Raw genomic sequence first — 461,373 nt, forward strand, 5'->3', positions numbered from 1 at the left:
CCCAGCCGCCCGTCCAGCCCGGGCCACAGCCATAGAGCGTCCCGTCGCGCTTCAGCGCACAGGCGTTCCCGTTCGGCTCCGCCAGCTCCGTGAAGGGTCCGTCATCCTGCCCCCGGAACAGGTGCGTCGTCGTGGAGACCCAGACCGTGCCCCCGTCCGGGGACGCCTCCACGCTGCCGATGCGCTCGTAGGTGTCCATCACCGGCGTCAGCGTGACGCCGCCGTCCGTGCTCTTGAGGAGCCAGTCGTGCCCCTGGGCGGAGACCTTCGCCCACAGCACGTCCGGTGAGGCGTCGCTCACGCGCAGCAGCACCAGGTCATACGGGAGCTTCAACGCGGAGAGCGGCTGGGCCAGCCGCGACCAGACGCGCCCGCCGTCGTCACTGCGCGCGAGGAACTGTCCTTCCGCGTCCTGGCCCGACGCGTAGACGCGCAGCGGATCCGACGCGGCGACGCGGATGGCGGAGAACTGGGAGCCCGGCGTCGGCGCCAGCGCCTGGACCCAGGACTCGCCGCCGTCCTCGGAGCGGTACAGCCCGTTGCTCTGGGACGGCCGCCCCGTGCTGACGTACAGGAAGCGCTCGTCCACCGGGTGCACCGCCAGGCTCGTGACCCACGTGTCCTTGAAGTAGCCGTGCGCCGTCCAGGTGCAGCCGCTGTCGTCGGAGCGGATCAGCGCGCTCCCCGTGGCGGCCAGGATGGCCCCGCCGGACAGCCAGAAGTAGCGCTCCGGACGCCAGATGGCGATGCCCATGCCCTCCGGGCAGATCCACCGCCACGTCGTCCCCTGGTCGCGGGAGATGAGCGCGCCCGAAGCGTCCCCCATGATCCAGTCGTCCTCGTGCCCCCGGCGCACGTTGATGCTGCTCGCCTCGTCGGGCATGCCCCAGTGCGCCCCGGCGGGAGCGGCCCACAGGGACAGGAGCAGCGGCAGCCTCCAGGACAGGAGGACGGATGTCTTCTTCACGGTGAGGCTCCAGCGCGGAGAGGAAACAACGAGCGGCCGGGCACCGGATCCGCTCCGGGGCACGGCCGCTCGCATGGGGAGAGGCGCTTAGTTGGGCGCGCTGCGGTACTCGAAGTCCTCGAGCGTCATCAGGTAGTCCTTCTTGTCCTCGCGATACCGGATGCAGTAGCGCGTCGGGTAGAGGCCGGAGACCTCCATCGCCGGAGGCGCCTTGATGGGGCGGCAGTCCTCGGCGGGCTTGCTCTTGGCGAAGCCGCCCTCGACGACGGTCTCGAAGTACGTGATGTGGCCGTCATAGGCGCCGTAGACGAACGCCTGCGTGAAGGGCTCGCCGTTGAAGGGCGACTCGGCGATGTCCGCCAGGTGGTTGCCCATGCGCGCGGACACGCCCTTCTGGTTCTCGAAGCCCGTCGGGTAGAAGGGCGCCGGCGGGTCCTTGATGGCCTTCGCGTAGTCGTTGCAGTCCGTGTAGACGCCGCACGGGCCGGTGCGGATGAAGTTACGCGTCACGAAGTCCTGCATGAAGAAGTGCAGGTCGAAGTGCCCCTTGTCGAACGCGCCGATGGGGCCGTGGCCCCGGCCCTGCCAGTTGAACATGATCCACTGGAAGGGGACGTCCTTCATCTTGGGGAACCAGAGCACGCGCTCGTGGCCGCCGTTGCACTCCTTCTCCGGGTCCGTCACCCCGTCGTTGTTCATGTCCCAGCACGTCTGCCCGTCGTTCGTCGGCAGGTGCGGCAGCATGGGCAGCGTGTCCATGGCGGCCTGATCCACGGTGACGCCAATGGCCTTCACGGAGCCGTCCGCGTTCTTGTGGACGATGGACTGCACGTAGCCGTCACCAAACGACACGCGGTTCTCCATCAGGTCGCACGTGCCGCGGTACGCGCCGTCCTTCAGCTTCTTGGACAGCTCCTTCTCGGAGATCTTCTGGACCTTGTTGTCGACACAGGCCTCGACGGTCTCCCCTTCATCGGAACAGCCGGCCATGCCCAGCAGGGCCGCACCCACAATCCACGGACTCAGACGATGAAACACGGTTGCACTCCTTGTGAACGAAACGCGATGAACGAAGCAGAAGCCCTGGCTCACGCGCGCAGGGCGGACGACAGCGAGCCCACGAGCGCGTCGAGCCCGTGGCTGAACAGCGTGTAGTGATTGCCTTCCAGCTCCACGAGCTGGCCGCCCGAGGTGAGCCCCAGCCACGCCTCCGCGTTCTGCCGAGAGGCGCCTCCGGGCTGCGCGCCCCGGCAGAACCAGACGCGGCCGGCGTAGGGCCGGGCCTGGTACGCGGTGAGGGCGCGCATGTTCGCCTTGAACACCTCCGCGTGCGCCCCCAGCGTCGCGCGGTCGAGCTCCGGAGCGATGGCCTCCTGCGCCCGCAGGTCCTCCACCACGCGCTCCAGCACCGCGTCCGCGGGCAGCTCCCGCAGCGCGCCCGCATCCACCGACACGCGGCGGGCCGACAGGGCGGCCAGGTCCTCCGCGAAGCGCGCCATCAGCGCCGCCTCGTCCATGGCGTCCCCGCCCTGCCCCGCTGGCGGGACGAGCACGTCGATGAGCGCGAGCGTGGAGACGGTGTCCCCCGCCGCCTGGAGCTGGCGCGCCATCTCGTAGGCGACGACGCCGCCCATGGACCACCCGCCCAGGTGATACGGGCCGCGCGGCTGCACGTCGCGCAGCGCCTCCAGGTACGCGGCGGCCATGGCCTCGATGGACCGGGCCGGCGCACCGGGCGGCACCTGGAGCCCGAAGACGGGCTGCTCCGTCCCCAGCTTCCGCGCCAGCTCCGCGTAGCAGAGGACGCTGCCGCCCACCGGGTGCACCAGGAAGAGCGGAGGCCGCGTGCCCGAAGGCTGGATGGGCACCAGCGCGCCATGCCCCTCGCGCCGAGGCGCCTCCGGCCCGGCCAGGGACGCGGCGAGCAGCGCGATGGTGGGCATCTCGAAGAGGGTCGCCAGCGGCAGCTCCCGTCCCACCTCCTGGCGCAGCCGCGCCATCAGCCGCACCGCGAGCAGCGAGTTGCCTCCCACCTCGAAGAAGTTGTCGTGGACGCCCACGGGGCCCGGCAGGAGCCCTTCCCAGAGGCCGGCCAGCGTCTTCTCCAATTCGGTGCGCGGCGGCACCTTGACGCCGGTCTGCTTCTGCGGCTGCGTGCCCTCCAGGGCCGGCAGCGCGCCGCGGTCCACCTTCCCGTTCGCGCTGAGCGGCAGCGAGTCCAGCGTCACGAAGGTCTGCGGCACCATGTACTCCGGCAGCTTCGCGCGCAGCGCCTCGCGCAGCGCGTCCAGCGCCGGGGGCGCCTCCGCGTCCAGCACCACGTACGCCACGAGCCGCTTGTTGCCCCGCTTCTCCCCCACGGCGGACGCGACGGCGGCGCGCACGCCCGGGTGCTGGAGCAGCGCGTTTTCAATCTCGCCCAGCTCGATGCGGAAGCCCTGGACCTTGACCTGGAAGTCCTCGCGGCCCAGGAACTCGATGTCGCCGGATGGCAGGAAGCGGCCCAGGTCGCCCGTGCGGTACAGCCGCTCGCCCGTCAGCGGGTGGCGGATGAAGCTGGCGCGGGTCTTCTCCTCGTCCCGCCAGTAGCCACGCGCCACGCCCACGCCGCCGATGAAGATCTGCCCCGGCACCCACGTGGGGCACGGCATCAGCGCGTCGTCGAGCACCAGCATCTGCTGGTTCAGCATCGCCTTGCCGTAGGGGATGCTGGGCCAGGCGGGGTCCACGTCGCCAATGGGGTAGACGATGGACCAGATGGCCGCCTCGGTGGCGCCGCCCATGCTGTAGACGGCGGCGTTCGGCGCCACGGCGTGGATGCGCTCCGGCAGCGACACCGGGATCCAGTCGCCGCTCATCATCACCGTCTTCAGCTGGGGCCACGTCTCCCCCAGGCCCCCCAGGTGGTCGGCCATCATCTCCATCAGCGCAGGGACGCTGTTCCACACCGTCACGCGGTGCTCGCGCACCAGGTGGAGCCAGCGGCCGGGCTCACGCAGCTCGCCGGGCTCCGGGATGACCAGCGCGCCGCCCGCGGCCAGCAGGCCGAAGACGTCCCACACCGACAGGTCGAAGTTCATCGCGGACAGCGCGAAGCCCCGGCTGTCCGGACCGACGCCGTAGCGTGTGTTGACGTCCAGCAGCGTGTTGAGCGCCGCGCGGTGCTCGATCATCACGCCCTTGGGGTGCCCCGTGGAGCCGGACGTGTAGATGACGTAGGCCAGGTCGTCCGGACGCTGCACGCTCGGCAGCGCGTCCGCGGACGGCCGCTGCGCCTGCGGCCCGTCAATGGCCAGCACCGCGCTGGGGTCCACGCCCGAAAGCTCCAGCTTGAGCCAGGACTGGGTGAGGACCTGCCGGGCGCCCGTGTTCTCCAGAAGGTAGGCAAGGCGCGCCGGAGGCAGGTGCGCGTCGATGGGCACGTACGCGGCGCCGGACTTGAGGACGCCCAGCGCGGCGACGACCTGCTCCCAGCCCTTCTCCATCACCAGGGCCACGAGCGCATTGGGCTTCGCCCCCTGTTCGCGCAGCCAGTGCGCGACGCGGTTGGAGGCGGCGTCCAGCTCTCCATAGGTGAGCGTACGGCGCGAGGTGATGATCGCGGCCCGGTCTGGCTGGAGCGCGGCGGCCCTCACGAACGGCTCGTGCATCAGGCCCTGCGCCACGGGCGCGGCCGTCGCGTTGGCCTCCCGGCGGACGTCCAGCTGCTCCACGGGCACCAGCAGCCGCGTGCGCTCCGTCCACGCGGCGGGCTCCGCCGCCAGCCGCGTCACCAGGCCGGAGTAGGCCTGGAACATGGCGTCGATCATCCCCGCCGGGAACAGCTCCTCCACCACGTCCCAGTTGAGGACCAACCCACCGCCGTCCTCCACGACCTGGTGGTCGAGGAACACCTGGGGCGTGCGGATGCTGCTGTGGATCTCCTCACCGCCCGTGCCCATGGTGAGCAGGTGCTGCGCGAGGCCGGCCGGAGCGGCGTCGCCTTCGCGCGAGTGGAAGTTGATGGTGCTCGCGTAGACAACGGGCATGCGGGCGCGCCGCATGTCGCCGTCGCGCCGGTTGAGCTCACGCAGCACGCGCACGCCGCTGAACGACGCGTGGTCCAGGTCGTTCCAGAGCTGCTGCTGGAGCCGCTGCGCCCGCGACGCGATCGACTCCGCGCGCTCCACCTGCACCTCCAGCAGCGTGGTGGCGCTGAAGTTGCCGAGCACCCGGTCCACGTGCGGGTGCAGCGGCACGCGGTTGAAGAACAGCACGTTGAGCGTGAAGGCGCGGCTGCGGCCCCAGGTGGCCAGGATCTCCGCGTAGGCCGCGCACATCACCATGGAGGGCGTGACGCCCGCCTCGCGCGCCAGCTCCTTGAAGCGCGCCCACTGCGCCTTGGGCAGCCGGAACGAGCGGTGCGTGAAGCGCGGCAGCTCCAGCGTGCCCGGGTGGCGGGCCATGGGGAGCTCCGGCGCGGGCGGCAGTTTGGGGACGCGCTCGAGCCAGTACTTCTCCGCGGCGGCGTACGCGGGGCCGGACTCCAGCGCCTGCACGCCCAGGACGTAGTCGCGGAAGGTGATGTCGATGGGACGCAGCGCCCCGGCGCCCTCGCGGTACACGGCGGACCATTCCTTGAAGAGCAGCGACGTGCTCCACGCGTCCACCACCAGGGCGTCGAAGCCGAGGTGCAGCCGCGTGCGCTCGTTGTCCAGGCGCGTGGCCCGGACGTCGAACAGCGGGAAGCGGTCCGTCTGGAAGACCTGGGTGGCCATCTCCGTGCGCAGGGCCGCGAGCGCGCGCTCCACCTGGGCCGCGTCCTGGCCCCGCAGGTCCACCGTGCGGATGACGAACGGGGGCACCGTGGGCAGCACCCGCTGCTGTCCGTCCGGCGTCACCACCGCGCGCAGCATGTCGTGGCGCTGGATGATGACGTCCAGGCTCGTGCCCAGCCGCTCCAGATCCACGCCCAGCAGGTCCACCTCCAGGAAGAAGTAGGTGGACACGCCGCCCAGCTCGAAGGAGCGCGTGCGGCCCAGCAGGTACGCCTGCTGGAGGTCCGTCATGCCGAAGGGCTGGTGGCGCCCCTCGCCGTCATGCACCAGCACCTCCACCGGGGCGGCTTCCGAACTCGCGGTCCCAGCAGGGTCCGCCGCGCTGTTCGCCGGAGAGGCCTCCAGCGAGAGCTGTCCGAGGATCTCCGAGCACAGAGCCTTGAGGCTCGCGCCCGCCAGGAGCCCGCCGAGCGACAGCGCCACGTTCAGCTCGTTGGCGACGGCGCTCTTGAGCTCCAGCGCCATCAGCGAGTCGAAGCCCGCGTGCGCCAGCGGCGCGTCCACGTCCACGTCCGAAGCGGAGGCGCGCAGGATGACGGCCACCTGGGCGCGCAGCCACTCCACCAGCCGGGGCGTGCGCTGCGCCACCGGCAGGCGCGCGAGCACGTCCCGCAGGCCCGACGAAGCGGGACGGGCGGCGCCCGCCGACGGGGTGACCTCCGCGCGCGTCACCTTCTGGAGCGCCTGGACCGTCGTGCGCTTGAGCAGCGCCCCTTCCGCTCGCAGGAAGACGCGGCCCTGCGCGTCCGCCACATCCACGTCCGCGACGATCGTCGTGTCCCCGTCCTTCCAGGGGCGCAGCCGCACGTGGGCCCGGGTCGCCGCCGCCGGGGTGGCGGGACCGACGACGAAGCGGGCGACCTCGACGATCATGTAGATGGCGTCCTCGGGCACGTCGCCCGGCAGGCACGCGAAGACCGCCTGGAAGAGCGCGTCCACCAGGCCCGGGTGGACGCGGTAGCCCTCCGACTCCTTCGCGTCCGGCGCGCGCATCGTCGCGAGCGCCTCGCCCTCGCGGAAGCGGACCTGCTCGATCCACCGCGCCGAGTGCCCGAGCACCAACTGGCGCTTCTCCATGCGTGCGTAGAAATCCGCGCCGTCCAGCGTCTGCCCGCAGCGCGCGAGGATCGCGTCCACGGACTCCAGGCCCTTCTCCTCCTGGGCCTCCGCCAGCCGTCCCTCCACGTGCACCGCCCAGGCGCTGGAGTCCTCCGAGGCCCCCGGCGGCAGGCTGTGGAGCGCGAAGCTCCGCTCGCCCTTCGCGTCCGGCGGCTCCACCACCAGGTGCGCGACGCGCGTCTCCTCGTCGTCCATGAGGAGCCCGCGACGGACCGACAGTCCGTCCACGCGGCAGGCTCCGGCGCCCGGCGTCAGCGCGTGCCAGGACTGGAGCGCGGCCTCCAGGAAGACGCCCACGTTCACCACCCGCATCCCGCCCATCCGGCAGTCCGCCAGACACGGGTGCTGGGCCGCGTCGTACCGCACGCGGAACTGCGCCGAGGGCAGCGGCGACGGCAGCCGGTGGCCCAGCAGCGTCGTGTCACCCGCCTCCTCCTGCACGGAGACCTGCGAGCGGACCGCGGCGCCGGGCGCGGGGGCGGCGTACCAGTACCGCTTCCGGTCGAAGGTGTACGTCGGCAGGGGGACGCGACGCGGCTCAAGCCCCGCGTGCAGGCTGTCCCACTCCAGGTCGGCGCCGCGCGTGTACAGGGCGCCCGCGCTCTCCAGCATGGAGCGCTGGGCGGACAGCCCCTTGCGCATGGAGGGCAGGAAGGCGCGATCGCCCGCGGGCGCGTAGCGCTTCACCATGCCGATGAGGTGGGGCGCGGGGCCCACCTCCACGAAGGTGTCGAAGCCGTTCTCGAACAGCCACTCCATGCTGGCCTGGAAGCGCACGGCCTCGCGGGCGTGGTCGCGCAGGTAGCGCGGCCCCAGCATGCCGGGCTCCACGGGCCGGCCGGTCAGGTTGGAGATGAGCGGGAGGGTCGGCTCCTGGAACGTGAGCCCGGACGCGGCCTGCTCCAGCGCATCCAGCATCGGATCCAGCAGCGGCGAGTGGAACGCCTGCGAGACGTTGATGCGCTTGTGCTTGTGGCCCTGCGCCGTCAGCGACTGGAGCACCTGCTCCACGGCGTCCGCCTGGCCGGAGATGACGATGTTGTCCGGTGCGTTCACCGCGGCCACGGACACGCGGTCGGCCTTGCCCTCCAGCGCCGCGCGCACCTGGGCCTCGCTGGCGAAGACGGACGCCATCGCGCCCGCCGCCGGGAGCGCCTGCATGAGTGCGCCGCGCACGGCGAGCAGCGCCACGGCCGCCTCGGGTTCGAAGACGCCCGCGACGCAGGCCGCGACGTACTCACCCACGCTGTGGCCCAGCACCGCCGAGGGGACGACGCCCCAGCTCTTCCAGAGCATGGCCAGCGCGTACTCCACGGAGAAGAGCGCGGCCTGGGTGTAGCGGGTCTGATCCAGCAGCCCCGCCGTGAAGCCCTCCCCGCGCAGGAGCGTGAGCAGCGGCACGTCCCAGTGGGACTTCAGCGCCTCCGCGCAGCGATCCAACGCCTGCCGGAACACCGGCTGCGAGGCGTGCAGCTCCACCGCCATGCCCGGGAACTGGCTGCCCTGGCCGGTGAAGAGGAAGGCCACCTTCGGCCCCTGCCCCACCTGCGCGCGGCCCAGGGAGGCGCCCGCCGGCAGCTCACCCGCCGCGATGGCGGACAGCGCGTGCTGGAGCGACTCCAGGTCGTCCACGGGCAGCGCCACGCGCTCCGCGAACCGGGCCCGGCCGGTGTTCACGCTGAAGCACACGTCCTCCAGCAGCAGGTCGCGCTTCGCCGCCAGGTGCGTCGCGTGCCGCCCCGCCAGCCGCGCCAGCACCGCCGGGCTTCGCGCGGACAGGGTGAAGAGCTGCGTGCCGGGCTCGAAGGTCCGCGCCGGGCGGACCACGGCCGGGGCCTCCTCCACCACGAGGTGCGCGTTGGTCCCGCTCGCGCCGAACGAGCTCACGCCCGCGATGCGCGAACGCTCCGCGCGCGGCCACGCCTGGGGCCGGGTGGAGATGGCCACCGGCAGCGCCTCCAGGTCGATTTCGGGGTTCAGCTCCTGGAACTGGACCTGGGGCGGCAGCTCCTCGTTCTGCAGCGCGAGGATGACCTTCATCAGGCCCGCGGCCCCCGCCGCTGGCTCCAGGTGCCCGATGTTGGCCTTGATGGACCCGATGTGGATGCGGTCGCCCTCCGCGCGCCCCTCGCCCAGCGCCGCGCCCAGCGCGCGCACCTCTATCGGGTCGCCGAGCGGCGTCCCCGTGCCGTGCGTTTCGACGTAGCTGACGCGGTCCGCGCCCACGCGCGCGGCCTTGAGCGCGCCGCGGATGACGTCCTGCTGCGCCGCGGGGTTGGGCACCGTGAGCCCGCCGCTGCGGCCGTCCTGGTTGACGCACGAGCCGCGGATCAGCGCGTGGATGTGGTCCTTCGCCGCCACCGCGTCCGAGAGGCGCTTGAGCACGAAGACGACGCAGCCCTCGCCCCGGGTGTAGCCGTTGGCATCGCGGTCGAACGTCTTGCAATAGCCGTCCGGCGACAGCATGCCCGCGCGCGACAGCACCACGAACCACTCCGGCGACAGCAGCACGTTGACGCCGCCCGCCAGTGCTAGCGAACACTCCCCCGCGCGCAGGCTTTGACATGCCTGGTGCAGGGCGACGGCGGAAGATGAACAGGCCGTGTCCACGGACAGGCTGGGACCGCGCAGGCCCAGCCAGTACGACAGGCGCCCGGCCGCGAACGTGGACGCGTTGCTGGTGAGGCAGTAGGCGTCCAGCTGATCAATCGGCGTCTCCTGCATCAGCTTCTGGCAGTAGTCGTAGTTGGTGATGCCCACGAACACGCCGGCCATGCTCCCCTCGAGCTTGTCGAAGGGCTGCGCCGCGTTCTCCAGTGCCTCCCAGCTCACCTCCAGGAACAGGCGCTGCTGGGGGTCCAACGTCGCGGCCTCGCGCGGGGAGATGCCGAACACGCCCGCGTCGAAGCGGTCGACCTGCTCCAGGAACCCGCCCTTGAAGCGCTGGCCGTCCGGGGTCGCGCCGCGCTCCTGGGGGAAGGTGCGGATGCCGTCGCCGCCAGAGCGCAGGAAGCGCCACAGCGAGGACGGGTCGTCGTTTCCGCCCGGCAGGCGGCAGGACATGCCCACCACGGCGATGGGCTCCGAGCGCTGGGCCTCGACGGCGTCGAGCTTCCCGCGAAAGTCACGGATGCGCTCCAGGGCACGCTGGAGCAGTTCGTCGCGGTTGGAGGCTTCGTTGGAAACCGGCGGGGTGCTCATGACAGGTGGTCCTTGCTGGAAATGGAGGAGGTCTCTTCGAGCTCCCGGGCCAGGAGGTCGGCGATGCTTTCGGCGCCGCCTCCCTTCGCCGGAGACAGGCCCTGGGACGCCAGGGGCTGCGGCTCACGTGGCGGTGTGGCGGGCGCCGGGGGTGGCGTGACGAACGTGCCCAGTTGCCGGGACAGCCGATCCACGGTGGGGTTCTCGAAGATGACGGTCACGGCGAACTTGCGTCCCAACTGCTGCTCCAGCCGGTTGCGCAGCTGCCCGGCCATCACGGAGTCCATGCCCATCTGGAAGAAGCCGCCCTTGGGATCGAGCCGGGCCGCGTCGAACTTCAGGATGCGCGCCACCTCCGCGTGCACCAGGCCGCGCAGCTTCGTGGCGCGCTCGCGCTCCGGCAGCTCCGCCCAACCGGCCAGCTGCGGCGAGGCCGGGACGCGGACCTCCGCGGGGCGGCGGGCGGGTTCGGGGGGCGTGTCACGCACCGCCGCGCGGGGCAGCTCCAGGCTGGTGGAGCGCACCGACGCGAGCATCGTGACGGGCCGCTCCTTGAACCAGAAGGACTCCCGTTCGAAGGGATAGGTCGGCAGCCGGAGGAAGTGCCCGTGGGGCGCCAGCAGCCGCTCCAGGCGCAGGCCCAGGCCCGCTGCGTGGAGCGCCGCCGCGGACGTCAGCAGGGCCCCCAGCGCGTCCTGGTTCCCGCTGAGGCAGGACACCGCCAGCACGTCCGTCAGTCCCTGGCGCGCGGCGGCCTCCGCCACCGGCGCGGTGAGCACCGGCTCCGCGCCCAGCTCCACGAAGAGCACATGGCCCGCGCGCAGTGCCTCCTCGATGCCCGGCACCGCCTGCGCGGGCCGGCGCAGGCACCGCGTCCAGGCGCCAGCGCCCAGGGACTCGCCTTCCAGCACCGTCCCGTCCGCCGCGTACAGGGGCACCGTCGTGGGCCGGGGCATCAGTCCCGCCAGCGCCGCGCTCAGCGCTCCGGCCGCCGCGTCTCCCTTCGCCAGCAGGGCGCCGCACTCACGGGCGACGCGCGCGGCGTCCTCCAGCGACAGCGCTCCCGCGACGTGGGCCGCGGCGATCTCCCCCACGCCCTGCCCGAGCACCGCGCCCGGCTCCACGCCCCACGAGCGCCACAGCTCGGCGAGCGCCACCTGCACGGCGAAGTGCTCACCCACCCCGTCCGCGCCCTGCCCCTGCTGGAGCGCGCCGCGACAGCGCTCCAGTGCCTGGGCGAACACCGGACAGTCGCGGCCCAGCGCCGCCAGCCGGGCCCCCGACAACCGGGGCTCCGAGGGGAAGAGGAACACCGGCCGACCCGGCCTTCCGGCGGTGCCCGTCCATGCGCCCGGGGGCCGGACGTCCTGCTGGAGCGCGCGCAGCTGCTGGAGTGCGTCCTCCCGAGTCCGGACGACGAGCCCCACCCGGTGGTCGTGGTGCGTCCTGCGCAGCGCGGCCGTGGCGCAGATGTCCTCCAGCGATTCATGCTGGCCGGCGCCGTGGGTCAGATGGTCCGCCAGACGCCGGGCCACGTTCGCCAGCGCCGTGCGGCTGCGGGCGGAGAGCACCAGCAGGTGGGCGCGCTCCGCGCCAGGCAGGGACGGCCGGACGCTGGCCTCGGGCCGCGCGGACTCCAGGGTGCCCAGCACGACGTGCGCGTTGGTGCCGCCCGCGCCGAACGAGCTGACCGCGCCGTACCGGCGCTCCGCCGGATCCGTCCACGGCGTCGACTCCGTGGGCACGTAGAGACGCGTGCCGTCCAACGAAATGTGCGGGTTGAGCGCCTGGAAGTGCAGGTTCGCCGGGATGACGCCGTGCTTGAGCGACAGCGCGACCTTGAGGATGCCGACGATGCCGGCGCCCGCCTCCAGGTGCCCGATGTTCGTCTTGATGGAGCCGAGCGCGCAGGGCCGCCGCTCGCCCTCCGCGGCGCCGTAGACCTCGGAGAGGGCCTCCACCTCGATGGGGTCGCCCAGCGACGTGCCCGTCCCGTGCGCCTCGATGAGCCCCACCTCCGAGCCGGTGAGACGCGCGCGCTCCAGCGCCTTGCGGATGACGGCGCGCTGGGCCCCGCCGTTGGGGGCCGTGAGGCCGTTGCTGAGTCCGTCCTGGTTGACGGCCGAGCCGTGGATGACGGCCCACACCGGGTCCCCCGCCGCGATCGCGTCCGACAGACGCTTGAGCACCACGACGCCGCAGCCCTCGCCGCGGACGTAGCCATCCGCGCGCGCGTCGAACGTCTTGCAGCGCCCGTCCGGCGCCAGCGGCAGGCCCTTGGAGTGCGCCACCGACACCACGGGCGACAGGAGCAGGTTGAGCCCGCCCGCGATGGCGGTGGAGCTCTCCCCGTGGCGCAGGCTCTGGCAGGCCTGGTGGACCGCGACGAGCGACGAGGAGCAGGCCGTGTCGAAGGCCATGCTCGGCCCGCGCAGGTCCAGCAGGTACGAGAGCCGGTTGGGGATGATGCAGTTGGTGCCGCCCACCAGCGAGTACGTGCCCAGCACCTGCGGCTCGGAGAGCTGGAGCTGGAGGTAGTCGTTGCCGTTGGCGCCCACGAAGACGCCCGTGTCCGTGCCCGCGAGCGCCTTCGCGCTCAGGCCCGCGTCCTCCAGCGCGTGCCACGCCACCTCCAGGAAGAGGCGCTGCTGCGGATCCATCTGCTCCGCTTCCCGGGGCGAGATGCCGAAGAAGTACGGGTCGAAGCGGTCGGGCGCGTCGAGGAACGCGCCGTAGCGCATGTGCATCCGCCCCGGCGTGGCCACGTCCGCGTCGTAGTAGCGAGACAGGTCCCACCGGTCCGCGGGCACCTCGCTGACGGCGTCGACCTTGCCACACAGCATCTTCCAGAGGGTCTCCGGGGTCTCTCCGCCCCCCGGGATGCGGCACCCCAGGCCGATGATGGCGATGGGCTCCCGTCCACGGGACTCCAGGGACTCGTACCGGGCCCGGAGGTCCTTCAGCGCGTCGAGGCTGCGCTTGAGCAGCGTGGGATCATTCGCGGTGGGCAGCGGGGCCGTCATGGTCAGGACTCCTTGATGAGGTGGTGGACCTGGGCGAGCTCGGCCTCCAGCAGCCGCTCCAGCTCCAGGTCGGAAGGCAAGGCCGCGTCCGCGGGAATGACGGGGGCGGCGGGCACGGGCGCGGGCGGCACGGCGCGCGCCGGAGCGGGCCGGGACGCGGACGCGGACGGGGCCTGGGTCAGGACGAAGTTCGTCAGCGCCTCCACCGTGGGGTGGTTCCAGAGCGCGGTGGCGGAGAGCCGGATGCCGGTGCGCGCCTCGATGCGGTTGCGCAGCTCCAGCGACATGACGGAGTCCATGCCCAGGGTGCGCAGCGGCTGGTCCACCGGGACACGCGCCGGGGCCAGCTTGAGCACCGTGGCCACCACCTGCCGCAGCTCGTCCTCGGCGCGGGCCCGCCGCCTCGTGGGCTCCAGCGCGCCCAGCTCGTCGAACAGCGTCCGGGACGCAGCGGTCGCCGGGCGGACCTCGTCGTTCCGGGCGACGGCGGGCCTCGCCACGTCGAGCACGCGGACCTTCAGCCCGTCGACGTGGAACAGGGGCTCGCCCGCGTCGGTGAACGCCACCAGGTCCACCTGGAACACCGGCGCCTCACCACCCGGACGGCGCTGCGCGTGGACGTGGAAGGTGCCTTCCGGGAGGCGGTGGAGCGCGAACCCGTCCACCCCCACGCTGATGAGCTGCCGTCCCCGGAACACGAGGCTGGGCGGCAGCGTGGCGATGGAGAGCTGGAGCGCGGAGTCGATGCAGGCCACCCGGGCCAGCTCCGGAGCCACCGTGGCGGAGGGCGGAAGGATGCGTCCCAGCGCCTGCGCCTCGCGGGACCAGACGCAGTCCACGCCCCGGAAGGCGGCGCGGTACTCCAGCCCGCAGCCCGCCAGCAGCTCGTAGTACCGCACGGAGTCCAGCAGCATCACCGCGGAGCCGCGCAGCGCGTCCCGGAGCGCCAGCGCCTCCTGCGCCCGCTCCCGGCCCACCGCCGCCGCCGGCCCCGCGTCCACCAGGGCCCGCGCGTGGGGCACCCACGTGCCGCCCTCGCCCTGGGAGAACACCTGGAGCTCGCGCTGCGCGTCGCGCACGGAGAGCACGGTCTGCACGCGCGGCGCGGGCTCGGAGCTCTCGCCCACGATCAACGGCTGCGGGAAGGCGATGTCCCTCAGCGCCACGGGCGCGTCCCCCAGCGCCTCCTTCGCGGCCCGCAGCGCCATGGACAGGAAGACGGCGCCGGGAACCACGGCGTCACCGCCCACGCGGTGGCCGGCGAGGAAGCCGGACACGTCCGCGCCCCACCCGGCCTGCCAGTGGTGCAGCCTCGGCTCCACGGCGGACGGGAAGTGGCTGCCCAGCAGCCCCTCGCCGCTCGGGCGGCTGACGGCGATGGGAGCACGGACCACGGGCGCCGGCTCCAGCCAGAAGCGCTCGCGCTGCCAGGGGTAGGAAGGCAGCGGCACCCCGGGGCGCCCCGCGCGGGTGACGGCGCTCCAGGCGGGCTCCAGGCCTCGCGTGTAGAGCGCCGCCAGGGAGCGCAGCAGCGTCTCGCGCTCGGACTCGTTGCGCCGCAGCGACGGCAGCACCTCGCCCGGCTGGTCCACGTCCGCCAGCTCCTGCTCCACCGCGGGCAGCAGGATGGGATGCGGGCTCATCTCGATGAAGACGTCGTGTCCCGCCTCACGCGCGCGCCGGACCGCCGAGGCGAAGAGGACGGGGTCGCGCAGGTTGCGCACCCAGTAGCCCGCGTCGAAGTCGCGGCCGTCCGTCACCGCGTCCAGGACCGTGGAGTGGATGGGCACCGCCGACGGCGAGGGCCGGACGTCCGCCAGCACCTCCAGCAGCTCGGCCTTGAGCGCGTCCATCTGCGGGCTGTGGGAGGCGACATCCACCTTGACCCAGCGCCAGAAGACGCCTCGGGCCTGGAGCGCCTGGGAGATGACCTCCAGCGCCTGCGGCTGGCCCGACAGCACGGTGGAGCGGGAGCTGTTGCTCACGGCCACGGCGACCTGCGCCTCGTGGCCGCGCAGGACCTCCCGGGCCTCGTCCAGCGTGAGCTCCGCGGCGAGCATGGCGCCCTGCCCGCTCACGCGGCGGAGCAGCTGGCTTCGGCGGCAGATGATCCGCGCCGCGTCCGCCAGGTTCAGCGCACCCGCGACATAAGCCGCCGCGACCTCGCCCATGCTGTGGCCGATGACCGCCTTGGGCCGCACGCCCCAGGAGCGCCAGAGCGCGGCCAGCGCCGCCTCCACGGCGAAGAGAACCGGCTGCACCACGTCCACCCGGGCCATCCGGGACGCGGACTCGGACGCCTCCAGCTCCTCCAGCACGGACCAGCCGGTGAACGCATGGATGGCGGCGTCGCACCGCAGGAGCTCCGCGCGGAAGACCGGCTCGTCACGCAAGAGCTGCCGCGCCATCCCGTGCCACTGCGAGCCCTGCCCCGGGAAGACGAACACCACCGAGGGCGCCTTCGCGAGCGCCGGGGTCACCAGCCGCTCATGGGGCTCGCCCCGGGCGAACGCATCCAGCGCCTGGGCCAGGTCCTCCGTTCCGCGCGCGACCACCGCCAGCCGCTCCGCGTGGTGCGTCCGGCGCAGCGCGGCCGTGGCGGCGACGTCCTCCACCTGCGTCCAGGGCGCCTGGCGCAGCGTCCCGGCCATGCGCGCCGCCAGCTCCCGGAGCGCCTGCGGGGTATGGGCGGACAGCGGCACCATCGCGTCGCGGGGCGCGGGGGGGGCCGCCCCCGCGCATCCCAGCCGGAACAGCGTGGCGCGCGCTTCGTACAGGGCCAGCCGCTCGTCCTCGTCCCGCGTGGTGGACGGCAGGACGACCGGAGGCGGCTGCCGGCCCTCGGCGGCCTGCTGCAGGGCGCCCACCAGCACGGGGTGCGGGCTGAGCTCCACCAGCGCGTCCACGCCGTCCGCCACCAGCGACGCGAGCACCGGAGCCAGCCACACCGGCGTGCGCAGGTTCTGGCCGAAGTAGCGCCCGTCCACCTCCGGCCCCTCCATCCGCCGCCGCAGCGCAGTGGAGATCATCGGCAGGCGCGCGGGCTTCGGACGCAGCCCGGCGAGCACCGCCTCCAGCTCCGGGAGGATCTCGTCGATCTGCGGGCTGTGCGCGGCGACGTTCACGCGGATCCGCGCGCACAGCTCCTTGCGGCGCTTCAGCTCCGCGAGGAGCGCGTCGAGCGCGGCCGGGTCTCCGGACAGCACGGTGGACCGGGGGCCGTTGTGGCCGGCCAGCACCACCGCCCCGTTCGTGGCCTCCAGCAGCCCGGTCAGCGCGTCGGGCGGCAGGTTGACCACGGCCATCCCGCCCCGGTCCGCCAGCAGCTTCTGCAGGCGGCTGTAGTGGTGGATGACGAGCGCCGCCTCCTCCAGGTCCAGGATGCCCGCGATGTGCGCGGCGGCGATCTCCCCCAGGCTGTGCCCCACCACGACATCCGGGGTGATGCCCCAGGCGCGCCACTGCTCCGCCAGGGCCACCTGGAACGCGAAGAGGAGCGGCTGCACCACGTCCACGTCGTCGTAGCGGGCGACGCCCTCCGCCTTGAACAGCTCGTCACGGAGCGACTGGCCGGAGTGGACCGCCAGGGCCGCGTCCACGCGCTCGAAGGCCGCGCGGAAGGCGTCCTCCGTCAGCAGCATGCGCCGGCCCATGCCCACCCACTGGCCGCCCTGCGGAGCGCAGACGAAGGCCACCTTCGGAGGCCGGCCAGGCGCCATCCCCAGCGTCACCGTCCCCGCCACGCCATCCAGGAACCCGCCCAGGCGCGCCTCCAGCTCGCCCCGGGTGCGCACGCACACGGTGAGCCGCTCCGGGCCACCAGAAGCCTCCGGCGCCAGCGCCGCGTGGAGCGCGTCGAGCGGCATCCCGGACCGCAGGGCCTCCAGCGCGCGGCGGGCCTCGCCCTTCAGTCCCGCGGCATCGGGCGCCGCCAGCCCCACCCAGGCGAGCCGCGACGGCGGGGCCTCCTGGAGAACGACGTGGGCGTTGGTGCCGCCCCAGCCGAACGCGCTGACGCCCGCCACGGCCGGCCCGTCCGGCACCGGCCACGCGCGGGTCTCCCGCGAGACCTCCAACCGGAGCTCCTCGAAGGGGATGAGCGGGTTGGGCCGCGTGAAGTGGAGGCTGGGCACCACCGTGCGCTGCTCGACGCACAGGCAGGCCTTGAGGAAGCCGGCGATGCCCGCGGCCCCCTCCAGGTGCCCGATGTTGGTCTTCACCGAGCCGATGACCAGCGGCGGACCCTCGCCGCGCGCCTTCGCGAACACAGCCCCGAGCGCGCCCGCCTCGATGGGGTCTCCCAGCGCCGTCCCCGTGCCGTGCGTCTCCACGTAGCCCACCGCGCCGGGCGCCACGCCCGAGCGCGCGAGGACCTGCCGCACGAGCTTCTCCTGGGCCTCCGGGTTCGGCGCCGTGAGGCCGTTGCTCGGCCCATCGTTGTTGCTGCCCGTGGCACGGATGACGCAGCGGATGGTGTCGCCCGCGGCGAGCGCGGCGGAGAGCGGCTTGAGGACCACCACGCCCCCGCCCTCTCCGCGCCCGAAGCCGTCCGCGCTCGCGTCGAAGGCCTTGCACATGCCGTCCGGTGACAGGCCGCCGAAGCGGGACAGCGCCACCATGGTGTGCGGCGAGGCCATCACGCTGACGCCACCGACGATGGCCGTGGTGCTCTCCCCCGCCCACAGGCTCTGGCAGGCCAGGTGGACCGCCACCAGCGACGACGAGCACGCCGTGTCGATGACGAGGCTGGGCCCCTGGAGGCCCAGCACGTACGACAGCCGGTTGGCGATCATGTTGAGCGCCTGCCCGGTGGCCGTATGCGGCGTGATGCGCCCCGGCTCCGCGCCGCCCAGCTCCGCGTAGTCCCGCCAGATGGCGCCGACGAACACGCCCGTCGCCGTCGCGTGCAGCTCGCGCGGGACGATGCCCGCGTCCTCGAGCGCCTCCCACGCCAGCTCCAGGAACAGGCGCTGCTGCGGATCCATCTCCGCCGCCTCGCGCGGGGAGATGCCGAAGAACAGCGGATCGAACCCCGCGATGTCCGGCAGGAACCCGGCGCGGCGCGGCACCGGCGCGCTGGCACCGCCCATATCCGCCTGCTGCAACCGTCCGTCCGTCCAGCGCCCGGTGGGGACCTCCGACACCGCGTCGCGTCCGGAGCGCAGCAGCTCCCAGAACGCGGTGAGGTCCGGCGCGCCCGGAAGGCGGCAGGCCATGCCCACCACCGCGATGGGCTCGTCGCGGGCCACGGAAGGCCCGGCGGCCTCCACGGGCGCCGGGACGTCCGCGTCCCCCGTGGCCAGGTGCCGCATCAGCGCATCCACGCTGGCGTGGCGCCAGAAGACCGTGGGAGACACATCGCGTCCCGCCAGCTCCGTCAACGCCCTCCCGAGCGCCACCGCGCCCAGCGAATCCAAGCCGTAGTGGCTGAAGGGCCGGCGGGAGTCGATCTGCTCTGGCGACAGGCCGTTGCGGCGCGCCAATGCCTCCAGCAGATGGGAGCGGATCACGGACAGCACGGAGGCATCCGTGACAGGAGCAGCGTTCGTCGGCGCACCCAAGGCAATTCCCCCTGACAGCCCTTCCCCAAGGGCTCGGTTTCCACGTCAGCGCAAGGCAGACCCCGCCCGCGCCTGAAGCAACTCAAGACACGACAAGACCGTCACCGCGAACGCGGACTCGCGCGCCAGCGCGAAGGGCCTGGGCGCGAAACATCGGATGTCTGGGAGGAAGCCCCGGGGCGTTGCCGGGGCCCCGGGCACTACGCCGTGCGCGCCGCCGCCCCAGCCGGGCGGGTCCACGCGAATTCCTTCAGCGCCGGCTCCAGCTCCACGCCGCCCAGGTGGTTCGCGTAGTTCACCAGCACCTGCTGGGAGAGGGCGAGGATGACGTCGAGCGCGTTGGCGCTCGTGAAGCCCTGGGCCGTGAACCGGCTCCAGAGCTCGTCTCCCACGGTCCCCTTCTCACGGACCACCGTCCGGGTGAACTCCGCGAGCACCTCCAGCCGCGGATCCGGCAGCGTCGTCCCCGACCGGAGCGCGGTCACGAGCGCGTCCGGGACCTGGAGCTTGCGACACAAGAAGCTGTGGAAGGCCATGCAGTACGAACAGTCGTTCTCCCAGCCGATGGTCATGATGACCACCTCGCGCTCCACGGGGCCCAGGGAGGACTGCGCCAGCAGCGGCCCCATCTGCGCGAAGGCCTGCGTCATGCCGGGCGACTCCGCGATGAGCCCCAGCAGGTTCGAACGGAAACCGGCGGACTTCTCCACCGCGGCAAGCACCGGACGGGACTGCTCCGGAGCGCTCTCAATCGTATGAATCCTCAGTCGCCCCAAGACTCATCCTCCCCACGAATTGGAATGTTGGATTCAGTTGACAATGCCACCGCGAGAAATGCGTTTCAACAAAGAATTACATTCATTTCAATTTTCCCTTGCGCCTTTCGCGACTGATTTATGGGGATTTTCTGTATGATTATCGCCCGAAAAATCACCAGCAATTTCGGCATGTTGAGAAAATTTCGGAAGAATCGACAGGTCCGGCGTAACGCCAGCCAGGGGTCGCGACCTTAATCACAGGCAAGCCGCAATCCTGCGGCATCAGGAGTTCTCAATGTCCCGTCTGAACCTTGTCGACCTTTCGCACGCCACGCTCAAACCCATCAAGGAGAAGCTGGGCGCCAACCTGCCTCCGCCGGTCCGGGTGCTGGCCAATTCGCCCGCGGCGATGAGCGCCTTCTTCGCGCTGCACGGGACGCTGGGCCAGGGGCAGCTGACGCCGCGCGTGCGAGAGCAGATCGCCCTCGCGGTGGGCAACGCGCAGGGCTGCCGCTACTGCGTCTCGCACCACACCCAGCTGGGCCGCAAGACGGGCCTCTCCGATCAGGAGCTGGATCTGGCGCGCTCCGGCAAGGCGCCGGACGCCAAGGTGGAAGCGGCGCTCCAGTTCTCCCGGCAGATCGCGGCGCGCCGCGGCGCGGTGACGGACGCGGAGCTGGCGGCGGTGCGTGCCGCGGGCTGGACGGACGGCGACGTGGTGGAGATCCTGGCGCAGGTCGTCGCCACCACCTTCGGCAACTACCTCAACCACCTGGCCCAGACGGAGATCGACATCCCGCCCGTGGACCTGGTCCCGGCGGCGGTTATCGACGGAATCCACGCGTGACAGCGACCTTCGAGCCCGGGGCCCGCTTTCCCGACCTGGAGTTGCGGGACGGGATGGGCAAGCCCACGCGGCTGGCCGAGGCCATGGGCGGCGAGGCGGCGGTGGTCTTCTTCCTCCGCAACGCCGCCTGTCCGGTGTGCCGCAACCATCTGAAGACGCTGGCGAAGCGCCAGGGTGACATCGCGGCGAACCAGGCGAAGGTGATCTCGGTCATCCCGGACGGGCCCGAGGAGGCGCGCGAGCTGTCCACCTGGCTGGGGGTGCCGGTGCCGGTGCTGACCAGCGGCACGGGCACGCACGCGGAAGCAGGTCTGGAGCCGATCCTCTGGGGCAAGCTGCAGCCGAGCGGCACCGTGCTGCTGGCCCCCTCCCGGGAGGTCGTCTACGGGAGGCAGTCCGCCCTGCCGCCGCTGGGCTTCAACGAGAAGGAACTGATGACCGCGCTCGCGCGCGGAGCGCATCGCCCGGTCTAGACGACGCAAGTCGTCATGCGTCATCCAGGTGTTCCGGCCTTCCCCCTTCGGCGGCTTTCGCCGAAGGGGTTAGGATGGCGGAGCCATGCCTGATGACAGCTCCCCGGACTCCGCCACGGAACGCGCCCAGTTCCTCTCCTGGATCACCCTGCTCGTGCACCAGCACCGCGCGCGCCTGGTGACGGCCGCGAGGCGCCGGGGGCTGCCTCCCGAGGACGCGCTCGACTGCGTCCAGGACGCCTTCGTCACCTTCCTGCGGATGCCGGAGGCCTCGACCCTTTCGGCCCGCTCCAACGAGGTCGAGCGCCTGCTGTCCACGCTGGTGGCCCACGCCGCGCTGAACCAGCGGCGCAAGCTGGCGCGCCGGGCGCTGCCGACCGACATCGAGCTGTCCGACGTGGCCTCCGACCTGCCCTCGGCGGACACGCTGGTGGCGGAGGCGGAGGCGCGGGTGAGCCTGGTGCGCTGCGTCCAGCAGCTGTCGCAGATGCAGCAGGCGGTCATCCGCCTCCGGCTCCTGGATGAGCGTCCAGGCGAGGAGGTCTCCTCGCTGCTGGAGATCTCACCGGAGAACGCGCGCATCCTGCTGTTCCGCGCGCGCCAGCGCCTGCGGGAGTGCCTGGTGCTGGCGATGAAGGACCCGGGGCCGCCCGACCTGGCCGCCGCGGAGACCGCGCCGTCGACCCTGCAGGACAGCGCCGCGGCCCAGCGCCTCCGGCACTCCTGAGGGGGCGCTACAGCACTTCGGCACCCAGGTCGGGGAACACCTTCCCCACCTTGCCGAGCAGGTAGTCCCCGTAGGTGCCCTGGAAGGCGTGCACGCTCCGCCGGTCCCACCGCTCCGCGTGGTCGTCCGCACCCGCGTCCTTCAGCGCGGGCGAGTCGATGGCGCGCACCTCCGCGGTCCAGTCCGGATCGAAGAAGAACGGCAGGGACAGCCGGTCGCGGCCGGCTCGGTTGAGCACCCGGTGCGGCGTGGAGCGGTACACGCCGCGCGTCATCCGGTCGAGCATGTCCCCGATGTTGCACACGAACGCGCCCTCCACCGGCGGCGCGTCCACCCAGCGCGTGTGCCCGTCCTGGCGGGTCTTCACCTGGAGCCCGCCCGCGTCGTCCTGCTTGAGGATGGTGAGCACGCCGTAGTCGGTGTGCTCGCCCACGCCCCACACCGGCAGGCCCTGCGCGTCCACCTCCGGGCCCGGCGGGTAGTTGAAGATGCGGAAGAGCACGGTCGGATCCGCCATGTACCGGGTGGCGAAGAAGTCCGGCTCCAGGTCCAGGCTGAGCGCGATGCCGGACATCAGCGCGTGTCCCAGCGACGTCAGCGCCGCCATGTACGCCAGCACCGCGCCGCCCAGCGCCTCCGGCTCCCGGGGGAACAGGTTCGCGCCGTGCAGCGGAGTGCCGGCGCGCACGCGTGGATCCTCCGGCGGCAGCTCCGTGCCGAAGTACAGCCCCTCCTTGCGGTCCGGCCGGCCTGACGTGAGCTCCCCGCCCACGGGGAAGAAGCCCCGCCACGCCCTGCCCCCGCGCGCCATGCGCACCCGCTGCTTCTCCTCCTCCGGCCGCGCGAAGAAGTCCCGGGCCAGCGCCTCCAACCGGGTCTGAAGCCCCACGTCCACGCCATGGCCCACGACATAGAAGAAGCCGGTGTTCCGGCAGGCCGCGCCCATGCGAGCGGCGGCCTCCCTCCGGGCCTGGAGGCTCGACGTGGGGTCGACGAGGGCTCGGACGTCGATGAGGGGCACGGTCTCCATGGGGTGGACTCTAGCCAGACCGGGGCCCCTTCCCGCTACCCTCGCGGTCCATGACCTCCGCTCGCGTCCCTGGCTCCCCGCTGCGCGTGGGCCTCCTTGGCTATGGCTTGTCCGGCTCGCGCTTCCACGGGCCACTCATCGCCGCGGAACCCGCCTTCACCCTGACCGCCGTGGCGTCGAGCCGCACGGAGGCCGTGGCCCGTGACTGGCCGGGTGTCCGCACGGGAACCGTGGAGACGCTGCTGGCGGATCCGGACCTGGACGTGCTCGTCGTGTGCACGCCCAACGCGTCGCATGCCTCGCTCGCGGAACAGGCGCTTCGCGCGGGCAAGCACGTGGTGGTGGAGAAGCCCTTCGCGCTGGACGTGGACGAAGCGCTGCGGCTGGACGCGCTCGCGAAGGAGCGAGGGCGCTGCCTCACCGTGTTCCATAACCGGCGCTGGGACGGCGACTTCCTCACCGTGCGCCAGTTGCTGGAGCAGGGACGGCTGGGGACGCTCTACAGCCTGGAGAGCCACTTCGACCGCTTCCGGCCGCAGGTGAAGGATCGCTGGAAGGAGCAGGACGTGCCCGGCGGCGGGACGCTCTGGGACCTGGGCTCGCACCTCGTCGACCAGGCCGTGCAGCTCTTCGGCCTGCCAGAGTCGGTGGTAGCGGACCTGGGCCGGCAACGTCCGGGCGCGCGGGGCACGGACTGGTTCCATCTGGTGCTGCGCTACGGCGCGCTGCGCGTGGTGCTGCACTCCGGCTCCGTGGTGCACGCGCCGTGGCCCCGCTTCGTGTTGCAAGGCGACCGCGATGCGTACGTGAAGCACGCGCTGGATCCGCAGGAGGGACAGCTCGAAGCGGGCCTGCGTCCCGGCCACCCGGACTTCGGCCGCGAACCTCCGGAGCGCCACGGCCGGTTGCTCGCCTCGGGGGAAGCGGTCGCCACCATCCCCGGAGACTACGGCCAGTTCTACCGGCAGCTCGGCGCCGCCATCCTCCACGGCGCGCCCGTCCCCGTGACGGCGGTGAGCGCGAGCGAGACGGTTCGGGTCATCCAGGCCGCCATCCAGAGCGACATGGAAGGCCGCCGCGTTCCGCTGGCTTCACTCGGCTGAAGCGTCAGAGCGTCTTCTCCAAGACCACGAACGTGGGCGACGCGTAGCCCGCGTGCGTCCCATGGGAATGGAAGACGTAGCCCTGACGCGCGTACCACGCATGGTGCGACGTGAGCGCGAGCCGCACCGACAGCCGCACGCGCGTCTGCCCCAGCTCGCGCGCTCGGGACTCCACCGCTTCCATGAGGCGCAGCGACGCGCGCTGACCCCGGTGCGCGGGCAGCACCGCGAGCCGGTCCAGGTACAGGTGATCCCCCTTCGGGTGGAAGAACACGCAGCCGAAGAGGATGCCGTCCGCCTCCGCGACGAAGGCGCCGCCGTCCGACAGCTCGCGCCGCACCACGGCCTCCGTCTTGTCGTGCGCGCTGGAGGGCGGATCCAGGCGGCCCCGGTACTCCTCGAAGGCCTCGCGCAGCACCTGGGTGATCCGCCCGGCGTCGGAGGGCACGGCTTCGCGGATCCGGAAGGGCTCGGGCATCCCCGAAGTCTAGTGGAAACGTCAGGCGCGGGCGTTTCACCACCACGGTGAAACACCGCTGAAACATGTCACCAGAGACCGGGCGTGGAGCGGATTTCCCGCTCTGTGCCCACCGCCCGCGGGGCCGCGCTCCCGAGCGGGCTGACAGCCAGGCCCTCTCGCCCAAATCGCTGCGGGTGTGTCGGAGGGCCTGTCTACTATCCCGCGCGCTCGCGAGCCCGGGGACCTGTCACATCTCCTCCACGAGCGTTCGCGAGCCCCCCTCCCAAGGAGTCCCTGGCCCATGGCTTCCACCCCTGAGCAGAAGCGCGCGCGTCTGGCGGAACTGCTGCGCGAGAAGCGCCGCCCTACGTCCCGGGTCCCGGCGTCGTTCGGCCAGGAGCGCATGTGGTTCCAGGAGCGGCTGGCGCCCGGGCAGGCGGGATTGAACCTGCTCTTTTCGGTGCGCCTGGAGGGCCTGCTCGATGTGCCGTCGCTGGCGGGGAGCCTGAACGAAGTGGTGCGCCGCCACGCGGTGCTGCGCACCACCTTCGTGGAACAGGACGGAAGGCCATGGCAGCGCATCGCGCCGGAGCTGGAGGTGCCCCTGCCCGTGGTGCCCGTGGCGGACGCCGCGGAGGCCTGGCGCAAATTGCACGAAGAGGCCCGCGCGCCGTTCGACCTGGAGCACGGGCCGCTGCTGCGCGCCGTGCTCTTCGCCGTCTCCCCCACCGAGCACCTGTTGCTGCTCGCGCTGCACCACACCGTGTCCGACGGCTGGTCCATGGGCCTGCTGGTGCACGAACTGGGCGTCCTCTACGAGGCCCTGGCATCTGGCGGAACGCCGGAGCTGCCCGCGCTGGCGTTGCAGTACGCGGACTTCTCCGTATGGCAGCGGGAGGCGTTGAAGGGCGAGGCGCTGGAGGCGTCGCTCGACATGTGGCGCTCGCGACTGGATGCGCGGGCGTTCCTGTCGCTGCCCACGGATCGGCCTCGCGCGGGAGGGGCGGACAGCCGGGGCGCGACGGTGTCCGCGATGCTCCCCGCCGCATTGCTCCAGCGGCTCGCGGCCCTGGCGGCGCGGGAGGGCACCACCCTCTTCACGGTGTTGCTCGCGGGCTTCAACGTGTTGCTCCTGCGCTACTCCGGGCAGGACGACCTCACGGTCGGAACGCCCGTCGCCGGACGCTCGCGCGCGGAGCTGGAGCCGCTGGTCGGGTTGTTCGTCAACACGCTCGCGCTGCGCACGTCGCTCGCGGGGGATCCATCGTTCCGCGCGCTCATGGGCCGCGTGCAGGCGACGTCGGTGGAGGCCTTCGCGCACCAGGACGTGCCCTTCGAGAAGCTGGTGGAGGTGCTCCAGCCTCCGCGCCACCTGGACGTGCCGCCGTTCTTCCAGGTGATGTTCGTCCTTCAGAACACGCCCCTCCCGGCCGTGCGCCTGCCCGGGCTGTCGCTGGACGCGCAATTGGTGGACAGCGGCTTCGCGCAGTTCGACCTCACCCTCTTCGCCTTCGAACAGGCGGACGGCGTGCGCCTCACCGCCGAGTACCGCATCGCCCTCTTCGATGAGGCCACGATGGTGCGGCTGATGGGGCACCTGCGCGTCCTGCTGGAGGACGCTGTCTCCCGGCCGGATGCACGCCTGTCGGAGCTGTCCCTCCTGGATGCGGCCGAGCGGCAGCGCGTGCTTCATGCGTGGCGCGGGCCCCGGGTGGCGTTTCCTCGCGGGGGGCTGCTGCATGAGTTGGTGGAAGCGCAGGTGGCTCGCACGCCGGACGCGGTGGCTGTCACTTTCGGAGAGACGGCGCTCACCTATGCGCAGCTGGATGCCCAGGCCAACCAGCTCGCGTGGCACCTGCGCTCCGTGGGCGTAGGGCCGGAGGTCCGCGTCGGGTTGATGCTGGAGCGGTCGCTGGAGCTGGTGGTGGCGCTGCTCGCGACGTTGAAGGCGGGAGGGGCCTATGTACCGCTGGATCCGTCCCTGCCCGCGCGGCGGCTCACGTGGATGTTCGAGGATGCCCGGCCCGCCGTGGTGCTCATCCAGGAGCGGCTGATGGCGCGGCTGCCGGAGGGGACCTCCGTGCCGGTGCTCCGCCTGGATTCGCAGTGGGCGGAGGTGGCCCGGCAGCCATCCGGCGCGCCACCTCCGGTGGCCTCCGAGGACGCGCTGGCGTACGTCATCTTCACCTCCGGCAGCACGGGGCGGCCGAAGGGCGCGATGAACGCGCACGCGGGCATCGTCAACCGGCTCCAGTGGATGCTGGGGACGCTGCCGCTGTCGCCGGGCGACGCGGTGTTGCAGAAGACGCCGTTCAGCTTCGACGTGTCCGTGTGGGAGTTCTTCTGGCCGCTGATGGTGGGCGCGCGGCTGGTGGTGGCCCGGCCCGGAGGACACCAGGAGCCGGACTATCTGGCGGACCTCATCGCGCGGGAGCGCGTCACCGTCACGCACTTCGTGCCGTCCATGCTCCAGGCGTTCCTGGAAACGCCCGGCCTGGAGCAGTGCACGTCGCTGCGCCAGGTGGTGTGCAGCGGTGAAGCGCTGCCGCTGGAGCTGGCCGAACGGTGCCTGACACGGCTGCCCCATGCCCGGCTGCACAACCTCTATGGCCCCACCGAGGCCGCGGTGGAGGTCACCGCGTACGAGTGCGTCCGAGGCGCGCTGGGGCGCTCCGTGCCCATCGGCCATCCGGTGGCGAATACGGCGATCCGGCTGCTGGACGCGTCGCTGCGGCCGGTGCCCCAGGGTGTTCCCGGTGAGCTGTTCATCGGGGGCGTGCAGGTGGGCCGAGGGTATCTGGGCCGCCCGGACCTGACCGCGGAGCGCTTCATCCCGGACGCGTACAGCGACACGCCCGGGGCCCGGCTGTACCGCACGGGGGACCTCGCGAGGTGGCTGCCCGATGGCGCCATCGAGTACCTGGGCCGAACCGACTTCCAGGTGAAGGTGCGCGGGCTTCGCATCGAACTGGGAGAGATTGAATCCGCGCTGGAGCAGCACCCGGCCGTGCGGCAGGCCGTCGTCGTGGCGCTCGCGGGCGTGACGGCGAGCGACACGCGGTTGGTGGCGTATCTCGTCGGCAGGCCGGATGTACCGGGGACGGAGGCCCTTCGGACGTTCCTCTCCGAAAAGCTCCCTGAGTACATGGTGCCCGGTGCCTTCGTCTCGATGGAGGCCCTGCCCCTGACGTCCAGTGGCAAGGTCGACCGCAGGGCGCTGCCCGTGCCCGAGGTCGCCTCGGCGGTGGCGCCGGAGTACGTCGCGCCGCGCACGCCCACGGAAGAGCGGCTGGCTTCGCTCTGGGCGGAGCTGCTGCGCGTCGAGCGCGTGGGCATGCACGATGACTTCTTCGCGCTGGGAGGGCATTCGCTGCTCGCCACGCAGCTCCTTTCGCGCATCCGCTCAACGTTGCGGGTGGAGCTGCCGCTGCGTGCGGTCTTCAAGGCGTCCACGCTCGCGGCGCTGGCCTCGGCGCTGGACGAGGCGCGGATCCGGAGTGATGGACCCGGTGCGCCGCCGTTGCGGCCCGTGAGCCGGGAGGGTGAGCTGGCCCTGTCCTTCGCGCAGCAGCGCCTGTGGTTCCTGGAGCAGCTTCAGCCCGGTGGCGTTGCGTACAACCTGCCCGGGACCGTCCTGCTCGAAGGCGCGCTCCATGTTCCCGCGCTGCGGCAGGCCATGGATGCGCTGGTCGAACGCCATGAAGTACTGCGCACCACGTTCGCCGCTGGAGCCCACGGGCCGGTTCAGCGCATCGCGCCCCCGGCGCCCTGCCCGTTCGAACTCGTGAACCTGGATGACTCCCGGCTGCGGGACTTCGTTGCCGAGGAGGCGCAGCGGCCCTTCGACCTGGCGCGGGGCCCGCTCTTCCGCGCGGTGCTCGTGCGGCTGGAGGAGACGCGGCACGTGCTGCTCGTCCTCACGCATCACATCACTTCGGACGGCTGGTCCACGGGGGTGCTCGTGCGCGAGCTGGTGGCCCTCTATCACGCCTTCGCTTCCGGCCAGCGGCCTTCGCTGCCGCCACTTCCCATCCAGTACGCCGACTTCGCCGCGTGGCAGCGCTCCTGGCTTCAGGGAGACGTGCTCACCTCGCAGCTTGCATGGTGGCGGGAGCAGCTCGCGGGTGCGCCTCCGCTGTTGATGCTGCCCACGGACCGGCCGCGCCCGGCGGTACAGACGTTCTCGGGGGACTCGCTCGCGGTGCGGCTGGCCCGGAAGCTGACGGACGGCGTGCATGCCGTGGCCAAGCAGACGGGTGCCACTCCCTTCATGGTGCTGCTGGCCGCGTACCAACTGCTGCTGTCCCGATACGCCGGGCAGGACGACGTCAGCGTGGGCGCTCCGGTCGCGGGCCGCACCCGTTCGGAGACGGAGGGGCTCATCGGCTTCTTCGTCAACACGCTGGTGCTGCGTGCGCGCATCGATCCGCGCGCTTCGTTCCGGACGCTGCTCGCCCAGGTGCGCGCCACGACGCTCGGCGCCTTCGAACACCAGGAGGTCCCCTTCGAGAAGCTGGTGGAGGAGCTCCAGCCCGAACGGGACCCGAGCCACACGCCGTTCTTCCAGGTCACCCTCACCCTCCAGAACGCACCCACCGCGGAGTGGCGGCTGCCGGACCTCACGCTGCGTGAGCTGCCGCCTCCCTTCACGCCGTCGAAGTACGACTTCAGCCTCATCCTGGAGGAATCACCGGACGGGTTCACCGGCAGCCTCCACTACAACACCGATCTCTTCGACCCGGCCTTCCTCCAGGCGTTGATGCAGGGCTACGCCTCGGTGCTGGAAGCGCTTCCCGGACAGCTGGAGGTCCCGGTGGCGCGGCTGCCGCTGATGCCCACCGAGGCACGGCGTCAGGTGCTGGAGGACTGGAGCGGCGTCTCCGCCGTCCGGGACTTCTCCTCGCGGTCCATCCCGGCTCGCTTCGCGGAGCAGGTCGCTCGTGCGCCGGACGCGGTGGCGCTCGTGTCCGAGTCCGGGAGCCTGACCTATGCACGGCTCGATGCGCGGGCGAACCAGCTCGCCCACCACCTTCGCGCCTCGGGCATCTCCGAGGGCAGCCGCGTGGCCGTCCTATTGCCGCGTTCGCCGGACCTCATCGTCTCGCTGCTGGCGGTGCTCAAGAGCGGCGCGGCCTATGTGCCCATCGACCTGAATGCTCCGCCCGAGCGCTGGTCGCTCCTGCTGGAGCAGTCCGGGGCGGGGATGGTCATCACGCTGGAGTCGCTCGCGGATGAGCTGCCGTCGTTGATGACGCCGCTGGTGCTGCTGGACGTGGAGGCGTCCCGGCTGGCTTCACGTCCGGAGACAGCGCCGCCGGAGGCGCTCACGACAGGCGACCGGCTCGCCTATGTCCTCTTCACCTCGGGCTCCACCGGGACGCCCAAGGGCGTCTGCGTTCCGCACCGTGCCGTGTCGCGGCTGGTGGTGGACACCGGCTTCATGCGCTTCGGCCCGGAGGAGGTGGTCCTCCAACTCGCGCCGGCCGCGTTCGATGCTTCGACGCTCGAGATCTGGGGCGCGTTGCTGCATGGAGCCCGGCTGGTGCTCGCGCCTCCGGGGGAGCTGTCCCTCGCGCGCATCGCGGAGGTGCTGACAGAGCAGCGTGTCACCACGCTGTGGCTCACGGCCGCCCTGTTCGAACAGATGGCCGTGCACCATCCAGAGGCCCTGGCTTCCGTGGCGCAGGTGCTGGCGGGAGGCGACGTGCTCCCGGCGTCCCGAGTGCGGGAGCACCTGGCGCGGATGCGCCCGGGCACGGTGTTGATCAACGGCTACGGGCCCACCGAGAACACCACCTTCTCCGCCACGCACCGGATGCACGCGGGCGACGCCGTGGAGGCCGCGGTCCCCATCGGGCGTCCGCTGCCTCACTCCACCGCCTACGTGCTGGATCCGGCGATGCGGCCCGTCCCCCCAGGCATGCCCGGGGAGCTGTACGTCGGCGGCGAGGGACTGGCGTGGGGCTATCTCCACCAGCCCGCCCTCACCGCCGAGCGCTTCGTGCCGCACCCGTTCAGCACGACACCGGGGGCACGGCTCTACCGCACCGGCGACAGGACGCGCTGGCGCGCGGACGGCACGTTGGATTTCCTGGGGCGCACCGACTTCCAGGTGAAGCTGCGCGGCTTCCGCATCGAACCGGGCGAGGTCGAAGCGGCCCTGCGCGGAATGCCGGGCGTGCACGAAGCCGTGGCCGTGGTGCGCGAGGACGTCGCCGGGGACAAGCGACTGGTAGCCTACGTCGTCGGGGAGGCGCTGGACGGCAGGGCCCTGCGCTCGGAGCTTCAGCAGCGGCTTCCCGACTACCTCATCCCCGGCGCCTTGGTGGTGCTGGGCGCACTGCCGCTCAACGCCAACGGAAAGCTGGACCGCTCCGCCCTTCCCGCTCCCGAGGCTCCCTCGGCATTGGCGGACACGTACGTCGCGCCTCGTGACGCGATGGAGGATCAGATCGCCGCGCTCTTCGCGGAGGTGCTGCACGTTCCTCGCGTGGGCATCCACGATGACTTCTTCGACCTGGGCGGCCACTCCCTGCTGGCCACGCAGGTGGTGTCGCGCCTGCGCTCGACGCTGGGCGTGGAGCTACCCCTGGGCGACCTCTTCGCCGCGCCCACGGTGGAGACGCTCGCGGTCCGTGTGGCGGCCCTTCGCTCTCGGGAGGACTCCCGGCCGGGGACTCCGCCGCTCGTGGCCATGCCGCGCTCCGGTCCCGTGCCGCTGTCCTACGCGCAGCAGCGGTTGTGGTTCCTGGATCAACTCCAGCCCGGCAGCGCCTTCTACAACGTGCCCGGCATCCTGGTGCTCGATGGCGCGCTGGATGCCTCCGCGTTGGAGCAGTCCCTCCAGGCCCTGGTGCACCGGCATGAAGTCCTGCGCACCACGTTCGTGTTCGATGGGGATTCGCCGGTCCAGCGGCTCCATGACGAAGCGGCACTCACGCTGTCCGTCGTTTCACTGGAGTCCCTCTCCAAGGACCACTGTGAAGCGGAGGCCCACCGTCACGCCGCTTCCGAGGCTTCGCGGCCCTTCAACCTGGGCACCGGGCCGCTCGTGCGCGCCGTGTTGCTGCGGCTGGATTCACGGCGTCACTGGTTGCTGCTCACGCTGCACCACATCGTCTCCGATGGTTGGTCCATTGGCGTCTTCGCTCGCGAGCTGGGCGCACTCTATCGGGCCTTCGCTTCCGGTCAGTCGCCAGCGCTGTCTCCCCTGCCCATCCAGTACGCGGACTTCGCCCTCTGGCAGCGCTCGTGGCTCCAGGGAGGCGTGCTCCAGGCGGAGCTGGAGTGGTGGCGGCGGGAGCTCGACGGCGCGCCCACCGCGCTGGAGTTGCCCACCGACCGGCCTCGTCCCGCTTCGCAGTCGTTCCGGGGGGCGTCGCTTCCCGTGGCGCTGTCTCCGGGCGTGTCCGAAGCGGTGAAGGCCCTGGCGGCCCGTGAAGGCGCCACGCCGTTCATGGTGCTGCTCGCGGGTTTCCAGCTGCTGTTGTCGCGCTACTCAGGCCAGGACGATGTGCTCGTGGGCTCCGCCATCGCCAACCGCAACCGCGCGGAGACCGAGGGGCTCATCGGCTTCTTCGTCAACACGCTGGTGCTGCGTGCGCGCATCGACCCGCGCGCGTCGTTCCGGGCGCTGCTCGCCCAGGTGCGCGCCACGACGCTCGCGGCGTACGCGCACCAGGACCTGCCCTTCGAGAAGCTGGTGGAGGGCATGCAGGGGGCTCGGGACCTGAGCCGGTCTCCGCTGTTCCAGGTGGCGTTCACCTTCCAGAACGCTCCTGTGGGCGCGCTGGACCTTCCCGGCCTTCGCCTGGAGCTGCGCGGCGGGGAGCTCACCACCGCGAAGTTCGACCTGGACTTCAGCCTCCAGGAGCGGGACGGCGCGTTCAGCGGCGACCTGAACTTCAGCACCGACCTCTTCGACCCCGCAACCATCGCCCGGATGATGGCGCACTTCCAGGTGCTGCTCGGCGCGCTCACGGCCCGGCCGGATGCGCCCGTGCGGGAGCACTCGCTGCTCGACGGCGAGGAGCGCCAGCGCGTGCTCGTGGATTGGAACGCCACGCAGCGTCCGCTCGCGCCCCACACCGTGCCGGAGCTGTTCGCGGCCCAGGTGCTCCGTGCTCCGGACGCTGTCGCGGTCCAGCACGAAGGACAGGTGCTCACCTACGCGGCGTTGGCGGAGCGGGCACGGCGGCTGGCCCGGCGCCTGCGCGCGTTCGGGCTCCCTCCAGAGGCTCGGGTCGCGCTGTGCGTGGAGCGAGGGCTGGAGCTGGTGGTGGGGATGGTCGGCATCCTGGAGGCGGGCGGCTGCTACGTGCCCATGGACCCTGCCTATCCGCGCTCCCGCCTCGCGTTCATGTTCAAGGACGCGGGCATCGCCGCGGTGGTGGGCCAGCGATCTCTGCTGAGCGCCCTTCCCGAGCACTCCCTGCCCACGGTGATCCTTGCGCCGGACGCGGAGGAACCGGCGCCTGCTTCCGTGGACGTCACCGTGCGGCCGGAGCAACTGGCCTACGTGCTCTACACGTCCGGATCCACGGGTACGCCCAAGGGCGTGGGCATCACGCACCAGTCCATCGTGCATCTGGTGCGGGACACGAACTACGTCCAGCTCGGGCCGGACGACTGCGTGGTGCAGGCGGGCACGCCTTCGTTCGACCTGGCCACCTTCGAGGTCTGGGGCGCGCTGCTCAATGGCGCGCGGCTCGTCATCCTGCCGCGTGAAGTGACGCTGGCTCCGGAGGAACTGGCTCGCACGCTGCGCGAGGTGGGCGCCACCACGGCCCTGTTCGCCACGGCCCTCTTCCACACCGTGGCGCGTGAAGTCCCGGATGCCTTCGCCACAATGCGTACGGTCCTCTACGCCGGTGAGGCCGCGAACGTGGATGCGGCGCGCGCGGTGCTGCGCGCGGGGCCTCCGGGACGGCTGGTGAACCTGTATGGCCCCACGGAGACGACCGTGGGCGTCACCACGCACGACATCGTGGACCTTCCGGAGCACGCGACGTCGGTGCCCATCGGCCGGCCGATGACGCGCGTCCAGACGTACGTGCTGGATGCGCACGGACAGCCCGTGCCTGTGGGCGTCGCAGGCGAGCTGTACCTGGGCGGTGACGGTCTGGCCCGGGGCTACCTGGGGCGCCCCGCGCTGACGGCGGAGCGCTTCGTGCCTTCACCGTTCGGAGACGTGCCCGGTGCGCGGCTGTACCGCACGGGAGACCGGGTGCGCTGGCTCGCGGACGGGACGTTGGACTTCCTGGGCCGCATGGACACGCAGGTGAAGCTGCGCGGCTTCCGCATCGAACTGAGCGAGGTGGAGTCCATCCTCCGGCAGCACCCGTCGGTGAAGGCCGCGGTGGCGGGAGTCATCGGGGATCGCCTCGTGGCGTGGTTCGTGCCGGGCGCGCCGGTGGAGGCAGCGGCGCTGCGTGCCTTCGTCTCCGAACGGTTGCCAGCGCCGCTGGTGCCCTCCGCGTTCGTGTCGCTGGACGCACTGCCGCTGACGCCCGTGGGCAAGGTGGACCGCAGGGCGCTGCCCGCTCCGGATGCGCGCTCGGTCGCGGCCGGCCCCGTGGCTCCGGAGCGGATGACGCTCTTCCAGCAGCGCATCGCCACGCTGTTCCAGGAGCTGCTCCGTCTGGATTCGGTGGGGCTGCACGACGACTTCTTCGTCATCGGAGGCCATTCGCTGCTGGCCACGCAGCTCGTCTCCCGGCTGCGTGCGACCTTCGGCGTGGAGCTGCCACTGCGCGCCCTGTTCGATGCGCCCACCGTCGCCCGGCTCACGGAGCGGGTGGAGGCGTCGCTCCTCTCGCGCGTGGAGGGACCGCGCATCCCGGCCCTCGTCGCCACGTCGCGGGATAGGGAACTGCCGGTGTCCTACGCGCAGCAGCGGCTGTGGGTGGTGGAGCAACTCCGCCCGGGCGGCAGCCACTACACCCTCGCCACCGCGCTGCGGATGGACGGCGCGCTGGACGTGGTGGCGCTGCGCCGCGCCCTGGAGCTCGTCGTCTCCCGGCATGAGGCCCTGCGCACCACGTTCGCGATGAAGGAGGGACAGCCCGTCCAGCACGTGCACCCGGCGGGTGCGTGGGAGCTGCCGGTCACCGACCTGACCACCCTGCCCCCGGAGTCCCGCGAGGCCGAGGCCCAGCGGCGCTCCCAGGAGGAAGCCGCGCTGCCCTTCGACCTGGGCCGGGGACCAGTGCTTCGCACACGGCTGCTCCGCCTGGACGCTCGGGAGCACCTGTTGCTCCTGTGCATGCACCACATCGTCTCCGATGGCTGGGCGCTGGGCGTGCTCGTCCGCGAGGTGGCCGCTGCCTATGAAGCCTTCGCTTCTGGCCGGACACCCGCGTTGCCGGCGCTGCCGGTGCAGCCCGCGGACTTCGCCGTGTGGCAGCGCTCCTGGCTCCAGGGTGACGTGCTGGCGCGGGAGGTGTCGTGGTGGAAGCAGCACCTCGCCGGGGCTCCCCAGGTGCTGGAGCTGCCCACGGACAAGGCGCGTCCGCCGCTCCAGTCCACGAAGGGGGCGCTGCTCCCCGTGCACCTCCCGTCCGAGGGAGTGAAGCGGCTGGTGGCGCTGGGCCGCTCGGAAGGCGCGACGCCGTACATGGCGCTGCTCGCGGTGTGGCAGGTGTTGCTATCGCGATACTCGCGGCAGGAGGAGCTGCTGGTGGGCTCGCCCATCGCGGGCCGCGACCGCGCGGAGCTGGAGGGGCTGGTTGGCTTCTTCGTGAACACGCTGGTGCTGCGTGGGCGCGTGCGTCCGGGGGACTCGTTCCGGGCGCTGCTCTCCCAGGTGCGGGCCACGGCGCTCGCCTCCTTCGAGCACCAGGACCTGCCGTTCGAGAAGCTGGTGGAGGAGCTGCACGTGGCTCGCGACCTGAGCCGCAACCCATTGGTGCAGGCGGTCTTCGCGCTCCAGAACGCGCCCACCGGGGAGCTGAAGGCACCGGGGCTCACGCTGCGGCCCGTGCCGGTGGACAACGCCACGGCCCGCTTCGACCTGGGGCTGCTCCTGCACGAGGCGCCGGACGGCCTGCGCGGCGTCATCGAATACAGCACGGACCTCTTCGAGCGCCCCACGGTGGAGCGGCTGGCCGGCCACCTGCGCACGTTGCTGGACGCCGTCGTCGCCGCTCCGGACGTTCCCCTGGCCCAGGTGGAATGGATCACGCCCGAGGAGCGCCATCAGGTGCTCACGGCGTGGAACGCCACCGGCGTGGACTACCCGCGTGAGTCGAACCTCGTGGGACGGTTCGCGCTCCAGGTCGCGCAGCGTCCGGAGGCCATCGCGCTGGAATCGGGGGATGCGCGGCTGACGTATTCGCGGCTGGATGCCCGGGCGAATGCGCTGGCCTGGGTGCTGCGCTCGCAGGGCGTGGGGCCGGATGCGCTGGTCGCGGTGTGCCTGGAGCGCTCCGTGGAGCTCGTCGTCACGCTCCTGGCCATCCTCAAGGCGGGCGGGGCGTACGTCCCCCTGGATGCCGCATACCCGGCGCGACGCCTGGCCCTCATGCTGGAGGACGCGCCGCCCCGGCTGCTCGTTACCACCCGCGCGCTGCGGGCCTCTCTGCCGGTCGCGGAGGACGTGCCGTGCGTCTTCGTGGAGGAGACGCGGCTGGAGGAGCAGCCCTCCACGGCTCCGGACGTGGCGCTCTCCTCGCGGAACCTCGCGTATGTGGACTTCACCTCCGGCAGCACCGGCCGCCCCAAGGGCGTCGCCGTGGAGCACCGGGGCGTGCTGCGGCTGTTGCACGGTGCCCCCTGGGCCCGCTTCACTCCAGACGAGACGTTCCTGCTGATGGCGCCGCTGTCCTTCGACGCGTCGACGTTGGAGCTGTGGGCGCCGCTGCTGTCCGGCGGCAGGCTCGTGGTCTTCCCGCCGCGGCCTCCCACGGACCTGGAGCTGCTGGGCCAGATCATCCGCCGCCATGGCGTCACGTCGCTCTACCTGTCCGCGGGGTTGTTCGCGCAGGTGGTGGACGTGAAGCGGGAGGTGCTGCGCGGACTGCGGCAGCTCTTCGTGGGCGGGGACGTCCTGTCCCCCTCGCACACGCGCCGCGTGGTGGAGACGCTGGGCCTCCCGGTGGTCAACGGCTACGGCCCCACCGAGGCCACCGTCTTCACCTGCTGCCTCCGCATGGAGCGGCCCGAGGACGTCCCGGCCGAGTCGATTCCCATCGGGCCTCCGCTGCCGAACACGAGGACGTTCGTGGTGGATGGCTCGCTGCGGCCGGTGCCCGTGGGCGTTCCGGGGGAGCTGCTCATCGGCGGGGACGGGCTCGCGCGGGGCTACCTCTCGCGCCCGGACCTCACCGCCGAGCGCTTCATCCCCCACCCCTTCGCCGCCACTCCCGGTGAGCGCGTGTACCGCACGGGGGACCGGGTGCGCTGGCGCGCGGACGGGAGCCTGGAGTTCCTGGGCCGCATCGACACCCAGGTGAAGGTGCGCGGCTACCGCATCGAGCTGTCCGAGGTCGAAGCCGCGCTCCGGGACTGGCCCGCGCTCACCGATGCTGCCGTGCTCGTGCGCGAGGACGTGCCCGGCGACAAGCGGCTCGTGGCCTACGTGGTAGCCGGAGCGCTGGACGTCCAGGCGCTGCGCGAACACCTGCGACAGCGGCTGCCCGAGTACATGGTCCCGGCCGCGTTCGTCCCACTGCCCGTGCTGCCGCTCACCGCCACGGGCAAGCTGGACCGACAGTCCCTGCCCGCGCCGGACGTCGCGGCGAGTGCTCGCAAGGGGCGGTTCGTGGAGCCCGCGGATCCGCTGGAGGAACAGCTCGCCGCCATCTGGGCGCGGGAGTTGGGCGCCCGGAGCGTCGGCGTCCACGACCACTTCTTCGAGGACCTGGGCGGCACATCGCTCACCGTGGTCCGCGTCGCCAGCCGGTTGCATGAGGCGCTCCAGCGCGACGTGCCCGTGGTCTGGCTGTTCGAACACCCGACGGTACACGGGCTGGCCCGGCGGCTGGAGCGAGAGGGGCACTCCGTGCGGCAGGGCCTTGCACCCTCGCCGGTCTCCGTCCCGGACGCGGACGCCGCATCACCGGTCGGGCCCGTCATGCCTGACCACTCCGCATCCATCGCCGTGCCCAGGAATCCCCTGCCCGCTTCGGTCCCCGCGTCCGTGCCTTCCAGCTCCGAGGCCACTGCCGTCAAGACGGCGGAGGCGTTGCCGTCGAACGCCATCGCCATCATCGGCATGTCCGGGCGCTTCCCTGGCGCGGCGTCGGTGGAGGAGTTCTGGCGCAACCTGCGTGAAGGCGTGGAGTCCATCTCCCGCTTCACTCCGGAGGAGCTGGAGCCGATGCCCGGCCTGCCTCCGGGCGTGTCGCTGACCCAGCATCCGGGGTTCGTGCCCGCGCAGGGTGTGCTCGCGGACATCGACCAGTTCGATCCCGCGTTCTTCGACATGTCCCTGCGCGAGGCGCAGTGGACCGACCCGCAGCAGCGGATGTTCCTCCAGTGCGCGTGGGCGGCGCTGGAGGACGCGGGCCTCGACCCCGCGCGCTTCTCGGGCGTCATCTCCCTCTTCGCGGGCGCGAATGAGTCCGGCTACGCGAATGAGGTGCAGCGGCACCTGCCGTTGGACTCGGCGGCGTTCTTCGAGCTGTACGGCACGGCGACCTACCAGAGCCTGCCGACGAAGGTGTCCTACAAGCTGGGGCTCACCGGTGAGAGCATGCTCGTGTACACGGCGTGCTCCACGGGGCTCGTGGCCGTGCACGTCGCGTGTCAGAACCTGTTGTCCGGCCTGTCGGACGTGGCGCTCGCGGGCGCGACGCGGCTGTCGGTGCCGCAGCGCACCGGCTATGTGCACCAGGAGGGGATGATCTACTCCCCGGACGGCCACTGCCGCGCCTTCGATGCGAAGGGCAAGGGCACCGTCTCCGGCAGCGGCGTGGCGGCCGTGGTGCTCAAGCGGCTGGAGGACGCGGTCCGCGACGGCGACCCCATCCACGCCGTCATCCGAGCCACCGCCGTCAACAACGACGGGCGCGACAAGTCCGGCTTCACGGCGCCGAGTGTGCAGGGACAGGCGACCGTCATCACCCAGGCGCTGCGCCGTTCTGGCGTGGCGGCGACGGACATCGGCTACGTGGAGGCACACGGGACGGCGACTCCGCTGGGAGACCCCATCGAGGTCGCGGCGCTCCAGCGCGCCTACGGCCTGGGGCCCGAGCACCGGGGCACCATCCCGCTGGCGTCGCTCAAGACGAACGTGGGCCACCTGGACACGGTGGCGGGGCTCGCGGGGCTCATCAAGGTCGCGCTGTCGCTGCGCGAGGAGGAGATTCCCCCCAGCCTCCACTTCGAGTCGCCGAACCCGCGGATCGACTTCGACGCGGGGCCGTTCTTCGTCAACACGCGCCTGCGGCCCTGGCCTCGGGGGAAGACGCCCCGGCGCGCGGCGGTGAGCTCGTTTGGCGTGGGCGGGACGAATGCGCACGCCGTGCTGGAGGAAGCACCCACGGTGCGGAGCGGGCCCACGACGCGCTCGCATCAACTGTTCGTGCTGTCGGCGCGCTCGCCGGAGTCGATGGAGGCGGGGGCACTGGCGCTGGCGTCGCACGTGCTGGCGGACCGGTCTCCGGAGGCACTGGAGGCCGCGTCGTTGAAGCTGGCGGATCAGGTCCTGTCCGCGCGTTCGCCGGAGGCCCTGGAGGCGGCGGCGAAGCAGTTGGCGCTGCGCGTGCTGTCGGCGCGCTCGCCGGAGTCGCTGGAGGCGTTGTCGGCGCGGTTCTCCGTGGAGGTCTCGGAGGATGGAGGAGCGTTCGCGGATGCCGCGTACACGCAGGCGGTGGGGCGCCGGGCCTTCGAGTACCGGCGCGTGGTGGTCGCCCGGGACGCGGCGGACCTGGCGAAGCAGCTTCGCAAGCCGGCTACGCCTTCGCGCCTGAAGGACGTGGAGGGGGCGCGGCGCAAGCGGGTGGCGTTCGTCTTCTCCGGTCAGGGTTCGCAGCAGGTGGGCATGGGCCGGGAGCTGGATGCGACCGTGCCGGCGTTCCGCGCGCAGGTGGATGCGTGCCTGGCGCTGCTGGATGCGCCGCTGCGTTCGCGGGTGGAAGCGCTGCTGCGTCCGGGAGCGGACCAGGAGGCGTCCGCGATGCTCTCCGACACCCGGGTGGCGCTCCCGGCACTGTTCACGGTGCAGGTGGCGTTGGCTCGGCTGTGGCAGGCGTGGGGCATCGCTCCGCACGCTGTGTTGGGGCACAGCTTCGGTGAGTACGCCGCCGCCTGCGTCGCGGGCGTGCTCTCGCTGCCGGATGCCCTGCGGCTCGCCGTGGTCCGAGGGGAGCTGATGCACCGGTTGCCTCCGGGCGCGATGCTCGGCGTGGCGCTGCCGGCAGCGGAGGTGCAGCCGCTGCTGTCTGGACGGCTGACGCTCGCGGCGATCAACGCGCCGGACCGGTGCGTGGTCTCCGGGCCTGTCGACGAGGTGGAGCGTCTCCAGGCGGTGTTGCAACAGCGCAAGGCGGGCGCGGTGCGCATGCCGTCAGGACATGCGTTCCACTCGGCGGACGTGGAGCCGGTGATGGCGGAGCTGGCGCGTGCGGTGGGGGCGCTCCAGCGGAACGAGCCTTCCGTGCGGTACGTCTCCAGCCTCACGGGCGCGCTGGCGCGTCCGGGCGAGCTGTCCGCACCGGAGTACTGGGCCACGCAGATGCGGCAGCCCGTGCGCTTCACGGACGCGGTGGGGGCCTTGTTGGAAGAAGGGTGCAGCGTGCTGCTGGAGGTGGGGCCCGGCCAGGACCTCACCCCGCTGATTCGCGCGTGCCTGGGCGAAGATCGGGAGCGAGTGAAGGCGCTCGCCTCGCTGCGGCGAGGTGGTGCGACGACGGAGCAGTCGGGGTTGCTCCAGTGCGTGGGTGAATTGTGGACGCAGGGCCTGGAGGTGGACTGGACCGCGTTCTACGCCCACGAGCAGCGCCGCCGCGTGCACCTGCCGACGTACAGGTTCCTGCGCAAGCGCTGCTGGGTGGAGCCTCGCGGGCAGGACGGTGCGACCACGGAGACGGGCGCCACGCCCGCGCCCGAAGTGATCGCGTCCCCTGAGACGCTCCCCCTCCCCACGAGCCCTCACGCCGACAAGTCCGGTCTGTCCTCCGCTTCGCCCGTGAGCACGAGCGCGGCGGTGGCGCATCCGCCCGTGGAGTCCTCTGCCCGCCCTGCCCTCCCGGTTCCAGGGGGCCGTGAGGACGCGCCGCGCGGTGACGTGGAGGTCCGCATCGCCACGCTCTGGCGTCAGCGCCTGGGCGTGGACTTCGTTGGACGCGACGACAACTTCCTCGAGCTGGGCGGCAACTCGCTGATGGCCGCGCAGCTCCTCAACCAGCTCCGCGACACCTTCCACGTCCAGGTGCCGCTGGCGGCCCTCTTCGAAGCGCCCACCGTCGCCGGGCTCGCCTCCCGCATCGAACCGCTGCTCCAGCAGGCCCCTGCCCGGGAGCCCACGCGCGAACTACCGCTCGTGCCCCGAGCCCGGACGGAGCCGCTGCCCCTGTCCTTCGTGCAGGAGCGCGTCTGGCGCCTGGAGCAGCACCTCCCCGGCCTGTCCGCGTACACGATTCCCTTCGTCCTGCGCCTGGAAGGCCCCGCCAACGCCGCCATCCTGGAGCGTGCCCTCCAGGAGGTCGTCCAGCGCCACGAAGCCCTGCGCACCACCTACGACGCCGTGGATGGCCGGCCCGTGCAGCGCTTCCATCTCCACGTGCGCATCCCGCTTCCCATCGTGGAGGTGCAAGGCACGCCCGCGGAACGCGAGGAGGCCGCGCTCCAGATCGCCCGTGAGGACGCCGCGCGCCCCTTCGATCTGGTGCGTGGCCCCGTGCTGCGCACCACGCTCGTGCGTCTGCGCGCGGACCTGCACCTGCTGGTCTGCGCCATCCATCACATCGTCTGCGACACGCTCTCCACGTCCCTCTTCCTCCAGGAGGTGGGCCAGCTCTACGCCGCCTTCCTCCAGGGCCGGCCGTCCCCGCTCGCGCCCCTGCCCGTGCAGTACGCGGACTTCGGCGCGTGGCAGCGGCAGTCGCTCGCAGAGGCGCGCTTCCCGGAACAGGAGCAGTGGTGGCGTCAGCGCCTGGCAGGCATGCCGAAGCAGCTCGGCATCCCCACGGACCGTCCCCGGCCCTCGAGCTGCCCGCTCACCTCCGAGCGCATGGTGCTGGACTTCCCGCCAGCGCTCGCGGAAGCGCTCGTCGCCTTCGGACGCAGCGAGGGCTTCACGTCGTACATGACGGTGCTCGCCGCGTGGAACGCGCTCCTGCACCGCTACACCGGGCAGGCGGACCTCATCGTCGGCACGCCCATCGGCAACCGCACACGGCCGGAGCTGCTGCCGCTCATCGGATACGTGGCGCACTCGGCCGCGTTCCGCACCCACGTGGGAGATGACCCGAGCTTCCGCGAGCTCCTGCACCGCGTGCGACGCGAGGTCACCGACGTGCAGTCCCGGCCGGACGTGCCCTTCGAGATGCTCGTCGAGCAGCTCGTCCCCGGACGCGACATCGGCCGGGAGCGAATGACGGACACGGTGTTCGTCTACCACTCGAACCTGGAGATGGGCGGCGACGCGCTGGCGGCCGTCGAGGCTCGGGGCACCTTCATCGAAGTGCCGGGCACGCCCGTGCAATGGGGCGCCACGCTGTCGGACCTGACGCTCATCCTCACCGAGGAACCCGGCCGCGTTCACGGCGCGCTGGAGTACGCAACGGAGCTGTTCGACGCCTCCACCGCGCGGCGGATGCTGGAGCACCTCCAGGTGCTGCTCGGCGCGGCGTTGGCCCGGCCCGAGGAGCCCCTCTCCCGCCTGCCGCTGGCCACCGACGCCGAACGCCTCGCATGGCCCGCGCCGCCGCCCGTCCCCCAGGCCCCCGTCCTGCCCGCACGGCTGCGCGAACACGCGCTGCGGCAGCCGGACGCCGTCGCCGTGGAGCAGGCCGGGCGGACGTGGACGTGGAGGGAGCTGGCCTCGCGCGCGAGAAGGCTCGCCCTGAAGCTGCGGGAGCAGGGACTGCGGCCGGGAGAACCCGTGGCGCTCTGCCTGCGTGCGTCGCCGGAGAAGCTGGCCGCGCTGTGGGGCATCCTGGAGGCTGGCGGCGCGCCGGTGGCGCTCGGGCCCACGGACCTGGACTCGCTGGCCGCCTACGCCGTGGAAGGCAGTGTCGTGCCCCGGCTCATCACCTGGCGCGGGCTCTTCACGTCGGCACGCCTGGAGTCCTCACGCGTCCTGCACGTCGAAGAGGTGCTGGGAGACGTGTCGCCAGTGACGGAGGCGCTGCCGCTTCCGCCGCCGGAGTCCCTGGCGTGGCTCCTGCCCATGGGCGCGGGCCAGCCCGCGTGGGCGCTGAGTCACACGTCGCTCACGGGGTTCTTCGCGGGGTTGGATGCGCGGCTGCGTCCGGCGCCGGGCACCACCTGGCTCGCGGCCTCCGAACCCGCTCCCGAGAAGCCCGAACTGGAAGCCCTCTGGGCCCTGTCCCGTGGCCTGCGCGTGCTGTTCCCCTCCGAGGCCACCGCATCGCGCAGGGGTCTCTCGGAGGAGGCGGCATCGCGTCCGCTCCAGGTCAGCCTGTCGTACTTCGCCAATGACGAGGACTCGCTCACCGGGCCCAAGTACGAGCTGCTGATGGAGGGCGCGAAGTTCGCGGACGCGAACGGCTTCTCCGCCATCTGGACGCCCGAGCGGCACTTCCACTCGTTCGGAGGCATCTACCCGCAGCCCGCGGTGGTCTCCGCCGCGCTCGCGTCGGTCACGAAGCACCTGCGCCTGCGCTCCGGCAGCGTGGTGCTGCCGCTGCATGATCCGCTGCTCGTCGCGGAGCAGTGGGCCGTAGTGGACAACCTGTCGCAGGGCCGCGTCGACGTATCGGTGGCGACGGGCTGGCACGTGCAGGACTTCATCTTCGCGCCCGGGAACTACGCGGACCGGCGCAACATCCTGCTGCGCCACCTGGAGACGCTGCGAGGCCTGTGGCGCGGAGACCGGCTGCGGCGCCCAGGCGGCAACGGCGTCACCGTGGAGGTGGGCCTGCGCCCGAAGCCGGTGCAGCGCGAGCTGCCCGTGTGGCTCACGGCCACCGCGAACCCGGAGACGTTCCGGCTCGCGGGCGAGCTGGGCGCGGGCGTGCTCACGGGGCTCTTCGCCCACTCGCTGGAGGAGCTGAAGCCGAAGGTGGCCCTCTACCGGGAGGCGTGGCGCCGCAACGGCCACCCGGGCCGGGGCCACATCACGTGCATGCTGCACACGTACCTGGGTGACGACGAGGCGGAGGTCCTTCGGAGGGTGCGCAAGCCGTTGCTGGCGTACTTCCGGAGCTCGGCGGACATCACCACGTCGCTGCTCGCCGCGCAGGGGTATCAGGGGGAGATCGCCAAGGTGTCCCGCGAGGACATCGACGCGCTGCTGGAGCACACCTTCGAGCACCACGCGAAGGGCACCGGCCTCATCGGCACGGTGGAGAGCGGCATCCAGCGGCTGCGCGACGTGCGGGCTTCGGATGTGGACGAGGTGACGTGCCTCATCGACTTCGGCCTGGAGACCCCCGTCGTCCTGGAAGGGCTCAAGCGCCTGGCCATGGCACGCGAGGCCGTGGCCGCCGATGCGTCGTCACACTCGCGGCGCGTGCGCGGTGAGCACGACACGGATGCGGCGGAGTTGCTGTCCCTGGCCGCGCGGCCGGGCGCGGTGCTGGTGAACACCACGGCACGGCTGGCCCGCGCGTTGACGGACCTGCCGGGAGCGCGCGAGGCCCTGGCGCCGGTGGGGGCATGGGTCCTGGAGAACGCGTCCGCGGAGCTGGCGTCGGCGCTCCAGCGGACGGCGGGCGGCGACGTGCTGCTCGCGGGAGAGGCCCGGGAGGGAGGCCTGCTGCCGCGTGCACCGGAGGAGAAGCTGCCCCCGGGCCTGGAGGTCTGGGTGCTGGACGCGGCCGGTGCGCCCGTGCCCTCGGGCGTCGTCGGAGAGCTGGCCCTGTCGGGCGCGGGTCTGCCTGCCGCCCTTTGGAAGGCAAAGGGTGAAGCACCGGACCGGTTGGTGCCGCATCCGAGGAGTGGCTCCGCGAGCCTCTACCGCACGGGCCGCGCCGTGCGCCTGCGCGCGGATGGCCGTGTCGAGGCAGTGAACCTCCCTGCCTTCAAGCTGCCCGCACCGCGAGCCGTGTCTCCAGGCGCGGTGAGCGCGCTGGCCGTCGAGGCGCCGAACATCCCGCCCGCTACCGACGGCCGGGCCACATCGACGGTGTCCGCCGTCGTGGCATCCGGTGCGCTCCAGACAATCCCGCGTGCGCCTCGCGACCGGCCGTTGCCGCTGTCGTTCGCGCAGCAGCGTCTCTGGTACCTCCAGGAGCTGGAGCCGGAGAGCACCGCCTACAACAACGCGATCATCTTCCGGCTCACGGGCACGCTGGAGGTCACCGCGATCCAGACGGCGCTCCACTCGCTCGTGGAACGCCATGAGGTCCTGCGCACCACGTACACGCTGGGCGACACCGGGGCCGTGCAGGTCATCCATCCGACCGGCACCCTGCCCCTGGAGACGGAGGACGTCCCCGGCGACACGGCCGAAGCGCGCGAGGCCGCCATGCTTCGCCGCTGCCAGGCGTACACCGCCACGCCCTTCCACCTGGACACGGGCCCCGTGGCCCGCGCGCTGCTGCTGCGGCTGGCTCCGGACACGCACGTCCTCCACCTGCTCCTGCACCACGTCGTCTCCGATGCCTGGTGCACCCTGGTCCTCAGCCGCGAGCTGCCGGTCCTCTACGCCTGCGCGAGCGCCGGTGTGCCCTCCGTCCTGCCGCCCCTGCCGGTGCAGTACGCCGACTACGCCGTGTGGCAGCGCGCGTGGCTGACCGGGCCGGTGCTGGAGGAACAGGCCCGCTGGTGGAAGGACCTGCTCCAGGGCACGCCGCCGCTGGAGCTGCCCACGGACAAGCCCCGTCCCGCCGCGCAGTCCTACGCGGGCGCCGCGCACGCCTTCCACCTGCCGCGTGAGCTGTCCGAGCCGCTCCTCGCGCTGGGCCGCCGTGAAGGCGCCACGTCCTTCATGGTCCTGATGGCGTTGTTCCAGGTGCTGCTCGCCCGCACCTCCGGGCAGGACGACTTCGCGGTGGGCACGCCCATCGCGGGCCGCTCGCGCCCCGAGGTGGAGGGCCTGCTGGGCTGCTTCGTCAACACGCTCGCCTTCCGCGCGAGGCTCGACGGGGCTCCGGGGTTCCGGGAGCTCATCGCACGCGTGAAGCAGCAGGCCCTGGGCGGCTACGCACGCCAGGACATGCCCTTCGAGCAGCTGGTGGACGTGCTCCAGGTGCCTCGCGACCTGAGCCGCACGCCGGTGTTCCAGACGGTCCTCAACGTCATCAACGTGCCCGAGGCACAGACGACCGGAGGGGCCGGGCTCCAGATTGGTGGCGTGGACGTGCCGGTGACGACGTCCAAGTTCGACCTGTCCCTGGAGGTCTGGGAACAGCGCGACGGCCTGCGCTGCCGCCTGGAGTACGCCACCGCCCTCTTCGACGCCGCGACCCTGGATCGCATGGCGGAGCACCTGACCGTGCTGGCGAAGGCGATCGTCGCGACGCCGGACGCACCAGTCTCCACCCTGTCACTGCTCACGCCGGCCGCGCGCGAACAGGTGCTGCGCGGGTGGAATGACACGCACGTGGTCTTCCCCACGGGTGCCACGCTCCATGGCCTCTTCGAGGCTCAGGTCGAACACACGCCGGAGGCCATCGCGCTCCAGTTCGAGGAGCAGCGCCTCACGTACGCGCAGCTCGAAGCCCGGGCCAACCAGCTCGCGCACCACCTGCGTGCGCATGGCGCGGGTCCGGAGACCCTGGTGGGCGTCTGCATGGAGCGCTCGCTGGAGATGGTCGTCGCGCTCCTCGGCGTCCTGAAGGCTGGCGCGGCCTACGTCCCGCTGGATCCGGCCACGCCCACGGAACGGCTCACCGGGATGCTGGAGGACACCACCGCGCCCGTGCTCCTCGTGCAGGAGCGCTTCCGCGCCACGCTGCCTTCGCGGGCCGCCCAAGTCATCGCGCTCGACACCGGGTGGGAGGCCATCGCGCGTGAGCCCACCGTGCGGCCTCCGCCGCTCGCGGGAGATGACTCCCTCGCCTATGTCATCTTCACGTCGGGCAGCACGGGCCGTCCCAAGGGCGCGATGAACGCGCACGCGGGCATCGTCAACCGCCTGCGCTGGATGCAGGGCCGCTACGGCCTGACGCCGTCGGACACGGTGCTTCAAAAGACGCCGTTCAGCTTCGACGTGTCCGTGTGGGAGTTCTTCTGGCCCCTGATGACGGGCGCGCGGCTGGTGCTCGCACGTCCTGGTGGCCATCAGGAGCCGGACTACCTGGTGGCGCTGATGGCGCGCGAAGGGGTGACGACCACGCACTTCGTGCCGTCCATGCTGCGCGCCTTCGTGGAGGAGCCCGGCCTGGAGTCGCTGACGCGCCTGCGCCAGGTGATGTGCAGTGGCGAAGCCCTGCCCGCGGACCTGGTGCTCCGTGCGCAGGCGCGCCTGCCCCACGCCACGCTGCACAACCTCTACGGCCCCACCGAGGCCGCCGTGGACGTGACGTCCTGGGAGTGCCCGCGCGACGAAGCCCTGCGTGCCGTTCCCATCGGGAAGCCCGTGGCGAACACGCGCATGCACGTCCTGGATCGCCACGGCCAACCGGTGCCCGCAGGCATCCCGGGCGAGCTGTTCATCGGCGGCGTGCAGGTGGGCCGGGGCTACTGGCGCCGCCCCACCCTCACCGCCGAGCGCTTCATCCCCGACGCCTTCAGCGAAACGCCTGGCGCACGCATGTACCGCACGGGCGACATCGCCCGGTGGCGCACCGACGGCACGCTGGAGTACCTGGGCCGCGCGGACTTCCAGGTGAAGCTGCGCGGCTTCCGCATCGAACCAGGCGACATCGAAGCCGCGATCCAGTCCTGGCCCGGCGTGCGCGACACCGTGGCCGTCGTGCGCCACGAAGGCTCGGGAGGACCGCGTCTCGTCGCCTATGTCCGCGTCGAGGGAGGGACACTCGACGTGGCCGGACTGCGCGCGTTCCTGCACGCGCGGCTGCCCGAGTACATGGTGCCCTCCGCCATCGTCCGCCTGGAGGCCCTGCCGCTCACCTCCAGCGGCAAGGTGGACCGCAAGGCCCTGCCCGCGCCGGACGCCCCCGCCACCGGACGCGCGGAGCCCATCGCCCCGCGCGACGACACCGAGCGGGCTCTGGCGGACATCTTCGCGCAGGTGCTCGGCATCGCGCGGGTCGGCGTGCGGGACAGCTTCTTCGAACTGGGCGGACACTCGCTGCTCGCGACCCAGGCGGCCGCGCGCGTGCGTGCGCGTCTGGGCCAGGAGGTGCCGCTGCGCACGCTATTCGAAGCCCCCACCGTGGAGGCGCTCGCCCGGCGCATCGCTCCGTCCGGAGCCGTGGCGCCCGCGCCCGCCGAGCCGGAGAAGGCCGAGCCCACCGGCCTCACGCCGTTGACCCGCGGCGTGCGCCCCGCCGTGCTGCCGCTGTCGTTCGCGCAGCAGCGGCTGTGGTTCATCCATCGACTGGGCACCGCGGACACGGCCTACAACATGCCGTTCTCGCTGCGGCTGGAGGGCACGCTGGACCTCGGCGCGCTCCAGCGGAGCTTCGACCGGCTGGTGCGCCGGCATGAAGCCCTGCGCACCACGTTCCGCGAGTACGAAGGAGCCCCGGAGCAGGTCATCCACGCTCCCGGTCCGCTGCCCCTGCGCCAGGTGGACCTCACCGGCGACCCGGAGCAGCGCCGCGCCGAAGCCACCCGGCTCGCCCGGGAGGAGGCGCGCACCCCGTTCGACCTGGAGCAGGGTCCCCTCCTCCGGGCCCTGTTGCTGAAGCTGTCGCCCAACGAGCACGTGCTGGTGCTGAACCTGCACCACATCATCTCCGACGGCTGGTCCACCGGCGTCCTGGTGCGCGAGATGGGCGCGCTCTACGCCGCGCTCTCCAGGAACCTCCCCTCCCCGTTGCCCGAGCTGCCGGTGCAGTACGCCGACCACGCGCTGTGGCAGCGCGGCTGGTTGCAGGGCGCGGTGCTGGACGCGCAGCTCGGCTACTGGCGGCGGCAGCTGGAAGGCGCGCCGTCACACCTGGAGCTGCCCACGGATCATCCGCGTCCGGCCCGGCAGACCTTCCAGGGCGCGTTGATGCCCTTCACCCTGCCACGGGCTTCCAGCGAAGCGCTGGAGGCCCTGGCGAAGCGCGAGGGCGCCACGCCGTACATGGTGCTGCTGGCCGCGTTCCAGGTGCTGCTCGGCCGCTACGCCGGCCAGGATGACGTGCTGGTGGGCTCGCCCATCGCGGGCCGCCGCCACGCCGAGTCCGAGGCGCTCATCGGCTACTTCGCCAACACCGTCGTCCTGCGCACGCGGTTGCGCGACGACGACACCTTCAGCGCCCTGCTGACACGCGTGCGGGACACCACCCTGGGCGCCTACGAGCACCAGGACCTCCCGTTCGAGAAGCTCGTCGAGGCGCTGCACCCCACCCGCGACGCGTCCCGCACGCCGTTCTTCCAGGTCATCTTCACGCTGCAGAACGCGCCGCTGCCGCCGCTGGCCCTGCCCGGCCTGACGCTCCAACCGATGAACGCCGACCCCGGCGCCATCCGCTTCGACCTGGAGCTGCTGCTGCACCGCGCGCCCGAGGGCTTCACGGGAGGCCTCAACTTCAACACCGCCCTGTTCACGCCCGGCACGGTGGCCAGAATGGCGAGGCATCTGGGGGTGCTGCTCGAAGCCGCGGTGGCTTCACCCGAAACGCCGCTCGCGCGCCTGTCCCTGCTGACGCCCGAGGAGCGGCACCCGGTGCTCGTCTCCTGGAACGACACCGCGACGGAGTATCCGCGTGATGCCTCCGTGCCCGCGCTGTTCGCGGAGCAGGCCGCGCGCACGCCGGACGCCGTCGCCGTGAGGATGCCCACGAGCCCGGGGGCCCTCCTGTCAGCGGACACGGCGCGGGAGCTCACGTACGGCGAACTGGACCGGCGCTCGAACCAACTCGCGCACCATCTGCGCCGGCTGGGCGTGCGGCCCGGAGACCGCGTGGGGCTTTGCGTGGAGCGTTCGCTGGAGCTCGTCATCGGGACGCTCGGCATCCTCAAGGCGGGCGCGGCCTACGTGCCCGTGGAGGCGAAGGCCCCGGCGGACCGCACGGCCTGGGTGATCCAGGAGGCGGGCGTCAGCGTGCTCGTCACGCGGGAAGCGCTGGCGGATGAGCTGCCGGCGGTGGCCGGGCTCCTCGTGTTGCTGGACGCGGAGGCGGACCTGATCGCGAAGCAGCCGGCCACGCCGCCCGACGTGCGAGTGCCCGCGGAGGCGCTGGCCTACGTGATGTTCACGTCGGGCAGCACGGGCCGTCCCAAGGGCGTCTGCGTGCCCCACCGGGGCATCGTGCGCCTCGTCCGGGGCAATGGCTTCATCGCCTTCGGTCCGGAGCAGGTGTTCCTCCAGGCCGCGCCGGTCGCGTTCGACGCCTCCACGCTGGAGGTCTGGGGCGCGCTGCTGCATGGCGCGAAGCTGGTGCTCGCGCCGCCGCATGCGCTCTCGCTTTCGGAGCTGGGCACGCTGCTCGCCGTGGAGGGCATCACCACGCTGTGGCTCACCGCCGCGCTCTTCGAGCAGATGGTCCTCCACGAAGGCGCCTCGCTCGCGGGAGTGCGTCAGGTGCTGGCGGGCGGAGACGTGCTGCCCGTGCCTCGCGTGCGCGAGCACCTGTCGCGGATGGCGCCGGACGCCGTGCTCGTCAACGGATACGGCCCCACGGAGAACACCACCTTCTCCACGACGTGGACGCTACGCGCGGGAGACACCGTGGAGCGCTCGGTGCCCATTGGCCGGCCGCTGGCGAACTCCACCGCGTGGGTGTTGGACACGCACCTCCAGCCCCTTCCGCCGGGGCTCCCCGGCGAGCTGTACGTCGGCGGTGACGGCCTGGCCTGGGGCTATCTCCAGCGGCCGGACCTCACCGCCGAGCGGTTCATCCCCCATCCCCACTCCGCCACGCCGGGGGCCCGCCTGTACCGCACGGGCGACCGGGCGCGTTGGCGCGACGACGGCGCGCTGGAGTTCCTGGGCCGCACCGACTTCCAGCTCAAGCTGCGCGGCTTCCGCATCGAGCCCGGAGAAGTGGAGGCCGTGCTGCGCCAGGCTCCGGACGTGCGCGAAGCCGTGGTGCTCGCGCGCGAGGACGTGCCCGGTGAGAAGCGGCTCGTGGCCTACGTGGTCCTTGCCGACGACAGCGCCAGCACCGACCGGGTGAAGGCGCATGCGCAGCGGCAGCTCCCGGACTACATGGTGCCCTCCGCCTGGGTGGCGCTGCCGTCCCTGCCGCTGTCACCGAACGGCAAGGTGGACCGCAAGGCCCTGCCCGCGCCCGAAGCGCCCGGGTCCACCGGGGCCACGCGCGAAGCCCCACGCGACGCCGTGGAGACACAGCTCGCGGCCATCTGGGCGGAGGTGCTGCACCTGGACGCCGTGGGCATCCACGACGACTTCTTCGAACTGGGAGGCCATTCGCTCCTGGCCACGCAGGTGGTGTCGCGAATCCGCGCGGTGCTCGGAGTGGAGCTGCCCCTGGGGGAGCTGTTCAACGCGCCCACCGTGGCCGCGCTGGCACGGCACCTGGGCGCCACCACGACCCGCCGCGAGCACGTGCCGCCACTCACCCGGGCCCCGAGGCCCCCGCTGCTGCCGCTGTCGTTCGCGCAGCAGCGGCTGTGGTTCATCGACCAGCTCGAACCGGGCAGCGCCCTCTACAACATGCCCGTCGCCCTGCGGCTCGTCGGCGCGCTGGACGAGGCCGCGCTGAAGGGAAGCCTGGACGCGTTGATGGCGCGGCACGAATCCCTGCGCACCACCTTCCGCACGGAGGCGGGCCAGCCCGTGCAGCACATCCACGCGCAGGCCACCGTGCCGCTGGAGCGCGTGGACCTGACCACGCTGGAGGACGCCGAAGCCCGGCTGCACGAAGCGGAGCGCCGAGTGACCGCGGAGTCCCAGCGGCCGTTCGACCTGGAGCGAGGCCCCGTCATCCGCGCCCTGCTGCTCCAGCTCACGGACAAGGAGCACGTGCTGGTGCTGCACCTCCACCACATCGTCTCCGACGGCTGGTCCCTGGGCGTGATGGTGCGAGAGCTCACCGCCCTCTACGCGGCCCTGCGTGAAGGCCGTCCGCCCGCGCTCCCGGAGCTGCCCGTGCAGTACGCGGACTTCGCGCTCTGGCAGCGAAATTGGCTCCAGGGAGAGGCACTGGAGGCGCAGCTCGACTGGTGGACCCGGCAGCTCGAAGGAGCGCCCCGGACGCTGGAGCTGCCCACGGACAAGCCCCGCCCCGCCGTCTCCACCCAGCGCGGCGACACTGTGCCGGTGCACCTGCCCCTCGCCTTGTCCGAACGCGCGGAGGCCCTGGCGAAGCAGGAGGGCGCCACGCCCTTCATGGTGCTGCTCGCGGCCTTCCAGACGGTGTTGCACCGCTACTCCGGTCAGGACGACGTCCTGGTGGGCACGCCCATCGCGAACCGCCGCCACGCGGAGACCGAAGGCCTCATCGGCTTCTTCGTCAACACGCTGGTGCTGCGTGGAAGCTTCGGCGCGCGGACGACGTTCCGGGAGCTGCTGGCCCAGGTGCGCGCCACGACGCTGGGCGCCTACGAGCACCAGGACGTCCCCTTCGAGCGGCTGGTGGAGTCCCTGCAAACGACGCGCGACCTGGGGCGCATGCCGCTCTTCCAGGTGATGTTCGCGCTCCAGAACGCGCCGGTGCCAGAGCTGTCGCTGCCCGGCCTCACCGTGGGCCCGGCGGCCCTCGCGGAGCGCACGACATCCCAGTTCGACCTGAGCCTGGACCTGGACCGCCGTGAGGACGGCTTCCGGGGCAAGCTCGAATACGCCACGGACCTCTTCGAGCGCCCCACCATGGCGCGGCTCCTCACGCATCTGCGCGTCCTGCTGGAGGCGGTGCTCACGAATCCGGACGGACCGCTGTCCGGCCTGTCCCTTGTGTCGGAGGAGGAACGGCGACAGCTCCTGGGCGACCTGGCCGGTGGCGTGTCGTCCTTCGAGGGTGACAGCACGCTGCACGGCCACTTCGAGGCCCAGGTGGCGCGGACGCCGGACGCGGACGCCGTGGTGTTCGGGGACACGACGCTGTCCTTCCAGCAGCTCAACGTGAGAGCCAACCGGCTCGCCTGGCACCTGAAATCGCTGGGCGTGGGCCCGGAGGTGACGGTAGGCCTGTGCCTGGAGCGTTCGGTGGAAATCGTCATCGCACTGCTCGCGGTGAACAAGGCCGGAGGCGCCTTCGTGCCCCTGGACCCGGCCGCGCCCGCCGCCCGCAAGTCGTTCGTCCTCAAGGACTGCGGCGCGTCCGTGCTGGTGACGACGGGGGCGCTGCAAGAAGCGTGGCACCCGGAGGTGGCCCACCGGGTGCGGCTGGACGAAAAACCTGTCGGACAGTCGGACAGGTTTTCGGAGAACCTGCCGCCGGCGGCGGGGGCGGAGAACCTCGCCTACGTCATCTACACGTCCGGCTCCACCGGGACGCCCAAGGGGGTGATGGTGCGGCACCGCTCGGTGCTGCACCTGCGCCATGCGCTGCTACGGACCGCCTACGCGGGGCTGCCTCCGGGACTCCGCGTCAGCATCAACGCTCCCCTGTTCTTCGACGCCGCCATCGAACAGGTGCTGCAACTGCTGAGTGGCCACTGCCTGTGCCCCGTTCCGGAGGACCTCCGGTTGGAGCCGGAGCGGATGCTCACGTGGCTGGAGCGGACACGGGTGGACGCGCTGGACTGCACGCCCGCGCAACTGAAACTCCTGCTGGACGCGGGGATGCTGGAGCGTCCCCGCCTGCCGTCGCTGATGCTGGTGGGCGGCGAGGCGCTGGACGAGGTGATGTGGCAACGGCTCGCCGAGACGCGGCGCACGCGGGCCTTCAATGCCTACGGCCCCACCGAGTGCACCGTGGACGCCACCGTCTGGGACATCCAGGGAACGTCCCACGCGCTGCCTGTCATCGGGCGGCCGTTGGACAACCTGCGCGCGTACGTGCTCGACGAACGGCAGGAGCTGGTGCCCTTCGGCCTGCCGGGTGAGCTGTGCTTCGCCGGTGAGGGCGTCGCGCGCGGCTACCTGGGCCGGCCGCACCTGACCGCCGAGCGCTTCATGCCAGACCCCTTCGGCGCGGAGCCCGGGGCGCGCCTGTACCGCACGGGCGACAAGGCCCGGTGGCGCGAGGACGGGACGCTCGAGTTCATGGGCCGCCTGGACTTCCAGGTGAAGCTGCGCGGCCATCGCATCGAGCTGGGCGAAATCGAGTCCACGCTGCGCGCCCACCCTGACGTCCGGGACGCGGTGGCCCTGGTGCGTGAGGACGTTCCGGGCGACGCGCGCCTCGTCGCCTACGTCACGCCGGACGTGGACACCGCCCCACTGCACGGGCACCTGCGAAGGCACCTGCCCGAGTACATGGTGCCGGCCGCCCTCCTCGCCCTGCCCGTCCTGCCGCTGACGCCGAATGGCAAGGTGGACCGCAAGGCCCTGCCCGCGCCGGACGCGTCGCGCCTCGCCGCACGCGTCTTCGAGCCGCCCGCGACTCCCACCGAGGAGCGCCTCGCCGCCATCTGGGAGGAACTGCTCCGCGTGTCTGGCGTGGGCCGTCACGACAACTTCTTCGAGCTGGGCGGACACTCGCTGCTGGCCACGCAGGTGGTGTCGCACGTGCGCGCGCACTTCGGTGTGGAGTTGCGAGTCCGGGCCCTCTTCGAAACGCCGACCGTGGCGGGCCTCGCCCGGCGGTTGACGGACGCCGCGACCGCGCCCGCGCTGCCACCGCTGACGAGGACGCACGGGGACGGACTCGCGCCCCTGTCCTTCGCGCAGCAGCGGCTGTGGTTCATCGACCAGTTGGAGCCGGGCAGCCCGCTCTACAACATGCCCTTCGCGCTGCGGCTGTCTGGAGCGCTGGACGTCCCCGCCCTCCAGCGGGCCTTCGACGCGCTGGTGCAGCGGCACGAAACCCTGCGCACGTCGTTCGAAGTCCAGGATGGAACGCCCCGTCAGCGCATCCACCCAGCCCCCTCGGGAACGCTGCGCACGGAGGACCTGGAGCCCCTACCCGAGGACGCGCGTGAAGCCGAGGTCTGGCGCCGGGTGGACGCGGAGGCGCTGCGTCCCTTCGACCTGGGCGCGGGTCCCCTCGCTCGCTTCACCCTGCTGCGGCTGGCTTCGAGGGAGCACGTGCTCCTGCTGTGCACGCACCACACCGTCTCCGACGGCTGGTCCTTCGGGGTGCTCGTGCGCGAGTTGGTGGCGCTCTACGAAGCCTTCCGCCAGGGCCAGCCGTCGCCGCTGCCGGAGCTGCCCGTGCAGTACGCGGACTTCTCCCGGTGGCAGGCCACGTGGCTGGAAGGCCAGGTGCTGGAGGGACAGCTCGACGGGTGGAAGCGGCGGCTCGACGGGGCGCCGCAGGTCCTGGCGCTGCCCACGGACCGGCCCCGTCCGGCCCGCCGCTCCGCGCAGGGAGCGCGGTGGCCCGTCCAGCTGACCCCGGCCTTGAGCGACGCGGTGGAGGCGCTGGCGAAGCGGGAAGGCGCCACTCCCTTCATGGTGCTCATGGCCGCGTTCCAGTTGCTGCTGTCGCGATACTCCGGACAGGACGACGTGCTGGTGGGCACGCCCATCGCGAACCGCCGTCACGCGGAGACCGAAGGGCTCATCGGCTTCTTCGTCAACACGCTGGTCCTCCGCGCCCGCTTCACCGCGGACACGTCGTTCCGGAAGGTCCTCGCGCAGGTGCGCGCGATGACGCTCGGCGCGTACGAACACCAGGACCTGCCCTTCGAGCGGCTGGTGGACGCGCTCCAGCCCGAGCGCGACCTGGGGCGCACGCCGCTCTTCCAGGCTCTCTTCGCGCTGCACAACACGCCGGAGCCGGAGGTCGCCCTCCCGGGCCTGACGCTGAAGGCGGTGGAGGTCCCCTCCACGGCGGCGAAGTTCGATCTGGACCTGGCCCTCACCCGGCGGCCCGACGGCTTCCAGGGGGCGCTCACGTACAGCACGGACCTCTTCGACGCCGCCACGATGCAGCGGCTGATGGAGCGCTGGAGCGCGCTGCTGGAGACGATCCTCGCCGCGCCCGACGCGCCCCTGGACCGACAGACGCTGCTGACGGACGAGGAGCTTCACCGGATGCACATCCCGGATGCCCCGGCCGCCCGTCCCTCCGAAATCACGGAGGTCGCCCCGCGCGATGACCTGGAGCGGGAGCTCGTGGCGCTCTGGGAGGAGCTGCTGGGAGTCCGGCCCATTGGCGTGACGCGTCCGTTCTTCGACCTGGGCGGCCACTCCCTGCTCGCCGTGAAGCTGATGGCGCGCATCCGGGAGCGCTTCCATCGCGAGCTGCCCCTGGCCGCCCTCTTCCAGGCGCCCACGGTGGAGACGCTGGCCCGGCTGCTGCGCCAGGCGCCCGAGGTCTTCTCCCCGCTCGTGCCCATCCAGCGCGAGGGCTCTCGGCGGCCCTTCTTCTGCGTCCACCCGGTGGGCGGCAACGTGCTCGCGTACGCGGCGTTGGCGAAGCAGCTGGGCCCGGAGCAGCCGTTCTATGGGCTCCAGTCCCAGGGGCTCGACGGGAGCCGTCCGCCGCTCGACACGGTGGAGGCGATGGCGGCGCTCTACGTGAGCGCCATGCGCACCGTGCAGCCCCAAGGTCCCTACCGGCTGGGCGGCTGGTCCATGGGAGGCGTGGTGGCCTTCGAGATGGCCCGTCAGCTCCAGGCGCGGGGCGAGGCCGTGGAGCTGGTGGCCCTCATCGATGCGAGCCCGGCGACGGAGGACCGCGTGCCTCTCGACGTGGACGACGCTGACCAGGTGGCCGCGCTGTTCGAGCTCGACCAGGGACAGCTCGCGGCGCCGGAAGCGGCCACGGCGGCCGGGCGCACGCTCCTGCAGGTCTTCACGCGCAACCTGCGCGCCCTGAAGCACCACCGCCCCGGAACGTTCACCGGCCGCGTCCTGCTGCTCCAGGCGGGCGACGGCCCGGCGCGCGGAGACGACGGCTGGAGCGGGCACGTCCGGGGCGAGCTGACGCGGGAGGTGCTCCCCGGCACCCACTACACGCTGCTGCACGCTCCCCACGTCCAGCGGCTCGCGAAGCGGTTGACCGAAGCGCTCCAGGGCGCGGTGCGGGAAGCGTCCCGGTAGGCCGGAGCCCCTCCGGCGCCATGCCGCCCGCATGGCGCCGGGGCGCACGTGAAGGGCCCCGAGGGGGCATGACAGGCCACCTCCTGGTGCCGCCCGCATGGCGGCGCCGGGGGCGCACGTGAAGGGCCCCGAGGGGGCATGACAGGCCGCCTCCTCGGAGGAACCCGCGCGCGTGCCAGGACTGGCACGTTCGCGGCGCGGCCATGTCACCCGTTGGACCGAACTCACACGTAACGCCCCGGAATCCCGACGGCGAGGCCCTGGCGGCTCGCGTGGCCCCGGCCTTGCCATGGGAAGGCCTCGCAACCGCTCACAGGAGTCCCGCCCCATGAACGCCTCGAAGCCTTCCGTCCTCCCCCACCTCCTCCGCCGCGCGCGGCCCTTGACCTGGAGCCTCCTGGCGCTCGCCGCCGCCGGCTGTGGCGCCAGCGACAGCGACAGCACCCTGGCGGAGCACCCCCAGGACCTCACCGCGCGGCCCTCCCGCTGCCTGGACATCCGCGCCGCCCAACCCGGAGCGCCGGACGGTGACTACGTGCTGTACGTGGCGGGTGACACCAGCGCGTCCTGGACCGCCTACTGCCACGACATGACCGGCACGCCCACCGAGTACCTCCCGCTCACGCGCACGGGCGCCGACGCCAACTTCTCGCAGTACACGGCCGGCGGCTCCTCCCCCGGCACCGACGTGCGCACCCACTTCACCCGGCTGCGCATCGACCCGGTGACCCTGCGCGTGGACACGGCGGACCAGACCTTCGCCTCCTCCACGGGCGAGCTGACGCACTCGCCGGAGACCGTCACCGCGATGACCTATGGCGTGGCCATGGCGTGCGGCGGCGGCCAGGGCCAGGGCAACGTCGACCTCCGGGGCACCCCGTTCACGGTGGAGGCGGAGTCGTTCGGCGTGGGCGGCGCGGGCACGACCGGCGCCGCCGTCACCAGCGAGGACGGCCAGGTCGTCACGCTGTCCGGTGGCGGCTTCTGCGGCTGGGTGGGCCCGCAGGGCAGCTACAACCCCTTCAACCAGCATGGGGGCCTGCTCCAGCTCCACTACCGCGGCGGGGATCGCCCCGCGACCTGTCAGGAGCTCCAGGCGGCCCGCCCGGGTGCGCCGGACGGCGAGTACGCGCTGTTCGTGAACAAGGACCCGCTGAAGCGCTGGACGGCCTGGTGCCAGGACATGGCCGGCACGCCCAGGGAGTACCTCCCCCTGGTGCACACGGAGGACGGCGCGAACTACTCGCAGTACACGGCGGGAGGGAACTCGCCGGGCACCGACGTGCGGACGCGGTACACGCGCGTCCGGCTGAACCCCGTCACCCTCGCCGTGGACACCGGGGACCAGACCTTCGCGACGTCCACCGGCTCCCTCAAGCACGTCGACAGGGAGCCCGTGACGGCCATGACCTACGCGGCGGCCATGGGGTGCAGCCGCACGGGCCTGGCCAACGTGGACCTGCGAGGCACGCCGTTCTCCGTGCCCACCGGCGGCATCGGCCGGGCCGGCCCCTCGAGCGAGTCCTCGTGGTGGGCCTTCCACGACAGCAACCAGGTGGTGGAGATGCACGGCTACGGCGGCTGCGGCTGGGTGGGCCCGCAGGGCAGCTACAACCCCTTCAACAAGAACGGCGCCCTGCTGCCCCTGGCGTACACCGTGCCGCAGCCGTAGCCCCTGACGTTCAGGGCGACGGCATCAGCCCCGCGCCGGGCTTCACCAGCACGGCGCGGGAGTAGGCCATCTGGAACCCCATCCGCATGGAGTTGCGCTCCGTGGGGATGCCGGGCGAGGACATGATGGCCGCCAGGTCACTGCCCTTCTCCAGCCCCCGCGCCAGGCGCGCGGCGATGAGCGCCTGCTGCACGCCGCGCCGCCGGTACGCCGGCAGCACGGACGTGCCGAACAGGGACGTGAGCCCGTCGCTCACCTCGCAGGCCCCTCCCCCCGCCGGCACGCCGTCAATCCACGCCAGATACGAGTCCGTGCTGGGATGGTGCGCGGCCTTCAGGCCCATCTCCCAGAAGATGTCCGGCATCGACTCGCCCTCCGGCACGAAGCCGCTGCCGGCGATCTCCACGTACCTGCGCACCGCCGCGTCGTCGGACGGATCCACCCGCTCCACGCGCAGCCCGGCGGGAGCCCCCTGCGTCAGCCGCGACAGGTCCTCTCCCGCCCGAAGCGGCCGGTACAGCACCGTCTCGAACTCGCGCAGCACGAAGCCCCGGTCCGCCAGCCCCTTCAACAGGGACTGGGGCGCGAAGGGGCTCAGCTCCGCCTTGGGCTCCACGCCGCGCGACGCGAAGAAGTCCACCAGCGCGTCCAGCTCCGCGTCCGTGACGTCCCGCGCGAAGCCGTAGCCGCACGACTTGTTGATGTAGGAGCCCTCGCCGCCGAACGCCATCCAGCCGTCCGCCAGCGGCGCGGAGGCCGTGGAGAGCGCCACCGCGGAGGTGGCCTGCTTGTGTTCGAACCGCCGGGCGATCTCCACCAGGTTCACGTCGTTCATCCGCCCCGTTTACACCGGAGCGGGCCGGCGCGTCAGTGCGCGCAGGCGCTCCCCAGCCCGTCGCCCGGGATGCGCGCCTCCCGGACGCCGGGCCCCAGCGGCCGCACCTGCCCGGGCACGTAGGTGGAGGCCATGTCGAACACGGTGCGCAGGGCCCGTGCGCCCAGCCCCTCCCGCGCCGCGTTGTGGAGCAGCCCGGTGTCCTGGTGCGCGGCCCCGCAGAAGACGCCGCCCAGGCCGTACGCGGCGGCGAACTCCGCCTTCGCCTTCACCGTGCGAGGCGTATCCAGGGTGATGAGCTGCCGGGACTCCTCGCTGTAGAGGTAGTCCGCGTCCGCCCAGCGGTCCGTGCACAGGTCGAAGCCGTTGCGCCCCACGGGCGGCCGGGCCGAGTAGTCCACCTGGTTGCGCAAGAGGTCGTACAGCTCCACCACGCCCGCCTCGAAGGTGCCCAGCGCGGCCCCCTCCGGGTTGTACTGGAGCGAGTCCCGGCTGGCGCCCGCCGCGGCCTGCCCCTCGGACGCGTAGCCCAGGTGCAGACACGCCGGGTCCACCTTGCGCGACAGGAGGAGCTCCACCGCCGCCTCGATGGAGTGCGGCGAGCCCGCGTAGCGCTTGAGGTTCGCGTGGTGGACGATGGAGCGCGACGTCCCCGGGCTGAAGAAGTCGAAGCCCTTGAGGTAGACCCGGTCCAGCCCCACGTCGCGGAGCGCCGGCACGTTCACGAGCCGCAGCTTCGCCAGGTCGCAGCTCGCCGCGACGGAGATCTCCTTGCGGCCCAGGCCGCGCTCCGCTGCGTCCAGCGCCGCCCGCAGCTCCGCCACCAGCCGGACGTAGTTCACGCTGTCGTCCTTGGAGGACTCATCGCTCGAAAGCCAGCCGCCGCCCAGGCAGTCCCAGTCCAGGTCCACGGAGGAGAACATGGGGAAGAGGGAGAACAGCTCCACGATGCTGGAGACGAACTCCGCGCGCTCGCGAGGGCTGGCCGCCATCCCGGAGAAGTGGCCGGACATGAGCCACCCGCCCACGGAGAACGCCAGCTCCAGCGCGTGGCCCTCGGCCGCGGCCTGTTGCTGCAGCGTCCTCAAGGCCCCCAGCATCCCCAGGGCCCGCTCCTGGGAGAAGTACAGCGCGTGGTAGTTGGTCAGGTTGGCGCCCACCTTCGCCATGGACACGCCATGGAAGGGAAACGACGCCACGTCCTGCAGGTAGTCCACGATGGTGACGCGCCCCCGGCGATCCAACTGCGCCCCCCGGGCATGCTTGCGGATCTGCGCGGCCCTGGGCCCCCCGTCCCCCACGATGCCCAGCGACCCGAAGATGAGCCGGTCATACGCCGTGGGCGGCAGGCGCGAGACATCGAAGCCCCGCCCGAAGAACCGCGGCTCCTCCAGGCCCAGCGGCCGGCCGTCCTCCAGGCCCAGGTCTGAAACATAGGCGGACAGCCGGGGCGCGCCGCGCGCCTGGGGATAGACATTGTAGACGGGCCGCCCCACCCGGACCGACGTATAGGAGAGATTGCTCCCCAGCCCGTCACCCCGGTATCCCACGGTCCGGTAGCCCCGCCGCGTCGAGACATCGTCCAGCGTCAGCGCATCCGGGACGAACACCTCCGGCACGTACTGCTTCGGTTCCGCCCGCCGCACCCCAGCCCATCCCCGCTTCGAATCCATCATGACCTGACTTCCCTTTCACTGGTTGGAGAGACACCGCACCATCAAACCCAGCCAAGAAATGCGATACCCCGGGCGCCCGCGCCACGCCGTCCCCGGGGCAATGCCTCACAAGGCAGCCACCTGCACCGGGAGGACGGGGACCGGAAGCTGAAGCCCGCACCCCGGGGCGGCAACTGCATCGCCGGTCCCATCCCGAGAAGACAAACACGACACATGTTGAAATCACATCCTTAAAGGCGACAAACGCGCTTTCACGAATCAACCGGAAGTACTGGACGCCATGCCCGGAGGCATCCGACACCAGGAATCACGCACGCGCGGGCATGGATCCGCGCGACATCAAATCCTGACGAATATCGTGGCGACGAAGACGGCCCGGGCCCGTTGACACGGGGATGGGCGCCGCGCCGGTGTGGGTGGGAGGCCGCCTCATGGGACCCAGGTCCACGGGCCCCACCGCATACCCCCAGGCACATCATCCGCCTCCGGGGCTGGGAGTGTGTGCGTGGAATCACCCTGACCGTTCCTCGTGGCCGGATAGCGGCGCACATGTCCTCCCATGCCGGGACTTGCCCCACCCGTCCCCGGGGCCAGGGGGCTCCCTCCCTCCGGCCGGGTGCCAATCACATCCATGAAATGGATCTTGGCTCTCGCGAGCCGCCGTCCGGCTCGCCAGGAATCACGCAGCCCGCGGGTCCTGAAGACAGCACCCATCCGGCACCGGGCCACCGCGGCAGTCCGCCGCGGCCGTGGCCTTGCTACATCCGCGAACCCGTTACACCGAAAGAGAAGACAGACACATGGCCGTCAATTTCATGCCTCGCGCCTACGCCCTCGCCGGCTCCTCCGGGGGGAAGCCCTCCCGCGCCACGTCCTCGCTGATCACCCTGACCGCCAGCTGGAAGGACGCCGCCCCGTCGGAGTACTGGCGCACGCTCACCCTGCGCATCACCAACTACTCGGACGCGCCGCTCGCCAATCCGCGCATTGGCATGAAGAACCCGCTGGCGGACCGGGGCGTGCAGATCGCGAAGAACGCCGGCACGGGCGATCTCACCGTGAAGGGTGACACCGTGGAGTTCAACCTGGAGTCGCACCTGCTGCCCATCCCGGCCCATGGCGGCTTCAAGGAGTTCTCGCTCGCGTACAACCATCCGCAGGGCGGGTTCGACCTGGAGACGCTGCCCACCCAGTTCACCCTGGACGGCAACCCGGTGGTGCCGCCCGACGACAAGGAGCCGCCCACGGTGCCCCAGAACCCGCGCCTGGTGTCGGCGGGCATCCGGAGCGTGTCCCTGGCCTGGGACGCGTCCACGGACGACACGGCCGTCGCCGGCTACGACGTGCACTACGGCAAGACGGGGCAGCCGCGCGACCAGGTGGCCCACGCCACCACGCCGGCCCTCACCGTCACGAAGCTGGAGTCGGACGTGGAGTACACCTTCACGGTCCAGGCCGTGGACATCGTGGGCAAGCGCTCGCAGGAGTCCGCGGAGCTGACCGCGCGCACGGGCCAGACGCTGCCGGACCACGGCGACTGGACGGTGCGCCGCTCGCCCTTCGTGGACTACACGGCCGGCGAGACGCCGAAGATGCTGGAGGCCCTGGAGCAGGCGGGCCTGGACGGCGTCACCCTGGCCTTCCTCGTCGCCGGCAGCGGCTCGGGGACGGACCCGAAGCAGGTGTACTGGGGCGGCTACGCGGAGCTGACCGATTCGTCGGACGGCGCCCAGTACCAGGCCGAGGGCACCACGTCCCACTACGGCAAGCAGGACCTGGAGGCGTTCCGCCAGAAGGGCGGCCAGGTGGTCATCTCCTTCGGCGGCGCGTCCAACCACCCGCTCGAGGAGAACGAGCACGACGTCGCGAAGATCGCGGCCATCTACTCCGGCGTGGTGAAGAACTACGGCGTGCGCCACATCGACTTCGACTTCGAGGGCGGCTTCATCAACAACGTGGCGGCGCTGGACCGGCACATCGCGGCCATCACCCAGGTCCTCCGCGAGGATCCGACGCTCCAGGTCTCCTACACGCTGGCGGTGGACGGCGCGCCCGGCTCGCTGGAGGGCTTCAACCCGGACGGCGAGCGCTTCGTGCATGCGCTGGCGGAGGCCGGCATCGAGCCGTCCCTCATCACCGGCATGCTGATGGAGTTCGGGCAGTCGGCGCCGCTGGACGACCCGTACCAGTGCTGCGTGTACGCGCTCAACGGCATGCACCGGCAGATCCAGGCGGCGTTCCCCCACTGGAGCGCGGAGAAGGTCTGGCGGCGCATCGGCGCGTGCCCCATGTACGGGACGAACAACAACACGCGCATCTTCTTCCACCTGTCGGACATGGAGAAGCTGGTGCGGTTCGCGCATGAGAAGAACCTGGGCAACATGTCCGGGTGGGACCTGACGCGTGACCGCAACCAGGGTCACAACCCCATCTGCAACCCCGGCAACTCGCAGGACATCTACCTGTGCACGCGCGAGGACCAGAAGCCGTACGACTTCGCGCGCAAGGTGATGACCTTCCAGCCGGAGGACGAGTCGGCGGACCGGTCGCCCGGCAAGACGTCGGTGACGCTGACGGTGAACGGCCGGTCGGTGACGCTGGAGTTCTGAGCGCCAGGACGGCGTGAGCGGTGAGCCTCGGAGGTCCGGCTGCCCGCGAGGGAAACCGGGCCTCCAGCGGCGCTCACCCGGGCCCGCCTCCGTGGGATAGCGGGGGCGGGGACAGCAGGCCGTCCAGCACGCCGTAGGCATAGAGCGCCGCGAAGGCGTAGGCCCCCACGAGATAGGAGACGTTGAAGGCCCGGGCCGTGGGCGCGTCCTGGGCCGAGTAGCGGCCGTCCGGGCCTCGCAGGGACAGGGCCACGCCCAGGGAGACGGCGGACACGGCGAACGTCGCGCCCTGCCCCACCGCGAGCACCTTGCCCTTGGTGTTCTGGCCGTGCACGAGGTGGCCCACGCCGAACGGCACCAGGTACCAGCCCCGCGAGGCCGGGCGGGATTCGACGAGGACGGGAGCGGCGGTGGAGGCCGCGGGCGCGGGCAGGAGCGCGGGGGCCCGGAGCCGGGCGGCGCGCCCGGCGATGCGGTCGTGCCGCCGCGCGCGCACCCGTTCGACGAAGGCGATGAAGTCCGGCGGATACACCAGGGGGTCCAGCTTCGCGGCGGAGTCGAGCGCGAGCCCTTCCACGGCCTCGTGCTCCGCGCGGAGCAGGTCCTCCTGGGCGTGGAGCGTCGCCGCGAGCAGCAGGTGGGCTTCGGCCTCCTCTCGAGGCTGGGAGAGCCGCGAAGGCTGAAGCAGGGCCTCCAGCTCGGTCCGGGCACGAGGCAGGTCGCCGGACTGGTAGGCCTCGCGGGCGGGGCCCAGCGGGGAGGACGCCGCGAGCAGCAGGGCGACGATGGCGGACTTCATGGAGCGGACCCCAGCACGACCGTGGTGCGGGACCCCGCCACCGCGTCGAGCGATTGCCTCAGCACGTTGCCTCCCGGGTCGCGGGCGGACAGGAGGTGTCCCCCGTGCGTGAGCTTCAAGGGGGCGCGCAGCGGCGCCACGCCGACCTCCACGCCGTCGACGAAGACGCGGGACGCCGCGGGCGCGACGATGGTGACCTCCGCGTCACGCACGCGGAGGGCGACTTCCCGCGAGACGGCTGCGCCGGCAGCCACTTCGAGCACCTCCTCGACGGGCTCGCACAGGGGGTTGGCGAAGTGGAGCCGGTGCGAGCCGGGAGACAGCCGCAGCTCGCGCAGCCTCGGCGTGTAGCCACGGCTCTGGCCGTCCACGAACACCTCGGCCCAGGGGCGTGTCGTCACCGTGAGCGTCGCGAAGTCCAGGGCGTCCGGCACGCGCACGGGCACGTCATCGCCGGTGTGCTCCAAGGGCGCGGGCCGCTGCGAGGCGTCCTGGGCGGAGCGGGCCCGCGGAGCCGACGCGGCCTTGGACGACCTGCCCGGGACCTCCGGACGCGCGGCCCGGACCTGCGTCCCCGCCGACGTTTGATTCATGGGACGTAAAGATCTCTCCGCGACATCCAGGCGGGTGACCGCCACGGGCGCGGCGGAGTCCTCGTCTGTCGCAGGCCGGCCAGCGCCGGACGGAAGTGAGGCCGAGTCGGCCATTGTCGCGGCAGGGTCGGCACCGGGCGCGGGCTCGGCGGAAGCCTTCGACGGAGTCGGTCCCGTGGCCACCGTCGAAGCCCTGGACCCCTCCGCGCGCCAGGCCCATGTCCCCAACCCGCCCAGCATCCCCGCGAGCACTACGCCCGCCAGGAGCCCACGCTTGTGCCCCGCCCACGCGCGCCTGACGCGGCCGTTTCTCGTGGGACGCGAGCGCAGGAGCGCCAGCACCTCGGGGGCCCCGGGCCGGAGTGTCATCGCGGCGTTGAGGCACCGGGCAGCTTGCGCGCCCTGCCCCGCGGCGAGCAGCGCGCGGCCTTCGTTCAGCAGCCGCTGGAACCCATCCTCACGCCAGCGGGCCACGGAGGACTCCGGAGCCTGGAAGAAGGCCCGTGACGCTTCGGCGGGAGCACCGACCCACGGCCGCAGCACGGCCTCCAGCTCCCGGGCCAGCGCCCCTCCCTCCACGGGCCGGTCTCGCGCATCCCGGGCAAGACACCGCGCGACCAGCGCGGACAGGGACGCGGGCGTGCCTGGCGCGGCCTCCGCCAATGCCGGCGCCTCGCGGGTCATCACCGAGACCGCCAACCGGGCACTGCCCTCCCCCGCGTGCGGCGTCGTGCCCACGCACAGCTCGAACAACACCACGCCCACCGCGTAGACGTCAGACGCCGGGGACCACGCGCCGGTGTCGATTCGCTCCGGCGCCATGTACGCCAGCGAGCCGATCACGGCCCCCGTGCTCGTCAGCCGGGCCCGGTCCGCCAGCGCCGCGATGCCGAAGTCCGCGAGCTTCAGCGGCCCGCCTCGCGCCACGAGCACGTTCTCCGGCTTGACGTCCCGGTGCACCACGCCGCGCGCATGCGCCGCGTCCAGCGCGCGAGCCAACTCCCAGCCCAGGAGCGCGACCGCCTCCGGCGGCATGGGCGCCAGGCGCCGCGCCAGCTCACGCAGGTTCTCCCCCTGCACCCATTCACAGACGAGGAACGGGCCGCGCACGGCGTCCTCGCCAAAGTCATGCACCGCCAGGACATTGGGGTGCTGGAGTGAAGCCACCACCTCCGCCTCCTGGCGGAAGCGCTCGGTGAGGCGTGCGTCCAGCCCCGGGTGCATCACCTTCACCGCCACGCGGCGGGACAGGCGCAGGTCGTGGGCGAGGAAGACCGTCGCCATCCCGCCCCGCCCCAACTCCTGCTCCAACTGGTAGCGGCCGGCCAGCAGTTCGCCCGTCATCGCGCGCGCAGTCTAGGAAGCGCGATCCCCGGGCGCAAACGCCGGGGCTGCCTCACTGCTGGCATACGCGAAGGGAGGAGCCGGGAATCAGCACGCACCCACCGGGCTTCGCGCCGGGGCACTCCGCATCCGACCGGCAGGGCTGGTGACAGCGCCTTCCCTGCCCGGAGTCAGTGCAGAAGCCGCAGCGGGCGCAGTCCATGGAGGTCTCGCAGGAGTCGCCCAGGTGCTCGGGGGACAGGCCCTCGCAGGTCTCGACGCACAGGGACTCCGGAGCCGGTGAACATTGGTAGCCCGTGGGGCAGCCCCGCTCGCAATCACGTGAACAGCGTCCCTTCACGCAGTACGTGTACGTCGGACAGTCCAGGGGCTCGAAGCAGGGCTCGGTGAGACGGGGACCCGGTTCGCATTCCTCGTAGAGGGCGGAGCAGCGCTGGTCCTCGGGACACTCCCGGTCCGCGGCGCAGGAGAGCACGCAGGCATCCCCCGAACAGCCAGCGTCCAACGCCTCACGCACCTGGATGTCGAGCGGACACCCCGTGGCCACGAGCAGAAGCAGCATCAAAAACGAGAGCGGGAAGCGCATGGGCTCAAGAGAACTTCGAGGCGTGGGACGAATGGTCGCTCCGGACGCTACTCCTCCTCCGCCTCCAGCCAGAACCACTCTTCATTGGAGCGAAGCGCTCCGCCCAGGAACTCCGAGAATGAGCCCGCGATCTGGCGGTTGTAGGCAGGGTCCGGAAACGCTTCACGGTAACCATCCCGGATGGAGTACCGCCCGCCCGACTGATGGCTGACGTCCACGAAGATGTAATTGGTATCCCGCACCTCGCAGACCGCGTACCAGGACGCCGGACCTGCCCTGTCCGTGTCATCCTTGAGAAGGACAACGCGAGCGCGGCGAATCTTCGCCAGCGGGTAGAAGAAGAACGCGGGGTCGACCCGGTCGAACAACTTCGCGCCATCGCAATGCAGATAGAAGGCACGAAGGTCCGGGTCCAGGCGCCATCCGACTCTCTGCTCGAAAGCCTCGATCTCCGCCGGAGTCGCGGGCGGGTTCGGAAAGTGGCGCCGTGAAACTTCCTCCAGCAGCGCCGACATGGCTTCGGAGCTACTCGCCATAGGGATGATCCACGCCTACACGCGTCCACGGAGGCTGGTTCGCGTAGCATTGGTTGTAGGGCCCCAGCAGGTCCTCATGAAGGTCCTGGGGGAACGGCAGGAGGTTGTCCCAGTCGGTGGGGTTGCCGCCATGCTGAAGGTCGCGGATGTGATGGCCCTGGTACGGCTTTCCATCGGCCTCCGTTGGCCAGTTACCGAAACGCCGCGACCACTCCTCCCGGAACCCCTTGCGCGCCTTGTTCCAGCGATTGCGAGCAGCTTCGTTCTGGCGAGGCGTCAGTGCTCCGTAGTTGCAGCAACAATGCGCCATCCCAAACCGGCTGCCGGCCTGAACCAGCGTGCCCTGAAAATCCATCTTCACATCCGCCAGCCACATGCATCCCTGGAGGACGTGACCGCTTCCCGCGCACTTCTCCTGGCAGTAGGTCATGAGCTGGGCGCTGCATTGCCATGGCCCGTAGTAGATGACGGTGCGGAACTGCCCGCCTCCTGGCACGTTCACGAGCGGCCCGCGCCACATCCGAACCGCACCAGCGCTGGGTGGGAGGGGTGCTTCGGCACAACCTACGGCCACAGCAGCAAGCGCCGTGAGCAATCGCCACGATGGGACATGCTTACGCAAGCGGGCCTCTCAATCCTCTTCCCCCAGGTATCGGAACACGGAGCGCACGCCGATGCCCAGGGCCCGGGCCGCCTCCTTCTTGCTGCCTCCGCTGCGGGCAATGGCCTCGCGCACATAGCGCAGCACGAAGGCATCACGCGCCTCATCCAGGGGCACCAGCGGCGCCGTGTCCGCGGCCAGGTCCAGGTCCTCTACGCCGATGAGCTCCCCTGAGGCCAGGATGGCCGCGCGCCGCACGCGGGACACGAGCTCGCGGACGTTTCCCGGAAAGGGATGACCGCGCAGGGCCTCCGCCGCCTTCTGCGTGAAGCCCCGGGCTCGGCCCGCCTCCTGCTTCAGGACATGGTGCGCGATGAGCAACACGTCGTCTCCGCGCTCCCGCAGCGCGGGCACCTCCAGGCGCACCTCGTCCAGGCGGAAGAGGAGGTCCTCGCGGAAGGCGCCCCGCGCGACGAGCGCCTTCAAGGGCTGATGCGTGGCGGCCACGACGCGCATGTCGACCCGGCGGGGACGGTGCTCGCCCAGCCGCGTCACCTCGTGCTCCTGGACGACTCGCAGCAGGCGCGACTGGAGCGGCAGCGGCATGTCTCCAATCTCATCCAGGAACAGCGTGCCCCCATCCGCCGCCTCCACCAGCCCCGCGCGGTCGGAGGCCGCGCCGGAGAACGCCCCGCGGACGTGGCCGAACAGCTCGCGCTCGATGAGCGACTCCGGCAGCGCCGCGCAATTGATTGCAACCAGCCGCCCGCGCCGGCCGCTCCGCCGGTGGAGCGCGCGGGCCACCTCCTCCTTGCCCGTGCCCGTCTCGCCCTGGATGAGCACGTGCAGGGACGTGGGCCCCAGGCGCTCCACCTGCCGGTAGAGGTTCCGCATGGCCGGGGACTCACCGATGAGCCCTTCGAACGTGGCCGCGGCGATGCGCTGCGTGAGGCTGTCCACCTGGGCGCGCAGCTCCGTCAACTCCCGCGACGTGGCCAGCAGCAACGCCGCGAGCGACGACAGCGCCATCGCCTCCTCCAGCTCACGAGTCGCGAACGGAGGACTGCCCAGGCGCCGTCCCAGGTACACGACGCACAGCGGCGCGGCGCCCGCGCGAAGCGGCAGCACGAGTGCGGAGGTCAACCGCAACGCCAGCACACTGGGGGCCCCCGCGAGCGCCGCCTCCGCCGCGACATCCGGCACCAGCACCGGTGCCCCCGAGCCCACGACCTGATCCACCAGGCTGTCCACCACCACCGAGGCCGGCACGGAGCCGGTGGCCCCCAGCACCCGCCGCCGCTCCCCCTCCACCGACACGAGGAACCCCACGTCCGCGGACGTGACCTCCGCGATGCCCCGCAGCGCCGCCTCCAGCAGCTCCGACGCGGGCCGCTGCACGAGCAGCCGTGAGGCGAAGTCCGTCAGCACGCCCACCAGGCGGGAAGGCGCCGGGGAAGGCGACGCCCGGACCGGCGCCTCCGAGACCGTCAGCGTGAGCGACGCCTTGCCCACGCTGAACGACTCCCCCGGCTCCAGCGGCGCCAGCTCCACCCGCCTGCCGCGAACCCGGACGTCACAGTCCGCGCTCGCGGCGGACACCGTCCACCCGCGCGCGTCACGGAACACCAGGGCATGGCTGCCCTTCACGCCGGGCGCGGAGAGGACGACATCGCATGCGGGCTCGGAGCCCACGGACACCACCGGCTTCTCCAGCGAGATGGAGCGGCCGTCCGGAAGGGAGAGGAAGAAGCGCATCCGCGCCCATCCTACTGTCCCCCCGCGGGCGGCGGTTCCTCCCATCCCCCACCCAGCGACAGGAACAGGGCAATCTGATTGGACACCAGGAGGGTCTGCGCGGAGGCCAGCGACGCCTCGGCGTCGGCCCGGGTGCGCTCCGCGTCGAGCACGGTCAGGAAGTCCTCCCGTCCTCCTCGGTAGAGCGCGTCGGCTTCGCGCGCGGCCTGGGCGCTGAAGTCCCGGGCGGCCGTGAGCGCGGCGACGCGCTCCAGCTCCTGCGTGTACTGCGTCAGGTTGCTCTCCGTCTCCAGCAGCGCGTTGAGCACCACGCTGTCGAACTGCGCGAGCGCGGCTTGCGCGGTCGCATCCGCCTGGGCGATGCGAGCCCTGGCGATGCGGGTGTTCGGGAACGTCCAGGACAGCAGCGGCCCCAGGCTCCAGCTCAGCGTGCTCTCCTGTCCGAAGGTGCTCATCAGGCCTCCGGAGCCCGCGGACAGCCCGAAGCTCACCGTGGGATAGAGGTCCGCCGTCTCCACGCCGATGCGCGCGGTCGCCGACGCCAGCGCCCGCTCCGCCTGCCGGACGTCCGGACGCCTGCGCAGCAGCGCGGCGCCATCCCCCACGGGGATAGGCGAGCTCAGCCGTGGCGGCGTCTCACACGCCTCCACGTCCGGAGGAAACGCCGCGGGCGGCCTGCCGCTGAGCACCGCCAGCCGCAGCAGCGCGATGCGCCGCTGCACCACCAGCGGCGGCACGTTCGCGCGAAGCACCTCCACCTGCGCTTGGGCCCGGCTCAAGTCCAGCGGCGTCCCCCGCCCCGCCTCCACCAGGCGCCGCGTCCGCGAAAGGCTCTCCTCCTGCAGGGCCAGCACGCGGCGCGCCACCACCACCTCGTTGCCCACCGAGCAGACGCTCGCGTACGCCCGGGTCGTCTCCGCGGCCACCGTGATGTGCGTCAGGTCCAGCGCGGCCTGGACCGCCTCCGTGTCCGCGCGCGCCGCCTCGATGCCCCGGCGGATCCGCCCGAACAGGTCCAGCTGATATGACACGTCGAAGCCCAGGCCATAGTTCGCCGACGGCCCGACTGGCGGCGTCCTGCCCACGTCCGCCGACGCGCCCACTGAAAAGGAAGGCAGCCGCGCGCCTCCGACCTCCGCCAGCACCGCCCGCGACCGCGCGAGGTTCGCCTCCGCCACCCGCAGGTCCACGTTCGACTTCAGCGCCTGCCGCACCAACCCCTCCAGCACCGGGTCCTCGTACAGGCGCCACCACTCCCCCGGGACGGGCGCCGACGAATAGTGCGGCTCCGTTGCGCCCAGGAATGCCCCGGTGGCCTCGGGCGAATGGACGGCCGCGGACGGCGGAGGCCCCCGGTAGTCAGGCCCCACGGTCGTGCACGCGGACACCAGCAGCGCCAGCCCCACCCACGGCCCCCGCGTGCTCATGGGCGGACGTCCCCGTTGCGGCCGGTGGAAGCCCCGTCCCCCTCTTCATGCACCGTCACCGTCGCGGTGCGTCCGGACACGAGCCGGACGCCCTCGGGCACCGAGTCCAGCGCGATGCGCACGGGCACCCGCTGGGCCAGGCGCACCCAGCTGAACGTGGGGTTCACATTGGGCAGGAGGTTGGGGCCCGCCGCGCGCTCGCGGTCCTCGATGCCCGCGGCGATTCCCTCCACGTGTCCGCGCAACAGGGCCGGCTCGCCCATGAGCCGGATGGTGACCGGGGCGCCAATGCGGATGCGCGGCAGCTTCGTCTCCTCGAAGTAGCCCTCCACGCGGAAGGAGTCGCTGTCCACCAGCGCCACCATCTGCTGGCCGGCGGTGGCGAAGTTGCCCGGATCCACCTCCAGGTTGGTGACGATGCCGTTCACCGGCGAGCGCACCGTGGAGCGGTCCAGGTTCAGCGCGGCGATGTCCCGGTTGGCCAGCGCCTGCTGGAGCGCCCCTTCCTCCTGCTCCGCGCGCGACGCGCCCTGCTCGCGGGCCTCCTCGGACACGAGCTTGCCCAGGCCCTGGTTGCGCTCGGCCTCACGCCGCGCCTGCGCCAGCACCGCCCGCTGGCTCATCACCGCCGCCTCCGCCTGCCGCAGCGCGAGCTCGAACCGGGCGCGGTCGATGACGAAGAGCACCTGCCCCCGGGTCACCCGCTGGTTGTCCTGCACCTCCACGGACGTGACGACGCCCGACACGTCCGGCGCCAGCAGCACCACGTCCGCCTGCACGCGGCCGTCGCGCGTCCACGGCTCGACCTGGTAGTGCCGCCACAGCCACCTGCCCGCGAGCAGGGCCAGCACCACGACGGCCGCCGTCACGCCGATCCGGATGAGCCGCGGGCGCGTGGGTTTCATGGCGTCTCAGGGGACCCGCGAGGCGATGAACGTCACGGCGAACCAGAGGAGGACGAACAGCGCCAGGTCGAAGAGCGCCGGGTGCCACACCCAGCGGTAGACATGGAGCGCGGCCAGCCCCCGCCGAAGGGGAACGCCGAGCGCCACCGCGACCAGCGCCCAGACGAGGAGCGCGGGGACGAAGACCCCCTGGACGTCCAGCTCGCCCCTCATCGCGCCGCCTCCAGGGGAACAGCCCGGTAGGGCGCCGCGTCCGGAAACAGCGCGCGCCGCAACCCCACGAGCGCGAGCACCCCGTCGCGCTTCTCCGAGGAAGGCGGCGCGTCCGCGACGCGGCCCAACGTCGCGTCCAGCGCCCCGAGCAGCTCCACCGGTGGCGCCGTCACCCGCCCCCGGGAGCGCGCCTGGAAGTGCCCGGAGATGCGCTGGAGGAGCAGCCCCGCGGACTGGTTCGCGGCGGTCCCCACGTGCGGACGGACTCGCTGGAGGTCCACGACGTTCAAGCCCAGCCGCAGGTCCGCCAGCGCATCCGCGGCCTCCAGCGCTTCATCGCGGGACGTGGCCAGCGCCAGCCTCGGGGTGAGCAGGCCCAGCCGGTCCAGCATGCGGCTCGTCCAGCCCAGGCGGTCCGGCACGCCCTCGGCGGAGGCCAGGCCCGCCAGCTCCCGCCACCCGGTGCGCAGGAGCCGGTGCGCGCTCCAGTCCGTGCCCACGGAGCGAAGGAAGCGGGTGGACAGCGCGGCGGCGATGAAGCCCGCGGCCTGCGCCAGCGAGCTGTTGATGAACTCCGCCAGGTCCGCGGTGTAGCGCTCCTGGAGCGACAGCGTCCCCAGGAGGCCCAGCACCGCGATGCTCGCGCGCCCCGCCCACCACGGGTCCGCCATCAACAGCCCCATGCCCAGGAGCGTGGGGGCCAGCACGGCGGCCAGCAGGGGAAACCCGTCGATGCCGGGCAGGATGCCGAACAGGTACACCCCGCCCACGACGAAGGACACCCCCGTGAAGGCCAGCGCGGACAGGATGGCCGGCACCGGATCATCCTGGGTCGCGAAGAGGCAGCTGTAGACGGCCGCCATCATCGCCGCCGCGCTCCCCTCCGGCCACGCGAGCGAAATCCACACGGCGCAGCAGAGCAGCACGGCCGCCGCCGCCGCGATGCCGGACAGCAGCGCCAGCCCCCGGTCGCGGTGCAGGGGACGCTGGACGCGCGCGAGCAACAGCGGCGTCAGGCGCTCCGGCGCGGGCCCGGTGGGGTCGCGGATGAAGGCGCGCAGATCGCGGCAGTCCTGGACGGTGTCCACCAGCTCGCCCAGGCGCACGGCGAGGCTGGTGGTGACGAGCGCGGTCCAGTCCGCCTCCGCGTCCAGCGGCGGCGCGAGCGCGGCGCAGGCCTGGGAGAGCCGCTCGCCTTCGGCGCGAGGGGCATCGGGCCCCGCCTGGATCCACGCGCCCAGCGCGTGAAGGAGCGTGTCCCGCCTGGCGTCAGGCCCCCCGCCCGAGGCCTGGAGGACCGCGAGCCGGTCCTCGATGCTGGAGAGGATGGGCAGCAGCATGGACATGCGCTCATGCAGCGCGCGCACGGCGCCGGCCCGGGGGCGCAGGCCCGCGGTGTCGAACGGCAGGTGCGTCGCCAGCAGGTGCAGCGTGGTGACGTCCTCCGCCAGCCGGTGCCACTCGCGGCGCGTGCGCGCGTCCTTGCGTCCCGCGAGCGCGTCCTGGGCCCACCGGCCCGCGTCCGCGAGGAAGCCATCGATGCGGTCCAGCAGCACCGGCCCCACCGGGCGCGGAAAGAGCACGGTGTGCACGACGGTGGCGCACACGATGCCCAGGCCAATCTCCTCCACCCGCACCAGCGCCGTGTCGAAGAGGACTCCCGGCGAGGCGACGCCGGGAAAGCCGATGATGGCCGCCGTGTAGCCGCCCAGCATGAAGACGTAGCTGCGCGGCGTGCGGTCCAGGAGCGCCAGGTACAGGCAGAAGCCCACCCACAGCGCCATCGCGAGCGACAGCAGCTCCGGCGCGTTCACCAGAGGGGGGACGAGCACGCAGGCCATCACCGCGCCCAGCACCGTGCCCAGCAGCCGGAAGACGGCCTTCGAGCGCAGCGCGCCGGACAGCGGCTGGCTGACGACGTAGACGGTGATCATCGCCCAGTACGGTCTGGGCAGGGAGAAGCGCAGCCCGAGGAACAGCGCGGCCATCGCGGCGACGAAGGTGTTGAGCGAGAACACCCATGCCCTGAGCCGCGGAGTCATCATCTCCGCGGGTCTAGGCCGCGCTCCCCGGCGCTGTCGTCAGCCCCGGGGTCTCACTCCTTCGTGAGGTCGTAGACCTCCTGGATGTTGTGGAGCGTCTGGACGAAGTCCAGCTTCAGGTCCTGGAGGATGCCGTTGCGCAGGTCGAACACCCACGAGTGCACGACGGGGAAGCCGCGCGCCAGGTAGGACTTCTGCACGGCGGCGGTCTTGATGATGTTGATGCTCTGCTCCAGGACGTTGAGCTCCACCAGCCGCTCGTAGCGCTTCGTCTCGTCCGCGATGCCGTCCAGCTCCTGCTTGTGGAACCGGTACACGTCCCGGATGTTGCGCAGCCAGGGGTTGAGGATGCCCAGGTCCTTGGGCTGCATCGCCGCGCGCACCCCGCCGCAGCCGTAGTGGCCGCAGACGATGATGTGCTTCACGTCCAGGTGCCGGACGGCGTAGTTGATGACCGACATCACGTTCAGGTCGACGTTGTTGACCAGGTTGGCGACGTTGCGGTGCACGAACACGTCACCCGGCGGCAGTCCCATGATCTGGTTCGCGGGCACGCGGCTGTCCGAACACCCGATGTAGAGGAAGTCCGGCTGCTGCGACACCGACAGCTTGGTGAAGTAGTCCGGATCCGCGCGGAGCTGCTCCTCCGCCCAGGCCTTGTTGTTCTCGAAGAGCTTGTCGTAGGGGGTCACGGGCGGGACGGTCGCACGGGCGGCCCCCACCGTCGAGCGTTCACTTCTTCCAGTGTTCACGCGCGGCCACGAAGCATCCAGTCCCAGTACAGGCGCGGCAGTCCGTACTTCTTGAGCAGCCACAGGTCGCGGCGCTCCACGAAGGTATTGATGAACGGCAGGCTCGGCGCGGGCTGGCCGTCGTAGTCGAACTCGGCGAGCAGCATCCGCCCATAGCCCGTCACCAGCGGACAGGACGCATAGCCGTCATACCGCGCCGTGGGCTCGCGCCCCTCCATCACGGCCACCAGGTTCTCCACGAGCACCGGCGCCTCCGCCCGGATGGCGGCCCCCGTGCGCGACGTGGGCAGGTCGCTCGCGTCTCCAATGGCGAAGACGTTCGGATGGTCCGGGTGCTGGAGCGTGTGCTTGTGCGCCTTCACCCAGCCCGCGTTCGGGCCGTCCTGATGGGCCAGCGCGCTGCGCTTGATGAAGTCCGGCGCGCTCTGCGGCGGCGTGACGTGCAAGAGGTCGTACCCCACGGTCACCCACTCCCGCTGCCCGTCGCGCGTCACCGCGAAGAGCGCCTCGCGGGAGTGCGCGCGCACCTCCACCAGGTCGTGGCCGAAGTGCGTTTCGATGCCGTAGCGGTTCACGACGCCCTCCAGCACCCGCGCGAAGGGCTGCACCCCGAAGAGCGCCTTGGCCGCCGAGCCGAAGACGACGCGCGACTTCCCGGCGAGCCCGCTGCGGCGCAGGTGATCCGCCACCAGGTACATGATCTTCTGCGGCGCCCCCGCGCACTTCACCGGCGTGGCCGGATGGGTGAACAGCGCCGTGCCGCCCTGGAACGCCCGCACCATCTCCCACGTCTTCGGCGCGAGCCGGAAGTCGTAGTTGCTGGACACGTACGGCGTCTTCAGCGCCTCGCGCAGGCCTCGCACCCGGTCCCAGTCCAGCTGGATGCCCGGAGCGACCACCAGGAAGTCATAGGTCAGGCGCGTGCCACCCCGCGTGAGCACGAGCTGCCGGACGGGGTCCACCTCCTCCGCCCGGTCCTGGATCCACCGCGTCCCCTTCGGGATGTAGTCCGCCTCCGCCCGCACGGTGCTCGCGATGTCCGCGGCGCCCGCCCCCACCAGCGTCCACAGCGGCTGGTAGAAGTGCTGCGCCGAGGGCTCGACCACCGCGACGCCCCGCACGCCCTTGCGCCGCAGCCGCGCCGCGACCGTGAGGCCCGCGGTGCCGCCGCCGATGATCAGCACCCGGTGGTGCTCCGCGGCGGACGACGGCTTGAGGGGGGCGAGAGCGTTCATGTGAGCAGGCCGCGAGCCTGCCCACGCCCCTCTCACCGCGCCAGCTGCCCCGCGATGCGAACAGACGTTGCCCGGTCCACATCCGGTATCGCCAGAGTTCCCCTTCCCGGAGCCGGCGTTCCAGCGGACAATTCACACGAAGGGCGCTGAAGCCTCCTCCGCGCCCGAGACTCCGACATGCTCTTCCGCCAGCTCTTCGACTCCGAGTCCTCGACCTACACGTACCTCGTCGGCGACGAGTCCACGGGCCAGGCCGTCCTCATCGATCCGGTGCTGGAGCAGGTGGACCGGGACCTGCGGCTCGTCGGGGAGCTGGGGCTCGTCCTCACCCACGTCTTCGACACCCACGTGCACGCGGATCACGTCACCGCGTCCGGAACGCTGCGGGAGCGCACGCGGTGCCAGGTGGTGGCTGGAGCCGGTGGCGCCCGGTGCGCCGACCTGCACGTGCGGCATGGAGACACGGTGCACGTGGGACAGTGCGCCTTCCAGGTGCTCGCCACGCCGGGCCACACGGACGACAGCGTGAGCTACCTCCTGGGCGACCGCGTGTTCACCGGGGATGCGCTGATGGTGCGCGGCAACGGCCGCACCGACTTCCAGAACGGGAGCGCGGGCCAGCTCTACGACTCCATCACCCGCGTCCTCTTCCAGCTCCCGGACGCGACGCTCGTCTTTCCCGCGCACGACTACCACGGCCACACGGTGACGAGCATCGGCGAGGAGAAGCGCCACAACCCGCGGGTCGCGGGACGCAGCCGCGAGGAGTTCATCGAGGTGATGAACAACCTCCAGCTGCCCCGCCCCAGGAAGATCGACCTGGCCGTCCCGGCCAACCGCGCCTGTGGACGGATGGAAGCGCCCGCGCCGGAGGCCTGAGCTCAGGCCGGCTTCGCCAGCTCCGCGTCAATGGCCTGGACCAGGCGCGGATCCTCCGCCGTCACGTCCGGCGCGAAGCGGCCCACGACGCGGCCATCCCGGCCGATGAGGAACTTCTCGAAGTTCCACTGCACCTCCGGCTTCGGGTTGGCTTCGATGCCGTAGCCCTTGAGGTTCGCGCGCATGGACCCCTCGCCCGTGGCCTCCGGGATGGCGCCGGTCAGCGCGTGGTAGAGCGGGTGCTTGTCCTGCCCCACCACGGAGATCTTCGCGTACAGCGGGAAGGTCACGTCGTACTTCAAGGTGCAGAACTGCTGGATCTCCGCCTCGCTGCCCGGCTCCTGGCCCAGGAAGTTGTTCGCGGGGAAGCCCAGCACCTCCAGGCCCTGGCCCTGCCGGCTCGCGTAGAGCTTCTGCAGGCCTTCGTACTGGGGCGTCAGGCCGCACTTGGAGGCGACGTTCACCACCAGCAGGACCTTGCCCTTGTGCTGCCCCAGCGTCCGGGGAGCGCCGTCGATGCCGGTGAGGGGGATGTCGTAGAGGTTCTGGCTCATGTGCTGGCTCGGTCTCCGTTTGAGGGGGCGGCCACTCTAGCCCAGGCCTGTCCAGGCAAAGTGCCATCCCCGGTGTGGTGATTTGCGGCGGTCGTGGCGCGGCGCAAGGCACCGGCCCCTGGAGGGAACGGCTGGCCCGGGCTTTGCGTTGTGTGGACTCCCCCGCACTCCCCATGCACCGGCTCCTCGTCCCCCTCGTCCTCCTGCTCGTCGCCCTGGCCAGCGTGGCGGGCGGAGCCGTGTGGTTCATCCAGCGCGACCGGCAGGCGCTCGTGGAACAGTTCGGACGCGACCGGCAGGCCCAGTTGGAGGAGGCCGCCAGCGGCGTCGCCCGGTCGCTGGAGGACCTGGGGGACAACCTGCGCTTCGCGAGCGAGCTGCTCGCCCAGCCCGGCTCCGCGGGAGACCATCACAACGAATTGCGCGCCCTGCTGGAGGCCGTGGGCCAGTACCGGGCCATCGCCGTGATGGGCCCGGACGGCGAGGAACGGCTCTTCCTGGTCGACCACAAGTCGCGCCACCTGCCGAGGGACGCCGTCCATCCCCCGGCGCTCGCGGACACCGCGCGGCAGGCGCTCACGGCCCCGGTGGGGCACGTCATCCCCTCGCACCCCATCGAAGGCGCCGCGTCCTCCGGCTGGATGCGCGTCTTCGCCATGCGCATCGACTCCGACACGCCCGGGAGCGGAGGCGCCATCGCCATCCTCGTGGACACCGAGCCCCTCTTCGCGCCGCTGCGCATGGTGACGGTGGAGGAGAGCACGCGCCTGCTGCTGCTGGGCGCCCACGGAACGCCCGCGCCCATGAGCGACCCGGCGCTCGCGTCCTGGCACCGGCGGCTGGAGGAACCCGAGGGCAAGCACGTGCCGGGCCTGCGCACCCTGGTGGCGCGGATGCGCGCGGGCGCGGCGGGGACGCTGCGGCTCAACGAGGCGGAGGCCACGCGCCTGGGCCTGGGGGCCGCGGACGCGGTGGCCACGTTCCGGCCCCTGCGCATGCGGGGCGAGGCCTCCTGGTCCGTGGCGACGCTCTCCTCCACCAGCGCCCTGCGCGCCCACGAGCGCACCCTGGTGCTGCGCCTGTCGCTGGCGGCGCTGCTCGTGGCGCTGTTCCTGGTCGCGTTCGGGACGCACGTGGTGCTCGCCAACCGCCGGGCGGTCGCGCTCCAGGAGAGCCTGCGCCACGCCGCGAGGTTCGCGCACCTGCACGAGAAGACGCAGAAGATCCTCGACCACATCCCCACCGGCATCCTGGCGCTCGACCGCGAGGGCCGCATCAGCGCCGTGAACCAGGCCCTGCGCGCGCGCCTGCCGGCCACCGTCGTGGGGAGCACCCTCCCGGAGGCCTTCCCCACCGCGCCCACGGCCGCGGTGCAGCGGCTGGCGGCGCTGGTGCTGGCCGCGAAGGACAAGGGAGTGGTGCGCAGCCTGCACGGCGAACCGCTCAGCCTCTTCAACGAGAAGGACCAGTTCAACGTCCACGCCGTCCCGCTGGAGCACGGCGACGGAGAGGCGAGCACGCTGCTGGTGCTGGAGGACCTGAGCAACGTGCGCATGCTGGAGGACCAGCTCCTGCGCGCGGAGAAGCTGGCCACGGTGGGCGTGCTCGCCGCGGGCGTGGCCCATGAAATCGGCACGCCGCTGGGCATCATCCGGGGCCACGCCGAATACATGCTCCAGAAGGTGGGCGGCGTGGAGCACCCGCAGGGCCGGGGCCTCAACGCCATCGTCACGCAGATCGACCGCGTGAGCCGCATCATCCGCCAGCTGCTGGACCTCTCCCGCCTCCAGCCCGCGCGGGCCGGCGTCGTGCCGCTCGCGCCCGTCGTGCGGGGCCTCCAGGAGCTGCTCGACGTGGAGGCCGAGCGCCGCCACGTCCACTTCGAGCTGGACGTGCCCGAGCGGCTGCCCAGCCTGGCGGCGGACGCGGATCAGCTCCAGCAGGTGCTCCTCAACCTCGCCCTCAACGCCTGTGACGCGTGCAGCGCCGGAGGCCACGTGCGGCTGAGCGCCACGGCGTGCATGGCGGGGGACACGCCCGCGGTGGAGATCCGCATCCAGGACGATGGCCGGGGCATCGCGCCGGAGCACCTGCACCAGGTGTTCGACCCCTTCTTCACCACCAAGAAGCGGGGCCAGGGCACGGGCCTGGGGCTGAGCGTGGTGGCGCAGATCGTCCGCAACCACGGTGGCCAGGTGGGGGTCGAAAGCGAGCCCGGCCGGGGCACCGTCTTCACGTTGCGGTGGCCGGTGGCCGCCGCTTCCGGCTGGGAGGAACGGCATGCCGTCTAGCGCGCGCATCCTCGTGGTGGATGACCACGAGGAGATGGGACAGATGTTGAAGGAGCCCCTCACGGACGCGGGCTACCGCGTGGACCTGTCCACGGGCGGCGCGGACGCCATCGCCCAGCTGAGGGCCCGCGTCTACGACGTCGTCCTGTGCGACCTGCGCATGGAGGAGGTGGACGGGCTGGACGTGCTCGCGGCGGCGCGCCGGCACGACCCGGAGCTGCCGGTGCTCCTGATGACCGCCTTCGGCGCGGTGGAGAGCGCCGTGGAGGCGATGAAGCGCGGCGCCTACCACTACCTCACCAAGCCCTTCCGCCTGGACGAGGTGCTGCTCCACGTGGGGCGCGCGCTGGAGTCCCGGCGCCTGCGGACCGAGCACCGCGACTTGAAGCGCCAGGTGGCCCAGCGCGGCGGCCTGGGCTCGCTGCTGGGCCACAGCGCGCCCATGCGCACGCTCTACGAGCTCATCGACCGCGTGGCGGCCTCGGAGGCGCCGGTGCTCATCCGGGGCGAGAGCGGCAGCGGCAAGGAGCTGGTCGCCCGGGCGCTGCACTCCGAAGGGCCCCGGAGCCAGGCGCCCTTCGTGGCGGTCAACTGCACCGCCCTGCCCCACGCCCTGCTGGAGAGCGAGCTGTTCGGCCACCTCAAGGGCGCCTTCAGCGGCGCCACCACCACGCGCCGGGGCCTCTTCGTGGAGGCGGACGGAGGCACGCTCTTCCTCGACGAAATCGGGGACATGCCCCCGGAGCTCCAGGCGAAGCTGCTGCGCGTCCTCCAGGACGGCGAGGTGCGCGCCGTGGGCGCGGATGGCTCGCGCCGCGTGGACGTGCGCATCCTGGCCGCCACGCATCAGGACCTGGACGCACGGGTGAAGGAGGGCCGCTTCCGCGCGGACCTCTTCTACCGGCTCAACGTCGTCTCACTCCGGGTGCCGCCGCTGCGCGAGCGCACGGAGGACATCCCGAAGCTCGCGGAGCACTTCGTGGCGCAGGCCCGCGCCCGCAACCCGCGCTCCGCCGTCACCGCGCTGGCCCCGGAGGTCGTGGCCACGCTCTCGCGCATGCCCTGGGCCGGCAACGTGCGCGAGCTGGAGAATCTGGTGGAGCGCTTGGTCGTCCTGGGCGCGCAGCCCACCGTGGACCTGGCCCAGCTGCGCCTGCACACCACGGACGCCGCGCCGGAGGTCCACCCGCTGGCTGCGGCCCACGGACAGGTGGTGCCGCTGAGACAGCTGGAGGGTGAATACATCGCGTGGGTGGTCGCCCGCTGTGGAGGCAACAAGACGCGCGCGGCGGAGCTGTTGGGGATTGATGTCTCCACCATCCACCGCAGGGAGAAGACGGACAGCGGCGTTTCGCAACGCTAGGACGACGCGCTTTGCGAGTCATCGCGCCACCCCGCGCGAGACTCCAGACGCAAGGGACCTCGGCACAGCCCTTGCTCATGTCTCAGGGCATGAACCGAACCCACCTGGTCCTCCTGCTGTCTGTGATTGGCCTCACCGGTTGCGCGAGGCGCGCGGCCAACACCCGCACCGACGATGCGGTGACCCACTCGCCGGCCCCCACCGCCAGCGACCGTGGCAACGCGGTCAAGCCCGCGCCGGACGACACGGAGCAGGCGCTCGCGGCGCTCAACGCCGCGCCCATCTACTTCCCGCTCGACTCCTCCCTGCTCCCGTCCGAGGCCACCGACGAGCTGTCGCGCATCGCCCAGGCCCTGCGTCAGCGCAGCCTCGCGAAGGTGACGGTGGCGGGCCACACCTGCGAGCTGGGCACGACGGAATACAACATCGCGCTGGGCCAGCGCCGCGCCGCCAGCGTGCGCGCCTATCTGGTGAACCTGGGCGTCGATCCCCATCGCATCTCCGTCATCTCCTACGGCGAGGAGCGCCCCGCGGACGCGAACGCCCCGGAGAAGAACCGCCGCGCGGAGTTCTCCTTCCGCCTGGCCGAACAGGCCCGCGCCGGCGAGCTGTAGACCCTCTCTCCCTCCCTCACCGAGTCCCCACGCACATGAGCCCCAGCGAAAACGCCCCCCTCCCGCCGTCTCCCCTCCGTTCCCTGCGCTGGCCCCTGGGCATCGCCGCCGCCGTGGCGCTCCTGGGTGGATCGAGCTACCTCCTGCTGCGCACGCCGGAGCCGCCTCCCGCCCCCACGCCGGCCATCGCGGAGCCCACGCCTCCGGCGCCGCCCGCGCCCCCGGCGGTGCAGCTCTCCGGCACCGACGCTCGCGTCAGGGAGCTGTTGAAGGGGCTCTCCGGTGACGCGGACTACGCGCGCTGGCTGGCCTCCGAGGACCTGGCCCGCCGCTTCGCCGCGTCCGTGAATCTGGTCGCCGAAGGCCAGAGCCCGCGCATGCCGCTGTCCTTCATGGCCCCCACCGGGACCTTCCGGGTGACAAAGCGGCACGGCCACACGGTGGCGTCGCCGGAAAGCCATACCCGCTACGACGCCGTGGCCCGCGTCATCACCTCCCTGGACGCGAAGAAGGCGGGACAGGTGTATCAGGAGCTCAAGCCGCTGCTGGACGCCGCCCACGCGGAGCTGGCCCCGCCGGGCCGGAGCCTGGACGCGACCCTGTCGCAAGCCATCGGGCGTCTCACCCGCGTCTCCATCCCCAAGACGCCTCCGGAGCTCACGCCGAAGGGCGCGCTCTACGTCTACGCGGATCCGAACCTGGAGGCGCTGGGCGCGGCGGAGAAGCACCTGCTGCGCATGGGCCCGGAGAACATGCGCAAGGTGCAGGCGAAGCTCACCGAACTGGCGGCCGGCCTGGGCCTGCCGTCGCAGGAGCAGGCCCGCAGGCCGTAGCACCCACGGTCGCCCGCCCAGGTCGGCACGGCAGGCGACAGGCCTTCGCGCAAGCCCGGTGGCTTCACCGACTGGCGGGAGGCACCTCCATGGCCCAGCTTTGGGATGGCCATGGATGTCCCCGCCTCGCTGCTCGACTTCTCGCTGGTCCAGGAAACCTCGCTCGACCGGCGGCACCGCTTCCCCCGTCTCGACCGGGTCTCGCGGCCCGTGCGCATCGTCTTCCTGATGCTGGTGAGCTGGCTGCCGCTCCTCGCCCTGTCGCTCCTGGAGGGTGGGCCGGTGGCACACGCCTTCCTGCGCAACGTGGCGACCCATGTCGAGTTCCTGGTGTCCCTACCGCTGCTCGTCGCGGCGGATGGATACATCGACATGCGCCTCGCGGCGGCCGTGCGCCATTTCGTCATCTCGGAGCTGATTGATGCGCGGCACCTGCCCCGCTACGAGGCCATTGCTCGCGACACGATGCGGGGGCGGCGAAGCGGCCTCATCGAGGCCGGGTTGCTGGTCATCTCCTTCGCCCCGTCCTTCGTGCACCTGCCCTACCTGCCGAACCGTCCGTCCTGGCTCCATGTGGAGCCCGGGGGCCCTCTCACCCTGGCCGGGTGGTGGTACCTCGCGGTGAGCATGCCGATCATCCGGTTCCTGCTCCTGCGCTGGCTGTGGCGGGCAATCCTGTGGGCGACGTTCCTGTTCAAGGTCTCCAGGCTGCCGCTCGCCCTCGTGCCCACCCACCCGGACGCGGCGGGCGGCCTGAGCTTCCTCGGGACCATCCAGGCCAGCTTCTCCCTCATCGTCCTCGCGGTGTCCTGCACGTTGACCGCACAGCGCCTGTCGCGCGCTCCCAGCACGAACTTCAGCGACTACGCCCTCCACCTGTTCGCCTTCGCGCTCCTCTGCCTCGCCGTCATCTTCGCCCCGCTGCTGCCCTTCTTTCGTCAGCTGCTGAGGGCGAAGCGAACGGGGGACCATGAGTTCTCGGCCGTGGCGGCCTGGCACTCGCAACACTTCGAGCAGCGGTGGTTCCAGCGCGAGCTGCCGAAGGGGCTGGACCCGCTGACCGCGGAGGACTTCTCCTCCCTCACGGACCTGGGCACGTCCTTCAAGGCCGCACGCGCCATGCGCTGGTTTCCGGTGGACATCCGCGCGGCGCTGGCCGTCGTCGCCGCCGCCATGGCGCCCATGGTGCCCCTGCTCCTCGCGGACCGGCGCTTCATCGAGGTGCTACTGGAGCTCGGCAAGAGCGTGCTCTGATCCGGCACCCCCACGATGCACGGTCCTCAGAGCAGGATGTCGGTGCCCACCGAAATGGTCGGCCCCGTCTGTCCAGCGGTGTAGAAGCCGAAGTTGGAACCGGTGGGGCTGCGCTGGACGTAGATGAAGTGCAGGTTCAACCGCCAGCTGCGCGCGGCCATGGGAAACACGCTGACGCCACCCGACAGCTCCCAGGGCTTGCGGTCGAAGTCGTCGAACACCAGCGAGCCTGTGGAGTACACGCCCACGTACTTCGGGACGACCATGTACATGGCCTGGGCGAAGAAGCCGTGGTCGAGGAGGGCGTCCTGCGGCAGCGGCCCGGTGGCCAGGAAGTCCGACAACCGGCGGAAGAAGTACTCCCCCTGGAACGTGAAGCCCCGGTACTTCGCCCCGGCGTCGAACGCCAGCACCTGGTAGTTGAGCTTCTGGACCGTCACCCCGTCCGCGAGCGCGCCCTCCTCGAAGGCCAGCAGCCCATCGGAGAGGCGGATCTGCGTCTCGTTGGGAGGCGAGCCCAACTGGTTCGCCCGGTCCTCCCGCGCATGCGCGGCGGAGATTCCGAAGCGCGTCGCCACCTTCGGGTGCTCCTCGAAGTCGGCCAACCCGCCGCGGAGGCCGAACTCGCCGGTGGTGGGCATCCACGAGACGGAAGCGCTGTAGGCCAGGTCGCGCGAGTCATTGGAAGCGGTGATGCCCAGCTGGCTCAGGTTCGTGTTCACGGAGACCGTGTAGAAGAACCGCGAGAGGGGCTCGCCCTTCAGCCACACCGCGGAGGAGAACCCGCCGCGAAAGAACTCCTCGCCCATCTGCCGGTCGCTGGACGCCCAGAACGGATGGGAGCCCTGCATCGAACGCGCGGTGAGCGTGGGTCCGATGCCGGCGCCCAGCGTGAGGGCCTTGTTGAACTTGAACTGCAGGTTGCCGAAGGCCAGCGTCTGCTGCGTGGTGGGCAGCGACCAGACCGTCACCGTGTAGTTCAGGCGCGGGTGCAGCGCGAAGCCCGAGAACCAGACCATCGTGCGGTGCCAGTTGATGTCGTTGCGGGTCTTGACCTCGCGCTCGCGTCCCAGATGGTCGACGAAGGTCTGCTCCCCCGGGAGTTGATTCACATAGCGCACCAGCCCATAGAGGCTGATGTTCAGGCTGCCCCAGTCGGTCTTCAGCAGTTGAAAGCCCCGGGCCGGAGTGAACTCGCCAGCGACGGTGTTCTCCGCGGGCTCCAGGTCCTGGTCATCCGCGGGGGTGGACTGCGGCGGTGGGTTGACGGGGGCTTCATCCTGGGCCCTGGCGCGCAGGGGGATGAGCGCCAGCCCGCAAGCGATCAGCGCCAACAGGGTCGCGAGGCAGCGTCGACGGAAGTGCGGAGACATGGGCGCTCAGGGGGCGGCGGAGGGGGTTCGTTGGGAGCGCTCCCACGCGCGGACCTTCAACCGGGCCGCGTCGAAGAGCCGCGCGAAGTTGCCCTGGAGCAGCTTCGTGCGGGCCTCCGGCGACAGCAGCTCCAGCATGGGCGCGTACTGCGCATAGATGCGCAGGTACTTGGACTGGCTCTGGGGAGAGACCTCGTCGGTGCCGAAGAGGAAGCGGTCCGGATGCCGGTTGATGGTCTCCGCCACCCGCCGGGCGGTCTCCGGAGTGGCCACCACGTACTTCGCGAGCTCGGTCCAGGAGATGTCCATGGACACGTGGCGGAGCGCCGGGTCCGCCAGGATCTCCTCTATCAACGCCAGGTGATGTTCCACCGGACGCACCACCCGGCCGACCCCGACGTGCGCCCAGACGAGGGTCGTCTTCGGATGCCGCTTGAACAGCGCCTTGAGCTGCTCCAGGTGGACCGGCGTCGCTCCCTCCTCCGCGAAGGGCGCATCCAGGTCGTTGTGCAGGAGCACCACCAGCCCCACCTCACCGGCGAAGTCCAGGATGCGATCCAGGGCCGGGTCGGTGAGGCTGGCCACCTCACCCGCGACCTTCGAGGAGACGAACTCCTTGTGGATGGTGAACTCGCCAATGCCGCTGAACACGCCGGGGTACACCGTGAGCACCCGCCGGATGTGATCCACCGCGTACATGTCCGTCGGGTTGAAGCCGGTGATCATCGGCTCGAAGCGCGCGCGCTGTTCCTTCGGCAGGGACAGGTACGCGTTCGCGATGAACGCATCCGTGAAGGAGTAGTAGTAGAGCGGCGCATCCGTCTGCAGGTAGTAGGTGGGCGCGGCGTCCCCCGACACGCGGTAGGACCACTGCTGTTGCAGGGGGATGCCGAACAGCGTGGCCCGGCCGACCTTGTCCCCCATCAGGCCCAGCAGGTGGCGGATGTCGCAGCCCTCCTGGATGTAGTTGGTCAGGTGCACATGGGAGTCATTGAAGAGGAAGGGCCGCTTGGGGGGCTGAGCCACGGCGTCCGCCGCCAGGAGCAGGCCGAGCGCGAACCACGGACACCACGGCGTCATCGGTCTGGGCGGTCGAGCCATCGCCGGCCTCCGGGCAGGGAGCCGCACGCTAGGCATGCCCATCCCTTCAGGGTGAGCCGCCCCCGGGTGCATGAGCGATGTCTGCCGGGCGGAGGGGCCGACTCCATCCCGGCCCTCCCTGCGGTAGGCGTCACTGCTCCTTCTTGAACGTGTGGTCGAACGAGTACTTCATCGAGAACTGCAGCCGGTAGTCATCGTAGGTATAGCCGCCGCGGAAGTTGCGGCGCTGTCCCCACGAGAACTCAGGGCCGAAGTAGAAGTCCTCGGTGGGATGGACCAGCACGTTCGCCAGGGCGTAATTGCCAGCGCTGAACGCGGTGTCGCCCTGGCCATTCGAGTTCACGACGTTGACCCACGAATGCCCGATCGTGCTGGTGAACAACTCGCTCCAGGTCAGGTCCAGGAAGGCGACCGTGCTCACCATCTCCAGGCCCACGCCCTCGGCCGGCTTCGCGGCGCCGGCCGGGTTCAGCCTGACGGCGACGTCCGCTCCGGCGTCGTTCATGTAGTTCTCGATGGCCTTGCCATAGACGACCTGGAGCCGGAGCAAGGCCTTCTTCCAGGGGAACTTCAGGTTCGAGCTCAACGCGACGCCCGCCCCCACGGTGTCCCCGGAAAGGTCGATGGCGTCGTCGTTCAGGTCATCCCAGCGGAGGTAGCGCACGATGCCCGCCAGCTGCACATGGCCGAAGCCGCCGGTGTACCGGTAGTGGGCCGTGACGTCCGGCGCGGGGAAGCGCGAGGTGACGTTCTCCAGCTCGATGCGCTGGGAGTAGTTGTCGACGTCCGCCGAGCCGGCCGGACTTTCGAGCGAGAGGTGGACTTCATGCCTGGGCCCCTGGAGCGGGCGCCAGCGGATCTGGGCATTGCGGAAGAACACCATGCCGCTGGGTCCCCAGTACTCGATGGAGTTGGGGAAGACGTCCGGGTCCATGAACCCGCTCCACGTCTGGCCCGCGCCGAACTGGCCGAGCTCGCCGAAAGCGTGTCTCAACCGAAACGTCGTCTGGCCCGCCTCTTCGCCGACGCCGAACAACTCCGCCTCCAGGTGGACCTTGAGGCCGCCCAGCCGGGTGGGCACGAAGCTCTTGATGCCGAGCCGGCTCTGCCGGACGCCGAAGAACACGCGGCCCTCGCCGCCGAACTCACCGTCGAACGCGGGCAGCTTCGTGGGCCGCAGGACGTCAAACCAATTCGGGTCGATGGTCCCGAAGTTGTAGCCCGAGTCGGTCATCGCGAAGCCGTAGACCTCCAGCTGCGGCCCGGTGGGCTTCTCCTCTTCCTGAGCCAGGGCCGGGAGCGCGCAAAGGCAAGACGCCCACACCCCGCCCACCACCCACCGCCTCATCCGCATGAGAGCCCCCGTCCCCGGAGGCTCGAACCTGGAAGCAGGCGCATGCCCCATCAACCGTGCGCCCGTGCAGCGGGAATGGAGCCGCGCTCACACCCGGGTCGTACGGAGGGGCGTCAGCGGGCCACCTTGCGCGAAGGGGACTCCTCCCGGACGATCAGCAGCCCATCCATGACCGTGGCCCAGGGAGCCTTCATCCACGAGGTATAGGTCAGGGGACGGGCCACCCTGGGCCCAAGCTCCCGAAGCGCGTGCCCATCCAGATAGCGGGTGTCCGCGGTGTGGTTCACGAACGCCTGGCCCTCCAGCGAATCGGGCGGCGCGGGCGCAAGGTCGAACGTGTTGGGACTGGTTCCGATGGAATAGCGCCCGGAGCTCGCGGAGAACCCCAGCACGAAGGACTGTTCCCCGAAGCGCTCACGGACGTCGCGGGACCCATCTGGCTGCGCCTGCGCCCGGGCTCGCGCGGAGGCCTCCCGGGTGAAGTGCCGCACCAGATTGCGAGCCATCTGCAGTTGCTCCGGGGTCGCGGGTGCTCCGGGTTTGGAGAACGCCGACTCCCACGATGTCGACCCGGGCGGAGAGCTCACGGGTCATCTCCTTCGTCGCCCAGGTGCCCCCGTTGATCTGATCATCGATTCCACCGACCACGAGGCTCCCCGCCCGGAGCCCCCCGGCCAGGAACGGAATCAGGGGTGCCATCTCCGGGCTGGACCACATGCCGCCAATGGCAGTCGCGAGCATGTCGTCGCTGACAGGCTGGCCCGCCTTCAGCAGCGCCTGGATGCGGAGGAAGTCGTAGCTGGCTGTCTCGATGAAGAAGGCGTCGTACCCGCACTCCTCCACCAGCCTGCGGGTCAACTCCGCCTTGAAGGCCACGGTCCTGGCACTGCCGTGGTGGGATTCCTCTCCCAGCAGCGCCATCTGCTTGCCGCAGAGTTCCTGGACGATCCGGTCCGCGTCGGAGAGCCGGGGGGCCTCGGTACGGGGTGACGAGGCACAGCCCGACAGCAAGGGGATCAGGAGCAGCAGGTATCGCATTCGCAGCCCTTCCATGCGCCGGCCATCATGACCCGGATGGCCGGCGGTTGGAGTGGCTTTACAGCAGGCACTTCAGGGTCGAGGGATCGCACTCGAGCCCGGAGTTGCAATACTTCAACTCGCAACACGGCTGCTTCCAGGCACCGCAGCCCGGCTTGTTCTGGGCGGAGACGTCATCCGAGACCGCATCCGTCGTGGGCGCCTGGACGTCGGCGGAGACGCCTTCCATCTGCTCGGCGTCCGCCGTGTCCGTTCCACCGCATGCCAGCGCCAGGGACAGGCCCATCACGACGAAAGCACTCTTCACGACACGCGTCAGCATCGGGAGCTCCTCTCGGTGAGTACCGCGCCTGTCTGAATATCGAAAACAAGCATGCGCGTGCAATCCAATGCCTTGCACGCGAACCATCCCGTTGCAAAGGGATTGAAGCCCAGGTGTAGAGCTTCACGGCGCGCTCGCTTCCGCGAGCGCGGCCTCGTCACCGTTCAGCGAAGGCCTTCTCGGTGACGTAGTGGCCGGCCTCTCCGGGGGTGCCCTCCCGGAAGCCGCGCTCCTCCAGCATGGTCGTGAGGTCCGAGAGCATGCCGGGGCTGCCGCAGAGCATCACCCGGTCGGTCTCCGGGTTCAGCACCGGCAGGCCCACATCCTTGAAGAGCTTCTCGCTGCGGATGAGGTCGGTGATGCGGCCCGTGTTGCGGAAGTCTTCGCGCGTGACGCTCGGGTAGTACGTGAGCTTCTGCTTCACCAGCTCCCCAAAGAACTCGTTGTGGGGCAGCTCGTGGAGGAAGAGGTCGTGGTAGGCCAGCTCCTCGGCGCGGCGGCAGGTGTGGGTGAGGATGACGCGGTCGAACTGCTCGTACATCTCCGGGTCCTTCACCAGGCTGAGGAAGGGGGCCAGGCCCGTGCCGGTGCTCAGCATGTAGAGGTTCTTGCCGGGCAGCAGGTGCTTGAGGACGAGCGTGCCGGTCGCCTTCTTGCTGACGAGGATGCTGTCGCCCTCTTTGAGGTGCTGCAGGCGGGAGGTCAGGGGCCCGCCGGGCACCTTGATGCTCAGGAACTCGAGGTGGTCTTCATAGTGCGCGCTCACCATGCTGTAGGCGCGCAGCAGCGGGCGGGCCTCGACCTCCAGGCCGATCATCGTGAACTGGCCGCTGGCGAAGCGGAAACCCGGGTCCCGCGTGGTGACGAAGCTGAAGAGGGTGTCAGTCCAGTGGTGCACGCGCAGCACGGACTCCTTCATGAGACTGCTCACGGTTGTTGCTCCAGAAGAGGGCCGGCGGCGTTCTAGACCACCCGAACGCGCCAGTTAACGGGCGATGTTGTGCGACAGATTCCCCCCTCCGTACCAGAGGAAGAAGCCCGGCGGGCAGCCTTGCGCTTATCGACGGCTTCAGCTCTCCAGGGGGACGCCGGCCGGTGCCCCCCTCCCCCCTCGTTCAGCGCTACGCGCCTGCCCTCCCCCCTATCAGGGCAGGCGCGTAGCAGTCATTGCGTGTCGTTATTGAGCAACCCGAAGCTATGCGACACGGCCACGCCCACCAGCGCATCCCGCAGGCTGGAGGCCTCCCCCGTCCAGTTGACGGAAGCGCCGAGCACCGTGTCCTTGTCCAAGGCGAAGCTGGCTTGGGGGCCAAACTTCACGCTTGACGGGTTCTCCGCGCAGCCCTGGAGGCATTGGAGCAGCTTCGCGCCCGCGGACACCTCCAACCGCTGCTTCAGGAAGGCGGCTCCGGGCCTCCAGGCCAGGCCCACACTGCCTCCCGCCTGCCAGGCTCGCTCCACGCGAAGGCCACCGTCCTCCTGCGGAAGTTCCCGCACCTGCGACTCCATGTCCGCGTTGATGATGAGCGACGTACCGCCCCAGAGCTTCTGATCGTAGGCCACGTTCGCGGCCAGCCGCTCCAGCCGCTGGGAGCGGAACCCGTAGCCCATGCTGGCCCCCATGCTCAGCCCGGGACGGATGCGGGCAACCTCCGCGTCCTCGGTGGCGGTGCGTTTCTCCAGGCACAGCGCATGCCTCTTCTCGTCTTTTCGATTCCGCTCCTCTTCCTTTTCCTGCGCCGTCTTCTTCTCGTCCTCCTCCTTCTCCTGCGCCGTCTTCTTCTTCTCTTCCTCCTCCGCCTTCTTCCGCTCGGCTGCGTCACACGCTTCCAGGGCCTTCACGGAGGCATCCGTGAGCCGCTGCATGTCCGCGGGGGAGAAGGTGCGGACGTCGCGAAAGGGCGCGGCCCACTTGAGGGAGAAGGATCCGATGCCGTCATTGATGCTGTAGGCGCCCGCCAGCTGCAGGCTCGTCAGCGCCGGCGTGCCCGGAGCCCACAGCGCGCCAGGAGAGAAGCCGACCGACAGCACCGACCCCTCGCTGTTTGCTTCACTGGAGAACTTGAACGACTCCCCCACCGTCGGTCGGCTGAAGAGAGCCGTCGAGGAGGAAGCCATCCACGGGTCCACCGTGGGCTGACTGTCGCGCTTGGTGGCGGAATCGGTGGCCTTGACCACGTCGACCTTTGGAGAACCGGCCTCCGCCGGGTTGTCTCGATTGACCGCGGAACCCGCGGCGTCGACAGCGGATGGCTGAGGGGGACTGTCGTCCGCGCTGGCACTCGCGGTCATCAGGACCACGAGCGTGATGCCCCCTCGGCAGAACCCCTGGGAGCGGATGCGAGTGCTCACGACTGCTTCCCTCCGAAGCGCACTCTGCAGCTGAAGCTGTCGTCGTTCGGCTTGCCGGGGTCATTGTCGCGGCCCTGCTCCAGCAACTTGCGCTGGCCGCTCACGTCCAACCAGAGCTGGTACTTCCAGCCTCCGCTGAAGAAGCGCATGAGCGCCACCAGCTCGTTCTCCGTCCCGGCGGGCTTCAGCATTGATGCGGGAATGGGAACGAAGAGCCGCCCACCGGTGAAGATGCCCTTCCCGGCGGGAACGGGCACATCATTGCAATACAAGTAAAGGCTCAGCTCGGCATTCTCCGGGAACCACGCGAAGGCAATCTCAGCATGTGGCGGCGTCGCCGCCACCACGTTCGACGGCACATGCTCCGCAAGATGCACATCCAGCGTTCGAAGGCTGTGCAACAACTCTCCGGCGGGCGCGTCCACGACCAGCGCGTGCTGGAGCTGACCGCGCAATGACTCGTACTGAGGCAGCAGTGAGACATTCTTTGATGGCATGTTTCCCCCTGGGCGGCGCCGGGACTGGCGCTGCGTCCGTCATCCAGAAGACAGCAACCGTCGTGCCGTCCGCTCCACGCGCCGCCCCCTGAGGAGGAACAGGGTGAAAGACACCTTCCACCCTGTGTCCCCTGGTCGGCATCAGCCAGGGCCCTGGTCGGAAAGGACCAGCGGAAAGCAAAGAACAACCGTTCTGCTCACGCGGCCTTTATCTGGCTCTCGGGCTTTTCCCCGGTGCCCACCGGGGACGCGCCACGGTCCTTGTTGTCCGGTCTGCTCGCCGAGCGGACCATGCTCAGGCGGTTGAGCAGGTCGAACCAGAACGGTGCACCGAGTGACACCGCCAGCGCGGTCACCATCAGCCCCAGCAGCTTCAGCATCCACGCAGTCAGCCACCCTGGCAGCGTCGCCTGCGTCGGCAGGGACAGGAGCTGTGGAGACGACAGCCCCGAGACCTCCGGCCCGGCTCCCCAGCCGAACGGCAATCCCAGATCCGTGGCCTTCTGGAGCGCTTCCCGCAGCGAGGGAGCCTTTCCAGCTCCCTGCCCCTCCGAAGAGGGAGGTGCTTGGCCTGTTTCACCTTGATTGGCGGCCGACCCCGCCACGGACGCCTTGACATGCTCCTCCGCGATGGAAACCACGGACGCACGCCATGCCCCATCCCTCGCCAGCAGATTGGCCAGGCGCAAGGTGTCCGCGTTGAACCCGGCGGCGATCACGAAGCCGAGACCGAAGATGATCCATTGGGTCCGGCGCTTGTACCAGCCGGACACCCGCTCCATGGAGGCATCGAACCAGTCTTCGATGTACTGCTTGAATCGCGCGGGTTCGCCTCCGGAGGCCTTCAAGAGCGGTCGCAGTGCCTTCTGCAAGCTGCCTTCGACCTTGTCGAGCCCCTTCGGGTCCAGCGAAGCCGTCGTGGACATGCCCAGCACATCGACCAGCACGAGCGCGAAGGTGTGGGCTGGAATGTAAGAAGGCTTTGCTTCGTCTTCACGCATCAACCCCTGGATGAGCGGATGCGCATACACACGGTTCAGGGTCGCCTCGTCCCTCACGAGGCGATGGATGCCCGCCTCCAGGTCGGTCGCGCGTTTGCGAAGGACGGACTCCAGCAGCTCGGTCGCGGCCGAGCAGACAAGGCTCAGCTCCAGGTAGATGAAAGCCAGACCCACCATCACGTCAATGATTGTCGAATGAAGCATCGGGCACCTCCGGGGCCAGGTGCCCCTTCAGCAACCCTGATGCCGTCCAGCTCACACGAGTCTCCGCATGGCTGGAGATGGCCGGTGGACATCCTCGACCAGGAGGCATGGACACAATGGACGGAAGCGTCCGGAGCGCGGGCTATTCGGCCTCGGGCGGCTCGTCCTTGCGCTCCAAGCGGCGCTCCACTGCCTTGCGGCCGATGCCGAGCAGCCGCGCCGCGCCGCTCTTGTTGCCGCCAGCGAGCGCCATGGCCTCGTTGAGCAGGGTGGACTCGATGGCCTCGAGCTTGTTCGCCACGGGCAACTGCAGGATGGCGCGTGCCATGGCCATGAGCCCGTCCTCCGCGGGAACCGGGCCCTGCGTGGGTTCCATGTAGGCAGCCACTGTTTCCGCGCCAATGAGCTCCTCGTCACAGAAGACGGCGAGGCGATCGATGAAATTGCGAAGCTGCCGGACGTTGCCTGGCCAGGAGCGCCGGGACAGAGACTCCAGTGCCTCCTGGGAGAAGCGCAACGGACGCGACTGCTGTCGGCAGAAATGGGCCACCAGCGCGGGGATGTCCTGGGTCCGCTCGTCCAGCGAGGGAACGCGCACGTTGAGGACATTGAGCCGGTGGAAGAGGTCCTCGCGGAAGCGGTTCTGACGCACACGTTCCTCCAGCTTCGCGTGTGTGGCGGCCACGACCCGTCCCTGGAATTGCTCCTCGGTGGTCGAGCCCACCCGCCGGAAACGCCCCGTCTCCAGCACGCGCAGCAGCTTCGCCTGAAGGGACAGCGGCAATTCGGCCAGCTCGTCCAGGAAGAGCGTGCCCCGGCGCACCGCGGTGAGGTAGCCGTCCTGTCTCCGGTCCGCGCCCGTGAATGCGCCCCGCTCGTGGCCAAAGAGCTGGGACTCCATCAGCAACTCCGGGATGGCACCACAGTTGAGGTCCAGGAGCGGATCCGCGGAATGAGGCCCCAGTGCGTGGATGGCGCGCACCACCACCTCCTTGCCCGCCCCCGTGGGCCCGGTGACGAGCACCGGCCGATCCGAGAGAACGACGCGCTGGATGGTGGTGCGCAGGCGGCCGATGACCTCGGAGGTGCCCACCAGCCCCTGGATGCCTGTCTCCGGGGTGAGGCGCGCCCGGAGGCGCAGCACCTCGTGCTCCAACCGGCGCCGACTTCCGAGCCCCTGGATGATGGGGAGGACCAACTCCTCGCATAGTTCGTCCTTGAGGATGTAGTCGTACGCCCCCGCGCGCATGGCCGCGCGAATCTCCTCCATTTCGCTGGAGGCCGTGACGACGACGGGAAGAGCGGTGGACTTCTCGCGGATCTCCGCCACCAGCACCAGCCCGTCCCGATTGCGTGCGTCCGCGTCCAGCCGCACGTCGATGAGCCCGATGTCGATGTCGGTGGTTGTCAGCACCCTCCGCGCCTCTTCGAGCGAGGACGCCTCATGCAGCACCAGTCCCTCCTGCGTGGACAGGATGCTGGCGAGGATGCGACGCGCACTGCGCTGGTCGTCAACGATGAGGATGTTCATGGGCCGGTCGGGTTCGTACTCCTGGGGTCCAAGACACCGCAAGCGATGTGCCACTGTCACATCACCCCCTCGCACGTGGCCACGGTTTCCTACACACGGAGCGGTGGACGGAAACGACCACCCGGCACGTGACGCTGGTCGGAAACGGACAGCCTCACGACGCCCTTCAGCGACGTCTCGCGCGTGACGCGGCGGGCCAACCCCTCTCACATCCTTAGAGGCCCACCATGCTCCCCGTGAGACAGGGCGTTGGTTCAATCCTTGCCATGGGAAGGCCCCGAGCACTGCCAAGGGAGGGGACTCGCCATGACGGATGAGAAAAACAGGCTGAAAGGCACCAAGAAGACACACAAGGGGTCGCCGCAAGGGCTCGCGGCGCACGAGGGAGCAAAGAATCTGCGCGCGCCTCAGGCCCCCGCCGACTGGGTGTCGAGAGCGAGGACCAAGCTCCTGGAGGCCGTGCAGAAGCGCGCGCTCGAAGCGCCACCTCCGAAGCCCAGCAGCAACCTTTCGGAGGAGATGGATCGCCGCGACACTGTGCGCCGGGTGCTGAAAGCGATCTTCTCCGACACGACCCCGGCCAACGCCGTGCGCTTCCGGCGGGCCCTGGAGACTTCTCCAGAAGAGACCGCAGCCGTCCTCACCTCGTTCAATGTCGAGAATGGCCAGAACCTGGGAGAACTCAAATTCAACTCGGACCAGAACCAGGGGCTGAATGAAATCCTGCTCTTCCGCAAGTTCGCGCCCATCGCCCCTGTCGAAAAGGACGGCGTCACCGTCAAGCGGCAGGTCCTCCACTTCTGGACGGAGTTGCTGTCAAAGCAGACCGCGCAGGTGGAGGATCTGCATCTGCGTGTGAGTGACTACGCTGCGGACCGGAACGACGCCAGCAAGTGCGAGCGGGTGCTCGAGACCCTGCGACAGTACGCGCCCGAGGGCGCCTGGAATCGGGAGCATGTGGACGCGCTCGCGGAGATCAACACGGAGAGCATCCAGTTCAAGAGCCTCGCCTGGCTGCACTTCCCCGGTGTCATCTGGTGAATCGACCATGAACGCCCAGGGAATGGATGCCACCTACCAGCGCCTGACCCAACACCTCCCAGCGCCCCTCCGCCAGTACGGAGGAACCCTCCCCTATCGGCTCGGACTCACGCGATGGAAGGACGGCTGCTGGGAGGACTTCTGGGTGCTCGACATCAACCGGGATCTGCCCGGCTACGTGGCGGAGGATCCGGACCGGCCGGGACACCTGCTCGTTCCGAGGGAGGCGCTCGCTCACTACCGCGCGGCGCACCACTGCGCCGCGATCCATGGACTCATCGCCGACCGGCTGGTGGATCGGCAGGTCGCACCGGACGTGGGCATGTTGGTGTACCGCGGGGTCTTCCTGCGCTCGTGGGAGCACGAGCTCACGGCGGCACTCGACAACCGGCGGCTTGCGCGTCAGGCGTTGGCGCAAGCCCTGGTCTCGCTGCGCAGGGGCACCGCGCTGGAGTTGAAGACGATGGCGCTGCGGCGGATGGACGTGGCCACCTACGCCGTGCAGACGCGCGAGAAATTGCGGTGGGGCGGCACCGCGGCGGTATGCCTTCTGCGGCACGCAGGACAGCCCGAACGCGCCGCCCTGCTCGAGCGCAGCTACGACCGGTTCTGCTTCGCGCTGCAGTGTCTGGACGATGCCCTGGACTGCGAGGAGGACGAGCGGACGCGGGGCACCAGCATCCCGGCGGTGCTGGGGTTGCCGGAGGGTGCGCTGGTTCGAGCGCTGCCCTTCCTCATGGAGTCAGCGATCACCCTGGCGGAGCAGGCCCGCCTGGTACGGCTGTCCACCTGGATGCGGGGATTCGCCCAGTTGGTGGGGGGAATCCAACCGGACGGCGTCCCCGCCCATAACGAGGAAGCGGGCCGTTGGCTCGCCTCCATCGCGGAGGAGGTCCTATGACGGCCCGACACATTGGATATGCACGCAAGCTCGTCATGGATGAGATGCGCATCCCGCCGGGACTCCTGGAGAAGTACGGGGACAAGGTCCTGGTCGTCTGGCGTGGCTCCCCGCTTGAAGGCAAAGAGCCGGCGGCCACTCTGGGTTCGCTGACGCTCTACGTCCTGGAGCGTCACGAGGTGCCGGATGCCGACAATGCCTCGCTGGTGTCCGCCGAGCCGGTGTTGTGCGCCCGGCGAGGCCGGCAGTCGCAACTCCTGGCCCGCGCTGGTGTAGACGTGCGCGTCGGCATTGATGACGAGGTCTGCACGTCCGACTTCCTTCTGCAGCAACAGGGTAAGTTGAAGGCGATGGGCGCTCCCCGGGACCTCCTCCTGGAGGAGACGAAGGTCCCTCCCAAGCCCCCCCCGGCCGTCTTGCAGCACGAGCCGGAGCTGTTCGTCTCCGCGCTGGAACTCATCGGGCTGTCCCAGGTGCGTGCGCTCCAGAAGGGCATGCCCGGGAAGGTACGCGTGGCCATCCTCGATGAATCCTTCGCGGGCATCCCGCCCGACCAGGGTTACCCGGCACCTGACTTCCACGGGCTGGAGCGGCCTCCCCCACCGCGAATCACGCTCTCCCCCGCCATGGAACACCACGGGACGCGGATGGCAGTGGCCCTCCAGGAGGCCCTGGGCGAAGGCGTGGAACTGGGCCTGTACCGCATGGTCCCGCATGAGGCGGACGTCCACAGCTCATGGATCGCCCCCGCGGACGTGGCTCTTACGCTGGCCCATGCCATCCAGGATTGGAAGGCTGACGTCGTGCTCATTCCCATGGGGGATGGGCTCTGGGGCACGCCGCGCTACCTCCATGCGGTGCTTCGCGAGGCCCGGCGCGTCGGCCGCGACGGCAAGGGTGTCCCCATCATCTGCGCCACAGGGGACACTTCCTGGAACCACGACCAAGGGGACGCCATGTCCCATGTAGGCCCCATGTCCTATGCCATGGGCGCGGACGAGTTGCATGCGCAGCCTTGGGTCATGGCCGTCACCGCCACGGATACCGCAGGGCGGTGGTACAGGCGCTTCGACGGAACATGGACCGGTCCCATCGGCAGGTTCGGGCCCTCGGTGACGCTCAGTGCCCCGGGAGAGTTGTACCGGCTCGGCATGCTGCAGGAACGGCTCGCGGATGATACGAGCATCGCTTCAGCGCTCGTCGCGGGGGTGGCTGCGGTGGTGCTGCGCCAGGCGCCATGGCTCGACGCGGACGAGGTCCGCGCACTTCTCCAGTGGACGGCGGACCTCCCACCTGTCGTGGACGGAGGGCCGGGCCCCGCGTCCGAGGGCTTCAACGAGTGGGATCGGCTGGGCCACAACCTGAAGCTGGGCGCCGGGCGCGTCAACGCGCTGGCCGCCGCGCTGGCTGCCACGGACCCGGTCTGCGCCGCCCTGCTGCTCACCCGCCCCCGCCCCGGCCCCATTCCGACCCGGGGCGTGGCCGAATCCGACCCTGCGATGCTGCGCGCGCTCGCGTGGCTCGGATGGACAGAGGAGAAGCACGCCGACTTCCCAACCCCATGGCAAGTGGTGCTGGACGCCTATCTCCAGGTGCGCGGCTCACTGGCTCGCCTCGTGCTCCACTCCTGGCGGTGGAGGGAGGCCATCATGTGGCTGGCCCGGCACCTGATGGCCTTGTGGACGACGGATGGAGATCTGCTGGACAGAGAAGGCTTGCGAGATCATGGAGCCCTCCTGTGGCGCACACACTACATGCTGGACGCGTTGCGCGCGGAGTTGGAGTCTCCGGCCTTCCAGCGAGAGGCCAAGGAACTCCTCCCGTGGGTGAGCATGATGGAGACGGCACTGCGCGAGGTATCTGGTGGCCAGCTCCAGCGGTTCCTGTTCGCCTTCAACAAGGGGGCGTTCGAACTTCGGTGGATGCCCTCCTTTCCCCGAGGCAACGACCTGGTGGCGCCGCAGACCCACGACACCCCCAAAGAGAGGCTGGGGTAGCCTGAAGCAATGCCCTTCTCCGGCAGCGTCCCCTGGCGCCAATCCAGGCCCGTGACGTGGCTCGTCGTGACCGCGGTGGCCCTGCTGCTGGCAGTGGCCGCCGCGGCCGCGGTGAATGCATGGCGCAGTTTGGGAGCGCCCTTCCCCGGGCTCTTCGTGGATCCGTACGCGGACTTTTCCAACGTCTCCATGCCGTCCTGGGCACAGGAGGAACTGCCGCTCAAGTATCCCGACCGGCTCGTCGCCATCGCAGGCCAGTCATTGCCGCGCGATCTGCCCTTCCCGTCCCAGGCCGCCGCCGCGCGCATGGCCGCTCTCGCGCGAGACGGGGCCACGGAAGCACGGCTCACCTTCGCCACATCAGAAGGACCGCGCGAAGTACAACGCCCCCTGCTGAAGCTGGGCACCAACGAGGTGGGCTTCTTCTTCGGCTTCTACGCCGTGGTGGCGCTCTTCCTCCTCTGGACAGGCGGCGTGGTGCTGATGATGGCGGGACACCGCCCGGGCGCACGCGCCTACGCCGCGTGGACGGTGGGCGCGTACCTGCTATTCCTGACGTTCTACGACTACCACACGACGGCGGAGCTCCCCGCGGCCTTCTCCCTGGGCGGCGTGGGCTTCGACCTGGGATTTCTGTGGCTGGCCTATGCCTTCCCAGAGCCCCCGAAGCGCGGGCGCGTGGTGCTGCGCACGGTGCTGCTGGTGGTGACGTTTTGGGGCGTGGGTGCCGCGGTGTGGATGGTGGTCGCGCCATGGCTGGGACATGACGCGTCCACCACGCGCCAGGTGGTGGGACAGGGCGTCCCGGCCAGCATGGCCGTGCTGCTGCTCTCCATCGTGCTGCGCCTGGGCCGGGGCAGCGGGCGCGAGCGGGCCGAGCTGCTGTCCGCCGCCTGGGGACTGGCCGCCGCGCCCGCGACGCTGGCCGTAGGCTTCTTCGTGGCGCTCGCGTCCGGCAGCGGCGTGGTGCACCTGTTCGTGCCCTTCGTCATTCCGCTGCTGCCGCTGTCCATCGGCTTCGCACTGGTACGCCACAACATCCTGGAGACGGACGTGGTGCTGTCGCGCCGGCTGCTAGCCGGGCCCATCGCATTGGCCTCGCTGGGTGGCGCACTCCTCGCATGGCTCGCGCTTCGGCTGCTGGTGCGCGAGGGCGTAGAGACATGGCTCCCCACGCTGCTCTCCGTCCCCGTGCTGGTGGGCGGGCTCATGGCCTGCAACCGCTTGACGCTGTGGCTGTTCTTCCCCGCCGCGTCTCAATTCCGCCCCAGCATCGAGCAACTCAGCGACCAACTCTCCAGCCTCCACGAATTGCCCGCCATCCGTCAGGCCGTGGAGGCGGTCGTGTCCCGCTGGTTGCCCACCAGCGGCCCCGTGCGCGTGCTGGAGGCGCGAGAGCTGACGTCGGTCCCCCACCTCCCCGAGGACGCGCTGGAGCGGCTCAACACGGGCCAGCACGTGTGGACGTTGGAGACGCCGTGGCAGCGACTGCTCGTGGTGCCCATGCGTTCCCTGGGGCGGCTGCGCGGCGTGCTGCTGCTGCCCCCCAAGCACCAGGCCGCCCTCTACACCAGCGAGGACCTCACGCTGCTGGCCACCATCGCGAGCCTGGGCGCGGTGTCGCTGCACCACGCCGAAGCGCTGAAGGAGCTGGAGGCCCTGCGGCGCAGTGACGTGGAGGCCACGCGCGACGAGAAACGGTTCACGCTCGGCCTGTTGGGCGCCGAGCTCTCACACGAGATCGCCTATCCGCTGAACTTCTTCCGCTACCTGCTCAAGCGCAGCGGCAAGGGCCACACGTTGGAGCCCCAGGACGTGGAGATTGGCAGCGAGGAGGTGGCGCGGCTGGAGCGGATGCTCGTCACGCTGCGCAAGCTGAAGTCTCCCGCGCCACAGCTCGCGTCGGTGGCGCTGGTGGGTCCGCTCAAGCGCGCGCTGGAGTTGATCCGCGAGCCCGTGGAGGAAAAGCGGCTCTCCGTGTCCGTGGAGGTGCCGGACGACCTGGTGGTGCTGGCGGATCCGGACATGGTGCTCCAGGTGTTCGCCAACCTGCTGCGCAACGGGGCGCAGGCGGCGGACCCCGGGGGGCGTCTCGGCGTGAGCGCCTCGCTGGCGGACGGGGGCATCCAGTTGAACTGCTGGGACTCAGGGCCTGGAGTGCCCGAGCCGCTGCGCGACAGCATCTGGAATCCGTGGGTGACGACCAAGGAGGGCGGCTCCGGGCTGGGGCTGGCCATCACCCAACGGCTGGTGAGCAGCCTGGGGTGGCGCATCAGCCTGGAGCGGACGGAGGAGCGCACCTGCTTCTGCATCCACGTGCCGGAGCGTGCGCGCCTCACGTCTCCGGCGTTGAACTCCACCGCCGCGAGCGCCTGAAAAACGAAAAAGGCCGGCTGCCACAGGGGCAACCGGCCTTTTTCTTCTTGGAGCCGACATCCGGATTTGAACCGGAGACCTACTGATTACGAATCAGTTGCTCTACCAACTGAGCTATGTCGGCGCACCGAAGGCGGCGCGTAAGTACCATCCGCATTCGGACCCGGCAAGGAGTTTCTCCGGGGTTTTTCAAGGCCCCGCCTCCACGCCCGCTTCTACCCCCCAGAAGCCCTGACATGGATGACACGGCGCATCCGTTGAGGTGACACACCGCGTCGGCTAAGCCCGCGACTTTTCTCCCTAATTTGGAGAAATGGCCCGGCGCCAGACTGGTTGAATCCCCGTGGCGCCTGTGCTCATAAGGGCGCCGCTTTCCCCAGTGGCCCCCATCCGGGTGGGCCCTCAAGGAGCACGTTCCATCATGGCCAGCGAAGAGACTTTCATGCGCGCCCCGGCCCCTACGCCCAAGCGCACCATCTACACGGAGGCGATGGAGATCTTCCACTTCGCGGCGGATCTCATCGGCCTGGACAAGCGGGTGCGTCTGGAGCTCGAAGAGCCCGACTACGAGCACATCTTCTACGTCACCGCGAAGCTCAAGGACCGGCTCGTGCCGCTGTCCGCCGAGGGGGCGAAGTCCTTCGCCGACCTGAATGTCACCCAGGTGCGCAACCCCGAAGGCCTGGAGCGCCTGGCCAACGGCAACATCATCCTGAACGGCCGCGCCCTGCTGGGCTCGGACGTGGCCATCCGCCACGGCCACCTGCGGCTGCCGGACGGGCTGGTGTACCAGCTGGTCCCCGGTGAGTCGCAGCGCTTCAAGGCCTACCGCGTCCAGCACAACCAGGCCCGTGGCCCCTACAAGGGCGGCCTGCGCTACCACCGCGAGGTGTCCCTGGACCTCTTCAAGGCCCTGGCCGCGGAGATGACCTGGAAGACGGCCATCGCGGAGGTGCCCTTCGGCGGCGGCAAGGGCGGCATCCAGCTGGATCCGCGCGAGTACGGCCGCGAGGAGATCGAGGCCATCACCCTGCGCTTCATGTACCGGCTCAAGAGCCTCATCGGGCCGAACATCGACATCCCGGCGCCGGACGTGGGCACCAACCCGGAGATCATGGCGCTGCTGTACCGCCAGTTCTCCGACGGTGAGCGCGAGCGCCACAACCTGCGCGGCATCGTCACCGGCAAGGACGTGCGCATCGGCGGTTCGGAAGGCCGCGGCAAGGCCACCGGCCAGGGCGTCGCGTTCTGCATCGAGGACTACTACGCCGACCGCGGCGAGAGCGTGAAGGGCAAGACCTTCGTCCTCCAGGGCTTCGGCAACGTGGGCAGCCACGCCGCCAACATCCTGTCGAACATGGGCGCGCGCCTGCTCGCGGTGAACGACGCCGACGGCTCCATCTTCAACGGCGACGGCATCGACGTGAACGCGCTGTCCGCGTACGTGTCGGATCCCAAGAACCTCAAGCGCTCCGTCGTGGGCTTCCCCGGCGCCCAGCGCATCGAGAAGAAGGACCTCTGGGACGTGCAGGCGGACATCCTCGTCCCTGCCGCGCTCGGGGGGGAGATCACCGCGGACATCGCGGAGCGCCTCAAGGTCAAGCTCATCGCGGAAGGCGCCAACGGCCCCACCACTCCGGAGGCCGACCGCGTGCTGCAGAAGCGCGGCATCGAGCTCATCCCGGACATCATCGCCAACGCCGGCGGCGTGACGGTGTCCTACTACGAGTGGATCCAGAACAAGCGCATGGAGCGCTGGAGCGAGGCGGAGGTCGATCAGCGCCTCGAGCGCGCCATGAAGCGCAACTACCGCATCATCCGGGACATCTCGCGCAACCAGCCGCGCAAGACGGAGATGCACGACAGCCGCCCGTACTGCATCGGGAAGCCGGTGGACAGCCGCTGCGCCGCCATGATCCTGGCGCTCAAGCGCATCGAGGCCCACTACCTGCTGGAAGGCTTCTCGCAGTAACCGGCGCCGCCGATTCCCGCGTCGCCCCCCGGGGCACGGTGTCTTCCCTCTCAACAGGGGAAGGGCCGTGCCCCGTGGTGTTTCAGTGCATCACCCGCTCGCGGTCCACCAGGAGCAGCGGCGCGTCATCCAGGGTCTCGTAGGCCACGATGCGCAGCCCCACGCCGCGGCTGTTGCCGGGACGCCCGTCCTTGCGGCCAAAGGCCAGCGCCACCTGGTAGCGGACCTCGCACAGGCACGTCATCTCCGTGCCGTCCTCGCCCGCGAACGTCACCTTCAGCTTCTCGCCCAGCCCCAGCGAGTCGCGCACCTCGATGAACATGCCCCGCGCGCTGATGTTGCGGCCGATGCCCCGCATCATCCCGTCCTGGGTGGACAGGTACACGGTGAAGATCTTGTCGAAGCGCAGGTGGGAGCGGCGTTCCTGGGGCTGCGTGTTCATGCGGGGAGGGCTCCGAGACAGGTGGGGACAGGGGCAAACTACACGGTAGCCAGATGTAGGCAAATAATCACCTACATCCACCCTGACGCACCGTGACTCACCCTGTTCCGGTTCACGGGAAAGCGCTGCCCCCGGCGCGGCGGGAGTGGCACCATCCCCAGGCTGTCCTTCCCCCCTTTTTTCCGGAGTTTCCCGCCGTGAATCGCATCCTGGCCGCCGCCTTCGCCCTCCTTGTGCCCACGCTCGCCCTGGCCGACGTCGACTCGCGCTTCGCGAAGCTGCGTGACGAGTCCGAGCCCCTGGGGGGGCTGGGGGCCTTCCTGGAGAAGTACGTGGGCGAGTGTGACGGGGCGCTCGTGGACCCGCAGTGCAAGCAGCAGGCGGAGGCCTTCCGCAAGAAGTACACGGGCAAGCGCCTGTACATGATCGTCACCGAGGACGACGCAGGCATGCTGTCCCCCGGCGACTTCAACCCCGGCAATAACGAGTACACCATCAACATCACGCCCTTCTTCTCGGGCGGGAAGTACGGCCTGTGCCACGGCGCTCCGAAGAAGACGGACGCGCAGGGCAACCCGGTGATGAACTACCTCACGGTGAGCGGCACGGCGCCGGACATGTGGAACGGCGGCACCTTCCAGCGCGTCTTCAGCACCCGGGGCGTGCGCGCGCAGGTCGTCTTCACGCCGCAGTCGGTGTGGACGCTGCCCAAGAAGGGCGGCGGGAAGAACTACGGCGTCAACGCCCGCATCGAGGCCATCCTCGTCACCGAGGGCCGCACCGGCAACCAGATGGGGCTGTGGATCAACGGCAAGGACGCCGCGAAGTAGCGCCGGCGCGTTCTCAGCGGGCGATGGCGATGTACTGGAGCGCGTCGCCCCGCTGGACGCGCAGGAGGATGCTGGCCCCGGCGCTACCCCGCTCCAGGGCGGCCTTCACCCCGGCGGCATCCTTCACGCGGCGGCGGTTCACCTCCATGACGACGTCGCCCGCGCGCAGTCCGGCCTGCTCCGCCGGGCTGCGCGGCACCACGCCGGACACGAGCGCGCCCAGGAAGGCCTCGTAGCCCAGGGGCGCGGCCACCTCTGGCGTCAGGTCCCGCAGCACCAGCCCCAGGTCATTCGCGCTGCTGCCGCCCCGGTTGGAGAGCCCCTCCGTGGCCTCCTGCGCGGGCCGGGCCACGAGCCGCACCGCCACCTCCTGGGTGCCGCCGTCGCGCAGCAGCGTCAGCTTCGCCTCCGTGCCCGGGGCCAGGAGCGCCACCTTGCGCAAGAGCTGGAGGTAGCTGCCAATGGGCCGCCCGTTCACCGCCACCAGCCGGTCCCCGGGGCGGATGCGCGCCTGGGCGGCGGGGCTGCCGCGGTAGACGTCCTTCACCACCGGCGCCGTGGCGGTGGCGTCCGCGCCGTCCTCGTTGATGACGACGCCCAGCCAGCCGCGCTCCAGCTTCCCGTTCTCCCGCAGGTTGGGCAGCAGGTCCTTCACCAGGTTGATGGGCACCGCGAAGCCGATGCCCTGCCCTTCGCTGATGATGGCGGTGTTCACGCCAATCACCTCGCCCTTCATGTTGAAGAGCGGGCCGCCGGAGTTGCCGGGGTTGATGAGCGCGTCCGTCTGGATGAAGTCGTCGAACTGGCCCACGCCCAGCACGCGCTCCTTCGCCGAAATCATCCCGTGCGCCACCGAGTGGTCCAGGCCGAACGGGTTGCCGATGGCCACCACCCAGTCCCCCACCTCCAGCGCGTCCGAGTCCCCCAGGAACACCGCGGGCAGCGTCCCCAGCCCGGCGCCGTTCAGCCGCAGGAGCGCCACGTCCGTGGACGCGTCGCGGCCCACCACCTCCGCGGGGAACTCGCGGCCGTCCGCCAGGCGCACGGACACCTGCTGCACGGGCACCTCGCGGGGGCCGTCCTTGCCCGGCGTGACGCCGGAGCCGGTGGGGTACACCGCCGGCCCTTGAGCGTTGGCCACCACGTGGTTGTTGGTGACGACGAGCCCGTCGGGCGTCAGCACGAAGCCGGAGCCGGTGGAGCGCTTCACCGCGCCCGCCACCGCGCCGGGCCCCACCGTGGTGATGTTCACCACGCCCGCCTCCACCGCGCGGATCAGCGGCGCCAGCGACGTGGGGGGCGTGAAGCGCGGCAGGCCCGCGTAGCCTGCGGGGCGCTCGCGCCACAGCGAGGACACGCCCGCGATGGCCGGGGCGTCCACCGTCGCGGGCGCCGGAGAGGCGAAGTAGGCCAGGTGCTCGCGCACCCGGGCCTGGAGCCAGGGCTTGAGCGGATCCTCGGCGGCTCCCGCCACCGAGGCGAGCGCCACCGCGCAAAGGACGCTGAACAGTCGGACGGACACGGGGTGGCAGCTTACACGGCGGGCCATGGCGTCAGGGCCCAACAGACCGGTGGCCGCCCCCCTTCCCGGCCCGCTCAGGCCTGGGCCGGGGCCACGTACCGGGCCACCTTCACCCGGGCGGGGCGGATGACGCGGTCCTTCAGGCGGTAGCCCGCTCGGAACTCGGCGACGACCTTCTGGTCATCCGCGGGGACGGGCGTCACCTCCATGTCCGCCGCCTCGGCGAGGTTCGGATCATACGGGCGCCCCACCACCTGGATGCGCTCGATGCCGGTGGCCTGGGCCTTGGACAGCAGGCTGTCGCGGATCATCCGCACGCCCTGGACCACCGGGGAGGAGTCCTGCTGGCTGGCGTTGAGCACCAGGTCCAGCTCGTCGATGGCCTCCAGCAGCGTGCGGGCCACGTTGCCGCGCTCCACGTCGAGCATGCGCTCGCGCTCGCGGGTGATGCGCTGCTTGAACTCCTCGCGGTCCTTGGTCAGGTCCTGGAGCCCCCGGGCCAGCTCGTTCACCCGGCGGCGCGCCGCCTCCAGCTCCGCCTGGAGCCGCGCCACCTCGCCATCCTGGGCGGCGTCGGCCTGCGTGTCATCGGCCGCCTCCACCTGGGTGTCAGCGGGGGGCTGCGTCTCCGGGGTCTCGTCGCTGCGGGGATTGCCGTCCATTGTCGAACCTGCGCCAGGGGTTGGAAGAAGCGAACCTCGATGAGCGGCGCGAACGTAACCGCGAGGACGGTCCTGTCAACGCGCCTAATGGTTGGACGGGGCCTGGGGCGGCGCTTCCGCCATGAAGCCGTGATCCACCTGCCCGGTCACCTCGTCGATGATCTCCACCTGCGCGGCGCGAAGGGAGTAGTAGAGGAGCCACCGCTCGGCGGCCGTCAGCGTCCCCGCGGGGAGCGCCTCCTCGATCTCCTGCACCGTGAGCCGGCCGTCCTTCAGGCCCTTGGCGAACAACGCTTTCCGCGCGACGTAGCTCTTTCCAATCCGGTTCTCCACGGCGACGCCTCCTTGTCGTTGGAAAGTAATTTCGCCCACCGGTCACCGCAGGCTGGCGGTGGATCCGGTGGGCGAAGGGCTGCCCGGAGGGCAGGCAGGCAAGAACTAGGAGTCGAGCTTGCCTTCAGCGTGCTGCGTGGGCGGCACGTTCGGCTCGGACTCCGTGCCCCCCACGGGGTGCGCGGAGATGACCGTGCGCGCTTCCGGGTGGAGCAGGCCGCGCTGCGCCAGCACCTTGGGCCCCAGGATGGTGATCATCGCCTCCTCCTCGATGACCTCCGTCGCCAACAGCCGCGCCGCCAGGGCCTCCACCTTCTCACGGTTCGTGTGGAGGACCTCCCGGGCGCGGTCCAGCGCCTCGGCGACCATCTTGCGGACCTCGTCGTCGATCATCCGCGCCGTCTGCTCGGAGTAGCTGCGAGTCTCCGGCATGCCCGCGGACCGCAGGAAGCCGGGCCCCTGCTCACCGCTCAGCGCCACCGGCCCCAGCGTGCTCATGCCGTAGTCGCGGACCATCATCTTGGCGATCTCCGTCGCCTGCTTGATGTCGTTGGACGCGCCGGTGGACACCTCGCCGATGAAGATCTCCTCCGCCGCGCGGCCGCCCATCATGCCGGCCATCTTGTCGCGCAGCTCGTCGAAGGACATGAGGTAGCGGTCCTCCAGCGGCAGCGACATGGTGTAGCCCAGCGCCGCCAGGCCGCGCGGGATGATGGACACCTTCGTCACTCGCTCCGCGTAGGGCAGCATCCAGCCCACCACCGCGTGGCCCGCCTCGTGGTGCGCGACGATCTCCTTCTCGCGCTCGTTCATGCGGCGGTTCTTCTTCTCCAGGCCCGCCACCACGCGCTCGATGGCCTCCTCGAAGTCCGCCCGCATCACCGCGTCGCGGTTCTTGCGCGCGGCGAGCAGCGCCGCCTCGTTCACCACGTTGGCCAGGTCCGCGCCGGCGAAGCCCGGCGTTCGGCTGGCAATCACCTTGAGGTCCACGTCCTGGGCCAGCTTCACGCCCTTGGCGTGGATCTCCAGCACCCGCTCGCGGCCGCGCTTGTCCGGGCGGTCCACCAGCACCTGCCGGTCGAAGCGGCCCGGGCGCATCAGCGCGCTGTCCAAAATCTCCGGGCGGTTCGTCGCCGCCAGGATGATGAGGCCCGCGCGGCTGTCGAAGCCGTCCATCTCCGCGAGCAGCTGGTTGAGCGTCTGCTCGCGCTCGTCATGGCCGCCGGCCACGCCCGAGTTGCGGCTCTTGCCGATGGCGTCCAGTTCGTCGATGAAGATGATGCACGGCGCCTTCGCGGTGGCCTGGGCGAAGAGGTCGCGGACGCGGGCCGCGCCCACGCCGACGAACATCTCCACGAACTCCGAACCGGAGAGGTTGAAGAAGGGCACGCCCGCTTCACCCGCGACGGCCCGCGCCAGCAGCGTCTTGCCCGTGCCCGGAGGGCCCACGAGCAGCACGCCCTTGGGGATGCGGCCGCCCAGGCGGCGGAACTTCTCCGGCGTCTTGAGGAACTCGACGATCTCGCGCAGCTCGTCCACGGCCTCGTCCACGCCGGCCACGTCCTTGAAGCCCACGCCGGTGTCGGCCTCCGCCTGCACCTTCGCGCGCGTCTTGCCAAAGGACATGACGCTCTGCGGGCCCTGACCCATGCCGCCGGACATCCGGCGCATCATGAAGCTCCAGAAGAGGATGAGCAGGCCCATCGGGATGAGCCAGATCCACAGCACCTCGCTGAAGCTGGACTGGGGCACGGCCTCGAACTGGATGCCCTTCTGCTCCAGGAGCGGCACCAGGCCCTCGTCACCGGGGACGCGGTAGGCCATCCACGGCAGGGCGGAAGGCTCGCTGCGCAGCGTGCCGCGCTCCCCCGGAGGAGGCTGGGCATTGTCCTTGAGGAAGCCCTTCACCCACTCGTTTGAAATCTGGACACGGCTGAACTGGTTGTTCTCCACCGCGTCGCGCAGTTGGCTGTACGACACCCGGCGCACGCCCGCGTCCTGAAACACGTTCCGGAACAGCAGGAACCCCAGGACGAGCAGGAGGATGTAGCCCAGTGGTGAGCCGAACTTGAACCCACCTTTCGTGGGTGTTGGCTTGTCGCTCTTCTTTCCGCGCGGGCCCATCCCCGGCGGCAGGTCCTGTGGCTTCATCGTCGGCACGCTCGCCCTCCCCCTCCCCCGTGCATTCGACACCATGTCGGATGACGGTTCCCTCAGCCGGCCAAAGATGGTCACCACCGCCAAGCCGTCAACCGCAGGGCGTGATCGGATGACGACGAACGGGGTCGGGACTGTCCGATCAGCGGCAGTCGACGCGGACCAGGGGCTCGCCCGCGAACTCACTGCCCAACAGGTAGCCGCGGCCGTCCTGGAGGAACGTCACGGCCTCGGATTGGGCCTGGCTGGCGCCGGGGACCTCCACCACCTGCGCCTTCACGAAGTCCTCCAGCCGCTTCGCGTCCGGGCGGCGCAGCTCCCACACGCGGGTGTACGTGCGCACCAGCAGGCGCTCGCCGGAGGGGTGCAGGGCGGCGGCGGTGGACAGGCGGTCCACGTCATCCGGCACGCGCAGGGTGCCCAGCTTGCGAGCCTTGCCCGTGGCGCCGGGCTTCAGCCCCTCCACCGCGTACAGGTCGCCCAGGGACACGCGCGTCTTGGTGAGGATCCCCACCTGCCCGGAGCGGGCATCCACGATGAGCGACTCGGCGTCATGGGCGCCGTCCTCGTAGGTGAAGGGCAGCGTCTCCACCGCGACCGAGGCGTTCTCGACGGAGGCGGGCTCGGGCAGCCGGAACAGGCGCACCTCCTTGCGCCGCTCGAAGTTGTCGCCGGTGTCCGCCAGGAAGATGCAGGACGCGTTGCCCCCGGGCGCGCACGGGCCCACGGCGATGTCCTCGATGTCGCGGGGGTCCGCGCCGGTGAGGCTCAGCGTGGCCTTCACCGCGCCCGTCTCGTCCAGGGCGAACAGCTCGAAGGCGTTGTTGGAGTCGTTGTGTCCCCAGAAGATGCCCGGGTGGCGCTGGCTGGCGGCCAGGCCGGACAGCTCCGGGACCTGTCGGGGCACGGTGCCCGTCTGGCGGCCGTCCGTGTAGAGCAGGCAGCCCTCCATCCCCGTCGCTGGCACCTGCTGCATGCCGGCGTCCGGAGCGCTGGCGCCCGTGGGGGCGGGGCGGGAGCTGGAGCAGGCGGCGGACAAGAGGAGGCCCGCGGCGGCGGCGAGGCGCGTGGAGGGGCGCATGGTCAGTGGTCCAGGTCCAGCAGCCGGGCCAGGGTCTTCGCGTCCGCGTCGGGGAAGCGGTATTGGCCCATCTCCTCCAGCGCCACCCAGCGGTGGTCATGCACGCGCAGGTGGTGGATCTCCGCGTCCGGGTCGCTCAGGCGGCAGCGGAACACGCGGAAGTCGATGTCGTAGGTCGGGTACTCGTGGTGGGTGTGCATGACCTGCTCGAGCACCACGATGCGGACCCCCATCTCCTCCTGCAGCTCGCGGGCGAGCGCCGCCGTGTCCTGCTCCCCCTCCTCCACCCGGCCGCCCGGGAACTCCCACAGCAGGGGCAGCGACGCGGTGGGAGGACGCTGGGTGATGAGGTAGCGACCCATCTCGTTCTGGAGCATCGCGCCGACGACTCGCACGTGACGACGGGTCATTCACTTCTCCTCGATTGGGGTCCCAAAGATGGACGACAGGGTGCGGCGGCGTAACACAGCCCCTGTCCCGCGCCAATGCGCAAGGCCCCACCTGGCCAGCAGCGTGCGCATGCCCGGGACGCGAGGCCACCCCACCCGGCCCCGCCGTCCGGGGGTGGGTCAACGGGATTCTCGGGCGGGCCCGGACGGGCCTCGGGTCACCTGGAACCGGGGGAGGGCGGGCTGTTGGGGACTTCACGTCCCGGGGAGGCGCTCCCTGGCCGGGCCACCGTCCATGAGGGGTGCGTGTGGGATTCAAGTGACGCGCGGGCCGGATGGCGCCATGCTCGGGGGATGACACAGAGTCGGAGAGAGCGGGCCGAAGCGCTTGGCGCCGCGCTGAAGGCAGCGCGGCAGCAGGCGGGGCTCTCCATGGAGGAAGTCGCGGAGCATCTGGAACTGGGCGTGGAAGTCCTGGCCCGCGTCGAGCGAGGGGTGATGGTCCCCACCATCCCCACGCTGAGCCGGTTGTGCGCCCTGATGAAGCTGGACCCGGACAGTCTGCCGGACCTCCCGGAGCTGAGTGATTGACGCGTCTGGCGGGCCCCTCCCCGGCCCGCCGGCGCGTCGCCCGTCTCCTCAGGCCAGCCGCCCCACCAGGTGCGGCTTCCCCTCCTCCGACAGCACCCGGAACGCCACGCCCGCGGACTCGCGAGCCGTCTGGAACGTCACCCGGGACGGAAGGAGGAGGGGCTTCTTGAAGTCGCAATCCAGCGAGAGCGCGTCCGCATGGGCCGCTTCGCCCAGCTCCGCCACGCAGCGCGCGAGCGTCCACATGCCGTGCGCGATGGCGCGAGGGAAGCCGAAGGGCTTCGCGGTGACGGCGGTGAGGTGGATGGGGTTGAAGTCGCCGGAGGCCCGCGCATAGCGGCGCCCGGTGTCCGCGGGGATGCTCCAGGGCGCGGGGCGGCTGGACGCGAAGCGCGTGTCCTCCGGCGGAGGGGCCTTGCGCGCGCCGTCCTTGTCCTTCCGCTCGGCATCGCGGCGCAGCATGGTGCTGACGGCCTGCCACAGCAGCTCGCCGGTCTCCTGGGCTTCGACGCGAGTCTCGATGTCGAACTCATCGCCGGCGGGCGCTTCGCGCCGGGCTTCGAAGCGGCAGGCCACGGTGAGCGCGGTGGTGTCCGGCACGCGGCGGTGCTGCTGGATGCGGTTGCGCACGTGCACCATGCCCACGGCGGAGTACGGGAAGTCGGGCAGCCCCAGCAGCTCCATGTGCAGCGGCGTGGCCAGCACCTGCGGGTACGGGAGCGGCAGAAAGCCGTCGGCGTCGAAGCCGCACGCGGTCCGGTAGCGCTCCAGCAGCACGGGCGTCGCGCGGCAGCCATGCGCCCGCAGCGTCAGGGCCGGCAGCGTGGCGCTGCCCCGGGACTTCCCGAAGGGATTCGCCGCGCGCAGGAGCGTGGCGGGCATCGACGGGAGCGAGTGCAGGTCGAGGATGGGAGCGGACATGCGGAGGATTCTCCGACACCCGCTCCCGCCGCGCGCGGGATTTGTGAGCCCTCGCCCGGCGTCAGCTCTTGAGGCCGTGCCGGCGCAGGAGCCGGTACAGGTAGACGCGGTCCATGTCCGCCGCGGCGGCGGCCTGGGATACCTTGCCTCCGTGCAGCTTGAGGAGCGCTTCGACGTAGTCGTGCTCGAAGGCCTCCAGCGCCCGGCGGCGCGACTCCGCGTACGTCAGCGAGGCATCCACCGCGCGAGGGGCCGTGGAGGCCAGGGCATTCACGGCATCCGGCGACGTGGGCGGCAGCGCGCTCTGGAAGACGAGGCAGCGCTCCAGGTGGTTGCGCAACTCGCGCACGTTGCCCGGCCAGGCGGCGCGCTGGAGGCGCGTGAGGAAGTCCGGCGTGGTGAGCCTCGCGAGCTGTTCGGGCGTGGCGCCCAGCCCCGCGAGGATGCGCTCGACGATGAGCGGGATGTCCTCCGTGCGCTCGCGCAGCGACGGCAACGGGATGCCCACCACCGCGAGGCGGAAGTACAGGTCCGCGCGGAAGCGGCCCTCCTGGACCTCCGTGCGCAGGTCGCGGTGCGTGGCCGCGATGACGCGCACGTTGACCGGTTGGTACGTGTTGGAGCCCAGGCGGCGGATCTCCCGGTTCTCCAGCACGCGCAGCAACTTCGGCTGGAGCTCGGCGGGGAGCTCGCCAATCTCGTCCAGGAAGATGGTGCCTCCGTCGGCCTCCTCGAAGGCGCCCACGCGCCGCTGGATGGCGCCGGTGAAGGCCCCCTTCTCGTGACCGAACAGCTCGCTCTCCAGGAGGTTGGCCGGGAGCGCGCCGCAGTCCACGACGAGGAACGGCGCGTTCGCGCGAGCCCCGGCGCGGTGGATGGCGAGCGCCGCGCGGCTCTTGCCCGTGCCCGTCTCCCCTTCCAGCAGCACCGTGGCGTCGCATGCCGCCGCGCGCGCCATGCGCTCGAAGCTGGCCCTCGCCGTGGCGGACGTGGCGACCAGCTCTCCGAAGGTCGCCTGCTGCTGCGTCCCCGGTGCGAGCGACTCCCCGCGCTCCGGAGCCACCTGCATCCGGAGCGCGCGCTTCGCCTCGTCGCGGTTCAACGGCGCGGGAGCGACCGTCTCGTCCCGCGCGGGCGGATATCCCCCCGTGGATCCGCTCCGCCCCCGGGCCCGCGACTGGCGCCACCGGACCCCGTCCACGTAGGTCCCTGGACGTTCATCCTGGGCCCGCGCGCGCCCCCCCTTCTGCTCCGACTTCATCTCGCAGTGGAAACGCGTCACGGCGGACTCCTCGCTCGGCAGGTTCATTGAGGAAACGGTTCCCCCCTGGGACCGATGACGGATGGTGGACCGCGCTCAGTAGGCGCGGAGGATCTTCAGGCGCCAGCCCTGCGGCCACAGCGAGTCGTAGGAGCCGCGGTAGCCGCTGTAGTCGGAGCCGTACAACTGGAGCTCGCCCGCGGTGCCAGGCCGCCACACCGCCGTGTAGTAGGTCTGCCCGTTCACCAGGTACGGCTCCAGCAGCTTCAGGCGCCAGCCCTGCGGCCACAGCGAGTCATACGTCGCGCGGTAGGACGCGTACGTGGCGCCGTACACCTGCACCTCGCCCTCGGTGCTGGGGCGCCACACCGCCGTGTAATAGGTCAGCCCGTTCACCACGTACGGCTGCAACAGCTTCAGGCGCCAGCCCTGCGGCCACAGCGAGTCGTACGTCGAGCGGTACGACGCATAACTCGCGCCGTAGATTTGAATCTCCCCTTCGGTGCTCGGGCGCCAGACGGCCGTGTAATACGTCTGCCCGTTCACCACGTACGGCTGGAGGATCTTCAGGCGCCAGCCCTGCGGCCACAGCTCGTCGTACTTCGCGCGGAAGGCGGTGTACGTGGCGCCGTAGAGCTGGATCTCGCCTTCGGTGCTCGGACGCCAGACGGCGTTGTAGAGCACCTGCGTGCCCACCACGTACGGCTGCAGCGTGTGCAGGCGCCAGCCCTGCGACCAGAGCTGATCATACTTCTCGCGGTAGTCCGCGTAGGTGCGGGCGTAGGCCTGGATCTCCGACTGCGTGCTCGGCTCCCACACCGCCGTGAAGGTGCCCGGCAGGTTGGGCACGCCCACGTCCGTGTACTGGGTGATGCGGCACGCGGCCGTGTTGGGCAGCGGCACCTCGTTGCGGCGCAGCGCGCAGGCGCGGAGCTCGGCGGCGGCCGCGGCGTTGTCCGGGTTGTAGTAGGTGGAGCCCGGCGTCATCCAGATGGGCGACGAGGGCGAGTGCGGGTTCTTCGCCACCTCCGACGTCGCGGTGGCGCGGATGCCCAGGTCCAGCGCCACGCCGTCGTCGTAGCCCAGCTGGTTGTTCGTGCCCATGCGGTGGCAGCCCAGGCACACGTTGCCAGCGACCTCCACCTTGTAGGCCTTCCACGTCGCGAAGTCGGCGCCGATGAAGCGGTACGGCTGGTCGCGGTTGAAGCCGTAGTCGCCCGCGCCCGGCAGCTTGTTCACGCCCGTCACCTGCGTCAGGTACGGCGAGCGGATGAGCGCCCCGTTGTCATGGCAGCGCACGCAGCGGATGGACGCCGTGTCCGCGGGCGTCTTCCAGCTCCACGCACCCGTGCCCTTGGAGGGCGCCTTCACGTCCGCGCCGTAGAGCGTGCCCAGCGCCTGGTAGAAGCAGGTGGCGCCGTTCTTCTTGTTCGTCTGGATGACGGCGATGTCGCCGTAGTAGTTCGCCGCGTTCCCCTGCTTGCGGCAGTGCGCGACGATGGACACGTCCGCCGTGTCCTTCAGCACCTGGAAGCGGCTGCCCGGGTCGCACTGCTCGTTGAGCCGGTTGGGCCGGTCACACTTGCCGTTGACGTGGTTCGTCGTGGGCACGAGCGTGCCCAGCTCGCAGTTGAAGTCCGGCACCGTGGCGCCGATGGCCGCGTCGCACTTGGCCGCGTACTGCTCCAGCGTGTCCGACAGCGCCGACGTCTGCTGTGCAAGGACGGGCTCGCCGGAGGACGACACGAGCCGGTGCTCGGCGTTCACTCCGGTGCCTTCACCACACGCACCCAGTCCGACCGTGGCGGCCAGGCCCAGCAGGGCCCACGCCGCACGCAACGAAGTCTTCATGACGAATGCCTCTCTTGCTTCCCTGGAGACACGGCGACGACGCGCGCGTGGAGGCATGCCGTCTCCGTCAGCCGACGGACGGACCTGTGACCCGGGACCCCTCCCAGGCGTGTTCCAGCACCCCTCGTGGGCCTTTACGCCGGGGCTTCTGGATATTCCCGGACATTTCCCGGGGCATTTCGCGGAGCGGTCAGCGGACGGTGAGGTCGACCACGAAGCCGGCGGCAGCGTCTCCCTCGCGGGAGGCCTCGATGACGTCGGGGCGCTCGTCGCCCACCCACAGGCCCAGCACGTCGTACACCAGCCACTGCGCCAGGGACCGGGAGGCCCCCTGCGCGGCCTCGCGCGGTACGCCGGACAGGGCGCCCTGGGTCTCCATCGAGGCCCGGGCCAGCCGGGCCGGCATCACCCACAGCTCCGGGCGCACGAAGGCGGGTACCAGGAAGAGGCAGAACGCGGCCTCCGTGCGGGAGAGCAGCGCGTCCAGGCGCTCGCGGCCCAGGCGGAACGTGGGCAGCCACTGCCCCTCTCCGCGCTGCTCCAGCTTCGCCACCGGCACGCGGACGACCCGGCGTGTGCGCACGAAGCCCTCGCGCTCCACGGACACGATGAAGGCGATCTCCGACGCGGCCTCCGGAGAAGGCTCCGGGTGGCGGTGCACCGTCATGGACAGCGACAGCGGCGACGCCACCAGTGACCCCAGCGCCGCCTGCACATGCGCCAGCTCCGAGCGCAGCCCTTCGAGCAGCCCCGCGACCAGCTCCGGCGTCTCGTCTCGGAAGCGCTGGAGATGGCGCTGGGCGGCCTCCGCCTCCACGCGTCCCACCGCGCCCACGAGCACGTCCTCCAGGTCGCGGTCCCGCAGCCAGGTGCGTCCCCCCAGGGGCACCGCGCGCGTCACGTGCAGGTGGCGCAGGGAGGCCGTCAGCGTCGAGGGCTCGGAAGCCTCGGAGGGAGGTGCGTGCTTGTCCTGCCCTGCTCCGGCCTGGAGGTAGGACTGGAGCGAGCGGGCACGGAAGCGGGCCCGCGGAGACGGATGCTCCAGCATCTTGCGCACCAGCCGCCGATCCGTGGCGTTGCGGACGAGCGACAGCGTGGCCAGCTCCGCCTCCGACGAGGCCTCATCGGGTGCGCACCACAGGAGGAACTCGATGGCCGCCTTGCGCAGCACGGGCTTGCGGCCCATGCGCCAGGTCACCTCCTTGCGCCAGGCGACCAGGCCATCCAGACCGGGCCGCGCGGGCGTGCGGAAGCGCGGCCACATCTCCGCGCACTCCTCCGCCAGCCACACCAGGTGCGTGAAGCCGGGCAGCGACTCCAGCTTCGCGCGGGCGCGGGTGCGCCGCTCGAACGCCTCCGGCACGCCACGCCGCACGGAGGCGCGGAACAGGCGCTCCTCCAGCCACAGGAGCGTGAGCGCCAGCGCGGGCTCGGCCTTGCGCATCGTGCCCTGGCAGTGGTCGAGCACGAAGCGCGCGTGGCCCAGGTCGGCGGCGGTCTCGAAGTCGCTCTGCACGAGCGCGCCCAGTGCGCCGCGCAGGCCGTCCACCGGGGGCGCGTCAAAGAGCGTGAGCAGGTCGCAGAGGTTCTCCACCACCGCGGGCGGTCCGCCCACCTCCACGGTGCGCGCCAGCAGGAGCCCCGCGCGCGAGCACCAGTCCGGCTCCTTGCGCCCATTGGGGTAGCACGCGAGGAAGCCACGCATGCCGCTGCGGCCGTCCGGCGACGTGGCCAGCGCGAAGAGGCGCTCACCCAGCACCTCACTCGCCTCACGCCACGGGATGCGCGCGGCGCGCGTGCGGATGAAGTCGGTGAGCTTGTCGCGGCCCCCGTCGCGGGTGTCGGGGAGCAGCGAGCGCAGCTGCTCCAGCAGGTCCACGGACTTCGCGCCCGTGCCCATGACGTACTTGAGGTCCACCTCCACCGAGTCCTGGAAGCGCAGCGCGCGGCCGTCGTAGGTGCAGGGCACGTCGCGCACCAGCGTCGACAGCGCCTCCGGGTGGCGCTTGAGGTGGCGCGTGAGCACCGTGGAGATGGTGAGGGTGCTCTCCCGCTGGATGCGCTCGGCGCTCTCCGTGTCGCCCGCCTCGCGAAGTGCCGCCACCGCCGCGTCACGCCTCGCGATCAACTGCTTCAAGAGCCCCGCGCGCGGCTCTTCGTAGGGCCAGAGCAGCTCGCTGAGCGACGCCAGGAGGAAGAGGAGCTCGGCAGGGGTGCGCTCGCCCGGAGACAGCCGCTCCCACGCGGCGGCCTGGGCACGCGTGCGCTCCTCCAGTGAAGCCCCGCGCACCCAGCGGGCGAAGTCCTCTCGCCACTCCGCGCTCGACGCCACGGCCTCTTGCGGCGGCGTCGCGGAGACGCGCGCATGGAGGGCCTGGAGCGGCTCCGGCCAGGAGGAGGCTTCAACCGACGGCATGAGGCTCACCCGGACCTCGGAGCGCCGGCGGGCGCCAGGGCCGTGGGCTCGGGGCTGGGGGCCACGGTGATGATCACGGACTTCGACGTGGGCGTGCGGCTCTTCTCCGCGAAGCTGCCCACCGGCACCAGCACGTTCGCTTCCGGGAAGTACGTCGCCGCGCACTGGCGCGGGATGTTGTACGGCACCACCAGGAACTCGCGCGCCACCCGCGTCTCTCCCTGGAAGTGGCTGGTGAGGTCCACCTTCTGCCCCGCCGTCAGCCCTCGCGCCTTCACGTCCTCCGGGTGCAGGAACACCACGCGCCGCCCCTGGTGGATGCCCCGGTAGCGGTCGTCCAGTCCGTACACGGTGGTGTTGTACTGATCATGCGAGCGCAGCGTCATCATCATGAGCTGCCCGGGCTCCAGCCGGTGGCGCGGCATCAGGTGCACCGTGAAGTGCGCCTTGCCGTCCTTCGTCGTGAAGCGGCCCTCGCGCGGACCGTTGGGCAGCGCGAACCCGCCGGGCTGGTGCACGCGGCGGTTGAAGTCCTCGAAGCCCGGGATGCAGCGCTGGATCAGCTCGCGGACCCGGTCGTAGTCCTCCACCAGCGACATCCACGACACCTTCGAGCGCGCCCCCAGCACCGCTTGCGCCAGCCGGGCCACGATGACGGGCTCGCTGAGCAGGTGCTCGGACGCGGGGGCCACGGCGCCGCGCGATGCGTGCACCATCCCCATCGAGTCCTCCACCGTCACGAACTGCCGCCCCGACGCCTGCACGTCGTGCTCGGTCCGCCCCAGGCACGGGAGGATGAGCGCGCGCCGGCCATGCACCAGATGCGCGCGGTTGAGCTTCGTGGACACGTGCACCGTGAGCCGCGCGCGCCGGAGTGCTTGCGCGGTGAACTCCGTGTCGGGCGTGGCGGACAGGAAGTTGCCGCCCATGGCGAAGAACACCTTCACGCGCCCGTCGTGCAGCGCCTGGAGCGTCCCCACCGTGTCCAGGCCGGTGTGGCGCGGCGGCGCGAAGCCGAACTCCTTCGACAGCGCGTCCATGAACTCGGGCTTCGCGTGCTCCCAGATGCCCATGGTGCGGTCGCCCTGCACGTTGCTGTGACCGCGCACCGGGCACACGCCCGCGCCCTGCTTGCCGATGCTGCCGCGCAGGAGCGTGAGGTTCACGATCTCCTGCACGTTGCCCACCGCGTTCTTGTGCTGCGTGAGCCCCATGGCCCAGCAGAAGATGGTGCGCTCCGAACGCGCCAGGATGTCCGCGGCCTCTTCAATCTGCTCGCGAGGCACCCCGCTCTCTTCCACCACGTCGTCCCAGGACACCGTGGCCAGGTGCGCCACGTACGCGTCGAAGCCCGCCGTCCTGCCCTCGACGAAGGCCCGGTCCACCACCGTGCCCGGGGCCTTCGCCTCGCGGTCCAGCAGCGCCTTGCCCAGGCCCTGGAGGAGCGCCACGTCGCCGTTGATGCGCACCTGGAGGAACAGCTTGTTCAGCGCCGTGCCCGGGCCGAACAGGTGCAGCACCTCCTGCGGGTGCTTGAAGCGGTTGAGCCCCGTCTCCGGCAGCGGGTTGACGCTGACGATTTCACAGCCCCGGCGCGCGGCGGCCTGGAGCGCCGTCAGCATGCGCGGGTGGTTGGTGCCCGGGTTCTGCCCGATGACGAAGATGGCCTGCGCGTGGTCGAAGTCCTCCAGCGTCACCGACCCCTTGCCAATGCCAATCGTCTCCGACAGCCCCGTGCCGCTCGACTCGTGGCACATGTTCGAGCAGTCCGGCAGGTTGTTGGTGCCGAACTGCCGCACGAACAACTGGTAGAGGAACGCGGCCTCGTTGCTCGTGCGGCCGGACGTGTAGAAGGCCGCCTCGTCCGGTGAGCCCAGCGCGTTCAACTCCTCCGCCACCAGCGCGAAGGCGTCATCCCAGGAGAGGGGCTCGTAGTGCGCCGAGCCCTCGCGCAGCACCATGGGGTGCGTCAGCCGGCCCGCCTTGCCCAGCCACAGGTCGGACTGCTCCGCGAGCCGCGCCACGCTCCACTCACGGAAGAACTCCGGCGTCGCGCGCTCCTGCGTGCCCTCCTCCGCCAGCGCCTTCGCGCCGTTCTCGCAGTACTCCTGCACGGACCGGTGGGAGGGGTCCGGCCACGCGCAGCCCGGACAGTCGAAGCCGTCCTGCTGGTTGACCTTCCAGATGAGCTTGCCGCCGCGCCACGGGCCCGCCTCTCCCAGCACGTGCTTGAACGCGCTCAGCACCGCCGGCACGCCGCCTGCCACCGTCTTCACCGGCCCCACGTCCGGAGCCCGGTTCTCCAACGGAGGCTGGGCCGCCGGCACCGCCAACGCGCTCCCCTTCCCGTCCTGTCCCTGATCCATGTCCCACCTCTGCGCGGGCGGGACTCTACCGCGCCCGCGTCCTCCCGGCAGGCCCGGGGTCTGGCGGAACTCTCCCGGGATCAGCCACAAACATGTTTTCCAAGTTTAACAGGGTTCATGCAGGATACCCCCGCTTCAACCCCCGCAGCAGGAGGCATCCCCCATGAAGGCCTTCCGTTCCGCCGTCATTGCCGCGCTGTTCGTGTCCCTCCCCGCCCTGGCCGCCCCCGTGGTCCACAGCATCTGGTCCAGCCGCGGCCTCTACGTCGCCGACAGCACCGGGCGCTACACGGTGACGAACTCCAACACGGTCGTCGCCTGGAACCAGTCCACCAACACCGCGTTCGTGAACTTCCACGGGTTCGCGGGCGGCAACGAGTACGACTTCGAGCTGGTGGGCTCGCCCGCCATCTCGACCACCGTCGACGACATCTCCGGCATCTGGAACATCCGCAAGAACGGCGCGTTCATCTGCACCGGCTGCTCGGGCACCGCGTACGCCCTGAGCCTGCCCGTGGGCAACTACTTCAAGTTCTACGACTCCACCAACGTGTTCCACTTCAGCGCCTACATCGACGCGCGCAAGGACTACTGACGCACGGCGTCCAGCGTGTCCGGGAGTGACGTTGGCCCTGCACGCAAGCCCCCCGCGGCCCCGGGGGTTCGGTTAGGGTGCGGCGCCCCCTTTCCAGGAGTCTTCCGCATGTCCCGCATCATCCGCGCCTCTCGCGGCACCACCCTCTCCTGCAAGGGCTGGGTGCAGGAGGCCGCGCTCCGGATGCTAATGAACAACCTCGACCCGGAAGTGGCCGAGCAGCCCGGAGACCTGGTCGTCTACGGCGGCACCGGCAAGGCCGCCCGGGACTGGCCCTCGTTCGACCGCATCGTCCAGAGCCTCCAGAGCCTCACCGACGAGGAGACGCTGCTCGTGCAGTCCGGCAAGCCCGTGGGCATCCTGCGCACGCACCCGGACGCACCGCGCGTGCTCATCGCCAACTCCAACCTCGTGGGCCACTGGGCCAACTGGGAGCACTTCCACGAGCTGGAGAAGAAGGGCCTGATGATGTACGGCCAGATGACGGCCGGCTCGTGGATCTACATCGGCACGCAGGGCATCCTGCAGGGCACCTACGAGACGTTCGCCGCCGCGGGCCGCTTCCACTTCGGCAGCGAGGACCTGGCCGGCCGGCTCATCCTCTCCGGTGGCCTGGGCGGCATGGGCGGCGCGCAGCCGCTGGCCGCGACCATGAACAACGCCGTGTTCCTGGGCGTCGAAATCGATCCGCACCGCGCGCAGCGCCGCGTGGAGACGCGCTACCTGGACGTGGTGGCCAAGGACCTGGACGAGGCGCTGGCCCTGGCGAAGGACGCGCAAGCCAAGCGCGTGGGCCGCTCCATCGCCATCATCGGCAATGCCGCGTCGGTGTTCCGGGAGCTGTACAAGCGCGGCATCAAGCCGGACCTCGTGACGGACCAGACGAGCGCGCATGATCCGCTCAACGGCTACATCCCCACGGACCTGTCGCTGGAGGCCGCCGCGGAGCTGCGCAAGCGCGACCCGGAGGGCTACGTCAAGCGCGCCCGCGAGTCGATGATCATGCACGTGCAGGCCATGAACGACTTCCAGGCCGCCGGCAGCCACGTCTTCGACTACGGCAACAACCTGCGCGGCCAGGCGAAGGTGGGCGGCATGGAGAACGCCTTCGAGTTCCCCGGCTTCGTGCCCGCGTACATCCGCCCGCTCTTCTGCGAGGGCCTGGGGCCCTTCCGCTGGGTGGCGCTGTCCGGAGACCCGGAGGACATCCGCCGCACGGACCGCGCGGTGCGCGAGCTGTTCCCCCAGAAGGCGTCGCTCAACCGCTGGCTGGACATGGCCCAGGAGCGCGTGGCGTTCCAGGGCCTGCCCGCGCGCATCTGCTGGCTGGGCTACGGCGAGCGCGCCAAGGCGGGCCTCGCGTTCAACGAGCTGGTCCGCAAGGGCGAGGTGAAGGCGCCCATCGTGATTGGCCGCGACCACCTGGACTGCGGCAGCGTCGCGTCCCCCAACCGCGAGACGGAGGCCATGAAGGACGGCTCGGACGCGGTGGCGGACTGGCCCATCCTCAACGCGCTGGTGAACGCGGTGAACGGCGCCTCGTGGGTGTCGTTCCACCACGGCGGCGGCGTGGGCATGGGCTACTCGCTGCACGCGGGCCAGGTCATCGTCGCGGACGGCACGCCGGAGGCCGCGCGCCGCATCGAGCGCGTCCTCACGTCCGACCCCGGCATGGGCGTGCTGCGCCACGCGGACGCGGGCTACCCGGAGGCCATCGACGTGGCGAAGGAGCGGGGCGTGCGCATCCCCGGCCTCACCGCCTAGAGTGCGGCGGATGCCACGACGCGTCCGACCCTTCGTGATGACCGCAGTGCTGGGTGTGCTCGCGGGCTGCACGCCCACCACCGCCGGGCCCATGGTGATGCGCCTGGGCCCGGGCGTGCCCGACCGGAACTTCTTCCAGCTGGGCCTGCGCGCCGGCCCCCGCCTCAACGCCCCGCAGCTGTCGGAGCGCGGGGAGAACGGCACCTTCCAGGGTGACGCGAAGCCCTTCCAAAATGATCAGTGGGGCATCGACATCGACGGCTCGGTGACGGTGCCCGTGAGTGACCGGCTGTCGTGGCACGTGGGCCTGCAGGGCGAGTTCGTCGGCCTGCCGGTGCCCGCCTACGGCGTGTACTCGGGCATGTCGTATTACATCGGCTCGGAGAGGGTGGGCCTGGCGCCGGCCCTCTCCTTCCGGGGCGCGTCCGACTTCGGGCTGGGGGACACGGACAGCACCAGCAGCCTGTTCGGCGTGGAGGCCACCTGCGCGTTCACCGTGCAGCCGGAGCCCGGCATGTCCCTGGGCCTGGTGCCGTTCTACAGCGTGCAGCAATCGCTGGTGAACCCCGGCTCGCAGGTGACGACGCACTTCTACGGCGCGGTGGTGGCGGCGCAGCTCAAGTTCGGCGAGACGCGCACGAAGCTGGAGCTGTCCGGCGGCTTCGGCCGGGCGCGCTCGGGTGACACCCGTTGGAACGCGCCCGTCGTGGGCGCACGCGGAGGACGCTGAACATGGAAGCCCTGGACCTGTGGGTGCGCAACACCTCCGAGGTGCTCACCGTGGAGGGCACCCACCGCGAGCCCGCGGAGAAGGCCCTCACCCCGCGCCCGGGAGCGGGCATCGGCGTGAAGGACGGCCGCGTGGCCTACGTGGGCCCGGAGTCCGGCCTGCCGAAGGGCGCGCTCACGGACGCGACGGAGGTCATCGACGCCGAGGGCGGCTTCGTGGGCCCGGGCTTCGTGGATCCTCACACGCACCTGGTGTTCGCGGGCGAGCGCTCCGCCGAGTTCGACCTGCGCAACCAGGGCGCCACGTACCTGGAGATCGCCAAGGCCGGCGGCGGCATCGCCAACACGGTGAGCGCCACGCGCGCCGCGAGCGAGGAGGAGCTGGCAGAGCTCGCCCTGCCCCGCCTGGAGCGGCTGCTCGCGCAGGGCGTGACGACCGCCGAGGTGAAGAGCGGCTACGGACTGAATCTGGCGGACGAACTCAAGATGCTGCGCGCGGTGCGCAGGCTGGGCTCGCTGTCACCGCTGGAGCTGGTGCCCACGCTCTTGTGCGCGCACTCGGTGCCCCCGGAGTACAAGGAGCGCCGCGCCGAGTACCTGGACCTCTGCATCAACGAGATATTGCCCGCCGTCGCGCGCGAGGGCCTGGCGCGCTTCTGCGACGTCTTCACCGAGGACAGCGCCTTCACCGTGGAGGAGTCCCGCCGGCTGCTCAACGCGGGCGCGGCGCTGGGCCTCACGCCGCGCCTGCACGCGGATCAGCTCACCGCCTGTGGCGCCTCGGCGCTCGCCGCGGAGGTGGGCGCCGCCAGCGCGGACCACCTGGAGCAGGTCACGGACGAGGGCATTCGCGCGCTCGCCGCCGCGAACGTCACCGCCGTACTCGTGCCCACCTCCACCCTCTTCCTGCGCATGCGCCCCTACGCGCCCGGCCGGAAGCTGCGCGACGCGGGCGTCAATGTTGCTTTGGGTTCCAACGTGAACCCCGGCTCCTCCATGACGGAGAACCTGGCGTTGGTGCTGGGGCTCGCCTGCCTGGAGAACGGCCTGTCGGCCGCAGAGGCCTACTGGGCCGCCACCCGAGGGGCCGCGCAATGCTTGGGGTTGCAACGGCAGGGGCGTCTGGCAGTGGGCGATGCGGGCGACCTGGTGCTCTTCGCCTGTCGCAGTTACCGGCATCTGCCTTATCATCTGGGTATCAGTCACGCGCGCGTGGTGGTGAAGGGCGGACATGTGGTGTTTCGCGCGCGTATGAATCACTGCCCCTGATTGGATGCCGCTGAACAACTGGCATCAGACGAGGGGGCAGGTGGAACTTCCCTCGTGGGCCGGCCGTTGTAGAGATCAGCTGCCACCATGTGCCGATTATTTGGATTCAGGAGTGCTGTTCCCGCTGCTGTCCATACCGCCCTTGTGACGGAGAGGAATTCCCTCCTCATCCAGTCGCGTGAGCACAAGGACGGTTGGGGTATCGCCACGTACGGGATGGAGTCCTCGCCGCTCGTCGCACATGGCGTGGGCCCCGCGCACAGCGACCCCGACTTCGAGCGCGTGTCGAGCCAGGTCTCCGCGCGCACGGTGGTGGCGCACATCCGCCTTGCGAGCGTGGGCGCGGTGGAGCTGCGCAACTCGCACCCGTTCCACTTCGGCCGCTGGTCCTTCGTGCACAACGGCACGCTGCGCGAGTTCGCGAAGCACAAGGCCTCCGTGGAGGCGCTCATCCACCCGGAGCTGCGCTGCAACATCAAGGGCACCACGGACAGCGAGCGCTGCTTCTACCTGTTCCTGTCGCGGCTGTCGGCGCGCGGGCCGCTCGACGGCACGGTGAGCGTGGAGGCGATGGCGCAGGCGCTCGCGGAGACGATGACGCTGGTGGCCACGCTGACGGACGTGCCGGGGAGCCGCGAGCCGAAGGAGCGCTCCGCGATGAACTTCCTCGTCACGGACGGCGAGGCGATGGTGGCCACGCGCCGCAACCGCACCCTGTTCATCTCCTCTGGCATCGGCGGGTGTCCGGAAGCGCTGCGCGGGCCGAACACGGGCGTGCCGCTGCAACAGTTCCTGGTCGCCAGCGAGTCGCTGTGCGGCGGGCCGCACTGGGTGCCGGTGGATGAAGAGGACGTGGTGGGCGTGGACTCGCGGCTCACGTTCCACCGCTGGAAGGTGCAGACGCTGGCGGACGGGGTGCTGAACCCTCGGCCGCCGGAGCAGCACGCCACGGTCTGATTCAGCCCAGCCACGCCTCGAGCAACGCGGCCGGACGCGCGCCAAAGGCCTCCACGTCGAGGCTCCGCGCGTCCTCTCCCGCATGGCGGAGCGTGACGCGCAGGAAGTCGCGCGGCGCCGCCTGGGGGATGCGGTCCAGCCACTCCACCAACATCGCGTGGTCGCCGCCCACCAGGTCCAGGAACCCGGTGGCGTACAGCTCGTCGTAGTCCGTCAGGCGGTACAGGTCCGCGTGGTACAGCGGGATGCGGCCCGCATACGGGTACACGATGGCGAAGGTGGGGCTGGCCACCTCGGACTCCGCCACGCCCGCCCCTGCCGCCACGCCGCGCACCAGGTGCGTCTTGCCCGCGCCCAGGTCGCCAATCAGCCCCACGAAGTCCCCGGGCTGGAGCAGCTGTCCCAGCTTCACGCCCAGCCGGTGCGTCTCCTCCGGCGACGGAGACACGAGTCGCCGCGAGCGAGTGGGCTGCTCCGCGCCGCTCATCGCGACCTCCGCGCCGCGACGAGGCCGTGGCCCACGAGCACGTCCACCCGGCGCGAAGAGAGCAGGCGAGACATCCGCTTGCGCATCGCGCGCTCCGCGCTGAGGCAGGGCCGAGCGCCGCAAGACACGGAGGCGCGAAGGGCCGCGCCCGCGCCGCTCATCGCTCCCACCGCGTCCAGACGTGTCCCAGCCCAATCAGCAGGTCCGTGGCGATGAGGCCCATCAACCCACGCTGCTGGGCCATCAGGTCGCCCGCGAGCCCGTGTGCGTAGACGGCCGTCCACGCGGCCTTGGGCAGCGGAATCCCCTGCGCGAGCAGCGCGCCGCACACGCCCGACAGCACGTCGCCCGTGCCGCCGGTGGCCATGCCCGCATTGCCCGTGGGGTTGATGAACACGCGCCCACCGGCCTCCGCGATGAGCGTGCGCGAGCCCTTGAGCACCACCGTGCAGTTGAGCGACGTGGCCAGGTTGAGCGCCACGCCCACGCGGTGCGCCTGCACGTCCTTCGTCGTCCTGCCCCACAGCCGCGCCATCTCTCCCGGGTGCGGCGTGAGCACCACGGGCCCCTTCGCCTCCCGCAGCACCTTGAGGTCCTCGGCCACCGCGTTGAGCGCGTCCGCGTCCAGCACCGCGGGCACCTCCACGGACGCCAGCAGGTCGCCAATCAGCGCGCCCGTCTCCGGGCCCCGGGGGATGCCCGGGCCCATCACCAGCGCGTCCTTGCCCTCCAGCGCGGCCTTGAGGGCCTCCAGGTCGCCCTTGCCCAGCGGGCCTTCACCCGGCAGCGGGATGCCCATGATCTCCGGCGAGTGCGCCATCACCCACGGCAGCGCCTCCGGACGCGTGGCCACCGTGACGAGCCCCGCCCCGCTGCGCAGCGCGGACAGGGCCACCATCGCGGCGGCGCCCGTCTTGCCCGGGCTGCCCGCCACCACCAGCACGTGGCCGTAGGTGCCCTTGTGCGAATCCGCGCGGCGCCTGGGCAGTGCCTCGCGCGCATCCTTCTCCTCCACGCGGAACAGCTCCGCCCCGGACACCGCGCGAGTGGACTCACCGCCCAGGCCGATGTCCACGCGCCGCACGTCGCCGCACAGCGAAGCGCCGGGCTCCAGCTCATGCGCGGGCTTCACGAAGCCGAAGGCCACCGTGACGTCCGCCTCCACGCACGGAGAGAAGGGCTCAGCCGTGTCGCTCTGCAGGCCGGACGGCACGTCCGCTGCCACCACCTTCGCCCCCGCGCGCCGCCACCGCGCGACCGTGCCGACAGCGTCCGCGAAGACGCCCTCCGGCGCGCGCTTCAGGCCGGTGCCGAAGAGGGCGTCCACCACCACGTCGCCCGGGCCCGCCTCCGGCAGCGCCTCGAAGGCGCGGGGCGACTCACCGAAGCCCTCCAGCGCCTGGAGGTTGCGCTTCGCCTCCGGGGTCATCTTGCCGGTGTCCCCCACCAGCGACACCACCACCCGGGCACCGCCTTCCAGGAGGAAGCGCGCGGCGACCAGGCCATCCCCGCCGTTGTTGCCGGGGCCGCAGAGCACCGTGAAGCGCCCGCCCTGTCCCGCGACGCTCCGGGCCGCCTCCGCGAGCGCCCGGCCCGCGTTCTCCATCAACAACCCGGACGGCATCCCATGCTGCTCTTCGGCGGCCTTCTCGGCCTCACGCATCTGGTTCGCGGTGAGCACGCGCTGCATGGCTTCCAACCTCCCTACCTCGTCTGGAGCACCACCGTGGCCGCGGCCACGCCGGCATCATGGGTGAGCGCGAGCATCGCCTCCCACCCCCGCGCTTCCATCACTTCACGGGCCACACCGGAGAGCACGAAGCGCGGCGGGCCGCCCTCGCGCACCACCTCCATGTCCCGCCACTTCACGCCCGGAGGCACGCCCATCGCCTTCACCAGCGCCTCCTTCGCCGCGAACCTCGCCGCGTACGCGCTGGCCGCGTCGTGCCGGGGCGCGCAGTACGCACGCTCGCCGTCCGTGTACACGCGCGCGAGGAACGCCTCCGCGCGCGGACCGTCGAGGATGCGCTGGATGCGCTCGATGGAGCAGAGGTCCAACCCCAGGCCGACGATGGGCATACCGGCTACCCCGGGTCGCGCATCAGTTCGAGCATCTCGCGCACCGCGCGCTCGAAGCCCACCAGCACCGCGCGCGCCACGATGGCGTGCCCGATGTTCAGCTCGTCGATCTCCTGGATGCGAGCGATGGCCTGCACGTTGTCGTAGTTGAGCCCGTGCCCGGCGGCCACGCCCATGCCCAGCTTGGCGCTCGCCTTGGCCGCGTCCACGATGCGCGCCAGCTCCCGCGCGCGCTCCTTCTCGTTGCGCGCCTCGCAGTAGCGGCCCGTGTGCAGCTCCACCCGGTCCGCGTTCACCTTGTGGGACGCGCGCACCTGGTCCAGGTCCGGATCGATGAACAGCGAGACGGCGATCTCCCCGTCCTTGAGGTTCTTGATGATCTTCGCGATGGACTCGCGCTGGCCCGCGACCTCCAGGCCGCCCTCCGTGGTGAGCTCCTCGCGCCGCTCGGGGACGAGCGTCACCACGTCCGGCTTGTACTCGTAGGCGATCTTCACCATCTCCGCGGTGGCGGCCATCTCCAGGTTCAGGAGCGTCTGCACCGTCTCGCGGAGGATGCGCAGGTCCCGGTCCTGGATGTGGCGCCGGTCCTCGCGCAGGTGGATGGTGATCTGCCGGGCGCCGGCCAGCTCCGCCATCGCCGCGGCCGTCACCGGATCCGGATACACGGTGCGCCGCGCCTGCCGCAGCGTCGCCACGTGATCCACGTTGACACCCAGTCGCTGTCCCATCGTCCCGCTCCTTGCCCTGGCGCGGTGCGGGATTGTCCAGGGACCCGGGCCCGCGCCGGCCCCTCTATTCGTGGCCGGCGTCCGGAAGTCAACCGCTGTCGCTAACCGTTCAGCGCCTTGGAGAGCGCCTCGACGATTTCGCGGGCGTACGCCTCGTTGCGCGCCGCGTCCTCGCCTTCAATCAGGACGCGGGCCTTGGGCTCCGTGCCGGAGAAGCGCACCAGCACGCGGCCGTTGCTGCCCAGCTTCTGCTCCACGTTCTTGATGGCCTTCATCACCGTGGGCAGCTCACCCAGCTCCTTCTTCTGCTTCACCACGACGTTGAGCAGCGTCTGCGGCACCGGCTGGAAGATGGAGGCCAGCTCCGACAGCGGCTTCTGCTGGCGGCACATCACGGCCAACAGCTGCAACGCCGCGAGCGTGCCGTCGCCCGTGGTCGTGTGGTTCAGGAAGATGAGGTGGCCGCTCTGCTCGCCGCCCAGGCTGTAGCCATTGCGGCGCATCTCGTCCACGACGTGCCGGTCGCCCACGCGCGTGCGGACCACCTTCACGCCCCACTGGGACACCGCGCGCTCCAGGCCGATGTTGCTCATCACCGTGGAGACGAGCGTCTTCTTCTTCAGCTCCTTGCGCGCGACGAGCTCACCCGTGCAGATGGCCATGATGGCATCGCCGTCCACGACGTTGCCCTTCTCGTCCACGACGATGAGGCGGTCCGCGTCGCCGTCCAGCGCGACGCCCAGGTGGGCGCCGTGCTTCACCACCGCCTTGGCCAGGCCCTCCGGGTGGAGCGCGCCGCACTTGTGGTTGATGTTCTTGCCGTCCGGGGACACGCCCAGCGCGATGACCTTCGCGCCCAGCTCCTCCAGCACCGCCGGAGCCGTGCGGTACGCCGCGCCGTTGGCGCAGTCCACCACGATGGTCATCCCCTCCAGCGTCAGCTCTCGGGGGAAGGTGGCCTTCAGGTAGACGATGTAGCGGCCGCGCGCGTCGTCCAGGCGGATGGCCCGGCCAATCTTGGTCGCCGTGGGGCGGATGTTGTCGATTTCGCCGCTGGAGACCAGCTCTTCAATCTTGGCCTCCGTCTCGTCCGGCAGCTTGAAGCCGTCGCGCCAGAAGAACTTGATGCCGTTGTCCTGGTACGGGTTGTGGGACGCGGAGATCACCGCGCCCGCGTCCGCGCGCATGGACGTGGTGAGGTTGGAGATGCCGGGCGTGGGCAGTGGGCCCACCTGCTCCACGTCGACGCCCATGGAGATGAGGCCGGCGGACAGGGCCTGCTCCAGCATGTAGCCGGAGAGGCGCGTGTCCTTGCCCACGATGACGCGGTGGCGGTGCGGACCGTTGCGGATGAGGTACGCCAGGGCGCGGCCGAGCCTCATCGCGACCTCGGCCGTCATCGGATAGACGTTGGCCACGCCACGAACGCCGTCCGTGCCGAACAGCCGCTCCGTCTTCTGCGCTTCCTTCGGGGGCATGTCCATCCTGTACGCCATGTGTGCCGCTCCACCTTTCCCATTGCCGGAAGGGCTCCGGCCACTCGCGTCCGGGGCTTATACCCCGTCCAGCACATGGGCCCGAAGCTAGGGATGCGGTGCCACCCAGGCAAGCGCCCAGGCGTGCGGACCTGCCTTGTTCAAGACGCCGGGGCTTGTCCCCGTCAGCCGCCGTACAGGTCGCCGCCGCCCCGGGCCCTCCGGATGGCGTCCGCCACGGCCAGCGCGTCCCGCGTCTCCCCCACGTCGTGCACCCGCACCACGTCCGCCCCCCCCAGGACGGCCATGGCCGCCACGGAGCCCAGGGTGGCCGCCAGGCGCTCCTGGGGGCCCTTGCCGCCCGTCAGTTTCCCGAGGAAGGACTTGCGGCTGGTGCCCACCAGCAGGGGCTGCCCCAGCCCCCGCAGCTCCTCCAGGCGCCGCAGGAGGAAGAGGTTGTGCTCCAGCGTCTTGCCGAACCCGATGCCCGGGTCCAGGAGGATGCGCTCGCGCGGGATGCCGGCCTCGGTGGCCTGGAACATCCCCTCCTCCAGGTAGTCCATCACCTCGCCCACGACGTCCTGGTAGCGAGGCGCCTCCTGCATCGTCCTCGGCATGCCCTGGGTGTGCATGAGGCAACACGCCGCGCCCGCGGCGGCCACCACGCCCGCCAGCGCCGGGTCCGAATGGAAGCCGGTGATGTCGTTGATGAGGTGGGCGCCCGCCTTGAGGGCCTCCTTCGCCACCGCCGCCTTCGTGGTGTCCACGGAGATGGGCACGGTGGAGCGGCGCTTGATGCCCTCCACCACCTGGAGGATGCGCGACAGCTCCTCGTCCGCGGACACCGGGAGCGAGCCCGGGCGGGTGGATTCACCGCCCACGTCAACGAGGTCCGCGCCCGCGTCCACCAGCTTCAGCGCGTGCTCCACGGCGCTGGCCGCGTCCGGGAGGCTGCCGCCGTCGGAGAAGCTGTCCGGCGTCACGTTCACCACGCCCATGAGGTACGTGCGCGTGCCCCACTCGAACCGGCGCCCGCTCAGGGTCAGCGCTGGCAGGGGCGCGGGGGACAGCGCCTCCTCCAGCGCCCGCGCCAGGCCGTCCGTGCGCGGTGACTTGCGGGCGAGCGCAATCAGCCGGTCGAACTGCTGGCGGCTGCCGGACAGGAGCACCTCGCCGGGGTGGTCCACGTGTCCGCCCGGCGTCCAGGTGGGCAGCTTCTCCCGCTCCTTGGAGCCGTACGGCGGCACCAGCTCCTCCTCGTAGGAGGGGCGGCCCCCGGTGACGAGCACGTGCGCGTAGCCCAGCTCGCGCGTCAGGTGCTCGCGGTTGCGGGGGGACAGGTTCAGGCGGCGGAGGACCAGCGACAGGTCGTCGGGACGGTCGCGGGAGATGAGGCGTGCGCGCAGCACGGTCAGGACCCCTTCGGAGCGTGAGGACGGCGAGCAATCAGTGTCGCCGCTTCGCGCGGTCCAGGGAAGGGAGGACGGCGGGAACGCGCACGGGGCCCGGCGCCTGTCGAGGAAGGCACCGGGCCCCGGGTGCGCCGCTCACCCCGTCACGGGTTGAACTGGATGAGCCCCATGTCCGTCAGCCCGGAGGAGTAGAACGTCGTGGCGCCCACCGGCGTGGAGCCCTCGAACGTGAAGGCCAGCCGGACGCCGCCGTCCGGCAACACCGCCATGAACGCGTTGGACACCTGAGGGCCCAGCATGCGCGACCAGCGGTGGGCGCCCGTGGGGCTGAAGCTGGCCAGGAACCGGGGCGGGTAGGCTCTGGGCAGGCCGACCGTGCCCAGCTCGCCGCCGCCCAGGTCCGGCGTCGGTGACGCCACGATGCCATTCACCACGAGGTTGCCCGCGCCATCCACCGCCACCTGTTCACCCGTGTCACCGGAGCCCGGGTTCGCCAGCACGCGCACCCAGCCCTCGCCGCCGGATGCGGTGAGCGTGCCGAACATGCCGTCATCCGCCCAGTACTCGTGGAGCGGATCGCCGCTCGTGTACGTCTGGCCCTGGAAGGTGAACTCTCCGTTGAAGTCCCCGGCGAACGCCGCGCCGCCGTCCGGCAGGGGCGCCACGCCGTTGATGCGGCCGACGTTGCCCTTGAACCCGTAGCGCCACACCGGCGCGCCGTTGGGCGTGAAGCGCGCCACGAAGGCCGCCCCGGCCATGGCACCCGGGCCCGCGAGCACGGCGTTGTTGCCGCGGCCGCCCATCACGATGTTGCCCGCCGCGTCCGTGGCGAGCGCGGACGCCGAGCTCCACTCATCCACGGTCTCGAAGGCCTGCGACCACTGGTGGCCGCCGTTGTAGTCGTACTTCACCAGGAACAGGGACTGGGTCTGATCATCGGTCGATTCGCTCATCCGTCCCGCGTAGAGCTCGCCGCCGCCCAGGTCCACGTAACCCTCGAAGTGCCCCGCGACGATGACGCTCCCGTTGGCGTCGGTGGCGACGGCGGTGGGCACGGCGATGGACGGGTAGATCCGCCCCTCTTCCCGGCCCGGCCGCTTCTCCGCCCGGAAGCCGTGCGCCCAGACGGGGGTGCCCGTGGGGGACAGCTTCAGCACGAACACCCCCTGCGCCCCCAGGTTGGTCTCCACGGACTCCAGCGGGCCCGTGCCCAGGTCCGGGCTGCCCTCGTAGGAGCCCACCACCAGCACGTTGCCCAGCGGCGTCACCGTCATCGCCTGCAGCACCACCTTCTCTCCCACGCCATACGCGCGCGACCACTGGTGCTGGGCCGCCGTGTCGAAGCGCGCCACCAGGAAGCCCGAGGGCCCCGGCAGCGCCGCGCCGCCCGCCTTCGCCGGGCCGCCGTCATAATCGCCGCCCAGCACGAAGCCCGTCCCATCCGGCAGGTTCACCAGCGCCCGTGCGCGCTCCCGCGCCGTGCCGCCCAGCGTCTTCGTCCAGGCCTGTCCGGGCGTGCCCGCGCCCCGGTAGGTGCACCAGTCGTAGCGGTAGATCGTGTCCAGTCGCGGCCGCCGCGAAGCGTTGGACGCCTCGCGCGAGGAGAACTCCGCTCCGTCGTCGCCCATGGGCAGGACGCCCACCTCCAGGAGCGAGCGCGACCGCGCGGCGTCCTTCACGTCCACCATCAGCCACGTGTCGCTGGCGACAGACGACGCGGTGGCGATGGCGGGGCCCTCCACCGGCCGGGTGTTCCAGACGAGGTCGTCCTCGCGCACGCCGCCCGTCACCGGATGGAAGGACAGCCCCGTGTCGGTGCCCTGCTTCGCGTACAGCCGCAGCCGCGCCTGGATGAGCGCTCCGCCCTCCCCCTCCAGGTTGAAGCGCAGATACGACTGGTAGCGCGTGGGCGCCGCGTCCACGTACAGCGTGGACAGGCTGCTCATGGGCAGCTCCGGGTAGTCACTCCGCACCGCGCCGTCCTGCACCGCCACCAGCGTCCGTGAGTCCAGATACGTCTGGGGCTGGCATGAGGCGGGCAGCGCCGTCTGCTCCACCGCCTTCAGCGCCCCCTCCTGGACCCCGCCCTCTTCCCCTGTCGCTCCGCCGCACCGTGGCAACACCGCCAGCATCGCCAGCGCCGCCGCCCCCTGCGCGCCCCGCTTCCATCCGTTCCGCATCGTCGTGTCGTCCCCCGACGGGGCCTTCTTGAGCCCCGCGGTCCCTTGAAACTGCATCCCAGGTGCCAGCACGCATCCGCTCGCGGACAGGGGCCCCGGCCTCAAGGGAGGGAAGACGGAGGGCGCGCGGTGGCGCCTGGAGTCCACAAGGACAAACGAAAAGGCCCTCCCCGGTACCAAGGGAAGGGCCTTCGTCACTTCAGGAGGGAACCTTGAGAGGCTTTACGCCTTCTTCGGCTCCATGTTGGGCAGGCCCTCGAGCGCGTCGAGGATCTTCCGCTTGTCCTTCTTCTCCGTCGGCTTCGGCGAGGAGCTCACGCGCGGCGCCGGGCGCTCACGGGTGAGCTGGCCACCCTGGAGGATGATGTTCACGTCCTCGGCGTCGAGCGTCTCGTACTCCACCAGGGCGTCGGACACGCGCTGGAGCACGTCCAGCTTGTCCGTCAGCAGCTGCTTGCCCAGGGTGTAGCAGCCCACCACGATGCTGCGGACCTCCGAGTCGATCTGCCGCGCGGTGTCCTCGGAGTAGTCCTTGGACGAGTTGAAGTCGCGGCCCAGAAAGACCTCACCGTCGCTCTTGCCGAACGCCAGCGGGCCCATCTTCTCGCTCATGCCCCAGCGGCACACCATGGCGCGCGCCGTCTCCGTCGCACGCTCGATGTCATTCGCCGCGCCGCTGCTCATCTCGTTGAACATGAGCTCTTCGGCGATGCGGCCACCCATGGCCATGGTGATCTGGTCGAGGATCTGCTTGCGGTAGCCGTTCACCTTGTCCTCGGTGGGCAGGCTCCAGGTGACGCCCAGGGCCTGACCGCGCGGGATGATGGTGACCTTGTGCAGCGGGTCGCAGCCGGGCAGCAGCTTGGCGAGGAGCGCGTGGCCGGCCTCGTGGACGGCCGTGTTCCGCTTCTCCTTGTCGGTCATGATCATGGACCGGCGCTCCGGGCCCATGAAGACCTTGTCCTTCGCCTGCTCGAAGTCCGCCAGGTCCACGCGCTCCTTGTTCTGGCGCGCGGCCATCAGGGCCGACTCGTTGACCAGGTTCTCCAGGTCCGCGCCCGTCATGCCGGGCGTCCCGCGGGCGATGACCTCCAGCTCCACCTCCGGGGCCAGCGGCACGCGGCGGGTGTGCACCTTCAGCACGCCCAGGCGGCCCTTGAGGTCCGGACGGGGAACGATGATGCGGCGGTCGAAGCGGCCCGGGCGCTGGAGCGCCGGATCCAACACGTCCGGACGGTTGGTGGCGGCGATGAGGATGACGCCGTCGTTGGACTCGAAGCCGTCCATCTCCACCAGCAGCTGGTTGAGCGTCTGCTCACGCTCGTCGTGACCGCCGCCCAGGCCCGCGCCACGGTGGCGGCCCACGGCGTCGATCTCGTCGATGAAGATGATGCAGGGGGCGTTCTTCTTGCCCTGCTCGAACAGGTCGCGCACGCGGCTGGCGCCGACGCCCACGAACATCTCCACGAAGTCCGAGCCGGAGATGGAGAAGAACGGGACGCCTGCTTCACCGGCCACCGCGCGGGCGAGCAGCGTCTTGCCCGTGCCCGGAGGCCCCATCATCAGGACGCCCTTGGGGATGCGGCCGCCCAGCTTGGTGAACTTCTTGGGGTCCTTGAGGAAGGCGACGATCTCCTCCAGCTCCTCCTTGCACTCGTCCACGCCGGCCACGTCCGCGAACGTGACCTTGTTGTGGCTCTCGCTGAGGAGCTTCGCCTTCGACTTCCCGAACGTCATCGCCTTGCCGCTGCCGCCCTGGAGCTGGCGCATGAAGAAGATGAAGAACAGGAACAGGAAGACGACGGGCATCCACTGCCCGAGGATGGTGAGCCAGAGGCTGTTCTGCTCCTCGCGCTCGTACTTCACGTCCACGCCCGAGGCGCGGAGCTGGTTGAGCACGGCCACGTCCGGCGCGGGCCCCGTCGTCCGGAACTTGTCGTTCGAGTCGCTGAACGTGCCGGAGTAGGTGTTGCCCTTGACGGAGACGGCACGGACCTTCTTCTCCTCCACCTTGGTCAGAAGCTGGGTGAAGGTCGGTTCCTGCACCTGCTCGTTGCCTTGCGAGAAGAAATTGTAGAAGGCGACGAAGAGGACGATCAGGATGACCCAGAGCCCGATGGTCTTGTAGGTCGAACGCACGTTTCAGCTGCCCTTTCGGTACTCGGCGGGATGAGGGCCGTGCCAGGAGGAACCCTGGCGAAGTTCGTCATGTGCCCGGCGCCCGCCCGTGTGCAGGCCAGCGACGGACCGTATCAGCAACAGCAAAAAGCCCTCAACTATTTAGGGGACCGCGACCATCCCCCGTTTCAGAGCTTCGACTCTATAACGGAGGGGTCTTCCGTTCGCTCGTGAGCGGAGGAAAGGCCCACAGGGAGTGTCGGGAAGCCACCTCGCGCGAACCTGCTCCGGGTTCGACGAAGCGCGGCAGGATGCCGGGAAGCCACAACGGTTCATCGCGCGCGTCCACCACGACAGGCCGGGCGTCGCGCTCTTCCGAGGGGATTCGGGCATCCACCATCACGTCCTGCACCTTGCGGTGGCCCGCGCGCGTGCGGACGCGATCGCCCTGCTTCCTGGAACGCACCGTGAGTGGCCACGCCGTCCCCTCCTTCAACACCAGGGCCAACACGCCCGGGGGCGGCAATCCTTCCGCGGCCACCTGGAAACGCCACGCGCCGAAGTCCCCTTGCGCCCCGGGCCCCGCGAGCAACAGCGGCGTGGGCGCGGATTCCCCTCCCGGCGCCACGCAGCGCACCCGCCCGCCGGTGGCCTTCAGGAGGAAGCCGTCGCTCAGCGGCATGACGCCCCCGCGCGCCACCACCTCCCGCGCGCGTTCCAGCGTGGCGTGGTCCACCCGGGCGCCCGCCGTGCCCAGCAGCCGTGCGAGCACGCGGCGCCACAGCGGCGGCTCCAGCGCGCGAAGCCCCACGGCATCCAGCCCGCCTCCGGGCAGCGCCAGCCGCGCCCACGCCCCGTCCGCAAGCCCCTCGAGCAGGGCCTCGTCCTCGGAGGCGAGCCGCGCGAAGGTGGCCAGGTGCTCCACGGTGCTGAAGCCCGCCGCGCGGTGGAGCGCGGGGAGCACGCCCTGGCGCACGCGCGTGCGGAAGTAGGCGGGGTCCGCGTTCATCGGATCCACCACGAACCCCACCTCCTCGGTGGCCAGGAAGGCGAGCACGTCCTCGCGCGAGCACGCGAGCAGCGGGCGCAGGAGCGTGTCCGCGCGGGCGTGGATGGCGCGCGCGCCCCGGAGCGCCGCTCCCCGGGACAGGCGCATGAGCAGCGTCTCCGCCTGGTCGTCGAGCGTGTGGCCGGTGGCCACGAAGTCCAGCCCGCGCTCCCGCCGCAGGACCTCCAGGGTCGCGTACCGGGCCTCGCGCGCCCGCGCCTCCATCCCCGCTCCGGGCGACAGCGCGAGCCGACGGACGTGGCAGGTCAGTCCCAGGTGCTCGGCCAAGCCTACGACGGAGGTCACCTCGCGCGCGGCCTCCGCCCTCAGGCCATGGTCCACCGTCGCCACCTCCACGCGCATCGCCAGCGCGTCGCTCACGCGGGCCGTCCCCACGAGCAGCGCGGTGGAGTCCGCGCCTCCGGAGACGGCGAGCAGCACCGAGCGCGAGCGGGCGCCGTGCTCGGCATACGAGCGGGCGAGCTTGCCCGGCAGCGAGGAGCTTTCAGGAGACGCGTGAGGCATGGCGCCAGCGTTCGGAATGGAGTGTCAGATGACCGGGTTACAGATTCGCGGTGGACGGAAGGCGTGGGGATGCATTCCATGATTCCCACAACGCAGGGACGCGGGGCGGAAATAGAACGGCGCCTCGCGGTTGTTGGTCGGACGTTCTGGACTTCATGACGTTGGACCTAGGGGTCCCCCCCCTCCCCCTCTGGGTCCACGGGGCCGCTCGGAGATTCGCTCCCTGCGGTCCCTCTTTCCGAAGCGCCCCGGTCTCCCTCGCGGAGGCCGGGGCGTTTCTCTTTTCCCGCCACCCAGTGTCGGAAGTGGGGCGTTCAGCCCGCGGGCGCACGCTTGAGTGCTCCGAAACCGTTGACCCTTCAGGGCGTCTGTCGGATAACCGCTCCGGTGTGTTCAGGTCGTCACCTCGAATCCGCCCCGGAGACCCAGGCATGGCAGGCACCGACAAGCGCAAGCAGTCGCTGTACTTCCCCGAGGAGATGCTGAAGGAGATCCAGGAGGAAGCGAACCGGCAGGACCGTTCCCTCTCATGGGTGGTGCAGCAGGCCTGGAAGATCGCCCGCGACCGCATCAAGTCATTCCCTGCCGTGAACGACGTCACGGGCGACGAGCGCACGGACCCGCGCGAAGAAAGGCCGTAAGGCAGGGCAATGGCCACCACGGATCACCGCAAACAATCCCTCTACTTTCCCGAGGACATGCTGGAAGAGATCCAGCGTGAGGCCACGCGGCAGGACCGTTCCCTGTCGTGGATCGTCCAGCAGGCATGGAAGGTCGCCCGCGCCGACATCCGCCGCATGCCCTCGGTCAACGACGTGCTGGGCCCCCTGCCTCCACGGCCGGTGGCCGCCGCGGCGCAGACGGCCACCTCCGCTCCGGCGGTGGTGACCTCCAGCGCTCCGGCATCCTCGGACGAGCCCTCCAAGCCTTAAGGGGCTCCGTCCATCCCGGCCCCCGCGAGGCCCGACACCGCGCGCGACGTCAGCGCGGGGCGGGCCGGGCGGGCCGGGCGCAGTTGGTGAAGACGATGCGCGGGGCTTCCTTCAGCGCCTGGACCGGGCTGGGGTACGTGCTCTTCATGTACGCCGCCGCGATGTTGGCGTCCGTGCCGCCCAGCTTGCGCGCCGTCACCGGGTTGCGGTCCGGGTCCTGTCCCGCGTCGCCCAGGATGCCGCCGTAGCCGTCCCCTCCCTCTAGCAGGAACGTGGACATCGCCACCCGGTAGCGGATGGACGCGTCGTCGCGCGCGGGGATGGACACGTCGCGCCCGCGCACCCGCAGCGCCGTCACGCGCTGGCCCACCGGACGCCCGCAGTCCACGCGCAGGGTGGTGCCCTCGGAGACGTGGAGGAACGCGCCGGAGGGCGACACGATGGCCTGCCCCTCCACGGCCAGCGCCTCCACGGAGTGCTCGAAGAGGTCCACGAGCTGCTTCTCCGTGAGGTCCACCGTCACGAGCAGGTTCTCGAAGAGGATGACCTCGTGCAGGACGCCGTCGGTGAGCGGCCCGGTGCGCAGGGACGTGCGGGTGACGCACAGGCCCTCGTCGCGCAGCGAGCCGCCGTTGATGATGCCCAGGTCCGTGGGCTTCGCGGCGCCATCCTCCGCGTGGAGGAACGCGTCCGCGGCCAGCTGTCCCAGCGCGTTGTTGTCGTGGCGGGTGAAGGCGGAGCCCAGCTGCACCTCCTCGCCCAGGTAGCCCACGACGGCGTCGGGGTCGTCCACCAGCGGGGTGCAGGAGTCGTTGTACGCGAGGCAGCCGGGCAGCAGCGTGAGCGCCGCGAGCGCGGCGGTGAGGTGGCGGCGGTCCATCAGTAGGAGGCCCTCAGGGTGAGGTAGCCGGACACGCCCTCGCGCGGCAGCAGGCCGGTGACGCGGTCCGGACGGGGCACGTCGTCGCGCAGGTCGTGGTCGAAGAGGTTCTGGGCGTAGAGCGTCACCTCGAAGTGCTCCCAGATGGGCTCGGTGCGCAGCTGCGCGGTGATGAGGCTGTAGGCGGGGATCTCGTAGCGGCGGATGAGCTCCAGCGTGGAGCGGTTGTTGTTGCGGCGCTCGGCGCCGGAGCGCACCACCACGTCCAGGTTCAGCCAGTCCCCCAGCGGCATGGACACGCCCGCGTTGAAGCGCGCCTGGGGCACGTCCGTGAGCAGCCGGGACTGCTCCGGCAGCTCCAGGTCCTGCGCGCGGGACAGGCTGGCGTTGACCCACGCGACGGCGCGCTTGGACGCTTCCAGCCGGGCCTCCGCCTCCACGCCGTACACGCGCACGCCCAGCTCGCGGTTGCGCAAAGGGACGATGTTGCCGCTGGTGTCCACGGGGGTGATGGGTGAGGCGAAGTTCTGCAGGAAGGCGTTGGCGCGCACGCGCACGCGGGTGTCGCCCGCGGCCTGGACCAGATCCATGCCCAGCTCGAAGGTGTCCACGGTGGTGGGCTTCAGGAGCGGGTTTCCCTCGAAGCGGCCCTGGTTGTAGTCGGTGTCGGGGATGCGCTCGACCAGCTCCTGGGGCGTGGGGGCGCGGAAGGCGCGGCCGTACAGCGCCTTGAGCACCAGCGCGTCCGACGCGGCGATGACCAGGCCCACGCGCGGGTTGACCCGCACCACCATCTTGCTGGCGTCGAGCGTGCCCGACGCCTCCGCGTCGGGGAGCTGGATGGCGTCCAGGCGCAGGCCGAAGGTGAGCGTGAGCGCGGAGAGCACGGTCCACTGGTCCTGCGCGGAGAGGCCCAGGTTGAGGCGGCTGGCGGCCGCGCCCTGCGTGAGGTCCACCAGCCCTTCAGGAACGGCGGGGCTGGGGCGCAGGCGGCCGTCGAGCGTGTAGTTCGTGGTGTAGTCGTACTGGGACAGCGACTGCTGCTCGGCGACGAAGCCCAGCGTGAGGTGGTTCTCCTTCGCCAGCGCGAGGTCCGCGTCCACGGAGGCCGTCACGGTGCGCACGGTGACCCGCGTCTGTTCCTGAAGGCCTTCTGGGAAGAGGCGGTCCAGGCCGTCGCCAGTGCGGAAGTCGAGCGGCGTGAGCTGGAACAGGCGGTCGGTGGACTGCTGATCGAAGCCCAGCCGGGCGCGCACCTGGCCGCTGTCGGAGAGGGGCCGCTCCCAGGTGAGGTCCGCGAGGAGCATGTCCCAGGACAGCTGGGAGTCGTTGCCCACCGTGTCGAACAGGCCGACGAGCGCGTCGCGCTTCTCGGAGAGGTAGCGCGCGGTGACGCCCACGCGGCCGGCGCTGTCCAGGCCGTAGGACACGCCTCCGCCCGCGTTGACGAGGAACCGGCCGTCACGGGTGCGGCCCGCGGGCTGGTCCACGTCGCGCAGGCCCTGGGCCACGGACTCGTCGTCGAGCGCGTCGTGGTCGATGACGAGCGAGTCACCCTCCTGGGTCCAGAGGTCCAGGTCCGCGAACAGGCGCAGGTCGCCGGTGGTGTGCGCCGCGGACAGGTGGCCGTCGGTGGCGAGCGCCAGGCGTCCGTCGTCACGGGGGACGCCGCCGGTGGTGATGGCGCCGCGCACGCCGTCGGCGTGGTTGGTGACCAGGTTGACGACGCCCTGGAAGGCGCCCGCGCCGTAGACGGCGGAGCCGGGACCGCGGATGACCTCGATGCGCTCCAGGTTCTCCACCGGCAGGTTCATGAGCGCCTTGCCGTCGAAGAAGTTGTTGAGGCGGTGGCCATCGAGGAGGAAGAGCACCTCCGCGTCGTTGCGCAGGCCCCGGATGGAGGTGCGGTGGAAGCCCTGCACGTCGCGGCTGACGGACACGCCGGGCACCACGTCCAGCACGTCCGCCACCGTGCGGGCGCCCAGCGCGACCATCTGCGCGCGGTTGAAGGACGCGCCGATGGCCGGCACGGTGCGGACGGACTCCTCCTGGAGCGTCGTCACCGCGAGCACGTCCTCCGCGCTGTAGAGCGCCAGGTCGTCGTCCATGGTGCCGCGGGACGAAGAGGAGGCGCGGGGTTCCGGAGGGAGGTCCGCGTTGAGCGCGGCCATGGCGTCGTCGGAGCCCGAAGCGCGAGTCGAGGCGCGCGGGTCGGACGTGTCCGTTCGGGTCGAAGCGCGCGAACCGTCTGTTCGGGCCGTGGGCGAAGCCGGGGCGCGCGAGTCCGCGCCGTCCGTGCGGCTCGAAGCCCGTGAATCGGACGCGGTTGTCCGGTTCGAAGCGCGCGGGTCCGTCCCGCTGGGGGTGCTCGCCGCGCGTGAGTCGGAGGCTCCCGGACGGGAAACCGCGCTGTCCACCCGGTTCGAAGTCCGCGAATCGGTGGTCCCCGCGCGTGCGTCCGGACGAACGGTGGAAGGAGGCGGCGTCGGTGCGCTGCTCGCGTCATCGTCCTCCCCTGCCCCCGACGGCGGCGCGAAGGCGTCGATGTCGGGCGAGGACCTCGGGGCTTCACGGGTCCCCTTGCGGCCCGGCGGCGCCCGTCCCGGCGGCGGCTCCGGGGTCTGCGCCCCCACCATCACCCGCGCGGGCCGGAGCGCGGACATGAAGAGCGGCGTGCGCGCCCCATCCATCATCGCGGCTTCGACGAAGTACTCCACGCCGGGTGACACCATGTGCTCGGCGGGAATCACCGCGCGGTACAGGTCTCCATACTGCCGCTCCATGGGGACCTGGACGTACGGCTCGCCCGGGCCGCGATAGCGGACGAAGAGTTCCAGTACCTTGCCGCCATCCACCAGCGTCGCGTCCAACTGGAGGGGCTGCCGGGCCTCGGCGCGCGGCGGAGATGCGTGCAGCAGCGCGGCCTCTTGCGCGTGAACGGGGGCCGCGGCGAACACCGCGGCACAGAGGATGAGCGTGCGAGGAAGAACGGTCTGCAAGATTGACGACGATGGTCCGTTGCAGGGCCATGCGAGTCAAGCGGGCCACCCGCCCGCGCCCCGCTGATTTTTTGCCGCCCCCGCGAGCGCATGCGACGGTGCCTGTCGCTCCATGCGCGCGTCGCTTGCCCTTCACCTCGCCCTCTTCCGCCGCCAACGCGCCCAGATCGCCCGGGTGGTCGAAGGCCGCACCGAAGCCTTCCGCGCCTACGAGGCCCGCTACCGCCGGCGCACGAGCACCTACCAGCGCGTGGTCCCCCTGGCCCACGTGCACCAGCGCATCGCGGCGTCGGACCTCGTCTACGTCGGCGACTACCACACGCTGCCGCTCGCCCAGCAGACCTACCTGGACCTCGCCGAGCGCGCCCTCGCCTCCGGCCGCCGCGTCGTGCTGGCGCTCGAGTGCGTGGAGGGCCGTCATCAGGCCGCCCTCGACGCGTACCTCGCGGGACGCCTGCCCGAGCGCACCCTGATGTCCCGGCTGGGCCATGGCCCCACCCCGGGCTTCGGTCCCGGCGCCGGCATCCGCGCGGTGCTGGCCTTCGCGAAGCGACTCAAGCTCCAGGTGGCCGCCATCGACCGGCGCGCCCAGGGTGAGCGTTCGCTCGCGCTGCGCGACGCCTTCGCCGCGGAGCGCATCGCCCGCGTGGCCCGCGCGGAGGACGTCCCGCTGGTGATGGTGCTGGTGGGACAGTTCCACGCGGCGCCCTGCCACCTGCCCGCGCAGGTGGAGCGCGCGCTGGGGGAGGCCCATCCGCGCCGCGGCCTCGTCGTGTACCAGAACGCCGAAGGCCTCTGGTGGCGCCTCGCGCGCGAGGGCCGGCTGGGGAGCGCGGAGGCCGTGGAGTTGTCGGACGGCGCGCTGTGCCTGATGAACGCCTCCCCCGTCCTCTGCCAGCAGAGCTTCCTGGACTACCTGGAGGCCGAGGGCGACGACGCGCCCCTCCTGGACCGCAGCGCCGCGGAGCGCTTCCGGGACATGGCGGAGCTCATCGGCCGGCTCGCGGGCGTGCCCGTGGGCCGCGAGCTGGACTCGGTGGAGGTGACCACGGCGGCGGACGGCGACGTGCTCGCCCGCATCCGCCGCAGGGGCCGCTTCACCCAGGCGGAGCTGTCCCAGCTGCGCAAGCACATCCTCTCGCGTGAGAGCTGCTACATCCCCCGCGCGCGCACGGCCTGGCTCGCGTCGCTGTCCCTCAACCACGCCGCGGAGGAGGCCGCCCACTTCGTGCGCCACTGCGCCGTGGGCGACGCCATGGACGCGCCGCGCGGTGCGTCCGAGGCCTTCTACGCGCGCTGCCTGGAAGAGGCCCTGGGCTTCTTCGGCTCCAAGCTGATCAACCCGCGCCGCACCTGCCCCAACGTCACGGAGTGGGCCCGGCGCTTCGGCGAGACCCGGGGCCTGGAGCGGCAGATCGCCGCCTTCGTCCTCGCCCACAAGGCCACGGAGTCCGAGGCCCCCGACGAGGCCGTGAAGCTCCTCCCCCTGCGCCGCGACCGCCTGTTCCACGGCGTCAGCCACGCGCTCGGGTACCTCCTGGGGGACAGCCTCTACCGGGCCTTCGACGCCGGCCAGGTGGACACCGCCGACATTCGCGCCCTCTTCCGCGACCCGCTCGCGGATCCGCGCGCCGCCTATCTCGCCTGGGCCGCGCGCCTGCGGGGCATCTAGGCCCGTGGTGGCGGCGACCCAGCTGAATCCCGCGCGCACTTGAAGCTACATTCCGGCGGATGACCTCATCCCCTCGTCCTCTCACGGGCGTTGTGTCCGCCGTGCTCCTGTCCCTCGCCGTGGGCCTCGTGCTGCCCGGGTGCTTCCCCACGCAGGGCGCCTGCGTCCACGGCTCGTCCATCTACTTTTGCAATGAGGACACCGAAGACGAGTGCCGCGACTTCTGGTGCGACGGCTGGGACTACTGCGGCTACTTCGACGGCGACTCGTGCGAGGACGTGGGATTCTCCGCGGTGTCGCTGGACAGCTTCTCCGAGCCGAGAACGCCGGAGTGGAGCTGGGGGACGCCTTCGGGCGGCTCGGGCGGTGGTGGTGGTGGCGGAGGCAGCAGCGGCGCGTGCGCCTACTACGACGGGAACCTGAACCGCGTGCTCTGTGAGCAGCGCACCAGCGCATCCAGCTGTTCGGGCAAGTGGATGGGCAGCGGCACCAACTGCTCCGGCATGAAGTGCACGAGCAACACCGACCCCAACACCTGCACCGTGTCGGGTGGAAGCTCGGGCGGCACCTGCACGGCCACCTACCAGGGTCCCACCGGCGACGCGCAGGTCTATACCCAGTGCGCGTCCGTGTGGAACTACCGCTGCCAGCAGAAGAACGACAGCGCGGCGGACCAGAACTGCCTCGTCTACGACTCGCTCGAGGCGACGGTGGAGTGCCCGTACTGCCCTTGAGACTCCACCGGCGCCGCGAGGCCTGAAGCTCAGGCCTTGTTGGCGATGGTCTTCGGCGGCAGCTTGAGGACCTGGCCCACCTTGATGTGGTCCGGGTCCTTGAGCTGATCCTTGTTGGCCTCGAAGATCTTCGGGTACAGCTTCATGTCCCCGTAGATGTCCTTGGCCAGCTTGCTGAGCGTGTCGCCGGACTTCACGGTGTGCAGGCCGTAGGGCTCGGCGTGGGTCACGTCGAGCATCACCATGATCTCGTCGTTCCACTTCGGGTGCTTCGCCTTGATCTGATCCCACATGCGATCGCGGTCGAAGGCGTGGTCGACGCTGCCCTTGATGATGAGCTTGCCGTTCTCCTCGCGCGTTTCGATCTTCGCGCCCACGTTCTTCGCCACGTCCAGCACGTCCTGGTAGTCGTTCTGCAGGGCCATCCGGCGTCCTCCTGTCGTGAGGGCGCGAACTCAAGCACCGCGCCCGCAGGCAATGACGGACCACCGGGCAGGCCGTGAACGAAGCTCAACACTGCGCAAGCGGGAGCTGTTCAGAGCACCACGTCCGCGCCGGGCTCCGGTTCGACGTTCAGCTCCCCGGGCGGCGCGAAGGAGCCGTCCGGCCGCAGCTCACGCAGGACCTCCTCGCGGCTCAGGCGCACCTCGCGGATGGTGCCATCCGGCGACAGCGCGTAGACGCGGTCCTGGTCCCCTCCTCCCACGAAGAGGCCGCCCAGCGCGGGATAGAGCATCACCAGCGCGAGCTCCGTCTCCAGCGGCCCCGGGAAGAGCACGTGCGCGTGCGCGGAGAACTGGGGCCGCTCGCCGTCCCCATCCGGCGCGACGGACACGGGGATGAGCCCCTGGTGCAGGGGCAACTCCAGGAGCTTCTGGCGGCCGTCCTTGCTGAACTTGAAGCGGAAGTCGCCGCCCAGCAGGTACAGGTCCGAGTCGTCGAAGCCCTGGAGCACGTAGACGGTGATGCCGTCGTCCTCCTCCACCACGACGGGTTTGAGCTGCTTGCGGCCGTGCACCTGGAAGACGCGCTCACAGGCGGCGCTCACGGCGCGCGCCAGGGCGTCCATGCCCTCGGGCAGGGACTCGACGGGGAAGTCCTCCATCTCACCGGAGAATTCGATGGGCGCGCGGTACGCGTACGCGGGAACGAACATGTCCTGCGGATTGAAGCGGCCGAAGACGGAGTACCAGGCGTTGCCGCGCGGCACGGTGAAGAACCAGTTCATCCGCGCGCGGTCCAGGTCCGGACGCGCGAGCAGCAGGTCCGTGGCGCTGATGGCGCCCTTCTCCGATTCGACGATGTACAACGCGCGCTTCTGCACGCGCTGGAGCTCCGCGTCCGTCACCAGCACCACCGAGGCCTGCGCCGCGTCCGGCGCGTCCACCGGGGCCTGCGCCGCCGCGGCCTGCGTCGCGCTGGAGTGCGCGCGGCAACCGGCGATCAATGCGACGAAGGCGACGAGGAGACTGCGAAGCATGGGGGACTCCCGCGGACGTAAGGGGCCCGGTCAGTCTGTGCCGGCCGGGGCCCCCGCGTCACGTCCCCCGCGCATCAGGCGCCCTGCTGCGTGGGCGCCAGCGCAGCCTTGATCTTCTCTCGCAGGGCCTTGCGGCGCTCCTTGAACTGCGCGCGGGTGGCCTCGTCCACCTGGCCGTTGGCGGAGGCGCGCGCGGCCTTCATCTCCTCGTGCAGCTGCTTCGCCTCGGCCTTGAAGCCGTCGGCCTGGGCCTGCGTCAGGCGCCCTTGGGCGACCTGCTTGTCCAGCCGGTGCTGCATGCGGCCGAACTTGTGGCCCCCGCCGCCGTGTTTGCCCCGGCGTCCCTCGCACTGGCCGGCCCTGGCGTTGGGGTCGGACGGCGCGGCGGTCTGGGCGAGCGCGGGAACGGCGAGGAGCAGCGTGGCGACGGCGGTACCGCGAAGCATGGACTTGAGCGACATGGTGTGTGGACTCCGGGTTCAGGTCAAAACGCTCCGGGAGCAGCCGTGCAGCCTGCTTCCCGTCGCGCTCTGACACTCAAAACCCCGGAGCCCGCCGAAGGTTAAATCGCCTCCGGAAGACCGCCGGCTACTGGCAGTCCGCCATGCCGTAGTTGAAGTCCTGGCGCGGCGTGTGGCCCGGGTCCTGGTTGATGGCGGCGATGCTCAGGTCCGTGTACGACACCGTCTGCGTGCCGCCGATGACCATCTGCGTGCGCTGCACGCGCGTGGTGGACAGCACCACCTTGCCCGTCGTGCCGTTGGGCTCGATGCGGAAGCAGTTCAGGATGCGAGGGTCCACCGTGGAGCGGTTGCAGCGCGTGTACTGGCCCAGCACCGTGCGCTGCTCGTACGTGCAGCGGCAGTCCCAGGGATCGTAGGCCTCCGTCACCGTGGCCGCCTCGTAGCCCGTGGCCGTCTGGACCACCTCCAGGTAGCTGCCGTCCTGCGGCTGCGTGCAGCGCAGCACCGTGTCACCCACCGCGCCCTGCTTCACCTCCGCCAGCGAGGGCTCCACCGCCACCTGGGCGCCAGCCTCGATGGCGTTCAGCGGATCCCGCGAGCCCGCACCCTCACAGCCCAGGCCCATCAGCGAAACACCCATCAGCAACAAGGCGGAAAGACGCAGCGACACCTTCATGGACGACTCCTACGAAAGGGGGGATGTCCGGGAGGACCCGGACATCCCCCCTGTAGGCTTTCGCGGTGGCCGGGCGCAACGCCCTTCTGTGTCACGAACGCGATACGGGCTTCAGTGCACGCGTGGCGATGAAGGTGGGCAGGAACGTGGAGAGCAGATCCTTCTGCTCGTACTTGTCCTCGAAGAGGTTCGTGAGCACGAAGCCCGCTGCCATCTGTCCGCCCAGCTGGTCTTCCAGCGAGTGGCCCACGCACATGGGCTCGTTCTTGTCGCTGTAGCGGCGGCGCTCCTCGTCCGTGAGGCTGGTGAAGTCCGAGTACGGCATCGGGTACTTGAGCCGCATCACGCCCCTCTCCTCCTCGACCGGGTCGAAGAGGTAGCGCACCGGGTTGCAGATGCCCGACAGGAGCACGCCACCGGGGCGCAGCACGCGGAAGGCCTCGCGCCACACCGGGAGGATCTCCTCCGCGAAGCAGTTGGAGCACGGGTGGAAGATGAGGTCGAAGCTCCCGTCGGCGAACGCGGACAGGTCACGCATGTCGCCCTCCACGTACTGGAGCGTGAGGCCCTCGCGCTCGGCCACCTTGCGGTCCTGCGCCAGCTGCGCGGGCGAGTTGTCGAACACGGTGACGTTCGCGCCCGCCGCCGCGAGCACCGGGCACTGCTGGCCGCCCGCGCTCGCCAGGCCCAGCACGTCCTTGCCCTTCAGGTCCCCGAACCACTCGCGCGGCACGGGCTTCGTCGGGGTGAGCACCACGCTCCATTCGCCCCGTCGCGCGGCGGCGATGACCTCCGGGGCCACCGGCAGCGTCCACTTGTTGCCGCGCCCCACCTCGCCGTTCCACGCCTCGCGGTTGTACGTCCGCACGTCCAGGTCAGTCTTCATGCAGCACCCGTCCTTCCATGCCTCCGGCCACGGTGACGACCTCGCCCGTCACGTGGCCGGAGATGCGATCCGACGCGAGCGTCACCACGACGCGCGCCACGTCCTCTGGCTGCCCCACCTTGCGCAGCGGCATCGTCCGCGTGACGAGGCCGACGAACTTCGGGTCCGTCAGCTTGTCGCGGTTGCGGCCCACCTCCGTCCAGCCCGGGCACACCACGTTGACGCGGCCCATGGGCGCGATGCGGTGCAGCTCGTTCTTCAGGCTCTTCACGAAGCCCGCCGCCAGCGCGCCCTTCGCCGCCGCGTAGTCCGTGTGGCCCGCCTCCCCGAAGAGGCCCGCCGTGGAGCTGATGATGACGATGGTGCCCGTGCCCGTGGTCTCCACGTGGCGCAGGAACGCGCGGCAGCTGAGGAACACGCTGTCCAGGTTCTGCGCCAGCGTGCGGCGCCAGCGCTCCAGCGACATCTTCCACAGCGGCTCATCAGGCGCGGGGTACACGCCGGTGTTGCACACCAGCACGTCCAGTTGGCCCAGGTCCTTCACCGCCTGGGGCACCAGCGCGTCCACGTCCGCCTCCACCGTGAGGTCCGCGCGCACGGCCGCCCCGCCCACCTCGCGCGCGAGCGCCTCCGCCTTCTCCTGGCTGCGGTGGTAGTGCACCGCCACCTTCGCGCCCTCGCCCGCGAACGCCCGCACCAGCGCGGAGCCGATGCCGCCCGCGCCGCCCGTCACCAGCACGCCCTTGCCCTGCAGTCCCGTGTCCATCGCTTCGCGACTCCTCGTGGGCTCCCGTCAGAGCGGGAGGAATGCGCGGCATGATGCCCGAGCCCTCCGGTGCGGACAGCCGGGACGAAGAGGCGGTGTCGCCGAATGCGCTGAGAGCCGGGCAGCGGGACGAAATGCGCGCGACGTTCCTGACAAAAACGAAGGCCCGGGACGTGTCCGCCCCGGGCCTCGCGTAACGAATCCAGGATTCTTCAGCCCAGGCGCAACAACTGCCGGGCCTGCTCGGGGGTCGCGAGCTCACGGCCAGCGGCACGGGCCCGCTTCGCGGCCTCCGCCACCAGCTCGAAGCTGCCCTTCGCGAGCACGCCCTTGGACAGGTAGATGTTGTCCTCCAGGCCCACGCGCGCGTTGCCGCCGCGCTTCGCGGCCTCCTCCACGAACGGGAGCTGCTGGCGCCCCACGCCCGCCACCGTCCAGGAGCTCCCCTCCGGCAGCGCGGCGATCATGAAGTCCAGCACCTCCGGCCGCGCCTGGAGCGTGCCCGGCACGCCCAGCACGAAGTCGAAGTGCGCCGGCAGCTCCACCAGCCCCTCCTTCGCCAGGTAGCGCGCCTCGTCGATCATCCCGACGTCGAAGCACTCCAGCTCCGGCTTGAGGCCAATGCTCTTGATGCGCTTCGCGATGTCGCGCACCAGCGGCCGGGGATTCCAGAACACCTCTTCCCCGAAGTTCACCGTGCCCGTGGTGAGCGTGGCCATGTCCGGCTTGTCCGCGCCGGTGAGCGTGAGCCCGCCGCACCGCTCGTCCACGTCCATGCCCACCGCGCCGCCCGTGGACACCTGGACGAGGATGTCCGTGCGCTTGCGGATGGCGCGGATGGCCGCGCGGAACAACTCCGCGTCCTGCGACGGCTTGCCCTCCGCCGTGCGCACGTGGATGTGCACCATCGCCGCGCCAGCCTCGCGGCACTTCGCCGCGTCTTCAGCAATCTCCTCCGCGGTGATGGGCAGGTACGGCGTCTGCTCGCGCGTCGTCTCCGCGCCCACCAGGGCGGCGGTGATGACCATGGGCTTGCTCATCGCTTCACCCGCTGCTTGTCCTTGGGCACCACGCACGTGCCCGAGGCGCGGCACACCACCACCGCCTCCGGAAGCACGTCCGCCGCCGAGTCATTCACATCCGGCCGGGGCTTGATCACCTTGCGGGCCTCGAAGCGCATCTTCCGCGACGTGTTGCCCTCGCTGACAATCTCCCCTTCCGCCTCGATGAAGTCCCCCGCGTACACCGGGGCCAGGAACTCCACGGAGTCGTAGGCGCGGAACAGGCCCTCGTCCCCGTCGGAGCGGATGCACAGCTCCGTGGCCACGTCCCCGAACAGCCCGAGCATCCGCGCCCCGTCCACCAGGTTGCCGCCGTAGTGCGCGTCGTGGCTGCCCATGCGCAGCCGCAGTACCGCCTTCGTGCCAGTGCTCACGAGGGTTCCCCCTGGTAGTGGGAGTCCGCGGACTCCGTGCCTTCCTTCTTCATCACCGCGTGCACGATGTAGTTCGCCACGTCGGACGGCTTGGTGCCCGGCCCGAAGCCCGCGTCGAAGCCCAGCTCCAGCGCCAGCTTGTGGTCCACGCGCGGCCCGCCCAACAGCAGCAGCGTCTTGCCGTGGATGCCCGCCGCCTTCGCCGCGTCGATGAACTGGCGCGAGTTGTCCTTGTGCACGTCACGCTGGGTGACGACCTGCGAGACGAGGATGGCGTCCGCGTGCTTCGCGGTGGCCTTTTTGATCAGGTCCTCGTTGGGCACCTGGCTGCCCAGGTTGAAGGCCTCGAAGCCGGGGTAGCGCTCCAGGCCGTAGTCGCCCGCGTAGCCCTTCATGTTGAGGATGGCGTCGATGCCCACCGTGTGCGTGTCCGTGCCCGTGCACGCGCCGAAGACGACGATGCGCCGGCGGACCTTCTCCTTGATGAGCGCGTTGAGGTCGTCGAACCCCATCTTGCGCACCACCACCTCCGGCACGTCGATCTCCGCGTAGTCCAGCGTCACGTTGGAGCGGGCGTAGACGACGAAGAACGTGTACTGGTCCGCCGCGCGCTCGGCGGCGGCCACCTTCACGTCCGTGAAGCCCATCTTCTTCGTGAACTGGGCGGCGGCCTCCTTGGCCTTCTCCGACAGCGGCACGGGCAGCGTGAACGACAGCTGCACCATGCCGTCGTCGCGACGGTCGCCGTAGGGGCGGATGATCTGCTTGCTCGGCTTCACCATCGAACTAGCCCTTCTTGCCCTTGGGCGGCGTGAACGACACGCTGGTGCCCACCTTCTCGGCCACCGCGGCGAAACGGTCCTTCTTGCCCTGCTCCATGTAGAAGACCACCGACCACGTCGTCTTCCCGTTGCAGCCCACGTACGTGACGGTGTCCACGTTGCCGCTGCCGTCCGGCGCCGCGTCCGTGTCCGTCTTGGTCGCCGCCGGCTGGCCGCCGACCTTCAGCATGGTCCAGCTGTCGCCGCCCATGTTCGCGAGGATCTTCGTGCGGCACAGCTCCGCCTTCATGCCCGCGGTCTGCACCGTGCCCACGTCCACCATGAAGTACGCGTCGCCGGAGGGCGCCAGGAACTTCTCGGAGCCGTCCACGTTGGAGCGCGTCCACGCCGCCGGCGCCTTCAGCGCGATGTTCTTCACCGTCACGCTGCTCAACGCATCCGCGCTGCCACCCGCGGCCATCATCACAGCCACGAAAGTACCCAGGATCATGACGCCTCCAGCATTTCCAGGAACGGGTTGAAGTAATCCGGCGCCTTCTCCAGCACGCCGTCCAGGCCCTTGCCACCGGTCTCCTCGCGCTTCACGTCGCCGAAGCGCCCCTTGCCGATGGCCGCCACCATGCCCTCGGTGTGGCACTCGCGCAGCAGCTCCTCCGCCTTGGCGAAGACCTCTCGCGCGCGGTTGGCGATCTTCCCGTCCTCGCGGACGGTGAACTCCTCGTCGATGCCGCGGGCCGCGCGGTGGATGTACGACGCGGACTTGAGCGCCACGTACCGGTCCGCGAGCAGCGGCGTGTGCATGGCCTCCGTCATCATGCCCAGCAGTTGGATGCCCTGCCGCGTCCAGATGGCCACCAGGTCCGCCATCACGTCGTACGCGTGGCTGAAGAAGATGTCCGTCTCCTTGTGCTTCGTGGGCGGCATGTACTTGAGCGGCGCGTCCGGGAAGCAGCGGCGCACCAGCATCGCCTGCGACAGCTCCAGCAGCAGTGTGTCGTCGCGGTACGGGTCGATCTCGTACGAGTGCCCGATGCCCAGCTGCCAGTCCTTGAGGCCCGCGCGCTTGGCGAAGCACTCGTTGATGAACTGGCTGGCGATGACGGTGTGGGCCGCGTCGTACGCGTCCGCGGTGGTGATGTAGTTGTCCTCGCCGGTGTTGATGATGATGCCGGCCAGGGCGCAGATGCGGCGGCTGAAGTACTGGTCGATGAACGTCCGCCGCATGTTGATGTCGCGGAAGAGGATGCCGTACATCGCGTCGTTGAGGAGCATGTCCAGCCGCTCGTACGCCGCGCAGAAGGCGATCTCCGACATGCACAGGCCGGACGAGTAGTTGGTCAGCTGGATGTAGCGCTTGAGCTTGCGGCTCTCGTCATCCAGGGCCTCGCGCATCACGCGGAAGTTCTCCTGGGTGGCGTAGGTGCCGCCGTAGCCCTCCGTCGTCGCGCCGTGGGGCACGTAGTCCAGCAGCGACTGTGCCGTGGAGCGGATGACCGCGATGACGTCCGCGCCCGCCTGCGCCGCCGCACGCGCCTGGTCCACGTCGTCGTAGATGTTGCCGGTGGCGACGATGACGTACTTGTGCGGCGCGGGGGACATGGGGAACTGCTCGCGCAGGGCGTCGCGCTGGGCGATGCGGGCCTTGAGCTCCGTCATCGCGGCGCGGGCCTCCTCGCGCACGGCGTCGCGCAGGTTGGCCTCCATCTCTGGCGACAGCGCGCCCAGCTTGTCCGTGGGCAGCGCGGTGATGCGCTCCACGGCGTCCAGCGGACTGCTGGCGCCCAGCTGCAGCGCGCGGCCGTACCAGTACGCGGCGCCCCGGTTGAGCACCCCGGCGGATTGCAGCTTGTCCACCATGAGGTTGGCCAGGGGCACGCCACGCGCCCCCGCGCCGGAAATGCCAAAGAAGCGCAACACGGTGCGCTCATTGGAGACGGTGGTGTTGCGTTGGATGAGGTCGAAGATCGGATTGACGATCTCGTCCGCCAGCTTGCGCGCCTGAGCAATCCGCGCGTCGTCGATGAACGGGCCTGACATGCGCGCACCCTACCCGAGCGCCGCGTCCTTCGGCTCAAGAACACGGGCCCTCGCACCGTCAGCGAACGATGCCGCACCGCGCCTCTTGAATGGCGAGACGCATCACAGCACCCTTCTCACCGGAATGTCGCTGCGCGCATGAACACCGATAGAGCGGTGACCAGCATCACCGATATTTCGGTTCGTCCACCGAATGGGCGGTGACCGTCCCCAGGCCATCAGGCGCAACCTGTTGGAATGACAGGCGGTCAGCGTTCGGCACGAGGCGTGCTCTTGGGGTGGCCCGGTTCCCCCGCAACCCCAGGAGTCCCCTTTGAACCGACGCTCGTTGATGCTCGCCGTCCTGCTGTCTGGCGCCCCCGTCCTCGCCGCCGGCAACCCGCCTCCCATCACCACCGACTCGGGCGCGCCGCTGGGCACGAACCAGAGCTCCAAGACGGCCGGCCCGCGGGGCGGCATCCTCCTGGAGGACTTCGCGCTCATCGAGAAGCTCGCGCGCTTCGACCGCGAGCGCATCCCGGAGCGCGTGGTGCACGCGCGCGGCGTGGGCGCGTACGGCACCTTCGAAAGCTACGGCGACTTCTCCAGCCTCACGCGCGCGTCCGTCTTCTCCCAGAAGGGCAAGAAGACGCCGATGTTCGTGCGCTTCTCCACGGTCATCCACCCGAGCGGCTCACCGGAGACGCTGCGCGACCCGCGCGGCTTCGCGCTGAAGTTCTTCACGGACGAGGGCAACTGGGACCTGGTCGGCAACAACCTGCCCGTCTTCTTCATCCGTGACGCCATCAAGTTCCCGGACATGGTGCACTCGCTGAAGCCGTCCCCGGTCACCAACCGGCAGGACCCGAACCGTTTCTTCGACTTCTTCAGCCACCAGCCGGAATCCACTCACATGATCACCCAGCTCTATTCGGACCTGGGCATCCCGGCGAGCTACCGGCAGATGGACGGCAACGGCGTGCACGCCTTCAAGTTCGTCAACGCCAAGGGCCAGGTGAAGTACGTCAAGTTCAACTGGAAGTCGCAGCAGGGCGTGAAGGGCCTCACCGCGCAGGAGGCCACGAAGCTGGGCGGAGAGGACTTCCAGCACGCCACGCACGACCTCTACACGAACATCCAGGCGGGCAAGTTCCCCTCGTGGGAGCTGAGCGTGCAGGTGCTGGATCCCAAGGACCTGGACAGCTTCGCGTTCGATCCGCTGGACGCCACCAAGGAGTGGCCCAAGGACAAGCTGCCCCCGGTGAAGCTGGGCCGGTTCACCCTCAACAAGATGCCGGACAACTTCTTCGAGGAGACGGAGCAGTCCGCCTTCTCTCCGGGCGTGATGCCGCCGGGCATCGAGCCGTCCGAGGACCGCCTGCTGCAGGGCCGCCTCTTCTCCTACGCGGACACGCAGCGCTACCGCCTGGGCGCCAACTACCTGTCCCTGCCGGTGAACCGCGCGCGCGCCGCGGTGAACAACAACAGCCAGGCCGGCGCGATGAACAGCGGCAACACGAAGTCGGACGTGAACTACGAGCCCAGCATCACGCGGGAGACGCAGGACACGCCCTCCGCCCTCTTCTCCAACGCGCCGCTCACCGGCACCACGCAGCAGCGCCCCATCGAGAAGACGGACAACTTCTCGCAGGCGGGCGCCTTCTGGTCCTCGCTGGACACGGGCGCCAGGGAGCGGCTCATCCAGAACCTGGCCGGCGACCTGGGCCAGGTGCGCGACGCGAAGGTCAAGGCGCGCATGGTGGGCCACTTCTACGCGGCCCACGCGGAGTACGGCACGCGCCTGGCCAAGGCCGTGAACGTGAAGCTGGACGACGCGAAGGCCACCCTCGCGCCGCTCGCCACCAGCGGCCAGCCGTGACCTGAGCTCACCGGGGCCGCCGGTGGCACGGCGGCGGCCCGCCCTCCCCCTTCACGATTCCTTCGCTGGAGACGCCCTCATGGTTCGCAAGCTGCTGCTCGGTTCGCTGGGTCTGGTGATGCTGGTATGCACGGTGCTGACCGCCGCGTGGATGTCCCTGCGCGCACCGGCGACGCCCGCCGGACGGCTGCTCGCCACCAGCGATGCGGAGCGCTACCTGCTCGCCGCCGCGCGCGAGGGCGAGACGGACATCGTCCAGGGGCTCGTCAAGGCGGGCACGCCCGTGGAGGCCCGCGACGCGCGAGGCTTCTCCCCCCTCATCCTCGCCGCCTACCACGGGCACACCCAGACGGTGCGGGCGCTGCTCGACGCCGGGGCGGACGCGTGCGCGGGTGACAGCCGGGGCAACACCGCGCTCATGGGCGCCGCCTTCAAGGGCTACGCGGACGTGGTGAAGCTGCTCTCCGCCCAGCCCTGCGCGGTGGACCAGACCAACCGGCTGGGCCAGACGGCCCTGATGTTCGCCGTCCTCTTCGGCCGCACGGAGGTGGCCGACCAACTGCGCCACCAGGGCGCCTCTCCCGCGCTGCGCGACGCCAGCGGCCGCTCCGCCAGTGATTGGGCCCGGACCCAGGTCCCCACCGCCCCCGTGGCGCCCGCGGCACCCGCCGGCAGCCCCCACACCAGCCGTCCTCGGACGGCCGATTTCCCATCTCCTGAGGCTTTGTGATTCCCTGGAGGGATGGGATTAGTCGGTTTAATACACGAATTCCAATTCATACAAAATTGCCACATTTTTCCAGCTACCCTTGACTCCGAGTGGGGGGTTGGCCGCATAACATCCCGCGTCCTTCCAGGAGTGCAGGGATGAAAAGCCATCGGGCAATGCCAGTGCGCGGGTGGGTGGGCCTGGCCCTCGCGGTGATGTTGAGCGGTTGCGATTTTGGCGGAGGTCCGGATGAACCCGCGCCGCCGCTGACTCCCCCTGAGGCGCCGAAGCAGGTGGTCGCGCAGGCCGGAGACGCATCCGCTTTGGTGACGTGGACGGTGCCGCCCGATGATGGCGGCAGCCCGCTGCTCTACTACGTGGTGCGCTGTGTCCCCGAGTGCGGCGGCGCGCTGGTGAAGGTGCCGGACACGCAGGCCACGGTGCTGGGGCTGAACAACGGCTTCACCTACGTCTTCAAGGTCGCCGCGGTGAACGCGATGGGCGAGGGCCAGGCCTCCGTGGAGACGGACCTGGTGACGCCGAAGGCGGGCATGAGCATCCCGAACCCCACGGTGCCGGGACAGCCGCGCTCGGTGGTGCCCACCGCGGGCAACGGCCAGGCGTACGTGAGCTGGCTCGCGCCCGCGAGCTACGGCGGCCGTCCGCTGTCGTACTTCAAGGTCATGGTGGAGCCGGGCGGCCGGGTGCAGCGGGTGGACGCGCCCGCGTCGGGCACGCTCATCGAGAACCTCGACAACGGGACGGCGTACTCCTTCACCGTGTGCGCCGCCAACGAGATGGGTGAAGGCCCGTGCACGCGCCAGACGGCCACGGTGACGCCGCGTCCGGGCGGCGCGCCCACCCAATGGGTGATGGGCTACTGGGTGGGCTACCAGCGCGACCTGTACCCGGTGGACTCGGTGGACATGTCCCTGCTCACGCACGTCGTGGTGGGCCGCATCCGTCCGCGCATCGACGGCACGCTCTACACGGACTTCGACGTGGACGCCGTGGAGGGGCCCAAGATGGCCCGGGCCCTGGCGCAGCGCGCGCACGCGGCGGGCAAGAAGGCGCTGCTGATGCTGGGCGGCATGGGCGAGTACGACGGCTTCAAGGGCGCGACGGAGACGCTGGAGAAGCGCCGCAACTTCGTGCGCAACATCATCACCACCATGCGCGAGCTGCAGTTCGACGGCGTGGACGTGGACTGGGAGCCCATCCTCCTGCCGCAGGACAGCGCGCCGCTGCTGGCGCTGCTGGACGAACTGCGCGCCGCGGACGAGAACATCATCATCACGGTGCCGGTGGGCTGGGTGAACTCCAACTTTCCGCTGGGCAAGGTGGACGCGGAGTTCCACCGGCAGCTGGCCGCCCGCGTCGACCAGATGAACATCATGGCCTACAAGATGAGCGGCCACTGGGGGCAGTGGCAGAGCTGGCACTCCAGCGCGCTCTTCGGTGAGAGCTCCGGACACCCCAGCTCCGTCGCCAGCTCCGTGCAGGCGTTCCTGGACGCGGGCGTGCCGCCGCAGCGCATGGGCGTGGGCGTGGGCTTCTTCGGCACCTGCTGGAAGGGCATCACCGAGCCGGGCACCCCGCTGGACGGGCGCGACGACATCGCGGAGGAGCAGAGCGACAACGCGATGAGCTACGCCAACATCCAGGCCCTCTATTACTCGCCGGAGGCGTACCGCTGGGACGACGTCGCCAAGGCGCCCTACCTCTCCTTCCCCACCGCGTACGGCCCGCAGTCCTGCAACTACATCTCCTACGAGGACGTCGCGTCCGTGTCGGAGAAGGGCCGCTGGGCGCGGGAGAAGGGCCTGGGCGGCAGCATCATCTGGACCATCAACCAGGGCCACATGCGCACCAAGGCCCTGGGCTCCAGTGATCCGCTGATGCAGGCCGTGCACACGGCCTTCCTCAAGCCCTAGACGTAGCGGGACTCGAAGAGCTGGCGCAGCGACGGTTCGGTGCGCAAGAGGTCCAGCGTGAGGGCGGCGTGGTGGGGCACGTACCCATTGCCCACGAGCATGGTGACGTCCTTGCCCACGCCCTCCGCGCCCAGGGCCGCCGTGGTGAAGCTGGTGGCCATGGAGAAGAAGATGACCGTGCCGCCGTCCTTCACGGACAGCAGTGACGCCATCTCCGTGTTGCCCACGCTGGCGCAGTTGACGACCAGGTCGCAGAGCTGACCGCCCGTCGCCTTGGACACGGCCTCCATCACGTCCACGCCCTGGGTGGCGTCCACCTTGAGGGCCTCGTCGCACAGGCCGATGGCGGACAGCGCGTCCAGCGCCTTCTGGGAGATGTCCAGCGCCAGCAGCTTGCCCCGGCTCTCCAGGCTGCGGCGGGCCTGCGCCAGGCACAGCGCGCCGCTCTTGCCCGCGCCCAGCACCGCCACCGTCATGCCCGGACGCACGTGGCGCGCCACCAGCGCGGGCGCGCCGCAGACATCCAGCGCCGCCAGCGACAGCGTGTCCGGCATGTCCTCCGGGAGCTTCGCGTAGATGCCGCTCGCGAAGAGCAGCGCGTGGCCGCGGATGTCCACGCGGTCGATGTCCGCGTGCACCGCCTTCACCTCTTCGATGACGAGCGGCGTGAGCGTCAGGCTCACCAGCGTGGCGATGCGGTCGCCGGGCTTGAGCACGCCGTTGGCGGGGTGCTTCGCGCCCAGCTCCTTCACGCGGCCAATGAGCATGCCGCCGGAGCCGGTGACGGGGTTCTGCATCTTGCCGCGCTCACGGACGATGTCCTGGATGCGGGACGCGATGCGCGCGGGGTCTCCGCCCACGTCGTCCTTGATCTGCTTGAAGGACGCGGCGTCGATGTTGAGGCTCTCCACGTCGATGAGCAGCTCCGACTCGCGGCACGGCAGCGAGGGGTCCAGCTTGCGGGCGCGCTGCGGCAGCACGCCCTTCTCTCCCATGACGCGCGACAGTCCGTAGGTATCCATGGGCTCCCCTTATCAGTCCCGAGCCAGCAGCGGCACCAGCACCGACAGCGATCGCTCGAAGCGATACGACACGCCGGAGTGGCCGTCCTCGAACTCCTCGTGGGCCACGTCCACGCCGCCGGCCTTCAGGTCGTCCGCCACCATGCGCGTGCCCCAGCGCAGGTTGAACTCGTCGCGCGTGCCGGCGTCCAGGTAGACCGTCTTGAGCTTGCGGAACGAGTCCATGAACTTGGGCACGAAGCGCACGGGGTCGTGCACGAGCCACCGGTTCCACACGTCCAGGCGCAGCTTCGCGTTGTGCTGCTCGAAGGGCAGCTCCAGGTTGAGCGGCTCGCCCTTCTTCGGCGAGTACGCCGCCGCCATGGCCAGGATGTTGATGACCGGGAAGTCGTCGCCGCGCACCTTGGTGGCCACGGCGCGCTGGCGCAGCTCCGTCACCCACGCGTCCACGCCGCCGGCCTTCATCAGCGCGGTGGCGGCCTTGGGCAGGTCCGGCATGTACGAATATTCGAAGTAGGAGTCCGGCGCGTGCGCGCCCAGGAGGGAGAAGACCTCCGGGTGGTAGCGGCCCATGACCAGCGCGCCGTAGCCGCCGGAGCTGTGGCCCACCACCGCGCGGGACGCGGCCTTGGGCAGCGTGCGGAAGGTCTTGTCCACGAAGCCGACGATGTCCTTGACCAGGTAGTCGCGGTAACGGCCGATGGCGTCGCTGTTCACCCACTGGCTGCCGCCCAGCTTCGTCCACGCGTCCGGGAAGACGCCGATGACGGGCGGGATGGCGCCCTGTTCGATGAGCGCGTCCAGGCGGTCCGGCACGGAGGGCGAGAAGCCGGACGCGTTGGTCCACGAGCCGCCGCCGTTGCCGAAGGCGTGCAGGAAGTAGACGACCGCGTAGCGCTGCGAGCCCTCCGCGTAGCCCGGCGGCAGGTACACGGTGAGCCGGCGGCGGGCCGGATCTCCCAGCGGGTTGTTCTCCAGCGCGGGGGAATGCACTTCACGCGTCTCGAGCACGCCCTTCATCGGTGCTTCTCCTGGTCGCGGTGCGCCGCGCGTTCTACGCGCTGGAGCCCGGGTGCTTGCCGAACAGCTTCATCACCTGTTGCAGGTCCTCCCACGCCTTGCGCTTCTCCGCGCTGTTGCGCAGGAGGTACGCGGGGTGGAAGGTGGGCATGAGCTGGATGCCCTCGTATGCGCGCCACTGGCCCCGCATCTTGGTGATGGGGGTGGTGTCCCGGAGCAGCGTCTGCGCCGCGAACTTGCCCAGCGCGACGATGACCTTCGGCTGGATGGCGAGCAGCTGCGAGCGCAGGAAGGGCTCGCACGCGGCGATCTCATCCGGCTCCGGGTTGCGGTTGCCGGGCGGGCGGCACTTCACGACGTTCGCGATGTAGACGTCGTTGCGCGTGAAGCCCATGGCGCCGATCATCTTGGTGAGCAGGTCGCCGGCGGCGCCCACGAAGGGCACGCCCTGGAGGTCCTCGTTCTCACCGGGGCCCTCGCCCACGAACACCAGGTCCGCGCGAGGGTTGCCGGAGCCGAACACGATGTTCTTGCGGCCCGTGCACAGCTTGCAGCGGCGGCAGTCGCCCAGCTCGCGGCGGATCTGATCCAGCGTGGGGCGTTCACCCTCCACGACGCCGGGCAGCGCGCCGTTGTAGCGGGGCGCGGACTGGGGCACGTCCAGGAGCACGCCGGGGACCCCGGGAACGGGAGGGGCCGCGACACGAGGGGCCGGGCCTTCGGAGGCCAGCGGACGCGACGCGGCCAGCGGACGGGAAGCGCCCAGGGGCTGCTTCATCGCGGCGTGCAGGGCGTCGCGCGACGGGGACTCCACCGGGGGCCGGGGAGGCGGGGGGGCGGCGGCCGGCTCGGGGGCCTTGGTCCGGGCGATCATCGTGCGCACGGACGAGGCGGCGGCGCGCTGCTGCTGGAGCTCGGCGGCGACCTTCGCGTCGACGAGGAGCGAGCGGCCCGCGCTCTCCTCCTGCCAGAGCAGGTGGCGGCGCACGTCCTGGAGCACGTCGGCCAGCTCCTGCGTGGAATCAGGCGTGTCGTCGTTCACGGGGGTGATCGGTATCGAAGGGGCCGTCCCGGCGCAAGGAAGCAGCCGGAGAAGTTGCCTGTACGCTTAGCCCAGGGTCGGGGCTTGCGCCACCTTCCGGGCGGAGGCCCCGGGCACTGGTCGAATCAGGACACACCCCCGGAGTAACGCCCTTGGCCATGGGGCGGACCTGGGGAAGATGCCGGCCTTCCTTTCCATAGGAGCAGCTCCCACATGATCAAGGTGGCCATCGTCGTTGGCAGCACGCGGCCCGGACGCAAGGCGGACAAGGTCGCGGCCTGGGTCCACGACATCGCGAAGAAGCGCAGCGACGCCACGTACGAGCTCGTCGACATCCAGGACTTCCACCTGCCCCTGCTGGACGAGCCGACCCCGCCGTCCGCGGGCAAGTACACCCAGGAGCACACCAAGAGGTGGAGCGCGGCGGTGGAGGGCTACGACGCGTACGTGTTCGTCACGCCCGAGTACAACCACGGCCCCTCCGGCGCCCTGAAGAACGCGCTCGATTACGTCTACAAGGAGTGGAACAACAAGGCCGCCGGCTTCGTGGGTTATGGCAGCGCGGGCGGCGTGCGCGCGGTGGAGCAGCTGCGCCTGGTCGCCGCGGAGCTGCAGCTGGCCACGGTGCGCGCGCAGGTTCAGCTCTTCCTGGCCACCGACTTCGAGCACTACACCGTCTTCAAGCCGGACCCGGCCAAGGAGAAGCAGGTGAACGCGATGCTGGATCAGCTCGTGTCCTGGGGCACGGCGCTGCGCACGGTGCGCGTGAAGCCGTAGCGGCCTCAGGTGTCCTGGCGGGCCCGCTCCGTGGCGGCCCGCCGCAGCGCCTCGGCCGTCTCCGGGTCCGCCGGGAAGAACGACTCGATGGCCAGCTCCGCGAGCGTGATGTCCACGGGCGTGCCGAACACGGTGATGGTGCCGAAGAACGACAGCAACCCCAGTGACGTGCGGATGCGCAGCGGCACCACCACGCCGCCAAAGTCGCGCGCCTTGGAGTCAGGGGCGGCCTCCGGCACCGGGTAGCCGCGTAGCTCCTCCAGCAGCGCCGCGAGCGTGGCGTCCCCGGAGACGTCCACCTGCCGGGTGAGACGGTGGAGGACGTGGTCGCGCCACTGGCGCAGGTTGTCGATGCGCGAGGCCAGCCCCTGGGGGTGCAGGCTCAGGCGCAGGACGTTGATGGGCGGCGTGAGGAGCTCTGGCGCCAGGCCCTCCATCAGGATGCCCAGGGCGCGGTTCGCGGTGACGAGCGTCCAGTGCCGGTCCACCGCCAGCGCGGGGTACGGCTCATGGCCCGCGAGCACCAGCTCCACGGCCTCGCGCGTGGCATTGAGCGCGGGGTCATCCAGGGGGCGCTCAGCGAAGACGGGCGCGAAGCCCGCGGCGACGAGCAGGCTGTTGCGGTCTCGCAGGGGCACGTCGAGTTCCTCCGCCAGGTGCAACAGCATGTCGCGGCTGGGCTGGGAGCGGCCGGTCTCCAGGAAGCTCACGTGACGGGTGGAGACCTCCGCGCGCAATGCGAGGTCCATCTGGCTCAGCCCGCGCCGCTGCCGCCAGCCGCGCAGCAGTTCTCCCACGGGGCGGCTCTGCTGAAGGCTCGTCATGGGTGGGGAAGATAGGAGGCGCACGTCATCGCTTCCATTCCCTCGGAGGTAATCGACGCCGCGCACCCGGCCGCGCATCTTGTCCATCAACGACGGACGGCCTTCCCAGGGCCCGCGCCGTCGCGTTCATCCATTCCACTGAAGGGGACGTCTGCCATGACCAAGACGAACGTGTCGGGAAGCCTGTTGCGCCGCGTGCTGCTGCTGGACGGAGTCGCCAGCGGGGCGACGGGGCTGTTGGGGGCGCTGGCCGCGGGTCCGCTCGGGGAGCTGACCGGGCTGGAGCCGGGCATCCTGCGCGCGGCGGGGCTGGGGCTGATCCCCTTCGCGTTGCTGCTGGTGTACCTGGCCTCGCGGGCCACCCTGCCCGCCTGGCCGGTGTGGTGCGTGGTCGCGGTGAACGCGATGTGGGTGGTGGACAGCGTGCTGCTGCTGACGCACGGGCCGACGACGCCCACGGGCCTGGGGGTGGCGTTCGTCATGGCGCAAGCGCTGGCGGTCGCGGTGTTCGCGGCGCTGGAGTACGCGGGCCTGCGTCGAGGTGCCGCGACGGCCATGGCCTGAGTGTCCGGTCCGCGCGGTTCGGGCGTCACGCCGTGCCGCGCGGAGGGACTCCCGTTGTTATCGTGGTGGGCCATGGCTTCCTCCATGCGCCAGTGGCTCCTCGTCGCCGTCTTGTCTTCCAGTGTCATGGGCTGCGCCACGATGGGCGGCCTGTTGAACCGGGACCTGGTGTCGCTGCGCTACGGCTGGCCTGAGCAATCCATCATGCGGGTGGTCCACACGGTGAACGTGCGCACGGACTGGAGCGACCGGAGGACAGCGCAGCGGCGCTTCACGCTGACGCTGGGCCCCGCGGACGCGAATGGCGCACGTCGACTGGGCATTCACGACGTGGAGGTGACGGAGGCCCCCTTCCCTGCCTTCGTGGAGCCCCTGGCCACGTCCATCATCGACGCACAGGGGGACTTCCAGGGGATTGATCCGCTGGAGGAAGGCCCCGGACTGGAGTTGCTGGACGCGCTGCCGGTCAGCCCTCGGAAGAAGGCGCAGATGACGAAGGCGCTCACGAATGGATTGGAGCGGGACGCCCGCGACCGGTGGAACCAGTGGGTGGGCAGCTGGCATGGCGGGCGTTTCAAACCGGGCAAGCTGGAGGTCATCGCAACGACCATCGCCGTGGGCACGGGCCTCAAGAAGTCCGAAGAGGTGCCCGCGGAGGACCGCCAGCAATTGGACGTGGGCGTGCCCTGCTCCGACGCCGTGCCTGAGCCCAGGTGCGCGAGGCTGCACGTCGTGCGCGAGCCCGTGGGCCAGAAGGATGACACGCAGGGCCGCTACGCACGGCTGGAGTTGGAGTTGGTGACGGATCCCGCGACACTGCTGCCGTACTCATCGCGGCTCGTCCGCATGGATCGCGTGAACTGGGCCGACGAGGGTGAAGAGCCCGACTACCACGAGTCCGTGCAAGTGGAGCAGTACACGTTCCTCCACGGCGTGGAAGCGGTGCCGGGACAGGTCGCGTCCGTGGGCTCGCGTTAGCCCGAGCTTGATTGTCGAACGCGGGCACGTCGCGCTATCACCGCCTGCCGTGACAGCCATTCGTCCCATCCGGCGTGCCGCGAGCGCGGCGTCCATCGTGGCTCTTGTTGGGTGCGGGTCGGCCACCCTCGGCACCACGGGCAAGCCCGCCATGGCGAAGTGGGTGGCGCCGGTCCTCAGAACGCCGGATGGCGGTCAACTCCAGACGACCATCTATTATGGGCCCTGGCAGTGCAGTGCTGAGTTCCTGTCCCGCTGCGAGTCGAAGTGCGCGTCGCAGGGCCATGCACTCATGGGCTGCATGTGGCTGGCCGACATCAAGGGGGACTGGAAGGGGCGCTACTTCTTCATGCCAGCGGAGGCCGGTGGTCGAATGGCCATCACCCACTGCTGCTGTGACTATCCGGCGGTATCGGACGGGAAGTGGCGGCGGGACACCTGGGACAATGCGCGCGCACGCTATCGGCGCGAGTGGAGTTCTGAATTCGGCGAGTGGCCCACCAACCCCAACGGGGTGCCATGGGCCGGGCACCATATCTTCGACCTTGGCCACGGCGGAGCACCTGTGGCGAAAGACAATGTGCTGCCGGTACCTGGGGACGTGCACGGAATCTTCAACAAGGAATACCCCGCTTGTTATGCCCCAGGGGGCAAGTGGTTGACGCCTGGGCCTGCGCGCCCCTACGTGGATTGAGGAGCCTTCATGGCCATGGACCGACTGCTGGCTGAAGTCTCCCGGCTCCACTTCCCGCGTCCGCCCGCGACGCCCGCGCAGATCACCGCCTTTGAGGCGCGCGTCGGCTGGAACCTGGACCCGGATCTGCGCGCCTTCTACCTGCACTGCGATGGATGCACGCTCTTCGAGACGTTGCCAGACGCGAAGTACCGCGTCCTCCCACTCGACGAGATTCAGCGCGCGCGACGTGCGATCAGGGCCTCGGAAGAAGATGAGGACGGAGCCGCATCGCAGTACACACTCGTGGATATGCAGGACACCAACTACGTCGTCATGGACGTGGCGCAGACTGTGAATGGCCGCTACCCGCTCTTCGACGCGTGGCACGAGACGTACCCCCAGGTGGAACGTATCGCCTCGTCCTTCGAAGACTTCCTTGAGAAGGCGCTTCGCAGCGGCAACCGCGCGTTCTGGCTAAGCAGCGAGCCGCCGGAGGAATAGGCTCGCCCGGCTCAGCCCATGCCCACTTCGGCGAAGTAGTCGAGGAACGCCCGGATGCGCGCCGGGAGGTGCTTCGTGGGCTCCAGGAACACCGCGTGGAAGACGACGGTGTCCCCCGGGTTGCGCTCTTCCAGCACGGTACTGAGCCGTCCGGCCTTGAGGTCCTCGCGCACCTGGAACGCAGCGATCCGCGCGAGTCCAGCCCCCGTGAGCGCCAGGTGCCGCAGGGCTTCTCCGTCACTGGCGAACAGCGAGCCGGAAACCGGCACGTTCACGGTGGCGCCGCGCTCCACGAGGGGCCACTGCTCCAACGCGGGCGTGTGACTGGCCCCCATGCGCGCATGCCGTTCCAGGTCCGCTGCGGACTTCGGAGTGCCCATGCGCTTCAGGTACGCAGGTGAACCCACGATGACCTTGCGCGTCTCTCCGAGCCTGCGCGCGACGAGGTTGGACGACTTGAGCGGGCCCGCGCGAATGGCCACGTCCGCGCGATCCTCCAGCAGGTCCACCACGTGGTCCGTGAGCCCGATGTCCAGGCGGATGCCCGGGTAGCGCTCCTGGAACGCGAGGACCTGCGGCAGGAGGAAGTGCGTGCCGTAGGGCACGTTGGTGTTCACGCGCACGCGGCCCGACGGCGCGTCGTGGGACGTGACACCACGCTCGGCGGCCTCCAACTCCGCGAGCACCTGCACGCTGCGCTCGTAGAAGACGCAGCCTTCGGACGTGAGCTGGAGGCCCCGGGTGTTGCGGTGCACGAGCCGTGCGCCCAGACGGGCTTCCAGCCGCGCGACGAGCTTGCTGACCGCCGACGGCGTCATCCGCAGCGTGCGCGCCGCGGCGGAGAAGCCCTCCTGCTCCACGACCCGGACGAAGACCTCCATCTCCCCGGAGCGATTGATTTCCAGACGCGCCATTGACTTGAACTCACAAGCCTTGTGCCTGGGGCGGCTCTACTGCGTGACAAGGCCCACGAATACTAAACCCGTGCGGCCCGGAAACGGATCCACGTGGGGCCGCATGGAGAACCCCATGTCATCCCCCAAGAATGTCGCCCTGGTCGTCGGAGCCAACGGAATCGCGGGACTCAACCTCATCGAACACCTGGAAGCACTCGGCGGCTGGGAGGTCATCGGCCTGTCGCGGCGCGGAGGAGAGAACCGCCCGGGTGTGCGCTTCATCTCCGTGGACCTGCTCGACGCGGCCAATAGCCGCGAAAAGCTGAGCGGCCTGACGCAGGTGACCCACATCTTCTACGCCGCCTACCAGGACCGGCCGACGCTCGCGGAGCTGGTGGCGCCCAACGTCGCCATGCTCGTTAACGTGGTGGACGCCGTGGAGCCTGTCGCCAGGAACCTCCAGCACATCAACCTGATGCAGGGCTACAAGGTCTACGGCGCGCAATTGGGCCCCTTCAAGACGCCCGCCCGGGAGACGGACGCGCCGCACATGCCGCCCTCGTTCAACGTGGATCAGCAGGTCTTCCTGGAGCAGCGGCAGCAGGGCAAGGGGTGGACGTGGTCCGCGCTCCGCCCGTCCGTCGTCGTGGGCTACGCGATGGGCACGCCGATGAACGTGGCGTTGGCCATCGCGGTGTACGCGTCCATGTCGAAGGAACTGGGCATCCCACTGCGCTTCCCCGGACCGCCATCCGCGTACGACGTCCTCATGGACATCACGGACGCGCGGCTTTTGGCGCACGCAATGCTGTGGGCGGCGACGAGCCCCGAGGCCGCGAACCAGGCCTTCAACATCAACAACGGCGACCAGTTCCGCTGGAGCGAGCTGTGGCCGAAGATCGCCCGCATGTTCGACCTGAAGGTGGCCCCGCCCCTGCCCATCTCCCTGGTGGAGACGATGGCGGACAAGGCACCGCTCTGGGACAGGATGGTGGCGAAGCACGGGCTCGCCCCCACTCCCTACACGGACATCAACCCCTGGCGTCATGCCCAGGGGATGTTCTCGATCAACTTCGACTTCCTCGCGGACCCGTCCAAGGCGCGCCGCCACGGGTTCCCGGGGCACATCGAGACAGAGGCGAGTTTCCGCGAGGTCTTCGAGGACTACCGCCGCCGCAAGGTCATTCCCTGAGCGCTTCGACGGCGAGCGCGATGAGGCACCTGGTCATGCGCGGCGGCCGAGATGGCATCTCTCCAGGCGGGGGATGCCATTTATCGACGCAACCCATGCGCTGGAGAAAGCGGTGGCTCAACAGTTGTCCCACTTCGCCTTCTCGAGCGTCCAGCCTCGCTGTCCGCAGTAGTAGGTCCCGTAGTTCGCGCAGTTGCCGTAGATGACGCTCCGGAACGGGCCATAGAAGTGGCCCGGACGGTTATCTCCGGTGCAGGCTGCGTAGCAGCAAGCCGCGGAAGCTCCGACGCTCCGCTCCTCTTCCTGCGCCCGAGAGGTGAATTCCGAACCGGCGGCCGGCTCCACTTCGGAGGGACTGCCGCTCTCAACCGTGACAGGCCCCTGTGAACCCTCCGGGACATCCAACTCACCGCCACCGCACCCGACCGCAAGAGTCGCACCGAGGAGAAGGACGCCAACACCGCCGAAACGGGTCTTCATCATTTCCGCCTTTCGAGAGATGCGCTGCGGGTGGGGTACCTCACGCAGGCGTCGACAATCTCGTGCGGACGGCGTCCATTGGCACCTGCTCCAAGATGTGGTGTCAGTGCGCTCTCAAAGGCATTCCCGAACAACAAGAAGTGAGAGCATGGGCCTTGCCTGTTCTCTGCGTTCCAAGTCACTCCCCGAGCGCTTCCACAACGAGCGAGCGGAAGTAGCACGCACCCGGGTCCGCATCCGTCCGGGTGTGCCAGATGAGGCTTTGGGTCATGCGCGGTGACGGAAAGGGCATCTCCACTGTGCGCAGGGGCACTCCCGCCACCAGGTCGGGGCGGGCCGCCGCCATTGCCGACGCGAAGAAGTGCGGGACGGCGAGCCCTATCTCCCGTGTGAGCCCGTGCTCCTTGTTGAAGCGCTCAGCCGCGCGGTGACACGAGCAGCAGCGCAAGAATCTCCGCCGCCACCGCGCGCTTGCTGCCCTGCAGCACCTGGTCAGGACCACCGCGCGAAATCACCGTCACCTGGTTCGTCTCCGTCCCGAACCCCGCGCCCTCCGCGGTGACGTCGTTGGCGACGATGGCGTCCAGGCCCTTGCGCTCCAGCTTCTCGCGCGCGTGCTCCACCACCCGCTCGGTTTCCGCCGCGAAGCCCACCAGCACCGGACGCTTCGCCTTCCCCGCCACCTTGCGTGACGCCTCCAGGAGCACGTCCGGCGTGCGCACCAGCTTGAGGTTCTCGGAGCCCTCGCCCTTCTTCACCTTCTGCGGCGCGCGCGTCTCCGGCCTCCAGTCGCTCACCGCCGCGGTGGCGATGAACGCGTCCGCGGACTCCACTCGCGACAACACCTCGCGCGCCATGTCTTCCGCGCTCACCACGTCCACGACCTCCAGGCCCGTGCGGTCCACCGCGCCCACCGGGCCCAGCACCACCGTCACCTTCGCGCCCAGCGCCCGTGCCTCGTGCGCCAGCGCCAGGCCCATCTTCCCCGTGGACGGATTGGAGATGAACCGCACCGGATCCAGGTATTCGCGCGTGGGACCCGCCGTCACCAGCACCGTCTTGCCCGTGAGCGGACCACCCCCCAGCCTCGCGGCCACCGAGGACACGATGGCGCCCACGTCCGCCAGCCTCCCCGCCCCCACGTCGCCGCACGCCAGCATCCCCGCGCCCGGCCCCACCGTGCTGAACCGCGACTCCGCCAGCAGCGACGCCACGTTCTCCTGCGTCCGGGCGTTCTCCCACATCGCCACGTTCATCGCGGGCGCCAGCACCACCGGCCCCTTGAAGGCGAGCAGCGACGTCGTCACCGCGTCCCCGCCGAAGCCCGCGCGGATCTTCGCGATGAGGTCCGCCGTCGCGGGCGCCACCACGTAGAGCTCGCCCCAGCGGGCCAGGTCCAGGTGGCCGAAGTTCCCCTCCTGCGCCGGGTCGAAGTAGTCCGTGAGCGGCGGGTGCCCCACGAGCGCCTGGAAGGTCAGCGGGGTGACGAACTGGCGCGCGGCCTCCGTCATGGCCACCCGCACGTCCGCGCCTGCTCGGCCCAGCTCACGCACCAGCTCGCAGGCCTTGTACGCCGCGATGCCGCCACCCACGCCGACGATGATGCGGCGACCCTTCAATGCGGATGCGTCCATGCGGCTTCATTACGCGCCGGCCCGCCCGGTCGCAACACGACTACCGCAGGGACACCTCGCCCTGGGTGGGAACGTCCACCGAGCGCACCACCGGGCCCGACCCGGGCATCTCCGCGTGGAAGTACCCCCATACCAGCGTGTACCGGCCCGGCCGCAGCCCCTGCACCACCACCCGCTCCGACATGGGCTGGTACACCAACTGCGCGAAGGGCGAGCGCAACAGCTCCGTGGGCGGATTGCCCACCGCGCCCACGTCCCCAGGCACCACCCACAGCGCCTTGCCCCGCTCCGGCTGGATGAGGACCGTCACGGAGCCCGTCCCCGGCACCGGGCCCAGGTCCAACGTCATCTCCGTGCCCGCCACCCGCACCACCACCGCCGGCTGGCCCGCGCCGCGCCCGCCCACCACGAAGCGGTAGTTGCCCGGGGACAGGTCCGCGCTGTAGCGGCCATCCGCGCCTGTGATCAGCGACACCGTCTCGCTGCGGTCCGCGTTGAGCCCCTCCACCTGCGCGCCCGCCGCGGGCTGCCCGTCCGCCAGGTACACCCGGCCCGTCAGGTGCGTCGCGGGCTTGAGGGTCAGCTCCACCGGCGCCGTGCTGCCTCGCGGCACCTCCTGCGTGCCGCTCACCTTGCCCTTGCGCGCGGACACCGTGAAGCGCGGCACGAAGGGCGGGCTCGCCAGCGTGAAGTTGCCGTCCGGCCCGGACAACACCGACCCGTCGCACACGTCGCACGTCACCACCGCGTCCGGCACCGCGCCACCCGACGCGTCCCGCACCCGCCCGGATACCGACGGCGCCTTCACCAGCACGATGTCGCCCATGTCCTGCGGCGTCGAGGGGCGGTCCACTACCTGCGGCTCGTACCCCGCCGCGTCCACCGCGACGATGAGCCGGTCGCCCGCCGTGGACAGCGGCAGCTCGAAGCGCCCGTCCGGGCTGTTCACGTCGTGCTCGTCCACCCGGAAGCGGCGCACCGCCTGGCCGGAGTCGTCCACCACGCGGCCCCGGAACGTCGTGCGCCGGCGCATCTTCACCTGCACCGGCGGCCCGCCCGGCTTGCCCTGCGGCCGCTCCAGCGGCTCGTAGCTCGCGTGGCGCGCCTCCACCGCGTAGGTGCGGTCCGGCCGCAGCGCGCGGAACTCGAAGTGGCCGCTCGAGTCCGACTGCGTCGGCTCCGCCACGCGCGGCGCCACGCTCATCGCCGCGCCCACCACCGGCTGGCCGTCTTCGTCCACCACGTCGCCCGTGAGCTGCGCGCCCGCCTCCAGCTCCACCGTCACCTGCTGCTTCGTCCCGTCCTGCACCGTCACCGGCCGGGGGCTCGATGGCAGGTACTCCGGATGCGACGCGACCAACTGGTACGTGCCCGGCGGCAGGCCGCGCATGGGCACCACGCCGTCCGGCCCGGAGGGGCGGTCGCTGCGGAAGATGTTCTCCGGATCCGCCCACATCGTCACGTCCGCGCCCTCGACCCGCCGGCCTCCGCTCGTCACCGTCACGTCCGCGCCCGCCTTCGCCTCCAGCGACAGTGTCACGTCCGTCGCGGGCGCCGACGCCTGCACGCTGCCGCCGCCCCACTCGGAGTGGTGCGCGTGCAGCGTGTAGAGCCCCGGCATGGGCACCTGCGCCGTGAAGTGGCCGTCCTCGCCCGCGTTCACCACGCCGCCCGTGGGCTGCACCAGCACGGACACGCCCGCCGCGGGCCGGCCGTACTCGTCGATGACCTGCCCGCTGATGACCGTCGCCTTCGCCAGCTCCAGCTCCAGCGGCGTCTCGCCCGGCGACACACGCGCGGGCAACTGCGCCGCGGTGAAGCCCTCCGCCTGCCCCTCCAGCACGTACTCGCCCGGCGCCAGCGGCCCCAGCTCCGCCAGGGCCCCGGTGGGCACCGCGTCGCGGCGGATGAGGTCGCCCGCCACCGTGCGCAGGAGCAGCTGCGGGTTGGGCACCGGCTGACCGTCCTCGTCGACAATCGTGACGAGCAGCCGGCCCGCGGCCTCCAGCACCAGCGTCACCTGCGTCACCCGCTGCGACAGCGTGAGCGTCTGGGGCGTGGAGCCGAAGCCCGGCGCCTCCGCCGTCACCACCACCTCGTCCGGGTACAGGCCGTTGAAGCGCACCGGCCCACCCTCCGCCTTCGCGTGCTCCTCGCGCGTCAGGTGGTCTCCACGCAGCCGCACCGTCGCCGCCGCGGGCGCCCCGTCGCGCAGCACGCGCACCTCCAGCGTGCGCGACGGCGTCAGCTTCAGGCGCAGGGGCTGCGAGTCCGCCTCCACCTGCTGCGCCACCGCGGGCTGGAAGCCCTCCGCGTCCGCGAGCACGTAGAAGGGGCCCTCGCCCAGGCCGGACAGCGTGAAGGCTCCGCCCGCGCCCGCCACGGCCTCGAAGGGAAGCGGCACCTTGCGCGACACCGCGCGCACGCGCGCCCCGGGCCTCGCCTGCCCGGAGTCATCCACCACCGTGCCGGTGATGCTCCGCAAGGGCGGCAGGTACAGCTCCACCGCCTCGCCCGGCGCGGCCCGGTCCTTGAGCGCCACGCCCAGCCCCGCCGAGCGCGCCCACACCGTGAAGGACACGCCCGCCAGGTGCTCGAAGCGGAACTTCCCTTCCGCGTCCGTGCGCACCGTGGCGCGCGCGGTGAGGAAGCCCTGCTGCTGTTCGAAGAAGGCCCGCGTGTGCAGCGCCGTCTCATGCGCGGTGCAGGCCAGCAGCGCCAGTCCGCACTCGTCGCACCGCACGTCCGCCAGCGTCCGCTCCGCCGAGGCCGCGAGCGACACCTCCGCGTCCGCCACCGGCCGGCCGTTGCCGTCCAGCACGCGCCCGGTGAGCGTCAGCCCCTCCTGCGCACCGGACGACACCGCCACCGCGTTGAAGGCGGGCATCCCCTGACGGATGGAGCTGGCGGAGACGGGCGAGACGGGGCGCGCGGCCGGAGCGCCCCACCGGGGCCCCAGCATGATGGCGGCGAGCGCCAGCACGGCGGCCACCGCGATGAAGACCCATTTGCGCATGTGTACGCGGCCGGGACCTTACTCCCAGGCCGGCCCCCCAACGACGGTTTCCCCCGGAAAATTCCAGAGCGTCCTCTTGAGGACGCCCCGGGGGGCGTGGGAGTTCCCGCTTCAGTCCTCGGCGAACGGTTGGATGGCCTGCGCCACCGCCAGCTCCTGCCGCGCCTCGCTCAACTCCGAGTTCGTGGCGCGCAGCCGGTCGCTCAGCACCTGCACGAAGCTCCAGAGCATCTTCACCGCGAGGATCGCCTCGCGCTTCATCAGCCCCATCAAGTCGGAGCGGGCGATGACCATGGTCCGCGTGGGCTCCGTGGCGCGCACGGTGGCGGAGCGGGGCGCGTTGTCGATGAGGCCCATCTCACCGAAGTGGCCTCCGGAGCGCAGCTCCGCGATCTCCACGCCGTTCTTCTCGATGGCCACCCGGCCCCGGATGACGACGAAGAGCTCCTCGCCCGGCTGCCCCTCCACGACGATCTCCCGACCCGCGGGGTAGGTGCGCGTGGTGGCGATGGACAGCACCGCCGTCTGCTCCTTGTACGTGAGGTGGCGGAAGAGCGGGATCTTCCGCAGCGCCTCCATGCGCGACTGCGCCTCGCTCGTCTCCTCGCTGGCGAGCGCCGCGCTGTCGCCGGCCACCTTCACCACCACGGCGGTGATGTTGTCCTTGCCGCCGCGCTCGTTGGCCATCTCCACGAGCTTGCGCGGCAGGTCCCCGGGCTGCAGCCCCGCGACCAGGGGCAATATCTCCTCGTCCTCGATGTAGCCGTGCAGGCCGTCCGAACAGAGGAGGAACACGTCACCGGGCATCAGGTCCACGATGAGCGTGTCGACCTGGACGGACTCCTGGATGCCCACCGCGCGCGTAATCACGTTGCGGTACTGCGAGGTGGCCGCCTGCTCCTTGGTGATGGTGCCGGCCTTGAGCTGGGCGGCGACGAGCGTGTGGTCCTCGGTGAGCCGGTGGCACTGCCCGTGCCGCACCAGGTACACGCGGCTGTCGCCCACGTGGCCGATGACGCCCTTGTTGCCGCCCACGGCCAGGCACACGAAGGTGGTGCCCATGCCGCGCTTGGAGGCGTCCGTCATCGCCGTGCGGTAGATGTCCGCGCACGCGCGCTGCACCGCCACCTCCACCAGCGCGGCGGCGGCGGAGCGGCTGTCCGCCGTGGGGTTCTGCGCCAGGTCCTTGAGCAGGTGCCGGTTGGCCGCGATGTGCTGCTTGACGACCTCCGTGGCCCGCGCGCTGGCGACTTCACCCGCGGCGTGTCCGCCCATGCCATCGGCGACCATGAACAGGCCGAGCGACGCGTCCACCATCATCGCGTCTTCGTTGTGTTGCCGTTTCCGGCCGACATCGGTCAGCCCGAAGGCTTCTGTGGTCAAGGCCACCGCGAACGCTCCATCCGTGCCTAGAGGGTGACTCCGCACGTTACGCAGGCCGCCGAAGACGTGGCAAGGCTTCAGGGTTGCAGGCGCACCGACAGCAGGCGCGCGAAGCCTCCCGCCGTGTAGAAGCTGACCTCCACCTGACCGAAGCGCAGCCGGACCCCGTCCTCCACCGCCATGGGTTTGCGGGCCAACAGCCGGCCCCCGGCCACGTACGAGCCGTTCTTCGAACCCGCATCTGTCAGTAGAAAACCGGTATCCCCCGCGTCCCGTGAAAACCACGCGTGAAAACGGGACACGCTGCCGTCATCCAGGACGACGTCGTTGTTGCCGGTGCGCCCCACGGTGATGCCCCGGCCGAAGGCGTTGCCCTGGGACTTGAGCACCGGGAAGACGATGGGTTCGTCCTGCCCGAGCGTCGGCGGCCCCGCGTTGGTCACCGTCCGGATGGGGTACTCCTCCTGGTCGGAGGGAGTCACCCCGCCCAGTGGGGGCGTGAAGAGGAGGAGCCCCGCCGGGAGTCCCCGTTCGAACTCCTCGCGGTTGCGCAGGTAGCGCGCGACGTGGGCACTGAGCAGCTCGACCATGGACGTGGAAGTGGCGCCCTACCCGCACCAGCAGGCGGGGCCGCTCTCGCGCAGGGAGTGTACCGCGCCCTTACCGCCAATCCGCGAAAAATCCGATGTTCACGCCACCCACGAAGTCACGCGCGAAGCTGCGGTTCTTCAGGCCGAAGGGCTCCGAGTAGCCCAGCGCCACGCCCACGCCCACGTCCCGGGGCAGTTGGTAGCCAATCTGGACGCGCCCCTGGACGGAGCCCGCGACGCGGCGGTCCGGAGGCTGGGTGGTGAAATGGGCGCCGTAGAAGGTGGGGCCGCCGGTGACCTGGAAGCCCCAGTGGACCTTGCCCGGCAGGTGGTTGCGGTAGCCGAAGCCCAGCTGCGCGTTGTGCTCGTAGTAGGAGGTCACCGGGAGGTAGAGGTTGCGGCCGGCCAGCGCGCTCTCGGGCAATGTCGCCGCCCACCCCACCCCACCCTCCAGGACGGCGATCCACGCGTCCTTGCGGTCCTGGAAGATGGTGAACTCCCACTGGATGCGCAGGTTGGGGATGATGGCGCCGTTGTTGATCTGCGTGCCCAGGAACACGCCCCGGGGCAGCCAGAAGGGCGTGGGCGACACGTGGCCCCGCAGGTCCAGGGCTTCACGCGACTGCGCGGCGGCGGACGTGGAGACCAGGGCAAGCGAAGCAACCAGCAATGCGCGAGCGAGGTGGAGCATGACCTCTATCCATCGTGGCAGCGCGCACTTGTCAACGAAGTGTTCCGTTGGCTATGACACGCAACGCCCTTCCTGCCGTCGCGGGAGGTCACCAGGAGCGGAACACCGAATGCCAGTCGTCACGGTCCGGGCCAGCAGCAAGCAGGGTCCGGCACAGCTCGACACGCTGGTCCGCAAGGTCACGCAGAAGACGTCCGGGCTCCTGGAGGAGAACGACCGGGTGCTGGTCGTCTACGGCGAGGGGCGCGCCAACCTCTATTACGAGGGTGCGCCCCGGCCGCGCGGCGTGTCCCGCCCGGCCTGACGGTCCGGGTTGCCCTCAGTCGTCGGGCCCCAACCTGCGCGCGCGCTGGAAGAGCGCCGGCGGGTTCCTGTCCACGGCCGCGATGAGGCGCTGTCCCAAGAGTTCGTAAGTCTCCGTCTCGATGGGGCCCCTGCCCGGGGCCTCCAGCCCGTCGAAGTTGCCCACGCGGTAGCGCGCGGCGAAGACGAACTGGAAGTCCGGCGGCGCGAAGAGGTGTTCCGGGTCCCCCGCCGGGTGGACGTCCATGGCCCAGCGCGGTTCGAACGACGGCGGGTGGATGCCGCGCTCCACGCGCTCCATGTGCTCACGCGTGTAGAGCCCGGTCATCTCCTCCAGCGTCGCGCCGGACTCGAAGCGGACGTGCGGGTAGAAGCGGTAGCAGGGGTGCTGCGGATCCAACGCGTAGAGCCAGCCGCCGGGCGGGGTGAGTTCGCGGAACACGGCGAGCATCCGCTCCGACAGGTCGCGGTAGAGCTCCAGCCGGGCGTCGTGTTCCAGACGGAAGAAGTCCTCGCCCACGACGAAGCGCACGCTGCCCTGCTCAGGGGAAGGCCACGGGTGGTCCAGCGCGTGGCGCTCCGCATCGCCCGACAAGGGCATCCAGGCTTCGGCTTCGGTTCTGAGTTTGAGCACGACGCCTGCCCCCCTCTCTGCGCGAAAGTCAGGGTATGCGCGCAACGCGGGAATCACGCAAGCACCTGCCGGGAGGGGTCAATGCACGGCACCCGACGTCCACCGCGACGAAGGCAGGATGTGGAAAGCCGCTGGGGCCACTCACACCCGGTGTCGCGCGATGGACGCTGGGATTGCGCCGGGTGAATCAGGGCACTGCCACTTCGTTGCCCTGGAACGTGTAGTCGAAGGTCCCCACGCGGATGCCCTGGCCGTTCGAGACCTCATCGAGCGTGCCGCGCACCACGGTGCCGTCGTAGTCGATGATGAGCTGCTGTTTCTCGACGCGACCCAGGCCCAGGCGGAAGTGCAGCCAGAGGTTCTCCCCCAGCTCCGCGGGCACGGGGCACACGAGGATCTGATCCGGGCGCACGTCGCTCAGCAGCTCGACCTCCACCTCTTTGCCGTCCTCGCCGGGCAGCGCGACCTTCGCCTTGTAGCTGGCGGAGAGGGTGCACAGCAGCTTGTTCATCGAGATGATGGCGTCATCGTCGTTGTAGACGTTGAAGCCCACGTCCAGGTCTCCCTCGGCCACCTTCGCGCCGGTGTCGAGCTGGAGATCCAGCGCGTACGTCCCCTGGTACTTGCGGTCGATGTCGTCCTGTCCGCAGCCGGTGAGAGCCGTCGCGGCGAGCAGCAGGCCCGTGATGAAGGACTTCGAGCCGGGGTTCTTGCGTGCGTAGGTCATGGGATTCCTCTCCAAGGTGGGGGTGTCTGTCCATGAAGGGCCTTCCCGCCCTTCTCTTTCCCTTGGTCGCCGCGGGCCTTTGAATTGATCAAACAATCCAGACGGCCAGACTTCAAAATGGCGCGGGCGAAGCGAACACCAGACGCTCGCCGGTGCGTGGATGCACGAAGGCCAGCGCGTCGGCATGGAGCATCAGCCGCACGTCCTCTCGACCCAAGCGCGCGTCCCCGGTGATGGGCAGTCCCAGCCCCAGGCGATGCGCGGCATGGATACGCAACGTGTGGGGCACTTGGGTCGTTGGAACGAATTCCACCCGGGTCCGGGCCGCTTCGCGACGGAGGACCTTCCACGCGCTCCGGGTCCGCTTGCCGTGGCGGGCGTCCACGCAGTCCTCCAAGGTCGCGTGGGCCACCGGGCGCAGCGGCAGGTCGATGAGGCCGGCGTCGCCCTCCACGAGGCCGTCCACCCAGGCGACGTGACGCTGCTCCGCCTCGCGCTGGGAGAACTGGCGCTGGAGCGAGGCGCGGGTCACCGCGTCCCGGGCGATGACGAGGAGGCCGGAGGATTCCGGGTCCAGTTCGTGGAGGAAGCTGGCGGGGACCAGGTCCGGGAACCGGGGCTGGAGCCGGACGAGCACCGAGTCGCGCGTGGGCGCATGGCGTCCGGGGAGCGTGGGCAGTCCCTCGGGCTTGTCGATGACGAGGAGCCACGGGTCTTCATGGAGGACGCGCGGTCCGGGGACGGCTGGCGCGGCGGGAGCCAGCTCCACCACCAATCCCCGCAGCATGTACGGCAGCACCGTGCCGCACTTGTTGTCACACGCCGGGTAGTACGCACCGGACTCCCGGCGGCCATCGAGCGGCGGGGCTCCCCACCAGAACTCCGCGAGCTCCAGGGGCGTCAATCCGTTGCGAAAGGCATACGCCAGCAGCTTGGGAGCGGCGCAGTCACCGGCGCCACCGGGAGGCGGCTTGGGCGCGAACAGCGAGGCCAGTGTCTGGGTTTCACCGCGTGCATTGGGAATGACATATCCCTGGGTCACCTGACGCCACAAAGCACGCGAACGTTCGGCGCGCACGTGCTCCACGTCCGCCAGGCGCGCTTCCACGTCGCGCAGCGAATCAGCGCGTCCCTGTGCGCGCAGCGCCTCCGCTTCCTGGCACAGCGCCGCGTGCTGGTGTTCCAGCTTGGCCAGCTCTGCCTCTCCCGCGGGCCAGAACGCGTTGCGGGCCACCGGGTCGAACAGCGGCGACACGAAGCCCTCCACGTTCCACGCGCCGTTCAGCATCCCGGAGAAGGCGCTCAGGTACCCCACCCGCCCGTCAGGTGCCACGACCACCAGCACGCCGAACATCTTGCCGCCACCGGGCCGCCACAGGGCTTCGGAGGACGCGGGTTCTCGCCGCAGCCGCTGCTGGAGCGCCTGCGCCGCGCGGAGGCCCCAGGGGCCTGGAGGCGCTGGGTGGAAGGGATTCGCCAGCCGCGTGGGCAGCGGACCTTCGACGAGCGCCAGGGGCTGGATGAGGTCCGCCTCGTCTGTTGGGGTCTTCATCCGGGCCCCATCTTCGCCTGGAGGACGGCTTCTCGGACTATGTTTTGCCGTGCACTTCCTCAAGCAAGCCCCCGTCGCGCCGCTGTCCACCCTGGTGCAGGGGTACTGGTTCATCCAGGACCTGAAGGGTGCCCACGAGGGACGGCCCATCCAGACGGCGCCGTCGCCCACGGCGGTGCTGACCCTCAACTTCGGCCGGCCGTGCACGAGCGACTTCGCGGCGGGAGGCCCGCGCGCCTCGCTCCTCGGCATCCAATCCCACCGCCGCGATTGGCGCTCGGGAGAGGGCTGCGCCTTCGTGATGGTCATGCTGACGCCGGTGGGGCTCGCGCGCCTGTTTCCCGCGAGCGGCCCGTCCACCGGGGACGACCTGCTGGAGCTGGGTGCGGTGCTGGGCGATGGCGCGTCCCGGCGGCTCGTGGAGGACCTGTCGGCCGCGTGGGAGCCCCACCGGGTCGCCGCGCGGCTGGACGCCTGGCTGCTCGAACGGCTGGCCACGACGAAGCCTCTTCCCGAGACCGAGCGGCTCACGCGGGCCTGGGACGTGCTGCGCCGCACGTCGCGAGTAGAAGCCGCGGCGCGGGCCGTGGACGTGTCGACGCGGCAGTTGGAGCGCTGGTTCCAGGAGCACCTCGGACACTCGCCCCGGCAGTTGGCCGCATTGGAGCGGATCCACCACAGCCTGCTCGCGGCGCAGACGGGGCAAGGGGATCCGCACGAGGGGTTCAGCGACCAGGCCCACCGCATCCGCATGTGGCGCCGCTACCTGGGCCTGACACCCGGGCGCTTCGACCGGACACCGCGCTCGATGATGGCGGACTACTTCAACCCCCGCCGGGAGGCCCCGGCGCTCGCGCACTTCCTCTGAAAGACTCGGGCATGTCGCATTCGTTCAAGACGGCCCGGGCGGCAGGAAGGCAGCGTGGGCTCCACCATGTCCCTCCATGCCGGGTTCCTCGATTACGCCGACGGGGAGACGCACTGTGAAGGGTACGTCGCCCACGACTCCGCCCACGCGGGCCCGCGCCCCTGTGTGCTGCTTGCCCATGCGTGGGATGGGCAGAACGCCATCATCCGCGCGATGGCCGAGCGGTTCGCGGCACAGGGCTACGTGGGCTTCGCCCTGGATGTGTATGGCAAGGGCATGCGGGGCGAGGTGACGGGGGACAACTCGCACCTCATGGGGCCCTTCCTGGAAGACCGCGCGCTGCTCCGCCGGCGCATGCGTGCGGCGCTGGAGGCCGCGAGGCGTCACCCGCGCGTGGACCCGGAGCGCGTCGCGGTGCTGGGCTACTGCTTCGGAGGGCTCTGCGCGCTCGACCTGGCCCGCGCGGCACCGGAGGGCTTGAGGGGCGCCGTGAGCGTTCACGGGATGCTCCACCCGCCACGGTTGGGCCCCCAGCCGCCCATCTCCGCGAGCATCCTCCTGCTGCACGGATGGGAAGATCCGACCGCGAAGCCGGACGCGGTGCTGGGCATCGCGCGGGAGCTGACCGAGGCGGGCGCGGATTGGCAGCTCCAGGCCTACGGCCACGCGATGCATGCCTTCACCTTCCCCGGCGCCCAGAGGCCCGAAGCGGGCATCCAATACCACCCGGTCGCCGCGAGGCGCGCGGACGCCGCCTTGCGGACGTTCCTGGCGCAGGTCCTGGGTGAAGCGGCTGCGCCGCCGAGGCAAGCTGAGGCGTCAGGCAACGGATGACGGGGGGCCGGCCCGGCGTTCACGTTCCAGAGCCTGGGAGGCCTTCATGACGGTCGACGTGGAGCGAGCGCTGGCGGAGGTGCTGCCGGCGGAGGCGATCATCACGGATCCCGACGTGCTCGCGGCGCACCGGCGCGACCAGGCGGAGTGGGCGTCCTCGGGCATGCCGAGGGTGCTGGTGCGGCCCGCGTCCACGGCCGAAGTGCAGGCCGTGCTCCGCGTGGCCACGGCGCTGCGCGTGCCGGTGGTGCCCCGAGGCGCGGGCTCGGGCCTGTCGGGCGGCGCGAACGCGAGCGAGGGCTGCATCGTCCTGTCGCTCATGCGGATGAACCGCATCCTGGAGGTGGACCGGCGCGGCATGCTGGCCGTCGTCCAGCCCGGCGCGCTCAACGGCGCGGTGAAGGCCGCCGCCGCGGAGCAGGGCCTCTGGTACGCGCCGGATCCCGCGAGCTGGGAGTTCTCCTCCATCGGCGGCAACCTGGCCACCAACGCGGGAGGACTGTGCTGCGTGAAGTACGGCGTGACGGGCGACGCGGTGCTGGGGTTGGAGGCGGTGCTCGCGGACGGCACCGTGGTGCGCACCGGCGGGCGGACGGTGAAGAACGTGGCGGGCTATGACCTGACGCGGCTCTTCATCGGGTCGGAGGGCACGCTGGGCGTCCTCACCGAGGCGACGCTGCGGCTGCGCCCCCGGCCGCCAAAGGCGACGACGCTGGTTGCCGCGTTCCCCACGCTCGTGAGCGCGGGCACGGCCGTCTGCGACATCATGGAGCGCTCGCGCCCGTCCGTGCTGGAGCTGATGGACCGCACCACCGTGCGCGCCGTGGAGTCCTGGAAGCCCATGGGCCTGGACGTCACCGCCGAGGCCCTGCTCATCGCGCGCTCCGACGCGGGAGGCGTGCAGGGCGAAGAGGAGCTGGCGCTGATGGTCGCGTCCTGTGAGCGGGCCGGAGCGACCTCCGTGATGAGCACCGCCGACGAGGCCGAGGGCGAGCTGCTCATGGGCGCCCGGCGCTTCGCCTTCCCGGCGCTGGAGCAGCGCGGTGCCACGCTGCTGGATGACGTGGGCGTGCCCGTCGTGCGCATCCCGGAGTTGCTCGCGGCGGTGGAGCGCATCGCGCGAGTGCACGGGGTGCTCATCGGGACCTTCGGGCACGCGGGCGATGGGAACATGCACCCCACCGTCGTCTTCGACCGGAAGGATCCAGCGGCGCTGGCGCGGGCGAAGCAAGCGTTCGACGACATCCTGCACGCGGCGCTGGCCCTGGGAGGCACCATCACGGGCGAGCACGGCGTGGGCTCCCTCAAGCGCGGGTTCCTGGGCGCGCAGCTGGGCCCGGAGACGCTGCGCCTGCACCAGGCGATCAAGAGCGCGCTCGATCCGCTGGGCCTGCTCAACCCCGGCAAGGTGCTGTGATTCCGGCGGGTTGGCGGCGGCTCGGGAAAAAATAAATCCGGTGTCGATCCCACCGGAGCACATTCGTCGCGAGGGTGAAGGCGTCGTTCACCTCATCCACTTTCTTCCGCCAGGAGACGCACCATGGGCACCAAGATCTTCGTCAACCTCCCCGTCGAGTCGCTGGATCGCGCGGTCGGTTTCTTCACGAAGCTGGGCTACACGTTCAACCCCCAGTTCACCGACGCCAACGCCACGTGCATGGTCATCAGCGAGGACATCTACGTGATGTTGCTCGTGAAGCCTTTCTTCAAGACGTTCACCCAGAAGGAGGTCGCGGACGCCACGAAGACGACGGAGGTGATCATCGCGCTGTCCCAGGAGAACCGCGCCGCCGTGGACGCGCTGATGGAGAAGGCGCTGGCGGCGGGCGCGAAGGAGACCAAGGACAAGACGGACATGGGCTTCATGTACCAGCGCAGCTTCTCGGACCTGGACGGCCACCAGTGGGAGCCGTTCTGGATGGACCCGGCCGCCGCGCAGCCGCAGCAGTGATTCAAAGGGGGCGCTTCATGCCCTCGTGGCTCGCCACGAATCCCAGCCGCGCATAGAAGCGGTGGGCTTCGTGGCGGAGCTTGTCCGTCGTGAGCTGCATCAGCCCGCAGCCCCGCGCCCGCGAGCGCTCCATGGCGTCCACCATCAACGCCTCACCAATGCGCTGCCCCCGCAGGTCCGAGCGCACGCGCACCGCCTCCACCAACGCCCGGCGCATGCCGCCCCGGCTCAGGCCGGGGATGTACGTGAGCTGCAACGTGGCGACGACCTGCCCGTCCTGTTCACCCACGATGAGCTCGTTGTTCGGGTCGGCGGCGATGTCGTCGAACGCGGCGCGGACGGAGGGACTGACCTCCGCCGTGTAGCCTGTGCGGGCCTGCGCGATGGCGTCATCCGCGAGCAGTTGGAGGATGCCAGGCAGATCCGTGTCGCGGGCGATGCGGAAGGTGATGGGGGCCATGGCCGTCCAGCCTGCCCGGAAGCCTGTTCCAGCATCAAGCCGGTGAGCCGGGCTCCACCAGAGCCGGGGCCTCCACGTCGATGCCGTCCCGGCGCAGCGCATCCGTGCTCGCCGCCTGGGCCCGCGTGCCGGGTGGGTTGTCATACCAGCCCGGGTCCTTGTATCCATCCAGGCGCTCGCGGACCTTGAGCACGGTGAGCATGCCACCCATGGTGATGGAGTCGTGCTTGCCCTGGCGTCCCATCATGGGAATGGAGTTGGACGGGACAGGCATCCCCATCTCACCCATCTGAGCCATGCCTATCTGGCCCATCATCATGTAGCCGGGCGCCGGGTCAGGGTTCCGGGGACGTCCTCCTCGAGGACCGGTGCGTGCTCGGTATCGGGGGTGCGGGTGCTCATGGGGACCTCGTGGCCATTCCGCGATGGCAGCCAGGATGAGGCCCCCTGTCGATGTCCCGCGGTCCAGGGGGGTTCACCACCTCACGGCTCCGCCAGGGATTCAGGCGGCAATCCACCGCCTCCACCGCCGTCCCACGCTGGCTCGGGCAGGCCATCCTCCAGCTCCGGCAGCAGCTTTTCCCTGGGGAAGTTCGAGCCTGGGAGGAAATGCCATGAGGAAGCTTGGATACGGTCTGCTCATCACCACGGGACTGCTCGTCGGACCGCTCGCTGGAGCCCAAGGCACTCCGAATTCCGAGCGCCAGACGAATGCCCCCGCGCAGCAGCAAGCCGGCTGCCCCTGCGGAATGATGGGCCATGGCATGGGCGGAGCGGGAATGAGCTGCCCCATGCGCGGAAAGGCAGACGTGAAGGTGGAGCAGACGCCGACAGGGGCCGTCCTTCGGCTCACCGCGAAGGACCCCGGTCAGGTCGAGGACGTCCAGCGCATGGCGGAGAGGATGCAGCGCTGCATGAGCGGAAGCGGCACCCCACAACAGGGGCAGCCTTCCTCGCCCGGGCAACAGCAGCGCTGACGAGCGCGCCCTCCGCGTGGCGGTGCGTTAGAGGGAGAACCTCACGCCCACCCGTTCATGCAGCAGGTGAACGTTCGTGCCCAGCACCCGCACGTAGGTGTAGGCCGCTTGCACGTTGAGCGAGAACCACCGGTTGGGGTGCCACTCCACTCCGGCCCAGACCTCCGGGAAGGCGCCCAGGCGCGACTCGAAGTTGGGATCATCAGAGTCGCCGTCGTCGTCATCGAAGTCCAGGTCGAGCGACTGCACGGTGGTGACGAGTGGGAGCCCCAAAAACTCCCTGCCCGCCCCCGCTGCGCCAAGCTTCAACCCGGCTCCCAGGTACGGAACCCATCGCTGGTCCGCGTCGGAGCGCCAGCGGTAGAGCAGCCCCGGGGTGACGCCCACTTCGGAGAAGGTGGAGTCCCCGGAGCCGCCGACCCCCGCCTCCACTGGCAGGCGGAACGCCCACCGGGAACCGAGATCAATCTGGAGCGCTGCCTGCAGGCTGATGCCGACCGCGACCCGGCCGCCCGAGAACGCCTGCACGGGCCCCACGGAGAGGGGCTCCAGGTTGACTCCCGCGCCGAAATAGCCCGAGCGGGGGACGTCACCTGCGGTTGCCGTGGATGCGAGGACGACGACAAGAAGCGGGACGAGCGTCACTTCAGCTCCGGAGGGGCGGAAAAGGGAATCTCGGGACAGCCGAGGGTTGCGGAGCTTTCGACTCTACTTCGCCACCGCTCCCGAGCCACGCTGTCATTGCGCGGTACCCCATCCAGTCGTGGTGGGTGCGCAGCCGCGCCTCGCCAGGTGCGACTTCCCCAGACGTTCCACCGCGCGTGTGAGAACGAACCGACGACAGGTGAGCATCGGTTTCGCGCCTGCGCTTGTTATCGTGCGCGCCCATGAATGAGCCCACGGCCGTGACGGATCCTCGCATCGGCTCGGTATTGCAGGAGCGCTACCGCATCATCGAGCGGCTCGCCGCCGGTGGCATGGGCATGGTGTACCGGGGCGAGCGGCTGGAGGTCGGCAAGTCCGTCGCCATCAAGTTCCTGCACGCGTGGGCGGCGCGGGATGACGACTTCCGCAAGCGCTTCCAGGTCGAGGCGCGCGCGATGAGCCGCCTCACCCATCCGTGCTGCGTATCGGTCATCGACTTCGGCGTGGATCAGGAGTCGCCGTACATGGTGATGGACTTCGTCACCGGCGAGACGCTGCGGGCGCTGCTGCGCGACGGCCCGCTGCCCCCGGCCCGGGCCCTGAGCGCCGTGCGGCAGGTGCTCGCGGGTCTGGCCCATGCGCACGACCAGGGCATCATCCACCGCGACATCAAGCCCGAGAACATCATCGTCACCCACGCCGTGGGGCTCGGGGAGCAGGTGCGCATCCTCGACTTCGGGCTCGCCAAGCTGCGTGACGAGGTGACGGGCCTCACGTCGGGGATGATGCTCGGGACACCGTCCTACATGGCCCCGGAGCAGATCCACGGCGAGCCGGTGGGTCCGCCCACGGACCTGTACTCCACCGGCGTGCTGCTCTACGAGCTGCTCACCGGGAAGAAACCCTTCAACGCCACCAGCAACGCGGAGCTGCTGCGCATGCAGCGCGAGGTGACGCCGCCCCGGTTGCGCGACGCCGCTCCTGACGCGGGCTTCAACGCGGAGCTCGAAGCGACGCTGGCGAAGGCGATGGAGAAGGCCCCGGGGGATCGCTTCCAGTCCGCCACGGAGTTCCTGGCCGCGCTCGAAGGGGCCGGAGCGGGTCCGGAGGTGCGCTCCGTGGCGCCCGTGGCCGGCGATGCATCGGGGGCGGCGCGAGCCTCCACGCCCATGCCGGCACGTCCCAAGGAGGAGGTGCTCGCGACCCGAAACGCCCGTGCGCAGCCCCGGGCGACGCCGGTGGGCGTTCAGGCCGAAGCCCGCGCGCCGGAGCCCGCACCGGTGGCTCCGACGGAGGCCGTGGCCAGGAAGGAGGAGTCCGAGGCCACGCTCCGCTCTGGACCCATGAAGCCCCCGCCCGTCCAGAGCCGCTCGCGCCGGGTGGTGGGAGGCGCCGTCGTGCTCTCCATGGTCGCGGTGGGTCTTGGCGGGTGGGCGTTGGCGTCAAGGTCCGCGGGCCCGGCGCCGGTGTCCCCGGAGCGGCCGTCGCCCATGGCCCCGCCAGCCGAGGAAGCACGGGCGGAGGCTCCAGCGGGAGCCACGGCCTGGCAGCCCGTCGTGGAGCAGCTCCCGGGCATCGACGACGTGCATCGGTTGATCAAGGCGCAGCGGCGGGACGCGGCCCTGGCGGCGTTGAAGAAGCTGGCGGCGAAGTACCCGGCGAGCGCCTACGTCCGCTATCTGGAGGGGAACGTCGACTTCGACAACCTCCGCTGGGTGGACGGCGTGGCGGCCTACCGGGCGGCACTGCGCAATGACGCCGCGTACGGCAACGCGCCGGTCGTCATCCAGGACGCCATCCGCTGCCTCGTCAGCGACCGGTTCCACGGCACCTGCGAGGACTTCCTCCGCAAGGACCTGGGCGAGGCCGCGGTGCCTTCATTGGAGGAGGCCGCCCGCGAGCACCCCATGGCCAGCGTCCGGACCCGGGCCGCGGCGCTGCTCCGACAGCGTGGGGCGGAGCGACGGGAGTGACGACGGCTCGGGCGCCAGGGCCCCCAGCCGTTGCCTTCTGAGCGCGCGGAGGGGACTCGCGGACACTGACCCCGTCAGGGGGACAGGGAGTAGATCCACGCGCTGTCCCCATGAGAGTCCATTCCCGTTGCGTCTTGATGTTTGTGATGGGATTGATGCTGTGTGAGCTCGGGTGCGCGACCTGCCCCCTGGGGACGGCCCCCTCCCCGCGAAATCCAATCGCGGGGGCTGCGAGCATCATGCGCTGGAGCAAGCCCCAGCGGCTCTCCACCGGACCGTCGCTGTCCTGGGAGCACACGCGCGTGGTGGCGGGCCCCTCCGGGAGCGCGATCGCCGTCTTCGCGCATGTCACGACGCAGAACGCGCCCTACGACTACACGGCGCTCTACGCCAGCCGCTATGTCGCCACATCCGACACGTGGACGCCCGAGCAGCCGCTCCAATCCCAACCCGGCCACGTTCTCCGGAGCAGTCTGGCCGCGGATGAGCAGGGCAATGCCATCGCTGTCTGGCTCCAGCAGACCCCGGCCGGCGACACCCTCTTCGCGAGCCGCTTTTCGGCGGCGACGAGCCAATGGAGCCTCGCGCTACAGCTCACGTTCCCCCTGGACGACACACCCACCATGCGTCTGGCCATGTCCCCCACGGGTGACGCGGTCTTCGTGTGGACCACGCTCTGCAAGACGCTGTGCAAGCCCGCCGAGCACCGGGTGATGGCCATGCGCTATGCGGCGGCCAGCAACCGGTGGATCCAGCCGCCGGTGCCCCTCAACTCGGCGCGCGACACCCCGTCGCTCTGGCCCGCCGCCGCCCTCGACGTGAACGGCAATGCGCTCGTGTTGTGGCAGCAGGCGGACGCCCGCGGGACCCAGGCCATTCATGGCAGTGCGTTCAATGCCGACAAGCTCCAGTGGTGTAGCGATTCGATTTTGAGCCGGACGAACTACGGCGCGGCCTCGACGCCCGCCATCGCCATGGACGCGGCGGGCAACGCGATCGCCGTCTGGCCACAGCAGCTTTCGACGCTGGACGGCAAACTGATGCAGGGAATCGACGCACGCCGCTACGACCGTGCGAGCAACACATGGCAGCCCTCCGTGCGCATCGATTCGCACATCTCCGATTACGGAGGCATGTTCAACCCCTCCATCGTCATCGCGACGAACACGGGCGATGCATTGGCCGGCTGGCTTTACCTGCCCCATCCCCCTCCCCTCACCGGAGCCGCCGAGGGACGCGTGTACATCGCGGCGAAGGAGGACTGGGACATCCGTCCGCGCTTCGACCGCAGCGTCGACCCGAACAACCCGAGGCTCGGAGGCACCGTGCTGGGCGGATACCCCGTGCTCGGCTCCGACCCGGCCGGTGACCAGGTCGCCTTCTGGGCCCAGTCCGACCACACAGCCTGGGCGAGCTACCAATACGCCCCTGGCAACTTCCGGGCCCCGGAGCCCCTGCGGTCCGCGCCGGGAGCCGTCGTGGGCGCCATCACGGGGGCCATGGACCTGAATGGGCATGCGACGGCGGTGTGGATCGAGACCACCACGGATGGCGACACCCTCTGGGTAGCTCGCTACCAGTAGCCTGGAGCCCCCGTCGCCCCAGCAGGCAGCCGGTCCAGGGGCGGAGGTCGGAAGGCCCTCTCGCAGCCCCGTCAGGACGGGCCCGGGGCCTCGTCCGAAGTTCTTGCGGTCACGGCCCTGGCCCGGTATACGGGCGGGGCTTCACGGCCAGGTAGCTCACCTGGTTAGAGCGGCGGTCTCATAATCCGCAGGTAGTCAGTTCAAGTCTGACCCTGGCCATCAAGCAGCCCCGGAGTCACTTTCCCAAGTGATTCCGGGGCTTTTTCTTGCCGCAGCGCCCGCCCGTCCCCCTTCAGGGGGATTGTCAGGTCCCCTCCTGGCGCGGTCCGATTCCCCTGTCCCGAGGCGCAGCACCCATGCTCCGGGGGGAGTCCGCACGATGTTGGATGAGGAAATCCACTCGAAGGCCCGGGCCGCGGCCATCCGCTGGTCGCGCTGGCGGCTGGGCCCCCTTGGTTTCGCGGACCTCATCACCCGGGTCGACGCGTCCGTGCTCCGCTACGGGCGGCTCGTCACCCGGTACGCCGTCCGTACCGGCACCTGGGCGGCGGAGGCCTACGCGGGCGGCGCGAACACGGCCCGAAGCTCCCGCTCCACGCCCCCGGTCTCACTCGACACACTGGACCTGTGGAGCGCGTCCCCGGAGGCCCTGGCCGAACAGTCCTCCCACCTCGCCGTGTGCGGGGACTGTCAAGGCGCCGGCCAGGTGACGTGCCCCACGTGCCGGGGCTCCCTTCGCGCGAGTTGCTCCGGCTGCGGCGGGTCCGGCCGGCGGATGAGCCGGGCGCGCAAGAGCTACCGGATGGTGAACTGCACGGAGTGCCGGGGTAAGGGCACGAAGAAGTGCGTCCGCTGCACGAAGGGCCTGGTGGGCTGCCGCACCTGCCGGGGCTCGGGGACGCTGCGCCGGTGGCTGAAGGTGTCGACCGTCGAACGCACCCAGGTGCGTACGTGGCCGGATGCGAAGGCCCTTTCCTCTCACAAGGGCCTGCTGGAGGATTCGAAGCGGGCCCTCCAATGGCCGGGAGCACGTGCCCTGGCTTCCGTGGAGCACGCAGGTCCCCTGCCCGACTCCGCGCTGGGAGAGGAGATCCGTGCCGCGGGCTTCATCGCCGCGCGGGCGTCGCTGGAGCCCGAGCTCGAACCGCTGCGCGCACGAATCCTTTCCCAGACATTGGATGTCTTTGAAGCTCCGTCCGCGACCGTCTGTTTTGAATTCGCGGGCAGGCCCGGGTTCATCCACCTGCTGGGACACGGTCTCCAGCCCACTCAGGCCCGCGATACCTCCGCATTCCACCGGCGCGTCGGAGCCCTGATGGGCGTGGCCATGGCGGGCTTCTTCGCCGTGCCCTTCCTGGTTGGCGCTTTCATTTCACGGCACAAGTTCTACGAAGAACCGGCCCAGAGCGGGCTCGCCATGTTGGCGATCCTGGGGCTCTGGCCCGGAACCTGGTGGTGGGTCGCGAGCGCGCTGCGCCGTCGACGCACCGGTGGCGCGAAATCCCCCGCGCGGTGGCACGACCGGATTGGTATCGGACTGACGGGACTCTGCGCGCTCGTCCTCGCGGGATGCTTCCTCTTCATCCGTCCTTCGGTTCCGGAACTGGCTCGCCTGACGTCCGCCGGTCAGCTTCGTGAAGCCGAGCTGCACGCGGACCTGCTGGAGGCCAGCGGTGAATCCAGCCCCGAGTACATCGAGGCGCGGAACGCGTTCGTTCTCGCGCGCATCCGGGGCATGGACAATCGCGACGCCGTGAAGCTCATCCGCCATTACGCGGGCTCCGGAAAGGGAACCGACCCGCTGGAGGCAGAGTGCGTGAAGCTGCGCGAAGCCTGGGCGCGGTCCGCGCTGGAACGTGGCGAAGAGGACCGGGTGGAGGCCGAGCTGAAGGCCCTGTCCACCGAGCGGGCTCAGGCCTCCGTCATGGATGGACTTCGGGCGAAGCTGGAGGACCTCCGCATCGCGAAGGGCAAAGCCGCGCTGGAGAAGGGAGACCTGGCCGAGGCCATCCAGGTCCTGTCCCGCATCCAGGCCCGGACGCTCGCCGCCGAACGTCCCGAGCCGCTGCTCACCCAGGCCTACCTGCGTCAGGAACACGCATGCCCTGCCCGCGATGTGCGCTGCCGCGCCACGGCCCTCCACGCCGCGGTGGCGGTCGACACGGGTGAAACGGCTCGGGCCGCCCTGGCCTCCTTCCGGGGCGCGGAGCTCACCCGGCTGGCGAAGGCCACGGCCCACGCGGGAGGGCTCGGGGCTTCGCTGCGAGAGCTGCGCACCGCGGACGAGGAGGCGGATGCCCTGCTCGCGGTGCTCGGCGGCGACCCTGACGTGGCCGCCGCCCGGGCCGCGATCCTCGGCCGCAGAGAGGCATTGCTGCGCAATCGGTTTCCCCTCGGTGAGCCCGTGGAGGTCGCCCAGGCGCAGCTCGGTCCCTCCGGACTGGAGATGCAGCGCGCGGACGTGTTCCGCGTGGTGGACGCGCCTCCGGGAACGCTCACGTACCTGTTCATTGGTCAGGGCATGACCCGGGGCCTCTACGTCACCGCGCCGGACCATGGGCAGGCGGGGCTGTCGCCCGCGGCGCTCCAGACCGCGGCGAAGCGCTTCACGGGCCAGGAGTTCTCCGCGAAGGACCTCGTGCATGCAGGCAGGGGCGTGGCCCATGTGACGGTTCGCCTGGGGCGGCACACGGCCCTGCTCGGATGGCATCACGACACGCTGGTCGAAGCACAGATTGGACGGGTGGATCCATGAGGCGCGGCAGCAAGGTGATGCTGGGATTGGGTGCCATCGCGGCGCTGGTGTGTTCACACCTCGCGTGGGCACATCCGGGACGTACCAACAGCTCCGGCTGTCACAACGAACGGGCCACGGGGGGCTATCACTGTCACGGGGGTGGCGGCGGCGGTCGCTCCAGGGGATGGAGTACGCCTGCCGTGGAAGCCGAGCCGACGCGTCTCCAGGTCATCGCCATCCCGCGCGCCCGCGTATGGATCAACGGTGCCTTCGTGGGCATGTCCCCGACGCCAGCGGTTCGTGTCGACGGGGCGAAGGTCCAAGTCCTGCTGGAGCACGCCGCGCTCGGCCGCCACGAAGAAACCACGACGGTCGAGCACGGGAGGACGACCGCCCTGACGGTGAGGTGGTAGGCGAGCCGACTGGCCTGCATCCCGGGGGCCCACGTCCACGTCCGAAAACGGCCAGACATCCAGGGCCCGCCGTGGGACGTTCCCCCCATGGACGGCCTGGACCCCACCGCCTGCTACCGCGCGCTGACGACGCGGGACTCCCGCTTCGACGGGCGGTTCTTCACCGCCGTGAAGACGACGCGCATCTACTGCCGCCCCATCTGCCCGGCCCGCGCGCCCCGCTTCGAGAACTGCACCTTCTACCCCACCGCCGCCGCCGCCCAGGAGGCGGGCTTCCGGCCCTGCCTCCGCTGCCGGCCCGAGGCCTCGCCCTCGCTGGCCCCCTGGCGCGGCACCTCCGTCACCGTCTCGCGCGCCCTGGCGCTCATCGCGGACGGCCTGATGGACGCCGACGAGGCCAGCGTCGAGGCGCTGGCGGACCGGCTCGGCGTTGGAGACCGGCAGCTGCGCCGGCTCTTCCACCAACACCTGGGCGCATCACCGGTCGCCGTGGCCCAGACGCGCCGCGTGCTCTTCGCCCGGCAGCTCATCCACGAAACCTCCCTCTCCATGGCGGAGGTCGCCCTCGCGTCCGGCTTCGGCAGCGTGCGGCGCTTCAACGCCGTCTTCCAGTCGCTCTACGGCCGGCCTCCGGGCGCCCTCCGCCGTGCCCGGGCGGCTCCGGTGACATCCTCGGGCCCCGAGGTGACGCTCCTCATCCCCTACCGGCCTCCCTACGACTGGGACGCGATGGTGGCCTGGCTGACGGCCCGCGCATTCACCGGCATGGAGCACGTCGAGCCCGGCCGCTATCTGCGCACGTTCACGAATGCCTGGGGCCAGGGCGCCGTGGAGGTGTCACCCGCACCGGGGCTCGATGCCCTGCGCGCCACCCTTCGTGTCAGCGACGTGCGGATGCTGCCCTCCGTCGTCGCCCAGGTCCGGCGCGTCTTCGACGTGGGCGCGGACGTGGAGTCCATCCGGGCCCACCTGTCGACGGATGCCCTGCTCGCGCCCCTCCTCGCCGCGCGTCCCGGCCTTCGCGCCCCGGGCGGCTGGGACGGCTTCGAGCTGGCGGTCCGCGCCATCCTCGGCCAGCAGGTGACGACCGCCGCCGCGCGGCAGTTGGGACAGCGGCTCCTGGGCCTGCATGGCGAAAGCCTGGATCCGGCGCTCACCGGCGACGCCCGGCTCCAGCGCGCCTTCCCCCGTCCCGAAGTCCTCGCCGCGGCGGACCTCACCGGCCTGGGCATGCCGGCCGCTCGGGCACGGGCGATCTCCCAGTTCGCCGCGGCCGTCGCGGCCGATTCTTCGCTGTTTCAACCCGGCCCGTCGCTCGCGGACACCGTGGCCCGCTTCACGCGCCTGCCCGGCATCGGCGAGTGGACCGCCCAGTACATCGCCCTCCGCGCCGTCCGGGAGCCGGATGCGTTTCCCGCCTCCGACGTCGCCCTGCTGCGCGCCGCGACGGAAGCCGGGAGCCCACGGCCCACGCCGGAAGCGCTGCTGCGACGCGCCGAAGCCTGGAGCCCCTGGCGCGCGTACGCAGCCCAACACCTCTGGACCTCGGTGGCCCTCCAGGCCCGTGAGCCCAGGCCGGATCCTCAAACCAACACCCGAGCGCGGCGCCTCCCCACCGCTCCTCCCCGCCGGAAAGCCCATGCCTGACCGTCCGCGCTTCTTCATCGATTCCTCGCCCACCCCCGCTGGCGTGGCGCTCCTCGTCTGCGATGAGGAAGGCCGCCTGCGCGCGCTGGACTGGGAGGGCTACGAGGCCCGCATGCACCGGCTCCTGCGCCTGCACTACGGCGAGAACGGCTGCGTCCTGGAACCCGCGCGCGATCCCTTCGGCCGCACCTCCGCGCTCCAGGCGTATCTGCGCGGAGACCTGGGCGCCATCGCATCCCTCCCCGTGGAGACCGGCGGCACACCCTTCCAGCGCGAGGTCTGGCGCGCCCTCCGGGAGATTCCCGCCGGTACGACGACCACCTATGGGCGGCTCGCCGAACGCATCGGACGGCCCAAGGCCATCCGCGCCGTGGGCCTGGCCAATGGCGCCAATCCCATCAGCATCGTCGTCCCGTGCCACCGCGTTGTCGGTGCCAATGCCTCGCTCACGGGTTATGCAGGAGGCCTGGAACGCAAACGCTGGCTGCTCAATCATGAGCAGACGCACGCCTGAATCCCTCTCACCCCAACATCGGAGTTCCCACGCATGACCGCCCGTCCCGACACCGCCGCCACCTTCCGCGCGCTGCACCAGGGCCCGGACCTGCTCCTGCTTTCGAATGCCTGGGACGCCGGCAGCGCCCGCCTCTTCGAGAGCCTGGGCGCGAAGGCCATCGCCACCACCAGCGCCGGCATCGCCTGGGCCCTGGGCTTCCCGGACGGCAATGCGCTGCCCGTGGACGTGCTCGTCCACACGGTGCGCACCATCGCCCGCGCCATCCGGGTGCCCCTCACCGTGGACGCCGAGGCGGGCTACTCGGATGACCCGGCCACCGCCGCGGAGAACGTGGCCCGCCTTTTGTCCGAGGGCGCCGTGGGCTGCAACCTGGAGGACGGCAACGGTCCTCCGGAGCTGCTCGCCGCGAAGATTGAACGCGTGAAGCAGGCGGGCGCGCGCCTGGGCGTGGACGTCTTCGTCAACGCGCGCACGGACGTCTACCTGCGCAAGCTCGTGCCACCCGAGCGCCGCGTGGAGGAGACCCTGGCCCGTGCCGCCCGCTACCAGCAGGCCGGCGCGGATGGCCTCTTCGCCGCGGGCGTCACGGATGCCGCTGAAATCCAGGCCCTCACCCGGAGCACGTCGCTGCCCGTGAACGTGCTCGCGCGGCAGGACCTCCCCGCCGCGGCGGAGCTTCAGAGGCTAGGGGTGCGGCGGCTCAGCGCCGGGTCCGCCATCTCGGAGGCCATCTGGGGCCGGGCCGGGGCGCTCGCCTCCGCGTTCCTCCGCGAGGGACACTCTCCGAGCCTGTTCGAAGCCGCCGCCAGCTACCCGTCCCTCAACGCGCTGATGAACCCGAAGTAGTCCCCCAAAGGAACCGAGCCATGTCCCAGGAGGATCGCCAGCGCTGGAACGACAAGCACCAGCAGGCCACCGCGACGCGGGAGCCCTCTGGCTTCCTCCGCTCGCTCGAGGACCGGCTGCCTCACACGGGCCGGGCGCTGGACCTGGCAGGCGGTCCGGGACACGACGCGTGCTGGCTCGCGCGACGCGGCCTGGACGTCACCCTGGTGGACATCTCCGACGTGGCGCTGGCGCGGGCGGAAGGACTCGCGCGCGACGCGGGCGTGACACTCACGCGCCTGCGCCTGGACCTGGAGACGGATGCGTTGCCGCCCGGTCCGTTCGACCTGGTCGTGTGCTCGAACTACCTCTGGCGGCCGCTCCTCGCCGCCGTGCCACGGCTGCTCGCACCGGGTGGGTTGTTCGTCTTCGCCCAGCCCACCCGGCGCAACCTGCAACGCCATCCGCACCCGTCCGCGCGCTTCCTCCTGGAGGAGGGGGAACTGCCCACCCTGCTCCAGGGGCTCCAATCCCTCTCATTCACCGAGGACTGGACGGACGCCGGGCGTCATGAGGCGCGGCTTCTGGCTCAGAAGCTCCAGCAGGCGCCGTAGGCGGTACGGCCACAGTAGTAGTTGGCCCTGTTCTGGCACTCGCCCTTGGGAACGTTGTCGGTGAGGGTGAGCCAGGCGCTGGTGGAGGTGCACTTGATGGAACAGCGGCGCGCGCCGTCGTCCCAGCCCTCACACAACGGCTGCTCGGACGTGGCGATGGAGGGCTCCTCCGTGACGGGCGCCTCCGTCTCCATTCCACCACAGGCCATCAGGAGGGAACCGAACGCGAGGCTGGCAAGCAGGGTCTTCATCTTCATGGGGATGGATCCTTTTCGGAATTCCAGGCGAGAGGTTTTTCAGTAGCTCCAGCAGGCGCCGTAGGCGGTACGGCCACAGAAGGAGTTGGCCGTTTCCTGGCAGTGACCCTTGGCGATCGGCGTGTCCAGGGTGATCCACCCACTGGTGGAGGTGCACTTGATGGAACAGCGGCGCGCACCGTCGTCCCAGCCCTCACAGAGGCCCTGCTCCGTGGTGGCGAGCGCAGGAGCATCGGAGGCGTGCGCCTCCAACCCCGCCTCCGGGCCGCAGGCCATCAGGAGCGAACCGAACGCGAGGCTGGCGATGAGCGTCTTCACATGCATGGGGAGTCCTTCCGGATGATGCCGGCGGGGTGCACGGCGCTCCGACCATACCATGCAAAACGTCTTTTACCTCCAATACGAGAATTAGCAACCTAGCGAGCCATCCCTTGCCTCGCTGATTCAGCTCCGGCGCTGGTACTGGAGTTCGATGGCCTTCTGCGGTGCCGCACCCGGCTCGATGTTGAAGTGCGTGATGACCAGCGCATCCGGACCGGTGAGCTCGAGGTCCACGCGCCAGCCCCAGCGGGGCGACTGCTCACCGGTGGAGTAGCTGCCGGTGACGGAGATGCGGTCGTCCACCCCGGCCTCTCCCTGCAGCGCCATGATGTCCGTGCCGACGTGGAAGGTGTCCACCCACGACAGGGTGAACCGCCGCCCGTCCAGGTGGTAACCCAGCGTCGCGATGCCGGACAGCGGCTTGCCCCCAAAGGCGGACGTGTACTCGTACACCACGAAGCGGCCGTCGAGCACGCTCCGGAAGGTGCCGGAGGTGGGCGACTCATCCTCCAGTTTGTCGGGCTGGAACCACGTGCGCGCGACGCCGTCCCACGTGCCGACCAGGCGGGAGAGGAGGTGGTGGGGACCCGCGGACAGGGATTGCTGCAGACGTTCCTGGCTCATGGGCGCGGAGTCTCCTGGATGCTCCCCGGGCAGGTCCACTGCGCCGGCTGTTCCCCGGGCATGAAGGCTCCGGCGTCGCTACATTGCCGTCCCTGCTTCGTTACCCCTCAGGAGCCTCCCTTGCCTACGACCCCTGCCTATGCCGCCCCCAGCGCGAAGGCCGCGCTCGGCCCCTTCACCGTGGAGCGCCGCGAGCCGCGTGCCCAGGACGTGCTCATCGACATCCAGTACTGCGGCGTGTGCCACTCGGACATCCACCAGGCCCGCGACGAGTGGGGCGGCGCCCTCTTCCCCATGGTCCCGGGCCACGAGATCGTGGGCAGGGTGTCGCAGGTGGGCAGCGCCGTCACCACGTTCAAGGTGGGTGACACCGTGGGCGTGGGCTGCTTCGTGGACTCGTGCCGCGAGTGCCCCCAGTGCCTCGCGGGCGACGAGCAGTACTGCGAGCGGGGCGCGGTGAACACCTACAACGGCCGCGAATACGACGGCCAGCCCACCTACGGCGGCTACTCCACGCGCATCACCGTGGACGCGAAGTACGTGGTGCGCATCCCGGAGGGCATCCCCCTGGACCGCGCCGCGCCGCTCCTGTGCGCGGGCATCACCACGTACTCGCCGCTGCGCTATTACGGCGTGAAGGCCGGCAGCAAGCTGGCCGTCGTGGGGCTGGGCGGCCTGGGCCACATGGCCGTGAAGCTGGCCCGGGCGATGGGCGCGGAGGTGACGGTGCTGAGCACCTCGCCGTCCAAGCGCGACGACGCGCTCGCCCTGGGCGCCGCGCACTTCGAGGCCACGTCCGACAAGGCGACGTTCAAGAAGCTGCGGCGGTCCTTCGACTTCATCCTGGACACCGTCTCCGCGCAGCACGACTACAACGCCTACCTCAGCCTGCTGAAGACGGACGGCACGATGATCATCGTGGGCGCGCCGGAGAACCCCACGCCGCTGGCGGCCTTCTCGCTCATCCCCCGCCGACTCAAGCTGGGCGGCTCGATGATTGGCGGCATCCGGGAGACGCAGGAGATGCTCGACTTCTGCGCGAAGCACCAGGTGGCCGCCGACGTGGAGGTCATCCCCATCCAGAAGATCAACGACGCCTACGAGCGCATGCTGAAGAACGACGTGCGCTACCGCTTCGTCATCGACACGGCGAGCCTGAAGTAGCCGCCCCCCAAAGCCCCGGCGTCGCCCCGGCGTCCCTGCACGCCGGGGCCTTCCGCGAAGCCTCAGCCGCGCCAGGCCGTCCAGAGCGACACGAAGCCGAAGAGGAAGAAGAGCGCGGCGGTCACCCAGCGCACGTACTTCATGTTCACCCGGCCGGACAGCCGGTCGCCCAGGAACACCGCGAGCCCGTCCGACAGCAGCATCCCCGCCGTCGTCCCCAGCGTCACCAGCACCGGGGCCTGGTAGCGCGCGGCCACCGCCATGGTGGCCAGCTGCGTCTTGTCCCCCATCTCCGCCATGAAGAAGAGCGCCACCGTGGTGAGGAAGGCGCCGAAGCGCGGGGGCTTGCCGCCGTCTTCATCCAGCGTGTCGGGCTTGAGCGTCCACAGGCCGAAGCCCAGGAACATCACCGCCAGCAGCAGCGCCATCACCCGCGCGGGGACGTGCGTGGACACCCACGTGCCCACCGACGACGCCAGCGCGTGGTTGGCCACCGTGGCCACGAAGATGCCGCCCAGCACGACCCACGGCTTGCGGAACCGGGACGCCAGCGAGAACGCCAGCAGTTGGGTCTTGTCCCCCATCTCACTGGCGGCGACGAGAACGAATGAACCGACAATGGCTTCCAACGACACGATGGCACCCCATCCCAGTTCCTGGCGCGGAGGATGTCGTGGGGTGGAGCGCTTCAGGGAGGAGCGCGCACGACGGACCTCGGCCAGGGAGCGTTATCCCTGTCCGAAGGTCTCGTTCGTCTCGCGCGCTTGCGCGGGATGGGGGCCCGGGCTGTCACCAGCCAGTGTGTCGAGCGCCCCTCCGCCCCTCGCTGCCGGGCGGGAACTACTCCCCTTACGTGGATGCGCGAGTAACAGCGCACCGGGTTCCGAGTCAACCACCCGCGTCGGCTGTTCCTTTTTTTGACGGCACGAGAGGCCGACCCCCTAATGCCCACGCCAGGTCGGTAGCGGCCTGTAGCAGCATTCCTGGAGGAAGCCCGATGCAGGATGGAAGCGCCAGCCCGCTGAGCCCCGACGCTCCGTCGTCCCCGTCCGCGGTGGAACCCGGTGAGGTCCGAAGCCCCGAGGCCGACATCGTCTCCACCCACGTCCTCGTCCCCGAGGAGCAGGTGCACAAGCTGCGCGAACTGGCGCGGCGCACCCGCATCCACCAGAGCGAGTACCTGCGTGAAGCCGTGGAGGACCTGCTGTCCAAGTACGGCCGCATGCCCGCCAAGACGGAAGGCGAGTCGTGAGCGGCCCCCTGCTCCGCCGCCGGGTCCGGTCGCTGCGCGAACGGCTGTCGCGCTGGCTGGAGCAGGAGCTGTAATCCTCCCGTCATCGGCTCCAGGCCCCTCCTGGAGCGGTCCGGGAGGAACACGCTAGGGTGTCCCGCCTCTCCTTCCAGGAGCCGCGCCCCGGATGCGTCCCTCCCTGCTGTCCGCATTGTTCGCGCTGGCCGCCACCGGCTGCGCCACCCCCGGTTTCGAGAAGCTCTACCCCGGCATGACGGCCGCCCAGGTGGCGGACACCATGGGCCGGGGACCGGAGCGGGCGCAGGAGTTCTCGGACGGCTCGGCGGCCTGGTACTTCGACGAGGACCACTGCGTGCTGATGCGCGGCCACGTGCTCGTGGCCAAGTCCACCACGCGGACGCGCACCGCGGTGCACACGCCCGTGGCCTCGCTGAAGGATTCCGAAAAGGCCTGGTGCGGTCCGCCGGGCACCGACGGCAAGCACGAGCAGCGCCTGGAGACGCCCTTCGGCACCTTCAAGGGCTCCGTGGATCCAGCCTCCGTCACCGAGCAGGTGCGCAACAGCGTGCGCGCCCAGCAGGTGCCTCCCGCGTCACCGCCCCCCACCGACGGAGGGCAGGCCCACCAGCCCGCCCCGTAGCGCCGGAGGGCCTCAGGCCGCCGACGAGCGGGTGACCGTGGTGTCGTCGTCCTTCTTCATCTTCCCCGCCAGCTCACGGAAGGACATGTGGCTGATGGACAGCAGGACGAGGCCGATGACGATCTGCTGCAGCGTCTGGCACAGCCACAGCACGTTCGCGTAGGCGAGCCCGTGCGCGTTCACCATCGCGGCGGGCATGAACAACCCCAGGCCCACCTTGGTGGCGGCCTGGAAGGTGCCCATCATCCCGGGCGCGGCGGGGATCATCACGCCCACCACCAGCACGCACATCACGATGTAGGACTGGAACAGCGTGAGGTTCATGGGCTCGCAGGCCATGCCCGGCGCCGCGCCGGAGCAGTCGAAGGCGCGCGCGAGCAGCGCCATGCCCAGGCCGTTCATGCCCCAGTAGGCGAACGTGTAGAGGAAGAAGAGGGCGATGTGCTTGCGGTCGGGGAGCTGGCGCATGGCCCCCACGAAGCTGTCCACGATGTCCGCCACCTTGTCCGCGACGCCCGGGGAGAAGCGGCCCACGGTGGCGCGCACCAGCCGCACCGTGCGCTCCTGCTGCCACAGGCCCAGCAGCAGGAACACCAGGCCGCCGCCGAACACGGCGAACATCAGCCACGCGCCCAGCTTCACGTACCGGACCTCGGGGGTCTCCGTGGGGACGAAGAAGAGCAGCACGCGGAACAGCGCCGCGACGAAGAGGCCGTCCACGATGCGCTCCAGCACCACGGACGTCATGGCCGCGCTGCGGCGGATGGAGCTGCGCTGGGCGATGAGAAAGGGGCGCGCGAACTCCCCCAGCCGGAACGGCAGCACCAGCAGCATCATGAAGCCGATGCCGGACGCTTCGTTCAGCTTGCGGAACGGCACGTGCTCCAGGCCCGACAGCAACGCGCCCCAGCGCAGCGTGCGGAAGACGTGAATGCAGGCGAGGCACAGGAAGTACGGCAACAGCCACGCGTAGTTGGCCGCCTTGAGGCTGGCGACCTGCGTGGACACGTCCGTGTCCCGGAAGGCCCACCACATGAAGGCGACAGTGACGAGCAGGCTGGCGATGAGGTTGACGGCGCGTTTCACGGCAGGCGGGTATACCGTCACTCTTCGCGCGACTCCAGCGGCACGCCCTGCCCCTGCCCTTCGGGGCGCACGGGCGCGGGCCTTCCGGCGGCGCGCTCCCCTGCCCTGTCGTTCGAGCGGTCCGGGAATCTTCCAGCGGTGGACAGCGGCGACGGCTCAGGCGTCGTGATGGCGGCGCGGCTCACCGTCGGAGGGCAGCTCGTCCTCCTGCTGCTCGGCCTGCCGGTCGGGCACGCGGTACTCCTCCCCCAGCCAGCGGCCCAGGTCGACGGCGCGGCAGCGGCGGGAGCAGAAGGGTTGAGAGGTGTTCTCCGGACGCGGAGGCACGGGCTTCTGACAGATGGGACACGGCGCGAGTGACATGGCGGATGGAGTCCTAGATAAGCCTTGACGCTCCGGCGGGCCAGGACGTTTCGTGCCCGGCCCCGTGAAGATGCCTCCGGAGACCGCTCACACGCTGTTGCAGGGCGACCGGCTGTCCCGGGACTTCACCGCCGTGGGCGTGGAGGACACGGTCGCCCAGGCGCTGGAGAAGCTGCGCGCCCACCCGGGCACGGGGGAGATCTTCTACTGCTACGCGTGTGACCCGGCCGGCCGGCTGGTGGGCGTGGTGCCCATCCGCAAGCTGATCCGCGCGGCGCCCGACGAGCAGATCGCGTCGCTGATGTTCACGCGGGTGGTGAAGCTGCCCGTGGACGCCTCCGACGCGCTGGTGGAGGACTTCTTCGTCACCTACCGCTTCCTGGCCTTCCCGGTGGTGGACGCGGAGGGGCGCATCGTGGGCGTGGTGGAGATGAACCAGTTCGTGGACGCGTTCTCCGACACGCTCTTCGACGAGGTGGAGGGCCGCGTGCGCGACGAGGTCTACCGCTTCGTGGGCCTGCCCCAGGACGAGGCGCGCGAGACGCGGCCCGGGCGCATGGCGCTCAAGCGCTTCCCATGGCTGCTCGTGAACATCGCGGGCGGGTTCCTGGCGGCCACGACGACACGGCTGTTCGAGCGCACGGTGGCGGAGCTGGTGGTGGTGAGCGCCTTCATCCCCATGGTGCTGGTGCTGTCGGAGAGCCTGGGCGTGCAGACGACGGCGGTCTCGGTGTCGATGGTCACGCAAGGCGACGTGGACAAGAAGCGGGTGGCGCGCGAAGTGCTGGCCGCGAGCCTGGCGGGGTTGATGGCGGCGGCGGTGGTGGCGCTGCTGGGGCGCATCTATTCGCCGGGGTTCGGCTTTCCCCTGGCGCTGTTCGTGGCGGTGACGGTGTCCGCCACGTTGGCGTCGAGCCTGGGCGGCGTGCTGCCGTTCCTCTTCAAGCGGCTGAAGGTGGATCCGCACCTGGCGTCGGCGCCGCTGGTGCTGGCGGTGTCCGACAACGTGACGCTGCTGGCGTACTTCGGGTTGGTGACGTGGCTGTTGTTGTAACGATGGATGGGTCTTCTTCCGGTAAGGGGGCAGGTCATGAAGGTCGTGCGCATCACGAAGCCGGGCGGTCCGGAGGTCCTCGCGTTCGACGAGCGGCCGGAGCCGGTGCCGGGGCCCTACGACGTGCAGGTGCGCGTGCGGGCGAGCGCGCTGAACCGCGCGGACCTGCTCCAGGTGCGCGGTGCGTATCCGCCGCCGCCCGACGTGCCACAGGACGTGCCGGGGCTGGAGTACGCGGGTGAGGTGGTGGCGGTGGGCCCGCGCGCGAGCAGGTTCCAGCCAAGCGACCGGGTGATGGGGCTGGTGGGCGGCGGCGCGTGGAGTGAAGTGCTCACCACGCACGAGCGCGAGGTGCTGCACATGCCGAAGGGGCTGGACTTCGCGGACGCGGCGGCGCTGCCGGAGGCGTACCTCACGGCTTACGACGCGCTGGTGCTCCAGGCGGACCTGAAGCCCGGGGAGACGGTGCTGGTGCACGCGGTGGCGAGCGGCGTGGGTTCCGCCGCGGCGCTCATCTGCCGGGCCATGGGCGTGCGGGTGGTGGGCACGGGGCGGAACAAGGACAAGCTGGCCAGGGCCTCCGAGTGGGGCGTGGGCCATACGGTGCTGTGTGAGAGCAACCCGCCGGTGTTCGCGGACGCGGTGCTCGCCGCGACGGACGGCCGTGGCGCGGACGTGTGCCTGGACCTGGTGGGGGGCGCGTACCTGCCGGAGTCCGTGAAGGCCATGGCGCGCCTCGGGCGGCTGATGCAGGTGGGCTCGGTGGCGGGCGTGCGCGCGGAGCTGGACCTGGGGCCGGTGATGCGCAAGCGGCTCACGCTCAAGGGGACGGTGCTCCGCAGCCGGCCCGCGGAGGAGAAGATGCTGCTCACGCAGGTGGCGGAGCGGCAGCTGTTGCCCCTGTTCGACTCCGGCGCGCTGCGGGCCGTGGTGGATGCCGTATTGCCCATGACGGAGCTCCGCTCCGGGTTGGAGCGGATGGCGGGCAACAGCACCGTGGGGAAGATCGTCGTCCGCTGGGACTGAGGCCGCTACACGCTCCGCTTGCGGGCGGGAGCCTTCTTCGCCGCTCGCTTGGGAGCGGCCGTTGCGGGCTCCAGCGCCTTGAGCACCCTGGCGGAGGCGCAGCGGCGCCAGGCCTCCTCGAGCAGGACCTGCAGCAGGCGCCGGTCCACGGTCCTCAGCCGCACGATGACCATGGGCCAGTCTTGATAGTGCGGCGTCACTTCGAACATGTCGGGCTTGGAGTCCAACAGGGCCTCGCGGTGGTCGAAGTCCACCTTGATGACGATGGAGTCGTCATCCAGCACCCGCGCGAAGAGCTTGTCGCTCACCCGGAACCCGGGTGTTCCATAGGAGGGGCGCTCCTCCGTCGACGGCAGGGCAAGCGCCATTTCGCGCACGTCGTCCACCGTGAGCCCGCCCTTGCGCTTCGCCACCGTCTTCTTCCGCGTCGCCATCCCGTTTCCTCCCTGCCCTGCCGCCAGGCACCACCGAAGCCATTGCGCCCGGGGAGCGGAACCGTATCCTGCGCCGCCATGGCTACCCACTTCGACCCCGCCGCCGCCGCGCAGCCGGGCTCCGGCATCTTCGGCCTCCCCCACTCTCCCGACGAGGCCCACGTCGTCGTCATCCCCGTGCCCTTCGAGGCCACCACCAGCTACGGCGGAGGCACGTCCGACGGCCCCGCGGCACTGCTGGAGGCCAGCAAGCAGGTGGACCTGTTCGACGTGGAGACCGGCCGGCCCTACGAGCGCGGCATCGCCATGCTGGAGGCCCCCGCCGACCTGCACATGTGGAACGAGCGCGCCAAGGAGCGCGCCCAGCTCGTCATCGAAGCGGGCGGCATCGAGTCCGGCGAGGACGAGCTGCTCGCCGCGGCGAAGGACGTGAACGGCTTCAGCGAGAAGCTCAACGAGCACGTCTACCGCACCGCGAAGCAGTGGCTGGAGCAGGGCAAGCTCGTGGCCGCCGTGGGCGGAGACCACGCCATTTCCTTCGGCATCATCCAGGCCCACGCGGAGAAGTACCCCGGCATGGGCGTGCTGCACCTGGACGCGCACGCCGACCTGCGCGTCGCGTACGAGGGCTTCACCTGGTCGCACGCGTCCATCTTCTACAACGTGTGCGAGCGCATCCCGGGCGTGAAGACGCTGGTCCAGGTGGGCCTGCGCGACATGAGCGAGAACGAGCACCGCTACATCGAGGACTCCGGCGGCCGCATCCACGCGTTCTACGACGCCGTCCTCCAGCAGAACCGCTTCGACGGTCTGCCCTGGAACCAGCAGGTGAAGCAGATCGTCGACAAGCTGCCGCAGCAGGTCTACCTGTCCTTCGACATCGACGGCCTGGACCCCGTGCTGTGCCCGCACACCGGCACCCCGGTTCCCGGCGGCCTGTCCTTCCCGGAGGCCACCGCGCTCGTCGCGGGCGTCGTGCGCTCGGGCCGCACCATCGTCGGCTTCGACCTCACCGAAGTGGCCCCCGACCCGGAGGGCAGCGAGTGGGACGCCAACGTGGGCGCCCGCCTGCTCTACAAGATGATCGGCTGGATGCTGAAGTCGCAGAAGGCCTGAGGCGTCAGGCCACGCGCGGCAGCGACACGCTGAACGTCGCGCCCTGCCCGGGGCGCGACTCGGCGGAGAGCGCGCCGCCATGTAGCTTCGCCAGCTCCGAGGCCACGTAGAGCCCCAGCGCCTCTTCGCGCGCGGGGCCCTCCGGGAAGGGCTGGAACAGCCGGGGCAGCTCCGCTTCGGGGATGCCCGGCCCCGGGTCGCTCACGCGCACCAGCACCTGCTCCGCGGACGACTGGAGCTCCACGCGCACCCCGCCCTGCCGGGCCGCGTTCGACAGGAGCACGTCGAACACCTGCTCCAGCCGCTCCGGGTCGAACCTCAGGCCCACCGCCTCCGGGGGCACCGTCACCTCCACCGGCACGCCGGGCCCCAGGGTGCGGCACCGCGCGAGAGAGGCCTCCAGCGGCTGGCGCAGGTCGCCCTCCACCGGCCGCAACGTCACGCTGCCCGCGCTCAGCCGGGCGGCGTCCTGGAGGTAGCGGCCCATGCGCTCCAGCGACTGGAGCTGCGCGCCCAGCGCCTCCACCGCGCCCCTGCCCGGCGGCGGCAGGTCCCGAAGCGCGCGCAGCTCGTGCTTCGCGGCCTCCAGCGGCCCCTGGAGCGACTGCGCCACCCACCGGCTCAGCGCCTCCACGGGCGTGGCGGGCTCCGGGGGCGCGGCGGGGGCCTTCGCCAGCACGTCGTGGACCAGCGCCTCGAAGTCGGTGATCTCAAAGGGCTTGTTGAGGAACGCGGCCGCGTCCGGAGAGCCCTGCTGGAGCACGGCGCTCAAGAGGATGATGGGCACCTCGCGCAGGCCCGGCTCCTGCTTCAGCCGGCTGCACAGCTCCATGCCGCTCATGCGCGGCATCATGTGGTCCGTCACCACCAGCCGCGGACGGTGGGCGCGGGCGAGCGCCAGGGCCTCCTCGCCATCCCTCGCGCGCACCACGTCGTGCCCCAGGTCCTCAATCACCTGGCTCAGGACTTCCAGCACGGCGGGTTCGTCATCCGCGACCAGGACGAGACTCATGCGCAACCACTCCCAAGGCCCCCGCGGGCAGCCAGCGACACGCCGCGCCGGGACTCCCAGGGCGGCCCCTGCTCCCCCAACGCCGCAATCGGCCCAGGGCAAGGACGTTCTGCCTGAAAGTGCGTTCGATCACGGCCGCACCATCTGGTCTATGAAGAGCGGGACGCCGCTTCCAGACACCCAGGGAATGGCTGAGGCCTTCCCGACATTCAGACTGTCTTCCGGGAGACAATTCCCGGCGGCGTACGGAGGAAGGCATGAGGGCAGCACACATCCGGTGGGGGCTCTTGCTGTGGGGGCTCGTGCTGGCGCTCCCGGCGCACGCGGACCTGTCCCGGCGCCGCAGCGACGTGGTGGAGGTGGTTCAGAAGGTCTCCCCGGCGGTCGTCTACATCGGCACCGAACAGGAGGTGGAGTCGCGCTTCCGGGGCCGGCCCCGCTCGCCGCTGGAGGAGTTCTTCGGTCAGGGGATGGCGCAGCCGGAGACGCGCCAGCGCATCACCGGCCTGGGCAGCGGCGCCATCATCGACCCGTCCGGCATCATCGTGACGAACGACCACGTCATCCGGGGCGCGTCCGCCATCCACGTGGTGCTCGCCGACGGGCGCACCTTCGACGCGGAGGTGGTGGGCAGTGACGCGAACAACGACCTGGCGGTCCTCAAGGTCAACGCGAAGGAGCCCCTGCCCACCGCGAAGCTGGGCACCAGCAGCGACCTGATGATTGGCGAGACGGTGGTCGCCATCGGCAGTCCGTTCGGCCTGAGCAAGACCGTCACGGCGGGCGTGGTGTCCGCCACGGGCCGCACCTTCCGCGCGGACGACCGCGTCTACAACGACTTCCTCCAGACGGACGCGGCCATCAATCCGGGCAACTCCGGCGGGCCGCTGCTCAACGTGGACGGGGAGATCATCGGCATCAACACGGCCATCTACGCCAACGGGCAGGGCATCGGCTTCGCCATCCCCGCGGACAAGGTGCGGCGCATCGTGGAGGAGCTCACGCGCTTCGGGAAGGTGCGCCCCGCGTGGGTGGGCATGGACACGGCGGACCTGCCCTCGCAGGTGGCCGCGCGGCTCGGGTGGGACCGCACGTACGGCGTCATCGTGACCAACGTGGATCCGGACAGCCCCGCCGCGCAGGCCGGTGTGCAGCGCGGTGACGTGGTCGCGGAGCTGGGCGGTTCGCGGATCCAGGACGCGGAGGATTTCGACTCGCGCGTGCGCGGTTATCCGGCCCGCTCGGTCTTCCCCCTGGTCCTCTTCCGAGCAGGCGGCAACCGCACGGTGCAGGTGACGCCCATCGAATTTCCGGCTCGCCTGCTTGAGAACCTGGCGTGGGAGAAGCTGGGACTGCGCGTGAAGGAGAGCAAGGGCGGGATGGCGATCGCGTCCGTGCGTCCGGGCTCGGCCGCCTCGGAGATCGGGCTGGAGCCGGGGGACGTGCTGCTGCGGATGAACAATCAGCCTGTCCCCACGGGTGACACTTTCCGTGAAGCCCTGCTGACGGCGCGACGGGGACGTAGCGTGCTGTTGCTCGTGCGACGCGGGCGTTACGGCTACCACCTGACGCTGCCTTTCGAAGGCCAGCGACTCTAGGCGCGACCCGGGGATTCCAGGATCGACGGGAAGGGCACTAGCATGCCGTTCCCATGAGTTCGCCTCGCTATCAGTCACTCGGCCCCCTCCTCGCCGGAGAGGGCTCGCGTGCCTTCCTCGGACTGTCGCTGGAGGAAGGTGCCACGCCCCGCCCCGTGGTGCTCATCTGGGCACCGCCTGAAATCGCGCAGAACCCGGAGCTGGTGGCGCGCCTGGAGCGCGAGACGAACCGCGCCATCGTCTTCGAGCACCCGAACATCCTGCGCGTACACGGCCTGGAGAAGCTGGACGGGGGCCTGGCGCGCGTCACCGAGTTCGCGGACGGCGAGCCGCTGCGGCGCGTGCTGGAAGCGAACCCGCGCATGTCGCCCGCGTTCGCGGCGCTGGTGGTGGCGGACGCGGCCATGGGGCTGCACTACGCGCACGTGGCGGGCAACGACGACGGCTCGCCGCTGGTGCACGGAGACATCCGGCCCGAGACGCTGATGGTGTCCTTCAGCGGCTACACGAAGGTGACGGGCTACGGCGCGCTGTCCGTGGCGCCGCGCGAGCGCGGTGGCAAGCGCGTGAAGAACCGCCGCGCGTACACGTCCCCGGAGCAGCTCCTGGGCGGACGTGAGGCGGTCAACGTGCAGTCGGACGTGTTCCTCCTGGGGCTCACGCTGCACGAGTGCCTCACGGGGAAGATGCCGTTCAAGGAGTCGGCGGATCCGGACAAGGCGGTGCTCAACCGCGCCTTGCCCCCGATGCCGGCGGACGTGCCGCTGAAGCTGGACGCCGTCGTGCGCCGCGCGACGACGAAGCGGGCGCTGGAGCGCTATCCGTCGGCGCTCGCGTTCCGCGAGGCGCTGGTGGATGCGATTGGGAAGTTGCCCACGCACGAGGAGTTCGCGGAGCACCTGGCGAAGTTGTTCCCGCCGGAGGCCGAGGCTCGCGCGGCGCGGCGGGCGACGATTGAGAAGGGCATCGCGGAGGCGCTGGCGAAGGCGGGCATGCCGGCGCCGCAGATCGCGGAGCTCATCGCGAACGGCGCGGGGCTCGCGGAGCCCGTGAAGAGCAAGGTGCCGGAGTTCTCCTCGGCGGAAGCCAGCAAGCCGGCGACTGTGCAGCCTGTGGCCTCCGCGCCCGTGCAGGCCGCCGCGCCCGCGCAGACGCCGGTGGCTCAGACCTCCACGCCCGTGCAGGCTTCGACGGCCGCTGTCACGCAGAGCGCGCAGGCAGCGACGCCCGCGAAGAACACGTCGACCGCTCCGGTCGCTGCGACAGCGCACACGTCGGGGCCGAACACGAGCGCCGCCTCGGTGCCTGCGGGCGCCACGGCACAGGCCGCGACACCCTCCCCTGCTCCGGCCGCATCCCCGGAGACGCGGCCCTCGGGCCCCATCTTCGGCGGCGCGGCGAGCCCCACGGCGCAGACGGTGGTCGCGCAGAAGCCTTCACGCTCCTGGGTGCCGTACGTGGTGGGCGGACTCGTGCTGACGCTCGGCGCGGGCGCGGTCATCGTCCAGCGCCAGCTCCAGGGCACGATGACGGTGGAGACCTTCGACGCGGGCCTGCCCATCGTCGTGGCCGAGCCCTTCGACGCGGGCGTCGAGGACGCGGGCGTGGATGCCGGTGTGGACGCGGGCCCCGTGATGGGCATCCTGGACCTCACCGTGGAGCCGCGCGTGGAGGTCACGCTCAACAACGCGCTGCTGGGCCGCACGCCGCTGTCCGCGTCGCTGCCGCCGGGCAAGCACCTGCTGACCTTCACCAACGGCGCGCTCGGCATCTCCGTGTCGCGCACGGTGACGGTGGCCCCCACGGGCCGCTCCGCCTACCAGTTCTTCCTCAACAAGGCCTTCATCAACGTGCGCGGTCCCGCCGGAGCCAATGTCTCCGTGGACGGCAAGCCCGTGGGCACGGTGCCCGTGGAGGAGCTGGACGTCTTCGAGGGCTACCACCGCCTCAACGTCAACGTGGGCCCGTCACACTGGCAGAAGACCTTCACCATCGAGCCCGGCCAGCGCGTCAACTTCGACGTGGACTTCCAGGAGCCGCAGGAGGCCGCGGAGGAGTAGCCGCTTCGTTCATCAGACGGGTTCATGTCATCGACTGACGACTCCAACGTATAAACCGATCATGAACCTGCTCCTGAACCTGTTGTGGATCATCTTCGGCGGAGGGCTGGTGCTCTGCCTCGAGTACCTGCTCGGTGGGCTGTTGCTCTGCCTCACCCTCGTCGGCATCCCGTTCGGCGTGCAGTGCTTCAAGATGGCCGGCCTCGCGCTGATGCCCTTCGGCAAGGACATCGAGGATCTTCCCAGCGCGGGCGCGATGAGCTTCGGGCTCAACGTCGTCTGGGCACTCTTCGCTGGAATCTGGATCTTCCTCACCAACGTCGTCATCGGCGTCGGCCTGGCGCTGACGATCATCGGCATTCCGTTCGCGCTGCAGCACCTCAAGCTCGGAATGGTCGCGTTCGCGCCCTTCGGCAAGCGCATTCGCGGCTGAGCGCCTCCCCCGGTTCCCGCCGCGTGAGGACGCGGCGGGGCCGGTCGCGCTCAGCGCATCTCTCAGCCCCGCTGAGTCGCTACGCGTCTTGCTGGCCCCTGAGGTGTCGCCACGTCTTCCGGGGTCCCCAGATCACTGCCATGAACAGAATGGACATGGCCGCGAGCACGAGCGGAATGACGATGGGGCCCAGCAGCAAGCCCGCGAAGAAGCCTCCCACGCCCCAAGCCCACCCGCCGGAGATGAAGCCCCACACCGCCCCCGTGATGCATCCCAGGAGTGCGCCGCCCAGCAACACCGGCTCAAGGATGGTCATTCGGAAGAGGATAGCTTTGGGAGGCATCCGCTGCCCCCACAACGGCTCTCCGGCTCAGGCTGATCTCGTGCGCAGCCGGCCTTCGTAATCACGCTTGCCGATCGGTACACCGCGCGAGCGGAGGATGTCGTAGGCAGTGACAGCGTGGAAATGGAAGTTCGGCAAGGAGAACGAGAGGATGAACGTCTCCGACGTGAAGGCGAGCCTCCGCGGACCGATCTGAAGATCCAGCTCCTTGCCCGCGCATGGATTTATCTCGTCGGGCGTGAACGCCTCCAGCGCCTCTTCCGACTTGCCCATCATCGCCTGCAGGTCGGCGAAAGGAACGGGTCCAACCAAGGGCGGCGGGGAGAACACACCCGTCTTGAGAGCTTCCACTCCCCACACGGAATGGTGCCATGTGGCTTCGACCTGGAAGTGGAAGGGCGCCATGTCGTCGAAGAGGCGCACGTTCACGAAGTCGTCGGGATTCGCCCCCGTCTCCGCGCAGTGTCTGGCCGCACGGTCGAGAAAGCCTGCCACGGCCCTCACGGTCTGCAGGAAGGTCGGCACGCTGAGGTCGTAGAGTGATGTTGTCATGGGCGTTCCCTCGCATTTTACCGCGCTGAGCCCGTCTCGCGGAACCCGCTTGCTGTTTCACCCGCCGTCCATGCCAGACTGGCCGGATGAACCGCGTCCTCCTGCTGGCCGCACTGGTGAGCCTCGTTGCGTGCAAGGGCAACATCGGGCCAAACACCAACGACGGCGGCACCAACAACCCCGTGGACCCAGTGGACCCGGTGGATCCCGGTGGGAACGCGAGCGCCGCGTGCGTGGTGCAGTCGGTGCTCGCCAATCGCTGCGCCAGCTGTCACGGCGCGATGCCGACCCAGGGCGCGACGATGCCGCTGCGCACCCTGCACGACATGCGGGTGAGCTCGGCGATGGATGGGAAGCTCAGCAACGCCCAGCGCGCGCTCATCCGCATGCGCGACGACGCGTCTCCGATGCCCCCAGCCCCCCATCAGCGCGCGACCGCGGCCGAGCGCACCGCGCTCGAGACCTGGATCAAGGAGGGGATGCCCCTCTGCAGCGGCACGGACGGGCCGCCCGTGACCGTGGTGGCCGAGCCCAACCTGCTCGATCAGTCCGCGCTCTTCACCTGTACCGACGGCGTGCGCTCGGATGCGCCGACGCGCATCCGCCGCATGAACCGGCGCGAGTTCACCCGCAACGTCGGTGGCTCGGTCGAGCGCAGTTGGACCGGGTTCAGCTTCTACGACAACCCGCTCGATCCCAGCGCCATCGAGCAATACAGCTCCTGGGCCACGGACGAGACGCTGGACGAGGCCACGGTGGAGCTGTTCCTGCCAGTGGTCGGCGCGGCCGCCTCGCCGTGGACGATGAACTACCCGGACGGCAACCGGATGGAGCGGGTCTTCACCAACAACCGCTTCAGCTGCATGTTCAACGACGCGAACCCGAGCGACACCTGCAAGCGCTTCCACCTCGGCCAGATGCTCGAGTTCGGCGTCTTCTTCCGCCCGCCCACCGAGGATGAGCTCACCCGCCTCACCGCCTTCGCGACCACGGTCATCGCGCAGGAACCGAGCTACTCCCCGCAGATCCGCGCGGACTCCATCACGCGGATCTCCAACGCCGCGTGGATGATGACCGGCGCCATGTTCCGCCGTGAGATGGGTGGCGATCCGACCGACGGTCGCGTGGCACTGACCAGCCTCGAGCTGGGCTCGCAGCTGACCTACGCCCTGGCGGGGCGCGCGCCCTCGGCCACGCCGAGCTTCGTGTGGCCGTACTATTCCGCGCCCCTCGAGGGACATCTGGCGGACGTGGCCGTCGCCGCGAAGGATGGCTCGCTCACGCAGGATGCGACGACCGCGGCCCTGATCCAGAAGTACCTGGGCGGCGTCGACGCCAACCAGAACGGGACCCCGCGCTTCGACCTGGTGCAGGACTACAACGAGGAGCAGCGCTCCAAGCGCGGGCAGTACTGGCTGGGTGACGGCGTCGCGGGCTTCTTCCGCGAGTGGCTCGGCTACGGGCACGTGTCCGCGGTGTTCAAGGAGTCCCCGGCGGCGACCTCGCGCTTCGAGCTCGAGGGGCTCGGCTACATCAGCTCGGTCTCGTACGACAACCTGCTCACCAACTTCCATCCGCTGGAGCCGACCTTCATCCAGCAGTTCGACGATCTGATCGCGCGGGTGGTGGTCGAGGACAAGGACGTGCTGGCGAACCTGCTCACCACGCGCACCTTCTACGTGCCGTCCATGCAGAACGCGGCCTACGACTCGCACAAGGGCCTCTCGCACCCCTACAACGTCAGCGAGATCCTCCCGGCGACCGTCGCGGGCCGCTGGAAGACGCTGCCTGCCACGGAGCGCGCGGGCGTGCTGACCCACCCGGTGTGGCTGGCCGCGCACGGCGGCAACTTCGAGGACGATCCGTCCATCGTCCACCGCGGCAAGTGGGTGCGCGAGAACCTCCTGTGCGGCTTCGTCCCGCCGCTCAGCAGCGTGCAGGTGGCGGCCCAGGTCGGCGCTCACGCCGCCGACAAGAACGCGCGCCGCCGCCTGCAGGAGGCGACCGCCGGAGCGCAGTGTCAGGGCTGTCACCGGCTGATGGAGCCGCTCGGCCTGCCCTTCGAGATCTACAACCACGCGGGCTTCCTGCGCGCTCGGGATCACTCGCCCAGCGGAGGCTGGACCACGCCGGACGGAAGCTCGACGCTCACGTCGATGCCGGACCCCGCGCTGGAAGGTCCGGTGCGCGACGCGGTGGAAATGAGCGAGCGACTGGCGACCTCGCCGCACGTGAAACGCTGCTTCGTGCGGCAGGCCTTCCGCTACTTCATGGGACGCCCGGAGAACCCGACCGACGCCTGCACGCTGACGCAGATGGAGCAGGCCTATGATCAGAACCACGGCTCGTTCTCCAAGATGCTGACCACGCTGATGACCAGCGACACCTGGAAGACGCGGCGTGCGCCGCAGGCTGGAGAGTGACTGCCATGTTCTCGCGACGAACCGTCCTGAAGGGCATGGCCGCCGGCCTATTCGCGCCCTACTTCCGCGACGTCTATGCCCAGTCGTCGGCGTTGCCGGCGCGCGTGGTGCTGGTCCTCGAGTGCAATGGCGTCTACCCCCGCGCGCTCCTGAGCACGGGCACGCGCGCGGCGCTGGGGGGACGCGCCAACACGTCCGACCGCCTCTTCTGGGACGCGTACAAGGACACGCCGCTGGTGCGCGAGGGCGACAACCTCGCCAGCGCGATCAGCCTCGGGCCGCTGGCGGAGTCTGCCGGCAAGATCGACCTGGTGAACCGCTCCGCGGTGCTGCTGGGGCTCTCGAACCTCATCGCGGGCGGCGGGCACTCCAGCGGGACGGGCGGGCTGAGCTGCGCGGTGAACGGCGCGGGCGCGACCTTCGACGCGGTGATCGCACCCCGCCTGCGCCGGGGAGCACCGTTCGACGTGCTGCGCCTGGGCACCAGCTCCGCGCGCGTGTCGATCGTGTACGAGACCTGCGCGCTCGGGCCCCGCAAGCCCGCGGGCATCATCGTCAACCCGTCGCTCGCGTTCGACAGCACCTTCGGCTCGCTGCTCGGCGGCTCGACGAATGGGCGCGATCGCAAGATGCTCTTCGACTTCGCGCTGGCCGACTCGCGCAAGGCGCTGGCGGAGTTCAAGGGCAACTCCAACGAGCGGCTGAAGCTGGAGCGCTACGTCTCCTCACTCGAGTCGCTGCGCACGCGAGAGGATCAGCTCACCGGAATGGCGGACCGCGTGCGGCCCTACCTGCCCGTAGCGCCCAAGGACAACCCGCTGCTCACCGGCGCGGGCTCACCGCCCGACTCGCTGAAGTGGTTCGAGGCGCAGTTCCAGATCGCCACGGCGGCCCTTCTGGGCGGGCTGACGAACACGGTCGTGCTGGCGACGGGCACCTCGGGCTTCGACGTGGCCTACGGCCCGGACGTGAGCGACGTCGCGCGACACAACCTGCAGCACGGCCTGGATGCGGGGCAGAACTGGGAGAAGGTCGCCGAGGTCACCCGCCGCCACGTGCAGTTGGTGGCGAACCTGGCCAGGACGCTGGCCGCCACGCCCGAAGTCGGCGCGAGCGGCTCGATGCTGGATCACACGGCGATCGTCTTCATGTCCGACAACGGCGAGCAACACCACTCCACCTCGCGTGAGTGGCCGAAGCTCGTGGTGGGCGGCAACGCGCTGGGCCTGAAAACCGACGGGCGCACGGTCGTGTACCCAAAGTACGACGCGCCCCGGAACCGGCAGGTCTCCAACCTCTTCAACACGCTCGGCCACGCGTTCGGAGACGCGGACTTCAACACCTTCGGACAGGAGGGCAGCACGCGCATCGCGCCGGGACCGCTGAGCGAGCTGTATGGCTGAGCCGCGCGTCCAGCACGTAACGGAGCACGGACTGCTGGGGCAATAGGCAGCGCCTCCATCAATCCCTGAAAGTCCCCCCTGCCCAGAGAAACTGGGAACACGGGGGGCTGCTTCATGAGGAGAGCTTCGTTTTCGCTGGTGCTGGCACTCAGCCTGGCGCTGTTCGCGGGCTGTTCCGCCACTTCGTCTGACACCGGCTCGGCGCGGTTCGCCGTCTCCGCGCCCCAGGCGCTCGCCTCTGGCATCTCCCGCGTCTCCGTCACTTCGAGTGGCCCGGACATTCCCTCGGTGACCGTGGACTTGGCCCAGACCGATGGTGTCTGGGGTGGCACCATTGGCAACATCCCCGCGGGCCCGGACCGCTCCTTCCTGGCCCAGGCCTTCGACGCCTCGGGCACCCTGCTCTTCTCGGGCTCCGCCTCCGGCGTCTTCATCCTCGCCGGACAGACGACCTTCGTCGCCATCACCCTCCAGGAGCTCAACCCTCCGCCTCCCTTCGACAACGAGGCGCCGCTCATCGACTCGCTGGTGGTCTCTTCCACCTCCGTGCCCTTGGGCCGCCAGATCAGCTTGAGCGCCAGGGCTCATGACCCCAATCCGGGTGACAGGCTCTTCTACGCCTGGAGCGCCACCGCGGGCTCCTTCACCTCGCCCTCCTCGGCCTCGACGTACTGGACGGCGCCTGACTCCCCGGGAATGCAGCAGCTCTCCCTCACCGTGATGGACTCACGCGGACTGGCCTCGAACCTCCTCCTGCTCGTCAACGTGACCGAGGACGGTTCAGAGGGGGAAGCGGCGCTGCTCATCTCCTTCAACAGCTCCCCGCGGGTCGACGCGTTCAGCGCCGTCCCCACGCAGCTCGCCGTCGGGCAGCAGACCTCCCTCTCCGTCTCCGCGTCCGACCCGGAGGGAGACAGCCTCTCCTACTCCTGGAGCGCGACGTGCGCGGGCACCTGGATCAACGCCCACTCCAGCGCCCCCCTGTTCACGCCCACGGCGCTGCCCGAAGGGGCCTGCAACAACTGTCGTCTGACGGTCTCGATCTGGGATGGGCGCGGTGGGCAGAACACGGGCACCGTCGCCCTCTGCGTGGGCCACCGCCCCCCGGTCCCCCACCTCGCTCCCGTCATCGTTCGCTCCTACCGTTCCTCGGACACCGCCACCGGCGGACAGGTGCTCACCTACGAGGTGGTCGCCAGCGATCCCGAGGGCTCCGCCCTGTCGTTCTCCTGGGCCGCCACCGCGGGCGTGCTGGACACGGCCACGGGTGACGCCACTCGCAGCCGCGTCACCTGGACCGCCCCCCTCTGCGTCAGGGCCAGCACCACTCCCACCATCACCGCCACCGTGACCAATGCCTTCGGCCTGAGGGTCACCCGGAGCTTCCCGGTGGCGGGGCTGCCAGACTGTTCCACCGCGGGGGCTTGGGTCCTGACGGGATCGATGAGCACACCTCGCCTCGATGCCACGGCGACGCTGCTGCCCAACGGCAGGGTCCTCGTCGCGGGGGGAGCGATCGAAATTCCTCCGCTCATTCGCAATTTCACCGCTGTCGAGACAGCGGAGATCTACAACCCGACCTCGGGCACCTGGAGTGCTACCGGCTCCATGGCCACGCCTCGCTTCAGTCACACGGCGACGCTGCTGCCCAACGGCAAGGTCCTCGTCGCAGGGGGAGACGGTGGTGACGACACCCCCCTCGTGACCGCAGAGCTCTATGATCCGGCCTCGGGCACCTGGAGTGCCACCGGCTCCATGACCGCCCCTCGCCTGGGGCACACGGCGACACTGCTGCCCGATGGCAAGGTCCTTGTCGTCGGACGAGGCGACACCACCAACGTGGGTCCCTTCGCGGAAGTGTATGACCCGAGCTCCGGCACATGGGCCGCGACCGGTCCCATGACTTCACATCGCTATTACGGGCACACGGCGACGCTGCTGCCCAACGGCAAGGTCCTCGTGACCGGGGGATACGACTTCGACAGCGGAGCCCTCGCGACGGCGGAGCTGTACGATCCCAGCTCGGACACCTGGAGCGCCGCAGCTTCCATGCTCTCGACTCGCTACGAGCACACGGCGACCCTGCTGCCCGACGGAAGAGTCCTCGTCGCAGGTGGAGACACTCCGCTCCCCACGATGGCGGAGCTGTATGACCCCAGCTCGAACACCTGGAGTGAGACGGGCTCCCTGCTCCTGCCTGCCTATACACATACGGCGACCCTGCTGCTGAACGGTCAGGTCCTCGTCGTGGGGCCCTTCCGCGAGGTGACGGAGGTGTACGATCCGGCCTCGGGCACCTGGCTCCTGACGGAGCCCATGGCCGAAGGGCACGATGGCCACACGGCGACGCTGTTGCCCGACGGCCGGGTCCTGGTCGCCGGTGGCCTCACGGCGACGGCGGAGGTGTTCGGCCCACCCTCGGGCACCTGGAGCCCTATCAGCGCCACGCTCGAGCCTCGCCTCGGGCAGTCGGTGAGCCTGCTGCCCGATGGACAGGTCCTCATCGCGGGCGGTGTCTCTCCCAGTGGAGTTCCTCTCGCAACCGCGGAAGTGTACGACCCGACCTGGAACACCTGGCACGCGACCGGCTCGATGGCCGCGGCGCGCGGCGGGCACACGGCGACGCCACTGCTCGATGGCAGGATTCTCGTCTGGGGAGGAGGAACCCTCAGCGCTCCCCTCCTGACGGCGGAGCTGTACGATCCGACCTCGGGCACCTGGAGCGCCGCCCACGCACTGCCCGAGCCCCTGCGTCTGGTGGCGCTGCTGCCCAGCGGCCAGGTCCTCGCTGAATCAAGCTCGGCGATGTGGTTCTACGATCCCGCGTCGGATACCTGGACCGCGAGCCCCACCCCACCCCCGCCCCACTTCGGGCCCGCGACGCTGCTGGCCAACGGACAGGTCCTCTTCCGGAGCAATCCCCTGTGGAGGCTGTACGACCCGGTCTCGGATGCCTGGAGCACGACCGACGCCCCCATCGGAATCGCCAGAACCGCCACCAGCTCATCGACGCTGCTGGCCAATGGAGAGGTCCTCATCGCGGGGGGATACGACTACGTATCCGATCAAGTCTCGAGGGCAGCGGAGTTGTACGATCCGGCCTCGGGCACCTGGAGCGTTACCGGTGGCATGAGTGGTCGCAACGGGCACTCAGCCACGCTGCTGCTCAACGGCAAGGTCCTCGTCGCGGGAGGAGAGGTCTATCCCTTCCCGCCGGATCCTCCCCGGATCCTTCTCTCGTCGGCGGAACTCTATGACCCCACGTCGGGCACCTGGAGTGCGACCGGCTCCATGACCGAACCTCGCAGCGGGCACCAAGCGACACGGCTGCTCGACGGCAGGGTCCTCGTCATGGGGACCTCCGAAGGACCGGGAGAGGTCTATACCCCCTGATCCCAGCCCGCCTCGCGACGGCCGACGGAACATCGGCGCGCACCGCCTGGGCAGGTTCGCGCCACGACTGCTCAGGGTATGGCTGGGATTGTGCCGGTGGCGCAGGGCTCGCAAGCCTCGCCTGGCCGCCAGCGTCGTGCTTCAATTCCTCTCTCCTCCTGCAAGGACCGTGGATGAAGCGCTTCCTGATGTTGTCCGCGATGTGGGCCGGCCTGACGGCCTGTGGTGGTCTGGCGTCCAATGAATCCCCAGAAGAATGGGGTCAGCAGTCCGGAGCCCTCGTCTCGTGTTCGACGACCTGCCAGACGGGGACGCTCTCCTGTCAGGGCTCCGCCTGCTCCGCGGTGGATGGCTTCAGCGTGCAGTGTGATGGCGTCTACCAGTACTGCCCCCCGCCCCCGACTGGCGGCGCCTGCACCGCCGGGTCGTGCTGGTCCATGCATGGCTCCAGTTGCAACGTGGGCCCCAACGTCTGGACGGACTGCTGCGTGGACGAACAGACGCCCAGCAACTGCATCTGCTCGTACCAGGGTACCTGGGAGTGCGACCTGCCCGCTGTCGGCGGGTAACCGGCAAAGCGCATCAGGACACAACAGCGGGCACCTTCCGGGGGCGGAGCAGCGCGGCGGCCAGTACGACGCCGTAGAGCGCCGCGCTCCCGTGGACCGCGAGCGCGAAGGCGAGTGAGGCACCGCCACGCATCACGGTCAGCGCGTCCACAAGGGGCATCACCATGCAGGCGAGGACGAAGGCGCCCGCGGCCTGCCGCTGCCGGATGGCCACCAGGGCGAACATCGCCAGGGCCACGCCCAGGTCCCGGCCCGCCTTCACGTACAGCCAGGGGATGACCTCGCTCCCGGAGTCGCGCAGACCGAAGCCCCTGGCCGCGCTGAGCGGGTCCCGCACGGCGTTGAGGCTGAGGAACAGCATGAAGGCGCCCAGCAGCAAGGTGGCCAGGGCCGTGGGCGAGGTGAGCTTCCAGGACAATGGTGAGGGGTTCGGGTTCATGAGGCCTCCAGCGGCAGCGCGGGTGTCGTTCATGGACGTGAATGTGACGTCCGGACCGCGAAGTGGCCATTCGCGGATGGCTCAACCTTTTGTCTGAAACGCTCAAGGCGCGAGCGTTGGGGACAGCCCGCTGCTAGCCTCAAGGCCATGGCCCTCTCACACGCCTCCGACCTGCTGGGGCAGATCCTCGAGCGGACCCGACTGCGCGGGCAGCTCTACTGCCGCACCGTGGCGCGGGCCCCCTGGGGGCTGCGCTTTGCTCCCACGGCCTCGGCGTCCCTGCATCTGGTCCTCGCCGGCTCCTGCCACCTCACGCAGGGCCGGGACACCGTCGCGCTGGGGCCGGGGGATGTCGTGCTGCTGCCGCGCGGCGACGGGCATTCCATGGCGGACTCGCCCCGCAGCCCCAAGCTGCCGGTGGAGGAGTGGCTGGCGACACGTGGCGAAGGGGCTTCCGCGTATGTGCTGGGCGGGGACGGCGTGGAGTCGCGGGTGCTCTGCGGCTTCTACGCGTTCGACGAACCGGGGGCGCACCCCGTGTTGCGGCTGCTTCCCGAGCGGGTCCACCTGCGCGGGGCCTCCGAGGACGCGCGTGCGCTGTTGCCCACGGTGTCGCTGCTCGAACGGGAGTACGAGCGGGGTGAGCGGGGCGCCTCGGTCATCGTCTCCCGGTTGCTCGACATCCTCCTGGTGCAGGTGCTTCGCGCCTGGGCCGACGCGCAGCCGCCGGGCGGCGCGGGCTGGTTGGGGGCGCTCGGCGATCCGACGCTCGCCAGCGCCCTGGGCTGGATGCACGCGGAGCCGGGGCACGGCTGGACCGTGAGCGAGCTGGCGCGGCGCTCGGGGACCTCGAGGGCGACGCTCGCGCGGCGCTTCGCGAGCGAGGTGGGCGTGGCACCGCATGAGTACCTCACGCGGCTCCGGATGCAGGAGGCCGCGCACGCGCTGCGTGAGGGACAGGACGGGCTCGCGGCCATCGCGGGCCGCGTGGGTTACGAGTCCGAGTTCGCCTTCAATCGGGCCTTCCGGCGGGAGATGGGCGTGCCTCCCGGCGAGTACCGCCGCAAGGCCCGTGAGGGTTGAGCCGGAGAGGGAACGCTTGAAAACGCTCCGCGGATGTACGCCAGCAAGCCCCAGGGAGCGCCCAAGGCAACGGGCCCCCCGCTGTAGCCGGCGGGGGCGGCGGACGTCCGCCCGTCCTGACGGCGGGCATGCGGGCAGCCTCTCCGAGGAGGGGTCTGGCCGGTCGCCTTCCGGGGCCCACGTCGAGGGGCCAACCTTCGCGAGACAGGCTCCGCCCGGCCCCGTTTTGCGTGTGTTAACGAGTGCGATTGATGAGCTCCTCGACCCGCACGGGCACGACGGCCCCCAGCGACCCCATGACGTCGGACGTTCACCGCCGCGAGGCGGCAGCGGTGCTCGAAGGCGGAGGCGAGATGGGCGCGCTCATGCGCTCCATCGACTGGACACGGACTCCCGTGGGAGCGCCCGGGACGTGGCCCCAGTCCCTGCGCACAGCGGTGAGCATCCTGCTCGAGTCGCGCTTCCCCATGTACATCGCGTGGGGACCCCAGCTGGTCCAGTTCTACAACGACGGCTACCGGCCGGTGCTGGGCGCGACGAAACACCCGGCCGCCATGGGCCACGGCGCGCAGAGCACGTTCGCGGAGAGCTGGCACATCATCGGCCCGATGTTCGAGGGCGTCAGACAGGGCACCGCGGTCGGCTCCGAGGACTGGATGCTGCCCCTGGACCGCAATGGCTATCTCGAGGAGTGCTACTTCACCTACTCCTACAGTCCCATCCGGGATGAGACCGGCGGTGTCGGAGGCGTGCTGGTCACCCTCACGGAGACCACCGGCCGGGTGCTCGGCGAGCGGCGGCTGCGGACGCTGCGGGACCTGGCGGCACGGGCGGGGACGGTGAAGCGCGAGCAGGACGCCTGGCGCGAAGCGGCGGTCGCGCTGGAGGCCAACGGCTTCGACATCCCCTTCGCCCTGCTGTACCGCCAGGGGGACGCGGGCCAGGGCCTGGAGCTGGTGGCCACGGCGGGCTGGGGGCAGGACACCGCCACGCCCGCCGCGCTCTTCGGCACGGACACGGCCGGCGCGGCGTGGCCCTTCGCGGAGGCGGCCGACGCCCAGGGGCCCAGGTTCGTCCCGGACGTGCAGGCGCGCTTCGGGCCGCTGCCCGGCGGAAGGTGGCCGGAGTCCCCCCGCACGGCGTGGCTCTTCCCCATCACGCGGGCCGGCGCCGAGCTCCCCTATGGCTTCCTCGTGGCGGGTGTGAGCGCGAGGCGCGCCCCGGACGACGACTACCGCGGGTTCCTGGGGCTGGTGGCGGATCACCTCGCGACGGCGCTCGGCAACGCCCGCGCCTACGAAGAGGAGAAGAAGCGGGCGGAGGCCCTGGCGGAGCTCGACCGCGCGAAGACGGCCTTCTTCAGCAACGTGAGCCACGAGTTCCGCACGCCGCTGACCCTGATGCTGGGCCCCATCGAGGACGGCCTCGCGGATGACCGGCAGCCCCTGCCTCCGGCGCAGCGGGAGCGCCAGGAGGTGGTGCGCCGCAACGGCCTGCGCCTGCAGAAGCTGGTCAACACGCTGCTCGACTTCGCCCGCCTGGAGGCGGGGCGCGCCCAGGTGTCCTTCGTCCCCACGGACCTCTCCGCGCTCACCGTGGACCTCGCCAGCAACTTCACCGCCGCGGCCGCAGCCGCCGGGCTCACGCTGCGCGTGGACTGCCCGGCGCTGCCCGAGCCCGTCTACGTGGACCCTTCGCTCTGGGAGAAGGTCGTCCTCAACCTCCTCTCCAACGCGTTCAAATTCACCTTCGAGGGAGGGATTCGCGTCGCGCTGAAGTGGCTTGGCGAGCAGGTGGAGCTCACCGTCCAGGACACGGGCATCGGCATCCCGGAGGAGGAGCAGCCCCGCGTCTTCGAGCGCTTCCACCGCGTGGAGGGCGCGCGGGGGCGCAGCCACGAGGGCACCGGCATTGGCCTGTCGCTGGTGCGGGAGCTGGTGCACCTGCACGGGGGACGCGTGACGGTGACCAGCGCGCCGGGCCAGGGGAGCACCTTCCACGTCCTCGTGCCCACCGGCTCCGCGCACCTGCCCCGGAGTCCGGGTGCGCCGGCGCCAACTCTCCCGGCCACCGGCATTGGCCCCAGCGCGTTCCTCGCGGAGCTCTCCCAGTGGAGCGGGGCCGCGCCCGTCGCGACGCGGCCCACCGTCCGCGCGGACGCCCGCATCCTGGTGGTGGACGACAACGCGGACATGCGCGCCTACCTCACCCGGCTCCTGGAGCCCCGCTGGAGCGTGGAGGCGGTGAACGAGGGCGGGGCCGCGCTCGCCGCCGCGCGCGCGCAGGCGCCCGACCTCATCGTCTCCGACGTGATGATGCCGGGGGTGAATGGCCTGCAACTGGTCCAGGCCCTGCGCACGGACGAGCGCACCCGCGCCATCCCCATCATCCTGCTGTCCGCGCGCGCGGGGGAGGAGGCCACCATCGCGGGGCTCGACAGCGGCGCGGACGACTACCTCGTCAAGCCCTTCTCCGCGAACGAGCTCATCGCACGCGTCAACGCCCAGCTCACGGTCGCGCGGCTGAGGCAGGAGGCCCTGGCCGCGGAGCGCGCGCACGCGGAGGAGACCCAGCGGCTGCTCGAGGCGTCCCGCCGCGCCACGCGCCTGCGCGAGGAGACGCTCGCCGTCGTCAGCCACGACCTGCGCTCCCCGCTGACCGCCATCCGCGCCGCCACGGAGCTGCTCCAGCGGCTGCCGCCCGAATCCGAGGCGACTGCCCGCGCGCGCAAGCAGGCCGACGCCATCCGCCGCTCCGTGGAGCGGATGAACCGGCTCATCGAGGACCTGCTCGATCTGGCCAGCATCGACGCGGGGACGCTCGCCATCGAAGGCCGCCCGCAGCCGGTGGCGGAGCTGCTCCGCGATGCCCGGGAGATCTTCGAGCCCCAGGCGGCGGAGAAGGGCCTGGGGTTCGTCGTGGAGCAGGAGCCCGGGCTCACCCTGTGGTGCGACAGGGAGCGCCTGCTTCAAGCGCTCGGGAACCTGCTGTCCAACGCGCTGACGTTCACCCCCGCTGGCGGCAGCCTCCACCTGCGGGTGGGCAGCGAGCCCGGCACGGACGCGCTGCGCTTCAGCGTGGCGGACACCGGCCCGGGCATCGCCGCCAGCGTGCGGCCGCACCTCTTCGACCGCTACTGGCACGCGTCGCAGCGGCGGCGCGACGGACATGGCCTGGGCCTCTCCATCACGAAGGGCATCGTGGAGAGCCACGGCGGGCACATCTGGGTGGAGAGCGCGCCCGGCCAGGGCACCATCTTCCACTTCACCCTGCCGCGCGAGCACGGGTCCCAGGCGCTCGCCGCCTCCGTGCCGCACACGCCACCGCCGGAGCCCACGCCGTCAGCGCCCCCGGCCATGGAGGAGCCCTTCATCCAGCAGGGCGGCGACATGGGCGCCATGATGCGGGCCCATGACTGGTCCACGAACTCGCTGGGCCCGCTGGAGCAGTGGCCCCAGTCCCTGCGGACGTCGGTCAGCACGATGCTGCGCTCGCCCTACCCCATCATCCTCTTCTGGGGCCCCGAGCTGCGCATGCTCTACAACGACCCGTTCCGGCCCATCCTGGGGGCGAAGCATCCCCAGACGCTGGGCGCGCGCGGCAGCGAGGCGCTCGTCGAGGAGTGGGGGCAGCTGGGCCCGTTGATCCAGCGCGCCCAGGACACGGGCGAGCCCATCTACATCGAGGACGGGAACGTCAACTTCGCGCGCCGCCCTGGCGGCCTGCGGGAGGAGTCGTACTTCACCTGGTCCTACAACCCGACCATCGGCGAGTCGGGGGAGATCGCCGGCATGTTCGCCATCGCGAGCGAGACGACCCGGCAGGTGGTGGGCGACCGCCGGCTGGCCATCCTCCGGGAGCTGTCCATCCGCACGGCGCTGGACAAGACGGTCGAGGGCGTCTTCCGCTCGCTGGAGGACGTCCTCGCGCAGGCGGCGCACGACGCGCCCTTCGCGCTGCTCTACCTGGTGAAGGCGGATCAGGCGCGCCTGGTCAGCTGCGCGGGCCTGGAGCGCGGGACGGCCGCCGCGCCCGTGACGCTGGCGGCGGACACCCCATCCTCGTGGCCCCTGGCGAGCGTCGCGGGGGCGCGGCAGGAGGTCCTGCTGGAGGACCTGGCCGGGCGCTTCGGTCCCCTCTCCGGCGGCCCCTGGCCCGAACCCACGACGCGCGCCCTGCTCCTCCCGGTGCCCATGGGCGCGGAGACCGACACCCTGGCCGTGCTCGTGGCGGGCCTGAGCCCGCTGCGCGTGCTGGACGACGAGTACCGAGGCTTCCTGCAACTGCTGGCGCGGCAGCTCTCCGCCAGCATCTCCAGCGCCCGTGCCTACGAGCAGGAGAAGCAGCGGGCCGAGGAGCTGGCCCGGCTGGACGCGGCGAAGACGGCGTTCTTCAGCAATGTCAGCCACGAGTTCCGCACCCCGCTCACGCTCATCCTTGGCCCCGTGGAGGACGCGCTGGCGAAGCCGGAGAAGGCGCTGGAGGGAGAGCCGCTGGAGCTGGTGCGCCGCAATGCCTTGCGGCTCTACAAGATGGTCAACACCCTGCTCGACTTCTCCCGGATGGAGGCGGGACGGGCCCAGGCCCGCTACGCGCCCGTGGACCTGTCTGTCTTCACCACGAACCTCGCGAGCGCCTTCCAGTCCGCGGTGGAGAGCGCGGGCCTGCGGCTGGTGGTGGATTGCCCTCCCCTGCCCGAACCCGTCTACGTGGACCCGGAGCTGTGGGAGAAGGTTGTCCTCAACCTCATCTCCAACGCGGTGAAGTACACCTACCACGGGGAGATCCGCGTGAGCCTGCGGTGGGAGGACGCGCAGGCCGTGTTGCGCGTCGCGGACACGGGGGTGGGCATCCCCGAGGAGGAGCTCCCGCGCGTCTTCGAGCGCTTCTACCGCGTCCGCGTCACCCAGGGCCGCAGCCATGAGGGGACGGGCATCGGGCTCGCGCTGGTGCAGGAGCTGGTGAAGTTGCATGGGGGCGGCGTCGCGGTGACGAGCCAGCTGGGAACGGGCACCACCTTCACCGTGCGGCTGCCCCGGGGGACGGAGCACCTGCCCCCGGAGCGCGTCGAGCGCACGTCCCGGCCCCACCCGGTGCCCTCGGGCGCAACCCCCTTCGTGGAGGAGGCGCGCCGCTGGTCCACGGACGTCAGCGCCGCGGACGCCGTGGCCGCTCCCGAGTCCGGGGCGCTGGACTCGGAGGTTCCCCTGGAGCTCGCGCGCTCCCGCATCCTCCTGGTGGACGACAACGCCGACCTACGCACCTACGTCACGGGGCTGCTCAAGCACGGCTTCCCGCACGTGGAGACCGCCCGCCACGGACAGGAAGCGCTGGAGCAGGCGCGCGTCCGGCCGCCGGACCTCATCCTCTCCGACGTGATGATGCCGGTGCTGGATGGCTTCGGCCTGGTGCGCGCGCTGCGCGCCGACGAGCGCACGCGCGCCATCCCCATCATCCTGCTGTCCGCGCGAGCGGGCGACGAGGCCACGGTGGAGGGCCTGGAGAGCGGCGCGGATGACTACCTGGTGAAGCCGTTCTCCGCGCGCGAGCTGCTGGTGCGGGTGCGCACCCAGTTGGAGATGGCCCGCGTGCGCCGGGAGGTGGTCCGCAACGAGGTGGAACGGGACGCGCTGCGCGAGTCCGTGCGGACGCGGGACGAGTTCCTCCGGCTGGTCAGCCATGAACTGCGCACGCCCGTGAGCGCCCTGTCGCTCAACATCCAGTCCCTGGTGCGCGGCCTGGACGTCCCGGCCGCGGACGTGACGGCGGAGGCCACGCGGGTCAAGGCACGGGCGACGGAGAAGCACCTCCAGCGCCTGGCGCGCCTGGTGGAGCAGTTGGTGGACGTGTCGGAGTTCGTCACCGGGCCGCTGGACCTCTCACGTGAGGAGATCGACCTGGCGCGGCTCGCGGCCGCCGTGGTGGAGCGATCTCGGGAGAAGGCGCTTCGCGCGGACTGCGTGCTGACGCTCGATGCGCCCCTGCCGGTGGTGGGGCACTACGACCGCGCGAGGTTGGACCAGTTGCTCGACAGCCTCGTGGACAACGCGCTCAAGTTCGGGACGGGCAGGCCCGTAGAGGTCCGCGTGGCGAGCGCGGCGGGCCGGGTGAGCCTCGCGGTCCGGGACCATGGCGACGGTGTTGGGCCGGAGGACCAGGAGCGCGTCTTCGGGCGCTTCGAGCGCGCGGTCCCCGCGAACCACCATGGCGGCTTCGGGCTGGGCCTGTGGATGGCCCGCCACATCGCGGAGGCCCACGGAGGGAGCATCCACCTGGAGCCCACGGAGGGTGGAGGCGCCACCCTCGTCACGGTGCTGCCGCTGGACGTGCCCCCGGCAAGCTGAGCTCCGGTGGCGGTAGCACGGGGCCTGCGTGCGGACGCAACGCGTGTCGCGTTCGCTGCGTACGCAACGGACGCACGGCGCGCGGCACCGGCCCGATGAAACACTCCGGACCGCCGTGAGCAGCGGGGTTGGCGCCTGGATTGCTCTGTCGGCGTCCCATCCCGGTCCCGGTGCACGAGACCGCAAGAGGGGGACGTGACATGAAGAGCGCGTGGCTGCTGCTCGCGATGCTGTGCGTGGGTGTGCCGGTCCGCTCCGGCGCGGACGAAGAGCCTCGCAACGTGGAGACGACCTGCAACCGCGGGAAGCACTACGAAGGCGGGCTCTGTTACGAGCGGTGCAAGGAAGACTTCAAGGGCGTGGGCCCGGTCTGCTGGGCAGACTGCCCGGACGGCTACAAGGATGATGGCGCGCTGTGCCGCAAGGACGCGCACATCATCCCGAAGGACTCCTATGGCCGCGGGGCCGGCACGCTGTTCGGGTGCGGCGACAAACAAGAGCAGGATGGCGGGCTGTGCTACCCGAAGTGCAGGACGAATTACGATGGCGTGGGCCCGGTGTGCTGGCAGAAGTGCCCGGACGGCTACAAGGACGACGGGGCCCTGTGCCGGCGCGATGCGAAGGCCAAGAGCGCCAACACCTCGCGCTGCGCCGCGTATGACAAGTGCGGCCTGACCTTTGACAAGGGCTGCTCTCGCTGCCCTTCGGGCTACAGGAACGATGGCTGCACCTGCTGGCGGGACGCCCACATCTTCGCCAAGAACTCCTATGGCCGGGGCGCGGGCAGCCCCATGCACACCTGCGGCGCCGACGAGGAACAGGACGGCGCGCTCTGCTATCTGAAGTGCAAGGCCAGCTACCACGGCGTCGGCCCGGTGTGCTGGACGTCATGCCCGGACGGCTACAAGGACGACGGCGCGCTGTGCCGCAAGGACGCGCACATCATCCCGAAGGACTCCTATGGCCGGGGCGCGGGGACGGTCCCCCCTACCTGCGCGACGCCGAGCTTCACCAAGACAATGCCTCCGGTGTCGGACCTCAACGCCTTCACGATGATCATCGCCTCCGACCCCCAGTTCCCCTGGTGGAAGGACTCGCCGCCGTGTGACGACGACAAGTGCACGAAGCGCAACTCCAAACGCGCCAACAGCGACCAGGTCCGGGCGATGAATGACATCCAACGCGCGTCCAATCCGCTCCAGCCGGGCACCACCGGAGTGTGGCCCTCCGCGCCGAACATCGAGGGAGGCGGCGCGCCCATCCAGAAGCCCCGGGGCGTCATCATCAATGGAGACCTGACGGCGTACTGGTTCGACTGGCAGGTGGACCTCTTCGAGCGCTACTACACGCTGCCGGGCACCCTGCGCTGGCCGCTCTTCATCGGCCTGGGCAATCACGACTACGCCAACAACCTGGGGGATGGCTGGTGGCTCGAACCGCCCTACTACCTCACGCTCGGGAGCAACGGCGCGGCGGCCAACGCCCGGGACTTCATCAAGACGATGATCCACTGCGACAAAGTGCCCAACTTCCCGGCCTCCCTCATCCAGAGCTTCGAAAAGCGGAGCCTCGCGTACTCGTGGAACCAGGGGAGCTATCACTTCGTGCAGCTCCACAACTACCCAACGTACTCGGCGAAGGCCATCGACATCTCCCCGTCCATCGACTGGCTGAAGAAGGATCTGGCCGACGCGACCGCCGCGGGCCGCAAGATCATCCTCAACATGCATGACTACGGGGAGCACATGAAGCAGGACGACCCGGCGTTCCTGGAGGCCATCAAAGGGCAGAACGTGGTGGCCATCTTCGCCGGCCACATCCATGAGGATCATGGCTACAGGACCCAGGTGACAGACACGAAGATCCCTGTGTTCCTGAGCGGCTCCTCCGACATGCACACCTTCCTGCTCGTGCAGTTCACCGACACGTCCTTCACGGTGGGCGTCATCAATAGCGAGGACGGGAAGACGGAGTTCCTCGACCCCGCGGATGACCATGACCTGAGGACGGTGAAGGTGCCCGCATTCCAGCCGCCAACCCGGCGCTGAGGCCGCAGGCGGGAGGCACGGGCGTCACGGGCCCGGCTGGGACGTGGCGTTGGCGGAGCCCGGACACCGGGCGGAGAACTCCGGGGCGAGATCCCGCTTGCCCTGGAGCTCGAGGTAGCGCCGGATGAGGCACAGGCGGGCCTCGTCGAACGCGGCCCCGTCATCCGGCACACGCCAGGCCGAGGGGACGAGCCTCTGCGCCACGCGCCGCGCGAAAGCCGGGTCACCCGCGTCGCTCACGGCCTTGAGCCACTCGAAGTCCTGGACGCCGAGCCGGATGAGCTTGAGCCGGATGGAGGGCACCGGCACGTTCGTGGCCCCTCCGATTCGCTCGGCGGTCCCCGGGTAGAAGAGCGTTCCGTCTCCGTTGCCATTGAAGCGGTACTGGTTCGTCCAGGCCGTGGAGAGCATCCCCACCGTCTGGTAGTAGAGCTCGCCCGTGGCGCCCGCCAGGAAGGACACCCACTCCTGGGCGCGCGCCTTCGTGGCCGGCCGGTCCGCCATATAGGAGGGCCACCCCTGTCCCGGTTGGTTCTCCGGCGGTGCGTCCTCGGCCACGCAGCCGTGGGACATGCAGCTCTGATAGGTCCAGAGCTCCCGGTGGGGTTGCGAGAGGAAGTCCGTGTAGTGCTCCACCTGGTTTCCCACGTAGGGCGGCTTCGTCCCGTCCAGGAAGTTGTCGAGGACGACGATGGTGTCGATGAGGCCGAGCAGTTGGTACGTCTCCATGTCCTGCGCCGTGGAGGTGAGGAGCGTGCGGACCTCGGGCGCCGCCTGGCGCGACAGGGTGGCGCGCTCCTCCACGGCTTCGAAGGTAATGCCATACGGCGGCTCGTCACCGACGTAGTCGAAGGCCCGCGACAGCCAGTCGCGCTTCCGGGCTTCCTCCTGGAACTCCGCGAGGCCCTCGGCCGTGGCCGGGCCCAGGTACTGCCAGCTGGTCATCCGCGCTCCCTCCAATCGCGAGGGAGCGGTGCCGTCGAGGAACGGGCCCCAGTTCTCCTCGAAGGTCTCCCAGTCCGGCAGGCTCCAGGTCGCCTCGCCCGGCCGACGCGGAAAGGCGCTGGCCAGGGAGATGCGGTGTTCGAGGGCGAGCCGGTGGAACTTCTGGAGCAGTGGCACCAGCGTCTCTTCGCCGCATGCCGGGGTGCCGGTATAGGCAAGACAGACATGCGGCGGCCACAGGAGGAAGGCGGACCTCAACGAGGCCGTGCTCGGCATGAGTGCGTCGACGACGGTGAGGTGGACCTGCACCTTCGACTGAAAGCCATGGTCCGCGGTCACCTGTACGGTGCCCTTGTAGTGGCCCGGAGGGGCATTCTTCGGGACAAGCACATCCACCCAGATGGCGCGGGCCTCGCCCGCGGGGACGTCGAAGGGGAAGGCCTGGCGCTTCTCTCCCACGCTCTCATCCCTGTCTGGAGTCAGCCCGTCTGGCCAGCGCCCCAGCTCGGAGTTCCCGGTGGAGCTCCGGGTGATGTCGAGAAAGGTCTCCTGATAGAGCGTGATGTCGCGGCCCCCGATGTTCCCCGGTCCCTGAAGGGCGCCCAGGCTTGCGCGGACCCCCGTGAGCCCTGCCCTTCCGCCGTGGAGCCCTACCTGGAAGGAGACAAACTCATTGCGCGCTGCAACCAGTTGCAGCGCGGCTCGAGGACCTGGCTCGGTGCCGGGTCTTATCTTCGTGGTCGCGGTCTCGCCCCAGACGCGCGGGGCGGATTGCGCGGCGACGGTGGTGGAAAAGAGCAGCACCATCCAAAGCACGTGACGGGAGGGGGTTCTCATGCCCGACAAGCTATGGACCGGGGAGAGCGGCGGAAATCCAGACATGCCGCCCGGCTGCCTTCCAGCGTGCCTGTGATAGGGCGGGCCGAAGACGGCTGGGCTCCGGAATAGACTCGCGGCGGCGCCGCCCATTCTTCCAATGCCGCTCCCGGTCGCTGGCGGGCGTCAGGCCGGCGCGAGTGCGTGGACGCTGTCCAGCGCGCGTGCCACGTCCGCGTCATGCGTGACGACCACCAGGCCGCGCCCGTGCGCCTTCATCCCGTTGAGGTCTCGCATCACGCGTGCCGCGGTGCGCGGATCGAGATGCTCGGTGGGCTCATCGAGCAGGAGCCAGGGGGCCTCCGAGAGCCAGGCCCGCGCGAGGAGCACGCGCCGCCTCTCGCCTCCCGAGATGGCCTCGCCCCCGCGGCCAAGGGGCGTGTCGAGCCCCCGCGGCTGCCGTGCGTACCATTCCCCCAGCCCAGCCTTGCGCAGCGCCGCGATGGCCTCGTCGTCGGTGAGCGTCGCGCGCACGACCCGGAGGTTCTCTCGCAGGGTGGTGTCGAAGAGGTGCGCATCCTCGGTCAAGCAGTGCAGCAACTCCACGCGACGCTGCTCGCTCACGTCCTCGAGCGAGACGTCGCCGAGCTTCACCCTCCCCTCCTTCGGAGGGAGGTGCCCCGCGAGGCTCAGCAGCAGCGTCGTCTTTCCGCTCCCGCTGGGCCCGGTGAGGGCGAGCGACCTGCCCCGCCGCACGGTGAGGTCGATGCCCGAGATGGCGGCGCTTCGATCTGGCCAGCCACACGCGAGTCCCTCCGCGCGCAAGGGGCCCGCTGGCGCGGGAGCTGCGAGCGCGGCGGATGGAGTCTCCGCCTCGGGTGTCTCGAGGAACGGAAGCAGCCGCCGGGCCGCCTCGGTCGAGCGCAGCAACTGGGTCAGCGCCGCGGGCATGGTCTGAAGGGCCTCGAACGCACCGAGCGGCACGAGCACGACGACACAGAGCTCCACCTGGGAGAGCGCTCCGCGTCCGAGCGCCGCGAAGCCGAGGACGAGCGCCGCCCCTACGCTCGCGCTCCACGCGCCATGCAGCAGGAAGGTCGCGGCGGCGGTCCAGCGAGCGGCTCGCGCACAGAGGCGCTCCAGGCGGAGGTCATCCTCGCGCAGGACTTCAAGCAACACTGGCGCTCGTCCCGAAACCCTCCACTCCGCCGCGCCTTCGAGCAGCTCCAGGGCGGTGGACAGCTGATGCGTCCGGGTGGCCGACGACGCCTTCTCCGCGAGGGCCAGCGCGCGCGCATTCATCCAGGGCGCCACGCCCCCCGCGACGGCCAGGCACACGGCCAGGGCCCCCGCCGCCGCCGGGAGGAAGAAGGCGAGCAATACGACGCTGCCCACACCGACACCGGCCGCGATGGCCATGGGCACGAGTGAGCGGATGACCGCCTCACCCACCGCGTCCACGTCACCGCCGAGCCGCGCGACGAGGTCACCGCGCTTGAGGCCGAGGACCCGGGGAAGCGGCCCCCGCGCGAGCGCGTCGACGAGCTTCGCCCTCAGCCGAGCCATGCCTCCCAGGGCCAGTTCGTGCGCGACGAGCCGGTGGGCGTAGCGGAGGCCCGCGCGCGAAAGCCCCAGGGCCCGCACGCCGACGATGGCGAGCGTGAGGTCGAGCACCGGCGGCATCTCGGCCGCGCGCGCGATCAGCCACGCGGACAACGCGCCCAGCGCCGTCGAGGCGAAGAGCGCGGCCGTCCCGAGCGCGACTGCGAAGGCCACCGTGCGGGGACGCAGCCCGAGTTCTGGCAGCACCTGGAACAAGGGATGGCGACTCATGCGGCCTCCGCGAGCGGGGCCAGGGAGGCCGCGGGCGCCCACCCTGCGGGACGCAGCCCTAGTTCCGGCAGCACCTGGCGCAAGGAGTGGCGGCTCATGCGGCCTCCGAGATCGTGTCCAAGGATGTCGCGGGAGCCCACCATGAGGTACGCAGCCCGAGTTCCGGCAGCATCTGTCGCAAGGAGTGGCGGCTCATGCGGCCTCCGCGAGCGGAGACAGGGAAGCCGCGGGCGCCCACCGTGCGGGAACGCAGCCCGAGCCCTGGCGGCACCTGGCACAAGGGATGGCGACTCATGCGGCCTCCGCAAGGGTGTCCAGGGATGCCTCGGTCGAGTGGAGCGTGACGACGTCGTCCGCGATGGCCAGCGTCCGCGCGCGGTGGCTGACCACGAGGAGCGTTGTCCCCTGCCGGGCGCGCTGCTTCAGCGCTTCGAGGACGCGCTGCTCGGAGGCCTCATCCAGATGCGCCGTGGGCTCGTCGAGCAGCAGCAGCCGCTCGTCGCCCGCGAGGATCCGCGTGAGCGCGAGCCGCTGCCTCTGCCCGAGCGAGAGCCCCTGCCCGTCCCGCCCCAACCGCGTGTCCCAGCCTTCGGGCAGCCGCGCGACAACGGCGTCGAAGCCGGTGGCCTCCGCGGCGGCCGACAGGGCGGAGGCCGGAATCACGCGCCCTCGACAGACGCTCTCGCGCACCGTGCCAGGCTCCAGGTGGAGCCGCTGAGGCAGCCACGCGAGCTGGGCCCAGTACGTCGTCAGGTCGAGCGACCCGAGCGCGAGCGGCGCCGCGCCTTCGGGCCGCAAGAAGACGCCACCGCACGTGGGCCGCAGGAGTCCGAGCACCACCGCCAGGGCCGTGCTCTTGCCCGCGCCGCTCTCCCCTCGCAACCCGAGGATGCGTCCCTGCCCCAACGGCAGCACGAACGAGAGCCCCTCCGGTGCGCGGACCCCGACATCGCGCGTGGCGACCGAGACGTCCCGCAGCTCCAGCGTCCCGGAGGTGAGCGGTGGCGCGGCGAGCGCGCCGCGCGCGGGCTGAGGGGCTTCGAGCCGCGCGATGGCCTGCGCCGCCGCCTCGGCTCCCTCCGCGGACGCGTGGAAGAGCGCGCCCACCTGGCGCAGCGGCGCATAGACCTCTGGCGCGATCAGCAGCACGAAGAGGCCCGTCTCCAACGGCATCGCCCCTTCGAGCAGCCGCAGGCCAATCCCCACCGCCACGCTGGCGATGGAGAGCGTGGCGATCAGCTCCAGCACGAAGCTGGAGAGGAAGGCCCGCCGCAGCGCCTGGAGCGTGGTGCGCGCGTGCGCCTCGCTCAGCCGCAGGACCTGGGCCGCGACGCCGCGCTGCCGGCCGAGTGCCCTCAGCGTGGCGAGCCCGGTGATGAGGTCCAGCACCCGCGCGCTCAGTTGCTGCATGCTCGCGAGCTGCCGCACCGTGGCCTCGCGCGTGAAGCGGCCCACCAGGACCATGAAGAGCGGGATGAGCGGCAGTGAGCCCGCCATCAAGGCCGCGGAGACCGGATCCTCGCGCCACACGCAGACGAGCAGGGCCGGCGTCGCGAGCGCCGTGAGCAGCAACTGCGGCACGTAGCCTTCGAGATAGGGCTGCAGCGCGTCCAGCCCACGGGTCGCGAGCTCCACCTGCGCCACCCCGCCCGCCGAAGCGCGCTCCCCCTCCGAGCCGGACGCCAGCCGCGCGAGCAGGCCTCCCCGCAGCTGCGCGATGACCCGGTGCGCGCCCCGCTTCCCCGCCCATTCCTGGAGCCCCGCCAGGGCCGCGCGCAGCAGCCACACGCCGCCGAGCCAGAGCAGGAGCCTCCCATGGCCCCCGGCCACCTCGCGCGCATGCCCCAGGAGCCGCGCCAGCCCCCGCGCTTGCAGGACCGTGAGCGCGACCATCCCGAGCCCCAGGCCCGCGGTGAGCAGCACGTAGCGCCGCGCGGCACTCGCGTACCGCAGGAGCTTCGGGTCGAGCGGCTTCATCGGACGCTCAGCCCTCTCCCAGCGCCGGGTGGAGTTCGTCGACGGTGACGCGCTGGCGGAAGACCCAGTAGGTCCAGCCCTGGTAGGCCAGCACGAACGGCACCAGCGCGACGGCGACGTAGGTCATGATCCGCAGCGTGTAGGGAGTGCTCGAGGCGTTCTGGACGGTGAGCGAATGCGCAGGCTCCAGCGCTGGCATCACGTCCGGGAAGAGCGAGCCGAAGAGCAGCACGACCACGCCCGCGATGGCCAGACAGCTGAAGGTGAAGGACCAGCCCTCCCGCTCCCGCCAGACGCTCAGCGCCGCCGCCCCCAGCGCCAGGGCGACAAACCCCAGCACCGGCCACGTCCAGGCCACCGAGTAACGCACCTGCGTCCACAGTCCGAAGGCACCGCTGACGCCGAGCGTGGGCAACGCCATCCGCCGGGCCCAGCCGAGCGCCCGCGTCCGCAGCGTGCCCTGGGTCTTCAGCGCGATGAAGACCGCGCCGTGGCTGAGAAAGAGCAGCGTGGTGGCCAGGCCGCCGAGCAGCGCGAACGGCGAGAGGAGGCCGAGGAACGTCCCGGTGAACTGATGATCCGCGTCGAGCGGCACCCCGCGCACGATGTTCGCGAAGGCGACGCCCCAGAGCAGCGCGGGGATCCACGACCCCACCTGGATCGCCTGCTCCCAGCGGCGCTGCCACCGGGGGCTGTCCAGCTTGGAGCGGAACTCGAGCCCGACGCCGCGGACGATCAACGCGATGAGGATCAGGAAGAGCGGCAGGTAGAAGCCGGAGAAGAGCGTCGCGTACCACTCCGGGAAGGCCGCGAACGTCGCGCCCCCGGCGGTGAGCAGCCACACCTCGTTGCCATCCCAGACCGGACCAATCGTGCGCAGCACCGCGCGGCGCTCCGCCGGGGTCTTGCCCAGGACGGAGAGCCACATCCCCACGCCGAAATCAAAACCCTCGAGCACGAGGTAGCCCGTCCAGAGGACCGCGATGAGACAGAACCAGAGTGTATTCAGTTCCATGATTGTTTACCGATGCCAGGAGAGAGGGCCGGGAGCTCAATAGCCGAACGACAGCGGCGCGGTTTCAGGATGGCTGTCCTCGTTCGAGAGGGTCGCCGGATGTTTCAGGCTCGCCCGGACGAAGTGCCGCATCAGGTAGAACCAGACCGCCGCCAGCGCGCCGTAGACGCAGGTGAAGCCAATCAGCGTCGTCCAGACCATGGCGGGGGAAACGGCGGTGGACACGCCGCTGGCCGTCAGCAGGCGAAGCGCGTCCACCCCGGTGGGGTTGGGCGCCACCAGCCAGGGCTGCCGCCCCATCTCGGTGAAGATCCAACCGAAGGAACACGCGAGGAACGGGGTGGGCAGCGCCGCGAGGCAGAGCCGGGCGAACCGCTCCGAGTTGCTCGCCGCGCCTCCGCGCGTGAGCCAGAACCCGAACAGCGCCAGCACCGCGCTCCCCACGCCCAGGCCGATCATCAAGCGGAAGGACCAGTAGGTGACGGCGAGGTTGGGGGCGTAGTCCGGCCCCGCCCCGTAGCGCTCCTCGTAGCGCTTCTGGACGTCATTGACGCCTTCGAGCGGCGCCTGGAAATCCGCGCGCGCGAGGTAGGACGTGAGGCCGGGGATCTCCAGCAGGTGGCGCACGCCCCGGCAATCGTTGCTCAGGTCTCCCACCGCGAGCAGCGAGAAGGGCGCACCGGCGCGTCCGTCGCAGAGCGCCTCGGCCGCAGCCATCTTCATGGGCTGCTGCTCGAACATCAGCTTCGCCTGGGCATCCCCGCTCACCGCCACGCCAATGCCAGACACGATGACGGTGACCAGGCCGAGCCGGAGCCCACCGCGAAAGGTCTGGGCCGCCACCGCTTCACCCGACCGGCTGGAGCGCACCATCAGCCAGCCGCAGATGCCCGCCACGAAGGTGCCCGCGACCAGGAAGGCGGAGGTCACCGTGTGGGGGAAGGCCACGAGCGCCGTGTTGTTGGTCAACACCGCCAGGATGTCCGTCATCTCCGCGCGCCCGGTGGCGGGATTGAAACGCGCACCCACGGGGTGCTGCATGAAGGAGTTGGCCGCGAGGATGAAGTAGGCCGAGAGGTTCACGGCGAACGCCACCAGCCAGATGGAGGCGAGGTGCAGCGCGCGCGGCAGCTGCTTCCAGCCGAAGATCCAGAGCCCCAGGAACGTGGATTCGATGAAGAAGGCCGCCAGCGCTTCCATCGCGAGCGGAGCGCCGAACACGTCCCCCACGAAGCGCGCGTACTCGCTCCAGTTCATTCCAAACTGGAACTCCTGGACGATGCCCGTCACCACGCCGAGCGCGAAGTTGATCAGGAAGAGCTTGCCGAAGAGCCGCGTCAGCCGGAGCCACGCAGGCTTCCGGGTCACCACCCAGAGCGTCTGCAGCAGCGCGACGAGCGGGGCGAGCCCGATGGTGAGAGGCACGAAGATGAAGTGATAGACCGTGGTGATTCCGAACTGCCACCGCGCGAGCTCTAGGCTGGTCATGACGGGAAGGCGTCATTGCAATCCCCCCGCCGTGCACGCTGCCTCGGATACCCCCTGGCGCTCGCGCAACCCCTGCGCGGCGCCATCGAGAGCCCGCGCAGATTCTGCGCTCCAGCGCGGCGGTTTGAGGCCCAACCGGCGGACCTCACACCGTCCGGGAGAAGCGGGGTTTCGCGGCCCTGGCGAGATAGGCGTCGAACACCATCGCCACGTTGCGCACGAAGAGGCGGCCGAGCGCCGTCAGCTCCAGCTGCGTGCCGTCGCGGACCAGGAGCCCGTCAGACTCGAAGGCGCGCAGCCGCTCCAGCTCCGGGGCGAAGTACGTCCCGCCGTCATCGCCGAGGTCCGTCCAGAAGTTGCACATCAGCTGGGTGATGACGGCGCGGCGGCGCCGGTCATCGTCGGTGAGGACGATGCCTCGTTCAGTGGCCAGGCGCCCCTCGGCCACCCGTGCGTAATAGGACGGCAGCGGCCGCACGTTCTGGGCATACGCCCCGCCCACGTCGCTGATGCCGGTGCTGCCCAGCGCCACCACGTCCGACGCGGCCTTCACCGTGTAGCCCTGGAAGTTGCGGCCCAGGCGGCGCCCGGCCTGCGCGCGCGCCAGCTCGTCCTCGGGCACCGCGAAGTGGTCCATGCCGATGGGCCGGTAGCCCGCCGTCGTGAAGGCCTCGCAGGCGGCGCGGAACAGCTCCAGCTTGGTGCGGGCGTCGGGAAGGGCCTCCGCGGGCATGCGCTTCTGGTGCTTCAGCACGTCCGGCATGAAGGCGAAGGAGTAGACGGCGAGCCGGTCCGGCCGCATCTCCAGCACCGTCTCCAGCGTGCGGCCCCAGCGCGCCGCGTCCTGGTGGGGCAGGCCGTAGATGAGGTCGAAGTTCACGCCGGTGAAGCCCAGCACGCGCGCCTGGTCCAGCAGCGCGCGCGTCTGCTCCGGCGTCTGGAGGCGGTTCGTCGTCCGCTGCACCTGGGGGTCGAAGTCCTGGAGCCCCATGGACACGCGGTTGAAGCCCAACTGGCGCAGCAGTGACAGCTGGCCCGGCGTGGTCAGCGCGGGGTGGACTTCGATGGCCACCTCCGCGTCCGGCAGCGGCGTGAAGCGGCGGGTGAGCTCCGTCCACAGCCGCTCCAGCTGCGCCTCGGTGAGGAAGGTGGGCGTACCGCCGCCCCAGTGGATCTGCGACAGACTCCGCCTCGCGCCCAGCCGCTGCGCGACCAGGTCCATCTCCATGCAGAGGTGGTCGAGGTAGCGGTCCGCCGCGCCCGGGTCCTGGCTGATGACCACGTTGCAGCCGCAGTACCAGCAGAGCCTGCGGCAGAATGGCAGGTGGACGTAGAGGGACAATGGCTGCGTGGCCTCCCGCGCGCCGGCCAGGGAGAGGCGCTCCGCCAGGGCGTCGGGGCCAAAATCGCCGCGCCACTCGGGGGCGGTGGGATAGCTGGTGTAGCGAGGGCCGGCGACGTTGTAGCGGGCCAGCAGCTCCTCGGACGGCGTGGGGATGTCGAAGCGGGGCTCCATCATGGCCCTGCCCTGTTCCAAACCCCGTGCCAGCGCACGCCCCGCCGGTGGACAGCTCGGCCACCGGCGGGGACGCCAGGCCTTCGAACGTCAGGTCGCGTCGTTGTCGCGCAGGAAGGCCAGGCGCTCCGCGAACTGCTGGAGCGTCTTCACCTGGGGCGACTCCAGGTAGTACCGCCGCTCGTAGTCTTCGATGGCGGAGGGCGTGAGGGGCGCGTCACCCCGGTCCCACGCGGGGTTGTAGAGGGCCCGGAGCTTCTCCATGTCGAAGGGCTCCTTGCCGGACGTGGCCCGGGCCTTCGCGACCTGCTCCCGCTCGGTAGCCTTGCGCTGCTGCTGCGCGGCGCGGAGCTGCTTCAGGGTGTCTTCGGCGGATGTCGGCATGCGCGTTCCTCGAGGGTGCAACACTCTGTTTTCAGGCTAGGGCCGCGAGCGGCCCGCTTCAACCCATGGGATGAGGCGGGCCCCTCCGTGGCTCACTCTGTCTTCTTCGAGTGTTGTTCCAGGGCCTCTCCCAGCGTCTTGCCTTTGTACTCGGTGAGGCGGGCCCGCATCTTCTGCGCGAACCCGGGGTCGGTGATGGCGCCCACCTGCCGGTTGATGAAGGCATCGTCGATGACCGTGTTCTTCACGCGCTCGGCCTCGGCGGCGGGGCTCTCCATGACGGCCCTGTCGAAGAGGGCCTGCTTCTCCGCCGTATCCGGCCCGTGCCACACGCCGTTGCGCTTCTCCGCCACCAGCACCTGCTTGCCGGTGTTGTCCGTCACCATCAGCTTGTAGTCGGTGATCTTCGGGTTGTTGATGACGCCCTGGAACTCACCCTCGCGCCCCATGAGCAGCTCGAGGCGGTTCTGGCGCACGCCCTTGAAGCCGCCCTCCACGGCCTCGAACGGGACGAGCGGATCCGCGGTGCCCGGGTTGCGCATGAGCACGCGGACGCTGGACGTCTCCAGCGGGACCTCCAGGTCGACGATCTTCACGTTGCGGCCTTCCACGGCCTTCAACATGCGCGGGATGTCGCTCTCGCCCGCGAAGCGCTTGTCGTAGACGACCGAGCTGCCCGGCCGCGAGAGCATCTCGTTCTCCACCCGCTGCGAGATGATGGAGCCCTCCACGTGCGCCTGGGACGTGGAGATCTTCCCGTCGTGCTCCGCGGCGATCTTCGCCTTGATGGGGTCCGGGTTGAGGGCGCCGCTCAGCTCGCCGTGCTCGTCCAGGACCTTGCTCTTGAGGTGCGGGTCGCTCTTCACGGCCGTCGTCTTGCCCGCGGCGGTGTTGCCGCGAAGCGCGTAGACGGTGTTGGGCTCCAGGCGGTCGGAGAGCGTCTGCGCCTTGTCCAGCTCCGTGTTGAGCAGCTTCTGCTGGAGCTCCCGCCGCTCCGGGACCCAGTTCTTGGGCTCCTCCAGCCACGTCCACAGCGAGCCGTCCTTGGGGGGCTCGCCGACGGTGAAGGCCTCGAAGGTGCTGACCTTGCCGCCCGAGCGCTCCAGGATGGCCTGACGGACCTCGTAGCTGCCGGCCGTCTTGCCCGTGCGCAGGTCCGCGGCCTTGACGAGCTTGAGGACGTCCTTGGCGTTCTCCGGCGTCACCGTGCCTTCGAAGACGCGGCCCTCGGAGGTCGTGAAGCGGATGTGGGGGCCGTTCGTCTCCAGGGCGCCCTTGGCCCGCACCTCGCGGATGAGCTGCCCGGCCTTGGCCGTGCCCGCGCCCACCACGCCACCGGTCGCCGCGCCCACCGTGCCGTCGATGGCGGCCCGCTTGCCCACCTCGACGAAGCCGTTGACGACGCCGTTCTCCCACGTCTCGCTGCGCGTGGCCGCGTCGAAGGCGCCACCCGCGGCGCCGCCCACCGCGCCTTCCTTCGCGCCCTGGATGGCCGCGGCCTTGACAGACGTCTCCACCGTCTCGCGCACCGCGGTGCCCGCGACCTCCTTCGCCGCGGTGGTGGCGCCCGTCCGGGCCCCGGCCGTCACGGCCCCGGCGCCCTTCCCCACCGGCAGCACCGCCGTGCCGCCCTCCACCGCGCCAATGCCCGCCTGGCGCAGCAGCTCCTGTCCGCCGGCCGCGTCACCCTGGAGGGCCGCGTACGTCCCCACGCGCGTCGCCGCGCCCAGGGCCGCGTAGCCCGCGATGGCCAGCGGCGTGGCCGCGCCACCCGTGCCGATGACGGCCGCGGTGGTGACCACGACGACGGCGGCGCTGGCCGCGCCGTCCGCCAGCGAGTCCTTGCTCGTCTGGAGCGACTTCACGTCGTCCGCGGCATAGCCGGTGAGCGTGTTGGCCCGCTGCGTGTCGCCGGTCTGGATGGCGGTCTCCGCCCGCGCCAGGTTGTTGTTGATGAGGTCGTTGTCGGACTCGCCCTTGAGGGCCCGCTGGACGCCGCCGAGCACCGAGGCGCCGAAACCCGACTCGTTCGCCTGCTGTTCACGCAGGCGGCGCACGCGCTCCTGCGCGGCGTTGGGATCGTTGGGGTTGACCGCGCCCAGGTCGTAGTCCTGCTTGAGCAGCTCCAGCTCGTCGCGCCCGTCCAGCTCCGAGTCCAGCTCCGCGCGCAGGTCCTTGCCGTACTTCTCCTTGTAGGCCGCGGCGATGTCGTCGAGCTCGGGCTTGGACTTGCCCTCCAGCGTCTGGCGGATGGCGTCCTCGTCGGTGCCCAGGCCGTCCATCGCGAGGTGGAGCTTCTCGGCGGCGGCCTCGGCCTGCGCCTTCTTGTCGCCCGGCGCGGGAGGGTTGAGCAGCCGCAGCGTCACGTCCGCGTCCGCGCCGCCCCAGCCGCGGATCTCGCTCTCCAGCGACTTGCCGGTCTGCCGCTGGTATTCGCTCTTGATGGCGTCGAGCTGGGCGGGCGTCTTGCCCTCCAGCACCTTGCGCACGCCCTTTTCGTCCGCGCCCGTCCAGCCGCTCATGGCGTCGCGGATGCGCGCCGCGTCCGCCTGGCCGGGAGTGCCCTGGAGCAGGCCCATGGCGCGGTCGTAGTCCTCGCTGCCCAGCTCGTCCTTGAGGCGCGCGGCGACGGCGGGGTCCTTGGCCAGCAGGGCGCGCTGTTCGGGCGTCGCCTTCTCCAGGCGCTCGAAGATGCGGTCCTCGTCGGTGCCCAGGCCGTCCATGTCCCGCTTCAGGCCGTCCTTGAGCGCCTGGGTCTCCAGCTCCAGCTTCTGCTGGGGCGTCTGGGCCTGGCTCGCGCCCAGCAGGCTCCGGGCGCGCGACATCTCGCCCGAGTCCAGCTCCTTGCCCAGCTTGGAGAGCATGAAGTCCTCGGCGGACTGACCCGCCGGGGCGCCGCCGTTCTGCTCCGCGAACTTCTGGGCAATGGCCTTGCGCTCCTCGGGCGAGCGCTTCTCCAGCGTCTTGAGGACCTCTTCCGAGGAGCCGAACACGCCGTCCAGCTCGGACTGGATGACGACCGCGTCGTTCTTCGCGGTGTCGCCCTTCAGCATCGCCTGGGCGCGCGTCCAGTCGTCTCCGCCCAGTTCGTCCTGGAGCTTGGCGTCCAGGTCCTTGTTGTAGTGGTCCTTGTAGGCCTGGCGGATGAGGTTGATCTGCTCGGGCGTCTTGCCCTCGAGCGTCTGGAAGATCTTGTCCTCGTCGGTCCCCCACCCGGTGACGCCGCCGTCCGTGGCCTCGTAGAGCGCGGTGGCGTCCTTGCTGGCCTGCTCGGCGGTGTACGCGGGGGTCGCGGGGGCCTTAGCGGGGCTCGCGGTCGTCGTGCCCGGGGGCGAGTCCGCGACCATCATGCGCTGGAGCTCGGGCGTGACCTTCGCGTCCGCGATGGCCTTCTGACGCTCCGGCGAGCCCGGGGGCGCGGAGAAGATCTTGTGGGCGGAGGTCGCCGGCAGCGTCCCAGACTGCCGGTACTGCGGCTGCTCCTTCAGGAAGGCCTGGAGGTTGTCGTAGCTCTTGCCGCTGGAGGGGTCGACGACGCGCTCACCCTGCCGCACGATGACGTGGCCGGTCTGCCCCTCCTGGCCGGGACGCGTGTCCTTGAGGAACACCAGCTCCGAGCGGGCCCGCAGCGCGGGGGTCGCCGTGTCCACCCAGTCCGCCGCCTTGTCCAGGCAGTTGGCCTGCGCGTCCTGGGTGTTCTCCGTCAGCAGCGAGCTGGCCGGCGGGGCAATCTGCGGGCCTTCCCGGGGCGCGGTCCGGTCGAAGCTGGACTGTGCGTTGGCCGGGACGGTGTTCGCCGCGGGCTTCGTCGCGACATTCGCGGGCGGAGGCGGAGGCGGCGGCGGTGGCGCAACCACCGGAGGCTGTGTCGTGACCGGCTGCCGAGGACGATTGCTACCAGTTCCGTCGATACCCATGCGCTTCCCCCAATCGGGCGCAGCAAATTGATGAGGGCCGCTCACATCGGGCCCACAAAACCCCTCGGCTGATTATCCATCAAAGGGACTCGCGGTTGCGTCCCCTGTCGCGGCTGGACAGAAACCCTGGAATTACCATGGGTTGGGCACCGCTCAGCGCCGGCTGGCGCGGGCGGGAGCGGCCTGGGGCTTGGGAGGACTGAACGACAGCTCGCGCAGGCGCATCTGAAGCGTCGCGAAGCTGTCCATGCGACGGGGGGCGTCCTTGTCCTCCGCGCGCAATGCCAGACGCGTCTCGACGTCCAGCTCGAAGCGCGTGGGCCACAAACGATCCAGGCTGAACGTGCAGCCGCCCTGACCTCGCACGTAGGTGGTGAGGGATTCGCCGCCCTTCTTCGTGCGGAGGTTGTCCGGCGCGGGCTGGGGCTTGGAGGTGGACTCCAGCTCCAATCGCAGGCCGAAGCCCGTGGCCTCCCGCTTCTTGAGCTCCAGGGTGGTCCGGGCTCCGGCGAGGGGCCCCTTGCCGGGCAAGGGAGGTGACCAGCGGGCCCCCAGCCCCACGGCATCGGTGGGCAGCATGCGCCCGAGGCCCGCGAGGGTGGCCGTCGCCTGCTGGAGCTGGGTGCGCACGGGGGCGGCCATGTCCTTGGGCAGCTTCAGCGTGAAGCCCTGGGAGCGTCCGTCCGCGCCCACGCGGCCCTCACCCGTCAGTCCGGGCAGCGGTTCCAGCTGCGCATGGAGCTTCTCCACGGCCTGGGGCGGCGTGCCGGGCTGGATGAGGAGCGCCGCGTTTTCGAGCGTGAACTGGAAGCGCACCTCTCCGGAAGCGGACACGCTGAGCACCTCCGCGGCGAGCACCATCTGGACGCCGGGAACGGGCGGGAGCGGCGTCTTCTGGCCCGCGTCCTTGATGGCGCCCTGGCTTTCGGAGCGGACGCGGATGCGTTGCACGCTCCCCACGAGAGGGCTGAGCCGCAGCGGCGCAAGGGGAGCACTGCCTCGTTCAAGGACTTTCATGGGAGCGGGAGGATAGCGCTTCCGTCGTCCGGAGGGAGGCTTCGTCCTAGCCGAGGAGGACGGCGGGGTCCGCCACCACGAGGTCCGCGCCGTGGCGGCGCAGCTCGGCAGGCTGGCCCACCCTGTCGACGCCAATGACATAGGCGAAGTGGGCGGCCCTCGCGGCCGCGACGCCGCCGGGTGTGTCCTCGAAGAGGACCGCATCGTCGGCGTCCACACCGAGGGCCCGGACGGCCGCGAGGTAGAGCTCGGGGGGCTGCGTGGCGTCCAGCCGCGCGTCGAAGAGCGCCGGGATGCCGGCGGACTGGAGCAGCTCCGCGCCGTGCCTGCTCGCGGAGACGGCCGCGGTCCGGAGTCCCTCGGCGCGCGCCGCCTGGACGTAGCGGACCGTCCCCTCGTAGGTGTCCACCCGCTCCTGCCGGAGCAGCTCCACCAGGAGCTCGCCCTTGCGGTCGTTCAGCGCGTGGACCGTGCCCTCCGGCAGTTCAATGCCGCGGGCATCGAGGAACGCGTGGATGCCTTCCAGGGGCGGCTTGCCGTCGAAGTAGCGGCTGTAGTCGCGCACCAGGTCGAAGGGGATGAAGGGCTGACGTGAGGACCGCGCCCGCTGCCGCAGGTAGTAGTCGCACAGCTGCTTCCAGGCCCGGGCGTGGAAGCTGGCCGTCTGCGTGAGGACGCCGTCGAGGCCGAAGAGGCAGGCCCGCGCGCGCGGCGGAAGTCCCAGCTTCGTCCGCGCGAGGGGCGGCTGGCCCAGGATGAAGGTGTCCACCGCGTGGGCGAAGCCCTCCTCGTCGTTGGTGCGCGTGACGTGGCGCGCAGGCCGCTGGACCTCCGGGCTGGCGTTGCCCATGGCGATGCCCATGCCGGCGATGCTCAACATGGGCAGGTCGTTGGCCATGTCCCCGATGGCAGCGATCTGCTCCAGGGGAAGCCCGAGCAGACGCGCGGCCTCGCGCACGACCATCCCCTTGTTCGCTTCAGGGTGCGTGACGTCGACGTAATAGGGCGTCGAACGCGCCGCAGAGGCCTCGGTGCCCAGCCGCAAGGCGAGCTCCACTTCGCAGCGCGCGACCTTCGCCGTGTCCTCGCTCACCCCGACGAGCTTGATGACTTCATCGAGCGCACCGTGCAGGTCCGCGATGACGACCGGGTCGAACCCGACGTTGCTCCGCTCGCGCGCCACGCGGAAGGCCTCGGGGGCGCGCAGGAACCACTCCGCCCCCTGGTAGACCCAGACATCCAGGCCCGCCTGGAGCATGAAGTCGACGGCCTGTCTGGCAATGGCGGGCGGCAGGGTCCGCTGCGCCAGCACCGTTGTGAGATCGGGTTTGACGTAGACGCCGCCGTTGAAGGCAGCCAGGGGCGCGGTGAGCTTCAACGAGGCCACCAACCCCGCCATCCCACGCGGCGGCCGCCCGCTCGTGAGGGTGAACTGGATACCGCTGGCGCGCAGCCGGGCGACGGCCTCGCAGGTTCGCGGGGTGAGGATCTTGTCCCGCGTCACCAGGGTCCCGTCGACGTCCGCGATGAGCAACTTGATGGTCATGGCTGTCTCCGCCCGCCCGCCGCCTCCACACACCGGGCGTCCTCGGTGACAGTGGGCCTGCATCAAGATGGCATCGCGACGTGGGCCGTACCATCCAGCCTGGCGCTCAAAGGCAGACCCGTTGCCGAGCGCCCCACCGCCCGTTGTTGGCGCACCGGGGCGCCCTCAGGTTTCCCTCCGGGGGGATGGGAGGACCACATGTCGACGATGCCAGGACTCGGTGAAACCGCGCGAGCCATCATCGCGGACGGAAAGGGCATCCTGGCGGCGGATGAGACGGTCGCCACGATCACGAAGCGCCTGACCGCGCGCGCAATCGAGTCGACCGCGGACAGCCGCCGCGCGTACCGGGAGCTGCTCTTCGGTACGCCCGGCATCGCCGGGTTCATCGGCGGTGTCATCATGCAGGACGAGACGATCCATCAGCGCAGCGAGGCTGGAGCTCCGCTGGTCGAGCTGCTGGCGGACCGAGGCATCATCCCCGGCATCAAGGTCGACGCAGGCGTCCACCCCCTGGCCGGCGCGCCGGGAGAGTCCGTCACGGAAGGGCTCGACGGCTTGCGCGCGCGGCTCGAGGAGTACCGCGAACTGGGCGCGCGCTTCGCCAAGTGGCGCGCGGTCTTCGTCATCCGCGCCGGGCTGCCCACCGCGGCGTGCATCCACGCGAACGCGCACGCGCTCGCGCGCTACGCCACCCTCTGCCAGGAGCAGGGCCTGGTGCCCATCGTGGAGCCCGAGGTCCTGATGGAGGGCGCGCACGCGCTCGAGCCGTGCGAGGACGTGACGGGGCGCGTGCTGCAGGCGGTCTTCGATGAGCTCTTCGCCGCGGGGGCGTCCCTGGAAGGGCTGTTGCTCAAGCCGAACATGGTCACCGCCGGCCACGGCTTCGCGAGGCACGTCCCGGTGGCGGAGGTGGCGGAGGCGACGTTGCGCGTCCTGAGGCGCCACGTGCCACCCGCGGTCCCTGGAATCGTCTTCCTGTCCGGCGGACAGGACGCGGTCCTGGCCACGGAGCACCTCAACGCCATCAACGCGCTGGAAGGCCCGAAGCCCTGGACACTGAGCTTCTCCTTCGGACGCGCGCTGCAGGACGAGGCGCTCGAAGCCTGGCGGGGCCAGAGCGCGCGCGTGCCCGCCGCCCAGCGGGCGTTCCACCACCGCGCCCTGTGTGACAGCGCGGCGGCCCAGGGCGCGTACAGCGCGGACATGGAGGGCGAAGCGGGCTTCGCCCCCTCCGACTCCACGCTCCACATCCACCACTGATGGGAGGCATCTCATGGCACACCCCGAAGGAACGGAAGCGATGGAGGATGGGTCGCCGTTGTCCGCCAGGGAGCACGGCCCGGGGCCCTCTGCTCCAGGCCGCGAGCGGACCCGGGGCGAGGGACCGCTCACCGCCAGGGAAGTGGAGTTGATGAACGCGTACTGGCGGGCGTGCAACTACCTGTCGGTGGGGATGATCTACCTCCAGGACAACCCGCTGCTGCGACGGCCCCTGACGCCGAAGGACGTGAAGTACCGGCTGCTCGGCCACTGGGGCGCGAGCCCGGCGCTCTCGTTCATCTGGGTCCACCTGAACCGGCTCATCGTCGAGCAGAACCTCGACGTCATCTTCGTGGCCGGGCCGGGCCACGGCGCTCCGGGCGTGCTCGGGCCGGCGTACCTGGAGGGCACCTACTCGGAGGTCTATCCGGACAAGAGCATGGACGCGGAGGGGATGCGAAAGTTCTTCAAGCAGTTCTCCTTCCCCGGGCACATCGGCAGCCACGTCACCCCGGAGACGCCCGGCTCCATCCACGAAGGCGGCGAGCTGGGCTACAGCCTCTCCCACGCGTACGGCATGGCCTTCGACAACCCGGACCTCATCGTCGCCTGCGTCGTGGGGGACGGCGAGGCCGAGACGGGGCCGCTCGCGACGGCCTGGCACTCGAACAAGTTCCTCAACCCCGTGCGGGACGGCGCCGTGCTGCCCATCCTGAACCTCAACGGGTACAAGATCGCCAACCCGACCATCCTCTCCCGCATCAGCCCGGAGGAACTGGAGGCGCTGTTCGTCGGCTACGGCTACAAGCCCTACTTCGTCGAGGGCAGCGACCCGGCCCAGATGCACCAGAAGATGGCGGAGACCCTGGAGCAGGCCGTCGAGGAGATCCGCGCCCTGCAGAAGACGGCGCGGCTGACGGACACCCCGACGCGTCCGCGCTGGCCCATGATCATCCTGCGCTCGCCCAAGGGATGGACCGGTCCAAAGGAGCTGGACGGGCACAAGCTGGAGGGAAGCTGGCGCTCGCACCAGGTCCCCTTCGGCGACGTGCGAGGCAACCCGGCCCACCTGAAGGCGCTCGAGGACTGGATGCGCGGCTACCGGCCCGAGGAGCTGTTCGACGCGACGGGACAGCTGATGCCGGAGCTCCGGTCGCTCGCGCCCAAGGGAATCCGGCGGATGAGCGCGAACCCCCACGCCAACGGCGGCCTGCTCCGCAAGGCGCTCAGGCTGCCTGACTTCCGCGACTACGCGGTCAAGGTCGGCTCGCGCGGCACCACGCTGCATGAGAACACGAAGCCGCTCGGCGAGTTCCTGCGCGACATCATGCGCGACAACCCGACGAACTTCCGCGTCTTCGGTCCGGACGAGACCGCCTCCAACCGGCTCCAGGCCATCTACGAGGTGAGCGGCAAGACGTGGATGGCCAAGATGGTGCCGGAGGATGCCGACGGGGGCTACCTCGCGCGGGACGGCCGCGTCATGGAGATGCTGTCGGAGCACACGCTGCTGGGCTGGCTGGAGGGATACCTGCTCACGGGGCGCCACGGCTTCTTCCACACCTACGAGGCGTTCGCCCACGTCGTGGACTCCATGTTCAACCAGCACGCCAAGTGGTTGGACATCAGCAAGAACCACGTGAGATGGCGGGCGCCCGTTGCGTCGGAGAACATCCTGCTGTCCTCGACGGTGTGGCGTCAGGACCACAACGGGTTCTCACACCAGGACCCGGGCTTCATCGACCTGGTGACGAACAAGTCCGGCTCGGTCACGCGCATCTACCTGCCGCCGGATGCCAACACGCTGCTGGTGGTGGCGGACCGGTGCCTGCGCAGCACCGACTGCGTCAACGTCATCGTCGCGGACAAGCAGAAGCACCTGCAGTTCACCAGCATCGACGAGGCCATCGCCCACTGCGCCAAGGGGCTCGGCATCTGGAAGCGGGCCAGCACGGACGAGGACGTGGAGCCGGATGTCATCATGGCCTGCTGCGGTGACGTCGCGACGCAGGAGGCCCTGGCCGCCGCCTCCATCCTGCGCGCGCGCGCACCGCACCTGAAGCTGCGCTTCATCAACATCGTCGACCTGTTCAAGCTCCAGTCGTCGGCGGATCACCCGCACGGGTCCACGCAACGCGAGTTCCAGAGCCTGTTCCCGCCGGGCAAGCCCATCATCTTCAACTTCCACGGCTATGCGTCACTCATCCACAAGCTGGCCTATCGCTTCATCGACCACGAAGACCTGCACGTGCATGGCTACCGGGAGAAGGGCAACATCAACACGCCCTTCGAGCTGGCGATCCTCAACGAGACGTCCCGCTACCACCTGGTCATCGACGTCATTGACCGCGTGCCGGGGCTGGGCGCGAAGGCGGGGCACCTGAAGGAGGAGATGAAGAACGCCATCCTCGACAACCTGGCCTACGCGCACGAGCACGGCCGGGACCGGCCCGAGGTCGCGGGCTGGACCTGGCCGGACTGAGGTTCGCGCCACGGCGCTCCCGGGCCCTGGAAGCAGGCCCGGGAGCCGCCGCGTCAGGCGCGGGGCTCGGTGAGGATGTAGGCCGCGTTGACGAGCGAGAAGTGGCTGAACGCCTGCGGGAAGTTGCCCAGCTGCGCGTGCAGCTTCGGCATGTACTCCTCGGCGAGCAGGCCCAGGTCGTTGCTCAAGGACAGCAGGTGCTCGAACAGCCGCCGGGCATCCTCGAAGCGCCCCATCATCTGGTACGTGCCGGCGAGCCAGAACGAGCACGCGAGGAAGGTCCCCTCCTCTCCGCTGAGCCCGTCCACGGAGCCGGTGGCGTCCGGCTTGAAGCGGAGCACCAGCCCGTCCTGGAGCAGCTCGCGCTCGATGCACTCCACCGTGCCCACCACCCGCGGGTCCGTTGCCGGAAGGAAGCCGGTCATCGGGATGTAGAGCAGGCTCGCGTCCATGTCCTTGCCGCCGTAGTACTGCACGAAGCTGTTCATCTCGCGATTGAAGCCCTGCGCGCAGACCTCCTCGAAGATGCTCTCCCGGGCTTCCAGCAGTTGCTCCATCGGGGCCGTCAGCTTCGTCTCATCCGAGGCCTTGATGGCCCGGTCGATCGCCGCCCACGCGGCCACCTTGGAGGCGGTGAAGTGGCGGTTGGGGCCGCGCATCTCCCAGATGCCCTTGTCGGGCTGCCGCCAGACCTTCATCGCCTGCTCGGCCACGTTGAGCAGCGCGCGCTGCGCGACGGGGCCGACCTCGCCGAAGTATTTCGCGCCCGCGTAGAGCACCGCGGCCACCTCGCCGAGCACGTCGAGCTGGAACTGGTTGTAGGCCCCGTTGCCGATGCGCACGGGCTTCGCTCCGCCGTAACCGTCGAGCCAGTCCAGCTCGGACTCCGTGAGGCGGCGCTCGCCTCGGATGCCGTACATGATCTGCATCTGGGCGGGGTCTCCCGCGATGGCGCGCATCACCCACTTCCAGAACGAGGTTGCCTCGTCGTTCAGGCCCGCGCGGTTCAGGGCGTTGTGCGCGAGCACGGCGTCACGCAGCCACGTGAAGCGGTAGTCCCAGTTGCGTTCACCTCCCGGCGTCTCCGGGAGCGACGTGGTGGGCGCGGCCACGATTCCGCCCGTGCGCTCGTAGCTGCAGGCCTTGATGGTGATGAGGGAGCGGACGACCTCGTCGCGGTATCTGGGCGGCGGGACGATCTGCGACACCCACTGGGTCCAGTAGCGGTGGGTCTCCTGTTCAGCCTGGTCCGCATCCAGGTTCGGTGGGATCTGATCCAACCACGAGTAGTTCCAGCTCATCACCCAGGAGAACCGCTGGCCCTCGGTCACCTCGAAGTTCGAGACCAGCGGGGACGCGGTATCCCTGTCCGTGCGCCGGATGAACAACGCGTCCGGGCCGGCGAACGCACGGAGCGAGCCGCCCATGCTCTCCACCCTGGGGATGGAGCGGCCAAAGGCGAAGCGTGGCGTCAGCTTCGAGTGCATCGCCACCGTCCCCTTCACGCCCACGAGCGTCCGGACGATCCTGGGGAACTCCTGGCCGACGGGCATGAAGTCGATCAACCGGACGGTGCCCGAGCCGCAGGTGAACTCCGTCTCGAGGATCAGGGTGTCCTTGCGATAGCGGCGGGTGATCTTCTGGATGGACTCCCTGGGTCCCAGCGCCCACTCGCCGTTCTCCTCCGTCCCGAGCAGGCTCGCGAAACAGGCGTCCGAGTCGAAGTCTGGCAAGCACAACCAGTCGATGGTCCCGTCCCGGGCGACCAATGCCGCCGAGCGCATGTTTCCGATGAGCGCGTGATCCTCGATCCTGCGGTTCGCCTGGATCCCAGGCTGCGCCGGGACGACAGGCTCCCGGGCCTTCTGTTGTCGCGTGACTTGTTCCGCCATGGCCGTGGCTCCCCCTTGCCTCATGATCAATCCTTGACGCTGGCGTCCGGGATGCGGAGGCGCAACCGTCACGGCGGAGGGAGAGCGACCGCCTGGTGCTCCGGGGGCACGTCCCAGGCATGCCCCCTGTCGGAGGGTAGCGGCCGTCAAGGCTTCAAGAAGCCAAAAGCCTTGCAGCTCTCATTCCGGACGTACCTGAAGCGTTGGAGGGGCATGCGTCCGATGTTGGAGTGAGGCTCCGGCGAAGCAATGCAGAGCGCCGGCTTGGGTGTGCCCGGCTCGGCCTTGCCGACCGTGAAGGAGTAGGACATCGACGGTGATGCGCTCGGAGACGTGATCTGGATCGTCGTCCCGTCGGGGAACGGAACGCCACCGAACCCCGCCTTCACGGCCCCACCGTCGACCTGCGCGGTGGCGGCTTGCGCCGGGCACTGCGTCTGCGCGCCCACCCACGCGAACAGCTCCCCCACCCCCGTATCCAACAGCATGGTCCCGCACAGTGGCTTGCCTGGACCGCCGTTGGACGGAGTGATGGTCAGGCAGCCGCTGGCCTTGCCATTCGTGTCGAGGCGGGCCCAGGTGATGCCCCGGGTCTCGGTCTCGTTCAGCCCGACCGTGATGCCTTCGGGCCCGAAGATGTAGCCCACCGCCGGGAGGTTCGGGAGTTCAGCGAAGACGTTGGTGTGGCTGGCGAGGGTTCCGTCCTTCCGCACGAGCTGGGCAGGGGTTGGCTGGAAGCCCACTCCCATCATTCCGAGGGTGCTGTTCTTTGTCACCGGCTCGCAGTGGCTTTCCTTCCCGCAGGTTTCCGTCACCGCATAGACGGTCACCTTGGCCGCGGTCGGCGCGTTCGGTAACGCCGCGTTCGCGGGCACCGGGTTGACGGTGACCGGCACGTCGACGAGGTAGCCACGATAACTGAACCCGCTGCTGCCATAGCCGTAGGGCACCAGGCCAGACACGACCAGGGAGCTGCTTGGGAGGGCTTTCGGATCCGCTGGCAGCCCGCCCACCTTGTCGTAGGGGAGGACCAGCAGGTTCGAACCGGTATCGACGAGGACCGTGTACGGAAGCCCGCCGTTCACGCTGACATTGAGGTGGTAGCCGTTGGCGATGGGGACGGTTTTGTGGGCGGGCTTCGATGCGCTGGGCCCATGGACGGACTTGAGCTTGTACACGGTCCCCGGTTCGTACTTGCAGACCGGTTGGACAAAGGCTTCGGGGGGCGTGGCCGCGACGACGTAAAGCAGGGACGCGGCGATGGCGGTTGACATGTTGTAGGTCTGGGGGAACCCAGCCGTCCTGGCGGGTTGCTCAGCCCTTGCCTGCCGCGCCTGGGCACCCGTGAAACGGGCCTGACCTGCTCAGTCCTCCCATTCGACATCCACGGCTGGCAATGATTACCCGCTCCCTCGCAGATGTGCATTCTTCTTGAGGCCAAACATGCCCTGTTCAAACCACTCGACCGAGGCCGACGCAGACTGCGTGCCTTGCTTTGTCGAGCATGCGCTGCGTGTCAACTCCATCATCGCGCAGTGGAAAAAGGACGAACTGGACGAGGATGCGAAGAAGGAACTACAGGAGCACCGAAAAAGCCTCGATTCGCAATACCGAGCGCTCAAGCTCCAGGGAGACAATACCGATCTCTGCCGAATCATCCTTCGCGAACTCAACGGACATTTTCGGCGACTCGAAGCGTCAACCATAGGAGACTGGAAAGCCATTACGAACTGGACCATCACAAATGAACATCTCGCCCTGTATCGATCCCGCATCAGGAAGATGGGTATTTGGATCGGCTTCACGGAACTAAACAGGCTCGGACTGATGTTCTCCGTGCGATTCAGGATTGCCATTCCATCAGAAAAAGACTGGCGGTACCTGACGGCCGGCGACCCTGAGAGCACCTGGGAGGTAAACAATACCGCCCTTCAATGGGATGGCACGCACTATCAAGTGGCCAAGCTCTCTTCCGGCGCCGATCCCCAGATCACGGACCACATCACAACCAATCCGCTTGGAGACTGTGCCCTTGAGTCCTTCTTGACACTGATTGGCGACCCCTCGGAGTTCGCGCGGAAGCCAATCAATGCGCTCAGCAATGAAAAGATAGACCTGGTCATGAAGTTCATGGATGTCCTCAACACGCGGACCGACATCAGCGAGCCCGTTGATGCCACCAATACGAAATATCTTGATTCCATCATGAAACTCCGCGACTTGCTTGCCAGAGACATGCTCGACGCCGAGGTAAGCGACGCAATCATCGCTGAAGGGGTGTTGCCAAAAAATGATGACAGCGACGTTTCGGACAAGACCGCCCAAACCTTGAAGGCGCTTGGCGAACTCTCCAAGGCTGTTTTCACAAGTGCCGGCAAGAACGCGACTGAAGTTCAGGCCATCTGCATGGATGAATACATCGTCGTGACGGCGAACAAACCGTCGACACTCGCCAGTATTTCCGCAAAGAGCTCAATCAAACTCCTCCCAGACAAGGACACGAACAAACAAAGCTTCGCCGAGAGCAGGACACTCCTGAAGGAATACGGGAGTTGCAAGTTCGCCAACACCACTGCTGAATGCATCAACAAGATGACCGGCGGCAAGTGCGTGATCATCCTCAAAGAGCAAGAAGAGGCCCCAACAGATCTGCATGCGGAGCAACGCTTGCTGCTGGTCCTCGCAGAGCGCTTGAAAACCAACAACGTCCCCAAATCTGTCTACATCGCGGGCGCGAAGCCCCCATGTGCAACCTGTGGCGGAGTCCTGCGTGCGCTCAAGGAGGAGATCAAAAATCTATACGCGTTGGATTTTGACTACACCAAGCGCAAAGACGAAGGAGGCCACATCGACCATGCAATCAACCTCAAAGTCGAGAAGGCTGGCTCACCGTACTATACGCTGACGAGCAGGTATCAGCAGGCCTGGCAGAAAATTCCCAAGAAGCAGAAGGCTGGCAGCCAATAGCCTCCCGGGTCCTGGGTGGCGATCCACGCCCGGTGCTTAGAGCGCGTTCTTCGGGCCCCAGGTTCGACAAAAGTTCCCCCCTCCTTCCGGCACCGCATCTTCGCCGGCTGCTCGCGGCCGGAACCGGACCGCGTCAAGAAGGCGAGCACTACACGTGCGCCTCCGCGATGGCGGCGCGCAGCTCGTTCGCCACTGCCTGCACGTGTGGCTCGGTCAGCAGCGAGACGTGGTTGCCCGGGACCATGCGCAGGCGCAACGGCTGGGTCGTGAGGTCCTCCCAGCCCTCGGTGACCGTTTCGCAGAACTTGCTGTCGATCGCGCGCAGGAAGGTGATGGGCCCCCGGAAGCGTTCGGCCGGCACGTAGGCGGAGTCGCTGGCGGCGCGATAGAGCGCCAGGATGTGCTCGATGCGCGCGTCGGGCTCGTCCGGTGGATAGGCCCCGTGCCTCCTGGCGAGGTCCATGAAGTGCCTGACGCGCTCGCGCGGATCCAGGGTCCGCATCTCTTCGCTCTTCAGCCCGACGTCCACGTCGAACCAGTACCGGAAGCCCGCCGCGACGATGGAGTAGAACTCGACCAGGTCGGTCAGGAAGGTCTCGTTCGGCATGCGGAGGTTGAGATTGGCGGGCGACCAGGCGTCGCACACCGCGAGCACGGCCACTTGTTCCCCGTTGCGTTGAAGCTGCAGCGCCATCTCCAGCGCGACCATGCCGCCGGAGCAATGGCCTCCCAGGAGGTAGGGACCGCGCGGCTGCACGGTGCGCAGGGTCTCGATGTGGTCGGCCGCCATGTCCTCGATTCGCTCGAACGGCGCGCGCTCGCCATGGAGGCCTCGGGTCTGAAGGCCGTACAGGGGCTGATCCGGCCCCATCCAGCGCGCCAGCGCATAGGCGTTGAGCGGGGCCCCCTCCCCGCCTGGCAGGAAGAAGAAGGGGCGCTTCGAGCCGTTCGGCTGGAGCGGGATGAGTGGCTGCGTGTTGAGCTTCCGGGAGCGCGCGCGCAGCAGACAGCCCGTTCGCTCGATGTTCGGCGCATCGAGGAACGCCGCCATCGAGAGTGGGCTGTCGAACCGCGCCGAGATTTCGGCGACAAGGGCCTCCGCCCTGGCGTGGTCTCCGCCAAGGGCGAAGAAGTCCTCCTTCATCCCGAAGTCGTCACGGTGCAGGACGTCGGACCAGAGCTGCTTCAGCCGCAGTTCGTAGAAGTCTCGGGGCAATCCAGGATGCGCGGGCATGGTGTTCCTCATGGATGTGCGAGCCCCCGCGAAGCGAGGGCGTCTGTCGATGGGAGCGCGCCGAAGGGCACCCCCGGGCTGGCGAGCTCCTGGTCGCGCATCCGGCGCTTGACCTGGATGGGCAGCACGCCGGAGGCCGCTTCGCGCGTGAGCACGCTCGCGATGAGGTGCGCGACGCGCGACCCATCGCAGTACCCGGCGATGGCCGCCCGCTGGCGCGACTGGATGGCGGGGTCCACCGCACGGCGCAGCGTGGCCAGCGCCCGCTCCGCATCACCGCCGAGGGTGTCAAGGAGCACCGGCAGCGGCGAGTTCCGGTGTGCCGCGCACTGGCTGGCATACAGCCGCTCGAGCTGGAACGCGTAGACCGCGCGCTCCATGGCCACCTCCGCGGTGATCGCGTCCACGGCGCCGTCCGGTCCCACCAGGGGGTCGGGGGACATGAGGAGGGGGGGAATGCCGTTCACCAGCGCGGCGCCGATGCTGCTCAGGCCCGGGCGGCAGACGAAGGCCGCCTGGGGCTTCGCGGCCAGGGCCCGGAGGAACGTGCTCCAGTGCTCGTCGATCCACCCGAGCAGCGTCACGTTCCCGGGCTGCGAGCGCTCGAGCTCGAGCGCCAGCCATGCGCGATCCTCCGCGCTCCCACCCGCGAACAGGAAGTGCACCCCCTCCATCCTCGCCGCCATCTCCAGCATCGCGCGCCAGTGCCGGCGGCTGCAGGTGGAGAAGCCGTTGCCCTGCGACACGAGCACGACGCCGCGCGAATCCTCCGGGGTGAAGAGGTGCTGGAGCGTCGGCGAGCGCTGGGCGAGGACGGCCCCTGCCCTATCCGCGGCCTGCTCCGGGCAGAGCGCGCTGGCCTGGCCGAGCGGCGGGATGACCACGTAGGGCCGCCGGCCCGACTCCAGCGACAGCCAGTCACGCCAGTTGATGGCCTGATACCATAGGGTGCCGCTCTCCGGCACGGCGGCCATGAGCTCCCGGCTCGAGGCCTCGAAGTCGACCGAGGGGTTGCGCCGCGGCTCGATGCCCGAGGCCCGCAACGCGTCCCTCAGCTCGCGCCGTGTGTGGATCGCCGGGGCGGACGCGGCTACGAGCTCGGCCATTCCCGGCGCTACCGATGCCTCGTCCGTCTGGCGAACCCGCCGACGGAGCCAGTCGAATTCCTCGAACGCGTACCGCACGGCGTGCAGGGGGACGTCCTTGCGCTGCGCATGCTCCGCGAGCTGGTGAAGGATCCAGGTCTCTGGCCGGCAGTCGTTCACGATGGCGGCCGCGCCCGCGCTGGCCCGGGCCAGCTCACGGTTGACCGCGAGCCACAGGAGCGCGGCCTCGCGGTTCAGGAACTCCGGCCGCGAAACGTTGGCGACATCGTCTGGCGTGACGGTCCCCGACTCCGCGTCGCTGTAGTGGAGCGGAACGACGTGGAACCCCACGGTGTCCCCGACCTTCCGGCGCGCGTACGCCGCGTCCTCCTGCCGGCGGATCGCCGCGGTGAACGGGATGGGGTCCGGGAGCCTGGCGAGGGCGCCATGCACGGCCGGCACCCAGCCCGTCGTGTGCCCGAAGGATTGCGCGACGTACAGCACGCTCGTGGGAGCCGACGCGCGATGGGCCTCCACGCGGAAGCGGCCCGCGTGCCTGGGATCCGGGCCCGTGACATAGAGCGGGGCCTGCTCCTCCAGCAGCGACATGCCCTCGCGTGGGACGAGGATCGCCCGCCGCGCATCGCGATCCGAGACCAGGATGCTGTCCAGGCCGGCGAACAGGGCGTACGCCGCCGTGTCCCGGGCAGGCAGCGCGGCCTCGAGCGCCAGGGGATTGCCGGCGACGGCGATGCGCGGCGGTTCCCCCGGCGCGAGATACGTCACCTCGATGCGCCCGTGCGAGAGCGCGACGACCGCCCCCCTCAGCACGCAGGACGGCTCGTCCCGCGGCGGGTGCACCAACAGGGCCTGGGCGTTCATCGGGTGGCGCTGTTCGCGGCGAGGTCGCGGGCGATCATGTCTTCGTAGGTCTCCGCGCGACGGGCGAGCGTCGCGCGGCCCTCGTCCAGGATCACGATGCCGGGCTGCGGGAAGCAGAAGGAGTTCGAGAAGGAGACCAGATACGCCCCCGCGTCCATGACCGCGAGCGTGTCTCCCACCTGGAGCCGCGGGAGCTCGATCTCCGTCCGAAGGCGGTCCATGGGGCTGCAGGTGGGACCATCGAGGGAGTACGTCTGGCTGGGGGACTCCCCCCACCGCTCGACGTGGAAGATCTCGTGATACTCGCGGTGCAGGATGTGGGCGATGTTTTCGCCGGCATCCAGGATGGCGCGCGCGGGCCCGGCTCCGGCCGCGTTGAGACTGCTGACCTGGCAGAGCAGCAACTGGGTGTTCCCGGTCATCGCGCGTCCGGGCTCCAGGAAGATGCGGGGCACGGGACGGCCGGCGCGACGGAAGTGGGCCTCGACCCTGCCGATGAGCAGCGCCAGGTACCGTTCAATCGAGAGCCTCCGCTGGACCCGCTCCGCGAGCGGTACGGGAGAGTCGTCCAGAGGCAGCACCGTCGGGACCGCGAGGCTCCCACCCAGGTCGAGCATCTCCACGTCGAGCCCGAGCCGGCCGTGCAGCGTGTCGCAGAACTCCAGCACCTCTTGAACGAAGCGCTCCAGCGTCTCCGCATCCTCGATGGCCACGCCCCGGTGCGCGTGCAGCCCGACGACCCGCAGCGAGGGGTGCATCATCGCCTCCTCGTAGGCCGCCAGCGCCTGGCCTCCGGCGATCGGGATGCCGAACTTGCCGGACCAGCTGTCCGAGGTGGCCACGCGCATGCCCACCCGGGGGCGCTTCCCGAGCTCCGCGGCGGCCCCCGCGACGAGCGCGATCTCCTCGCGATGGTTCAGGTGGGTGATGAGCAGCTCGCTCTGGACCACCGTGCGGGCCACGTCCGGCGTCTTGCCGGGGCCGTTGTAGATGATCCGCTCGGACGCGACCCCGAGCCGCTGGGCGAGCCACAGCTCGTACGGAGAGACGACCTCGGCGCCCACCCCGAGCCGTGACAGCCGCTGGAGCACGGCGGGGATCGGATTGGTCTTGTACGAATAGAAGATCTCGGCCCCCCGCATCCGCCCCTCGGGCATCTGCTGGAAGCGCCGGACATTCTCGGTGAGCCGGGCGCCATGGACGACGAAGAGCGGGCTCCCCCAGCGCTGCGTCAGGCTCGCGAGCGACCTTTCTTCCAGGCACAGCCCGCCTTCGGCGCGCGTCAGGCCCCAGGTCCCTGGAGGAAGGGGCTGGGGAGCTGGGGTGTTGTTCGAGCAAGCGGTGTGGGACGTGGGCACGAAGAGTCCTTTGGGCCGTGCATGAAACGGCCGAGACACTTCGTGAGACAGCAGGGCCCGTGCCAGTGCCTGGAGTCCCGGGGCGCCTCGGAGGCACCGGCCGATACACTCCGGCTGACATGCCGCTGACATGTCACGGCCGTGGCTTGACGTGTCAGCGATGCAGGTGGCGAGCGTTACTCCGTCTCGCCACCCGCGTGTTTCATGCGGGGCCTGGCCAGCCCACGCCTCCCATCAAGGGGTCAGTACGTGCAGCGCAGGACCTGGCGGTAGGTGCCGCACTGGCTGAAGTCCGTCGTGCCCGCAGGCTGCGAGTGGTAGCAGGCGGAGACGACGGGGTCGCAGGGCGGGCTGGGCCAGACGTCGTAGGCGTCACCGTCGGTGAGCGCGAACTCCGTCACGCGCGCCACCAGCCGGGCGGTCTTCTGCATCGTCGCGCCGTTGTCGCCCCCCGCGCTGAACGCGAGCGGGACCGTGTGCGGGTCGATGGCTTGGTGCAGCTTCGTGTACGTCCAGTCGAGCTTGTAGTTGGGCCGGCCGTAGACGGACGGGATGCCGTCCGGCGCCGTGACGGAGAGCCAGTCGGTGTACCCGGAGACCGACGCGTGGCCCCGGTAGAGGAGGTTGTCGTAGCCCTGGACGACGTAGCGGGGGGTGACCGCCTCGTCGATCCAGATGCCCGAGTCGCCGCGGAAGTCATAGAAGCGCGGCGCCACCACGATGCGCGCCGTGTACGAGCGCGGCGTGCCCGTGTTGGTGGTGACCTTGACGAAGAGCGGCAGCCCGGAGAGCACCGTGTTGAGCTCGTGGCCCTCGTGGAGGACGATCTCGAACCGGCGCTCGCTGATGACGCTCGCCTCTCCGAAGGCGTCGTCCGGGACGAAGCTGAGCACGTCCGCGAGGTAGCGGTTCGCGGTGGCGTGGAGGATGAGGGCGCGCACGCCGTCGCGCTGCTCGAAGGTGCCGAGCGTCTCGAAGCTCAAGCTGTTGTCGCCCACCGCGGCGTAGAGGCGGGTCGCCGTCTCCGCGGCGGTGCTGACACCCAGCTCCTCCGTGGACTCCACGGAGGCGGTGTCGACAGGGGCGTTGTCACAGGCGGCGAGCGCGGTGAAGCAGGTCAATGCAAGGGCACGCAGATGCATGGGGGTCTCCAGGTGAGGAATTCCATGTAACACACGCCGGTGACACGCCCACGGCGGGGATTGTGGCGGTCGTGTGACGGCCGCCGCCTTCACAACAGGCTCCGGCTCCGCGTCCTGGCTCCAACGCCTATCGGAGCGGGCGCTCAAAGCTCCAGAGGGAGAGGTCTTCGATGAGCCTGGTGAAGCAGCAGGGCATCCTGAGTCCGGGGACGCAAGCCGCCAAGGACGCGGACATCATCATGACGGCGGCGGTCGTCGGGTGGGCATGGAGCCGCCTGACGAACGCGGACGTGAACAAGCGGCACGCTCGGGTCGACTTCGAGGTGGAGGACGGCCACAAGCTGACCGAACAGCAGCTGCGGGAGAAGCCGGTGGACCCCACCCACCTCGCCGCCATCCAGAAGCTCAACCGGCTGCTGCAGGCGGCGGGGCTGAAGCCCGACCAGAAGGTGGAGCTGGGCACGACGCCCATCTGGACGACCGGTGGCCGCATCACCGGCGGCAGCGGAGACAAGAACCCCAACGACCCCTACCGCTACGACCCGCCGCTGCCGGCCGGCACCGCCGACAGGCTGTTCCGGCTGGCCACCCAGCCGGACACCGCGGACAAGCTGGGCTACCAGGGCCGCGGCGCCTACACGGGGTTCATCGACGGCCGGACGGATGGACAGACGGGCCTGATGAGCACCTTCCGCCACAACGTGCCGTTCGACATCACCTACGGGCGGCGGTGGCACCCCCCGGAGGCGCCCGCGGACCGGGTGTGGGGGATGATCGGCCCAGAGGCGCTGCAGGACCACGAGGACCGCGACCCGGACAAGCAGGGGCTCAAGCAGCAGGGCATGCACTTCGAGGGCCCCGCGCCCCAGCGCGGCCATGACATCTGCGCGTACACGCACGGGATGATCCAGGCCATCTACGACGTGCACGTCCACAAGCTGGCCAACGACCTCAGCCCGAACAAGAAGACGCCCTACAACCCCGGCACGCCGTATGAAATCGCCGTGGGCAGCAAGACCACGAAGCTCGCCTCCTGCTTCCCGTGCAGCATCTTCATGGAGGCCACCGGACACCCGGCCTCCTCCACGCACCTGGGCCGCGGTGAGTCCTGGAGCCCGCTGTTCCCGCCCCCCGGCTCCACCACCACGCAGCACAAGGCCTGGCAGGCGTGCAACACGCAGTGGCAGGACTACTGCAAGACCATCATCGACGCCGGGCTCCAGTGCCTGAAGAAGGCCCCGGCCCAGCTGAATGACGACTGGAAGGTCAGCCTGGGCGCGCTCGACCTCTACCTCAACGGGCCGAACGGGGTGAACAAGACGCCGGCCACCGCGGCCCAGGCCTACGCCAACCTCATCCTCGACGCCGTGACGGTCCACGACCACGAGGTGAAGCGCATCGAGCGGACCCTCAAGTAATCACACGCATGCGGCGGTTCCCGGCTCGAGGCCGGTGACCTCCGACAGGCCTCACGGGGCAACCGCCCCGTGGGGCTTCTTTTATTTCCGCTGGGAATCACAGCCGCGCCGCCGGTGCCGTCCTGGCGGCATGATCCGAACGCACATCTCAGAGGCCTGTGAAGCAAGGGACCTGGCGCTGCTGGACGCGGTGCTCTTCGTCGTCCAGGCGAAGGGCCCCGTCACCCCGGCGAAGCAACTGGAGGCCTGGCGCGGCGTGCTGGGCGACCCGGAGGTCAACGACCCCCGGCGCGAGTTGCTGGCCCATCGCCTGGCGCGCCGGACCGGAGCCCCGCTGGAAGGTGACGCGCTCTTCGCGTCGCTGCGCGTGCGGCTGCCGGACACCTCCAACCGCCTGCTGGCCTATGGCCTGGCGCTGCGGGCCGCGCACGGCGGACGCCAGGGTCCGGCGCAGCTGCCGCTGGCCCAGCTGTGCCGCGAGCTGGGGCTGACGCCGGCCCAGGCGCGCGACATGCGCCTGGGCATCCAGGATGGCATGTCCCCCGTCGCGCTGGCGGCGGAGCCCGCGCACCCGAGGCACGCCCGCGTGCTGGAGGCGGTGCTGCTGGCGGCGGGGCTGGAGGTCCACCTGACCGAGGCCGAAACGCTGGCGCTGGAGGCGTCACGGGAGGACGCGCCCTTCCTCCAGGAGCTCACCGGCCAGCTGCTGCGCCGCATCGCCTTCGGGTCCCAGGTCGTCTCGCCGCTGGAGGCGCTGTGCCAGCGGCTGACGGACATCGCGCTCGCGCCCGCGACCCTCGCGCAGCGCTGGGGCCTCTTGCGGCTGGCGTACTGCTTCTCGCACGCGGTGGGACACGACCTGGGACAGCAGCTCCTGCTCGACCTGCTGCAGGAGCTGCTGCACCTGGGGACCGTGGAGGCGGCCCGTGCTACCGCTCCCGAATCCGCGCGTACCTGAGGATGTGCATGGGCGGGTACAGCCCCAGCGCGTGCGCGGCCGGCATGTTCACCTCGAAGGAGAAGCGGGACAGCGTCTCCACGGGCAGCTCCGCCGCTGAGCGGTGCTCACGCAGTATCTGCGTGGCCTTGAAGCCCGCCAGGCCCCCCACGTTGTAGAAGGGCGCCACCAGCCCCATCATGCCGCCTGCCTCCAGCTGCACCTCGATGGCGCAGAAGGTGGGCAGGCCCAGGCGGATCGCTTCGTCCATCAGCAGCTGGCTGTGCGGCGCGAAGAAGTTCACCGGAGGCAGGTACACCAGGTCCGGCCTCCGGGCCGCCAGCGCCTGCATCATCGCGGGCAGGCGCGCCGCGTCCGGCTTCCCATCCTTGCCGAGCGGATGCACCGGCACCAGCTCGATGCCCGCCTGCGCGGTGAGCTGCTTGAGCTTGTCGAACATGTTGCGCTGGGACGGCTCGGACGGGTTGTAGGCGACGCCCAGCCGCTTGAGCGGCATGAAGGACTGCATGGCCTTGAGCTGCACGGGCAGCGAGGCCACGTGGATGGCGCCGGTGAGGTTGCGCCCGGAGCCCTCCAGCCGCGTCACCAGCCCCGAGGCGATGGGGTCCGACACCATGGCGAAGACGACCGGCACGTCGGTGATGTGCCGCGCGGGGTCCACCTCCCCCACCCGGCCCACGAGCCCCTCCGTCACCAGCGTGCTCTGGGCGTAAATGAGGTCCGGACGCCGCGCGCGGATCTCCTGGATGACCGCGGGCAGCCGGTTCGCGTCGCCTTCGATGTTGCGGACGGTGAACTCCACCTCCAGCCCCGCGCTGAGCAGGTAGTCCCGGAAGCCCTGGTCCGCCTCCGCGCCGGTGCGGTGGATGACCATGAAGACGCGGTACGGCTTCGCGGAGGCGGAGGCCGCCGACAGCAGGACGAGCGTGGCGAGGAAGGCGCGGGCCGTCATCTCCCCGCCTCCGTCCGGGCGGACGCGCTCCGCCACATCCGGCCCTGACGGTCCAGGCTGTGCCGCAGGATGTGCTCGATGACGTCCGCCTGCTGGAGGCCCGCGTGGCGCGCGGTGAACATCACCGCCGCGTGGCTGCCCAGGTTGCAGCCGATGTTGAACTCCAGGAGGAACAGCTCGCCGGTGTCGCGGTGCTGGCGGAAGTCGACGCGCAGGTAGTCGAAGTCCCGCACCGCGGCGCACAGCCGGAGCGCGTACATCCGCAGGCGCTCCGTGAGCGGGCCCTCCTGCGCCATGCGGCGCTCGCGCCCGCCCTCCAGGAGCCGCTTCTGCCGGTGGGTGACGATGCCGTGCGGCAGCGAGGACGTCTCCTCCGCGACGCCCAGCACCTGGGGCTCCTCGCCGCCCAGCACCGGCACCGTCAGGTCCAGGCCGGGCACCAGTTGCTCCACGAGGCAGGCCTGGCCCAGGTCCTGGAACAGGCGCAGGCGCGCGTGCAGGCCGGCCTCCGTCTCCTGGATGCTGTCGTCGGAGATGCCCACGGACGCGGCGCCGAAGCGCGGCTTGATGATCCACGGTCCCTTGAAGTCCGGCGCGGGCGGCAGCTTCCCCTCCGCCGGGCTCGTCACCCAGGGCGCAGTGGGGATGCCCAGCGAGCGCGCCATCAGCTTGGTGAGGTGCTTGTCCTCCGCCAGCGCGCGGATGTTGGGCGGCGCTCCCAGGTAGGGGACCTGCAACCATTCGCAGAACGCCGACGTGAAGACCTCCGAGTTGCGCACCGGCGCGCGGTTGAGCAGCGTGAAGACGTAGTTGGGCTCGCTGCGGATGTGGACCAGGTTCTCCAGCGAGCGGCACGGCGTGCACCGCAGGCCCAGTCCGGTCAGCGTGTGGAACAGCTCGTGGTTGTAGCGCGGGAGCACGCCGTGCTCCGGGTGCAGCTCGGGCCAGGGGGCTCCGGGGTCCGGCGCGTACTGCGCGAGGAACAACACGTCCAGTTGCTCGCGCTGCGTGGGCGTCAGCTTCAACAGGTTCTGGGTGATGGCGGTCATGGGGCTTTCGGAGTGGGAGTGGTGGGTGGAAGGGATCTCAGGAAGAGGTAGGCGGCGAGGCCCGCGGTGAGCGCGAGCATCCCGATGCCGATGACGTGGGTGCTGCGCACGAAGCCGCTGGCGCCCAGCAGCGCGGCGGCGAGCAGCGGGCCGACGAGGCTGCCCACGCGCTCGATCATCCGGAAGACGGACAGGAGCGAGTCCAGGCCGAACCCGGCGCACTCCTCGGCGAAGAGCGGTGGAATGCTGGCGAGCAGCGGCGTGGCCGCCAGGGCCTGTCCCAGGCCCACCAGCAGCACCGCGGCCAACAGCGGCCACGAGCCGCTCGCGGACGCGAACAGCAGCACGCCCAGCCCGGACAGCCCGCCGCCCACGAGCATCATCCCGCGGTGCCAGCCATGGCGGTCCGCCAGCAGCGACACCACCGGCGTGGCGAACACCGTGACGATGAAGTAGCCCATCATCAACCGGCCGATGGCGGCTTCGGTGAAGCCCATCTCATGCAGGCGCAGGGGCGTCAGGTAGAAGAGGAAGCCCGTCAGCACCAGGCGCGCCGGCATGGCCGCCAGCAGGATGAAGAGCAGCACGCGCCCGCGCTTGAGGATGCCCAGGTAGGCCGAGGCCGCCGCTGGGCGGACCCCACCCTCCTCCCGTGCACGGACGGGCCCCAGGTCCGGCGCCAGCAGCAGCACCAGCGCCATGGCCAGGGCCACCAGCCCCGCGGCCACCCCGAACGTCGCCGCGTAGCCGATGCGGTCCGCGAGGATGCCGCCAATGGCGGTGCCGCAGACGCTGGCCGCCGTGGACGCGCCCACGAACACGCCCATGCTCCGCGCGCCGTGGCTCTGCTTCGACGTGCGCGCCACGTGCAACAGCGCCGTCGTCGTCACGATGCCGTAGCCGCCCGCGGTGACGACGCGCCAGAGGAAGAGCTCCGTGAGGCTCGACGCGAGGCCCGTCATGAACAGGCCCAGGCCGGCGGGCACCATGCCCACGAGCATCGCCACGCGGCTGCTCCGGGTGTTGAGCAGGCGCCCCGCCAGCGGCGTGCACACCACCATCGCGGTGACCCACAGCGACATGGGCAGCGCGACCATGAAGCTCTCGGAGAAGTACGGGCCGGGCTGGTACAGCCGCTTGACGAACAGCGGCCAGAACGAGCGCGACAGCTCCGAGCCGAAGAGGAAGACGAACAGCGGCAGCCGCAGGTCGCTCGTCCCGGGCTCCTCCAGCGCGGCGGGGGCCTTCGGGTCTCCGAAGCGGAAGCGCTCGCCCAGCGTCCGGGCCGCGGGTTCGTCCAGCGCCGCGTGGCGGCGGTTGAGGCCGCGCACCAGCCGGCCCGCGGCGGCCAGCGCCCGGGTGGCCTCGTCGTGCAGCCGCACCCGGGCCTGACGCGTGAAGTCCCCCTCCCCGCCCAGCTCCAGCAGGCGCCGCAACAGCCGCAGCGGCCGGATGACAAGCAGGCCCATCAGCGCCATGAGCACCTCCACCGTGACGAGCGCCGTCACGAACAGGGTGATGAGGATGTCGGTGTGGATCTCCTGGAGCCGCTGTTCGGCGTACGTCGTGTCGATGCCCAGGTGCAGTTGGCCGATGACGCGTCCCCGCGACTCCACGGGGTGGACCAGGTCCAGGTCCCCGTCCAGGCGCGCCAGTCCACGCGACTCTTCCAGCGTGTGGGCCTTGAGCACCTTGTCGAAGAAGGACGCGGGCTTCGCCTTCAAGTCCCTGGACGCGTACAGCAGGTGGCCGTCCGGCGAGGCGAAGCCGATGTAGCGGATCTCCTCGTGGCCCAGGGCCGCGTCATCCAGGTAGGCGTCCGCCGCGCCCAGCCGGTTCACCGGGATGCCCAGGTCCGCGGCGCGGTGGAACTGGAGCGCCACGGTCTGGGCCAGCGTCTCCGCCTTGGCGCGCAGGTCCGGGCGCAAGGACTGCTCGAACAGGCGCGAGGCCTGGATGGACGCCACCACCAATGTCGCCACGATGAGCAGCGTGGGCAGCAGGCTCACCTTCCAGATGCGGCTCCGGGACAGACTTCCGTCGTTCGTGGGGGGGCTCATGCCGGGCCCTCCAGTGAGCGCTCTGCTTGGGCCAGGGCCAGGGAGGCCTCCTGGTAGCGGGCGTCGAAGGCGCGCAGCGCTTCGTCGGACGGGGGCACGTGCGCCGGGCCGTCCATGTTCCGGAAGGCCTGCTCCATCGCCTGGAAGCGCTGGCCCAGCGGCCTCAGCAACATCCACATCACGGCGCAGACCAGCGCGAAGCCGACGGCCAGCGGCCACAGCGCCTGGCGGGCGAAGGTGTGGAGGAAAGCGCTCGCTCTGGCATCCAGCGCCTTGCGGTCATAGGCGATGAGCACCAGGCCCACGGGCTGGCTGAAGGGGTTGAGGATGGGCGCGCCCACCAGCAGGGCCTCGCGGTCCGAATGGCTCCAGGTGCCGCCGTGCGCGGCGGCGGCGGCCTCGAACCAGGCGGCCCGCTCCCGGGCGGAGCCGGGCAGGTGCGTGGTGGCGTGCAGCCCGCTCTGGAACAGCACCGTGCCCCGGCGGTCGAGGATGGCGACGCCCCGGATGTCCGGGTCCATGCCGGACACGCGGGTGAGGATCTGCTGCGCGTCGCGCACGGCGGGCAGGGCCAGCCCCAGGTCGATGGCCGCCTCGGTGGAGGCCTTCGCGTCCAGCGCCAGCACGCGCAGCCGTGACTGCTGAAGTTCCCCGAGCGTCGTCTCGAACTTGGCGAAGTTGAGCAGGACGATCAGCGCGATGGAGAAGCACAGGATGGCCGCGGTCGCGGCCCCCAGCTTGAAGAACAGACTCATGGCCCGTGCTCCCCTCTAGAAGAACCACTGGATGCGCATGAGGAGCTCGTCGTAGTGGGGGCGGCCTCCGGCGAAGACGTACCGGCTGGCGTTGAACATCCAGCGGGTGTTGGAGTTGAGGTACCAGTTGAGGCCGGCCGTCACCTCCTGGAGGCGCTCCTCGGAAGGCCCGTCGTGGCCGGGCAGCCCCTCGAAGCGCAGCCGCGCGAAGCCGTAGCGCAGCCCCAGCTCCCAGGCGCCCGCGCCGTACTTGTCCGCGCCCGGGTCGAACGGCCGCGCCGGATCCACGCCCCGCTCCTGCTTCTTCTCGCCGGTCAGCACCCACGTGCCGGAGGCGTAGAAGGCCTGGGAGCGCAGCCCCGCCAGGTGCACGCGCCGGTCCTCCTTGCCCAGGTCCGAGGCGGTGAGCCAGCCCTCGCGCGAAGGCGAGAAGAAGCGCGCGTACTCCACCTTCAGCGACGTCGGCCCCTGGAACGAGACGAAGTCCGCGCCCAGGCGCCATTCGGGCGGGACGACGAACAGGCCGGTGGCGCCCGTGGCGTACGTCAGCTTGTACTGGGGCGCTGTCAGGAACGAGAGGCCCGTGGCCAGCTTGCCGCGCGCCTCCTCCGGCAGGTTGTCGCCCAGCGCGTGGGTGGCGCTCACCGCGACGGAGACGCCCTCCGCGGGCGTCACGGCGATGCGGCCCGCCAGCATCTTCCCGCGGTCCTCGTCGCGCGCCTTGCCGCTCGCCTCGTTGAAGAGGCCCAGCCAGTACTCCACGTGGTTGCCGGCCAGCTCGCCATGGAGCGCCAGGCCCTGGTCGTACCGGGGCAGCACCAGGGAGAAGAGGAGGGATTGCTCGACGAAGTCCAGGAAGGTGGAGGACGTCTCCAGCCACTCGTAGCCGAAGGGGACCTTGAGGCGGCCCGCGCGCAGCCGCAGCCAGGGCGCGGCGCGCAACTCCAACCAGGCGTCCTGGTAGAGGGGCGTATCACGCAGGCCCACGTCGGTGATGAGCCGCACGTCCGCGAAGGGCGCGAGCGTGCCGGAGAGGTTGATGCGCGCGCGGCGGACGTAGAAGGTGCTCGCGAGCCCATCGTCGGTGGGCGTCAGCCGCAGGTCCGTCTGCAGGCCCATGCCCACGCGCAGCGCGGACCGGCCGTCACGGCTCTGGAGCACGGTGGCCCCCGTGGGCGGCGCGGATTCCGCGCGGGCCTGGGGGGCCAGCAGGAGCGTTGATACAAAAACAGACATCAAAACAAAGGCACGCAATTGGGGTGTGGGCATGCCCCTGGGACGGCGCCATGGCTGTCTTTGTGAACGGTTCACACCGGTGGCGCCAGGCCGTCCTTGGTGGACCATGTCTGTCCATTCCCTCCGGCACGGTCGCGGGTTGCGCCGGGCCCGGCTTGGCGCCCTCCTCCTGGTGCTGACCGCCTCGCTCGGAGGGGTCGTCGCCCTGGGGCTGGGCGAGGCGTGGCGCGGGGATGCCCGCCTGCAATTCGAGCGGCTCGCGGCGCAGGGCGCGATCATCCAGGGGCCGGTGGAGATGTTCCTGCGCGTGGGCATGGCGCTGGAGCAGTTCACCGGCTTCACCCAGCTGGCGCGCACGCTGCGCCAGGCGGACCCCACGCTGGAGGCGGTCCGCGTCCTGGATGACCAGGGCCGGCTGCTCTTCTCCGAGCCCCCCGGCCCGGAGGCCCCCGCCCCCGCGGCCCGCCGCGTGACGCCCCTGCCCCACCAACGCTTCAAGGTGACGGAGGACGCGCGCTCTTTCCTCGTGTCGCTGCCGCTGTCGGACCGCTTCGGGGAGGTGGGCCGCCTGGAGCTGGTGATGTCCCGGGACGCGGTGTCCCAGCGGGTGCTGCGGCGCTGCCAGCCCCTCTTCACGCTGCTGGGGGGATGTCTGTTGTTCCTGGGGGCCTTCGTGTGGGGCGCGCAACGGCTGTGGATGCGGCAACCCCGGCGCTGGCTGGGCGCGGCGTTCGGCGCGGGCTTCCTGGGCCTGACGCTGGCCACGTCCCTGGCGCTGGCGGACCTCTATGCGGACGGGCTGCACCAGCGCACCAGCAGCCTGGCGCATTCGCTGGCGCGGCGGTTGAACGAGGCGGCGCGGCTGGGCCTGACGCTCTCCCACCTGCGGGGCCTGGACACCCTGTTGGAGGAGTACCAGCGCACCAACGCGGACCTGGGCTCGCTGGCGCTCATCGCGGATGAGCGGGTGCTCGTCCAGGTGGACGCGGGCGCGGAGCGCACGGGGGATGAGCGCTTCGAGTACACCATCGACCTGGAGCTCACGGAGGGCCCGTGGAACCTCCCCGTGCGCCTGGAGGTCGGCGCCGCGAAGGGCGCGCTCCAGGCGCGGCTGTGGCGCACCGTCCCGGGCTTCGTCTTCCTCTTCGCCGCCTCCAGTCTCTTGGGCCTGCTGGTGCTCGGAGCGCTGGCGCCCCTGCCCCGGCGTGGCTCGGGCTCGCGCGTCTTCGAGCAGCGGACGGTGGGCCGGTTGCAGCCCCTCGCCTTCCTCGGCGGCTTCCTGGAGGGGCTCCCCTTCGCTTTCCTCCCCGTCGCCGCGGAGGCCCTCTTCCCGGGCGGTGGCGCCGCGCTGCTCGCCGTCGCGTTCCAGGGGGCCTGCGCGCTCGCGTTCGTCCCCTCCGAGCGTTACGCGCGGCGGGGGCAGCTCCAGCGCTGGCTCGTGGTGGCCCTGGGCGTGTCCATCGCGGCCTTCGCGTTGATGGCGTTCACCTCGGACCTGCGCGCGTGGCTGGTGCTGCGCGGGCTCTGCGGTTTCGGGCTGGGGGCGCTGGCCGCCGGGACGCGGGCGTATCTGCTCGCCGCGCTTCCTCCGGGTCAGCCGCCCCGGCGCCTCGCGCGGCTCACCCTGGCCCGGGGGGGTGGCCTGCTCGCCGGCATGGTGCTGGGCGCGCTCGTGGCGGCCCACCTGGGCCCGTCCCCGGTGTTCCTGTTCGCGGCCCTCTGTGGGTTGGGCGCGCTCGCGTATTCGCGGCTCTGGCTGCCCCCGCTGGCGGCGCGGGACCGGCCGGCCGCGCCTCGTCCCTTCCGGGCCTCCCTCACGCTTGCGCCGCTGCCTCCAGGAGCGTGGAGTCCTCGCGAGCACCGGTGGGCGCTGCTGTTCGTCGGGCTGCCGTCGTGGCTCGCGCGCGGGGGCGTGCTCGGGCTCGTGTTGCCCCTGTGGCTCATGGGCGAGGGCAAGGACACGGACCGCATCGGTCAATTGCTCGCCCTCGTCGCGCTGGGCGCGTTGCTTCCCCACGCCCTGCCCGCGCGCCTCGACGGGAGCCGGCGGCTGCTTCAGGGAGGCGTGCTGGGCACCGGGCTATCCCTGCTCGCGCTCGCGGCCTCCGGCTCGCTGGAGCCCGTCCGCGCGCTGGCGCTCTGCCTGCTGGGCGTGTCCCTCGGGCTCGTCCACGTCCCGCTCGACCATCACGTCGAAAGCCAGCCTGTCGAGGGCGTGCGCAGGCGCTCCTGGACCTTCATCGCTCCGCTGCTCGGCGTGCTCGGGCAGTGCGTGGGGCCGCTCCTCGTCAGCGCCTTCTGGAGGCCTCCGGAGGATCCACTCCCGGTGCTCGGAGGACTGGGCGTCGGGGTGCTGCTGCTGGGGGCCGCCCATTCCTGGATGACCCGGGCCCGGCCCGGTCGCGAGGTGCGCCATGCGTGACTGGCTGCTGGGTCTGCTGCTGCTCCTGTGCGTGCCGCTTCCGAGCCAGGCACAGCCGGACGACATCTCCACCTGGGTGGCCCTGCCCCCGGAGACGCTTCGCGGCTGGCGGGTGGAGGCGACCGCGCAGCGGATCCTCATCACCCCCGAGCAGCCCCCCACGCCCCAGGTCCAGGTGCGTGAGGTGCTGGTGCTGCTCACCGTGGCCCAGAGCAGCCTCAACTGGATCCTGGAGGGCATGCTGCCCGTGCTGCGCAACCAGCACGTGCGGGTGGGCCTCACGCTCTACAAGCTCGGCACGGGGCGCGAGGAGCAGGAGCGGATGCTGGCGCTGGCGGACTCCGGCCAGTTCGACCTCATCGTCGCCATGGGCTCGGACGCGACGCGCTTTCTCTACAACCGCTTCGGCAACCAGCCCACGCCGGTGGTGGCGCTGTGCAAGGCGCCGGAGCTGTGGCTGGGCTTCGAGGAAGGAGCGTCACAGCAGGCCAAGCCGGACAACATGGCCTTCGTCTCGCTGTCGCTCTCTCCCGACGTGCAGCTGCACTATCTGCAGGAGCTGCTGGGCCCGTTGAAGGCGCTGACGGTGGTGTACGACCGCCGCAACCAGAGCACGGTGGAGGTGGAGGCGGAGGCCATGCGGCGGCTGTCCGCGCGGGATGGCTTCCAGTTGCTGGAGCTGGCGGTGGAGGGCAAGCGCGGCGCGGAGGAGACGCTCTCCGAGCAGCTTCCGCGCATGGCCCGCGCGATGCGGCAGATAGACCCCGGCGGCAGGCACAGCCTCTTCTGGGTCACCACCTCCTCCGCGGTGTACGACGAGCTGGAGCGCATCGACCGGTACTCCGAGGGCATCCCCGTGCTGGGCTCCGTGCGCGAGGCCGTGCGCGAGGGGAACGCCAGCGCGGTCATGTCCATTGGCGTGCCCTTCAAGAGCGCAGGCCAGCTGGGCGCGCGCTACATGCTGGAGGTGCTGGGCTCGCGCCTCCCGGCGTCGCGGCTCCCCATGGGGGTCATCTCCCCGCCGGACCTGGCCATCCACCTGCGGCGCGCGCGGCAGCTGGACATCAAGCTGCCCTTCCACTTCCTGGAGCAGGCCAGCTCCCTCTACGACCTGGATGGCCGGCTGGTGCGGCAGGACGGACAGTCCGCCGTGTCCGCTCCGGCGGCCTCGCCATGAGCGCTGGCGCCGCGAGGCCCGCGCCCCTGGAGCTGCTGCTGGAGCTGGTGCGCGCGCACGAGGCAGGCGACCCCTTCCACTTCCGGATGGAGCCGCAGGAGTACCTCTTGCGGCGGGCCCGGGGCAGCTACGCGCGCGCGGCGCTCGACTGGGAGCCAGCGCTCCTGTCGGACCTCGCGGAGCTGGAGAAGCCCCAGCCGGACCGCAACGTGGTGCAGCGGCTGGGAGAGCGGCTGCGCGCGTTCCTGGAAGCCGTGGGCTGGGACGCGCAGGCGAACGACATCGCCGCCGCCGTCCAGGTGGGGCGCCCGGTGCACCTCACCTTCCGCTTCGCCGCGGCGGAGCTCTTCGCGCTGCCCTGGGAGCTGCTCACGCTGGGCACCTCCGGGCGCACCGTGGCGGAGCTGCCCGGCGTCCTCATCCGCTACGAATGGCCCGCTTCTGGAGACGTGCCCATGCCGGGCACTTCTCGACAGGGCCGCGTCCTCTTCGCCTGGTCCGCCGCCGGAGGCCAGGTGCCGGCCCGGGCGCATCAGCGGGAGGTGAGCGGCGCCTGCCGCCAGGGCGCGTATCCGTTCGAGCCGGAGCGGGACGTGCTGCCCCACGTCTCGCTGGCGTCGCTGTCGGAGGCGCTCAACCGCCCCGGCGAACCGGTGTCCGTGCTCCACCTGCTGTGCCACGGCGGACGGCGCGGGCAGACCTACGGCCTGCTCTGGGATGCGTCGTGGGAGGGCGGCGAACCGGAGCTGGTGGACGGCGCGACGCTGCGCCAGCTGCTCATGCCCCACGCGGCGACGTTGCGGCTGGTGGTGCTGTGCGCGTGCCAGAGCGGCGCGGGCGCGACGGACAACCACCTGGGCAGCGTGGCCCAGGCGCTCCACCGGGCGGGACTGCCCGCGGTGGTGGCCTCGCGCCTGCTGCTCTCCGTGCCGGGCTCCGTGGTACTGACGCGCGCCCTCTACCGCGCGCTGCTGGTGACGCCCGCGTCGCTGGAGGAGGCGGTGGGGGATGCACGGCGCCAGCTGGCGCTGGACACCACCGCGTTGGATCACGTCTCGCTCCAGCTCTACGCGCGCGCGGAGCACGGCGGAGACACGCGCCCGGTGGCGCTGAGGCCCTACCGGGGCCTGCTGCCCTTCCAGCAGGAGGACCGCCGCTTCTTCTTCGGCCGCGAGTCGCTCCAACAGGAGCTGCTCCAGCGGGTCCATGAAGCGGTGGAGGGCCAGCGTCCCCGCTTCCAGGTGTTGGCCGGTGTCTCCGGCAGCGGCAAGTCCTCGCTCGCCCTCGCGGGCCTCCCCCAGGAGCTTCGGGCGGAGGACTGGGGGGTGCGGCTGCTCAAGCCCGGCCAGGGCGCCGCGGAGACGCTCCACGAGGTGCGCCAGGTGTCTCCGGAGCGCCGGCAGCTCCTGCTGGTGGATCCCTTCGAGGACCTCTTCACCGCGATGGAGGCCCCGGCGCGCCGCGACCTGGCCACCGCGCTGTGGAGCCTCGCGAAGGATCCGGAGCGCCGGGTGGTGGTGCTGGCCACGCTCCAGGTGGACTACCTGGGACGCTGCGGCGACCTGGTGGTGGACGCGGAGGGCACGCGTTTGGACGCGGCCGTGTATTCGGACGCCCACCGCCTCTTCGTCACGGAGCTCCAGGGCGACGCGCTGCGAGCGGCCATCGAGGGCCCCGCGCACAAGGTGGGGCTGCGCTTCGAGGCCGGGCTGGTGGACCGGCTCCTCCAGGAGGTGGGGCAGGAGCCCGGGTCGCTGCCGCTGCTCCAGTATGCGTTGGATCAACTCTGGGAGGAGCGCGAGGGACAGCAGCTCACCCACCGCGCCTACGCGGCCCTGGGCGGCGTCGCGGGGGCGCTGAAGCGGGCGGCGAACCGGCTGTACGAATCACTGCCCCCGAGCGCCCAGCAGCAGGCGCGCCGGCTGCTGGTGGAGCTGGTGGACTTCCAGGGTGGGCCCTCGCACGGCAGGCGCCGGCGGGTGCGCTCGCAGCAACTGCGCCCCACCCCACCGGAGCCCCGCGCCGACTTCGACCGGGTGCTGGGCGTGCTGCTCACCGCGAGGCTGCTGACCCGGGAAGAGGACGCGTCGGGCGTGGAGTGGTTGCAGCTGTCGCACGAGTCCCTGCTGCGAACCTGGCCGGAGCTGGAGGAGTGGGCCCGCGCGGACCGCGAGCGCCTCCAGCACTTCCGCGAGCTGGAGTCGTGGGCCCGGGATTGGCTTGCCCACCGGAGCGCTCCCGATGGCGGCGCGCCCTACCTCTTGTCCGGAAGCCGGCTGGGTTACGCGCAGGACATCCTGCGGCGCTACAGCGAGGAGCCGGGCGAGGACGTCCTCCAACTGCTGGACGCCAGCGTGGCCTCCGCCGAGGCCCAGGACGCATCGGCGCGCCAGCGCCTGGTGCGACTGCTGATGGCCGCGCTGGTGGTGGCGGTGGGGATGGCGGGGCTCGCGTGGAACGCGCGCCAACTGGAGGCACGCGCACAGCGGGAGCGGCAGGAGGCGCAGCACCACGCCCAGCGCGCCCGGGACCTGGTGCTGCTGGACGTCGCGCGGAAGCTGCGGCGGGACAACCCGACGCTGGCCCTGCTCATGCTTCGCGAGGTCCAGGAGCCCGGAAGGCTCCGGGGCTGGGCCCAGGATGTGTCCGGGGTCCTCCAGGAGCCGCTGAGCCGCGCGGTGCTGCGCGGCCACACCCAGGCCGTGGTCCACGTGGAGGTCAGCTCGGACGGGCAGCGCGTGGTGACGGCGTCGAAGGACGGCACCGCGCGGCTGTGGCGGACCAGCGGCGAGGGCGCGCCGGTGGTGCTCACCGGCCACGCGGGGCCCGTCTACCACGCCACCTTCAGCCCGGCGGGAGGGCAGCGCGTGCTCACCTCCTCGCATGACGGCACCGCGCGGCTGTGGAACACAGCGGACGGCGCGTTGCTGCACACGTTCAGACATCGCGGCGTCGTGCAGTGGGGGGCCTTCAGCCCGGACGGCCAGCGCGTGGCCACGGCCTCGCGAGACGGACTGGCGCGGCTGTGGCGCACGGACGGCACCGGTGAGCCGCGCGAGGTGCGGCACCGGGGCGCCGTGCAGACCGTGGCCTTCAGCCCGGATGGGAGATGGATGCTGACGGCCTCGCTGGATGGCACCGCGCGACTGGTTCCCGTGGAGGGGACGGAAGGCCCGCGCGAGCTGCCCCACCCCGCCCCCGTCACCTCCGCCACGTTCGACCCGGAAGGCACCCACGTGCTGACGGTGGCCCGGGACGGCGTCGCGCGCGTCTGGCCCGTCAACGGCGCCACCGCCCCCGTGGTGCTCAGGGGGCACCAGGGCGAGCTGACCACCGCGAGCTTCAGCCCGGACGGGCACCATGTGGTGACCGCGTCGGTGGACACCACCGCGCGTCTCTTCCGAGCCGATGGGCGGGGCGAGCCCCGCGTGCTGCGCGGACACCAGGGCGCCGTGCGCCTGGCCACGTTCGGGGGGCCGCTGGGCGAGTGGATCCTCACCGTCTCCTCGGACACCACCGCGCGGCTGTGGTCCGCCCGCGAGGACACGCCGCCCCGGCTGCTGCTCGGCCACCGGTCCACGCTGCTGTGGGGCGGCTTCGGTCCGGACGGCAAGCAGGCCGTCACCGCCTCCGTCGACGCCACCGCGCGCGTCTGGCGCCTGGACGCGACTCAGGACTCGCTTCCGCTCCAGACGTCCGGAGGCTTCCTCTGGTCCGTGGCCGTCAGTCCGGACGGCACGCAGGTGGCCACCGCGTCGCAGGACGGAGCGGTGCGCCTCTGGTCGGAGGACGGCCGGGCCACGCATGTCTTCCGGGGCCACACCCAGGACGTGCGCTCCGTGGCCTTCAGCCCGGATGGCCGGTGGCTGCTGACGGCCTCGCTGGACGGCACCGCGCGCCTGTGGCCTTCGGATGGAAGCATCGCGGGCCGGCGCGTGCTGGCGTCCCAGCGCGAGCCCTTCTTCAGCGCCGCCTTCAGCCCGGACGGCCTGCGCGTGGCGCTCGCCTCCAGCGCGCGAGCCACCCGCATCGTGAGCGTGGATGGAACGCGGCCGCCCATCCCACTGGAGGGGCACGGCGACCAGGTCCGCTCCGTGGCTTTCAGCCCGGACGGCCAGCGCCTCATCACCGCGTCTCAAGACGGCACCGCCCGCATCTGGAGCGCGGAGGGGCGCCTCACCGCCACGCTCTACAGCCACGATGACTGGGTCCTCTCCGCGGCCTTCCACCCGAAGGACTCGACCCAGGTGCTCACGTCTTCGCAGGACGGCACGGCGCGCCTGTGGACCGTGGAGCACGGCCGGGTGCGAGGCGTGCGCGCGCTCCTGCGCCACGACGCACCGGTGCCCTGGGCCGCCTGGAGCCCGGATGGGAGCCGCGTCGTCACCGCGTGCGCGGATGGCCGTGCCCGCGTCTGGCTCACGGACGCCCCCGGCGAGCCCTACCTCGTCCTCTCCGCGCACGAGGGCGAGGTGACCTCGGCCGTGTTCAGTCCCCGCGCGGAGGAGCCCCGGCTCGTCACCGGCTCCACGGACGGCAGCGCCCGGGTGTGGCGTCCGCGCGAGCCGCTCCCCATCGAGCGGCTCCAGGAGAAGCTCCAGGCCACGAGCTCCGCGTGCCTGACGCCCGGCGAGCGGCGCGGCCTGCTGGGCGACCTGCCCGCGAAGGCCCTGGAGGCCAACACCGCGTGTGAGCAGCGGCATGGACGCGCACCGCTCCCGGACGAGCCTTGAGCCCTCCAAAGGCGCTCACAACTCAAAGACACCCGGCGTCTTCCAGGCACCCACAACCCGGGAGTCCGTCCGATGGCCTTCTTTGGCTTTGGTTCCAAGTCCCCCAAGTCCTCGCGGTCTGGCGAGTCCACCGAGTCCGCCGAGCCGAAAAGCGAGACCTTCCAGCCGCTGACGCTGGAGCAGATGCGTTCATTCCTCCCCCGGCTGCCCAGGGCCCGCGCGCAAGAGGTGCTGCCGCACCTGAACGACGCCATGTCCGAGGCGGGCATCAACACCCCGCGCCGCCAGGCCGCGTTCCTGGCGCAACTGGCACACGAGAGCGCCGAGTTCCGCTACTTCGAGGAGCTGTCGTCCGGCCGCGCCTACGAGCGGCGCAAGGACCTGGGCAACGTCAATCCGGGCGACGGCGCGCGCTACAAGGGCCGCGGGCCCATCCAAATCACCGGCCGCACCAACTACCGCGCCGCGGGCAAGGCGCTGGAGTTGGACCTGGAGGAGAACCCCGCCCGCGCGGCCGACCTGGACGTGGGCTTCCGCACCGCCGCCTGGTTCTGGAACAGCCGCAACCTCAACAAGCACGCCGACAAGGGCGAGTTCGACGCCATCACCCGGCGCATCAACGGCGGCTACAACGGCAAGGCCTCGCGGGACACCTACTACCAGCGCGCCTTGAGGATGCTGGACAAGAAGTGATGTCCCCCTGAAACGCGAAGAGCCCGCGGCCTTCCGAAGGCCGCGGGCTCGTTTGTCATCATGGCGTCTACTTGCGCTTGGCCGGAGCGGGCTCGGTCGTCGCTTCCTCCTCCGCGGGGGCGCTGTCGGAGGACTCGGTGCCGCTCGCCAGGTGCTTGCCTCCGGGGCGGAACAGCATGCGCACCGTGAGCTTGCTGGAGTCCTTCTCGTTGAGGTCATGCAGGCGGGTGTGCTCCTTCTTGGTGCCGCCGCCGAAGAGGGAGAACCAGCGCTTGGGCTGCGGCTTGTCCTCGGGGATGTCGCTGTCCTGCTCCGTCATCTCGAAGTCGAAGCTGGCGGAGACCTCCAGCTCCGCCACGGAGAAGGAGTAGTGCTTGCGGGCCGTCTCCTCCGCGATGTCGAGCGAGGACTGGACGGCCAGGATGAGGTCGTGGATGAGGACTTGCGCGTGGTCCGGCGTGGGATTGGGCTTTGCCATGGGATGGGATTGGGGAAAGAAGGGTGGATGGCAGACCGCCACCGCCGGTGCCCCTGAACGGAGCACCGGCGGCGACGGGTGTGTCTTGCTTCAGCGTGTTTCGCGGGGCCAGACGGCGGGCGTCAGGCGCCGCCGCCGGTGGCGCCACCCTGGGCCGCGAGCACCGCCGCCGGCTTGATGGTGCACTTCACGGTGAGACCCATGTGCTCCTTGTAGTCGAGCGTGAGCTTCTCCTTGATGCTCATGCGCCAGACGTTGAGGGCAACGTCCGTCTCGCTCTTGATCTCGAAGTCGCTCGTGAGGTTCACCTCGAAGTAGTACTCGGCGATCGTCATCGGATCCATGCCGGACGACATGAGGCGCTGCGCGGTGCGGGCGGCACCCGCGAAGGCGATGATGTAAGCGGACAGCTGTGCGGCGGACTGCATGGGCGTGCTCCTGGGATTGGGTTGACGGCGACATGCCGGGCACTGCGTCCAGAGGACGCCGCACGCCATTTGTGTGTGAATGCCAACGCCAGACATCCCTGGCTCACACGTCCGCCCTCCGGCGCGTCCTGCCGTCACGCGCACGACTTCCCGCGCGCGTGACGCCAGGAGCCCTCCCGAAGATGAGCACCCAGAACGTCGAGCTGTTGTTGTCCCACGCCGATTCACACGAGCCGGTGGCCCCGGACGGCCTGCCCGCCGACGCCGCCACCCAGGTGCCGCGCGACGACGACGCGCGGGGGCGCGAGGAGAGCCACTTGTGGGACGACGGCGAGGACCCCAACTCCCTGCCCGCGCAGCGCTGGGGGCTGGTCGCGCCGGAGGGGCCCGAAGGCGACCGCCTGCTCGCGCTCGTCGAGCCCCTGCGCCGGCACCGGCAGGAGCAGCAGGACGGCCACCCGGTGCGCGTCTACCGGGTGAGCCCGGAGCTGGCGGCGGAGGGCCGGAACCTGGAGGACTTCACCCGCTGGGTGCGCGTCGTGCTGGACGACGAAGCGGTGCCCGTGGAGGACCGGCCCCGCTACCTGCTCTTCCTGGGGGACTTCCACCAGGTGCCCTTCGAGCTGCAGCAGGCCGCGGCCCACGACGCCTACGTGGGGCGCCTGGCCTTCCGACGCGACGAGGACTACGCGGCCTACGTGGACAAGGTGCTGCGCTGGGAGAACGCCCCTTCCGCGCAGCGCCAGACCCGCTCGCTCTTCTTCACCGTCCACGACGGCACCGCCGCGACGCGGACGGGCTACCAATCCCTGGTGGCCCCGGCCATCGCGTCCGCCCGGCAGGCGCGGGAGTTGGGCCGCTTCCCCGCGCGCGACGTGCTGGAACTGGGCGTGCCGGGAGAGCCCGGCGCCACCGCGCTCCTGGAGCAGGCCGCGCTCCAGGAGCCCACCCTGCTCTTCTCCATGAGCCACGGCCTGGGCAGTCCGCGCGCGGGCTGGCGGAGCACCGACGCGAAGCTCGCGCTCCAGGGGGCGCTCAACCTGGGCGAAGGCCAGCACCTGGATGGCGCGGCGCTGGCCCAGCGTCCCTTCCTGCCCGGCGGCGTCTGGTTCCTCTTCGCGTGCTTCGGCGCGGGCACGCCGTCGCGCAGCGCCTTCCATCACTGGCTGAAGCAGTTGCAGGCGGGAGGCCAGTTCAGCGGAAGGCTGGAGTCGCTCACCTCGGCGCTGCCCCGGCCCGGAGAGCGTCCCTTCGTCGCCGCGCTGCCGCAGTCCGCGCTGGCCAATCCCCAGGGCCCGCTGGCGGTCATCGGCCACGTGGACCTGGCGTGGACGTATGGCTTCCAGGACCGCGACCAGCGCCAGGGCAAGGTGTCCCGCTTCATGGAGCCGCTCCAGCAATTGGCGCGCGGACGGCGCGTGGGCCTGGGCCTGAGCTGGCTCCTGCGTGGAGGCCACCAGGCCAACCTGGAGCTGACCACGCTGTATGACCAGGAGGAGGCGGCCCGGAGCGCCGGGAAGCCCTCCACGGTGGATCCGCTGCGGCGCTCGCACCTGTGGATGCTCCGTCAGGACCTGGGCGGCTACGTGCTCCTGGGCGACCCGGCCGTGCGTCTGCCATTGGCCCCGCGCTGACGCATGAAACAACAAGAACCCCGGGCGGCGCATGGGCCCCCCGGGGTTTGTCTGCCGCGACGCCCCAAGCTCAGGCGGAGCGGTGCCCGCCGCGCTCCACACCGTGCAAGGTGAAGTTGCGCAGGGTGTCGTCGGCCAGCTCGAAGAGGCTGGCCTGCGCCTTGAGCAGCTGCTCACGCGCCACCTGCTCCAGCGCGTAGAACGGCGCCAGGGTCTCCAGCGCCTTGCGCGTCCACTCCTCGTGCCGCGAGCGCAGCGACCTGGCGGCGGCGTCCCCCTCCACGAACTGGCGGGAGTACTCGAGCGCGGAGCGCTGGGCGGCGATGGCCTGGTGCAGGGCACCCCGCCCCAGGTCCATCAGGTGGGCATACGGATCGATTCTCTTCGCTTCGGTCATGGCATTGCTCCTTCGGGTTGTGACAGGTGGCCCCTGCTAGAGGCGGTGGACGACGGCGCCCCCTTCGGCCGGCGACAGGTCCTCGTCACCGAACGCCTGGGGCCCGTTCGCTACGGACTGCGTCCACGGCGAGGTCGCCAGGGCGCGCTTCATGTCCCGGTAGCCGTCCGCCCGGCGCTCCGCGATGGAGGCGCGAGAGAACTCCGCGTCGCTGCTGGAGATCTGATGCTCACCGCGCTGGTACGTCAGGTGGATGATGTCCAGCCGGGGCGCGGGCTTCGCCAGGGGCTCGTCGCTGAACGCGAGCGGCGAGGACGCCGACACGTGCCGCGTCACCTGGGTCGCGGTCCGGCGCAGGTTCCACACGGTCGCGAACTGGTCCACCTGCTGCGACGTGCGGCCCGCGAACTGGATGGACTTCATCCGCCAGCTCGCCTCGTCCAGGTTCTGCGGCAGCGGCGCGCGCGCCTCGAACAGGTCGATCATGAAGACGAGCGAGTGCCGCTGGGGCGGGTCGTCCAGGATGGCGTTGAGCGGCGTGTTGGTGACGCAACCGCCGTCCCAGTACAGCTCCCCATCGATGAGGCTGGGAGGGAACGCGGGCGGCAGCGCGCCGCTGGCCAGCACATGGTCCGGCCCCAGGGCGCCCCGCGTGTTGTCGAAGAACACCAGGTGCCCGTCGCTCACGCGGGTGGCCCCCAGGCTCAGCCGCGTCGCGCGGGAATTGATGTAGTCGAAGTCCACCAGCCGCCGCAGCGTCGAGCGCATGGGCCGGGTGGAGTAGAAGCTCAGCGCCTCCGGCGAGCCCGGCGGCGCGAGCAGCGGGGACACCGCGCGGGGCGCGTAGAAACCGGGCTGGCCGAAGAGCAGGCTCGTCATGTGGCTGCCCAGGTTGAAGAGCTGGCGCAGGCGGCCCTTGAAGAGCGAGCCCCACTCACTGCCCGGCCAGGACACCTCGCGCCAGAACGCCTCCAGTCGCTCGAGCCGCTGCTCCGGGCGGTTGCCCGCGACCAGCGCGGCGGTGAAGGCGCCAATGGAGATGCCGGAGACCCAGTCCGGATGCAGGCCGGCCTCCTCCAGGGCCTGATACGCCCCCACGTGGTAGGCGCCCAGGGCCCCACCGCCTTGAAAGACGACGATGACCTGCGGGCGCTCCTGGGGTGCTTGCGGCTGTGTCATGGATGTCCTCTCGCGGGTGCTGCGGTGGAGTGCTGCCCCGGAGGAGCGGAGGGCTGATGGATCCCAATCCACCCTTCCCAGTCCCCCGCTCCCCGAGGCAGCGCACCAGGGACGTCCACGCCCGGGCGGTTGTGAATCCACGCTGACCTTCGAGCTCACGGCTTTCACACCCGGCGGTCGTCCGCGTCATTGAGGCGCAGCTTTCAACCCCCGGAGACAGACATGAGTGGACGCGTGGCAGTGGTCACAGGAGGAACGCGCGGCATTGGCGCGGCGAGCGCCGACGCCCTGCGGCAGCAGGGGTACCGCGTGGCGGTCACCTACTATGCGAATGAGCAGGCGGCGCAGAACTTCACGGGGCGCACCGGCATCCCGACGTTCCGCTTCGACGCCGCCAACACCGCCCAGTGTGTCGCGGGCGTGAAGAAGATCGTCGACACGCTGGGCCCCATCGAGGTGCTGGTGAACAACGCCGGCATCACCCGGGACGCCATGCTGCACAAGATGACGTCCGAGCAGTGGAACGAGGTCATCCAGACGAACCTCACCTCCTGCTTCAACCTGTGCAACGGGGTGGTGGGCCCCATGCGCGAGCGCGGCTTCGGCCGCATCATCAACATCGGGTCCATCAACGGGCAGACGGGGCAGCTGGGCCAGACGGCCTACGCGGCGGCCAAGGCGGGCATGCACGGCTTCACCCTGGCGCTGGCGCGCGAGGGCGCTGCCCGCGGCGTCACCGCCAACCTCATCGCGCCGGGCTACATCGACACGGACATGGTGCGCAGCGTGCCCGCGGACGAGCTGGTGCGCATCCGCTCGCGCATCCCCGTGGGCCGCCTGGGGCGCTCCGACGAGATCGCCCGCGCCGTGACGTTCCTCGCCTCCGACAAGGCCGGCTTCATCACCGGCTCCACGCTCACCATCAATGGTGGGCAGCACATGTACTGAAGGAGGCCGCGAATGGACGCATCCCTGGAGCCCATGCGGCGCGCCTTCCTTGAAGTCCTCCTGCGGCTGGCGATGGACCCCCAGCGGATGCTCGCGGCGGGAGTCGACCTGTGGGAACGCTCCCTGCGAGGGGGCGTCCCACCGGAGCCTGCCCCTTCCACGCCCGACCGCCGCTTCCGGGATCCGGCGTGGAGGGAGCAGCCCTTCTTCGACGGCCTGCGCCGCGCGTACCTCACCGGCGCGGGCTGGCTGGAAGACACGGTGGCGCGGACGCCGGGCCTGGACCGGCACACGGCGCACCAGGCCCGCTTCTACGCGCGTCAGCTCACCGACGCGCTGTCACCCTCCAACTTCCCCGCGCTCAACCCGGAGGTCCTCCGCGCCGCGCGCGAGTCCCGTGGGCTGAGCCTGCTCAAGGGGATGGAGGCGCTGTGCGAGGATCTGGCGCGGGGCCAGGGCCGGCTGGCGACGCGCATGACGGACCGGCGGACGTTCCGGCTGGGGGAGAACCTGGCCACCACGCCGGGCGACGTGGTCCATGAGGAGCGCCTGTTCCAGCTCATCCAGTACCGGCCCACCACGCCCACCGTGCACCGCCAGCCGCTGCTGGTGGTGCCGCCGTGGATCAACAAGTTCTACATCCTGGACCTGCGCCCGGAGAACTCGTTCGTCCGCTGGGCGGTGGAGCGCGGGTACACGGTGTTCCTCATCTCCTGGGTGAACCCCGACGAAACGCACGCGGACGTGGACTGGGAGGACTACCTCGTGCACGGCCTCATCGCCGCGCTGGAGGCCGTCTGCCGCGCCACCGGCGAGGAACGGGTCTCCACGCTGGGCTACTGCATCGGAGGGACGCTGCTGGCGTCGGGGCTCGCGTGGCTCGCCGCCCGGAATGACGGCCTCATCGCCAGCGCGACGCTGCTCACCACGCAGGTGGACTTCAGCGAACCGGGGGACCTGGGGGCCTTCATCGACGCGCCGCAACTGGAGCGGCTGGAGGCCCACATGCGCGAGCGCGGCTACCTGGAGGGGCTGGACATGATGAACGCCTTCAACCTGCTCCGGGCGAAGGACCTGGTCTGGCCCTTCGTGGTGAACAACTACCTGCTCGGCCGGGAGCCGGCCCCCAGCGACTTCCTCGCGTGGAGCACCGACCCCACGCGCATGCCCGCGCGCGCGCACGCGACGTACCTGCGGGAGATGTACCTGCACAACCGCCTGGCCCAACCGGGCGCGCTGTCGCTCGCGGGCGTCCCCCTGGACCTGGGACAGGTGAAGACGCCCCTCTACGTGCAGGCCTGCCGGGAAGACCACATCGCGCCCTTCCGCTCGGTGTACCGGGGAGCGAGGCACTTCGGGGGGCCCGTGCGGTTCGTGCTCGCGGGCTCCGGCCATGTCGCTGGCGTCATCAACCCGCCGTCCGCGAACCGGTATCGCCATTGGGTCTCGAAGCCCCGGCAGGATGCGTCGTCCGGGAACGCAACCGCGTCATCTGGAAACGCGTCTGCGTCCCACCCAAACGCGGATGGGATTGCGTCACATCCAAACGCAGTTGCGTCACCCGGGGACGCGGATGGGATTGCGTCGCGCGGAACGGTGGATGTGATTGCGTCGATATCGGACGCATCGGCGTCCTTCGAGGACGCGGATGAGATTGCGTCGCACGCGGACGCGGACGCGTGGCTTCAGGACGCGGTGGAGCACCCCGGGTCCTGGTGGCTTGACTGGGAGTCCTGGCAGTCCAAGCGCTCGGGAGGACGCGTCCTGGCCCGGGTCCCCGGCGAGCGGGGGCCGCGAATCATTGAAGCGGCACCGGGGCGCTACGTGCGCTCGCGCATCCTCCCGGAATGAGCGGCGCGAACCGTGCTCCGCCGGCCTGCCCGGACGGAGCACGGACCTGCGCTCAGCGGGGGCACGGCTCTTGCGAAAGGGTGGTCCGCAGGATGCCGTACGCGAGCTGGATGCGCTTTCTCACGTTGCAGCTGGTCAACCGGAGCTGTTCCGCGATGTCGGCATAGGACATGTCCTGGAGGTAGCGCATCACCAGGGGCACCCTCAGATTGGCGGGGAGCGCCTGGATGCATTCATGGACCGCCGCGGCGCTCTCGCTCTGGAGCAGGCCCGCGTCGGGCAGCTCCTGGGACTGGGGCTCCGAGGCCTCCAGGTCCTCCATCCACTCCTCGGCGTCGCCCCAGCGCTGGCGCTCGCGGTGGATGTCCATGCAGACGTTGTGGAGGATGCGTCCCAGCCAGGCCCTCGGGTTGAGGATCTTCCCGGGCGACACGTAGTTCTGATGGGCCCGGAGCATCGCGGTGTCCACCGCGTCCTCCGCGTCCACCACATTCCCTCCCATCAGCCGCAGCGCCTGCTGAAACAACGGCTCCTTGTGCTGCTCCCACACACGCCAGAAAGAGGGATCGGTGTTTTCTTTCACGGTTTCCAGGGCTCCAAAAGTGCATCTGGAAACGGTGCAGCGAGATGTCTGTGAATAACCCTTGACCCATCCGCGAAAACGGCACCCGAGAAATCCACGGGAAATCACAAGCCGTAGTGATCCGCGTCTTCCCGGCGTTCACCCCACGAACGCATGGCGGAGCCAATGAGCGCGCGACAGGAAGCGGAGCCGGACACCCTCGAGGAAGAGAACCCCCTGAAGGAGCACCTCGCGCTCCAGTGGAGCAGGCAGGCGGGCGCGAGCTTCCCGAAGTTGTGGGTGGGTCATCTGGAGGGAGAGGAGCGTGGCGTCTTCGCCAAGGTGCCCATCGCGGCGGGAGAAGAGGTGCTGCGGGTGCCCCGCGCGTGCCTGGTGACGCTGGACGTCGCGAAGGCGTCGGACATCGGCCGGCGCATCGACGCGCACGCGCCCGACACGAACGAGGAGTGCTACCTGGCGGCGTTCCTGCTCCAGGAGCGGGAGCGTGAGGACTCGGCCTGGAAGCCGTACCTGGACGTGCTGCCCCGGTCCTTCCCGCACCTGCCGCTGTTCTTCGACGCGCAGGAGCTGTCACTGCTCCAGGGCTCCTCCGCGCTGCGCGAGGTGGCGCGGTGGAAGGAGATGCTGCTCGGGCGCTACGCCACGCTGGCGCAGCGGGTGCCGGGCTTCGAGCGCTTCACGCCCGACGCGTACCTCTGGGCGCAGCACGTGTTGATCAGCCGCACCTTCGGCCTCACGCTGGCGGGCAAGCTCGCGCGGTGCTTCGTGCCGGTGGCGGACATGCTCAACCACCGGGCCTCGCCGCGCCTGGTGTGGAGCCACGCGGAGGACGGTGAGGCCTTCGTGCTGGTGGCGCAGGAGCCGGTGGCCGCGGGCGAGGAGCTGCACATCAGCTATGGCGTCAAGCCCAGCTGCCGGTTCCTGCTGAGCTACGGCTTCGTGCCGGAGGACAACCCGGACGACACGCTGGTGCTCTACCTGGGCGTGGCCGAGGACGCGGTGGAGGCGGAGGCCAAGCGGGAGCTGCTCGCGCTGGCGACTCCGTCGTCGCGGCGCCGCTTCGAGGTGCCGCTGCACTACGGGCACTCCGCCACGGTGGCGATGTTCTCCTTCCTGCGCGTGGCGTGCGCGAACGCGCGGGAGCTGGCCCGGCTCACCGAGGAGGCCCGCGAGGAGCAGGGCCTGGGCGAGGTGCCACCGCTGAGCGCGGAGACCGAGGAGCGCGTCTTCCACGCCCTCCATGACGTCTGCGAGGCGCGGCTCGCGGGCTTCGAGACGACGCTGGAGGAGGACGAGCGGCTGCTCCAGGCGGCGGACCTGTCGCGCAACGCGCGCAACTGCCTGCTCTTGCGGCGCGGTGAGAAGCGGCTGCTCCAGGTCTGGGCGGGCCTGGCGCGCGCCTTCCTCCCCGCGCTGCGCCCCACCCCGCCCTCCCCCGACGTGGGCGGATGAGCCGGCTTCATTCCCAGACTTCAGGACGACAGGACATGACCATGGACAAGAAGATCATCGCGGTGGTGGGAGCAACGGGCGAAGAGGGAGGCAGCCTCGCGCGCGCCATCCTCGCGGACCCGCAGGGCGGCTTCACGGTGCGCGCGCTCACGCGCAAGCCAAACTCGGAGCTGGCGCGCCGGCTGGCGAGGCTGGGCGCGGAGGTCGTCGCGGCGGACGTGAGCGACGCGAAGAGCCTGAAGGCCGCGTTCGCCGGAGCGCACGGCGCCTTCTGCGTCACCAGCTACTGGGAGAAGCCCGACCCGGAGCGCGAGCTGGCGCAGGCGCGGACGATGGCGCACGCCGCGAAGGAGGCGGGCGTGGCGCACGTCGTCTGGTCCACCCAGGAGGACACCCGGCGCTTCATCCCTCCGGAAGACAACCGGATGCCCATGCTCAAGAAGCACTATCGCGTGCCGCAGTTCGACGTGAAGGGCGCGAGCGACGCGTACTTCAGCGGCCTGGACCTGCCGGTGACGTTCGTGCGCGGCTCGTTCTCGTGGGAGAACCTGCTGTCGTTCGGACTGGGCGGGAAGCGCAACGCGGACGGCACGTTCGACTTCGTGCTGCCCACGGAGGACCGGAAGCTGCCTGGCATCGCCACGGAGGACGTGGGCGGATGCGTCTACGGCCTCTTCCAGCGTGGGCCGGAGGCCTGGGCGGGACGGACGGTGGGGCTGGCCAGCGAGCACGTGACGGGCCCGGAGATTGCCCAGACGCTGAAGCAGGTGCTGGGACAGGAGGTGGTCTTCCACACCATCGAGCCGGAGGTCTACCGGACGTTCAATTTCCCCGGCGCGCCGGAGCTCGCGAACATGTTCCAGTTCATGCGGGACTTCTCTTCGGAGTACTGCGGCGCCAGGGACCCCGGGCTCACGCACGAGCTGAATCCCCAGGTGCAGACGCTGGCCCGGTGGGTTGAACGCAACAAGGCCCGCTTCGTGCGCGCGGCGTGATGGGTGCCAGGCCCTGCCTCCCGGTTTCGAGGGAGGCAGGGCGCCCTTCAGCCCGCGAGGACTTTCAGACCGAGATCTCCCGGCCGCCCCCACCCACCCCGGGAGGAGGCGGCGGAGGCCCCTTGTCCCAGCCATCCTTCCAGAAGAGCCCCATCGCGCCCTGGCAGCTGAGGAAGAACAGCGCGGGGGTGACGATCTGCTTGGGCAGGTACTTCACGAGCCCCTTGCCGAGGACCCAGCTGAAGGCCGAGCCGCCCACCAACTGCCCCACCTGCTGCTTCGTCCAATCGAGGGTGTTCTGCTGAGCCTCGGGAGGCAGCGCGTTCCAGATCGTCGTGACGATCGTCGGATCGACCTTCAGCCCCGTGGCGTACCGGAACCCGGCCTTCAGCGCCCGGGCCGTGAGCAGGTTGTGGTACTGGATGACCTGCTGCTGCTGGGGCCCCTGCAGGCCCAGCTGCCCGAGCGTGCGAAGCCCACCGACGAACAGCTGCGGGGGCTTGCTCGCGAGGCCGTAGTAGATGCCCCAGAAGAACGGATACTGCTTCTGTTTGTCGTCACCGCTCACGGTCTTGTCTCCTTGGATGTGGGAGAGGCCTCCCACGGAGAAGACGGTGAAGCCGTGCCGCGCGTGAAGCTCAGGGCTCGCGGAAGCCGCCGCGCACCCAGGCGTTGGCGGTGTCCCGGGTGAACTTGAAGTTCGGCGGCACGCGATGCTTCGCGACGGTCGCGCCCGCGTCGTCGATGGCGGAGAGCAGCGCGTGGGGATCGTACTCATCCGGCACGAGCTCGAGCCGGACCTCGTACCAAAGCCCCTCCCAGGCGATGGAGAGCTTCTTGGTCATGGCCTGGTCGCGCTGACGCGCGGAGCGATCCAGCACCTCCGACGCCGTCTTCACGAAGGTCGCGAACGCCGGCGCATCGAAGGGCTTGGGGTTCTTCTTGTCACGGCCCATCACCCACGGACTGATGAGGACAGGCTCGGGGATCCCCTGCTTGCGGATCTCCACGGCCCAGCCGTCGTCGTCCTCGTTCTTGATGACCCGGGCCGACCAGCCGTTCTTCCTCCAGAACGTGGGCTCCATGACCTCGGGTTCGGCCGGCGTGCTCTCGTTGCTCATGGGCGCTTCTCATAACTCCAGCCTCTGACGAAGTCCCCCTCCACGTGGCGGGGCCCGGGTCATTCGCTCAGGAACTCTTCAAGCGCCCGGGCGAGCGCCTTGGGGTCCACGGCATGCGTCTGTCCCTCCAGCGTCCGGTGGCGTGCGCCGGGGATGGCCCGCGCCAGGGTCTGGTTCGCTTCGCGCATCCAACCCGGGCTCGCGCCTCCGTCCATGACGAGCGTCGCCGCGCGGACGGCCGGCACCTGCTCCAGGCGCGAGGGGCCACGGGCGGTGATGAGCAGGTCGTAGCTCAGCGTGTGAGCGAGCTGCTCGAGCCCCGCCCACATCGGCGCCTTGCGCAGCTGCGCGACGGCTGGCGCGGGCATCTGCACCACCCTCGTGAGGAACAGCTCGACGGCCTCCGCGCGCCGGTGCCCCCGGGCGGCCTCATCCAGTTGCGTCGCGAGGACTTCGAAGGCCTGGGCCCGCTCCACATCGAGGATGACGGGAGGCTCATAGGCGACCAGCTTGGGAATCGGCAGTCCCCGCACCGCGGCGTCGAGGGCCAGCAGGCCCCCCGACGAGATGCCGAACACGGCGGCGGATCCGCCAGCGGCGGCGATGAGGGCCGCGAGGTCCTCCCCTTCCCGCTCGGGAGCATGGGGTGGTGTGTCCCCGCTGTCCCCACGGCCGCGCCGGTCATAGGAGAACACGGTGAAGCGATGGGCCAGCAGGGCCGCCAGCGGAGTTCCCGAGGACGCCGCGGTGCGGTCGCAGAACGCTCCGCCCACCAGGATGAGCGGCGGGCCCTTGCCGGTGGTTTCAAATGCGATGGACGTCCCATCGGCGGAAGTAACGGTGTGGATGCTCATGGCAGCTCCTTCAGGATGAGGCCGCGGGACGGTAGCCGTGCGTGCGGAAGGGCACGTCGAGCTCGCGACAGACTTCGGTCAGGACCTCGGGCGAGTGGTAGTAGTTCCGCAGCCGTGAGATGCGGTCGCCGTCCAGTTCGACACGCACGACGGAATGCACCTCGGCTCCCGACCACCAGAGGAAGAGCGACTCGCCGCGATGCGTGCGGAGCTCGCAACGCGGTGGCTCCACGAGCACATATCCGCCCTCGGGGCAGCCGAAGAGCGTGCCCTGGAGCGAGCCCTCCCGGACCGCCTGGGCTCCGGACTCGACCTTGAACCCCGGGTACTCCAGGGTCGCCGTATCGAGCAGGAGCGCCGTGAGACGATCGAGGTCCCGCGCGTTGAAGGCGTCGCAGAAGGCGTTGAGGACGGCGGGAGCCACCGGCGCGGGCGCATCCGTTTCGGGCGTCAGCAGCTTCGCCCGCCCCCGGTGCAGGGCGGCCTTGATGGCGCCGGCCGTGGTGGAGAGCGCCTCGGCGGTCTCCTCGAGTGACATCCCGAAGGCATCCTTGAGCACGACCGCGGCCCGCTCCTGCGGCGAGAGCTGTGAGAGCAGCGTCCCCGCGGCCTCACGCGTCGCGCGAGGCTCTGCGTGCGTCGCCGGCTCCGGGACCTCGACGCCATCGGAGGCCGGTATCTCTCGCGCCTGCCGCATCCGGTTGAGCCACAGGTTGCTCGCGACCCGGAAGAGCCACGCCCGCGGGCTGCGCGGCGGCTCCTCCATGACGGCGAGGCTCGCGAGTGCCCGGGCCATCGTCTCCTGGGCCATGTCCTCGGCATCCCAGGGGCTGCGCGTCAGATGCCGGCAGTACCGGTAGAGGTCCGGGCGGAGGGGTTCGTAGGTCTCCAGGAAACGGTACGGGGTGCTCATGCCGGAGAGACACGCGACGGGGAAAAAAGGATACGTCGGGCCAGCAGAGAAAAAGAGCCCTCGCCTCCCTGCCTGCCCCTACCCCTCAAGGCGTGCGCGTCAGGGGTGATTGCTAGGGTTGTCTCCATGGACGTGCGCAAGAAGCTGGAGATCCTCGCGGATGCCGCGAAGTACGACGCCTCGTGCTCGAGCAGCGGCGGAAAGCGGAAGGCGGACAAGGAGGGGCTCGGCAGCGTCGAGGGCATGGGCATCTGTCACAGCTACACGCCGGACGGACGGTGTGTGTCGCTGCTCAAGATCCTGCTCACCAACTTCTGCATCTACGACTGCCAGTACTGCATCAACCGCATCTCCAGTGACACCGCCCGGGCGCGCTTCACGCCCGCGGAGGTGGTGCGGCTCACGCTCGACTTCTACAAGCGCAACTACATCGAGGGCCTGTTCCTGAGCTCCGGCGTCATCAAGAGCCCGGACTACACGATGGAGCAGCTCATCGAGGTGGCGCGCACGCTGCGCGAGGAGCACGGCTTCCAGGGCTACATTCACCTCAAGGCGGTGCCGGGCGCGTCCCGGGAGCTCATCGACCAGGCGGGCCTGTACGCGGACCGGCTGAGCGCCAACATCGAGCTGCCCACGGACGGCGACCTGAAGAAGCTCGCGCCGGAGAAGAGCTTCGCGGTCACCGGTGGGACGATGAAGGAGATCTCCGCCCGCGTGGAGCAATCCAAAGCCGAGCGCCAGGAGAGCCCCAAGGCGCCGAAGTTCGCCCCCGCGGGCCAGAGCACGCAGATGATCGTCGGCGCCACGTCCACGCCGGACGCGGCCATCCTCGACACCGCGAACCGCCTCTACACGCGCTTCAAGCTCAAGCGCGTGTACTACTCGGGCTACAGCCCCATCCCGCTCGTCGACGCCCGCCTCCCCGCGAAGTCTCCGCCGCTCGTGCGCGAGCACCGGCTGTATCAGGCGGACTGGCTCCTGCGCTTCTACGGCTTTCGCGTGGACGAGCTCGCGCCGCCCGAACAGCCGGACCTGTCGCTGGAGCTGGACCCGAAGCTCGCGTGGGCGTTGCGCCGGAGGGAGCTGTTCCCCGTGGACGTGAACCGAGCCCCGCGCGAGTCCCTGCTGAGAGTGCCGGGAATGGGCGTGCGCACGGTGGACCGGCTCCTGCGCATCCGCCGCTGGCACCGCGTCACGCTCGCGGACCTGGGGCGGCTGCGCGTGCCGCTGGCGCGCATGAAGCCCTTCATCGTGACGGCGGACCACCGGCCCACGGGGATCATCGACTCCGCCCGGCTCACCGAGCGGGTGACGCCGCCCGCCACCCAGCTCTCGCTGTTCACCTCCGCGCGAGAAGCGCTCACCGGAGAGCTCTGATGCGGGTGGAGGTGGGGCCGGAGCTGGACTCGTTCCGGACCGCCGCGCGAGGCCTGCTCGCCCGGGGCGTGTCCCCGGATCAGGTGCTCTTCACCGAGGAGGGGCGCGGACAGGGTTCGCTGCTCGCGCCGGACGTGGTGCCCGCGAGTGATCCCATGGCGGCGCTGTCGGTGCCTCCGGCGTTCCTGGAGCTGGCGGAAGAAGTGGCGTACCACCGCGCGCCCGAGCGCTGGGGGCTGCTCTACCGGGTGCTGTGGCGGCTGACGCACGGGGAGCGCAAGCTGTTGGAGGTGGAGAGCGACGCGGACGTGTACCGCGTGCTCACGCTGGCCAAGGCCGTCAAGCGAGACGCGCACAAGATGAAGGCCTTCGTGCGCTTCCGGCGGGTGGAGCGTGACGGCGAGGAGTTCTTCATCGCGTGGCACCGGCCCGAGCACCTCATCGTGCGCCACGTGGCGCCCTTCTTCGCGAGGCGCTTCCCCTCCATGCGCTGGAGCATCCTCACGCCGGACGCGAGCGTGTCCTGGGACCTGGAGCAGCTCACGTATGGGCCGGGAGTGCCGCGCTCGCAAGCCCCCGAGGGAGATGCGCTGGAGGAGATGTGGGGGACGTACTACGCGTCGACCTTCAACCCGGCGCGGCTCAACGTACGGGCCATGCGAGCGGAGATGCCCAAGAAGCACTGGGCCACGCTGCCGGAGACCCGGCTCATTCCGGAGCTGGTGCGCCAGGCGCCCGCGCGCACCTCGCGCATGGTGAGCCCGAAGTTGGAGCTCTCCGAGTCAAGCCGCTTCCTCCCCGAGCACCGGGACCTCGCCTCGCTCGCGCAGGCCGCACAAGGCTGCCGGGCCTGTCCGCTGCATGAACGGGCCACGCGCACGGTGTTCGGAGAGGGGCCGGTGGGAGCACGGCTGATGCTCGTGGGCGAGCAACCGGGAGACATGGAGGACCGGGTGGGCAAGCCCTTTATCGGTCCGGCGGGCCAGCTGCTCGACCAGGTGCTCGCGCAGGTGGGCCTGGACCGCGAGCAGCTCTACGTCACCAACGCGGTGAAGCACTTCGGGTGGGAGGCGGGTGAGGAGAAGCAGCGCCTGCACGCGAAGCCCGGACGAAGCGAGGTGCTCGCGTGCAAGGCGTGGCTGGACGCGGAGGTGGCGCAGGTGAAGCCGAAGATGATCCTCTGCCTCGGGGCCACGGCGGCGCAGTCCTTCCTGGGGCTGGGCTTCCGCATCAACCTGAGCCGGGGACAGGTCTTCGAAACGCCGTGGGCGAAGGCGTGGATGGCGACCTTCCATCCCTCGGCGCTCCTGCGAATGCCAGACGAGCGGGCGCGGGCCCAGGCGCGCATCCACTTCGAGGAAGACCTGCGCCGGGCGGCCGACACGCTGCGCGCGCCCGGGTGAAGGCGCGGGTTCGATTCCCTCCGCCTCCACAAGAAGCAACCCACCGCCTTGAGCCGCGCCCCCTCCAGTCGAGGGGGCGCGGTTTGACTCCAGGGACCAAATCCGGTCAGTTGGGACCGAAATTGGACCAAACTGGAGTCTTTCTGCATGGGTAGCGGCAAGGTCTGGACAGGCAAATGGCAGGGCGGGCGCACGTTCACGGCGAAGGACGGCCGCCCGGTGTACGTGCTGCGCAAGATGGTCGCGGGCAAGACGTACACGGTCCACCTCGACGCCCGCAGCGAGACGGAAGCCGAAGCCGAGCTGGCCCTCTTCATGCGCGATCCCGAGGGCTACCGCACCAAGGGCGAAGCCCAGAAGCTCAAGCAAGAATCCGCCGTCTACCTGGACGCGCCGACCGTGGGTCGCTACCTGGACTTCATGCGGCGCGCGGGCACGACGAAGCGCTACGTGAGCAGCGTTGGCTTTTACTTGGCTGCGTGGGCGGAAGCGTTCTCGGGCCGCGACTTGCACACCGTCACCCTCCAGGACCTCCTACGCGAGTTGAACCGGCAGCCCACCGCGCGCAAGAACCGGGTGACGGCCCTCAAGGCGTTCTGCGCGTGGCTGCGCGAGGAAGAGGGCACGTTGACGGTGGCGGAGGACGCCACCATTTCCCTCAAGGTGCCCGTCAGCCGTCCCGAAAAGTCGGTGCGTGAAAAGGGCTACAGCATCGAAACCATTGAACGGCTCTACCGCGCTATCACCGGCTGGGAGTTCACTAACTTCGACCAGGAGGCCACGCGCCGGGTGACGGACGTTCAATGCGTGCGCGACGTGCTGTGCCTCCACGCTAAGACGGGGATGCACGGCACGGAGATTGAGCGGCTTGCCCAAGGCGAGGGCAAGATCACGGTGTTGAAAGAGCCGGGCGAAATCGCCGCAACCCTTCGGTTCGTCCACAAGAGCGGGCGTGTTCACGTCCAGAGCATCGACCGTCAAGCGCTCGCGGCAGCGCAACGGCTCCAGGCGCGCGGTGCTGCGCCTGTGGACAGCCACATCCGGCGCGTGGTGCGACGGGCCTGCAAGTCCCTGGGCATGGAGTTGGTGCGCTTTGGGGAACTACGGCACAGCTTTGTCACCTGGGCTTCTGAATGCGGCCAGGAAGTGCGGCCCAAATCGGGAGGGCTGCCGCTTGCTGCCATTGCCGCCGTGGTGGGGCACACGTCGCCCGCGACCACCAAGCGCTTCTACGAAAACGTTGCGGTGCCGCCCATGATCAAGGTGCCGCTCCGGCTGGAGCATCCCGAGGATCCGGCAGTGCTGCCGCTCAAGGCTGCCGCAGCATTCTGAGAATCGCGTCCCGTGTCTCCCGCCCGGTGGAAGTGCTCCGGGCGGGTTGCCGCTTGAGCTTGGGGGTTGGCTCGCGGCCGAAGCGCTCCTGGAGTGCTTCAATGCTCTCCATCGTCACCATGGCCGTTTTGCCCACCTTGGGGGCGCGGCTCAGCGCGCCAGCCTTGAGGAGTGCGAAGACCTGGGAGCGCCCACAGCCGAGAAGGGCCCTTGCCGCGTCCACGGTGACGGCGCGGGCGGCCTGGATAGGGGCCGCTTGGGTGATGCGAGCCTGAATCACACCCACGGCCTCCCGCAGCCTACGGAGTTCATGGTGGATCTCCCGCAGCAACGTGGATTCGGTGCCGCTGTCCATGGCGGGGGGATGCTGGGTGTTGCTGGTGTCCTCGTTTGTGTCCTTCATGGGTGCCGACCTGATGGCGTCTGGATGCCCCGTGGGGCGTCCTGGCGGTGTCCGTAGTGAGGAGTGCCGAGCGTCGGAGTTTTCTCCGTCCGAGGGCCCGCCTTCCAAGTGGAAGGCACCCCGCAGCCTCACTGCGTCCACTAATTTTCTCGCATAAGACAAACAATTGTCAAACACCTACCTCAAACACTGCTCTCCCCACATGGCGGGAGTTTCGCCGTATCGAGCATGTATTTTCGCACTCTAAAGGAGACAGTTTCGCGCCGGAGCTTCGCCGTTTGGAGCAAATCATTTCGCCATCTGCAATTGTGCCGCAGGAGGCGCGAAATGGTGATTTGTAATTGCGCCGCACGGCGCGAAACGTTTCGCGCCGTGCGGCGATGCAGCGGCGCAATTTCGCGCGTGCGTTACGGCGGGCGCGTCCTCCGGCTAGATGGCGCCGCGCGGCCCGTTTCGCGCCGTTTCCGGATTCGGAAACGCGCCCACGGGGATGGCGCGCTTTCCCCCGGCCCCACTCTGCTGCGTCTCAGTCGGACGGACCTCGCGGCGCGTAGGGGCGCACCTCCAGCCGTTGCCGGGGTTTCGCGCCGACCCGCGAGCAGCCGCGCCGCTGGCGTAACGAAACGCGCCGGCCGAGGGCGCGAATTGGCCCCGTGCGGCCCTGGTGTGTCGGGTGGGGGCATTTCGCCGCGTGAGCCGTCCCCACGCGCTGCGTTTCGCGCGCGGTGGAGGATTTCGCCAACGACTCGCCGGGGCGCGCGGGTGCCCTGCCGGATTTGCGCCGCTGGGCCTGACGCGGGCGATCCCTCCCCTCCATTTTCGCCCGCGTTCGTGATGATGCCGCCTGCTAGCCCGCTTGCCCGTCGGGGCAGATGCCGTGCCCCGTTCCATGACGCGCGGTTGCGCTCGGCGCGCTGTCGTTGGCGTTCGGTGTGGGGTGTTGGGGCTCCACGGGCTCCGAAATGGCGCGTTGCTTGGGGCTGGCTGCTGCACACCGGCTGGACTCCACTGCCTCCGAGGGGGGCCCCGGTGCGGCTGCTGGCCGATGCGTACCGGACGGACTCCACGTACCCCGAGGTGAGGCTCGGCGCGCGTGCTCGCCGCTGCTGCGCCTTGGCGTTCTCCACCGCCTCCGAGGTGAGGCTTGGCGCGCATGCTGGCCGCTGCGCACCGGCAAGACTCCACGCCCCATGGTGAGGCTCGGCACGCGTGCTCGCTACTGCGCACCGGGCGGACTCCACCGCCTCCGAGGTGAGGCTCGGCGCGCATGCTCGCCGCTGCTGCGCACCGGGTGGACTCCACTGCCTCCGAGGTGAGGCTCGGCGCGAAACGGCTCCACGGCCCCGAGCGGGTGCGGTGCTTGGGTGCTGGTGGCTGCACTCGGATTGGGTTCCATGGACCGAGGTGATGCTCGGGCGCGGCCGGTGCTGGCTGCCGCTGCGCCCTGGTAGCCTCCCGGGCCCGAGGTGGCGCGAGGCGCGAAAAGGCGCCATGCGCCCAAACGGGTGCGCGGCGCGAAACGGCTTCCCATCCCCGAGGGGACGGCGCGAAACGGCTCCCAGGACTCCGAGGGAGGCGGCGCTCGGGGCGGGTGGCTGCCGCGCACCGGCCGAATCCATAGCCCCCGGGGGGATGCTCGGCGCAATGGTTCTACGGTCCCGAGGTGGGGTGGTGCTCGGCGCGGGTGCTAGCTGCTGCGCACCGGCCGGGCTCCGCTCGCGCCGAGGGGGCTCGGCGCGAAACGGTTCCACGCGCCCCAAAGTTGCGTGGTCCTCGGGTACTGGTTCACGGCTGCGCACCGGCTGATTCCACGCGGCCTGAGGAAGTGCGCAGCGCGAATCTGTTCATCGCGGCATGACTCCAGGCGCGTAGCGCCTGGCCAAAGCACCGCACCCCCTTGGTGCGCAGGAGCGCCGAGTCTCACCACGGACGTGCGCCGCAGCACCCCGGCGCCGAGCCTCACCACGGACGGGGCGCAGCATCCCGGCGCCGAGCCTCACCACGGGGCCCGGGAGGCCGCCAGGGCGCAGCGGCAGCCAGCACCGGCCGCGCCGAGCGTCACCTCGGACGTATAGAGCGCGGCCGATGCGCGGCGACCGTATCCGCGCCGCGCCCCCCTCGGAGCTGTTTCGCGCCGCGCATCACCTCGGAGGCCGTGGCGCCCGGCCGGTGTGCTCACCTCGGGGCGGGTGGAGTCCGCCAGGGAGCAGCCCCCGCACGCCGCACCCCCTCCGGGGCGCATGGAGCGTAGCCGGTGCGCAGCGGTCAGCACTCGCACCACGCACCACGCCACCTCGGAACCGTGAATCCTTTTCGCGCCGAGCACCACCTCGGAGCCGGGGAGCCATTAGGCGTTGTGCCACCTCGGAGGCTATGGAGGGCAGCCGGTGCGTCGTGTCCAGCACCCGCGCCGAGTACCACCTCGGAGCCGTGAAGCCTTTTCACACCGTGCCACCTCGGGGTGCTTGAAGTGCGAGCGGTGTGCAGTCGCACTCGCGCGCCGAGCCTCACCACAGCCCGTGCGCCGCAGTGCCCCGGCGCCGAGCCTCACCACGGCCCGTGCGCCGCAGCACCCCAGCGCTGAGCCTCACTACGGACGTGCGCAACAGCACCCCGGCGCCGCCCCCTCAGGCGCATGGAGCCCGGCCCGTGCGCAGCAGCCCCCCAGCGCCGCCCCCCTCGGGACGGGTGGAGCGCGGCCGGTGTGCACAGTGACGATCAGCACCCGAACACCGCACCACCTCGGAGGCCATTGCTCCCGCCAGGGCACGGGGGCAGCCAGCAGCCTCACCGAGCACCACCTCCCCGGCCGGTGCGCAGGAGCGTGCAGCTATGGGTTTCCCACGGAGAGGGACGTTGCACCAAGCCTCGCCGGTTAGGACAACGGGAGCTACCAGCATGTATCTTCGCGCAGCCATGACCGACTACACTTGGAAGCCCATTGAAGACCTGAGCGAGCGCGAGCTGACTATCGACCTCGGGGACATCAAGCCTCTTTACGCAGCGTGGCAAGCAGCGCAGACGAAACTTAAAGCATCAAAGCCAGAGAGCCTCGCACGCTTCACTGAACGCCTCGTTCGCAGTATGAGCATCGAGACGGGAATCTTGGAGCGCCTCTACGATCTCGACCGGGGAACCACTGAAGCATTGGTTACCCATGGCTTCGCAGAAGACTTCGTTAGTCGTTCAAGCACCAACGTCGAGCCATCAAGGTTGATCGACATTCTGCGCGACCATGAAGCCGCCGTTCACGTGACGATGGACTGCATAGCGAAGGAGCGCCCTTTGACTCGCGGCGTCCTCCACGAACTCCATTCGATCCTGACCCGACACCAGAGCACGACAACGGCGGTTGACCAGCTCGGGAACAGAATGGAGATCCCTCTCATCAAGGGGGCGTTCAAGAGCCAACCGAACAACCCGAAGCGCACTGATGGCAGTGTCCACGAGTAATGCCCTCCGGTGCATGTCGAGTCGGAAGTCGACAGGATCCTCAAGGGGCTGACCGACCACCCCACCGCCGATCCGGTCGTTCTCGCGGCATGGGTCCACCATCGGTTCACGCAGGTTCACCCGTACCAGGATGGCAATGGAAGGGTTGCACGAGCCATCACCCTGCTCGTTCTCCTCCGTGGAGGGCTACTGCCGCTCGTCATCGACCGCGACCTTCGGACCGAGTACATCGCTTCGCTTGAAGATGCTGATCGCGGAGATCTCGGGCCTCTGGCGCGCCTTTTCGCTCGGCTCGAACGAGCAGCCATTCTTCAAGCATTGAGCATCGACGCCGACACAGAAATTGCTCGCGACAAGACGCTCACCTCGGCCGTCATCGAGAGCCTCGCTGCGAAGTTCAGCAAGCGGCGTGAGCAAAAGGACGCTGACCTTCGAACGGTGGATCGCATCGCGGTCGAGTTGCGCCAGCAAGCCCGGAAGGGCACAGAGCGGGCGCTCAATGCACTCAAAGGTCCGCTCAAAGACCTTGGGGAGCCTGAGATCCATTTGGTATCCGGCGGGCCCGAATTGAAAAACGCTCATTGGTACAAGTTCGAGGTCATCAAGTCGGGTGAGTCCTCGGGGAAATACATTAACTTTGGGGAAGCTCACTACTTCATCAAGGCGACGACGAAGGTGGAGACGCAGCGCCTAGTCTTCGTTGTATCCCTGCATCACGTTGGTCGCGAGTTGACGGGCGTGATGGAGGCGACGGCTTTCGCGAGGCTAGAGTCGTTCGAGGAACCCAACGACAAGGAGTACGTCTCGCAGCAGTTCTTCCCCTGCGCCTTGGAGCCGTTCGTGTTCACATGGAAGTCAAAGGCGATAGAGATCGCGGCATCCTTCGACAGGTGGCTCGACGCTGCGCTCGCAGTGGCCCTTCAGGAATACGGGAACCGGCTCTGAGCGCTTTCCGCTAACCGTAAGCGCGATGGCCCAGTTCTAAAGCGGCGAGCCTGGGCGCGGGGCTCCACGGGCCCGGCTTCACCTTGAGGAAGAACTTTGCCGCCGCAGGTGTCAGGCGGGAGGGACGCCCTGGGGGCGCACGCGCCCCCAGGGCCTGGGCGCCCTCCTCGCGCCACCTCAGATGCCACGCGTGCACTGTCCGGGCAGTTACACCCAGTATTTCCCCTACCGGTCGCACTCTGACCTTCAGCCTTCAACAGGATAGCTACGGCATGGAGCGCCACCCCCAGCCGCCGCAGCGGAGCCATCCTGTCAGGAAGCGCCGCTCCCGGCAGTCAGCCGCCCACCCTGCTAGAGCCTCTTGCGGCGTACGTTGCTCACCACCGCAGCAGCGTACCTCTGAACAGAATTACTTCGTCTGGCTTAGGGCATGGCCGCTGCCAGCACCCGCGCCGAGTGCCACCTCGGAGCCGTGAGGCCCTATCGCGCCGCGCCACCTCGGAGGCCGTGGATCGCGCCCGGTGCGCAACGGCCAACATCCTCGCCAAGGACCACCTCGGGACCGTGGAGCCCTTTCGCATCGCAGCACCTCGGGTCGGGCATCCTTTCGCGCCGAGGATCATCTCGGAGGCCGTGGAGCCTTTTCGCGCCGAGCATCCCCCCAGGGCCTTTTGCGTCGCGCACCCGTCCGGGCGCGTGGCGCCTTTTCTCGCCGCGCGCCACCTCGGACCCGGAAGTCCACAAGGGCGCAGCGGCAGCCAGCATCGGCCGCGCCGAGCGTCACCTCGGGCCATGGTGTCAGGGCACGGCGGCAGTCAGCACCAGCCGCGCCGAGCATCCCCTCGGACCGTGGCCCCCGGTCGGTGCCCAGTCGCCCGCTACGCTCCGAGCACCGCGCCACCTCTGGGCGCGTGGAACCCTTTCGCGCCGAGCGCCACCTCGGAGGCGGTGGAGCCCGGCCGGTGCGTTCCCCTCGGGGCCGGTGGAGTCCACCAGGGCGCCCCCCCTCCACTCCCCTTCGGGGCGCGTGGAGCACGGACGATGCGCAGCCGCCAGCACCCGCGCCGAGCCCCCCCTCAGGCCCGTGGAGCCCGGCCGGTGCGGCGGACCAGCACCCGCACCTAGAATCACCTCGGGACGGTGCAGTCCGGCCAGTGCGCAGCCGCCAGCATCCACGCCGAGCACCCCACGGGCCGTGGAGCCCCTTCGCACCGAGCCACCTCGGGGCGCGTGGAGCCCGCCAAGACGCAGCAGCCCCCCGCACCGAGCCGCCTTGGACCGTCACGGAAAGGGGGCCAATGACTCGCACCCGCCAGGCATCCGCCAGGCGCACCTTCAAACCCGGCCCCGACCCCTCACGTTGCCAGTGCCTGCATTGGGAGCGCTCTCGGGGGGAAATCGGTCTGTTAGGGTCAACGCATGAGGTTTCGTCCCTTGCCACAACTTCCCGGGCTTTTGGTGGTGCTCTTGTCCTTCGTGACGTGGACAGCGGCTGCGGATGACTCCTCCTCACCCAAGGCCCGGGTGAGGAGCGTTGCACTCACCGCGAAAGCCGAGGGCGTGCGCGTCTCCACCCGCATTCCCACCACGCTCACTTTCGACACGCCGATCAACGCGCAGGCCGTGAAGCTGGGCGATAAAGCGCCTGTTGAGATCCTGGGCGTTGGAGAACGCTCCGTCACCCTCCGGGCGCTGGAGGAATTGAGCGAAGCGGTGACGTTGCGCGTGCCGTTTCTCAACGAGTCCAGCCTGACGGCGCCCGTCTTTAAGCTCACCACGGCTGCCGACGTGGTGGACGCGCAAGTCATGGTGTTCCGCGACGCCAGCGCACCGGAGCTGATGCAGGCCCGGCTGGCCGCGTTGGAGGCCCGCTGCTCCGCCTGTGAGGCGGCACTCGCCGCGCAGCGCGAGCGCGGCAATGCCATGACCCCCTCCGGATGGATTCTCTCGGGGCAGGTGAGCCAATCCGGCCTCATAGTTAAACAACTCCGCACGCCGCCCGGCAGTGCAGCGGCGGGCATGAAGGTCGTGTCCGTCTACCGCTTCCAGGCGGGGGCGTGGGTGGTGCTCGCCGTGATGGTGGCGAACCGCTCCGGGCAACCCTGGAGTCCAGGCAAGGCATGGTTGGAAAATCCGTCCACCGGCCGCCGCGTGGAGGCACGCACGGTGGCCATGGTGCCGGACGTGCTGCCGCCCAACGGCACGGGCCGCGTGGCGGTGGAGTTGGATTGGAAGAAAGGGGAGTCCGGGCCGGACGGGGAAAACTTCCGGTTGGTGATACAGGAGGCGGCGGACGGCGCCCGGCCCCTGTCCATTCCGGGCGTGGTGCTTGAGGACGGGACTCCAACGCAGGAGAAGAGCGGACCATGACGACGGCGGAAGTCTTCAGCTACCTCAAGCCCGGCTCCCGCCTGGGGGCCTACCGCGTCCGCGAGTGGAAGGGCGGGGGCGCCTATGGCGACGTCTACCGGGGCGTGAAGGACGGCAAGCCCGTGGCCCTCAAGCTCTCCAAGCACCGGCAGCACAGCGCGGACCCTGGAAAGACGGATGAACGCCTGCTGCGCGAATTGGTGTGCCTCGTCCACGTGGACCACCCCCATATCGCCAAGGTGCAGGGCTGGGCGCGCACGCCGCAGGGACGTGGGTATCTGGTGCTGGAGTACGTGGACGGCTGGACGCTGGCGCACTGGCTCCAGGACGCGCGGCCCACCTTCCAGCAAGTGGTACGCCTCTTCGCGAAGCTGGCCCATGCCTTGGAGCACATGCACGGCCGGAGGGTGCGCCACAGAGACTTGTCGCTCTCCAACGTCATGGTGCGCAAGGTGGACGGCGAGCCCGTCCTCATCGACCTGGGCGCGGGGGAATACTCGGGAGCGCAGGAGTTGACGGATGCGCCTTTGCCCCCGGGCACCAACCGCTACCGCTCTCCGGAAGCGGCGCGCTTTTTCAAGGAGAATCAGAACAACCCCGACGCGCGTTACCCCTTCCCGCCCGAGGATGACCTCTACTCGCTGGCGGTGTGCCTCTATGACGCGCTGACCGATGCGGAGCCCGCGCGCGGCGGGTGGGAGGCGCGCAAGGCGCCCCGCATCGACGTGAACAGCCCCACGTGGGCGCCCCCGTCCGCACGCACCGCCAACCCTCGCGTGCCGGAGGTGTTGAGCGAGTGGGTGGAAAAGTGGATGGCACGCGACTTCGAGAAGCGGCTTCCCTCGCTGGCCTCCATGCGGGAGGCGCTAGAAGCGCTGGGGGCCCAGGATGGCGCGGAGTGGCTGGCCCCCGTGCAGGCGCCTCCGGAAGCGGGCTCCGATGTCCCAGAGGCCACGGGCCGCCCTCCAGGGAAGGCACGGCGGCGCGTGCTGGCGGGGGCCGTGGCCGCCGTCGTGCTCGGCGCCTTCGCCTTCGCCTTGCTGCGCGAAGCCCCCACGCGAGAAGCGCCTCCCGCCCCAGTCATGCCGGAGTCCTCCAGCGGCCCGCATGCGCAGGCCCCCCAGGCGCTCCCTTCACCGCCCGCACCGTCCGCCAGTGCAGTACCGTCCCCGTCCGAGGTGCCCCCCGCCGTGAAGGAAAGTCCCTCTGTGCTTGCCCCCACGAATCCGTCCTCGAATCCGCCCGCTGCGAAGCCGCCCATGAAGTCCGCGCCCGCTTTCAGCCGTGGATTCCTCAAGAAGTGCGCGGAGGCGGGGGCTTTGGCCGCCGCGCTGTTGGGCTGTCCCGCGCAGCCCATCAAGCCCACGCAGCAGAGTTGCCCCACGGAGTCAGTGAGGAGCATGAAGAGGCTCGGCCTATTTGACGGCATGAGTCCCAACATCCTTGTTGACGCGAAGCAGCCCGACTTGGAATCGCCCGACGAATGCGAGGCCTCTGGCCGCGTGTGGCGAGACGGTGAGTGCCTGACCCTGCTGGGCGATGGGAAGCTCGAATCCGAAATTCGGGAAACAATCGGCAGGTTGCCCGAGGGCTCGCGGCTCTACGGCCGAGTGTGGACGGAAGGGGAGACGGTGGTGGGCCGCTACACCCGGGCCCGTCTGCCCAATGGCGCAGAACACGAAGTCTGCGTGTCACTCTCGCTCAATGGGGGCTTGGACAAGCTGCCCGGCTCCAAGCCCGGTGCCGCGCTGGTGCGTCCGACAGACGGTGCGATCATCCTCGGAGGGGCGCAATAGGCTTTGAGCGCGGGGCGTAAAGGCGCGTTACAGAAGGGCGCCTGAAAAATGCCCCAATGGCTTCAACCACGGTGTTGCAATAATGCCGAGCCTTCAACCCGTGGCGTCCTTCTCTTTCGGGCCTACCTATCAGTAATTTCCTTCCTACATGGGCGCGGCGTCCGCGCCCGCGTGCCCACAAGGAGATTGCCCTGTGTCGTACTCTGGTACTTCCCTGTTTCCCGAAGGACTGGTGCTCTTTTCGCTCAAGGGTACCACTTACGAAATGCTGGAAGACCTGGGCCCCGGCCACCATGGCGAGCGCGTCCTATCAGCTCTCCAGCGCGTCAAGGACAAGGTGGTCCGCAGGGTCATCCTCAAAGCGCTGCCGCTGTCTGACTCCTCGGCCGCGTGGAAGGAGGCACGTAAGCGACTGGAGGAAGAGATCCAGTTAGCCACCTTCCTCCGACACCCGAACATCGCCTGCGTCCATGGGGCGCACAGAGCCAAGGGCACCCTGTTTGTCATTACGGAAGCTGTCTCCGGCTTCTCTCTGAATACACTCCTTGAAGTCGCGGCAGCGCGGGGGAGCTACTTCCCCGAAGCCTTCATGCTGTATGTCGGGGCCAAGATTGCGGGGGCCTTGGCGCATGCGCACACCTGCCGGAGCGCGAAGGGGGATCCGCTGAAAATCGTCCACCGGGCGATTGACCCGACACGCATCCGAGTGACCTTTGATGGACAGGTCAAATTGACTGACTTTGGCGTGGCATCCGCACGACTTCCCGGCCAGCGCACCACGCGTCGTCCCGGCACCCGGGGCGAAGTCTTTTGGGCTTCTCCGGAGGCATTGCTATGCCAGCCAGAGGACGCACGCTCGGACTTGTTCACGCTGGGAATTGTGCTGCTGGAGTTCGCCACCGGCAAGCACCTGCTCAGTGCCTACAACCTGCTGACAAAAGATTTATGGGTGCTGGTCCCGGAGGGGGAAACGGAGCCGCTGCGCAGTGCCGTCGCACGAATGAGGAACGCATGGGGCGGGGTGGACCCGGAGGAAACGATATTGCGTGCGGCCACCTTCACCCCGGCCGATGTAGAAGCGGCAACACAAACGCTTTCAGAGCCCACCCGGGCTGTCTTCCGCAAGCTGCTGCGGCGCAACCCGGTAGAACGGCATATGTCCGCGCTGACGCTGCAAGACGACTTGACGAAGGTGCTGCGCGCGCGAGGGAGCTACACCGCCAGGATGGCGGCGCAGGAGATTCAAGCGGCACTGCGAGGGGCTGGCCAAGCGATGGCCGAGGATGAGGAAGGCCCAAGGAGTCTGAGGCACCAGGACTTCATCACAACGGAACCAAGCCCGGCATGAGACTGCTTCTCAACGGCCAGTGCCATGGGGTGGGCGCCACGTTGCATTAAGAGGGTGTTGAGCAAGAGCGAGCAGGCAGGCTGCTTTCGAGAGGTCCTCACCACTCATGTGCCTATTCGTCCGCTATGGAGACTCATCGCATTGGGGTTGGCCGCTCGTCTCAACATCTTCTAAATCATTGAGCACATAAGCCTTAGCCATAAACTCTTCGCTGAATGCCCTCCAACCACATGACTCAAATTCTTTCTGGGAAATGATGTACACATTCTTGAGGCCATGGAGGCGACTTGCAGCGCGAAGATGTCTAAAGTAAGGCAAAAGGTAGGAAAACTGGGTGTCAGACCTAGGAGAGCTTGAGGAACTTCCGCAAAGAGAGAAGACGAGCACGCCATCCGTGGAGCTATCTGAAAAAAATTTATCTGCAAGACACATCTCGCCGACTCCTACCTTCCGGTCATTCGTGCTTGATGATTCAAACACACAAACGATCCTGCCTTGTGCGTCGGCGAACGAACGATCCGGACGGTACTCGTTTGGTCCAATGGCGCTGCCGTTGGAGTGGGAGTGGAGTGCCCAACCCTCCGGGAACGAGATTGGGGCCTGCTTGAAATTTGCGTCTGTCATGGCAAGGTCTAACTGTGGCTTACAGGGATGCGAGGATGCTAACGGATGCGGGACGAACTGACTAAGGAAGGCGCAGATACGTTTTGGTTCCTTACTAACTGGGAATTCGACTCTGGCCTGATCGGCCTAGCCGAGCACCAAGAGCGTTATAACATTCTTCAATGGCTGTCGATGCGGGATCCGAGTGCCGGCGGCGGTCAAGGCGACGATCCGCGCGGAGACTTGAGGGGATCCGCTGATTCATCACGACCAGAAGAGCAGGTTGAGCGCTCAGACTCGACGGCTGTCCGAGAAAAAGCCGCAGGCGCAGGGATACAGCAACCTGCCGCAGTCGCACGACAGTTAGATGCGAATCCACCCTTACAGCTCATCCCGCCTGAACTCAGTGAACGCTGGTGTTTCACGAAGAATGACGCCGATTTCTACCCATCGGTGCCGCACGGCCACCTAAACGACAAGACGAACCCGTGGCCCAAGCTCAACCCTTACTCGGGGCGTGCGTTCGCTGCGAAAGACAGTGAAGACAAAAGGCACCGGCTGGAGCGGCGGGAGATGATCGCGCTCTGGAATAGTCGTAGTTTCCGAAGTCACGCTCTGGACACCATTGTCTGGTATCAAGCGACCTACGCCTACCATAGGTTTCCTGTGGTAAATCCTCGGCGGCTACCACGCAAGCGTCGGCCGTAGCTTGCCGAGGAACGCGGGCTTCGGCCGACGCGCCCAGTTGGAACAGGGGAGGCTGCATATCGCGACATCCGCTCAGATCAACTGGCCTTCCTCCTCAGCCCCAAACAAGCACTGCATCTGAGTTTGTCTCCGAATATTTGGCGGCATACTTAGCGCGCCGGTGGGTCGTGCCGACACTCGCGGGTTGTGACATACCAGTGGGTGCCCGGGGCGGTCGGGTAGCAGGGGCTCGATTCGCCGCCACAGCTCATCCGGGACGCGTCAGCCGTCGTCCTTCTTCATTACACCATGGCTCCGTCCTCCTGCCCCTTCAACACAGCAGGCGGACGGCTTTTTTCCCTACCAAAAGGGACCCTTAGCTTACCCGTCCGACACTCGCGCGTTCTACCGGCCTCGCAGGCAAGCCCCGACATGCGAGGACTTCAGTGGCCCCACAAGCACGCCTAGATGCGTGAGGGCTCTGCGGGCCCGGCTTCACCCGTCCGACGTGCGCGCTCCTCGGGTGAACCTGAACGCACGCGCGCTCCACCAGCCCGGCTTCACCCGTCCGACACGGGCGCTCTTCACAGGCCCGGCGGCTGGGGCCGGGCCGCCGCGCGCAACGTGGGCAGCGCTGCGGCCCTGACTCGTGCCCCATTGGGAGATATTCCGGTGGATCCCTCAGGAGAACGGCCCTCAGGTTGCTTCCCCCCCGCCCACCAACGTGTGCTAACACGCCGCCCTCCTATGTGTGCCCCCACGACTACGCGGACGGTCTCAGAAGCCCGGCGAAGAGGCCGCTGCTACTCAGTTGCTCCCACGCCGCGCCCACCTTCCCAGAAGGCCGTAGGACGGGCGGCATATGTCCCTCTCCTGAGCGCCGCAAAAACCAAATGAAAAACCTCTTCTGCGACCGCGCACACCTGTCCAACGAAGCATCTGTAGAGCGTTTGTTCGTTGATCGTCTCTTGCAACACCTCGGTTACAAGGACGCTCAAATTCTACCCAAGACGTCCATCGAAGAACTTCCCATTGGAAAGGGCTCGAAGAGACTGCGCTACAAGCCGGACTACGTACTAGTGGTGGGACGTGCAGCGCGATGGGTGATAGATGCCAAGGCGCCCAGTGAAAACCTGGATAACTGGACTGAGCAATGCGCTAGCTACTGCCTTGCCATCAACAGCAGGCTCAAGCCAGGACAACCGCGTGCGCGCTACTTCATGCTTACGAACGGACTTGAGGCGCGCGTCCATGCGTGGGACGACGCCACACCGCGCTTAGTGCTCAACTTCGCGGACTTCATGCTGTTGAGCACGAAGCTTCAAGACCTTGAGGCGCTCCTCGGTGTTGATGCAGTGAAAGAGTGGGATTCAAAAAAAACAGACGGCGGCGCAGAGCGCATGATGAATCTCGCTCGCCCCACCTCGAACAGCATCAATGCGGTCTTTTCCGAGTGCAATAATTACATCTACAAGCATGACAATATCTCTCAGGCTGCTGCCTTCAATGAGTTCGTGAAGGTCATCTTTCTGAAGATCAAAGCGGACAAGGAGTTGCACAGGAAGTTTCCAGCTGAAATGAGGGCGGGAGAGCCTATTCCCGCGTCTGCGGTTACTTTCTCCGCCCAAGCGCTTGACCAGTTGGAGAGCCAGACCGACAACCCGCTTGACGTGCAGTTCCAGAAACTCCGTGAGGCGCTTGAGTTGGAGGTCGTGAAAGGCCATAAAAAGCGCATCTTCGATATTTCTGAACGCATCAACCTCCAGCCAGATACGGCGAAGGAAGTTGTGCGGCGCCTCCAGCACCTCGACCTTTTTGGTATCGATGAAGACCTTAATGGGCGCTTGTTTGAAGCGTTCCTCAGCGCAACGATGCGCGGTCGCGATCTCGGCCAGTACTTCACGCCTCGTAGCGTAGTGAAACTGATGACGCGCCTTGCGGATCCGAGGATTCACGCCGACCGCACTGACCGAGTGATTGATCCTTGCTGCGGTTCAGGCGGGTTCCTCATTGAAGCCATGGCTGCTTTGCAGCGCCAAGTTAACGAAAACATGGCACTCTCTGGATCCGAGCAGCAGAAACTTCACAAGTTTATTCGTGAGAAGGCGCTCTTCGGTGTCGATGTTGGTCGCGATCCCCCGGTCGCCCGCATCGCTCGCATCAATATGTACCTGCACGGCGATGGCGGAAGCCGGATCTACTTGGCTGATGCCCTCGACAAGAAGCTAGACCCTGCGAAGAGTCTGGCTCCGGAACTGTCTGCTGAGCTCTCCGAGCTTCGCAAGGTTTTCAGTGGCAAGGATGGTGAATTTGACATCGTTCTCACAAACCCTCCATTCTCGAAAGAGTACGATCCCAAGGTTCCGCGCGAACGGCGGATTTTGAAGGCTTTCGACGTAGCCAAGAACGCTGCGTCGGGCAACACGCTCAAGTCCAACGTTCTTTTCATTGAGCGCTATCGCGACCTCGTTCGTCCTGGCGGCAAGGTGCTTGCCATTGTGGATGACAGCCTCCTCGCAGGTGACTCATTTCGCGACGTGCGCAAGTTCATTCATGCCAATTTCATTGTGCGCGCGGTCGTTTCTCTGCCCGGCGATGCGTTTCAGCGCTCGGGAGCACGCGTAAAGACATCGGTGCTGTATCTCACCAAGCGCAAGTCGCCCAGTGACCAGCAGCCAGCCGTGTTCATGTACTACTGTCGAACTATCGGAGTAGACGACTCCGCACGCCAGCGTCCGACGCCAGATGACGCCGCAAGGCGCCAAGCTGCTGCGGATGAAGTTGAGGCAGTAATTGAGGCTTTCAAGCAGGCACAGTCCGGAGCAGACAAAAGACACCTCGTTGATGCAGCCCTGTTGGTGGACCGCCTTGATGTGAAGAACTACGTCGTCAAGAAGGGGCGGCGTGCGGCCGACTGGCAAAGTCGAGGCTTGGAGGTCGGGCCGCTTTCCCGTTGGGCTAGTCGTAGAAAAGAGGTGTGGGTTGGTGAAGATTCGGACGTGGTCCGTGCTCTGAAAGTGACCTACGACGGGCGTGCGGAGTTCGAAGAGAAGGAGCGCGACACCCTGAAGTATCGAGACTTGTACCTAGCTCGTGGAGGGGACATTGTCGTTTCCCACATCAACGCCGTTCATGGCGCGGCGTGCGTGATTCCGCCTGAGTTGGATGGGGCGGTGGTTTCCACCGAGTACACAGTTCTTACCCCTAACGAGAGCATAGATGCATACGCGCTTTGGGCCGTGCTACGCAGCCCCGAGGTGCGAGCGGATATGCTCGCGAGCACATCTGGACACGGACGTCACCGCATCGACTCCGATCTCTTCCTTGCACTGCAAGTACCCCGCCCGGCAGATGCCGTCATGACCAGCACGGCGAATGCATTCCGGCGCGCGCGCGAGCTAGAGGAGGAGGCCGAACGCCTTCGTGCTGAAGCTCAAGAAAAGCTTGAGGAGGAGACGGAGCTTACAAGCGATGAGGCCCACAACATCATCGCGGCATTCAAGCCGCCCCGCTGAGAAAGAACGCTCCGCGACCACCGCACTAGCACCAAGCACATCGGCGGTTTGAGAATGGCCCGGCCAAGCGCAATTAGCTGCTACGGCGCAGCGGGCGGGCTCTACGGCTCCGAGGTGGTCTCCTCGGCGCGAGCCCTGGCCGCTACCGCGCGCCGTCACGGCTGGCCCTGAGGTGACTTGGCAGCCCCCTGGCTGCCGCTGCGCACTGGGCAAACTCCACGGGCCCGCGAGGCCACTCGACGCGAACGAGCACCCTGGTTCGGAGTAGCGCGGCGCGTGTATGATCGCCAGCACTGCACACCGGCTGGGCGCTACGGCTCAGAGGTGGCGCGGTGCTCGGATCCTGTCTGGCGCTGCGCCCCGCCCGGTCTGGTACTTCCGCAGGGACCAAAAAAGAACCAAATCTAGTGGACGGGTCTGGACTCGCCCGGACAGGAAACCGCCCCCTTTCTCAGAGGGAAAACCGGGTGGGCGGCCCGCGGCCCGAGCAGGGACCAAATCCGCCCACGAGGCTTCGAATCCCGCCGCCTCCATCATTCCGCATCGGTCTGCCACCCGAGGTACGGGCAGGAGCCCCGGAGGACTCCTCCCGCCTGAGAGGCGTCTACAAGCAGGAATACCAGCCCGCCGAAGCCGTGGCGGACCGCGCGCCCGTGGCGTCAATCACATAGACGCGGGGATCGATGTCCTGCCACGGGGTTCCCGCCCCTGGCTCCGAGCAGGGGAAGGGATACTCCGACCCTCCTGTATGAAATGGAGCGTTGTACGTCTTCTTCGTGAGGTAGATGTAGATCCGTTCGCCCCAGTAATAAGTGTATGGAGGCACGCCGCCCGTCACTGAGCTTGAGCAGTTCACATCGTACGTGTCCTGAACGCAGGCAATCGTCACGACAGGGACGGAGAGCGAGGTGCGACCGGACGCGGCCTGCATATCGGCATCCTCGGGCGACGGCGATTCCGCGTCAGAAGGCGGCCCACCGCACGCAGTGAGCAGCGACCCTACGGACACCGTCAGCACGAACGAGCGAATCATCAAGACGGACTCCATGCATTGAGGGGAACGAATGCATGGCAACTCAACTCCAGACACCCGCTGGAATCAACGCGCAGCGCATCAACTCCAGCGTCAGCCCTCCGATTCTCAACAGACACGACTGGGTTCTCAAGAACCCAGTCACCCTCCCGCGCCGCCGTCCCCGACAGCCGCAGCGATGCACCCCGCCCCATCACGATGAAGTGAGTTCAGGGCGTCAACGAGTCACAGCGCGCGGATCTCTACATCCCGCGCACATCGTTCGCCGGCTCGACGCAGCCGACCTTCTCAATGGGCAGGGGTGCGTGGCGGTGGGTGCCGGGCTGAATGTCAGACGTGTGTCCTTTGCTCTCCTCGGAGGTATCACTCCCAGGGGGCGTGGATGCGAATGACGCGAAGTGGGGCTGTCTGGCTGTGGCTGCTGTTGCCGGTGGCCGCATGGGCCGAGGACGTCCCGGAGGTGCCAGCCGCGGAGGAGGAACGGCGCGCACGGGGCGACGCCTGGCGCAACCTGCTGCGCGTGGAGGTGACGACTTTGTCCTTCCTGCCGCACGCAGGCGTCGGCACGGACGAAGGCTTCCTCCAGGTGGAGCCGACCCTCATTCTCGACGGAGGCGCGGAACTCGGCCTCAACCTGGGCGCACCCGTGCGGTTGCGTCTCTGGGGTGGTGGAGGGGCCGCGGGCCTCGTGCGACGCGAGGACTGGGACAGTCTCTCGGATTGGGGGCAGCTCGTGCGCGGCCTCAAGCTGGGCTCGAACGACGCGCCCGTGGGCGTCTGGTTCGGCGCGCTGGAGTCCTACAGCCTGCTGTCCGCGCACCTCGTGCGGCGCTACTCCAACCGAAGCAACCCTGACTACCACCCAGCAGGAGGCTTCCTCACGGGTACGCTGGGACCCCTCTATACGCAGGCGTTCGCTTCGGACGTGCTGGGCGCGCGCCTCATGGGGGCCGAAGCCGCGCTGGACCTGGAGCACGTCCTCTTCGGCCAGCCCCGCGTGCAGGGCCGCTACACGCTGGCACTGTCGGCGGTGCATGACTGGGGAGAGGCCGGAGGTCGCGCGCCTCCGGTGACACTGGCGCATCTTGATTGCACCGCCGTGGTGGTCGTGCGGCCGGGCTTCGAGGCCCACGTGATAGCCGGTTGGGGCGGACGGCCCGGCGCGGGCGGCGCATGGGGGGCAGTGGTGGGCGCGGGCGCGGATGCGGTGACACCCATGCTGGACATGCGTCTGCGATTGGAGCTGCGTCGGCAGCACGGCGGCTTCCGCCAGGGATACTTCGGCCCGGACTATGAGCTGGCGCGCTTCAAGGCGGCGGGGCCGGAGGGAGTGCCACTTGCGGATGCCTTCTTCCCGGACGGGTATTCGGCCTATGGCGAGGCGGAGGTGGGCTGGGATGCGGTCCGCTATGGCGGCCACTTCAAGCACCTGAAGGTGTCGCTGGGCGCGGAAGCCTTCTCGTGGGGCCGCTTTGACGTGGATGGGCGCGTGGCGATGCAGCTCTTCGCGCGCAGCCTGGAAGTGGCGTTGAAGGGGCTGGGCGTGGGCATGGGGCAGCCCGGTGCGCGCTACCTTGGGTCCGCCGAAGTCCGCTGGCGCTTCCAGGGTGGGAAGTTCTACGCGATGGGGACGGGCGGCACGATGCTCTTCCCCACGCCGGAGGGGACGCCGCGGCCGGGGGCATTCGCCTCCGTGGGCCTGGGGGTGGACAGTGCGCGCTGATGCCCTCTTGCTGGCCCTGGTGCTGATGGCCACCGGATACGCCTCCGTGCCGCAAGCGCCTGGGCGTGGCCGAAGCTTGGGCTATACGCCGCGAGAGGACTCCTCGCCCGCGTGGGTGGAAGCTCCGAATGATGAGCCCCCGCGCGCCTGGGATTCTCGCCCTCACGCACTCTCCGGTTCCACGCAGCGGCTTCTTCGCCGCCAGCAGCCGCGTGACGAAGTGACCGTCGTGGGTGACGTCAGCCGGGAAGCAGCCGTTGGGGGCGGAGCCCAGAGCACTGCATCGACGCGACAGGCGGTCCTCGACGCCACAGGCGAGGTGAAGGGCTCCCTGCGCAGCGTCGAGGCCGCGTTCACCCAACTGGCGGCCCGTCCTCCAAACCTTTGGGGCTTCAGCCTTACCGGCGGCATTTTCACGCGCTACCTCGACCAGGGCTCCAAGCAGGTGATGTGGCTTCAGGGCGCGCTGGGGAGTGCCACCGCGCTGACGAAAGTGGCCTCGGAAGTCGGGGAGCCGGACATGGAACTGGGCCTGCTTCGCATGGTGGGGCCAAAGCTCCAGGCGGCTCAGTTCGGAACCCTCCTCTTGGCCACCTGGGTGGACTTCCTGCACCTCGCGGACGCAGTGCTGCTCAACTGCCCCATGTGCAGCGTCGAGAAGCTCTTCGTGGACCTTCAGCGCGTGCAAGCGCTGATGGAGCCCACGCTGGCGGACCTCTCCTCTCTGGACCCGGACCGGGTGGAGGCGGCAACCCTCGCGATTCCCGAGTTGATGAGGAAGCTGACGCGTGAATTCGACACGCTCCAACGGGAGACCCGCGAGACCATGAAGCTTGGCGGACAGGTCATCGCGGCGATGCAGGCGGTGGAGATGGTCACGATGATCTCCACGATGAAGATGGCCCTGCCACGCGTGCCGCCCTCGGCCCCTGCGACGCTCGGCGTGGGACTGGCAATGAGTTCAGGCGGCGTCATGGTGGGCTCGCGGCTGGTGGTCTCCGCCGAGTGGGTGGAGATGATGCGAAGACTCGTGCAGGCGGGGGTCATCTCCGCGCCTGCCGTCGGCGCGGCCGTCCTCATCCAGGGCAGTCAGGTCACGATGGCCCAGGCTCACCAGGACTTGCCCAAGGGCGTGCGCGAAGCGCTGGGGGACAGCCCCGAAGTGCGCGGCATGCAGGTGACGAGCAGGTCGGGGGCTGGCATGTCGGACGGCCCCAAGCACCATGTGCTGCCGCAGGAACACCGCGAATGGTTCGAGCAGCGCGGCTTCAAGGGCGACCTGGACATCGATCAGTTCTGCGTCCGCCTGGAGCAGGCCCACCATGAGGCCATTCATGGTGGGGGGGATTGGCGCCTGGGCCGCACATGGCCCGGTGAATGGAACCGAATGATCATGGGAGAGTTGCGCAGGGTCGAAGGCAGGATCGGACGAGCGTTGACGCGCAATGAGGTCTTGGACATCGTCGCGACGCGTATGAAGGCTTATGAAATCCCGCTGAAGTTCACCAAGGGAAGTAGCCGATGACCGACGGGCGTTCGTGGCAAGGGAACTGGAAGGCCCGTTTGTATGAGCGCGTCCGGGAACTCGGTTACGACTCGCTCACGGCTTTCGCAGAGGCGCGTCCCAGCGCGTCGCTGGTAGCGCTGGCCGAGGAACTCGGTCCAGATGACGTCGCTGGAGTGCAGGTGTTCAGTGGGCTTGTCGCCGAAGCGGAGCGCATCCACCGGGTCACGCGTTTGGTCCGTGGACAGTTTGTGCGTGAGATGAGCGAGCATCTACCTGGGGGCTGGCCCGCTACGATGGATGACGCAAACCGTTTCAAGGTCGCGCGCGCGCTCGCCGGTTGGGCCTCTTTCACTCCGGACACTCACCAAGAGCGCGTTGACCGGGCCGGCGATGCACTCCTCTCCAATCAGCCCCCCCCGGGCTGGCGCCCGCTTGGTCCTGACGACGAGTTGCTCCGCACGCTCTTGCCGGACGAAGAAGCCTGACCGGAAGTGGCGACCGGCCGATCCAACAAGTGCCGTTTACCCGGGATGTCGCCGATGCGTGGCGGGAGGAGCCGGTACAGCGGGAGCCCGGCCTAACCCTCCGCGAGCGCCCTGCGATGGATGGCCACCCAGAAGTCCGCCGCCTGGCGTGCGCCGTCCAGCAGGGGCTCGGGGCCGTGCGCACCGAGTGACTCGCAGAGCGCCTGGGCCCGCAAGCCGTGCTCCACGTCCACGTCCAGGTGCACGAGCAGGAAGCGCGCCCGCGTCCTGTCCAGGCCGAGCCGCCCCAACCCCTGGCGTGCATCGCCCCCGAGGTGCCGCGCCACGCCCTCCAGCACGTACAACGCCCCGAGGAACGAGAGCTGGCGCTCCGCCGGGATACCTTCCCAGAAGGCGTGGAACGCGGAGACCTCGCGGGGCGTGACGTCCGACGGCGTGCGCCCGAAGGCCGCGAGGTCCGCCTTCGCGAGCTGGTAGTGGGACTGCTCGTCCGCCGCGAGCTCCGCGAAGAAGGCCTTCAGCTCGGGGAGCGTGGCGCGCTCGGCCGCGAGCCGCAGCCGGTCTCCGCTGCGCAGCGTGTAGTGGTACATCATGTCCAGGAAGGCCACGTACCGCTCGGGCGTCACCGCCGGCAGCCAGCCCGCGACCTGCCGGGCCATGTCCACGGTGAGTGCCTCCAACTGCTCCCGCATCGACACCATCTCAGCCCCTCCGGGTTGAAATCAGTCCGCCCAGGGTGCGCCGCGCGTGCGCGAGGTGCGGCGCCGCGCGCTCCAGGCCCAGCTCGTCCACCGCCACGACCCCCGCGTCCAGGAAGCCGTCGCCGCCCAGGCCCCGCCCGCACGCCGTGGGCACCGCGCGCACGTCCACGGGGCGCAGAAGGCCCCCCGCGTCCCGCGCGAGCGCGAGCTTCAACACCGCGCCCGTCTGGCACGCCCGCGTGGGCATGATGCTCAGGAAGTTGCCGAGCGAGTACGCAATGAGCCCCACTCGCGGCGGCCCTCCCCGGCGTACCTGCGCGGGGCACGTGGGGTCCCCTCCGTCGATGGAGACCAACTCCACGGGCTGCAGCACGTGCGGCGAGGAGCCCAGGACGATGTCCGCCCCGCGCTCGATGAGGCGGTAGGCGTGCTCGCGCTGGAGGGACTCGGGCCAGGACTCGTACTCGAAGCCCCAGTGCGGCATGAGCACCACGAGGTCCGGCCCCACCGCGCGCGCCGCGTCGATGAGGGCGCCCAGCCGCTCCCAGTCGGGCGCATGCTTCGGGCTGCCCAGGCGCGTCACCGGAACGCCCTCGGGCGGCGCCCCCTTGAGGTGATTGATGTCATACGTCACCGCGGCGATGCCCAGGCGCACCCCGGCCACCTCCAGGCCCGCCACCGCGTCCTCAGCCCGGGGGCCTCCGACGCAGCGGTGCTCCGGGCGGGCCAGCACGCTCTGGCGCGTGCGCTCCAGCCCTTCCGCGCCCTGGTCCAGCGCGTGGTTGTTGCACAGCGAGAACACGCGGTGGCGCGCGGTACCCTCCCACGCGTCCAGGTAGCCCGGCGGCGCGTTGTAGTGGAGCGTCTCGTAGACGAACCGGGGCACGGGCCGCGCCGGGTCCACGGGCGTCTCCAGGTTGGCGAAGGCCACGTGCGCGTCCGCCATCAGCGCGCGCACGCCCGGGGAGAGCGCCTCGCGGAAGCCGCTGCGAATCCACATCACATCGCCCACGGCGCACAGGTCGAGCGCCGCGGGCGCGTCGGGCTTCCAGCTCCCGGAGGCGAGGTGCCGCTCGACGCGCGCGAAGTGCTCGGCGTCCTCCGTGTGGCGCGGCTCGGGGACGTGGAGCAGGCTCTTGGCGATGTAGCGCAGGTTGAGGTCCCAGCGAGACAGCGGCCAGCGGCCGTCCTCGTAGCGGATGTCCGCGTACAGCTGGCGCAGGGCGTTCATGGGCGCTTTCGTTCCAGGGTGACGAGCCGCACGTCCTCGTCCACGACGGTGGGCCCGGCGAGCAGCGCGCGTCCCATGACGTCGAGGTAGCTGTCGAAGACGGGGGCGCCGCGCGCGAGCAGCCCGGGGCGCAGGTGGGTGTGCAGCCTCGCGAGGTTGTAGCCGGGCACGCGCGGATAGAGGTGGTGGTCCAGGTGGTAGTTGAGCCCGTTCCAGAGAAAGGTGACGAGCCGCGTGCCGCGCACCGTCGTCGCGGTGTGGAAGCGGTCCCCGCGCCACGTGTTGGCGTGGTGGTCCGCGATGGACTTGAGGCCGTTGAGGGGGCTGGCGAAGAGCACCGGCAGCAGCCAGCACTCCACCGCGCCGGGGACGAGCCCGTGCCGCGACAGCAACCAGAAGAGCCCCGCGTAGAAGCCCGCGTAGCCGAGCAGCACCGCGCCATGGCGGAGCAATCGCTCGCGGCAGAAGTGCTGCAGCGGATAGAGGACGTTGAAGTAGATGAGGCTCAGCGGGAGGCCGAGCAGCACGGTGGCATAGAAGAGCGCGCACAGCCCGAACGAGCGGCGGCCCGCGTTGTAGGCGTCGGGGTCCTTGTCCGTGCGGTTCCAGCGGTGGTGCGCGAGGTGATCATGGCGCATGGGCTCGTAGGCGATGCCCACGAGCAGGCTGAGCGCGTTGCCGAAGAGGCGGTTCTGCCACGGCCTCGGGAAGAGGTTGTCGTGCCACGCGTCGTGGTCCAGTTGGATGAGCCCCATCACCGCCCCACCCGCCAGCATCCACAGCGGCAGCTTCACCCAGACGCTGTCCGCGCGGGCAATGGCCACGGCCGCCACGACCCAGACACCCAGGTGCAGCGCCGCCATGCCCATGGCGCGCAGGGGACGGATGCGGAGCAACTCCACCAGCTCGGCGCGGGAGGGGCCGGGCTCCGGGGGCGCGGCACCGGGCGAATCAGCGGGATGTAAGAGGGCTGGCTGCATGGCGCGTCAGAAGTAGCGAGGGACGCGCTGGCAATAGCGCGCGTAGGGCTCACCGAGGCGGTCCGCGAGGAACCGCTCCTCCTGGAGCACCAGTTGATGGAATAGCCCTCCGAGCGCCGCGCAGGCGCCCAGCGTCACCACGGACGGAGCCCAGAGCGAAGCCCCCACGAGGTACAGGTAGGAGAACACGTAGATGGGGTTGCGCGAGTAGCGGTGGAGTCCCCCCTCGTGCAGCTCGGGCCGGGCCTCCCCCGCGTCCACGCCGATGCGGAACGCCGGGCCCATTCCATACTGGGCCCACAGCATGCCCAGGAGCCCTACGACCCCGAGCACCCAACCCGCGAGTGGAGGAATGGGCAGCAGCGGCCGTCCCCAGGGCATGACGGACCACGCGGGCCAGAACGCGGCCGCGAGCACGGAGCCGGCCCAGAGCAGCGAGAACCCGCTGATGCGCCGCGTGACGCGCGTGTGCGTGGAGTCCGCCGCCGCGCTCCGGTAGGCCAGCGGGCTGCGCCCGAAGCGCAGGCGGTAGACGAGGCTGGAGCCCAGGTGCCCCGCGAGCACGTGCAGGGAGATGAAGCCCAGGTACACCCCGGGCGCCTCGCGCAGCCCCATCATGGCGCGAGCACCTCCGCCCGCAGGCCAAAGCCCGAGGACGCCCACCCGGCGACGCGCTCCGTGAAGTCACGCAACTCCTCGCGCGTCCAGAGGCCCTCGAAGGCCGCCGTGCTGATGTTGAGCGTGTCCGCGAACGACAGGCCCGTGGCGCCCCAGGTGGCCGTGTGGCTGCGCATGGAGCGGATGCGGAACGGCGCCTGCGTGAAGTGCGTGTCCATCCGTCCCAGGTAGGTGGCGACGAGCGTGTTCGTCCGGGGCTCGGCGATGAGCCCGGGACGCGCGTTCTTGCGCAGCACCCGCGCCGGTGCGAGCCGGGCCACCGCCATGCACTCCAGCGCCGTCGTCCAGTGCACGCCCTCATCGAGCACCCGCCGCACCTCGGCGCGGAGGAAGCGGGCCAGCTCGCGCGGGGCCGTAAGCCGGGCGCGGACGTCCTTCAGGGAGATCTCCACCGGCACCGCGGAGCAGCCATTGCCCAGCGTCCGCCCGAGCCCCAGCATCCGCCGCAGGTCCACCGGCATGCGCAGGCGGATGAGTCCGTCCGCCGCGGACTCTCGCAGCGCCACGCCCGCGAGCAGCGCGGAGAGGAAGACCTCCGACGCCTGGAGGTCCGTGTCGCCCTGGGGAAGCGTGAGCCGCGCCGTGGCGGAGAGCGCGTGTCCGGCGGTGTCTCCACTGCGGCGCAGCCCCATTCCCCGCTGCGCCAGAAGCCGCCGGCGCGGACGCATGAGCCCCAGCACCCGGCCAGGATGGCGCAGCGCCGCGAGCAGCACCTTGCCATCCGTGAGCGTCGAGGGCTCCAGCGGGTGCGACTGAGACCCGCGTCCCGCGCAGAGCAACCACAGCCGCTCCAGCAGGTGCGCCAGCGCCTTCGCGTCCCCGATGGCGTGGTGCAACTGGATGCCCAGCAGCCAGGGCCCCTGGGCCGCGTCCACCATGGGATGCAGGTGCAGCCGCAGCGGCACGTCGCGCGTGAGGTCCACCCGCGTGTTGATGATCCGCGCCACGGCGTCGGGCTCGGACAGGGGCTCCGCGCCTTCCACCAGGGCCGCGTCCACCTCCGCGTCCCCGCGCACCGCGGGCACCCATGCGCGGCGCGCGTCGTTCCAGGCCACGTTGAGGCGCTCGCTCTCCCGCACCAGCGCGCGCAGCCCCCGGCGCAGGAGCGCCACGTCGGGCCTGTCCTCCAGCCGCAGCAGCACCGTGGCCCAGATGGTGGCGACCTCGCCGTCCAGCCGCGCCATCACCGTGTCGACGAAGTTCGCGCGCATCGCTCCCTCCATCCCGCGAAGAGTTCTCGGGCCCGCGCGCCATCCAGCCGGGCACGGCTCACGGCCTCGCACGCGGCCCCCGGGTCCGCCACGGCTTGAAAGACGAGCTCATCCGGCTCGTGCTGGTGGAGGCGGATGCCCGTCGGAAGAAAGCCGGCCGCGAGGAGCACCGGCGTCCCCTCGGCCACCCCCTGGGGCTCGCCCATGGGCAGGTGGATGAGGTCCACGCGCGCCCGCTCCGACGTGAGCGTCGGGGTGCCCTCCGCGCTGAAGCCCACGAGGACCCGCCGCTCCAGACGCAGCGACGCGTTCCACTCGAGCGGACGCAGCACGGCGCCCTCCCCCCCTGCCCTGCGCTCCAGCGGCGTGAAGGCCACCGACTCCGCGAGCCCCACCCCGGCCAGGATGGACGCGAGCCACTCCCCCCAGGGGCCTTCGGGCAGATAGCGCCGGCGTGGCGGCGGGGGCGCGAGCACCGTCGTCATCGCCAGCGCCTGCATGGGCACGCCCGAGCCCTCCTCCACGCCCATCACCGTCTCGCCCCGCGTGTAGTTGACTACGAGGCCCATGGGCGTCGCCCGCATGAAGCGCGAGGCGTAGCGCTGCGCCATGACGTGCAGCGTGGAGGTGTTCTGGTGCAGGAAGCCCACCCAGCGCCCTAGCCGCTCCAGCAGCGAGCCCCACAGCGCCTCGTGCTCGGCGCGGCCCATGAGGGTGCGGCGGCTCGGCAGCGCCACGGAGAGCCCCGAGTCCAGCGAGTCCCGCCCCGGCGTGCTCCACAGGCCCGTGTGCCACAAGAGCGCCCCCCGCGCGTCGAACTCGCCGAGGCTCAGCAGCGCCCCGTCCCTCCAGAGCCGCCCGGCGCCGCCGGGCTCGTAGAGGAACGGGTAGGAATACGTCTGCGCGTAGCGCGCGTGAAGCAGCTCGCGGAAGGCCGGCTCATCGGGCTCGGCCAGCCAGCGCGTGTGTGCGCTGGGGTTGGCGGCGCGAAGGTCGTCCATCAGGGAAACAGCTCGGTCCCGGCCCATGGGCGCTAGCAATGCATCCTTGAGGCCAGCCGGGAAGGCCCCGCGCCCACCCGGACGCAGCCTCGCTCGCCCAGCGCCGCGTGCAGCGCCCGGCACACGGGTGTGAAGCCCCCTGCACAAATGAGCCAGGCGGCCGCCCGCGGGAACGAGGACTTCCTTCCCGACCTACGCGCTCGCGCCCAGGCCGACGAGCAGCTCGTCCAGTTGCTGGAACGTCTCGGCCAGCGCATCCGCCGCCCCGCCGGCAGCGTCGAGCGCTTCCTTCGAGGGGTAGAGCTCGCTCACGACCAGCAGCGTCTTGCCCTCTTTTTCCTCGAAGGTGACCGTGGTGACGGACGCATTGTCACCCCCTTCCTCATTGGTCCAGACGAGGCGCGAGTGCGGTGTCACTTCGGTGTACGTCCCGAAGAACGCCATCCCCTGGCCGAACACCAGACGGTACGTGCCCCCGGTACGCACATCCATCTCGCAGGAGACCAGGGTCATTCCCATCGACTTCGGCACCCACCATTTCTTGAACAGCTCGGGCTTTGTCCACGCTTCGAACACGATGCGTGCCGGAGCATCGAAGGTTCGCGTGACGACGGTCTCACGCTCGGACTTCAGTTCCACGGTCGTGCGGTTCTTCATGGGTGTGAGCTCACTCTCTTTTCTTGCGTCCATTGACCTGCTCCTGCCGCTTCAATTCCTCGACGACCTTGTCCAGTTCGTCGAAGCGTGCATCCCAGAGCTGGCGATAACTCGTGAGCCAGGCCATCTCCTCCTCCAGTCGGCGCGGGCCGATCCTGCAGGTCCGCACGCGTCCGACCTTCTCCGTGATCACGAGCCCGGCCCGCTCCAGGACACCGACGTGCTTCTTCATGCCCGTGAGGGTCATGTTGAACTTCGCGGCGAGGTCCGTGATCGAGGCCTCCGCACGCCCGAGCTGCTCCAGGACACCGCGTCGGGTGGCGTCGGAGAGCGCGGCGAACGAAGCATCGAGCCCGGCATCTACATACTGAACCATGTGGTTCAGTGTCTAGCACGCGGATGGATGGCGAGCACAAGAAAAATGGGGGGCGGTTGAAGGTGAGGGTTGGAGCGGAGGGGCTGAGGAGGGCCGAGGACAGGAGCCGCCTGAGCACCCCATGGGGCACACTGGAACGGATCATGCCCACTCGCGGATCCAACTGCTGGTGAAGGTGGCCGGAGGGCTTCCAGCGCGATGGTGAAGACCGGAAGGCTGCGGTCCCGCACTCGCTCTCGCGAGCGCGGAATGCCGCGAGGTGTCTTCTGTTCCCCTCGTTACTTCACTGCGCCCAGGATTAGTTAGGGAATAGGTCACGAACACGAGCGAACGGCTCGCCCTTTTCGGCAGCATGACGCACCTTCTGTTCTAATACGTGGTTCATCGGTATCTCGCGAGAGAGAGCGTCCCAGAGGTCGAGGCCATCCATGCAGATGACGCGCTTGCCGCGTCCGAAGGCGTGCAGCCCATCTTCAGTGAAGCCGCTATGACTGATGAACAGACCTCGGGTCCACGCGGCCTTCTGTTCCACCTTGCCGTGGAAGGCGTGCAACTCCGCGTTACCGATCGACGCCCCGTGCCACTTGGCTTCTAGGAGATAGACCTCACTCCCGAGCAGGAAGCTGCCATCGATCTGCTCGCCCTGAAGCCGGAAGGCATCACGCGCCGCAAGGCCGTAGGCGTCGAATAGGTCCTTGAGGAACCTCTCGAAGGCATAGCCTCTCGGATGTGGATTCAGGTTGGCGAGAGCCATCAAGGCCGCCCTAAGCTGCGCCGCCTTCTCTCGGTTGAAGGCGGGAGCCGCTGGGGCCTGCTCTCTTCTAGGCCCTCCCTGAAGACGATTGATGAGTTCGAGCAGACGCCCGTGCGCGTTAGCAACTATCTCTTCGCGGCACGCTTGTTGGCGGCGCGCCTCCCGATACTCCCAGAGCGCGTTGAGCGTCCGCACGGCTGTTGGAGCGTCCACTTTCCTGAGAAAGCAACGGAGCCGCTTGGCCTTAGAATTGCCGTCATCCTGATAAACCGGGTTATCTATGTCGATGTTCAGCTCGTCGGAGAAGAACCGAGACATCGTCCGATCAGAGAAATCCAGCACGTAGCCGGTGTTCATCTCGAAAATACTGTCGAGGAGAATGAAGTCAACTGGGCGGATGTTGGCCATGCCCCTGAGGATAACCCGACGGACTGCGGAACAGCTGGAGCACGCCCAGTGTTGAGGCGCTTGGGCCTAGTTTCGTAGGCGCGCGGTTCCATCATCAAGAGGCAGGCCTGGGTTATCGCTGGACTCGGCTGCCTCTAAGGGCAGAGGTCCCCTAGCCTCTGAACTCTGGAGGCAACAATTGAGGCCCACGGGAGCCTCCGGGGACCAAATCAGCCGGACTCGTGCGGACTCACCTGGACGCTAAGAGGGCCCGATTTTCAGAGGGGAAACCGAGGGGGGCGCCGTTTTCGGAGTGGGCCGGTTTATCCCCTACAGGGCTTCGGCTCCCGCCGCCTCCCCTCTTCAATGCCGGGAAAAGATCCGGTGGAGCCGGTACTTGCCCTTCAGCGTCTGCGTGTCGCCACAGACGGGGCACCGGAACTGGGCTGCGTGGGGACTGGGCTTCGGAACCGCGGCGGGATTCGCCAGGGCCACCCCCGGCAGGGCTCCTCGTGCCGTCGTGGCTTCCCTCCAGGCCAGATCGCTGACGATCTGATCCGCGATTCTCAGCGTCTTTCCCAACTGGACGGTGCCCATGGCCCCCGCCGTCTGAGCTTGAAAGAGAGCACGGCCCACCTCCGCGTTGCGCATCGCATCGCTCTCGGCGCCTGCGATCTGGGTCGCTGGACCGACGGCGAAGGTGGCGTTGCGGACCGCGCCCGGGCCTGCGCTGATGAGCGCGGTCAACCTCGCGGCAATGTCTCCCACTTCGCCGCCGCCGTTGTTCCGGTCCGACGCGATGGGCGCCAGGTTGGCGAGGCTCAAACCACTGTTACCACCGGGACCGGCCTGCTGCTGGAGCCGGTCGACTTCGGGATCACGCCGTGCCGCCCCGGCGATGTCCCAACACAGTCCACCCCCGGTGGGCTCCTCCCCCGCGTGGTAGGCGATATCGAAGGTTCCACTGCGCCCCCCGACAATCACGACATCGCGTCCCAGCTGCCGCATCCGCGCCTTGAGGGCGGCCCAGAAGTAGGCGCGCTGACGATCGGTGCGAGCATGATTCGCGTAGAGGTCGATGTGGTTGGCGCCACCGCCCCCTGGAGGGCGCCCGAAGGTCACCAGCCTTCGCGCGCCACGAGCTCCGTCGACCGCGTTGAGCCGGGCCGCGGTGGTGTTGTGCTGGTGGTTGTAATCCTCGACGCGATTGGCCAGCAGGATGTAGCCGGCGTGGGTGCTCAGGCAGCCAGGATTCTGGGTCAAGGTCTGGATCGCGCCATCAATGGCAACCCGCTCCGCGTTCCCCAGGTTCAGCGTCAGGCTCTGGCTGAACAACTCACAGGCGACGTCCGCGTCGGAGCGCTGCTCATCCAACGCCTGCTCCCGCGCGGCCTCGAAGACCCGGCGTGACGTGCTCAGACAGCTTTCGACATTCGTCCCCACGGGCAGGGACGCGCGCGTGATGTGGACGGGATGCCAGTGCGTCGGCTTGGATCCTCTTGCCCAGTCCGGAGGATGCTGGGGCGGCGTGGGTCCGGTGACCAGGATGGTCCGCCCGCCCAGGCCCTCGTCGACCAGCTGTTCGATCATGGCGGAGCAGACCCGCAGATGCTTCTCGGTCGGCCCGATGCGGATCGCCACCGCGAGGTCGGGGCAGAGCCTCATGGCGACGATGAGCCAACACAGGTCGCCGGTCATGTCGCTGTTGATCGCGATCGCGCTCGACGTGCTGAGTGGCATGGCGCCCAACCGCGCCGTGGGCGTCGCGGTGGGCAGTGCATGGGCCGCGCTCTCCGCCCGGCGGACGCTCTCCGCCAGCTCCGCGAAGACACGGCCGGAAGCAGCCACGTCCCGGGTCAACCAGACGCCCAGCGTGTTGTAGCGCGCCCTGGGGTTGACGCCGGGAGGCAGCGCGGGAGCCCCCGGGGCGGAGTCACGCGGATCAATGGCGATGGCCCAGTCCTTCGCGGTGAGCCGGGTGGGCGCGGGCCCCCCCGGCGCGCCTCCCGTGCGGATGCCACCGACCGCCGCGATGTGATTGTTGGCCGCGACGGTCCCCCCACCATTGGTCCAGGTGTATTCGATGGGGTTGGTTCCAGGGACGGGCGTGAACGGCATCGAACCTCCAACGCGTAGGGAGCGACGGATGCGGCGCCGGAGTATAGGCGGGAATGGACAGTTCAGCCGCGACGTAGCAGGTCGGCTCGCATCGCCTCCACCGCGTCCTTGGCTTCCTTCAGGCCCACGCCATGCTGATCGCGGTAGAGCTTGATGGCCTGGATGAGGTTGTTGCTTCGAACGGCGCGCTCGATGGCGTCGTTCGCTTCCGGGCCGGACAACTCACGGGGTTCCAGAGACTCCATGAGCGCCCGGCCATCGCGCATCGCCTCCACCGCGTCCTTGGCCTCCTTCAGGCCCACGCCGTGCTGGTCGCGGTAGAGCTTGATGGCGTTGATCATCTGCCCGGACTCGATCAACTCCGCGAGGTTCCGCCTGCCCTCCGCTGGAGACCGGTAGGGAGGCGGCTCCGAGGGCTGCTCACGGTTGGACGAGCGCAGCCAGAGTCCGATGAGGGCCCCCATGAACACGGCGACCCCCAGCAACACCAGAAATAACGAGGACATCTCCCGAGCATACAGCTCTCAGGGGACGCAGGGTGTGTACAGCTCCGCCGTACCGGCACTGGGGGACCCACCCGAGAGGAGCACATTCCCGGTATGCAGCAAGGTCGCCGAGTGGTACGCGCGCGGAGAAGACATGGACGCGGTCTGGCTCCAACCGACACAGGACTGCTCGTCCGGACACCCCTGGGCAGTGATCCGGTCCGAGGCTTCCGAAAGAAGCACGGGATCGGCGGGTTCAATAGAGCAGCCCCCCAGCAGCGACACCACGAGCGACAGCACCAGATGAATGGATGCTTTGTTCAAGGCTCAGCCTCCCGCGTAGGCCTTCCGATTTTCGGTGAGGAGACTGACGGCCATCCCAACGCTCCACCATCACCCTGGAAATGGAAGAGGAGTGACATCGCGCACATGAAATGTGGACGTGTGACCTGTGGATTGGACCCACGAGCAATGACAGTCATTGACCTCACCCTGAAGGACAGCCGGGGCGCGCTCCGGGACATGCGCTCGTGTGGGACGCGCAATCTGGCTGTGACCTCAATCGCACCAGGACGTGCCATGACCTTCCGGAATCCCAAGCGCATCCGCTGCGCTATGATGGCGCGCTCCTCCTTTCAGACGGGGCGTGGTGAATCCATCCATTCCGTGGCAGCGCTTCTGGATCGCTCGCGGCGAAACCCCACCGCTTTCCGATGAGGGCTACCTGCTCGACAGGGGGGGCACGTCCTCGAAGCTCGTCTCCTTGCCTGCGCTGCTCTCCACGCACTGCGTGGCACTGCTCGGAGAGCCGGGCATGGGCAAGACCACCACGCTCCAACAGGAGCGGCAGGCCATCCGGGAACACTGCGCTCGCGTGGGCGCGCACCTTCTCTGGCATGACCTGGCCGCGTTCGGAGATGAGGGGCGGCTGGCGCGAGCCCTCTTCGAAGGAGAAGCCATCACGAAGTGGAAGACCGGGGAGGGTCCGCTCTACATCGTCCTGGACAGCTTCGATGAGTGCCACCTGCGCATCGAGACGCTGAGCAAGGTGATCCTGCACGAGCTTCGTCACCTTCCCATCGACCGGCTGTTTCTCTTCATCGCCTGCCGTCCCGCCCACTGGCCGCGCAGCTTTGAAAAGAGCTTGAGCGAGCTGTGGAAGGACGGAGGCTTCGCCGCGGTCGAGCTCGCGCCCCTTCGCAAACAGGATGTCGAGCAACTGGCCCAGGCACGGCAAGTGGATGCGGCGAAGTTCCTCCTGGAAGTGGCCCGGCGAGACGCCACGGCGCTCGCCCTCCGCCCGGTGACCCTCCAATTCCTGCTGCGCGCGTTCAAGCAGGGACGGTTCCCGGCGGATCGGTGGACCCTCTATCTGGAGGGCTGCGGCCTGCTGGCACAGGAGAACGATGAATCCCGCGCTGAATCCGGACAGCGGGGCCGCCTGGGTCCAGAGGCCCGGCTGGCCGTTGCCTCGCGACTCGCGGCGCTGACGCTGCTGTCCAACAGGGATGTCATCTGGCTTGGCCCGCCGGATCCCGATGCGGACGTCCCCCACGGCGTGCGGCTTGAAGATGTGACGGGCGGCGAAGAGGAGGATGGCAATGGCCTGCGCGTGGCCATCACGGAAGAGCCCCTCCAGGAGACGCTGCGCACCGGATTGTTCGGCAGCAAGGGGCCCCGGCTCGCGGGCTGGGCCCACCGGACCTATGCGGAGTTCCTGGCGGCCCTCTTCCTGAAGCGGCGCAAGGTCCCGCGCGAACAGCTCGCGAGCCTCTTCCGGCATCCAGAGGACGCGGCCCAGCTCATCGTGCCCCAGCTTCAGGAGGTGGCCGCATGGCTCGCTTCCCAGGACGAGGGCTTCCGCGAGTTCCTCCTGGAGACGGATCCCTGGGTCCTCCTGCGGAGTGACGCCCTCACGGCGAGTCCCCTCCTCCGGGAGAGGCTCGTGGACGCCCTCATGGGCACGCTCGAAAAGGGCACGTCCCTGGGGAGCGAGCTGGCCCCCCACCCATCCCTTCACAGGCTCGCGCATCCAGGGCTCGGGGCACAGCTCCGCCGCTATCTCCATTCGACTCCCGACCAGGCTCGTGTCCTTGCACTCGCGCTGGACATCGTAGGTGCCTGCGCAGAGCGCTCGCTGGCCTCCGAATGCGCGGACATCGCGTTGGATGCCAGCTTCGAGGTGAACGAACGGCACCGTGCCATCCAGGTCCTGGGCTTGCTCGGAGACAAGGAGGCCTGGTCCCGGCTCCGCCCCCTGGCGTTCTCGGAGGTGGATGACGAGTCCAAGGGGATCCTGCGGGAGGAAACCCTCACCCTGCTCTGGCCCCACGAGATTTCCACCGGGCAGGTCATCGACATGGTTCGGACCCGTCCCTGGTACTCATACCTGGGCATGCGGTTCCGGGCGGCTTGGGAAGAACACCTTCCCCTCGCGGACCTGACGCTGGCCCTGAGCAAGATCGCGCAACCTGCCATGAAAGGAGAGGAAGGACTTCACAGTTCGGCGTTCAAGGAACTCAGCACGACCGTGCTCCAGAAGGCGTGGGAGCACCTGGACATGGCTGGGGTCTTCGAGCCGTTTTGTTCCGCCGTCTGGGCCCAGCTGAAAATGGGATGGGATGTTCTTCCCCATGCCAGGGAGGATCTCAGCCCCCTTGCGGGTTGGAACCTCCGCGGCGAAGAGGAGCGTTGGCGGCTCATCCAAGGACTTGCCTCGATGCGAACCGCCTCCAGGGATCTCTGGTCGCTGGCGCAGGTTCGTCCCCCACTCTTCTTCGACCGAGACTTTCATCCGCTGTTGCAGCGTGCCCTGAAGTCCTCGTCGCCAGAGGAGCAGTCGTCCTGGGCCGAGCTGGCGGCTGAGGTCTTTTCGAGAGCAGACCCTACCCACGAAGCCGCGCTCAATGAGGCCACGCAACAGCATCCGCTGTTGGTCCATGCATTCGCGAGGGTCCAGGACCGGGAGGCGAAGACACCCTCCAAGGTGGAGCAACGTCCACGGCAGTGCGAGCAACTGCTGGTTCGCATGGAAGGTGGCGATGCTCGATGCTGGCCGGAGCTCGTCCAGCTCCTGTCCAGCTTCCACGAGGAGAAGTTCGACCTCTTCGCTTCAGGTCAGTACTGGACCACCCTTCCAGAGGAACTTCAGCAGCGCATCACCGTCGCGGGAGCCGGCTACGTCAACCTCCCTGTCCCAACCGAAGAGCCCTGGCTCGACAAAGGCGGACAGATTCCATGGGAGGCCTGGAGCGGGTACGCAGCCCTCATGCTCCTGGCTCGGCGCGCGTCGGATGAACTGGAAGACCTGCCCCCGGCCGTCTGGAGGAACTGGGCCTCCTTGATCCTCACCGCGCCTCGCTGGAATTCGGACAAGAACGACGAGCATCGCAAGCGCATCGTGGGCCTGGCCGCGCGGCATGCCCCCGCCACCGTGGAGGCTTGTTTCCGGCGCAAACTGGCGGTCGAGGAATCCGAATCGCGAGGCTATCCCTTTCTCGACGGCTTGACGATGTCTTGGAATGGCGTCCTGACTTCCGTGGCGTTGGAGTCCTTCCGCCGTCCGTCCCTTCCAGAGCCGCTCCGCCAGCACCTGTTCTGGATATTGCTGGAGCATGCCCCGTTCCAGGTTCTACCCTTCGCGAAGCAGCGCCTCACCGCGAAAAAGGGCGTGTCCCGAGCCATCAAGATCGAGCTCGCCAAGACCCTTCTCTGGCGGGCTCCGACGTTGACGTGGGAATGGGTCTGGCCCCTTCTTCAGCGGGATGTGGACTTTGGCCGAGCCGTGATGGAAGCCCTCGTGGCGCGAGGAGTGGGATTCGCCATACACATCGGCATCTACTCTCCAGCCCAGCTCGCGGACTTCTATCTTTGGATCGAGCGGCACGGCGGACCTCGCGTCCCCCGGAGTGAGAACCGATTTGGGACGGTGATGAACTCCCGCCAGGATCTGCATTCGATCCAGTCCAACATCTGCGGCTTCTTGTTGAGACAGTCCTCGCGGGACGCATGCCTGGCCCTCGAGCGGCTGAACCACGAGCTTCCCGGCCAGAAGTCGCTGCGCATGGCGCTCATCCATGTACAGAACAACTTCCGGACGGAAAACTGGCACCCTCCGGGTCCCCGCCAGTTGCTGACACTGCTTGTCTCGCCCCAGGCACGCATCGTCCAGAGCGCGGCCCAGTTGCTTGATGTCATTGTGGAGTCACTCGGCCGGCTTCAGGCGGAACTCCATGGCGAGACACCCGCGCTCGAATTCCTCTGGAACGAATGGAAGGAAGAAGGTGGGCCGGTCCGGTTCAAGCCGAAGAAGGAGAACCTCCTCTCTGACTGGATCAAACGTCACCTCGCACAGGAGCTCGCGGGACGACGCATCGTCGTGAACCGCGAGGTGGAGATCCGTCCCACGGAGCCCCTGCGCCCCGGACAGCGCACGGACCTGCTCGTCCAGGCATTTGCATCCGAGCGGGAAGCCCCCATCAGCGTCATCATCGAGGTCAAGGGCTGCTGGAACACCGGCCTATGGACGGCCATGCGCGAGCAACTGGTGGATCGCTACCTCGCGGAGAACGCCTGTCAGCACGGCATCTACCTGGTCGGCTGGTATGCCTGCGCTCATTGGGATGAGACGCGTGCACACCCCACCGAGGGACGTGCCATCCCCCAGGACCGCGCGCGGCAATGGCTCCAGGAACAGGCGACGGAACTCTCCCGGGGGAACGTCCAGGTTCGCTCCTTCGTCCTGGACGCCGCATTCCGGGCGGAGCGGGAAGCGCCCCCTCCGCGCAAACGCCGGTGAAGCGCGCCGGGCATCTACAAGCCGCGCTCCGTCAGGGCGCGGTCCAGATGGCGGCGATGCCCTCGTTCTGCGAGGCGCCGCCCGTGGTGTCAATGAAGATGGACCGGATGCGCTTGGTGGACTGGAAGCCCACGAACTCGAAGGCATTGCCCCCCGTATCGAGCACCGCGTCCTCGAAGACCTCCTGGGTGGCGTCCGTGAAGGTCAGGGTCACCTTGTGCTGGGCACGGCTGTTCGTGAGCAGCTCCAGGCCCACGGCGGAGACGGGGCGCAGGAAGGCGATCTCGAAGTCGTCCTCACCGTTGGCGAGAACCGTGGGCTTCACAGGCAGCGGATTCGTGTTGTTGTGATTCCAGCCAGGGCCCACGAAGCAGATCCAGTTGCTGGCGCGAGGCGCCAGGACGTTGACGGTGGGCGCACTGGAGCCCCACGGCAGGTCGATACCCCACTGCGGCTGGATGCAGCTCGACGCCGCTCCTGAGGGATGATCGGGATACGCGTCGAACGCGTCCGCGGGGAACGTGAGCTGGGTGGCCCCGGTGGCCGCCGTGAAGTCCGCTTGCTGGGTGAAGACCTGGGCCAGGTCCGCTTGCTGCGTGCCGAGCACCGCCCCCTCTTCGTCCTGCATCGGGGCGCCGCACGACACCAGGACTCCACAGCGCCTCCGCGGGACAGAACTTCTGGCGGCGGCGTCCGTTGAATGCCGCCATGGCCCACTTCGTCCCGTTTGCCCTGCGCGCGCTCCTGCCGCTGGGGGTCGCAGCAGTCTTCGTGATGGTATCGCCCCAGGTCCAAGCGGCCCGGGCCACCTCGCGCTCCCTGGGGGGCGAAGACCGCTACCTGACCCACGTCACCACCGACAAGCCGCTCTATCGCCCCGGGGAGCAGGTGCTGGTGCGCGGCCTGGTGCTGGAGGCCTCCAGCCGCAAGCCCTACACGGGCTCGCTCCAGGCTCAGGTGGAGGTGCGCGGGCCCAAGGGGGACGTCGTCACCACCAGCACGGCGTCCACGGCGGACGCGGTCTGGGGCTACGCCTGGCCCATCCCCGCCGGCCAGCCCGGCGGTGAGTACACCCTGCGCGTCACCTACCCGTGGACCGGCGCGGCCCCCGCGGAGCGCAAGTTCGACGTGCGCGCCTACCGGGCCCCCCGGCTCAAGTCCCAGATCGAATTCCTCCGGGATGGCTACGGGCCGGGCGACACCGTCACCACCACGCTGGACGTGAAGCGCGCGGAGGGCGGCGTGCCCGAGGGCGCGAAGGTGACGGCCAACGCGCTCGTGGATGGCGCCACCGTGGCGCAGGTGCCGTGCACGGTGGACGCGAAGGGGCGCTGCACGGTGCGCTTCCCGCTGCCCTCGGCGATGGAGCGCGGCGAGGGCACGCTGGCCTTCACCATCGAGGACGGCGGCGTGGTGGAGTCCGCGGCGAAGACGATCCCCATCCTCCTCCAGACGCTGGACCTGGCCCTGTATCCGGAGGGCGGCGACCTGGTGGCGGGGCTCGCCTCGCGCGTCTACTTCGAGGCGCGCACGCCCGCGCGCAAGCCCGCGGACCTGGTGGGCCAGGTGGTGGAGGTGGACAGCGGCAAGGTGGTCGCCCATGTGCGCTCGGAGCACGAAGGCCGTGGACGCTTCGAGCTGACCCCGCAGGCCGGGGTGAAGTACGCGCTGCGCATCGACTCGCCTTCGGGCATCCGCAAGCGCTTCCCTCTGCCGGAGGTGAAGCCGAGGGGCGCCGTCATCCGCGTGCGCGAGGACGTCGTGCCCGCGGGCAAGCTGGTGCAGCTCGTCGTGGGCCTGAACAACGTCGGCCGCGCGACGGTGACGCTGAGCCAGCGCGAGGTGCGCGTCGCGTCGGCGGTGCTGGGCGACGTGCGGGGCGGGCCGGTGACGCTGGATCCGGGCGAGGCGGACGGCGTGCTCGTCGCCACGGTGTGGGACCACGACGGGCGGCCCCTCGCGGAGCGGCTGGTGTTCCGCCAGCCTTCAAAGGAGCTGACGGTGGAGCTGAAGGCGGACCGCACGCGCTACGTGCCTGGGGGCCCGGTGCGGCTCACGGCCCGGACGACGCGCGGCGGCCAGCCGGTCTCCGCGCTGGTGATGCTCACCGTGACGGATGACGCCGTGCTGGAGCTCCAGGAGAAGCGCGACCAGGCGCCCCAACTCCCGGTCATGGTGCTGCTGGAGCCGGAGGTGAAGGAGCTGGCCGACGCGCAGCTCTACCTCGACGCGAAGAACCCGAAGTCGAAGCTGGCGGTGGACCTGCTCCTGGGGACGCAGGGCTGGCGGCGCTTCGCGCTGACCGACACGCAGGGCTTCCTCGCCCGGCATGGTGACGCGGCGATGCGCGTGCTCGCGGTGCGCTGGCCGCGGGAGCCCGTCCGCAAGGCCCGGCCGTCTTCCATCAGCAAGGCCGGACGCGGCGATGTCGAGGGGATGGCCCCGCCCATGATGGACCGGGCCGTGGATGAAGAGGAGGACGCCTTCGCCGGCCTGGCGCTGGACGCGGTCCGCCCCGAAATGGCCCCCGTCGCCGCGGCGGCTCCGCCTCCCATGCCCCCGGCTCGGATGGCTCCGGAAGTGGAGGCCCCGGCCCCCGTGCTCCAGGTGGCGAAGGAGGAAGAGGCGCCGAGGGAGCGGAGGGTCCTTCGCGCGAAGCGGGACATCAACGCCGACGACAAGCAGCTCAGCCAGGGGCAGCTCATCTACCTCCGCGAGTTCGCGCACACCGCGCGGCCGAACCGCAAGGCGGGAGACCGGGTCGACTTCGCGGAGACGCTCTACTGGAACGCTGGCGTGCGCACGGATGCCCGCACTGGCGAGGCGCGGGTGTCCTTCGCGATGAGCGACTCGGTGACGACGTTCAAGGCCTTCGCGGGCGCGGTGGGCGGTGACGGCGCGCTCGGTTCGGCGGTGGCGGAGCTGGAGTCCGTGCAGCCGTTCTACGCGGAGCCCAAGCTGCCGCTCGAGGTGACGTCCGGAGACGTCGTGCGGCTGCCTGTGGCGCTGGTGAACGGGACCGAGGCGTTGCTTCCGGGCGCGGGGGTGAAGGTGGAGCTGAAGGGCGACGTGAAGGTCTCCGGCGGTGCCACGCTGGACCTGGCGTCGCAGGCGCGGGGCCGGCAGCTCTTCTCGCTGGAGATTGGCCAGGAGACCCGGCCGGTGGACGTGAGGCTCACGGCGAGCGCGGGCGAGTACACGGACGTCGTCACCCGCACGCTGTCCATCAAGCCCCGGGGCTTCCCGGGCCGCGTGTCCTTCGGAGGGCTCTTGTCCTCGAAGGGCCCGGCGGCGCACCGGGTGGTGCTGCCCCAGGGCCTGGTGCCCGGCAGCGTGCGGACGTCCATCGCCGTGTACCCGGGCCCGCTGGCCAACATGACGGAGTCGCTGGCCCGCCTCATCCAGGAGCCCTCCGGCTGCTTCGAGCAGACCAGCTCCACGACGTACCCCATGACGATGGCGCAGCAGTACTTCCAGACGCACACCGGCGTGAACCCGGAGTTGGTGGCGAGCGCGCGCGAGAAGCTGGAGCGCGGCTACCAGCGGCTGGTCGGCTACGAGACCTCAGAGAAGGGCTACGAGTGGTTCGGGCAGAACCCGGGCCACGAGGCGCTAACCGCGTTCGGCCTGCTGCACTTCACGGACATGCGCCAGGTGCGCGACGTGGACGCCGGAATGCTGGAGCGCACGCGCGCGTGGCTGCTCCAGCAGCGGGACGGCCAGGGCGGCTTCAACCGCAAGCGCCGCGCGCTGCACGTGTGGGTGGAGGACCCGGACACGTCGAACGCGTACATCGTCTGGACGCTGCTGGAGAGCGCGGGCCAGCCGGCCTCGCAGGCGAAGGAGCTGGCGCGCGAGGTGGCCTCGCTGAAGGCCGCCGCGGCGAAGAGCACCAACAACTACGTGGTGGCCCTGGCGGCCAACGCGCTGGCGCTCGCCGGTGACACCGCCGAGGCCCGGAAGCTGATGGGCCGGCTCGCCTCCGCGCAGGGACAGGACGGCGTGGTGGGCGGCGCGACGCAGTCCATCGTGGGCAGCTCGGGCGAGACGCTGAACATCGAGACCACCGCGCTGGCGGCGTTGGCCTGGATGCGCGACCCCACGTACGTGGGCAACGTGGAGCGCGCGATGAAGTTCCTCGCCGAATCCAGCGACGGAGGCCGCTACGGCGCGACGCAGAGCACGGTGCTCGCGCTGCGCGCCATCATCGCCTACGACAAGGCGCGCGCGTCCAAGCTCACGCCGGGTCAGGTGCGCGTCTACGTGGACGGCCGCCCGGTGGGTGAGCCGGTGCGCTTCGACGGCGCCTCGCAGGAGGCCCTCAAGCTGCCGGACGTGAGCGCGCTCCTGGGCGCGGGGGAGCGCCGCGTGGAGCTGCGGATGGAGGGCGGCGCGGAGCTGCCGTACTCGGTGGAGGTCACCTACAACACGGTGACGCCGGACAGCTCCAAGGACACGGCGGTGACGCTGGAGGTGGCGCTGGCGAAGACGGCCCTCACCGAGGGGGAGCCCACGGAGGCACGCGTGGTGGTGGCCAACCGCACCGGCCAGCGGCTGCCCACGGCGGTGGCCATCTTCGGCGTGCCGGGCGGGCTGGAGGTGCGGCACGACCAGCTCAAGGAGCTGGTGAAGCGCCAGGTGGTGGATGCGTACGAGGTGCTCGGGCGCGACGTCGTCCTGTACTGGCGTGGCATGGAGCCCCACAAGCGCATCGACGTGCCGCTGTCCCTGGTGGCCGCGGTGCCCGGCACCTACACCGGCCCGTCCAGCCGCGCGTACCTGTACTACGCGGACGAGCACAAGGTGTGGAGCGAAGGCGTGAAGGTCTCCATCGCACCAAAGCCGTAGCCGGACCGGATCGACCGGGCCTCCAGCCAGGGATTGGCGGGGATGACGTATAGGCAGGCACCCCAGCCCCTGCTCACGTCCATGGCCCAACGTTCCCAGCCCTCCCGTCCGTCCCAGAGTGGGCGCGCCCTCCTCGTGGCGCTCGCCCTCCTCCTCCCGCTGGCCACCGCGTGTGGTGACGAGGAGCCCATCGAGCAACCCGTCCCCGTCGAGCCCCAGGCCGATGCGGGCGGGCAGGACGCGTCCACCTCGACTCCCGACGCCTCGTGTGCCGGCGCCACCTGCGATGCGGGGACGACCGACCAGGAGCCACCCGACGCGGGCACCGCGGATGGCGGTGCCACGGATGCCGGTGCCACGGATGCCGGCGCTCCGGATGCCGGACCGGACGTGCCCCTGCCCCTCCCTGTCACCTTGAGCGCGCCGTCCGAGCTGCTCGTGCGCGGCGACGACTTCGCGGTCCTGCGTGTGGGCGTTGAGCGGCGCGAGGGCTTCACCGGCCCCGTCACCCTCGCCATTCGCGGCCTGCCCTCCGAGGTCTTCGTGGCGGACCGGTGGGTGTCCGCGGACACGAACGCGGCGGCGCTGGTCGTGAGTGTGTCCGGGCGCGTCGGCCCGGGGACCCGCCTCGACGCCACGCTGGTGGCCACGGCGGAGGGCCGGTCCACCTCGCGGCCCTTGCGGATGGTGGTCGCGGGCCCCTCCTTCACGCTGGACCCCACCTTCCCCGTGGTGCCCCTGGGCTGGACGGACTGGTCGCGGTTCTTCGACGTGCTGCCAGACGGCAAGCTGATCACGGCCTATCCCATCGCCAGCGCCTCCTGGCCGAGCGCCCAGGGCTTCGTGCTCGAGCGCCACCATGCGGATGGCATCCCGGACCTGACGTTCGGAATGCTCGGGTCGGTAACGCACACGCGTCCGGCGGTGTCACACATGCTTGCGTTCAAGGCCCTGCCCACGGGAGGGAGCCTCGTGGCGGGCGCCGCCGCCGACTGCCACGACGGCGACAACGCGACTCCCTGCACCATTCTTGTCTCGCGCCACCTCGCCACGGGCATGCTCGATACGAGCTTCGGGGATGAGGGCGTCGCGTCGACGCGCTTCAATGCCGCTTCCCGTTCCCTCGTGAAGCTCCTCGTGGACGAGGCGGGCCGGGTGTCGGTGGCCCTGACGTACTACGACCCGACCCAAAGCGGACCCTACGTCTTCGCCGTGCAGCGGTGGGAGGCGGATGGCAGGCCCGTCGCGGGGTTCGGGACGGAGGGGCGGGCAACGTACGCGCTCCCGACCTACGAACAGCGCTTCAGCCAGCTCCGCGAGGCCCTCCAGCGGAAGGACGGAACCGTGGTCATCGCCGTCTCGCTCTTCGACACGGTCAGCCCGGGCAACCACGGACTGGGGTTCGTCCGCATGGACGGAAAGACCGGGCAGGCCGAGTGGTCGGTGGAGAGCAGTCCCAATCTCCATCGGAACGTCACCACGGACGGGCACGGCCGGTTCGTCTCACTGCTCAACACGTATGCCCCGGGTTATGAGCTCCTCGTGCAGTGGTACGACGAAACCGGCACGCGCATCTACCGCGGCACGGGAAGCACCACGATGCCGCCGCGCCAGCTCGCCATCGGCTCGGCCAATGAGCTGTTCTTCGATGACGTGGGCACGCCCTACACGGTGGGACAGGTCGAGGTGGGTGGAGGGCTGGGGGTGGTCCGCTTCACCCGGCACGGGGCGGTGGACCCGGGGTTTGGCGTCAACGGCCTCGTCCGCTTGGACGCCCGGCTGAGTTCCGTGTCTGGCTTCATCCGCGAGCCGAATGGCTGTCTGCTCGCGAAGACGGTGCCGGAGCCGGGACTGGTCCGCTTCTGGCCGTGACGCCCCGCTACTCCGCGAGTCGCGCCAGCGCGTCGAACAGGGGATCCTCGACGAAATGAACCGACTCATGGAAGGACTCGGACCTCAGTCCCGGCCAGGCACCGATCCACTGGTAGGGACTGAGCCAGACCGAGCCCTTCGCGTGATCCAGGCGCAGCGCGCCCATCAGGCCCCGCTTGCCCTGCATCACGTTCACGTGCACCACGCGCAAGGTGCCGCTGGAGACCCTTCCCAGGAGCCCTCCGGAGGCATCTCGCGCGGAGAGGTCGTCCTCCGACGGCTCCAGATACATCAGGGGGTCCTTGCAGTAGGTCGAACCGTGAGCATCCACCTTGAAGGCCAGGAAGAGGATTCCAAACAGGCCGAAGAGGAAGCCGAACATCAACAACCCGGTCACGAAGGCCGTGGCGTCGAATCCCGGCCAGCCTTGCAGCAGTGCGAAGCCCACCGAGCACACGAGGGTCGCCGGGCCGATGGTCTTCAGGGCCGCCAGGAAGAAGCGCGCGTGATTCAGCCGCCACAGGGTGTATCGCTGGCGTTCAGGGGAGGATTCCATCCCGCTACGATAGAACGGGGGCCCCTTTCCGCGCCGCGCCCTTGAGATGATCCGTCCCGATTCCGCGGTCATGGCCCTGCTGGCCCGCGTCTACGACTCGCGCAACAACTTCTTCGATGCGGTGGAACTTCAGGTTCTGAGCGCAACTACCGCCGGCCGTCCGGGTTCATGAGGGCTTTCCTGGAGGAATTCCCCATGAAGCGAAGCGGAACAGCGCGGTTCATCTGGGCGTGCGCGGTGTGGGCCCTGGGCAGTGCCGGCTGTGGGCACCCGGAGGACACGTTCGACTCCGGCGATGGGGTGACCTGGGGAACGTCCCAGGCGGCCCTCACCGTGTACGAACAGGCCGCGCTGGACACGGCCAACAACGCGGCGGGCTGCAAGCCGCTTGGGAACTTCTACTGGGAGCTCGGCAACGGGACCGGGCCGATTCATGGCTTCACGAAAGGCAGCGGCGTCACGGCCACGACGGTGATGCCCATCGCGTCCGCGAGCAAATGGCTGTACGCCGGGGCCTACGTGCAGTCCAAGGGGTACGCGAACCTCACCGCGGATGAGAAGAAGCGGCTCAACTTCACCAGCGGCTACATCGACGAGAACACCACCCTGTGTGACGCCGCTGGGACGACCGTCACCGCGTGCTATGGGCCTTCCTTCAAGGACGTCACCTGGCGCCCGCTCCAGATCGGCCGCTTCTTCTACAACGGCGGACACATGCAGAAGCTGGCCCTGGATGACATCGGCGCGCGCCGGGGCACGGGCCTCCTGAGCGTCATGGACTGGCTCAATCCCCTGCTGGGCACCACCTTCCCGGAGTCCGACAGCGACGTCGCCGTGGCGGGTGGTTTCTCCGGCAGCGCGGCGCAGTACCGCGTCTTCCTGCTGAAGCTGCTCAACAACCAGACCGCGCTGTCCTCCAAGCTGACCGTGGACTCCGTTCCCGCCTGGCCGGGAGGCCCCAACGTGGCCTCCACGCCGTGGTCCGGCGCGGGCGAGGCCTACTACGGGCTCGGGCACTGGATTGAAGGTGAGACCGTCGGCGGCACCTGGACCGTGACGGGCCACTCGTCGGCCGGGGCCTTCGGCTTCTATCCGTGGGTGAACGCGGCCAGGACCCGGTACATGGTCCTGGCGCGCAGCCGTCAGTTGGGCAACGAGGAGGGCGAGAAGTCACGCGCCTGCGCCCAGACCGTCCTCAAGGCGTACGACACGGGCGTGGCTCAACCCTGAGTCACGGAGTAGCACCCCGGGCGAACATCCGGCCCAGCCAGGCGTCGCGCGTCGAAATGCAGGCGCGCGCCACGTCGGACTGAGGGGCGATGTCGTAGAAGCCGTGGAAGGCTCCGCCCCAGACGTGCAGCTCACACTCACCCCCTGCCGCCAGGATGCCGCGCGCATACGCGACGGCTTCATCCCGGAACGTCTCCCCTGCCGCGACGTCGATGAAGGTCGGCGGCAGCCCTCGCAGGTCCGTGGCACGCGCGGGCGCGGAATAGGGAGACACGTCCGGGCCTCCACAGCGCTCGCCCAGCACCGCGCGCCACGCCGTCAGGTTACTGGTGCGGTCCCAGACTCCGACGCCGTCATACCGGTGGGCGGACTCCGTCTCGTTGCGGTCGTCCAGCATCGGGCATTGCAGCAGTTGCCCCAACAGCTTCGGGCCCTGCCGATCCCGGGCCAGGAGCGTGGTTCCCGCCGCGAGCCCACCCCCGCCGCTCCCGCCGAAGATGACGAGCTGGTTCGGATCAAACCGCAGCCGGTCGGCGTTCGCCGTTATCCACACCAGCCCGGCGTAACAGTCCTCCACCAAGGTCGGCGCCGGGTGCTCGGGAGCCAGCCGGTATTCCACCGTCACGCAGACCGCGTCATGACGGAGCGCCCAGTCCACGAGCGGCTTCGCTCCCGCGAAGCGGGTCCCCATCACCATCCCGCCGCCATGGATGTGATAGACGGCCGGCCCCGGAACCGAGTGGCCCTGCCGGGCAATGACGGAGACGGTAATCTCGGCGCCCTGATAGCCGGGGATGCGGTGGTCGACGCAGTGGACCTTCGCGTCCCCCAGCAGGTCCTCCCGCGTCACCCGGCTCAAGCCACGGAAGTGCTCCAACTGCGCCAGCGTCATCCTCCGGGGCACATACCCCTCCAGCGCGGGCAGGAGCGCGGCCAGCTGAGGATCGAAGTCGATGGGGAGAGTGCTCATCCCCGGAGAGGATCAAGCCCCGGCGCTCGCGTCAAATGATCTTGAGAGACAGCGGGCCGGGCGCCCTCCCCGCCCCTGGTCCGCCCCGGGCCAACTGGCTAGCATCCATCGCCCCCGTCACCTGAAGGGAAGCCATGTCGAAGCAGTGGGTACTTTCCGGCGCCGGGGCCACCTACGTTGTCGTCCTGTGGAACGACGCGGAGGCGAAGAACACGAGCCGCCGGGTCGCTCCCGCCGTGATGCAGATGTGCCTCGACGGGTGGATGCGCACGCACCGGCAGGCCCTCCGGGAGATGTACACCGCCTGCGCGGCGACGCCGGGCTCCGCGACGTGGCCGGCCGACCCCGTGATGAAGCAGCGCCTGGCGGATGCCTTCAAGACGGGGAAGCTCGTGGGGCTGACGCGCGCCAACACCCCAGCGGTCATCAAGCCCGCGGCCCCCCTGCCCGTACGGCCTCCGGACGGCCCGCCCGCGAATGGGGTGGGCATCGTCATGTGGAACAAGTCGCCCCCCCTCCAGCTGCGCTCCAGCCCCGAGCAGGGCAACAACGTCCTCGGGACCCTGGCGTTCAACACCCCCGTGCAGGTGATTGCGCAGATGCCCGGCGGCTGGCTGTCGGTGAGCACGCGGGACGGGCGCGTGGGCTTCGTCTCCGGCGACTACGTCTGGTCCGCGCCGCGCCACCCGATGCCCGAACCGAACGCCCGGCTCCACCGCGTCGTCAGCGGCGTGAGCGGCACGGCCATCGCCATCGCGGAGGCGTACTACGGCGACGTCGCGCAGGCGTGGGGCGCGGACCTGCGCTTCTTCGTGGCCGTGCTCGCCCAGGTCAACCGGCGGGCCATTCCCAACACCACGGCGGGCTGGAAGTCGCTCGAGTTCAAGGCCGACACGTACATCTGGATCCCCAGCAAGGACTTCGCCAAGGGGCTGCGCGGCTCGGTCAACTCGGGTTCGTACAGCTTCAACGTGGTGGACGCGTTCGCCTCCGGCTTCCAGCGGGTGGCCGAGCTGCTGAGCGACATCTGGGAGGCCATCAAGCTGTCGCTGAAGTACATCCCCGAGGCAGTCACCCGGCACGTCGAGCAGGCCCTGCGCACTGTCCTCATCGCGCTCCTCGAGATGGCGGTGGGCGCCATCCTCTTCCTCGCCATCTGCACGGCGGTCGGTGCCGCGCTGGGCGCGCTCGCGGGCGGTGCGGGCGCCGCGCCGGGTGCGGCCGCGGGGTTCGAGGTCGGGCTCGCGCTCCTGGAATGGATGGGATTGGCCTTCCTGGCCAAGTGGATCTTCGACTCGCTCAAGAAGATCGGCTCCGCGTTCGGGAAGTTCTTCAGCAAGGTGTGGGACGCACGCGGGAACGCGCAGCGGCTGGAGGAGGCGGCGCTCGAACTGGCCGAGACCATCGGGGTCCTCGCGGGCGTCCTGGTCGAGGTGCTGGCGATGTGGGCCGCGGCCAAGGGTGTTGGCGCCGCGCTCAAGGCGCTCAAGGGCACCGCTGTGGAGAAGGCCTTCGGCTCGACCCGGCTGGCGTCGTGGCTCAAGGAACGCGCCGCCAATCACGCCGCGGGCAAGTCCCCGGTGCCCGGGCCCCGCCAGGTGGCCAGACGCCTGCGCGAGCGCGAAAAGCCCCCTTCGCCCACCATCGCGGAGCTCGCCGAGCAGGCCGCGCCCCTCTACGAGAAGGAGCTGGCGCCCGCTCGCAACCTGATTGCACGGGTGTTCAAGGAGATGGGGTCAGTGCAGGCGCGCGCGAAGGATCCCGTCTCCGCGGCCAACCGGTTGCAGCGCGCGGTCGACCGGTTCGGCGCGAAGGTCTCCACGGTCCAGGAGGCCATCGCGAACCTCTGGGATGCCATTGGCACGCGGCTCGTCCTGTCGGACACGTCACCGGCGGCGATGACGCGGGTGGTGAACCGGCTCGCGGAGGCCATCCGGCTGGGGGAGATGGAGGTCATCGAGATCAACAACCTCCACGGGCCCGGGGGAAAACCCTATTTCACCGCCGAGCACCTGGAGATGTTGCAGGTCGCGGCGATGGAAGGCGGGAAGCCGCCCCTGCGCATCACCGAGTCCAAGCTGATGGACAGCGGCTACACGGTGGTGTGCGCCTACCTGAAGCACGGCAACGGCGTGCGCGGCGAGTTGCAGATCATCGGCAAGGAGGTGCTGACGATCGCCAACGCCGAGCACATCCCCTACGACGTGTTGCTGGGCAAGCCGCTCGTGCGCAACGTGCCGAAGGCCGCGGAGGTCGAGCTCCAGGCCCTGGTCAAGCCCGTGGAGGCCGCCATGTCCTCGCTGACCAAGGCGCAGGAGGCGCAGTATCTCCAGTACCTCAACCAGGCCTACATCCACGCCCGCATGATGGAGCTGGGGCAGGCGTCCAACGCGCCCCCGCTGCCTCCGGGGCTGAGCCCGGTCTTGAGCATCGAACGGATCCAGGCGCTCGAGCGCGCCATCGCGGCCATCAAGGCCCGGTACAAATCTCCCTGAGGCCCCCATGCAGATCGTCCTGAACGAACAGAAGCTGCAACAGGCGATTGGCGCCGCGCTCCACGAGCTGTCGGGGCGCGCGCTCCAGGGCGTGCCCGACACGGGGACCTTCACCGCGGTGAGCACCCGCTTCGCGGGCGGAGCGCTCGTGGAGGGCGTGGGCGACGTCGAGCTCCGGGTGGCCCCGCTGACCGGGGACAAGGGCAAGCTGGAGCGCTTCTTCGAGGTGCGGGTCTCCACCCCCAGCGGCGGCAGTCACTCCTCCACCTGGGTGTTCTACGGGAAGACGGCCGCCCTCAAGGAGGTGCTCAAGAACGAGGCGCCCCTGAAGGGAAAGATCCGCGCGGCCATCGTGGCGGAGGCGGAGTCCCTCCAGCGCAACGAGCTGGGGTGAGGCGATGCCTCAAGCGTCGCTGAAGCTCGCGGTCAGGGCGTGATGGTCGGAGGCCGTGCCCACGTCCACCACCTGAGCCGAGATCAGCCGCCGGGCCAGCGCGGGCGAGGCGAAGACGTAGTCGGTGCGGAAGTCGAGGACCTCGCCCTCGCGTTGGCGCCGGGCAGTGGCCCACTGGGAGGAACCCGGCTTGAGGCGCAGCGTGTCCCGCCAGCCGAAGCCCTCCAGGTCGTCGATGACGTCGAAGCGTGGCGGGTGGCCGTACTTGTCCACCCTGGCGCGGCGGACGCGATCCGCCAGGTCCACCGGATAGGGGTCCGAGCGCGACAGGGAGTTGAGGTCCCCGGCCAGGAGGAAGGCCCGCGAACCGAAGGCCGCGGGCTCGATGAGGGAGCGCAGGTAGCGCGCCTCCACGAAGCGCAGGGACTCATGGTGGGAGTCGAAGTGGGCCGCGAAGACGGTCAGCGGCTCCGCGCCCGTCTCCAGCTCGCATTCAAGGAGGCAATGGCCGATGAAGTGGGCATCCGCGTGGGCGCGGACCGAGCGCAGGGGCCAGCGGCTCGCGACGGCGACGTGGTAGCGGCTGCCACTGGGACGGGCACGCGCGGTGCCCAGCCGCACGTGGGCGTCGGTGGCGGGGAGGCCGAGCGTGGCGGCGACCTGACGGAGCCGCTCGCCGTCCTCCCACCCCAGGCACTCCTGCAGCACGAGCACGTCCGGGTTCTCGCGAGCAATGAGGGCCAGGAGCAGCGGCATGCGCTCCTCGCCTCCCATCAGGATGTTGAGCGTCATCACCTTCAGCGGCATGCCGGACAGACTACCCCCGCCGACGTCCAGCGGGGCTCTCGTTCATGGCGCGTGACGAGCCGCTCGGCCTACTGCACCTGCTGCGGCTCCTGCGCGCAGAGGAACTTCCAGGTGAGCGAGTAGGCCGACGTCGCGCCCCAATTGATCAAGTAGGTCGAAGGCGGGCAGCCCCATTCGCGTTCGCCCACCAGCACCGTCTTGGAGCTGTCGGTGTAGTAGCTCACGTGCGTTCCATACTGGAGGCCGCCAATGGGGCCCAGTTGGGTCGCGTCATCCACGGTCGGCGTGGGAGGAGTCTGGGTTTCGCCCTCCTCCAGTCCAGCGCCACATCCCGCCAATTGGAGTGAAAAGACCGCCAGGGAAGAAATCAGCAGACGCTTCATCGGGCATCTCTCCTATTTCTAGCGTGAAGCGCGATCCTACATGAAAGGCTCTCCCCATGGACTCTCAGGAGAACAGCAGCCTGCGAAGCGTGTTGTTGACGCAACTCGACACGGCCTGGGCGCTCACCCAATACCATCTCAATGGGCTGACGACGCGGGAGTGCCTCCTGAGGCCCGCGCGCAAGGGGCTGCACGTGGAGCAAGGCCAGGACGGCGTCTGGCGCGCCGAGTGGCCGGAGTCGGAGGCCTATGACATCGGGCCCGCATCCATCGCCTGGCTGACGTGGCACATGGGCTTCTGGTGGTCGATGGTGCACGACCACTCGTTTGGCGCGGGTGCGCGGAAGCGCGAGGACGTGCACTGGCCCGGAACCGCCGAGGGCGTCCAGGCCTGGATCACATGCCTGCACGACCAGTGGCGCGGCGCCGTCATGGGACTGGACGACGCCGAGTTGCACTCGACGAAGCGCACGCGGTGGCCCCTGGAGGGCAGGCCCTTCGCGGACATCGTCGCGTGGGTGAACCTGGAGCTGATGAAGAACGCGGCGGAGCTGGGCTACGCGCGCTTCGTCCTGGCCGTGGCGGACAGATAGGGCTGAGCTATACCGGGACGATCCACGCGGAATGAAGCCGCTCATCGACTGGCTCGCGCACCACCGCGCGTTCTGGTCCGAGCACGTCGACCGCCTCGAACAACTGCTGGAGACAATGGACCCATGACCTCCTCCGACAAGACCGCCTCGCAGCGCCGTTCGAATCCCGCGGACAGCCATGACCTGATCCGCGTCCAGGGGGCTCGCGAGAACAACCTCAAGGACGTCAGCGTGGAACTGCCCAAGCGGCGGCTCACCGTCTTCACCGGCGTCTCCGGCTCCGGCAAGTCTTCGCTCGTCTTCGGCACCATCGCCGCGGAGTCGCAGCGGTTGATCAACGAGACCTACAGCGCGTTCGTCCAGGGCTTCATGCCCACGCTGGGCCGCCCCGAGGTCGATGTCCTGGAAGGCCTGACCACCGCCATCATCGTCGACCAGGAGCGCATGGGCGCCAACTCCCGCTCGACGGTCGGCACCGCGACGGACGCCAACGCCATGCTGCGCGTGCTGTTCAGCCGCCTGGGCAAGCCGCACATCGGTTCGTCCAACGCCTTCTCCTTCAACGTCCCGTCGGTCCGCGCCACCGGCGAGATGACCGTCGAGAAGGGCGAGGGCAGCAAGACCGAGAAGAAGGTCTTCAACGTCACCGGCGGCATGTGTCCCAAGTGCGAGGGCATGGGGCAGGTCAGCGACATCGATCTGACCCAGCTCTATGACGACAGCAAGTCGCTCAACGAGGGCGCCATCACCATCCCCGGCTACACCGCGGACGGCTGGCTCGTGCGCATCTTCGGGGCCTCGGGATTCCTCGACCCGGACAAGCCGATCCGCAAGTACACCCGGCAGGAGCTTCACGACTTCCTCCACAAGGAACCGACCAAGGTGAAGGTCGAGAAGATGAACCTCACCTACGAGGGGCTCATCCCGAGGATCCAGAAGTCGTTCCTGTCCAAGGACGTGGACGCCATGCAGCCGCACATCCGTGCCTTCGTGGAGCGCGCGGTCACCTTCACCGCCTGCCCCGAATGCAAGGGCACCCGGCTCAGCGAGGCCGCCCGGTCCTCCAAGATCAAGGGCATCAACATCGCCGACGCCTGCGCGATGCAGATCAGCGATCTGGCCGAGTGGGTGCGCGGCCTGGACTCGCCGTCCGTCGCTCCGCTGCTGGCGTCGCTGCGGCACACGCTCGAATCGTTCGTGGAGATCGGCCTGGGCTATCTCAGCCTCGACCGGCCCGCCGGCACGCTGTCGGGCGGTGAGGCGCAGCGCACCAAGATGATCCGCCACCTCGGGTCCTCGCTCACCGACGTGACCTACGTCTTCGACGAGCCGACGGTTGGCCTGCACCCGCACGACATCCAGCGGATGAACGAGCTGCTGCTGCGCCTGCGCGACAAGGGCAACACCGTGCTCGTGGTCGAGCACAAGCCGGAGATGATCGCGATCGCCGACCACGTCGTCGACCTGGGCCCCGGCGCCGGCACCGCTGGCGGCGAAATCGTCTTCGAAGGCACCGTCGAAGCCCTCCGCGCCAGCGACACGCTCACCGGGCGCCACCTGAGCGACCGGGTCGCCCTGAAGCCGTCCGTGCGCAAGTCCTTTGGCGTCTTGAAGGTGCGCGGCGCCAACACGCACAACCTGAAGAAGGTCGACGTCGACATCCCGCTCGGCGTGCTGGTGGTGGTGACGGGCGTGGCCGGGTCGGGCAAGAGCTCGCTGATCCACGGCTCGGTGGGCACCCGGGACGGGGTGGTGTCCATCGACCAGGCCCCGATTCGCGGCTCGCGGCGCAGCAACCCCGCGACGTACACCGACCTGCTGGAGCCGATCCGCAAGGCCTTCGCGAAGGCCAACGGCGTGAAGCCCGCGCTGTTCAGCGCCAACTCCGAGGGCGCCTGCCCGACCTGCAACGGCGCGGGCGTCATCTACACCGACCTGGCGATGATGGCCGGCGTCACCACGGTCTGCGAGGACTGCGAAGGCCGGCGGTTCCAGGCGTCGGTGCTGGAGTACAAGCTCGGTGGGCTCAACATCGCCCAGGTGCTCGACCTGCCCGTGAAGGACGCGGTCGCCTTCTTCGGCTCAGGCAAGGCGCAGACGCCGGCCGCGTCGGCCATCCTCCAGCGCATGGCCGACGTGGGTCTCGGCTACCTCCGGCTCGGCCAGCCGCTCACCACGCTGTCGGGTGGCGAGCGGCAGCGGCTCAAGCTCGCGACGCACATGGGGGACGAAGGCGGCATCTACGTGCTCGATGAGCCGACCACTGGCCTGCACCTGGCTGACCTTCAGCAGTTGCTCGGGCTGTTGGACCGGCTGGTGGACGCTGGGAAGTCCGTCATCGTGATCGAGCACAACCAGGCGGTGATGGCGCACGCGGACTGGATCATCGACCTGGGGCCGGGGGCGGGCCACGACGGCGGACGCATCGTGTTCGAAGGCATCCCGGCGGACCTGGTCGCGGCGAAGTCGACGCTGACCGGCAAGCACCTGGCGGAGTTCGTCGGCAGCGCGTCGAAGGCTGCCGCTGTGAAGGCCCCCGAGCCGACCCGGGCGCGTTCCCAGAAGCGATCTTCCTGAAATGGTAGCGTTCCCCCGGCAGTCGTCCCGACACCGGGGGAATCATGGCCATCACGATGTCACCGCAGGAGTACGCCACGGCGTTTCGCATTCTCGCGGCGTCCGCAAGGCATCCGACGAACATCCACCACATCGTCACGGAGCGGCTGTTCCCAGGTCTCCCCGAGCACCCCACCCTGCTGGATGTCGGGGCGGGGGCCGGCAAGGTCGCGGAACGGCTCGCGCCGCATTTCGACTCGCTCACCCTGCTGGAGCCCCACCCCGAGCAGAGCTCCGGCTTCCATCATGAGAAGGCGACGGTCCTCCCTGTCTCCCTGGAGCGGTATGTCTCCAATGACAGATACGACCTGGTCGTCTGCTCGCACGTCCTGTATCACGTGCCTGTTTCCGAGTGGGGAGGCTTCATTGACAGACTGCTTGGCTTCGTGCGGCCCGGCGGAAGCTGTCTGATTGTGATGGCCGCCGCCCGGGGGCCGACCCATGCGATGTGCCGGGAGTTCTCGGACTCCCTGCACTTCAGCGAAGAGGTCGCCGCTGAATTGCAGCGCAAGGGTTTGCCCCACGAGTCGATCGCGACGATGAGCGGGTTCGCCGCGAAGACCTTCGACGAGATGTACACGCTCTGCCGCTTCCTCGTGCTGGAGGGGTGTTTCACGGCCGCGCAACTGGCGGCCCTGACCCCAGATGAGGCGCGAAGGCTCGATGCGCGAATCCGTGCCCATGCCGAGCGTTGCCTGCAACCTGACGGAACGTACCGGCTGGAACAGGACGAGGATGTGATCCTCATCCCCCGGTAGCCGCCACGCTCCCCCTGGAGACGACGTCTTCCAGGGTGGGCGCCATGGGGAAGAGCGTCATGCCTCCGCATGCATGGACAGTGTCTGGAGGGGGAGCCCGGACGAGGAGGGGCTCCCACGTATCCTGGCGCGATGAACGCCCTTGCCCTGCTCGCCCTGGTCATCCCGGCCGCTGCCACTGACGACGGCTCGCCGCAACCCTGGTTCACGGTGGGTCCGCTGCTGAGCATGAGCCGCCGCCAGGAAGACACCGCCTGGGGCGTGGGCCTGGAGTCCACGCTCAACGTGGCGATGCACAACAACAGCATGCGCTCCTTCAGGTCGGGCGCCGTGGGCGTCTTCGCTCAGGGCCAGTGGATGGATGGGAATCACGCGCGGCTGTGCGGCGGAGTCCAGGGCACCTTCCTGCTCTTCGGACTGGAGACGGGCGTGGCCCACGAGACAGGGACGACGGCCCACCGGCCCACGACTTCACTCCACCTGTCGCCGTTCCTCGGCTTCGTCTACGGCTCCGTGGGCGTCCGCTTCAGCCTCCCCTTCCAGGACGGCCGGGACGCGTCGGGGCGACTGCCGTATGGGAGGGAGATTGGCCTCACGCTGACCCTCAAGAAGCCTTTCTCCCCCATGCTCTGAGCGTGCCCGACTTGAAGCCCGAACCCACGGAAGCGCTCCATCTCCTCTTCGATGAACAGGGCCAGCGGGTGGGCGACATGCCTCCGGTGAAGTGTGGCCTGTGCGGCGCACTCGCGCGCGCACGGACACTTGCCTCGGGCATGCTGCACGGCGATGCCGGCTGGGATTGTCCCTGCGGGGCCCGGGGCGTCCGTGTCGAACTGGTGGACCTGGATGAGGTGTATCCGGACGTCCTGGAAGCCTGGGGGCTCAAACCCGCCGACCCCGCCCTCGCCCCGCCCGAGCCCGTGGGGGAGTCGGGCCTGCTGTTCACGAGCCATGTGGACGGGCATGGCCTGCGCACCCAGCTGTTCGAAGAGGCGCGACGACAGGGCGCCCAGGTCGCCGCATCCCAGGTGCGGGTGCGAATCACCACGCCCAGGCAATCCTTCCCGGACTGGACCTGGGATGTGCTCTGGGCACGTCCCTTCTCCCAGCGGAATTGAGGGGCACGTTACCGGTGACATTCAATTCCGTAGGTTCTTCAGCCATGCGGAACCCGGGGCCTCATCCCGTATGCTCCGCGCCCCATGTCCCTGAACCTGAACGCCCGAAGCGCGCTCGCCGCGGCCTCGCTCCTGCTGACGCCTCCGGCGCTGGCACAGGCACCGCAGGATGGCACGCCGCCCGCGGAAGCGGCCCCGCCCGCGCAGGCCCAGCCCGTCATCACCAAACCTCCAGAGCTGCTCCAGCAGGTGGAGGCCCTCTACCCTCCCGAAGCGCTCGCAGAGGAGCTCACCGCCTCCGTTCGCCTCATCATCACCATCGCCGCGGATGGCTCCGTGTCGGACGTGTTGCCCACGGAGCCCGCGGGCCATGGCTTCGACGAGGCGGCCATCGCGGCCGTGCGCCAGTTCCGCTTCTCCCCCGCGGAGGTGGACGGTGTGCCCGCGCCGGTGCAGGTGGAATACATCTACCACTTCACCCTCAACGCCCCTCCCGAGGAGGCCCCCAAACCGGACCAGGCCCCGGTGGCGAGGAAGGCCACGCTCAAGGGCCAGTTGATTTCGCGCGGCAGCCGCTCGCGCGTGGCGGGAGCCACGGTCCGCTGCGGTGACGACCCGGAGGCGCCCGAGGCCCTCTCCGATGCGGACGGCCGCTTCTCCCTCGACGTGGCCCCTGGCGAGTGCGCGGTGCGCGTGGTGGCGTCCGGCTACCAGCTCTACCAGACGAAGGAGGTGCTCCAGGAGGACGAGACGACGGAGGTGAACTTCTTCCTCGCCCCCACCGGCGGCGCGCTGGAGACGGTGGTGCGCTCCGAGCGGCCGAAGAAGGAGGTCGTGCGCCGGACCATCACGCGCCAGGAGGCGCAGCGCACGCCGGGCACCTTCGGCGACCCCATCCGCGTCATCCAGACCCTGCCGGGCGTGGCGCGCGCGCCCTTCATCTCCGGCCAGCTCCTGGTGCGCGGCTCCAACCCCGGTCAGACGGCGACGATGATGGACGGGGTCGGCATCCCCCTCCTCTTCCACCTGCTCGGCGGGCCCTCGGTGGTGAACGCCGAGTTCATCGACCAGCTCGACTTCTTCCCGGGCGGCTACGGCAGCCAGTACGGCCGCGCGGTGGGCGGCATCGTGGAGGTCGGCACGCGCAAGGGCGCCGCCGACACGTTCCATGGCTCGGTGAAGGTGGACCTGCTGGACGCGGGCTTCTTCCTGGAAGCCCCCATCACGGACGGCATCAGCGTGGCCGCCGCCGCGCGGCGCTCGTACATCGACACGATCCTCCCCGCCGTCCTCCCCAAGGATGAAGGCAGCACGCTGTCCGTCGTCCCCAAGTACTGGGACTACCAGCTGCGCGTGGACTTCGGCGCGAAGCGGGATGCCCGTTCGGAGGAGGAGGCCCGGGCCCTGGCGGGCAGCGGACGCAGCACCGGCTACGTCATGGCCTTCGGCAGTGACGACCAGCTGCGCCTGGTGACCGGCGGCCCGGAGACGGAGCGCGACCTGACGGTCGACACGCACACCCTCTTCCACCGCATCAAGGGCGACTGGACCTACCGCAAGGGCAACCTCACGTCTGTCTTCACGCCGTACGTGGGCTACGACGGCACCAGCTTCAGCTTCGGCGCCGCGAAGCAGGACGGCGTGGGCTACACGGTGGGCGCGCGCGAGGTGCTGGGCCTGGAGCTGTCCTCCAACCTCACCGTGCGCACCGGCCTGGACCTCATCTACGAGCACCAGTCCTTCGACGTGCAGTTCCCCGCGCCGGAGAACTTCGAGTACGTGGCCTTCCCCGGCGCCGAGTCCGTGGGCGAGCTGCTGGTGGAGCACATCGGCCTGGGCTCGTTCGACGGTGCGCTCTTCGTGGAGGCGGACCTGAAGGTGGGGAAGTTCATCTTCACCCCCGGCGTGCGCGCCAACTACCAGCGCGCGGGCGACGCCCGGAACGTGGCGTTGGATCCCCGGCTGTGGGTGGCCTTCAACGCCACCGAGCGCACCCAGCTCAAGGGCTCGCTCGGCCTCTACAGCCAGCCGGGTGAGACGTTCCGCTTCATCACCCTGCCGTACGGCAACCCGGACCTCTCCTACCAGCGCGCGTTCCAGAGCAGCCTGGGCGTGGAGCACCGGCTGACCGACGTGTTCAACGTCGACGTGACGGGCTTCTTCAACCGGCGCTTCAGCAACATCGTGGCGCCCGGACAGCTCGTCTCCCTGCCGGGCGGAGGCGTGTTCCAGGTGCCGTACTCCAACGACGGCATCGGCCGCGCCCTGGGCCTGGAGGTGATGGTCAAGAAGCAGCGCGCGTCCGCGACGGACAAGTGGTCCGGCTGGCTGTCGTACACCTTCAGCCAGTCGCTCGATGGACGCGCGGGCCCGCTCCCGGAGGGGAACGGCGGCTTCGGCGGCGGCTTCGGTCCCACCGGCGACGATACGGCGTATGGCCTCAGCCCCTTCGACCAGACGCACATCCTCACGCTGGTGAGCAACTACGTCCTGGGCAACGGCTGGGAGCTGGGCGGGCGCTTCCGCTACACCACCGGCCGCCCCACGACGCCGCTCAACCACACGTTCGACCAGTACCAGGTGGACCGCAACCGCTTCAGCGGCCTGTACGGTCCCTATGCGTCCGCGCGCATGCGCGGCTTCCACCAGCTGGACGTGCGGGTGGACAAGGGCTGGCAGTTCCAGAGCTGGACGCTGGGGCTCTACCTCGACGTGCAGAACCTCTACAACGCGGAGAACACCGAGTTCACGTTCAATGACTACCGGCAGCGCCGCGAGTACGAGGTGCCCGGCATCCCCATCCTCCCCGTGGTGGGCGTGAAAGGAAGCTTCTGACATGAAAGCCCTGCTCAACACCGGAGTCTTGCTGCTGTGGGGGCTGGCGGCCATCGCCTGCGTCGAACCCGAGGACAAGCCGTCGAACGTGCACGACCTCCGGGTGCTCGGCGTCTCCACGGAGCAGCCCGAGCTCATCGCCTCCACCTGCGACCAGACGCCGGAGGCCTTCGACGAGCTCGCGGCGGAGGTGACGTACCGCGCGCTGCTGGTGGATCCCGCCGGCGAGGGACGCCCCCTCCAGTACCAACTGTGGGCCTGCGCGGCGCAGGACGACCGCACGTGCGCGACCGAGGCGGACCGCGTGCTGCTCGCGGAGGGCACCACGAGCGCGGGCGAGCTGACGCTGCCCATCCGCCCCGGCGCGGCGCGCGTCGCGGGGGACAAGCTGCTCCTGGAGCGCGTGCTGGAGGAGGACGCCTACAAGGGTCTGGGAGGCATCCGCATGCCGCTCGTCCTGCGCGTGTCGGCGGGCGAGGAGGAGATCTACGCGCAGAAGCTGATGGTCTTCTGGTGCCCGGTGGTGGAGGGCATGACGGCCAACGTGCAGCCGGTGCTTCCGGGCCTGCGCGTGGACGACGTGCCCTGGCCGGAGGACGCGCCGCTGGAGCTGAGCGGCCCCGGCCCGTTCGTGGTGACGGCCGAGGACGTGTCGGACCGGGAGGAGAACTACGTGGTGCCGGGCCTGCGGCTGGACGCCGTCCACCTCAAGGAGGCGTGGGAGATCGCCTGGTACTCCACGCTGGGAGAGTTCAGCCTGTCGGAGACGGGCGGCGCGGACTTCGGCGGCCAGCAGGGCCGCCACCGCGTGGAGTGGGAGCCGGCCCAAGGCGCGGCGGCCCAGGACGTGACGTTCTATGCCGTGGTGCGGGACGGGCGCGGCGGCAGCTCCTGGTTGGTGCGCCGGGCCCGCTGGAGCCCCTGAGCATCGCCTGAGCATCGCCTGAGCATCAGGGCGTGCGTGGCCCGCGAAGCAACATCCGCGGGCCGCGTAGCCTCCGGGGCAACGCAAGACGTGGCCCCCCGGGTGTGATTCCGCGCGGTTGAACGCGGCCACTTCCTTGCAGCGCATGCGGGCACTCCCATGGAGGTCCACGCATGAGACGCGACCGACTCATTGCTTCGCTCCCCCTTCCCCAGGTCCGCCCCGCCCTGGGCGCGCTGCTGTTCGCGGCGTCGCTGTGCACGATGACGGCCGAGGCCGCGCCCCTGCGGGTCATGCCCATGGGGCTTGGCTCCGGCTCCGTCACGGGGACCGGCATCAACTGCGACAACGGCGTCGGCAGCGATTGCGACGAGACCTATAGCGCCAGCGCGTCCGTCACCCTCACCGCCACGCCGTCAGCGGGGTCCTCCTTCGAGGGCTGGAACGTGGACCTGGACGAGGACCCGGCGTCCACGCCGGACTGCACGGGGACGGGGCCCAGCTGCACGCTGTCCATGGGCGTGGCGCGGTCCGTGAAGCCTGTCTTCCGGCTCGCGGCGGGCACCCTCAATCCCATCCCCGTCGCCAATCCGAGCGCCATCACGTCCGAGGAGCTCGAGGCGTATCTCAACAATCCCGCCAACGCGGCCACGAACACCGTGGCCCGCTTCGTCAGCGTCCTGCCGGAGGAGTACCGGGCCAGCCCCATCCTGATGGCGCGTTCGGAGAGCCTCCAGACGGGCACGGCGGCCCACCCGCGCCTGCTGCTCTCCAGCAAGGACGCCCGGTCCGTCTTCTCCATCGGGCCCGCGCCGCATGCGTCCTATCCAGGCTCGCATCCGGACGTCATCGAATACATGCAGTGGGACGAGGCGACGAAGAACTTCCGCTTCCACGAAATCATCCTCACGGCCATCCCCCAGATGGGCTCCATCCCGCCGCGCTCGCGGCACATCGAGAAGGATGATGGGAAGTGCGCGGCCTGCCACTCGACGCGCAACGTGTTGAACCGCACGGGCATCCCTGGCACGGATGGCTTGCCGGTGGGGGTCATCAAGACGAAGAACAAGCCCAACTGGGACCCCTACGACAGCTGGGGCGGGATGCTCCCCTTCAACCGGGATCGCCTCTACCAGGGCTCGGTGGACATCGCCGCGTTCCGAAAGCTCTTCAACCCCTGGACGTGGCGGACGCAGCCGGAGGTGCGCCGGCTCATCGAGCAGCTCCGGCTGCAACCGCCCGCACGGGTTCCGGTGGGCAGCCCCCACCGCATCACGCGCTACCGGGGCGGACCCAACGACGGGACGCCTCGCTTCAGCTTCGACCCGCCGGCCCCGGTGACGACCGAGCCCGCTCCCACGGGGAGCGCCCCCACCATCGCGACAGCCTATGAATTCAACGCGCAGCCGGGCACGGGCGCGCTCACGTCCGTCACGCGGGGCGGCCCGTCCGTCACGCTGTTCCATGACTCGCCCATCTCCGGGGACGAGGGGCGTGGCGTCCAGCTGTTCGACCTGCTGGGCGGTCTGGACGGCACCCTCAACCAGCGGCGCATCGCGGACGAGCTCGCCAGCCACCGCTGGGCGACCGGCGGCGTGTACGTGGACCCGCGCCCGGTGGCCCTGGCCATCACCAAGGGCTGCCTCACCATCAACGCCTCGCTGGACACGGTGCAGAGCAGCCCCTCGGGGCTGGCGGTGGACCTGCCCTTCTTCACGTCGCGCAACGGCATGGGCATCAACGCCCTGCGCGCCGACACCCTGGCGCGCACCCAGAGCATCCCGCGCCGCAAGGCGGACATCGAGAAGCTCAACCTGAGCCGCGCGGGCGACCCGTACGTGAAGAGCGGGACGACGGTGAACGGCCTCATTCCGCAGTACGGCGCCGCGACCAGCGCATCGACGGACGTGTCGTTGCCCCGGCTGCGTCAGGAGGTGTTCCGCCGGCCCATTGACACCCCGGCCCCGGACTCGACGGTGATGAACGGCATCCTCGTGGACCGGGAGCAGTACAGCCCCAACACGAACCTGGTGACGCTGTACCGCTACTTCCTGGAGCCGCTCGGCGTGTCGGTGGACAAGTGGTCGCTGGGCGTGCGCGGACGCTCGCGCGCCTATGGCTTCGCCGACGTGTTCGGCAGGTACACCGACGTCCTGCGCACGGAGCTGGAGGCGAACCTGACCGCGGACCCCATTCCCGGCCTGGCGGCGCCCTACTCCTGCGCCAGCCTGATTCCGGCGGTGAACGCGACGCTGGCCTCGCTGCCGGCCGCGAGCGCCGACCCGACGTACACGGACGTGCAGCGCATCTTCAACAAGGCCTGCATCGAGTGCCACGGCGGGCTGGACTATCCGCCGTACAAGAACTTCGGCACCTACCTGAACCTGGCCGAGGACCAGAGCGCCCCCGGCGTGAATCCGCTCACGGCGCCGTACGCCATCGCGGCGCCCATGGCCACCAGCCTGACGGGACCGCTGTTCGACCGCATCACCCGGACGTCGGAGGACTGCCCCAACGGGATGATGCCGTGTGGCGGTCCGCCGCTGAGCAAGACGGACGTCGAGACCATCAAGCGGTGGATCACCGGCGGCAATCCCTCCACCTGGGGAGACCCGCACCTGACGACGATGGACGGCGTGCGCTACGACTTCCAGGGGGCCGGTGAGTACGTGCTCCTGCGCGACCCGGGGCTGGAGCTCCAGGCGCGTCACACGCCCGTGCAGACCGAGCAGCCCGTGGGGCCGGATCCGCACACCGGCCTGACGTCCTGCGCGAGCATCACGACGGCGGTGGCGGCGCGCGTCGGCCCGCATCGCGTCAGCTACCAGATGAACGCGGAGAAGCCGGAGCTGCTGGAGCTGCGCGTCGACGGCAAGCCGGTGACGCTGGACAAGGAGCTGCTGCTCCCCGCCGGAGGACGCATCACGCCCACGGGGACGAACGGCGGCATCCGGATTGAATCCGCGGGAGGCACGCGCATCACCGTCACCTCGGATTGGTGGGCGCACTACCGCCTCTGGTACATGAACATCGACGTGCGGCAGGCGCGCGCCACGGAGGGCCTGCTGGGCCCCATCGCCCCGGGGAACTGGCTGCCCGTGCTGCCGGATGGCTCCCAACTGGGGGCGCGTCCCGTGGACCTGGAGGACCGCTACGTCGGCCTGTACGAGAAGTTCGGCGAGTCCTGGCGGGTGACGAAGGACACGTCCCTCTTCGACTACGTCTCCGGTTCCTCCACGGAGGCATACACGCTGCGCGAATGGCCCGGGTACAAGGCGGATGCCTGCCGCATCGAGAAGGCTCCGCCCGGCATCCCGGTGGTGGAGCCGCTGAAGGCCATATCCCTGGAGGAGGCGGAGGCGCTGTGCAAGGGCGTGTCGAAGCAGCGCCTGCGCGACTGCGCCCAGGACGTGGCCGCGACCGGCGATCCGGTCTTCGCCAGGACGTTCCTCACGACGGAGAAGCTGGGCCGCAACCTCGCGCCAGAGACGCTGGAGCTGGTGTCGCCGAGGGAGAACGCCGTCACCTCGTCGGCGGTGACCTTCGAGTGGAAGGACGCGTACGACAAGGACGGGGACGCCGTCGTCTACCGGCACTGCGTCTGGGACGTGAACACCCGCTTCACCTACGCGGCCTGCACGAAGGGCGTGCCCGAGCAATCCAGGACGGTGAAGCTGGAGGGCGGCAGGGACTACTTCTGGAAGGTCCTCGCCGAGGACGGCCGGGGTGGCACCACGGAGAGCCGCACCTGGCGCGTGACGGTGAAGTAGTCACACGTCGCGGGTGAAGGATGAAGGCCGTGGTTTGCCCGGGCAAACCACGGCCTCTCCTGGCAAGGTCTTCCGCCATGCCACGAGCCAAGAAGCCCGACACCGCCGCGCTGATGACGAAGGCGGATGCGTTGCTGGATGAGATGCCGCCCCAGTTGGATCAGGCCATCGCGCTCCTGCGCGAAATCGTGGAGGCGGATTCAAGGCACCTGCTGGCGCTGCACTCGCTCAACTGGGCCCTGGACCCGACGCGGCGCATGGAGCCCCACCGCTGGGAGCGCGAGGTGAAGGCCGAGCACTGGCGGGTTCGCGACCGCGTCCTCGAACTGACCCAGGGGACGAAACCCAGCGGAACGCTGTCGACCGAGCAGAAGGCGCGCGCGCTGGCGCTGAGCCAGTGGGCCGAGGACCTGGTGCGGCGCAAGCCGACGGACGCGCAGCTCCAGCAGGCGGAGGCCGCGCTGGTGGAGGCCGAAGCCCTGCGCGACATCGCGGACCACGCCCGCGCACGCCGGGGGCTGGAAGCGTGGCACGCGCTGCGGCGGGACGCTCCGGAGCAGGGTTACCGGAAGCTGCTCGCCCGGGTGGAGGCGGCTCCCGACCCGCGCGCCCGCGACGACGGGGGCCACGAGGATCCGTTCGCCTTCCAGGGCCTGGAGGGCGCCTTCTCCGACGAAGGCTTCCACACGTGGCTGCGGAAGCAGCGCCCCCCGGCGCACAAGTCCAAGGCCCTGGACGACGCACTCCTGCAGGCGGCGGGGCTCGACGCGGCGCCCTTCTTCGGCCCTGGCTTCGAAGGGGAGTGGCGCACGGGCCGGGTGCTGGCCCTGCTGGCGTTGGGGGCCAGGCTGGAGGCCCGGGACAAGAACAAGCGCGGGGTCCTCCACCTGGCCGCGATGGTGGACGACGCGTCGCTGGTGAAGGAGCTGCTGCGGCTGGGCGCTCCCGCGGACGCGACCGATTCAGCGAAGGCCACGCCCCTGCACGCGGCGGCCGAGCACGGAAGCACGGCCTGCATCGCCCTGCTGGCGAAGGGCGGCGTTCCCGTGGACGCGCTCGACGACGCGGGGCGCACGGCGCTCTTCAACGCGCAGCGGGCGGACGTGGCACGAGCGCTCATCGACGCGGGCGCCAACCCCAACGCGGGCAAGGGCTGGACGCCGCTACACCAGCACGCGCGCTTCAAGGAGCGGGGGCCCGTCATCGAGGTCCTGCTCCAGGCCGGAGCGGATGTGGCGCGCAAGAACGCGGCAGGACAGACGCCCGCGAAGGAGGCGCTGGAGCACAACCATCCGCACCTCGCCCGGCTCATGGGGGCCAGCGCTCCCGCTGGGAAGAAGGGCGCGCTGGAGGTGCAGCCGATGCTGGACGCGCTGACCCGCGAGCGGGAGGCATTGCTCGAGGCCTGGTACTACGAGGACAAGGACGTGGACGCCGTTGAGCAGGTCCTGAACCGGCTCACGCTGGAAGGCGCCACGTCGTGGGACGCGCTCGCGGCCGCGGTGCAGGGCATGCCTCCCTGGACGGCCATGGCCCTGGTGGATCTCGCCCGGGAGGTGCTCCCGACCGAAGCGAAGACGCCATCCCTCTCCCAGCTTCCACGCTTCGTGCGCGGAGACCTGGTGGTGAAGGGCGACGTGCACGTGGACGGGCCCCTGCTGGTGACGGGGAACCTCATCGTGGAGGGCGTGCTGAGCAACGCAGGGCCTGAAGGCATGCTCGTGGTGGGCGGCTCGCTGCGCGCCCGCCGCGTGGACTCGGATGGAGAGCTGATCGTGGGCCAGGACCTGGAGGCACAGGTCGTCCGGGGGCACGGCAACGACGCGACGCTTCGGGTCGGCGGCGTGCTGAAGGCCGAGGCCGTCATCGCGGAGGACCACGACGTGCGGGCCCAGATGAAGGCAACGCACCGCTCCGCCAGGACAGACTGACAGATGAGCCCGAGGACCGGCACCTCGCAGTCGTGCCGGTCCTCGGGTCAGTACACCCGCCCGCCACCGGCTCCCACCTTGGGCCCGTTTGGAAGCACCTGCTCAAGGGGGCGGCGGATGAAACGGATGAAAGCGGCGTTGTTGACCCTGGCGATGGGCGCGAGCCTGGGATGCGCCACCACGTACGACCCGTATTACTACGACGACGTCTATTACGATCCGTACTACGGGGCGTACGACGCGGCCTGGTCCTATGCCTGGGTCGACCCTGTCTACGGCTATTGGTACTACGCCATCGGCAAGGTGCAGGCCATGGCCGTCGACCCCGCCACGGCGGCCACCCAGCTCGCGGCGAATGCCTCCACCGCCTTCACTCCCGCCGGCTGCGCCACCGCGACCGCGTCGGGCGGGACGGTGAACTACACCTTCAACGACTGCACGGCGGAGGTCTCGCTCACGCAGATCTCGGGCAACGTGCAGGTGGTGCTCTCCGACAACCAGGGGCAGCTCGCGGCCACGGCCAACTCCAGCGATCTCACCATCAACGGAGAGCCGTACAACCTCTCCCTGCAGATCGCCGGCGCTCCGCCTGAAGGCAACACGCGCAAGGTGACCATCACCTCCAACAGCTACTCGCCCAACCGCTACGACTCGCGAACGGCCCAGAGCACGGTCACCTGGGAGGCCGGCAGCGGGTGCATCACCGTGGACAGCACGTCGCAGGCCACGAAGGGCGGCCTCAGCTCGACCACGACCGTGTCCGGCTACCAGCGCTGTGACCACCAGTGCCCCACGGCGGGGATGGTGCAGGTGGAGACGACGGAAGGGACGTTCACCACGACGTTCAACGGCGGCAACACCGTCGAGGTCATCGCGCCGAACGATGACGTCAAGACGTACAACATCGACTGTTGAGCACGAAGTCGCGGGCGTCTGGCCCGCGCCTTGCTCAAGGGCAGACCCGAGGGCTCCCATGACGGCGCTCCGGGTCCACGCCCTTCCCGGAGCCGTTGCACCGTGGCCATCGCGCCACGGTGCGCGGCTGTGGCGCCACACGCCACCATGTCCCCATCGCCCTGCCCCCGCGCCTCCATCCCAAGCCGCCACGGTCTGCTGCCCGCGATCCTCTGCAGCATCCTCGCGGTGGACCTGCTGGCCCTGAGGCTCGACTGGAGCGAGCGCGCGAGCTTCGCCTTCCTGTCGTGGAACCTGTTCCTGGCCTGGGCGCCGTACACCCTGGCCCTCGTCGCACGCGGGCTGATGGTGCGAGGCCTGGGCCGCCCATGGCTATTGGCCCCGCTGGCGTTTGGATGGCTCGCGCTGTTTCCCAACGCGCCCTACCTGGCCACCGACTTCATCCACCTGCGTCAGCGGCCCGTGGTCCCGCTCTGGTTCGACGCCGCGCTGCTGGCCCTCTTCGCCGCCACCGGGTGGCTGCTGGGCCTGCTGTCATTGGACATCTGGAAGCGGTGGCTGGAAGAGCGCTGGGGCCGCACGGCGGCGTGGGCCTTCGTCGCCATCACGTCCGGCCTGTGTGGCTATGGCATCTACCTGGGCCGCGTGGAGCGCTGGAACAGCTGGGACGTGCTCTCGGAGCCGGGCCGCCTGCTGCGCGCCATGGCCTCACACGTGAGGGATCCGCTGGCCCACCCCGCCCTGCCCTCGCTCACCCTGCTCTTCGCCCTGCTCCTGCCACTGTCCTACGCGGGCTATGAGGCGCTCGTCGCCCGCCTGTGCCGCCAGCGCGCCCCCCTGGAGCGCTGAAGGTCCAGGGGGCCGCGAGGCGGCGGCGCGCTCACGAGCGCCTTCGCCGGGCTAGCGGAACCACCGGAGCCCGGCCACGGCGTCACCGTCGTGCTCGTAGTACTCGACGACGACAGAGTGCTCACCGGCGCGCATCCAGCGCGCCTGGATGTAGCTGGTGGAGGACTGGTCCCTCCAGCCGTTGATGATGCGGCTGCCATCCACGAAGACCCGGATGCCGTCATCCGCCTGGGCCATGAAGAAGTAGAGGCCCGTCGCGAAGTAGAACCGCCCCGTCCAGCGCACGGAGAAGTCATCCGGGCCCACGCCAGGCAGGGGGCTGCCCGTCCCCCAGTACTTCGTCAGCGGAGCCCCCTCGCAGCGCACCCGCACCGGGACGCCCGCCAGCTCCCGGTTGGTGAAGTACTCCGCCCGGTACTGCCCCGCCGGACACTCCACGGGTGCGACCGGTTCGAAGAAGGCCGTGACGCCCACGTCCTCCGTTCCCACGTGGAGGGTGTGCTCCGCGGCCCCGCCGTCGGACCAGCCGGCGAAGCCGTAGGTGCCCTGGGGCGATGGCGCGAAGAGCGCGTGCGAGGAGCCCGCGATCACGGAGCGCACCAGCGGTGATGGGCTGGCCGTCCCGTCGAACACCACCTCCAGCCCGGGAGGCGACGTCTCCAGCGTCACCTGCACCTTCAGGGGCAACAGCGTCACGCTCCGGCTGCCCGTCAGCCCCGCGGAGTCCGTCGCGGTCAGCGTCAGCGCGAAGCGCACGTCGTCGCCATGGTCCGGGATGGTGAAGGATCCGCTGGGGCCCTGGCCCTCGTCGTAGGGATGGGAGTGGCACGCGCCCGGCGTGCAGTGCACCAGCGTGAGGGTCCACGCCATCCGGTCCGCGGGGATGGCGCCGTCCTCCGCGTCGCTCGCCGAGCCCGCGAACGACACCACGTCCCCCACCTTGAAGCGGTACGTCTCCGGCGGCGCGTGGATGGACACCACCGGCGCCAGGTTCCCCACGGAGATGCTCACGGAGGCCGTGCTGCTGCCGCCATGTCCGTCGCTGACGGTCAACCGGGCCACGTGGAGGCCGGCCAGCTCGTACAGGTGCTCCGGGTTCGCCACGCCCGACACGGACTCGCCGTCACCGAAGTCCCACACGTACTGGAGCGCGTCTCCGTCCGTGTCGTGGGAGCCGGCGCTGGAGAAGAACACCCGCAGGGGCGGCCCGCCTTCGCGCGGCGTCGCCGAGGCCACCGCGACCGGCGGCGTGTTGGTGCCCGGGTAGCGGATGCGGCGCAGCTCCCCCGCGAGGATGTCCACGAAGTAGAGCTGGGAGCCCGGCCCGCTGCTCAGGTCGACGACGCCGCCCGCCTCGGTGGCGAAGGTCGCCACGCTGCCCGGCACGAGCTGCTCATTCGCATCCACCCGCAGGACCCGGACCCATTGCTGGACGTAGTCCGCGAAGAAGTAGGCGCCCCGCCACTGCTCCGGGAACGCCGGGTCCTGGATGAAGGCACCGCCCGTGACCGTCTGGCCCTCGGCATGCGTCCAGGAGTACAGCGGCGGCCGCACCGCGCCCGGTCCCTTCGCATACAGCGCCTGGCACGTGGCCTTGGGTTCGTAGCCGCGCTGGCGCCCGGGGCCCTCGTAGCAGGGCCAGCCGAAGTTCGCGCCCGGGGTCGCGACGTTGATCTCCTCATGCTCGTTCCAGCCGACATCCCCCACGTAGGGCGTCGCGGTGCCCGGCCGCAGGTTGAAGCGGTACGGGTTGCGCAGCCCCAGCGCCCACACCTTCGAGCGGTTGGCCTGGCCATTCCCATTCCAGAACGGATTCGACGCCAGGCCCTCGCCGGTGCGTGAGACGCGCAGGAGCTTGCCCGCCAGCGAGTCCAGGTCCTGCGCCCGCAGCGCGTCGTCGTCCACGGCGTCGAAGCTGGACCCGTCTCCCAGCGACACGAAGAGGGTGCCATCCGGCGCGAACCGGATGTTGCCCACGGAGTGCGAGGCGCTGTCCGCGGGGATGCAGTCGGAGCCGGGAGGCAGGTCCTTGCAGGAGCCGGCCCATGCGGTGCCCAGCAGCACCGATTCACTGTCGGGCGAGGCCGTGTCCCCGACCGCCGTGTAGCGCGCCAGGCGCGACGTCTTGGGCCCGTCATCGTCCGTGGCATCGTCGTCGTAGGTGTAGAGCAGGTAGAAGTAGCCGTTCCGAGCGAAGTCGGGGTCCACCGCGAGCCCCAGCATGCCCCGGTCATGGTGGCTGTTCACCCGCGCGCTGAGGTCCAGAAAGGGCGTGGGCACCAGGACGCCGTCCTTGATCAGCCGGACCACCCCCGCCTTCTCCGCGACGAGGATGCGCCCATCCGGCAGGTGCGCGAACGTCGTGGGGTAGTGCAGGCCGCCCACGACGAGCTCGGACGTGAAGCCCCCCGGAAGGACCCGCGCCGCGGGCTCCGGAGCCCGGGCCCCCGCGAGCAACACCCAGCCCAGCCCGAAACAAAGACAGATGGCGAATGGATCCGGCCAGCGGCGCGGCAAGGACATGGGGCCCCCTCCAACGGGTGCGAAAAGAGTGGGCGCAAGCTGGTGCCTCTCCTCCTTCCGGCCACCCGTCCCGGGGCCATGGACCGCTGTCACCTTGCGCGCGGCACCCCAGCCGAAGAGGGCCGAGCGCGGCTTGCTCCGTCAGCGGCGCGAGGTGCGTCCCCAGCGCAGCGTCAGCCCGGCGTAACCGGTCGGCTGACGGCGGCCGTCCCTCACGTCGAACGGAAGCTCGAGGCCGCCCTCCGCGCGCAGCTCGAGCGAGGGATTGAGCCGGTAGGCCACGCCCAGCGAACCGCCCGGCGCGACCATCAGGCTCGAGCCGGCGAGCCTGCCCTGGAAGACGGTGAGCGGGCCCGCGAAGGCCCCCATCAGCGACGCGCCGCCGGTCAGGGTCCAGCGGCCATTGAGGCGGTAGTCGACCAGCGCCTGGGCTCCCAGCCGGAGGTTGACGGGCTCCGTGGAGTTGTTGGTGATGGGCACGTACCAGACGCCCGCGCTCGGGGCGACGGACACGGTCCAGGGGGAGCTTTCCATCAGCCGGTGCCGGGTCCCCAGCTCCAGGCCCAGCAAGGTGAGGCGGCCGCCCCAGTCCCAGTTCTCACCAGCCCCCTTGCGGAAGGTGAGTTCGGGGTTGGGGAGGTAGGCCCGCTCCCGGCCGCGCTCGAAGGCGATCGTGTTCACGGAGACGCCGACCTCGGTCGTCCCCACGGGGGTCGTCGCCGCGCCCAGGTTCCTCGCGCCGCTCAGACAGCCGGGAGCACAGAGGAGCAGCGCCCCCATCCACAGCGTCCGCATGAGAGACCTCGGCATCACTGCGGCCATGCGAAGCGCACCCAGACCGGCTGGTGATCACTGCCGGAGGGGCGCGTGTCCACGCCGCGATCCACGGGGGTGAGCCCCCGGGCGAAGACGGAGTCGAGCGGCAGGCCGCCGATGACGGAGTCCACCGTGTCCCCCACCCCTTCGGAGGCCCACTGGAAGCCCCACTGCGAGAACAGCTTCACGGTCTGCGTCAGGCTCCCCGGGTCGGAGGTGTTGAAGTCGCCGGCGATGACCTGCGACGGCGCCGCGCCTTCGACCGCGTGGATGACGGTCTCCGCCTGATCCAGCCGCGCGCCCAGCCCCACGATGGGGGTCGCGCCGTGCACGGAGACCACCTGGAAGGGCGTGCCCCGGATGTCCACCGTCGCGGCCACCCCGATGCGGTGCTGCTGGTGATACGGGTCGTCGTGGGGGAGGTTGATCTTCTGGTCCGCGGTGATGGGCCACCGGCTCAGCACGGCGTTGCCGAAGTCATCCCCGTCCTTGGCCACGGAGGCGGGGTAGTAGACGTAGGACAGCCCCAGCTCCCGGGCGATCCGCTCCACGGCGGGAGCATCCATCTCCTGCATCGCGATGACGTCCGCGCTGGAGAGAGGAGGGTTCGACAGGGACGCCACCGCCTCGGAGACCTGCTCGGCGAACGCGAGGTTGTACGTCACCACGGTGACCGAGGAGGGAACCTCCACGGCCACCGGCTGCACGGGCCGGTAGTCCCCGCTATAGCGAGGCCCCTCCGCGTCGGAATAGCTCGCCATGATCGGGCACCCGGTCAGGGGCCCGAGCAGCAGGAGCGCCCCCAGCCAGACGGCCGGGCGGGCTCTATCGCACCGCAAGGACTGACTCATTCCGGCAACAAACGCCGCGCAACCCCCACGACTTCCACCGGGCCAAGGCCCACGCCTGCATGACCGGGAGGGCGCGGAGTTCACCATTGGCTGGTGCGCACGCCTGCCCCTCCCGCGAGCACGGTCTGGAATGCCCGAGCCAACCCTCGCGCGAGACCCGGGCCCCGTATTCGCGCCGGGCCATTGGCTCTATCCCTTCGCCTCGCGCGGCGGGCCAGAACCTTCCGCGCCCGCCGTACTACCCGCGGTACCCACGAGGCAGCTGAATGAACCAGGAACAGTTCTCCATGCAGGGGCAGCAGATGTTCGCCGAGGCCCTGAAGGCTCGGATCGTCGACGCCGTGCACGAGCGCGTCGTGTCCGGCCTGGAGGAACGGATCGGCACGGAGATCCGCGAGCGCGTCAGCGACGCGATTCGCGGTGCGCTGCGTGAGCGCATGCAGATGAACATCCCGCAGGGGGAAGGGGTCGGGGCCGGGATGCCGTTCGACACGGAGCAGATCGCCGAGGCCATCCACCACCGCCTCACCGACGTCATCCATGAGCGCATCGTGAGCGGCGTGCACGAGCGCGCCCGCGAGGTGCTCCGCGAGCGGTTGGGCGAGGCGCTGCGCACCGCCCTGGCCGAGAACTGGATGAGCATGCAGCAGGGGCACGGGCACTTCGACCCGCAGCGCATCGCCGAGCGCGTGCGCATCAAGCTGGAGGACGCGCTGCGCGACCGGCTGGGCAACGTGGTGCGCGAGCGCGTTCGCGACGCCCTGCGTGAGCGGCTGGGCGAGGCGCTGCGCTCCGCGCTGTCCGAGCGCAGGATGGGCATGGAGGGCTTCGGGATGGACCCCGAGCGCATCGCCGACACCCTCCGCACCCGGCTCGCCGACGCCGTGTCCGAGCGCATCCACCCCGTCGTGCGCGAGCGCGTCCGCGAGGCGATGAAGGAGCGGCTGACGGACATGCTGCGCTCCGCGCTGTCCGAGCGCCGGGTGCAGATGGGGCAGATCGACCCGGAGCGCCTGGCGGACACCCTGCGCGACCGCATCGCGGACACCCTGCGGGAGCGCGTCCAGAGCGGCCTGCGTGAGCGCGTGCGCGACGCGCTGCGCGAGCGCCTGGGCGACGAACTGCGCGCCCGGATGACCGAGCGCACCCAGGGCGTGATGGGCTTCCAGCCGCAGGGCATGGGGATGATGGACCCCGAGCGCATCGCCGAGGCGCTCCGCGGGCGCCTGGTCGACGCGCTCCACGAGCGGCTGGCCAGCAACCTCCGCGAGCACCTGCAGGAGGCGCTGCGCGACCGCCTGGGTGACGCCCTGCGCGAGTCGATGGGCGCCATGGGCGGGGTGGGGCACGCGATGCGGGGCGGGTACGGTGAGCAGCACATGGGCGGCTACCAGGCCCAGGGCCCTGGCCCGGTCGACACGGAGAACCTCGTGTCCGCCATCCGCGAGCGCGTGGGCGAGGACCTCCGCGAGCGCATGGCGAGCATGGTCCGCGAGCGCGTCGCCGAGGCGGTGCGCAAGGAGCTGAAGAACGGCGTGGGCGGCACCCAGCCGCTGGCCTGACGGACACTCCGTCGAAGGCTGAAGGCGCCCTCCCCTCCTCCGTCACTTCAGGAGGAGGTGGAGGGAGTCGCGTCCCCCGGTCACGGGCTCGTCTTGCGCTTCTCGAGCTGGGCCACATAAAGCGCCCGCTCCTCGGAGAAGGCCTTCGCGACGCTGGGCCGCTTCTGCAGGCGCGCGAAGTAGGCGCTGATCGCGGGCCACGTCTTCAGGTCGATGGGCGTCGCCGCGCACCAGTTGAGCACCGTCATCAGGTACGCGTCCGCGACGCTGAAGCGCTCCAGCAGGAACTCGCGTCCGGTGAGGTGCTTCTCCAGGTAGGCGAGCCGGGTGGCCCCCTTCCCCAGGGCATAAGCCTTGGCGCCCTCGGGCGACGATGCGTCGAGGAGCGGGGTGAAGGTCGCCTTGTGCAGCTCGGTCCCGATGAAGGACAGCCACTGCTGGAGCCGCACGCGCCCCCGGTGGTCGGTCGGCGCGAGCTCCGCCTGGGGCAGCGCCCCGGCCAGGTATTGCAGGATGGCGGCGTTCTCCGTGAGCACGTCTCCGTCGTCGGTGCGCAGCGCGGGGACGAGCCCGAGCGGATTCACCTCCAGGTAGTCGCGCCCATCGAGCGTGCGCTTCGCCTTCGAGTCGACTTCGATGAACGTCGCCTGCGTGCCCGCCTCGTACAGGCAGACGCGGGTCGCGGCCGAACAAGACAGGGGAGAGTAGTAGAGCTGCATGGGATGTCCTCCAGGACATGGTGCGTGGACCTACGCGGAAATGCGAGGGCCACTCTCCGCCTCCGGGATGGATGCGTCCAACGCATCGTTGGTATAGGCTCGATGCATGGATGACATCGCCCCGCCCTCCCCCCGCCTCGACGTGCGCGACCTGCGCGTGGTGCTGGCCCTGGCCTCCGCCGGAACCACGGCCCGGGCCGCGGCCGCGTTGCACCTCACGCAGCCGGCGGTGAGCCGCGCGCTGCTCGCGGCGGAGGAGCGGCTGGGCACGCGGCTCTTCGACCGGACCCCACGTGGGCTGGTGCCGACGCCCGCGGGCCAGGAGCTCGTCGCGGGCGCCACGCGGCTCCTGGTGGAGCTGGGCGACCTGGAGCATCGCGTGCGGGCGCCAGTGGCCCCCGCCATCCGCCTGCGCCTCGTGTGCGAGTGCTACACCGCCTACCACTGGCTGCCGTCCGCGCTGGTGACGCTGCGCAAGAGCCTGCCGGGCCTCCACCTGGCCCTGGCGGTGGAGCACACCCAGGACCCCGTCGCCGCCCTGGTGGCAGGAGAGCTGGATGTGGCGCTGCTCACGACGTCCACCGTCCCTCGCGCCGGACTGGAGAGCCGGCCGCTCTTCTCGGACGAGATCATCTTCGTGGTGGCCGCGTCGCACCCGTTGGCGTCCCGCCGGGCGCTCACCCGGGAGGACCTCCGCGAGCACACCCTGCTCACGGGGCAGACCCCCGCGGCGGAGTCGCACTGGTTCATGACGCAGGTCTTCGGCCGCGAGCGGCCCCGGCTCCGCGTGGAGCGGCTGCCGCTCACGGAGGCCCTCCTCGACGTGGCCCGCGCGGGCCTGGGCGTCGCGGTGCTCTCCGAGTGGATCACCACCCCTCACCTGGGCAAGGGGGACCTCGTCGTGAAGCGGCTCGCGTCCGGGCCCCTGCGGCGCCCATGGCGGATGGCCTGGAGGAAGGAGGTGGGAGACGCCGCGCTCCGCCTCCACGCCGCGCTCGAGCCCACGGTGCCCCGGGGGCTCGCGGTGGTGTAGCGGACAGCTGTCCGCCATTGAGACCCGGCGGCCCGGGTCCGCGAGAGCTAGGGCGTGGGGCCGGGAGAGACCTGCGTCGCCGTGGCCTCCAGCCGCAGCGTCCGCGTCACGCGCGTGCCTTCGTCCAGGCCCTCACCGAAGGGCACCGGCATGCTGTCCTCCGGGCGCGCGGGCAGTCCCTGCGTCACCGACGCAGGCACCGCGTAGGTGTGCTCGCCCACCCTCACGGTGGGGCTGCCGCCCGCCGTTAGCTCCAGTTCCAGGTCGAAGCCCCCGGAGGACGGCACCCAGTAGCGGAACAGCACGCCCTGGGCCGCGTTGCGGGTCCGCAGCGTGTCGCCCGGGGCCTGCTGGCCCGCGAGCCGGGCCGAGACCACGGCGTCTCCGGGCAGCACCTGCACGTCCACGAAGGCCACGTCCGGACGGGACGGGGTGATGTGGAGCGACACCTTCCGGTGCCCGCCCCCCGCCCCTGCCTCCATGCGCGTCTCGACCGCGGACCCCCGCACGTCCTCTCCTGGCGTCGGTGCCGGCGCGTTCCAGAACGGCCCCTTCACCTCCGGCAGCGCGTCCATGGCCTCGCGCTTCGGGTCACCGCCCAGGTACGCGCGCGTCCAGTCATTGAGTACGGGATCCGAGGACACCCAGCGCGCCGTCTTCGCATCCGCGTCCACCAGGTACAGCAGGCCCGTGGGGCGCGGGTTTCGCGCGTCGAAGCGCTGACCGGCGGCGAGCGACACCAGCAGGCCCAGGCCGAGCAGCGCGGCCCCACCCGACGCCCACGGCAGCCCCCGGCCCGCCAACCACAGCCAGCCGGGCGCGAGCAGGCAGATGCCGAGCATCAGCAGGTCGGAAGGCACCGCGGCCCGCTCCAGCGGCAGCACCGTGTAGAACGTCGCCAGCACGCCGGGCAGCAACAGCAGGAGCGGCAGCGCCGCCAGTCCCCACAAAGGCACACACCATTGGGTCAGCGGCTCCGTCCCCCGGCCTCCCAGCCACAGGAGCAGCAGGACCATGCCCGCGAAGGGCCAGAGGAACAGCGCGCTCGCGCCCGGCAAGACGAAGCTCACCGCGATGCAGATGACCGCCCAGGGCACGCAGCCGCCCGCCGCCAGCTCCATCACCGGCGCGCGCCTGCGCAGGTACAGCCCGACGCCCATCGCCGCCATCACCCACAGCACCACCGCGAGGATGAAGCGCGCATTGTCCTGCGTCTCCGAGCGGCTGAGGGCGCGGAAGCCGGGCTGGAGGGCGCGCAAGAGCGGCCACGCGAGCCGCGCGAGGCTGCTGGCCAGGAAGCCCACGAGCAACAGCACCACCGCCTCCCGCGCCACGGCCCACACGCGCAGCTGCTTGCGCTGGCGCGCCCGGAAGATGGCGAACACGAACAGGCCGCCCCAGAGGACCGCCAGCGGCACGGCCCAGGAGCGGGGGTAGTGGACGCGCAGCGGGCCCGCGTTGAAGTAGATGAGCTCCTCGCCCTCCGGTACGGACGCCTCGCGGGAGATGCGCCGGGTGAGCGCGAGCAGCGTGTCACCCTGCTGCTGGAGGAGCCCGTCGGAGACCGCGTCCACGGTCTCCTTGCGCGAGTGGTAGGCCTGCGTGCCCTCCACGTTGGCGAAGTTCAGTCCCTGCCAGCCGCCCTGCCGCAGCGCCGTGAAGTCCGTGGCGTTCTTCATCCGCTGGTACACGGCGGTGAAGAGCGAACCGGCGCCGACGTCCGGGGCTTCCTCGGCGAGCCTGCGCACGAGCCAGCCGCCGCCCGGGGAGACCTCGAACATCAGGAGCGGCCCCGCGTTGCCGCGCGCGTCCACGTTGAGGACCACGCCGGATTCCCGGGCCCAGGGGTGGGACGCCACGAAGGCCGTGCTGCCCAGCAGGTGTTGCTCCTCCGCGTCGGTGAAGAGGAACAGCACATCGCCCGCGAGCGCCGGCCCTTGCTGGAGCGCCCGCGCCACCTCCAGGATGGACGCGACGGCGGCGCCGTTGTCGGACGCGCCCGGCCCCGTGGGCACGGAGTCGTAGTGGGCCACCAGCATCACGGTCGTGCCCTTCGCGCCGTCCTTCGCGCGAAGCCGGCCCACGACGTTCTCCACGTTCGCGGCGGGCCGGGGGATGCCCTGGGTGGGAGCGAAGACAGGCTCGCGCTGGACCTGGACCTCCGCGCCCACATCGCGCAGGCGCGCTTGCAGGTAGTCGCGCACCTGCGCGTGCCGGGGCGCCCCAACAGCGTGGGGTTCAGCGCCGATGAAGCGCAGGTGCTCCCGGGCGCGTTCGGCGGAGAACCGCTCCCCGGGCGCGGAGGCGGGCACCGGCGCCGGCAGGGAGCTTCCGCGCAGCACCAGCAGGATGACGCCCAGGCCGAGCACCGCGGTCACCCACCGTGCGACCGACGACGCGCGAGAGGAAGCACTGCGGTCCAGGCCCGCGGTCGGGGCGGTGTCACTCATGTTTCAGTCCTTCAGGCGCGTCCCCCTTCAGGCCGGGGACCGCGGGGGAGTTCGCGGAGTCCCCGTCGAAGGGGGTGTCCATCGCGCGGGCACTCTACGTCACCCGGAATCCGGCGGACACGCCGACGTCACGCCCCCGGCCTGGCCCCGTGAAACAGGGCGAGCAGGCCGGCGGCGGATGTTCTTGCGCGGCGGTGTTCAGCGTCTCCTCAGCCACGAGAACAACCTGTCACCGCGCCGCTCCAGGTCCCTGCCCTGAAGCGGATTCTGCGCCACCCACTCGAGGTATCCCTCCAGGTCACCTCGGGCCGCCTCCAGGGAACGGCAACCGGCGACCACGTCCAGCAGGGCCTGTTCCGCGCGCTCGATCTGGTTCTGGGGGGGATTCAACGACTCCCGCGCGGTCGTGTCTTCGACCCCGAGCACGGCCACATTTCCGAAGGACTCCACTCGAGGCGTCGCACCGGGCGTAGCGAAATGAATCCGCTCGGTGGGGCCACGAACTTCGGATTTCACAAGTCCGGTCGGGAGCGACTCGCTCCGGCAGACGAAGTATTCGAGACCGCCCCCCTTTGGAGGCCAGTGCGATGGCAGCACGGGAGCGAGCTCCGCGCCAGCCATGCCTGGTCCCAGTTCCTCCCGTGCTTGCTCCACGAAGGCGCGGGCGGTCTTGGCGGTCTGACAGGAGTCATCCTTCGGCTTCATCGCGTGCGCTTCCTTCGCCTGCGCCGACGGCGGTGGACGCACGTCATCCCTCTGCGTCTTCTCCGGACAGCCGAGGAGCGGCAGCATCACCAGGACCCGTGCGATGCGGAGTGAGACCCTCATACGTTTTTCACGCGCTTCTTACGCTCGGCCTCTGACTGGCCACGGAGGTCCAGGAACGCATAGTTGGGGGGATACTCTTCCGCGAAGGCCAGGAAGTCCGTGTCCTTGACGGAAGCCTTCCGCGACTTGTTGTTGAGCGCGGCGAGCAACGCGTCAGCAGTTGGCTTCATCACGGACTTATCGAGGTAGGGATCCATCACGAACCCGCGCCGTGGCGCATTCCGGGAGATGGCGTCACGAAGGTTCCACACTGCTATCTCGCCCCCCTTGTTCACGCGGGAGTTGTTCGCGGCGGTGGCAAGGGTATGGACCACTGTATCCACATCCAGGTCGTAGACCACGAACGCGTGATCGATGTTCGCGTTGCCAGTGAAGACCGCGTGGGAAATCTGCGTCCCTGGAGTCTTGATGATATCCGAGAGTACGCTGAACGAGACCTGAGCGTGTTCACCGCAATGCCCGGCTCCATACTGCAGAACCAATGCCGCCCCCTGCTCGGGGGAAAGTCTGAACGACTTGCGGATGTTCCGGATGAAGCTGACTGGCGATGACACCCAGGTCGATTGGTGCAGGGTTCCAAAAAGATCCGAAAGCAGCCGCTGGTGCCGTTCGGTCTTGAGATCCTCTCGTGCCTGCCCCCAGTGATTCGCGGTCACCACGAGGCCATCGATGTCGTCGCGCAGATCCGTTGCCAGCGCCACCGCGCTCTTCCCCTTATGGCGGTTGACGAGGCTCGCACGGAACTGCTCACCGCGAGAAAGATCCGAGTAGTTGACCAGATAGGCAAACACGCTCTGTCGCCAGAGCTGGATCTCTGGTTTGCTGGCGGCCGCGTCGGTCCCCAACTTGGCGATCTTGGACCAATCCATGGCGATGAGCTTGCGCATGGCTTCCCTGCGGACAGAGTCGATCCCGTTCAGGAAGTCCAACTCGAAAGTGAGCGTGACCGCTGGCGGCTTCCCCGCAAGTCCCGGCTTCACATCACTCTTCACCAGACGGCATGGAAGCGATTTCAGCGACTGGGTCGCGGTCTTGTAATCGATGCTGATCTTCCCCGCTGACGCGGAGTGGGTAAAGGTATCGAGAATGGCCTTTGAATCGCGCGGGTTCGCCAGGTTGTTCAAGGCGGGCCCGGTGAGCGTCATCTGCTCCAGCATGGCGTCGAAGAAACGCGCGTAGGTGAAGGTCAGGTCGATGGTGCAGCTTGCCCTCGTCCCCGCGGCGACAAGGTCCTCGATGTCGATGCCCGAGGTGGGGAGGGTCGTATAGGTGTTCAGCGCATCATCGAAGAACCGATGAGTCTTCGTCGCCTTTCGGGTCAGCACGACGTTCTTCGCGCTCGTCGTGGCCGTGATGACGAATTCGGTCACAGACTCGTTGGCAAGGGTGTACGGGAACTTCTTGAGGGTCGTGCTGATGGCGTTGGCGACGGTCTCGCCTTGCCACGTCAGGATGACCGCCGCGGACAGGCTTCCAGCGTAGTTGATGACGCCCATGACAATTCTCCCTCCCACTTACACCAGGGAATCCGGGTCGCCAGGAGAGGGAACCTCGGGAGGCCATACCCCGTCGGTTCTGTACGTCTGATCAAACGGCTCCAGGAATGACCAGGGATCCGACGGACTGGCTGGCTTGACCACAGTCATCTGTGTCTGGAACGAATCGGCTGGTGCGTTCATCGCCCACGCTGGCGGCGTGGCATCCACGAGTTCGACGACCGGAAGGCGGGCCCGGTTTGTGAGCTTCGCCCGGGGAGCGCTTTCGAGAGCGGCGATACTCCTACAGCTGCAGTTTGAACCGAGCCCTTCGGGCCCGATAGTGGCACTGCATGGCCACGGCTTGGTGGTGGCGTCGCCAGCGACTCCACGCGAGGACATGCGCAAGCGGAGCCGCCACACGCCGCAGAAGCGCTACCAGAAGCACTCGCACTTCCTGGACGGAGTAGCGGACGAAGGCCGTTAGTGAAGGCCGCGCCGGGCGAGAAACGCGCGCATGGGGTTTCTGCGCCTCGGCAGGCCGAGTGCTTTTGGGGGCAGGCCCTCCTGGAGTTGCTGATTGGCCACGGCACGCGCGGCGGCGAGAAAGACGTGGGCCACCAGGCACAGCGTCATATGCCGGTGCCAGGCCGTCCAGGTGCGCACCTCATAGTCGGCGAGGCCCACCTCGTTCTTGGCGGATTCGAAGTCCTCCTCCACGGCCCACCGGCTGCCCGCGGCGCGCACCATCGACTCCAGTGAGGCATTGCGCCGGGCATGGGCGACGTAGAAGGCCACCTTGCCGTCCGCGAGGCCTCTGCGAAAGAGCAGCCACCGCGACAGGCCCAGGTGCCGGTTGAGCCGCATGCGCGCCCAATCATAGAGGCGAGGGCCCTTGGTGCCCGCGCCTGCGGACAGACGTGTCCAGTCCTCCGGAGGGACCTCCTCCACCATGTCTCCAGGCTTCACCTGGTAGAAGCCGCGCCAGACGTGCGTATTGGAGGCCACCGCCAGCACGTAGGGCTGGTGCAAGTCTTCGAGGAAGCGGCGCAGGGTGCTGTCGCGTCCATAGACTTCGTCCCCCACCACCCACGCCGGCTTCAGTCCCGCGCCCAGCGCCCGCTGCAGCATGCCTTGCGCGAGGGCCGGTTTGGATTCGAAGCCCACTTCGTCCGGAATCCCTCCCGCTTTGCGGCGGGCCGCATCCTCCGTCCAGGGCTCCGGCAGGTACAGTTCCCGGTCCACCAGCGCATGCCCGCGAGGCGTCACGTACGAGAGGAAGACGCCCACTTGCGCGTTCTCCACCTTGCCCGCGGTGCCCGTGTACTGGCGCGCCACGCCCACGGACTTCTCTCCTTTCTTCAGGAAGCCCGTCTCGTCCATCGCCAGGATGCCGCCTTCGCCCAACGCCCTGCGCGCGTACTCCAGCACGTCGTCGCGTACTGCATCCGCGTCCCACTTCGCTCGCAGCAGCAGGTGCTGGAAGGCATAGGGCGCTTGATGCCCCGCATCCTCCGAAAGGCCCCACACATTCTTGCGCTGTGCCCGTCCCAGGAGGGCCTTCACGTACTCGACCGCAGTGGCGTGCGCCTCGCGCCTGCGGAAGTGCGGCTGCAGCCAGGCGCCTATCTCCTCCAGCTCCGTCACGAGACGGCCAACCAGCCGGACTTCCGGTGCCTGCGCTTCTGTGGCTGATGGCTGCTGCATGGGAGGTCTCGTTCCTCCCCCTCCTGTTTCTTCAACAGGAGGAAGCCTGCGGAGTCTTCCGAACTACAGCTGTAGGAATACGGGCCAACCTCCACTGCGGCTTGGAATCTGGCATCACGTGGCTCCGTCAAACAAAAGGCGCGTGGATGCCGAATTCTACACACTTTGGGCAATGCCATGCGAGGGCCCGGAACTGAAAGGTTCCAGGCCCTGCGTCTCTTCAAGGCATGACCTACCGCTCAGATCGTCTTCTTCCCCGGCAGGTCGAAGCGGTCCAGGTTCATCACCTTGGTCCACGCGGCGATGAAGTCCTGCACGAAGTGCGCTTCGCCGTCGCGGGCTGCGTAGACCTCCGCCAGCGCGCGCAGCTGCGAACTCGAGCCGAAGACGAGGTCGGCGATGGTCGCCGTCCAGCGCAGGTCGCCCGTGGCGCGGTCGCGGCCTTCGAACAGGTTCGGCGCCGTCTCCGAGCGCTTCCACGCCGTGCGCATGTCGAGCAGGCTCACGAAGAAGTCCGGCGTCAGCTTGCCCGGACGCTTCGTGAACACGCCGTGCGGCGTGTGGCCATGATTGGCATCCAGCGCGCGCAGGCCGCCCACGAGCGCCGTCATCTCCGGCGCGGTGAGCGTGAGCAGGCTGGCGCGGTCGATGAGCGCGGCGGCGGTCGTCGCTTCGGCTCCCGCGCGGACGTAGTTGCGGAAGGCGTCCGCCGCCGGTTCGAGCACCAGGAAGGCTTCGACGTCCGTCTGATCCTGCGTCGCGTCCATCCGGCCCGGCGTGAAGGACACGGTGACCTTGTGGCCCGCGTCGCGCGCGGCGGCCTCCACGGCCGCGGTGCCGCCCAGAACAATCAGGTCCGCCAGCGACACCCGCTTGCCACCCTGCTGCGCGCCATTGAACTTCTGTTGGATGGCTTCGAGCTTGGAGAGCACCTTCGCCAGTTCGGCGGGCTCGTTGGCCTCCCAGTCCTTCTGCGGCACCAGGCGGATGCGAGCACCGTTCGCACCGCCGCGCATGTCGCTCCCCCGGAACGTCGACGCCGAGGCCCAGGCCGCCTTGACCAACTGTGGGATGGACAGGCCGGAGCCGAGCAACTCCGCCTTGAGCGCGTCGATGTCCGCGGCGTCGATCAGCGGATGGTTGACGGCCGGAATCGGGTCCTGCCAGAGCAGGTCCTCCTTCGGCACCAGCGGGCCCAGGTAGCGCGACCTGGGGCCCATGTCGCGGTGGGTCAGCTTGAACCAGGCGCGCGCGAAGGCGTCCGCGAACGTCGCCGGGTGGGCCATGTAGTCGCGGGAGATGCGCTCGTAGACAGGGTCGAAGCGCAGCGCCAGGTCGGCGGTGGTCATCATGGGCGCGTGGCGCTTGCCGGGCACGTGCGCGTCCGGCACGGTGCCGTCGCCGCTCTTGCCCACGGGCTTCCACTGGTGCGCGCCGGCCGGGCTCTTGGTCAGCTCCCACTCGTAGCCGAACAGCGTCTCGAAGTAGGTCATGTCCCACTTCGTCGGCGTGGGCGTCCACGCGCCCTCCAGGCCGCTGGTGGTGGCGTGCGCGCCAATGCCGCTCTCGTAGGTGCTCTTCCAGCCCAGCCCGAGCTCCTCGATGTTCGCGCCCTCCGGCTCCGCGCCGACGTGGTGCACCGGACCTGCGCCGTGGCACTTGCCGAAGGTGTGGCCACCGGCGACGAGCGCGACGGTCTCCTCGTCGTTCATCGCCATGCGCGCGAACGTGTCGCGGATGTCGCGAGCGGAGCCCACCGGATCCGGCTTGCCGTTCGGGCCCTCTGGGTTGACGTAGATGAGGCCCATCTGCACGGCCGCCAGCGGGTGCGCGAGCTCACGCTCGCCGCTATAGCGCTCGTCGCCCAGCCAGGTGGACTCCGGACCCCAGTCAATGGAATGAGGCTCCCAGATGTCCTCCCGTCCGCCGCCAAAGCCAAACGTCTTGAGGCCCATGGACTCCAGCGCCACGTTGCCCGTGAGGATCATCAGGTCGGCCCAGGACAGCTTGCGGCCGTACTTCTGCTTGATGGGCCACAGCAGGCGGCGCGCCTTGTCCAGGTTGCCATTGTCCGGCCAGCTGTTGAGGGGCGCGAAGCGCTGCTCACCGGAGCGCGCGCCGCCACGGCCGTCGAAGATGCGGTAGGTGCCCGCCGCGTGCCACGCCATGCGGATGAAGAACGGGCCGTAGTGGCCGTAGTCCGCCGGCCACCAGTCCTGCGAGTCGGTCATCAGCGCGTGCAGGTCCTTCACCACCGCGTCCAGGTCGAGCGTCTGGAACTCCGCCGCGTAGTTGAAGTCCTCGACCATCGGATCCGACAGCGAGGAATGCTGGTGCAGCATCGCGAGGTTGAGCTGGTCCGGCCACCACTGCGTGTTCGTGCGCGCGCGGCGATTGCCGTGCGCGACGGGGCACTTGATTTCGTCGGTCATGCCGAAACCGTAGGCCGGCGTCGCGATCGCCGGACTCCACACTTTCAGCTGGGTTCAACAGCCGTCTGCTATCGAACCCAACTCACGCCCGCGGATGGGCGGCGTCATACACTTCCTGCAACTGCTCGAACGTCACGTGGGTGTACTTCTGGGTCGTGGAGAGGCTCGCGTGGCCCAGCAGCTCCTGGATGCTGCGGATGTCCGCGCCGCCGCCCAACAGGTGCGTGGCGAACGAGTGACGCATCGCGTGCGGGCTCACCTTGCGCGCCAGGGCCAGCTTCAGCACGTACGCGTCCAGGTGCCGCGCGATGCTCCGGGCCGTCAGCCGGCCGCCCTTGAAGTTGAGGAAGAGCGCGTCCGGGTCCTGGCCCTCGCGAATCTCGGCCAGCAGCTCGCCTCGCCTCGCGAGGTACGCCTCCAGCGCGCGGATGGCCTTCACGTTGAGCGGCACCAGCCGCTCCTTGCTGCCCTTGCCCATCACCCGGACGATGCGGCTGCTCCGGTCCACGCCCAGCAGGTCCAGGCCGCACAGCTCGCTGATGCGCAGGCCCCCGCCGTACAGCATCTCCAGGATGGCCTTGTCGCGAAGCCCCAGCACCGTGTCCACGTCCGGCATGTCGAGGATGGCGAACACCTCCTCCACCGGCAGCACCTTGGGCAGCGACTTCGGCAGCTTGGGGCTCTTCACCAGCTTGGCCGGGCTGGCGGACAGGAGCTTCTGCCGCACCAGGTACTTGTAGAACGACTTGATGCTCGCCAGCCGCCGCGCGCGGCTGGTGGGCGCGTGGTCCACCGCGAGCGTGCCCAGGTAACCACGGATGGCCGCGTGCGTGCCCGCGAGCAGCGACAGCTTCATCCGCTCCACCAGGTAGCGCTCATAGTCCTTCAGGTCGATGAGGTAGTTGCGCACCGTGTGCGGCGACGCGCCCTTCTCACCTTCGAGGTGGACCTTGAACTGCTCCAGCAGCGGGGACAGGGTGGACATGGTCGGCGAAGCCTAGGGGGCTCGCGGATCCTCGCAAGATTCACGTCCGCGCGCGAGCGTCCGCCGCTCGTGACAGCATGGACGGCATGACGGTGGACCTGCGAATCGCCTCCTACAACATCCTGGCGGATGCCTACGTCAAGCCCGAGTGGTTCCCGCACACGCCCGCGGACCTGCTCCGGCCGCGAAGCCGCCACGCACTGCGGGTCCGCCGCATCCTGGACCTGGACGCGGACATCGTCTGCCTCCAGGAGGTGGAGCCCGACAGCTTCGCCGCGCTTCAGGAGGGCCTGAAGCCACACGGCTACACGGGGGTGATGGCCCAGAAGGGGCAAGGCCGCCCCGATGGCTGCGCCGTGTTCCACCGCCTGGGACAGGGTCCGGTGCACCGGGCCCACCATTTCCAGGACCGGCTGGAGGACGGACGCATCTCCGGGCACGTGGCGCTGGTCGTGGACTTCGACGTCGGCGGAGCGCGGCTGCGCGTGGCCTGCACGCACCTGCGCTGGGACCGGCCCGACAGGCCGGTGGAGCAACACCAGGGCGTGCGGCAGGCCACCGAGTTGATCGACGAGTTCGTCCGGAAGGATCCGGAGGCCCTGTGGATCGTGTGCGGCGACTTCAACGCCCAACCTGGAGAGCCGCTGGTCCAGGCGTTCGAAGCGGCCGGGCTGCGGGATGCCTACGCGGGGCGGTATCAGCCGACCTGCAATGCGAACGGCCTCCCCAAGACCATCGACTTCCTCTTCCATTCCGCCGCGCTGCGAGCCTCGCCGGACCCGTTGCTCGCGCTGGACGAGCGGACACCCCTGCCCTCGGAGCAGGAGCCCTCCGACCACCTGCCCATCTGCGCGCGGCTGCTGCGTTGACGTGCCACGGCGGATGGACGCCGCTTCCAGGCGTCCATCCGCCGTGCCGCTTCACTCAGTAGGCGATGAAGCTCGCGAACTCGCCCGGATCGAACGACCGCAGCGTGCCAAGCCCGAACGCATCGCCGCTGCAGTCCGCCGTCCGGTAGGCAATCACGTGCTCGAAGTTGCTCCACCCGATCAGGAGGCCGGCGGTGGCAGGGAACGCATGGCACTCGCCGTCAGGGGCCGGGAAGTTCGCCAGGGGCGTCACGTAATCGCTGCTGTAGAACGTCAGGCCCGACTCCCAGTCGTTCGCGTCCTCGGCGAACGCGGCAGTGGATGAGATGGCGATGCCCGCGACGGTGGCGACGGCAAGAGCAGCACGAAGAGCGGTTCTGCGCATGGCGATATCCTCTCAAGACGGGATTGTCTTTGAATCGAAGGATATCGAGAATGACTTGCAATATCGACAGCCAATTCCACACCCGCAGTAGACCCGCTGAAGCGCATCAGCAGACATGCTTGATGTGCTCCTTCAACGACGCCCATCGCCCTACCCCGCCACGGCCTCCGTGATGCTGAGCGCGGCCGGCGTGGGGATGACTCGCGACAGCCTCAGGCCTGCCCGGGCGAAGAGCTTGCGGAAGTCCTCCTCGGTGCGCTCCCGGCCCGGCAGCGAGGCCAGCATCATCACGTCGAGCACCTTGCCCCCGTGCGGCGCGCTTCCGGGCGGGATGACCGTGTCCACGACGAGCACCCGGCCGCCCTCGGCCATCTCGCGGCGGCAGTGGCGCAGGATGTCCACGCACACGTCATCACTCCAGTCATGGAGGATGCGCTTGAGGACATACGCGTCCGCGCCGGAAGGCACTGTCTGGAAGAAGTCCCCTGCCACCAGCTCGCAGCGCTCGGAGAGCCTCTCCAAGGCGATGCGTGCCTCGTCCAGGACGTGCCGGTGATCGAAGAGCACGCCCCGGACCGACGGCGCGGAGCGCAGCACTTCGATGAGGAAGCCGCCGTGGCCACCGCCCACGTCCACCACCTGCCGGCAGGCGCTGAAGTCATAGGCGCGGGCGATGGGGCCGTTCTCCAGGTCCGACAGGCTGGACATGCCCCGGTGGAAGGTGGCGCCCGCCGCGGCGTTGCTGGCGAGGTGGTCGAAGAACGGCTTGCCGAAGATGCGCTCGAAGGCGTTCGTCCCCGTCCGCACGGTCTGCGCGAGCGCCCCGGTCGGGGCCCAGAAGATGTCCTGCGTGAGCATCAACACCGCGCTGCGCAAGGAGCCGGGGGCGTGGGTGCGCAGCAGCTCCGAGGCGGGGGTGAGCCCGAAGTTGCCGTCGCCATCCTCGGAGAACACGCCAGCGCTCGCGAGCAGCCGCAGCACGCGGTACAGCGACGCCGCATCCGCGCCCACGTCCTCCGCGAGCCGGGCCACGCTCTTGGGGCCCTGCTCCAGGTGGTCCGCGACTCCCAGCTCCGCCGCCGTGGCCAGCGCGCCGGAGACGATGAAGCCAAATCCGATATCGACAATGAGCTGCGCCGGATGGACGTTCGGTGAGGTCATCCACCGGGCGTACTCCCGGTCAAATCCAGACGTCAATCGAGTAGGCTCGCGGCATGAAAATCATGCCCAGCGAGAATCCGTCCCCTACGCAGCAGCTGTTCGCGGCAATCAATGGCCATTGGATCACCCAGGTCGTCGGCACGGTGGCCCGGCTGGGGATCGCGGACCTGCTCGCGGGAGGCCCCCGCGACAGTGACTCCATGGCAGCCGAGCTGGGCGTCCATCCGGGCGCCCTGTTCCGGCTGATGCGAGGCGGCCTCACCGCCGGCGTCTTCGCGTCTCCTACCGAGCGGACCTTCGTCCTGACACCGATGGGCGAGGGGCTGCGCTCGGACGTCCCGGGCTCACTGCGGGCGGTGGCCATCATGCAGAGCGACAAGTCCCACTGGTTGCCCTGGGGGCTCCTGTCAGAGGCCGTGCGCACCGGAAAGGCCCCCGTGCGGGCCGCGCTGGGCTCCGACATCTGGGAGCACTTCGCCCGGCATCCCGACGAGGCGGAGCACTTCGCCCGGGCCATGGGCAACCTGTCCGGCCTGGTGGGCAGCGAACTGACGCACCACATCGACTTCGCCCCCTTCGCCCGGGTGGCGGACATTGGAGGCAGCCACGGCGACCTGCTCTCACACGTGCTGCGCGCCCATCCCTCCTGTCGCGGCATCCTCTTCGACCTGCCCCGGGTCACCGAGGGCGCGAAGACGGCGCTGGAAACCCGGGGGCTCGCCAGCCGGGTGGAGGTGGTGGCCGGGAGCTTCTTCGAGCCCGGCATCCCCGCGGCCGACGCCTATCTGCTCAAACACATCCTCCATGACTGGGAGGACGACGCCTCCCTCACCCTCCTGCGCCGGATCCATGAGGCGGCTCCCTCCGGGGCGCGGCTCTTCGTGCTGGAGATGGTGATTCCGGACAACCGCAATCCAGACCCCACCCACCTGATGGACCTCAACATGCTGGTGCTTGCTGACGGGCGCGAGCGCACCCGGGACGAGTTCCAGGCGCTGTTCGCCGCGACCTCGTGGAGGGTGGAGCGCATCATCCCCACCCGGAGCGGGGCCAGCATCATCGAGACCGTGAAGGCCTGAGCCATTGAACGAGCGTCGTGGGATGACCTCACGACGCCTGCTCCTCGGCGTCTGTCTTCCGTGGAGAAGTCAGACAACCCTCCCGGCCTCAACAAGGGGGCGCACGTGCTGATGACGGATTGAGCAGGGCCTGGCCCTCAAGGCGCTTCTTCGAGGACGAAGCCGAATTGACGCACGTCTTCCCCCACACGCTCATCCAGGAGGCAGTGCACGTACACCGGCCGGTCCGTCACGCGCGCCGTGGAGAGGAACTCCCAGGTGATCTTCTCCGTGAACTTCACGATCAGCCGCTTCGCCACCGGACCCGACGGAGTCTCGAGCTTCAGCAGGAGCCACGCCTGGCTTCGGTCGTTCCGGGAGGCGCTGACCTCCTTGATGACGGCGAGATAGCGTTGCCCCTCGCGGCGGACACGGTCGTACCGGTTCTGCTCCCAGGACGGGATGCCGACGAAAAGCAGGCCCCCGATGGCCAGGAAGAGGGCGATGACAAAGGCGAATGTTGCCAGGAGCATTGAGGCAGCATACCCACATCCCGGACAATCAGTGTAACGCCATACACTCTCGGGCATGGCCCTCGAGTCCCCTGCCCTTCGTGCAGTCATCCTCGGTTGTGCCCTGCTGTCGTCGTCCTGCTCGGACACGTCCAAACCCCCGCCCCCGCCCCCGCCTCCTCCCGAGGACCCCTGGGACGGGACCTATACGCCCCTGGTCGACCCGTCGGACTGGGTCGACCGGGGCGAGTACGCCCCCTGCGCGTTCACACCGCTCCCGGGGACCGTCGTCGACTGCGACGACCCGTCCCTCTTCGACCTGTCGAAGTGCGACACCGCCTCGCTCGCCACCATCGAGCCGCATGGCATCTACCAGGTGGACATGCGCCACGCCTCGGGCCTCGCGGACTTCGCCGGCATCCGGGTCCCCGAGGATGGCGGCACCGCGACCATGAACTCCCTCCCGACGATGCGGAGCGCTCCGGTCGCGCGGCAGCAGCTTCAGGGAAGCTTCCGCGTCTCCGCGCGGTACACCTTCCGGGACACCGTCCGGAACCTGGTCTTCGAGGGCTGCGGCGTCACCGGGCCCGGGCTGGTGACCGGATGCTTCGCCCGCTGCACCAATGGCAAGGTCGCCACCTCGGGCACCTTCGAGGCCGCGCGGATGACCTGGGCGCGGAACGAGTCCGAATCCTCGGGAGGGCTGCGGCTCCTCTCCGAGACCCATGTCCAGACGGTGCGCCCGGTGGATGTGTATGTCCACCGGGGCCACGCCTACGTCGTCTCCATCGACGACCCGCTCACCCAGGCCCCGGGAGGGCTCGCGGTGATCGACGTCCGCGACCCGAGCCACCCCGTCATCACGAAGCGGATCACCCTCCCGGGCGACTCGTACTGGAACGCGGCCTGGGCCAAGGACGACGCGCTCTACATCGCCAGCAAGAGCTCGGGCGTCATCGTCTTCGACATCACCCACCCGGAGGACCCGACCTTCGTGCGCAGCGCGCCCGGTCGCGGTCCCATCGATGTCCACACGATGTTCGTGGAGGGCGACCGGCTCTACGCCGTGTCACCGGGCCCCGCGCCCACCGGCGAGACGCTCATCTTCGACATCTCCACGCCGCTCCAGCCCGTCCTGCTCAATCGCTTCACCGCCGCCGACACGGAGTCCGCGTTTCCCTCGGCGCACGACTCCTTCGCCTATCAGGACCGGCTCTACGTCAACCACTTCAGCGCGGGCTACGTCGTCTACGACGTGAAGGACCCGATGAGCCCGCTGGAGCTGGGCCATTACACGTTCGAGACCGACAACAGCTATTCGACGAGCCACGCGAGCGCGGTGGGCACCTTCGCGGGGAAGACGATCGCGTTCGAGGGAGGCGAGTACCAGGGCGCCCACCTGCGCGTGCTGGACGTCACGGACCCCACGAACATCCAGCTCATGGGGCGCTACAAGCTGCGGCCGCAGACCTCCATCCACAACATGATCCTCAAGGACCAGCGGCTCTACATCGCCTACTACCAGGAGGGGCTGCGCGTGCTGGATGTCTCCGTTCCCCCTCGGCCGCGCGAAATCGCCTGGTTCAACACCTTCCGTGAGTCCGACCTGAACCGGGGCGATGACCTGCTCGAAGGCGCCATTGGCATCCGCGTTCCCGGAGACGGCCACGTGTACGTCGTGGACACCTCCCGGGGCCTGCTCATCTTCAACGAGCCCTGAGCTGGCGCGAGGGGGTTCGAATTGGGGATGATGCCTGCCTCTTCAGGGGGAAGGTGTCGATGCGCGCCGTGGTCGTGATGTGGCTGTGGGCTTCAGTGGTTGGGGCAACGGAGCTGTCCAACGAGTTCTCGCTGGAGTCGCCCCGGTACGGGCGGCTGATGGCCAACGTCGTGTCGCCACGCGCCGCGACCGGTGGCGGCGTCACACTGCTGGTCTGGAGCGACGATCGGCGCGGGGAGCGCAGCGCCTTCTATGGCACCGGCCCGGAGATCTACGCCGCGCGCATCGACGCGGAAGGCAACCTGCTGGACCCGGCCGGCATCCCCCTGTGCACCGCGTCCCACAGCCAGGAAGCCCCCTCGGTGACGTGGGACGGCAAGCAGTTCCTCGTCGTGTGGCAGGACTACCGGGACAACCGCAACTTCGCCATCTACGGCGCGCGGGTGAGCCCCGACGGCACCGTCACCACCCCACCCGATGGCTTCCGCATCTCCGCCCCCATCCCAGCCATCGACGGAAAGTGGGAGGTGGACCCGAAGGTGGCCTCGTCCGGAGGAGTGAGCCTGGTGGTGTGGCAGCGCGGCGGCGTTTATGACTACGACATCCTCGGGGCCCGCATCCGCGACGACGGCACCGTGCTGGACACCACTCCGGGGGTGCTCGTCTCCACCGCCGGCAATCAGGCCAACCCGACCGTCGCGGGCGGTCCCGATGGCTTCCTCGTGGCCTGGCAGGATGGCCGCCACCAGGTGGGCGAGACCACCCAGTGGGACATCTACGCCACGCGGGTCGCGCCCTCCGGCGAAGTGCTGGACGCCGCGGGCATCCCGGTGAGCGTCCTCGCCTCGAGCTACCAGACGTATCCCCGGGCCCTCTTCGACGGGACGAACTACCAGGTGCTGTGGGGCGACAGCCGGAACTCCTCCGGCTACGGCGACTTCTACGGGGGGCGGGTGAGCGTCGCGGGTGAACCGCTGGACGGCACCGGGGTGCGCATCACGCCCGCCAGCTACGACTACAAGCAGGGCCCGGCCATCGCCTTCGACGGGACGCAGACGTGGGTCGTCTGGCGCGCCGCGACCGGCTCCTACGACGAGCGCTTCTACGGGGTGCGCTTCGGCAAGGACGGCGTGGTGAAGGACGCCGCGCGGGTGCCCCTCTTCACCCACTCCGGGCAGAAGACGCTGTCTGACCTCGTCTTCGACGGCACGCGGCTGCGCGCGGTGTGGGCCGAGTACGTTGGCTCGTACGGCCTCAAGTCCGGACGGTTCGAGACGAACGGCACCCCGGTGGATGGAGCGGGCCGCTTCCTCGCCTGGGGCGCCAATGTCCAGGACATCCCGCGCGTGGCCTCATCGGGAGGCACCGGGCTCATGGCGTGGCGGGACCAGGTGGGCGAGGAGGCCGTGAGCACCGTCAGCATCCGGCTCCAGCCGCTGAACGCCGACGGGCTGCCCACGGGCGACGTGCGGGTCCTCCCCTTCCCGACCTATGTGGCCGGTCCGACGCTGGGTGCTGGCGACGGTATCTACCTGGTGGCCTGGGGTGAAGGGGGCTCCAGCTATGACCTCAAGGCCCAGCGGGTGCGGCCGGACGGAACGCTCATCGACGCGCAGCCCCTCACGCTCGCCACGTCCACCCGCTCCGGTCCCGCCTCCATCGCCAGCGCGGGAAACTCCTTCTTCGTCGTCTGGGAGGCGGCGGGCAGCCGCATCACGGGAGTCATCGTGCGCGAGGACGGCTCGGTGTCCAGCCCCATCTCGCTTCCCAGGCCTGCCTCCAACACCCAGACGCAGAGCCAGCCGAAGGTGGCCTTCAATGGCACGCACTTCCTGGTCGTGTGGACGAACTACAACGGCGATTACGACATCCATGCCGCCCGGGTCAGCCCCACCGGGCAACTGGTGGATGCGACACCGCGGATCATCTCCGCCGCGGCGTCCTACCAGTACGAGCCGGACGTCGCCGCGCATGGCGACTTCCTGGTCACCTGGTCGGACTACCGCAAGGGAGGGGGCTGGCCGGAGATCCGCGCCGCGCGCGTGGCGAACGACGGCACGCTGAAGGACCCGGACGGAAAGGTCGTTGTCCCCGGGGGTTCGATGAAGCGCTACGCGCAGCCGATGTTCGACGGCGCTGGCTTCACCATCCTCTGGCAGCAGGGGTCGGATGCATTCATGGGTCCCAAGCTGGCGCGCGTGTCGCTGGACGGGACGGTGTTGACGCCCGAGCCGCTGGACGTCTGGCGCGCTGAGGACAACGCGAGCCCGGCGGGCATGACCCTGCTCGCGCCCTACAAGGCGGTCATCGTCTACCAGCGCTTCGATTCGGGCCCCGGCCTCTACATGAAACGCGTGCACGGGCGGGTGCTGAGCATCACGCCGGAAGAAGACAAGCCGGACGCCGGCAGCGGTGACGCGGGCCTGGACAGCGGCGTGGATGCAGGCACCGACGGTGGGGGTGGCGTCGCGGATGGTGGCAGCGACGCGGGCGCGGACGGCGGTGTGGATGCAGGCATGGACGGCGGCACGCGGCCGGATGCGGGCGTGACGGTCGATGCGGGGACGAGCGTCGACGCGGGCACGGGTTCCCCGGAGGAGCCCGAGGACTCCGGCTGCGGATGTTCGTCCGCGGGCGCGCCGTTCTGGGGCTTCCTGCCCCTGGCCCTGCTGCTGCGCCGCCGCCGGGCTCGGTCGGCGTAGGAAGGTTGCACAGCGTGGCCCGGCAGGTGTCTGCTGCCGGGCCCATGTCACGCAACACGCAGTGGAAGGTGGCGGGCTTCGGTGTGTCGGCCCTGGTGCTCGTCGCCGCGTTGGTCCTCGCCAACGGACCCCTCAAGGTCCATGAACCGCTGTCCCTGGAGGCGAGCGACCGGGAGGATTACGCCCAGTTGGCGCTGGAGACCCTCCGCGCCGCGGACCCCACGGGCGAATGGAAGTACGACCCGGAGCAGTTCCTCATCCAGCGCTACGCCCCGGACGGCGGCCTGGGGCTGACCCTCAACCTCGCGAACTTCTACCGCGAGTACCAGGACGCCCCGCCCGAGCGGCGCGCTGAGGTGCTCGCGCGGTTGGGGCGGACCGGCGTGCTCCCGGAGGCCCCGGCCACCTACGAGCAGGCGCGCCCCCTGCTGATGCTCGTGGTGCGCGCCCGCGACACCTTCGAGGCGTTCTCCCAGCAAGCCGGTGAGTCATCGCCGGTGTCCTGGCGGCCGGTGGGCGAGGTGCTGGCGGAGGCGCTCGTCCAGGACACCCCGGACGCCATGCGCTACGTGCCCACGGAGGAGCTGACGCGCTGGGGCATCACCTACGAGCAGGCCCGCGCGGACGCGATGGCCAACCTGCGGAGGCTGGAGGCCGCGCCGCTCCGGCACCTGACCCTGGGCGTCTGCGGCCTCTTCACGAACGACAGCTACGGGGCCTCGCGGATGCTGCTGGACGACGTGGTGCGCGGCTGCGAGGTGAAGGGCGATCCGGTGGTGGTCGTCCCCAACCGGGACACGGTGCTCATCACCGGCGCGGAAGACGCCACGGGCCTGCTCACGCTGGCGGAGGCGGCCCTGGAGGGCGTCCAGGCGCCGCGCCCGGTGGACGGGCACGCGCTGCGCCTCACCTCCGACGGATGGAAACCCTTCCTCCCCGAGCCGAAGAGCCCGGCGCGGAGCATCCTGGAGAAGCTCGCGTTCACCAGCCGGCTGCGCGGCTACCAGGAGCAGACCGAGCGGCTCCGGAAGCAACAGGAGCAGGAGCACCACGACGTCTTCGTCGCCAGCCTGCTGCCGGAGAAGGACGCCCAGGGACGCTTCTTCGGGCAGACCGTCTGGTCCAATGAAGGCGAGTCGCTGCTCCCGCGAGCGGACGTCATCCTCTTCGTGGACGCGACGCTGGGCCCGGACGCGCCCCCGGTGGCCGCGGTCCGCTGGGACCTGGTGGTGCGCGATGCAGGCACGCTGCTGATGCCCGAGCTGGGCGTGTACCCAGAGCGCTACCGCGTGACGGGCTTTCCCTCCAAGGAACAGCTCCAGCGCTGGAAGGCCGACCCGACGGCCATGGACGTGCCCTGACGCCAGGCCTGCCCCGCGGGCGGTATGCTCACGCGGCCCCCCACCTGGAGATGGCCCCTGGCGCTCGTTCCCCTCTACAAGCCGCAGGACCTGGTGAAGAAGGCCTCGAAACAGGCCGTCTTCCCGGCGCTCAGGGTCGCGCCACCGCCGTCCCAGCAGCGGTCGCTCGTCGGGTTGAAGCGGTTGATGCACGCGCGAAACCTGGACCCCCACGGACTGGAGGCCACGGTCTACGACACGCAGGGCTGTGTGCTCAGCGGGGCGCTGCACGAGGCCGCCGACCTGTCGGAGAACACGAACCCCATCACCGAACCGGGCACCGGCATCCTCTTCAACGGGGACCACAACCTGCTGTCGCTGGAGGTGGGTGGCCCGGTGGTGGCGCAGTCCTTCGACCTCTATTACCTGCACTGGGGCTTCGACAGCACCCACTGCGTGCGGCTGGGCTCGCACGCGAACTACTTCGTCACCGCCGCCCTCCAGGGGTGCTCCATCTTCGTCACTGGAGATCCGGCCTCGCCGACGGTGTACCACCTGAACGCGAACTCGGAGGGAGCGAACGCGCCCAACGACGCGGCGAGGTACCAAGCGAAGGTCCAGGCCATGGAGGCCCGCTTCAACGCTGCCCGGAAGGTCATGGGCGGCAGCCAGCAGTCGTCGGCCTCCGCGTCGATGCATGACTACATGCCCGGCATGTTGAGCGCGGCGGGCACCGCCCAGCTCGAATACGAACGCGGCGTGAGCGGCGCCTCCTGGTACCACGTGGGCACCCATGCCTTCCGGTCGTTCTGGAAGGTGGACCAGGACGAGCTGATCCAGTTCGGCACCGTGTTCGGGGTGCGGGAGTCGGGGCGCTGGTCCTTCTACTTCCAGAAGCGCAGCCGCCACGACTACCGCTACAAGACCTGGACGTCCGGCCGCACCCGCCGTGCCGAATGGAGCGCGGAGTGCCACCGGTTCTGGCCCGCCTGAGCGGCATCTGCTCAAGTGCCCTCCGCACACTTCCCTGGGAGGGAACGGATGGACGGCACGTACAAGTCATTGCGCATCGAGAAGGCTGACGGCATCGCCGAGTTGGTGCTCACCGGCCCGGGCAAGGGCAACGCCATGGGCCCGGACTTCTGGCGGGAGATGCCCGAGGCGCTCCGCGCGCTGGACGCCGACGATGACGTGCGCGTGCTGCTGGTACGCGGTGAAGGGCAGAACTTCACCTACGGCCTGGACCTGATGGGGATGATGGAGTCCCTGGGGCCGCTGCTCACCGGCGAGAGCAACCTGGCGCTGGAGCGCAGCCGGCTGCTGAAACTGATTGGAGAGATGCAGCAGGCCACGGAAGGGATGGCCCGGTGCAAGAAGCCCGTCATCGCCGCGGTGCATGGCTGGTGCATTGGTGGCGGCATGGACCTCATCGCCGCGTGTGACTTCCGGTACTGCTCGCAGGAGGCGAAGTTCTCCCTGCGCGAGGTGAAGGTCGGCATCGTCGCGGACCTGGGCGCGCTCCAGCGGTTGCCGCGCATCATCGGTGAGGGGAACACGCGGGAGCTGGCCTACACCGGCGGAGACGTGGACGCGGCACGCGCGCTGCGCATGGGCCTGGTCAACGAGGTCTTCCCCTCCCCCGAGGCCCTGCTCACGGAGGCGCGGGCGACGGCGAGGCGCATCGCGGACAACCCGCCGCTCGTGGTCCAGGGCGCCAAGCAGGTGATGGAGTACTGCGCGGACAAGTCCATCGCGGATGGGCTGCGCTACGTGGCGGTGTGGAACTCCGCGTTCCTCCAGTCGCTCGATTTGACGGAGGCCTTCTCCGCCTTCGCCGAGCGCCGTCCGCCCAAGTTCCAGGGCCGCTGATGACCCGGTATTACGTCAAGCTGAAGGCCCCCAAGGGACAGAGCGTTCCGCCGTTGCTCGCCCGCTTCGCGAAGTGGCTCGCGAAGCAGGAGCACGGCGCGTTCGGAACCTTCGAGCTCAGCTTACCGAAGATGCCGGGCGGGCTGCGAGACGCGTGGTGCTTCCTCTCGCTGCCGGACGGTTCACTGCTCGCGCTCGTCTCGACCGTGAAGCCGGCGCCCGTGGTGCTGTTCGATTCGGAGTCGGACGCGCTGAAGGTCGTCGCGCCCAGCCTCGAAGCGTTCCTGCTCGCGCTGGGCAAGGGGAAGACGCGCCTGGACGATCTCGATGAGGGCGACGCGCGCGAAGCCCTGCGCGCGTGGCTTGCGAAGGAGGAGGTCCAGGCCCCGAAGCCCGCGAAGTTCAACGTGCGGGCCTACCAGCGCGAAGCCACACCCGCGCCCGTCGTGAGTGAGGGCGTGAAGAAGCTCGCGCCCCTTCCGCGCGGGCTGGTGTCGCTGCTCGGCAGGCATGTGAGCGACGCGAAGCTGTCGGCGGATTTGAAGAAGCTGAAGCTGCCAGCGAAGCTGCCCAAGGCCCAGGGAAAGCTGAAGGACACGAAGCGCGGCATCACCATCAGCGTCGGGCGCAACGGTGTCATCAGCGAAGTGCATCTCGGTGAGAAGTACGACGGCCCGCTCGCGTTCAAGCTGCCCTCGGGCGTGAACGACTTCACGGCGACGAAGCTCCTGGGAAAGCCAAAGGGCGAGCTCAAGAAGAAGCACGGCGGTCCGTTCTGGGAGAAGGTCCTCGACGCCGACCGTGGCATCTACTTCTCACGCAGCCGGGGGCACTTCGACTGGTGGTCGGAACATCGGTTCTTCATCAAGGCGAAGTGAGCCGGCATCCAGGAGTCTCTTCATGCGCCTGCTGAAGTTGCCCTGGTTCCGCAGAGCGTTCCGCGCTTTCGCCCTCGAGCGGCAGCGCGGTGCTTCTCCTCGTAACCAGCGGGCGACCCGTAGTCGAGCGCGGAGTGGCGCCGGAGCGGATTGTACCAGCCTTCGAGGAAGCGGAAGACGGCCATCCGCGCCTCGGCATGAGTTGTAAAACGGCGGCGTGCGAGCAGCGCGCGTCCGCCACGCGTGGTGGAGGCAAGCGCCTAGCGCGACCGAGGAGCGCTTGTCTCCCATCCGGCCATCCGCCGGATGCGTTGAATGTCTTTTAGGTTTTCCTTCCGCACAGGGTGGGCTTTGCGCAGAAAGAGCAGGTGCCTCTCTGCTTCATCCAGCTTCCGCCGTGCCGTCTCGGATTGCCCAGGAAACTGCTTGACGGTCAGCGCAAATAAGCACGCGATGTGCGCTCGCCTTCCTGGATTGTCGTAGCCCAGCTTTTCAGTGCGCCGCAACGCGCGGTTGAATTCAGCCCAGGTGCACTCGCGCCCGTAAGCGCCCAGCAGAATGTCTTCTGCGGTCCTTCGCTTGATGACAAGCTGCTCTTTCGGCGTCTTGGCCTTGCGCAGCCATGCTCGCTGGTGTTCCAAAAATGTGCGCTCGAACTCCGCGAAGGTCGCCTTTGACAAAGAGAGGTGAAGCCTACCGCTCTCCAGTGCGCCAATGGGCTCGCGTTCTGTCTTCTGCGGCTGGCGGTTTCTCATCCTCCTGGACACCTTTTCCCGTTGGCAGAGCTGGGCCAAAAACCCCTGCGCGTGCAGTATTCGTAACAAGCTTTACATTGCGTCTCATTGTGGACGCGGCCGGGCTTTGCTCCGCCCCCTTTGTTTACGCACTTGTCATAGTGGGGCTCGCATATTTCTGATCGCCAGCGCTCCCTCTCTGCTGGTGTTGGTAGCTCTTCTGCGCTTGCGGAGTCCGTAGACCCCGGCGGCGGGAGGAGGATGGGAGGTTGAGGCGGTCTTACAGGCGCTTCAGCTCCGCAACTTTCAGGGCTGTACGGATATCTCTTAAGGCAACAGGAAACAGTCGAGTCGCTTTGGTTGCACTCAGTTTGCGCCAAGGCAAACACCGTTCGTCCTGCTCTGCCTGTTCTATTCGATTTAGCAGAAGTACAACCAGCGAAAAGCAATAGTGCTGCGACCGCCAGTATCGAAGCGAAATGCGCTCGACCTGGTCTCGCTGCGATTAGAACCCGCATAACTGCCTCATCATCAGAATCCAGTGTATTTCTAGATTTTCAGGCTGTATGCGGTGAGCGTCAAGGTAGTTGTCGCGTGAGGATGAGAAGCTGGCCTACATGCCCGAGCATTACTTCGATCTGAGCGACGACATGACCCTTCCAGGTCGATGGGTGCTCGGCGCCCCTACTGACTCTGAGGGCAGAGCTTTGAGTGAGCCGTGGGTGTTCACTGACGGAACACGTGTTGACGCTCCGGACCGCGTGAAGCTCCCGCTGTATCTTCCTGGAACAGCGCTCGACTTCTCGCTAGCGGCCCGATCAACGCCGGTCGTCCACGCCAAGGTGGCATCCGTTTTCGCGGACCTTGCTCCCGATGACGTGCAGCTCCTACCCGTAGAGGTCGAAGGCCAGTCCGAACAGTTCTTCATCCTCGTGGCCACCAAGCTGAGCCACTGCATTGACGAGAAGGCCACCGAGGAATTTCAGAAGTGGACGCCCGAGGACGGGCGCCCTGAGAAGGTTGGAAAGTACCGGGACGTCTGGGGAATGCGGATTGACGCTTCGCAGGTCGGTGACGCGAAGGTGTTCCGCCCCTGGGGATGGCCCATCGTCCTGATCGTCCGCGAGGAGATCCGCGACGCACTTGAGCGCATCGGGGCCACGGGAACGAAGTTCGAAGCGGTTTAGGTGAACTCACCGCGCGCAGCGCAGCGCGACCGCGTGCGGGTTGTCGAGGTAGTCCTGCCAGAACTCCTGGCCATACCGGGCGATGCCCTCGGGGGAGCATTCCGGGCGCGTCCAGGTGAGGTCGTGGAAGCCCGCCTCGCGCAGCGCGCTTTCGTACGTGTTCCGGCTCCAGTGGGAGAAGTGGATGGTGAAGGGCGTCTTCGCGCTCAGCTCCGCGGAGATGGTCTGCCCTTCCCGGGGTGACTCCGGGAAGTCCAGGATCTTGATGCCGTAACGAGTGCTGTTGGGCCCCTTCGCGCTGAACTCGGGGTTGAACGCGTAGGTGACGAAGCGGCCCCCGGGCTTCAGGTGGGCATGGATGTTCCGGCACATGCGCAGCAGGTGCTCCGGCGACTGCGCATAGTGCAGAAGATAGACGGCCGTCACGCAATCAAAGACACCCAGCGGCGTCATGCCGGCCACGTCCGCCACGTGGTACTCGATGCCCAGCGGCCGGGCCGCTTCGTGTTGCCGGGCGACGCGAATCATCTCCTCCGAGATGTCCACGCCGACCACCCTGTGTGCTCCCCTCGACTGGAGCTGCCGCGTGTACAGCCCGTCACCACAGGCCAGGTCCAGGACGGACTGCCCCTCTACGGCCCCCAGCGCTTTGAAGAAGGTATGACCTTCGAGGTACTCCGAGCGCACGGGCAGGACATCCCAGTCCGACAGCTTCACGGCGAGGTCATCGTATTGTGCCGCCATTGCGCACGACCTTTCGTGGCATCCGCCTTCCACGGAAAGAGTCTACTCCGGGGATCCCGGCGGTAGACTCGCGGCATGGAAAACACGCCTGGCGACAGCCCGTCCCCCACGCAGCAGCTCCACCTGGCCATCACCAGCTACTGGCGCACCCAGGTCATTGGCACCGTGGCCCGCCTGGGCATCGCGGACCTGCTCGCGGCCGGGGCCCGCGACAGTGAGTCGCTGGCCACCGAATTGGGTGTCCACCCGGATGCCCTGTTCCGTTTGATGCGCGCCGGCCTCGCCACGGGCATCTTCGTGGCCTTCACCGAGAAGACCTTCGCCCTGACACCCATGGGTGAAGGCCTGTGCTCGAACACGCCGGGCTCGCTGCGGGAGCTGGCCATCATCCAGAGCAGCCCTTCGCATTGGCTGCCCTGGGGGCGCCTCACCGACGCGATTCGCACCGGGAGCGCTCCCATCCAGGCCGCGCTGGGCTCCGACATCTGGGAGCACTTCGCCAAGAACCCCGACGAGGCGGAGCACTTCGCCCGGTCCATGGGGGACTGGTCCGAGATGGTGTCCAGCCAGGTGGCCCGGCACGTCGACTTCTCCGCCTTCGCCCGCGTGGCGGACATCGGAGGCAGCCACGGCGACCTGCTCGCGCAGGTGCTGCGCGCCCATCCCTCCTGCCGGGGCATCCTCTTCGAGCTGCCCCAGGTCGCCGAGAGCGCGAAGCCCGTCCTGGCGTCCCGGGGCATCGCCAACCGGGTGGACGTGGTGGCCGGGAACTTCTTCGAGCCCGGCATCCCTCCCGCCGACGCCTACCTGCTCAAGCACATCCTCCACGACTGGGCGGATGACGCCTGCTCCACCCTCCTGCGCCGGCTCCACGAGGCGGCCCCCGCCCCGGCCCGGCTCTTCGTGGTGGAGATGGTGATCCCGGACAACCGCACGCCCGACATCACCCACCTGATGGACCTCAACATGCTGGTGGTCGCCAACGGACGCGAGCGCACCTACAACGAGTTCCAGGCGCTGCTCAGCGCGACCGGCTGGAAGATCCAACGCCTCATCCCCACCCAGAGCGGGACCAGCATCATCGAGGCGGCGAAGGCCTGAGCAAGGGGGCGGCGCTACCGGCGCCGCCCTCCTTCACACCGTAAGACGGATTACAGCCGGACCTGGAGCTCGTAGCGGCGGTTCTGCGCCTTCTTCGCCTCGGTGTTGTCCGGCTTCACCAGCATGCGCTCGGAGCCGTAGCCCACGGCGGTGATTTCACCGCGGGGGATGCCTCGCGCGACCAGTTCCTTCACGATGGTCTCCGCGCGCTGCTCGCTGAGCGCCTTGTTCTTCGCGGCGTCACCCGTCGAGTCGGTGTGGCCGGAGACCTCGAACTTGTAGCTCTTGACGCCCGCGGCGACGAGCTGCTTCTTCGCGTCCACGAGCGCGTTGGTGAGCTTCTTGAGCTTCGCGTCGCAGCCGGGGGCCAGCTCCGCGGTGCCCGTCTTGAAGCTGCACTGGTTCTTGCGGCCCTCGTCCGTGAGCTTCGTGTTGACGCGCTTCTCCACGGTGGACTTGCTGGCGTCGCCCGCGGCCTTCTTGAGCGAATCAAAGGGGCTTTGCGCGGCGGCCACGCCCGGAACGGCCAGCAGCGATACGGCGATGCAGAGCGCCTTGAGCTTCATCCGTTGGACTCCTTGGGCTCCAGGGGGAAGGGAGCCGGAGCCAGACGCTGCCGAGGGCGGAGCGCCGCGTCCAGTGACACGGCGTGGGCCGTGGAGACGCCTGCTGACTACTCGCCCCTCTTTTTCTTCCCCCGCGCGACTTCTGTAGCCAGGGCGTCCAACTTCGGCGTCCAGAACGCCCGGAAGCGGTCCAGCCAGGCGTCCACCTCCGCCAGCGGCGCGGCGTCCACGGCGTAGAGGCGACGGGCGCCATCCACCCGCACCGTCGCGAAGCCGTTGTCCCGCAGGACCTTCAGGTGCTGCGAGACGGCGGACTGCGTGATGCCGAACTCACGCTGGATCACGTCCACGACCTCGCCCGAAGCGTGCTCGCCTTCCGCGAGCAGCTCCAGGATGCGGCGGCGGACCGGATCGCCGAGGACGTCGAAGGCGTGCATCAGCCCCCTGTATAGAACGCGGCCGTGCGCTCGGCCATCCCGCGAGCCACGTCGGGCGTCTCTCCGCCCGCCACGTGGGCGTCGGCCCAGGCCTGGGCGCTCGCGCGCATGAAGGTCTTCGCTTCGTCGGAGTGCACCCAGGACGCGGCGGCCTCCGCGGCCACGTCCTTGCCCGACTCCAGGTACAGGCCCAGACCCAGGAAGCTCAAGTCCCAGCCCACGCCGGTGGCTCCGGGACCGAACTGGCTCCAGAACTGCTCCATGTCCGCGGAGTGCACGATGTGCTCGAGCGTCAGCCGCGTGCCCTTCCCTTCCGGCGCCAGGCGGAGGGTCACCCAGCTCATCCCGCCGTTCATCTCCCAGGTCAGGTCGAACGCCTCGGGCTTGTCACAACGCGTGATGGTCCCGCCCGCGTTCCCCTTGATCTGATAGCGGCCGCCCTTGCGCAGCTCACCCTCCACCGGCGCGAACCAGCGCGGGATGCGCTCCGGGTTCGTGATCGCATCCCACAGGTCTTCGACTCCGGTGGGATACACGCGCTGCGCGACGACCACGTGGGCCGGCTTGCCTTCGTAATCGCGTTCGACGCACGCGCGGAACTGGGCGCCAATCAGGGTGTGAAGCATGTGCGGACCTCCTCCGTTCACCCGAGTCATTACAGTCCGCACTCATATTAGTCAATTCTAATACGACCCCAGGCCTCAGTCCTTCTCCAGCAGGACGTACTCGAGGACGTACGCGCGCAGCCGCTGGCGCACGTCATCGCTCAGGGTCAACGTCGCCTGCGGATGGACGCGCGAGGCGAGCTCGAAGAGCACGAGCATGTTGGCCATCCCGGCCTCGACGATGCGCTTCATCCGCTCCAGGCCCTCGTCTGGGGTCCCCGCGTCCGCGCCCTTCTGCGCCTTCGCGACCTCGTAGCCCGTGAGCGTGGCGCCCAGGCACTCGAGCTCCTCGATGGAGGTGAACTGGGTGTCACTGTCGCTGCCGGTCAGCTCCTTGCGGTGCGAGGGCTCTCCAAGCCACAGCGCCTTGCACGCCGCGAACGCGAGCCACGCGGTGCCGTAGTGCCCGTCGTACACCGCCGAGACGCCGGTCTCCGTTCGCTCGGCCATGCCGCGCGGCACCATCATGTCGGGCGTGATGACGAGCCCGAACCCGGGATACATCTTGAGCAGCTTGCGCAGCGTGGGCAGGCGCGGGTTGAGCACCAGCGCGGTGGCGAAGGCCTCGCGGGCCTCGGCACGCCGCCCCAGCCGGGACAACGCGTGGCCCTGGAAGAAGTGCCCTCGGTAGTCGTCGGGGTTGTGCTCCGCGGCCTTGCGGTAGTAGCCGAGCGCCTCCTCCGCCTTGCCGGCGAAGAGCGCCGCGTCTCCCCGGAAGATCCAGGCGTTCGCGCACTTCGGGCAGACCTCGGTGGAGCGCGCGTACAACTTCGCCGCCTCGTCGAAGCGGTTGGCCTGGAAGTGCGGCTCGGCCTCCGCCAGCAGGCGCTCCGACTCGGGGTCGTTGTATGGCGGCGCGAGCGTGGCCTTGCCCCCCTCCCTCACGACTCGCGCATAGGGCAACGGCTGGATCCGCTGGGGCCAGAGCGTGTCAGCCCATCCGTCTGGAGGGGAGTCCTTCTCGTCCAATGCGTACTTCACGGGCGAAGCCTCCATGCGCTGGAGGATCTCCGGCAGTGTCAGCAGGTTCTTCTTCTCCGCGGTTGCCACCTGCGTGGGCGCGGCGTCGAGAGAGGTGGCTGCCGTCGTGGCACAGCCGAAGGTGAGCGGCAGCAACAGGACGAGGAAGGTGCGATGCATGGTGGCCATCGTACGCCTGAGCTCTCGTTCCGCCTCACCCGCCACGCATGCCTTCATCCTGATTCGCGCATGATTGGATGCGCGTCAGTCCTTCGTGTCGTCCACGAGGTGCACGGGGACACCGGGCTCGGCGGTCTCTCCGTCCACGTCCTGGAGGTCCAGCGCTCCGGTGGAGAGGACCCAGACATCCAGCGTCGCGTCCTCGTCGGTGTTTCCCACGCACACCAGGGTGATGTCGCAGGCGGGGCACGTGCCGGAGACGCCGAGCCGGGCCTTCAATGACGGATGCAGCACCTGCACGTCGAAGGGGCGCAGGTAGGTGAACCGGAAGGTGTCCGCGCCGATGGCCATCGCTCCCTCTGGAGCCTCGCTTCGCTCCTGGTCGCGAACCTCCATCGGTCCCCGGCCCGCGAAGTACGCGTAGCGGTTGCCCCGCTCGGGCGCGAAGCCCACCTTCGCGAAGACCGGCTCGTAGGTCTTCGTGTCCTGGAAGTGGCGTTTCTGGAGCGCGGACCAGGCCTTCAGGTTCGACTTGCACTCCGCTGCCTTGGCGCGCTGGCCGAACCGGACGAAGTTCCGGACCGTGTTGACGGCCACCACGCCCACGCACGAGCAGGCCAGCAGGCCGAAGGCGATGAAGAACCACCTCCGGCGGGAGCTCATCCCAGCGCCATCGCCGAGCCGACGAAGGCCGTGACGCTCCGGTAGCCCGCGGGTGTCGGCTGAAGCGCGGCGGTGCTTCCGGTTCCCAGTTGCGTGATGCCGCGAGGCAGGAAGCGCCCCAGGTTCCACGTGCGGCCCTGGAAGACGAAGTCCTCGCTGGAGCACAACACCGCGGAGAAGAGGTTGCTGGAGAGCGGGCCCACCGCGGTCCCCACCACCGTGGAGAGGCGCTGGAGCGTCGCGATGGGCTGACCCACACCGAAGCTCTCCGGCGCGGAGAAGTCTCCACGGGGCTCCGGGTTGAAATACAGGGTGAAGCGGCCCACCGGATCCAATGACACCGTGAGGTCGCCGTTGGTCAGGTGCTGGGGCGTGAAGGGCTCGGCGCGGAAGGTGAAGAAGGCCGTGGCCTCTCCCGGTGGTCCGTTGAAGAGCGGCCCCTCCACGCCTCCCAGGTGCGCGAAGTAGCCCACGTCCTGCACCTTGCCGTCCAGTGCCTCGTAGAAGCGCCCGATGGCGTACCAGACGATGCCCGCGATGGCAGGCGGCCCCAGGTGCCTTGTCTCCTGGTTCATGACTTCACTCCTCGCCCGCGAAGGCGGAGACCACCCGTTCGATGACGTCGCGGCCGGCTTCGTCCGTCGAATCGACGGTGGTCCAGATGAGCCAGTCGCCGTTGACCGTGCCGGCCCCCTGCTTCCCTTCGGGCACCTGCTTCATCAGCCTCACCTGCGCCGCGCTCGCTTCGTGGTAGCCGTCGAACAGGTAGACCGAAGCCCGGGCCGAGCACGACGTCCAGGCCTGCCCGAACCCCGCCAGGGCTCCGAGCTCCTGGACGGCGGGAGCTGGCGCGGCGGGCTGGACCGCGTCGCCGCCGGTGCCATGACGCAACAGCGCCTCACCGCGCTTGAGAGACGGTGCATCCGGATTCATGGGGCTCCTTCGCGGCGGGTGCTCCTCGCCGGTTTCGTTCGCGCGCGGTGACGGACCGCTTGCACACGCGCAGAGCAGCAGCGGGAAGAGCAACGCGAGACGTGGTCGCATGGCCCTCGCGATAGCACCTTCCCGCGCCGCCCCGCCAGCCGGCCTCCGCGTCACTCGGTCAGCCAGCGCGCGGAGGACACCTTGTCGTTGAAGCCCCAGGCCTTGCTGTTCAGGTTGGCTTCGTGGAGCTCGCCGTCGCCCACGAGGTCCCTGTAGCTGCCCTTGTAGTTCGAGTCGTCGTAGAGCCGCACCCGGTGGCCCGGCGGAATGCACCAGCGCACCGAGGAGGTCTTGTCGTTGAACCGGTCGACGTCGTCGAAGCGCGCCCAGTTCTTCAACCCCTGGTCGCTGAAGTCGAAGATGACGCCCCGGTCGCTGAAGTCGGAGTCGTCGTAGAAGTCGACGTAGGCGTGCCCGATGTCCGTGCGGCAGCGGGAGTCCGCCCAGATGCTCCGGAACTCCACCATCTTCACCGTCGAACCGGGGCCGTCATCCGCGTGCTCGGTGCCGTAGAGGATGAGGCCCCGGTCGGGTCCCACGAAGAGGCCTCCGCCAGCGTCCAGGTTGCACTGCCGCGAACCATCGTTGCTGCAATACAGGTGCTTGGACGCGACGTGCTCCAGACGCATGTGGCCATCCAGGTGCACCCGGTACAGGTGCACGTAATCGTCGCTCACCGCACCCCAGCGCAGGCCGCCCAGCCGCGTGCCCACCAGGTAGAGCTGTGAGTCATTGCAGTCCGTCACGAAGTTGAGGCTCTGGAAGGCGCCCCACTGCCCGTCCGGCAGCTCCGACTTCTGCCACCTGTCGACGCGCACCCACTGGTTGGTCGCGGAGCGGAGGCCGGTCTCCGAGGAGCGGAAGACCTCCAGCGTGTTCGCGTCCACCTGCCCGAGCACGAGCAGGAAGTGCCCGTCCGACAGCTTCGTGAACGACGCAGTTCCCGCGGTCGCCGTTTCACCGTGGACGAAGGCGAACGGGCCCGGCGACAGGGATGCGTTGTAGTCATAGAGCGCGATGCGCCCCAGGCCGGGCCCCTCTTCCATGGGCAGCGCCAGGATGTTGCCCACCGCCTGCATGCCGCCGCCGTGGCGGTAGCCGTCCAGCACCGGCAGCGCCGCCACCGCGGCGTCCGCGCCCGGCGGAGCGGTGTCCTCGGGTTCCTTGATGGAGGGGCTCAGCCGGTTGGAGCGCAAGCGCCCACCCTCCCCGTCGCGGGTGGCCATGTGCACCAGGTGCCCCACGTTGCCGCCAGGAGCGTCATCCCGCTTGGACAGGACGAGGAGGCGCCCCGAGAGGGCCGGCAGCCGCTGGATGCCTTGCCAGTGATTGCCGCCCGGGTAGGCCACGTTGAGGTTGAACGGCCCGGGATGAAAGCCCAGCACCTCGCCGTGGTCGCGCAGCTCCTGGAAGCGCAGCGGCACATCCGGGCTGCACAGGTTGCAGTCCGGACTCCCCCAGACGCAGGCGGTATCGCCTCCGAGCCCGAGGGCCAGCGGAGCCGTGGTGGTGGCGAGAGAACCCGGTTCACAGCCGGCGAACGCCAACAGCGACAGGGCCACGGCGGCCCCGTAATGACGATGGACGCGTTGCATGGTTCCTGGGCCTGCCTTCGTGGCTACGGGTCCTGCGGCCACTGCGGGCAGTTCGGACCGGTGCAGATGGGGCCGCAGTCCGAGCACCAGCCCATCTCGTGGGCGTCGCAGAGGTGATCGCCACACGTCAGGCTTCCGCAGTCCGACAGGCAGCTCGTCACCGTCTCGTTTCCGTTGCACAGACCGTCGCCGCACCACGTGGAGGGGCCACAGTCCCAGGGGCAGGTGGCGTTCGTCTCGCCGTTGTTGCACCAGCCGTCACCGCAGTAGGGCGCGGGCGTGCAGTCCTCGGCGCACGTGTTGACGGACTCGCCGTGGGCCGAGTCACAGATGCCGTCACCGCAGATGAAGGCGCAGGGCAGACAGTTCCACGGGCCCTCGCCTCCACAGGGACATTCGGAGCCGAGCTCGGACTGGCTCCGCGCCAGCGACGTGGACTCCATGTCCACGCTGCCGCACGCGGCCAGCAATCCCAATGACAACGACGCGAACACCTTCAACAGACGTGCCTTCACGGATGGCTCCCGGTTGGAGAGACTCCCAGTGATAGCACACAGCCTGTATTACCGGTTAAACCGCCCTCCCCTGAACGCCCGCGAGGACAAGCCTCGCGGGCGTCACATCATCCTTCGATGGGCTCGGAAGGAGGCGCGTCAGTCCCAGCGGCTGGTGAGCTTCAGCTTCCACTCGCGCAGCTTGCCGTTGCCCACGCCCGACGGGTTGACGATGTGCAGCTTCCACAGGCCGTTGACGGAGCCGTCGCGGGGGATGCCGCGCGTCACCGGGATGCGCTTGGGCGGCGTGCCCTCGTTGGGGCCGTCCCACAGGAGCGCCGTCTCACCGCCCGGATCCTCCAGCGTGAGCACCAGCTTGGACGGGTTGTTGTGCGCCAGGTCCAGCTCCACCGTGATGTCCTCCGGCACCGTCGCCAGGCCCACCACCGGCTGCGTCGCCGTCTGCGGCGTCGTGTTCCCCTGGAGCGTCAGGTCCGCGTAGGCCGTGAACTCGCCAGACATCCATGCCGGCCGGCACCAGCCCTCCGTCGCGCCCGAGTCCAGCCCGTGGCACGCCAGCCCCTCCTGACACGGCACGAAGCGCGAGCACGACATGCCGTCGCCCGGGATGGGCAGCGTCGTCACACAGCGGCCGTAGGGGCTGGAGCCGTCATACGGCTTGCCCTCGCAGTGGAGGTTCGGCCCGCACGTCCCCACGCCCGTGCAGGGGTCGCCCTCCTCGCCCTGCAGGGTGGCCGTCTTGAGGTTCTGCAGCGCCGTCGCGTCCACGGACGTCAGCCGGCCCAGCGTCAGGATGTCGTAGAACGGCCGCGCCGCCACCATCGCGCTCGCCGCCGCAGCGGGCACGTTGTACGTGGACTGCAGCGCCGCCTGCGACTGCGTGTTCACCACCGCCAGCACCCGGCGGGCCTCCGCCACGTTGAAGGACACGCCGTGGAAGGTGCCCACCCAGCCGTCCACCGGCAGCTCCACCCGGCCCGTGCCCCGGGCGTACGCCTCCAGCGCCGCCAGCGCCGCGGGCCCCACCTGGGGCAGCGCGTCCACCTGCTCGACGGAGACGAAGCGCTTGTCATCCGCCGTGTGCGGGATGCCGTCCGGCCCGTAGCGGTAGTTGATGATGCTCTGCGCCGCCTGCGCGTTGAGCGGCACCTGCGTGTCCAGCATGTTGAAGGTCAGGGCGTACTCGTTGAGGAACAGCACCACCCCGATGCCCGCGGGCGTGCCCGTGGCCAGCTCCTGCGTCTGCACCGCCAGCGCTTCGGCCGGCGTGTCCGACACCGCGGCGGCGCCGCAGCTCAGCAGGAGGGGAACCGAGGAAAACGACAGAAAACGACGGAGTCTGGAGTTCATGGCGTCCATGTACTCCAAGACAGGCCGCGTGTCGGTGACCGTTCAGGTCCTGTCTTGATACAGGGCGATGACGCCGTGGACCTGGTCGGTGACCTGCTGGAGGCGGTCCGCCGCCGCGTGGGTGGCCTCCACCCGGGCCACCGAGGCCTGCATCAGCGCCGTCAGGTCCGACACGGCGGTGAAGATCTGCGACACGCCCGCCGACTGCTGGCTCACCGAGGCCGAAATCTGGCGGACGGCGTCCGCGTTGCCCTTCACCAGCCCGGACAGCATGCCCAGCCGTTCACCGGAGGCGCGGAGGGTCTCGATGCCCCGGCCCATGCGTTCGCCGCCCTGGCGGGTGAGGTCCACCACCCCCTGGATTCGGGAGCGCGTGTCATCCAGCACCGCGCGCACCTGTTGCGTGGCCGTGACGGACTGGGACGCCAGGCCCCGCATCTCCCGCGCCACCACCGCGAAGCCCCGGCCCACCTCGCCGGCCCGCGCCGCCTCGATGGCCGCGTTGATGGCGAGCACGTTGGACTGGTCCGCCAGGTCCTGCACCGTGCGGGTGATGCCGGCGATCCGCTCCGTGAACGCCGCCAGCCCCTGGATGCGCTCGGAGAGGTCCGCCGTCTGCGCGCGCAGGTCCGCCAGCCCCTCCACGCCCTGGCCGATGGCCTCTTCCACCGCCGCGCCCACATCCCCGGCCTGCTGCGTGGCCTCCAGCACCCGGGCGGCCTGCGCCGAGGCGACGATCGACGTCTGGCGGATCTCCTCCGCCGTCACCCGCGTCTCCTCCAGCGCGCGGGCCTGGCGGGAGAGCTCCTGGCGCTGCTCGCCGGTGGACTCCGTCAGCGTCGTCACGGCGTCGCGCAGCGCGCTCGCGGTGCCCATCAGCGGCCGGACGACCTGCTCCTCCACCTCGGTCCGGGACAGCTCCAACTGCGCCTCGCGCCGCGCGGCCTCCCGGAGGTCTCGCTGGCCCTGCACGCAGGAGGCGACGAGGAAGACGTCCTCGAACACCACCCACGCAGTGTGCTCCATCCACCGCCAGGACTCGCGGGCGTGCATGCCGAAGATGGACTCCGGCCAGAGCATCCCGCGCAGGAAGTGGTCCGCCGCCACCACGCCGCTGAAGGTGAGCAGCACCTTCCAGTCCCGGTAGATGGCGAGCAGCGCCAGCGAGCCGAAGATGTGGAAGTGCGTCTCGATGCGGCCGCCCATCAGGTGGATGAGCAGCCCGGACATCAGCGCCTGCCCCACCGCGATGACGTGCCGGGTGGACTCGCGGCCGGGGCGCGTGAGCGCGAGCACCACCGGCAGGCTCCCCAGGACCAGGCCCAGCCCCACCGCCGCCACCACGTGGGAGTGGACCGTGCTCTCCAGGCCCTCCCAGGCCCGGGGCGACAGGTACGCCGCCGCCGCGACGCCGCCCAGCCACTGCAACACCATCAGGACCACGAAGGTCCGGTCCGTCCGCCGGCCCAATGCCAGACACTGCGCATCGAACAGCTGGCGCGCGCGCTCGGACACGGCTGCTTCGGACAGCTGGATTCTCATCACGTGTCGTGACCCACGGGCGAAGGGGGTGTTTCAAGGGCACAGCCATAGACAGGCGCGGTGGCGGCGCTGGGGACCTCCGCCGCCAGGAGGTCCCGCAGGGCCCTTCCCCCCGCGCTGTCACCTTCGTGGCCCCGCGCGGAGGTGATGCCGCCGGCGAAGCGCTCCTCGCCGTCCGGCGAATAGAGGACCACCTGTCCCGAGGTTCGCGCGCCCAGCTCGCGCGCCACCTGCCCGTCCACGTCCGCCACCACCCTTGCCCCGGGCAGGGCCATGGCGCGCATCCACAGCTCCGAGCGCTCGAAGTCCGGCGGGGCGTCACGCGGCGCCCAGACGAACACGCGCGTGGAGAGCCGCGCGCCGTGCCGGTCCAGGAGCTTCGTCAGCTCCGCCAACGTCGCGCGGGAACACGGGCAAAGGGGGTGGAGGAAGACGAGCAGCGTCCACGTGTCCGGCGCCCGCGGGAAACGCTCCGGCAGCCGGACGGGAGGCGTGGCCGCGAGCCCCGGCGCGCTCGCGTGTGACCACACGAGCCCGAGCCCCAGCGCGCTCGCCACGAACCAGCCGCCCACCCACCACGGCAGCGCCCGGCGCTCGCGCGCACTGTGTTTCAGACCCTCTTCAACGGATGTCCGGGCCGGGACATCCACGGGGCCATGCGAGACATCCGGGGCTGCCATGTCCGGTCATGCTGAAGAGTTCCCGCGCCAATGGCAACGCAAATCCAAACAGGCAAGGCTATACAATCCCTGAACCAGGAATTGTGACAAACCCAGATGTCATCCCCTTCTGGGCAAGAAGCCCGGCCGTCCAGCCGTGAATTCTTGTTATCACTGTTCCCAGAGCCGGATTTCGGTGCCCGCGCGGCGGACGAGCAGCGGGCTGGTGGCGCCGTCCACCGGTTCGATGCGGCCTGGAAGTGTCGCGGACTGGACGCACCGCCATCCGCGCCGGGCGAGCGCCGCATGCACCTGGGCGCCGAAACCTCCGCCGTAGGACGTGAGCAGGTGGGAGGCGTGCAGCCGGTCCAGCAGGTCGCGGGTGGCGTCCTCGGACAGGTAGTAGAGCACCTCCGCCAGCAGCACCAGGTCCGCCTCCAGCGCCACGTCCTCCGCGCTGGCCTCCACGATGCGCACGCGCGCGTGGCCCCCCAGCCGCTCGCGCAGGCGCGTGACGAAGCGGGGCTCGGACTCCACGGCGCGGATGTTCGCGTCCGGGAAGAGCGTCAGCAGGTGCCCGGTCATCATCCCCTCGCAGGCGCCCACGTCCACCACGCGCCTGGGGGGGCTCGCGTGGCGCAGTGTCCCGAGCACCTTCGCGGTGAGAGCGAAGCGCTCCCCCTCGTAGGTGGACTGGGCGAAGCCCCAGGGGTCCGCGAGCTCGGAGAAGATCTCCGGCTTCGTGAGGGACAGGGCGCGCACCACGTCCCCGGCCCGCACCTCGGTGAAGGCCTCGATGCCGGGCCCGTCGCGCACGGGGTCCGTGCACGCGCCCGAGGCGGCTCCGTCCGGACGCTCCCGGTAGAGCGAGTTGAGCAGCCCCAGCTTGCGCTGGAAGGCCGCGTCGTCCAGCACCGTGCAGGCGGTGGGCCTGGCGCCCGTGGCGGGGACCCACAGCCGGTCGAAGACGCGGCTGACGAGCAGCGCCACCTCGCGGTGCAGCGGGGCGTCCTCCTGCGGGCTGTGCGTGTAGACGCGGGCGCCGCCCCGCAGCCGCTGCTCGCGGCACCAGGGCCCCACCTCCGAAGGTGACAACAAGAGGTGCGTGCTCCGCGCGCCCAGGGCGCGGCCCACGGCCTCCAGCTCCCGGCCCGCGCTCCCGTCCTCCGTCACCACCGCCACGTCCGCGCCCGGCGCCACCGTGCTGAACAACCGGACGACGTCCTCGGGGTGGGCCACGACGATGAGCGCCGGGGCCTGCTCGTTCTCAGCCATGTTCCGCGCTCCACATTGAAAAGGGATTCCGGCAGGGGCTCAGCCGTGGGCCGCGCTCCAGTCGGACACGTCCTGCGCCTCCTCCTTCGGGAAGCGCAGCAGCGGCAGCAGCTGCTCGCGGATGAGCGGCTCCCAGCCCAGCCGCTCCGACAGCGCCCAGCCCGTCGCCAGCAGGAGGCGGCCTTCGTGCGCGTCGCGCGGGAGCCTCCGCACCACCTCCTCCGCCACGCGCTCCGCGGTGTGCAGCTCCTGTTCCCGCAGCACGCTGGCGGGCAGCGCCTTCCAGGTCTCCACCGAGTGCGCCACGCCCGCGGCCCGCGCATCCGCCACCGGGTCCGACACCACGAGGTTCGGATGCGCGGCCTCCGACAAGCCCTGCCGCTCGCACACCGCCTTCAGGGCACGCCGGGCGCCGCTGACTCCGGAGATGACGCAGATGGCGCCGCAGCCCAGGGCCTCCAGCTGCGCCAGGCCATACGACTCATACAGCGACTGCCCCAGGGACACGTCCGTGGCGCGGTGCAGGTCGTCCCGCGTGAAGTCCAGGCCCGCGGGCCACGTGGGCTGGTTCACCAGCGCGATGTGCAGCCCCGTGTCCTTCGCGTTGAACGCGTCCACCCTCGCCTTCAGGGTGCGCAGGTTGTCGGACGGCTCCGCTTCGTTCCATTCCGTCACCATCACCAGCAGCGCGGGCTTGCGCTCCGGGGGCAGCAGCGTGGCCAGGTGCTCGCACACGTCCACGTCGCGCCAGAGCCCCTTGCAGACCTCGTCCCGCGCGATGTGCGTGAGGAGCAAACGGAAGTCCCTGCCCCACGCCTTGCGCGCATGGGCCAGCACCTTCGCCCGCGCGGCCTCCTTCGCGTCCCAGCCCGTCTCGATGGGCCGGTGCCCGTGGGGCACTACCGTCAGCGGCTGGAGCGCATAGCGCGCGTCCAGGAACCGCAGCTCGTCCGCCACGGACGCGCTCACCGCGCCCACGCGGTCGCACAGGTGGCCGTTGCGCAGGATTTGGAAGTTGGGCCAGGTGCCCACGGGGTACACCTCATCCAGCGTCTTCCCCTGCTCCAAACCCAGACGTTGGATGTTGTAGAAGCGCGCGTCGGACGCGCCCTGCCCTGCCTCGCCGTACTCCACGAGCACCCGGGGCGTGCGCACCTCGCCCGCGTAGTACACGGTGCGGCACCAGCGCCGCCCGTCGAGCAGCGCCTTGTACGCGAGCGGCAGCGACAGGTGCTCCTGCGCGAGGATGACCGTCCCCGCACCGTCCTTCGGGCGCAGCCGCTCCAGCGCGTCGAAGACGGGCTCCGCGAGCACGATGGCCAGCATCGCGTCATGGTCCAGCGCGGGCGCGTCCATCAGGCCGTGCCGCACGGCCTTGCGGAACAGGCGGTTGATCCAGGGCGCCGCGCCCAGCCGCGTGCCGAAGCGCTGGCGCCACATCCGCGACAGCCCCCGCCACGCCGCCGGACGCGGCCCCCGGCAGTCGAACGGGAGGTCCACCCCCAGCAGCGTGTGCAGTCGCGCGAGGAACCGGGGCAGCGTGCCCATCCTCACCCGGTAGCCCCGGAGCACGTCCGTGAGGTCCACGAGCAGCACCTCCACCGGACCGCCCGGAGCGTCGCGCCGCCCGTAGACGAACGACACGTCGTGCTGCTCCTCCACCGGCCGGAAGACGCGCTTCCACCGCTCCGGGTTGTCCCGGCGCAGGCCGCTGTAGAACACCTCGCCGTGCGCCTCCAGGTCGCGCGCCAGCGACTCCTCCGGCGCGTAGCTCCCCAGGCCGCATGGCCGCACCGTGGGGCTCACCAGCAGCGTGCGCGGGAAGGCCCGCCGGTACTCGGGCTCGGACAAGAGGTGCTCCAGCACCACGCCCATCCCGCCCAGCGTGCGCGTGGCCTCATAGGAGAGGTGCACCAGCATGCCGCCGTCCGCCCAGGGCTCCCTCGTGCTCATGGCGCCACCGTCCAGACGCGTTCGGCCATCCCGCGGCCCGCGCCCAGCCGCCGCGCGTGCGCCTCCACCGCGGGCAGCGTCTGGGGCTCCAGCTGGCTCGCGTAGAAGGACAGCCCGCGCAGCTTCGCGGACCACAGCGACGTCACGTCCAGGCACCGGGGCGACAGCCCGAGCGCCCACGCGTAGTCGACGATCTCATCCTCCAGGTGGTGCGCGGAGTACGGCAGGTCCTCGTAGTAGACGACGTTGTGCCCGCCGCGCAGGGCCCGCACCGCGTCGCGTACCATCAGGTGGTCCACGTGGTGGGAGATGCCCAGCGGCACGTAGCAGATGGCATCCGGAGACACGCTCGCCAGCACCTCGCCCAGCGCCAGCATCACGCGCGAGGCCAGCGCCGCCCGCGCCTCCTCCGCCTCGGTGGGCCCCCCCGGCGGTGCACGCAGGCTGGTGTCGCGGAAGCCCAGGTGCACCAGGTCCAGCCCGTGCGCCCGGGCGAACCTCCGGTCCTCGCCCATCCGCAGCGACGTCACCGCCATGGCCCGCGACGGGTCCACCGGCAGCACGAACTCCCAGCAGCTCTGGGAGAAGACCGTGACGAGCGTGGGCACGATGCCCCGGGGCACGCCGAGCAGGCTCGCGTACGCGCCCAGCGCCACGTCATCCGGATGCGGGGAGAAGAAGACGTGCTCCGGTCCGTCGTCCCGTCCGTCGCGCGCGAGCTCAGCCACGGGCGCCTCCGGCGAGCGGCGGCGCGGGCCACGCGTCCAGCGGCAGGTCGTGCAGGTCGCCCTCGGGCGTCACGAAGCCCAGGATGACCACGCGCTCGCCGTCGTTGTGCACCGTGTGCCGGAACGCCCGCACCGGCGCGTCCAGCTCGCGCGTCAGCCCTTCGGAGAAGCGGCCGGAGGTGATGAGCCAGTGCCCCGCGTCGTTGGGCATCAGGCGCGGCGTGTTCCCGTCCAGCCACACCAGCCCCGGGCGGGACTCGCCCAGGTTGAAGGTGAAGAAGCTCTTGTCCGAGTGCGGCTCCGACGCGTGCGCCACCACCTCCCGTCTTTTCCGCGCGGTGCTGGGCGCGTGGTACTTCACGAACCGCACCGCCCCTTCCGTGCGGCGGCGGAACAGGCGCGTGAGCCCCCCGGGGCGCAGGCCGTAGCCCAGCTCCAGCGCCTCCAGGAGCACGAGGCCCACGGCGTGGCAGGCGTCGTACGCGTCCTCCGAGGCCTCCAGCAGCTCCCGCACCGGCTCCGGCACCAGGCGGCGGCGGAACACCGTCCACGTCGCGGGCTTGGCCATGAAGGCCTCGATGGGCTGCCGCACCACCGCCGACTCCGGGTACCAGGTGGCGTTGTAGCCCGTCTCGAACACCGTGGCCGCGGGCAGGAGCGCGTGCAGGTACGGGTGCGCCAGGAGCGCGTGCTGGAAGGTCGCCTCGTAGCGCTCGTACATCCCCGCCAGGGCGTGGCGCTCCAGGAAGGCCGCGGGGCGCTCCAGGTAGAAGAAGCCGCGCTCGGACAGGTGGGTGACGAGCCGCCGCGCGAAGGACTCCCGCTGACGCGGCGTCCCGGACACGAAGTCCTCCAGCTTGAGCGGCCGGATGTCCGCGAAGCGCTGAGGCTGACGGCGCACGAGGCCGTCCCGCGCGGAGGTGAAGGGTCTCGGTGGCAGGGACGGGGCCGGTGTCCGTGGCGCGGTGGCGGGCATGGGATGTCGGGTCGTCATGGGTGGGATTCAGGCTGGGACGTGTCGCAGGCTACGGGTGGCGTCTGACATGCGTGGATCCACCCGGACCCGGACCCGGGTCCAATGCCTCTCAAACCCAGTCACCTCCCAGGTCGCGTGACACACACGCACCGTCACCCACGCCCGCCGGGCCGCGCGGCACGGACGGGGGGCCATCCGTCCACCTGGAGACATCGCATCTTCGCTCTGGAAAATGACCCGGACCGGTGGGTCCGGAAGACACCTCCGGGAGCGCTGGTTTCACCGGCTTGTACGGGTGGAAACAGCGATTGCGACGCGGGGGCCGGTGCCTTGACGGCGGCCCCCGCGCTCGCGCCCAATCCCTGTCATGCCTCCGCATCCGAGACGTCTGCTCATCACGCTGCTCCTGGCTGGCACCTGCGCCTGTGCTGCTCGCGCGCCTGTCTCGCGGGACGTGGAGGCCCTGGCGGCCCTGCGGTTGGAGTCCATCCGCCCGCTGATGCCTTCCGCGCCCCGCGGGGTGCGCGCGGAGCGCCCGGTGACGACGGGGCTGCGCCTGGACGTGATGCCGGACCGCGCGCGCGTCTTCGTGGACGGACGCGCGATGGGGCTCGCGCGGCACCTGGGGACGCTGCTGCCGCTCTCGCCCGGGGTCCACCAGGTGAGCGTCCGGCTGGAGGGCCACGACACGTGGCGGGCCGAGGTGATGGTGGGCGACCGGCCTGAGCCCATCCAGGTGACGTTGACCGCTTCGCCGTGACGCGAAGCGCACCGTCCATCCGAAGGGGGGAGGCACAGGCGTGAAGCTGCCAAGGAGAAAGGGCCGGCTGTTCCGGCTGCCGTTCGCGGATGCGCCGGAGTCTCGCGCGCGGCTGTGGAAGAGCATGACGGAGCACGGCCTGTTCGTCCCCGAGGACACGCCGCAGCCCATCGGGACGGAGTTCGCGCTCCAGGTGGCCTTCCAGGGGGACGGGCCCGTGGTCTCCGGCCGCGTGCGGGTGATGGAGCACGGCGTGTCCGGCTGGGTGCGCGGCTACTTCGTGAAGTTCGTCGCGCTGGACACGGGCAGCCTCCCGCTGCCGCTGAGCGCTCGCGAGCCGATGGCTCCCGCGGCGGTGGGGGCTCCCGCCGCGAGCACGTCCGCCGATGCTCCGCGGGGGAACGCGGAGTCGTGGCGGGAGGAGCCGACGCCGGTGGGCATCCGGCCGCGCTCCACGGTGGAGGGCGCGTCCGCGCTGAATGACTATTCGCATCTGGAGCTCTTGCACGCGCGCGACCCGGAGGCGTGGCAGGGCGGGCTGCGGCCGTTCGACGCGTTCGGGCCCTACCAGTTGCTTCAGCGCCTGGGCGCGGGCGGCATGGCGGAGGTCATCCTCGCCCGGCGCACGATGGCGCAGGGCGTGGACAAGCTGGTGGCGCTCAAGCTGGTGTTCCAGGAGTACGCGCGGCACCCTCGCCTGTCGGAGCTGTTCCTCACCGAGGCACGGCTGAGCGCCACGTTGCAGCACCCCAACGTCATCCAGGTGTTCGACGTGGGCAGCGCGGCGGGCCGGCCCTTCATGGCCATGGAGTACGTGCACGGCCGCAACGGCGCGGACCTGGTGCAGGCGCTGCGGCGGCGCGGGCGTCCGCCTCCGGTGGCGTTGGCGGTGACCATCGCCATCGAGCTGGGCAAGGCGCTGGAGTACCTGCATGGGCAGCGCGACCTGGACGGGCGCCCGCTGCACCTGGTGCACCGGGACGTGAGCCCGGGCAACCTGCTCGTGGGGCTGCATGGCGAGGTGAAGCTGGTGGACATGGGGGTGGCGTCCGCCAGCATCGCCAGTGGGAATGACCTGCTGGTGGTGGGCAAGCGCGCGTACATGGCGCCGGAGCAGGCCGCTGGAGTGCGCCCGGAGCCCGCGTGGGACATCCACGGCATGGGGCTGGTGCTCTATGAGCTGCTCACGCTGCACCGGGCCTCGGAGGCCTCGGGTGGCACGGAGGGGCCTTCCGGGCTGTTGAAGCCTTCGCACTTCAATCCCCAGGTGACGCCGGAGCTGGAGCGGCTGGTGCAGTGGGCCACGTCGCCGGAGCCGTCCTCCCGGGCGCCCAGCGCCAAGGTGCTGCGGCATGCGTTGGAGCGCGTGCGGAGCACCCTGCCCCCCTTCGACCTGGTGCAGACAATGCACGAGCTGTTCGGCGACGCGCTGGACCGGGGCCGCCGTGAGACGGAAGTGTTGATGGGCGCCGCGCGGGGCAAGGACCGGCCGCACGCGTTCCCGCGCTACCGCCGATGGCGCGCCGCCGTGGAGCAGCGCATTCCGGTGGCCGCGAAGCTGGCGATCGCGCGGCATGGCAGGGCGCTGCGGTGGAGCGCGCTGGTGTTCACCGTCCTCTGCGCGACGGGCGCGGCGCTGCTGTGGCCTCTGCGTGCGAGGGAGACGGAGCTGGCCGAGCACCTGACTCGCGCGGACCGGTTCATCGCGGTGGCGAAGCTGTCGGGCGCGGGGGAGGACACGGCGCTGGCGCAGCTGCGGGCCGCGCGGTCGCTGCGGCCCGAGGATCCGCGCGTGCGTTCACGGCTGGCGGCGCTGGCGGATGCGTTCGAGCGGCTGGCGGCGGAGGCCACCCAGCGCGGGGACCTCACGGAGGCCATGGCGCATCTGCGCGCCGCGCTGGAGGCGGCACCGGAGCGGAGCGCGACGCGCGTCCAGCTCCGGCTCCTGGAGGAGGAGCTGCGCAAGGCACCTTCCGGTTGGAGGGTGCGATGAGCGCGGCGGCCCTGGCGATCCATCAGGCGATTGGTTTCCGTAGGGATGAGGGCATGAGACGTCGAGGCACATGGGGGTGCGTCCTGCTTCTCTTGGTCGCGGGCTGCTCGCGAACCTCGGAGGAAGAGGGCGCGGTGGAGACCGTGTCGCGGGAGCTGTCCGCCATCGTGGCCACCTGTGCTGTCGCGCGCGGCCCTGTCGAAACGCTGCGCACGGCGAACGCGTACTGGGAGCCGTTCGAGGCGGGCGCCACGTTCCGCTCCGGCGACTGGGTGCGCACCGGGCCGGAGGCGTCCACGCGCATCGAGCTTCGGGGCGGTGGCCGCATCGAGTTGGAGGAGCGCACCGTGGTGATGGTGGAGCGGCCCGCGCCTCCAGAGGGCGGCGGTTCGGTGGTCGCCCTGGAGTCAGGGACCGCGCGGGGGCTCCTGCCTGAAGACGCGCTGCCCGACGGTCCGCTCGTGCTCCGCGGCGACAATGGACGGCAGGTGGCGCTCACGGTGGAAGCGCACGCGGGCCCCACGGAGTTCCGCGTCACCCGCACCGCGCGTGGCATGCACCTCAGCGTCTCCCGCGGACGGCTGCTGCTGTCCGAAGGCATCCACCGCCGCACGCTCGAGGCCGGCAACTGGCTGGACGTCGCGCGCGGCCTGGAGGACGCCGAACACGATGGCTCGCCCTTCCCCACCAGCCTCTCGCCGGGCGTGGACGCGCGCATCGCGTGGCGCCCGGAGCTGCGCATCCCGTTGAGCTGGAAGCCGCTGGATGGCGCCCGGAGCTACCAGGTGCAGGTGGCGCGTGACCTGGGCTTCACCCGGCGCATCGTGGACACGCAGGTGGAGGGATCGGACTTCGCGTTCGTCCCACCGGAGCCCGGCATGTTCGTCTGGCGCGTGTCCGCGCTGGATGAGGCTGGACGGCCGGGCGAGTCCGGCTTCGCTCGCCGCATCTTCGTGGAGCGCCAGCGGCCCCGGGGCCTGCTCGTCACGCCGCGCGATGGCCACGAGGTCCCGGTGGGCGCTGCCTCCGAGGAGCTCGTCTTCGCGTGGCAGTCCACTGGCGGTGAGCCACGCTACCGGCTGGTCGTCGCGCGCGACCGCGAGCTGCGGCAGCCGGTCATCGTGCGCGAGGGCAGCCCCCAGCAGGTGGTGCTGCCCGGCCTGGCTCCCGGTGAGTACTACTGGGGCGTGTACGTGGCGGAGGAGCCGCCCGTGCCGCTGTTCCAGAAGGCTCGCAGGCTGGTGGTGCGCGGGGCTTCCGGAGACCTCGCGCGCGATGCGCTCCTCCCCATGGACCCCTGAGTCTGGCCATCCGCTGACGCGTCATGCACCTCCGCTGACATGTCACACGGCGACGTGCCGTCGCACGTCCAGGGCAACAGCCAGGGAACATGAACGCGGCACGTCGATTGCTGTCCCGCTCCGCACTTGAACAGGAGCATGCATGCGCTTCATGAGCGGAGTCGTCGTCGCGGTCGGTCTTCTCGGGTGCGGTGGTCCGGAGGCCGAGCAGGCCCCCTTCGAGACAGTGGGTCACGCGGACCAGGAGATCGTCGGAGGCGTCGAGGCCCGGCCGAACTCCCACCCCTGGATTGTCAGCCTGCAGCAGTACGGCAGCCATTTCTGCGGGGGCAGCCTGGTGCGGGTGAGCGCGACCCGGGAGGAGAGTGATATCGTCCTCACTGCTGCCCATTGCATCTACGACGGCTACTCCAACCTCACGGCGTCCGCCGGGGCGCATGACCTTTACCGGCCCACGTCCACGCAAGTGACGGCCCGGGTGGCGGTGGCCGTCTACCACCCCCAGTACAATCCGGACACGACGCTGAACGACATCGCCGTCCTCAAGCTCGACAAGCCCATCAAGTTCGACACGAGCGTCGCCGGGGCTTGCGGCCAGTCCTCGGCCATGCGCCCCAACCCGGCCGCCCAGCTCGCGGGCAGCAACACGCGCGTCCCTGTCTGCCTCCCAGCCTCCGGAGAGCGCGTCGCTGAAAACACGATGGCGACGGTCGCGGGCTGGGGCCTGACACGGGAAGGGGGCTACGACACATCCAGCATCCTGCTGCAGGTGGGCGTCCCTGTCCTCGGGCATCAGACCGTCGCCAACAGCTACAGGTCACAAGGAATCGTCATCGACGAAGCCGCCATGTTCGGGGCCGGGTATGCGCAAGGGGGCAAGGACGCATGCCAGGGCGACAGCGGCGGGCCGCTCGTCGTCAAAGGCGCCCAGGGCTACGTGCTCCAGGGCATCGTGAGCTTCGGGGTGGGCTGCGCGCGGGCAGGCCTGCCCGGCATCTACACGCGGGTCTCCAACTACATCCCGTGGATCAACGCGCAGGTCCGGACCCTCAGCGCCGTCAGGTAGGCTCTGGAATCATAGGAATATTTCTGCCGGTCGTAAAGGGCCTCGCCCAGAAGCATACGTTCGAGCCCTTTTGGGCTTGGACGACGCCTCGACATTCAAAGGTCCGGGATGCTCCAAGAGGCGCGGAAGGTACGGGCTAACCAACTCAGCATGAGGTTAGTAGCCCACGGCCTCTCAGCAGCCTTGGCGAAAGATAGTTAGGCCCCAGAGGAAACGCACGGCTCGCTCAAGGCAGAAGCTCACCCGAGCAAAAGTCCTTCCTGATAGAGTCGATGTCACACACCTAGCGGAGGCGTATGTCACTCATCTGGTTCATCATCAAGGGCTATATTTTCGGCATGCTGTATAGTGGATTCATCGCAGTCGCACTCGTGCCTGCCATGCCAATAGCAATGGCTGCCACACCAAAGCCTGCTCAGTCTCCAAGCATCGAATCCAGCGAACCCAACCAGAAGAACCCGCTGATGACTGCGATTATAATCACCCTAGTCCTCGCTCTTTGCTCTACTCAAGGCGCCATCGTCGCGGCAGCCGTAAAACTTTCGCTATCCGCACGCCCTGATGCATGGTGGCCACTGTGGTATGCATTTGGCTTTGGAGCTGCCATTCCGCTGGCCCTTGGCTCCCGTGGTGATTCCGATGAAGGTGAATTCGGCAAGCTAGTAGGCTTCGTTGGGGCCACCGGCGGCTACATTCTCGTGTGCGTCTGGCCCACTGCCATGCCTAATCTTCTGCTGCGAGCATCGATGGTCCTCGCTGTATAGGAAACAACCACGACTGCGCAATTCAGTCACTCATGAATCCGCAAGTAAACCCAACACAAAGCCCCACAACCACCGCCCAACACAACCACAAGCCACAAACCAACAGTCAATCAACCCAGGAAAACTATGCCTCACATAGAGCGCGCCCTCTTTGTCATCGGAGAACAGGGCGACGGCAAGAGCACACAACTCCGAAGCATGTTTCGCGACTTCCGCCTCAACACGTGGGGAGACATTCCCTCATCGCACAAAATCCGCCACATTTACGCCCTAAGCAATGAACGGAGACTATACCTTCGACTAACCTCTCCTCACGAGCGAGGCGAAACCAGGACAAGATTCCATGATAAATTCAAGCGAGTCCTAAAGCATGGGCATCGATGGAACTTCGCCTGTCCGATACAGCCTGATGCCTTCAACAAAATGCCTGACGCAGTAGAGACCATCCTTTACTTCGCAGAGCAATTTGAACCAGAACGCGTCAGAGCAGTGTTTCTAAGTCCCAATTGGAAAGGCACACCGAAAGACCCTGCCAAGCTCGCAAAGATGCACACCCTTCTTTGGAAGGGGAAGGTGGAATGCATCAGCGTTGACGCACGCACTCCAGATCTTAACGGAAAGATCTTGTCGGGCTTTTTTGATTTCACCTGACGCCAACTGTTCACCTCAAACACTCACCACAAAGAATGGCATTAGATCCTCCACACTCATTTCTAACCAGCAACAACGAACTGGCTGGTTCGGCTGTATGACTTCGCCTCGGTGCCCTTCGGCGTCGATGCAGGGGACGGCCGGGAGTCCTTCTCCGTGTCCCTCAGCGAGTCCGGGCTCCAGGACCTCTGCAAGGAGCTGGGCCGGCGGGCCCCTGCCTGGCGGAGGCCCTGCCAGCATTTGACAGACACCGCCGCGCCTTGACGCGGCGGGAGGCCCGCGCGGCCTTTATGATGCGCGCCGTGTCACGGACCGTCCGCCGCATGGCGCCGCTCCACCTCCGCCCCGGGTGAATGCATGTTCGTCGCTCTTGGAGTCCTCGCTGGCGCCGCCGTGCTCGTGCCCACCGCGCGTTGGTGGTTGATGCACCGGGTGGGCACGCCCCGAGCGAGCGAGCCCTTCGACGGACACGTCTACCGGGTGGGCAAGGCCGTCATCGCCGAACGGCGCTGCGAACAGCCCCGCGCCACGGTCATCGTCATGCACGGCTTCGTGGCGGACATGCGCTACTTCACGCACCACTACGGCGAGCCCGACCTCCAGCTCATCCTGCTGACGAGCTGCGACTACCACCTGCCCATCACCGACCCTCGCGAGGCGTCCGCCCCCTGGGCGAAGGTGCCGGTGGAGCCGGAGGGCACCATCGCCCATGACGCCGCGGTGCTGGTGCAGGCACTGGAGCACCTGCCCCGGACGGACGTCGTGCGCGTGCATGGCCATTCGCGCGGAGGTGCCGTGGTGCTGGAGGCCGCGAAGCTGCGGCCGGACCTCTTCGAGCGGGTGGAGGTGGTGCTGGAGGCACCCGTGCTCCCGCAGGCCCGCCCCTACCGGAGCCTGACGCCCTCGCAGTTGTGGCTGCTGCCGTTCCTCATCCCGCTGTGGCGGCTCGCGCCCATCGCGAAGCACAACCGTGGCGCGTGGGGGCCGCTGGAGAATGCGCGCAAGCGGGAGCTCATCATGGCCTTCCCGTTCAACCCCAGGCGGGTGGCGACGATGATGGCCAACCTGCGGGACATCGAAGCCTGGAGCCAGGCGCGCGATGCGTCCCTGTTCGGCAACGTGCGGCGCGGCACGTTGCTCGTCCCGGGGAAGGACCGGGTGCTGGAGTCCGCGTCCATGCGGGAGAGCGCCGGGCGCGCGAAGCCGGGGCTCAATGTGGTGGAGCTGGACGGGTGCAGCCACTTCGTCCTGTGGGACCGTCCGGATGCGATGCCCGTGCTGGCACCCACGCCTGAACGGTCCACGGGAGGCGAATGAGCTACGCGCTCTTGCGACGCCGCATCATCGCCTCGTACGAACGGCCCACGCCCTGGGAGAGGATGAGCAGCTCGCCCACGTCCGGCGGGGTGAACTGCTCCGCGCCGTTGTCCACGTAGAGCAGGTGGACCACCTTGCCGCGCACGAGCAGCGGCAGGATGACCGCCGTCGAGGGGAAGCCTCCGCCAATCAGGCGGTAGAACATGCCCATCGCCGCGTCGCGCTTCACCGGGCCGACGAAGTGGGAGCGCAGGTCGCGCACGAGGCGGAAGGTGCTCTGGTCGCGCAGCGGCACGCCGATGCGGCGGACGCCTTCGTCGCTCACGCCCTGCCCCATGCCGTGCCAGCCGGTGACGAGGTTGCCCTGCACGGACAGCAGCAGGCACCGGCGCCACTTGCCCATGGCGAAGCGGAGCACCGTGCGGGCCACGTCCTCGCGGTCCGAGCTGCGTCCCAGCTCCGCCTGCGCCTCCGGGAACGTGAGCGGCGTGGGAGGAGGGGCCACCGGCATCGCGGCCACGGGCGGATTCGGCGCGGCTCCCGGAGGCATCGCGCCCGCCGCACCGGCCTGCGCCGCGACGTGCGCGGGCACGCCTTGCGCTCCGGCTTGGGCCACGACGTGCGCGGGCACTCCCTGCGCTCCCGCCTGCGCCGCGACGTGCGAGGGCACTCCCTGCTTCGGCGCGCCCTGCCCCACCGTACTCGCGGCACGGGCCGCTTGCGCGGGCACTCCCTGCACCGGGACGGACGGTGCGATGTGCGCGGGGATGTCCACCCGCGGCGGCACGGGTGCTCCGGGACGCGCCTGCGCGGGCATCGCGGGCCGGCCCTGGGGCGGCGTGGCCACGGGCGCCTCCACCACCTCCTCGCCGGTGATGATGATCTCCCCCTCCAGCACGTCCGCTTCCGCATCCGAACCGCCGCGCAGCGCCTGCGCGTAGACGGATTGGAACTCCTCCTCGCTCATCAGGTCCGGCGGGCGCTCCGCCGCCTTCTGCAGCTCCGCCGCCGCGCCCTTCGCGGGCCTCGGGCGGACGGCGTTCATGTCGATGGCCCGCAGCTGCCGGAACGCCTTCGCGTGCCTCCGGAGCAGCTGGTTCATCCGGAACTCGGGGATGACCACCGGCACCACGCGCTTGCCCGTCTTGAACGCGATGGCGTCCAACGTCGTGAAGTCATGCGGGTTCACCACCGCGACACTCAACCGCGTCGCGTCCGCCCGCATGGGCAGGTACTCCTTGTCGTCCGCCTCGTTGGGGTTCACCAGCGCCACGGCCTTCGGGTCGGGCACCATCTCCCCGGACGCGTAGGCGCAGTTGTGAAGCCGGCCCAGCGCCTTGGCCAGGTCCTGCTCGGACAGCAGCCCCAGCTCCACCAGGTTCGTCCCCAGCCGGCCGCCGTGGACCACCTGCGACTCCAGCGCCTCCTCCAGCCCCGCCGCCGACACGAGGCCGTCCTTCACGAGCAGTTCACCCAGGCGCATGGGGCCGCTTGTAGCCATGCCCCGTCACCCTCCGCAAGCACCCGGCCGGGCACGCCTCCCTAGTCGTCTGGGTGGTGGCTCAACCCCACCCGGTTGCCCTCCGGGTCCCTCACGTAGAGCGTCCAGCGCGTCTCGTGCTCCAGCGGCACCCCCGCGCGGGCCAAGGTCTCCACCACCCCACCCCGCGCCTCGCGGGGAATCCGGAACACGAGCATCAGCAGCCCCGGCGCCGGATGGCGGAACGGCACCACCTCCGGCGTCCCGTCCACCGCCTCGATGGCCAGGAAGGCGCCCCCGGGGACGCCTACCCAGATGCTCCGCAGGGTGCCGTCCTCCCGCAGGTGGCGCTTGAGTTCCGGAAAGCCCAGCAGGTCGCGATAGAACGCCGTCACGCGCTCCACGTCGTTCGCTTGAATCGCCACGTGGTGGAAGCCCTGAACGTCCGTCATGGAGTTGATGGTAGGGTCTGCCGGCCCATGGCGCGACTGCTCATCGTGGAGGACAACCAGGAACTCGCCTCCCTCATCGCCACGGTCGCGGAGACCCGGGGCCATGAGGCGCTCACCGTCTTCACGGGGGAGTCCGCGCTGGAGGCCCTGGGCCCCCACTCGCGCTTCGACGCCGCGCTGGTGGACCTGCTCCTGCCGGACATCCGCGGCAGCGAGGTGCTGGGCGCCCTGCGCGCGCACGCCATCCCCGCCATCGCCGTCAGCGGTGTCTACAAGGGCGACCGCTTCGCCCAGGAGGCCATCAAGGTCCACGGCGCCTGCGCCTTCTTCGAGAAGCCCTTCGAGCTGGACGTCGTCATCAGCGCGCTGGAGGAGGCCGCCGGCGTGCCGCCCGTGACGCACGGCGAGTTGCTCGACGAGGTGGACCTGCTCGTCCTGGAAGAGCTGGTCCAGGAGACGCCCGCGGAGGAGGAGCCCGCGCTCACGTCCGTCCTCACCCCGTCCGAGCCCTCCGAACCCTCGCCCCCGGAAGAAGCCCCTGGCGTGTCGGAGGCCCTGCCCCTGCCCTTCGCGCAGCGCGACGCCGTGTGGACGGAGGCCGCGCCCGCGCCCGTGCGGCAGCGGCGCCAGTTGCCGGAGTGGTCGCTCGGCGGAGACCTGGCGCACACGTCGGTGCCCAGGCTGCTCAACGCCTATTACGAAGCGCGCCACCACGGTGAGCTCAAGCTGCGCCAGGGCACGGTGCTCAAGGTCGTCTACTTCGAGGCGGGCCGCGTGGTGTACGCCGCCTCCAACCTGGCCCCGGAGCGCTTCGGCCGCTTCTGCCTGCGCAAGGGCGCGCTCACGGAAGCGCAGCTCGCGGAGGCCGCGGGCTACGCGCGCGAGCACTCGCTGCGCACCGGCGACGCGCTGCTCAAGCGCGGCCTGCTCAGCCCCAAGCAGCGCCGCCAGCTGCTGGAGGAGCAGGTGAAGGACATCCTCTGGTCCACCTTCGCGTGGACGGAGGGCGGCTACGGCTTCAGCCCCATGCGGCCGCAGCGCGCGGACCTGGTGCCGCTGTCGCTCTTCCCCGGCGACCTCATCCTGGAGGGCGTCACGCGCACGGAGACGCTGGTGGCGCTGCGCCAGCGCATGGCGCCCGGACGCCGCCTGTTCCCCACGGCGGATCCGCCCTACGGCCTGCACGAGCTGAAGCTGGCGGGGCCGCAGGCGATGCTGCTCGCGTTCGCGGACGGCACGAAGACGGTGGAGGACCTGCTCGCCCTCACGGACCTGTCCGAGCGCGAGGCCCTGGCCACCCTGCGCGGCCTGGAGCTGTCGGGCGTGCTGGAGGAGCGTCAGCAGACGCCCAACCGCCGCCAGCGCATCAGCTTCGGGCTCTGACGCCCCGCCGGCGCCGCGCGGCCCACGCCAGCGCGCCCAGCCCGAACGCCGTCACGCCCGAGCCCCCGCCGGAGCACCCGCATCCCGACGTGGAGTCCGGCGGCGGCTCCGCGTGCGACACGGCGACCTCGCGCAGCGACGCCGTGCCCGAGTACTTCGGCGGAGCCAGGAGCGCCGTGCGCACCACGTACGTGAGCGTCGCGGTCGCGCCCGCGGGCAGCGGCACCGGCGCCACCTCGAAGTGCCGCGCGGACGCCTCCACCGGCGTCACCGGCTGGCCATTCAACGTCACGCTCTGGGGCACCATCTGCGCGCCGGTGACGGTCTCCCGGTAGTGGAGGGAGCTCACGTCGCAGGCGGTGTCGTTGCGCAGCGTCACCGTGACGCCCACCTGGCCGGAGTTGACGCCCTCCCCCGTCTCCGTGCGCCGCGCCACCCTCACGAAGGGCCGCGCGCCAATGCGCACCGCGTGCTCGCGCGCCGCCCCGCTGGCGCCCTCGCCCGTGGCCGACACGTCCAGGGTGACGAACTCGCCCACCAGGGACTCCAGCTGCGTGTCCACCGTGGCCAGCGACACCGAGTCCCCCTGGCCGACGAGCGACGCCATCGCCGGCCCGCCGTCCTGTGCCCACTTCAGGTCCACCGCCGAGCAGGCCCCTTCCGGAATCGTCTGGCGCAGCGTGCCCCGGGCACCCTCGCCGCAGGTGGCGACGAGCTCACCGCTCAGCTCGCCCAGCACCACGTCACGCGCCTGCCGGGGAAAGTCCCGGGTCGCCTCTGGCGCCACGACGCCGCCCTCGTGAACGCGCGCGCGCACGGTGTAGTTGGCGCTGCCGCACATGGGAGGCAGGTCCAGCGCGAAGTCGCCTCCGCCTCCGGTGGCCGTCCACGTGTCGAACACCTGGCTGGGGTCGTCCCGGTCCTCCAGCGTCACCACCGTGGAGAGGGGACGCATGCCCGTGCAGTTGAGCGGCGGATCCGTCTTCACGTGGCCGCGCAGCACGCGCTCCTCCGCCGGCTCCAGGTCCACCAGGGTCTTCACCGATTCCAGGGGCACCCAGCGCGGCTTCACCGAGACCTCCACGTCGGAGGAGGGGCTGTCGAGGACGAAGCCGTCCACGGTGATGCGGTTGAAGGCGCGCAGCTTCAAACTCAGGGGCTCCGCGCACGTCCCCCCGGCGAGCAGGACGGAGTTGCCCTCGACGGGGTCCTGGCCCACGGGACGCTGGTCGTTGCCCTGGAGGGCCGTCACCGACACGTTCGAGGGATTCTCCAGGACCGACCAGAACGTCGACACCGGCGGCAGTCCTGGCGTTCCGGGAGTGCCCCCGCACACGTGGCTCGCCTGGGGAAGCAAGGCCGCGCCGGAGAAGACGTCACGCGAGGCGCTGGTGAACGGCGCCTCGGGGGGGCCCCATGGGTGGAGCCGCACCGGGACGCTCGTTGCCGGGGAGTCCAGGGTCCCGTCGTTCGCGGTCACCGCGTAGTTGTAGGCGGCCGTCCCCGGCTTGCAGCGCTCCGCCTGCGAGGACGGGGGCGTGAACGTGGCGACGGCCTCCTTCACGTCGAGCCCGGGTGCCGCGGGGGGCACCGTCCAGGTGTAGCTGACGGGCTCGCAGCCCGTGGTGCCCCGCGTGGCGGTGAAGGTGCCGGAGGACCCTCCCATGAAGAAGTCGTTGGCCGTCGCATCCACCTGGGGCGCGCCAGGCTTGAGCGTGTGGTTCAGCACCAACTTCACCGCCTTCTGCGTGTCATGCACGCGCAGGCCGTCGGACGCCACCACGTCCAGCCAGGACGTCTGGGATGCGCAGATGCCCGAGGGCGCGGTGAGCGTCAGCTTGAGCCCACTGGCCTCGCGCGAATCGAGCGGCGCCTGCTCGACGGTGATGGGACTGCCGGCGCGCAAGGTGGCGGAAAGCCGTACGGCGTCACCGTCCGGGTCGCTCAGCGCGAGATCCACGCTCTGTTTCGTGCCCTCATCCACACTGATGTCCAGGAGCCCGCTCACGTCGGGCGGGCTTTCGTTCTTGTAGATGAAGACGTTCTGCGCGGAGCCGTAGAGGATGGCGACGCAGTAGGACGCATCAGCACAGGACAGCTGCACCGGGGCCTGGGTGATGCCTTTGGGAAAGGACTGACTCCGCCGCCAGAGCGTTCCTGGAAGCGCGGGCGGAACCACCGGCTCCGCGCTGTACGCCACCACCTGGCCGTCCGACTGCTTGAGGAGCAGCAGCCCGAAGCCTGTCCCCGCGCTGGAGCCGCTCGAGACATCGAGCGCGAGCGCGTCGACGGAACCGGGCGCCAGCGGGATGGGCTCGAAGGGATAGGTCGAGACGCCCAGGGTCCCTCGGAACAGGCCCGTGTCGTTGCCGAAGAACGCGAGCGGCTGGTCCGGCGTCACGCCCGGCAGCAGCACCACGGCGTGGGCCCACTTCGGAGGGGTGATGCCCGTGGCCACGTAGGCCACTCCGGTCGTGCCCCGGTACCAGAGGAAGTTGGCCTTCTCCGCGGACACGGAGAAGAGCGCGTGCGGCAGGCCATCCGCCTGCGGGGGTAACACCGCGAGGTGCGGCTGGGCGTTCAGACCCGGCAGCGGGGGCGTCAGGGTGCCCCACTCCGCCGTGCCCTCCTTGGGGAGGAGCGAGGTCCGGAACTGCGGGGTCATCAAGGGTCGCTCGGCGGCGACCGCGTACCCCACGCCCCCATCCGCCGTGACGCGCACGGCCTTCACCTCGTACTCACCGCCGTCATCGGGGAAGAGGTGCTTGCCGTTGTCCGCGGGCGAGCAGTTGTTCACGCTCTGGAGCGTCCCGTCCGTGCGGATGCCCACCACGCAGGTGGACCCACTCAGGAAGCTGCCCGCCGTGCCCATGTTGAGGGTCGTCACGACGTCATCCCGCGACACGTACAACTGCGTGTCGGTCGCGACGGCGAAGAAGCCGGGACGGAAGACGGCCACGTCCTTCGGTGCGCTCTGGGTCTCCACGTTCGTCCAACCCGCATGGGCGACGCCCGCGCACAGCCCCAGTCCCAGGAGGATCCATCCGGCTCGCACGTTCGTCATCCCTCTGCCCGGCGCCTACCAGGCCACTTCCGCCCGGAGATAGAGGCGATCCGGAGCATTGTCCGATTCGGCCTCCAGACCCAAGCCGCTGAAGCCCAGGACCGTGTACCCCAGGGCCACCCGCAGGCGCTCGTCCAGCCGGTAAGCCACCTCCGGCCGGAGCGCCGTCAATCCCTGGCCGTCCGCCGCGGAGGTGCGCCGGGCCGCCTCCACCGCGACCTCAACTGCCCCCAGCAGCCGCACCGAGGGCCGCAGCGTGCCCGTCCACACCCAGCGCGAGGAGTCGCCCAGGCTGGAGCGTCCGACGTGCAGGCCGGAGGCCACGGAGAACCGCTCGCCCAGCCGCACCGCCGGCATCAGCGACACCGTCTGGAGCACCCGGTCCCCGAAGGCGAAGCGGGCGCCCGGGGACAGCTCGCGCGTGAGGCCGTACCGGGCCACCACCAGCCAGGGACCGGGCCGCCAGACGAGCGCCGCGAACCCTTCCGCGAACCGGGCCTCCAGCCCATCGCGGCCCGCCGTGTGCGCGAAGTCCAGCCGTCCGGAGGCCGTCACGTCCTTCATCAGCTGGCCCTCCGCGGCCAGCGCCAGCACCACCTGGGTGCGGTCCACCGGGCCGGAGGCGCCGCGCGCGGGGGTGCCCTCCTCGTGGCGCAGCTCGGCGCGCACGTCCGCGCGGAAGCGCTCGCGCAGCCACTGCGCGGACACGCTGGCCACGTCGCGCGTGAGGTCGCTCTGGATGTCCAGCGGATGGCGCACGCCGCGCTCGTAGCGGGCCCCCACGTTGAGGCCGCTCTGGCCCACCGCGTACTGGAAGCCCACGGCGCGGGCCTGGCGGATCGAAATCGCGTCGTGCGCGCTCACGTCCTCCACGAACAGGGTGGTGCCGTCCCCCATCTCCGTGCGAGCCCCCGTCACCGCGCGGCCCAGGCCGAAGTCCGGCCCGTCCACGTCCACGGAGTAACCGCCGTAGTAGGTCTCATTGCCGCGCCGCGCGCGCGCGTCCAGCCAGACCTGCGGACCCAGCTCCGGCCCCCAGCCGCCCTTCACGCCCACGGACGTGTCGCTGTCCAGGTTCACGTCCACGCCCGCGGAGGTGAACGTGTCGTTCATCCGGCCCAAGCCCGAGCCGCGCTCGTGCAGCCGCTGCCGGTGCGCCGCGGACACGGTGAGGCGGGACGTCAGCATGCGGGACACCGAGACGCCGAGGGACGTCCGGCCGCCTTCGCGCGCGGCGCCCTCGCCGGGCACCTCCGTGGCGCGCAGCCAGCTGTCGCGCAGCTCCAGGCGCACGGTTCCTTCGTCATGCGCATAGGCCAGGGCGGCGCCCAGCGTGCGGGCACCGAAGGGCGTGTCCTCGAAGGGCAGGCGCGGATCCGCCGAGCGGCGCTCGTCGCCCAGGAGCGTGAGCGCCAACGGGCCCACGGGCTGCGTGACGCGCAGGGACAGCTGGCGGAAGCGGGCGACATCCAGGTGCGCGCCGTCGGAGAAGCCCTTGGAGCGCTCGCGCCACACGGCCGCCACGGAGCCGCCGTGGCCAGGTCCCAGGACTCCAGGGCCGCTCACGCGCAGGGTCACCGCGCCGCCGTGGTCATCCTGCGTGCCCACCGGACGGAGGAAGGACAGGCCACCATCGTCCGACACGCCGAACACGGAGGACTCCACCGCGAGCCCCCGGCTGCTCGCGGCCTCCGCGAGGAGCGAGTAGCCCCACAGCTCCGTCTGCCCCCGCCCCGACAAGAGCTGGAAGGGCGCCCCCAGCCTGCGCTCGCGCACGGCGGCCAGGCCGACGGTGGAGTCGCGCCAGCGCGCCCAGGCCTCGCCGCCCACCGAGTCGCGCGGGTCGCCCGTGTGCAGCACCGCGTAGTCCACCACGAGCACCGGCTCCGGCGCCTCGGTGAGCGCGTCCGTGCGCAGGAACGACGCGCCGGCGAGGAACGACAGCGGGCGCGCGAGGAGGATGCGGCCCGCGAGGTAGTCGATGTCGTAGTCGCGGCCCCGGATGAGGTGCTGCTCGCCCAGCGGCAGGCCGGTGACGCCGTCGCGCACCTCCACGCGCACCAGCTCGGAGCCCTCCGCCACGGTGCCGCCGCCCAGGTAGTAGAGGCTGCCGCCCGTGGCCCGCAGCTCCTCGTGCGCGGGCGTCGCGGCCAGGCCGCGCGTGGGGTCCACCAGCCCGCCCGCGAACGCGTCCAACCCCACGCTCACGGGGCCCAGCTGCTCACGCAGCTCCGCGTAGGGGCCGAAGAGCGGGCGGTGGTAGCGGCCCACCTCGCGGTCCTGCAGGAGCGCGCGGTAGGTGCCGAAGCCCGCGCGGCCGTACTGCTCATGCCGCGCTTCCAGGCGCAGGCGCCCCTCCGTGGGGTTGGGCGTGAGGGACACGGAGTTGTCACCCCACTCCGCCGGGGCGAGGTCGGGGTCGGGCCAGCGGTCGAAGTGCTCGGGCCTCCGGGGACGCAGCCAGTCCGCGAGCGGCGCGTCGTCCAACTGACGCAGGTCGGTGTCGGTCAGGTCCAGCTCGCCCACCACCTGCACGGGGCCCAGCCAGGCCTCACCGTGGAGGGCGCCGCGGCCTCGCAGCCGGAAGCCTCCGCCGGCCGGCGCGAGGCTGGCCTCCACGTCGAGCAGGCCCACGACGAAGGGCCAGGCACGCGCTTCGACCGTCACGGACACGGCGATCGGGGGCCGCTGTGGCGGGGCCATCGAAATGGGGACCGTGTTGCGTCCCGACACGAGCCGCACGGGCAGGCGGACCTCGCCATCAGGGCCCGCGACGAGCTGGGCGTCCGGGGCCGTCACCCGGGTGCCGGGGGCCACCTCCAGACGCAGGAAGGTGTCTCCCGTGGGCAGGGGGGAGCTCGGGGACAGCCCGTGCACGGCGCCCACGCGCACCTTCTCGCGAGGGATGACGATGAAGCCGTGCTCACCGCGCCGGACCACGTCGAAGGACTGCTGGGTGAACACCACCGCGCCATCGGGCGAGGTGGTGGTGATGGCGATGACGTTGTCCCGGGCCGGATGCAGCAGCACGCTCGCGAGCCACGCGCCGGAGTCGTCCACGGTGGCGTCCACGTCGCCCGCGCGGACCCGGTCTCCGGGAGAGGCCTGGCCGCTGATGAGGAAGCGCAGGTTGCCGTGGTCGGCGGCGCGCGCCTCGGGAGGCCGGCCCGGGGCGGAGGTCATGGCCGCGTGGGGGCGCGTGGGCGGCGTCCGCACGGCGAAGTCCTGGAGGGCGGCGGCGCCCCAGGGCACCTCCACCGTCGCGACGCGGGGCACCACCTGGCTGGACACCGGCAGGCTGCGCGGATCCACCTTCAGCGCATGGCGGCCGGGGCGCAGGTGCGGGCCGCCGGTGAGGTCCGGCACGCGCGAGTCCACGCCGGTGAGGTGGTAGCGGCCGAAGGCATCGGTGCGCACCTCGCGGCCGGTGGCCAGCACCAGGCGCACGTCCGAGAGCCCGGGCTCGTCGGGTCCACAGAGCCCATCTCCGTCCACGTCCACGCAGACGCGCCCGGCGATGGTCGACGCCTGCGTCGGTAGATCCGCGGACAGCGACTGCGCGGACGCCACGGTCGACAGCAGGAGCAGCGCGAGCAAGACGCCCGCGGTCGAGCCCGGCAGCGAGGCCCTCCGCCACGCCCTGGCCTTCAAGGCCGCACCTCTTCCATCGCCGTCACGCCGGTGCGCACGTCCGCCACCGACACACTCACGGGGCCCTTCGCGCCATGCACGGTGAAGCGCGTGAGCCCGTCCTGCACGGACACATCGCCCTTCTCACCCTCGGACAGGGCGACGTGCACCGGGCGATCCTTCAGCACCTGGCCGCGCGGGTCCTCCACCCAGCACGTCACGAGGGCACCCTCCACGCGCACGCGCACGTTGACGGGCAGCGGCGGCGCCAGCTCTACCCGCTGCACGACGGGCGCGGGCACCAGCGGCGCGGACTCCGGGAACACCGGCCCCTGGGGGCCCAGCACGTGCACCGTGACGTCCAGCCCCGGCCACACGGCGTGCGACACGCGCACCTTGCCGGGCGCCCACCCGCTCACGAACAGCGTCCCGTCTTCCCCCGTCACCTGCTCCTTGCCGTTCACCCGCAGCGGCTGACGGGGCACCGGCCAGCCCGCCAGGTCCACCACGCCCGCGACCAGCCCCGAGGGAACCCGCCACACCCCGAGCCGCGCGGGCTCCGTCCCGAGCGGACCGTACGCGCGCGCCGACACGGACGTGTTCACCGGGTCCGCGTTCCGCGGCGCGGTCCACGGGACCGTGAACGTCCCCGGAGGGGACTCCACCGCCGGCCCCACGGTCCCCTCGGAAGAGGTCACGTCCACCTTCGCGTCCGGCCGGGGCTGCCCGGCCGCGTCCCGCGCCGTCACCACCACCCGCGCCACCGACCCCGCGTGCACCATCGTCTCGGACAGCGACACCGTCACGTCGCGCACCGGGCCCTGCACCAGTTGCATGGGCAGCGACTCGCGCGAACTTGGGCCCCGCTGGGGCCATGCCGCCTCAATGAGCTCATCCGCCGCGAGCTTGCGCGGCGCCGTGTAGCGCCACTCCAGCATGCCGTTCGTGTCGCGAACGGGCCCGTCCAGCCGGCCGTACTTCGCCTTCACCGTGACGCGCGCATCCGCCACGGGCTGTCCCTTCGGATCACTCGTCGCGCACAGGAGCCGGGCCTGGGACACGCCGTCCGCGGGCAGCCGCTGCGGGTTGAGCACGCACGCCAGGCCATCCGTGGGCGGCAACTGGAGGTCGATGGCGATGCGCTCCACGTGGCCCGTTTCGTCCTTCACCTCTCCGCGGGCCAGCGGGTAGCCGGGAGGCACCACCAACGGCAGGACGAAGCGCCCCGCCGCGTCCACCGGCGCTGGCCCGAAGCGCGTCCCCGCCACCTCCAGCGACACCTGCCCCCCCGGATCACTCCGGCCGGGCAGGTTCACCGCCGCCGCCAGCGGAACCAGCAGCCGCCCATACGCCCCATGCACCGACTGCGGATGGGGCCACGCGGACAGCGCGACGAGGATGGCCGCCTCGGGAAAACGTGTGGACGGCAGCACGTAGCGGGCGGTGTACGTGCCCGGCCCCGTGCGCTGGAGCCCCTCCACCTGCCCGGTGCTCGCACGCAGCACCGGCGGCGCGCCGCTGTCATCCGGCGTCCCATCCTGCCGGAGCCGCTTCACGGTGAGCGTCGCCTCCGTGTCGCGCCCCTTCACCGGCAGCGCGGGCTCTAGCGACAGCTCCATGCGGCTCGCGGGCGGCCCCACGTCGTAGCGGCCCTGGACCTCCTCGCCGTCGCCCTTCACGCGCACCACCACCTCGCGCGACCGGGCCTTGGGCACCACGACCCAGGTCCGCAGCGGCGGCGCCTCTGGACCTGGCTTGAGCTCCGCGCCCTCCGCGGTCACGGAGGAGGGGGTGAACGCCACCGGCTGGCCCCCGGCGTCCCGGCGCACCACCGCGACCGTGAAGCCCTCCGGCGGCACGGGCGCGTCCGGGCCGAGCAGCTCCAGCGAAGCCGCCCAGACCGGGGCAGAAACCAAGATCAACGCGGAGAGCAGGAGACGTTCCAGGGCTCGCCGACTCTACAAGGCCCTCCGCCGGGACGGCACCACTTTGGTGCCGTGGGCCGCACGAAGGCGGTCCCCTTCGTCACCCGGGAGGCTCCCGCTCCGCCGGCCCACCCATGAGGTGGGCCTCTTCTCCCAGGACCCGAGGCCCCGCCCGGTGGATCAGGGCGTGGAACCGCCGGTGGTCTTCCAGGGGTCCTCGACCTCGACAATCGGCCGTGTATCCAGGACCAGTTCGCGCTTCTCCTCCTGGCGCGCGCCACCCACTCCCACGGCGCTCACATGGACGGTGTTCTTGCCCTTCTCGAGCGGGACACCGAGCTTGAAGTTCCCCTCCTCGTCCGTCAGCACGCTGGCGCCGTTCACCGTCACGCGGCTGCCCGGCTCCGTGCGGCCGGCGATGGCGACCTCTTGATTCCGCTGCGTCTTGCCCCTGGGCCAATCCATCTTCAGGAACACGGTGCTGGGGATGGAAGCCGGCTCGGTGGGGGCCCGCCCGGGGCGGACGATGGACTGCTGGCCGGCGCGCACGATGACGTACTTGCCTTCCTTGCCGGTCAGCTTCACGTCGCCCTCGCGCGTGCCCACGCTCACGGTGCCCTTGCCGTTGTTGCTCATGGTGAAGGTACCCTGCGAGGTGCTGGCCTCCGCGTCGCCGTTCTTCGCCTTGAGGATGAAGGTGTGGCGGACGTTGGGCCGGCCTCGCACGGTGGCGGTGGCCATGCCGTTGTTCAGGAGGAACTCCGACAGCTGGTCGGACAGCTCCGCCACGGAGACCTCCGTCTCGGCCTCCATGCGCAGCTCCACGGACTCACCGTTGAGCACCACGGCCCAGGATCCACGACCGGTGCGCACCACGTCCGTGGGCCGCAGCGGCATGTCCTTCCTGGCGGGCTCCCAGGCCCCGGCCTCGCCGTGCCTCACCTCCACGGTGCCTTCGAAGGAGCTCAGCACCAGCTCCACGGCCTTCTTCGCCTCCGCCTGCGTGACGGCGGGGCGCGGAGGCGCCTGGGGCGGCAAGGGCGCGGGGGGCTCCCGCAGGAAGACGAACCAGCCCACCGGCAGCGCGGCCAGGATGAGCACGAGTCCGATGAGGAACGGCGCCTGTCGCCTGCGGGATGGGGGAGCAGCCATGCGATGGCCCTAGCTACCACACGCGCCGGGCTTCATGCCCGGGGCAGCACCACGGTGAACCGGGCCCCCTGCCCTTCTTCCGAGCGGACCTCCAGCGTCCCCCCGGCCTCCGTGACGATGCGCCACGCGACGCTCAGGCCCAGGCCCACATTGGACCAGATGTCCTTGGTGGTGAAGAAGGGCTCGAAGATGCGCGGCCGGATGCTCTCCGCGATGCCCCGGCCGGTGTCCTCCACCTCCAGGATGCACATTCCGTCACGCTCGCCCGTGCGCAGGGTGAGGCGCTTCACCGGCGTCTTCAGCATCGCGGTGCGCGCGTTGGACAGGAGCGCCAGCACCACCTGCGACAGGTGACCGGGGTCCGCCTTCACGCGAGGCACCTCCGCGCCCAGCTCCGTCACCAGCTCGATGCCCTCTCCGCGCGTCTGGTTCTCCGTGAGGCTCAGCGCGTCGCGCACCACCGCGTTCAGGTCCACGGGCCGCAGGTCCGGGCGCTCGCGCTGCTGGGAGAAGCGCAGCAGGTTCTGGGTGATGTCCTTGCAGCGCTTGGCGCTCTGTTCAATCTTGCGCAGCGTCTCGAAGTCCATGTCGTCCGGCGCCCGGTCCAGGAGCAGCAGCTGCACGTTGCCCAGGATGCCGGCCAGCGGGTTGTTGATTTCGTGCGCCACGCCCGCGCCCAGCTGGCCCACCGCCGCCAGCTTCTGGGCCTCCACCAGCTGCAACTGCGCCTGCCGCAGCTCCGCGGTGGCCTCCTCCACCCGGACGCGCAGGTCGTCGTTCCAGCTCATCAGCCGCGCGCGAGACGCCTCCAGCTCCGCGCCCATGCGGTTGAAGGTGGACGCCAGCTCGCTCAATTCGTCCTGGCCCTCCACGCGCAGGCGGCGATCCAGCTCGCCGCGGCCATAGGCCTCCGCGCCCACCACCACCTCCGCGAGCCGCCGGTCCAACCGCCGCGTGAAGAGCGCCCCCAGCGCCAGGAGCACCAGCAGCGCGCCCGCCACTGACGCGAGCACCGTGGTGCGCAGCTCCCGCACGGGGGTCAGCGCCAGGGCCTCGTCCTCCGTCACGACGACGCCCATCTCCAGCGTGTTCACCCACGCCACGCTCACCCGGCGCGCGGGGTCCTTCAGCTGGAAGCTGCGCCCACCCTCCGCGTTCAGGGCGGACTTCAGCGCCTCGCGCAGCTCCGGCTCCAGCGCCACCATGCGGCGCGTGGCCTGGGAGCTGGCCACGACGCGCCCCTCGGAGTCCACCACGTCCAGCCGCTGCCCGTCGTTCGCGCGCCGGGCGAGCAGCGCCTCCAGCTGCGTGAAGACGAGCTCCGCGATGGCGTACGGCGCATCCTCCGAGGCGCCCAGCTTCACCGCGACCGCCACGGCGGCCACGCCCGAGCCCGCGTGCACGTACGCGGTCCCCAGCGCCGCCTGGCCCTTGCCCCCGTCCCGGAAGTTCTCCACCGGCACCGCGTGCGCCAGCTGGGGGACGCGCGCGGCGTCGAAGGCGGGGTGGCGCTCGAGCGGCTCCGCGCTCCGGAACACCGCGGGCCCCAGGGGCTGCCCGTTCGCGTCCGCCTGGATGACCGCGCTCACCGAGGTGGACTGGCCATACAGGAGCATCAGCATGCCGCGCACCTCGTCGGGCGTGGCGCGCTCCCAGGGCAAGAGCTCCGCGGAGCGGGCGAGGCCGTTGACGACCTCCATCAGGCTCGCCTCCACGGCCTCGGCGGTGGCGGTGGCGAGCGCGCGCTGCTGCTCATCGATGCGCTGGGCCAGCGCGTGCTCCGAGCGCGACAGCAGCAGGAAGCCGACGATGGCCAGGGGCAGCACCGTCGCGGCGAGCATGAAGAGGACGAGCTGCTGGTAGAGCCTCATCCGGTGACGGACCGGACCACGCGCTCTAAGTCACTGCGCAGGAAGACGGAGCCGGAGATCGCCTTCGCCTTCTTCTTCATGTCGGCGGCCCGGCGCGCCAGCTCCGCGTGGTCGTGCGACACGCCGTCCGTCATCACCGCCACGACGGACACGCTCATGATGGGGAACTCGCGCTTCTCCCCGAAGCGGTCCTCCGCCTCGATGTGGCCGCGCTCCCGGTCCTGCCGGTCGTAGTAGAGCGGGATGATGCGGTCGAACTGCTCGATGGCCCGCTGGCACACCCGGTCCACGGACTCCACGGAGGTGATGAAGACGAAGTCGTCCCCGGCCACGTGGCCCAGGAAGTCCCCCGGGGCGCCTTCCTGCTGGAAGACCTCCCGCATCAGGTCGCCCGTCTGGCGCACCACGCCGTCCGCCTTCGCGAAGCCGTAGTAGTCGTTGTAGGCCTTGAGGTTGTCCAGGTCCAGGTAGCAGAACGCGAACGGCTGGCGCGCACCCAGGCGGCGCTGCACCTCGCGCTCGATGGCGGTGGAGCCGGGCAGCTGCGTGGTGGGCGACGAGGACAGCTCCTGCTCCTTGCGCCGCAGCATGCTCTCTACGCGCGCGCCCAGCTCCAGCGCGTCGAAGGGCTTGGTGATGTAGTCGTCCCCGCCCAGCTTCAGCGCCCGGACCTTGGACGACGTCTCCGTGCGCGCGGAGATGAAGATGACGGAGATGTGGCCGGAAGCGCGCTCGGCCTTGATCTCCTCCAGGAACGCGAACCCGTCGCCGTCCGGCAGCGTGACGTCCAGGAGCACCGCGTCCGGCCTGCGCTCGCGCAGCGAACGCCGGCCCTCCTCCACGCTGTGCGCGACGCCGACCTCGAAGCCCAGGCCCTCCAGGACCTCGCGGCAGATGAAGGCGATCTTCACGTCGTCATCCACCACCAGCACGCGTCCGTGCTGCGCCCCGGCGCGGCCCCGCGCGAGCGAGTCCACCGTGGCGAGCAGCTTGTCGCCCGCAAGGGGGCGCACGAGGAACGCGTCCGCGCCGGCCCGGAAGGCGCGCTGGCGCTCGTCGAACGCGGACGTGAGCAGCAGCGGCGAGCGGCGCGTCTCCGGATCATTCCGGAGGATCTCCGCCAGCCGCAGGCCGTCCACGTCCGGCAGGCGCACCGACACCAGCACCACATCCGGGTGGAGGTTGCGGGCGGCGGACAGCCCCTCCTCGGCGGAGGCCGCCAGACGCACCCGGTAGCCCCGGGCGCCGAGCAGCGCCTTCATGATGTGGCCCACCTCGGGCTCGCCCTCGATGATGAGCACCTTGCCGCGCGAGTCCGCGCGGATGGGCTGCGGCGCCGGCAAGAGCGTGTCCACGGCCGCCTGGGACAGCACGTCCTGGGGCGGCTCCGTGGGGAGCACGGCGATGAAGCGCACGCCCGTCTGGGACGGCTCGGACCAGATGCGGCCGCCGTGGGCCTCCACGATGTTGCGGCAGATGGGCAGGCCCAGGCCGGTGCCGCGCACGGTGCGGTTGGCCTGCGTGCGGGCCTGCTCGAAGCGGTCGAAGATGCGCTCCAGGCTCTCTTCCGGGATGGGGTCGCCGCTGTTCCAGCAGGAGAGCACCACGTAGCCGGGCAGGCTGGACGTGGCGCGCAGCTCCACGCGCACCTCGCCGCCCTCCGGCGTGAACTTCACCGCGTTGTTGAGCAGGTTGTTGAGCACCTGGTTCACGCGGTTGGGGTCCACCATGGCGCGCAGCGGGTGCTGCGGCAGCAGCGGCACCACGCGGATGCGCTTCTCCGCGAAGGCGGGCCCGTACTTCTCCACCACGCGCTGGACGAGTTCCTCCAGGTAGATGCGCTCGAAGCTCATCTTCAGCCGGCCCTGCGCGTACTTCGACAGGTCCAGCAGGTCGTCCACGATGCTGTTGAGCTTCTCCGCGGAGTCCTTGGCGAGCGACAGGTAGCGGTGCTGCCGCTCGTTGATGTCCCCCGCCATCCGGTTGAGGACCAGGTCCAGCGCGCCGGTGATGGAGGTGAGCGGCGTGCGCAGCTCGTGGCTCACCATGGAGACGAAGGTGTCCTTGCGCTCCTCCAGCCGCTTCTGGTCGGTGATGTCGCGCAGCACCACGCACACGCCGCGCAGGGTGCCGCGCGCGTCGTTGACGGGCGTCACGGTGGTCTGCACGGTGCGGTCGAAGAGCTTCACGTCCTCGCGCAGCACCTGGTGGCCGCTGTACTCCAGGTTTCGGACCAACTGGAACGGCTGGAAGCCCAGGCGCTCCTCCAGGAGCCGGTTGGAGGGCCCCTGCCCCTCCTCTCCCGCGTGCAGGATGCGGCGGGCCGCGGGGTTCATCACCACGATGTCGTTCTTCTCGTCGGTGAGCACCACGCCGTCCGCCATGGACGCGACCATGCGCTCCATGCGGTGGCGGGCCTCTTCCTCCGCGGAGCGCAGCGACTGGATGGCGTCCGCCGTCTGGTTGGCGAGCACGTCCAGCAAGAGCCCGTCGTCCTCCGTGAACGCGTCCGCGCGGTGGGAGAACAGCGACAGCATGCCCACGGGCTTGCCCGCGGCGGTGAGGTTCACCGTGAGCTGGTTGGGGTAGACGACGGGGGACGCGGAGTCCTGGGTGGTGGTGCCGGTGACGCGGGTGATGACCCGGTCCTCCGGAAGCGTCAGGCCGCTGCTCTTGCGGTACGCGCCGAGCATGGACTCCTTGACGCCCAGCAGCGCCTCTTCCCCCACGTTGCCCACGCAGCGCAGGCGCAGCGTGGCGCCCCGCTGGCCGTCCGGCGCGATGAGGGCCGCGCCGCAGTCGTACGGCAGCACGCGGGCCACGGCGGTGAGCACGCGGTCGATGATGGCGTCGTAGCTGGCCGGGTCGTTCGCGCTGGCGCGGCTGACCTCGTAGAGGACGAAGAGGGCCTCCACCCGCTGGTGCAACTGGCGGATGAGCTTCTCCTTGTCCTTCTTGAGCTGGGCGAACTCCACCGCGTTCTTCACGGTGATGAGCAGGTCGTTCACGTCCCAGGGCTTGGTGACGTAGCGGTACACCTGGCCCTGGTTGATGGCCGCGATGATGTCCTGCGGGTCCGTATAGGCGGTGAGCAGGAGCGTCGTGACGTCGATGCCCTCGGCCCTGGCGGCGTTGACCAGGTCGATGCCGGTCATCTCCGGCATGCGCTGGTCCGTGACGAGCACGTCCACGGACTCGGTTCGCAGGATTTCCAGGGCTGCCTTGCCGTGGGGGGCGGTGAGGACGCGGTAGCGTCGCTGGAACATCCGGCTGAGGATGTCCAGGACGTCGGCCTCGTCATCGACGAAGAGCAGCGTATGGCGGAGGTCGGACACGGCGGCGCCAAGTGTACGCCGAGATCAACGCGCCTCCTCAAGCCGCGAGAGGGCCGGGTGGGGGCAGCACGGCGGGTATGGGTGGGGGTACTGAACAGATTGACTCTACACGTATGTTCAGGGAGCATGGGCCACTGAAATTCTGTTGCCCATCACCGCCAGAGCAGGCGGGCGACCGAGCGAAGGAGTGCGGCCATGGAAGAGCTCACGGAGCGCCAGCGCGAAATCCTGACCTTCATCGTGAAGGAGACGGAGGTCCGAGGCTTCCCCCCGACCATCCGGGAGATTGGGGAGCACATGGACATCCGGTCGACCAACGGGGTGAACGATCACCTGAAGGCCCTGGAGCGCAAGGGTTACCTGACGCGGGGCGAGCAGCAGAGCCGCTCGCTGGTGCCCACCAAGCGGGCGAGGCTGCTCCTGGGCCTGGGGATGAAGAGCCGGGACTCCGGCATGATCGAGATCCCCCTCCTGGGCAAGGTGGCGGCGGGTGCGCCGGCGCTGGCGCAGGAGCACATGGAGGACTCGGTCAAGATCGACAGCTTCCTCCTGGGCGGGGTGAACGGCCGGGAGGTGTTCGCGCTGAGGGTCAAGGGCCAGTCGATGATCGACGACGGCATCCACGACGGGGACTACCTCTTCGTGAAGAAGACGCCGTCGGCGCAGCCGGGGGAGATCGTCGTGGCGCTCATCGAGGACGAGGCCACGGTGAAGCGCTACTACCCGGAGCAGGACCGCATCCGCTTCCAGCCGGCGAACGCGACGATGCAGCCCATCTACGTGAACCGCTCGGACTTCCGCTCCACGATGATTCTGGGGCAGGTGGTGGGCGTGTACCGGAAGCTGCAGGGCGGCCGGACGTAAAGCAGTTCATGGCACCTCCGCCCGGGCACGGTGAGCCCGGGCGGTCAGCGGACGGGGCAGGCACCGCAGTCGAGCGCATGGCCGCAGCCGTCCGGAACCACGGTTCCGCAGGAGCGGCCCAGCGAGGCGCAGGTCGCGGGCGTGCAGCAGGTGTTGTCCGCGGTGCAGGTCTGGCCCTGGGGACAGACGCCGCAGTCGAGGCCGTCGATCATCTCCGCGAAGCTGTCCCCCAGCACTAGCGAAGGGGGCGACATGGCACGGGGCAGGAATTCCACCGGACTCAGGTCCTGGAGCTTGATCAACAATCCTTCGTGGACGGTGACCTCTTCTAGCGTCGCGCCGCGAAGGACCTGGAAGCCCTGGGTGATGTGAACGCGCTCCACCGACGTCACGGTGCCGAGCCCGGAGTTCTGGGAGCGCGGCCAGGTCCGGGGAGCAGGCGGAGGCGGGCGTTCAGCGCACGCGAGCGTCAGCGTCAGGACCAGCAGACCGCACAGGCGCAGCATGGGTTTCCCCCCTCGGACTCCAGGCACGGCGCGACAATCACACTTCAGTGAACCGCATTCCCGTGGCGCGAATGCGTTCCAGGGCGAGCTTGATGTCCTCCGAGACGATGAGGGTCCCAGCCCATCCCTCCAGCCGGAACACCTTGGACTCTCCAACCCGGGTTGGATCGATGTGCAGGTCGTCCACGGCGTAGTACTTCCCGACCTTCTCAGGCAGTCCATTCTCGGCGGTCCAGAATTGGACCTTCGAGCGCGACTCGTCGATGCAGCGGATCAGCCGGGTCGCCACCAGGATTCGGAAGGGATCTTCTTCCCCTTCGACGTTGGCGAGAACGAACTGAACGTCATTGGGGGCCATGTCCGTGAAAATCGCGGCGACACGACGACCGACCACCGGAACCATCGACGCGGTCTGGGTGAAGTCGAGCGCCTGTCCGGGCTGTTCGACAGGGATCCGAAGGCGCCCTTCGATCGGCACGCGATGCCCGCGATTGAAGATCCGGGCATCCTCCAGTTCCTGCAGACCTGTATCCATGGGGTCATCCAGGTGCCAGCGCCCGGGCCAAGAAGCGTCATCCGACAATTCAAAGAATCGTGAGGTCATGGCGACAGTCAGGGTCGAGCACCGTGCGTCACAAGAAGGTTGAGGTCGGATCCAGGAGTCGCGACCTCTCTGGCCAATCGCCGAAGGGCCTCTTCGATTGCCGTTCGGCAGGTCGTCACCGTGCGGCAGTCCTCGGTCGCCTCGTACAAGCGCTTGTACACCGTGCGGTGATACTCCTCGGGATGAGGACCTCGATGGCCCGGGACTTCGACAACGTTCTCCGCGTCCTTCAGCTCCATGCCCGCCTTCTTGAAGATGCGCTGGAAGCGCGGCGTCCACGGGCCTCCACGATGCGTGGACACGTTGTTCCTGAGAGTCGCGAGGTGGTGCTTCTGGCTGCCACCGTCTGACGACATGGCGACTGCGTTGGGCGCCAGCGCGATGGTGAAACCCTCCGCGGTCATGGCTACGGACCGCACACCTCCGATTCCCGCGTACGAGTAGCCCGCCTGAGCCTCCACTGCGAGCGCGGCTTGCGCAGAGCCAGGGAGCACCGGGGTCTTCGCCGCGAGCCCCACCGTGTTGCCCACCGCCGCCGTGGCCAGCATCACGAAGACCCGCGCGGCGTTCCTCCCCAGCACCTTCCCGTAGCCCTCCCCTGCTTCGCGCAAATCGTCGAACGTCAGCGCTCGGTCCGCCTGCCTCACCAGCGTCAACCACCCGTTCAGCAGTCCCCACACCGTGTCCACGCCCAGATATGCGATGGCCGTCGCGGTCATCAGCGCCGCGAGGCCCTTGGACACGGGCTCGGGCAAGGACCACAACAGCAGGTACACCGTCACCGACGCCGTCACGGTGGCCAGGACCGCTTGCGGATTCACCACCCCCCGCAGCGCCTCCGCCGTCTCCTCCCACACCGAGTCCATCGCCAACGCCAGGGCCAGCGCATACCGCCCGTCGCTTCCGAGCAGCGGCCCCTCCTCCTGCAACGACAGGCAGTCCCGCCCCTGCTTCTTGCGCTCGCACCAGCGCCCATAGGCACGCGTCAGCTCCGCCGACGCGTCGTCCAAGAGGTGCAGCTCCCGCGCTTCCGCTTCCCCAAGAGGGCGGATCCGATGCGTGCTCGCTTCGTACCCGAACACGCCACTGCGTTCCGGCATGCCGAACAACGTCCTCGCATCCCGCAGCGGATGCGCGAACGGCCGGACCTCCCGCGCGAACTCCGAAACGGCCCGCTTGAACTCGCCCTTCGTCAGCTCCGCGTCCTCCAGCGGAGCCTCTTCCTCCACCCGGGGCGTCACGACGACCGGATCCGCACGCCCTGTGTCCAGGCGCACGACCCGGTTGGATGCGCAGCCTGTCAGGAGGAGAAGAAGGCAGAGCCAGCCACGAAGCATCCGCGCACCTACGGGCACTTCATCACCACATAGGTCCGACCTGCTCTCGTCAGCACCAGTCCCGGGAACAGTAGACCTATCCAATGCATGAGCCATCACCCCTGAAGATTTCCCTGCAACGCCCGCAGTCAGACTTCGGTGAACCGCATTCCCGTGGCGCGGATGCGTTCGAGGGCGAGCTTGATGTCCTCGGAGACGATGAGGGCGATTTTCCAGCCCTCGGTCCGAAACACTTTCGTGGTGCCGACCTTCTTCACGTCGATGTGAAGATCATCCACCGCGTAATACGTCCCAACCTTCTCCGGCAGTCCATCTTCAGCGGTCCAGAACTGGACGGCAGAGGCCGGCTCATCAATGCAGAGGATGCACTTCGTGGCCACCAGGATGACGTACTGGTCTGGCATGCCCTTGATGCGGACGGGAATGAGCTGAACATCCGCAGGAGCGAGCTCGGAGAAGATGGACGCCACCTTCACATGGACAACCGGCGTCAGTCCGACTCCCGCGTTCGAGAAGTCCAGCGCACGTCCCTGCTGATCAATGGGCACGGTCAACCGGCCAGAGACCGACACCGGATGCCCCGCACGGAACTGCCAGGGATCTTCGACCTCCTGGCCTTGCTCATCGACAGGGTCGCCGAGGTACCAGGTCCCAGCCTGAACGTCTTCGGACAGCTTGAAGTAACGACGTGTCATGGGCTCTGGGCTTTCAGCCGCCTCGGGTGACAAGAAGGTTGAGTTCTGTCCCAGGCTTCTTGACGTCCCTGGCCAGGATTTCAAGGGCCCTTGTCAGAGCCGCACGGCAGTCTTCGACCTTCCTGCAATTCGCCGTGGCGCTGTTGAGCCGCTCCATCACGAGTTCATGGTACCGCTGGGGATGAGGACCTCGATGGCCCGGGACCTCGACGATGTTCTCCGCGTCCTTCAGCTCCATCCCGGCCTTCTTGAAGATGCGCTGGAAGCGCGGCGTCCACGGGCCTCCACGATGCGTGGACACGTTGTTCCTGAGAGTCGCGAGGTGGTGCTTCTGGCTGCCACCGTCTGACGACATGGCGACTGCGTTGGGCGCCAGCGCGATGGTGAAGCCCTCCGCGGTCATGGCCACGGACCGCACACCTCCGATTCCCGCGTACGAGTAGCCCGCCTGAGCCTCCACTGCGAGCGCGGCTTGCGCAGAGCCAGGGAGCACCGGGGTCTTAGCCGCGAGCCCCACCGTGTTGCCCACCGCCGCCGTGGCCAGCATCACGAAGACCCGCGCGGCGTTCCTCCCCAGCACCTTCCCGTAGCCCTCCCCTGCTTCGCGCAAATCGTCGAACGTCAGCGCTCGGTCCGCCTGCCTCACCAGCGTCAACCACCCGTTCAGCAGTCCCCACACCGTGTCCACGCCCAGATATGCGATGGCCGTCGCGGTCATCAGCGCCGCGAGGCCCTTGGACACGGGCTCGGGCAATGACCACAACAGCAGGTACACCGTCACCGACGCCGTCACGGTGGCCAGGACCGCTTGCGGATTCACCACGCCCCGCAGCGCCTCCGCCGTCTCCTCCCACACCGAGTCCATCGCCAACGCCAGGGCCAGCGCATACCGCCCGTCGCTTCCGAGCAGCGGCCCCTCCTCCTGCAACGACAGGCAGTCCCGCCCCTGCTTCTTGCGCTCGCACCAGCGCCCATAGGCACGCGTCAGCTCCGCCGACGCGTCGTCCAAGAGGTGCAGCTCCCGCGCTTCCGCTTCCCCAAGAGGGCGGATCCGATGCGTGCTCGCTTCGTACCCGAACACGCCACTGCGTTCCGGCATGCCGAACAACGTCCTCGCATCCCGCAGCGGATGCGCGAACGGCCGGACCTCCCGTGCGAACTCCGAAACGGCCTTCTTGAACTCGCCCTTCGTCAGCTCCGCGTCCTCCAGCGGAGCCTCTTCCTCCACCCGGGGCGTCACGACGACCGGATCCGCACGCCCTGTGTCCAGGCGCACGACCCGGACGGACGCGCAGCCCGTCAGGAGGCACAGCAACAGCAGGCACTGCCACCCACTGCGCATGCCTACGGGCACTTCACCACGCCACCATCCGCTGCCGCCGCGGCCACGCGGGCGCACGCGGCCTGCACGGCGGCCGTGTCCTTCAGGTCTCGCGCGAGCCTCGCGGTGGACAGCTGCAACTCCATGTTCTTCGCGTGCCCCGGCTCCGAGCCCAGGCTCGTCAGGATGCGTAGGGCGTCCTGCTTGCGCCCCATCGCCGAGAGCAGGTCCGCCAGTTCCTGCATCTCCCCCACGTCCGCTCCCGACACCGTCTCCAGCGCCTTCTGCAGCTCGCCTTCCGCCGCCGCGCGGTCGTTCGCCGTCAGGTGTGCCTTCGCGAGCGCCACGTGGACGACGGCGCGGTCCTTCACCTTCAGGGACTCACCGTAGGCCTTCAGCGCCTCCTCGCGCTTGTTCAGCTTGAGCTGGATCTCCGCCACCAGCTCCCACAGCGTCGGATCCTTGGGCGACTTCTTCGCGGCCTCCTCGTACACCGCCGCGGCTTCAGGCAACCGGCCCGCGCGCACCTCCGCGTCTCCCAGCGCCGTCAGCACCTCCGGCGTCCTCACGCCCTGCCCCGTCACCTTGCGCAAGAGCCCGAGCACCTCGTCCTGCCGCCCCTGCTTCGTCAGCACGTCCACCGCTCGCACCAGCAGGTCGGCCTTCGACGCGTCCGGCGCGGCCTCGGCCGCCTGCGTGAAGTCGCGCACCGCCTCGTCGTGGTCGCCGCGCTCCTCGGCCAGCTCTCCCAACTGCTCCAGCGCGTTGAAGTCCTTCGGATGCAGCGCCAGCGCCTTCTGCAGCGACTGGCGCGCCTCGTCCTTCTTGCCCAGCTGCGCCTGGATGAACCCCAGCCGGCTCCAGTTGGTGGAGCGCTTCGCGTCCAACCGCAGCGCAGCCTCGAACTCCTTCTCGGCCTCCTCCAGCCGGCTCATCGACAGGAGCACCTCGCCCCTCGCGGCGGGCAGGCGCGGGTCTCCCGGCGTCAGCGCCTTCATCTCGTCGAAGGACTTGAGCGCGGCGTCGAAGTTGCCCTTGAGGTACTCGGAGTTGGCCTGGAGGTAGAGCCCTTCCGCCTGGTCCTTCGGGTCGAGCTTCGGCGTTTCAGTGCAGGCCCCGGAGGCCAGCAGGGCGATGAGCGGCAGGGCACGCAGACGCGAGGACATGAGAGGCTCCGGAAGACTCAGAAGTGATACGCGATGCCAGCGTTGACATCGAAGTTGAGGCCGTCGCCCGCGCCGTCGTCCGCGAGCCCCAGCACCGCCTGCGCGATGTTCGTTCCCAGCTCCAACTGGAAGCCCACGTGGCCCACCAGCAGGTACTCCAACCCCACGAACCCCACCACGGACGGCAGCGGGCCCGTGCTCTGGAAGATGCCGTAGTCGCCGAACGACAACTGCACGCCCAGGCCGAAGCCCCAGTACGGCCGCAGGTCCTTCTCCAGGCGGTGATAGTGCCGCGCCCCCACGATGCTGGGCAGCACGTTGAGCTCGCCCTCGTCGGCGCCGCCCACATGCACCCAGGTGAAGCCGACCTGGACGAAGCCCTGCCATTCCGGGTGGAACCAATAGCCCATCTCCAGGTCCAGGCCCGGGTTCAGGGACGACACCTTGTCGATGAAGCTGTTGTTGAAGCGCAACCCCAGCGTCAGCCCGCCTCCCGGCGACGACGCGACCGCGCCCCCCAGCAGCGGCCGGGCCGGGACGACCTCCCTGGATGAATCCAGCGCGACGCTCAACTCGTCGGACACGGCGAGGACCGCGCGCAGCAGCTCGCCGTCCTCGGAGGCCTCCGTGCGCGGCCGGGCCAGCGTGCGGCCATCCCGCGTGTCCACGAGGCTCGCGTCGAGGAGGTACTGCCCCCCGAAGCGATCCAACCGCCCGGTGAGGACGTAGCGCGCGCCCGTCAGCGAGGACAGCTCCTGGACGCAGTCGCCCTTGTCACACGGGGAGTTGCCCACCAGCGCCTGCTCGCGTCCGGCCCCCGCGCGCTGTTGGAGCTCCCGCTGGGACAGCACGCGCAGCCGGGGTGACTCCGCGAGCCGGCCCGCGATGAGCGACGTGATGCCCTCCGCGGCATCCCTCCCCGCCGCGTTGGCCGCCAGGGGCAGGACCGCCACGGTGGAGGGCTCGGTGACGGCTGCCCGCTCCTGGGCGAAGACAGGCGAGGCCAGCGATACGAGGCACGTGATGAAGAGCCGGGAGAGGCGGGACACGGCCGACACTCTACCCTCCTCCCGGCCCGCGCCCAGGCCTTCCGTGGCCGCTTCCCTGCCCGCTCAGCCCTACCGGTTGAGCTTCGCCGCGATGGAACGCACCACGACGCGAGGGCTGACCCGCACCGAGAAGGCCGCCAGCCAGTTGAGCACGCCGTGGATGGAGACCACCCGGCCCTTCATCATCGCCGCGTAGGCATGGCCCGCGACCGCGGGCGCCTCCGCGACGCCCGGCCGCTTGAACAGGCGGGACTCCGCGTTCCCGGCGCGCCCGGCGAACTCCGTCTTCGTGGCGCCCGGACAGTGACAGGTCACCGTCACGCCCGTGCCCTCCAATTCGACCGCGAGCGCCTCCGTGAACGACAGCACGAACGCCTTCGTCGCGTAGTACGTGGCCATGTACGGCCCCGGCTGGAAGCCCGCGGTGGACGCGATGTTGAGGATGCGCCCCTGCTTGCGCTCGCGCATGGGCCGCGCGAACAGGTGCGTGAGCTTGAGCAGCGCGGCGCAGTTGACCTCCACCATCTCCGCCTCGCGCCCCAGGTCCTGGTCCAGGAACGGCCCGGATGAGCCGAACCCCGCGTTGTTGACGAGGAAGTCCACCGCGAGCCCCAGCTCCCGCACGCGCGCGAAGAGCTGCTCGGGCGCGGAGGGCTGTCCCAGGTCCGCCGGCAGCACGTGCGCCTTCACCCCGTGCGCCTGCTCCAGCCTGCTGGCCAGTTCCTCCAGCTTCGCCACGCCGCGCGCGACGAGGATGACGTCGTGCCCGTCCTTCGCGAACTGCTCCGCGAATTGCACTCCGAGCCCCGCTGACGCGCCGGTGATGAGCGCCACTTTCCGCGACATGGTGATGCCTCCCGGCGGGCCGATATAGCAGCACTGTGGGAACCCGCGTGCAGAAGGCCCCAGCCCGCGCACAAAGCGGTTGCCGCTGGGGATCCACGGCCATATTCGGAGAAGAGGACCCCGAGGACGTGGAGCCCGGCATGGAGCGGATGGACACCCTCGAAGCGCTGCTCGCACGTGGACGGGCGGAGGACGTAGCGCTCGGTGCGCCCGGCAGGCAGGGCATGACGTACGGTGCGCTGCGGGAGCTCACCACGAAGGTCCGTGGGCAACTGAATGCGTGGGGGCTGGGACAGGGAGACCGCGTCGCGCTGGTGCTCCCCAACGGGCCGGAGATGGCGGCGGCCTTCCTCGCCGTGGCGAGTGCCACGACGACCGCGCCGCTCAATCCCGCCTACCGCGCGGACGAGCTCACGTTCTACCTGGACGACCTCCAGGCCCGGGCCCTCATCGTGCTCGAAGGAGCGGAGGGACCGGCCCGCGAGGTTGCGCGCGCACGCGGTCTTCCGCTCATCGAACTGCGTCCGACGCAGGAGGGGCCCGCGGGGGATTTCAGGCTCGTGGCCGGGCAGCCCTTCCCGGGCGCGGCGCGCCGTCCCGGCCCCGCCTCCACGGACGACGTCGCGCTGGTGCTGCACACGTCGGGCACGACGGCGCGGCCCAAGCAGGTGCCGCTGACGCATGCGAACCTCAGCGCGTCCGCGAGGCACATCGGCGCGCTGCTGGGCCTGGGGCCCGAGGATGCGTGCCTCAACATCATGCCGCTGTTCCACATCCACGGGCTCGTGGCGGCGGTGCTGTCGAGCCTGACGGCCGGCGGCCGCGTGGTGTGCACGCCCGGCTTCAACGCCCTGCGCTTCTTCTCCTGGTTCGAGGAGGCCCGCCCCACCTGGTACACCGCCGTCCCCACCATGCATCAGGCGCTGCTGGAGCGAGCCCACCGCAACGCGGACAGCCTGAAGAATCACCGGCTGCGCTTCATCCGCTCCTCCTCCGCGTCGCTGCCGCCGCAGGTGATGGCGGAGCTGGAGCGCGTCTTCGGCGTGCCCGTCATCGAGAGCTACGGCATGACGGAGGCCGCGCACCAGATGGCCTCCAACCCGTTGCCGCCGCGTCCCCGGTACGCGGGTTCGGTGGGGCTCGCCGCCGGGCCTCGGGTCGCCATCATGGACGAAGCAGGCGCGCTGCTGCCCCCGGGCGTGATGGGCGAAGTGGTCATCCGCGGCCCAAACGTCATGTCCGGCTACGTCAACAACCCCGAGGCCAACGCGCGCGCCTTCACGCACGGATGGTTCCGCACGGGCGACCAGGGGACGCTCGACGCGCAGGGCTACCTGCGGCTCACCGGACGGCTGAAGGAGCTGATCAATCGCGGCGGGGAGAAGGTGAGCCCGCTGGAGGTGGACACCGTGCTGTTGGATCATCCCGCCGTGCAGCAGGCCGTGACGTTCGCCCTGCCCCACCCCAAGCTCGGCGAAGACGTGGCCGCCGCCGTCGTCCTTCGCGAAGGCCACACGCCCACCGAGCGCGAGCTGCGCGACTTCGTGGCCTCACGCGTGGCGGACTTCAAGGTGCCCCGCCGCATCGTCTTCTTCACGGAGCTGCCGAAGGGCCCCACCGGCAAGGTGCAGCGCATCGGGCTCGCGGAGCGGCTGGGGCTCACGTCATGAGGATCGCCATCTTCGGCGCGGGCGCCATCGGCGGCTTCCTGGGCGTCAAGCTGCTCCAGGCCGGCGCGGACGTGACCTTCATCGCGCGAGGCGCCCACCTGGACGCGATGCGCGCCCACGGCGTCACGCTTACCAGCGGCGGCGAGACGGTCACCGTGCATCCGCATTGCACGGACTCGCCCGACGACGCGGGCCCGCAGGACTACGTCTTCCTCACGCTCAAGGCCCACGCCCTGCCCGCCGCGGCGCCCCAGATCGCCCGGCTGCTGGGCCCGGAGACGGCGCTCGTCACCGGCATCAACGGCGTGCCCTACTGGTACTTCCACGGACTCGAAGGCCCGTACGCGGGCCGCCACGTCGAGAGCGTGGACCACGGCGGCATCATCCTGCGCACCCTGCCTCCCGAGCGCGTCATCGCCACCGTGGTGTACCCGGCCGCGGAGGTCGTCTCGCCCGGCGTCATCGTGCACACGTACAACGACCGCGTGACGCTGGGCGAACCCGACGGCGGCAAGAGCCCGCGCGTGCAGGCCCTGTCACAGCTCATGATGAAGGCCGGGCTCAAGTCGCCCGTGCGCCCGCGCATCCGCGATGAAATCTGGGTGAAGCTCTGGGGCAACCTCGCGTTCAACCCGCTGTCCGCGCTCACCGGCGCGACGCTCGACGTCCTCTCCCGCCAGCCGGACCTGCGCGCCGTGGCCCGCACGATGATGCTGGAGGCCCAGGCCGTGGCGGAGACGCTGGGCACGCGCTTCCTCATCGACGTGGATCAGCGCATCCAGGGCGCGGCCCAGGTCGGCGCACACAAGACGTCCATGCTCCAGGACCTGGAGCGCGGACGCCCCATGGAGATCGACGCACTGCTGGGCGCCGTCGTGGAGTTGGGCCAGCTCACCGGCAAGCCCATGCCCACCTGCGAGAACATCCTCGCCCTGGTGCGCGAGCGCGCCCGCCAAGCCGGAGGATACCCGCCGCGCGCCACGCCTCCCGCTCCCGGAGAAACCTAGTCCCCAGCCCGTCCAGCGCCTGCTTCGACTCCAGTCCAGGTGGGCCCCCCATCTTGCAAGTCCCGGGTCGACCTGCGGATGCTCGCTCGACGGAAGGAGCGTCGGTGCGGGCCTGGACGGTCCGCTCCGACGTGTCGCGTGCATGGACCTGGAAGAGTTGCGTGCCTTTGTCGGCGTCGCTGAGACGGGCTCGTTCCTGGCCGCGGCGGACATCCTGGGAGTGTCGAGGACGACGCTCAGGCGTCGCGTGGAGGCGCTGGAGGCTCGCGCGGGAGTGCCCCTGCTCAAGAGCACCCGGACGGGCGTGGTGTTGACGGAGGCAGGCGAGGTGCTCGCCCGTCGCGGCCGGCTGATGATGCAGGAGACGCGCGCCCTGGTGGCCTCACTGCGCGAGGTCGGGCAGGTCCCCGCGGGGCTCCTGCGCGTGGTGCTGCCGGTGGGCCTGCCGCCACACCTGCTGTCGCCGCTATTCGGCTTGCTGCGGAGCACCTATCCGCTCCTGCGGGTGCACGCGTGCTTCAGCGACCATCCGCTGGCGGAGCCGCTGGACAACGTGGACCTCGCGGTGCACTTCGGGGAGGACATGCCCCGGGGCCCCTGGATTTCCCAGGTGGTGCTGCGAGTCCGCGAGCGCCTCTGGGCAGCCGAGGCCTACCTGCGTGAGCGCGGTGCGCCCGACTCCGTGGAGGCCCTGCGGGGCCACGAGCTCTTCTCCTGGGAGGGCCCCGGGGGCGACGCATGCCTGTGGCCCCAGCTTCGAGGCCCCGCGTTCCAGGTGGAACCCGCCCTCATCTCCACGGACATCCATTTCATCCGGGCGTGCTGCCTCGCAGGGCAGGGCATCGGGTTGATTCCCAGCGTGGACCTGGCGGACCCGGGCGAGGCGGAGGGGGTCCTGGTCCCCGTGCTCGCGGACGTCGTGGGGCGTGAGCAGCCGCTGCGCGTGAGCGTCCCGGAGGCGCTCAGCGAGCTTCCGAAGATCCGGCAGGTGCTCGAACACATCCGGCGGATCATCGCGCCGCTGTGAGGCGCGCTCGTGGACCGAAGACGGTCATCGGGTGGCCACTTCTGGCCATCCGCGAGGGCAGGCGTCCACGCTACGCCATGAGGCGTTCTCGTCGTGCTGGAGCCCGCCATGCGAATTCCCCTGTCCCTGACCCTCGTCCTGACCCTCGGCGCGCTGTCCTCCCATGCCAAGGATCCCGCGCTCGGCGCGACGACCTTCACCGTCTACGAAGCCTTCCTCAGCCCCGCCCAGGAGCCCGGCGAGGAGTCCGAGACGCCCAAGCCCCTGCAGAAGAGCCTTGGGGCCACCGCGCCCTCGACGCCGAGGGAACAGCGGCCGTCCCGGGGCCATGGGGTGCTGCGCTTCTCCAAGGACCTGACCCGGGCCTACGTCGAGGTCGAGATGACCGGCGTCAATCCCGCCGACATCCTCATGTTCCACATCCACTGCGGCCCGCCGGGCGTGCTGGGTCCCGTGGTGGTGGATTTCGGCGAGTCGGGCAACCTGACGAAGACGCTCGCCAACGGACGCTGGTCGGTGGAGCTGACCAACGCGAACGTCACCTTCATCAAGGACATGAAGGGCATGAAGTCCGGCCTCCCGGAGAGCTGTCCGGCGGAGCTGGGCTTCCTGGCCCAGACGCGGACGCTGGCCGGGCTCGAGTCGCTCGCGCGCAAGGGCGTGCTCTATTTCAACCTGCACACCAAGGCCCATACCTATTACGGAGAGATGCGCGGGCAGCTCTACGCCGTCCAGCCCTGAGCGCCGCCCACGTCCGGCGGCACGAAGACTAGTCGTTCGCGGACGGCATGACGCCCAGGTACTCCAGCGGATCCGCTGGCTTGCCGTCCACGCGCACCTCGAAGTGCACGTGCGGGCCGGAGGTGCGGCCGGACTCGCCCACCGTGGCGATGACCTGCCCGCGCCGGACCTTCTGCCCCGTCTTCACGCGCAGGTCGCGGTTGTGCGCGTAGAGGGTGATCAACGGCGACGCGTGCTCCACGATGACGATGAGGCCGTAGCCCTTCTGCTCGCCCGCGTAGAGGACCGTGCCCTCCTGCGCCGTCTTGACGGGCGTGCCCGCGGGCGCCGCCAGGTCGATGCCGTCGTGCGGCTCCTTGCCCTTCTTGCCAAAGCGGCCGTACAGCACGCCCCGCAGCGGCCAGTCGAGCATCCCCTGCGTCGCGAGCCTCGGACGCGACGGCGCGCCCGGACGCCCCGACACCACGCGCGCGCGCGGCTCCTCGCGGCGCGCCACCGCCGGCACCGAGCGGCGCGGCGTGGACACCGGCGCCTGCCCCGGCTTGGAGAGCACCAGCTCCGGCTCCTCGTCGGACAGCGGCCCTGGGTCGCCGTACTTCGGCGGCTCGCTGCCTGGAATCAGCAGCTCCTTGCCCACCGCCAGCTCACGCGGATCCTTGATGCCGTTGGCCTGGGCCAGCTCCTCCACCGTGATGCCGTACGTCTTGGCGATGCGGTACATCGTCTCGCCCGCCGCCACGCGGTGGCGCACCGCCACCAGCTCCGGCTCCTCGTGCGAGGGCCTCAGCGCGAAGGACAGCGGCTTGCCGTTGCTCGTCGACTCGGGCCCCACGCCCGCCGTGTCCAGTTGGGAGGAGGAGGCGGCCTGGGTGCCCACGCAGCCGCTGAACAGCGCGGCCGCGAGCAACACCCAGAGCGCCCTGCCCGCTCGGCTGGAGCCGCCCGGCCCCAACCTCAGGCACCGCCGCCCGGACCGCGCCGCTGGAAGCCCTGCAGGTTCCACCCGGAGAGTTCGGGGATGCGACCGTGGTCGGTCATCTCGAAGTGCAGCGGCGTCACCGACACGCGCTTCTCGTCGATGACGGTGTTGCAGTCGCTGCCCGGGATGTCGTCGTGCGCGTACTCCGTGCCGCCAATCCAGTAGTACTTGCGGCCGCGCGGGTCCTCCTTCTCCACGACCTTGTTGCCGTAGGAGTGCCGCCCCTGCTTCGTGATGACGTAGCCGTCCGGCTCCACGCCCCCCGGGATGTTCACGTTGAGGAGCATCCGGGGCGGCAGGGGCCGCGACAGCGCCTCCGTCACCAGCGCCCGCGCGAAGCGGCCCGCCGGCCCGAAGTCGAACGGCCCCCGCGACACCAGACTGAACGCGATGGCCGGGATGCCCAGGAACGCGGCCTCCATGGCCGCCGCCACCGTCCCGGAGTACGTGACGTCGTCCGCCAGGTTCGCGCCGTGATTGATGCCGGAGACCATGAGCTGGGGACGATTGTCCTTCAGCAGGTGGTTCACCGCCAGATACGAGCAATCCGTGGGGGTGCCGTCCACGGCGAACCACCGCTCGCGCACCTCCTTGATGCGCAGCGGCCGGTGCAGGCTGATGGCATGGGAGGCGGCGCTCTGCTCGCGGTCAGGCGCCACCACCCACACCTCGCCCAGGGGACTCACCGCCTCCACCAACGTCTGCAGCCCTTCGGAGAAGTAGCCGTCGTCGTTGGAGACGAGGATGCGGGGGCGCGAAGTGCTCACGGTCACTGCTTCTTCGCGAGCGAGCGGAAGGCGGTGCGGCCCGCGTACCGCGCACCGGCGCCCAGCTCCTCTTCGATGCGCAGCAGCTGGTTGTACTTGGCCACGCGGTCCGAGCGCGACGCCGAGCCCGTCTTGATCTGCCCGCAGTCCAGCGCCACCGCCAGGTCCGCGATGGTGGTGTCCTCGGACTCGCCGGAGCGGTGGCTCATGATGGACGTCATGCCCGCCTTGTGCGCCATGCGCACCGCGTCGAACGTCTCCGTGAGCGAACCAATCTGGTTCACCTTCACCAGGATGGAGTTCGCCGTGCCCGTCTCGATGCCCCTGGACAGGCGCTCCACGTTGGTGACGAAGAGGTCGTCGCCCACCAGCTGCACCTTGTCACCCAGCGCGTCGGTGAGCTTCTTCCACCCCTCCCAGTCATCCTCCGCCATGCCGTCTTCAATGGAGATGATGGGGTACTTCTGGGTGAGGCCCCGGTAGTACTCCAGGAGGCCCTGCGAGTCGTACTCCTTGCCCTCGCCCTTGAGCTTGTACTTCTTGGAGCCCTTGTCGAAGAACTCGCTCGCGGCCACGTCCAGCGCCAGGAAGAGCTGCTCGCCCGCCTTGAAGCCCGCGGCGTCGATGGCCTCCATGATGAGCTTGAGCGCCTCCTCGTTGGCCGGCAGGTCCGGGGCGTAGCCGCCCTCGTCGCCCACGCCCGTGGCCAGCTTGCGGCCCTTGAGGATCTTCTTGAGCGCGTGGAACACCTCCGCGCCCCAGCGCAGGCCTTCGGCGAACGTCTTGGCGCCGGCGGGCACCACCATGAACTCCTGCACGTCCACGCGGGTGTCCGCGTGCGCGCCGCCGTTGAGGATGTTCATCAGCGGCACGGGCAGCGTGCGCGCCTGCAGGCCGCCCACGTAGCGGTACAGCGGCAGGCCGTGCGCGTCCGCCGCGGCGCGCGCGGTGGCCATGGAGACGGCGAGGATGGAGTTGGCGCCCAGCTTGGACTTGGTGGACGTGCCGTCCAGCTCAATCATCCGCTGGTCCACGGCCACCTGGTCCACGGCGTCCATGCCGATGAGCGCCGGCCCGATGGTGTCGCGCACGTGGTCCACGGCCTTCTTCACGCCCTTGCCCAGGTAGCGGCCCTTGTCGCCGTCACGCAGCTCGTGCGCCTCGTGCTCGCCGGTGGAGGCGCCGGAGGGCACCGTCGCGCGGCCACGCGAGCCGCCCACGAGGAGCACTTCGGCCTCCACGGTCGGGTTGCCACGGGAATCGAGCACTTCACGCGCCAGGATTTGAGCGATCTCGGTCATAGGGCGCCGGTTGTACGAAGCACGGGCGGAACGGGCAAGCACGCTCGCACTGGCTGCCTGCTACAGTGTCCAGCCGCCGAATGCCTCCTCCTCCCAAGCGTCGCGCCACGGGCCCCGACCCGCTCCCCGGGCAGCGCGCCCGGGGCGCCCTCCTGGGCCTCGCCATCGGCAATGCCCTGGCCGTCCCCACCGCGGGGAGGCCCTTCTACGCACCGGCCTTCCCCCAGCTCGCCGAGGGGCCGTACCAGGGCATGCACGGGGGCGGTCCGCACGACCTGCGCAAGGGACAGGTGACGGAGCCCACCCAGCTCGCGGTGGCGCTGGCCCTCAGCCTGCGGGACATGAAGCGCTACGACGCGGGGGACGCCCTCAAGCGCTACCGGGCCTGGCAGTCGCACGCCTTCGCCGTCAGCGAGCCCATGAAGGAGCTGTTCCAGGAGTGCGACGCGAGCCTCCCGCCCGTGGTGAAGGACTCCGGCAAGCGCGTGTGGCAGAAGAACCTCCGGCGGATGGCCCCCGCGGGCGCCCTGCCGCGCGTGGTGCCCCTGGGCGTGCACCTGGCGAGGGACGCCTTCGCCCTGGCGAAGGCGTCGCTGGAGGACACCGCCCTCACCCACTTCGACCCGCGCAGCCAGCTGGCCGGCGCCGGGCTGTGCGCCGCCATCGCCAAGGCGGTGACGGGCGGACCGAACCTGAAGGCCGCGGACCTGCTGCCCGCCGCGGAGGTGGGCATCTCCCTGGCCGCCGCCGCCTTGGGGAAGCAGGAGAAGGACTACGTCCAGGAGGTGGCCTTCGCCGCGAAGCTCCTGCGCGAGGACCTGACCCTGGCGGCCCAGGACGACCCGCAGCTCTACGGCCCGGAGCTGCACATGCACCGGCCCGGCAATAACGCGGTGCGTGCAGCGTTCCGGCTGGCCTTCTGGGAGCTGCTGCACGTCCCCACCGCCGAAGCGGCGCTCCTGGACGTCGTCCACCGGGGCGGCGACACGGAGGTCCACGGCGCCGTCACCGGGGCGCTGGTGGGCGCCTTCCACGGCGAGGGCGCGCTGCCGGAGGAGTGGCGCCAGAAGGTCCTGCTGGCCCTCCAGCCCTACAACCCCCTCCAGAAGGGAACGGTGCTGTGGGAGGTGTACCACCCCCGGCACCTGCTGCTGCTGGCCCCGGGGTGAAGAGGCCCGCAAATGCGAAGCCCGCGGGGGTCGTCCGGGAAGGGACGGCCCGGCCGCGGGCTTGAGGACACGCCGTGGCTCCGGGGCCACGGGTGGGATGGGGTCATCAGCCGAGCAGGTCGATGACGACGACGCCTCGTGACGGCTTCTCTTCCTCGGTGTCCGTCCTCCGGTGGGGACGGTCATCGGGTGCAGGCAGTGGGAGCTCCACCACCGGCCGCTCGTAATCCTCGCGGCGGAGCCGCTCGCGGCGCTTGATTTCTTCAATGATGAACGCGTCGAGCATGGGTTCGGTTTCTCCCTCAGCCTACGTACCCCGATGTACGCCCGCCGTCCCGCCCCCTTACCACTTCCACATCTCTTTGATGCAAATTAAGAACCCCGGTTTCTTTGTAGGAACGGACCCCTGATTCCGCATGGCTGCTCGTCCAGCTCCCGACATCCGGGGCAGAGCCACCGTGCCACGGATGTCAGGGAAGCATCCGTGGACGTTCAAAATTCGCCTGATCCTAATGCGCCCGCCGCGCGCCGCAACACGACTCATTTCAGGTGGCCCCCCTCCCCCTGCGTGGCACGGCTCCAGCCGAAAAGGGCCCGCCCGCCCTCCTGCTCCCTTGCACGGCACGGACCGTACGGGATGACAGGCAGGCGGGCGGAGACCTGACGCGGAACGTCAGCGGTGACGAAGGCCGTCGACGAAAGGCGCCGACGCAGGCCGTCAGGCCGCTTCCGCGCGGCGCTTGAAGGCCTCCAGCATCTTGGGGAGCTGGGTCTCCGTCAGGGTGTTGATGATGGCCTTGGGGATGAGGGCGCCCAGGGCCATCTCCACGTTGTAGGTCGCGCGCGTCTTGCCTTCGCCCTCGGGCTCCAGCGTCCAGCTGCCCTTGTTGTCCTTCATCACCTCGCCCTCGACGAAGGTCCAGGACATGCGCTTGGGGCGCTCCTCGGTGACGCGGATGGTGTACTTGATGCGCTTCACCACATCGACCTCGTAGTGCACCTGGACGGTGTTCCCCTGGCGCTGGGAGGTGGAGACCTTCTTCACCTCCGGGAGGAACTCCGCGTAGCGGTCGTAGTTCGTGATGATGTCGAAGACCTTCTCGACGGGAGCGTTGATGGTGATGGTGCGCGTGGCGCCGGCCATGGCGGTGTCTCCGGTGGAGTGAGGGACGAGGCTGACGGACAGCTTACGGCGCGTAGCCCGGCTTCTTGTCGAACTTGTGGACGGACTGGATGAAGCGGACGGTGCCCGTCTTGCTGCGCATGACGACGGAGTGCGTCTCACAGCCGCCGCCGAAGAAGCGCACGCCCTTGAGGAAGTCGCCGCTCGTCACGCCCGTGGCCGCGAACATCACCTCGCCGCGGGCCAGCTCCTCCGCGGCGTAGATCTTGTGGATGTCGGTGATGCCCATCTTCTTGGCGCGCTCGATTTCGCCCTGGTTGCGAGGCACCAGCCGCCCCTGCATGTCACCACCGGTGGCGCGAATGGCGGCCGCGGCGATGACGCCTTCGGGCGCGCCGCCGATGCCCATGAGCACGTCCACGCCGGAGCCCTCGAAGCAGGTGGCGATGGCGCCCGCCACGTCACCGTCCTCGATGAGGCGCACGCGCGCGCCCGCGGCGCGGACCTCCTTGATGAGGTCGGCGTGGCGCTCGCGGTCCAAAATCATGACCGTGAGGTCCTCCACGTAGAGCTTCATGCGCTCCGCGATGGAGCGCAGGTTCTCCGTGGGGGACTTCGTCAGGTCGATGGCGCCCCTGGCGCGCGGGCCCACGGCGATCTTCTCCATGTACGTGTCGGGCGCGTTGAGCAGGCCGCCGTGGCTGGACATGGCCACGACGGAGATGGAGCCCGGGCGGCCGTAGGCGCACAGGTTGGTGCCCTCCAGCGGGTCCAGGGCGATGTCCACCTCGGGGGCGCCAGCGGCGCGGGCGCCCACGCGCTCACCGATGTAGAGCATGGGCGCCTCGTCGCGCTCGCCCTCACCGATGACGACCGTGCCGTCGATGTTCAGCGCGTCGAAGGCGCGGCGCATCGCGTCCACGGCGGCCTGGTCGGACTCGTCCTTGTTGCCGCGGCCCATGAGCCGGGCGGAGGCGATGGCCGCCATCTCGGTGACGCGCACGACCTCCATTGCCAGGTTGCGATCCATTGTCGGGTGCTCCTCGTTCGGGAATTCGGGAAGGGAAAAAGTCAGATGTCGGAGTCGTCCGCGGACTTCAGGCGGGCGATGGCTTCGGGCAGCCGCTGCGGTTTGCCGTCGCGCCCCACGCAGGCGTGCAGGGTGCGGCCGGTGCACAGGAGCGTGGGGGAGTCACCGTCGCGCAGCAGCTGGTAGGTGAACACGAGTGACGCGCGGCGCAACTCTCCCAGGGTGGTGCGGATGAGGAGCATGTCGTCGTAGCGCGCGGACGCCTTGTAATGGGCGCTGGCCTCCACCACGGGCAGGAGCAGCCCGGTGCTCTCCAGTTCGCGGTAGCTGCCTCCGTGGGCGCGGAAGAACTCGCTGCGGGCGAACTCGAAGTAGCGGAAGTAGTTCGCGTAGTAGACGACCCCCATCTGATCCGTGTCGCCGTAGATGACGCGCAGCCGTGCCTCGACCATTGAGGCGCCCATATCAGGGCGGGGTGACGTGTCCAAGCGGTGGGCGCGCATGTTGGTTGCTTCTGTTCATCCGGCCGGAGAGGCTGCCGCACCATGTCGCGCCTGATTGCCGCCCTCCTCGTCCTGTTCGCCCTGCCCGCCTCCGCCAAGGCCCCGAAGCTCACGCTATTCATCAGCGTGGACGCCATGGGCAGCGACGTCCTGCTCAGAAACCGTCCGCGCCTCACGGGGGGCCTGGGCCGGCTGCTCTCCACGGGCGCGTACTACCCCTACGCCCGGTACGCCTACGCGGAGGCCCGGACGGCGCCGGGGCACGCGACGCTGGCCACGGGCGCGAACCCCTGGCGCCACGGCATCGTGGACAACGACATCTACGACCGCGCGGCCGGGCAGGCGGTCCAGGTCTACACGGACCCGACGCACCCGGTGCTGAACGGGGAGACGCCCGCGGGGTCGGACACCAGCCCGGTGAACCTGATGGCGGAGACGCTGGCGGACCGGCTGCGCGTGTCCACGCAGGGCCGGGGCAAGGTGGTGGCGCTGTCGTACAAGTCGCGGGCGGCCATCCCGCTGGCCGGGCGCCAGGGCCAGGCCTGGTGGTTCGACGAGGCGACGGGGCGGATGGTGACGAGCACCTGGTACGCGAAGGCGGAGCCCGCGTGGATGCAGGCGTTCAACGCGCGCAAGCTGCCGGACGCGGCGTTCAGCAAGACGTGGGAGCTCTTGCGTCCGCGCGCCGAGTACATCGGCGAGGACGACCGCCCCATGGAGCCGGAGGCCTACGGCATGGGGCGCGTCTTTCCCCATGCGCTGAAGGGCGGGCAGCAGGCCCCCGGGCCGGCGTCGTACCGGGCGTTCGCGGTGTCGGGGTACTCGCATGACCTGCTGGTGCAGGCGGCGAAGGCGGCGCTGGAGGGCGAGGGCCTGGGCAAGGACGACGTGCCGGACATCCTCGCGGTGAGCTTCAGCGGCACGGACGCGGTGTTCCACGCGTTCGGGCCGTACTCGTGGGAGATGCAGGACACGATGCTGCGGCTGGACGTGGCGATGGGAGAGCTCATCGCCGCGGCCGAGCGCGCGGCGGGGGGCAAGGCGAACCTGGTCATCGCGCTGTCGGCGGACCACGGCGGCGCGGAGATCCCGGAGGCGTGGGCGCAGGCGGGCGTGCCGGCGGCGCGGCTCAACCCGGTGGAGGCGGCGAAGGGGCTGGCGCAGGAGCTGAAGGCGAAGTTCAACGTGGACGTCACGGTGAAGCTGCTGGAGCTGGACGTGTACCTGGGCGGCAAGGCGCTGGAGTCCGGCCAGGTGGACGCGGTGGCGGTGCGGCGCGCGGCGGCGGCGTGGCTGGCGAAGCAGCCCTATGCCGTGTGGGCGGTGGCCAAGGACGACCTGGACACGGCACCGGATGAGGGCGGGCTCATGGCGGCGATGCGCCGTGGCTACTACCCGGTGCGCAGCGGTGACGTGCTGTTCATGGCGAAGCCGTTCCAGGTCGTCAGCGACTACCCGCGCGGCACGAACCACGGCACGCCGTACTCGTATGACACGCAGGTGCCCGTGGTGTTCGCTGGCAAGGGCGTGAAGCCGGGGCTGTACCTGGAGGAGATCAACCCCGTGGACGTGGCCCCGACCCTGTCCGCGCTGCTGGAGATGGGGATGCCCGCGTCGGCGGAGGGCAAGCCTCGCGTGGAGGCGCTCACCGGCGCGCGGTGAGCCCCCTCACCGCGAATGAAGCCCTGCCTCCGCGCTAGGCGGAGCGGGGCTTGCGCGCGGGCTTCTTCGTCGTCGCGATCTCCAGCGACAGGTCCATGGCCCGCGCCGAATGCGTCAGCGCGCCCATCGACACGAAGTCCACGCCCAGCTTCGCCAGCCGGGGCAGCCGGTCCAGCGTGACGCCGCCCGAGACTTCGATGGGCACGCGGCTTGCCGTCAGCTTCACCGCTTCGCGGATCTGCGCGTCGTCCATGTTGTCCAACATGATGACGTCCGCGCCCGCGGCGATGGCCTCCTCCAGCTGCTTGAAGTTGGTGACCTCCACCTCAATCTTCACCAACCGGGGACCGTTCAGCTTCGCGCGGCGCACCGCTTCGGTGATGTCACCACCTACGGCCGCGATGTGATTGTCCTTGATGAGGATGCCGTCGAAGAGGCCGAAGCGGTGGTTGGACGCGCCGCCCATGCGCACTGCGTGCTTCGCGAGGCCCCGCATACCCGGCGGCGTCTTGCGCGTGTCCAGCACCCGCAGCTTCGAGCCCCGCACGGAGGTCATCGCCTGCTGGGCCAACGTCGCGATGCCGGCGGCGCGCTGCACCAGGTTGAGCGCCGTGCGCTCCGCAGCCAGCAGCGAGCGCAGCTTGCCGTGGACGCGCGCGGCGACCACCTTCGGTTTGATCTCCTCGCCGTCGCGCTTGAGGACCTCCACCTCCACCTCCGCGTCCACCATGTGGAAGACGCGGACGAAGGCGTCCAGGCCGGCGACGATCATCTGCTCCTTCGCGACCAGCTCACCGCTGCCCTCCGCCTCGGCGGGGACCACCGCCAGCGAGGTGACGTCCCCCGCCGCACCCAGGTCCTCGTCGAGGGACAGCGCGATGAGCCGATCGAGATAATCCTGCTGCACTTCCGCCTCCTACCGGCGCGCCTTGCGCGCCGGCTTGCCCCGAGTGGTCTTCTTCGCCGCGGCCTTCTTCGCGGCCGTCTTCTTGCCCGCCGCCTTCTTCGCGGAAGCCTTCTTCGCCGGGGCCTTCTTCACCGCCGCCTTCTTCGCGGCCGTCTTCTTGCCCGCCGCCTTCTTCGCGGAGGCCTTCTTCGCCGGAGCCTTCTTCGCGGCCGTCTTCTTGCCCGCCGCCTTCTTCGCGGAGGCCTTCTTCGCCGGGGCCTTCTTGCCCACCGCCTTCGTCGCGGCGGCCTTCTTCGCGGCCGTCTTCTTGCCCGCCGCCTTCTTCGCGGAGGCCTTCTTCACCGGCGCAGCCGAACCCTCCGGCGCCTCGCGGGTGTCGCCGCCCTCCTTGGCCCGGTCGAACTCGCGCATCGCGTCGTCCACGAGCCCCATGCTCATGTACGCGACGCCCAGGTCGTGGTGGTCCGCCGCGGACAGCCCTTCCTTGGTGCCCTCGCGCAGCTTGTTGAGGGCCTCCTCCACCACCGGATCCGCGGCCTGGGGCGCCTGCGAGGCCTCCTCGGCTTCAATCTCGCCCTTCAGCTCCTGCCCCAGGTTCACCTCTTCGTCCTTCGGCGCCCGCGGCTCGGCGGCCACCTTCACCTGGGCTGTCTCGGGCGCGGGGGACTCGGACGCTTCAGGGGCTTCGGACTCGGTGCTGCCCGGTAACGGTGACGGCGTCTCGGACATGGGGGGCTCCGGGGCGATGCGCTGGAGGTGATCCTGCAGCTTGACCGTGCGCTCCTGGAGCTCCGTCACCCGGGCCTTGTCCTTCTCCACCACGTCCGGCGGAGCACGGGCCACGAAGTTCGGGTTGTCCAGCTTGCGCTGCAAACTGGCGAGCTCCTGCTCGGCGCGGGCGATCTCCTTCTTCAGGCGGTCGCGCTCCGCGTCCAGGTCCACCAGGCCCGCCAGGGGCACGTAGATCTCCAGGTTGCCGCTCACGAACGCCGCCGCCTGCGGAGGCTTGGCGCCCGGGGGGCCCACCACCACCTCGGACAGGCCCGCGAGCGGCATCAGGTACGCGCGCCAGCGCTCCAGAAGCTCGCGCGTCGTCGCGTCCGGGCTCTGCACCACCGCCTTCACCTTGGCGGACGGCGGCAGGTTGCTCTCACCGCGCAGCGTGCGCAGGCCCTCGATGGCCGCGATGACCGGCGCCATCTCGCCTTCCGCGGCCGCGTCCACCCACGCCGACTCCGGCTCCGGGTACGCCGCGATGCAGATGCTCTCCGTGGGCCGGGACATCGGTAGCTTCTGCCAGATCTCCTCGGTGATGAACGGCATGAACGGGTGCATCAGCCGCAGGATGCGGTCCAGGCACGTCACCAGCACCGCGCGCGTGGTGTCCTTGGCCTCCGCGTCCTCGCCGTACAGCGAGCCCTTCGCCAGCTCGATGTACCAGTCGCAGAACTCCGCCCACAGGAACTGGTACAGCGTGGACGCGGCCTCCGCGAAGCCGAACGCCTCCAGCGACGCGCGCGTCTCCTGGGTCGCCTTCTGCAGCCGGGAGAGGATCCATCGGTCCGCCAGCGTCAGCTCGCGGCCCTCCAGCGGCGTCTTGTCCAGGCTGAAGTCGCCCATGTTCATCAGGGCGAAGCGGCTGGCGTTCCACAGCTTGTTGCAGAACGCCTTGTAGCCACCCAGGCGATCCATCGACAGTTTGATGTCACGGCCCTGCTGCGTGAGCGACGCCAGCGTGAAGCGCAGCGCGTCCGCGCCGTGGGCGGGCATGCCCTGCGGGAAGCGGTTGCGCAGGGACGGCTGCAGCGACTCCGCCTTCGCGCCGAGGATGACGTCCAGGGGATCGATGACGTTCCCCTTCGTCTTGGACATCTTCTCGCCCTTCTCGTCGCGCACCATCGCGTGCAGGTACACGGTGCGGAAGGGCACATCGCCCATGAAGTGCAGGCCCATCATCATCATCCGGGCGACCCAGAAGAAGATGATGTCGTGGCCCGTCTCCATCACGGACGTCGGGTAGAAGGTCTGGAGATCCGCCGTCTGCTTCGGCCAGCCCAGCGTGGAGAACGGCCACAGCGCGGACGAGAACCAGGTGTCCAGCACGTCCGGATCCTGCGTCAGCTCCTTGCCGCCGCACTTCGGGCAGGACTCTGGCGGCGTGCGCGACACGATGACGTCCGCCGTGTCCTTGGAGCGCTCCTCCGCCGGGGTGCACGCGCCGCAGTACCACGCGGGGATCTGGTGGCCCCACCACAGCTGGCGGCTCACGCACCAGTCGTGGATGTTGTTCATCCAGTGGAAGTACGTGTTCGTCCACGACTCCGGGACGAACTTCGTGCGGCCCTCCTCCACGGCCTGGATGGCCGGCTTCGCCAGCGGTTCAATCTTGATGAACCACTGCGGAGACAGGCGCGGCTCCACCACCGTGGCGCAGCGCTGGCAGGTGCCCACGTTGAGCTTGTGCGGCTCCTCCTTCTCCAGGAGGCCCAGCTCCGTCAGGTCCGCGAGCACCTGCTTGCGCGCCTCCGCGCGATCCAGGCCCGCGTACTTGCCGGTGTCCTTCGTCATGCGCGCCGCTTCGTCCAGGATGGACAGCATCGGCAGCTTGTGGCGCAGGCCCGTCTGGTAGTCGTTGAAGTCGTGCGCGGGCGTGACCTTCACCACGCCGGTGCCGAACTCCATGTTCACCAGCTCCCCGTCCGCGATGATGGGGATCTCGCGGTCGGTGAGCGGCAGGGACACGCTGCGGCCCACGAGGCCCAGGTAGCGCGGGTCATCCGGGTGCACGGCGACGGCCGTGTCGCCCAGCAGCGTCTCCGGGCGCGTCGTCGCCACGGTGAGCGAGCGGTCGCTGTCCTTCACCGGGTAGCGGATGTGCCAGAGCGAGCCGTTCTTCTCCTCGTGCTCCACTTCCAGGTCGGAGAGGGCCGTGCGGCAGGACGGGCACCAGTTGATGAGCTTCTGGGCCCGGTACATCAGGCCCTCTTCGTACAGCCGGACGAAGACCTCGCGCACCGCGGCCGAGGACTGCTCGTCCATGGTGAAGCGCTCGCGGCTCCAGTCCAGGGACGCGCCCAGGTAGCGGTGCTGCTCGCCGATGCGCGCGCCGAACTTGCCCTTCCACGTCCAGACGCGCTCGAGGAACGCCTCGCGGCCCAGGTCGTGGCGGCTCTTGCCTTCCGTCTTCTTGAGCTCCTTCTCCACGACCATCTGCGTGGCGATGCCCGCGTGGTCCGTGCCGGGCAGCCAGAGCGCGTTGAAGCCGCTCATCCGCTTCCAGCGCGTGAGGATGTCCTGGATGGTCGCGGTGAGCGCGTGGCCGATGTGCAGGCTGCCCGTCACGTTGGGCGGCGGCAGCACGATGCTGAACGGCGGCTTGGAGGAAGGGGCTTCGGCGCGGAAGTAGTCACGCTCCAGCCAGTGGTTGTACCACCGCGCCTCCACTTCGGAGGGCTCGTAGGCCTTGGACAGTTCAGTCGTGTCAGTCATTGCAAGCGGCCGGCCCCCGACGGGGCCGGCGGGGAATCAGAGGGAACTGCGAATCAATGCTGGGTCTCGCGGTCCTTGATGAGCCGCTCCAGCTCCTCCCGGATGATGGTCTCCGCCAGCTGCGGTACGACCTCCCAGGCGATCTTCTCGATGACCTCGCGGGACGCCTTCGACAGCGCCTCGCGAAGCAGGGCCTCGCCGCCATCCGCGGCCGGACGGGCGCGCGCGGGCGTGGCGGCGGGCGCCGGAGGGCCACCGATGTCCAGGGAGATCTCCTCCGCGCCGCTGGGCTCGGGCAGCGAGTCCTCGATGCGGATGCTCTCCGTGCGCGCCTGAGCGGCGGGCGCGGCCGGAGCGCCCAGCCCGAACGGATCCCGGGCACGGGCGGCCGGAGGCACCGCCGCGGGCGGAGGCGCGGACGGCAGCGGCGCGGCGCCCGGAGGACGCGGGAAGCCGCCCGGGATGTTCGGGGCGCCAGGGCCCGGAGGACGCGCGGCCATGCCCGGAGGCGGCGCACCCGGAGGACGCGCGCCAGGAGGAACAGCGCCCGGCGGAGGACGCGCACCCGGAGGCATGGCGCCCGGAGGCGGCGCACCCGGAGGACGCGCGCCCATGCCCGGAGGCGGCGCACCCGGCGGAGGACGCGCACCCGGCGGCATGGCGCCCGGAGGCGGCGCACCCGGAGGACGCGCGCCAGGAGGAACAGCGCCCGGCAGCGGACGCGCGGCGCCCGGCGGCGGCGGCACACCCGCGCCCGGAGGACGCGCGCCCGGCGGCGGCATACCCGCGCCCGGAGGACGCGCACCCGGAGGAACAGCGCCCGGAGGCGGCGCACCCGCGGGACGCGCTCCCGGAGGCGCGGCGGCGGCGGGCGGCGCACCGGCCGGAGCCACCGGGGCGGCGGTCTGCGGCAGCACGCGCGTCGCGGCGGACGCGGGCATGGTGTTGGACTTCTGGCCCACCAGGGCCTTCACCTTGTCGAGGAGGATCTGGCTCTCGAAGGGCTTGGTGATGTGGTCATCCGCCCGGGCGGCCTTCGCGCGGTTCTCGTCGAACGCCTCGAAGGTGCCGGCCAGCAGCAGCACCGGGATGGCCTGCGTGGAGGGGTCGCTCTTGAGCGCCTCGCAGACCTCGTAGCCGCTCTTGCCCGGCATCATCACGTCGGCGAGCACCACGTCCGGACGCAGCTCGCGCGTGCGGGAGATGGCGTCCAGCCCGTTGTCCACCGCGGTCACCTGGAAGTCTTCCGTCGCGAAGATCATCCCGATCACCTTGCGGATGGTGAGCGAGTCGTCGGCGATCAGCAGATTCTTGGGCATCGGCTCCGGCCTCGGGGGGCGCATACCCCCCTGAATTCGTTTGAGATTTCGGGCGAGCAAGCCTGCCTGCACGCCCTGTGTCAATCGGAGAAGCTTAGGATTCGCGCTTTGGGCCGATCAAGAAAACATGCGCTGCAGGTCCAGTAACATCACCGGATCCGGCAGCCCCGGCGCCCGGAATGTTCCGGGAAGCTCGGCCGGCTTGAACTTCTGCAGCACACCGAGCACCCGGGTGGCTGCCAGCCCCACGTTCCGGCCCGCCAGCTCCGTGAGGACGAACAGCTCCTCCACCCGGGCCGGCGCGCCCAGCAGCGCTGGAATCGAACAGATGGGCCAGAGCGCCTGCGCGTGCGGATAGACGCCCGCCACCGGCCCGCTCTGCACCGGGAGCACGCTGAACGCCTCGCCCCGGGGCACCACCTGGGACACGCAAGCGAGCGGGACGCCGAACAGCACCCCCTGGGACTCCAGCACCAGCGCCCGCTCCGGGGGCTCGTCCGCCCAGTGCACGGGCCGGGGCTCCGGCGGGGCCGCGCGCGGGCCTGCCCGGTGCGGCAGCGCCTCCACGATGAGCTCCAGGTACAGCCGGTCCTTGTGCAGCACCGCGCCCCGGCTCAGCGGCGCCAGCGAGTCCGCCAGGCCCGGCGGCAGCAAGAAGAACGGATCCCTCGCGACATCCGCGACCTCCACCACGGCGCGCACCCGCACCGCGAGCGTGGGGCTGACGTCCAGGACCACCACCATGCCCGGCACGTCCTCGGGCAGGCCGCCGAGCAGCGCGGCGAGGTCCTTCACTTCCAGTACGCCGCGCAGACTCGCGCCGCGAGCGCCCGGCATCGCGACCTCGATGACGGACGTGGCCTCCACCGCGTAGCGCGTCTCACCGGCCTCCACCAGCAGGCAGAGCCGCCGTCCGCTTTCAAAGGGCACGGCCGGGGACCCTAGCAGCCTTCCAGCGTTGGGTGCTAAGCCCTGAACAGTCATGGCGCGACTGCTCCTCGTCGACGACGAAAAGATCGCCCGCAACCTCTACGGCGACTACCTCACGGCCGCGGGACATCTCGTCACGGCGGTCCCCACCGTGGCGGACGCGAAGGCCGCCCTCTCCGCGGAGCGGTTCGACGCGGTGGTGACGGACCTCATCCTCCCCGGCGGCGACGGCATGGAGGTGCTGCGCCACGTGCGCGAGCGCTACCCCGGCGTGGAGGTGCTCGTCATCACCGGCCTGGACAAGGTGGCCCCCGCGGTGCGCGCCATCAAGAGCGGCGCGGCGGAGTACCTGGTCAAGCCCGTGGCGCCGGAGGCCCTGGAGCACGCGCTGCGCCGCGCGCTCACCACGCGAGACCTGATGCGTGAGAACGCGTCCCTGCGCCAGCACGTCGCGCTGCTGGAGGCAGGCCAGCGAATCGCCACCACGCTCGACCGCGAGCGGCTGTCCACGGCCGCCTCGGACGCGCTGGAGTCCATGGCCAACGCCTCCGCGGTGATGCTCCTGGAGCGCGACCCCAACGGCGCGGGCTTCCGCTCGCACGGCATGCGCGGGCTGCCGGTGGACCTGCACGAAGCGCTCGTCCCGCAGCTCATCGAGCGGCTCTCGGGCACGCGCACGCCCGTGGAGCTCGACGGGCTCCAGGTCCCCTGGCCGCGCACCCTCTCCTTCCCCGCCGTGGACGGAGAGCTGGTGCTGGGCCACGCGGTGCTCTTCCACGACAGCGCGCCCGCGGAGCACCACGCGGAGACCGTGGGCTTCCTCGTGCGCAACTGGGCGCTGGCCCTGCGCAACCTGGGCCGCTTCGCCGCCGTGGAGGACCTGGCCTACGTCGACGACCTCACCCGCCTGTTCAACACGCGCTACCTGCACCTGGTGCTGGACCGCGAGGTGAACGAGGCCCTGCAGACGGAGCGCCCCTTCTCCCTGCTGTTCCTGGACCTGGACCGCTTCAAGGCCATCAACGACACGCACGGGCACCTGGTGGGCTCGCGCGTGCTGGTGGAGGCCGCGCGCGTGCTCAAGGGCTGCGTGCGCGACCCGGACGTGGTGGCGCGCTTCGGCGGCGACGAGTACGTGGTGCTGCTGCGCGGCACGGACTCCGGCGGGGCCCTCAAGGTCGCCGAGCGCATCCGCCGCACCATGGAGACCCATCAGTTCCTGGGCCGCGAGGGGCTGGCGCTCAAGCTCACCACCTGCATCGGCGTGGCCAGCTTCCCGGAGCACGCACAGGACAAGGACCACCTGCTGGACCTGTCCGACCGGGCCATGTACCGGGGCAAGCGGGGCACCCGGAACGTCGTCTACATGGCGGCGCAGGACCTGGAAGCCACCCCGGCCGAGCGCCGCCAGAATCCCCCGCCCCCGCAGGGACAGGGCTGAAGAAGCCGGACGCGCGCGCTACTTGCGCAGGCTGCCCACG

343 protein-coding genes, 2 tRNA genes and 3 pseudogenes (2 of these 348 running past the window's edge) are annotated in these 461,373 nt (G+C 70.0%); 143 read left to right on the forward strand and 205 right to left on the reverse strand.

Annotated features, from left to right (window positions below):
• From JYJ93_RS24875 to JYJ93_RS24900, 6 genes are all read right to left on the reverse strand, one after another.
• On the reverse strand, nucleotides 1-967 hold the 5' portion of the coding sequence (locus JYJ93_RS24875) for a hypothetical protein (RefSeq protein ID WP_206795295.1). 314 nt of this gene lie to the left of the window's left edge; only the first 967 of its 1,281 coding nucleotides appear in the window; it begins with the start codon at nucleotides 965-967; the stop codon falls past the left edge of the window.
• Between the two features lie 87 nt (nucleotides 968-1,054).
• On the reverse strand, nucleotides 1,055-2,005 hold the full coding sequence (locus tag JYJ93_RS24880; protein ID WP_206795297.1) for a hypothetical protein: 951 nt from the start codon (nucleotides 2,003-2,005) through the stop codon (nucleotides 1,055-1,057).
• 50 nt (nucleotides 2,006-2,055) lie between these two features.
• Nucleotides 2,056-10,104, reverse strand: a complete 8,049-nt coding sequence (locus JYJ93_RS24885; protein WP_206795299.1) for a non-ribosomal peptide synthetase/type I polyketide synthase — start codon at nucleotides 10,102-10,104, stop codon at nucleotides 2,056-2,058.
• A complete protein-coding gene (locus JYJ93_RS24890) occupies nucleotides 10,101-13,127 on the reverse strand; it encodes a type I polyketide synthase (RefSeq protein ID WP_206795301.1) in 3,027 nt (1,008 codons plus the stop codon). Before JYJ93_RS24890 ends, JYJ93_RS24885 begins: the two co-directional genes overlap by 4 nt.
• 2 nt (nucleotides 13,128-13,129) lie before the next feature.
• Nucleotides 13,130-18,646 carry a type I polyketide synthase gene (locus JYJ93_RS24895; RefSeq protein ID WP_206795303.1) on the reverse strand — a complete coding sequence of 1,839 codons (5,517 nt, stop codon included), beginning with the start codon at nucleotides 18,644-18,646 and terminating at the stop codon, nucleotides 13,130-13,132.
• 242 nt (nucleotides 18,647-18,888) lie between these two features.
• Nucleotides 18,889-19,464, reverse strand: coding sequence for a carboxymuconolactone decarboxylase family protein (locus JYJ93_RS24900; RefSeq protein ID WP_206795305.1), 576 nt, complete (start codon nucleotides 19,462-19,464; stop codon nucleotides 18,889-18,891).
• Nucleotides 19,465-19,741: 277 nt separating this feature from the next.
• Here JYJ93_RS24900 and JYJ93_RS24905 point away from each other — a divergent pair, with 277 nt between their 5' ends.
• The 3 genes from JYJ93_RS24905 (at nucleotide 19,742) to JYJ93_RS24915 (ending at nucleotide 21,493) form a co-directional block, all read left to right on the forward strand.
• A complete protein-coding gene (locus tag JYJ93_RS24905; RefSeq protein ID WP_206795307.1) occupies nucleotides 19,742-20,293 on the forward strand; it encodes a carboxymuconolactone decarboxylase family protein in 552 nt (183 codons plus the stop codon).
• Complete coding sequence (locus JYJ93_RS24910) at nucleotides 20,290-20,766, forward strand: redoxin domain-containing protein (protein WP_206795309.1); 477 nt, start codon at nucleotides 20,290-20,292, stop codon at nucleotides 20,764-20,766. Before JYJ93_RS24905 ends, JYJ93_RS24910 begins: the two co-directional genes overlap by 4 nt.
• Nucleotides 20,767-20,851: 85 nt before the next feature.
• Nucleotides 20,852-21,493 (forward strand): sigma-70 family RNA polymerase sigma factor, encoded by a 642-nt coding sequence (locus tag JYJ93_RS24915; RefSeq protein ID WP_206795311.1) that lies wholly within the window; start codon nucleotides 20,852-20,854, stop codon nucleotides 21,491-21,493.
• 7 nt (nucleotides 21,494-21,500) lie between these two features.
• Here the strand turns inward: JYJ93_RS24915 and JYJ93_RS24920 are convergent, their stop codons facing one another.
• Nucleotides 21,501-22,523 (reverse strand): isopenicillin N synthase family oxygenase, encoded by a 1,023-nt coding sequence (locus JYJ93_RS24920; RefSeq protein WP_206795313.1) that lies wholly within the window; start codon nucleotides 22,521-22,523, stop codon nucleotides 21,501-21,503.
• Between the two features lie 50 nt (nucleotides 22,524-22,573).
• Between JYJ93_RS24920 and JYJ93_RS24925 the strand changes: the two genes are divergently transcribed.
• Nucleotides 22,574-23,626, forward strand: a complete 1,053-nt coding sequence (locus JYJ93_RS24925; protein WP_206795315.1) for an oxidoreductase — start codon at nucleotides 22,574-22,576, stop codon at nucleotides 23,624-23,626.
• Nucleotides 23,627-23,630: 4 nt separating this feature from the next.
• Here JYJ93_RS24925 and JYJ93_RS24930 read toward each other — a convergent pair whose 3' ends face one another.
• Nucleotides 23,631-24,104: a GNAT family N-acetyltransferase gene (locus tag JYJ93_RS24930; RefSeq protein ID WP_206795317.1), complete on the reverse strand. Its 474-nt coding sequence runs from the start codon at nucleotides 24,102-24,104 to the stop codon at nucleotides 23,631-23,633.
• 283 nt (nucleotides 24,105-24,387) lie between these two features.
• Here JYJ93_RS24930 and JYJ93_RS24935 point away from each other — a divergent pair, with 283 nt between their 5' ends.
• Complete coding sequence (locus JYJ93_RS24935; protein WP_206795320.1) at nucleotides 24,388-56,334, forward strand: non-ribosomal peptide synthase/polyketide synthase; 31,947 nt, start codon at nucleotides 24,388-24,390, stop codon at nucleotides 56,332-56,334.
• A gap of 328 nt (nucleotides 56,335-56,662) precedes the next feature.
• On the forward strand, nucleotides 56,663-58,006 hold the full coding sequence (locus JYJ93_RS24940; RefSeq protein WP_206795322.1) for a GON domain-containing protein: 1,344 nt from the start codon (nucleotides 56,663-56,665) through the stop codon (nucleotides 58,004-58,006).
• Between the two features lie 10 nt (nucleotides 58,007-58,016).
• On the opposite strand, the gene JYJ93_RS24945 is transcribed toward JYJ93_RS24940, so the two are convergent.
• Nucleotides 58,017-58,841, reverse strand: a complete 825-nt coding sequence (locus tag JYJ93_RS24945) for a GNAT family N-acetyltransferase (protein ID WP_206795324.1) — start codon at nucleotides 58,839-58,841, stop codon at nucleotides 58,017-58,019.
• 32 nt (nucleotides 58,842-58,873) lie between these two features.
• Nucleotides 58,874-60,517, reverse strand: a complete 1,644-nt coding sequence (locus tag JYJ93_RS24950; protein ID WP_206795325.1) for a glycosyl hydrolase family 18 protein — start codon at nucleotides 60,515-60,517, stop codon at nucleotides 58,874-58,876.
• An 800-nt stretch (nucleotides 60,518-61,317) separates the two neighbouring features.
• Between JYJ93_RS24950 and JYJ93_RS24955 the strand changes: the two genes are divergently transcribed.
• Complete coding sequence (locus tag JYJ93_RS24955) at nucleotides 61,318-63,126, forward strand: fibronectin type III domain-containing protein (RefSeq protein WP_206795327.1); 1,809 nt, start codon at nucleotides 61,318-61,320, stop codon at nucleotides 63,124-63,126.
• A 73-nt stretch (nucleotides 63,127-63,199) separates the two neighbouring features.
• Here the strand turns inward: JYJ93_RS24955 and JYJ93_RS24960 are convergent, their stop codons facing one another.
• From JYJ93_RS24960 to JYJ93_RS25015, 12 genes are all read right to left on the reverse strand, one after another.
• The gene (locus tag JYJ93_RS24960) at nucleotides 63,200-63,925 is read right to left on the reverse strand and encodes a hypothetical protein (protein ID WP_206795329.1); all 726 of its coding nucleotides are present in this window, start codon (nucleotides 63,923-63,925) and stop codon (nucleotides 63,200-63,202) included.
• Nucleotides 63,922-65,862 carry a serine/threonine-protein kinase gene (locus JYJ93_RS24965; RefSeq protein WP_206795331.1) on the reverse strand — a complete coding sequence of 647 codons (1,941 nt, stop codon included), beginning with the start codon at nucleotides 65,860-65,862 and terminating at the stop codon, nucleotides 63,922-63,924. Before JYJ93_RS24965 ends, JYJ93_RS24960 begins: the two co-directional genes overlap by 4 nt.
• Before the next feature lie 52 nt (nucleotides 65,863-65,914).
• On the reverse strand, nucleotides 65,915-66,448 hold the full coding sequence (locus tag JYJ93_RS24970) for a latent transforming growth factor beta-binding protein (RefSeq protein ID WP_206795333.1): 534 nt from the start codon (nucleotides 66,446-66,448) through the stop codon (nucleotides 65,915-65,917).
• Nucleotides 66,449-66,495: 47 nt separating this feature from the next.
• Complete coding sequence (locus JYJ93_RS24975; protein ID WP_206795335.1) at nucleotides 66,496-66,963, reverse strand: SMI1/KNR4 family protein; 468 nt, start codon at nucleotides 66,961-66,963, stop codon at nucleotides 66,496-66,498.
• Between the two features lie 10 nt (nucleotides 66,964-66,973).
• Nucleotides 66,974-67,486 carry a hypothetical protein gene (locus tag JYJ93_RS24980; RefSeq protein WP_242543924.1) on the reverse strand — a complete coding sequence of 171 codons (513 nt, stop codon included), beginning with the start codon at nucleotides 67,484-67,486 and terminating at the stop codon, nucleotides 66,974-66,976.
• A 129-nt stretch (nucleotides 67,487-67,615) separates the two neighbouring features.
• The gene (locus JYJ93_RS24985; protein WP_206795337.1) at nucleotides 67,616-69,340 is read right to left on the reverse strand and encodes a sigma 54-interacting transcriptional regulator; all 1,725 of its coding nucleotides are present in this window, start codon (nucleotides 69,338-69,340) and stop codon (nucleotides 67,616-67,618) included.
• Between the two features lie 11 nt (nucleotides 69,341-69,351).
• A complete protein-coding gene (locus tag JYJ93_RS24990) occupies nucleotides 69,352-70,767 on the reverse strand; it encodes a TolC family protein (RefSeq protein WP_206795339.1) in 1,416 nt (471 codons plus the stop codon).
• On the reverse strand, nucleotides 70,764-71,672 hold the full coding sequence (locus JYJ93_RS24995) for an efflux RND transporter periplasmic adaptor subunit (protein ID WP_206795341.1): 909 nt from the start codon (nucleotides 71,670-71,672) through the stop codon (nucleotides 70,764-70,766). The genes JYJ93_RS24990 and JYJ93_RS24995 overlap by 4 nt, the downstream gene beginning before the upstream one ends.
• 6 nt (nucleotides 71,673-71,678) lie before the next feature.
• A complete protein-coding gene (locus JYJ93_RS25000; RefSeq protein ID WP_206795343.1) occupies nucleotides 71,679-71,885 on the reverse strand; it encodes a DUF1656 domain-containing protein in 207 nt (68 codons plus the stop codon).
• Nucleotides 71,882-73,930, reverse strand: a complete 2,049-nt coding sequence (locus JYJ93_RS25005) for an FUSC family protein (RefSeq protein WP_206795344.1) — start codon at nucleotides 73,928-73,930, stop codon at nucleotides 71,882-71,884. Before JYJ93_RS25005 ends, JYJ93_RS25000 begins: the two co-directional genes overlap by 4 nt.
• A gap of 50 nt (nucleotides 73,931-73,980) precedes the next feature.
• Nucleotides 73,981-74,679 (reverse strand): carbonic anhydrase, encoded by a 699-nt coding sequence (locus tag JYJ93_RS25010; protein WP_269012398.1) that lies wholly within the window; start codon nucleotides 74,677-74,679, stop codon nucleotides 73,981-73,983.
• A complete protein-coding gene (locus tag JYJ93_RS25015; RefSeq protein ID WP_206795346.1) occupies nucleotides 74,676-75,914 on the reverse strand; it encodes an FAD/NAD(P)-binding oxidoreductase in 1,239 nt (412 codons plus the stop codon). Before JYJ93_RS25015 ends, JYJ93_RS25010 begins: the two co-directional genes overlap by 4 nt.
• Before the next feature lie 177 nt (nucleotides 75,915-76,091).
• Between JYJ93_RS25015 and JYJ93_RS25020 the strand changes: the two genes are divergently transcribed.
• Nucleotides 76,092-76,793: an MBL fold metallo-hydrolase gene (locus JYJ93_RS25020; protein WP_206795348.1), complete on the forward strand. Its 702-nt coding sequence runs from the start codon at nucleotides 76,092-76,094 to the stop codon at nucleotides 76,791-76,793.
• A gap of 2 nt (nucleotides 76,794-76,795) precedes the next feature.
• Here JYJ93_RS25020 and JYJ93_RS25025 read toward each other — a convergent pair whose 3' ends face one another.
• A complete protein-coding gene (locus JYJ93_RS25025; protein ID WP_206795351.1) occupies nucleotides 76,796-77,347 on the reverse strand; it encodes a glutathione peroxidase in 552 nt (183 codons plus the stop codon).
• A gap of 173 nt (nucleotides 77,348-77,520) precedes the next feature.
• On the opposite strand from JYJ93_RS25025, the gene JYJ93_RS25030 reads away from it, so the two are divergent.
• The 5 genes from JYJ93_RS25030 (at nucleotide 77,521) to JYJ93_RS25050 (ending at nucleotide 83,702) form a co-directional block, all read left to right on the forward strand.
• The gene (locus tag JYJ93_RS25030; protein ID WP_206795352.1) at nucleotides 77,521-79,638 is read left to right on the forward strand and encodes an ATP-binding protein; all 2,118 of its coding nucleotides are present in this window, start codon (nucleotides 77,521-77,523) and stop codon (nucleotides 79,636-79,638) included.
• Nucleotides 79,628-81,001 carry a sigma-54 dependent transcriptional regulator gene (locus JYJ93_RS25035; RefSeq protein ID WP_206795354.1) on the forward strand — a complete coding sequence of 458 codons (1,374 nt, stop codon included), beginning with the start codon at nucleotides 79,628-79,630 and terminating at the stop codon, nucleotides 80,999-81,001. Before JYJ93_RS25030 ends, JYJ93_RS25035 begins: the two co-directional genes overlap by 11 nt.
• A gap of 89 nt (nucleotides 81,002-81,090) precedes the next feature.
• Nucleotides 81,091-81,615: an OmpA family protein gene (locus JYJ93_RS25040; protein WP_206795356.1), complete on the forward strand. Its 525-nt coding sequence runs from the start codon at nucleotides 81,091-81,093 to the stop codon at nucleotides 81,613-81,615.
• Nucleotides 81,616-81,650: 35 nt separating this feature from the next.
• Nucleotides 81,651-82,448 (forward strand): DUF3014 domain-containing protein, encoded by a 798-nt coding sequence (locus tag JYJ93_RS40675; RefSeq protein ID WP_206795358.1) that lies wholly within the window; start codon nucleotides 81,651-81,653, stop codon nucleotides 82,446-82,448.
• 111 nt (nucleotides 82,449-82,559) lie between these two features.
• Complete coding sequence (locus JYJ93_RS25050; protein WP_206795360.1) at nucleotides 82,560-83,702, forward strand: hypothetical protein; 1,143 nt, start codon at nucleotides 82,560-82,562, stop codon at nucleotides 83,700-83,702.
• A 26-nt stretch (nucleotides 83,703-83,728) separates the two neighbouring features.
• On the opposite strand, the gene JYJ93_RS25055 is transcribed toward JYJ93_RS25050, so the two are convergent.
• From JYJ93_RS25055 to JYJ93_RS25105, 11 genes are all read right to left on the reverse strand, one after another.
• The gene (locus JYJ93_RS25055) at nucleotides 83,729-85,075 is read right to left on the reverse strand and encodes a hypothetical protein (protein ID WP_206795362.1); all 1,347 of its coding nucleotides are present in this window, start codon (nucleotides 85,073-85,075) and stop codon (nucleotides 83,729-83,731) included.
• Nucleotides 85,076-85,081: 6 nt separating this feature from the next.
• Nucleotides 85,082-86,176 (reverse strand): amidohydrolase family protein, encoded by a 1,095-nt coding sequence (locus JYJ93_RS25060; RefSeq protein WP_206795363.1) that lies wholly within the window; start codon nucleotides 86,174-86,176, stop codon nucleotides 85,082-85,084.
• 130 nt (nucleotides 86,177-86,306) lie between these two features.
• Nucleotides 86,307-87,530, reverse strand: a complete 1,224-nt coding sequence (locus JYJ93_RS25065) for a DcaP family trimeric outer membrane transporter (protein WP_206795365.1) — start codon at nucleotides 87,528-87,530, stop codon at nucleotides 86,307-86,309.
• A gap of 113 nt (nucleotides 87,531-87,643) precedes the next feature.
• Nucleotides 87,644-87,922 carry a hypothetical protein gene (locus JYJ93_RS25070; RefSeq protein WP_206795367.1) on the reverse strand — a complete coding sequence of 93 codons (279 nt, stop codon included), beginning with the start codon at nucleotides 87,920-87,922 and terminating at the stop codon, nucleotides 87,644-87,646.
• A gap of 22 nt (nucleotides 87,923-87,944) precedes the next feature.
• Nucleotides 87,945-88,568, reverse strand: a complete 624-nt coding sequence (locus JYJ93_RS25075; protein ID WP_206795368.1) for a hypothetical protein — start codon at nucleotides 88,566-88,568, stop codon at nucleotides 87,945-87,947.
• Nucleotides 88,569-88,626: 58 nt separating this feature from the next.
• Nucleotides 88,627-88,890 carry a hypothetical protein gene (locus JYJ93_RS25080; RefSeq protein ID WP_206795370.1) on the reverse strand — a complete coding sequence of 88 codons (264 nt, stop codon included), beginning with the start codon at nucleotides 88,888-88,890 and terminating at the stop codon, nucleotides 88,627-88,629.
• Between the two features lie 157 nt (nucleotides 88,891-89,047).
• A complete protein-coding gene (locus JYJ93_RS25085) occupies nucleotides 89,048-89,809 on the reverse strand; it encodes a ferredoxin--NADP reductase (RefSeq protein ID WP_242544661.1) in 762 nt (253 codons plus the stop codon).
• A 245-nt stretch (nucleotides 89,810-90,054) separates the two neighbouring features.
• Nucleotides 90,055-91,242, reverse strand: a complete 1,188-nt coding sequence (locus tag JYJ93_RS25090; protein ID WP_206795374.1) for a hypothetical protein — start codon at nucleotides 91,240-91,242, stop codon at nucleotides 90,055-90,057.
• A complete protein-coding gene (locus JYJ93_RS25095; protein ID WP_206795376.1) occupies nucleotides 91,239-91,739 on the reverse strand; it encodes a hypothetical protein in 501 nt (166 codons plus the stop codon). Before JYJ93_RS25095 ends, JYJ93_RS25090 begins: the two co-directional genes overlap by 4 nt.
• Nucleotides 91,740-91,936: 197 nt before the next feature.
• Nucleotides 91,937-92,944, reverse strand: a complete 1,008-nt coding sequence (locus JYJ93_RS25100) for a hypothetical protein (RefSeq protein ID WP_206795378.1) — start codon at nucleotides 92,942-92,944, stop codon at nucleotides 91,937-91,939.
• Nucleotides 92,945-93,086: 142 nt separating this feature from the next.
• A complete protein-coding gene (locus JYJ93_RS25105) occupies nucleotides 93,087-94,475 on the reverse strand; it encodes a sigma-54 dependent transcriptional regulator (RefSeq protein ID WP_206795379.1) in 1,389 nt (462 codons plus the stop codon).
• Between the two features lie 306 nt (nucleotides 94,476-94,781).
• On the opposite strand from JYJ93_RS25105, the gene JYJ93_RS25110 reads away from it, so the two are divergent.
• Genes JYJ93_RS25110 through JYJ93_RS40840 form a run of 4 tightly spaced genes read left to right on the forward strand, consistent with a single transcriptional unit; the run spans nucleotide 94,782 to nucleotide 100,790 of the window.
• Nucleotides 94,782-95,516, forward strand: a complete 735-nt coding sequence (locus tag JYJ93_RS25110) for a hypothetical protein (RefSeq protein ID WP_206795381.1) — start codon at nucleotides 94,782-94,784, stop codon at nucleotides 95,514-95,516.
• A 7-nt stretch (nucleotides 95,517-95,523) separates the two neighbouring features.
• Nucleotides 95,524-96,417: a hypothetical protein gene (locus tag JYJ93_RS25115; protein WP_206795383.1), complete on the forward strand. Its 894-nt coding sequence runs from the start codon at nucleotides 95,524-95,526 to the stop codon at nucleotides 96,415-96,417.
• Entirely contained in the window at nucleotides 96,414-98,414 is a 2,001-nt protein-coding gene (locus JYJ93_RS25120; RefSeq protein WP_206795385.1) for a S8/S53 family peptidase, read from the forward strand. The genes JYJ93_RS25115 and JYJ93_RS25120 overlap by 4 nt, the downstream gene beginning before the upstream one ends.
• Before the next feature lie 51 nt (nucleotides 98,415-98,465).
• Nucleotides 98,466-100,790 (forward strand): HAMP domain-containing sensor histidine kinase, encoded by a 2,325-nt coding sequence (locus tag JYJ93_RS40840; RefSeq protein ID WP_206795386.1) that lies wholly within the window; start codon nucleotides 98,466-98,468, stop codon nucleotides 100,788-100,790.
• Between the two features lie 48 nt (nucleotides 100,791-100,838).
• Here JYJ93_RS40840 and JYJ93_RS25130 read toward each other — a convergent pair.
• Nucleotides 100,839-100,914: transfer RNA gene (locus tag JYJ93_RS25130), tRNA-Thr, on the reverse strand.
• A 297-nt stretch (nucleotides 100,915-101,211) separates the two neighbouring features.
• Between JYJ93_RS25130 and JYJ93_RS25135 the strand changes: the two genes are divergently transcribed.
• Complete coding sequence (locus JYJ93_RS25135) at nucleotides 101,212-102,762, forward strand: Glu/Leu/Phe/Val dehydrogenase (protein WP_206795388.1); 1,551 nt, start codon at nucleotides 101,212-101,214, stop codon at nucleotides 102,760-102,762.
• Between the two features lie 82 nt (nucleotides 102,763-102,844).
• Here JYJ93_RS25135 and JYJ93_RS25140 read toward each other — a convergent pair whose 3' ends face one another.
• Nucleotides 102,845-103,204, reverse strand: a complete 360-nt coding sequence (locus JYJ93_RS25140; protein WP_120549467.1) for a PilZ domain-containing protein — start codon at nucleotides 103,202-103,204, stop codon at nucleotides 102,845-102,847.
• A gap of 197 nt (nucleotides 103,205-103,401) precedes the next feature.
• Here JYJ93_RS25140 and JYJ93_RS25145 point away from each other — a divergent pair, with 197 nt between their 5' ends.
• The gene (locus JYJ93_RS25145; RefSeq protein WP_206795390.1) at nucleotides 103,402-104,034 is read left to right on the forward strand and encodes a DUF6066 family protein; all 633 of its coding nucleotides are present in this window, start codon (nucleotides 103,402-103,404) and stop codon (nucleotides 104,032-104,034) included.
• A 13-nt stretch (nucleotides 104,035-104,047) separates the two neighbouring features.
• Here the strand turns inward: JYJ93_RS25145 and JYJ93_RS25150 are convergent, their stop codons facing one another.
• From JYJ93_RS25150 to JYJ93_RS25175, 6 genes are all read right to left on the reverse strand, one after another.
• Nucleotides 104,048-105,583: a trypsin-like peptidase domain-containing protein gene (locus JYJ93_RS25150; RefSeq protein WP_206795392.1), complete on the reverse strand. Its 1,536-nt coding sequence runs from the start codon at nucleotides 105,581-105,583 to the stop codon at nucleotides 104,048-104,050.
• A gap of 47 nt (nucleotides 105,584-105,630) precedes the next feature.
• Nucleotides 105,631-106,218, reverse strand: coding sequence for a nucleotide exchange factor GrpE (locus JYJ93_RS25155; RefSeq protein ID WP_206795394.1), 588 nt, complete (start codon nucleotides 106,216-106,218; stop codon nucleotides 105,631-105,633).
• Between the two features lie 84 nt (nucleotides 106,219-106,302).
• The gene (locus JYJ93_RS25160; RefSeq protein WP_014396380.1) at nucleotides 106,303-106,551 is read right to left on the reverse strand and encodes an RNA polymerase sigma factor region1.1 domain-containing protein; all 249 of its coding nucleotides are present in this window, start codon (nucleotides 106,549-106,551) and stop codon (nucleotides 106,303-106,305) included.
• Nucleotides 106,552-106,656: 105 nt separating this feature from the next.
• On the reverse strand, nucleotides 106,657-108,675 hold the full coding sequence (gene ftsH / locus JYJ93_RS25165; RefSeq protein WP_206800459.1) for an ATP-dependent zinc metalloprotease FtsH: 2,019 nt from the start codon (nucleotides 108,673-108,675) through the stop codon (nucleotides 106,657-106,659).
• Between the two features lie 175 nt (nucleotides 108,676-108,850).
• Nucleotides 108,851-109,789, reverse strand: coding sequence for a hypothetical protein (locus JYJ93_RS25170; protein WP_206795396.1), 939 nt, complete (start codon nucleotides 109,787-109,789; stop codon nucleotides 108,851-108,853).
• A 2-nt stretch (nucleotides 109,790-109,791) separates the two neighbouring features.
• Nucleotides 109,792-110,199 carry a (deoxy)nucleoside triphosphate pyrophosphohydrolase gene (locus tag JYJ93_RS25175; protein WP_206795398.1) on the reverse strand — a complete coding sequence of 136 codons (408 nt, stop codon included), beginning with the start codon at nucleotides 110,197-110,199 and terminating at the stop codon, nucleotides 109,792-109,794.
• 333 nt (nucleotides 110,200-110,532) lie between these two features.
• Between JYJ93_RS25175 and JYJ93_RS25180 the strand changes: the two genes are divergently transcribed.
• Nucleotides 110,533-110,769: a helix-turn-helix transcriptional regulator gene (locus JYJ93_RS25180; protein WP_043321491.1), complete on the forward strand. Its 237-nt coding sequence runs from the start codon at nucleotides 110,533-110,535 to the stop codon at nucleotides 110,767-110,769.
• 48 nt (nucleotides 110,770-110,817) lie between these two features.
• On the opposite strand, the gene JYJ93_RS25185 is transcribed toward JYJ93_RS25180, so the two are convergent.
• The 5 genes from JYJ93_RS25185 to JYJ93_RS25205 all read right to left on the reverse strand — a co-directional run bounded on the left by JYJ93_RS25185 (nucleotide 110,818) and on the right by JYJ93_RS25205 (nucleotide 119,584).
• On the reverse strand, nucleotides 110,818-111,690 hold the full coding sequence (locus JYJ93_RS25185; protein WP_206795400.1) for a MaoC/PaaZ C-terminal domain-containing protein: 873 nt from the start codon (nucleotides 111,688-111,690) through the stop codon (nucleotides 110,818-110,820).
• A gap of 61 nt (nucleotides 111,691-111,751) precedes the next feature.
• Nucleotides 111,752-112,999 carry a sigma-54 dependent transcriptional regulator gene (locus JYJ93_RS25190; protein ID WP_206795402.1) on the reverse strand — a complete coding sequence of 416 codons (1,248 nt, stop codon included), beginning with the start codon at nucleotides 112,997-112,999 and terminating at the stop codon, nucleotides 111,752-111,754.
• Nucleotides 113,000-113,047: 48 nt separating this feature from the next.
• Nucleotides 113,048-114,802: a hypothetical protein gene (locus JYJ93_RS25195; RefSeq protein WP_206795404.1), complete on the reverse strand. Its 1,755-nt coding sequence runs from the start codon at nucleotides 114,800-114,802 to the stop codon at nucleotides 113,048-113,050.
• 190 nt (nucleotides 114,803-114,992) lie between these two features.
• Complete coding sequence (locus JYJ93_RS25200; RefSeq protein WP_206795405.1) at nucleotides 114,993-117,218, reverse strand: hypothetical protein; 2,226 nt, start codon at nucleotides 117,216-117,218, stop codon at nucleotides 114,993-114,995.
• 5 nt (nucleotides 117,219-117,223) lie between these two features.
• On the reverse strand, nucleotides 117,224-119,584 hold the full coding sequence (locus tag JYJ93_RS25205) for an FdhF/YdeP family oxidoreductase (RefSeq protein WP_242543926.1): 2,361 nt from the start codon (nucleotides 119,582-119,584) through the stop codon (nucleotides 117,224-117,226).
• A 163-nt stretch (nucleotides 119,585-119,747) separates the two neighbouring features.
• On the opposite strand from JYJ93_RS25205, the gene JYJ93_RS25210 reads away from it, so the two are divergent.
• From JYJ93_RS25210 to JYJ93_RS25230, 5 genes are all read left to right on the forward strand, one after another.
• Entirely contained in the window at nucleotides 119,748-120,179 is a 432-nt protein-coding gene (locus tag JYJ93_RS25210) for a hypothetical protein (protein ID WP_206795407.1), read from the forward strand.
• A gap of 108 nt (nucleotides 120,180-120,287) precedes the next feature.
• A complete protein-coding gene (gene hutU / locus JYJ93_RS25215; RefSeq protein ID WP_206795409.1) occupies nucleotides 120,288-121,943 on the forward strand; it encodes a urocanate hydratase in 1,656 nt (551 codons plus the stop codon).
• A gap of 10 nt (nucleotides 121,944-121,953) precedes the next feature.
• Nucleotides 121,954-122,673: a hypothetical protein gene (locus JYJ93_RS25220; protein ID WP_206795410.1), complete on the forward strand. Its 720-nt coding sequence runs from the start codon at nucleotides 121,954-121,956 to the stop codon at nucleotides 122,671-122,673.
• Nucleotides 122,674-122,675: 2 nt separating this feature from the next.
• A complete protein-coding gene (hutI, locus tag JYJ93_RS25225; protein ID WP_206795412.1) occupies nucleotides 122,676-123,941 on the forward strand; it encodes an imidazolonepropionase in 1,266 nt (421 codons plus the stop codon).
• Between the two features lie 87 nt (nucleotides 123,942-124,028).
• A complete protein-coding gene (locus JYJ93_RS25230) occupies nucleotides 124,029-124,898 on the forward strand; it encodes a class II glutamine amidotransferase (protein WP_206795414.1) in 870 nt (289 codons plus the stop codon).
• Between the two features lies 1 nt (nucleotide 124,899).
• Here the strand turns inward: JYJ93_RS25230 and tsaE are convergent, their stop codons facing one another.
• The 9 genes from tsaE to tilS all read right to left on the reverse strand — a co-directional run bounded on the left by tsaE (nucleotide 124,900) and on the right by tilS (nucleotide 136,953).
• Nucleotides 124,900-125,385, reverse strand: coding sequence for a tRNA (adenosine(37)-N6)-threonylcarbamoyltransferase complex ATPase subunit type 1 TsaE (gene tsaE, locus JYJ93_RS25235; protein ID WP_206795433.1), 486 nt, complete (start codon nucleotides 125,383-125,385; stop codon nucleotides 124,900-124,902).
• A gap of 157 nt (nucleotides 125,386-125,542) precedes the next feature.
• Nucleotides 125,543-127,075 (reverse strand): NAD(P)H-hydrate dehydratase, encoded by a 1,533-nt coding sequence (locus tag JYJ93_RS25240; RefSeq protein ID WP_206795435.1) that lies wholly within the window; start codon nucleotides 127,073-127,075, stop codon nucleotides 125,543-125,545.
• 14 nt (nucleotides 127,076-127,089) lie between these two features.
• Entirely contained in the window at nucleotides 127,090-127,464 is a 375-nt protein-coding gene (locus tag JYJ93_RS25245; protein ID WP_206795437.1) for a holo-ACP synthase, read from the reverse strand.
• Nucleotides 127,465-127,469: 5 nt separating this feature from the next.
• Nucleotides 127,470-128,195 (reverse strand): pyridoxine 5'-phosphate synthase, encoded by a 726-nt coding sequence (locus tag JYJ93_RS25250; protein WP_120562698.1) that lies wholly within the window; start codon nucleotides 128,193-128,195, stop codon nucleotides 127,470-127,472.
• Nucleotides 128,196-128,296: 101 nt separating this feature from the next.
• Nucleotides 128,297-129,691, reverse strand: coding sequence for a phosphoglucosamine mutase (gene glmM, locus JYJ93_RS25255; protein ID WP_206795439.1), 1,395 nt, complete (start codon nucleotides 129,689-129,691; stop codon nucleotides 128,297-128,299).
• 164 nt (nucleotides 129,692-129,855) lie between these two features.
• On the reverse strand, nucleotides 129,856-131,079 hold the full coding sequence (folP, locus tag JYJ93_RS25260; protein WP_206795441.1) for a dihydropteroate synthase: 1,224 nt from the start codon (nucleotides 131,077-131,079) through the stop codon (nucleotides 129,856-129,858).
• A gap of 146 nt (nucleotides 131,080-131,225) precedes the next feature.
• Nucleotides 131,226-133,319, reverse strand: coding sequence for a DNRLRE domain-containing protein (locus JYJ93_RS25265; RefSeq protein ID WP_206795450.1), 2,094 nt, complete (start codon nucleotides 133,317-133,319; stop codon nucleotides 131,226-131,228).
• Between the two features lie 165 nt (nucleotides 133,320-133,484).
• A complete protein-coding gene (ftsH, locus tag JYJ93_RS25270) occupies nucleotides 133,485-135,401 on the reverse strand; it encodes an ATP-dependent zinc metalloprotease FtsH (protein ID WP_206795463.1) in 1,917 nt (638 codons plus the stop codon).
• A 181-nt stretch (nucleotides 135,402-135,582) separates the two neighbouring features.
• Nucleotides 135,583-136,953 carry a tRNA lysidine(34) synthetase TilS gene (gene tilS, locus JYJ93_RS25275; RefSeq protein WP_206795470.1) on the reverse strand — a complete coding sequence of 457 codons (1,371 nt, stop codon included), beginning with the start codon at nucleotides 136,951-136,953 and terminating at the stop codon, nucleotides 135,583-135,585.
• 431 nt (nucleotides 136,954-137,384) lie between these two features.
• Here tilS and JYJ93_RS25280 point away from each other — a divergent pair, with 431 nt between their 5' ends.
• Both JYJ93_RS25280 and JYJ93_RS25285 read left to right on the forward strand, forming a co-directional pair.
• Nucleotides 137,385-137,594 (forward strand): TIGR04563 family protein, encoded by a 210-nt coding sequence (locus JYJ93_RS25280; RefSeq protein ID WP_014396356.1) that lies wholly within the window; start codon nucleotides 137,385-137,387, stop codon nucleotides 137,592-137,594.
• A gap of 9 nt (nucleotides 137,595-137,603) precedes the next feature.
• A complete protein-coding gene (locus tag JYJ93_RS25285) occupies nucleotides 137,604-137,885 on the forward strand; it encodes a TIGR04563 family protein (protein ID WP_014396355.1) in 282 nt (93 codons plus the stop codon).
• Between the two features lie 49 nt (nucleotides 137,886-137,934).
• On the opposite strand, the gene JYJ93_RS25290 is transcribed toward JYJ93_RS25285, so the two are convergent.
• Together JYJ93_RS25290 and JYJ93_RS25295 are read right to left on the reverse strand one after the other, a co-directional pair.
• The gene (locus JYJ93_RS25290) at nucleotides 137,935-138,765 is read right to left on the reverse strand and encodes a 5'-nucleotidase (protein ID WP_206795472.1); all 831 of its coding nucleotides are present in this window, start codon (nucleotides 138,763-138,765) and stop codon (nucleotides 137,935-137,937) included.
• A complete protein-coding gene (locus JYJ93_RS25295; protein WP_206795489.1) occupies nucleotides 138,765-141,764 on the reverse strand; it encodes a TonB-dependent receptor in 3,000 nt (999 codons plus the stop codon). Before JYJ93_RS25295 ends, JYJ93_RS25290 begins: the two co-directional genes overlap by 1 nt.
• A 112-nt stretch (nucleotides 141,765-141,876) precedes the next feature.
• Between JYJ93_RS25295 and JYJ93_RS25300 the strand changes: the two genes are divergently transcribed.
• Both JYJ93_RS25300 and JYJ93_RS25305 read left to right on the forward strand, forming a co-directional pair.
• Nucleotides 141,877-143,436 (forward strand): ChaN family lipoprotein, encoded by a 1,560-nt coding sequence (locus JYJ93_RS25300; RefSeq protein WP_206795497.1) that lies wholly within the window; start codon nucleotides 141,877-141,879, stop codon nucleotides 143,434-143,436.
• 101 nt (nucleotides 143,437-143,537) lie between these two features.
• A complete protein-coding gene (locus tag JYJ93_RS25305; protein WP_206795499.1) occupies nucleotides 143,538-144,170 on the forward strand; it encodes a hypothetical protein in 633 nt (210 codons plus the stop codon).
• Nucleotides 144,171-144,199: 29 nt separating this feature from the next.
• Here the strand turns inward: JYJ93_RS25305 and JYJ93_RS25310 are convergent, their stop codons facing one another.
• The 6 genes from JYJ93_RS25310 to JYJ93_RS25335 all read right to left on the reverse strand — a co-directional run bounded on the left by JYJ93_RS25310 (nucleotide 144,200) and on the right by JYJ93_RS25335 (nucleotide 148,442).
• The gene (locus JYJ93_RS25310; RefSeq protein ID WP_206795507.1) at nucleotides 144,200-144,595 is read right to left on the reverse strand and encodes a LysM peptidoglycan-binding domain-containing protein; all 396 of its coding nucleotides are present in this window, start codon (nucleotides 144,593-144,595) and stop codon (nucleotides 144,200-144,202) included.
• 110 nt (nucleotides 144,596-144,705) lie between these two features.
• Nucleotides 144,706-145,650: a hypothetical protein gene (locus JYJ93_RS25315; protein WP_206795510.1), complete on the reverse strand. Its 945-nt coding sequence runs from the start codon at nucleotides 145,648-145,650 to the stop codon at nucleotides 144,706-144,708.
• A 74-nt stretch (nucleotides 145,651-145,724) separates the two neighbouring features.
• Nucleotides 145,725-146,111 (reverse strand): hypothetical protein, encoded by a 387-nt coding sequence (locus tag JYJ93_RS25320; protein WP_206795512.1) that lies wholly within the window; start codon nucleotides 146,109-146,111, stop codon nucleotides 145,725-145,727.
• A 127-nt stretch (nucleotides 146,112-146,238) separates the two neighbouring features.
• Entirely contained in the window at nucleotides 146,239-146,790 is a 552-nt protein-coding gene (locus JYJ93_RS25325; RefSeq protein ID WP_206795514.1) for a hypothetical protein, read from the reverse strand.
• A gap of 91 nt (nucleotides 146,791-146,881) precedes the next feature.
• Nucleotides 146,882-147,676, reverse strand: a complete 795-nt coding sequence (locus JYJ93_RS25330) for a class I SAM-dependent methyltransferase (protein WP_206795516.1) — start codon at nucleotides 147,674-147,676, stop codon at nucleotides 146,882-146,884.
• Nucleotides 147,666-148,442 carry an SDR family NAD(P)-dependent oxidoreductase gene (locus JYJ93_RS25335; protein WP_206795518.1) on the reverse strand — a complete coding sequence of 259 codons (777 nt, stop codon included), beginning with the start codon at nucleotides 148,440-148,442 and terminating at the stop codon, nucleotides 147,666-147,668. Before JYJ93_RS25335 ends, JYJ93_RS25330 begins: the two co-directional genes overlap by 11 nt.
• Before the next feature lie 50 nt (nucleotides 148,443-148,492).
• Here JYJ93_RS25335 and JYJ93_RS25340 point away from each other — a divergent pair, with 50 nt between their 5' ends.
• Nucleotides 148,493-148,639 carry a hypothetical protein gene (locus tag JYJ93_RS25340; protein ID WP_206795528.1) on the forward strand — a complete coding sequence of 49 codons (147 nt, stop codon included), beginning with the start codon at nucleotides 148,493-148,495 and terminating at the stop codon, nucleotides 148,637-148,639.
• Between the two features lie 15 nt (nucleotides 148,640-148,654).
• Here JYJ93_RS25340 and JYJ93_RS25345 read toward each other — a convergent pair whose 3' ends face one another.
• The 5 genes from JYJ93_RS25345 to JYJ93_RS25365 are packed head-to-tail and all read right to left on the reverse strand — an operon-like array spanning nucleotide 148,655 to nucleotide 152,696.
• Complete coding sequence (locus JYJ93_RS25345) at nucleotides 148,655-149,482, reverse strand: 3-keto-5-aminohexanoate cleavage protein (RefSeq protein WP_206795530.1); 828 nt, start codon at nucleotides 149,480-149,482, stop codon at nucleotides 148,655-148,657.
• Nucleotides 149,479-149,877 (reverse strand): hotdog fold domain-containing protein, encoded by a 399-nt coding sequence (locus JYJ93_RS25350; protein WP_206795532.1) that lies wholly within the window; start codon nucleotides 149,875-149,877, stop codon nucleotides 149,479-149,481. The genes JYJ93_RS25345 and JYJ93_RS25350 overlap by 4 nt, the downstream gene beginning before the upstream one ends.
• Complete coding sequence (locus tag JYJ93_RS25355) at nucleotides 149,874-150,659, reverse strand: OAM dimerization domain-containing protein (protein ID WP_014396340.1); 786 nt, start codon at nucleotides 150,657-150,659, stop codon at nucleotides 149,874-149,876. Before JYJ93_RS25355 ends, JYJ93_RS25350 begins: the two co-directional genes overlap by 4 nt.
• Before the next feature lie 4 nt (nucleotides 150,660-150,663).
• Complete coding sequence (locus JYJ93_RS25360; RefSeq protein ID WP_014396339.1) at nucleotides 150,664-151,149, reverse strand: hypothetical protein; 486 nt, start codon at nucleotides 151,147-151,149, stop codon at nucleotides 150,664-150,666.
• Complete coding sequence (locus JYJ93_RS25365; protein ID WP_206795534.1) at nucleotides 151,146-152,696, reverse strand: lysine 5,6-aminomutase subunit alpha; 1,551 nt, start codon at nucleotides 152,694-152,696, stop codon at nucleotides 151,146-151,148. Before JYJ93_RS25365 ends, JYJ93_RS25360 begins: the two co-directional genes overlap by 4 nt.
• Nucleotides 152,697-153,009: 313 nt before the next feature.
• Between JYJ93_RS25365 and JYJ93_RS25370 the strand changes: the two genes are divergently transcribed.
• The 3 genes from JYJ93_RS25370 (at nucleotide 153,010) to JYJ93_RS25380 (ending at nucleotide 157,197) form a co-directional block, all read left to right on the forward strand.
• Nucleotides 153,010-154,554 carry a catalase gene (locus JYJ93_RS25370; RefSeq protein WP_277989478.1) on the forward strand — a complete coding sequence of 515 codons (1,545 nt, stop codon included), beginning with the start codon at nucleotides 153,010-153,012 and terminating at the stop codon, nucleotides 154,552-154,554.
• 79 nt (nucleotides 154,555-154,633) lie between these two features.
• The gene (locus JYJ93_RS25375) at nucleotides 154,634-155,284 is read left to right on the forward strand and encodes an ankyrin repeat domain-containing protein (RefSeq protein ID WP_206795536.1); all 651 of its coding nucleotides are present in this window, start codon (nucleotides 154,634-154,636) and stop codon (nucleotides 155,282-155,284) included.
• Between the two features lie 137 nt (nucleotides 155,285-155,421).
• Nucleotides 155,422-157,197 (forward strand): glycosyl hydrolase family 18 protein, encoded by a 1,776-nt coding sequence (locus JYJ93_RS25380; protein ID WP_206795545.1) that lies wholly within the window; start codon nucleotides 155,422-155,424, stop codon nucleotides 157,195-157,197.
• On the opposite strand, the gene JYJ93_RS25385 is transcribed toward JYJ93_RS25380, so the two are convergent.
• From JYJ93_RS25385 to JYJ93_RS25395, 3 genes are read right to left on the reverse strand one after another with little or no spacing between them, the layout of a single operon-like run.
• Complete coding sequence (locus JYJ93_RS25385; protein WP_206795547.1) at nucleotides 157,194-158,219, reverse strand: L-erythro-3,5-diaminohexanoate dehydrogenase; 1,026 nt, start codon at nucleotides 158,217-158,219, stop codon at nucleotides 157,194-157,196. The two genes, JYJ93_RS25380 and JYJ93_RS25385, sit on opposite strands and share 4 nt — an antisense overlap.
• Nucleotides 158,220-158,231: 12 nt before the next feature.
• Nucleotides 158,232-159,239: an alpha/beta hydrolase-fold protein gene (locus tag JYJ93_RS25390; RefSeq protein WP_206795549.1), complete on the reverse strand. Its 1,008-nt coding sequence runs from the start codon at nucleotides 159,237-159,239 to the stop codon at nucleotides 158,232-158,234.
• A gap of 34 nt (nucleotides 159,240-159,273) precedes the next feature.
• Nucleotides 159,274-160,281, reverse strand: a complete 1,008-nt coding sequence (locus JYJ93_RS25395) for a uracil-DNA glycosylase (RefSeq protein WP_206795552.1) — start codon at nucleotides 160,279-160,281, stop codon at nucleotides 159,274-159,276.
• A gap of 213 nt (nucleotides 160,282-160,494) precedes the next feature.
• Between JYJ93_RS25395 and JYJ93_RS25400 the strand changes: the two genes are divergently transcribed.
• Nucleotides 160,495-161,058 (forward strand): NADPH-dependent FMN reductase, encoded by a 564-nt coding sequence (locus JYJ93_RS25400; protein ID WP_206795553.1) that lies wholly within the window; start codon nucleotides 160,495-160,497, stop codon nucleotides 161,056-161,058.
• A gap of 5 nt (nucleotides 161,059-161,063) precedes the next feature.
• Here JYJ93_RS25400 and JYJ93_RS25405 read toward each other — a convergent pair whose 3' ends face one another.
• A complete protein-coding gene (locus JYJ93_RS25405) occupies nucleotides 161,064-161,882 on the reverse strand; it encodes a helix-turn-helix transcriptional regulator (RefSeq protein ID WP_206795562.1) in 819 nt (272 codons plus the stop codon).
• Nucleotides 161,883-162,038: 156 nt separating this feature from the next.
• Here JYJ93_RS25405 and JYJ93_RS25410 point away from each other — a divergent pair, with 156 nt between their 5' ends.
• The 4 genes from JYJ93_RS25410 to JYJ93_RS25425 all read left to right on the forward strand — a co-directional run bounded on the left by JYJ93_RS25410 (nucleotide 162,039) and on the right by JYJ93_RS25425 (nucleotide 164,601).
• Complete coding sequence (locus JYJ93_RS25410) at nucleotides 162,039-162,446, forward strand: hypothetical protein (protein WP_206795564.1); 408 nt, start codon at nucleotides 162,039-162,041, stop codon at nucleotides 162,444-162,446.
• A gap of 72 nt (nucleotides 162,447-162,518) precedes the next feature.
• Nucleotides 162,519-163,424 (forward strand): hypothetical protein, encoded by a 906-nt coding sequence (locus JYJ93_RS25415; protein ID WP_206795566.1) that lies wholly within the window; start codon nucleotides 162,519-162,521, stop codon nucleotides 163,422-163,424.
• Between the two features lie 151 nt (nucleotides 163,425-163,575).
• Nucleotides 163,576-164,118 carry a hypothetical protein gene (locus JYJ93_RS25420; protein WP_242543927.1) on the forward strand — a complete coding sequence of 181 codons (543 nt, stop codon included), beginning with the start codon at nucleotides 163,576-163,578 and terminating at the stop codon, nucleotides 164,116-164,118.
• 9 nt (nucleotides 164,119-164,127) lie between these two features.
• A complete protein-coding gene (locus JYJ93_RS25425) occupies nucleotides 164,128-164,601 on the forward strand; it encodes an SMI1/KNR4 family protein (RefSeq protein WP_206795568.1) in 474 nt (157 codons plus the stop codon).
• 11 nt (nucleotides 164,602-164,612) lie between these two features.
• Here the strand turns inward: JYJ93_RS25425 and JYJ93_RS25430 are convergent, their stop codons facing one another.
• Entirely contained in the window at nucleotides 164,613-165,515 is a 903-nt protein-coding gene (locus tag JYJ93_RS25430) for a LysR family transcriptional regulator (protein ID WP_206795570.1), read from the reverse strand.
• A gap of 115 nt (nucleotides 165,516-165,630) precedes the next feature.
• Here JYJ93_RS25430 and JYJ93_RS25435 point away from each other — a divergent pair, with 115 nt between their 5' ends.
• Nucleotides 165,631-166,689: an SDR family oxidoreductase gene (locus JYJ93_RS25435; RefSeq protein ID WP_206795572.1), complete on the forward strand. Its 1,059-nt coding sequence runs from the start codon at nucleotides 165,631-165,633 to the stop codon at nucleotides 166,687-166,689.
• An 896-nt stretch (nucleotides 166,690-167,585) separates the two neighbouring features.
• On the opposite strand, the gene coaBC is transcribed toward JYJ93_RS25435, so the two are convergent.
• The 5 genes from coaBC to JYJ93_RS25460 all read right to left on the reverse strand — a co-directional run bounded on the left by coaBC (nucleotide 167,586) and on the right by JYJ93_RS25460 (nucleotide 174,483).
• A complete protein-coding gene (coaBC, locus tag JYJ93_RS25440) occupies nucleotides 167,586-168,803 on the reverse strand; it encodes a bifunctional phosphopantothenoylcysteine decarboxylase/phosphopantothenate--cysteine ligase CoaBC (protein ID WP_206795580.1) in 1,218 nt (405 codons plus the stop codon).
• Nucleotides 168,804-168,843: 40 nt separating this feature from the next.
• Nucleotides 168,844-171,819, reverse strand: coding sequence for a carboxypeptidase regulatory-like domain-containing protein (locus JYJ93_RS25445; RefSeq protein WP_206795582.1), 2,976 nt, complete (start codon nucleotides 171,817-171,819; stop codon nucleotides 168,844-168,846).
• Nucleotides 171,820-171,930: 111 nt separating this feature from the next.
• Nucleotides 171,931-173,208, reverse strand: a complete 1,278-nt coding sequence (locus JYJ93_RS25450) for a Stp1/IreP family PP2C-type Ser/Thr phosphatase (protein ID WP_043323281.1) — start codon at nucleotides 173,206-173,208, stop codon at nucleotides 171,931-171,933.
• 71 nt (nucleotides 173,209-173,279) lie between these two features.
• On the reverse strand, nucleotides 173,280-173,792 hold the full coding sequence (locus tag JYJ93_RS25455) for an FHA domain-containing protein (RefSeq protein ID WP_206795584.1): 513 nt from the start codon (nucleotides 173,790-173,792) through the stop codon (nucleotides 173,280-173,282).
• A 70-nt stretch (nucleotides 173,793-173,862) separates the two neighbouring features.
• Nucleotides 173,863-174,483 carry a hypothetical protein gene (locus JYJ93_RS25460; RefSeq protein ID WP_206795586.1) on the reverse strand — a complete coding sequence of 207 codons (621 nt, stop codon included), beginning with the start codon at nucleotides 174,481-174,483 and terminating at the stop codon, nucleotides 173,863-173,865.
• A 109-nt stretch (nucleotides 174,484-174,592) separates the two neighbouring features.
• Between JYJ93_RS25460 and JYJ93_RS25465 the strand changes: the two genes are divergently transcribed.
• A complete protein-coding gene (locus JYJ93_RS25465) occupies nucleotides 174,593-174,787 on the forward strand; it encodes a hypothetical protein (protein ID WP_206795588.1) in 195 nt (64 codons plus the stop codon).
• A 15-nt stretch (nucleotides 174,788-174,802) separates the two neighbouring features.
• Here the strand turns inward: JYJ93_RS25465 and JYJ93_RS25470 are convergent, their stop codons facing one another.
• The 3 genes from JYJ93_RS25470 to JYJ93_RS25480 form a co-directional block, all read right to left on the reverse strand.
• The gene (locus JYJ93_RS25470; protein WP_206795590.1) at nucleotides 174,803-175,420 is read right to left on the reverse strand and encodes a DUF2716 domain-containing protein; all 618 of its coding nucleotides are present in this window, start codon (nucleotides 175,418-175,420) and stop codon (nucleotides 174,803-174,805) included.
• A 187-nt stretch (nucleotides 175,421-175,607) separates the two neighbouring features.
• On the reverse strand, nucleotides 175,608-176,147 hold the full coding sequence (locus JYJ93_RS25475) for a hypothetical protein (protein WP_206795592.1): 540 nt from the start codon (nucleotides 176,145-176,147) through the stop codon (nucleotides 175,608-175,610).
• A gap of 112 nt (nucleotides 176,148-176,259) precedes the next feature.
• Complete coding sequence (locus tag JYJ93_RS25480) at nucleotides 176,260-177,699, reverse strand: RluA family pseudouridine synthase (protein WP_206795594.1); 1,440 nt, start codon at nucleotides 177,697-177,699, stop codon at nucleotides 176,260-176,262.
• Between the two features lie 49 nt (nucleotides 177,700-177,748).
• Here JYJ93_RS25480 and JYJ93_RS25485 point away from each other — a divergent pair, with 49 nt between their 5' ends.
• The 4 genes from JYJ93_RS25485 to JYJ93_RS25500 all read left to right on the forward strand — a co-directional run bounded on the left by JYJ93_RS25485 (nucleotide 177,749) and on the right by JYJ93_RS25500 (nucleotide 181,352).
• Nucleotides 177,749-178,567 (forward strand): helix-turn-helix domain-containing protein, encoded by an 819-nt coding sequence (locus JYJ93_RS25485; protein WP_206795596.1) that lies wholly within the window; start codon nucleotides 177,749-177,751, stop codon nucleotides 178,565-178,567.
• 66 nt (nucleotides 178,568-178,633) lie between these two features.
• The gene (locus JYJ93_RS25490) at nucleotides 178,634-179,401 is read left to right on the forward strand and encodes a dienelactone hydrolase family protein (protein WP_206795605.1); all 768 of its coding nucleotides are present in this window, start codon (nucleotides 178,634-178,636) and stop codon (nucleotides 179,399-179,401) included.
• Between the two features lie 46 nt (nucleotides 179,402-179,447).
• Nucleotides 179,448-180,818 (forward strand): FAD-linked oxidase C-terminal domain-containing protein, encoded by a 1,371-nt coding sequence (locus JYJ93_RS25495; protein ID WP_206795616.1) that lies wholly within the window; start codon nucleotides 179,448-179,450, stop codon nucleotides 180,816-180,818.
• A gap of 123 nt (nucleotides 180,819-180,941) precedes the next feature.
• Nucleotides 180,942-181,352, forward strand: coding sequence for a glyoxalase (locus JYJ93_RS25500; RefSeq protein WP_206795618.1), 411 nt, complete (start codon nucleotides 180,942-180,944; stop codon nucleotides 181,350-181,352).
• Nucleotide 181,353: 1 nt separating this feature from the next.
• On the opposite strand, the gene JYJ93_RS25505 is transcribed toward JYJ93_RS25500, so the two are convergent.
• Together JYJ93_RS25505 and JYJ93_RS25510 are read right to left on the reverse strand one after the other, a co-directional pair.
• Complete coding sequence (locus tag JYJ93_RS25505) at nucleotides 181,354-181,812, reverse strand: GNAT family N-acetyltransferase (protein WP_206795626.1); 459 nt, start codon at nucleotides 181,810-181,812, stop codon at nucleotides 181,354-181,356.
• Between the two features lie 34 nt (nucleotides 181,813-181,846).
• Nucleotides 181,847-182,110: a hypothetical protein gene (locus tag JYJ93_RS25510; protein WP_206795636.1), complete on the reverse strand. Its 264-nt coding sequence runs from the start codon at nucleotides 182,108-182,110 to the stop codon at nucleotides 181,847-181,849.
• Nucleotides 182,111-182,603: 493 nt separating this feature from the next.
• Between JYJ93_RS25510 and JYJ93_RS25515 the strand changes: the two genes are divergently transcribed.
• On the forward strand, nucleotides 182,604-182,789 hold the full coding sequence (locus JYJ93_RS25515) for a hypothetical protein (RefSeq protein ID WP_242543928.1): 186 nt from the start codon (nucleotides 182,604-182,606) through the stop codon (nucleotides 182,787-182,789).
• 27 nt (nucleotides 182,790-182,816) lie between these two features.
• On the opposite strand, the gene JYJ93_RS25520 is transcribed toward JYJ93_RS25515, so the two are convergent.
• A complete protein-coding gene (locus JYJ93_RS25520; protein ID WP_206795639.1) occupies nucleotides 182,817-183,434 on the reverse strand; it encodes a hypothetical protein in 618 nt (205 codons plus the stop codon).
• Nucleotides 183,435-183,676: 242 nt separating this feature from the next.
• Between JYJ93_RS25520 and JYJ93_RS25525 the strand changes: the two genes are divergently transcribed.
• The 10 genes and pseudogenes from JYJ93_RS25525 (at nucleotide 183,677) to JYJ93_RS25565 (ending at nucleotide 193,743) form a co-directional block, all read left to right on the forward strand.
• Entirely contained in the window at nucleotides 183,677-185,407 is a 1,731-nt protein-coding gene (locus JYJ93_RS25525) for a serine/threonine-protein kinase (protein ID WP_206795649.1), read from the forward strand.
• Between the two features lie 239 nt (nucleotides 185,408-185,646).
• The gene (locus JYJ93_RS25530; RefSeq protein WP_206795651.1) at nucleotides 185,647-186,990 is read left to right on the forward strand and encodes a hypothetical protein; all 1,344 of its coding nucleotides are present in this window, start codon (nucleotides 185,647-185,649) and stop codon (nucleotides 186,988-186,990) included.
• Between the two features lie 145 nt (nucleotides 186,991-187,135).
• A tRNA-Ile gene (locus JYJ93_RS25535) sits at nucleotides 187,136-187,209 on the forward strand.
• 160 nt (nucleotides 187,210-187,369) lie between these two features.
• Entirely contained in the window at nucleotides 187,370-189,745 is a 2,376-nt protein-coding gene (locus JYJ93_RS25540) for a hypothetical protein (protein WP_206795660.1), read from the forward strand.
• 17 nt (nucleotides 189,746-189,762) lie between these two features.
• A pseudogene (locus JYJ93_RS40845) lies at nucleotides 189,763-189,872 on the forward strand (YHYH domain-containing protein); the annotation flags it as partial.
• Nucleotides 189,873-189,927: 55 nt separating this feature from the next.
• Nucleotides 189,928-190,140 carry a hypothetical protein gene (locus JYJ93_RS40275; protein WP_242543929.1) on the forward strand — a complete coding sequence of 71 codons (213 nt, stop codon included), beginning with the start codon at nucleotides 189,928-189,930 and terminating at the stop codon, nucleotides 190,138-190,140.
• 87 nt (nucleotides 190,141-190,227) lie between these two features.
• Nucleotides 190,228-191,787 carry an AlkA N-terminal domain-containing protein gene (locus tag JYJ93_RS25550; RefSeq protein WP_206795664.1) on the forward strand — a complete coding sequence of 520 codons (1,560 nt, stop codon included), beginning with the start codon at nucleotides 190,228-190,230 and terminating at the stop codon, nucleotides 191,785-191,787.
• Nucleotides 191,780-192,301, forward strand: coding sequence for a methylated-DNA--[protein]-cysteine S-methyltransferase (gene ogt, locus JYJ93_RS25555; RefSeq protein ID WP_206795666.1), 522 nt, complete (start codon nucleotides 191,780-191,782; stop codon nucleotides 192,299-192,301). The genes JYJ93_RS25550 and ogt overlap by 8 nt, the downstream gene beginning before the upstream one ends.
• Nucleotides 192,302-192,334: 33 nt before the next feature.
• On the forward strand, nucleotides 192,335-193,150 hold the full coding sequence (locus JYJ93_RS25560) for an isocitrate lyase/phosphoenolpyruvate mutase family protein (RefSeq protein ID WP_206795668.1): 816 nt from the start codon (nucleotides 192,335-192,337) through the stop codon (nucleotides 193,148-193,150).
• 20 nt (nucleotides 193,151-193,170) lie between these two features.
• Nucleotides 193,171-193,743: a class I SAM-dependent methyltransferase gene (locus tag JYJ93_RS25565; RefSeq protein WP_206795670.1), complete on the forward strand. Its 573-nt coding sequence runs from the start codon at nucleotides 193,171-193,173 to the stop codon at nucleotides 193,741-193,743.
• Here the strand turns inward: JYJ93_RS25565 and JYJ93_RS25570 are convergent.
• The 3 genes from JYJ93_RS25570 to JYJ93_RS25580 form a co-directional block, all read right to left on the reverse strand.
• Nucleotides 193,719-194,000 carry a hypothetical protein gene (locus JYJ93_RS25570; RefSeq protein ID WP_206795672.1) on the reverse strand — a complete coding sequence of 94 codons (282 nt, stop codon included), beginning with the start codon at nucleotides 193,998-194,000 and terminating at the stop codon, nucleotides 193,719-193,721. The two genes, JYJ93_RS25565 and JYJ93_RS25570, sit on opposite strands and share 25 nt — an antisense overlap.
• A gap of 39 nt (nucleotides 194,001-194,039) precedes the next feature.
• Complete coding sequence (locus JYJ93_RS25575) at nucleotides 194,040-194,324, reverse strand: hypothetical protein (protein WP_206795674.1); 285 nt, start codon at nucleotides 194,322-194,324, stop codon at nucleotides 194,040-194,042.
• Nucleotides 194,325-194,444: 120 nt separating this feature from the next.
• Nucleotides 194,445-194,945 carry a DUF1579 domain-containing protein gene (locus JYJ93_RS25580; RefSeq protein ID WP_206795676.1) on the reverse strand — a complete coding sequence of 167 codons (501 nt, stop codon included), beginning with the start codon at nucleotides 194,943-194,945 and terminating at the stop codon, nucleotides 194,445-194,447.
• Nucleotides 194,946-195,065: 120 nt separating this feature from the next.
• Between JYJ93_RS25580 and JYJ93_RS25585 the strand changes: the two genes are divergently transcribed.
• Complete coding sequence (locus tag JYJ93_RS25585) at nucleotides 195,066-196,109, forward strand: NAD(P)-dependent alcohol dehydrogenase (protein WP_206795678.1); 1,044 nt, start codon at nucleotides 195,066-195,068, stop codon at nucleotides 196,107-196,109.
• Nucleotides 196,110-196,171: 62 nt separating this feature from the next.
• Here the strand turns inward: JYJ93_RS25585 and JYJ93_RS25590 are convergent, their stop codons facing one another.
• On the reverse strand, nucleotides 196,172-196,738 hold the full coding sequence (locus JYJ93_RS25590) for a TMEM165/GDT1 family protein (protein WP_206800466.1): 567 nt from the start codon (nucleotides 196,736-196,738) through the stop codon (nucleotides 196,172-196,174).
• Between the two features lie 368 nt (nucleotides 196,739-197,106).
• Here JYJ93_RS25590 and JYJ93_RS25595 point away from each other — a divergent pair, with 368 nt between their 5' ends.
• Entirely contained in the window at nucleotides 197,107-197,361 is a 255-nt protein-coding gene (locus tag JYJ93_RS25595) for a ribbon-helix-helix domain-containing protein (protein WP_014396286.1), read from the forward strand.
• Between the two features lie 166 nt (nucleotides 197,362-197,527).
• On the forward strand, nucleotides 197,528-198,001 hold the full coding sequence (locus JYJ93_RS25600; RefSeq protein WP_206795680.1) for a hypothetical protein: 474 nt from the start codon (nucleotides 197,528-197,530) through the stop codon (nucleotides 197,999-198,001).
• Between the two features lie 12 nt (nucleotides 198,002-198,013).
• Here JYJ93_RS25600 and JYJ93_RS25605 read toward each other — a convergent pair whose 3' ends face one another.
• Together JYJ93_RS25605 and yacG are read right to left on the reverse strand one after the other, a co-directional pair.
• Nucleotides 198,014-199,087: a lysylphosphatidylglycerol synthase transmembrane domain-containing protein gene (locus JYJ93_RS25605; protein WP_206795682.1), complete on the reverse strand. Its 1,074-nt coding sequence runs from the start codon at nucleotides 199,085-199,087 to the stop codon at nucleotides 198,014-198,016.
• Between the two features lie 156 nt (nucleotides 199,088-199,243).
• Nucleotides 199,244-199,450, reverse strand: a complete 207-nt coding sequence (gene yacG, locus JYJ93_RS25610; RefSeq protein ID WP_206795692.1) for a DNA gyrase inhibitor YacG — start codon at nucleotides 199,448-199,450, stop codon at nucleotides 199,244-199,246.
• Nucleotides 199,451-199,502: 52 nt separating this feature from the next.
• On the opposite strand from yacG, the gene JYJ93_RS25615 reads away from it, so the two are divergent.
• Both JYJ93_RS25615 and JYJ93_RS25620 read left to right on the forward strand, forming a co-directional pair.
• Nucleotides 199,503-200,504, forward strand: coding sequence for a magnesium transporter (locus tag JYJ93_RS25615; protein WP_206795694.1), 1,002 nt, complete (start codon nucleotides 199,503-199,505; stop codon nucleotides 200,502-200,504).
• A gap of 36 nt (nucleotides 200,505-200,540) precedes the next feature.
• Complete coding sequence (locus JYJ93_RS25620; RefSeq protein ID WP_206795696.1) at nucleotides 200,541-201,530, forward strand: NAD(P)H-quinone oxidoreductase; 990 nt, start codon at nucleotides 200,541-200,543, stop codon at nucleotides 201,528-201,530.
• Between the two features lie 5 nt (nucleotides 201,531-201,535).
• Here JYJ93_RS25620 and JYJ93_RS25625 read toward each other — a convergent pair whose 3' ends face one another.
• Nucleotides 201,536-201,964 (reverse strand): MmcQ/YjbR family DNA-binding protein, encoded by a 429-nt coding sequence (locus JYJ93_RS25625; RefSeq protein WP_206795697.1) that lies wholly within the window; start codon nucleotides 201,962-201,964, stop codon nucleotides 201,536-201,538.
• Between the two features lie 78 nt (nucleotides 201,965-202,042).
• Between JYJ93_RS25625 and JYJ93_RS25630 the strand changes: the two genes are divergently transcribed.
• Nucleotides 202,043-203,080: an agmatinase family protein gene (locus JYJ93_RS25630; RefSeq protein WP_206795699.1), complete on the forward strand. Its 1,038-nt coding sequence runs from the start codon at nucleotides 202,043-202,045 to the stop codon at nucleotides 203,078-203,080.
• A gap of 4 nt (nucleotides 203,081-203,084) precedes the next feature.
• Here the strand turns inward: JYJ93_RS25630 and JYJ93_RS25635 are convergent, their stop codons facing one another.
• On the reverse strand, nucleotides 203,085-204,092 hold the full coding sequence (locus JYJ93_RS25635) for a hybrid sensor histidine kinase/response regulator (protein WP_206795701.1): 1,008 nt from the start codon (nucleotides 204,090-204,092) through the stop codon (nucleotides 203,085-203,087).
• A 257-nt stretch (nucleotides 204,093-204,349) separates the two neighbouring features.
• On the opposite strand from JYJ93_RS25635, the gene JYJ93_RS25640 reads away from it, so the two are divergent.
• The 3 genes from JYJ93_RS25640 to JYJ93_RS25650 all read left to right on the forward strand — a co-directional run bounded on the left by JYJ93_RS25640 (nucleotide 204,350) and on the right by JYJ93_RS25650 (nucleotide 208,183).
• Entirely contained in the window at nucleotides 204,350-205,690 is a 1,341-nt protein-coding gene (locus JYJ93_RS25640; RefSeq protein WP_206795703.1) for a trypsin-like peptidase domain-containing protein, read from the forward strand.
• Between the two features lie 53 nt (nucleotides 205,691-205,743).
• A complete protein-coding gene (locus tag JYJ93_RS25645) occupies nucleotides 205,744-207,750 on the forward strand; it encodes a protein kinase (RefSeq protein WP_206795704.1) in 2,007 nt (668 codons plus the stop codon).
• Nucleotides 207,751-207,811: 61 nt separating this feature from the next.
• Nucleotides 207,812-208,183: a YccF domain-containing protein gene (locus JYJ93_RS25650; protein ID WP_206795706.1), complete on the forward strand. Its 372-nt coding sequence runs from the start codon at nucleotides 207,812-207,814 to the stop codon at nucleotides 208,181-208,183.
• A gap of 79 nt (nucleotides 208,184-208,262) precedes the next feature.
• Here JYJ93_RS25650 and JYJ93_RS25655 read toward each other — a convergent pair whose 3' ends face one another.
• Together JYJ93_RS25655 and JYJ93_RS25660 are read right to left on the reverse strand one after the other, a co-directional pair.
• On the reverse strand, nucleotides 208,263-208,526 hold the full coding sequence (locus JYJ93_RS25655) for a hypothetical protein (protein WP_206795708.1): 264 nt from the start codon (nucleotides 208,524-208,526) through the stop codon (nucleotides 208,263-208,265).
• 27 nt (nucleotides 208,527-208,553) lie between these two features.
• A complete protein-coding gene (locus tag JYJ93_RS25660; protein ID WP_206795710.1) occupies nucleotides 208,554-209,078 on the reverse strand; it encodes a DUF1993 domain-containing protein in 525 nt (174 codons plus the stop codon).
• A gap of 86 nt (nucleotides 209,079-209,164) precedes the next feature.
• Between JYJ93_RS25660 and JYJ93_RS25665 the strand changes: the two genes are divergently transcribed.
• The 4 genes from JYJ93_RS25665 (at nucleotide 209,165) to JYJ93_RS25680 (ending at nucleotide 216,866) form a co-directional block, all read left to right on the forward strand.
• The gene (locus tag JYJ93_RS25665) at nucleotides 209,165-211,501 is read left to right on the forward strand and encodes a DUF1588 domain-containing protein (protein ID WP_206795712.1); all 2,337 of its coding nucleotides are present in this window, start codon (nucleotides 209,165-209,167) and stop codon (nucleotides 211,499-211,501) included.
• A gap of 5 nt (nucleotides 211,502-211,506) precedes the next feature.
• Nucleotides 211,507-212,904: a DUF1552 domain-containing protein gene (locus JYJ93_RS25670; RefSeq protein ID WP_206795719.1), complete on the forward strand. Its 1,398-nt coding sequence runs from the start codon at nucleotides 211,507-211,509 to the stop codon at nucleotides 212,902-212,904.
• Between the two features lie 114 nt (nucleotides 212,905-213,018).
• Nucleotides 213,019-216,297, forward strand: a complete 3,279-nt coding sequence (locus JYJ93_RS25675) for a kelch repeat-containing protein (RefSeq protein ID WP_206795729.1) — start codon at nucleotides 213,019-213,021, stop codon at nucleotides 216,295-216,297.
• A 173-nt stretch (nucleotides 216,298-216,470) separates the two neighbouring features.
• The gene (locus JYJ93_RS25680; RefSeq protein ID WP_206795732.1) at nucleotides 216,471-216,866 is read left to right on the forward strand and encodes a hypothetical protein; all 396 of its coding nucleotides are present in this window, start codon (nucleotides 216,471-216,473) and stop codon (nucleotides 216,864-216,866) included.
• A 13-nt stretch (nucleotides 216,867-216,879) separates the two neighbouring features.
• Here JYJ93_RS25680 and JYJ93_RS25685 read toward each other — a convergent pair whose 3' ends face one another.
• The gene (locus tag JYJ93_RS25685) at nucleotides 216,880-217,305 is read right to left on the reverse strand and encodes a DUF4267 domain-containing protein (RefSeq protein WP_206795733.1); all 426 of its coding nucleotides are present in this window, start codon (nucleotides 217,303-217,305) and stop codon (nucleotides 216,880-216,882) included.
• A gap of 147 nt (nucleotides 217,306-217,452) precedes the next feature.
• On the opposite strand from JYJ93_RS25685, the gene JYJ93_RS25690 reads away from it, so the two are divergent.
• The 3 genes from JYJ93_RS25690 (at nucleotide 217,453) to JYJ93_RS25700 (ending at nucleotide 226,780) form a co-directional block, all read left to right on the forward strand.
• A complete protein-coding gene (locus JYJ93_RS25690; RefSeq protein ID WP_206795735.1) occupies nucleotides 217,453-218,388 on the forward strand; it encodes an AraC family transcriptional regulator in 936 nt (311 codons plus the stop codon).
• A gap of 353 nt (nucleotides 218,389-218,741) precedes the next feature.
• Nucleotides 218,742-224,732, forward strand: a complete 5,991-nt coding sequence (locus tag JYJ93_RS25695; RefSeq protein ID WP_206800467.1) for an ATP-binding protein — start codon at nucleotides 218,742-218,744, stop codon at nucleotides 224,730-224,732.
• A 200-nt stretch (nucleotides 224,733-224,932) separates the two neighbouring features.
• The gene (locus JYJ93_RS25700) at nucleotides 224,933-226,780 is read left to right on the forward strand and encodes a metallophosphoesterase (RefSeq protein ID WP_206795737.1); all 1,848 of its coding nucleotides are present in this window, start codon (nucleotides 224,933-224,935) and stop codon (nucleotides 226,778-226,780) included.
• 24 nt (nucleotides 226,781-226,804) lie between these two features.
• On the opposite strand, the gene JYJ93_RS25705 is transcribed toward JYJ93_RS25700, so the two are convergent.
• The 10 genes from JYJ93_RS25705 to JYJ93_RS25750 form a co-directional block, all read right to left on the reverse strand.
• Nucleotides 226,805-228,562, reverse strand: a complete 1,758-nt coding sequence (locus JYJ93_RS25705) for a DUF4091 domain-containing protein (RefSeq protein ID WP_206795739.1) — start codon at nucleotides 228,560-228,562, stop codon at nucleotides 226,805-226,807.
• 165 nt (nucleotides 228,563-228,727) lie between these two features.
• Complete coding sequence (gene cydC, locus JYJ93_RS25710; RefSeq protein ID WP_206795747.1) at nucleotides 228,728-230,374, reverse strand: thiol reductant ABC exporter subunit CydC; 1,647 nt, start codon at nucleotides 230,372-230,374, stop codon at nucleotides 228,728-228,730.
• 291 nt (nucleotides 230,375-230,665) lie between these two features.
• Nucleotides 230,666-232,351, reverse strand: a complete 1,686-nt coding sequence (gene cydD, locus JYJ93_RS25715; RefSeq protein ID WP_206795756.1) for a thiol reductant ABC exporter subunit CydD — start codon at nucleotides 232,349-232,351, stop codon at nucleotides 230,666-230,668.
• 7 nt (nucleotides 232,352-232,358) lie between these two features.
• The gene (gene cydB / locus JYJ93_RS25720) at nucleotides 232,359-233,366 is read right to left on the reverse strand and encodes a cytochrome d ubiquinol oxidase subunit II (protein ID WP_206795758.1); all 1,008 of its coding nucleotides are present in this window, start codon (nucleotides 233,364-233,366) and stop codon (nucleotides 232,359-232,361) included.
• Between the two features lie 36 nt (nucleotides 233,367-233,402).
• Nucleotides 233,403-234,854, reverse strand: a complete 1,452-nt coding sequence (locus JYJ93_RS25725) for a cytochrome ubiquinol oxidase subunit I (RefSeq protein WP_206795759.1) — start codon at nucleotides 234,852-234,854, stop codon at nucleotides 233,403-233,405.
• A 145-nt stretch (nucleotides 234,855-234,999) separates the two neighbouring features.
• Complete coding sequence (hemN, locus tag JYJ93_RS25730; protein ID WP_206795761.1) at nucleotides 235,000-236,373, reverse strand: oxygen-independent coproporphyrinogen III oxidase; 1,374 nt, start codon at nucleotides 236,371-236,373, stop codon at nucleotides 235,000-235,002.
• 87 nt (nucleotides 236,374-236,460) lie between these two features.
• Nucleotides 236,461-236,754, reverse strand: a complete 294-nt coding sequence (locus tag JYJ93_RS25735; RefSeq protein ID WP_171811545.1) for a hypothetical protein — start codon at nucleotides 236,752-236,754, stop codon at nucleotides 236,461-236,463.
• 92 nt (nucleotides 236,755-236,846) lie between these two features.
• The gene (locus JYJ93_RS25740; RefSeq protein ID WP_206795763.1) at nucleotides 236,847-240,611 is read right to left on the reverse strand and encodes an annexin; all 3,765 of its coding nucleotides are present in this window, start codon (nucleotides 240,609-240,611) and stop codon (nucleotides 236,847-236,849) included.
• Between the two features lie 213 nt (nucleotides 240,612-240,824).
• Nucleotides 240,825-241,622, reverse strand: coding sequence for a hypothetical protein (locus JYJ93_RS25745; RefSeq protein ID WP_206795772.1), 798 nt, complete (start codon nucleotides 241,620-241,622; stop codon nucleotides 240,825-240,827).
• Between the two features lie 112 nt (nucleotides 241,623-241,734).
• The gene (locus tag JYJ93_RS25750; RefSeq protein ID WP_242543930.1) at nucleotides 241,735-243,234 is read right to left on the reverse strand and encodes a Cof-type HAD-IIB family hydrolase; all 1,500 of its coding nucleotides are present in this window, start codon (nucleotides 243,232-243,234) and stop codon (nucleotides 241,735-241,737) included.
• A gap of 198 nt (nucleotides 243,235-243,432) precedes the next feature.
• Here JYJ93_RS25750 and JYJ93_RS25755 point away from each other — a divergent pair, with 198 nt between their 5' ends.
• The gene (locus JYJ93_RS25755; protein WP_206795777.1) at nucleotides 243,433-244,497 is read left to right on the forward strand and encodes a class I fructose-bisphosphate aldolase; all 1,065 of its coding nucleotides are present in this window, start codon (nucleotides 243,433-243,435) and stop codon (nucleotides 244,495-244,497) included.
• Nucleotides 244,498-244,510: 13 nt separating this feature from the next.
• On the forward strand, nucleotides 244,511-246,979 hold the full coding sequence (locus JYJ93_RS25760; protein ID WP_206795779.1) for a phosphoketolase family protein: 2,469 nt from the start codon (nucleotides 244,511-244,513) through the stop codon (nucleotides 246,977-246,979).
• Nucleotides 246,980-247,032: 53 nt separating this feature from the next.
• Here JYJ93_RS25760 and JYJ93_RS25765 read toward each other — a convergent pair whose 3' ends face one another.
• A complete protein-coding gene (locus JYJ93_RS25765; RefSeq protein WP_206795781.1) occupies nucleotides 247,033-248,871 on the reverse strand; it encodes a glycoside hydrolase family 15 protein in 1,839 nt (612 codons plus the stop codon).
• Between the two features lie 146 nt (nucleotides 248,872-249,017).
• Complete coding sequence (locus tag JYJ93_RS25770; protein ID WP_206795783.1) at nucleotides 249,018-250,145, reverse strand: hypothetical protein; 1,128 nt, start codon at nucleotides 250,143-250,145, stop codon at nucleotides 249,018-249,020.
• A 169-nt stretch (nucleotides 250,146-250,314) separates the two neighbouring features.
• Between JYJ93_RS25770 and JYJ93_RS25775 the strand changes: the two genes are divergently transcribed.
• The gene (locus JYJ93_RS25775) at nucleotides 250,315-251,838 is read left to right on the forward strand and encodes a hypothetical protein (protein ID WP_206795785.1); all 1,524 of its coding nucleotides are present in this window, start codon (nucleotides 250,315-250,317) and stop codon (nucleotides 251,836-251,838) included.
• 148 nt (nucleotides 251,839-251,986) lie between these two features.
• Here the strand turns inward: JYJ93_RS25775 and JYJ93_RS25780 are convergent, their stop codons facing one another.
• The 4 genes from JYJ93_RS25780 to JYJ93_RS25795 all read right to left on the reverse strand — a co-directional run bounded on the left by JYJ93_RS25780 (nucleotide 251,987) and on the right by JYJ93_RS25795 (nucleotide 257,539).
• On the reverse strand, nucleotides 251,987-253,072 hold the full coding sequence (locus tag JYJ93_RS25780; RefSeq protein ID WP_206795788.1) for a non-ribosomal peptide synthetase: 1,086 nt from the start codon (nucleotides 253,070-253,072) through the stop codon (nucleotides 251,987-251,989).
• Nucleotides 253,073-253,080: 8 nt separating this feature from the next.
• A complete protein-coding gene (locus JYJ93_RS25785; protein WP_206795789.1) occupies nucleotides 253,081-255,039 on the reverse strand; it encodes a hypothetical protein in 1,959 nt (652 codons plus the stop codon).
• A complete protein-coding gene (locus tag JYJ93_RS25790; RefSeq protein WP_269012397.1) occupies nucleotides 255,036-256,397 on the reverse strand; it encodes an alanine racemase in 1,362 nt (453 codons plus the stop codon). Before JYJ93_RS25790 ends, JYJ93_RS25785 begins: the two co-directional genes overlap by 4 nt.
• A gap of 242 nt (nucleotides 256,398-256,639) precedes the next feature.
• Nucleotides 256,640-257,539: a hypothetical protein gene (locus JYJ93_RS25795; RefSeq protein WP_206795791.1), complete on the reverse strand. Its 900-nt coding sequence runs from the start codon at nucleotides 257,537-257,539 to the stop codon at nucleotides 256,640-256,642.
• Nucleotides 257,540-257,709: 170 nt separating this feature from the next.
• Between JYJ93_RS25795 and JYJ93_RS25800 the strand changes: the two genes are divergently transcribed.
• Nucleotides 257,710-258,957 (forward strand): hypothetical protein, encoded by a 1,248-nt coding sequence (locus JYJ93_RS25800; RefSeq protein WP_206795800.1) that lies wholly within the window; start codon nucleotides 257,710-257,712, stop codon nucleotides 258,955-258,957.
• A gap of 130 nt (nucleotides 258,958-259,087) precedes the next feature.
• On the forward strand, nucleotides 259,088-259,915 hold the full coding sequence (locus JYJ93_RS25805; RefSeq protein ID WP_206795802.1) for a hypothetical protein: 828 nt from the start codon (nucleotides 259,088-259,090) through the stop codon (nucleotides 259,913-259,915).
• On the opposite strand, the gene JYJ93_RS25810 is transcribed toward JYJ93_RS25805, so the two are convergent.
• From JYJ93_RS25810 to JYJ93_RS25830, 5 genes are read right to left on the reverse strand one after another with little or no spacing between them, the layout of a single operon-like run.
• Nucleotides 259,887-260,867 (reverse strand): ABC transporter substrate-binding protein, encoded by a 981-nt coding sequence (locus JYJ93_RS25810; RefSeq protein WP_206795804.1) that lies wholly within the window; start codon nucleotides 260,865-260,867, stop codon nucleotides 259,887-259,889. The genes JYJ93_RS25805 and JYJ93_RS25810 overlap by 29 nt on opposite strands.
• On the reverse strand, nucleotides 260,864-261,916 hold the full coding sequence (locus JYJ93_RS25815) for a hypothetical protein (RefSeq protein WP_206795807.1): 1,053 nt from the start codon (nucleotides 261,914-261,916) through the stop codon (nucleotides 260,864-260,866). The genes JYJ93_RS25810 and JYJ93_RS25815 overlap by 4 nt, the downstream gene beginning before the upstream one ends.
• Nucleotides 261,913-263,976, reverse strand: coding sequence for an MFS transporter (locus JYJ93_RS25820; protein WP_206795809.1), 2,064 nt, complete (start codon nucleotides 263,974-263,976; stop codon nucleotides 261,913-261,915). Before JYJ93_RS25820 ends, JYJ93_RS25815 begins: the two co-directional genes overlap by 4 nt.
• Nucleotides 263,973-264,731 carry a cache domain-containing protein gene (locus JYJ93_RS25825; protein ID WP_206795811.1) on the reverse strand — a complete coding sequence of 253 codons (759 nt, stop codon included), beginning with the start codon at nucleotides 264,729-264,731 and terminating at the stop codon, nucleotides 263,973-263,975. The genes JYJ93_RS25820 and JYJ93_RS25825 overlap by 4 nt, the downstream gene beginning before the upstream one ends.
• A 15-nt stretch (nucleotides 264,732-264,746) precedes the next feature.
• Nucleotides 264,747-265,892 carry a porin gene (locus JYJ93_RS25830; RefSeq protein ID WP_206795813.1) on the reverse strand — a complete coding sequence of 382 codons (1,146 nt, stop codon included), beginning with the start codon at nucleotides 265,890-265,892 and terminating at the stop codon, nucleotides 264,747-264,749.
• A gap of 181 nt (nucleotides 265,893-266,073) precedes the next feature.
• On the opposite strand from JYJ93_RS25830, the gene JYJ93_RS25835 reads away from it, so the two are divergent.
• The 4 genes from JYJ93_RS25835 (at nucleotide 266,074) to JYJ93_RS25850 (ending at nucleotide 274,992) form a co-directional block, all read left to right on the forward strand.
• Nucleotides 266,074-268,389: an MFS transporter gene (locus JYJ93_RS25835; protein WP_206795815.1), complete on the forward strand. Its 2,316-nt coding sequence runs from the start codon at nucleotides 266,074-266,076 to the stop codon at nucleotides 268,387-268,389.
• The gene (locus JYJ93_RS25840; RefSeq protein ID WP_206795817.1) at nucleotides 268,382-269,566 is read left to right on the forward strand and encodes a hypothetical protein; all 1,185 of its coding nucleotides are present in this window, start codon (nucleotides 268,382-268,384) and stop codon (nucleotides 269,564-269,566) included. The genes JYJ93_RS25835 and JYJ93_RS25840 overlap by 8 nt, the downstream gene beginning before the upstream one ends.
• Nucleotides 269,563-274,299 carry a CHAT domain-containing protein gene (locus JYJ93_RS25845; RefSeq protein ID WP_206795829.1) on the forward strand — a complete coding sequence of 1,579 codons (4,737 nt, stop codon included), beginning with the start codon at nucleotides 269,563-269,565 and terminating at the stop codon, nucleotides 274,297-274,299. Before JYJ93_RS25840 ends, JYJ93_RS25845 begins: the two co-directional genes overlap by 4 nt.
• A gap of 72 nt (nucleotides 274,300-274,371) precedes the next feature.
• Complete coding sequence (locus JYJ93_RS25850) at nucleotides 274,372-274,992, forward strand: glycoside hydrolase family 19 protein (RefSeq protein ID WP_206795831.1); 621 nt, start codon at nucleotides 274,372-274,374, stop codon at nucleotides 274,990-274,992.
• A gap of 67 nt (nucleotides 274,993-275,059) precedes the next feature.
• On the opposite strand, the gene JYJ93_RS25855 is transcribed toward JYJ93_RS25850, so the two are convergent.
• Nucleotides 275,060-275,470, reverse strand: coding sequence for a hypothetical protein (locus tag JYJ93_RS25855; protein WP_206795833.1), 411 nt, complete (start codon nucleotides 275,468-275,470; stop codon nucleotides 275,060-275,062).
• 122 nt (nucleotides 275,471-275,592) lie between these two features.
• Nucleotides 275,593-275,898, reverse strand: a complete 306-nt coding sequence (locus JYJ93_RS25860; protein WP_206795836.1) for a hypothetical protein — start codon at nucleotides 275,896-275,898, stop codon at nucleotides 275,593-275,595.
• 182 nt (nucleotides 275,899-276,080) lie between these two features.
• On the opposite strand from JYJ93_RS25860, the gene JYJ93_RS25865 reads away from it, so the two are divergent.
• A complete protein-coding gene (locus tag JYJ93_RS25865; RefSeq protein WP_206795838.1) occupies nucleotides 276,081-277,532 on the forward strand; it encodes a hypothetical protein in 1,452 nt (483 codons plus the stop codon).
• Nucleotides 277,533-277,602: 70 nt separating this feature from the next.
• On the opposite strand, the gene JYJ93_RS25870 is transcribed toward JYJ93_RS25865, so the two are convergent.
• Complete coding sequence (locus JYJ93_RS25870; protein ID WP_206795840.1) at nucleotides 277,603-277,929, reverse strand: hypothetical protein; 327 nt, start codon at nucleotides 277,927-277,929, stop codon at nucleotides 277,603-277,605.
• Nucleotides 277,930-277,965: 36 nt separating this feature from the next.
• Entirely contained in the window at nucleotides 277,966-279,108 is a 1,143-nt protein-coding gene (locus JYJ93_RS25875) for a patatin-like phospholipase family protein (protein WP_206795842.1), read from the reverse strand.
• Nucleotides 279,109-279,342: 234 nt separating this feature from the next.
• Between JYJ93_RS25875 and phbB the strand changes: the two genes are divergently transcribed.
• Nucleotides 279,343-280,056, forward strand: coding sequence for an acetoacetyl-CoA reductase (gene phbB, locus JYJ93_RS25880; protein WP_269012396.1), 714 nt, complete (start codon nucleotides 279,343-279,345; stop codon nucleotides 280,054-280,056).
• A 12-nt stretch (nucleotides 280,057-280,068) separates the two neighbouring features.
• Nucleotides 280,069-281,907 (forward strand): alpha/beta fold hydrolase, encoded by a 1,839-nt coding sequence (locus JYJ93_RS25885; RefSeq protein ID WP_206795846.1) that lies wholly within the window; start codon nucleotides 280,069-280,071, stop codon nucleotides 281,905-281,907.
• Between the two features lie 52 nt (nucleotides 281,908-281,959).
• On the opposite strand, the gene JYJ93_RS25890 is transcribed toward JYJ93_RS25885, so the two are convergent.
• A complete protein-coding gene (locus tag JYJ93_RS25890; protein ID WP_206795849.1) occupies nucleotides 281,960-282,490 on the reverse strand; it encodes a sigma-70 family RNA polymerase sigma factor in 531 nt (176 codons plus the stop codon).
• 165 nt (nucleotides 282,491-282,655) lie between these two features.
• On the opposite strand from JYJ93_RS25890, the gene JYJ93_RS25895 reads away from it, so the two are divergent.
• Together JYJ93_RS25895 and JYJ93_RS25900 are read left to right on the forward strand one after the other, a co-directional pair.
• Nucleotides 282,656-283,942, forward strand: coding sequence for an SET domain-containing histone-lysine N-methyltransferase (locus JYJ93_RS25895; RefSeq protein ID WP_206795857.1), 1,287 nt, complete (start codon nucleotides 282,656-282,658; stop codon nucleotides 283,940-283,942).
• Between the two features lie 35 nt (nucleotides 283,943-283,977).
• The gene (locus JYJ93_RS25900; protein ID WP_206795859.1) at nucleotides 283,978-284,937 is read left to right on the forward strand and encodes an NmrA/HSCARG family protein; all 960 of its coding nucleotides are present in this window, start codon (nucleotides 283,978-283,980) and stop codon (nucleotides 284,935-284,937) included.
• Nucleotides 284,938-285,001: 64 nt separating this feature from the next.
• On the opposite strand, the gene JYJ93_RS25905 is transcribed toward JYJ93_RS25900, so the two are convergent.
• From JYJ93_RS25905 to JYJ93_RS25920, 4 genes are all read right to left on the reverse strand, one after another.
• Complete coding sequence (locus JYJ93_RS25905) at nucleotides 285,002-285,505, reverse strand: hypothetical protein (protein WP_206795861.1); 504 nt, start codon at nucleotides 285,503-285,505, stop codon at nucleotides 285,002-285,004.
• Between the two features lie 70 nt (nucleotides 285,506-285,575).
• Nucleotides 285,576-286,058, reverse strand: coding sequence for a hypothetical protein (locus JYJ93_RS25910; protein ID WP_206795863.1), 483 nt, complete (start codon nucleotides 286,056-286,058; stop codon nucleotides 285,576-285,578).
• Between the two features lie 59 nt (nucleotides 286,059-286,117).
• Nucleotides 286,118-286,912, reverse strand: a complete 795-nt coding sequence (locus tag JYJ93_RS25915; protein WP_206795865.1) for an alpha/beta hydrolase — start codon at nucleotides 286,910-286,912, stop codon at nucleotides 286,118-286,120.
• A gap of 10 nt (nucleotides 286,913-286,922) precedes the next feature.
• Nucleotides 286,923-287,825: an RNA polymerase sigma factor gene (locus JYJ93_RS25920; protein ID WP_206795867.1), complete on the reverse strand. Its 903-nt coding sequence runs from the start codon at nucleotides 287,823-287,825 to the stop codon at nucleotides 286,923-286,925.
• Nucleotides 287,826-287,951: 126 nt separating this feature from the next.
• On the opposite strand from JYJ93_RS25920, the gene JYJ93_RS25925 reads away from it, so the two are divergent.
• The 3 genes from JYJ93_RS25925 to JYJ93_RS25935 all read left to right on the forward strand — a co-directional run bounded on the left by JYJ93_RS25925 (nucleotide 287,952) and on the right by JYJ93_RS25935 (nucleotide 291,937).
• Entirely contained in the window at nucleotides 287,952-289,202 is a 1,251-nt protein-coding gene (locus tag JYJ93_RS25925) for a putative DNA modification/repair radical SAM protein (protein ID WP_206795870.1), read from the forward strand.
• Nucleotides 289,202-290,605, forward strand: coding sequence for a UdgX family uracil-DNA binding protein (locus JYJ93_RS25930; RefSeq protein ID WP_206795879.1), 1,404 nt, complete (start codon nucleotides 289,202-289,204; stop codon nucleotides 290,603-290,605). The genes JYJ93_RS25925 and JYJ93_RS25930 overlap by 1 nt, the downstream gene beginning before the upstream one ends.
• Before the next feature lie 147 nt (nucleotides 290,606-290,752).
• Nucleotides 290,753-291,937 carry a site-specific integrase gene (locus JYJ93_RS25935; protein ID WP_206795881.1) on the forward strand — a complete coding sequence of 395 codons (1,185 nt, stop codon included), beginning with the start codon at nucleotides 290,753-290,755 and terminating at the stop codon, nucleotides 291,935-291,937.
• Here JYJ93_RS25935 and JYJ93_RS25940 read toward each other — a convergent pair.
• Nucleotides 291,915-292,340, reverse strand: a complete 426-nt coding sequence (locus tag JYJ93_RS25940) for a hypothetical protein (protein WP_206795883.1) — start codon at nucleotides 292,338-292,340, stop codon at nucleotides 291,915-291,917. The two genes, JYJ93_RS25935 and JYJ93_RS25940, sit on opposite strands and share 23 nt — an antisense overlap.
• A 2,898-nt stretch (nucleotides 292,341-295,238) precedes the next feature.
• Here JYJ93_RS25940 and JYJ93_RS25945 point away from each other — a divergent pair.
• The 6 genes from JYJ93_RS25945 (at nucleotide 295,239) to JYJ93_RS25975 (ending at nucleotide 303,563) form a co-directional block, all read left to right on the forward strand.
• Nucleotides 295,239-295,793: a hypothetical protein gene (locus JYJ93_RS25945; protein WP_206795885.1), complete on the forward strand. Its 555-nt coding sequence runs from the start codon at nucleotides 295,239-295,241 to the stop codon at nucleotides 295,791-295,793.
• 9 nt (nucleotides 295,794-295,802) lie between these two features.
• Nucleotides 295,803-296,738 carry a Fic family protein gene (locus tag JYJ93_RS25950; RefSeq protein ID WP_206795887.1) on the forward strand — a complete coding sequence of 312 codons (936 nt, stop codon included), beginning with the start codon at nucleotides 295,803-295,805 and terminating at the stop codon, nucleotides 296,736-296,738.
• Between the two features lie 1,419 nt (nucleotides 296,739-298,157).
• A complete protein-coding gene (locus tag JYJ93_RS25960; RefSeq protein ID WP_242543931.1) occupies nucleotides 298,158-299,108 on the forward strand; it encodes a DUF2381 family protein in 951 nt (316 codons plus the stop codon).
• Nucleotides 299,105-300,904: a serine/threonine-protein kinase gene (locus JYJ93_RS25965; RefSeq protein ID WP_206795899.1), complete on the forward strand. Its 1,800-nt coding sequence runs from the start codon at nucleotides 299,105-299,107 to the stop codon at nucleotides 300,902-300,904. The genes JYJ93_RS25960 and JYJ93_RS25965 overlap by 4 nt, the downstream gene beginning before the upstream one ends.
• Nucleotides 300,905-301,097: 193 nt before the next feature.
• Nucleotides 301,098-302,252 carry a protein kinase gene (locus JYJ93_RS25970; protein ID WP_206795908.1) on the forward strand — a complete coding sequence of 385 codons (1,155 nt, stop codon included), beginning with the start codon at nucleotides 301,098-301,100 and terminating at the stop codon, nucleotides 302,250-302,252.
• 669 nt (nucleotides 302,253-302,921) lie between these two features.
• The gene (locus tag JYJ93_RS25975) at nucleotides 302,922-303,563 is read left to right on the forward strand and encodes a hypothetical protein (RefSeq protein ID WP_206795916.1); all 642 of its coding nucleotides are present in this window, start codon (nucleotides 302,922-302,924) and stop codon (nucleotides 303,561-303,563) included.
• A gap of 174 nt (nucleotides 303,564-303,737) precedes the next feature.
• On the opposite strand, the pseudogene JYJ93_RS40280 reads toward JYJ93_RS25975, so the two are convergent.
• A pseudogene (locus tag JYJ93_RS40280) lies at nucleotides 303,738-303,845 on the reverse strand (IS5/IS1182 family transposase); the annotation flags it as partial.
• 590 nt (nucleotides 303,846-304,435) lie between these two features.
• Here JYJ93_RS40280 and JYJ93_RS25980 point away from each other — a divergent pair.
• Nucleotides 304,436-307,057, forward strand: coding sequence for an N-6 DNA methylase (locus JYJ93_RS25980; RefSeq protein WP_206795924.1), 2,622 nt, complete (start codon nucleotides 304,436-304,438; stop codon nucleotides 307,055-307,057).
• 604 nt (nucleotides 307,058-307,661) lie between these two features.
• On the opposite strand, the gene JYJ93_RS25985 is transcribed toward JYJ93_RS25980, so the two are convergent.
• Nucleotides 307,662-308,090, reverse strand: coding sequence for a hypothetical protein (locus JYJ93_RS25985; RefSeq protein WP_206795934.1), 429 nt, complete (start codon nucleotides 308,088-308,090; stop codon nucleotides 307,662-307,664).
• A gap of 382 nt (nucleotides 308,091-308,472) precedes the next feature.
• On the opposite strand from JYJ93_RS25985, the gene JYJ93_RS25990 reads away from it, so the two are divergent.
• From JYJ93_RS25990 to JYJ93_RS26000, 3 genes are all read left to right on the forward strand, one after another.
• Nucleotides 308,473-309,813 carry a hypothetical protein gene (locus tag JYJ93_RS25990; protein WP_206795943.1) on the forward strand — a complete coding sequence of 447 codons (1,341 nt, stop codon included), beginning with the start codon at nucleotides 308,473-308,475 and terminating at the stop codon, nucleotides 309,811-309,813.
• Between the two features lie 229 nt (nucleotides 309,814-310,042).
• On the forward strand, nucleotides 310,043-311,338 hold the full coding sequence (locus JYJ93_RS25995; RefSeq protein WP_330166736.1) for a DUF2380 domain-containing protein: 1,296 nt from the start codon (nucleotides 310,043-310,045) through the stop codon (nucleotides 311,336-311,338).
• A complete protein-coding gene (locus JYJ93_RS26000) occupies nucleotides 311,335-311,805 on the forward strand; it encodes an NUDIX hydrolase (protein WP_206795947.1) in 471 nt (156 codons plus the stop codon). Before JYJ93_RS25995 ends, JYJ93_RS26000 begins: the two co-directional genes overlap by 4 nt.
• Nucleotides 311,806-311,897: 92 nt before the next feature.
• On the opposite strand, the gene JYJ93_RS26005 is transcribed toward JYJ93_RS26000, so the two are convergent.
• From JYJ93_RS26005 to JYJ93_RS26055, 11 genes are all read right to left on the reverse strand, one after another.
• Nucleotides 311,898-312,506: an iron-containing redox enzyme family protein gene (locus JYJ93_RS26005; RefSeq protein ID WP_206795949.1), complete on the reverse strand. Its 609-nt coding sequence runs from the start codon at nucleotides 312,504-312,506 to the stop codon at nucleotides 311,898-311,900.
• A gap of 1 nt (nucleotide 312,507) precedes the next feature.
• A complete protein-coding gene (locus tag JYJ93_RS26010; protein ID WP_206795951.1) occupies nucleotides 312,508-313,737 on the reverse strand; it encodes a CapA family protein in 1,230 nt (409 codons plus the stop codon).
• Nucleotides 313,734-314,717, reverse strand: a complete 984-nt coding sequence (locus JYJ93_RS26015; protein WP_206795953.1) for a fatty acid desaturase — start codon at nucleotides 314,715-314,717, stop codon at nucleotides 313,734-313,736. The genes JYJ93_RS26010 and JYJ93_RS26015 overlap by 4 nt, the downstream gene beginning before the upstream one ends.
• 6 nt (nucleotides 314,718-314,723) lie before the next feature.
• Nucleotides 314,724-315,335, reverse strand: a complete 612-nt coding sequence (locus JYJ93_RS26020) for an isoprenylcysteine carboxylmethyltransferase family protein (RefSeq protein WP_206795955.1) — start codon at nucleotides 315,333-315,335, stop codon at nucleotides 314,724-314,726.
• Nucleotides 315,332-316,606, reverse strand: a complete 1,275-nt coding sequence (locus JYJ93_RS26025; RefSeq protein ID WP_206795957.1) for a hypothetical protein — start codon at nucleotides 316,604-316,606, stop codon at nucleotides 315,332-315,334. The genes JYJ93_RS26020 and JYJ93_RS26025 overlap by 4 nt, the downstream gene beginning before the upstream one ends.
• Nucleotides 316,579-317,634: a hypothetical protein gene (locus JYJ93_RS26030; RefSeq protein ID WP_206795959.1), complete on the reverse strand. Its 1,056-nt coding sequence runs from the start codon at nucleotides 317,632-317,634 to the stop codon at nucleotides 316,579-316,581. Before JYJ93_RS26030 ends, JYJ93_RS26025 begins: the two co-directional genes overlap by 28 nt.
• 165 nt (nucleotides 317,635-317,799) lie before the next feature.
• Complete coding sequence (locus JYJ93_RS26035; protein WP_206795968.1) at nucleotides 317,800-318,264, reverse strand: SRPBCC domain-containing protein; 465 nt, start codon at nucleotides 318,262-318,264, stop codon at nucleotides 317,800-317,802.
• Nucleotides 318,265-318,274: 10 nt separating this feature from the next.
• Nucleotides 318,275-318,640, reverse strand: coding sequence for a metalloregulator ArsR/SmtB family transcription factor (locus tag JYJ93_RS26040; protein WP_206795970.1), 366 nt, complete (start codon nucleotides 318,638-318,640; stop codon nucleotides 318,275-318,277).
• A gap of 298 nt (nucleotides 318,641-318,938) precedes the next feature.
• Nucleotides 318,939-319,802: a restriction endonuclease gene (locus JYJ93_RS26045; protein WP_206795987.1), complete on the reverse strand. Its 864-nt coding sequence runs from the start codon at nucleotides 319,800-319,802 to the stop codon at nucleotides 318,939-318,941.
• A 342-nt stretch (nucleotides 319,803-320,144) separates the two neighbouring features.
• The gene (locus JYJ93_RS26050; RefSeq protein ID WP_206795989.1) at nucleotides 320,145-321,899 is read right to left on the reverse strand and encodes a hypothetical protein; all 1,755 of its coding nucleotides are present in this window, start codon (nucleotides 321,897-321,899) and stop codon (nucleotides 320,145-320,147) included.
• Between the two features lie 62 nt (nucleotides 321,900-321,961).
• A complete protein-coding gene (locus JYJ93_RS26055; RefSeq protein ID WP_206795990.1) occupies nucleotides 321,962-322,405 on the reverse strand; it encodes a hypothetical protein in 444 nt (147 codons plus the stop codon).
• 628 nt (nucleotides 322,406-323,033) lie between these two features.
• Between JYJ93_RS26055 and JYJ93_RS26060 the strand changes: the two genes are divergently transcribed.
• The gene (locus JYJ93_RS26060) at nucleotides 323,034-327,182 is read left to right on the forward strand and encodes an NACHT domain-containing protein (protein ID WP_206795998.1); all 4,149 of its coding nucleotides are present in this window, start codon (nucleotides 323,034-323,036) and stop codon (nucleotides 327,180-327,182) included.
• A 31-nt stretch (nucleotides 327,183-327,213) separates the two neighbouring features.
• On the opposite strand, the gene JYJ93_RS26065 is transcribed toward JYJ93_RS26060, so the two are convergent.
• On the reverse strand, nucleotides 327,214-327,810 hold the full coding sequence (locus JYJ93_RS26065; protein ID WP_206796000.1) for a hypothetical protein: 597 nt from the start codon (nucleotides 327,808-327,810) through the stop codon (nucleotides 327,214-327,216).
• Between the two features lie 80 nt (nucleotides 327,811-327,890).
• On the opposite strand from JYJ93_RS26065, the gene JYJ93_RS26070 reads away from it, so the two are divergent.
• Nucleotides 327,891-332,030 carry an MG2 domain-containing protein gene (locus JYJ93_RS26070; protein WP_206796002.1) on the forward strand — a complete coding sequence of 1,380 codons (4,140 nt, stop codon included), beginning with the start codon at nucleotides 327,891-327,893 and terminating at the stop codon, nucleotides 332,028-332,030.
• Between the two features lie 42 nt (nucleotides 332,031-332,072).
• Nucleotides 332,073-333,902 carry a hypothetical protein gene (locus JYJ93_RS26075; RefSeq protein ID WP_206800724.1) on the forward strand — a complete coding sequence of 610 codons (1,830 nt, stop codon included), beginning with the start codon at nucleotides 332,073-332,075 and terminating at the stop codon, nucleotides 333,900-333,902.
• Between the two features lie 7 nt (nucleotides 333,903-333,909).
• Here JYJ93_RS26075 and JYJ93_RS26080 read toward each other — a convergent pair whose 3' ends face one another.
• The gene (locus JYJ93_RS26080) at nucleotides 333,910-334,458 is read right to left on the reverse strand and encodes a hypothetical protein (RefSeq protein WP_206796004.1); all 549 of its coding nucleotides are present in this window, start codon (nucleotides 334,456-334,458) and stop codon (nucleotides 333,910-333,912) included.
• A gap of 195 nt (nucleotides 334,459-334,653) precedes the next feature.
• Here JYJ93_RS26080 and JYJ93_RS26085 point away from each other — a divergent pair, with 195 nt between their 5' ends.
• Nucleotides 334,654-335,688 carry a hypothetical protein gene (locus JYJ93_RS26085; RefSeq protein ID WP_206796006.1) on the forward strand — a complete coding sequence of 345 codons (1,035 nt, stop codon included), beginning with the start codon at nucleotides 334,654-334,656 and terminating at the stop codon, nucleotides 335,686-335,688.
• Between the two features lies 1 nt (nucleotide 335,689).
• Here the strand turns inward: JYJ93_RS26085 and JYJ93_RS26090 are convergent, their stop codons facing one another.
• Nucleotides 335,690-336,658: an alpha/beta hydrolase gene (locus JYJ93_RS26090; protein ID WP_206796014.1), complete on the reverse strand. Its 969-nt coding sequence runs from the start codon at nucleotides 336,656-336,658 to the stop codon at nucleotides 335,690-335,692.
• Nucleotides 336,659-336,792: 134 nt separating this feature from the next.
• On the opposite strand from JYJ93_RS26090, the gene JYJ93_RS26095 reads away from it, so the two are divergent.
• Nucleotides 336,793-339,153, forward strand: a complete 2,361-nt coding sequence (locus tag JYJ93_RS26095; RefSeq protein ID WP_206796016.1) for an SH3 domain-containing protein — start codon at nucleotides 336,793-336,795, stop codon at nucleotides 339,151-339,153.
• Nucleotides 339,154-339,160: 7 nt separating this feature from the next.
• Entirely contained in the window at nucleotides 339,161-339,547 is a 387-nt protein-coding gene (locus tag JYJ93_RS26100) for a hypothetical protein (protein ID WP_206796018.1), read from the forward strand.
• 9 nt (nucleotides 339,548-339,556) lie between these two features.
• Here the strand turns inward: JYJ93_RS26100 and JYJ93_RS26105 are convergent, their stop codons facing one another.
• Both JYJ93_RS26105 and JYJ93_RS26110 read right to left on the reverse strand, forming a co-directional pair.
• Nucleotides 339,557-340,354 carry an endonuclease/exonuclease/phosphatase family protein gene (locus JYJ93_RS26105; protein ID WP_206796020.1) on the reverse strand — a complete coding sequence of 266 codons (798 nt, stop codon included), beginning with the start codon at nucleotides 340,352-340,354 and terminating at the stop codon, nucleotides 339,557-339,559.
• A 68-nt stretch (nucleotides 340,355-340,422) separates the two neighbouring features.
• Complete coding sequence (locus tag JYJ93_RS26110) at nucleotides 340,423-340,737, reverse strand: hypothetical protein (protein ID WP_206796022.1); 315 nt, start codon at nucleotides 340,735-340,737, stop codon at nucleotides 340,423-340,425.
• Nucleotides 340,738-340,793: 56 nt separating this feature from the next.
• Here JYJ93_RS26110 and JYJ93_RS26115 point away from each other — a divergent pair, with 56 nt between their 5' ends.
• The 11 genes from JYJ93_RS26115 (at nucleotide 340,794) to JYJ93_RS26170 (ending at nucleotide 357,047) form a co-directional block, all read left to right on the forward strand.
• On the forward strand, nucleotides 340,794-341,330 hold the full coding sequence (locus tag JYJ93_RS26115; protein ID WP_206796024.1) for a DinB family protein: 537 nt from the start codon (nucleotides 340,794-340,796) through the stop codon (nucleotides 341,328-341,330).
• Nucleotides 341,331-341,453: 123 nt separating this feature from the next.
• Nucleotides 341,454-343,907 (forward strand): excinuclease ABC subunit UvrA, encoded by a 2,454-nt coding sequence (locus JYJ93_RS26125; protein ID WP_206796026.1) that lies wholly within the window; start codon nucleotides 341,454-341,456, stop codon nucleotides 343,905-343,907.
• 44 nt (nucleotides 343,908-343,951) lie between these two features.
• A complete protein-coding gene (locus tag JYJ93_RS26130) occupies nucleotides 343,952-344,704 on the forward strand; it encodes a class I SAM-dependent methyltransferase (protein WP_206796028.1) in 753 nt (250 codons plus the stop codon).
• 132 nt (nucleotides 344,705-344,836) lie between these two features.
• Nucleotides 344,837-345,337, forward strand: coding sequence for a hypothetical protein (locus JYJ93_RS26135; RefSeq protein WP_206796030.1), 501 nt, complete (start codon nucleotides 344,837-344,839; stop codon nucleotides 345,335-345,337).
• Nucleotides 345,338-345,339: 2 nt separating this feature from the next.
• Entirely contained in the window at nucleotides 345,340-345,822 is a 483-nt protein-coding gene (locus JYJ93_RS26140) for a hypothetical protein (RefSeq protein WP_347402703.1), read from the forward strand.
• An 84-nt stretch (nucleotides 345,823-345,906) separates the two neighbouring features.
• Nucleotides 345,907-348,657 carry a TonB-dependent receptor gene (locus JYJ93_RS26145; protein WP_206796034.1) on the forward strand — a complete coding sequence of 917 codons (2,751 nt, stop codon included), beginning with the start codon at nucleotides 345,907-345,909 and terminating at the stop codon, nucleotides 348,655-348,657.
• Nucleotide 348,658: 1 nt separating this feature from the next.
• The gene (locus tag JYJ93_RS26150) at nucleotides 348,659-349,582 is read left to right on the forward strand and encodes a hypothetical protein (RefSeq protein WP_206796037.1); all 924 of its coding nucleotides are present in this window, start codon (nucleotides 348,659-348,661) and stop codon (nucleotides 349,580-349,582) included.
• Between the two features lie 173 nt (nucleotides 349,583-349,755).
• On the forward strand, nucleotides 349,756-353,352 hold the full coding sequence (locus JYJ93_RS26155) for a VWD domain-containing protein (protein ID WP_206796046.1): 3,597 nt from the start codon (nucleotides 349,756-349,758) through the stop codon (nucleotides 353,350-353,352).
• A 77-nt stretch (nucleotides 353,353-353,429) separates the two neighbouring features.
• The gene (locus JYJ93_RS26160; protein WP_242543933.1) at nucleotides 353,430-355,283 is read left to right on the forward strand and encodes an ankyrin repeat domain-containing protein; all 1,854 of its coding nucleotides are present in this window, start codon (nucleotides 353,430-353,432) and stop codon (nucleotides 355,281-355,283) included.
• Between the two features lie 117 nt (nucleotides 355,284-355,400).
• Nucleotides 355,401-356,198 (forward strand): hypothetical protein, encoded by a 798-nt coding sequence (locus tag JYJ93_RS26165; protein ID WP_206796051.1) that lies wholly within the window; start codon nucleotides 355,401-355,403, stop codon nucleotides 356,196-356,198.
• A gap of 147 nt (nucleotides 356,199-356,345) precedes the next feature.
• Entirely contained in the window at nucleotides 356,346-357,047 is a 702-nt protein-coding gene (locus JYJ93_RS26170; RefSeq protein WP_206796060.1) for a DUF1361 domain-containing protein, read from the forward strand.
• Between the two features lie 51 nt (nucleotides 357,048-357,098).
• Here JYJ93_RS26170 and JYJ93_RS26175 read toward each other — a convergent pair whose 3' ends face one another.
• The 3 genes from JYJ93_RS26175 to JYJ93_RS26185 all read right to left on the reverse strand — a co-directional run bounded on the left by JYJ93_RS26175 (nucleotide 357,099) and on the right by JYJ93_RS26185 (nucleotide 361,147).
• The gene (locus JYJ93_RS26175) at nucleotides 357,099-359,570 is read right to left on the reverse strand and encodes a PQQ-dependent sugar dehydrogenase (RefSeq protein ID WP_206796062.1); all 2,472 of its coding nucleotides are present in this window, start codon (nucleotides 359,568-359,570) and stop codon (nucleotides 357,099-357,101) included.
• Between the two features lie 141 nt (nucleotides 359,571-359,711).
• Nucleotides 359,712-360,365, reverse strand: coding sequence for a hypothetical protein (locus tag JYJ93_RS26180; protein WP_242543934.1), 654 nt, complete (start codon nucleotides 360,363-360,365; stop codon nucleotides 359,712-359,714).
• Between the two features lie 14 nt (nucleotides 360,366-360,379).
• The gene (locus tag JYJ93_RS26185) at nucleotides 360,380-361,147 is read right to left on the reverse strand and encodes an endonuclease/exonuclease/phosphatase family protein (protein ID WP_242543935.1); all 768 of its coding nucleotides are present in this window, start codon (nucleotides 361,145-361,147) and stop codon (nucleotides 360,380-360,382) included.
• A gap of 356 nt (nucleotides 361,148-361,503) precedes the next feature.
• Between JYJ93_RS26185 and JYJ93_RS26190 the strand changes: the two genes are divergently transcribed.
• The gene (locus JYJ93_RS26190; protein ID WP_206796073.1) at nucleotides 361,504-362,799 is read left to right on the forward strand and encodes a hypothetical protein; all 1,296 of its coding nucleotides are present in this window, start codon (nucleotides 361,504-361,506) and stop codon (nucleotides 362,797-362,799) included.
• Nucleotides 362,800-362,879: 80 nt separating this feature from the next.
• Here JYJ93_RS26190 and JYJ93_RS26195 read toward each other — a convergent pair whose 3' ends face one another.
• Nucleotides 362,880-363,518, reverse strand: coding sequence for a glutathione S-transferase N-terminal domain-containing protein (locus JYJ93_RS26195; RefSeq protein WP_206796075.1), 639 nt, complete (start codon nucleotides 363,516-363,518; stop codon nucleotides 362,880-362,882).
• A gap of 106 nt (nucleotides 363,519-363,624) precedes the next feature.
• Here JYJ93_RS26195 and JYJ93_RS26200 point away from each other — a divergent pair, with 106 nt between their 5' ends.
• On the forward strand, nucleotides 363,625-364,551 hold the full coding sequence (locus tag JYJ93_RS26200; protein WP_206796077.1) for a LysR family transcriptional regulator: 927 nt from the start codon (nucleotides 363,625-363,627) through the stop codon (nucleotides 364,549-364,551).
• Nucleotides 364,552-364,598: 47 nt separating this feature from the next.
• Here the strand turns inward: JYJ93_RS26200 and JYJ93_RS26205 are convergent, their stop codons facing one another.
• The 3 genes from JYJ93_RS26205 to JYJ93_RS26215 all read right to left on the reverse strand — a co-directional run bounded on the left by JYJ93_RS26205 (nucleotide 364,599) and on the right by JYJ93_RS26215 (nucleotide 369,325).
• Nucleotides 364,599-367,001 carry a M20/M25/M40 family metallo-hydrolase gene (locus tag JYJ93_RS26205; RefSeq protein WP_206796079.1) on the reverse strand — a complete coding sequence of 801 codons (2,403 nt, stop codon included), beginning with the start codon at nucleotides 366,999-367,001 and terminating at the stop codon, nucleotides 364,599-364,601.
• Between the two features lie 198 nt (nucleotides 367,002-367,199).
• Entirely contained in the window at nucleotides 367,200-367,793 is a 594-nt protein-coding gene (locus tag JYJ93_RS26210) for a hypothetical protein (RefSeq protein WP_206796088.1), read from the reverse strand.
• 32 nt (nucleotides 367,794-367,825) lie between these two features.
• Nucleotides 367,826-369,325 (reverse strand): hypothetical protein, encoded by a 1,500-nt coding sequence (locus JYJ93_RS26215; RefSeq protein ID WP_206796090.1) that lies wholly within the window; start codon nucleotides 369,323-369,325, stop codon nucleotides 367,826-367,828.
• 322 nt (nucleotides 369,326-369,647) lie between these two features.
• On the opposite strand from JYJ93_RS26215, the gene JYJ93_RS26220 reads away from it, so the two are divergent.
• Entirely contained in the window at nucleotides 369,648-369,791 is a 144-nt protein-coding gene (locus tag JYJ93_RS26220) for a hypothetical protein (RefSeq protein ID WP_206788065.1), read from the forward strand.
• Here the strand turns inward: JYJ93_RS26220 and JYJ93_RS26225 are convergent.
• The 3 genes from JYJ93_RS26225 to JYJ93_RS26235 form a co-directional block, all read right to left on the reverse strand.
• Nucleotides 369,788-371,011, reverse strand: a complete 1,224-nt coding sequence (locus JYJ93_RS26225; protein WP_206788069.1) for an IS701 family transposase — start codon at nucleotides 371,009-371,011, stop codon at nucleotides 369,788-369,790. The genes JYJ93_RS26220 and JYJ93_RS26225 overlap by 4 nt on opposite strands.
• A 239-nt stretch (nucleotides 371,012-371,250) precedes the next feature.
• The gene (gene katG / locus JYJ93_RS26230) at nucleotides 371,251-373,443 is read right to left on the reverse strand and encodes a catalase/peroxidase HPI (RefSeq protein WP_206796106.1); all 2,193 of its coding nucleotides are present in this window, start codon (nucleotides 373,441-373,443) and stop codon (nucleotides 371,251-371,253) included.
• An 82-nt stretch (nucleotides 373,444-373,525) separates the two neighbouring features.
• Nucleotides 373,526-374,428, reverse strand: a complete 903-nt coding sequence (locus JYJ93_RS26235; protein ID WP_206796108.1) for a tyrosine recombinase XerC — start codon at nucleotides 374,426-374,428, stop codon at nucleotides 373,526-373,528.
• Between the two features lie 77 nt (nucleotides 374,429-374,505).
• Here JYJ93_RS26235 and JYJ93_RS26240 point away from each other — a divergent pair, with 77 nt between their 5' ends.
• Nucleotides 374,506-375,297 carry an endonuclease/exonuclease/phosphatase family protein gene (locus JYJ93_RS26240; protein WP_206796118.1) on the forward strand — a complete coding sequence of 264 codons (792 nt, stop codon included), beginning with the start codon at nucleotides 374,506-374,508 and terminating at the stop codon, nucleotides 375,295-375,297.
• A 55-nt stretch (nucleotides 375,298-375,352) separates the two neighbouring features.
• On the opposite strand, the gene JYJ93_RS26245 is transcribed toward JYJ93_RS26240, so the two are convergent.
• Nucleotides 375,353-375,682, reverse strand: coding sequence for a hypothetical protein (locus JYJ93_RS26245; protein WP_206796120.1), 330 nt, complete (start codon nucleotides 375,680-375,682; stop codon nucleotides 375,353-375,355).
• A 150-nt stretch (nucleotides 375,683-375,832) separates the two neighbouring features.
• Nucleotides 375,833-376,843, reverse strand: coding sequence for a methyltransferase (locus JYJ93_RS26250; RefSeq protein WP_206796122.1), 1,011 nt, complete (start codon nucleotides 376,841-376,843; stop codon nucleotides 375,833-375,835).
• Between the two features lie 53 nt (nucleotides 376,844-376,896).
• Here JYJ93_RS26250 and JYJ93_RS26255 point away from each other — a divergent pair, with 53 nt between their 5' ends.
• Nucleotides 376,897-377,922 (forward strand): methyltransferase, encoded by a 1,026-nt coding sequence (locus JYJ93_RS26255; protein WP_206796124.1) that lies wholly within the window; start codon nucleotides 376,897-376,899, stop codon nucleotides 377,920-377,922.
• A 137-nt stretch (nucleotides 377,923-378,059) separates the two neighbouring features.
• Here the strand turns inward: JYJ93_RS26255 and JYJ93_RS26260 are convergent, their stop codons facing one another.
• A complete protein-coding gene (locus tag JYJ93_RS26260) occupies nucleotides 378,060-378,434 on the reverse strand; it encodes a hypothetical protein (RefSeq protein ID WP_206796126.1) in 375 nt (124 codons plus the stop codon).
• A 55-nt stretch (nucleotides 378,435-378,489) separates the two neighbouring features.
• On the opposite strand from JYJ93_RS26260, the gene JYJ93_RS26265 reads away from it, so the two are divergent.
• The 6 genes from JYJ93_RS26265 to JYJ93_RS26290 are packed head-to-tail and all read left to right on the forward strand — an operon-like array spanning nucleotide 378,490 to nucleotide 386,922.
• Nucleotides 378,490-380,133, forward strand: a complete 1,644-nt coding sequence (locus JYJ93_RS26265; protein ID WP_206796134.1) for a hypothetical protein — start codon at nucleotides 378,490-378,492, stop codon at nucleotides 380,131-380,133.
• 59 nt (nucleotides 380,134-380,192) lie between these two features.
• Nucleotides 380,193-382,835 (forward strand): MYXO-CTERM sorting domain-containing protein, encoded by a 2,643-nt coding sequence (locus tag JYJ93_RS26270; protein WP_206800725.1) that lies wholly within the window; start codon nucleotides 380,193-380,195, stop codon nucleotides 382,833-382,835.
• A gap of 44 nt (nucleotides 382,836-382,879) precedes the next feature.
• The gene (locus JYJ93_RS26275) at nucleotides 382,880-384,196 is read left to right on the forward strand and encodes a DUF1444 family protein (protein ID WP_206796144.1); all 1,317 of its coding nucleotides are present in this window, start codon (nucleotides 382,880-382,882) and stop codon (nucleotides 384,194-384,196) included.
• 24 nt (nucleotides 384,197-384,220) lie between these two features.
• Nucleotides 384,221-385,168 (forward strand): hypothetical protein, encoded by a 948-nt coding sequence (locus JYJ93_RS26280; protein ID WP_206796146.1) that lies wholly within the window; start codon nucleotides 384,221-384,223, stop codon nucleotides 385,166-385,168.
• A gap of 48 nt (nucleotides 385,169-385,216) precedes the next feature.
• A complete protein-coding gene (locus JYJ93_RS26285) occupies nucleotides 385,217-386,044 on the forward strand; it encodes a crotonase/enoyl-CoA hydratase family protein (protein ID WP_206796149.1) in 828 nt (275 codons plus the stop codon).
• Nucleotides 386,044-386,922, forward strand: a complete 879-nt coding sequence (locus JYJ93_RS26290; RefSeq protein WP_206796151.1) for an SMI1/KNR4 family protein — start codon at nucleotides 386,044-386,046, stop codon at nucleotides 386,920-386,922. The genes JYJ93_RS26285 and JYJ93_RS26290 overlap by 1 nt, the downstream gene beginning before the upstream one ends.
• A gap of 20 nt (nucleotides 386,923-386,942) precedes the next feature.
• On the opposite strand, the pseudogene JYJ93_RS26295 reads toward JYJ93_RS26290, so the two are convergent.
• A pseudogene (locus tag JYJ93_RS26295) lies at nucleotides 386,943-387,149 on the reverse strand (hypothetical protein); the annotation flags it as partial.
• A 33-nt stretch (nucleotides 387,150-387,182) separates the two neighbouring features.
• Nucleotides 387,183-387,677 (reverse strand): hypothetical protein, encoded by a 495-nt coding sequence (locus JYJ93_RS26300; RefSeq protein ID WP_206796153.1) that lies wholly within the window; start codon nucleotides 387,675-387,677, stop codon nucleotides 387,183-387,185.
• Between the two features lie 596 nt (nucleotides 387,678-388,273).
• Here JYJ93_RS26300 and JYJ93_RS26305 point away from each other — a divergent pair.
• On the forward strand, nucleotides 388,274-388,843 hold the full coding sequence (locus JYJ93_RS26305) for a hypothetical protein (RefSeq protein ID WP_206796155.1): 570 nt from the start codon (nucleotides 388,274-388,276) through the stop codon (nucleotides 388,841-388,843).
• 6 nt (nucleotides 388,844-388,849) lie between these two features.
• On the opposite strand, the gene JYJ93_RS26310 is transcribed toward JYJ93_RS26305, so the two are convergent.
• Nucleotides 388,850-389,587, reverse strand: coding sequence for a class I SAM-dependent methyltransferase (locus tag JYJ93_RS26310; RefSeq protein ID WP_206796163.1), 738 nt, complete (start codon nucleotides 389,585-389,587; stop codon nucleotides 388,850-388,852).
• A 75-nt stretch (nucleotides 389,588-389,662) separates the two neighbouring features.
• Between JYJ93_RS26310 and JYJ93_RS26315 the strand changes: the two genes are divergently transcribed.
• Nucleotides 389,663-390,688, forward strand: coding sequence for a methyltransferase (locus tag JYJ93_RS26315; protein WP_206796165.1), 1,026 nt, complete (start codon nucleotides 389,663-389,665; stop codon nucleotides 390,686-390,688).
• 50 nt (nucleotides 390,689-390,738) lie between these two features.
• Here JYJ93_RS26315 and JYJ93_RS26320 read toward each other — a convergent pair whose 3' ends face one another.
• From JYJ93_RS26320 to JYJ93_RS26395, 16 genes are all read right to left on the reverse strand, one after another.
• Complete coding sequence (locus JYJ93_RS26320) at nucleotides 390,739-391,254, reverse strand: OmpA family protein (RefSeq protein ID WP_206796168.1); 516 nt, start codon at nucleotides 391,252-391,254, stop codon at nucleotides 390,739-390,741.
• Between the two features lie 107 nt (nucleotides 391,255-391,361).
• Nucleotides 391,362-391,691: a metalloregulator ArsR/SmtB family transcription factor gene (locus JYJ93_RS26325; protein WP_014396181.1), complete on the reverse strand. Its 330-nt coding sequence runs from the start codon at nucleotides 391,689-391,691 to the stop codon at nucleotides 391,362-391,364.
• Entirely contained in the window at nucleotides 391,691-392,317 is a 627-nt protein-coding gene (locus JYJ93_RS26330; protein WP_206796177.1) for an SRPBCC family protein, read from the reverse strand. The genes JYJ93_RS26325 and JYJ93_RS26330 overlap by 1 nt, the downstream gene beginning before the upstream one ends.
• 75 nt (nucleotides 392,318-392,392) lie before the next feature.
• Nucleotides 392,393-393,496, reverse strand: coding sequence for a tetratricopeptide repeat protein (locus JYJ93_RS26335; RefSeq protein WP_206796180.1), 1,104 nt, complete (start codon nucleotides 393,494-393,496; stop codon nucleotides 392,393-392,395).
• Nucleotides 393,497-393,580: 84 nt separating this feature from the next.
• A complete protein-coding gene (locus JYJ93_RS26340; protein ID WP_206796182.1) occupies nucleotides 393,581-394,159 on the reverse strand; it encodes a fimbrial protein in 579 nt (192 codons plus the stop codon).
• Nucleotides 394,156-394,734, reverse strand: coding sequence for a hypothetical protein (locus JYJ93_RS26345; RefSeq protein ID WP_206796184.1), 579 nt, complete (start codon nucleotides 394,732-394,734; stop codon nucleotides 394,156-394,158). Before JYJ93_RS26345 ends, JYJ93_RS26340 begins: the two co-directional genes overlap by 4 nt.
• A gap of 4 nt (nucleotides 394,735-394,738) precedes the next feature.
• Nucleotides 394,739-395,092, reverse strand: a complete 354-nt coding sequence (locus tag JYJ93_RS26350) for a hypothetical protein (RefSeq protein ID WP_206796186.1) — start codon at nucleotides 395,090-395,092, stop codon at nucleotides 394,739-394,741.
• Between the two features lie 161 nt (nucleotides 395,093-395,253).
• Nucleotides 395,254-396,738 carry a hypothetical protein gene (locus tag JYJ93_RS26355; RefSeq protein WP_206796188.1) on the reverse strand — a complete coding sequence of 495 codons (1,485 nt, stop codon included), beginning with the start codon at nucleotides 396,736-396,738 and terminating at the stop codon, nucleotides 395,254-395,256.
• A gap of 23 nt (nucleotides 396,739-396,761) precedes the next feature.
• A complete protein-coding gene (locus JYJ93_RS26360) occupies nucleotides 396,762-397,253 on the reverse strand; it encodes a tenascin-X (protein ID WP_206796190.1) in 492 nt (163 codons plus the stop codon).
• 138 nt (nucleotides 397,254-397,391) lie between these two features.
• A complete protein-coding gene (locus JYJ93_RS26365) occupies nucleotides 397,392-398,603 on the reverse strand; it encodes a proprotein convertase P-domain-containing protein (protein ID WP_206796201.1) in 1,212 nt (403 codons plus the stop codon).
• Nucleotides 398,604-398,645: 42 nt separating this feature from the next.
• Complete coding sequence (locus tag JYJ93_RS26370; RefSeq protein ID WP_206796203.1) at nucleotides 398,646-400,145, reverse strand: methyl-accepting chemotaxis protein; 1,500 nt, start codon at nucleotides 400,143-400,145, stop codon at nucleotides 398,646-398,648.
• Nucleotides 400,145-400,825: a RedB protein gene (locus tag JYJ93_RS26375; protein WP_206796205.1), complete on the reverse strand. Its 681-nt coding sequence runs from the start codon at nucleotides 400,823-400,825 to the stop codon at nucleotides 400,145-400,147. Before JYJ93_RS26375 ends, JYJ93_RS26370 begins: the two co-directional genes overlap by 1 nt.
• Nucleotides 400,826-400,975: 150 nt before the next feature.
• The gene (locus tag JYJ93_RS26380; protein WP_206796207.1) at nucleotides 400,976-402,079 is read right to left on the reverse strand and encodes a class I SAM-dependent methyltransferase; all 1,104 of its coding nucleotides are present in this window, start codon (nucleotides 402,077-402,079) and stop codon (nucleotides 400,976-400,978) included.
• A 39-nt stretch (nucleotides 402,080-402,118) separates the two neighbouring features.
• A complete protein-coding gene (locus tag JYJ93_RS26385; protein ID WP_206796209.1) occupies nucleotides 402,119-404,032 on the reverse strand; it encodes a glycosyltransferase in 1,914 nt (637 codons plus the stop codon).
• Complete coding sequence (locus JYJ93_RS26390) at nucleotides 404,029-404,760, reverse strand: PIG-L family deacetylase (protein ID WP_206796220.1); 732 nt, start codon at nucleotides 404,758-404,760, stop codon at nucleotides 404,029-404,031. Before JYJ93_RS26390 ends, JYJ93_RS26385 begins: the two co-directional genes overlap by 4 nt.
• Nucleotides 404,753-405,661: a hypothetical protein gene (locus JYJ93_RS26395; protein ID WP_206796222.1), complete on the reverse strand. Its 909-nt coding sequence runs from the start codon at nucleotides 405,659-405,661 to the stop codon at nucleotides 404,753-404,755. The genes JYJ93_RS26390 and JYJ93_RS26395 overlap by 8 nt, the downstream gene beginning before the upstream one ends.
• 442 nt (nucleotides 405,662-406,103) lie before the next feature.
• Here JYJ93_RS26395 and JYJ93_RS26400 point away from each other — a divergent pair, with 442 nt between their 5' ends.
• The 6 genes from JYJ93_RS26400 to JYJ93_RS26425 all read left to right on the forward strand — a co-directional run bounded on the left by JYJ93_RS26400 (nucleotide 406,104) and on the right by JYJ93_RS26425 (nucleotide 413,588).
• Nucleotides 406,104-406,496, forward strand: coding sequence for a PEGA domain-containing protein (locus JYJ93_RS26400; protein WP_206796224.1), 393 nt, complete (start codon nucleotides 406,104-406,106; stop codon nucleotides 406,494-406,496).
• Between the two features lie 40 nt (nucleotides 406,497-406,536).
• Nucleotides 406,537-408,489 carry a protein kinase gene (locus tag JYJ93_RS26405; protein WP_206796233.1) on the forward strand — a complete coding sequence of 651 codons (1,953 nt, stop codon included), beginning with the start codon at nucleotides 406,537-406,539 and terminating at the stop codon, nucleotides 408,487-408,489.
• Nucleotides 408,490-408,542: 53 nt separating this feature from the next.
• Nucleotides 408,543-409,790, forward strand: a complete 1,248-nt coding sequence (locus JYJ93_RS26410) for a hypothetical protein (protein WP_206796234.1) — start codon at nucleotides 408,543-408,545, stop codon at nucleotides 409,788-409,790.
• A 142-nt stretch (nucleotides 409,791-409,932) separates the two neighbouring features.
• Nucleotides 409,933-410,856, forward strand: coding sequence for a serine protease (locus tag JYJ93_RS26415; RefSeq protein WP_206796235.1), 924 nt, complete (start codon nucleotides 409,933-409,935; stop codon nucleotides 410,854-410,856).
• A 296-nt stretch (nucleotides 410,857-411,152) separates the two neighbouring features.
• Nucleotides 411,153-411,620, forward strand: a complete 468-nt coding sequence (locus JYJ93_RS26420) for a hypothetical protein (protein WP_206796236.1) — start codon at nucleotides 411,153-411,155, stop codon at nucleotides 411,618-411,620.
• 1,008 nt (nucleotides 411,621-412,628) lie between these two features.
• Complete coding sequence (locus JYJ93_RS26425; protein ID WP_206796237.1) at nucleotides 412,629-413,588, forward strand: alpha/beta hydrolase; 960 nt, start codon at nucleotides 412,629-412,631, stop codon at nucleotides 413,586-413,588.
• A 1-nt stretch (nucleotide 413,589) separates the two neighbouring features.
• Here the strand turns inward: JYJ93_RS26425 and JYJ93_RS26430 are convergent, their stop codons facing one another.
• Nucleotides 413,590-415,071 carry a general secretion pathway protein GspE gene (locus JYJ93_RS26430; protein WP_206800468.1) on the reverse strand — a complete coding sequence of 494 codons (1,482 nt, stop codon included), beginning with the start codon at nucleotides 415,069-415,071 and terminating at the stop codon, nucleotides 413,590-413,592.
• Nucleotides 415,072-415,130: 59 nt separating this feature from the next.
• On the reverse strand, nucleotides 415,131-415,520 hold the full coding sequence (locus tag JYJ93_RS26435) for a VOC family protein (RefSeq protein ID WP_206796244.1): 390 nt from the start codon (nucleotides 415,518-415,520) through the stop codon (nucleotides 415,131-415,133).
• Nucleotides 415,521-415,547: 27 nt separating this feature from the next.
• Here JYJ93_RS26435 and JYJ93_RS26440 point away from each other — a divergent pair, with 27 nt between their 5' ends.
• Complete coding sequence (locus tag JYJ93_RS26440; RefSeq protein WP_206796246.1) at nucleotides 415,548-416,903, forward strand: response regulator; 1,356 nt, start codon at nucleotides 415,548-415,550, stop codon at nucleotides 416,901-416,903.
• Here the strand turns inward: JYJ93_RS26440 and JYJ93_RS26445 are convergent.
• The 6 genes from JYJ93_RS26445 to JYJ93_RS26470 all read right to left on the reverse strand — a co-directional run bounded on the left by JYJ93_RS26445 (nucleotide 416,887) and on the right by JYJ93_RS26470 (nucleotide 431,880).
• The gene (locus JYJ93_RS26445; protein ID WP_206796247.1) at nucleotides 416,887-419,967 is read right to left on the reverse strand and encodes a hypothetical protein; all 3,081 of its coding nucleotides are present in this window, start codon (nucleotides 419,965-419,967) and stop codon (nucleotides 416,887-416,889) included. The genes JYJ93_RS26440 and JYJ93_RS26445 overlap by 17 nt on opposite strands.
• 15 nt (nucleotides 419,968-419,982) lie before the next feature.
• Complete coding sequence (locus tag JYJ93_RS26450; protein ID WP_242543936.1) at nucleotides 419,983-423,618, reverse strand: flagellar motor protein; 3,636 nt, start codon at nucleotides 423,616-423,618, stop codon at nucleotides 419,983-419,985.
• The gene (locus JYJ93_RS26455) at nucleotides 423,615-425,519 is read right to left on the reverse strand and encodes a hypothetical protein (RefSeq protein WP_206796249.1); all 1,905 of its coding nucleotides are present in this window, start codon (nucleotides 425,517-425,519) and stop codon (nucleotides 423,615-423,617) included. The genes JYJ93_RS26450 and JYJ93_RS26455 overlap by 4 nt, the downstream gene beginning before the upstream one ends.
• Before the next feature lie 183 nt (nucleotides 425,520-425,702).
• A complete protein-coding gene (locus tag JYJ93_RS26460; protein ID WP_206796251.1) occupies nucleotides 425,703-426,674 on the reverse strand; it encodes a FecR domain-containing protein in 972 nt (323 codons plus the stop codon).
• A 32-nt stretch (nucleotides 426,675-426,706) separates the two neighbouring features.
• Nucleotides 426,707-428,545: a sensor histidine kinase gene (locus JYJ93_RS26465; RefSeq protein WP_206796253.1), complete on the reverse strand. Its 1,839-nt coding sequence runs from the start codon at nucleotides 428,543-428,545 to the stop codon at nucleotides 426,707-426,709.
• The gene (locus JYJ93_RS26470) at nucleotides 428,542-431,880 is read right to left on the reverse strand and encodes a response regulator (RefSeq protein WP_206796254.1); all 3,339 of its coding nucleotides are present in this window, start codon (nucleotides 431,878-431,880) and stop codon (nucleotides 428,542-428,544) included. Before JYJ93_RS26470 ends, JYJ93_RS26465 begins: the two co-directional genes overlap by 4 nt.
• A gap of 195 nt (nucleotides 431,881-432,075) precedes the next feature.
• Here JYJ93_RS26470 and lexA point away from each other — a divergent pair, with 195 nt between their 5' ends.
• Entirely contained in the window at nucleotides 432,076-432,744 is a 669-nt protein-coding gene (gene lexA, locus JYJ93_RS26475) for a transcriptional repressor LexA (RefSeq protein WP_128796693.1), read from the forward strand.
• 44 nt (nucleotides 432,745-432,788) lie between these two features.
• On the opposite strand, the gene JYJ93_RS26480 is transcribed toward lexA, so the two are convergent.
• The 8 genes from JYJ93_RS26480 to JYJ93_RS26515 all read right to left on the reverse strand — a co-directional run bounded on the left by JYJ93_RS26480 (nucleotide 432,789) and on the right by JYJ93_RS26515 (nucleotide 440,268).
• Nucleotides 432,789-433,250 carry a hypothetical protein gene (locus JYJ93_RS26480; protein ID WP_206796256.1) on the reverse strand — a complete coding sequence of 154 codons (462 nt, stop codon included), beginning with the start codon at nucleotides 433,248-433,250 and terminating at the stop codon, nucleotides 432,789-432,791.
• 37 nt (nucleotides 433,251-433,287) lie between these two features.
• Nucleotides 433,288-433,785, reverse strand: a complete 498-nt coding sequence (locus JYJ93_RS26485) for a DUF1629 domain-containing protein (protein ID WP_330166735.1) — start codon at nucleotides 433,783-433,785, stop codon at nucleotides 433,288-433,290.
• Nucleotides 433,786-433,862: 77 nt separating this feature from the next.
• Nucleotides 433,863-435,191: an AHH domain-containing protein gene (locus JYJ93_RS26490; protein ID WP_206796260.1), complete on the reverse strand. Its 1,329-nt coding sequence runs from the start codon at nucleotides 435,189-435,191 to the stop codon at nucleotides 433,863-433,865.
• A 128-nt stretch (nucleotides 435,192-435,319) separates the two neighbouring features.
• Nucleotides 435,320-435,886, reverse strand: coding sequence for a DUF1629 domain-containing protein (locus JYJ93_RS26495; RefSeq protein WP_206796262.1), 567 nt, complete (start codon nucleotides 435,884-435,886; stop codon nucleotides 435,320-435,322).
• A gap of 13 nt (nucleotides 435,887-435,899) precedes the next feature.
• The gene (locus JYJ93_RS26500; RefSeq protein ID WP_206796272.1) at nucleotides 435,900-437,228 is read right to left on the reverse strand and encodes an AHH domain-containing protein; all 1,329 of its coding nucleotides are present in this window, start codon (nucleotides 437,226-437,228) and stop codon (nucleotides 435,900-435,902) included.
• Between the two features lie 2 nt (nucleotides 437,229-437,230).
• Nucleotides 437,231-438,373 carry a tetratricopeptide repeat protein gene (locus JYJ93_RS26505; RefSeq protein ID WP_206796274.1) on the reverse strand — a complete coding sequence of 381 codons (1,143 nt, stop codon included), beginning with the start codon at nucleotides 438,371-438,373 and terminating at the stop codon, nucleotides 437,231-437,233.
• Nucleotides 438,374-438,390: 17 nt separating this feature from the next.
• Nucleotides 438,391-439,422 (reverse strand): hypothetical protein, encoded by a 1,032-nt coding sequence (locus JYJ93_RS26510; RefSeq protein WP_269012394.1) that lies wholly within the window; start codon nucleotides 439,420-439,422, stop codon nucleotides 438,391-438,393.
• Nucleotides 439,423-439,491: 69 nt separating this feature from the next.
• Nucleotides 439,492-440,268 carry an SDR family oxidoreductase gene (locus tag JYJ93_RS26515; protein WP_206796279.1) on the reverse strand — a complete coding sequence of 259 codons (777 nt, stop codon included), beginning with the start codon at nucleotides 440,266-440,268 and terminating at the stop codon, nucleotides 439,492-439,494.
• A 149-nt stretch (nucleotides 440,269-440,417) separates the two neighbouring features.
• Between JYJ93_RS26515 and JYJ93_RS26520 the strand changes: the two genes are divergently transcribed.
• The 4 genes from JYJ93_RS26520 to JYJ93_RS26535 all read left to right on the forward strand — a co-directional run bounded on the left by JYJ93_RS26520 (nucleotide 440,418) and on the right by JYJ93_RS26535 (nucleotide 444,713).
• Entirely contained in the window at nucleotides 440,418-441,938 is a 1,521-nt protein-coding gene (locus JYJ93_RS26520; RefSeq protein ID WP_242543937.1) for an acyl--CoA ligase, read from the forward strand.
• Nucleotides 441,935-442,945 carry a 2-dehydropantoate 2-reductase gene (locus JYJ93_RS26525; RefSeq protein ID WP_206796283.1) on the forward strand — a complete coding sequence of 337 codons (1,011 nt, stop codon included), beginning with the start codon at nucleotides 441,935-441,937 and terminating at the stop codon, nucleotides 442,943-442,945. Before JYJ93_RS26520 ends, JYJ93_RS26525 begins: the two co-directional genes overlap by 4 nt.
• Nucleotides 442,946-443,087: 142 nt before the next feature.
• The gene (locus JYJ93_RS26530) at nucleotides 443,088-443,972 is read left to right on the forward strand and encodes a LysR family transcriptional regulator (protein ID WP_206796285.1); all 885 of its coding nucleotides are present in this window, start codon (nucleotides 443,088-443,090) and stop codon (nucleotides 443,970-443,972) included.
• 108 nt (nucleotides 443,973-444,080) lie between these two features.
• Nucleotides 444,081-444,713 (forward strand): CHRD domain-containing protein, encoded by a 633-nt coding sequence (locus JYJ93_RS26535; protein WP_206796286.1) that lies wholly within the window; start codon nucleotides 444,081-444,083, stop codon nucleotides 444,711-444,713.
• Nucleotides 444,714-444,741: 28 nt separating this feature from the next.
• Here the strand turns inward: JYJ93_RS26535 and JYJ93_RS26540 are convergent, their stop codons facing one another.
• Genes JYJ93_RS26540 through eno form a run of 3 tightly spaced genes read right to left on the reverse strand, consistent with a single transcriptional unit; the run spans nucleotide 444,742 to nucleotide 447,760 of the window.
• Entirely contained in the window at nucleotides 444,742-445,623 is an 882-nt protein-coding gene (locus tag JYJ93_RS26540; RefSeq protein ID WP_269012393.1) for a M23 family metallopeptidase, read from the reverse strand.
• A gap of 44 nt (nucleotides 445,624-445,667) precedes the next feature.
• The gene (gene surE / locus JYJ93_RS26545) at nucleotides 445,668-446,459 is read right to left on the reverse strand and encodes a 5'/3'-nucleotidase SurE (protein ID WP_206796290.1); all 792 of its coding nucleotides are present in this window, start codon (nucleotides 446,457-446,459) and stop codon (nucleotides 445,668-445,670) included.
• A 2-nt stretch (nucleotides 446,460-446,461) separates the two neighbouring features.
• The gene (eno, locus tag JYJ93_RS26550) at nucleotides 446,462-447,760 is read right to left on the reverse strand and encodes a phosphopyruvate hydratase (protein ID WP_206796292.1); all 1,299 of its coding nucleotides are present in this window, start codon (nucleotides 447,758-447,760) and stop codon (nucleotides 446,462-446,464) included.
• A gap of 80 nt (nucleotides 447,761-447,840) precedes the next feature.
• Between eno and JYJ93_RS26555 the strand changes: the two genes are divergently transcribed.
• Nucleotides 447,841-448,929, forward strand: a complete 1,089-nt coding sequence (locus tag JYJ93_RS26555) for an ADP-ribosylglycohydrolase family protein (RefSeq protein ID WP_206796294.1) — start codon at nucleotides 447,841-447,843, stop codon at nucleotides 448,927-448,929.
• A 106-nt stretch (nucleotides 448,930-449,035) separates the two neighbouring features.
• Here JYJ93_RS26555 and JYJ93_RS26560 read toward each other — a convergent pair whose 3' ends face one another.
• The 4 genes from JYJ93_RS26560 to JYJ93_RS26575 form a co-directional block, all read right to left on the reverse strand.
• Nucleotides 449,036-449,215, reverse strand: coding sequence for a hypothetical protein (locus JYJ93_RS26560; protein ID WP_043321424.1), 180 nt, complete (start codon nucleotides 449,213-449,215; stop codon nucleotides 449,036-449,038).
• Nucleotides 449,216-449,647: 432 nt separating this feature from the next.
• The gene (locus tag JYJ93_RS26565) at nucleotides 449,648-450,073 is read right to left on the reverse strand and encodes an SRPBCC family protein (protein WP_206796296.1); all 426 of its coding nucleotides are present in this window, start codon (nucleotides 450,071-450,073) and stop codon (nucleotides 449,648-449,650) included.
• A gap of 43 nt (nucleotides 450,074-450,116) precedes the next feature.
• Entirely contained in the window at nucleotides 450,117-451,082 is a 966-nt protein-coding gene (glpX, locus tag JYJ93_RS26570; protein ID WP_206796307.1) for a class II fructose-bisphosphatase, read from the reverse strand.
• Nucleotides 451,083-451,123: 41 nt separating this feature from the next.
• Nucleotides 451,124-451,534 carry a thioesterase family protein gene (locus JYJ93_RS26575; RefSeq protein WP_206796309.1) on the reverse strand — a complete coding sequence of 137 codons (411 nt, stop codon included), beginning with the start codon at nucleotides 451,532-451,534 and terminating at the stop codon, nucleotides 451,124-451,126.
• A 93-nt stretch (nucleotides 451,535-451,627) separates the two neighbouring features.
• Between JYJ93_RS26575 and JYJ93_RS26580 the strand changes: the two genes are divergently transcribed.
• Nucleotides 451,628-453,247: an alkaline phosphatase family protein gene (locus tag JYJ93_RS26580; RefSeq protein ID WP_206796311.1), complete on the forward strand. Its 1,620-nt coding sequence runs from the start codon at nucleotides 451,628-451,630 to the stop codon at nucleotides 453,245-453,247.
• A gap of 34 nt (nucleotides 453,248-453,281) precedes the next feature.
• Here the strand turns inward: JYJ93_RS26580 and nadC are convergent, their stop codons facing one another.
• The 4 genes from nadC to JYJ93_RS26600 form a co-directional block, all read right to left on the reverse strand.
• Nucleotides 453,282-454,154: a carboxylating nicotinate-nucleotide diphosphorylase gene (nadC, locus tag JYJ93_RS26585; protein ID WP_206796313.1), complete on the reverse strand. Its 873-nt coding sequence runs from the start codon at nucleotides 454,152-454,154 to the stop codon at nucleotides 453,282-453,284.
• A gap of 9 nt (nucleotides 454,155-454,163) precedes the next feature.
• Nucleotides 454,164-457,643 carry a valine--tRNA ligase gene (locus tag JYJ93_RS26590; protein ID WP_206796315.1) on the reverse strand — a complete coding sequence of 1,160 codons (3,480 nt, stop codon included), beginning with the start codon at nucleotides 457,641-457,643 and terminating at the stop codon, nucleotides 454,164-454,166.
• Nucleotides 457,644-457,696: 53 nt separating this feature from the next.
• A complete protein-coding gene (locus JYJ93_RS26595; RefSeq protein ID WP_206796317.1) occupies nucleotides 457,697-458,962 on the reverse strand; it encodes a response regulator in 1,266 nt (421 codons plus the stop codon).
• A 117-nt stretch (nucleotides 458,963-459,079) separates the two neighbouring features.
• Nucleotides 459,080-459,892, reverse strand: a complete 813-nt coding sequence (locus tag JYJ93_RS26600) for a chemotaxis protein CheW (protein WP_269012392.1) — start codon at nucleotides 459,890-459,892, stop codon at nucleotides 459,080-459,082.
• 52 nt (nucleotides 459,893-459,944) lie between these two features.
• Here JYJ93_RS26600 and JYJ93_RS26605 point away from each other — a divergent pair, with 52 nt between their 5' ends.
• Nucleotides 459,945-461,333 (forward strand): diguanylate cyclase, encoded by a 1,389-nt coding sequence (locus JYJ93_RS26605; protein ID WP_206796328.1) that lies wholly within the window; start codon nucleotides 459,945-459,947, stop codon nucleotides 461,331-461,333.
• Between the two features lie 18 nt (nucleotides 461,334-461,351).
• On the opposite strand, the gene JYJ93_RS26610 is transcribed toward JYJ93_RS26605, so the two are convergent.
• A protein-coding gene (locus JYJ93_RS26610; protein ID WP_120587325.1) for a demethoxyubiquinone hydroxylase family protein crosses the window boundary here: on the reverse strand, nucleotides 461,352-461,373 show its final stretch. 368 nt of this gene lie beyond the right edge of the window; the window shows 22 of its 390 coding nt (coding positions 369-390); the start codon falls outside the window, past its right edge; it ends in the stop codon at nucleotides 461,352-461,354.

The sequence above is a fragment of the Corallococcus sp. NCSPR001 genome, from assembly GCF_017309135.1.
GTDB lineage: Bacteria > Myxococcota > Myxococcia > Myxococcales > Myxococcaceae > Corallococcus.

Bases quoted from the DNA above. Each gene is read 5' to 3' on its own strand.
- JYJ93_RS25980 (WP_206795924.1), top strand. From the start codon at position 304,436: ATGAAAAACCTCTTCTGCGACCGCGCACACCTGTCCAACGAAGCATCT.
- JYJ93_RS25985 (WP_206795934.1), bottom strand. From the start codon at position 308,090: ATGATTCGCTCGTTCGTGCTGACGGTGTCCGTAGGGTCGCTGCTCACT.
- JYJ93_RS26195 (WP_206796075.1), bottom strand. From the start codon at position 363,518: ATGCAGCTCTACTACTCTCCCCTGTCTTGTTCGGCCGCGACCCGCGTC.
- JYJ93_RS25390 (WP_206795549.1), bottom strand. From the start codon at position 159,239: ATGAAGGGCGTGCTCGAGACGCGTGAAGTGCATTCCCCCGCGCTGGAG.
- JYJ93_RS25860 (WP_206795836.1), bottom strand. From the start codon at position 275,898: ATGCAGTCCGCCGCACAGCTGTCCGCTTACATCATCGCCTTCGCGGGT.
- JYJ93_RS26130 (WP_206796028.1), top strand. From the start codon at position 343,952: ATGGCCATCACGATGTCACCGCAGGAGTACGCCACGGCGTTTCGCATT.
- JYJ93_RS25825 (WP_206795811.1), bottom strand. From the start codon at position 264,731: ATGAGTCTGTTCTTCAAGCTGGGGGCCGCGACCGCGGCCATCCTGTGC.
- lexA (WP_128796693.1), top strand. From the start codon at position 432,076: ATGGAAGAGCTCACGGAGCGCCAGCGCGAAATCCTGACCTTCATCGTG.
- JYJ93_RS25410 (WP_206795564.1), top strand. From the start codon at position 162,039: ATGACCAAGACGAACGTGTCGGGAAGCCTGTTGCGCCGCGTGCTGCTG.
- JYJ93_RS26335 (WP_206796180.1), bottom strand. From the start codon at position 393,496: ATGCATCGCACCTTCCTCGTCCTGTTGCTGCCGCTCACCTTCGGCTGT.
- JYJ93_RS25110 (WP_206795381.1), top strand. From the start codon at position 94,782: ATGACGGATGAGAAAAACAGGCTGAAAGGCACCAAGAAGACACACAAG.
- glpX (WP_206796307.1), bottom strand. From the start codon at position 451,082: ATGGATCGCAACCTGGCAATGGAGGTCGTGCGCGTCACCGAGATGGCG.
- JYJ93_RS25360 (WP_014396339.1), bottom strand. From the start codon at position 151,149: ATGATCCTGGGTACTTTCGTGGCTGTGATGATGGCCGCGGGTGGCAGC.
- JYJ93_RS24915 (WP_206795311.1), top strand. From the start codon at position 20,852: ATGCCTGATGACAGCTCCCCGGACTCCGCCACGGAACGCGCCCAGTTC.
- JYJ93_RS25820 (WP_206795809.1), bottom strand. From the start codon at position 263,976: ATGAGCCCCCCCACGAACGACGGAAGTCTGTCCCGGAGCCGCATCTGG.
- JYJ93_RS25925 (WP_206795870.1), top strand. From the start codon at position 287,952: ATGGACGTGCGCAAGAAGCTGGAGATCCTCGCGGATGCCGCGAAGTAC.
- JYJ93_RS26075 (WP_206800724.1), top strand. From the start codon at position 332,073: ATGACGTATAGGCAGGCACCCCAGCCCCTGCTCACGTCCATGGCCCAA.
- JYJ93_RS26485 (WP_330166735.1), bottom strand. From the start codon at position 433,785: ATGGATACAGGTCTGCAGGAACTGGAGGATGCCCGGATCTTCAATCGC.
- JYJ93_RS25935 (WP_206795881.1), top strand. From the start codon at position 290,753: ATGGGTAGCGGCAAGGTCTGGACAGGCAAATGGCAGGGCGGGCGCACG.
- JYJ93_RS25355 (WP_014396340.1), bottom strand. From the start codon at position 150,659: ATGGTGAAGCCGAGCAAGCAGATCATCCGCCCCTACGGCGACCGTCGC.
- JYJ93_RS26460 (WP_206796251.1), bottom strand. From the start codon at position 426,674: ATGGCTGCTCCCCCATCCCGCAGGCGACAGGCGCCGTTCCTCATCGGA.
- JYJ93_RS25540 (WP_206795660.1), top strand. From the start codon at position 187,370: ATGTTGGATGAGGAAATCCACTCGAAGGCCCGGGCCGCGGCCATCCGC.
- JYJ93_RS25035 (WP_206795354.1), top strand. From the start codon at position 79,628: ATGCCGTCTAGCGCGCGCATCCTCGTGGTGGATGACCACGAGGAGATG.
- JYJ93_RS25105 (WP_206795379.1), bottom strand. From the start codon at position 94,475: ATGAACATCCTCATCGTTGACGACCAGCGCAGTGCGCGTCGCATCCTC.
- JYJ93_RS25910 (WP_206795863.1), bottom strand. From the start codon at position 286,058: ATGAGCAACGAGAGCACGCCGGCCGAACCCGAGGTCATGGAGCCCACG.
- JYJ93_RS25230 (WP_206795414.1), top strand. From the start codon at position 124,029: ATGTGCCGATTATTTGGATTCAGGAGTGCTGTTCCCGCTGCTGTCCAT.
- JYJ93_RS26490 (WP_206796260.1), bottom strand. From the start codon at position 435,191: ATGCTTCGTGGCTGGCTCTGCCTTCTTCTCCTCCTGACAGGCTGCGCA.
- JYJ93_RS25635 (WP_206795701.1), bottom strand. From the start codon at position 204,092: ATGAGTCTCGTCCTGGTCGCGGATGACGAACCCGCCGTGCTGGAAGTC.
- JYJ93_RS24955 (WP_206795327.1), top strand. From the start codon at position 61,318: ATGGCCGTCAATTTCATGCCTCGCGCCTACGCCCTCGCCGGCTCCTCC.
- JYJ93_RS25665 (WP_206795712.1), top strand. From the start codon at position 209,165: ATGAACCGCGTCCTCCTGCTGGCCGCACTGGTGAGCCTCGTTGCGTGC.
- JYJ93_RS26580 (WP_206796311.1), top strand. From the start codon at position 451,628: ATGTCGCGCCTGATTGCCGCCCTCCTCGTCCTGTTCGCCCTGCCCGCC.
- JYJ93_RS25460 (WP_206795586.1), bottom strand. From the start codon at position 174,483: ATGCTCCACCTCGCTCGCGCATTGCTGGTTGCTTCGCTTGCCCTGGTC.
- JYJ93_RS26385 (WP_206796209.1), bottom strand. From the start codon at position 404,032: ATGAGCACGAGGGAGCCCTGGGCGGACGGCGGCATGCTGGTGCACCTC.
- JYJ93_RS25525 (WP_206795649.1), top strand. From the start codon at position 183,677: ATGAATGAGCCCACGGCCGTGACGGATCCTCGCATCGGCTCGGTATTG.
- JYJ93_RS24950 (WP_206795325.1), bottom strand. From the start codon at position 60,517: ATGATGGATTCGAAGCGGGGATGGGCTGGGGTGCGGCGGGCGGAACCG.
- JYJ93_RS25560 (WP_206795668.1), top strand. From the start codon at position 192,335: ATGACCGCCCGTCCCGACACCGCCGCCACCTTCCGCGCGCTGCACCAG.
- JYJ93_RS25465 (WP_206795588.1), top strand. From the start codon at position 174,593: ATGCCAGTCGTCACGGTCCGGGCCAGCAGCAAGCAGGGTCCGGCACAG.
- JYJ93_RS26040 (WP_206795970.1), bottom strand. From the start codon at position 318,640: ATGGTTCAGTATGTAGATGCCGGGCTCGATGCTTCGTTCGCCGCGCTC.
- JYJ93_RS25900 (WP_206795859.1), top strand. From the start codon at position 283,978: ATGACCATGGACAAGAAGATCATCGCGGTGGTGGGAGCAACGGGCGAA.
- JYJ93_RS26240 (WP_206796118.1), top strand. From the start codon at position 374,506: ATGGACGGCATGACGGTGGACCTGCGAATCGCCTCCTACAACATCCTG.
- JYJ93_RS26025 (WP_206795957.1), bottom strand. From the start codon at position 316,606: ATGCGCGCGAACTTCGTCGACACGGTGATGGCGCGGCTGGACGGCGAG.
- JYJ93_RS24995 (WP_206795341.1), bottom strand. From the start codon at position 71,672: ATGAAACCCACGCGCCCGCGGCTCATCCGGATCGGCGTGACGGCGGCC.
- JYJ93_RS26000 (WP_206795947.1), top strand. From the start codon at position 311,335: ATGACCGACGGGCGTTCGTGGCAAGGGAACTGGAAGGCCCGTTTGTAT.
- katG (WP_206796106.1), bottom strand. From the start codon at position 373,443: ATGACCGACGAAATCAAGTGCCCCGTCGCGCACGGCAATCGCCGCGCG.
- JYJ93_RS25300 (WP_206795497.1), top strand. From the start codon at position 141,877: ATGCGCGCGTCGCTTGCCCTTCACCTCGCCCTCTTCCGCCGCCAACGC.
- eno (WP_206796292.1), bottom strand. From the start codon at position 447,760: ATGACCGAGATCGCTCAAATCCTGGCGCGTGAAGTGCTCGATTCCCGT.
- JYJ93_RS25420 (WP_242543927.1), top strand. From the start codon at position 163,576: ATGGCGAAGTGGGTGGCGCCGGTCCTCAGAACGCCGGATGGCGGTCAA.
- JYJ93_RS25320 (WP_206795512.1), bottom strand. From the start codon at position 146,111: ATGTCGCTCAAGTCCATGCTTCGCGGTACCGCCGTCGCCACGCTGCTC.
- JYJ93_RS25815 (WP_206795807.1), bottom strand. From the start codon at position 261,916: ATGACCGCCATCACCCAGAACCTGTTGAAGCTGACGCCCACGCAGCGC.
- JYJ93_RS25865 (WP_206795838.1), top strand. From the start codon at position 276,081: ATGAGCACCCAGAACGTCGAGCTGTTGTTGTCCCACGCCGATTCACAC.
- JYJ93_RS25140 (WP_120549467.1), bottom strand. From the start codon at position 103,204: ATGAACACGCAGCCCCAGGAACGCCGCTCCCACCTGCGCTTCGACAAG.
- JYJ93_RS25205 (WP_242543926.1), bottom strand. From the start codon at position 119,584: ATGGATCAGGGACAGGACGGGAAGGGGAGCGCGTTGGCGGTGCCGGCG.
- JYJ93_RS26350 (WP_206796186.1), bottom strand. From the start codon at position 395,092: ATGAATCCGGATGCACCGTCTCTCAAGCGCGGTGAGGCGCTGTTGCGT.
- JYJ93_RS26340 (WP_206796182.1), bottom strand. From the start codon at position 394,159: ATGAGCTCCCGCCGGAGGTGGTTCTTCATCGCCTTCGGCCTGCTGGCC.
- cydC (WP_206795747.1), bottom strand. From the start codon at position 230,374: ATGAGTCGCCATCCCTTGTTCCAGGTGCTGCCAGAACTCGGGCTGCGT.
- JYJ93_RS25040 (WP_206795356.1), top strand. From the start codon at position 81,091: ATGAACCGAACCCACCTGGTCCTCCTGCTGTCTGTGATTGGCCTCACC.
- JYJ93_RS25170 (WP_206795396.1), bottom strand. From the start codon at position 109,789: ATGCGCCCCTCCACGCGCCTCGCCGCCGCCGCGGGCCTCCTCTTGTCC.
- JYJ93_RS25095 (WP_206795376.1), bottom strand. From the start codon at position 91,739: ATGCCATCAAAGAATGTCTCACTGCTGCCTCAGTACGAGTCATTGCGC.
- JYJ93_RS25885 (WP_206795846.1), top strand. From the start codon at position 280,069: ATGGACGCATCCCTGGAGCCCATGCGGCGCGCCTTCCTTGAAGTCCTC.
- JYJ93_RS26500 (WP_206796272.1), bottom strand. From the start codon at position 437,228: ATGCGCAGTGGGTGGCAGTGCCTGCTGTTGCTGTGCCTCCTGACGGGC.
- JYJ93_RS25580 (WP_206795676.1), bottom strand. From the start codon at position 194,945: ATGAGCCAGGAACGTCTGCAGCAATCCCTGTCCGCGGGTCCCCACCAC.
- JYJ93_RS24920 (WP_206795313.1), bottom strand. From the start codon at position 22,523: ATGGAGACCGTGCCCCTCATCGACGTCCGAGCCCTCGTCGACCCCACG.
- JYJ93_RS25065 (WP_206795365.1), bottom strand. From the start codon at position 87,530: ATGCGGATGAGGCGGTGGGTGGTGGGCGGGGTGTGGGCGTCTTGCCTT.
- JYJ93_RS25675 (WP_206795729.1), top strand. From the start codon at position 213,019: ATGAGGAGAGCTTCGTTTTCGCTGGTGCTGGCACTCAGCCTGGCGCTG.
- JYJ93_RS25975 (WP_206795916.1), top strand. From the start codon at position 302,922: ATGCGGGACGAACTGACTAAGGAAGGCGCAGATACGTTTTGGTTCCTT.
- JYJ93_RS25930 (WP_206795879.1), top strand. From the start codon at position 289,202: ATGCGGGTGGAGGTGGGGCCGGAGCTGGACTCGTTCCGGACCGCCGCG.
- JYJ93_RS24890 (WP_206795301.1), bottom strand. From the start codon at position 13,127: ATGACGGCCCCGCTGCCCACCGCGAATGATCCCACGCTGCTCAAGCGC.
- JYJ93_RS26410 (WP_206796234.1), top strand. From the start codon at position 408,543: ATGAGACGTCGAGGCACATGGGGGTGCGTCCTGCTTCTCTTGGTCGCG.
- JYJ93_RS26115 (WP_206796024.1), top strand. From the start codon at position 340,794: ATGGACTCTCAGGAGAACAGCAGCCTGCGAAGCGTGTTGTTGACGCAA.
- JYJ93_RS25365 (WP_206795534.1), bottom strand. From the start codon at position 152,696: ATGTCAGGCCCGTTCATCGACGACGCGCGGATTGCTCAGGCGCGCAAG.
- JYJ93_RS26280 (WP_206796146.1), top strand. From the start codon at position 384,221: ATGCTCACGCGGCCCCCCACCTGGAGATGGCCCCTGGCGCTCGTTCCC.
- JYJ93_RS25735 (WP_171811545.1), bottom strand. From the start codon at position 236,754: ATGCCGACATCCGCCGAAGACACCCTGAAGCAGCTCCGCGCCGCGCAG.
- JYJ93_RS25595 (WP_014396286.1), top strand. From the start codon at position 197,107: ATGCAGGATGGAAGCGCCAGCCCGCTGAGCCCCGACGCTCCGTCGTCC.
- JYJ93_RS25870 (WP_206795840.1), bottom strand. From the start codon at position 277,929: ATGACCGAAGCGAAGAGAATCGATCCGTATGCCCACCTGATGGACCTG.
- JYJ93_RS25655 (WP_206795708.1), bottom strand. From the start codon at position 208,526: ATGCCTCCCAAAGCTATCCTCTTCCGAATGACCATCCTTGAGCCGGTG.
- JYJ93_RS26200 (WP_206796077.1), top strand. From the start codon at position 363,625: ATGGATGACATCGCCCCGCCCTCCCCCCGCCTCGACGTGCGCGACCTG.
- JYJ93_RS25150 (WP_206795392.1), bottom strand. From the start codon at position 105,583: ATGGCCCGCCGTGTAAGCTGCCACCCCGTGTCCGTCCGACTGTTCAGC.
- JYJ93_RS25755 (WP_206795777.1), top strand. From the start codon at position 243,433: ATGTCGACGATGCCAGGACTCGGTGAAACCGCGCGAGCCATCATCGCG.
- JYJ93_RS25660 (WP_206795710.1), bottom strand. From the start codon at position 209,078: ATGACAACATCACTCTACGACCTCAGCGTGCCGACCTTCCTGCAGACC.
- tsaE (WP_206795433.1), bottom strand. From the start codon at position 125,385: ATGAGCGGCGCGGAGCAGCCCACTCGCTCGCGGCGACTCGTGTCTCCG.
- JYJ93_RS25340 (WP_206795528.1), top strand. From the start codon at position 148,493: ATGATGCCCGAGCCCTCCGGTGCGGACAGCCGGGACGAAGAGGCGGTG.
- JYJ93_RS25185 (WP_206795400.1), bottom strand. From the start codon at position 111,690: ATGTCCGCTCCCATCCTCGACCTGCACTCGCTCCCGTCGATGCCCGCC.
- JYJ93_RS25530 (WP_206795651.1), top strand. From the start codon at position 185,647: ATGCGCTGGAGCAAGCCCCAGCGGCTCTCCACCGGACCGTCGCTGTCC.
- JYJ93_RS25780 (WP_206795788.1), bottom strand. From the start codon at position 253,072: ATGCCCGCGCATCCTGGATTGCCCCGAGACTTCTACGAACTGCGGCTG.
- JYJ93_RS25630 (WP_206795699.1), top strand. From the start codon at position 202,043: ATGGCTACCCACTTCGACCCCGCCGCCGCCGCGCAGCCGGGCTCCGGC.
- JYJ93_RS26085 (WP_206796006.1), top strand. From the start codon at position 334,654: ATGAAGCGAAGCGGAACAGCGCGGTTCATCTGGGCGTGCGCGGTGTGG.
- hutU (WP_206795409.1), top strand. From the start codon at position 120,288: ATGTCCCGCATCATCCGCGCCTCTCGCGGCACCACCCTCTCCTGCAAG.
- JYJ93_RS26245 (WP_206796120.1), bottom strand. From the start codon at position 375,682: ATGCGCAGAACCGCTCTTCGTGCTGCTCTTGCCGTCGCCACCGTCGCG.
- JYJ93_RS25550 (WP_206795664.1), top strand. From the start codon at position 190,228: ATGGACGGCCTGGACCCCACCGCCTGCTACCGCGCGCTGACGACGCGG.
- JYJ93_RS26590 (WP_206796315.1), bottom strand. From the start codon at position 457,643: ATGACTGACACGACTGAACTGTCCAAGGCCTACGAGCCCTCCGAAGTG.
- JYJ93_RS25060 (WP_206795363.1), bottom strand. From the start codon at position 86,176: ATGGCTCGACCGCCCAGACCGATGACGCCGTGGTGTCCGTGGTTCGCG.
- JYJ93_RS26445 (WP_206796247.1), bottom strand. From the start codon at position 419,967: ATGACGAACGTGCGAGCCGGATGGATCCTCCTGGGACTGGGGCTGTGC.
- JYJ93_RS25015 (WP_206795346.1), bottom strand. From the start codon at position 75,914: ATGAACGCTCTCGCCCCCCTCAAGCCGTCGTCCGCCGCGGAGCACCAC.
- JYJ93_RS26465 (WP_206796253.1), bottom strand. From the start codon at position 428,545: ATGAGGCTCTACCAGCAGCTCGTCCTCTTCATGCTCGCCGCGACGGTG.
- JYJ93_RS26435 (WP_206796244.1), bottom strand. From the start codon at position 415,520: ATGACGGACGTTCAGGGCTTCCACCACGTGGCGATTCAAGCGAACGAC.
- JYJ93_RS25990 (WP_206795943.1), top strand. From the start codon at position 308,473: ATGCGAATGACGCGAAGTGGGGCTGTCTGGCTGTGGCTGCTGTTGCCG.
- JYJ93_RS25800 (WP_206795800.1), top strand. From the start codon at position 257,710: ATGAGCCTGGTGAAGCAGCAGGGCATCCTGAGTCCGGGGACGCAAGCC.
- JYJ93_RS24935 (WP_206795320.1), top strand. From the start codon at position 24,388: ATGGCTTCCACCCCTGAGCAGAAGCGCGCGCGTCTGGCGGAACTGCTG.
- JYJ93_RS26055 (WP_206795990.1), bottom strand. From the start codon at position 322,405: ATGTCCTCGTTATTTCTGGTGTTGCTGGGGGTCGCCGTGTTCATGGGG.
- JYJ93_RS26425 (WP_206796237.1), top strand. From the start codon at position 412,629: ATGTTCGTCGCTCTTGGAGTCCTCGCTGGCGCCGCCGTGCTCGTGCCC.
- JYJ93_RS26190 (WP_206796073.1), top strand. From the start codon at position 361,504: ATGAACCAGGAACAGTTCTCCATGCAGGGGCAGCAGATGTTCGCCGAG.
- JYJ93_RS26365 (WP_206796201.1), bottom strand. From the start codon at position 398,603: ATGAACTCCAGACTCCGTCGTTTTCTGTCGTTTTCCTCGGTTCCCCTC.
- JYJ93_RS26325 (WP_014396181.1), bottom strand. From the start codon at position 391,691: ATGCACGCCTTCGACGTCCTCGGCGATCCGGTCCGCCGCCGCATCCTG.
- JYJ93_RS25770 (WP_206795783.1), bottom strand. From the start codon at position 250,145: ATGTCAACCGCCATCGCCGCGTCCCTGCTTTACGTCGTCGCGGCCACG.
- JYJ93_RS25200 (WP_206795405.1), bottom strand. From the start codon at position 117,218: ATGCCGTCGGTTGAAGCCTCCTCCTGGCCGGAGCCGCTCCAGGCCCTC.
- cydD (WP_206795756.1), bottom strand. From the start codon at position 232,351: ATGAAGCCGCTCGACCCGAAGCTCCTGCGGTACGCGAGTGCCGCGCGG.
- JYJ93_RS26180 (WP_242543934.1), bottom strand. From the start codon at position 360,365: ATGCGGACGCTGTGGATGGGGGCGCTGCTCCTCTGTGCTCCCGGCTGT.
- JYJ93_RS26595 (WP_206796317.1), bottom strand. From the start codon at position 458,962: ATGCCCAAGAATCTGCTGATCGCCGACGACTCGCTCACCATCCGCAAG.
- JYJ93_RS25960 (WP_242543931.1), top strand. From the start codon at position 298,158: ATGAGGTTTCGTCCCTTGCCACAACTTCCCGGGCTTTTGGTGGTGCTC.
- JYJ93_RS25775 (WP_206795785.1), top strand. From the start codon at position 250,315: ATGCCCTGTTCAAACCACTCGACCGAGGCCGACGCAGACTGCGTGCCT.
- JYJ93_RS25645 (WP_206795704.1), top strand. From the start codon at position 205,744: ATGAGTTCGCCTCGCTATCAGTCACTCGGCCCCCTCCTCGCCGGAGAG.
- JYJ93_RS26575 (WP_206796309.1), bottom strand. From the start codon at position 451,534: ATGGTCGAGGCACGGCTGCGCGTCATCTACGGCGACACGGATCAGATG.
- JYJ93_RS26380 (WP_206796207.1), bottom strand. From the start codon at position 402,079: ATGGCTGAGAACGAGCAGGCCCCGGCGCTCATCGTCGTGGCCCACCCC.
- JYJ93_RS24965 (WP_206795331.1), bottom strand. From the start codon at position 65,862: ATGACGGGCGAACTGCTGGCCGGCCGCTACCAGTTGGAGCAGGAGTTG.
- JYJ93_RS26005 (WP_206795949.1), bottom strand. From the start codon at position 312,506: ATGGTGTCGATGCGGGAGCAGTTGGAGGCACTCACCGTGGACATGGCC.
- JYJ93_RS24975 (WP_206795335.1), bottom strand. From the start codon at position 66,963: ATGTCGGCGCTGCTGGAGGAAGTTTCACGGCGCCACTTTCCGAACCCG.
- JYJ93_RS26320 (WP_206796168.1), bottom strand. From the start codon at position 391,254: ATGAAGCTCAAGGCGCTCTGCATCGCCGTATCGCTGCTGGCCGTTCCG.
- JYJ93_RS26270 (WP_206800725.1), top strand. From the start codon at position 380,193: ATGCGCGCCGTGGTCGTGATGTGGCTGTGGGCTTCAGTGGTTGGGGCA.
- JYJ93_RS26070 (WP_206796002.1), top strand. From the start codon at position 327,891: ATGGCCCACTTCGTCCCGTTTGCCCTGCGCGCGCTCCTGCCGCTGGGG.
- ogt (WP_206795666.1), top strand. From the start codon at position 191,780: ATGCCTGACCGTCCGCGCTTCTTCATCGATTCCTCGCCCACCCCCGCT.
- JYJ93_RS26150 (WP_206796037.1), top strand. From the start codon at position 348,659: ATGAAAGCCCTGCTCAACACCGGAGTCTTGCTGCTGTGGGGGCTGGCG.
- JYJ93_RS25855 (WP_206795833.1), bottom strand. From the start codon at position 275,470: ATGGCAAAGCCCAATCCCACGCCGGACCACGCGCAAGTCCTCATCCAC.
- JYJ93_RS25680 (WP_206795732.1), top strand. From the start codon at position 216,471: ATGAAGCGCTTCCTGATGTTGTCCGCGATGTGGGCCGGCCTGACGGCC.
- JYJ93_RS25515 (WP_242543928.1), top strand. From the start codon at position 182,604: ATGCGCGGAAAGGCAGACGTGAAGGTGGAGCAGACGCCGACAGGGGCC.
- JYJ93_RS25835 (WP_206795815.1), top strand. From the start codon at position 266,074: ATGTCTGTCCATTCCCTCCGGCACGGTCGCGGGTTGCGCCGGGCCCGG.
- JYJ93_RS26095 (WP_206796016.1), top strand. From the start codon at position 336,793: ATGTCGAAGCAGTGGGTACTTTCCGGCGCCGGGGCCACCTACGTTGTC.
- JYJ93_RS26505 (WP_206796274.1), bottom strand. From the start codon at position 438,373: ATGTCCTCGCGTCTGCGTGCCCTGCCGCTCATCGCCCTGCTGGCCTCC.
- JYJ93_RS26135 (WP_206796030.1), top strand. From the start codon at position 344,837: ATGAACGCCCTTGCCCTGCTCGCCCTGGTCATCCCGGCCGCTGCCACT.
- JYJ93_RS26530 (WP_206796285.1), top strand. From the start codon at position 443,088: ATGGACCTGGAAGAGTTGCGTGCCTTTGTCGGCGTCGCTGAGACGGGC.
- JYJ93_RS26080 (WP_206796004.1), bottom strand. From the start codon at position 334,458: ATGGAATCCTCCCCTGAACGCCAGCGATACACCCTGTGGCGGCTGAAT.
- JYJ93_RS25195 (WP_206795404.1), bottom strand. From the start codon at position 114,802: ATGAAGACTTCGTTGCGTGCGGCGTGGGCCCTGCTGGGCCTGGCCGCC.
- JYJ93_RS25430 (WP_206795570.1), bottom strand. From the start codon at position 165,515: ATGGCGCGTCTGGAAATCAATCGCTCCGGGGAGATGGAGGTCTTCGTC.
- JYJ93_RS25915 (WP_206795865.1), bottom strand. From the start codon at position 286,912: ATGAGCATCCACACCGTTACTTCCGCCGATGGGACGTCCATCGCATTT.
- JYJ93_RS26560 (WP_043321424.1), bottom strand. From the start codon at position 449,215: ATGCTCGACGCGTTCATCATTGAAGAAATCAAGCGCCGCGAGCGGCTC.
- JYJ93_RS26160 (WP_242543933.1), top strand. From the start codon at position 353,430: ATGCCACGAGCCAAGAAGCCCGACACCGCCGCGCTGATGACGAAGGCG.
- JYJ93_RS26330 (WP_206796177.1), bottom strand. From the start codon at position 392,317: ATGCTTCACACCCTGATTGGCGCCCAGTTCCGCGCGTGCGTCGAACGC.
- JYJ93_RS25245 (WP_206795437.1), bottom strand. From the start codon at position 127,464: ATGCCCATCGTCGGCCTGGGGTTGGACCTCTGCTCCATCGAGCGCATC.
- JYJ93_RS25690 (WP_206795735.1), top strand. From the start codon at position 217,453: ATGGCCCTCTCACACGCCTCCGACCTGCTGGGGCAGATCCTCGAGCGG.
- JYJ93_RS26525 (WP_206796283.1), top strand. From the start codon at position 441,935: ATGAGGATCGCCATCTTCGGCGCGGGCGCCATCGGCGGCTTCCTGGGC.
- JYJ93_RS25725 (WP_206795759.1), bottom strand. From the start codon at position 234,854: ATGACCAGCCTAGAGCTCGCGCGGTGGCAGTTCGGAATCACCACGGTC.
- JYJ93_RS25640 (WP_206795703.1), top strand. From the start codon at position 204,350: ATGAGGGCAGCACACATCCGGTGGGGGCTCTTGCTGTGGGGGCTCGTG.
- JYJ93_RS26275 (WP_206796144.1), top strand. From the start codon at position 382,880: ATGTCACGCAACACGCAGTGGAAGGTGGCGGGCTTCGGTGTGTCGGCC.
- JYJ93_RS25810 (WP_206795804.1), bottom strand. From the start codon at position 260,867: ATGACGGCCCGCGCCTTCCTCGCCACGCTCGTCCTGCTGTCGGCGGCC.
- JYJ93_RS25565 (WP_206795670.1), top strand. From the start codon at position 193,171: ATGTCCCAGGAGGATCGCCAGCGCTGGAACGACAAGCACCAGCAGGCC.
- JYJ93_RS26175 (WP_206796062.1), bottom strand. From the start codon at position 359,570: ATGTCCTTGCCGCGCCGCTGGCCGGATCCATTCGCCATCTGTCTTTGT.
- JYJ93_RS25500 (WP_206795618.1), top strand. From the start codon at position 180,942: ATGGGCACCAAGATCTTCGTCAACCTCCCCGTCGAGTCGCTGGATCGC.
- JYJ93_RS25415 (WP_206795566.1), top strand. From the start codon at position 162,519: ATGGCTTCCTCCATGCGCCAGTGGCTCCTCGTCGCCGTCTTGTCTTCC.
- JYJ93_RS26065 (WP_206796000.1), bottom strand. From the start codon at position 327,810: ATGCAGGACGAAGAGGGGGCGGTGCTCGGCACGCAGCAAGCGGACCTG.
- JYJ93_RS25805 (WP_206795802.1), top strand. From the start codon at position 259,088: ATGATCCGAACGCACATCTCAGAGGCCTGTGAAGCAAGGGACCTGGCG.
- JYJ93_RS26260 (WP_206796126.1), bottom strand. From the start codon at position 378,434: ATGCTCCTGGCAACATTCGCCTTTGTCATCGCCCTCTTCCTGGCCATC.
- JYJ93_RS26565 (WP_206796296.1), bottom strand. From the start codon at position 450,073: ATGGCCGGCGCCACGCGCACCATCACCATCAACGCTCCCGTCGAGAAG.
- JYJ93_RS25100 (WP_206795378.1), bottom strand. From the start codon at position 92,944: ATGCTTCATTCGACAATCATTGACGTGATGGTGGGTCTGGCTTTCATC.
- JYJ93_RS25210 (WP_206795407.1), top strand. From the start codon at position 119,748: ATGAAGGCCTTCCGTTCCGCCGTCATTGCCGCGCTGTTCGTGTCCCTC.
- JYJ93_RS25600 (WP_206795680.1), top strand. From the start codon at position 197,528: ATGCGTCCCTCCCTGCTGTCCGCATTGTTCGCGCTGGCCGCCACCGGC.
- JYJ93_RS25335 (WP_206795518.1), bottom strand. From the start codon at position 148,442: ATGGACACGGGACTGCAGGGCAAGGGCGTGCTGGTGACGGGCGGCGCG.
- JYJ93_RS26145 (WP_206796034.1), top strand. From the start codon at position 345,907: ATGTCCCTGAACCTGAACGCCCGAAGCGCGCTCGCCGCGGCCTCGCTC.
- JYJ93_RS26035 (WP_206795968.1), bottom strand. From the start codon at position 318,264: ATGAAGAACCGCACGACCGTGGAACTGAAGTCCGAGCGTGAGACCGTC.
- JYJ93_RS25075 (WP_206795368.1), bottom strand. From the start codon at position 88,568: ATGCGATACCTGCTGCTCCTGATCCCCTTGCTGTCGGGCTGTGCCTCG.
- JYJ93_RS25005 (WP_206795344.1), bottom strand. From the start codon at position 73,930: ATGATGACTCCGCGGCTCAGGGCATGGGTGTTCTCGCTCAACACCTTC.
- JYJ93_RS25285 (WP_014396355.1), top strand. From the start codon at position 137,604: ATGGCCACCACGGATCACCGCAAACAATCCCTCTACTTTCCCGAGGAC.
- JYJ93_RS24945 (WP_206795324.1), bottom strand. From the start codon at position 58,841: ATGAACGACGTGAACCTGGTGGAGATCGCCCGGCGGTTCGAACACAAG.
- JYJ93_RS25840 (WP_206795817.1), top strand. From the start codon at position 268,382: ATGCGTGACTGGCTGCTGGGTCTGCTGCTGCTCCTGTGCGTGCCGCTT.
- JYJ93_RS25050 (WP_206795360.1), top strand. From the start codon at position 82,560: ATGGATGTCCCCGCCTCGCTGCTCGACTTCTCGCTGGTCCAGGAAACC.
- JYJ93_RS25135 (WP_206795388.1), top strand. From the start codon at position 101,212: ATGGCCAGCGAAGAGACTTTCATGCGCGCCCCGGCCCCTACGCCCAAG.
- JYJ93_RS25445 (WP_206795582.1), bottom strand. From the start codon at position 171,819: ATGCGCAAATGGGTCTTCATCGCGGTGGCCGCCGTGCTGGCGCTCGCC.
- JYJ93_RS26010 (WP_206795951.1), bottom strand. From the start codon at position 313,737: ATGAACGCCCTGCGCCAGCTGTACGCGGACATCCGCTACGAGGACGGC.
- JYJ93_RS26045 (WP_206795987.1), bottom strand. From the start codon at position 319,802: ATGGCCAACATCCGCCCAGTTGACTTCATTCTCCTCGACAGTATTTTC.
- JYJ93_RS25310 (WP_206795507.1), bottom strand. From the start codon at position 144,595: ATGGCCCTGCAGAACGACTACCAGGACGTGCTGGACGTGGCGAAGAAC.
- JYJ93_RS25845 (WP_206795829.1), top strand. From the start codon at position 269,563: ATGAGCGCTGGCGCCGCGAGGCCCGCGCCCCTGGAGCTGCTGCTGGAG.
- JYJ93_RS25190 (WP_206795402.1), bottom strand. From the start codon at position 112,999: ATGAACCTGCCGAGCGAGGAGTCCGCCGTGACGCGTTTCCACTGCGAG.
- JYJ93_RS25000 (WP_206795343.1), bottom strand. From the start codon at position 71,885: ATGAGGGGCGAGCTGGACGTCCAGGGGGTCTTCGTCCCCGCGCTCCTC.
- JYJ93_RS25685 (WP_206795733.1), bottom strand. From the start codon at position 217,305: ATGAACCCGAACCCCTCACCATTGTCCTGGAAGCTCACCTCGCCCACG.
- JYJ93_RS24985 (WP_206795337.1), bottom strand. From the start codon at position 69,340: ATGCGCTTCTTCCTCTCCCTTCCGGACGGCCGCTCCATCTCGCTGGAG.
- JYJ93_RS25330 (WP_206795516.1), bottom strand. From the start codon at position 147,676: ATGAAGACTGACCTGGACGTGCGGACGTACAACCGCGAGGCGTGGAAC.
- JYJ93_RS25760 (WP_206795779.1), top strand. From the start codon at position 244,511: ATGGCACACCCCGAAGGAACGGAAGCGATGGAGGATGGGTCGCCGTTG.
- JYJ93_RS25785 (WP_206795789.1), bottom strand. From the start codon at position 255,039: ATGAACGCCCAGGCCCTGTTGGTGCACCCGCCGCGGGACGAGCCGTCC.
- coaBC (WP_206795580.1), bottom strand. From the start codon at position 168,803: ATGGACGCATCCGCATTGAAGGGTCGCCGCATCATCGTCGGCGTGGGT.
- JYJ93_RS24940 (WP_206795322.1), top strand. From the start codon at position 56,663: ATGAACGCCTCGAAGCCTTCCGTCCTCCCCCACCTCCTCCGCCGCGCG.
- JYJ93_RS25920 (WP_206795867.1), bottom strand. From the start codon at position 287,825: ATGAGCACCCCGTACCGTTTCCTGGAGACCTACGAACCCCTCCGCCCG.
- JYJ93_RS25220 (WP_206795410.1), top strand. From the start codon at position 121,954: ATGCCACGACGCGTCCGACCCTTCGTGATGACCGCAGTGCTGGGTGTG.
- JYJ93_RS25290 (WP_206795472.1), bottom strand. From the start codon at position 138,765: ATGGACCGCCGCCACCTCACCGCCGCGCTCGCGGCGCTCACGCTGCTG.
- JYJ93_RS25625 (WP_206795697.1), bottom strand. From the start codon at position 201,964: ATGGCGACGCGGAAGAAGACGGTGGCGAAGCGCAAGGGCGGGCTCACG.
- JYJ93_RS24990 (WP_206795339.1), bottom strand. From the start codon at position 70,767: ATGAGCACGCGGGGGCCGTGGGTGGGGCTGGCGCTGCTGGTGTCCGCG.
- JYJ93_RS26520 (WP_242543937.1), top strand. From the start codon at position 440,418: ATGGACACCCTCGAAGCGCTGCTCGCACGTGGACGGGCGGAGGACGTA.
- JYJ93_RS26185 (WP_242543935.1), bottom strand. From the start codon at position 361,147: ATGGCGAGCTATTCCGACGCGGAGGGGCCTCGCTATAGCGGGGACTAC.
- JYJ93_RS26495 (WP_206796262.1), bottom strand. From the start codon at position 435,886: ATGACACGTCGTTACTTCAAGCTGTCCGAAGACGTTCAGGCTGGGACC.
- JYJ93_RS40675 (WP_206795358.1), top strand. From the start codon at position 81,651: ATGAGCCCCAGCGAAAACGCCCCCCTCCCGCCGTCTCCCCTCCGTTCC.
- JYJ93_RS25380 (WP_206795545.1), top strand. From the start codon at position 155,422: ATGAAAAGCCATCGGGCAATGCCAGTGCGCGGGTGGGTGGGCCTGGCC.
- JYJ93_RS26370 (WP_206796203.1), bottom strand. From the start codon at position 400,145: ATGAGAATCCAGCTGTCCGAAGCAGCCGTGTCCGAGCGCGCGCGCCAG.
- JYJ93_RS25965 (WP_206795899.1), top strand. From the start codon at position 299,105: ATGACGACGGCGGAAGTCTTCAGCTACCTCAAGCCCGGCTCCCGCCTG.
- JYJ93_RS26480 (WP_206796256.1), bottom strand. From the start codon at position 433,250: ATGCTGCGCCTGTGCGGTCTGCTGGTCCTGACGCTGACGCTCGCGTGC.
- hemN (WP_206795761.1), bottom strand. From the start codon at position 236,373: ATGATGGAGCCCCGCTTCGACATCCCCACGCCGTCCGAGGAGCTGCTG.
- JYJ93_RS25670 (WP_206795719.1), top strand. From the start codon at position 211,507: ATGTTCTCGCGACGAACCGTCCTGAAGGGCATGGCCGCCGGCCTATTC.
- JYJ93_RS26285 (WP_206796149.1), top strand. From the start codon at position 385,217: ATGGACGGCACGTACAAGTCATTGCGCATCGAGAAGGCTGACGGCATC.
- JYJ93_RS24930 (WP_206795317.1), bottom strand. From the start codon at position 24,104: ATGCCCGAGCCCTTCCGGATCCGCGAAGCCGTGCCCTCCGACGCCGGG.
- JYJ93_RS26205 (WP_206796079.1), bottom strand. From the start codon at position 367,001: ATGAGTGACACCGCCCCGACCGCGGGCCTGGACCGCAGTGCTTCCTCT.
- JYJ93_RS26345 (WP_206796184.1), bottom strand. From the start codon at position 394,734: ATGAACCAGGAGACAAGGCACCTGGGGCCGCCTGCCATCGCGGGCATC.
- JYJ93_RS25315 (WP_206795510.1), bottom strand. From the start codon at position 145,650: ATGCTTCGCAGTCTCCTCGTCGCCTTCGTCGCATTGATCGCCGGTTGC.
- JYJ93_RS26125 (WP_206796026.1), top strand. From the start codon at position 341,454: ATGACCTCCTCCGACAAGACCGCCTCGCAGCGCCGTTCGAATCCCGCG.
- JYJ93_RS25700 (WP_206795737.1), top strand. From the start codon at position 224,933: ATGAAGAGCGCGTGGCTGCTGCTCGCGATGCTGTGCGTGGGTGTGCCG.
- JYJ93_RS25490 (WP_206795605.1), top strand. From the start codon at position 178,634: ATGTCCCTCCATGCCGGGTTCCTCGATTACGCCGACGGGGAGACGCAC.
- JYJ93_RS25510 (WP_206795636.1), bottom strand. From the start codon at position 182,110: ATGGCTCAGATGGGTGAGATGGGGATGCCTGTCCCGTCCAACTCCATT.
- cydB (WP_206795758.1), bottom strand. From the start codon at position 233,366: ATGGAACTGAATACACTCTGGTTCTGTCTCATCGCGGTCCTCTGGACG.
- JYJ93_RS26050 (WP_206795989.1), bottom strand. From the start codon at position 321,899: ATGCCGTTCACGCCCGTCCCTGGAACCAACCCCATCGAATACACCTGG.
- JYJ93_RS25575 (WP_206795674.1), bottom strand. From the start codon at position 194,324: ATGCATGTGAAGACGCTCATCGCCAGCCTCGCGTTCGGTTCGCTCCTG.
- hutI (WP_206795412.1), top strand. From the start codon at position 122,676: ATGGAAGCCCTGGACCTGTGGGTGCGCAACACCTCCGAGGTGCTCACC.
- JYJ93_RS25020 (WP_206795348.1), top strand. From the start codon at position 76,092: ATGCTCTTCCGCCAGCTCTTCGACTCCGAGTCCTCGACCTACACGTAC.
- JYJ93_RS24905 (WP_206795307.1), top strand. From the start codon at position 19,742: ATGTCCCGTCTGAACCTTGTCGACCTTTCGCACGCCACGCTCAAACCC.
- JYJ93_RS25400 (WP_206795553.1), top strand. From the start codon at position 160,495: ATGATCAAGGTGGCCATCGTCGTTGGCAGCACGCGGCCCGGACGCAAG.
- JYJ93_RS26535 (WP_206796286.1), top strand. From the start codon at position 444,081: ATGCGAATTCCCCTGTCCCTGACCCTCGTCCTGACCCTCGGCGCGCTG.
- JYJ93_RS25940 (WP_206795883.1), bottom strand. From the start codon at position 292,340: ATGAAGGACACAAACGAGGACACCAGCAACACCCAGCATCCCCCCGCC.
- JYJ93_RS26030 (WP_206795959.1), bottom strand. From the start codon at position 317,634: ATGGGCCGGGACCGAGCTGTTTCCCTGATGGACGACCTTCGCGCCGCC.
- JYJ93_RS26225 (WP_206788069.1), bottom strand. From the start codon at position 371,011: ATGCAGCAGCCATCAGCCACAGAAGCGCAGGCACCGGAAGTCCGGCTG.
- JYJ93_RS26400 (WP_206796224.1), top strand. From the start codon at position 406,104: ATGCCTCCGCATCCGAGACGTCTGCTCATCACGCTGCTCCTGGCTGGC.
- JYJ93_RS25495 (WP_206795616.1), top strand. From the start codon at position 179,448: ATGACGGTCGACGTGGAGCGAGCGCTGGCGGAGGTGCTGCCGGCGGAG.
- JYJ93_RS25055 (WP_206795362.1), bottom strand. From the start codon at position 85,075: ATGTCTCCGCACTTCCGTCGACGCTGCCTCGCGACCCTGTTGGCGCTG.
- JYJ93_RS25650 (WP_206795706.1), top strand. From the start codon at position 207,812: ATGAACCTGCTCCTGAACCTGTTGTGGATCATCTTCGGCGGAGGGCTG.
- JYJ93_RS26305 (WP_206796155.1), top strand. From the start codon at position 388,274: ATGCCCGAGCATTACTTCGATCTGAGCGACGACATGACCCTTCCAGGT.
- JYJ93_RS25620 (WP_206795696.1), top strand. From the start codon at position 200,541: ATGAAGGTCGTGCGCATCACGAAGCCGGGCGGTCCGGAGGTCCTCGCG.
- JYJ93_RS25895 (WP_206795857.1), top strand. From the start codon at position 282,656: ATGAGCGCGCGACAGGAAGCGGAGCCGGACACCCTCGAGGAAGAGAAC.
- JYJ93_RS25750 (WP_242543930.1), bottom strand. From the start codon at position 243,234: ATGACCATCAAGTTGCTCATCGCGGACGTCGACGGGACCCTGGTGACG.
- JYJ93_RS26300 (WP_206796153.1), bottom strand. From the start codon at position 387,677: ATGAGAAACCGCCAGCCGCAGAAGACAGAACGCGAGCCCATTGGCGCA.
- JYJ93_RS26020 (WP_206795955.1), bottom strand. From the start codon at position 315,335: ATGATGGGGCTGCGCGAGGCGCCCGGGGTGTACCTGGGCTTCATCTCC.
- JYJ93_RS25265 (WP_206795450.1), bottom strand. From the start codon at position 133,319: ATGCAGTTTCAAGGGACCGCGGGGCTCAAGAAGGCCCCGTCGGGGGAC.
- JYJ93_RS26015 (WP_206795953.1), bottom strand. From the start codon at position 314,717: ATGCAGCCAGCCCTCTTACATCCCGCTGATTCGCCCGGTGCCGCGCCC.
- JYJ93_RS24970 (WP_206795333.1), bottom strand. From the start codon at position 66,448: ATGCGCTTCCCGCTCTCGTTTTTGATGCTGCTTCTGCTCGTGGCCACG.
- JYJ93_RS25945 (WP_206795885.1), top strand. From the start codon at position 295,239: ATGTATCTTCGCGCAGCCATGACCGACTACACTTGGAAGCCCATTGAA.
- JYJ93_RS26515 (WP_206796279.1), bottom strand. From the start codon at position 440,268: ATGTCGCGGAAAGTGGCGCTCATCACCGGCGCGTCAGCGGGGCTCGGA.
- JYJ93_RS25030 (WP_206795352.1), top strand. From the start codon at position 77,521: ATGCACCGGCTCCTCGTCCCCCTCGTCCTCCTGCTCGTCGCCCTGGCC.
- JYJ93_RS26170 (WP_206796060.1), top strand. From the start codon at position 356,346: ATGTCCCCATCGCCCTGCCCCCGCGCCTCCATCCCAAGCCGCCACGGT.
- JYJ93_RS26315 (WP_206796165.1), top strand. From the start codon at position 389,663: ATGGAAAACACGCCTGGCGACAGCCCGTCCCCCACGCAGCAGCTCCAC.
- JYJ93_RS26420 (WP_206796236.1), top strand. From the start codon at position 411,153: ATGTCACTCATCTGGTTCATCATCAAGGGCTATATTTTCGGCATGCTG.
- JYJ93_RS26090 (WP_206796014.1), bottom strand. From the start codon at position 336,658: ATGAGCACTCTCCCCATCGACTTCGATCCTCAGCTGGCCGCGCTCCTG.
- JYJ93_RS26110 (WP_206796022.1), bottom strand. From the start codon at position 340,737: ATGAAGCGTCTGCTGATTTCTTCCCTGGCGGTCTTTTCACTCCAATTG.
- JYJ93_RS26265 (WP_206796134.1), top strand. From the start codon at position 378,490: ATGGCCCTCGAGTCCCCTGCCCTTCGTGCAGTCATCCTCGGTTGTGCC.
- JYJ93_RS25480 (WP_206795594.1), bottom strand. From the start codon at position 177,699: ATGAAGACCCCAACAGACGAGGCGGACCTCATCCAGCCCCTGGCGCTC.
- JYJ93_RS25765 (WP_206795781.1), bottom strand. From the start codon at position 248,871: ATGGCGGAACAAGTCACGCGACAACAGAAGGCCCGGGAGCCTGTCGTC.
- JYJ93_RS25180 (WP_043321491.1), top strand. From the start codon at position 110,533: ATGACACAGAGTCGGAGAGAGCGGGCCGAAGCGCTTGGCGCCGCGCTG.
- JYJ93_RS26430 (WP_206800468.1), bottom strand. From the start codon at position 415,071: ATGCGCCTGGGTGAACTGCTCGTGAAGGACGGCCTCGTGTCGGCGGCG.
- JYJ93_RS25425 (WP_206795568.1), top strand. From the start codon at position 164,128: ATGGCCATGGACCGACTGCTGGCTGAAGTCTCCCGGCTCCACTTCCCG.
- JYJ93_RS26440 (WP_206796246.1), top strand. From the start codon at position 415,548: ATGGCGCGACTGCTCATCGTGGAGGACAACCAGGAACTCGCCTCCCTC.
- JYJ93_RS26250 (WP_206796122.1), bottom strand. From the start codon at position 376,843: ATGACCTCACCGAACGTCCATCCGGCGCAGCTCATTGTCGATATCGGA.
- JYJ93_RS25250 (WP_120562698.1), bottom strand. From the start codon at position 128,195: ATGGGACAGCGACTGGGTGTCAACGTGGATCACGTGGCGACGCTGCGG.
- JYJ93_RS26290 (WP_206796151.1), top strand. From the start codon at position 386,044: ATGACCCGGTATTACGTCAAGCTGAAGGCCCCCAAGGGACAGAGCGTT.
- JYJ93_RS25025 (WP_206795351.1), bottom strand. From the start codon at position 77,347: ATGAGCCAGAACCTCTACGACATCCCCCTCACCGGCATCGACGGCGCT.
- JYJ93_RS26375 (WP_206796205.1), bottom strand. From the start codon at position 400,825: ATGGCAGCCCCGGATGTCTCGCATGGCCCCGTGGATGTCCCGGCCCGG.
- JYJ93_RS26355 (WP_206796188.1), bottom strand. From the start codon at position 396,738: ATGCAACGCGTCCATCGTCATTACGGGGCCGCCGTGGCCCTGTCGCTG.
- JYJ93_RS25280 (WP_014396356.1), top strand. From the start codon at position 137,385: ATGGCAGGCACCGACAAGCGCAAGCAGTCGCTGTACTTCCCCGAGGAG.
- JYJ93_RS25475 (WP_206795592.1), bottom strand. From the start codon at position 176,147: ATGACCTACGCACGCAAGAACCCCGGCTCGAAGTCCTTCATCACGGGC.
- JYJ93_RS25115 (WP_206795383.1), top strand. From the start codon at position 95,524: ATGAACGCCCAGGGAATGGATGCCACCTACCAGCGCCTGACCCAACAC.
- JYJ93_RS25875 (WP_206795842.1), bottom strand. From the start codon at position 279,108: ATGACACAGCCGCAAGCACCCCAGGAGCGCCCGCAGGTCATCGTCGTC.
- JYJ93_RS26415 (WP_206796235.1), top strand. From the start codon at position 409,933: ATGCGCTTCATGAGCGGAGTCGTCGTCGCGGTCGGTCTTCTCGGGTGC.
- JYJ93_RS25240 (WP_206795435.1), bottom strand. From the start codon at position 127,075: ATGCAGCGCGTGCTCACCGCGAACCAGATGCGTGAGGCCGAGAAGGCC.
- yacG (WP_206795692.1), bottom strand. From the start codon at position 199,450: ATGTCACTCGCGCCGTGTCCCATCTGTCAGAAGCCCGTGCCTCCGCGT.
- JYJ93_RS25795 (WP_206795791.1), bottom strand. From the start codon at position 257,539: ATGCATCTGCGTGCCCTTGCATTGACCTGCTTCACCGCGCTCGCCGCC.
- JYJ93_RS25080 (WP_206795370.1), bottom strand. From the start codon at position 88,890: ATGCTGACGCGTGTCGTGAAGAGTGCTTTCGTCGTGATGGGCCTGTCC.
- JYJ93_RS25375 (WP_206795536.1), top strand. From the start codon at position 154,634: ATGGTTCGCAAGCTGCTGCTCGGTTCGCTGGGTCTGGTGATGCTGGTA.
- JYJ93_RS26100 (WP_206796018.1), top strand. From the start codon at position 339,161: ATGCAGATCGTCCTGAACGAACAGAAGCTGCAACAGGCGATTGGCGCC.
- JYJ93_RS26255 (WP_206796124.1), top strand. From the start codon at position 376,897: ATGAAAATCATGCCCAGCGAGAATCCGTCCCCTACGCAGCAGCTGTTC.
- JYJ93_RS25705 (WP_206795739.1), bottom strand. From the start codon at position 228,562: ATGAGAACCCCCTCCCGTCACGTGCTTTGGATGGTGCTGCTCTTTTCC.
- ftsH (WP_206800459.1), bottom strand. From the start codon at position 108,675: ATGGGCCCGCGCGGAAAGAAGAGCGACAAGCCAACACCCACGAAAGGT.
- JYJ93_RS25455 (WP_206795584.1), bottom strand. From the start codon at position 173,792: ATGGTCGAGCTGCTCAGTGCCCACGTCGCGCGCTACCTGCGCAACCGC.
- JYJ93_RS26555 (WP_206796294.1), top strand. From the start codon at position 447,841: ATGCCTCCTCCTCCCAAGCGTCGCGCCACGGGCCCCGACCCGCTCCCC.
- JYJ93_RS25345 (WP_206795530.1), bottom strand. From the start codon at position 149,482: ATGAGCAAGCCCATGGTCATCACCGCCGCCCTGGTGGGCGCGGAGACG.
- JYJ93_RS24885 (WP_206795299.1), bottom strand. From the start codon at position 10,104: ATGAGCACCCCGCCGGTTTCCAACGAAGCCTCCAACCGCGACGAACTG.
- JYJ93_RS26155 (WP_206796046.1), top strand. From the start codon at position 349,756: ATGAGACGCGACCGACTCATTGCTTCGCTCCCCCTTCCCCAGGTCCGC.
- JYJ93_RS26215 (WP_206796090.1), bottom strand. From the start codon at position 369,325: ATGGGCGTCATCAACTACGCTGGAAGCCTGTCCGCGGCGGTCATCCTG.
- JYJ93_RS25085 (WP_242544661.1), bottom strand. From the start codon at position 89,809: ATGAAGGAGTCCGTGCTGCGCGTGCACCACTGGACTGACACCCTCTTC.
- tilS (WP_206795470.1), bottom strand. From the start codon at position 136,953: ATGCCTCACGCGTCTCCTGAAAGCTCCTCGCTGCCGGGCAAGCTCGCC.
- JYJ93_RS25850 (WP_206795831.1), top strand. From the start codon at position 274,372: ATGGCCTTCTTTGGCTTTGGTTCCAAGTCCCCCAAGTCCTCGCGGTCT.
- JYJ93_RS26310 (WP_206796163.1), bottom strand. From the start codon at position 389,587: ATGGCGGCACAATACGATGACCTCGCCGTGAAGCTGTCGGACTGGGAT.
- JYJ93_RS25325 (WP_206795514.1), bottom strand. From the start codon at position 146,790: ATGAAGGTGTCGCTGCGTCTTTCCGCCTTGTTGCTGATGGGTGTTTCG.
- JYJ93_RS25120 (WP_206795385.1), top strand. From the start codon at position 96,414: ATGACGGCCCGACACATTGGATATGCACGCAAGCTCGTCATGGATGAG.
- JYJ93_RS25385 (WP_206795547.1), bottom strand. From the start codon at position 158,219: ATGGATACCTACGGACTGTCGCGCGTCATGGGAGAGAAGGGCGTGCTG.
- JYJ93_RS26605 (WP_206796328.1), top strand. From the start codon at position 459,945: ATGGCGCGACTGCTCCTCGTCGACGACGAAAAGATCGCCCGCAACCTC.
- JYJ93_RS26235 (WP_206796108.1), bottom strand. From the start codon at position 374,428: ATGTCCACCCTGTCCCCGCTGCTGGAGCAGTTCAAGGTCCACCTCGAA.
- JYJ93_RS26105 (WP_206796020.1), bottom strand. From the start codon at position 340,354: ATGCCGCTGAAGGTGATGACGCTCAACATCCTGATGGGAGGCGAGGAG.
- JYJ93_RS24925 (WP_206795315.1), top strand. From the start codon at position 22,574: ATGACCTCCGCTCGCGTCCCTGGCTCCCCGCTGCGCGTGGGCCTCCTT.
- JYJ93_RS25405 (WP_206795562.1), bottom strand. From the start codon at position 161,882: ATGACGAGCCTTCAGCAGAGCCGCCCCGTGGGAGAACTGCTGCGCGGC.
- JYJ93_RS25695 (WP_206800467.1), top strand. From the start codon at position 218,742: ATGGGCGCGCTCATGCGCTCCATCGACTGGACACGGACTCCCGTGGGA.
- JYJ93_RS25570 (WP_206795672.1), bottom strand. From the start codon at position 194,000: ATGAAGATGAAGACCCTGCTTGCCAGCCTCGCGTTCGGTTCCCTCCTG.
- JYJ93_RS26210 (WP_206796088.1), bottom strand. From the start codon at position 367,793: ATGCTGCCGCTCCTCGGCTGTCCGGAGAAGACGCAGAGGGATGACGTG.
- JYJ93_RS24960 (WP_206795329.1), bottom strand. From the start codon at position 63,925: ATGAAGTCCGCCATCGTCGCCCTGCTGCTCGCGGCGTCCTCCCCGCTG.
- JYJ93_RS25175 (WP_206795398.1), bottom strand. From the start codon at position 110,199: ATGACCCGTCGTCACGTGCGAGTCGTCGGCGCGATGCTCCAGAACGAG.
- JYJ93_RS26165 (WP_206796051.1), top strand. From the start codon at position 355,401: ATGAAACGGATGAAAGCGGCGTTGTTGACCCTGGCGATGGGCGCGAGC.
- JYJ93_RS25155 (WP_206795394.1), bottom strand. From the start codon at position 106,218: ATGGACGGCAATCCCCGCAGCGACGAGACCCCGGAGACGCAGCCCCCC.
- JYJ93_RS25435 (WP_206795572.1), top strand. From the start codon at position 165,631: ATGTCATCCCCCAAGAATGTCGCCCTGGTCGTCGGAGCCAACGGAATC.
- JYJ93_RS25505 (WP_206795626.1), bottom strand. From the start codon at position 181,812: ATGGCCCCCATCACCTTCCGCATCGCCCGCGACACGGATCTGCCTGGC.
- glmM (WP_206795439.1), bottom strand. From the start codon at position 129,691: ATGGCGTACAGGATGGACATGCCCCCGAAGGAAGCGCAGAAGACGGAG.